Origin of the sequence: Vreelandella azerica (assembly GCF_013112225.1) — a bacterium.
GTDB lineage: Bacteria > Pseudomonadota > Gammaproteobacteria > Pseudomonadales > Halomonadaceae > Vreelandella > Vreelandella azerica.
The window spans coordinates 1-461,373 of sequence record NZ_JABFHI010000001.1 but is presented as its reverse complement, the minus strand read 5'-3'; the positions used below and the strand labels follow the sequence as shown (position 1 = coordinate 461,373).

373 protein-coding genes, 14 tRNA genes and 79 pseudogenes (1 of these 466 only partly in view) are annotated in these 461,373 nt (G+C 55.5%); 169 read left to right on the top strand and 297 right to left on the bottom strand.

From position 1 onward, the window contains the following. Together epmA and efp are read right to left on the bottom strand one after the other, a co-directional pair. On the bottom strand, positions 1-574 hold the 5' portion of the coding sequence (gene epmA / locus HLB35_RS02225; RefSeq protein ID WP_171701330.1) for an EF-P lysine aminoacylase EpmA. 410 nt of this gene lie to the left of the window's left edge; the window shows 574 of its 984 coding nt (coding positions 1-574); the start codon lies at positions 572-574; the stop codon falls past the left edge of the window. Then, positions 567-1,132: pseudogene (gene efp / locus HLB35_RS02220) on the bottom strand (elongation factor P). Before efp ends, epmA begins: the two are co-directional and overlap by 8 nt. A gap of 121 nt (positions 1,133-1,253) precedes the next feature. Here efp and epmB point away from each other — a divergent pair. Then, the gene (gene epmB / locus HLB35_RS02215) at positions 1,254-2,288 is read left to right on the top strand and encodes an EF-P beta-lysylation protein EpmB (RefSeq protein WP_171701329.1); all 1,035 of its coding nucleotides are present in this window, start codon (positions 1,254-1,256) and stop codon (positions 2,286-2,288) included. Between the two features lie 67 nt (positions 2,289-2,355). Here the strand turns inward: epmB and leuA are convergent. Both leuA and HLB35_RS02205 read right to left on the bottom strand, forming a co-directional pair. Continuing rightward, a pseudogene (gene leuA, locus HLB35_RS02210) lies at positions 2,356-4,060 on the bottom strand (2-isopropylmalate synthase). A 400-nt stretch (positions 4,061-4,460) separates the two neighbouring features. Then, positions 4,461-5,326 (bottom strand): annotated as a pseudogene (locus HLB35_RS02205) (ion transporter). 177 nt (positions 5,327-5,503) lie between these two features. On the opposite strand from HLB35_RS02205, the gene HLB35_RS02200 reads away from it, so the two are divergent. Genes HLB35_RS02200 through HLB35_RS02175 form a run of 6 tightly spaced genes read left to right on the top strand, consistent with a single transcriptional unit; the run spans position 5,504 to position 11,337 of the window. After that, positions 5,504-8,335, top strand: a complete 2,832-nt coding sequence (locus tag HLB35_RS02200; RefSeq protein WP_171701328.1) for a monovalent cation/H+ antiporter subunit A — start codon at positions 5,504-5,506, stop codon at positions 8,333-8,335. Then, positions 8,335-8,670, top strand: a complete 336-nt coding sequence (locus tag HLB35_RS02195) for a Na+/H+ antiporter subunit C (protein ID WP_171701327.1) — start codon at positions 8,335-8,337, stop codon at positions 8,668-8,670. Before HLB35_RS02200 ends, HLB35_RS02195 begins: the two co-directional genes overlap by 1 nt. Further along, entirely contained in the window at positions 8,667-10,178 is a 1,512-nt protein-coding gene (locus HLB35_RS02190) for a monovalent cation/H+ antiporter subunit D (RefSeq protein WP_171701326.1), read from the top strand. The genes HLB35_RS02195 and HLB35_RS02190 overlap by 4 nt, the downstream gene beginning before the upstream one ends. Further along, positions 10,175-10,672, top strand: coding sequence for a Na+/H+ antiporter subunit E (locus HLB35_RS02185; RefSeq protein ID WP_171701325.1), 498 nt, complete (start codon positions 10,175-10,177; stop codon positions 10,670-10,672). The genes HLB35_RS02190 and HLB35_RS02185 overlap by 4 nt, the downstream gene beginning before the upstream one ends. Beyond that, positions 10,666-10,935, top strand: a complete 270-nt coding sequence (locus HLB35_RS02180; protein ID WP_171701324.1) for a K+/H+ antiporter subunit F — start codon at positions 10,666-10,668, stop codon at positions 10,933-10,935. Before HLB35_RS02185 ends, HLB35_RS02180 begins: the two co-directional genes overlap by 7 nt. A gap of 15 nt (positions 10,936-10,950) precedes the next feature. Further along, on the top strand, positions 10,951-11,337 hold the full coding sequence (locus tag HLB35_RS02175) for a Na+/H+ antiporter subunit G (RefSeq protein ID WP_171701323.1): 387 nt from the start codon (positions 10,951-10,953) through the stop codon (positions 11,335-11,337). Between the two features lie 82 nt (positions 11,338-11,419). Here HLB35_RS02175 and serB read toward each other — a convergent pair whose 3' ends face one another. The 4 genes and pseudogenes from serB to pgi all read right to left on the bottom strand — a co-directional run bounded on the left by serB (position 11,420) and on the right by pgi (position 18,648). Beyond that, entirely contained in the window at positions 11,420-12,625 is a 1,206-nt protein-coding gene (serB, locus tag HLB35_RS02170; protein WP_171701583.1) for a phosphoserine phosphatase SerB, read from the bottom strand. After that, positions 12,626-14,878, bottom strand: a complete 2,253-nt coding sequence (gene parC, locus HLB35_RS02165; protein ID WP_171701322.1) for a DNA topoisomerase IV subunit A — start codon at positions 14,876-14,878, stop codon at positions 12,626-12,628. It abuts the gene before it with no gap. 6 nt (positions 14,879-14,884) lie between these two features. Continuing rightward, positions 14,885-16,791: pseudogene (gene parE / locus HLB35_RS02160) on the bottom strand (DNA topoisomerase IV subunit B). A gap of 179 nt (positions 16,792-16,970) precedes the next feature. Beyond that, positions 16,971-18,648 (bottom strand): annotated as a pseudogene (pgi, locus tag HLB35_RS02155) (glucose-6-phosphate isomerase). A gap of 119 nt (positions 18,649-18,767) precedes the next feature. Here pgi and cmoA point away from each other — a divergent pair. From cmoA to HLB35_RS02140, 3 genes are all read left to right on the top strand, one after another. Next, positions 18,768-19,511 carry a carboxy-S-adenosyl-L-methionine synthase CmoA gene (gene cmoA / locus HLB35_RS02150; RefSeq protein WP_171701321.1) on the top strand — a complete coding sequence of 248 codons (744 nt, stop codon included), beginning with the start codon at positions 18,768-18,770 and terminating at the stop codon, positions 19,509-19,511. A 1-nt stretch (position 19,512) separates the two neighbouring features. Next, positions 19,513-20,505, top strand: a complete 993-nt coding sequence (gene cmoB / locus HLB35_RS02145; RefSeq protein ID WP_171701320.1) for a tRNA 5-methoxyuridine(34)/uridine 5-oxyacetic acid(34) synthase CmoB — start codon at positions 19,513-19,515, stop codon at positions 20,503-20,505. Positions 20,506-20,592: 87 nt separating this feature from the next. Then, entirely contained in the window at positions 20,593-20,841 is a 249-nt protein-coding gene (locus HLB35_RS02140) for a GlsB/YeaQ/YmgE family stress response membrane protein (RefSeq protein WP_171701319.1), read from the top strand. A 57-nt stretch (positions 20,842-20,898) separates the two neighbouring features. Here HLB35_RS02140 and HLB35_RS02135 read toward each other — a convergent pair. The 5 genes and pseudogenes from HLB35_RS02135 to HLB35_RS02115 form a co-directional block, all read right to left on the bottom strand. Next, a pseudogene (locus HLB35_RS02135) lies at positions 20,899-21,572 on the bottom strand (zinc metallopeptidase). Next, positions 21,569-22,303 carry a metallophosphoesterase gene (locus tag HLB35_RS02130; RefSeq protein ID WP_171701318.1) on the bottom strand — a complete coding sequence of 245 codons (735 nt, stop codon included), beginning with the start codon at positions 22,301-22,303 and terminating at the stop codon, positions 21,569-21,571. Before HLB35_RS02130 ends, HLB35_RS02135 begins: the two are co-directional and overlap by 4 nt. A gap of 12 nt (positions 22,304-22,315) precedes the next feature. After that, the gene (locus tag HLB35_RS02125) at positions 22,316-22,756 is read right to left on the bottom strand and encodes a DUF1249 domain-containing protein (RefSeq protein WP_171701317.1); all 441 of its coding nucleotides are present in this window, start codon (positions 22,754-22,756) and stop codon (positions 22,316-22,318) included. 183 nt (positions 22,757-22,939) lie between these two features. Beyond that, positions 22,940-23,608, bottom strand: a complete 669-nt coding sequence (locus HLB35_RS02120; protein WP_171701316.1) for an NUDIX domain-containing protein — start codon at positions 23,606-23,608, stop codon at positions 22,940-22,942. A 146-nt stretch (positions 23,609-23,754) separates the two neighbouring features. After that, on the bottom strand, positions 23,755-24,267 hold the full coding sequence (locus HLB35_RS02115) for a TRAP transporter TatT component family protein (RefSeq protein ID WP_171701582.1): 513 nt from the start codon (positions 24,265-24,267) through the stop codon (positions 23,755-23,757). Positions 24,268-24,667: 400 nt separating this feature from the next. Here HLB35_RS02115 and greB point away from each other — a divergent pair, with 400 nt between their 5' ends. Then, positions 24,668-25,207 (top strand): transcription elongation factor GreB, encoded by a 540-nt coding sequence (greB, locus tag HLB35_RS02110; RefSeq protein ID WP_171701315.1) that lies wholly within the window; start codon positions 24,668-24,670, stop codon positions 25,205-25,207. Here the strand turns inward: greB and HLB35_RS02105 are convergent. Further along, the gene (locus HLB35_RS02105; RefSeq protein WP_328730812.1) at positions 25,186-26,115 is read right to left on the bottom strand and encodes a methyltransferase; all 930 of its coding nucleotides are present in this window, start codon (positions 26,113-26,115) and stop codon (positions 25,186-25,188) included. The two genes, greB and HLB35_RS02105, sit on opposite strands and share 22 nt — an antisense overlap. A gap of 128 nt (positions 26,116-26,243) precedes the next feature. After that, complete coding sequence (locus HLB35_RS02100; RefSeq protein WP_171701314.1) at positions 26,244-27,092, bottom strand: methyltransferase domain-containing protein; 849 nt, start codon at positions 27,090-27,092, stop codon at positions 26,244-26,246. A 144-nt stretch (positions 27,093-27,236) separates the two neighbouring features. Here HLB35_RS02100 and cheZ point away from each other — a divergent pair, with 144 nt between their 5' ends. Together cheZ and katG are read left to right on the top strand one after the other, a co-directional pair. Then, complete coding sequence (gene cheZ, locus HLB35_RS02095; RefSeq protein WP_171701313.1) at positions 27,237-27,923, top strand: protein phosphatase CheZ; 687 nt, start codon at positions 27,237-27,239, stop codon at positions 27,921-27,923. A gap of 345 nt (positions 27,924-28,268) precedes the next feature. Further along, a complete protein-coding gene (katG, locus tag HLB35_RS02090; protein ID WP_171701312.1) occupies positions 28,269-30,437 on the top strand; it encodes a catalase/peroxidase HPI in 2,169 nt (722 codons plus the stop codon). Positions 30,438-30,504: 67 nt separating this feature from the next. Here the strand turns inward: katG and HLB35_RS02085 are convergent, their stop codons facing one another. The 3 genes from HLB35_RS02085 to HLB35_RS02075 all read right to left on the bottom strand — a co-directional run bounded on the left by HLB35_RS02085 (position 30,505) and on the right by HLB35_RS02075 (position 34,049). After that, positions 30,505-31,758 carry a glycosyltransferase gene (locus HLB35_RS02085; RefSeq protein ID WP_171701311.1) on the bottom strand — a complete coding sequence of 418 codons (1,254 nt, stop codon included), beginning with the start codon at positions 31,756-31,758 and terminating at the stop codon, positions 30,505-30,507. Between the two features lie 78 nt (positions 31,759-31,836). Next, positions 31,837-32,916 (bottom strand): polyphosphate kinase 2, encoded by a 1,080-nt coding sequence (gene ppk2, locus HLB35_RS02080; RefSeq protein ID WP_235936941.1) that lies wholly within the window; start codon positions 32,914-32,916, stop codon positions 31,837-31,839. 104 nt (positions 32,917-33,020) lie between these two features. Further along, positions 33,021-34,049 carry a DUF2157 domain-containing protein gene (locus tag HLB35_RS02075; RefSeq protein ID WP_171701310.1) on the bottom strand — a complete coding sequence of 343 codons (1,029 nt, stop codon included), beginning with the start codon at positions 34,047-34,049 and terminating at the stop codon, positions 33,021-33,023. A gap of 279 nt (positions 34,050-34,328) precedes the next feature. On the opposite strand from HLB35_RS02075, the gene HLB35_RS02070 reads away from it, so the two are divergent. Further along, a complete protein-coding gene (locus tag HLB35_RS02070; RefSeq protein ID WP_171701309.1) occupies positions 34,329-34,604 on the top strand; it encodes a metal-sensing transcriptional repressor in 276 nt (91 codons plus the stop codon). Between the two features lie 85 nt (positions 34,605-34,689). Here HLB35_RS02070 and HLB35_RS16845 read toward each other — a convergent pair whose 3' ends face one another. Together HLB35_RS16845 and HLB35_RS02065 are read right to left on the bottom strand one after the other, a co-directional pair. Continuing rightward, positions 34,690-34,932, bottom strand: coding sequence for a hypothetical protein (locus HLB35_RS16845; protein ID WP_235936940.1), 243 nt, complete (start codon positions 34,930-34,932; stop codon positions 34,690-34,692). Further along, entirely contained in the window at positions 34,932-35,798 is an 867-nt protein-coding gene (locus tag HLB35_RS02065; RefSeq protein WP_235936939.1) for an MFS transporter, read from the bottom strand. Before HLB35_RS02065 ends, HLB35_RS16845 begins: the two co-directional genes overlap by 1 nt. Positions 35,799-36,240: 442 nt before the next feature. On the opposite strand from HLB35_RS02065, the pseudogene HLB35_RS17795 reads away from it, so the two are divergent. The 3 genes and pseudogenes from HLB35_RS17795 to HLB35_RS02055 form a co-directional block, all read left to right on the top strand. After that, a pseudogene (locus HLB35_RS17795) lies at positions 36,241-36,552 on the top strand (Tar ligand binding domain-containing protein); the annotation flags it as partial. Next, positions 36,529-37,827, top strand: a complete 1,299-nt coding sequence (locus HLB35_RS02060; protein ID WP_328730972.1) for a methyl-accepting chemotaxis protein — start codon at positions 36,529-36,531, stop codon at positions 37,825-37,827. The pseudogene HLB35_RS17795 and the gene HLB35_RS02060, both read left to right, overlap by 24 nt. Before the next feature lie 111 nt (positions 37,828-37,938). Further along, positions 37,939-39,672, top strand: coding sequence for a bifunctional diguanylate cyclase/phosphodiesterase (locus HLB35_RS02055; protein WP_171701307.1), 1,734 nt, complete (start codon positions 37,939-37,941; stop codon positions 39,670-39,672). 22 nt (positions 39,673-39,694) lie between these two features. On the opposite strand, the gene HLB35_RS02050 is transcribed toward HLB35_RS02055, so the two are convergent. Continuing rightward, complete coding sequence (locus HLB35_RS02050) at positions 39,695-40,543, bottom strand: sulfurtransferase (protein ID WP_171701306.1); 849 nt, start codon at positions 40,541-40,543, stop codon at positions 39,695-39,697. 160 nt (positions 40,544-40,703) lie between these two features. Between HLB35_RS02050 and HLB35_RS02045 the strand changes: the two are divergent. Together HLB35_RS02045 and HLB35_RS02040 are read left to right on the top strand one after the other, a co-directional pair. Beyond that, positions 40,704-40,886: pseudogene (locus HLB35_RS02045) on the top strand (transposase); the annotation flags it as partial. A gap of 295 nt (positions 40,887-41,181) precedes the next feature. Further along, positions 41,182-41,499, top strand: coding sequence for a monooxygenase (locus HLB35_RS02040; protein WP_171701305.1), 318 nt, complete (start codon positions 41,182-41,184; stop codon positions 41,497-41,499). 12 nt (positions 41,500-41,511) lie between these two features. On the opposite strand, the gene HLB35_RS17790 is transcribed toward HLB35_RS02040, so the two are convergent. Next, positions 41,512-41,643 (bottom strand): hypothetical protein, encoded by a 132-nt coding sequence (locus HLB35_RS17790; protein WP_268895874.1) that lies wholly within the window; start codon positions 41,641-41,643, stop codon positions 41,512-41,514. Between the two features lie 169 nt (positions 41,644-41,812). Here HLB35_RS17790 and HLB35_RS02035 point away from each other — a divergent pair, with 169 nt between their 5' ends. The 6 genes from HLB35_RS02035 (at position 41,813) to HLB35_RS18060 (ending at position 45,570) form a co-directional block, all read left to right on the top strand. Beyond that, a complete protein-coding gene (locus tag HLB35_RS02035) occupies positions 41,813-42,322 on the top strand; it encodes a cytochrome b/b6 domain-containing protein (protein WP_328730803.1) in 510 nt (169 codons plus the stop codon). A 214-nt stretch (positions 42,323-42,536) separates the two neighbouring features. Next, entirely contained in the window at positions 42,537-43,511 is a 975-nt protein-coding gene (locus tag HLB35_RS02030) for a glycosyltransferase family 9 protein (protein WP_171701304.1), read from the top strand. Then, positions 43,493-44,173: a response regulator gene (locus tag HLB35_RS02025; RefSeq protein WP_171701303.1), complete on the top strand. Its 681-nt coding sequence runs from the start codon at positions 43,493-43,495 to the stop codon at positions 44,171-44,173. The genes HLB35_RS02030 and HLB35_RS02025 overlap by 19 nt, the downstream gene beginning before the upstream one ends. Before the next feature lie 211 nt (positions 44,174-44,384). Further along, positions 44,385-44,933, top strand: a complete 549-nt coding sequence (locus HLB35_RS18070) for a sensor histidine kinase family protein (RefSeq protein WP_328730799.1) — start codon at positions 44,385-44,387, stop codon at positions 44,931-44,933. Beyond that, on the top strand, positions 44,924-45,391 hold the full coding sequence (locus tag HLB35_RS18065; protein ID WP_328730797.1) for a sensor histidine kinase family protein: 468 nt from the start codon (positions 44,924-44,926) through the stop codon (positions 45,389-45,391). Before HLB35_RS18070 ends, HLB35_RS18065 begins: the two co-directional genes overlap by 10 nt. After that, a complete protein-coding gene (locus HLB35_RS18060) occupies positions 45,340-45,570 on the top strand; it encodes a sensor histidine kinase (protein ID WP_328730795.1) in 231 nt (76 codons plus the stop codon). Before HLB35_RS18065 ends, HLB35_RS18060 begins: the two co-directional genes overlap by 52 nt. 85 nt (positions 45,571-45,655) lie before the next feature. Here the strand turns inward: HLB35_RS18060 and HLB35_RS02015 are convergent. From HLB35_RS02015 to HLB35_RS01960, 12 genes are all read right to left on the bottom strand, one after another. Beyond that, a tRNA-Ser gene (locus tag HLB35_RS02015) sits at positions 45,656-45,742 on the bottom strand. A 95-nt stretch (positions 45,743-45,837) separates the two neighbouring features. Further along, a complete protein-coding gene (locus HLB35_RS02010; RefSeq protein WP_171701302.1) occupies positions 45,838-46,350 on the bottom strand; it encodes a YiiD C-terminal domain-containing protein in 513 nt (170 codons plus the stop codon). Between the two features lies 1 nt (position 46,351). After that, entirely contained in the window at positions 46,352-46,912 is a 561-nt protein-coding gene (locus HLB35_RS02005; RefSeq protein ID WP_171701301.1) for a nitroreductase family protein, read from the bottom strand. Positions 46,913-46,960: 48 nt separating this feature from the next. After that, positions 46,961-47,794, bottom strand: a complete 834-nt coding sequence (gene queF / locus HLB35_RS02000; RefSeq protein WP_171701300.1) for an NADPH-dependent 7-cyano-7-deazaguanine reductase QueF — start codon at positions 47,792-47,794, stop codon at positions 46,961-46,963. Continuing rightward, complete coding sequence (locus HLB35_RS01995; RefSeq protein WP_171701299.1) at positions 47,791-48,564, bottom strand: ABC transporter permease; 774 nt, start codon at positions 48,562-48,564, stop codon at positions 47,791-47,793. The genes queF and HLB35_RS01995 overlap by 4 nt, the downstream gene beginning before the upstream one ends. Beyond that, positions 48,561-49,562 carry an ABC transporter ATP-binding protein gene (locus HLB35_RS01990; RefSeq protein ID WP_171701298.1) on the bottom strand — a complete coding sequence of 334 codons (1,002 nt, stop codon included), beginning with the start codon at positions 49,560-49,562 and terminating at the stop codon, positions 48,561-48,563. The genes HLB35_RS01995 and HLB35_RS01990 overlap by 4 nt, the downstream gene beginning before the upstream one ends. A 230-nt stretch (positions 49,563-49,792) precedes the next feature. Further along, positions 49,793-49,867, bottom strand: a tRNA-Gly gene (locus HLB35_RS01985). Positions 49,868-49,888: 21 nt separating this feature from the next. After that, a tRNA-Glu gene (locus HLB35_RS01980) sits at positions 49,889-49,964 on the bottom strand. 164 nt (positions 49,965-50,128) lie between these two features. Continuing rightward, positions 50,129-50,203, bottom strand: a tRNA-Gly gene (locus tag HLB35_RS01975). Between the two features lie 19 nt (positions 50,204-50,222). Next, positions 50,223-50,298, bottom strand: a tRNA-Glu gene (locus tag HLB35_RS01970). Positions 50,299-50,462: 164 nt separating this feature from the next. Then, positions 50,463-50,537, bottom strand: a tRNA-Gly gene (locus tag HLB35_RS01965). A 38-nt stretch (positions 50,538-50,575) separates the two neighbouring features. Continuing rightward, positions 50,576-50,651: transfer RNA gene (locus HLB35_RS01960), tRNA-Glu, on the bottom strand. A gap of 182 nt (positions 50,652-50,833) precedes the next feature. Between HLB35_RS01960 and msrB (HLB35_RS01955) the strand changes: the two genes are divergently transcribed. From msrB (HLB35_RS01955) to htpX, 4 genes and pseudogenes are all read left to right on the top strand, one after another. Next, positions 50,834-51,232, top strand: coding sequence for a peptide-methionine (R)-S-oxide reductase MsrB (gene msrB, locus HLB35_RS01955; protein ID WP_171701297.1), 399 nt, complete (start codon positions 50,834-50,836; stop codon positions 51,230-51,232). A 97-nt stretch (positions 51,233-51,329) separates the two neighbouring features. Then, the gene (gene ylqF, locus HLB35_RS01950) at positions 51,330-52,283 is read left to right on the top strand and encodes a ribosome biogenesis GTPase YlqF (protein WP_171701296.1); all 954 of its coding nucleotides are present in this window, start codon (positions 51,330-51,332) and stop codon (positions 52,281-52,283) included. A 129-nt stretch (positions 52,284-52,412) separates the two neighbouring features. Continuing rightward, a complete protein-coding gene (locus HLB35_RS01945) occupies positions 52,413-53,660 on the top strand; it encodes a pyridoxal phosphate-dependent aminotransferase (RefSeq protein ID WP_171701295.1) in 1,248 nt (415 codons plus the stop codon). Between the two features lie 105 nt (positions 53,661-53,765). After that, positions 53,766-54,670, top strand: a pseudogene (htpX, locus tag HLB35_RS01940) (protease HtpX). Positions 54,671-54,729: 59 nt separating this feature from the next. Here the strand turns inward: htpX and pdxB are convergent. Further along, positions 54,730-55,878, bottom strand: coding sequence for a 4-phosphoerythronate dehydrogenase PdxB (pdxB, locus tag HLB35_RS01935; protein ID WP_171701294.1), 1,149 nt, complete (start codon positions 55,876-55,878; stop codon positions 54,730-54,732). Between the two features lie 85 nt (positions 55,879-55,963). Between pdxB and HLB35_RS01930 the strand changes: the two genes are divergently transcribed. Further along, the gene (locus tag HLB35_RS01930) at positions 55,964-56,245 is read left to right on the top strand and encodes a hypothetical protein (protein ID WP_171701293.1); all 282 of its coding nucleotides are present in this window, start codon (positions 55,964-55,966) and stop codon (positions 56,243-56,245) included. 3 nt (positions 56,246-56,248) lie between these two features. Here the strand turns inward: HLB35_RS01930 and HLB35_RS01925 are convergent, their stop codons facing one another. From HLB35_RS01925 to HLB35_RS18705, 4 genes are read right to left on the bottom strand one after another with little or no spacing between them, the layout of a single operon-like run. Next, positions 56,249-56,584 carry a glutaredoxin family protein gene (locus HLB35_RS01925; protein WP_171701292.1) on the bottom strand — a complete coding sequence of 112 codons (336 nt, stop codon included), beginning with the start codon at positions 56,582-56,584 and terminating at the stop codon, positions 56,249-56,251. Further along, entirely contained in the window at positions 56,581-57,822 is a 1,242-nt protein-coding gene (gene rlmKL / locus HLB35_RS18715) for a bifunctional 23S rRNA (guanine(2069)-N(7))-methyltransferase RlmK/23S rRNA (guanine(2445)-N(2))-methyltransferase RlmL (protein ID WP_422822405.1), read from the bottom strand. The genes HLB35_RS01925 and rlmKL overlap by 4 nt, the downstream gene beginning before the upstream one ends. Next, the gene (locus HLB35_RS18710) at positions 57,711-57,974 is read right to left on the bottom strand and encodes a class I SAM-dependent methyltransferase (RefSeq protein ID WP_422822417.1); all 264 of its coding nucleotides are present in this window, start codon (positions 57,972-57,974) and stop codon (positions 57,711-57,713) included. The genes rlmKL and HLB35_RS18710 overlap by 112 nt, the downstream gene beginning before the upstream one ends. Then, positions 57,857-58,816 carry a THUMP domain-containing protein gene (locus tag HLB35_RS18705; protein ID WP_422822404.1) on the bottom strand — a complete coding sequence of 320 codons (960 nt, stop codon included), beginning with the start codon at positions 58,814-58,816 and terminating at the stop codon, positions 57,857-57,859. Before HLB35_RS18705 ends, HLB35_RS18710 begins: the two co-directional genes overlap by 118 nt. A 405-nt stretch (positions 58,817-59,221) precedes the next feature. Between HLB35_RS18705 and rmf the strand changes: the two genes are divergently transcribed. Next, positions 59,222-59,431, top strand: a complete 210-nt coding sequence (rmf, locus tag HLB35_RS01915) for a ribosome modulation factor (protein WP_100819694.1) — start codon at positions 59,222-59,224, stop codon at positions 59,429-59,431. A 46-nt stretch (positions 59,432-59,477) separates the two neighbouring features. Here rmf and HLB35_RS01910 read toward each other — a convergent pair whose 3' ends face one another. From HLB35_RS01910 to HLB35_RS01890, 5 genes and pseudogenes are all read right to left on the bottom strand, one after another. Beyond that, entirely contained in the window at positions 59,478-60,518 is a 1,041-nt protein-coding gene (locus HLB35_RS01910; protein ID WP_171701291.1) for a quinone-dependent dihydroorotate dehydrogenase, read from the bottom strand. A 157-nt stretch (positions 60,519-60,675) separates the two neighbouring features. Further along, a pseudogene (locus HLB35_RS01905) lies at positions 60,676-65,498 on the bottom strand (NAD-glutamate dehydrogenase). 271 nt (positions 65,499-65,769) lie between these two features. Continuing rightward, positions 65,770-66,873 (bottom strand): tRNA (uridine(54)-C5)-methyltransferase TrmA, encoded by a 1,104-nt coding sequence (gene trmA, locus HLB35_RS01900; protein WP_171701290.1) that lies wholly within the window; start codon positions 66,871-66,873, stop codon positions 65,770-65,772. Positions 66,874-66,963: 90 nt separating this feature from the next. Then, a complete protein-coding gene (gene murI, locus HLB35_RS01895) occupies positions 66,964-67,755 on the bottom strand; it encodes a glutamate racemase (protein ID WP_171701289.1) in 792 nt (263 codons plus the stop codon). Positions 67,756-67,878: 123 nt separating this feature from the next. After that, positions 67,879-68,424 carry a hemerythrin domain-containing protein gene (locus HLB35_RS01890; protein ID WP_171701288.1) on the bottom strand — a complete coding sequence of 182 codons (546 nt, stop codon included), beginning with the start codon at positions 68,422-68,424 and terminating at the stop codon, positions 67,879-67,881. 254 nt (positions 68,425-68,678) lie between these two features. On the opposite strand from HLB35_RS01890, the pseudogene HLB35_RS01885 reads away from it, so the two are divergent. After that, a pseudogene (locus HLB35_RS01885) lies at positions 68,679-70,042 on the top strand (replication-associated recombination protein A). Here HLB35_RS01885 and lolA read toward each other — a convergent pair. Both lolA and HLB35_RS19080 read right to left on the bottom strand, forming a co-directional pair. Continuing rightward, complete coding sequence (lolA, locus tag HLB35_RS01880) at positions 70,023-70,634, bottom strand: outer membrane lipoprotein periplasmic chaperone LolA (RefSeq protein ID WP_235936971.1); 612 nt, start codon at positions 70,632-70,634, stop codon at positions 70,023-70,025. The pseudogene HLB35_RS01885 and the gene lolA overlap by 20 nt on opposite strands. Before the next feature lie 211 nt (positions 70,635-70,845). After that, positions 70,846-74,018 (bottom strand): annotated as a pseudogene (locus HLB35_RS19080) (DNA translocase FtsK). A 374-nt stretch (positions 74,019-74,392) separates the two neighbouring features. Between HLB35_RS19080 and aat the strand changes: the two are divergent. The 3 genes and pseudogenes from aat (at position 74,393) to infA (ending at position 76,257) form a co-directional block, all read left to right on the top strand. Continuing rightward, positions 74,393-75,084, top strand: a pseudogene (aat, locus tag HLB35_RS18695) (leucyl/phenylalanyl-tRNA--protein transferase). 46 nt (positions 75,085-75,130) lie between these two features. Further along, positions 75,131-75,865, top strand: a pseudogene (locus tag HLB35_RS01865) (arginyltransferase). Positions 75,866-76,038: 173 nt separating this feature from the next. Then, positions 76,039-76,257 carry a translation initiation factor IF-1 gene (infA, locus tag HLB35_RS01860; RefSeq protein ID WP_066318014.1) on the top strand — a complete coding sequence of 73 codons (219 nt, stop codon included), beginning with the start codon at positions 76,039-76,041 and terminating at the stop codon, positions 76,255-76,257. Between the two features lie 217 nt (positions 76,258-76,474). On the opposite strand, the gene clpA is transcribed toward infA, so the two are convergent. The 3 genes and pseudogenes from clpA to HLB35_RS01845 all read right to left on the bottom strand — a co-directional run bounded on the left by clpA (position 76,475) and on the right by HLB35_RS01845 (position 81,768). Further along, positions 76,475-78,751 (bottom strand): ATP-dependent Clp protease ATP-binding subunit ClpA, encoded by a 2,277-nt coding sequence (clpA, locus tag HLB35_RS01855; RefSeq protein WP_171701286.1) that lies wholly within the window; start codon positions 78,749-78,751, stop codon positions 76,475-76,477. A 139-nt stretch (positions 78,752-78,890) separates the two neighbouring features. After that, on the bottom strand, positions 78,891-79,223 hold the full coding sequence (gene clpS, locus HLB35_RS01850) for an ATP-dependent Clp protease adapter ClpS (RefSeq protein ID WP_171701580.1): 333 nt from the start codon (positions 79,221-79,223) through the stop codon (positions 78,891-78,893). A gap of 308 nt (positions 79,224-79,531) precedes the next feature. Continuing rightward, positions 79,532-81,768: pseudogene (locus tag HLB35_RS01845) on the bottom strand (NADP-dependent isocitrate dehydrogenase). A 253-nt stretch (positions 81,769-82,021) separates the two neighbouring features. On the opposite strand from HLB35_RS01845, the gene HLB35_RS01840 reads away from it, so the two are divergent. The 7 genes and pseudogenes from HLB35_RS01840 to HLB35_RS01810 all read left to right on the top strand — a co-directional run bounded on the left by HLB35_RS01840 (position 82,022) and on the right by HLB35_RS01810 (position 88,129). Further along, positions 82,022-82,618, top strand: coding sequence for a pseudouridine synthase (locus tag HLB35_RS01840; protein ID WP_171701285.1), 597 nt, complete (start codon positions 82,022-82,024; stop codon positions 82,616-82,618). Next, complete coding sequence (locus tag HLB35_RS01835; RefSeq protein ID WP_171701284.1) at positions 82,615-83,067, top strand: NUDIX domain-containing protein; 453 nt, start codon at positions 82,615-82,617, stop codon at positions 83,065-83,067. The genes HLB35_RS01840 and HLB35_RS01835 overlap by 4 nt, the downstream gene beginning before the upstream one ends. Positions 83,068-83,210: 143 nt before the next feature. After that, positions 83,211-84,323, top strand: coding sequence for a tRNA 2-thiouridine(34) synthase MnmA (gene mnmA, locus HLB35_RS01830; RefSeq protein WP_171701283.1), 1,113 nt, complete (start codon positions 83,211-83,213; stop codon positions 84,321-84,323). Then, a pseudogene (hflD, locus tag HLB35_RS01825) lies at positions 84,320-84,960 on the top strand (high frequency lysogenization protein HflD). Before mnmA ends, hflD begins: the two are co-directional and overlap by 4 nt. A gap of 112 nt (positions 84,961-85,072) precedes the next feature. After that, a pseudogene (purB, locus tag HLB35_RS01820) lies at positions 85,073-86,457 on the top strand (adenylosuccinate lyase). Positions 86,458-86,507: 50 nt separating this feature from the next. Then, positions 86,508-87,689: a cupin domain-containing protein gene (locus HLB35_RS01815; protein ID WP_171701282.1), complete on the top strand. Its 1,182-nt coding sequence runs from the start codon at positions 86,508-86,510 to the stop codon at positions 87,687-87,689. Beyond that, a complete protein-coding gene (locus tag HLB35_RS01810) occupies positions 87,686-88,129 on the top strand; it encodes a GNAT family N-acetyltransferase (protein ID WP_171701281.1) in 444 nt (147 codons plus the stop codon). The genes HLB35_RS01815 and HLB35_RS01810 overlap by 4 nt, the downstream gene beginning before the upstream one ends. 34 nt (positions 88,130-88,163) lie before the next feature. Here the strand turns inward: HLB35_RS01810 and HLB35_RS01805 are convergent, their stop codons facing one another. From HLB35_RS01805 to HLB35_RS01785, 5 genes and pseudogenes are all read right to left on the bottom strand, one after another. Continuing rightward, on the bottom strand, positions 88,164-88,376 hold the full coding sequence (locus tag HLB35_RS01805) for a helix-turn-helix domain-containing protein (RefSeq protein ID WP_216601350.1): 213 nt from the start codon (positions 88,374-88,376) through the stop codon (positions 88,164-88,166). A gap of 159 nt (positions 88,377-88,535) precedes the next feature. After that, positions 88,536-88,846 (bottom strand): annotated as a pseudogene (locus HLB35_RS18690) (transposase); the annotation flags it as partial. Positions 88,847-88,981: 135 nt separating this feature from the next. Continuing rightward, positions 88,982-90,232 (bottom strand): group II intron reverse transcriptase/maturase, encoded by a 1,251-nt coding sequence (ltrA, locus tag HLB35_RS01795; protein WP_171701280.1) that lies wholly within the window; start codon positions 90,230-90,232, stop codon positions 88,982-88,984. 581 nt (positions 90,233-90,813) lie between these two features. After that, complete coding sequence (gene brnA, locus HLB35_RS01790; protein WP_171701279.1) at positions 90,814-91,083, bottom strand: type II toxin-antitoxin system BrnA family antitoxin; 270 nt, start codon at positions 91,081-91,083, stop codon at positions 90,814-90,816. Continuing rightward, the gene (locus HLB35_RS01785) at positions 91,073-91,336 is read right to left on the bottom strand and encodes a BrnT family toxin (RefSeq protein WP_171701278.1); all 264 of its coding nucleotides are present in this window, start codon (positions 91,334-91,336) and stop codon (positions 91,073-91,075) included. The genes brnA and HLB35_RS01785 overlap by 11 nt, the downstream gene beginning before the upstream one ends. A 263-nt stretch (positions 91,337-91,599) precedes the next feature. Here HLB35_RS01785 and HLB35_RS18685 point away from each other — a divergent pair, with 263 nt between their 5' ends. The 6 genes and pseudogenes from HLB35_RS18685 (at position 91,600) to HLB35_RS01760 (ending at position 96,170) form a co-directional block, all read left to right on the top strand. Continuing rightward, the gene (locus tag HLB35_RS18685; RefSeq protein WP_422822403.1) at positions 91,600-91,893 is read left to right on the top strand and encodes a phage integrase N-terminal SAM-like domain-containing protein; all 294 of its coding nucleotides are present in this window, start codon (positions 91,600-91,602) and stop codon (positions 91,891-91,893) included. Positions 91,894-92,591: 698 nt separating this feature from the next. Further along, positions 92,592-94,189 (top strand): annotated as a pseudogene (locus HLB35_RS01775) (isocitrate lyase). Between the two features lie 247 nt (positions 94,190-94,436). Continuing rightward, a complete protein-coding gene (locus tag HLB35_RS18045; protein WP_328730768.1) occupies positions 94,437-94,907 on the top strand; it encodes an AzlC family ABC transporter permease in 471 nt (156 codons plus the stop codon). Continuing rightward, positions 94,904-95,170 carry a hypothetical protein gene (locus HLB35_RS18040; RefSeq protein ID WP_328730766.1) on the top strand — a complete coding sequence of 89 codons (267 nt, stop codon included), beginning with the start codon at positions 94,904-94,906 and terminating at the stop codon, positions 95,168-95,170. Before HLB35_RS18045 ends, HLB35_RS18040 begins: the two co-directional genes overlap by 4 nt. Next, positions 95,160-95,468 (top strand): AzlD family protein, encoded by a 309-nt coding sequence (locus HLB35_RS01765; RefSeq protein ID WP_171701277.1) that lies wholly within the window; start codon positions 95,160-95,162, stop codon positions 95,466-95,468. The genes HLB35_RS18040 and HLB35_RS01765 overlap by 11 nt, the downstream gene beginning before the upstream one ends. Positions 95,469-95,702: 234 nt before the next feature. Next, on the top strand, positions 95,703-96,170 hold the full coding sequence (locus tag HLB35_RS01760) for an outer membrane lipoprotein (protein WP_171701276.1): 468 nt from the start codon (positions 95,703-95,705) through the stop codon (positions 96,168-96,170). A gap of 131 nt (positions 96,171-96,301) precedes the next feature. Here HLB35_RS01760 and HLB35_RS01755 read toward each other — a convergent pair whose 3' ends face one another. After that, entirely contained in the window at positions 96,302-96,583 is a 282-nt protein-coding gene (locus HLB35_RS01755; protein WP_171701275.1) for a hypothetical protein, read from the bottom strand. Between the two features lie 182 nt (positions 96,584-96,765). Between HLB35_RS01755 and HLB35_RS01750 the strand changes: the two genes are divergently transcribed. Continuing rightward, positions 96,766-97,248, top strand: a complete 483-nt coding sequence (locus HLB35_RS01750) for an FKBP-type peptidyl-prolyl cis-trans isomerase (protein ID WP_171701274.1) — start codon at positions 96,766-96,768, stop codon at positions 97,246-97,248. 2 nt (positions 97,249-97,250) lie between these two features. Here the strand turns inward: HLB35_RS01750 and HLB35_RS01745 are convergent. The 4 genes and pseudogenes from HLB35_RS01745 to HLB35_RS01730 form a co-directional block, all read right to left on the bottom strand. Continuing rightward, positions 97,251-98,515, bottom strand: a pseudogene (locus HLB35_RS01745) (MFS transporter). Between the two features lie 17 nt (positions 98,516-98,532). After that, complete coding sequence (locus HLB35_RS01740; RefSeq protein WP_328730762.1) at positions 98,533-99,216, bottom strand: C40 family peptidase; 684 nt, start codon at positions 99,214-99,216, stop codon at positions 98,533-98,535. A gap of 115 nt (positions 99,217-99,331) precedes the next feature. Beyond that, complete coding sequence (locus HLB35_RS01735; RefSeq protein WP_235936937.1) at positions 99,332-101,347, bottom strand: DUF1266 domain-containing protein; 2,016 nt, start codon at positions 101,345-101,347, stop codon at positions 99,332-99,334. Positions 101,348-101,558: 211 nt separating this feature from the next. After that, positions 101,559-101,804 carry a GlsB/YeaQ/YmgE family stress response membrane protein gene (locus tag HLB35_RS01730; RefSeq protein WP_171701273.1) on the bottom strand — a complete coding sequence of 82 codons (246 nt, stop codon included), beginning with the start codon at positions 101,802-101,804 and terminating at the stop codon, positions 101,559-101,561. A gap of 112 nt (positions 101,805-101,916) precedes the next feature. Between HLB35_RS01730 and HLB35_RS01725 the strand changes: the two are divergent. The 4 genes and pseudogenes from HLB35_RS01725 to HLB35_RS01710 all read left to right on the top strand — a co-directional run bounded on the left by HLB35_RS01725 (position 101,917) and on the right by HLB35_RS01710 (position 105,578). Continuing rightward, positions 101,917-102,788 (top strand): annotated as a pseudogene (locus HLB35_RS01725) (D-hexose-6-phosphate mutarotase). A gap of 86 nt (positions 102,789-102,874) precedes the next feature. Then, complete coding sequence (locus HLB35_RS01720) at positions 102,875-103,075, top strand: hypothetical protein (protein WP_171701272.1); 201 nt, start codon at positions 102,875-102,877, stop codon at positions 103,073-103,075. A 27-nt stretch (positions 103,076-103,102) separates the two neighbouring features. Further along, positions 103,103-104,506, top strand: a complete 1,404-nt coding sequence (locus tag HLB35_RS01715; RefSeq protein ID WP_171701271.1) for a YcjX family GTP-binding protein — start codon at positions 103,103-103,105, stop codon at positions 104,504-104,506. After that, a pseudogene (locus tag HLB35_RS01710) lies at positions 104,503-105,578 on the top strand (YcjF family protein). Before HLB35_RS01715 ends, HLB35_RS01710 begins: the two are co-directional and overlap by 4 nt. Positions 105,579-105,686: 108 nt before the next feature. Here the strand turns inward: HLB35_RS01710 and HLB35_RS01705 are convergent. After that, a complete protein-coding gene (locus tag HLB35_RS01705) occupies positions 105,687-106,484 on the bottom strand; it encodes an HAD family hydrolase (RefSeq protein ID WP_171701270.1) in 798 nt (265 codons plus the stop codon). Between the two features lie 182 nt (positions 106,485-106,666). Here HLB35_RS01705 and HLB35_RS01700 point away from each other — a divergent pair, with 182 nt between their 5' ends. Further along, positions 106,667-108,607 (top strand): exoribonuclease II, encoded by a 1,941-nt coding sequence (locus HLB35_RS01700; protein WP_171701269.1) that lies wholly within the window; start codon positions 106,667-106,669, stop codon positions 108,605-108,607. A gap of 133 nt (positions 108,608-108,740) precedes the next feature. On the opposite strand, the gene sucD is transcribed toward HLB35_RS01700, so the two are convergent. From sucD to sdhC, 9 genes and pseudogenes are all read right to left on the bottom strand, one after another. Next, complete coding sequence (sucD, locus tag HLB35_RS01695; RefSeq protein WP_171701268.1) at positions 108,741-109,613, bottom strand: succinate--CoA ligase subunit alpha; 873 nt, start codon at positions 109,611-109,613, stop codon at positions 108,741-108,743. Continuing rightward, positions 109,613-110,779 carry an ADP-forming succinate--CoA ligase subunit beta gene (gene sucC, locus HLB35_RS01690; protein WP_171701267.1) on the bottom strand — a complete coding sequence of 389 codons (1,167 nt, stop codon included), beginning with the start codon at positions 110,777-110,779 and terminating at the stop codon, positions 109,613-109,615. Before sucC ends, sucD begins: the two co-directional genes overlap by 1 nt. Before the next feature lie 154 nt (positions 110,780-110,933). Beyond that, positions 110,934-112,373, bottom strand: coding sequence for a dihydrolipoyl dehydrogenase (gene lpdA / locus HLB35_RS01685; protein WP_171701266.1), 1,440 nt, complete (start codon positions 112,371-112,373; stop codon positions 110,934-110,936). Positions 112,374-112,463: 90 nt separating this feature from the next. Further along, positions 112,464-114,011, bottom strand: a complete 1,548-nt coding sequence (gene odhB, locus HLB35_RS01680) for a 2-oxoglutarate dehydrogenase complex dihydrolipoyllysine-residue succinyltransferase (protein ID WP_171701265.1) — start codon at positions 114,009-114,011, stop codon at positions 112,464-112,466. Positions 114,012-114,049: 38 nt separating this feature from the next. Beyond that, a pseudogene (locus HLB35_RS01675) lies at positions 114,050-116,882 on the bottom strand (2-oxoglutarate dehydrogenase E1 component). A 321-nt stretch (positions 116,883-117,203) separates the two neighbouring features. Further along, complete coding sequence (locus tag HLB35_RS01670) at positions 117,204-117,914, bottom strand: succinate dehydrogenase iron-sulfur subunit (protein ID WP_171701264.1); 711 nt, start codon at positions 117,912-117,914, stop codon at positions 117,204-117,206. 27 nt (positions 117,915-117,941) lie between these two features. Beyond that, positions 117,942-119,714 carry a succinate dehydrogenase flavoprotein subunit gene (gene sdhA / locus HLB35_RS01665; RefSeq protein WP_171701263.1) on the bottom strand — a complete coding sequence of 591 codons (1,773 nt, stop codon included), beginning with the start codon at positions 119,712-119,714 and terminating at the stop codon, positions 117,942-117,944. 3 nt (positions 119,715-119,717) lie between these two features. After that, complete coding sequence (gene sdhD, locus HLB35_RS01660; protein WP_171701262.1) at positions 119,718-120,065, bottom strand: succinate dehydrogenase, hydrophobic membrane anchor protein; 348 nt, start codon at positions 120,063-120,065, stop codon at positions 119,718-119,720. Next, complete coding sequence (gene sdhC / locus HLB35_RS01655; protein ID WP_171701261.1) at positions 120,059-120,436, bottom strand: succinate dehydrogenase, cytochrome b556 subunit; 378 nt, start codon at positions 120,434-120,436, stop codon at positions 120,059-120,061. Before sdhC ends, sdhD begins: the two co-directional genes overlap by 7 nt. Positions 120,437-120,986: 550 nt before the next feature. Here sdhC and gltA point away from each other — a divergent pair. Beyond that, on the top strand, positions 120,987-122,273 hold the full coding sequence (gene gltA / locus HLB35_RS01650; protein ID WP_171701260.1) for a citrate synthase: 1,287 nt from the start codon (positions 120,987-120,989) through the stop codon (positions 122,271-122,273). 113 nt (positions 122,274-122,386) lie between these two features. Beyond that, the gene (locus HLB35_RS01645) at positions 122,387-123,268 is read left to right on the top strand and encodes an NAD(P)-dependent oxidoreductase (protein ID WP_171701259.1); all 882 of its coding nucleotides are present in this window, start codon (positions 122,387-122,389) and stop codon (positions 123,266-123,268) included. Positions 123,269-123,687: 419 nt separating this feature from the next. Here the strand turns inward: HLB35_RS01645 and HLB35_RS01640 are convergent. The 3 genes and pseudogenes from HLB35_RS01640 to gltX all read right to left on the bottom strand — a co-directional run bounded on the left by HLB35_RS01640 (position 123,688) and on the right by gltX (position 125,445). Then, positions 123,688-123,762 (bottom strand) — tRNA-Glu (locus HLB35_RS01640). 28 nt (positions 123,763-123,790) lie between these two features. Next, positions 123,791-123,866, bottom strand: a tRNA-Ala gene (locus tag HLB35_RS01635). Positions 123,867-123,964: 98 nt separating this feature from the next. Beyond that, positions 123,965-125,445 (bottom strand): annotated as a pseudogene (gene gltX, locus HLB35_RS01630) (glutamate--tRNA ligase). Positions 125,446-125,788: 343 nt separating this feature from the next. On the opposite strand from gltX, the gene HLB35_RS01625 reads away from it, so the two are divergent. Further along, the gene (locus HLB35_RS01625) at positions 125,789-126,319 is read left to right on the top strand and encodes a helix-turn-helix domain-containing protein (protein WP_171701258.1); all 531 of its coding nucleotides are present in this window, start codon (positions 125,789-125,791) and stop codon (positions 126,317-126,319) included. Here HLB35_RS01625 and HLB35_RS01620 read toward each other — a convergent pair. Together HLB35_RS01620 and HLB35_RS01615 are read right to left on the bottom strand one after the other, a co-directional pair. Then, complete coding sequence (locus HLB35_RS01620) at positions 126,316-126,930, bottom strand: hypothetical protein (protein ID WP_171701257.1); 615 nt, start codon at positions 126,928-126,930, stop codon at positions 126,316-126,318. The two genes, HLB35_RS01625 and HLB35_RS01620, sit on opposite strands and share 4 nt — an antisense overlap. 612 nt (positions 126,931-127,542) lie before the next feature. Then, positions 127,543-128,721: an IS3 family transposase gene (locus HLB35_RS01615; RefSeq protein WP_171701256.1), complete on the bottom strand. Its 1,179-nt coding sequence runs from the start codon at positions 128,719-128,721 to the stop codon at positions 127,543-127,545. A 299-nt stretch (positions 128,722-129,020) separates the two neighbouring features. On the opposite strand from HLB35_RS01615, the gene HLB35_RS01610 reads away from it, so the two are divergent. From HLB35_RS01610 to HLB35_RS01600, 4 genes are all read left to right on the top strand, one after another. Beyond that, positions 129,021-130,316 (top strand): DNA cytosine methyltransferase, encoded by a 1,296-nt coding sequence (locus tag HLB35_RS01610; RefSeq protein ID WP_171701255.1) that lies wholly within the window; start codon positions 129,021-129,023, stop codon positions 130,314-130,316. After that, complete coding sequence (locus tag HLB35_RS16365; RefSeq protein ID WP_216601349.1) at positions 130,306-130,593, top strand: hypothetical protein; 288 nt, start codon at positions 130,306-130,308, stop codon at positions 130,591-130,593. The genes HLB35_RS01610 and HLB35_RS16365 overlap by 11 nt, the downstream gene beginning before the upstream one ends. 128 nt (positions 130,594-130,721) lie before the next feature. Continuing rightward, the gene (locus HLB35_RS16360) at positions 130,722-131,114 is read left to right on the top strand and encodes a hypothetical protein (protein ID WP_216601348.1); all 393 of its coding nucleotides are present in this window, start codon (positions 130,722-130,724) and stop codon (positions 131,112-131,114) included. A gap of 258 nt (positions 131,115-131,372) precedes the next feature. Next, positions 131,373-132,550, top strand: a protein-coding gene (locus HLB35_RS01600) for an IS3 family transposase (protein ID WP_171701254.1) whose coding sequence is annotated in 2 segments (ribosomal slippage) — positions 131,373-131,556 and positions 131,556-132,550 — 1,179 coding nt in all. Because the reading frame shifts where the segments join, the coding sequence is not laid out codon by codon here. Here HLB35_RS01600 and HLB35_RS01595 read toward each other — a convergent pair. After that, entirely contained in the window at positions 132,547-133,413 is an 867-nt protein-coding gene (locus HLB35_RS01595) for a site-specific integrase (RefSeq protein ID WP_171701253.1), read from the bottom strand. The genes HLB35_RS01600 and HLB35_RS01595 overlap by 4 nt on opposite strands. Positions 133,414-133,565: 152 nt before the next feature. Here HLB35_RS01595 and dusA point away from each other — a divergent pair. Beyond that, positions 133,566-134,619, top strand: a pseudogene (dusA, locus tag HLB35_RS01590) (tRNA dihydrouridine(20/20a) synthase DusA). On the opposite strand, the pseudogene HLB35_RS01585 reads toward dusA, so the two are convergent. Next, positions 134,608-135,637: pseudogene (locus HLB35_RS01585) on the bottom strand (succinylglutamate desuccinylase/aspartoacylase family protein). The pseudogenes dusA and HLB35_RS01585 sit on opposite strands and share 12 nt — an antisense overlap. A 148-nt stretch (positions 135,638-135,785) precedes the next feature. Between HLB35_RS01585 and HLB35_RS01580 the strand changes: the two are divergent. After that, positions 135,786-136,406: a TetR family transcriptional regulator gene (locus tag HLB35_RS01580; protein WP_171701252.1), complete on the top strand. Its 621-nt coding sequence runs from the start codon at positions 135,786-135,788 to the stop codon at positions 136,404-136,406. 83 nt (positions 136,407-136,489) lie between these two features. Here HLB35_RS01580 and HLB35_RS01575 read toward each other — a convergent pair. The 3 genes and pseudogenes from HLB35_RS01575 to HLB35_RS01565 all read right to left on the bottom strand — a co-directional run bounded on the left by HLB35_RS01575 (position 136,490) and on the right by HLB35_RS01565 (position 142,406). After that, positions 136,490-139,645: pseudogene (locus tag HLB35_RS01575) on the bottom strand (efflux RND transporter permease subunit). Further along, the gene (locus HLB35_RS01570; protein WP_171701251.1) at positions 139,642-140,874 is read right to left on the bottom strand and encodes an efflux RND transporter periplasmic adaptor subunit; all 1,233 of its coding nucleotides are present in this window, start codon (positions 140,872-140,874) and stop codon (positions 139,642-139,644) included. The pseudogene HLB35_RS01575 and the gene HLB35_RS01570 overlap by 4 nt, the downstream one beginning before the upstream one ends. An 83-nt stretch (positions 140,875-140,957) precedes the next feature. After that, complete coding sequence (locus HLB35_RS01565; protein ID WP_235936936.1) at positions 140,958-142,406, bottom strand: TolC family outer membrane protein; 1,449 nt, start codon at positions 142,404-142,406, stop codon at positions 140,958-140,960. Positions 142,407-142,609: 203 nt separating this feature from the next. Here HLB35_RS01565 and HLB35_RS01560 point away from each other — a divergent pair, with 203 nt between their 5' ends. Together HLB35_RS01560 and HLB35_RS01555 are read left to right on the top strand one after the other, a co-directional pair. Beyond that, complete coding sequence (locus HLB35_RS01560; RefSeq protein WP_171701250.1) at positions 142,610-143,506, top strand: alpha/beta fold hydrolase; 897 nt, start codon at positions 142,610-142,612, stop codon at positions 143,504-143,506. 11 nt (positions 143,507-143,517) lie between these two features. Beyond that, a complete protein-coding gene (locus HLB35_RS01555) occupies positions 143,518-143,829 on the top strand; it encodes a YqfO family protein (protein WP_171701249.1) in 312 nt (103 codons plus the stop codon). A 21-nt stretch (positions 143,830-143,850) separates the two neighbouring features. Here the strand turns inward: HLB35_RS01555 and HLB35_RS01550 are convergent, their stop codons facing one another. Further along, positions 143,851-144,408: an NUDIX hydrolase gene (locus HLB35_RS01550; RefSeq protein ID WP_171701248.1), complete on the bottom strand. Its 558-nt coding sequence runs from the start codon at positions 144,406-144,408 to the stop codon at positions 143,851-143,853. Positions 144,409-144,496: 88 nt separating this feature from the next. Between HLB35_RS01550 and HLB35_RS01545 the strand changes: the two genes are divergently transcribed. The 4 genes from HLB35_RS01545 to HLB35_RS01530 all read left to right on the top strand — a co-directional run bounded on the left by HLB35_RS01545 (position 144,497) and on the right by HLB35_RS01530 (position 148,101). Further along, the gene (locus HLB35_RS01545) at positions 144,497-145,141 is read left to right on the top strand and encodes a CoA pyrophosphatase (protein ID WP_171701247.1); all 645 of its coding nucleotides are present in this window, start codon (positions 144,497-144,499) and stop codon (positions 145,139-145,141) included. Positions 145,142-145,204: 63 nt separating this feature from the next. Further along, the gene (locus HLB35_RS01540; RefSeq protein WP_422822416.1) at positions 145,205-145,873 is read left to right on the top strand and encodes a 2OG-Fe(II) oxygenase; all 669 of its coding nucleotides are present in this window, start codon (positions 145,205-145,207) and stop codon (positions 145,871-145,873) included. 4 nt (positions 145,874-145,877) lie between these two features. Next, positions 145,878-147,404: a PAS domain-containing sensor histidine kinase gene (locus HLB35_RS01535; protein ID WP_171701246.1), complete on the top strand. Its 1,527-nt coding sequence runs from the start codon at positions 145,878-145,880 to the stop codon at positions 147,402-147,404. A 37-nt stretch (positions 147,405-147,441) separates the two neighbouring features. Next, entirely contained in the window at positions 147,442-148,101 is a 660-nt protein-coding gene (locus HLB35_RS01530; RefSeq protein WP_171701245.1) for a response regulator transcription factor, read from the top strand. A gap of 15 nt (positions 148,102-148,116) precedes the next feature. Here the strand turns inward: HLB35_RS01530 and HLB35_RS01525 are convergent, their stop codons facing one another. The 8 genes from HLB35_RS01525 to HLB35_RS16345 all read right to left on the bottom strand — a co-directional run bounded on the left by HLB35_RS01525 (position 148,117) and on the right by HLB35_RS16345 (position 153,230). Beyond that, positions 148,117-149,016, bottom strand: a complete 900-nt coding sequence (locus tag HLB35_RS01525) for a L,D-transpeptidase family protein (RefSeq protein ID WP_422822415.1) — start codon at positions 149,014-149,016, stop codon at positions 148,117-148,119. Positions 149,017-149,235: 219 nt separating this feature from the next. Beyond that, positions 149,236-150,111, bottom strand: a complete 876-nt coding sequence (locus HLB35_RS01520) for an OmpA family protein (protein ID WP_235936935.1) — start codon at positions 150,109-150,111, stop codon at positions 149,236-149,238. A gap of 73 nt (positions 150,112-150,184) precedes the next feature. Beyond that, on the bottom strand, positions 150,185-150,976 hold the full coding sequence (locus tag HLB35_RS01515; protein WP_171701244.1) for a MotA/TolQ/ExbB proton channel family protein: 792 nt from the start codon (positions 150,974-150,976) through the stop codon (positions 150,185-150,187). A gap of 179 nt (positions 150,977-151,155) precedes the next feature. Continuing rightward, positions 151,156-151,533 (bottom strand): MOSC domain-containing protein, encoded by a 378-nt coding sequence (locus HLB35_RS16820; RefSeq protein WP_235936934.1) that lies wholly within the window; start codon positions 151,531-151,533, stop codon positions 151,156-151,158. Then, complete coding sequence (locus HLB35_RS16815; protein WP_235936933.1) at positions 151,479-152,012, bottom strand: MOSC N-terminal beta barrel domain-containing protein; 534 nt, start codon at positions 152,010-152,012, stop codon at positions 151,479-151,481. Before HLB35_RS16815 ends, HLB35_RS16820 begins: the two co-directional genes overlap by 55 nt. Then, positions 152,012-152,695, bottom strand: a complete 684-nt coding sequence (locus HLB35_RS16355) for a cation:proton antiporter (protein ID WP_216601347.1) — start codon at positions 152,693-152,695, stop codon at positions 152,012-152,014. The genes HLB35_RS16815 and HLB35_RS16355 overlap by 1 nt, the downstream gene beginning before the upstream one ends. Further along, the gene (locus tag HLB35_RS17785) at positions 152,692-152,910 is read right to left on the bottom strand and encodes a hypothetical protein (protein WP_328730747.1); all 219 of its coding nucleotides are present in this window, start codon (positions 152,908-152,910) and stop codon (positions 152,692-152,694) included. The genes HLB35_RS16355 and HLB35_RS17785 overlap by 4 nt, the downstream gene beginning before the upstream one ends. Positions 152,911-152,945: 35 nt before the next feature. Continuing rightward, positions 152,946-153,230 carry a hypothetical protein gene (locus HLB35_RS16345; protein ID WP_216601346.1) on the bottom strand — a complete coding sequence of 95 codons (285 nt, stop codon included), beginning with the start codon at positions 153,228-153,230 and terminating at the stop codon, positions 152,946-152,948. A gap of 198 nt (positions 153,231-153,428) precedes the next feature. On the opposite strand from HLB35_RS16345, the gene HLB35_RS01500 reads away from it, so the two are divergent. Both HLB35_RS01500 and yghU read left to right on the top strand, forming a co-directional pair. Beyond that, positions 153,429-153,854: an organic hydroperoxide resistance protein gene (locus HLB35_RS01500; protein WP_171701243.1), complete on the top strand. Its 426-nt coding sequence runs from the start codon at positions 153,429-153,431 to the stop codon at positions 153,852-153,854. Between the two features lie 138 nt (positions 153,855-153,992). Further along, positions 153,993-154,853: a glutathione-dependent disulfide-bond oxidoreductase gene (yghU, locus tag HLB35_RS01495; RefSeq protein WP_171701242.1), complete on the top strand. Its 861-nt coding sequence runs from the start codon at positions 153,993-153,995 to the stop codon at positions 154,851-154,853. 86 nt (positions 154,854-154,939) lie between these two features. On the opposite strand, the gene HLB35_RS01490 is transcribed toward yghU, so the two are convergent. The 5 genes and pseudogenes from HLB35_RS01490 to HLB35_RS01470 form a co-directional block, all read right to left on the bottom strand. Continuing rightward, complete coding sequence (locus tag HLB35_RS01490; protein WP_171701241.1) at positions 154,940-155,479, bottom strand: YaeQ family protein; 540 nt, start codon at positions 155,477-155,479, stop codon at positions 154,940-154,942. A 131-nt stretch (positions 155,480-155,610) separates the two neighbouring features. Then, complete coding sequence (locus HLB35_RS01485; protein WP_171701240.1) at positions 155,611-156,384, bottom strand: enoyl-CoA hydratase-related protein; 774 nt, start codon at positions 156,382-156,384, stop codon at positions 155,611-155,613. A gap of 176 nt (positions 156,385-156,560) precedes the next feature. Beyond that, positions 156,561-157,409: a 3-hydroxybutyryl-CoA dehydrogenase gene (locus HLB35_RS01480; protein ID WP_171701239.1), complete on the bottom strand. Its 849-nt coding sequence runs from the start codon at positions 157,407-157,409 to the stop codon at positions 156,561-156,563. A gap of 39 nt (positions 157,410-157,448) precedes the next feature. Beyond that, a pseudogene (locus HLB35_RS01475) lies at positions 157,449-159,079 on the bottom strand (acyl-CoA synthetase). A gap of 39 nt (positions 159,080-159,118) precedes the next feature. Then, on the bottom strand, positions 159,119-160,900 hold the full coding sequence (locus tag HLB35_RS01470; RefSeq protein WP_171701238.1) for an acyl-CoA dehydrogenase: 1,782 nt from the start codon (positions 160,898-160,900) through the stop codon (positions 159,119-159,121). 207 nt (positions 160,901-161,107) lie between these two features. Here HLB35_RS01470 and HLB35_RS01465 point away from each other — a divergent pair, with 207 nt between their 5' ends. From HLB35_RS01465 to HLB35_RS01430, 8 genes and pseudogenes are all read left to right on the top strand, one after another. Next, positions 161,108-162,142: a phosphotransferase family protein gene (locus tag HLB35_RS01465; protein WP_171701237.1), complete on the top strand. Its 1,035-nt coding sequence runs from the start codon at positions 161,108-161,110 to the stop codon at positions 162,140-162,142. A gap of 20 nt (positions 162,143-162,162) precedes the next feature. Next, positions 162,163-163,395 (top strand): ABC transporter substrate-binding protein, encoded by a 1,233-nt coding sequence (locus HLB35_RS01460; protein ID WP_422822402.1) that lies wholly within the window; start codon positions 162,163-162,165, stop codon positions 163,393-163,395. 35 nt (positions 163,396-163,430) lie between these two features. Beyond that, positions 163,431-165,104 (top strand): ABC transporter permease, encoded by a 1,674-nt coding sequence (locus HLB35_RS01455; protein WP_171701574.1) that lies wholly within the window; start codon positions 163,431-163,433, stop codon positions 165,102-165,104. Positions 165,105-165,127: 23 nt separating this feature from the next. Then, the gene (locus HLB35_RS01450) at positions 165,128-165,766 is read left to right on the top strand and encodes an ATP-binding cassette domain-containing protein (RefSeq protein WP_171701235.1); all 639 of its coding nucleotides are present in this window, start codon (positions 165,128-165,130) and stop codon (positions 165,764-165,766) included. Further along, positions 165,714-166,460 (top strand): TIGR04283 family arsenosugar biosynthesis glycosyltransferase, encoded by a 747-nt coding sequence (locus tag HLB35_RS01445; protein ID WP_268895873.1) that lies wholly within the window; start codon positions 165,714-165,716, stop codon positions 166,458-166,460. The genes HLB35_RS01450 and HLB35_RS01445 overlap by 53 nt, the downstream gene beginning before the upstream one ends. Beyond that, positions 166,450-167,256, top strand: coding sequence for a TIGR04282 family arsenosugar biosynthesis glycosyltransferase (locus HLB35_RS01440; protein ID WP_328730743.1), 807 nt, complete (start codon positions 166,450-166,452; stop codon positions 167,254-167,256). Before HLB35_RS01445 ends, HLB35_RS01440 begins: the two co-directional genes overlap by 11 nt. Continuing rightward, a pseudogene (locus HLB35_RS01435) lies at positions 167,138-169,298 on the top strand (FAD-dependent oxidoreductase). The gene HLB35_RS01440 and the pseudogene HLB35_RS01435 overlap by 119 nt, the downstream one beginning before the upstream one ends. Beyond that, positions 169,295-170,428 carry an FAD-dependent oxidoreductase gene (locus tag HLB35_RS01430; protein WP_171701234.1) on the top strand — a complete coding sequence of 378 codons (1,134 nt, stop codon included), beginning with the start codon at positions 169,295-169,297 and terminating at the stop codon, positions 170,426-170,428. The pseudogene HLB35_RS01435 and the gene HLB35_RS01430 overlap by 4 nt, the downstream one beginning before the upstream one ends. A gap of 32 nt (positions 170,429-170,460) precedes the next feature. Here the strand turns inward: HLB35_RS01430 and HLB35_RS01425 are convergent, their stop codons facing one another. The 3 genes from HLB35_RS01425 to HLB35_RS01415 all read right to left on the bottom strand — a co-directional run bounded on the left by HLB35_RS01425 (position 170,461) and on the right by HLB35_RS01415 (position 171,916). Next, the gene (locus HLB35_RS01425) at positions 170,461-170,874 is read right to left on the bottom strand and encodes an META domain-containing protein (protein ID WP_171701572.1); all 414 of its coding nucleotides are present in this window, start codon (positions 170,872-170,874) and stop codon (positions 170,461-170,463) included. Positions 170,875-170,937: 63 nt separating this feature from the next. Further along, entirely contained in the window at positions 170,938-171,378 is a 441-nt protein-coding gene (gloA, locus tag HLB35_RS01420) for a lactoylglutathione lyase (RefSeq protein WP_171701233.1), read from the bottom strand. Between the two features lie 43 nt (positions 171,379-171,421). Further along, a complete protein-coding gene (locus HLB35_RS01415; protein WP_328730737.1) occupies positions 171,422-171,916 on the bottom strand; it encodes a DUF411 domain-containing protein in 495 nt (164 codons plus the stop codon). A gap of 75 nt (positions 171,917-171,991) precedes the next feature. On the opposite strand from HLB35_RS01415, the gene HLB35_RS01410 reads away from it, so the two are divergent. The 5 genes and pseudogenes from HLB35_RS01410 (at position 171,992) to HLB35_RS01380 (ending at position 176,331) form a co-directional block, all read left to right on the top strand. Next, positions 171,992-173,059 (top strand): metal-dependent hydrolase, encoded by a 1,068-nt coding sequence (locus HLB35_RS01410; RefSeq protein ID WP_171701232.1) that lies wholly within the window; start codon positions 171,992-171,994, stop codon positions 173,057-173,059. 384 nt (positions 173,060-173,443) lie between these two features. After that, positions 173,444-173,854, top strand: coding sequence for a hypothetical protein (locus tag HLB35_RS01405; RefSeq protein WP_171701231.1), 411 nt, complete (start codon positions 173,444-173,446; stop codon positions 173,852-173,854). 11 nt (positions 173,855-173,865) lie between these two features. Then, positions 173,866-174,132, top strand: coding sequence for a capsule biosynthesis GfcC family protein (locus HLB35_RS01400; RefSeq protein ID WP_171701230.1), 267 nt, complete (start codon positions 173,866-173,868; stop codon positions 174,130-174,132). Further along, positions 174,069-175,088: pseudogene (locus HLB35_RS18680) on the top strand (YjbH domain-containing protein). The gene HLB35_RS01400 and the pseudogene HLB35_RS18680 overlap by 64 nt, the downstream one beginning before the upstream one ends. Before the next feature lie 64 nt (positions 175,089-175,152). Next, positions 175,153-176,331 (top strand): annotated as a pseudogene (locus HLB35_RS01380) (IS3 family transposase). Here the strand turns inward: HLB35_RS01380 and HLB35_RS01375 are convergent. Beyond that, positions 176,273-176,653, bottom strand: coding sequence for a hypothetical protein (locus HLB35_RS01375; protein ID WP_171701226.1), 381 nt, complete (start codon positions 176,651-176,653; stop codon positions 176,273-176,275). The pseudogene HLB35_RS01380 and the gene HLB35_RS01375 overlap by 59 nt on opposite strands. 539 nt (positions 176,654-177,192) lie before the next feature. Between HLB35_RS01375 and HLB35_RS01370 the strand changes: the two genes are divergently transcribed. Further along, positions 177,193-177,990, top strand: coding sequence for a response regulator transcription factor (locus HLB35_RS01370; protein WP_171701225.1), 798 nt, complete (start codon positions 177,193-177,195; stop codon positions 177,988-177,990). Between the two features lie 269 nt (positions 177,991-178,259). On the opposite strand, the gene HLB35_RS01365 is transcribed toward HLB35_RS01370, so the two are convergent. From HLB35_RS01365 to HLB35_RS01335, 7 genes and pseudogenes are all read right to left on the bottom strand, one after another. Continuing rightward, positions 178,260-178,336 (bottom strand) — tRNA-Arg (locus HLB35_RS01365). Between the two features lie 80 nt (positions 178,337-178,416). Further along, positions 178,417-179,363, bottom strand: a pseudogene (locus tag HLB35_RS01360) (AEC family transporter). A 71-nt stretch (positions 179,364-179,434) separates the two neighbouring features. Next, positions 179,435-181,450 carry a sensor domain-containing diguanylate cyclase gene (locus HLB35_RS01355; RefSeq protein ID WP_328730729.1) on the bottom strand — a complete coding sequence of 672 codons (2,016 nt, stop codon included), beginning with the start codon at positions 181,448-181,450 and terminating at the stop codon, positions 179,435-179,437. A gap of 166 nt (positions 181,451-181,616) precedes the next feature. Further along, positions 181,617-182,882, bottom strand: coding sequence for a serine hydroxymethyltransferase (gene glyA / locus HLB35_RS01350; RefSeq protein ID WP_171701223.1), 1,266 nt, complete (start codon positions 182,880-182,882; stop codon positions 181,617-181,619). A 114-nt stretch (positions 182,883-182,996) separates the two neighbouring features. Continuing rightward, positions 182,997-184,478, bottom strand: coding sequence for a polyphosphate:AMP phosphotransferase (locus HLB35_RS01345; RefSeq protein ID WP_171701222.1), 1,482 nt, complete (start codon positions 184,476-184,478; stop codon positions 182,997-182,999). 2 nt (positions 184,479-184,480) lie between these two features. Further along, positions 184,481-187,047: pseudogene (locus HLB35_RS01340) on the bottom strand (ABC transporter permease). Beyond that, entirely contained in the window at positions 187,044-187,823 is a 780-nt protein-coding gene (locus HLB35_RS01335; RefSeq protein WP_171701221.1) for an ABC transporter ATP-binding protein, read from the bottom strand. Before HLB35_RS01335 ends, HLB35_RS01340 begins: the two are co-directional and overlap by 4 nt. 111 nt (positions 187,824-187,934) lie before the next feature. Between HLB35_RS01335 and HLB35_RS01330 the strand changes: the two genes are divergently transcribed. After that, a complete protein-coding gene (locus tag HLB35_RS01330) occupies positions 187,935-188,546 on the top strand; it encodes an arylesterase (protein WP_171701220.1) in 612 nt (203 codons plus the stop codon). A 9-nt stretch (positions 188,547-188,555) separates the two neighbouring features. Here HLB35_RS01330 and HLB35_RS01325 read toward each other — a convergent pair whose 3' ends face one another. Continuing rightward, complete coding sequence (locus tag HLB35_RS01325; protein ID WP_171701219.1) at positions 188,556-189,431, bottom strand: DMT family transporter; 876 nt, start codon at positions 189,429-189,431, stop codon at positions 188,556-188,558. A gap of 247 nt (positions 189,432-189,678) precedes the next feature. Between HLB35_RS01325 and HLB35_RS01320 the strand changes: the two are divergent. The 4 genes and pseudogenes from HLB35_RS01320 to ettA all read left to right on the top strand — a co-directional run bounded on the left by HLB35_RS01320 (position 189,679) and on the right by ettA (position 193,957). Further along, positions 189,679-190,992 (top strand): annotated as a pseudogene (locus HLB35_RS01320) (MFS transporter). A 230-nt stretch (positions 190,993-191,222) separates the two neighbouring features. Continuing rightward, on the top strand, positions 191,223-191,663 hold the full coding sequence (locus HLB35_RS01315; protein ID WP_171701218.1) for a PAS domain S-box protein: 441 nt from the start codon (positions 191,223-191,225) through the stop codon (positions 191,661-191,663). Between the two features lie 189 nt (positions 191,664-191,852). Continuing rightward, positions 191,853-192,086 carry a PA3496 family putative envelope integrity protein gene (locus tag HLB35_RS01310; RefSeq protein ID WP_171701217.1) on the top strand — a complete coding sequence of 78 codons (234 nt, stop codon included), beginning with the start codon at positions 191,853-191,855 and terminating at the stop codon, positions 192,084-192,086. A gap of 209 nt (positions 192,087-192,295) precedes the next feature. Continuing rightward, positions 192,296-193,957 (top strand): energy-dependent translational throttle protein EttA, encoded by a 1,662-nt coding sequence (gene ettA, locus HLB35_RS01305; protein WP_171701216.1) that lies wholly within the window; start codon positions 192,296-192,298, stop codon positions 193,955-193,957. A gap of 59 nt (positions 193,958-194,016) precedes the next feature. Here ettA and HLB35_RS01300 read toward each other — a convergent pair whose 3' ends face one another. The 5 genes and pseudogenes from HLB35_RS01300 to phaR all read right to left on the bottom strand — a co-directional run bounded on the left by HLB35_RS01300 (position 194,017) and on the right by phaR (position 197,702). After that, the gene (locus HLB35_RS01300) at positions 194,017-194,358 is read right to left on the bottom strand and encodes a histidine triad nucleotide-binding protein (protein ID WP_171701215.1); all 342 of its coding nucleotides are present in this window, start codon (positions 194,356-194,358) and stop codon (positions 194,017-194,019) included. A gap of 68 nt (positions 194,359-194,426) precedes the next feature. Next, positions 194,427-195,297, bottom strand: a pseudogene (locus HLB35_RS01295) (phosphoribulokinase). Continuing rightward, positions 195,297-195,737, bottom strand: coding sequence for an acyl-CoA thioesterase (locus tag HLB35_RS01290; RefSeq protein WP_171701214.1), 441 nt, complete (start codon positions 195,735-195,737; stop codon positions 195,297-195,299). The pseudogene HLB35_RS01295 and the gene HLB35_RS01290 overlap by 1 nt, the downstream one beginning before the upstream one ends. 72 nt (positions 195,738-195,809) lie before the next feature. Then, the gene (gene purD, locus HLB35_RS01285; protein ID WP_171701213.1) at positions 195,810-197,102 is read right to left on the bottom strand and encodes a phosphoribosylamine--glycine ligase; all 1,293 of its coding nucleotides are present in this window, start codon (positions 197,100-197,102) and stop codon (positions 195,810-195,812) included. Positions 197,103-197,222: 120 nt separating this feature from the next. Beyond that, positions 197,223-197,702, bottom strand: coding sequence for a polyhydroxyalkanoate synthesis repressor PhaR (phaR, locus tag HLB35_RS01280; protein ID WP_171701212.1), 480 nt, complete (start codon positions 197,700-197,702; stop codon positions 197,223-197,225). 130 nt (positions 197,703-197,832) lie between these two features. Here phaR and HLB35_RS01275 point away from each other — a divergent pair. Then, a pseudogene (locus tag HLB35_RS01275) lies at positions 197,833-198,545 on the top strand (16S rRNA (uracil(1498)-N(3))-methyltransferase). A gap of 58 nt (positions 198,546-198,603) precedes the next feature. Here the strand turns inward: HLB35_RS01275 and rloA3 are convergent. The 13 genes and pseudogenes from rloA3 to hemH all read right to left on the bottom strand — a co-directional run bounded on the left by rloA3 (position 198,604) and on the right by hemH (position 210,057). After that, on the bottom strand, positions 198,604-199,254 hold the full coding sequence (rloA3, locus tag HLB35_RS01270) for a retropepsin-like aspartic peptidase RloA3 (RefSeq protein ID WP_171701211.1): 651 nt from the start codon (positions 199,252-199,254) through the stop codon (positions 198,604-198,606). A 34-nt stretch (positions 199,255-199,288) separates the two neighbouring features. Further along, complete coding sequence (locus HLB35_RS01265) at positions 199,289-200,623, bottom strand: lytic murein transglycosylase (protein WP_235936932.1); 1,335 nt, start codon at positions 200,621-200,623, stop codon at positions 199,289-199,291. A 59-nt stretch (positions 200,624-200,682) separates the two neighbouring features. Further along, positions 200,683-201,174, bottom strand: a complete 492-nt coding sequence (locus HLB35_RS01260) for a DUF3429 domain-containing protein (protein ID WP_235936931.1) — start codon at positions 201,172-201,174, stop codon at positions 200,683-200,685. An 11-nt stretch (positions 201,175-201,185) separates the two neighbouring features. Then, positions 201,186-202,595: a DASH family cryptochrome gene (locus tag HLB35_RS01255; protein WP_171701210.1), complete on the bottom strand. Its 1,410-nt coding sequence runs from the start codon at positions 202,593-202,595 to the stop codon at positions 201,186-201,188. Then, positions 202,592-202,770, bottom strand: a pseudogene (locus HLB35_RS17780) (DUF2256 domain-containing protein). The gene HLB35_RS01255 and the pseudogene HLB35_RS17780 overlap by 4 nt, the downstream one beginning before the upstream one ends. 192 nt (positions 202,771-202,962) lie before the next feature. Then, a complete protein-coding gene (gene mnhG / locus HLB35_RS01245) occupies positions 202,963-203,367 on the bottom strand; it encodes a monovalent cation/H(+) antiporter subunit G (protein ID WP_171701209.1) in 405 nt (134 codons plus the stop codon). Beyond that, positions 203,360-203,629 (bottom strand): MrpF/PhaF family protein, encoded by a 270-nt coding sequence (locus HLB35_RS18035; RefSeq protein WP_171701208.1) that lies wholly within the window; start codon positions 203,627-203,629, stop codon positions 203,360-203,362. The genes mnhG and HLB35_RS18035 overlap by 8 nt, the downstream gene beginning before the upstream one ends. A 4-nt stretch (positions 203,630-203,633) precedes the next feature. Continuing rightward, positions 203,634-204,101, bottom strand: a pseudogene (locus HLB35_RS01235) (Na+/H+ antiporter subunit E); the annotation flags it as partial. Continuing rightward, a pseudogene (locus HLB35_RS01230) lies at positions 204,098-205,695 on the bottom strand (Na+/H+ antiporter subunit D). The pseudogenes HLB35_RS01235 and HLB35_RS01230, both read right to left, overlap by 4 nt. Beyond that, positions 205,692-206,039: a Na+/H+ antiporter subunit C gene (locus tag HLB35_RS01225; protein WP_171701207.1), complete on the bottom strand. Its 348-nt coding sequence runs from the start codon at positions 206,037-206,039 to the stop codon at positions 205,692-205,694. Before HLB35_RS01225 ends, HLB35_RS01230 begins: the two are co-directional and overlap by 4 nt. A 36-nt stretch (positions 206,040-206,075) precedes the next feature. Further along, complete coding sequence (locus HLB35_RS01220) at positions 206,076-206,507, bottom strand: Na+/H+ antiporter subunit B (RefSeq protein ID WP_171701206.1); 432 nt, start codon at positions 206,505-206,507, stop codon at positions 206,076-206,078. Beyond that, positions 206,500-208,827 carry a putative monovalent cation/H+ antiporter subunit A gene (locus tag HLB35_RS01215; protein ID WP_171701567.1) on the bottom strand — a complete coding sequence of 776 codons (2,328 nt, stop codon included), beginning with the start codon at positions 208,825-208,827 and terminating at the stop codon, positions 206,500-206,502. Before HLB35_RS01215 ends, HLB35_RS01220 begins: the two co-directional genes overlap by 8 nt. 156 nt (positions 208,828-208,983) lie before the next feature. Further along, entirely contained in the window at positions 208,984-210,057 is a 1,074-nt protein-coding gene (hemH, locus tag HLB35_RS01210; RefSeq protein WP_171701205.1) for a ferrochelatase, read from the bottom strand. Between the two features lie 111 nt (positions 210,058-210,168). Between hemH and HLB35_RS01205 the strand changes: the two are divergent. Further along, positions 210,169-211,740 (top strand): annotated as a pseudogene (locus HLB35_RS01205) (cryptochrome/photolyase family protein). A gap of 47 nt (positions 211,741-211,787) precedes the next feature. Beyond that, complete coding sequence (locus HLB35_RS01200; protein ID WP_171701204.1) at positions 211,788-212,183, top strand: thiol-disulfide oxidoreductase DCC family protein; 396 nt, start codon at positions 211,788-211,790, stop codon at positions 212,181-212,183. Between the two features lie 139 nt (positions 212,184-212,322). Here HLB35_RS01200 and HLB35_RS01195 read toward each other — a convergent pair whose 3' ends face one another. The 9 genes and pseudogenes from HLB35_RS01195 to rnr form a co-directional block, all read right to left on the bottom strand. Next, positions 212,323-212,625 carry a DUF6482 family protein gene (locus tag HLB35_RS01195; RefSeq protein ID WP_171701203.1) on the bottom strand — a complete coding sequence of 101 codons (303 nt, stop codon included), beginning with the start codon at positions 212,623-212,625 and terminating at the stop codon, positions 212,323-212,325. A gap of 208 nt (positions 212,626-212,833) precedes the next feature. Further along, the gene (locus HLB35_RS01190; protein WP_171701202.1) at positions 212,834-213,127 is read right to left on the bottom strand and encodes a hypothetical protein; all 294 of its coding nucleotides are present in this window, start codon (positions 213,125-213,127) and stop codon (positions 212,834-212,836) included. Between the two features lie 77 nt (positions 213,128-213,204). Further along, positions 213,205-214,590, bottom strand: coding sequence for a replicative DNA helicase (dnaB, locus tag HLB35_RS01185; RefSeq protein WP_422822401.1), 1,386 nt, complete (start codon positions 214,588-214,590; stop codon positions 213,205-213,207). Positions 214,591-214,711: 121 nt separating this feature from the next. Next, positions 214,712-215,158, bottom strand: a complete 447-nt coding sequence (rplI, locus tag HLB35_RS01180; RefSeq protein ID WP_171701200.1) for a 50S ribosomal protein L9 — start codon at positions 215,156-215,158, stop codon at positions 214,712-214,714. Between the two features lie 15 nt (positions 215,159-215,173). Further along, a complete protein-coding gene (locus HLB35_RS01175; RefSeq protein WP_171701199.1) occupies positions 215,174-216,025 on the bottom strand; it encodes a YybS family protein in 852 nt (283 codons plus the stop codon). An 11-nt stretch (positions 216,026-216,036) separates the two neighbouring features. After that, on the bottom strand, positions 216,037-216,264 hold the full coding sequence (gene rpsR, locus HLB35_RS01170; RefSeq protein WP_023004506.1) for a 30S ribosomal protein S18: 228 nt from the start codon (positions 216,262-216,264) through the stop codon (positions 216,037-216,039). Between the two features lie 32 nt (positions 216,265-216,296). Then, entirely contained in the window at positions 216,297-216,689 is a 393-nt protein-coding gene (gene rpsF / locus HLB35_RS01165; protein WP_171701198.1) for a 30S ribosomal protein S6, read from the bottom strand. A 260-nt stretch (positions 216,690-216,949) separates the two neighbouring features. Further along, positions 216,950-217,749 (bottom strand): annotated as a pseudogene (rlmB, locus tag HLB35_RS01160) (23S rRNA (guanosine(2251)-2'-O)-methyltransferase RlmB). A gap of 38 nt (positions 217,750-217,787) precedes the next feature. Further along, a complete protein-coding gene (gene rnr / locus HLB35_RS01155; protein ID WP_171701197.1) occupies positions 217,788-220,214 on the bottom strand; it encodes a ribonuclease R in 2,427 nt (808 codons plus the stop codon). 300 nt (positions 220,215-220,514) lie between these two features. Here rnr and HLB35_RS01150 point away from each other — a divergent pair. From HLB35_RS01150 to HLB35_RS01140, 3 genes are all read left to right on the top strand, one after another. Then, positions 220,515-220,601, top strand: a tRNA-Leu gene (locus tag HLB35_RS01150). A gap of 86 nt (positions 220,602-220,687) precedes the next feature. Next, positions 220,688-220,774, top strand: a tRNA-Leu gene (locus HLB35_RS01145). 57 nt (positions 220,775-220,831) lie between these two features. Beyond that, a tRNA-Leu gene (locus tag HLB35_RS01140) sits at positions 220,832-220,918 on the top strand. Between the two features lie 248 nt (positions 220,919-221,166). On the opposite strand, the gene HLB35_RS01135 is transcribed toward HLB35_RS01140, so the two are convergent. Continuing rightward, positions 221,167-222,012: a DNA/RNA non-specific endonuclease gene (locus tag HLB35_RS01135; RefSeq protein WP_171701566.1), complete on the bottom strand. Its 846-nt coding sequence runs from the start codon at positions 222,010-222,012 to the stop codon at positions 221,167-221,169. A 61-nt stretch (positions 222,013-222,073) separates the two neighbouring features. Continuing rightward, a complete protein-coding gene (locus HLB35_RS01130) occupies positions 222,074-222,349 on the bottom strand; it encodes an Lrp/AsnC family transcriptional regulator (RefSeq protein WP_171701196.1) in 276 nt (91 codons plus the stop codon). A gap of 304 nt (positions 222,350-222,653) precedes the next feature. Here HLB35_RS01130 and HLB35_RS01125 point away from each other — a divergent pair, with 304 nt between their 5' ends. After that, positions 222,654-222,968 carry a high-potential iron-sulfur protein gene (locus HLB35_RS01125; RefSeq protein WP_171701195.1) on the top strand — a complete coding sequence of 105 codons (315 nt, stop codon included), beginning with the start codon at positions 222,654-222,656 and terminating at the stop codon, positions 222,966-222,968. Between the two features lie 80 nt (positions 222,969-223,048). On the opposite strand, the pseudogene HLB35_RS01120 reads toward HLB35_RS01125, so the two are convergent. After that, positions 223,049-225,060: pseudogene (locus HLB35_RS01120) on the bottom strand (oxidoreductase). 211 nt (positions 225,061-225,271) lie between these two features. Here HLB35_RS01120 and HLB35_RS01115 point away from each other — a divergent pair. Both HLB35_RS01115 and HLB35_RS01110 read left to right on the top strand, forming a co-directional pair. Further along, positions 225,272-226,189: a DMT family transporter gene (locus HLB35_RS01115; protein ID WP_171701194.1), complete on the top strand. Its 918-nt coding sequence runs from the start codon at positions 225,272-225,274 to the stop codon at positions 226,187-226,189. A 55-nt stretch (positions 226,190-226,244) separates the two neighbouring features. After that, positions 226,245-227,814, top strand: a pseudogene (locus tag HLB35_RS01110) (GNAT family N-acetyltransferase). A 61-nt stretch (positions 227,815-227,875) separates the two neighbouring features. On the opposite strand, the gene HLB35_RS01105 reads toward HLB35_RS01110, so the two are convergent. Further along, positions 227,876-228,175 (bottom strand): MGMT family protein, encoded by a 300-nt coding sequence (locus HLB35_RS01105; protein ID WP_171701193.1) that lies wholly within the window; start codon positions 228,173-228,175, stop codon positions 227,876-227,878. A gap of 219 nt (positions 228,176-228,394) precedes the next feature. On the opposite strand from HLB35_RS01105, the gene HLB35_RS01100 reads away from it, so the two are divergent. From HLB35_RS01100 to HLB35_RS01090, 3 genes are read left to right on the top strand one after another with little or no spacing between them, the layout of a single operon-like run. Then, positions 228,395-229,240: a M90 family metallopeptidase gene (locus tag HLB35_RS01100; RefSeq protein ID WP_235936928.1), complete on the top strand. Its 846-nt coding sequence runs from the start codon at positions 228,395-228,397 to the stop codon at positions 229,238-229,240. After that, positions 229,225-229,758, top strand: coding sequence for a lipocalin family protein (locus HLB35_RS01095; RefSeq protein WP_171701192.1), 534 nt, complete (start codon positions 229,225-229,227; stop codon positions 229,756-229,758). Before HLB35_RS01100 ends, HLB35_RS01095 begins: the two co-directional genes overlap by 16 nt. A 37-nt stretch (positions 229,759-229,795) precedes the next feature. Next, positions 229,796-230,872, top strand: a complete 1,077-nt coding sequence (locus tag HLB35_RS01090) for a tartrate dehydrogenase (RefSeq protein WP_171701191.1) — start codon at positions 229,796-229,798, stop codon at positions 230,870-230,872. Between the two features lie 32 nt (positions 230,873-230,904). On the opposite strand, the gene HLB35_RS01085 is transcribed toward HLB35_RS01090, so the two are convergent. The 3 genes and pseudogenes from HLB35_RS01085 to wrbA form a co-directional block, all read right to left on the bottom strand. Next, positions 230,905-231,546: a cytochrome b/b6 domain-containing protein gene (locus tag HLB35_RS01085; protein WP_171701190.1), complete on the bottom strand. Its 642-nt coding sequence runs from the start codon at positions 231,544-231,546 to the stop codon at positions 230,905-230,907. A 1-nt stretch (position 231,547) separates the two neighbouring features. Next, positions 231,548-233,080 carry a tetrathionate reductase family octaheme c-type cytochrome gene (locus tag HLB35_RS01080; protein WP_171701189.1) on the bottom strand — a complete coding sequence of 511 codons (1,533 nt, stop codon included), beginning with the start codon at positions 233,078-233,080 and terminating at the stop codon, positions 231,548-231,550. 324 nt (positions 233,081-233,404) lie between these two features. Next, a pseudogene (gene wrbA / locus HLB35_RS01075) lies at positions 233,405-234,003 on the bottom strand (NAD(P)H:quinone oxidoreductase). 253 nt (positions 234,004-234,256) lie between these two features. Here wrbA and HLB35_RS01070 point away from each other — a divergent pair. The 5 genes and pseudogenes from HLB35_RS01070 to HLB35_RS01050 all read left to right on the top strand — a co-directional run bounded on the left by HLB35_RS01070 (position 234,257) and on the right by HLB35_RS01050 (position 238,564). Next, positions 234,257-235,244 (top strand): annotated as a pseudogene (locus HLB35_RS01070) (succinylglutamate desuccinylase). A gap of 190 nt (positions 235,245-235,434) precedes the next feature. After that, positions 235,435-236,205: an ABC transporter ATP-binding protein gene (locus HLB35_RS01065; protein WP_171701188.1), complete on the top strand. Its 771-nt coding sequence runs from the start codon at positions 235,435-235,437 to the stop codon at positions 236,203-236,205. A gap of 25 nt (positions 236,206-236,230) precedes the next feature. Beyond that, complete coding sequence (locus HLB35_RS01060) at positions 236,231-236,935, top strand: ABC transporter permease (RefSeq protein WP_171701187.1); 705 nt, start codon at positions 236,231-236,233, stop codon at positions 236,933-236,935. After that, positions 236,935-237,663: an ABC transporter permease gene (locus HLB35_RS01055; protein WP_171701186.1), complete on the top strand. Its 729-nt coding sequence runs from the start codon at positions 236,935-236,937 to the stop codon at positions 237,661-237,663. The genes HLB35_RS01060 and HLB35_RS01055 overlap by 1 nt, the downstream gene beginning before the upstream one ends. Before the next feature lie 106 nt (positions 237,664-237,769). Continuing rightward, positions 237,770-238,564: a transporter substrate-binding domain-containing protein gene (locus HLB35_RS01050; protein ID WP_328730665.1), complete on the top strand. Its 795-nt coding sequence runs from the start codon at positions 237,770-237,772 to the stop codon at positions 238,562-238,564. Between the two features lie 134 nt (positions 238,565-238,698). Here the strand turns inward: HLB35_RS01050 and HLB35_RS01045 are convergent, their stop codons facing one another. Both HLB35_RS01045 and purE read right to left on the bottom strand, forming a co-directional pair. Then, complete coding sequence (locus HLB35_RS01045) at positions 238,699-239,814, bottom strand: 5-(carboxyamino)imidazole ribonucleotide synthase (RefSeq protein WP_171701185.1); 1,116 nt, start codon at positions 239,812-239,814, stop codon at positions 238,699-238,701. A 27-nt stretch (positions 239,815-239,841) separates the two neighbouring features. After that, positions 239,842-240,348: a 5-(carboxyamino)imidazole ribonucleotide mutase gene (gene purE, locus HLB35_RS01040; RefSeq protein WP_171701184.1), complete on the bottom strand. Its 507-nt coding sequence runs from the start codon at positions 240,346-240,348 to the stop codon at positions 239,842-239,844. 261 nt (positions 240,349-240,609) lie between these two features. Between purE and HLB35_RS16805 the strand changes: the two genes are divergently transcribed. From HLB35_RS16805 to nrfD, 3 genes are all read left to right on the top strand, one after another. Then, positions 240,610-240,789, top strand: a complete 180-nt coding sequence (locus HLB35_RS16805; protein ID WP_235936927.1) for a hypothetical protein — start codon at positions 240,610-240,612, stop codon at positions 240,787-240,789. A 230-nt stretch (positions 240,790-241,019) separates the two neighbouring features. Beyond that, positions 241,020-241,796, top strand: a complete 777-nt coding sequence (gene dsrO / locus HLB35_RS01030) for a sulfate reduction electron transfer complex DsrMKJOP subunit DsrO (RefSeq protein ID WP_171701183.1) — start codon at positions 241,020-241,022, stop codon at positions 241,794-241,796. Beyond that, positions 241,780-245,985 carry an NrfD/PsrC family molybdoenzyme membrane anchor subunit gene (gene nrfD, locus HLB35_RS01020; RefSeq protein ID WP_235936926.1) on the top strand — a complete coding sequence of 1,402 codons (4,206 nt, stop codon included), beginning with the start codon at positions 241,780-241,782 and terminating at the stop codon, positions 245,983-245,985. The genes dsrO and nrfD overlap by 17 nt, the downstream gene beginning before the upstream one ends. 187 nt (positions 245,986-246,172) lie before the next feature. On the opposite strand, the pseudogene chrA reads toward nrfD, so the two are convergent. Then, positions 246,173-247,395 (bottom strand): annotated as a pseudogene (chrA, locus tag HLB35_RS01015) (chromate efflux transporter). 176 nt (positions 247,396-247,571) lie between these two features. Between chrA and HLB35_RS01010 the strand changes: the two are divergent. Together HLB35_RS01010 and HLB35_RS01005 are read left to right on the top strand one after the other, a co-directional pair. Further along, positions 247,572-249,581, top strand: coding sequence for a capsular polysaccharide biosynthesis protein (locus HLB35_RS01010; protein ID WP_171701182.1), 2,010 nt, complete (start codon positions 247,572-247,574; stop codon positions 249,579-249,581). 1 nt (position 249,582) lies between these two features. Next, the gene (locus tag HLB35_RS01005; RefSeq protein WP_171701181.1) at positions 249,583-250,824 is read left to right on the top strand and encodes a capsule biosynthesis protein; all 1,242 of its coding nucleotides are present in this window, start codon (positions 249,583-249,585) and stop codon (positions 250,822-250,824) included. Here the strand turns inward: HLB35_RS01005 and HLB35_RS01000 are convergent. From HLB35_RS01000 to HLB35_RS00960, 9 genes and pseudogenes are all read right to left on the bottom strand, one after another. After that, positions 250,813-251,889, bottom strand: a complete 1,077-nt coding sequence (locus tag HLB35_RS01000; RefSeq protein ID WP_171701180.1) for a patatin-like phospholipase family protein — start codon at positions 251,887-251,889, stop codon at positions 250,813-250,815. The two genes, HLB35_RS01005 and HLB35_RS01000, sit on opposite strands and share 12 nt — an antisense overlap. 112 nt (positions 251,890-252,001) lie before the next feature. Further along, positions 252,002-253,077, bottom strand: a pseudogene (locus HLB35_RS00995) (porin). A gap of 287 nt (positions 253,078-253,364) precedes the next feature. Continuing rightward, positions 253,365-254,099 carry a ProQ/FINO family protein gene (locus HLB35_RS00990; protein ID WP_171701179.1) on the bottom strand — a complete coding sequence of 245 codons (735 nt, stop codon included), beginning with the start codon at positions 254,097-254,099 and terminating at the stop codon, positions 253,365-253,367. A 1-nt stretch (position 254,100) separates the two neighbouring features. Further along, positions 254,101-254,682, bottom strand: coding sequence for a dihydrofolate reductase (locus tag HLB35_RS00985; RefSeq protein WP_171701178.1), 582 nt, complete (start codon positions 254,680-254,682; stop codon positions 254,101-254,103). Beyond that, positions 254,679-255,452 (bottom strand): thymidylate synthase, encoded by a 774-nt coding sequence (locus HLB35_RS00980; protein ID WP_216601365.1) that lies wholly within the window; start codon positions 255,450-255,452, stop codon positions 254,679-254,681. The genes HLB35_RS00985 and HLB35_RS00980 overlap by 4 nt, the downstream gene beginning before the upstream one ends. Positions 255,453-255,592: 140 nt before the next feature. After that, on the bottom strand, positions 255,593-256,384 hold the full coding sequence (gene lgt, locus HLB35_RS00975) for a prolipoprotein diacylglyceryl transferase (protein WP_171701176.1): 792 nt from the start codon (positions 256,382-256,384) through the stop codon (positions 255,593-255,595). 18 nt (positions 256,385-256,402) lie between these two features. Beyond that, on the bottom strand, positions 256,403-257,200 hold the full coding sequence (locus tag HLB35_RS00970) for a sulfite exporter TauE/SafE family protein (RefSeq protein WP_171701175.1): 798 nt from the start codon (positions 257,198-257,200) through the stop codon (positions 256,403-256,405). Then, the gene (locus HLB35_RS00965; protein WP_235936925.1) at positions 257,197-257,622 is read right to left on the bottom strand and encodes a response regulator; all 426 of its coding nucleotides are present in this window, start codon (positions 257,620-257,622) and stop codon (positions 257,197-257,199) included. The genes HLB35_RS00970 and HLB35_RS00965 overlap by 4 nt, the downstream gene beginning before the upstream one ends. An 85-nt stretch (positions 257,623-257,707) precedes the next feature. Next, the gene (locus HLB35_RS00960) at positions 257,708-258,373 is read right to left on the bottom strand and encodes a hypothetical protein (RefSeq protein WP_171701173.1); all 666 of its coding nucleotides are present in this window, start codon (positions 258,371-258,373) and stop codon (positions 257,708-257,710) included. Between the two features lie 246 nt (positions 258,374-258,619). Between HLB35_RS00960 and HLB35_RS00955 the strand changes: the two genes are divergently transcribed. Further along, positions 258,620-259,294 carry an NRDE family protein gene (locus HLB35_RS00955; RefSeq protein ID WP_328730644.1) on the top strand — a complete coding sequence of 225 codons (675 nt, stop codon included), beginning with the start codon at positions 258,620-258,622 and terminating at the stop codon, positions 259,292-259,294. Positions 259,295-259,515: 221 nt separating this feature from the next. Here the strand turns inward: HLB35_RS00955 and ptsP are convergent, their stop codons facing one another. Both ptsP and HLB35_RS00945 read right to left on the bottom strand, forming a co-directional pair. After that, positions 259,516-261,783 (bottom strand): phosphoenolpyruvate--protein phosphotransferase, encoded by a 2,268-nt coding sequence (gene ptsP / locus HLB35_RS00950; protein ID WP_171701172.1) that lies wholly within the window; start codon positions 261,781-261,783, stop codon positions 259,516-259,518. 135 nt (positions 261,784-261,918) lie between these two features. Beyond that, positions 261,919-262,398, bottom strand: a pseudogene (locus HLB35_RS00945) (RNA pyrophosphohydrolase); the annotation flags it as partial. 145 nt (positions 262,399-262,543) lie between these two features. Between HLB35_RS00945 and HLB35_RS00940 the strand changes: the two are divergent. Further along, positions 262,544-263,200, top strand: coding sequence for a histidinol-phosphatase (locus HLB35_RS00940; RefSeq protein ID WP_171701170.1), 657 nt, complete (start codon positions 262,544-262,546; stop codon positions 263,198-263,200). Between the two features lie 102 nt (positions 263,201-263,302). On the opposite strand, the gene HLB35_RS00935 is transcribed toward HLB35_RS00940, so the two are convergent. The 11 genes and pseudogenes from HLB35_RS00935 to yrfG form a co-directional block, all read right to left on the bottom strand. Then, the gene (locus HLB35_RS00935) at positions 263,303-264,277 is read right to left on the bottom strand and encodes a malate dehydrogenase (RefSeq protein WP_216601344.1); all 975 of its coding nucleotides are present in this window, start codon (positions 264,275-264,277) and stop codon (positions 263,303-263,305) included. Positions 264,278-264,550: 273 nt separating this feature from the next. Then, a complete protein-coding gene (gene rsd, locus HLB35_RS00930) occupies positions 264,551-265,039 on the bottom strand; it encodes a sigma D regulator (protein ID WP_171701168.1) in 489 nt (162 codons plus the stop codon). A 129-nt stretch (positions 265,040-265,168) separates the two neighbouring features. After that, positions 265,169-265,675: a disulfide bond formation protein B gene (locus tag HLB35_RS00925; RefSeq protein ID WP_171701167.1), complete on the bottom strand. Its 507-nt coding sequence runs from the start codon at positions 265,673-265,675 to the stop codon at positions 265,169-265,171. Next, complete coding sequence (gene gshA / locus HLB35_RS00920) at positions 265,675-267,330, bottom strand: glutamate--cysteine ligase (RefSeq protein ID WP_422822399.1); 1,656 nt, start codon at positions 267,328-267,330, stop codon at positions 265,675-265,677. Before gshA ends, HLB35_RS00925 begins: the two co-directional genes overlap by 1 nt. 255 nt (positions 267,331-267,585) lie before the next feature. Continuing rightward, positions 267,586-268,743 carry an RNA-guided endonuclease TnpB family protein gene (locus tag HLB35_RS00915; RefSeq protein ID WP_171701563.1) on the bottom strand — a complete coding sequence of 386 codons (1,158 nt, stop codon included), beginning with the start codon at positions 268,741-268,743 and terminating at the stop codon, positions 267,586-267,588. Between the two features lie 171 nt (positions 268,744-268,914). Beyond that, complete coding sequence (locus HLB35_RS00910) at positions 268,915-271,263, bottom strand: Tex family protein (protein WP_171701166.1); 2,349 nt, start codon at positions 271,261-271,263, stop codon at positions 268,915-268,917. Between the two features lie 66 nt (positions 271,264-271,329). Then, positions 271,330-271,826, bottom strand: a pseudogene (gene msrB, locus HLB35_RS00905) (peptide-methionine (R)-S-oxide reductase MsrB). A gap of 142 nt (positions 271,827-271,968) precedes the next feature. Beyond that, positions 271,969-273,524 (bottom strand): annotated as a pseudogene (locus HLB35_RS00900) (phosphoenolpyruvate carboxykinase). 311 nt (positions 273,525-273,835) lie between these two features. After that, positions 273,836-274,710: pseudogene (gene hslO, locus HLB35_RS00895) on the bottom strand (Hsp33 family molecular chaperone HslO). A 59-nt stretch (positions 274,711-274,769) separates the two neighbouring features. Beyond that, positions 274,770-275,159, bottom strand: coding sequence for a S4 domain-containing protein (locus HLB35_RS00890; protein ID WP_171701165.1), 390 nt, complete (start codon positions 275,157-275,159; stop codon positions 274,770-274,772). A gap of 10 nt (positions 275,160-275,169) precedes the next feature. Further along, positions 275,170-275,847 (bottom strand): GMP/IMP nucleotidase, encoded by a 678-nt coding sequence (gene yrfG, locus HLB35_RS00885; protein ID WP_171701164.1) that lies wholly within the window; start codon positions 275,845-275,847, stop codon positions 275,170-275,172. Between the two features lie 85 nt (positions 275,848-275,932). Here yrfG and nudE point away from each other — a divergent pair, with 85 nt between their 5' ends. Next, positions 275,933-276,586 (top strand): ADP compounds hydrolase NudE, encoded by a 654-nt coding sequence (nudE, locus tag HLB35_RS00880; protein ID WP_171701163.1) that lies wholly within the window; start codon positions 275,933-275,935, stop codon positions 276,584-276,586. Between the two features lie 200 nt (positions 276,587-276,786). Here nudE and HLB35_RS00875 read toward each other — a convergent pair whose 3' ends face one another. The 12 genes and pseudogenes from HLB35_RS00875 to nrdR all read right to left on the bottom strand — a co-directional run bounded on the left by HLB35_RS00875 (position 276,787) and on the right by nrdR (position 288,476). Then, positions 276,787-278,388, bottom strand: coding sequence for a methyl-accepting chemotaxis protein (locus HLB35_RS00875; protein ID WP_422822414.1), 1,602 nt, complete (start codon positions 278,386-278,388; stop codon positions 276,787-276,789). A 5-nt stretch (positions 278,389-278,393) separates the two neighbouring features. After that, on the bottom strand, positions 278,394-278,903 hold the full coding sequence (locus HLB35_RS16800; RefSeq protein ID WP_235936923.1) for a PAS domain-containing protein: 510 nt from the start codon (positions 278,901-278,903) through the stop codon (positions 278,394-278,396). A gap of 217 nt (positions 278,904-279,120) precedes the next feature. Next, positions 279,121-281,648, bottom strand: a pseudogene (gene lon / locus HLB35_RS00870) (endopeptidase La). A gap of 152 nt (positions 281,649-281,800) precedes the next feature. Then, entirely contained in the window at positions 281,801-282,658 is an 858-nt protein-coding gene (locus HLB35_RS00865) for a DUF945 family protein (protein WP_235936922.1), read from the bottom strand. Further along, positions 282,634-283,047 carry a YdgA family protein gene (locus HLB35_RS16795; RefSeq protein WP_235936921.1) on the bottom strand — a complete coding sequence of 138 codons (414 nt, stop codon included), beginning with the start codon at positions 283,045-283,047 and terminating at the stop codon, positions 282,634-282,636. The genes HLB35_RS00865 and HLB35_RS16795 overlap by 25 nt, the downstream gene beginning before the upstream one ends. Before the next feature lie 40 nt (positions 283,048-283,087). After that, a pseudogene (locus HLB35_RS00860) lies at positions 283,088-283,560 on the bottom strand (phosphatidylglycerophosphatase A family protein). Continuing rightward, positions 283,557-284,521 (bottom strand): annotated as a pseudogene (thiL, locus tag HLB35_RS00855) (thiamine-phosphate kinase). Before thiL ends, HLB35_RS00860 begins: the two co-directional pseudogenes overlap by 4 nt. Positions 284,522-284,553: 32 nt before the next feature. Next, positions 284,554-285,051: a transcription antitermination factor NusB gene (gene nusB / locus HLB35_RS00850; protein ID WP_171701161.1), complete on the bottom strand. Its 498-nt coding sequence runs from the start codon at positions 285,049-285,051 to the stop codon at positions 284,554-284,556. Next, positions 285,048-285,536: a 6,7-dimethyl-8-ribityllumazine synthase gene (ribH, locus tag HLB35_RS00845; protein WP_171701160.1), complete on the bottom strand. Its 489-nt coding sequence runs from the start codon at positions 285,534-285,536 to the stop codon at positions 285,048-285,050. The genes nusB and ribH overlap by 4 nt, the downstream gene beginning before the upstream one ends. Before the next feature lie 70 nt (positions 285,537-285,606). Then, the gene (gene ribBA / locus HLB35_RS00840) at positions 285,607-286,749 is read right to left on the bottom strand and encodes a bifunctional 3,4-dihydroxy-2-butanone-4-phosphate synthase/GTP cyclohydrolase II (RefSeq protein WP_171701159.1); all 1,143 of its coding nucleotides are present in this window, start codon (positions 286,747-286,749) and stop codon (positions 285,607-285,609) included. Between the two features lie 87 nt (positions 286,750-286,836). Beyond that, positions 286,837-287,979 carry a bifunctional diaminohydroxyphosphoribosylaminopyrimidine deaminase/5-amino-6-(5-phosphoribosylamino)uracil reductase RibD gene (gene ribD, locus HLB35_RS00835; RefSeq protein ID WP_171701158.1) on the bottom strand — a complete coding sequence of 381 codons (1,143 nt, stop codon included), beginning with the start codon at positions 287,977-287,979 and terminating at the stop codon, positions 286,837-286,839. After that, positions 287,976-288,476: a transcriptional regulator NrdR gene (gene nrdR, locus HLB35_RS00830; protein WP_171701157.1), complete on the bottom strand. Its 501-nt coding sequence runs from the start codon at positions 288,474-288,476 to the stop codon at positions 287,976-287,978. The genes ribD and nrdR overlap by 4 nt, the downstream gene beginning before the upstream one ends. A 264-nt stretch (positions 288,477-288,740) precedes the next feature. On the opposite strand from nrdR, the gene dsbG reads away from it, so the two are divergent. After that, complete coding sequence (dsbG, locus tag HLB35_RS00825; RefSeq protein ID WP_235936920.1) at positions 288,741-289,541, top strand: thiol:disulfide interchange protein DsbG; 801 nt, start codon at positions 288,741-288,743, stop codon at positions 289,539-289,541. A gap of 124 nt (positions 289,542-289,665) precedes the next feature. Further along, a pseudogene (locus HLB35_RS00820) lies at positions 289,666-290,357 on the top strand (hypothetical protein). Between the two features lie 75 nt (positions 290,358-290,432). On the opposite strand, the gene HLB35_RS00815 reads toward HLB35_RS00820, so the two are convergent. The 5 genes and pseudogenes from HLB35_RS00815 to HLB35_RS00795 all read right to left on the bottom strand — a co-directional run bounded on the left by HLB35_RS00815 (position 290,433) and on the right by HLB35_RS00795 (position 296,387). Continuing rightward, on the bottom strand, positions 290,433-291,932 hold the full coding sequence (locus HLB35_RS00815; RefSeq protein WP_171701156.1) for a CoA-acylating methylmalonate-semialdehyde dehydrogenase: 1,500 nt from the start codon (positions 291,930-291,932) through the stop codon (positions 290,433-290,435). Between the two features lie 356 nt (positions 291,933-292,288). Beyond that, positions 292,289-293,050, bottom strand: a complete 762-nt coding sequence (locus HLB35_RS00810; protein ID WP_171701155.1) for a response regulator transcription factor — start codon at positions 293,048-293,050, stop codon at positions 292,289-292,291. Between the two features lie 530 nt (positions 293,051-293,580). After that, a pseudogene (locus HLB35_RS00805) lies at positions 293,581-294,844 on the bottom strand (TRAP transporter large permease). After that, the gene (locus HLB35_RS00800) at positions 294,841-295,404 is read right to left on the bottom strand and encodes a TRAP transporter small permease (protein WP_171701154.1); all 564 of its coding nucleotides are present in this window, start codon (positions 295,402-295,404) and stop codon (positions 294,841-294,843) included. The pseudogene HLB35_RS00805 and the gene HLB35_RS00800 overlap by 4 nt, the downstream one beginning before the upstream one ends. Further along, positions 295,404-296,387, bottom strand: a complete 984-nt coding sequence (locus HLB35_RS00795) for a TRAP transporter substrate-binding protein (RefSeq protein ID WP_171701153.1) — start codon at positions 296,385-296,387, stop codon at positions 295,404-295,406. Before HLB35_RS00795 ends, HLB35_RS00800 begins: the two co-directional genes overlap by 1 nt. A gap of 242 nt (positions 296,388-296,629) precedes the next feature. Between HLB35_RS00795 and HLB35_RS00790 the strand changes: the two genes are divergently transcribed. Then, positions 296,630-297,523, top strand: a complete 894-nt coding sequence (locus tag HLB35_RS00790) for a universal stress protein (protein ID WP_171701152.1) — start codon at positions 296,630-296,632, stop codon at positions 297,521-297,523. On the opposite strand, the gene HLB35_RS00785 is transcribed toward HLB35_RS00790, so the two are convergent. After that, complete coding sequence (locus HLB35_RS00785) at positions 297,520-298,233, bottom strand: DUF3581 family protein (RefSeq protein ID WP_171701151.1); 714 nt, start codon at positions 298,231-298,233, stop codon at positions 297,520-297,522. The two genes, HLB35_RS00790 and HLB35_RS00785, sit on opposite strands and share 4 nt — an antisense overlap. A 138-nt stretch (positions 298,234-298,371) precedes the next feature. Here HLB35_RS00785 and HLB35_RS00780 point away from each other — a divergent pair, with 138 nt between their 5' ends. Next, positions 298,372-301,404: a hypothetical protein gene (locus HLB35_RS00780; RefSeq protein ID WP_235936919.1), complete on the top strand. Its 3,033-nt coding sequence runs from the start codon at positions 298,372-298,374 to the stop codon at positions 301,402-301,404. On the opposite strand, the pseudogene HLB35_RS00775 reads toward HLB35_RS00780, so the two are convergent. The 10 genes and pseudogenes from HLB35_RS00775 to fabV form a co-directional block, all read right to left on the bottom strand. Further along, positions 301,386-302,107 (bottom strand): annotated as a pseudogene (locus HLB35_RS00775) (trimeric intracellular cation channel family protein). The gene HLB35_RS00780 and the pseudogene HLB35_RS00775 overlap by 19 nt on opposite strands. A gap of 82 nt (positions 302,108-302,189) precedes the next feature. Then, entirely contained in the window at positions 302,190-303,512 is a 1,323-nt protein-coding gene (locus tag HLB35_RS00770) for a DUF2252 domain-containing protein (protein ID WP_171701150.1), read from the bottom strand. Positions 303,513-303,634: 122 nt separating this feature from the next. Continuing rightward, entirely contained in the window at positions 303,635-304,990 is a 1,356-nt protein-coding gene (gene astB / locus HLB35_RS00765; RefSeq protein WP_171701149.1) for an N-succinylarginine dihydrolase, read from the bottom strand. Beyond that, the gene (astD, locus tag HLB35_RS00760; protein WP_171701560.1) at positions 304,987-306,459 is read right to left on the bottom strand and encodes a succinylglutamate-semialdehyde dehydrogenase; all 1,473 of its coding nucleotides are present in this window, start codon (positions 306,457-306,459) and stop codon (positions 304,987-304,989) included. The genes astB and astD overlap by 4 nt, the downstream gene beginning before the upstream one ends. A gap of 23 nt (positions 306,460-306,482) precedes the next feature. After that, positions 306,483-307,511 (bottom strand): arginine N-succinyltransferase, encoded by a 1,029-nt coding sequence (gene astA / locus HLB35_RS00755; RefSeq protein WP_171701148.1) that lies wholly within the window; start codon positions 307,509-307,511, stop codon positions 306,483-306,485. Continuing rightward, a complete protein-coding gene (locus HLB35_RS00750) occupies positions 307,511-308,626 on the bottom strand; it encodes an arginine N-succinyltransferase (protein WP_171701147.1) in 1,116 nt (371 codons plus the stop codon). Before HLB35_RS00750 ends, astA begins: the two co-directional genes overlap by 1 nt. 10 nt (positions 308,627-308,636) lie before the next feature. Next, the gene (locus HLB35_RS00745; protein ID WP_171701146.1) at positions 308,637-309,851 is read right to left on the bottom strand and encodes an aspartate aminotransferase family protein; all 1,215 of its coding nucleotides are present in this window, start codon (positions 309,849-309,851) and stop codon (positions 308,637-308,639) included. Between the two features lie 287 nt (positions 309,852-310,138). Further along, positions 310,139-311,115: pseudogene (locus tag HLB35_RS00740) on the bottom strand (GlxA family transcriptional regulator). A 169-nt stretch (positions 311,116-311,284) separates the two neighbouring features. After that, positions 311,285-311,488 carry a hypothetical protein gene (locus HLB35_RS00735; protein ID WP_171701145.1) on the bottom strand — a complete coding sequence of 68 codons (204 nt, stop codon included), beginning with the start codon at positions 311,486-311,488 and terminating at the stop codon, positions 311,285-311,287. Positions 311,489-311,561: 73 nt separating this feature from the next. Further along, the gene (gene fabV / locus HLB35_RS00730) at positions 311,562-312,758 is read right to left on the bottom strand and encodes an enoyl-ACP reductase FabV (RefSeq protein ID WP_171701144.1); all 1,197 of its coding nucleotides are present in this window, start codon (positions 312,756-312,758) and stop codon (positions 311,562-311,564) included. A 189-nt stretch (positions 312,759-312,947) separates the two neighbouring features. Here fabV and HLB35_RS00725 point away from each other — a divergent pair. Then, a pseudogene (locus tag HLB35_RS00725) lies at positions 312,948-313,336 on the top strand (DUF7079 family protein). 60 nt (positions 313,337-313,396) lie between these two features. Here HLB35_RS00725 and HLB35_RS00720 read toward each other — a convergent pair. The 6 genes and pseudogenes from HLB35_RS00720 to rho all read right to left on the bottom strand — a co-directional run bounded on the left by HLB35_RS00720 (position 313,397) and on the right by rho (position 319,459). Then, entirely contained in the window at positions 313,397-313,915 is a 519-nt protein-coding gene (locus HLB35_RS00720) for a DUF3087 family protein (RefSeq protein ID WP_171701143.1), read from the bottom strand. A gap of 94 nt (positions 313,916-314,009) precedes the next feature. Continuing rightward, on the bottom strand, positions 314,010-315,116 hold the full coding sequence (locus tag HLB35_RS00715; RefSeq protein WP_171701142.1) for a 3-deoxy-7-phosphoheptulonate synthase: 1,107 nt from the start codon (positions 315,114-315,116) through the stop codon (positions 314,010-314,012). A gap of 475 nt (positions 315,117-315,591) precedes the next feature. Next, entirely contained in the window at positions 315,592-315,723 is a 132-nt protein-coding gene (locus HLB35_RS17775) for a hypothetical protein (protein WP_268895872.1), read from the bottom strand. A gap of 126 nt (positions 315,724-315,849) precedes the next feature. Beyond that, positions 315,850-316,584 carry an NAD(P)H-flavin reductase gene (locus HLB35_RS00710; protein WP_171701141.1) on the bottom strand — a complete coding sequence of 245 codons (735 nt, stop codon included), beginning with the start codon at positions 316,582-316,584 and terminating at the stop codon, positions 315,850-315,852. Between the two features lie 39 nt (positions 316,585-316,623). Continuing rightward, entirely contained in the window at positions 316,624-318,123 is a 1,500-nt protein-coding gene (ubiD, locus tag HLB35_RS00705) for a 4-hydroxy-3-polyprenylbenzoate decarboxylase (protein ID WP_171701140.1), read from the bottom strand. A gap of 78 nt (positions 318,124-318,201) precedes the next feature. Further along, a pseudogene (gene rho, locus HLB35_RS00700) lies at positions 318,202-319,459 on the bottom strand (transcription termination factor Rho). 519 nt (positions 319,460-319,978) lie between these two features. On the opposite strand from rho, the pseudogene ppx reads away from it, so the two are divergent. Next, positions 319,979-321,534 (top strand): annotated as a pseudogene (gene ppx / locus HLB35_RS00695) (exopolyphosphatase). Here the strand turns inward: ppx and tilS are convergent. The 19 genes and pseudogenes from tilS to rpsB form a co-directional block, all read right to left on the bottom strand. Then, positions 321,517-322,845 carry a tRNA lysidine(34) synthetase TilS gene (tilS, locus tag HLB35_RS00690; RefSeq protein ID WP_171701139.1) on the bottom strand — a complete coding sequence of 443 codons (1,329 nt, stop codon included), beginning with the start codon at positions 322,843-322,845 and terminating at the stop codon, positions 321,517-321,519. The pseudogene ppx and the gene tilS sit on opposite strands and share 18 nt — an antisense overlap. Continuing rightward, a complete protein-coding gene (gene accA, locus HLB35_RS00685; RefSeq protein WP_171701138.1) occupies positions 322,826-323,782 on the bottom strand; it encodes an acetyl-CoA carboxylase carboxyl transferase subunit alpha in 957 nt (318 codons plus the stop codon). The genes tilS and accA overlap by 20 nt, the downstream gene beginning before the upstream one ends. Positions 323,783-323,877: 95 nt before the next feature. Further along, positions 323,878-327,375 (bottom strand): annotated as a pseudogene (dnaE, locus tag HLB35_RS00680) (DNA polymerase III subunit alpha). 59 nt (positions 327,376-327,434) lie between these two features. Further along, positions 327,435-328,076, bottom strand: a complete 642-nt coding sequence (gene rnhB, locus HLB35_RS00675; RefSeq protein ID WP_171701137.1) for a ribonuclease HII — start codon at positions 328,074-328,076, stop codon at positions 327,435-327,437. Further along, positions 328,069-329,244: a lipid-A-disaccharide synthase gene (gene lpxB / locus HLB35_RS00670; protein WP_171701136.1), complete on the bottom strand. Its 1,176-nt coding sequence runs from the start codon at positions 329,242-329,244 to the stop codon at positions 328,069-328,071. Before lpxB ends, rnhB begins: the two co-directional genes overlap by 8 nt. Before the next feature lie 45 nt (positions 329,245-329,289). Beyond that, on the bottom strand, positions 329,290-330,057 hold the full coding sequence (lpxA, locus tag HLB35_RS00665) for an acyl-ACP--UDP-N-acetylglucosamine O-acyltransferase (protein WP_171701135.1): 768 nt from the start codon (positions 330,055-330,057) through the stop codon (positions 329,290-329,292). Then, entirely contained in the window at positions 330,054-330,497 is a 444-nt protein-coding gene (gene fabZ, locus HLB35_RS00660; protein ID WP_171701134.1) for a 3-hydroxyacyl-ACP dehydratase FabZ, read from the bottom strand. The genes lpxA and fabZ overlap by 4 nt, the downstream gene beginning before the upstream one ends. Before the next feature lie 134 nt (positions 330,498-330,631). Continuing rightward, positions 330,632-331,669 (bottom strand): UDP-3-O-(3-hydroxymyristoyl)glucosamine N-acyltransferase, encoded by a 1,038-nt coding sequence (lpxD, locus tag HLB35_RS00655; RefSeq protein WP_171701133.1) that lies wholly within the window; start codon positions 331,667-331,669, stop codon positions 330,632-330,634. 54 nt (positions 331,670-331,723) lie between these two features. Further along, positions 331,724-332,230, bottom strand: a complete 507-nt coding sequence (locus HLB35_RS00650; protein WP_171701132.1) for an OmpH/Skp family outer membrane protein — start codon at positions 332,228-332,230, stop codon at positions 331,724-331,726. A gap of 165 nt (positions 332,231-332,395) precedes the next feature. Continuing rightward, the gene (gene bamA / locus HLB35_RS18675) at positions 332,396-333,835 is read right to left on the bottom strand and encodes an outer membrane protein assembly factor BamA (protein ID WP_422822398.1); all 1,440 of its coding nucleotides are present in this window, start codon (positions 333,833-333,835) and stop codon (positions 332,396-332,398) included. Beyond that, positions 333,832-334,737 (bottom strand): POTRA domain-containing protein, encoded by a 906-nt coding sequence (locus HLB35_RS18670; RefSeq protein ID WP_422822397.1) that lies wholly within the window; start codon positions 334,735-334,737, stop codon positions 333,832-333,834. The genes bamA and HLB35_RS18670 overlap by 4 nt, the downstream gene beginning before the upstream one ends. A 157-nt stretch (positions 334,738-334,894) precedes the next feature. Then, positions 334,895-336,252 (bottom strand): annotated as a pseudogene (rseP, locus tag HLB35_RS00640) (RIP metalloprotease RseP). Positions 336,253-336,308: 56 nt separating this feature from the next. Further along, a complete protein-coding gene (gene ispC, locus HLB35_RS00635) occupies positions 336,309-337,499 on the bottom strand; it encodes a 1-deoxy-D-xylulose-5-phosphate reductoisomerase (protein WP_171701131.1) in 1,191 nt (396 codons plus the stop codon). After that, positions 337,496-338,302: a phosphatidate cytidylyltransferase gene (locus HLB35_RS00630; RefSeq protein WP_171701130.1), complete on the bottom strand. Its 807-nt coding sequence runs from the start codon at positions 338,300-338,302 to the stop codon at positions 337,496-337,498. The genes ispC and HLB35_RS00630 overlap by 4 nt, the downstream gene beginning before the upstream one ends. Then, positions 338,295-339,080, bottom strand: a complete 786-nt coding sequence (uppS, locus tag HLB35_RS00625; protein WP_171701129.1) for a polyprenyl diphosphate synthase — start codon at positions 339,078-339,080, stop codon at positions 338,295-338,297. The genes HLB35_RS00630 and uppS overlap by 8 nt, the downstream gene beginning before the upstream one ends. 86 nt (positions 339,081-339,166) lie before the next feature. Next, positions 339,167-339,725: pseudogene (frr, locus tag HLB35_RS00620) on the bottom strand (ribosome recycling factor). A 1-nt stretch (position 339,726) separates the two neighbouring features. Next, positions 339,727-340,506 carry a UMP kinase gene (gene pyrH, locus HLB35_RS00615; protein WP_171701128.1) on the bottom strand — a complete coding sequence of 260 codons (780 nt, stop codon included), beginning with the start codon at positions 340,504-340,506 and terminating at the stop codon, positions 339,727-339,729. A 260-nt stretch (positions 340,507-340,766) separates the two neighbouring features. Further along, positions 340,767-341,634: pseudogene (gene tsf, locus HLB35_RS00610) on the bottom strand (translation elongation factor Ts). A 129-nt stretch (positions 341,635-341,763) separates the two neighbouring features. Next, on the bottom strand, positions 341,764-342,522 hold the full coding sequence (gene rpsB, locus HLB35_RS00605; protein ID WP_171701127.1) for a 30S ribosomal protein S2: 759 nt from the start codon (positions 342,520-342,522) through the stop codon (positions 341,764-341,766). A 418-nt stretch (positions 342,523-342,940) separates the two neighbouring features. Between rpsB and map the strand changes: the two genes are divergently transcribed. From map to HLB35_RS00570, 7 genes and pseudogenes are all read left to right on the top strand, one after another. Continuing rightward, positions 342,941-343,723 (top strand): type I methionyl aminopeptidase, encoded by a 783-nt coding sequence (gene map / locus HLB35_RS00600; protein ID WP_171701126.1) that lies wholly within the window; start codon positions 342,941-342,943, stop codon positions 343,721-343,723. 7 nt (positions 343,724-343,730) lie between these two features. Continuing rightward, positions 343,731-346,405: pseudogene (locus HLB35_RS00595) on the top strand ([protein-PII] uridylyltransferase). Positions 346,406-346,496: 91 nt separating this feature from the next. Next, complete coding sequence (gene dapC, locus HLB35_RS00590; protein WP_171701125.1) at positions 346,497-347,693, top strand: succinyldiaminopimelate transaminase; 1,197 nt, start codon at positions 346,497-346,499, stop codon at positions 347,691-347,693. 52 nt (positions 347,694-347,745) lie between these two features. Next, complete coding sequence (locus tag HLB35_RS00585) at positions 347,746-348,084, top strand: Spx/MgsR family RNA polymerase-binding regulatory protein (protein ID WP_171701124.1); 339 nt, start codon at positions 347,746-347,748, stop codon at positions 348,082-348,084. A gap of 62 nt (positions 348,085-348,146) precedes the next feature. Further along, positions 348,147-349,172 (top strand): 2,3,4,5-tetrahydropyridine-2,6-dicarboxylate N-succinyltransferase, encoded by a 1,026-nt coding sequence (gene dapD, locus HLB35_RS00580; protein WP_171701123.1) that lies wholly within the window; start codon positions 348,147-348,149, stop codon positions 349,170-349,172. Then, positions 349,159-350,343, top strand: coding sequence for a succinyl-diaminopimelate desuccinylase (gene dapE / locus HLB35_RS00575; protein ID WP_171701122.1), 1,185 nt, complete (start codon positions 349,159-349,161; stop codon positions 350,341-350,343). The genes dapD and dapE overlap by 14 nt, the downstream gene beginning before the upstream one ends. After that, the gene (locus HLB35_RS00570) at positions 350,340-350,729 is read left to right on the top strand and encodes a hypothetical protein (protein WP_171701121.1); all 390 of its coding nucleotides are present in this window, start codon (positions 350,340-350,342) and stop codon (positions 350,727-350,729) included. Before dapE ends, HLB35_RS00570 begins: the two co-directional genes overlap by 4 nt. A 73-nt stretch (positions 350,730-350,802) precedes the next feature. Here the strand turns inward: HLB35_RS00570 and HLB35_RS18030 are convergent, their stop codons facing one another. Next, on the bottom strand, positions 350,803-351,354 hold the full coding sequence (locus HLB35_RS18030) for a cold-shock protein (protein ID WP_171701120.1): 552 nt from the start codon (positions 351,352-351,354) through the stop codon (positions 350,803-350,805). A 114-nt stretch (positions 351,355-351,468) separates the two neighbouring features. Here HLB35_RS18030 and HLB35_RS00560 point away from each other — a divergent pair, with 114 nt between their 5' ends. Then, on the top strand, positions 351,469-351,717 hold the full coding sequence (locus HLB35_RS00560) for a SlyX family protein (RefSeq protein ID WP_171701119.1): 249 nt from the start codon (positions 351,469-351,471) through the stop codon (positions 351,715-351,717). Positions 351,718-351,746: 29 nt separating this feature from the next. Here the strand turns inward: HLB35_RS00560 and ald are convergent. The 5 genes and pseudogenes from ald to rpmB all read right to left on the bottom strand — a co-directional run bounded on the left by ald (position 351,747) and on the right by rpmB (position 355,661). Continuing rightward, positions 351,747-352,859, bottom strand: a pseudogene (gene ald, locus HLB35_RS17770) (alanine dehydrogenase). A gap of 163 nt (positions 352,860-353,022) precedes the next feature. Next, the gene (locus HLB35_RS00550) at positions 353,023-354,213 is read right to left on the bottom strand and encodes a class I SAM-dependent rRNA methyltransferase (protein WP_171701118.1); all 1,191 of its coding nucleotides are present in this window, start codon (positions 354,211-354,213) and stop codon (positions 353,023-353,025) included. A 19-nt stretch (positions 354,214-354,232) separates the two neighbouring features. Continuing rightward, complete coding sequence (mutM, locus tag HLB35_RS00545; RefSeq protein WP_171701117.1) at positions 354,233-355,075, bottom strand: bifunctional DNA-formamidopyrimidine glycosylase/DNA-(apurinic or apyrimidinic site) lyase; 843 nt, start codon at positions 355,073-355,075, stop codon at positions 354,233-354,235. A gap of 138 nt (positions 355,076-355,213) precedes the next feature. After that, the gene (gene rpmG, locus HLB35_RS00540; RefSeq protein WP_027337782.1) at positions 355,214-355,369 is read right to left on the bottom strand and encodes a 50S ribosomal protein L33; all 156 of its coding nucleotides are present in this window, start codon (positions 355,367-355,369) and stop codon (positions 355,214-355,216) included. 55 nt (positions 355,370-355,424) lie between these two features. Beyond that, complete coding sequence (gene rpmB, locus HLB35_RS00535; RefSeq protein ID WP_171701116.1) at positions 355,425-355,661, bottom strand: 50S ribosomal protein L28; 237 nt, start codon at positions 355,659-355,661, stop codon at positions 355,425-355,427. Positions 355,662-355,685: 24 nt separating this feature from the next. Here rpmB and HLB35_RS00530 point away from each other — a divergent pair, with 24 nt between their 5' ends. Continuing rightward, entirely contained in the window at positions 355,686-355,979 is a 294-nt protein-coding gene (locus HLB35_RS00530) for a hypothetical protein (RefSeq protein WP_171701115.1), read from the top strand. A 29-nt stretch (positions 355,980-356,008) separates the two neighbouring features. Here HLB35_RS00530 and radC read toward each other — a convergent pair whose 3' ends face one another. Further along, a complete protein-coding gene (gene radC, locus HLB35_RS00525; protein ID WP_171701114.1) occupies positions 356,009-356,683 on the bottom strand; it encodes a RadC family protein in 675 nt (224 codons plus the stop codon). Between the two features lie 111 nt (positions 356,684-356,794). Here radC and coaBC point away from each other — a divergent pair, with 111 nt between their 5' ends. From coaBC to slmA, 5 genes are all read left to right on the top strand, one after another. Further along, positions 356,795-358,039, top strand: a complete 1,245-nt coding sequence (gene coaBC / locus HLB35_RS00520) for a bifunctional phosphopantothenoylcysteine decarboxylase/phosphopantothenate--cysteine ligase CoaBC (RefSeq protein ID WP_235936917.1) — start codon at positions 356,795-356,797, stop codon at positions 358,037-358,039. Positions 358,040-358,106: 67 nt separating this feature from the next. Beyond that, positions 358,107-358,580: a dUTP diphosphatase gene (gene dut / locus HLB35_RS00515; RefSeq protein WP_171701112.1), complete on the top strand. Its 474-nt coding sequence runs from the start codon at positions 358,107-358,109 to the stop codon at positions 358,578-358,580. A gap of 86 nt (positions 358,581-358,666) precedes the next feature. Further along, positions 358,667-360,055, top strand: a complete 1,389-nt coding sequence (locus tag HLB35_RS00510) for a phosphomannomutase/phosphoglucomutase (RefSeq protein ID WP_171701111.1) — start codon at positions 358,667-358,669, stop codon at positions 360,053-360,055. A gap of 35 nt (positions 360,056-360,090) precedes the next feature. Beyond that, entirely contained in the window at positions 360,091-360,987 is an 897-nt protein-coding gene (gene argB, locus HLB35_RS00505) for an acetylglutamate kinase (protein WP_171701110.1), read from the top strand. Between the two features lie 16 nt (positions 360,988-361,003). Continuing rightward, positions 361,004-361,612 (top strand): nucleoid occlusion factor SlmA, encoded by a 609-nt coding sequence (gene slmA / locus HLB35_RS00500; protein WP_171701109.1) that lies wholly within the window; start codon positions 361,004-361,006, stop codon positions 361,610-361,612. 80 nt (positions 361,613-361,692) lie between these two features. On the opposite strand, the gene rpoH is transcribed toward slmA, so the two are convergent. From rpoH to ftsY, 4 genes and pseudogenes are all read right to left on the bottom strand, one after another. Then, positions 361,693-362,559, bottom strand: a complete 867-nt coding sequence (gene rpoH, locus HLB35_RS00495) for an RNA polymerase sigma factor RpoH (RefSeq protein WP_171701108.1) — start codon at positions 362,557-362,559, stop codon at positions 361,693-361,695. 154 nt (positions 362,560-362,713) lie between these two features. Next, on the bottom strand, positions 362,714-363,688 hold the full coding sequence (gene ftsX, locus HLB35_RS00490) for a permease-like cell division protein FtsX (RefSeq protein WP_171701107.1): 975 nt from the start codon (positions 363,686-363,688) through the stop codon (positions 362,714-362,716). After that, a complete protein-coding gene (gene ftsE / locus HLB35_RS00485; protein ID WP_171701106.1) occupies positions 363,685-364,353 on the bottom strand; it encodes a cell division ATP-binding protein FtsE in 669 nt (222 codons plus the stop codon). Before ftsE ends, ftsX begins: the two co-directional genes overlap by 4 nt. After that, positions 364,350-365,574: pseudogene (gene ftsY / locus HLB35_RS00480) on the bottom strand (signal recognition particle-docking protein FtsY). The gene ftsE and the pseudogene ftsY overlap by 4 nt, the downstream one beginning before the upstream one ends. A 30-nt stretch (positions 365,575-365,604) precedes the next feature. Between ftsY and rsmD the strand changes: the two are divergent. Next, positions 365,605-366,269, top strand: a pseudogene (gene rsmD / locus HLB35_RS00475) (16S rRNA (guanine(966)-N(2))-methyltransferase RsmD). Positions 366,270-366,369: 100 nt separating this feature from the next. Continuing rightward, entirely contained in the window at positions 366,370-366,567 is a 198-nt protein-coding gene (zapB, locus tag HLB35_RS00470; RefSeq protein ID WP_171701105.1) for a cell division protein ZapB, read from the top strand. A 16-nt stretch (positions 366,568-366,583) separates the two neighbouring features. Here zapB and HLB35_RS00465 read toward each other — a convergent pair whose 3' ends face one another. The 8 genes and pseudogenes from HLB35_RS00465 to HLB35_RS00430 all read right to left on the bottom strand — a co-directional run bounded on the left by HLB35_RS00465 (position 366,584) and on the right by HLB35_RS00430 (position 374,596). After that, the gene (locus HLB35_RS00465) at positions 366,584-367,141 is read right to left on the bottom strand and encodes a GNAT family N-acetyltransferase (RefSeq protein ID WP_235936916.1); all 558 of its coding nucleotides are present in this window, start codon (positions 367,139-367,141) and stop codon (positions 366,584-366,586) included. Further along, a complete protein-coding gene (locus HLB35_RS00460) occupies positions 367,138-367,938 on the bottom strand; it encodes a hypothetical protein (RefSeq protein WP_235936915.1) in 801 nt (266 codons plus the stop codon). Before HLB35_RS00460 ends, HLB35_RS00465 begins: the two co-directional genes overlap by 4 nt. Further along, positions 367,935-368,243: a BolA family protein gene (locus HLB35_RS00455; protein WP_171701104.1), complete on the bottom strand. Its 309-nt coding sequence runs from the start codon at positions 368,241-368,243 to the stop codon at positions 367,935-367,937. Before HLB35_RS00455 ends, HLB35_RS00460 begins: the two co-directional genes overlap by 4 nt. Positions 368,244-368,295: 52 nt before the next feature. Then, entirely contained in the window at positions 368,296-369,699 is a 1,404-nt protein-coding gene (locus HLB35_RS00450) for an MFS transporter (RefSeq protein WP_171701103.1), read from the bottom strand. Between the two features lie 81 nt (positions 369,700-369,780). Continuing rightward, complete coding sequence (locus HLB35_RS00445; RefSeq protein ID WP_171701102.1) at positions 369,781-370,167, bottom strand: hypothetical protein; 387 nt, start codon at positions 370,165-370,167, stop codon at positions 369,781-369,783. A 197-nt stretch (positions 370,168-370,364) separates the two neighbouring features. Beyond that, positions 370,365-371,875, bottom strand: a pseudogene (lysS, locus tag HLB35_RS00440) (lysine--tRNA ligase). 82 nt (positions 371,876-371,957) lie between these two features. Beyond that, positions 371,958-373,056, bottom strand: a protein-coding gene (gene prfB / locus HLB35_RS00435) for a peptide chain release factor 2 (RefSeq protein ID WP_171701101.1) whose coding sequence is annotated in 2 segments (ribosomal slippage) — positions 371,958-372,980 and positions 372,982-373,056 — 1,098 coding nt in all. Because the reading frame shifts where the segments join, the coding sequence is not laid out codon by codon here. Between the two features lie 208 nt (positions 373,057-373,264). After that, positions 373,265-374,596, bottom strand: a complete 1,332-nt coding sequence (locus HLB35_RS00430; RefSeq protein WP_171701100.1) for an OmpP1/FadL family transporter — start codon at positions 374,594-374,596, stop codon at positions 373,265-373,267. A gap of 269 nt (positions 374,597-374,865) precedes the next feature. Here HLB35_RS00430 and HLB35_RS00425 point away from each other — a divergent pair, with 269 nt between their 5' ends. Together HLB35_RS00425 and HLB35_RS00420 are read left to right on the top strand one after the other, a co-directional pair. Further along, complete coding sequence (locus HLB35_RS00425) at positions 374,866-375,285, top strand: MerR family transcriptional regulator (protein ID WP_171701099.1); 420 nt, start codon at positions 374,866-374,868, stop codon at positions 375,283-375,285. Beyond that, a pseudogene (locus tag HLB35_RS00420) lies at positions 375,282-377,872 on the top strand (heavy metal translocating P-type ATPase). The gene HLB35_RS00425 and the pseudogene HLB35_RS00420 overlap by 4 nt, the downstream one beginning before the upstream one ends. A 67-nt stretch (positions 377,873-377,939) precedes the next feature. Here HLB35_RS00420 and HLB35_RS00415 read toward each other — a convergent pair. From HLB35_RS00415 to ffh, 12 genes and pseudogenes are all read right to left on the bottom strand, one after another. Then, positions 377,940-379,424, bottom strand: a complete 1,485-nt coding sequence (locus HLB35_RS00415; RefSeq protein ID WP_171701098.1) for a cytochrome P450 — start codon at positions 379,422-379,424, stop codon at positions 377,940-377,942. Positions 379,425-379,525: 101 nt separating this feature from the next. Further along, positions 379,526-380,143 (bottom strand): YitT family protein, encoded by a 618-nt coding sequence (locus tag HLB35_RS00410; RefSeq protein ID WP_171701097.1) that lies wholly within the window; start codon positions 380,141-380,143, stop codon positions 379,526-379,528. A gap of 94 nt (positions 380,144-380,237) precedes the next feature. Beyond that, positions 380,238-382,031, bottom strand: a pseudogene (locus tag HLB35_RS00405) (single-stranded-DNA-specific exonuclease RecJ). 28 nt (positions 382,032-382,059) lie between these two features. Then, a complete protein-coding gene (gene thrC, locus HLB35_RS00400) occupies positions 382,060-383,448 on the bottom strand; it encodes a threonine synthase (protein WP_171701096.1) in 1,389 nt (462 codons plus the stop codon). 4 nt (positions 383,449-383,452) lie between these two features. Continuing rightward, the gene (locus tag HLB35_RS00395; protein ID WP_171701095.1) at positions 383,453-384,769 is read right to left on the bottom strand and encodes a homoserine dehydrogenase; all 1,317 of its coding nucleotides are present in this window, start codon (positions 384,767-384,769) and stop codon (positions 383,453-383,455) included. 174 nt (positions 384,770-384,943) lie between these two features. Beyond that, positions 384,944-385,681: a DsbC family protein gene (locus tag HLB35_RS00390; RefSeq protein ID WP_171701094.1), complete on the bottom strand. Its 738-nt coding sequence runs from the start codon at positions 385,679-385,681 to the stop codon at positions 384,944-384,946. 7 nt (positions 385,682-385,688) lie between these two features. Next, entirely contained in the window at positions 385,689-386,570 is an 882-nt protein-coding gene (gene xerD / locus HLB35_RS00385) for a site-specific tyrosine recombinase XerD (RefSeq protein WP_171701093.1), read from the bottom strand. A gap of 184 nt (positions 386,571-386,754) precedes the next feature. Further along, positions 386,755-387,111, bottom strand: a complete 357-nt coding sequence (rplS, locus tag HLB35_RS00380) for a 50S ribosomal protein L19 (protein ID WP_171701092.1) — start codon at positions 387,109-387,111, stop codon at positions 386,755-386,757. 138 nt (positions 387,112-387,249) lie between these two features. Next, positions 387,250-388,029, bottom strand: a complete 780-nt coding sequence (gene trmD / locus HLB35_RS00375) for a tRNA (guanosine(37)-N1)-methyltransferase TrmD (protein WP_171701091.1) — start codon at positions 388,027-388,029, stop codon at positions 387,250-387,252. A gap of 52 nt (positions 388,030-388,081) precedes the next feature. After that, the gene (rimM, locus tag HLB35_RS00370; protein WP_171701090.1) at positions 388,082-388,627 is read right to left on the bottom strand and encodes a ribosome maturation factor RimM; all 546 of its coding nucleotides are present in this window, start codon (positions 388,625-388,627) and stop codon (positions 388,082-388,084) included. Positions 388,628-388,675: 48 nt separating this feature from the next. Further along, complete coding sequence (rpsP, locus tag HLB35_RS00365; protein WP_100819297.1) at positions 388,676-388,924, bottom strand: 30S ribosomal protein S16; 249 nt, start codon at positions 388,922-388,924, stop codon at positions 388,676-388,678. 226 nt (positions 388,925-389,150) lie between these two features. Next, positions 389,151-390,559, bottom strand: a pseudogene (ffh, locus tag HLB35_RS00360) (signal recognition particle protein). 228 nt (positions 390,560-390,787) lie between these two features. Here ffh and HLB35_RS00355 point away from each other — a divergent pair. Together HLB35_RS00355 and HLB35_RS00350 are read left to right on the top strand one after the other, a co-directional pair. Beyond that, positions 390,788-391,585 carry a cytochrome C assembly family protein gene (locus HLB35_RS00355; RefSeq protein ID WP_171701089.1) on the top strand — a complete coding sequence of 266 codons (798 nt, stop codon included), beginning with the start codon at positions 390,788-390,790 and terminating at the stop codon, positions 391,583-391,585. A gap of 106 nt (positions 391,586-391,691) precedes the next feature. Next, positions 391,692-392,966, top strand: coding sequence for an HlyC/CorC family transporter (locus tag HLB35_RS00350; protein WP_171701088.1), 1,275 nt, complete (start codon positions 391,692-391,694; stop codon positions 392,964-392,966). Here HLB35_RS00350 and HLB35_RS00345 read toward each other — a convergent pair. Both HLB35_RS00345 and HLB35_RS00340 read right to left on the bottom strand, forming a co-directional pair. Next, positions 392,963-393,646: a 1-acyl-sn-glycerol-3-phosphate acyltransferase gene (locus HLB35_RS00345; protein ID WP_171701087.1), complete on the bottom strand. Its 684-nt coding sequence runs from the start codon at positions 393,644-393,646 to the stop codon at positions 392,963-392,965. The genes HLB35_RS00350 and HLB35_RS00345 overlap by 4 nt on opposite strands. After that, on the bottom strand, positions 393,643-394,257 hold the full coding sequence (locus tag HLB35_RS00340; RefSeq protein ID WP_171701086.1) for a TetR/AcrR family transcriptional regulator: 615 nt from the start codon (positions 394,255-394,257) through the stop codon (positions 393,643-393,645). The genes HLB35_RS00345 and HLB35_RS00340 overlap by 4 nt, the downstream gene beginning before the upstream one ends. A 214-nt stretch (positions 394,258-394,471) precedes the next feature. On the opposite strand from HLB35_RS00340, the pseudogene HLB35_RS00335 reads away from it, so the two are divergent. The 3 genes and pseudogenes from HLB35_RS00335 to HLB35_RS00330 all read left to right on the top strand — a co-directional run bounded on the left by HLB35_RS00335 (position 394,472) and on the right by HLB35_RS00330 (position 397,986). Continuing rightward, positions 394,472-395,155, top strand: a pseudogene (locus HLB35_RS00335) (SOS response-associated peptidase). Then, a pseudogene (locus HLB35_RS18020) lies at positions 395,156-395,646 on the top strand (insulinase family protein); the annotation flags it as partial. It abuts the pseudogene before it with no gap. 45 nt (positions 395,647-395,691) lie between these two features. After that, complete coding sequence (locus HLB35_RS00330; RefSeq protein ID WP_422822413.1) at positions 395,692-397,986, top strand: insulinase family protein; 2,295 nt, start codon at positions 395,692-395,694, stop codon at positions 397,984-397,986. Positions 397,987-398,009: 23 nt separating this feature from the next. Here the strand turns inward: HLB35_RS00330 and sbcB are convergent, their stop codons facing one another. The 4 genes and pseudogenes from sbcB to minC form a co-directional block, all read right to left on the bottom strand. Next, positions 398,010-399,506 (bottom strand): exodeoxyribonuclease I, encoded by a 1,497-nt coding sequence (sbcB, locus tag HLB35_RS00325; protein WP_171701085.1) that lies wholly within the window; start codon positions 399,504-399,506, stop codon positions 398,010-398,012. A 59-nt stretch (positions 399,507-399,565) separates the two neighbouring features. Next, positions 399,566-399,817, bottom strand: a complete 252-nt coding sequence (minE, locus tag HLB35_RS00320) for a cell division topological specificity factor MinE (RefSeq protein WP_171701084.1) — start codon at positions 399,815-399,817, stop codon at positions 399,566-399,568. After that, positions 399,814-400,634: pseudogene (gene minD / locus HLB35_RS00315) on the bottom strand (septum site-determining protein MinD). Before minD ends, minE begins: the two are co-directional and overlap by 4 nt. Before the next feature lie 236 nt (positions 400,635-400,870). Beyond that, positions 400,871-401,658 (bottom strand): annotated as a pseudogene (gene minC, locus HLB35_RS00310) (septum site-determining protein MinC). A gap of 203 nt (positions 401,659-401,861) precedes the next feature. On the opposite strand from minC, the gene HLB35_RS00305 reads away from it, so the two are divergent. The 3 genes from HLB35_RS00305 (at position 401,862) to HLB35_RS16770 (ending at position 404,691) form a co-directional block, all read left to right on the top strand. Continuing rightward, positions 401,862-403,751, top strand: a complete 1,890-nt coding sequence (locus tag HLB35_RS00305; protein WP_235936914.1) for a DUF349 domain-containing protein — start codon at positions 401,862-401,864, stop codon at positions 403,749-403,751. Beyond that, a complete protein-coding gene (locus HLB35_RS16775) occupies positions 403,664-404,371 on the top strand; it encodes a DUF349 domain-containing protein (protein ID WP_235936913.1) in 708 nt (235 codons plus the stop codon). The genes HLB35_RS00305 and HLB35_RS16775 overlap by 88 nt, the downstream gene beginning before the upstream one ends. Before the next feature lie 80 nt (positions 404,372-404,451). Next, positions 404,452-404,691 carry a hypothetical protein gene (locus tag HLB35_RS16770; protein ID WP_235936912.1) on the top strand — a complete coding sequence of 80 codons (240 nt, stop codon included), beginning with the start codon at positions 404,452-404,454 and terminating at the stop codon, positions 404,689-404,691. Positions 404,692-404,860: 169 nt separating this feature from the next. On the opposite strand, the gene phbB is transcribed toward HLB35_RS16770, so the two are convergent. Next, positions 404,861-405,607, bottom strand: coding sequence for an acetoacetyl-CoA reductase (gene phbB, locus HLB35_RS00300; RefSeq protein ID WP_171701083.1), 747 nt, complete (start codon positions 405,605-405,607; stop codon positions 404,861-404,863). Positions 405,608-405,993: 386 nt separating this feature from the next. Here phbB and HLB35_RS00295 point away from each other — a divergent pair. Further along, a tRNA-Met gene (locus HLB35_RS00295) sits at positions 405,994-406,070 on the top strand. A 179-nt stretch (positions 406,071-406,249) separates the two neighbouring features. Here the strand turns inward: HLB35_RS00295 and HLB35_RS00290 are convergent. Beyond that, on the bottom strand, positions 406,250-406,456 hold the full coding sequence (locus tag HLB35_RS00290; RefSeq protein ID WP_171701082.1) for a helix-turn-helix domain-containing protein: 207 nt from the start codon (positions 406,454-406,456) through the stop codon (positions 406,250-406,252). Between the two features lie 149 nt (positions 406,457-406,605). On the opposite strand from HLB35_RS00290, the gene HLB35_RS00285 reads away from it, so the two are divergent. The 4 genes and pseudogenes from HLB35_RS00285 to HLB35_RS00275 all read left to right on the top strand — a co-directional run bounded on the left by HLB35_RS00285 (position 406,606) and on the right by HLB35_RS00275 (position 409,011). Continuing rightward, positions 406,606-406,845, top strand: a complete 240-nt coding sequence (locus HLB35_RS00285) for a hypothetical protein (RefSeq protein ID WP_171701081.1) — start codon at positions 406,606-406,608, stop codon at positions 406,843-406,845. Positions 406,846-406,990: 145 nt separating this feature from the next. Further along, on the top strand, positions 406,991-407,377 hold the full coding sequence (locus HLB35_RS16760; protein ID WP_235936911.1) for an N-terminal phage integrase SAM-like domain-containing protein: 387 nt from the start codon (positions 406,991-406,993) through the stop codon (positions 407,375-407,377). Next, positions 407,278-408,074, top strand: a pseudogene (locus HLB35_RS18665) (site-specific integrase). The gene HLB35_RS16760 and the pseudogene HLB35_RS18665 overlap by 100 nt, the downstream one beginning before the upstream one ends. Next, positions 408,061-409,011: a TraI domain-containing protein gene (locus HLB35_RS00275; RefSeq protein WP_171701080.1), complete on the top strand. Its 951-nt coding sequence runs from the start codon at positions 408,061-408,063 to the stop codon at positions 409,009-409,011. Before HLB35_RS18665 ends, HLB35_RS00275 begins: the two are co-directional and overlap by 14 nt. 75 nt (positions 409,012-409,086) lie before the next feature. Here the strand turns inward: HLB35_RS00275 and HLB35_RS00270 are convergent, their stop codons facing one another. From HLB35_RS00270 to HLB35_RS00260, 4 genes are all read right to left on the bottom strand, one after another. Further along, a complete protein-coding gene (locus tag HLB35_RS00270; protein ID WP_171701079.1) occupies positions 409,087-410,310 on the bottom strand; it encodes a vWA domain-containing protein in 1,224 nt (407 codons plus the stop codon). After that, on the bottom strand, positions 410,303-410,782 hold the full coding sequence (locus HLB35_RS16340) for a hypothetical protein (protein WP_216601341.1): 480 nt from the start codon (positions 410,780-410,782) through the stop codon (positions 410,303-410,305). Before HLB35_RS16340 ends, HLB35_RS00270 begins: the two co-directional genes overlap by 8 nt. Continuing rightward, positions 410,758-411,462 carry an ATP-binding protein gene (locus HLB35_RS16335; protein ID WP_216601340.1) on the bottom strand — a complete coding sequence of 235 codons (705 nt, stop codon included), beginning with the start codon at positions 411,460-411,462 and terminating at the stop codon, positions 410,758-410,760. Before HLB35_RS16335 ends, HLB35_RS16340 begins: the two co-directional genes overlap by 25 nt. An 87-nt stretch (positions 411,463-411,549) precedes the next feature. Further along, positions 411,550-413,496, bottom strand: a complete 1,947-nt coding sequence (locus tag HLB35_RS00260) for a hypothetical protein (RefSeq protein ID WP_171701078.1) — start codon at positions 413,494-413,496, stop codon at positions 411,550-411,552. Between the two features lie 185 nt (positions 413,497-413,681). Between HLB35_RS00260 and HLB35_RS00255 the strand changes: the two genes are divergently transcribed. From HLB35_RS00255 to HLB35_RS00240, 4 genes are read left to right on the top strand one after another with little or no spacing between them, the layout of a single operon-like run. Continuing rightward, positions 413,682-414,620: a WYL domain-containing protein gene (locus tag HLB35_RS00255; protein WP_171701077.1), complete on the top strand. Its 939-nt coding sequence runs from the start codon at positions 413,682-413,684 to the stop codon at positions 414,618-414,620. Between the two features lie 50 nt (positions 414,621-414,670). Further along, positions 414,671-416,221 carry an AAA family ATPase gene (locus tag HLB35_RS00250; protein WP_171701076.1) on the top strand — a complete coding sequence of 517 codons (1,551 nt, stop codon included), beginning with the start codon at positions 414,671-414,673 and terminating at the stop codon, positions 416,219-416,221. Next, positions 416,209-416,592, top strand: coding sequence for an AAA family ATPase (locus HLB35_RS00245; protein ID WP_171701075.1), 384 nt, complete (start codon positions 416,209-416,211; stop codon positions 416,590-416,592). The genes HLB35_RS00250 and HLB35_RS00245 overlap by 13 nt, the downstream gene beginning before the upstream one ends. Next, on the top strand, positions 416,579-416,971 hold the full coding sequence (locus HLB35_RS00240; protein WP_171701074.1) for a hypothetical protein: 393 nt from the start codon (positions 416,579-416,581) through the stop codon (positions 416,969-416,971). The genes HLB35_RS00245 and HLB35_RS00240 overlap by 14 nt, the downstream gene beginning before the upstream one ends. A 275-nt stretch (positions 416,972-417,246) precedes the next feature. Here HLB35_RS00240 and HLB35_RS00235 read toward each other — a convergent pair whose 3' ends face one another. From HLB35_RS00235 to HLB35_RS17760, 28 genes are all read right to left on the bottom strand, one after another. After that, a complete protein-coding gene (locus HLB35_RS00235; RefSeq protein ID WP_171701073.1) occupies positions 417,247-417,549 on the bottom strand; it encodes a hypothetical protein in 303 nt (100 codons plus the stop codon). A gap of 4 nt (positions 417,550-417,553) precedes the next feature. After that, on the bottom strand, positions 417,554-418,450 hold the full coding sequence (locus HLB35_RS00230) for a 3'-5' exonuclease (protein ID WP_328730963.1): 897 nt from the start codon (positions 418,448-418,450) through the stop codon (positions 417,554-417,556). A gap of 38 nt (positions 418,451-418,488) precedes the next feature. Continuing rightward, positions 418,489-418,647 (bottom strand): hypothetical protein, encoded by a 159-nt coding sequence (locus HLB35_RS00225; RefSeq protein WP_171701072.1) that lies wholly within the window; start codon positions 418,645-418,647, stop codon positions 418,489-418,491. Then, positions 418,647-419,681, bottom strand: a complete 1,035-nt coding sequence (locus tag HLB35_RS00220) for a type II toxin-antitoxin system RelE family toxin (RefSeq protein ID WP_171701071.1) — start codon at positions 419,679-419,681, stop codon at positions 418,647-418,649. The genes HLB35_RS00225 and HLB35_RS00220 overlap by 1 nt, the downstream gene beginning before the upstream one ends. Position 419,682: 1 nt before the next feature. Beyond that, positions 419,683-420,915 carry a hypothetical protein gene (locus HLB35_RS00215; RefSeq protein WP_171701070.1) on the bottom strand — a complete coding sequence of 411 codons (1,233 nt, stop codon included), beginning with the start codon at positions 420,913-420,915 and terminating at the stop codon, positions 419,683-419,685. A 4-nt stretch (positions 420,916-420,919) separates the two neighbouring features. Continuing rightward, the gene (locus HLB35_RS00210) at positions 420,920-421,204 is read right to left on the bottom strand and encodes a hypothetical protein (protein WP_422822396.1); all 285 of its coding nucleotides are present in this window, start codon (positions 421,202-421,204) and stop codon (positions 420,920-420,922) included. Then, positions 421,149-421,850, bottom strand: a complete 702-nt coding sequence (locus HLB35_RS00205; RefSeq protein WP_171701068.1) for a hypothetical protein — start codon at positions 421,848-421,850, stop codon at positions 421,149-421,151. The genes HLB35_RS00210 and HLB35_RS00205 overlap by 56 nt, the downstream gene beginning before the upstream one ends. Beyond that, complete coding sequence (locus tag HLB35_RS18010) at positions 421,796-425,599, bottom strand: helicase-related protein (protein WP_171701067.1); 3,804 nt, start codon at positions 425,597-425,599, stop codon at positions 421,796-421,798. Before HLB35_RS18010 ends, HLB35_RS00205 begins: the two co-directional genes overlap by 55 nt. Next, positions 425,596-426,135: a DEAD/DEAH box helicase gene (locus tag HLB35_RS00195; RefSeq protein WP_171701066.1), complete on the bottom strand. Its 540-nt coding sequence runs from the start codon at positions 426,133-426,135 to the stop codon at positions 425,596-425,598. Before HLB35_RS00195 ends, HLB35_RS18010 begins: the two co-directional genes overlap by 4 nt. A gap of 40 nt (positions 426,136-426,175) precedes the next feature. Continuing rightward, a complete protein-coding gene (locus HLB35_RS00190) occupies positions 426,176-426,676 on the bottom strand; it encodes a hypothetical protein (RefSeq protein WP_216601339.1) in 501 nt (166 codons plus the stop codon). A gap of 244 nt (positions 426,677-426,920) precedes the next feature. After that, the gene (locus HLB35_RS00185; RefSeq protein ID WP_171701065.1) at positions 426,921-428,447 is read right to left on the bottom strand and encodes a GTPase; all 1,527 of its coding nucleotides are present in this window, start codon (positions 428,445-428,447) and stop codon (positions 426,921-426,923) included. 16 nt (positions 428,448-428,463) lie between these two features. After that, positions 428,464-429,246 (bottom strand): hypothetical protein, encoded by a 783-nt coding sequence (locus tag HLB35_RS00180; RefSeq protein ID WP_171701033.1) that lies wholly within the window; start codon positions 429,244-429,246, stop codon positions 428,464-428,466. Further along, complete coding sequence (locus tag HLB35_RS00175; RefSeq protein WP_171701064.1) at positions 429,183-429,641, bottom strand: P-loop NTPase family protein; 459 nt, start codon at positions 429,639-429,641, stop codon at positions 429,183-429,185. Before HLB35_RS00175 ends, HLB35_RS00180 begins: the two co-directional genes overlap by 64 nt. Positions 429,642-429,688: 47 nt before the next feature. Further along, positions 429,689-430,150 carry a hypothetical protein gene (locus HLB35_RS00170; RefSeq protein ID WP_171701063.1) on the bottom strand — a complete coding sequence of 154 codons (462 nt, stop codon included), beginning with the start codon at positions 430,148-430,150 and terminating at the stop codon, positions 429,689-429,691. Continuing rightward, entirely contained in the window at positions 430,134-430,592 is a 459-nt protein-coding gene (locus HLB35_RS00165; protein WP_171701062.1) for a hypothetical protein, read from the bottom strand. The genes HLB35_RS00170 and HLB35_RS00165 overlap by 17 nt, the downstream gene beginning before the upstream one ends. A gap of 12 nt (positions 430,593-430,604) precedes the next feature. Further along, a complete protein-coding gene (locus tag HLB35_RS00160; RefSeq protein ID WP_171701061.1) occupies positions 430,605-431,456 on the bottom strand; it encodes a GTPase in 852 nt (283 codons plus the stop codon). A 277-nt stretch (positions 431,457-431,733) separates the two neighbouring features. Further along, positions 431,734-432,132: a tellurite resistance TerB family protein gene (locus tag HLB35_RS00155; RefSeq protein WP_171701060.1), complete on the bottom strand. Its 399-nt coding sequence runs from the start codon at positions 432,130-432,132 to the stop codon at positions 431,734-431,736. 44 nt (positions 432,133-432,176) lie between these two features. After that, positions 432,177-433,337 (bottom strand): hypothetical protein, encoded by a 1,161-nt coding sequence (locus HLB35_RS00150; protein WP_171701059.1) that lies wholly within the window; start codon positions 433,335-433,337, stop codon positions 432,177-432,179. After that, a complete protein-coding gene (locus tag HLB35_RS00145) occupies positions 433,334-437,251 on the bottom strand; it encodes a class I SAM-dependent DNA methyltransferase (protein ID WP_171701058.1) in 3,918 nt (1,305 codons plus the stop codon). Before HLB35_RS00145 ends, HLB35_RS00150 begins: the two co-directional genes overlap by 4 nt. Positions 437,252-437,270: 19 nt before the next feature. Continuing rightward, positions 437,271-438,155 (bottom strand): hypothetical protein, encoded by an 885-nt coding sequence (locus tag HLB35_RS00140; protein WP_171701057.1) that lies wholly within the window; start codon positions 438,153-438,155, stop codon positions 437,271-437,273. After that, positions 438,152-439,906, bottom strand: a complete 1,755-nt coding sequence (locus HLB35_RS00135; RefSeq protein WP_216601338.1) for a DEAD/DEAH box helicase — start codon at positions 439,904-439,906, stop codon at positions 438,152-438,154. Before HLB35_RS00135 ends, HLB35_RS00140 begins: the two co-directional genes overlap by 4 nt. Next, the gene (locus tag HLB35_RS16330) at positions 439,881-440,222 is read right to left on the bottom strand and encodes a hypothetical protein (protein WP_216601337.1); all 342 of its coding nucleotides are present in this window, start codon (positions 440,220-440,222) and stop codon (positions 439,881-439,883) included. Before HLB35_RS16330 ends, HLB35_RS00135 begins: the two co-directional genes overlap by 26 nt. A 356-nt stretch (positions 440,223-440,578) precedes the next feature. Beyond that, a complete protein-coding gene (locus HLB35_RS00130) occupies positions 440,579-441,595 on the bottom strand; it encodes an IS630 family transposase (protein WP_171701056.1) in 1,017 nt (338 codons plus the stop codon). Positions 441,596-442,059: 464 nt separating this feature from the next. Further along, positions 442,060-443,808, bottom strand: coding sequence for a DUF262 domain-containing protein (locus tag HLB35_RS00125; protein WP_171701055.1), 1,749 nt, complete (start codon positions 443,806-443,808; stop codon positions 442,060-442,062). Beyond that, entirely contained in the window at positions 443,808-444,605 is a 798-nt protein-coding gene (locus tag HLB35_RS00120) for a DEAD/DEAH box helicase (protein WP_171701054.1), read from the bottom strand. The genes HLB35_RS00125 and HLB35_RS00120 overlap by 1 nt, the downstream gene beginning before the upstream one ends. Then, positions 444,602-445,459: a nuclease-related domain-containing protein gene (locus tag HLB35_RS00115; RefSeq protein ID WP_171701053.1), complete on the bottom strand. Its 858-nt coding sequence runs from the start codon at positions 445,457-445,459 to the stop codon at positions 444,602-444,604. Before HLB35_RS00115 ends, HLB35_RS00120 begins: the two co-directional genes overlap by 4 nt. 107 nt (positions 445,460-445,566) lie before the next feature. Beyond that, entirely contained in the window at positions 445,567-445,911 is a 345-nt protein-coding gene (locus HLB35_RS17765; protein ID WP_216601336.1) for an ADP-ribosylglycohydrolase family protein, read from the bottom strand. A 5-nt stretch (positions 445,912-445,916) separates the two neighbouring features. Further along, complete coding sequence (locus tag HLB35_RS17760) at positions 445,917-446,522, bottom strand: ADP-ribosylglycohydrolase family protein (RefSeq protein ID WP_216601335.1); 606 nt, start codon at positions 446,520-446,522, stop codon at positions 445,917-445,919. 116 nt (positions 446,523-446,638) lie between these two features. On the opposite strand from HLB35_RS17760, the gene HLB35_RS00105 reads away from it, so the two are divergent. The 4 genes from HLB35_RS00105 (at position 446,639) to HLB35_RS00090 (ending at position 449,519) form a co-directional block, all read left to right on the top strand. Further along, positions 446,639-447,550 carry a metallophosphoesterase gene (locus HLB35_RS00105; RefSeq protein ID WP_171701052.1) on the top strand — a complete coding sequence of 304 codons (912 nt, stop codon included), beginning with the start codon at positions 446,639-446,641 and terminating at the stop codon, positions 447,548-447,550. Positions 447,551-447,587: 37 nt separating this feature from the next. Then, entirely contained in the window at positions 447,588-447,782 is a 195-nt protein-coding gene (locus tag HLB35_RS00100) for a hypothetical protein (protein ID WP_171701051.1), read from the top strand. A 179-nt stretch (positions 447,783-447,961) separates the two neighbouring features. Next, positions 447,962-448,300, top strand: a complete 339-nt coding sequence (locus HLB35_RS00095; RefSeq protein ID WP_171701050.1) for a hypothetical protein — start codon at positions 447,962-447,964, stop codon at positions 448,298-448,300. Between the two features lie 79 nt (positions 448,301-448,379). After that, positions 448,380-449,519 carry a hypothetical protein gene (locus HLB35_RS00090; protein ID WP_216601334.1) on the top strand — a complete coding sequence of 380 codons (1,140 nt, stop codon included), beginning with the start codon at positions 448,380-448,382 and terminating at the stop codon, positions 449,517-449,519. A 5-nt stretch (positions 449,520-449,524) separates the two neighbouring features. Here HLB35_RS00090 and HLB35_RS00085 read toward each other — a convergent pair whose 3' ends face one another. After that, positions 449,525-449,764 carry a hypothetical protein gene (locus HLB35_RS00085; protein ID WP_171701049.1) on the bottom strand — a complete coding sequence of 80 codons (240 nt, stop codon included), beginning with the start codon at positions 449,762-449,764 and terminating at the stop codon, positions 449,525-449,527. Between the two features lie 456 nt (positions 449,765-450,220). Between HLB35_RS00085 and HLB35_RS00080 the strand changes: the two genes are divergently transcribed. The 4 genes and pseudogenes from HLB35_RS00080 to HLB35_RS00065 form a co-directional block, all read left to right on the top strand. Then, the gene (locus HLB35_RS00080; protein WP_171701048.1) at positions 450,221-450,760 is read left to right on the top strand and encodes a coiled-coil domain-containing protein; all 540 of its coding nucleotides are present in this window, start codon (positions 450,221-450,223) and stop codon (positions 450,758-450,760) included. A 73-nt stretch (positions 450,761-450,833) separates the two neighbouring features. Further along, complete coding sequence (locus HLB35_RS00075) at positions 450,834-451,379, top strand: hypothetical protein (protein ID WP_171701047.1); 546 nt, start codon at positions 450,834-450,836, stop codon at positions 451,377-451,379. 92 nt (positions 451,380-451,471) lie between these two features. After that, positions 451,472-451,780 (top strand): hypothetical protein, encoded by a 309-nt coding sequence (locus HLB35_RS00070; RefSeq protein WP_171701046.1) that lies wholly within the window; start codon positions 451,472-451,474, stop codon positions 451,778-451,780. A gap of 58 nt (positions 451,781-451,838) precedes the next feature. After that, positions 451,839-451,940, top strand: a pseudogene (locus tag HLB35_RS00065) (IS5/IS1182 family transposase); the annotation flags it as partial. Between the two features lie 143 nt (positions 451,941-452,083). On the opposite strand, the gene HLB35_RS17755 reads toward HLB35_RS00065, so the two are convergent. The 8 genes from HLB35_RS17755 to HLB35_RS00030 all read right to left on the bottom strand — a co-directional run bounded on the left by HLB35_RS17755 (position 452,084) and on the right by HLB35_RS00030 (position 456,957). Next, entirely contained in the window at positions 452,084-452,212 is a 129-nt protein-coding gene (locus HLB35_RS17755) for a hypothetical protein (RefSeq protein ID WP_268895870.1), read from the bottom strand. 127 nt (positions 452,213-452,339) lie between these two features. After that, positions 452,340-453,059 (bottom strand): hypothetical protein, encoded by a 720-nt coding sequence (locus HLB35_RS00060; protein ID WP_171701045.1) that lies wholly within the window; start codon positions 453,057-453,059, stop codon positions 452,340-452,342. 29 nt (positions 453,060-453,088) lie between these two features. Continuing rightward, positions 453,089-453,553 carry a hypothetical protein gene (locus tag HLB35_RS00055; protein ID WP_171701044.1) on the bottom strand — a complete coding sequence of 155 codons (465 nt, stop codon included), beginning with the start codon at positions 453,551-453,553 and terminating at the stop codon, positions 453,089-453,091. 5 nt (positions 453,554-453,558) lie between these two features. After that, on the bottom strand, positions 453,559-453,939 hold the full coding sequence (locus tag HLB35_RS00050) for a DUF2628 domain-containing protein (RefSeq protein WP_171701043.1): 381 nt from the start codon (positions 453,937-453,939) through the stop codon (positions 453,559-453,561). Positions 453,940-454,541: 602 nt separating this feature from the next. Next, positions 454,542-455,177: a plasmid pRiA4b ORF-3 family protein gene (locus HLB35_RS00045; protein WP_171701042.1), complete on the bottom strand. Its 636-nt coding sequence runs from the start codon at positions 455,175-455,177 to the stop codon at positions 454,542-454,544. A gap of 111 nt (positions 455,178-455,288) precedes the next feature. Then, positions 455,289-455,933, bottom strand: coding sequence for a poly-gamma-glutamate hydrolase family protein (locus HLB35_RS00040; RefSeq protein WP_171701041.1), 645 nt, complete (start codon positions 455,931-455,933; stop codon positions 455,289-455,291). Between the two features lie 2 nt (positions 455,934-455,935). Continuing rightward, on the bottom strand, positions 455,936-456,316 hold the full coding sequence (locus HLB35_RS00035; RefSeq protein WP_171701040.1) for a gamma-glutamylcyclotransferase family protein: 381 nt from the start codon (positions 456,314-456,316) through the stop codon (positions 455,936-455,938). 104 nt (positions 456,317-456,420) lie between these two features. Next, positions 456,421-456,957 carry a hypothetical protein gene (locus HLB35_RS00030; RefSeq protein ID WP_171701039.1) on the bottom strand — a complete coding sequence of 179 codons (537 nt, stop codon included), beginning with the start codon at positions 456,955-456,957 and terminating at the stop codon, positions 456,421-456,423. Positions 456,958-457,365: 408 nt separating this feature from the next. Between HLB35_RS00030 and HLB35_RS18005 the strand changes: the two genes are divergently transcribed. The 5 genes from HLB35_RS18005 to HLB35_RS16315 all read left to right on the top strand — a co-directional run. Beyond that, the gene (locus HLB35_RS18005; RefSeq protein WP_171701038.1) at positions 457,366-458,349 is read left to right on the top strand and encodes a PcfJ domain-containing protein; all 984 of its coding nucleotides are present in this window, start codon (positions 457,366-457,368) and stop codon (positions 458,347-458,349) included. Between the two features lie 89 nt (positions 458,350-458,438). Continuing rightward, positions 458,439-458,591, top strand: coding sequence for an alternative ribosome rescue factor ArfA (arfA, locus tag HLB35_RS17750; RefSeq protein WP_171701037.1), 153 nt, complete (start codon positions 458,439-458,441; stop codon positions 458,589-458,591). A gap of 120 nt (positions 458,592-458,711) precedes the next feature. Further along, the gene (locus tag HLB35_RS00015) at positions 458,712-459,350 is read left to right on the top strand and encodes a DUF2201 family putative metallopeptidase (protein WP_235936908.1); all 639 of its coding nucleotides are present in this window, start codon (positions 458,712-458,714) and stop codon (positions 459,348-459,350) included. A gap of 57 nt (positions 459,351-459,407) precedes the next feature. Beyond that, a complete protein-coding gene (locus HLB35_RS00010; RefSeq protein WP_171701036.1) occupies positions 459,408-460,409 on the top strand; it encodes a helix-turn-helix transcriptional regulator in 1,002 nt (333 codons plus the stop codon). A gap of 725 nt (positions 460,410-461,134) precedes the next feature. Beyond that, on the top strand, positions 461,135-461,373 hold a 239-nt coding region (locus HLB35_RS16315), incomplete at its 3' end, for a hypothetical protein (protein ID WP_216601333.1).

Sequence of the window (461,373 nt, the reverse complement as noted above, 5' to 3'; positions counted from 1 at the left end):
GGCACACCTCACGCGGCTCTGCAGCCATACTGGCGGGCGGCATACGGGCATGTTGTTCAGCCAGTTCACGCAAGGACGCCAGGCGCACGGTAAAAGGGTCAATCGCCAGATAGGTATGAAACAGCTCGCGGTAGCGGTAATACCTGACAGGCAGCACCTGCCCCATCAAACGCCCGACCAACGTCGCCGTTTCCTCTATCAGTTGATCCAGGGTAAAGCCAGGGCGATACCATTCCAGCATGCAGAATTCGATGTTATGGCGACTGCCCACCTCGCCATCGCGAAAGCTTCTGGCCAGCTGGAAAATCGGCCCGCTACCTGCCGCCAGCAAGCGCTTCATATGGAATTCAGGCGAGGTCTGCAGCCACAGACAGCGGCGCCCTTTATCAGTGCGCGCCAACGTAGCAAGCGATGTCAGGTACACATCGGTGCTGCCTCCCTGGCCGAGCACCGGTGTCTCCACTTCCAGCACGTCTCGCTCGGCAAAAAATGCCCGCACTTCGGCCAACAGGACAGCGCGGGCGCGCAGGGTATCCAGGTCGGCCGTTGGCCGCCATGCGGGGCTGTCAGGCACGTGAAACGTAATCACCTGAGCGGGTGTCGATTTTCAGCACTTCGCCCTGATTAATAAACAACGGCACACGTACCACAGCGCCGGATGAAAGCGTCGCCGGTTTGGAGCCGCCCTGGGCGGTGTCACCTTTAAGGCCAGGGTCGGTTTCAACCACTTCGAGCTCGATAAAGTTGGGCGCTGACACCGCAATGGCATTATCATTCCACAGCGTCACCGTGTAGGGAACCTGCTCCTTGAGCCATTTTTCGGTATCGCCAAGGGCTTTTTCTCGACGGCATACTGCTCAAAGGAACCATCGGTTTTCATGAAGTGCCACATTTCGCCATCGTTGTAGAGATATTCCATCTCCAGTTCCATAACATCGGCACCTTCAAGGGATTCACCTGATTTGAAGGTGCGTTCCCAGACCCGTCCCGTCATCAGGTTCCGCAGCTTGACGCGGTTGAACGCCTGGCCCTTGCCGGGTTTAACAAACTCGTTTTCGACGATGGCACATGGGTCGCCATCAAGCATTACCTTCAAACCGCCTTTAAATTCATTGGTAGAATAATTAGCCATACTGTCTCTCAGTTTCAGTTTTTAAGCGTGTCTTGTGTCGCGCAATATCCAAAGCCTGTCACCTCAGGTAAAACGCAACGCCTGAACAGGTGTGGCGCATGATAACCCGAAGGAGGGATTTTTGCAGGACAACCTTATTTTTGGCGCGGATGCATCGTCGTATCGCGCCAGCGAGCCACTGCCTTCCTGGCAACGTCAACTTTCCCAGGCCATTCGTGATCCTGCCGAGCTGTGCAGGCGTCTCCAGCTGCCTGACACCTGGCAAGTCGGTGCCAGCGCAGGCCATGCGCTGTTTGAGACCTGCGTACCGGAGGCCTTTCTACGCCGCATCAAACCTAATCAGCCGGATGACCCCTTGCTGCGCCAGGTGCTGCCGCTGGGAGATGAAACCCTACAAACGCCCGGCTACGTCAATGACCCGCTGGACGAAGTGCAACAGCGCCCGGCCAGAGGGGTCATCCACAAATACGCAGGCCGGGTGCTGCTGATTGCCAGCCCTAACTGTGCGATCAACTGCCGTTACTGCTTTCGGCGCCACTTTCCCTATGCCGATAACTCACCGTCGCGAGCCCAGTGGCAGGAAGCCTTTGACTATCTTCAGGCCGACCCAAGCATCCGCGAAGTGATTCTCTCTGGCGGCGACCCCTTGGCGGCCAACGACCGTCATCTGGCCTGGCTGGTCACGCAGCTGGAACAGATCCCCCACCTCAAGCGGCTGCGCATTCATTCGCGTCTGCCGATTGTGATTCCGGATCGGGTGGATCAAGCCCTGCTGGACTGGTTGGAGGCCTCTCGACTGCAAACCGTCATGGTGTTGCATGCCAATCATGCCAACGAAATCGATCAGGCCGTACGGGCAGCCTGTCAGCGTTTACAGGGTGCTGGCGTCACTCTGCTCAACCAGAGCGTATTGCTGCGCGGCGTCAACGACAGCACAGAGGCGCTGGCAGCACTTTCCGAACAGCTTTTTGACGCCGGTGTACTGCCCTACTATCTGCATGTGCTTGACCCTGTTCAGGGCGCTGCGCATTTTAATGTGCCCGACGCGGAAGCCCGCCAGTTGATCACCACCCTGCGTGACGAGCTGCCCGGCTTTCTGATGCCTCGACTGGTACGCGAAATCCCAGGCGAGGCCAGCAAAACGCCGCTTGTGTAGTGTCCAGCCTCTTTGCAGCATGGAATCCAGGCCATTCACGCCTGGGTTCCATGCCGAAAAGCCCAGCTTACGCCAGAGTGTCAGCGGTCACGTTGGCCGCGGGCGCCTGGGTGGAATAATGCCGGTTGATGGCGCTCAACACTCCTTTCATGGACGCGCTGGTAATGCTTTCATCTGTGCCAACCCCAAATACCGCCTTACCCTCAATGCGCACTTCCACGTAGGCAATGGCTTCCGCATCAGAGCCCTGGCCTCGTGCGTGTTCGTGATAGTCAATAATCTCCACATCATGCCCGGCCCCTGCCAGCGCTTTGATAAACGCCGCTAATGGCCCGTTGCCCTCAGCTGAATAGGTCTTGCGCTCGCCGCCTTCGGATATCACGGCTTCAAGATGCACCGCTGGGCTATCCGGTTCGGAGGACATGCGATGATTGACCAGACAGAACGGTGATTGCTGCTCCAGATATTCATCGGCAAACGCCTGATAGATCATCTGCGAGGTGATTTCCTTAGCGGTGCGGTCAGCGACTTCCTGCACCACCTGGCTGAACTCGATTGACAGCCGACGCGGCAGCTCAATGCCGTGTTCCTGCTCCAGCAGGTAAGAAATCCCGCCTTTGCCGGACTGGCTGTTAACGCGAATCACCGCTTCATAGCTGCGTCCGACGTCCAGTGGGTCGATAGGCAAATAAGGCACATCCCAGGGCGCTTCAGGGTGTTCGCGGCGGTCCGCCATACCTTTCTTGATGGCATCCTGATGCGAGCCGGAGAAGGCGGTGAATACCAGATCGCCCACATAGGGATGGCGCGGATGCACCGGCAGCTGGTTGCAGTATTCAACCTCACGCATAACGGGCGTGATATTCGAGAAATCCAGTTCAGGATGAACACCCTGGGTATACATATTCATCGCTAACGTCACGATATCCACGTTACCGACGCTCACCGTTACCAAACAGGGTGCCCTCTACCCGGTCGGCCCCCGCCATCAGAGTCAGTTCAGCAGCCGCTACACCGGTGCCACGATCATTGTGGGGGTGTACGCTGACAATCAGGGTGTCGCGGTTTTTTACGTTACGGCAAAACCACTCAATCTGGTCGGCATAGTTATTAGGGGTGGCGACCTCTACGGTGGCCGGCAGATTGACGATCATGCGATGGTCAATGCTGGGCGCATAGGTATCCATCACCGCCTCGACGATCTCAACGGCAAAATCCATCTCGGTGGTGGTAAACAGCTCCGGCGAGTACTGGAACGTCCAGTGGGTTTCCGGGGCGTCGTTCATCTGATCGCGAATCTGACGAGTCGCGTCTACCGCAATCTGGATACATTCTTCCTTGTTGACGTTAAACACCACCCGGCGAAACATCGGGTCAGTGGCGTTATAAACGTGAACAATGGCATTTTTGGCGCCTTTGAGGGCTTCAAAGGTGCGCTCAATCAAGTGGGGGCGCGCCTGGGTCAACACCTGGATGGTCACATCCTCAGGGATTTTGTTCTGCTCAATCAGGGCGCGCACAAAATCAAAATCAGTCTGCGAGGCAGAAGGAAAGCCCACTTCTATTTCCTTGAAACCCACCTTGACCAACAGATCGAACAGACGCTGTTTGCGCTCCTGATCCATGGGGTCGATCAAGGACTGGTTACCATCACGCAGGTCAACGCTCGTCCAGATGGGGGCTTTTTCAATACGCTGATTGGGCCACTGGCGGTCGGGAATATCGACGGCAACAAAGGGGCTATATTTTTTAGCGGGATCAGACAACATCATGGCAGTTCTCCTGGTTCGTGGCGGTTTGTAGATAACCTGTTCAAGAATGATACGCAAATTGAGGCGCAAGAGTCATACAAAGGCCCGCAAGGCAGCGTTTAACAATATACAGACAATGAAAAACGCCCCAAGGCTTGTAAAAGCCATGGGGCGTTCAGAATACGCTCAACAATATGAGTCGCTCGGAAGAATCGACGACGTGCGCAGCATTGAAAACTTACACTATTTTCTGGCTGTGAAAAGCGCCAATAACTTATATTAACCACCATAACCACCTCATTATTAAATCTAACGACAATGCTAACCAGCATTGCCCGTCTCTAACCCTTCAGAGACGGGCGCTTAGTAGTCGTAGATCCAATGTGAGGTTTGTTATGGCAATATTCATGTTACTAGAAAATCAATCCTTGGCGGTTTTGTCAACACCCTTTTGCTTGACCGACTGTTCCTGAGCGCTTAACAGTGTTTCCATCCGATCGAGCTGCGCCTGTAACTGGCGGATATCGTCCTGCACGTTGTTAAGCTGTGCTACTTCCCCCTCTCCGTTTTCCAGTTCCTGTTTCGCACCTTCTTTCTGCATGACATCCAGCACGATACCAATCATCATATTCAAAAAGATGAAGGCCGTCAGGAAGATAAAGGTAAGATAGAAAACCCAGCTCCAGGCGTAGACTTCCTGGGTGGCATACATGACATCGGTCCAATCCTCAAAGGTCGCGATGCGGAACAGGGTCAGCATGGCGGTGGAGATATTCCCCCACAGAAAGTCATCCACATTCTCAAACAGGAAACTGCCCAGAGCGGCGTAAATGTAAAATATGATAAACATAAGCAGAGCCACATAGCCCATCCGGGGAATCGACTTCACTAGCGCGATCAGTAGCAACTGCAATTCTGGAATCATCGACACCAGACGCAGCACGCGGAAAATACGCAACAGACGGGCCAGTAGCACCATTTCCGAATCATCCAGCGGAATCAGGCTCGCCGTCACAATCAGAAAATCAAACACATTCCAGCCGCGCCGGAAAAACTGCGCAAGCTTGGCTCTGCTGCCATGCGAATCAGGATTTCAACCAGAAAAAAGACCGTCACGGCGATATCAAGATACGTCAGCCACTGCTCGAAACGTGAGGTTTCCTCGTACGTTTTGGCACCGATCACCAGCGCCGAAATAACGATGATAGCAATCACCACGCCTTCAAAAAATTTATTGGAGCGCAGCGCTTCAAAACGCAACTGCCAGGTACGAAAGGATTCACTCATGCGGTCAACCGACTCTTATCAAAAAGGGTTTCATGTTAATGGGAGCGCTTCAAAATCTCGGTACAGTTGATACTCTGTTAATCTGACTGATGTATCCTAGGTCGATGCATCGCTTGAGCAAGCGGCACATTACAAGATGACATCAATAACTTAAGACATTTTCACTGGATGACCCCCATGATACTGCTGTGGATAGCTTTACTGCCTTTGCTGGGTGTTGTGGTACCCGCATTGCTGGGCCAGCGGGATCGTGTTCTGAGCACACGGATCACGGCCATTGCCCCTGCCCTCGCCCTGCTGCTTACCTTCAGCCAGGTGCCTGCGCTGCTTGACGGCGAAACGCTGCGTTTTTCAGTCGGCTGGATGCCGGAACTGGGTCTGGACCTGGCGCTGCGCCTGGACGGCCTGACACTGCTGTTTAATCTGCTGATTCTCGGCATTGGCCTGTTGATTCTGCTTTACGCGCATTTTTACCTCAGTCCTGAAGAGCCGTTCGACCGCTTTTATGCCTATCTGATGCTGTTTATGGCGTCCATGGTTGGCATTGCCATGTCGGACAACCTCATTCTACTGTGGTTATTCTGGGAATTGACCAGTATTTCGTCTTTCCTGCTGATTGGCTACTGGTCTCACCAGAGCGATGCCCGCAAAGGCGCACGTATGGCGCTGACCGTCACCGGCGCTGGCGGCCTTGCCTTGCTGGCTGGGCTGTTGCTGCTGGGCGATATGGTTGGCAGCTTCGATATGAATGTGGTGCTGGCAAGCCAGGATGTCATCCTTGCCGATCCACGCTATCCCTTGATGCTGGTGCTGGTGCTGCTCGGTGCCTTCACCAAGTCCGCCCAGTTCCCGTTCCAGTTCTGGTTACCCCATGCCATGGCAGCGCCTACGCCGGTTTCCGCTTACCTGCACTCGGCCACCATGGTCAAGGCAGGTATTTTCCTGATGGCGCGCCTGCATCCCGCCATTGCCGGCAGTGAACTGTGGTCGGTGATTGTCTCGCTGACCGGCACCATTACGCTGTTATACGGCGCCTGGTTTGCGCTGTTCAAAACCGACCTTAAAGGTATTCTGGCCTTTTCAACCGTCAGCCACCTGGGTCTGATCACCGTTCTGCTCGGCATTGGCAGCCCTATGGCAGTACTCGCCGCCCTTTTCCATATTCTCAACCATGCCACTTTCAAGGCAGCCCTGTTCATGAGCGCGGGTATTATTGACCATGAAACCGGCACCCGCGAGCTGAAAATGCTGGGCGGGTTGAAAAAAACCATGCCAGTCACCGCTCTGCTGACCACGCTGGCCGCGGCTGCCATGGCGGGGGTTCCCTTATTCAACGGCTTTATCTCCAAGGAAATGTTTTTTACCGAGACCCTCGCCACCCCGGTGCTGGGCGGCCTGAGCTGGCTGCTGCCTGTATTGGCCACCCTGGGTGGGATTCTTTCGGTGGCTTACTCGCTGCGTCTGGTGCATGCCGTCTTCTTTAAGCCAGCCCGGAAAACACCGCCTAAATCGCCCCATGAACCCCCTCACCTGATGCGCTTGCCAGTTGAAATCCTGGTCGGGCTTTGTGTCGTGGTCGGCCTGTTGCCCGGGCTGATGGCGTCTGGGGTTTTATCACTGGCCGCTCAGGCTGTATTGGGCGAGCCTCTGGAATTTCATCTGTCTATCTGGCATGGCTTTAACCTGCCACTGCTGATGAGCCTTGCCGCTCTGGCGTTTGGCATCCTGATGTACTGGCGCCACCCTGACCTGCGCCAGCTGACTCAGCCATTTGCCAGCGTGGATGCCCGCCGGGTATTCGAACGTACTATTATTAATATGAACCAGAAAGCAGACTGGCTGATCAACAAGATTGAGGGCCACTCACTACAGCGCTACATGGGGCTATTACTGTTATCCGCGCTGGTCATGGGTGTGATCGGGCTGGCGCCGATTGCCCCGCTTACCGGAAAGCTGGGTAACCAACCTGTCGACGCCATTGTCCTGCTCGGCGCGGCCATGCTGATATTTGGGGGTATCGCCACCGCAGCGACCCACCGCTATCGCCTGATTTCACTGTTGATGCTCTCCGTTGTTGGCCTGTTCGTCGCGCTGACCTTTGCACGTTTCTCTGCCCCGGATCTGGCCTTGACCCAGCTCTCAGTGGAAGTGGTGACCATGATCCTGCTGATGCTGGCACTGTTCTTCCTACCCCAGCAAACGCCTCGAGAATCCAGCCCGCTGCGCAATGTGCGCGATATCCTGCTGGCCTCGGCGCTGGGGCTGGTGATTGCCAGCCTCAATTATGCAGTGCTGACCACGGATACGTCGTCGATTTCTGATTACTTCCTGGCCAACAGCAAACCCGGCGGCGGGGGCTATAACGTCGTCAATGTGATCCTTGTCGACTTCCGTGGCTTTGATACCCTCGGTGAAATTACTGTACTGGCACTCGCCGGACTTGCGATCTTCAAACTGCTCAACCGCTTGCGCCTGTTCCTGCCTCATAGTGACGGTGAAGGCCGCGTCTGGTCGCCGGACCGCTACCCGGCCATCCTGACGTCGATTTCAATGGCCCTGCTGCCACTGGCACTGCTGGTATCTGCGTTTATTTTCCTGCGCGGCCATAACATGCCAGGCGGGGGCTTTATTGCTGGGCTAGTGACAGCGGTCGCTCTGATCCTGGTGTATATGGCGCGCGGCGTGGAATGGGCTCAGGAGAGGCTGGACTTTCCCTTCCAGCCGGTGGCCATCGCAGGCGTTGCGATTGCTACCCTTACCGGCCTGGGCAGTTGGGTGTTCGGCTATCCGTTCCTGACATCGACCTTTGCCTACTTCACCCTGCCCCTGGTGGGCACGTTCGAACTGGCGTCGGCCATGCTGTTTGATCTGGGTGTTTACCTGGCCGTTGTCGGCGCGACCCTGATGATCCTGGCCAACCTGGGCAAGGTCACCACGGCCCACCGCCCAACGCTTGAACCCTCAGAAACCGAGCCTGAAGCCTCTTCGCCCGACAAGGAGACTCGTTAATGGAACTGCTGTATGCCATTACAACCGGGGTGCTGACTGCCTGCGGCCTCTATCTTACCCTGCGTGGACGCACCTTCCCGGTGGTCGTCGGCCTGACGCTATTATCCTACGCGGTCAACCTGTTCCTGTTTTCCATGGGCGGCTTGACCACTGACGGCGCAGCCCTGGTCAATCAGCAACAGGGCGCGATTGCCGACCCCTTGCCACAGGCTTTGGTGCTGACGGCCATTGTGATCGGTTTTGCCATGACAGCCTTTGTGGTCATCCTGGCCATGCGCGCGCGCAGTGAAGCGGGTAACGACCATGTAGACGGTAAAAAGGAAGACCGCGAATGACTCAACATTTGATTGTTCTACCCGTCGTTCTTCCCTTGATTGCCGGTATTCTGCTGCTCTATCAACGTCAGGGGATCGTCCGCTACAAGCGGATTGTCAGCATTGTCTCTACCGCCTTATTGCTGCTGGTCTCGATTGGCTTGGTCAATCAGGCCGCCAGCGGTGAGATTACCTATTATGCGCTGGGCGACTGGCAGCCTCCCTTCGGGATTGCCCTGGTGCTGGATCGCCTGTCAGCGATGATGGTGCTGCTGACTTCTGTGCTGGCGGTCGGCGCAGTCGTCTATGCCTGCGCCGGCGATGATGAAAAAGGCAGCAATTTCCATGGCCTTTTCCAGTGGCAGCTAATGGGTATCAACGGTGCTTTTCTGACCGGCGATCTGTTCAACCTCTTTGTGTTTTTTGAAGTCCTGCTGCTGGCCTCCTATGCTCTGCTGCTTCACGGCGGCGGCAAGGCGCGTATTCAGGCCAGCGTTCATTATGTGGTGCTTAACCTGGCCGGTTCATCGCTGTTCCTGATTGGCGTTGGCGTTCTATACGGCGCAACCGGCACGCTGAATATGGCAGATATGGCCCAACGCCTGGCGGAACTTCCTCCCGAGCGGGAAGGCCTGGTAACGGCAGGCGCCTTGATCCTGCTGGTGGTATTTGGCCTGAAAGCCGCCATTCTGCCGCTGTATTTCTGGCTGCCGCGTGCCTATGCGAACGCGCCTGCCCCAGTGGCGGCCCTGTTTGCGATCATGACCAAGGTGGGTATTTACGCCATTCTACGAGTCTACAGCCTGATTTTCGGCGATCAGGCCGGTAGCCTGACCGCTCTGGAGCAACCCTGGGTGTGGTGGTTCGCGCTGGCCACCCTGGCGATTGCTGGAGTGAGCGTGCTGGCCGCCAAGGATCTGCGCCTGCTGGTTGCCTATCTGGTACTGGTCTCGGTTGGCACCCTGCTGGCGGGTATCGGCATGCGTACGCCCGAAGCGGTATCTGCACTCTTGTATTACCTGATTCATACCACTTTGGTGACCGGCGGGCTCTTCCTGTTGGCCGATATGATTGGTGCCCAGCGCGGCAAGCCTGGCACCCGTCTGGTCAAGGGCCGCCCGCTGGTTCAGGGCCAATGGCTGGCACTGGCGTTTTTCATCGGTGCTATTGCCGTGGCGGGCCTGCCGCCTCTTTCCGGCGCGCTTGGCAAGGCGCTGATGCTCAACGCAGCAGAAGGCATGCAGCGGCTATGGCTGTGGCCACTGTTGCTATTGGCCGGGCTGAGTTCGCTGATTGCCCTGTCACGCGCGGGCTCGACGCTTTTCTGGCGCAGCCAGCGCGGCACCGCCACTGGCAAGAAACTCCCTCGTGAGCAATGGTTTGGGGTCATATGGCTACTCAGTGCCGCACCGCTGCTGGTGATCTTTGCCGGCCCGGTCAGCCATTACACCGCAGCCGCTGCTGAACAGCTTGCCAATCCTCTGCCGCTGATTGAAGCGCTGATGCCTGACGCAGGAGATAACTCATGATCAAGCCACGCTCCTGGTTACCCACGCCGGTGCTGTCCATCCTGTTGCTGCTGGTCTGGCTGCTGCTGGTGCGTAGCGTTGCTTTTGGCCAGATTGTGCTGGGTAGCGCCCTGGCCGTTGCCATTCCGCTGGCCACTTACCGCTTCTGGGATGCCGAACCGCGTATCGGCAGGCCTCTCAAGCTGCTGCGCTTTGCTCTGCGTGTTCTGAAGGACATCGTTATCGCCAACTTTGAAGTGGCCTATCTGATTTCCAACCCTTGGCGCAAACTACGCCCTCACTTCATCGAGTATCCCCTGATGCTGGAGGAGCGTTTTACCATTACCCTGCTGGCCAGCACGATCAGCCTGACACCCGGTACGGTTTCTGCCAACCTGCGCATGGATGGCAAGTCGCTGCTGATCCATGCGCTGGATGTGGACGACGAGGAAGCCCTGATTGAGCAGATCCGCAAGCGTTACGAACAGCCGCTCAAGGAGATTTACGAATGCTGACCCTTGCCCTTTACATCACCCTGACGCTGGTCAGCACGGCGCTGATCCTTAACCTTTACCGCCTTGCGGTAGGGCCGGATCTACCTGACCGGGTGCTCGCACTGGACACCATGTACATCAATTCAATCGCGCTGATTGTGTTACTGGGTCTATGGCTGAACACCAAGACCTACTTTGAATCTGCCCTCTTGATTGCCATGCTGGGCTTTATCAGTACCGTCGCTGTGTGCAAGTACATTCTGCGCGGCGACATCATCGAATAGACCACAGGAGTTCCCATGGCCTGGATTGTTGAAGCGTTGGCGTCGCTGTTATTGATTGCTGGCGGAGTGTTTCTGTTTATCGGCTCGCTGGGTATGGCGCACCTGAAAGATTTCTATATGCGCCTGCACGGCCCTACCAAGGCCACTACCCTGGGCATTGGTTTCATGCTGGTTGCTTCCATGCTGTATTTCTGGGGCTACGAAGGGTCACCGGATATTCAGGAAATACTGATTACGCTGTTCCTGTTTATTACCGCACCGGTCAGTGCCCACCTGCTGGCCAAAACGGGCCTGCATCTGCAGCTCCGGCGGATTGATGTGACCGAAGGCAAGCCCGTCGAACTTCGTCCTGAAGAAGTCGGTGAACGTCCTGTCCCTCACCCGGACAAGGGTCACGGTTAAGCGGCACGGCCTGCCTTCCACCACAACGCCAACGGGGCGCATCAGCGCCCCCTTGTGTACTGACTTCAAGTGACTCTAGCGACTAGTCAAGCAGGTCGCTATGGCGATAGCCAATCAGATAGAGCACCGCATCCAGCCCCAGGGTAGAAATCGCCTGACGCGCCTGAGCGCGCACCAGCGGCTTAGCACGATAGGCAATCCCCAGTCCGGCTTTACCGAGCATTTTCAAGTCATTGGCACCGTCACCAACCGCAATGGTCTGCTCAAGCATCCAACCTTCACGTAGGGCAATGGCCTCAAGCAGCTCCGCCTTGCGTTCAGCATCCACGATCGGCTCCTGAACCTCCCCAGTCACCTTGCCGTTCTCAATCACCAGTTCGTTGGCATGAATTTCATCAAAGCCAAGCTTCTCCTGTAGATGACGAGCAAAGTAGGTGAAGCCACCGGAGATAATCGCCGTGCGATAGCCCAGCCGTTTGAGGTTGGCCATCAAAGGCTCCACGCCATCCATTAGCGGCAGCTCTTCAGCAATTTCCGCCAGCACCGCTTCATCCAGCCCTTCAAGCTTGCTCATCCGCGCGCGAAAGCTCTGTTTGAAGTCCAGCTCGCCGCGCATTGCCTGCTCGGTCACCGCGGCCACTTCATCGCCTACCCCGTGACGACGGGCAAGTTCATCAATCACTTCAGCCTTGATCAGGGTTGAATCCATATCAAAACACACCAGGCGACGATGACGGCGCCAGATACTGTCTTCCTGAATGGCAATGTCCACGCCGTGTTGGGCGCCGAGTGCCAGGGCTTTTTCATGTAGTGCGGCCAGGTTGACGTCATCGCCTCTTAACCAGCACTCAACGCAGGCACCATTACCAGGCGATTCGCCATCCAGCGGCTCGCGCCCGGAAAGCCGGTGTACCAGCTCAACGTGCAGACCAAACTCCGCCGTCAAGCCACCCACTTCCGCCAGAATGCCGGCAGGCAGACGCGGCGCCAGCAGGGTCAGTATCAAACGCGGCTGGCTGGCTTCCAGGCTCCAGCGGTGGTAATCATCCGCACTCACGGCAATGGCCTGAATATCCAGCCCCAGGCTATCGCCTGCTTCGCTGAGCATGGCTTCCAGCGCGCTGTCATGCTCCAGCGCCACCAGTGCCTCCAGCGAGAGCATCCCAAAGGTCACGCTCTGGTTGATATCCAAAAGACGTGCCCCAGTTTTTGCCAATGCCTTGCCAAGCCCGGCGAGCTGGTCCGGTCGCGCCCTGCCGGTCGCACGAATCAAACAGCGTTTCATGATTTATTCCCCTGCCTCAAGCCGCTCAACTTTCTGGAAACCGCGTGGCAACTTGTTGCCCCGACGGCCACGTTCACCCCGATAATAGGCCAGATCATCTGACTTGAGGGTCAGTTTACGCTTACCAGCATGCAGCACCAAGGCATCCCCCTCGGCCAGCACGGCGATATCGCGCATGAATTCTTCCCGTCGCGCTGCTCGTGGGCCAGGAATATCCAGCATCTTGTTGCCCTTGCCCTTAGCCATTTCCGGCAGCTGATCCAGCGGGAAGACCAGCAGGCGCCCTTCGTTGGACACTGTTGCCACCCACAGGGATTCACCCTCGGGAATCGCCACCGGTGGCATGACGCTACAGCCCTTGGGAAGGGTCAACACACTTTTGCCTGCCTTGTTCTTGCCGGTCAGCTCACCTAGACGGGCAATAAACCCGTAGCCACCGTCACTGGCGAGCAGAAAACGGCTTTCTGGTGCAGCCAGCAGGATACCCGCCATCTGTGCCCCGGCGGCGACGTTGGCCCGCCCCGTGATCGGCTCGCCCTGACCGCGGGCGCTGGGCAGGTTATGGGCACTCAATGTATAGGCACGCCCGGTATCATCCAGCATGACCAGAGGATGGTTGGTCTTGCCCCTGGCCGCCAGCAGGAAGCGGTCGCCCGCTTTATAGGAAAGGCCTTCCGGGTCGATATCATGGCCCTTGGCGGCGCGAATCCAGCCCTTTTCCGAGACCACGACGGTGATCGGATCAGCCCCAAGCAGCTCCACTTCCGACAGCGCTCGAGCTTCGCTACGCTCAACCAGCGGCGAGCGGCGCTCATCGGCGTGCTCTTTACCGGCGGCGCGAATCTCTTTCTCGATCAGGTTGGTCAGCTTGGTATCACTGCCTAACAGGCCTTGCAGCTGTTTGCGCTCTTTCTCCAACGCCTCCTGTTCGCCGCGGATTTTCATTTCTTCCAGTTTGGCCAAGTGGCGCAGGCGCAGCTCCAGAATGGCTTCTGCCTGGCGTTCAGAAAGGCCAAAGGTCGCAATCAGCGCCGCTTTTGGTTCATCCTCTTCGCGAATGATGCGAATCACTTCATCCAGATCAAGATAGGCGGTCAGCAGGCCTTCTAGAATATGCAGGCGATCTTCTACCTTGCCCAGCCGATGCTCCAGCCTGCGGCGCACGGTAGTACGCCGAAAGCGCAGCCATTCGCCAAGCATATCCGCCAGCGGCATGACCCGCGGGCGGCCGTCCAGGCCGATCACGTTCATATTGACCCGCACGCTCTTTTCCAGATCCGTGGTGGCAAACAGGTGGGCCATCAATACATCCACATCCACGCGATTAGAACGCGGCTCAATCACTAGGCGCGTCGGCGCTTCATGGGTGGATTCATCGCGCAGATCCGCCACCATGGGCAGTTTCTTGGCCTGCATCTGGGCAGCTATCTGTTCCAGCACCTTGGCCCCACTGACCTGACAGGGCAGCGCAGTGATCACGATATTGGCGCCCTCACGCTCAAAGCACGCGCGTAGCTTGACCGAACCACGCCCGGCTTCATAAAGCTTACGCAGATCTGCCCGCGGGGTGATGATTTCCGCATCGGTCGGGAAATCCGGCGCTGGCACAAACGCCATCAGGTCAGTGTTGGTGGCCTCAGGGTGGCGCAGCAGATGGCAGGTGGCATCCACAACCTCGCCAACATTGTGCGGCGGAATATCAGTGGCCATGCCAACGGCAATTCCGCTGCCACCGTTGAGCAGCACGTGGGGCAAACGCGCGGGCAATACCACCGGCTCCTGCATGGTGCCGTCAAAATTGGGCGCCCAGTCCACGGTGCCCTGGCCCAGCTCGCTGAGCAGCACTTCAGCAAACTTTGAAAGCTTGGCCTCGGTATAGCGCATGGCCGCAAAGGATTTGGGATCATCGGGGCTACCCCAGTTACCCTGGCCGTCCACCAGCGGGTAGCGATAGCTGAACGGCTGGGCCATCAGCACCATGGCTTCATAGCAGGCGCTGTCACCGTGGGGGTGGAACTTACCCAGGACGTCGCCCACAGTACGCGCCGATTTCTTGTACTTGGCATTGGCATGCAATGCCAGCTCGCGCATGGCGTAAATAATCCGCCGCTGCACAGGTTTCATGCCGTCGCCGATATTCGGCAGGGCACGGTCGAGAATGACGTACATCGAGTAGTCGAGGTACGCTTTTTCGGTGTAATCGCGCAGGGCGATGCGTTCAACATCGCCTTCCGCGACCTGGATATCCATGGTCATCTGGGGTTATACCTCGATATCTGCGAGATTGCCGTAATCTTCCAGCCACTTCTTGCGATCACCGGCGCGTTTCTTGGCCAGCAGCATGTCCATCACTTCCTGGGTGCCATCGCCTTCCGAGCGGGTCAGCTGTACCAGGCGGCGAGTCTCGGTCGCCATGGTGGTTTCGCGCAGCTGCAGCGGGCTCATCTCACCCAGCCCCTTAAAGCGCTGAACATTCGGGGTAGCCTTCCGTGTGCCGCTTTTTTCGCCAGCTGCTTGAGTATCGCGGCTTTTTCACTTTCATCCAGGGCGTAGTGAACCTCCTTGCCCAGGTCGATCCGGTAAAGGGGCGGCATGGCCACAAAGACGTGACCGGCATCCACCAGGCTTGGGAAGTGACGCACAAAGAGCGCGCACAGTAGAGTGGCAATGTGCAGGCCATCGGAATCCGCATCCGCCAGGATACAGATCTTGTGATAACGCAGTTTCTCCAGATTGGCACTGCCCGGGTCGGCACCAATCGCCACGGCGATATCATGAACCTCCTGAGAGCTGTAGATCTCGTGGGTCTCGACTTCCCAGGTGTTGAGAATCTTGCCGCGTAACGGAAGAATGGCCTGGGTTTCGCGGTTACGCGCCTGCTTGGCGCTGCCCCCGGCAGAATCCCCTTCCACCAGGAACAGCTCGCTCTGGGCCGGGTCCTGGCCGGAACAGTCCGCCAGCTTGCCGGGCAAGGCCGGACCTGAGGTGACCTTCTTACGAGCGACTTTCTTGGACTTTTTCTGGCGCTGCTGAGCGGCGCTGATCACCAACTCAGCGAGCATTTCACCCTGTTCTACATGGTGATTAAGCCACAGCGAGAAAGCGTCCTTGACCACGCCGGACACAAAGCCCGCAATGGTGCGCGATGACAGCCGCTCCTTGGTCTGGCCGGCAAACTGGGGGTCGAGCATCTTGACGGAGAGCACAAAAGACGCCCGCTCCCAGAGGTCATCGGCGGTCAGCTTGATCCCCCTTGGCAACAGGCTACGGTACTCACAGAACTCGCGCAGGGCATCCAGCAGCCCGGCACGAAAGCCGTTCACATGGGTACCGCCCTGAGGCGTGGGGATCAGGTTGACGTAGCTTTCCAGCAGCGCTTCACCGCCTTCGGGCAGCCATTGAATGGCCCAGTCAACGCCATGCTCATCATCGCTGAAATGGCCAACAAAGGGCGCATTGGGCACCACTTCATAACCATCAGTGGCCTGAGCCAGGTAGTCGCGCAGGCCATCGGCATAGACCCATTCAGTGCTGGTACCGTCGGGCTCCACCAGTGTTACGGCAAGCCCGGGGCACAGCACCGCCTTGGCGCGCAGCAGATGTTTCAGCCGGGAGAGCGCCAGCTTGGGGCTATCAAAATAACTTTCATCCGGCCAGAAGCGAACCAGGGTGCCGGTGGCCTTTTTCGCCGCCTTGCCCAGGTTATGCAGCTCTTCGACCTTGGCGCCAAACTCAAAGGCCATGGCGTGACGTGCGCCGTCGCGGGTCACTTCCACTTCCAATCGGCGTGACAGGGCATTCACCACAGACACCCCAACCCCATGCAGTCCACCGGAAAAACGGTAGCTGGAAGACGAGAACTTGCCGCCGGAATGCAGCTTGGTAAAGATCAACTCTACCCCTGACACGCCGTGCTCGGGGTGCATATCAATCGGCATACCACGGCCATTATCAGTGACCTCGATACCCCCATCTGCCAGCAGCATGACCTTGATGGCATTGGCATGTCCCGCCAGCGCTTCATCGACGCTGTTATCGATTACTTCCTGAGCCAGATGGTTGGGCCTTGAGGTATCGGTATACATGCCGGGGCGCTTGCGCACTGGTTCAAGCCCCGATAAGACTTCGATGGAACTGGCGCCGTATTGAGAGGCATCAAACTGAGTCATGAAGCGTATATCCTGAAAGGTCAAACCTGCCTTCGCAGCCGCTGACGAGGCGGCTGCGTAACGGCGTGGCAATCAAATGGGCCTAAAAATCAAACAGACAGCATAGCGGAAAAGCAAAATACTGTATATATGGTCATAGGATACAGTATCCGGCGCAGTCTGACGCCCGTGCTTGACACTTATTTATCCGCTGCCCAAAAGGCGTCGATCAGGCCGCGAGTGGAGGCGTCCATGTGGTCAGCGGGTGCCTGCCCGTCGATGATCTGCTGGGTCTCGGTGGCAATCTGCTTGCCCAGCTCCACGCCCCACTGGTCAAAGGGATTGATATCCCAGATCACGGCCTGGACGAATACCTTGTGCTCATAAAGGGCAATCAAGGCGCCCAGAGTGTGCGGGGTCAGCTGGTCAAGCAGCACTGTGGTCGATGGCTGGTTGCCGCGATAGCGTTTATGCGGCGGGCGCGGGCCATCGTCATCAATGGCATCATCGCCCAGCATCAACAGCCGCGACTGAGCAAAACAGTTGGCCAGCGCCAGCCGGTGCTGGGTCTGCAGGTGGCGACGGGTTTCAGGGTCTTCAACATCATCATAGCGTTTGAGGGGGCAATAAAATCGCACTCCACCGGCTGCATTCCCTGATGCAACAGCTGATAGAAAGCATGCTGGGCATTGGGGCCTAGCTGCCCCCACAGCACCGGGCAGGTTGAGTAATCAATCGCCTCGCCCTGGCGAGTCACGGATTTGCCGTTGGATTCCATTTCCAGCTGTTCCAGGTAGGCGGCAAAATATTCCAGACGGCCATCATAAGGCAAAATGGAGTGGGCGCGGATATCCAGGAAATTGACGTTCCAGATACCTGCCAACGCCAGCAGTACGGGCAGGTTTTCAGCCATGGGCGCCGCCTGGAAGTGACGATCCATGGCATGGGCGCCAGCGAGCAGCGCGCGGAAATTTTCCATGCCGATGACCAGCGCAATCGGCAGGCCGATGGTGCCCCATAGCGAATAGCGCCCGCCGACCCATTCCCAGAAACGCAGCTGATGCGCCGGGGCGATGCCCCAGGCGGTCATTTTTTCCGGGCTGGCGGAAACGCCGATAAAGTGCTGGCGAATCACCAGTTCCGCGCTGATCGGGGTAGCGCCATGTCGAGTCAAACGCCCCAGCAACCAATCCTTGGCGGTATTGGCATTGGACAAGGTATCAATGGTGGTGAAGGATTTCGATGACAGCACAAACAGCGTCACTTCAGGGTTCAGGCGGCTGAGGTAATCCGCCAGCTGGGAGCCATCCATGGTGGAAGCAAAATGCACCTCGACCGGATGCACGTCGTCAGGGCGGTAGTCGGCCAATGCGTGGGTGACCATCAAAGGCCCCAGGTCCGACCCCCGACCCCCAGATTGACCACATGGCGAATCGGCTTGCCGGTGGCTCCCCGCCACTGGCCTGCGTGCAAACGGCTGACCAGGGTTTCCATCTGCGCAAGGCTGGCATGCACCGCTGCCACTACGTCTTCGCCATCAACCTCAAGGTTTGCCTCCGGGGGCAGGCGTAATGCCGTATGCAGCGCCGGGCGGTCTTCACTGGTATTCACCCGCTGGCCGCTTAACAGAGCGTCGATAGCGCTTGGCAACTCGGCTTCTTCTGCCAGGGCCAGCAGTTTGTCCAGCGTTTCATCCTGCCAACGCTGTTTGGAAAGATCCAGCATCACCCCAGCGGCCTGATGCGCAAAGTGATCAAAGCGCGTCGATGACTCGGCAAACAGCGTTTTCAGATGAACGCTTTTCAGCGCATCGGCGTGATCCTGTAATGCTTTCCATGCCGGTAATTGATCCGACGTTGCGTTAGCAACTGATGACATTGGCCCTCTCCTATGGCGATGTTGGGTGCAGCGGGGTCTGTTCCGGGTGGCGCTTGCAGCGTAAACTATGCGCCCATTGATTATCCACGCTGTCTATTTGCGATGAAACCGGCCTGCCCATGAGTGATGCATCTTACCGTGACGCCATCTTTTCGACACCCCTGGATCGCGTCGCGCGTTTCTCCTTTGATGAGCAGGTCGTCGCCTGCTTTCCTGATATGATCCGCCGCTCGGTGCCGGGTTACGGTCAGATTCTTGGCATGCTCAGCCTGATTGCCCAGCGTCATCTGCGCCACGGTGCCCACGTCTATGATCTGGGCTGCTCGCTGGGCGCCTCTGGCCTGGCTCTGGCGGGCGCTCTGCCGGAAGATGCCTTTCGCTATACCGGGGTCGACCTTTCACCCGCCATGGTCGAACGCGCCCAGCAAACCTTTGCGGATGAATGCCCCCAGCATAGCCTGCAGGTGATGGAAGCGGATATCCGTCAGCTGGACTATCAGCCCTCCGGCATGGTCATCCTGAATTTCACCCTGCAGTTCTTGCCACCTGAAGACCGCGATGCCCTGCTGGCCAGGCTATATGACGCCCTTGAACCCGGTGGCGTGCTGATTCTGTCCGAAAAAACCATTGATGCCGATGAGCGCGATAACGCCTGGCGCGTCGAGCGCTACCATGATTTCAAGCGCGCTAACGGCTACAGCGAGATGGAAATCAGCCAGAAACGTACCGCACTGGAAAACGTGTTGATTCCCGATACTCTGGATGCCCTGCATGGCCGTTTGGCCCAGGCAGGCTTTCCGCGTTCAATGACCTGGTTTCAGTACCTGAACTTTACCTCACTGATTGCCTTCAAGGAGAGCTAAGGTGCCCCTCGCCGACGATCACCGCGTGCTTTATCAGGCGTTTCTCGACCAGGAATTAACCGAATGGCTCGCCCTGCTGCCCGAACAGCTGGCCAAGGGGCTGGATCGCCAGCGCCATGGGGATCTTCCCATGTGGGAAAAGGCGGTGCGCAAGTTGCCGCCGTTGCCCGCAGAGCGCGAGGTATATCTTGATCAGAACACCGTCCGCGTGGATATGGCTCTGAGCGACAGCCAGCAACGCCAGTGTTTCAATCTGCTGCGCAAGCTTGCGCCTTGGCGCAAAGGGCCCTACTCGCTGGGCGGCATTGATATCGATACCGAATGGCGCTCCGACTGGAAATGGCAGCGGGTGGCGCCTCACCTTGCCCCACTCAGCTACCGCAAGGTGTTGGATGTGGGCGGTGGCAGCGGCTACCATGCCTGGCGTATGGTCGGCGCCGGGGCAGACTTTGTCCTGGTCATCGACCCGTCACCACGTTTTTATTGGCAGTTTCAGGCAGTGCGCCATTTTGTGGGCGATGCTGATCAACAGCGCACCCACTTTCTGCCGGTCGGTATTGAAGACGTGCCCGCCAGGCTGGGCTTTTTCGATACGGTCTTTTCCATGGGCGTGCTCTACCACCGGCCCTCTCCCCTTGAGCACTTGCAGCAGTTGAAAGAGGCCTTGGCCCCAGGGGGCGAACTGGTATTGGAAACCCTGGTGGTGGAAGGCGATGAACAGACTGTCTTCATGCCCGGCGAGCGCTATGCGGCCATGCCCAACGTGTATTTCCTGCCTTCTTCACAAGCGCTTTGCCATTGGCTTTCGCGCTGCGGATTCAGCAATATCCGCGTGGTGGATGAAGCCGTGACTACCCTGGACGAGCAACGCGCCACCGATTGGATGACGTATCAATCCCTGGCAGATTTTCTTGACCCTGACGACCCTTCGCTTACCCGGGAAGGTTATCCCGCGCCAAGGCGTGCAATAATTCTTGCCAATCGAGACACCTGAAACGGGTTACATGACCAGAAAGCCTTATGTCATACTTTTATCGCAAAACTCTAATTTAAAATAGATCAAAATTTAAGGAGACATACGGTGGGATTTCTTGCGTGGATATTATTAGGCTTAATTGCTGGCGTTATCGCTAAAATGATTATGCCTGGCAAAGATCCAGGTGGTTTTTTTATCACCATTTTGCTGGGTATTGCCGGCTCTTTTGTAGGTGGCTGGGTAGGATCACTGATTGGCCTCGGCACTGTGGGCACCTTGAGCTTTGGTAGCCTTATTACCGCTATCGTGGGTGCACTGATTTTGTTGGCAGCTTATCGTTTTGTGAAGAAATAGTAAGCTATTGGCTAGGTCATGAACCAGAAGGCCGCCCAATTGGGCGGTCTTCTGGCGTTAACGGCGCAGAATCACCAGCCAGCGCCCCAAGTTTAGAATACTCGCCAGGGAAGCCGCCACATAGGTAAACGCACAGGCAGTCAGTACATGGCGGGCACCCTGCATATCTTTGGGGGCACATAGTCTTTCAGAATGGGCAAGGCGCGGTTGAAGCTGGCATCAAACTCCACCGGCAGGGTGACCAGATGAACCACCGCCGCCGTACCAAAGCTGATCACCGCCATGATAATCACCAGTGCCAACCCACCTGGCAGGCGGGTCAACACAAACAGGAAGGGGGCTGCCATCATCAGCAAAGCACCCACTTTTTCCGCCTTTTGCGCCAGCAGCACCAGGCGTGAGCGCGCCAGCAGCGGTGCATAGCCCTGGTGATGCTGCAGGGCATGACCAACTTCATGAGCCGCCACGGTCACCGCTGTCAAGGTGCGCCCGTCATGATTATCCGCCGACAGCCTTACCGTGCGGGCTTCCGGGTCGTAATGGTCGCCGTACTCGGTGCGCTCCACCTTCACCCCTTCGACGTTAAAGCGGCGCAGCAGATGCTCAGCCAGCTCCGCCCCGGTTCCCGGGTAATCATCGCGCCCACGGGCATGACGCTTGAGCACCCACTTGGCCCAAAGGTTGGGCAGCACGAAAATGGCCAGTACAAAAGCAATCAGCAGAATGATCATGACGTCACCCGCTCAATACGGGTGTGCCAGCCAGTTCCTTGGATATCCAGCACACGGTAGCCAGGGCGAGCGGCCTCATCCACCGCAAACGCCTCAGCATGGGGCAGAAACTGATCGGCCGTGGCGGGGCTGCCATAAACACTGACGCTGAAGCCGTTTAACGCCTTTTCCTCCGCGTAGGCCTGATGGGCATGGCCAAACAGTACTACTTTGACCTGCGGATAGCGGCCAATCAGCTGCCAGAAAGCGTCTTTGTCTTCCAGGCTGATGGCATCCATCCAGGCAGCGCCCACTTCTACAGGCGGATGGTGCATGGCAATTATTGTCGGTGCCAGCTGTCGATCAAGCTGGGCTGCCAATGCCACCAGCTTATCGCTTCCCAGGGCACCGCCTGGTTCGCCAGGCACCTGGGTATCCAGCAACAGCAGCCGCCATTCATTCAGCATCAGCGCATCTGCCAGCGGATGAACCGCTTCCATCAGGGGGCGCTGGTCATGGTTGCCCGGCAGCCAATGCCAGGGGCAAGCCAGACGATTGAGCTGTTCAACCGCCAATGCGTAGGCCTGTGCCGATTCATCCTGGCTGATATCGCCAGTCACGATGACCAGATCAGGCTTTTCCTGCTTGATGGCGTCCATCACCGCCAGAAACTGACGATAGGGAACCCCCGCCCGTGAACGGGCCAGAGGGTCAGCATGCAGGTGCAGGTCAGTCAGCTGTACAAGACGCATTGGTGACGCTCCTCAAGGCACTTCATGCAGGTATTCGCTGCGCCCATGGGCAAGGCCGTGGGCCAACCATTCGCCCAGAAAACGATTGAGCTGAAGTTTTTCATCCGGCTGGTGCATACGCGGATTGGGGTAGCGATAGCGGCCATGAAAATGCCTTTCGCGCTGAAAGTTGGTCACTTCCGCCATACGCACATCATGGTAAAGGTGAACACGCATCTTGGGGCTTTCCAGCAGATGATCCATCAGGCCCGTCTGGGAAACGTGCACCATGGTGGTATAAGGCGCATTTTCATGGATATACAGATGCAGGGCATTATCGCCCCGTTCTCCCAGCTGAATGGCGCGACGCTGGCCTTCCTCCATATCACCCACCAGCCGAATCAGGCGCAGGTAATTTGCGCTGCATTCACCTTGCAGGGATTTCAGGTCAGTAACGTAAGCGTTTCGAACCATTGCGAGCTCCCATTCTTTTTACAATCGATCTTTAACCACCGATCTTTAACATATGATCTAAAGATCGATTCTTGGGTACAGACGTTTAGCACAAGCTTAAAACATACCTAAAAAAACATACTTGGAACGTACATGAAGACATGCGTTTTAGCCTGTTTGTGGTTCTCCGTTCAAACAGCGGTTTCAACGAAAGCGCGGCGTATTATCCGGCAAGGCACGCAGCGACGCTCGCTGGCTTGCCAGCCAGTGCATGCCAATCAGGCTCATGGCGTTATCGAGCCGCCCCTGCATCATCAGTTCCCAGGCATCATGGAAACTGACCACATGCACCCGGATATCTTCATGTTCCTCGTCCAGGCCGTGGATACCGCCCATGCCCTGGCTATCAATCAGGCCACAGAACAGGGTCACACGCTCGTTGCAGGCCCCAGGGCTTGGGTAATAGGTGTGCAAATGCTTGAGCTCGGTGACCTGGCAGCCCGCCTCTTCCTGTGCTTCACGGCGAGCGACGTTCTCAAGGGTTTCGCCCTCTTCTACCAGGCCAGCGACAAACTCCAGCTTCCATGGTGTCAAAGGGTCATCTACCGCCCCTGCCCTGAATTGCTCGACAAATACCAGCGCATCGCTAACCACATCGTAAAGCAGCACCCCCACTGCATCCTTGCGCATATGGACTTCACGGCGCATGGGCTCGCTCCAGCCGCCCTCAAACAGGCGATGGCGCAGGGTAATGGCTTCGAGGCGGAAAAAACCTTGCTGTAGCACATCTCGGGAAATCAGCTCAACGTCCTCACCCGTAAACGCAGGCGACGCTGAAGAAGATGAATCTGGTGCAGGGGACTCGGCGTCCATGGGTCACTCCTGATAAAAAACGTTACCCCATTATCAAGACTTGTTATCGGTAATGCCAATTTACCTGCAGCAAACAGAGACTATCGCCTTACAAGGCAGACGCTATCACGCAGGCAGTATCATTGCCTGCGTGCTGTGCCTATTGATCAGGATGACAGCTGTTCAAGCAGTAGTTGCGCGTCTTGGCGCAATGCCGCATCTGACGCTTCACGCCCTTGGCGCACATCTCCCTCCAGCGCCCGCTGAGCATACTCACGCGCTGCCTGGGTGTTGCCTTCCTCGGCCAGAAAGGCGGCATAGTAATAATTAACATCTATCCCCGCCGGGCGGATTTCCAGGGCGCGCTGAAACATCTGCTCCGCCTTGTCGCTATCCCCAAAGCCGATGAGGCCACCGGGTACACGGTCGTACAGCGCGCCCAGGGTGACATAGGCTGAGCCTTGATAACCTTCGGGGTCAATGGTGATGGCCCGCTCCAGCACATCCCGGGCGGCCTTGGCATCGCCTAGCGCGCCCAGGCCACCGCGCTCGCGGGCGTAGGCGGCCAGCACAATGCCCTGCCACACCAGCACATCGGCTTCATCGGCATGCTGCCCGGCCAAGGCTTCAGCCTCCCCTGCCAGCGCTTTCAAGGCGCCTTCACGCTGACTGGCGGGCATTTGTGTCACTGTGTTTTCCCAACGGTTCTGCAGTGAAAAAGCGCGTCCTGGTAGGCACTGGCCGATAACGAAGCAACGCAAACAGCGGCACTCAACAGCGCCAGGCTGAACGTCTTGGTGACCATTTTTTGGATACTTGCATGGGCGACTCCCAATGAATACTGGTTGGAATTGTTATTGCGTTATACGGCTAGCCATAGCTGAATCCGCCAACCGGACTACCAATGTAACGAACGTTTGAATGATACGCTAGGCAGAATGATGAGGTGGTGTGGACAGACGTATCCGTGGCAGTCTGTTGAAAAGGGATTTAACAGATTGACTAGCGTATGCTGGTAGACCCCGTCGATATAGACACAGGTATTGACCCCAGACATCTCAACATGGAGCCGCATATCCGATGAAAGGCAGGAATATGACCCGCTGGCGCGACCCGGCAAAAGACCCACGCCAAGAGCCGAAAAGCAACCTTATCACGCCGGCAGGTGCTCAACGGCTGCGCGGCATACTGGATCATCTTGTGCGGGTCAAACGTCCGGCACTATCTGCCAAGGTTGGGGAAGCGGCCGCCCTGGGCGATCGTTCGGAAAACGCTGATTACACCTACAACAAAAAAGAGCTGAACCGGGTGATTGCGCGGATTGGCTATCTGACCAAGCGCCTGGATGAACTGCAGGTAGTTGACCGCTTGCCCGCCAATACCGATAAGGTGTTCTTCGGTGCCTTTGTGGAACTGGAAGGTGAGGATGGCGAAGAAATCGCTATACGCATTGTCGGCCATGATGAAATCGACACCCAGCAGCGCTGGATCAGCGTAGATGCCCCCTTGGCCAAGGCGCTACTGGGTAAAGAGCTTGACGATGAGGTCAGCGTCAAGACACCAGGCGGTGAGACCACCTACCTGATTACCTCCATTCACTACCGCACACCCGCCCGATAGACTTTAAAGCGGCGGTTATCTGCCAGAACCTCAAAGCTGCCGAAGGTGGCCTCCAAATGATCTGCATAGGGTAAGAAGGCGTTAGCCACCAGGATCAACTGCCCTCCCCGCGCCAGATGCGTCGGCGCCTCACGTATCAGCTGACCTGCTGCCCCGTAGTGAATATCCCGCTCCTGATGAAACGGCGGGTTACTGATAATCAGATCAAACTGTTCATCGCCCAGGGCTGAATACACATCACTGGCCAGCACGCGGGCAGTCAGCTGGTTGGCGGCCAGCGTTCGACGACAGGCTTCAAGGGCGAAGGCATTGATATCGACGGCGGTTACCTCTTGGCTGCGCTCAGCCAGCCAGGTGCTGATAATGCCATCACCGCAACCGATATCCAGGCATCTTGGCAGTGTGCCGGGCAATTTGTTTGCTTGTAGCTGGCGTTCCAGCGTATCCAGCAAAAGCGCGGTGCCTTCATCCAGCTTGCCGTGGCCAAAGACCCCAGGGTGGCTATGCAACTGCATATCGCGCAGATTGAAGGTTTGCCAGGCAGCGGCGCTGGCCGTAGGCAAGGCCTGGGTCTGGGTGGCAAACAAGGAACAGCGCCGCGCGTTGTCCAGCTTGTCACACGGCAAACCCAGCGCTTCCAGCACTTTGGGTACGCGCTTGATACCGCCGTTATGTTCACCTACGACCTCCAACGGCGTGCCCGGCGGCAACTGCTCGCACAGCCAGGTTAACCACCAGATACCTAGCTGGTGGGTTTTCGGCCAGAATAATACCCAGCCCGTGGGTGTTGTCATTTTGTCATCCTCCATGGGCGAAACGGCGGTAATGCCCCGCTGCCGGTAGGCATGCAAAATACTGTGATCGGCACTTACCACGCCCTGCAACTGAGCCGCCAGCCAGTCATCCACGGGGGTGCGACGGCAACAACCGGTGCATTGGGGCCAGACGAGGGGTGATAGCGTTGCAGTAACTGGCAGGCAGGTGTCTGTGCCTTCATGGTGTCATCTCTATGGGTATGATTGAGTATCGCCGACGTTCAGGTCGCTTTGACCAGGGTATAAAGCAGGTAGCGCGCCAGACGCCAATGGGGTTCGGTGCGGCAGAACTGCTTTTCCAGTGCCACTAGGCGTTCCTGTTCGGCAGCATCCTGAGGCGGCTGGCGCAGGTAGTCCTGAAAAATCCGGATGCCCGCAACCTGACGGATTTCCAGCCCGTTTTCCTGGCTCCAGGCCTCTATCTGGGCGTGGGTCAACGGAGATATCGGCGTTAGCCGCTGACCCAGGCCGAACCCTTCCAACCGATCCTGCTGGGCTTTTTGCAGATTGCCTTTCACCACGTTGGAAAAGCGCAGCGCATCACGGTTGAAAACCATCAGGCTGAGCTCGCCTCCTGGTGCCAGCAGTTGGCTTAGCTGGCCCAGCGCCTGGCGGGGGTTACCCAACCATTCCAGCACCGCATGGCAAACAATCAGCCGCCAGGGGCCAGACAAGGTATCAGGCAAGTGTTGCAGCGCCAGCGGGTAACAGCGCACACGTTCAGCCAGTTCAGGCTCGGCCTGAAGCGCTTTTTCGGCATGCGCCAGCATATCGCGGGAGGGCTCCGTCAGGGTGACCTGAAAGCCGCGTTGTGCAAACCATAGCGCCTGCTGGCCAAGCCCACCGCCCACATCCAGAACAGTGTTGGATTCTGCAGGAAGTTGCGGCGCATCAGTGTGTAAAGCAGTCAACATATCAGGCAGCAAGGCATCCAGTAGCGCCAGGCGTAGCTCCCCACGCGGGGCATTATAAAGTGAACGGGAAAACTTGTCGGCCAGGCCATCAAAATAACGGTCACCGTCAGAGGACAGTTCAAACGCGTTTGCAGAAGGTTTCACACAGGCATCCATGGGAACGCTAAAACGGGTAGTTTACGCGGTTTGAAAGCATAACTTAACGATCAATATAACCGGCTCAACACCTTATGTAGGCAAGCCCCTGTTTATCGGGCATGATAGGCAAACACCTAAATGTTAAGCAGCAGGTAACAAATTATGGCCCATTCACAAGATGCGCATAACAGCACCATGCCATCGGTGCTTGATGACCAGAGCGGCGAAGAGGTCATTCAACGTATTGGCCAGTTGACCCGCATGCTACGCGAAAGTATGAAAGAGCTCGGGCTGGATCAACAGATAGAGCAAGCCGCCCAGGCCATTCCGGATGCCAACGAGCGCTTGCATTATGTTGCCAGCATGACGGAACAGGCCGCTGAGCGTTCTCTTAACGCCGTTGAGCGCGCCCAACCCACCCAGGACAAGCTGGAAACAGTCAGCCAATCGCTTTCCGCCCGCTGGGAAACCAAACCCGACAGTGATCACATCACAGCAGATGATCAACTGATTGCGGATACGCGCCAGTTTCTCGCCCAGGAAGTGCCTACCCAGGTAGGGTGTGCTCAAAAAGAACTGCTTGAGATCATGATGGCTCAGGATTTTCAGGATCTGACCGGCCAGGTGATCAAGAAAATGATGGAGGTGATCCAGACCATCGAACAGGAACTGGTACAGGTGTTGGTGGACAATGTGCCTGAGGCCAGCGGAAGCATGAAACAGCTTGACCAGCGCGATGAACACGCCCGATTGCGCAATGGCCCACAGATGGACAAAGAAAAGGAACAAGAAGATGTCGTCAACGGCCAGGATCAGGTCGACGATTTGCTTGATGAACTGGGTTTCTGAACCAGGCTTTTGAACGGGCGCTGCTCAGCATCAGTCTGGAATCTGCTAGGATCATTCGTTAAGCGCCATGCCAATTATAGCAAATAACTATTACAAAGGTGTTTATTTGCAAATTGAAACTATAGCGATCATCGTCTATAAATTACATGCAAGTAAATAACCAAGCTAATAAGAGATCAATGGCAGGAAGCATATTCAGTCAGCTTCCTGCACAAAAATGTCATCAGGACTCGCTTAACATCACCGTTACGCTTAATGCGCGATGGCAGATACAACGATATTTCTTTTAACTTAGGGAAAGATAACAGACGTTATCTATGGCAATACACAGAGTGGAGGCTATGAATGAGCGACAACGCAGGTAAATGCCCCGTCATGCACGGTGGCAACACAAACGCCAATGCATCCAAGGAATGGTGGCCAGAAGCGCTGAATCTGGACATCCTTCACCAGCACGATAGCAAGTCTAACCCCATGGGCGAAGACTTTAACTACCGTGAAGAAGTCAAGAAGCTTGACTTTGATGCACTCAAGAAAGACATGCACGCGCTGATGACCGACAGCCAGGATTGGTGGCCCGCCGATTGGGGTCACTATGGCGGCCTGATGATTCGTCTGGCCTGGCATGCTGCCGGTACCTACCGTATTGCTGATGGCCGTGGCGGCGGTGGTGCCGGTAGCCAGCGTTTTGCTCCGCTCAACAGCTGGCCTGACAACACCAACCTGGACAAGGCGCGTCGTCTGCTGTGGCCGATCAAGAAGAAGTACGGTAACAAGATCAGCTGGGCTGACCTCTTCATTCTCGCAGGTACAGCGGCCTACGAATCCATGGGTCTGCCTGCCTACGGTTTCTCCTTCGGCCGTGAGGATATCTGGCATCCTGAGAAAGACATTTATTGGGGCGCTGAGAAAGAATGGTTGGCTCCGTCTGACGAGCGTTATGAAGACGTTGATCAGCCAGAGACCATGGAAAACCCGCTGGCCGCCGTACAGATGGGCTTGATCTACGTTAACCCGGAAGGTGTTAACGGCAACCCAGATCCACTTAAGACAGCTGAACAGGTACGCGTCACCTTCGCTCGTATGGCGATGAATGACGAAGAAACCGTTGCCTTGACCGCTGGTGGTCACACCGTGGGTAAATGTCACGGTAATGGCGATGCAGCCAACCTCGGCCCGGAACCTGAAGCAGCAGACGTACACGAACAGGGACTTGGCTGGAACAACCAGGTTACCCGTGGCGTTGGCCGTGATACCGTCACCAGCGGTATTGAAGGTGCCTGGACCACTAACCCAACCAAGTGGGATAACGGTTACTTCTACCTGCTGCTCAACTACGAGTGGGAACTCAAGAAGAGCCCGGCTGGTGCCTGGCAGTGGGAACCCATTGACATCAAGGAAGAAGACAAGCCTGTTGATGTGGAAGACCCGTCCATCCGCTATAACCCCATCATGACCGATGCGGATATGGCAATGAAGATGGATCCAGAGTACCGCAAGATTTCCGAGCGCTTCTACAACGACCCGGCCTACTTCTCCGATGTGTTTGCCCGCGCCTGGTTCAAGCTGACCCACCGCGACATGGGCCCGAAAGATCGTTACATTGGCCCGGAAGCACCCCAGGAAGACCTGATTTGGCAGGATCCAGTCCCGGCAGGCAACACGGATTACAATGTTGAAGCTGTCAAGCAGATGATTGCTGATAGCGGCCTGAGCATCAATGAGATGGTCAGCACCGCCTGGGATAGCGCTCGCACCTTCCGTGGCTCTGACATGCGCGGTGGCGCCAACGGCGCGCGTATTCGCCTTGCTCCGCAGAGCGAGTGGGAAGGTAACGAGCCGGAACGTCTTGCCAAGGTATTGGGCGTGTACGAAAGGATCTCGGCTGAAAGCGGCGCCAGCATTGCTGACGTGATCGTACTCGGCGGCAGCGTCGGTATCGAGAAAGCTGCCAAGTCGGCGGGTTACGATATTCTTGTGCCCTTCACACCGGGCCGTGGTGATGCGACCGACGAAATGACCGACGCTGATTCTTTTGAACCACTGGAGCCGCTGACTGATGGCTTCCGTAACTGGCAGAAAAAGGAATACGTCGTCAAGCCGGAAGAAATGCTGCTTGACCGCGCTCAGCTGCAGGGCCTGACAGCACCAGAAATGACCGTACTGATGGGCGGCATGCGTGCCCTCGACTGTAACTATGGTGGCAGTCAGGACGGTGTCTTTACCGACCGTCCGGGTCAGTTGACCAATGACTTCTTTGTCAACCTGACCGACATGGGCAACCGTTGGGTACCGGTTAGCAACAACCACTACGAGATTCGCGACCGCAAGACCGATAGCGTCAAGTGGACCGCCTCACGTGTGGATCTGGTCTTCGGTACCAACTCGGTACTGCGCTCCTATGCAGAAGTGTATGCCCAGGACGACAACCAGGAGAAGTTCGTCAAGGACTTCGTTGCCGCCTGGACCAAGGTGATGAACGCAGACCGCTTCGACCTGGAAAAATTCCAGTAAGCGTGATGCACTCGTCGCACAACAGGGCCAGGTTTAACCGGCCCTGATCCAAAAACGCTCGGGCTAATTACCCGAGCGTTTTTTTATACGCGGTCGCTGCGCTCTCCAATATATCCGCGGCCTGTCCAGCTCCCTGACTGTTCCTGACAGCTGCTGACAACTTTTGAGCCGCTTGTCGAAATCCCGGATCTTCTATCAGGCGTCTTAACTGGCGTTCCAGCTTATTCGCATTCAACCCCCGCGCTGGCATTTTCAGGCCAAACCCGTGCTTCACACCTATCTGGGCGTTCAGGCGCTGCTCGTAATGAACAGGCAGGGCCAACATGGGCACGCCCGCCGCCAATGCCTGATACATACTGCCATTGCCACCGTGATAAAGCATGGCTTGAGCATGGGCCAACAGCTTTGATCCAGGGGCGTAGCGGGTAAAACGGAAGTTCTCAGGGGCAGCAGCCATTACGTCAGCACTGGCCTGGCCACCTGTGGTCACCATGAACCGATACGGCAAGCGGGCCAATACCGGGTAAGTGGTACGCAGAAAGTGGTTCAAAAACCCGGTTGAACCCATGGTGATGTAGATATTGGGCATGCCGTCCTCTAGTTCGTCAAACCACTCGGGCAGGGGCGCCTGCAGATCCGGGGAAATCGGCCCGACCATCTGATAATGCTGGAAGCGCTTGGGCAGTTCATAAAGCCCTGGCAAGTCCGGTGAGATCATCGGCATCTGATAGAGGATGTCAAAGGCATCGCGATCCGGCCGACCGTAACGGCGATACAAGCGCGAGCGAATGCCCGACAGCAGGAAGCGATCCAGCCCCCAGGCCGCAAAGTAGGTAGGCGCAGGAGGCGTTAACAGACGTGCCGCATAGCCGTTCATGATGCCTGCGCTGGGCACACCGGCAAGGTGGGCCGCGCTACTGGCACTGACAGTAGCGTCCCCTACTACCAGGTCTGGCTGCACTTGCTGGATTACCGCGTATTGGGATTCAATAATCTTGGTTAATGGCGCCCAATACCGTAAATGCACCATATCCCAGAAAGATGCCCGCCAGCCAAGGCGCTCAAACCGCTCCCAAACATCAGGCAGATTGGGTTCACGCGCATAGAGCAATGGAAACCCCGCTTCCTCGACAAGGTGTAAACGGGAGCTAGGGTGCTGGGGATCATCACCGGCAAAGACTACCTCGTGCCCTCGCTGACGCAGCACCTTGGCAATTTCAATACAGCGCACGGTATGAGCCAACACCCAACCAAGAGGAAAAAACAGGATACGACAAGGGCGAAAACGCTGCTGATCTTCAGCGCTGAACGGGGCGGGCATGGCGGGCATCCTGTCTCATGTCATTAACGGACATTCTGTCACGAAGGGGTGATCTGCTAGACGGCCCCCGCCATTATATCAGGAGTGCGAAAACTCGGCGCGCCCGACGATCAAGGGGTCAGCAGCACCGATGTTATTGATGTCCTTGCCTTCATAGTCAAACGCATTGAGCACGTAACGCATGGCGTTCAGGCGGGCGCGCTTTTTGCAGTCTGACTTGATCACCACCCAAGGACACTCGGAATGGTCAGTGTGGAAGAACATGGCTTCCTTGGCAACGGTATAATCTTCCCACTTTTCCAGCGACGCCAGATCAATCGGGCTGAGTTTCCAGCGCTTGAGCGGATGCAGTTCACGCTCCTTGAAACGGCGCTGCTGCTCTTCACGGCTGACCGAAAACCAGAACTTGATCAGGTGCAGGCCGCTGCCCACCAGGTTACGCTCAAGCTCCGGCGCCTGGCGCAGGAAATCCTGATACTGCTGCTCAGAACAGAAGCCCATAACACGTTCAACGCCCGCCCGGTTGTACCAGGAACGGTCAAACAGCACCAGTTCACCCTGAGTTGGCAGGTGTTTGATATAACGCTGGAAATACCACTGGCCCTGTTCGGTTTCCGTCGGCTTCTCAAGCGCCACAACCCGCGAGCCGCGCGGGTTCAGGTGCTCCATAAAGCGCTTGATAGTGCCACCCTTACCTGCCGCATCACGCCCTTCAAACACAATGACAAGCCGCTGACCGGTACTTCTGATCCACGCCTGCAGCTTCAGCAACTCAACCTGAAGATAATACTTCTGCTTTTCATAAGATTTACGGGACAGGCGGTTCTTGTAGGGGTAAGCCGCCGTTCGCCAGTCTTCAACCAGCGCCTCATCCTTGGAAACAGCACGGCCTTTTTCAAACTGCTTCCAGTTGATCAGGGCTTTCTTTAGTTCCGCCACATCATCCAGCGAGGCACCATCGATAATATCCGCCACGGCTTTCAGGGTTTCTTCATGCGGCTCAGGCAACGGGCCTTTCAGCCCCAGAATATCGGCAATCGCCGCCGCCTGGGCTTCCTGGGCACCATGCGTTTTCTGCATGACGCTGAATTCATCCACTAACGCCGCCTTCTCAGCTGCCTGTTGTGTTGTGTCTTTGGTCTTGTTGGCAAGTGTCATAGCGCTTCCTTGTCGTCGGGTCATTCAACATGAATTCCCCCTGGTTATTATCATACTCTGCTATTGATTGAAGAAGCTTGATATGAGTCAAGTTGCCTAATTGATCATGGCCTGGACGAAAGCCATTCCCGTATGACGGCAGGTAGCAAGGCACGCAACTTATGGGTAATCGCCTGCTCGTGTTTTTGCCATTGGATGCCCACATAGATAATGCCCAAGCCGATGGCTGACAGCGCTATCGGGAACAGCCAGCTATCCTGAAATACATGGAAGGCCAGATACCCCAGGTAGCCGCAGATGCCCAGGGCACCAAACAGCACAAAGACTCTGCGCAGCAACACCGCCCCCACGCCCACCATGGCCAAATTGATACAGAAATACAGAAATTTTGACAGCTCGCTATCCGATTCCTGAATCGATAGCCCCAACCAGAAGGCCACCACGCCAAAGAGATACAACCAATAGGCGTAGTCAGCGTGGTGACGGGATCTAATATCCACCCACAACGCCAAGCCAATCATCAACAATCCAACGTACAGTGAAATCAACCCTCTCGTTAGCAGCGTGATATCTTCGCCTGATACCAGCACTGCCACGTCCATGGTCATATACCAAAGCGTGACGGCAATCGGCATCACCAGAAAGGGATATCTGTATTTCCACAGCATGACGCTGCCAACGGCCAGCGTTGCGAGTTCCATATATAACCAGTGCCATTTTACGACACGGTGATAATCCTGATAGACACTGTCATCCGGCCAGACCCCCATCCAATGCTGCAAGCCATAAATGGCCAATGGCATCATGCAGACAACAAAAGCCGCACAAATCCCGGCGGGAATCACAAGCTTTCTGGCCGCGAGCCTATGTGTGATGATCAAAGCGATGGCGGCATAGACGACCGAAATCAAAAAGATACCGGCACCCCCAAAGGCCTCCCAGCCCAGGGTCATAAAGACGCTCATCGCCCCTATCGCTATCAACCCGCCCAGATAATAAAGCAGATGACTAAAGGTAAAACGCGGCACCTCGTCAGGCTGCGCCTGTAAAAACCAGTAAAGCGCATCTGCCTGCTCGCGGGAGATAATCTGTTCATCCGCCGCCTGGCTCAATTGCTTCCTTGTGATCTTCATGCAAGCCCTTTCTTTAATTATTGATAGCGATGGCCAGTATCAATTGAGCGCCCCGCCAGCCGCCTGAGTATCAGCAAGGCAAACTGGTGCCCACGCCGTGATTGCTCATCCGCGCCGGGGTCAGATCAATTACCGCGAACTGCTGCACCACCTTGTGATGGTTATCCTGATGATCACCGCCATATTGACAACGACAACCTCTCCGTAGCCCTGGCAGTACTTGGCGGCGCGTGTGAAAATGTTTCATTCATTCTTAGGGGACAACAACAGGAGCGGATTATGACCTCACCCCCACACCAGAGCCATCCTGATATTATCAAACGCCTGAAACGCGCCAATGGTCACCTGCAAAGCGTTACCCGGATGATTGAGGATGAACGCCCCTGCCTCGATATTGCCCAGCAGCTACATGCTGTTGAAAAGGCCATTCAACAGGCTAAACGAACCCTGATACAGGATCATATTGACCATTGCCTGGAAACATCGCTGGATGAAATTGACCCACAACAGCTGGTAAAAATAGAGGATTTCAAGGCAATTGTGCGCTATTTGTGAACGGCAGACGTTGCATTGCGCACAGGCCATAGACGCATCGCGGCCAGGGTGGAGGCCAAGGCTATCGTTCCCAGAACGGCAAACGCTACCGCCATACCCTGAGAAGCCCCAAGCCAGCCGGCAAGGGGTAACCTATCAGCCAGCAGGCATGGGAAAGTGAAAACTGCGCAGCAAAAAGGGTCGGTCGCTCGTCAGCCTGGCAAGACTGCTTCAATAGCCGCCCGGTAGGCGTCATAACCATCGACGCCCCCGCTCCCAACACAAACCATAACAATAGCAAGCCATAAAAACCGGGAGACAGCAGCCCGCCGAATAATGAAGCACTCATCAGCATCCCCCGGCCAGCATCACAGCCCTCTGGTTCAAGCGTTTAAGCAAGCGAGGCATTGATAGTGCGATCAGCATCGAACCAAAGCCTGCCGCTGCAAATGCAATTGCCACACTGGCCTCTCCCGCGCCCAGAACATGACGCACATAGACCACTGTATTGACAATCTGCATGGCGCCAGCAGAGGCGACGGCCATATTCAGCGCCAATAAGCCTCTTAACCTGGGGGTACGCAAATAGATACCGGCACCCTGGGTCAATCGCGCCCACACGCCCCCGACTACCTTGGCCGGTGCCTGTGATGAGGGCAGCGAAACACTCACCACCAGCAGCGCCGACAGCATAAAAGCAACGGCGTTAAGCACGAATAACGCATTAAACGACATGACCGCCAATAACATGGCAGCAAACAATGGGCTCAACAGATTTTCCAGGTCATAGGCCAGGCGCGACATGGAAAGCGCTTTAGTATAACGACGCTCATCTTCAAAAATATCGGGGATCGTCGCCTGAAATACGGGGGTAAATCCCGCTGAAAACGTATTAAGAAGAAAAATAAGCACGTAGACCTGCCATACCGCTGTGACAAACGGCAAGCTGAGCACCACCAAGGCGCGCATCAGATCGAGCGCTACCAACAGCGCACGCCGCGGCAGCCGGGTGGCATAGGCGCCTACCACAGGGGCTATGACCACATACGCGATCATCTTGATGGCCAATGCCGTACCCAACACTACGCCCGCACGGCTTCCCGCCAGTTCGCTGGCCAGCAAGGCAAGCCCTACGGTGGTCAAGCCGGTACCGATCAGGGCAATCACCTGGGCCGAGAAAAGATGGCGATAACGCTTATCCCAAAAGAGTTCCATGGCACACCTTACGAGAACAAACACGCCTGCTTTTAGCGTGCTTGTTGCATTATGAGCAAACATTTTATCCCCCAGGGGGATACTCATAGCTTAACAAGGATAGACAGCATCAACAAAGGCAAAACACCTTTCTGGATGAAACCACCGATATCAATCCAACAAAGCAGGCTGGCTAAATCCTGCTATCAGTCGCGATTATCAAATCCTGGTGCTGCAACATCATCGTCATAGTTGCCACATAAAGTCCTATTTTTTATGGGAATACCCAGGGTCTCACGACCTATTTAATTCGGTAATTATTTGAGATGGAGAAAATAATGCGATGGATTGAGCGTTTAAGTATCAAAGCCAGTTGGCTACTGGTATTGATTGCGTTCAGCGGCCTGACCCTACTGACCAGTGGGCTAGGCTTTTTGCCAATCACGTAGGGCGTGATGCCTTTGAGACCGTATACCAGCGTGATTTGACTCAGATACGTGAACTCAACGATGCCTATAACCGTTTGATGCGTGCCCGCATCCAGATGAACCGTGCCGCCGAGCTGATTCGTAAGCCTTCCTTTGACCGCCCCGGCCCCTTGCTGGATCAGGCGCGTCGCCTGATGCAAGAAGCTGACGCCTCATTCACGACATTAAAACAAAACCAAGTGAGTGAAGACCAGGAAGTGCTGATGCAGGCCTTGATTAATGACTTTCAGTCATTACTGAATAACAACCTGAGCCTGCAATTAATGCTGCTTGAAGATAAAGATGTCAGTGGGTTCCTGTCCGGGGAGTCGCGGGTGGACACCAGCAGCCGTCAATTTGTGGCCAGTGTGGATGCCTTCCTCAACAGCGTTCAGGCCAATGGGCATGCGCTGCAAGCCCAGTTCGAGAGCATTTCACGCTGGCTTTTCCAGGGTGTCATCGCGGCCCTGACCATTGCCTTGCTGATGATAGTTATTGTGGTGTGGGGCGTGGTGAAAAATGTCATCAGGCCGCTCAATGAGGTTACCCGGCATTTCAAACGCATCGCCAATGGTGACCTTTCTGCTCCTATCACCGCCAGAAACCGAAATGAAATCGGAGAGCTGTTTCATGAGCTCGGCCAGATGCAGGAAGCGCTGACCGCAACTGTCACCCGTCTTAACCACAGTAGCGAGCGGGTTCATGTCAGCAGTCAGGAAATGACCACTCACAATGACTCATTGTCGGCACGTACTGAAGAACAGATGAACGCCTTGCAGCGGATGGCGAACAGCCTGGACAAGCTCAAGCTGACGGTGGGCCAAAACGTAGATAAGGCAGAACACATTAATCAGATGACCACCGCGACTACCCAGAAAGCTCAGTCAGGCGAACAGGTGGTCAGCGAGTTTGTCGCCACAATGGCCTCTATCAATAAAGACTCGGAAGCTATTCAGAGCATTATCGATCTGATTGACAGCATTGCTTTCCAGACCAATATCTTGGCATTGAATGCTTCTGTGGAAGCGGCCAGAGCAGGCGAGCATGGCAAGGGATTTGCTGTTGTGGCCAATGAGGTGAGGCATCTGGCATCGCGCAGTGCTAACGCCGCCAGCGACATTCGTCAACGGCTTGAAGCTTCACGCAAGAGCGTCTTAAAGGGGAACGCCTTGTCCCAGCAGGCGGGTGAACACACCCGTGGCATTATCACCGCTGTTAAAGAAGTCGATCAGTTAATGGATGATGTCATTCAGGCCTACGCGGCACAGCGCATAGATATCGAGTCACTGGAAGCCAACGTCATCAGCGTTGAGCAAAGTGCTCAGGAAACCCGCCAGACAGTTTATGAAGCTTCCGCTTGCGCTCGTCATCTGGAAGGTGAATCAAACGATATGCATGAGTACGCCCACCAATTCACCCTGAACGCCGACACACCTTCTTCACAGACGTTACTCTCGAAGCCAAGCCCTGACGCATATGAAAGCGCCGAGGTAGCCACTGTGTTGAATATATTCCGCCCCCGCTGGAGGCAAAGCAGGCCAGCGCTGCCAGCCACCACCGAAGCCGCCACCGGCAGGCCATAATCACATTGACAATCAAAAAGATAGCCAAGCTCTGGGATGGAGCCTGTCATTTTACCGTCACACCTATGCCGCATGATTGTCACTTTAGGTTAAGCGGGGGCAGGTACCAGCATGACAGCGCATGAAGCACAATGGTTGGAACGCATTATCAACAAGGAACTACTTGAGATTGTTTTCCAGCCGATTGTCGATGCCAGTGGGCCTTGTATCTTTGGGTATGAAGCCCTGGTGCGTGGTCCTGCTGACTCTCCTCTGCACTCACCCCTGCGGCTTTTTGAGGTGGCCACCGGGACAGGCAAGCTGGTCGAGCTTGATCTGCTGTGTCGACGCCTGGCCATTCAGCGTTATGCCGAGCTTGCCTTACCGGGCATGCTGTTTCTCAACGTCATGCCCTTGACCATTATTGAACGTGATTTTGAAGAGGGCCTGACGCTTGGATTTATCCGCGAAGCCGGTATCCCGGCTGAGCAGGTGGTCATTGAATTGACCGAACATGTGCCTATTCATGACTATGACCTGATGCGTCAGGCAGTCGATCATTATCGTGATATGGGCTTTCAGGTCGCGCTGGATGATCTGGGAGCCGGGCATTCCAGCTTGCGCCACTGGTCAGAGCTACGCCCAGATTTCGTCAAGCTTGATCGGCATTTCATTTCCGGCATTGACCGTGATTCCGCCAAGCGTGAATTTCTTGGTTCCATCCTGGGAGTCGCCCGCAGCCTGAACTGTAAATTGATTGCAGAGGGCGTTGAAACAGCGGCAGAACACCTCTGCCTGTGGGAACTTGATCGTGGCCTGTCGCTTCTTCAAGGGTTTTATTTTGCTCGCCCCAGCGCCACACCCATTGAGCGTTTGACTATGCCATTGCCGGGAACGGCAGATATCAGCCATAACCCTGGGCGCAGCGCGGGCACCCTGTGCAGACAAGTAGAGCCAGTCTCGCCAGAAGCTTCTATCCCACAGCTGGCCGAGCGTTTTCGCAACCATCCGGAGCTGCGTTGTGTCGCTGTGGTCAATGACGGCAAGCCTCTGGGGGTTCTGCGCCGCAACCAGTTTTTAGCCCTGTTTACTAACCCCTACAGCCATTCGCTGTATGCAAAAACCCCGGTGATGCAGGTGGCGGATACGCGGATGTTGAGCGCAGAGACAGACATGTTGCTGGAAACCCTCAGCCAGCGCCTGACGGACAGCCACGACATTGAACAGGAAGACTTCGTGATTGTGGATAGCAAGGGCGATTACCAGGGGATGGGGAATATTGTTGACCTGCTACGCGAAATCACGGCCATTCAGGTGCGCCAGGCGCGTCATGCCAACCCTTTAACCGGCCTGCCCGGCAATATTCTTATCAATGAAACGTTGAGTGATCATCTGGCAGCCAGCACAGGTTTTGCTGCCGCTTACGTCGATCTGGATAATTTCAAAGCTTTCAATGATGCCTATGGCTATGCCCGAGGCGACCACGTCATCATCTCAATCGCACGACTGCTTCAGTCTCAGGTGGAAAGCGTCGGCGGTTTTACCGGCCATATAGGCGGGGATGACTTCATGCTGTTGCTGCCCCTGGCGCATTGGGAAAGCGTTATCCAGCAAATCCTGCAGCATGTTGAAACGATGGCACCGGGTTTTTATGAAGAAAGTGACCGCGCACAAGGCGGCATCCACGTCGAGAATCGCCAAGGCAACGCCACCTTCTTTCCTTTCTTCAGTGTGTCAGTGGCGGTCAAACCGGTTCCGCCGAGCAGCGGCTTTAAAGCATTGGATATCGCCAGTGAGCTATCTGCGCTCAAGCATCAGGCCAAAAAAGTGGCAGGTAACAGTCTGTTTGTTGACCGGCGTACATAAGGGTTGAGCGGCAGCCGCAGCACTAAGCCACTGGCAGCGAAACATCTCTGCCCCACTCTGACCAGGAACCGTCATACAGTGACAGATGATCATACCCAGCCAGCTCAGCGGCCAGCAAAATAATGCAGGCGGTGATACCTGAACCACAGGAAAACACCATCTGCTGCCCATTGCCGGATTGCAAGGTTGGAGCAAGCTGAGTAAAGATTGCCTTGAGTTCGCTGGCAGGCTTGAAACGGTAACCCTCCAGCACCTCAGCAAAGGGGAGATTGCAGGAATGGGGAATATGGCCGCCGCGCACACCTGGGCGTGGTTCTGGCACCTGACCCAGAAAACGCTCACGGGATCGGGCATCAATGACCGTTACCTGATCATCCTCCAGATGATCTAAAACATAGGCTGAACCCTGAACCCGGTTATGATCAAGATTAGCCACAAAGCTGCCGGATGTTGCCGCATTGGCAACTGGCGCAGACACCCCCTCTCGCCCTTCGGCCAGCCACTGCGGCAGGCCGCCATCCAGCACAAAAACGTGTTTGACACCCATCGCCCGAAAAACCCACCAGGCTCGAGGCGCTGAATAAATGCCCTGATTGTCATAGACCACCACCAGACTCTCAGCCGTAATGCCCAGCCTGTGCGCCTCCTCAGTAACCTGTTTTTCAGTAGGAAAGGCGTGCGTCTGGGGAGATTGCGTGTCGCAGAGCCTGCCCTCCAGGTCAATCTGGTAGCTGCCCGGTATCCACACCGGTTGATCATAAACAATCGGCTCTTTACCAATAACCTTCGCCATGCTCGCGTCAATCAGCACCAACCGTGGGTTATCCAGGTTTTCCTGCAGCCATTGGGCAGTCACAAGGGGTGAAGACATGGTGTTCTCCGGTCAGAGTTGTAAATGCATACGGTCGGTTTAGATACGCATCAGCGGCAAGCGACGCTACTTTCTTTAACCACGAGCGTCTTGTCCAGTAAGCGTACTGAAACGCCTTGGGAATGTCTTCACCGCCAGAGCCACAACGTGATTCCGAATAGCCAACATCCGTGCCAAGGTTGAGCATCCGTTTCATGTCATCAAGAACCTCTTCGGCTACCGGAAGGTGCGCTAAAAGGGGCTGGCCAAGAACCAGGCACAACTGTTCAGCTTATTCAGTCTGGCTAATCTGGTGCTGGCTAAGCGGTGTAAAGGTCGAGTTGACGGGGCCAGTCCGTCTTGAATCTGGCCTGGTAGCCGGATAAGCCGGCTGCCAGGGAAAATAGACTACCTGAGGTGGTCAGAAATCGACCGCTGAGCTCGAACTTGCTGCGCTGAGCGTATCAGCTGCTCAGCGACGAATTGTTCAGCGTTTCCTATACTGATAATATATACAAAATCGGCGGACAAGGCATAAGTACGAGTAGCTTTACCGGCTCGAGTGTCAACAACCCTGTCCACAGCATGTCAGAGGGCTCACTTAAATTCACGGTAAAAACGTTCGTTCTTGACCGCTGATCATTTCTACAGGAGACAATATGTCCGTCATATTACAGGTTCACTTTCCCTTTGATGGTCCTTTCGGTGACGAGATGGCCAACGCCATGGCCGCGCTGGCCGAAAGTATCAACCAGGAACCAGGCTTTATCTGGAAAATCTGGACAGAGAATGCAGACCAGAAACTGGCAGGTGGTATCTATCTGTTCGACACTCGCACCAATGCCAAAGCCTATTGCAAAATGCATACTGCACGGTTGGAAGCAATGGGAATAACCGGCATCAGCGCAGCAATTCTGGACACAAACACGGCCCTATCAGCTATCAATAAGGGGCCTTTCGATAGCACTACGGCTTGATAGGATGCCGCCTCACCACGCTCTGGGATAACAGCAACACAACTCAGAAGTGCCTAACCTGAGGCCGGAGGCGTCAATCAGCACCAACCGTGGGTTATCCAGGTTTTCCTGTAGCCATTGGGTAATCACAAGGGGTGAAGACATGGTGTTCTCCGGTCAGAGTTGTAAATGCATACGGACGGTTTAGATACGCATCAGTGGCAAGCGATGCTACTTTCTTTAACCACGAGCGTCTTGTCGAGTAAACGTACTGAAACGCCTTGGGAATGTCTTCACCGCCAGAGCCACAACGTGGTTCTGATTAGTCAGGCTGGTGCACTGGGCGCTGGTCATCGGCGTTGCCGCTAACCTGTGGTTGACCGAGGAAGGCGGCTATATTCATCAGTGGTTCGGTTATGCGCTGGTGGCACTGATCGTCATACGTATCTGCTGGGGATTTATCGGCCCTTGGAGTGCTCGTTGGAAAAGTTTCTGGCCCACGCTGAGCCGCCTGAAACAGGCGTTGCGTGGTTGTAATAACACACCTGAGCAAGCCGGTATTACCCATACACCACTGGGCGCAGTCATGATGCTGGTATTGCTTGGGTTGCTGCTTGGTCTGGGCCTGACTGGCTACATGATGGAGGAAACGGACCGCTTCTGGGGCGTGGGTTGGGTTGAAGAAACTCACGAATTCATGGCCAATGCAATCCTTTTTCTCGTGCCGTTGCATGTGTTTGGTGCAGTGTTAGAAAGCATCAAGCAGCGTGATAATCTTATTACTGGCATGCTGCATGGGTATCGCCGTCGTCACACCTCTAACCATCATGATGCTCAGTCTTAAGATTTTGTTAAGACAATACCGTGATAGTGGTCACTCCTTAATGTTGCACGAGTGGCCCTTTTATGACGTTACTTACCCACTTACGACGTAACAGCGCCATGCGCCGCCTGGGCAAAACGCTGGAAAAAATGCTAAAGCCTGGCTCTATCTCCGGCTCGCCAGCTCCTCTGCCCCCAACCAAGCATCTCCAGCTACCTTAGATGGTGTTAAGCGTGTGTTGTTGGTTCGTCCCAATTTCCGCATTGGGAATGCCCTGATCAGCGCGCGGCTAATTGACGCCTTTGCGCGGGCGCGTCCTGATATTGAGGTCGATTATTTAGCCACCGATACGACTGCATCGCTATTTAAAGGGATGCCGTTAGCGCACTGCCATGCGCTTAGCCGCGACATGCTGGTTCGCCCATGGAAACTGCTTGCGCTGTGGCGAACGCTACGTCATCGCCGCTATGATTTGGCCATTCAAGTCGCCGACACATCGTTGACGGGCTGGTTGTGCTTGAAAGGCGCTGCCGCGCGATTCACCTTGGGAGCTAACGCGCGTTTAGCAGGCAGCTATAATGCTGTCTATACCTTGCCCTCTGGCCAGACGCATGCCTATGACATGGCGGCCACTATTGCGCACTCTCTCGGGCTTGACTGCGAAACACGGCCTTGGATTGTAATCTCAGAGCCCGAACAGGCACAGGCACAAGCACAACTTAAGCAGATATCTCGCGACCCCTTTGATGTTGGCGTCTTTGTGGGAGGTCACTTGAATAAACGCCTACCATTGGCCTTCTGGCAATCGCTATGCGGTGCACTCAATGCCCGCGGCATTCGTTTCATTCTGCTCATCGGCCCAGAAGAAGCTGCCCTTCAGTCAGCGCTTCAGCATCATGTCGGTCACTATGGCCATATCGCCCCCAACATGCCACTACGCACCTTTGCTGCAACCCTGGAACAGCTGCCTCGTTTAATCACGCCGGATACAGGGCCGATGCACATGGCTGTCGCATTAGGTGTACCCGTAACAGCGGTGCTGAACACCGCTGGTTCACAAAAATTTGCCCCACGGGGTTATGCCGATCAGGTATTGTTATCGCCTACCCCGGCAGAGGTCGTTGATACGATCACTCAAACAACGTGCTCTGTGCCCATATCGCCTTGTGCTACAGGAGATAGTGTTGCGCCATGCGAATCTTACTCGTAGAAGATGATGTGAGCTTGGCATCTGGCATTCGCTTGGCGTTGAAGTCAGAGCGATACACGGTGGATCACTTAGGCGATGGCCATCAGGCGTTAGCCACCCTGGAGAACCATGAGCCGCTGGATGCCGTTATCCTGGATCTCGGGCTTCCCGGCGTTGACGGTATTGACGTGTTGCTGGCAGCGCGTCGTCGCCAAAATCACGTCCCCGTGCTTGTACTCACCGCACGCGACGCCGTCGAAGATCGCATCACAGGCTTGGACGCTGGTGCCGATGATTATCTCATCAAGCCGTTTGAGGTGGCCGAACTCAAGGCGCGTCTGCGTGCCTTGCTGCGACGTAGTGCCGGGAAAGGCGTCAGCGTTTTAACATGTCGCGGTATTGAGCTCTTTCCCGACACGCTGCATGTTACTTACCAAGAACAAGCGATAACGCTATCCCGCCGCGAATTTACGCTTTTATACGAGATGATGAGTCACCCAGGACGCGTTTTTACTAGAGAGACGCTCACTCAGTTAGTTTACGGCTGGGAAGATGAGGTTGAGAGCAATGCCATCGAGGTGCATATCCATCACCTGCGCAAAAAGTTTTTCTCTAGCCTCATTCGCACGGTACGGGGCATCGGCTACGTGCTAGACGCTGAGACACTGACTTCAACGCCATGAGTTCCATCCGCCACCGCACGCTCAGTGTAACGTTGCTGACCCTTACCATCAGCATGATGCTGATCGGCATTATCAGCTATGTGTCCGCAACGCACGAGATCGAAGAGCTTTACGATGCGCACCTGGCACAAAACGCCCGCTTGCTTGAGGGGCTATTGACGCCCCCACTATTGACGATGACGATGCACTACTTCAGCGCCTGGAAAAGGCATTGCAGCGCGCCGCCATCAAAAATGACGCTATTCCTGGCCATCAATATGAAAGTAAATTCGCCTTTCAGCTCTGGGAGGGGGAGACGCTCCTACTACGCACATCCAGTGCGCCTAGCCACCCCTTTGCGAAGACACCGGGCTATAGCGATCATCAGGTCGACGGCAATGATTGGCGGGTATACAGCTTGATATCAACGCAACCCGGTCGGCGTATCGTCGTGGCTGAACGGGGTGATGTACGCGGCGAGCTCATTCAAACCTTTGCCTTTCGTTCGTTGATACCTGACCTGATCGGTTTGCCCATTTTAGCGCTGATGCTCTGGTACGCTATCGGGTGGGGGTTAGCTCCCCTGCTACGTCTCACTGAGCAGATTGCCAATCGCAACCCCGATGATTTAAAGCCTCTGGACGTCTCACTACTGCCACGCGAGCTGGACACGATGGTATCGGCGCTGAACCGACTAATGCAGCGTATTCGCGGCCTTCGCCAGCGGGAAAAACGCTTTATTGCTGATGCGGCGCATGAATTACGCACCCCTTGGCCGTGATGGATTTGCACGCACAGAATGCATTGAACCAACAGAACACGCCGGAGGATAGGGAAGCGGCACTGGTGGAAATGCGAGCAGGGGTCCTGCGCAGCACCCGCCTGGTCTCGCAACTACTCACCCTCGCCCGCCTGGAGCCGGGCAATGAAGACAGCATCGTCTTTCAACCGTTACACCTTTTTCGCGAGGCGCAGGAAACGCTCGCTAAGCTCGCGCCGCTGGCGTCTCAATACCGCCAAACGTTACAACTCGATGCAGACCCTGGGGCCTCTTGGTGGATAACGGCTGAGCCCGGTGCCATTGAAACGCTATTGCAGAACCTGGTCAGTAACGCGCTACAACACTCCCCGTTTGCGGCACGATTACCGTCAGCCTTGCCATACACACGGGCCACATTACACTCACCGTGGCTGATGAAGGCCCCGGCATCTCGCCCGACAAGCGTCAGCAGGTCATGACCCGCTTTTATCGAGGTAGTAACAACGGCGGTGCCGGCTTGGGGCTCTCCATCGTTGAACGCATTATCCATCGTCATCACGGCACGCTCGACATGCGAAACAGAGAAGCAGGTGGTTTAAGTGTCGAAGTGACGCTGCCTTATCGGAGCCCTGAGTTTTCGCAGACCAATGCCCTCTGAGCGATGTAGTCGATCTGAAAATCCAACGTTGACCAAGTGGCAGGCACAAAAAAGCCGCTGAAATCAGCGGCTTAATCTAAATTCTTGGCGGAGGGGAGGGATTCGAACCCTCGAAGCCTTTCGACTTACACACTTTCCAGGCGTGCTCCTTCGACCACTCGGACACCCCTCCGCGTTTTTTGCTCGGCTGTTTCAGGCGTTGCCTTTCTCAACAGAACGGCGCATATTCTATGCCCTAAGTCGTGAAATAGCAACTCTTTTTCAGCTTCAGGTGTTGGCTAGCACAACGTAGCGCCCTGTTGCTTCAAAGCAGAGGGTGTCGCCACAAAAAAGCTGCTGCTTGAGGGTGATACTGCCCTTCCCACGGGTTTGCAGTTTGTCGACCAATCGCTGAGCACCTGCAGGCTCCTCGGGCGTACATATCATCCGGTAGTTATCGGTGACCGGGGCGATAAAGCGCTGACTGGCATCGGCGACGACCACATCACGCTGCAAGCCTTGCTGACGCAAAAAGAGTGTCACCCAGCACCAGCCTTGCAGGGTGGCCTGGGCGGTCAGAGCGCCACCAAAGCCGGTGCCTTTATCGTTCAGGCTGGGCGCGAGCGCTAGCTGCCATATCAGGGCGCCCTCCTCTTCGCTCATTGCTTGAATCCCCAGCGCAGCCACCATAGGGATCGCCTCTTCCAGCCAGCGCTGAAAGGCTAGCAGGTCTTCTGGGCCTTCCGGCAATGGCAGGCGTGGGTGAGCAATGCCTGGCTGACGTTCAGGTCTGCTGGCCATATCAGTCCCAGCGCTCAACAAAATCGCTGGTACTGTGTTGGGCAACCGGTTTGTGCCGCCCGCCCAGGGTGCCCAGGTAGATAAAGGCAATTACCTGGTCTTCCTCCCCCAGATTCAGCCCCTTGCGTACCACAGGGTCGAAGGCGTATTTACCGCTGCGCCACATGGCGCCGTAGCCCAGCGCATGAGCAGCAAGGAGAATACCGTGTGCGGCACAGCCTGCAGAAATTACCTGCTCAATTTTGGGAACCTTGGGGTTATCTGGAACAATCTTGGCGACTACCGCAATCACCATGGGCGCACGCTGCGGCTTCTTACGGGCAGCGTTGAGGCTGGCATCATCAGCGTTGGGGTCTTCCTGGAAATCCGCTTCTGCGAACAGTTCTCCCAGTCGGTCCAGACCTTCACCGCTGAACTCAATAAAGCGCCAGGGTCGTAACTCTTTGTGATCCGGCGCGCGCAGCGCAGCTTGATAGATGGTTTCCATCTCTTCAGGCGATGGCGCGGGGGCCATCAATTTACCCATCGAACTGCGCTCATGCAGTAGTGTCAGTGCGTCCATCAGTGGCTCCCTGATCGGAAATAACCGGGCTTGTCGAATTCAATACGCTTATTGGCGTGCCAATCGCAGCGGGCGAGGTGGCGCCATGCCGGGTGTTGCCCGCCAGGGGCTGATATCCAGGCCGCCACGGCGCACATAGCGGGCCAGCACCAGCAGTTCGTCCGGAGCGGCGACACGCATCAGGTCAGTAAAGATATGCTCGACGCAGTGCTCATGAAAATCCTGATGCTGACGATAGCCAATAACGTAGCGCAACAAGCTTTCGCGCTCAATCTTACGGCCTTTATAGCGAATCAGCACGCTACCCCAATCAGGCTGGCCGGTTACCGGGCAGTTGGATTTCAGCAGGTGGGAATACAGGGTTTCTTCCACCTGCTCATCGCCTACTTCAAGATGGGTAGCCGAAGGCGTGTAGGCGGCTACCGCAATATCCAGCTCATCCAGGCACTCCCCTGGTAGTGTTTGAGGCGCAAGCTCTGGGCTGTCAACATCAAGCAGTTCAACCTTGACTGGGGCACCGGCAGCCTTGGAAAGATCCTCCACCAGACGCTTGCTAACCGCTTCAGAGCTTGCAAAATGGGTTTGGTTAAAGCTGTTGAGATAGAGTTTCCAGGATTTTGACTCAATCAGGTGCGGCGATTCCGCTGGCAAGGTAAAGCGCGCCACGGCGACAATCGGCTTGCCACGCGGGTTAAGCCAGCTCATTTCAAAGGCATGCCATTCATCTTCACCGGTAAACGGCAGCGCAGTGTCATCAATGCCCAGAGGAGCACGATTCGCAGCGCGAGCAATGGGGTATAAAAGCCCGGCGTCATACTGCTCCGGGTAGCTTGATTCCCGCCCGAGGGGTGCGTTGGCAAGGGTTTCAGGACGATGACTCATGCGCGAATCCCCTTACCGCGTTCCAGCATTTTCAGTGCCACCACAAACAGCACCAGTATAAAGCCAACAATGGCCGCTAACGCCCAGCCAACCGGTATATCCGACACGCCCAGAAAGCCATAGCGGAAGACGTTGACCATATACAGAATCGGGTTGAGCATGGAAACCGCCTGCCAGAAGTCCGGCAGCATGGAAATCGAGTAGAACACACCGCCCAAGTAGGTCAACGGGGTAAGAATAAAGGTTGGCACGATAGAAATATCATCAAACTTGTTGGCCAGCAACGCATTGATAAAGCCGCCAATTGAGAACAGTGCCGAGGTTAGCACCACCACCAGGAGGGTCAGGAAGGGATGCTCCAGGGTGAGACGGGTAAAAAATAGCGACACCAGCGTCACTATCAGGCCAACCCCCAAACCACGGGCCATGCCGCCAAAAATATAGCCTGACAGAATAACCCAGCTTGGCATCGGCGAGACCATCATTTCTTCTACCGAACGCTGAAACTTGTTCGAGAAGAAACTAGAGGCCACGTTGGAGTAGCTGTTGGTGATCACTGCCATCATGATCAGCCCCGGCACGATGAAATCCATATAGGTAAAGCCATCCATCGCCCCGATCCGCGAACCGATCAGGTTACCAAAGATAATGAAGTACATCGTCATGGTAATGGACGGCGGCAAAAGGGTCTGTGGCCAGATACGGGTAAAGCGCTTGATCTCTTTAAGCACCACCGTCCACAAGGCGACCAGCGTTTGCATTGCATTCATGCGCGCGCCTCCTTGGCCGGTGCAGAGCCCTGGTTGGCTGGAATACCTTGCTCAGCGGCTTTCTGGTCGATGGCGTGATTGCCCGCCTCTACCATGGAGACAAACATTTCTTCCAGGCGGTTGGCGCGGTTACGCATGGACACCACCTTGATGCCCTGCTGGCTGAGCGCCTCAAACACATCGTTCAATTCCTGCCCACGATGGAACACCAGGGCTAACTGGGTAGGCTCTACCAGGCTCAGCTCGAAGCCTTCCACTTCCGGGGCTTTATCAAGTGGCTGTGTAATGTCGAGCAGGAAGGTTTCTGTATTCAGCTCTTTGAGCAAGGCGCGCACGCTGGTATTACGGATAATATCGCCGTGGTTGATGATGGCGATATTACGGCACAGACTTTCGGCCTCTTCCAGATAGTGTGTGGTGAGAATAATCGTGGTGCCTTCATCGCGGTTGATGCGGCGCAGGTATTCCCACATGCTGCGGCGCAGCTCGATATCCACACCGGCGGTCGGCTCATCCAGAATCAGCAGTTTGGGGCGATGCATAAGCGCCCGGGCAATCATCAGGCGGCGCTTCATCCCGCCAGACAGCATACGGGCACTGCCGTTGCGCTTGTCCCATAGGCCCAGATCGGTCAGCAGCTTTTCTGCCCTTGGCAGCGCTTCACGGCGAGTCATGCCATAGTAACCCGCCTGGGCCAGCACAATATCAAGCACTTTCTCAAACTGATTGAAGTTGAATTCCTGCGGTACCACGCCCAGCTGATACTTGGCCTTGGCAAAGTCGCGATCTGTATCGATACCGAAAATGGTGATCTTGCCGCTGGTTTTTTGCACTAGCGAACAGACGGCGCCCAAAGTCGTGGATTTGCCCGCGCCGTTAGGGCCCAGCAGAGCGAAGAAATCGCCTTGCTGCACATCAAGATCAATGCCTTTTAAAGCATGAAAGCCGTTGTCGTAGACTTTGGTAAGCCCACGAATCGACAGTGCCGGTTCGGCCATAAATATGTCCTGTCAGCAATGAAAGTAAATAGAAGAGATATAAGGGCGAATCTGCCGTTTTCAAGCTTTTCGGGAATATACAGATGCGTACAGGAGATAACCATTCAATCAACTTTTCGCTGTCGAACAGATCTGAGAAGGAGGGGTGAAACTTGGAGCGGGAAAGGAGATGCGATCGGACTGGCGTTCCAGCTCACGACCCTCGCCTACCGTTCAATACTGCTAGATCTTGGAGCGGGAAAGGAGATTCGAACTCCCGACCCTCGCCTTGGCAAGGCGATGCTCTACCACTGAGCTATTCCCGCTTGATGTACCGCTAGAACTGATGGCGTCCCATAGGGGGTTCGAACCCCTGTTACCGCCGTGAAAGGGCGGTGTCCTAGGCCACTAGACGAATGGGACGTATTAAATCTTGGAGCGGGAAAGGTGATTTGATCGGGCTGGCGTTCCAGCTCACGACCCTCGCCTACCGTTCCGTACCGCTAGATCTTGGAGCGGAAAGGTGATTCGACCGGGCTGGCGTTCCAGCTCACGACCCTCGCCTACCGTTCCGTACCACTAGATCTTGGAGCGGGAAAGGAGATTCGAACTCCCGACCCTCGCCTTGGCAAGGCGATGCTCTACCACTGAGCTATTCCCGCGTAAAACTGGTCTATCGGATGGCGTCCCATAGGGGGTTCGAACCCCTGTTACCGCCGTGAAAGGGCGGTGTCCTGGACCACTAGACGAATGGGACGTTTTTAAATCTTGGAGCGGAAAGGTGATTCGACCGGGCTGGCGTTCCAGCTCACGATCCTCGCCTACCGTTCCGAACTGCTAGATCTTGGAGCGGAAAGGTGATTCGACCGGGCTGGTGTTCCAGCTCACGATCCTCGCCTACCGTTCCGTACCACTAGATCTTGGAGCGGGAAAGGAGATTCGAACTCCCGACCCTCGCCTTGGCAAGGCGATGCTCTACCACTGAGCTATTCCCGCAAACCTGACAGCACTTCCGATAACCCTGACTTGATAAGTGGCGTCCCATAGGGGGTTCGAACCCCTGTTACCGCCGTGAAAGGGCGGTGTCCTGGACCACTAGACGAATGGGACGCTGCGTTACCTCGTCGAGGTGGCGCGTATAATAATCAGCCCGTGAATAAGTGTCAAGCATCAATCTCAGCTGGTATCACGAAGGCAGATATCGCATGCTGGCAGATAAGCTAATCTGACACCTGGACACAGAAAATGGATTTTGCCACCCTTTTTAATATTGCCTTTTCAAGGAGGCTGCCATGACCAAACTGGAAAAATCCGCTGAACAATGGCGCGAACAACTGACACCCGAGCAATATCGTGTGACCCGCGAAAAAGGCACTGAACCGCCCTTCAGCGGTGATTACAATGTCACTGAGGCCCATGGCATCTATCACTGTGTCTGCTGCAATGCGCCACTGTTTGAAAACGAACACAAGTTCAACGCCGGGTGCGGCTGGCCAAGCTTTGACCGCCCTTTCAGCCAGAACCGTATTGAAGAACACACCGATACCAGCCACGGCATGCACAGAACCGAGGTGGTCTGCGCCAAATGTGATGCCCACCTGGGTCACGTCTTCCCGGATGGCCCGGCTGACACCACAGGGCTGCGCTATTGCATCAACTCAGTGGCCATTGAGTTTCACCCTGGTGAATAACCCTCTACTTGAATAGCACAGCGAATTGTTAGTCCGGCAATGCGAGCGCCTTCTGCTAGAATGGTGGCTCGCTTTTTTGTGCTCTCAGGAGAAACCCATGCTCGGCTGGTTCCCCGGTCATATGAACAAGGCGCGCCGCCAGATCAAGGAAGCGCTACCCGAAATTGACGTTGTTATTGAAGTGCTTGACGCCCGCCTGCCCTATTCCAGCGCCAACCCGATGCTGGCAGAGCTTACGCGCCACAAGCCGGTGCTGAAGATTCTCTCCCGAGCTGACCTGGCCGACCCTGAGCGCACTCAGCAATGGGTGGCTTTTTTCGATAGCCAGCCCGACACTCGCGCACTGGCAATCACCACGACCAATAGCCGGGAGCTCAAAAGCATCCCGGCGCTTTGCCATAGCCTGGCAGGCGAAGTCCGCGCTGACCGCGATGTTCGCGTGATGGTGATGGGCATTCCCAATGTGGGCAAATCGACCCTGATCAACGGCCTGGCCAAACGCAAGATCGCCAAGACAGGCAATGAACCCGCCGTCACCAAGCGCCAGCAGAAAGTACGCATTGATGGCCGGGTGGCGCTGGTTGATACGCCCGGGGTGCTATGGCCCAAGATTGAAGATCAGGCTAGTGCTTACCGGCTGGCGGCCAGCGGTGCCATCCGCGATACTGCCATTGAATATACGGATGTAGGTATTGTGGCCTGCGCTGAACTGGCAAAACGCTACCCCGAGGCACTGAAAAGCCGCTACAAGCTATCTTCCCTGCCTGCCTATGAAGCACTACAGAGCACTCATAACGTTGAAACTGATGGCCCTGAGCGTCCTGACTTTCTGGCCCTGGCCGGCTTTGATGGCCATGCCATTCTCAAACAGATTGCCAGCCGCCGCGGCGGCCTGAGAGCCGGTGGCGAGGTTGACCTTCACCGCGGGGCAGAAGTGCTGCTGCATGAGCTAAGAGATGGCAAACTTGGCCGCATCACCCTGGAAACGCCTGACGACATCCCTGCCCCGGTAGAAGAAACAGACGATAACAGCGCTGATGCTGCGGAATAGCTCAGTCTAAATAACCCAGTCCAGATAACTTAGTGTAAATCACTGTGCATGCAGTGGATTCACTGTTTACCGATTATTAGTTATTCCTTGCATGCGCGCCTGGAATAATCACGCTTATTGGAAGATATCATGACGATAACAAAGAGCTCTGAAACGCCCGTGCTGCGCAAGTCACACAAGCTCGATAGCGTCTGCTACGACATCCGTGGGCCGGTGCTGGATCACGCCAAGCGCCTGGAAGAGGAAGGTCAGCGCATTCTCAAACTTAATATAGGTAATCCTGCCCCCTTTGGTTTCGAGGCGCCTGAAGAAATACTCCAGGATGTGATGCGTAACCTGCCGACGGCCCAGGGCTACTGCGATTCCAAGGGGCTGTATTCTGCCCGCAAGGCGATCATGCAGGAATGCCAGCGCAAGCAGATACCCGGCGTGGGCATTGAAGATATCTACATCGGCAACGGGGTTTCCGAGCTGATTGTGATGGCCATGCAGGCGCTGCTGAATGACGGCGATGAGGTGCTAATTCCTGCGCCAGATTACCCATTATGGACAGCCGCCGCCAACCTTTCCGGCGGTCGCGCCGTGCATTATCTATGCGATGAACAGGCAGAGTGGGCGCCCGCCATGGACGACATTCGCGCCAAGGTGACCAGCCATACCCGGGCTATCGTGCTGATCAACCCCAACAACCCGACCGGGGCCGTCTATCCGCCGGAGGTTGTGCGCGAAGTACTGGCGATTGCCCATGAACATAATCTGGTGGTGTTCTCCGATGAGATCTACGACAAGATTCTGTATGACGGCGTCGAACACACCGCTACAGGCGCACTCGCCGAGGATGATCAGTTGGTCATCACCATGAACGGGCTATCAAAAAGCTACCGTTGTGCCGGTTTCCGTTCAGGCTGGATGACGATTTCCGGTGGCCTTGCCAAGCAGCGTTCCAGCGACTTCATTCAGGGGCTGACCATGCTGGCCTCAATGCGTCTGTGCGCCAATGTACCGGCCCAACACGCCATTCAGACAGCACTGGGCGGCTATCAGTCGATCAATGATCTGATTCTGCCCGGCGGGCGCCTGCTGGCTCAGCGGGATATTACCTATGACAAGCTGAATGCCATTCCTGGGGTAAGTTGCGTCAAGCCAAAGGGGGCTCTCTACGCCTTTCCAAAACTCGACCCTGGTGTATTTAATATCCAGGACGATCAAAAAATGGTGCTTGATCTGCTGTTACAGGAGAAAATCCTGCTGGTTCAGGGAACGGCCTTTAACTGGCCGGATCCGGATCATGTGCGTATCGTCACCTTGCCCTGGGCCGATCAGTTGGGCAATGCGCTGGATCGCTTTGCTGATTTTTTATCTCGCTATCGTCAATAAGCCCTAACCAGCAAAATGCAGGTGGAGATTTGAAACCTCATCGCCTCTCCTCCATCTAAGCGATATCTCAGGACCTGTTTCTTATCTCATCAAGGAGATCCTCATATGCTGCGAATCGTGTTGTTTTTAGCCACCAACCTGGCCGTCGTGCTGGTCGCCAGCCTGACATTGCGCCTGTTCGGTGTAGAAGGCTATCTACGTAGCCAGGGCATCAACTTCACCAGTTTGCTGCTGTTCTGTTTCATCATCGGTATGGCCGGGTCTGTGATATCGCTATTGATATCGAAGTGGATGGCCAAGCGCTCTACCGGCACGGTTATTATCGAAAAGCCCTCTAACGCCACCGAGCAATGGCTGGTCGATACGGTGACCGAACTGGCCCGTGATGCTGGCATTAAAACGCCGGAAGTAGGTATCTTCCCGGCCCAGCAGTCCAATGCCTTTGCCACCGGCTGGAAAAAGGACGACGCCCTGGTGGCGGTTTCAGCCGGGCTACTTAACCGCATGAAACCTGAAGAGGTGCGCGCCGTTCTGGCCCACGAGATTGGCCACGTGGCCAATGGTGACATGGTCACGCTGGCGTTGGTACAAGGCGTGGTTAACACCTTTGTGATGTTCTTTGCCCGCGTGGTGGCCCACCTGATTGATGGCTTCCTGAAAAGCCGTACAGATGGCGAAGGCGGCCTGGGCTTTATGGGCTATTTTGCTGTGGTCATGGTAGCCGAGATTATTTTCGGAATTGCCGCATCGGCCATTGTGGCCTGGTTCTCTCGTTTCCGTGAATACCGTGCCGATGAAGCAGGCGCACGGCTGGCGGGCACGAGTGCTATGGTCAGCGCCCTGGCAAGGCTGAAATCGAAACTGAGCTACCCGACCAGATGCCCGACACCCTGCGCGCCATGGCCATCACCAAGGGCCAGACACGCTCGCTTGTCGAGCGTCTGTTTGCCAGCCACCCGCCGCTGGATGATCGCATTCGCGCCCTGCAGGAAGCCTCCTACCGTCGGTAATTCATGCTTCTGCATGACGTCACAACAGCGCCCACCCATTGAGGTGGGCGTTTTTATGGCTAAGCCTCGGTCAGGACATTAAAACCAGCGGCACGCAAACCAGGGGCCAGCGAAGTTGCGTCATCGCCCAGGCGCACCTTGAGGGTGGCGAACTCGCGCCGTAAGGGGTAATCAGCGCGGCAGCGATCAAAGGCGTTGCCAATCGCTTGGTGTTGCATCTCCCGTGCCAAGCGGTCGTGATCACGGCGCGGGTCGTAAACCGCTCGCATGCACAGCCGCAGGGCGTCTTCAGTGGGTATGGCCTGTTGCAAGGTCAGTTCGCCAAGCGCTGGTGACGGGCAGATATCGGCCAGCGTCAGCGGGCTTTGGCGACCCAGATGCTGAGCCAGAGCATGATGAATCATCAGACTGCCGCGCAGCTTGCCATCCAGGCTGTAGCCCGCCACATGGGGCGTTGCCAGCGTAGCTAACGCATGTAATTGTGGATCAATCTCCGGTTCGTTTTCCCATACGTCGAGCACAGCAGTAAGATCCGCCTGCTGAGTCAGGCGTTCCGCCAGGGCAGCGCTATCCATACAGTCACCGCGCCCGGCGTTCACCACTATGCTGCCTGGTTTGAGCGCATTGATCTCTGAGGCGCTAAGCAGGTGGCGCGTCCTGTGGGGGCCTTCCGTGACCAGCGGGGTATGCAGGCAGAGCACATCACAGCGGCTGATCAGCGTTTGCAGCGCTTCAAAGCCTGCACTGCCTTCCTGGGCCGCTCGTGGCGGGTCACAAGATAATACCTCGACGCCTAACGCCTGCAGACGAGCCTGCAGGCGGCTGCCCACGTTACCCACGCCAACAACGCCCACGCAGCGCTGGGTTAATAACCACCCTTGGCGCTCAGCAAGGGTTAACAGGCTAGCCAGCACATAATCCACCACCGCCTCGGCGTTACACCCAGGAGCACTGGCGAATGCAATCTCACGCGCTTTCAGGTAGGCGGTATCAATATGGTCAGTGCCTATGGTGCAGGTGCCCACAAAGCGCACCGGGCTATCTGCCAGCATAGCTTGATTGACCTGGGTCACCGAGCGCACCACAAGGGCATCGGCATCCTTTAGATGCCGGGCGGTAATCTCGCGGCCCGGCAGGCGTACCACGTCGCCAAACTCAGCAAAGCAGGCCTCACTGGCGGGGATATTGGCATCAACGACAAGTTTCATAGCGTTTTTCATCTTGGGCTTTACAATGGGCGCTCGGCTGCGCAAGGCACCGGCAGACAAGGCGCAATAAACAAGAGGACAAGGTGTGATCGTACGCTGGGAAACCGACCATGACTATGTGCTGGTGCATATTCATCAGGATATGTTTGGCGATTGGATTTTCAGCCGCGCCTGGGGGCAGATTGGCACCCAGTTTGGCGGACTCAAACACCAATTGGCAGAAAGCCGCGAACAGGCCCGGATGTGGTTGGACGACGAGAGCACCATTCAGTCCTCGCGTGGCTTTCGCAAGGTGCTGGATGTGGACGATGACTCCCCGGAAGGCCAGGAAGCCATGCGTCAGCTCTCACTACTGGATGCCCTCTAGCCTCTAGCCAAGATAGCGGCGGCCATTGTGAGTATAAGCAAGCTTGGCAGGTTCTGGCTCAGGCGGCGACATCAGCGCTTGAAGCGCTGCCTGGTCGAGCCAGCCACGCGCTTCAAGCCAGGCGGCTAGCCGCTCGACATCAAAGCCTCTATCCAGCTCCTTGCCCTCGGCATCTGCCAGCACGGGAATGCGCTGGGCATAGCGCGCCATCAAGGTATCGTCGTTGCTGATCTCAACCGCTGTCAGCACCACTGCCTGGTTGGCCAGCTGGCGCACCAGAGCCTCCAGCTGCTCGCACAGATGGCACCCCAAGGTTGTGTAAAGCGTCAGCGCTATCATGCCGCCTCCTTGTGACGCAACAGGAAGACATGATGCAGGTTTTGGCGGCGCTGAAAATCAGGATCAAAGGTCTTGGCGGAAATATCCTCCACCGTGAACTCTTCGCACAAGGTGCTATCCAGCTCGAAACGCCGCTGATTGTTGGAGAATACCAGGGTGCCCTCTGGCATCAGGCGCGCCATGGCCAACCGCACCAGCTGGGGATGATCACGCTGAATATCCAGGGTATCGCGCATTTTCTTCGAGTTGGAAAACGTCGGCGGGTCCATGAAAATAAGATCAAACTGGGTGCTGGCCGTTTCCAGCCACTTGAAGCAGTCATCACGTATGACTCTGTGACGGCTAGGATCAAGCCCATTGAGGGCAAAGTTATCCTGAGCCCAGCTCAGGTAGGTATTGGACATATCGACACTGACGCTGTCACTGGCGCCACCCAGGGCCGCATGAACCGTGGCTGACGCCGTATAACAGAACAGGTTGAGAAAGCGTTTGCCCTGCGCCATCTCACCCAGCAGACGCCGCACCGGACGATGATCCAGAAACAGCCCGGTATCCAGATAGTCACGTAGGTTAACCCATAGGCGTGCAGGCCCTTCCTGCACCTCGAAACGCTCGCCGCTGGCATCACGCTTTTGATATTGCGACTTGCCGGCCTGCCGCTCGCGCTGCTTGACATAAATCCGGCTGGCGTCCACTTCCAAGGTATGAGGCAGGACTTCAAGGGCGTCAAACAGGCGCTTCTGGGCCTGAGCAGGATTCACCGAGCGCGGCGGCATGTATTCCTGAACGTGTACCCGGTCGGCGTAGATATCAATAGCCAGGGCAAATTCCGGCATATCGGCATCGTACAAGCGATAGCAGCTTTCACCGCTTTGTTTGAGCCATTTCTTCAGGCGCTTCTGGTTCTTTTTCAGCCGGTTGGCGAACATCTGGGCGTTATCAGACGATGCTTGCTGTGGCGCATCTTCCGCCGCCTGTGCGAGAGTATCGTTTGAGGTTGACGCGGCATGGTTGTCAGCGCTCTGGGCGGAAGTCTTATACGCAGTGTCAGCGCCAATTTCCATTAACAGCAGCTTGGCATCCAGCGGGCCATTTTTCAGCGCATACTGCTTGTGAGCTCTCAGCCCTAGCCGGTGGCCAAGATCCGGATTACCAGTGAACATAGCCAGCGTCCAGCCGGGGAACAGCGCTTTGGCTTTTTCACCCAGGGTCGCGTAAAGGCCGACCAGCTCTGGCAACTCCCCAGCCGCTCGCCGTAAGGCGGATTGGTGATCAGCAGACCTGATTCCGATGCCAGACCTTCCGGGCGTTCAAGCTGGGCAACCCCTGACCATGAAAGGTGATCAGCGCCGGAATACCTGCGCGCATAGCGTTGGCCTTGGCCGCTGATAAGGCCGCCGGGCTTTGGTCAAAGCCGAACAGTGCACTCTTGCAGCGTTTGCGGCCAATGCTGGCCCGCGCCTGGGCTTCACGCTGTAGCTCTTCCCAGATAGCTTGCTGGTGATGCGCCCAACCGTGAAACCCAAAGCGTCGGCGGTTCAGGTTAGGCGCCTGATCCGCTGCCATCAGCGCCGCCTCAATCAAAAGGGTGCCAGCACCGCATAGCGGGTCAATCAAAGGCTCGCCGGCTTTGGCTCGGGCTTGCCAACCCGCACGCACCAGCAAGGCAGCGGCAAGGTTTTCCTTGAGGGGCGCATGCCCCACATCCAGGCGATACCCTCGCCGATGAAGGCTTTCCCCAGACAGGTCGATACCCAGGGTCAGGTTGCTGCGGTGCAGGTGAGCGTAAAGACGCATATCAGGAGACTTGGTATCTACCTGTGGCCGCTCGGCGCCCGCCAGGGCCATGGCATCCACCACGCCATCCTTGACCGTCTGGGCGCCAAAGCGCGTATGGCGGATATGCTCACTGCGGCCATGGAAGTCGACCGCCAGGGTTTTGCCTGCTGCGATATGCTCGGCCCAAGGCACCACAGTGACAGCGCTGAGCAGCTGGGCAGCGGTATCCACCATGGACGCTCGCTGCAAAATGACAATCACCCGGTTGGCCAAGCGTGACCACAGACACAGGCGATACGCCGTCTCCAGGCTGGCGCTGACATAAATACCTGCCACCGTGGTTTTACCCGGCGTAGCGCCCAGCTGAATCAGCTCTCCTTCCAGCAGTTGCTCGATGCCTTTTGGGCAGGTCACTAGCAGGTCAAGTGCTTCGTTTTGATATTGCTCGGTCATAATTACTCAATCTTGGGCGCTTGATCATGGCGAATCAAGCGGGGTGATCATCGTCTGGCAGCGGCGTTTCCAGGCTGATATTACTATTTATGTCAATTCCATGTAGCTCTTATGACAATTTAATGGTCGACAAACCCTGGCCTTATGGTCTAACAATAAAAGGGTAGCTACAGAATAACGCATGCGTTTGTTGTCGGGGGTCAGGGTCCAATTTTTGACTCGCTTTTTTGATTCACGACAACCATATGGCGTTGGGGTTGACGTTTCAGAAATGCAGGTTTGCTGCGTTCAGCACGTGAGTGCTTTACATCATTAGCATGACCTATCTCACCCTAACAGCCAGCTCCTGAAATGGCGGTTTTTTGCTATTTCTCATCAAAGGCTTTCATTAGAAGAGGTTAGCCAATGAAAAGACAAAAACGTGATCGCTTTCAACGGGCTTATGTACACGGCTATAAAGCAGGTGTCACAGGACGCTCACGGGATGACTGCCCCAGTCAGGATGTCAATTTACGAGAATACTGGATGAGTGGTTGGCGTGAAGGACGCGGCGATCAGTGGAGCGGGATGACGGGGGTTTCCGGCATCCACAAAAACCCCATGGTGATGACCTGAACCGGTAAGACGCTGAGCGTGTCATCATGGAAGCTGAAGCCTGCCCCTACGCGGCAGGCTTTTTGTTATCTGCACTGATGACTGCCAGCGTAGAAGCGCATGCATTGATCAGGCCTGGCCCCTGATAGATAAGCCCGGAGTAAAGCTGTACCAGATCTGCACCCGCTTCCAGCTTCTGCCGAGCCGCCTCACCGCTGTCGATGCCTCCTACCCCAATAATCGGTATAGCAGGCAAATGCTGTCGCAATAGCCTGATAACCCGGTTGGAGGCTTCAAACACCGGTTTACCTGATAGCCCACCGGCCTCTGTGCTTTGCGGGTCATCCTCTACCGCCTGGCGCTCAATGGTCGTATTGGTCGCAATCACGCCATCAAGCCCATTGCGCTCTATGCTTTGTGCCACCAAGGCAATTTCCTCTTCATTCATATCTGGGGCAATTTTGACCAGCAGCGGCACACGCTGCTGGCGGGCATCATCCAGCTCAGTGGCGCGCGCTCTGATCGGCCCCAGCAGCGCATCCAGCTGTTCGCCAAACTGCAGGGTTCTAAGCCCCGGCGTATTGGGTGAGGAAATATTCACTGCGATATAATCCGCCACGTCGTGCACAGCGTCCAGGCAAAGCAGATAATCAGCCAGCGCATCCTCGACCGCCGTGCTCAGATTCTTGCCGATATTGATGCCGATAATGCCGTCAAAACGGCTTTTCCTGACCTGCTCGACCAGATGCTCCACCCCTTTGTTATTGAAACCAAAGCGGTTGATGATGGCATCATGCCCAGCAAGGCGGAACAAACGCGGTTTCGGATTACCCGGTTGTGCCTTGGGGGTGACAGTGCCGACTTCGATAAAGCCAAAACCTAACGCCCCCAGCGCATCAAGGTGGTCGGCATTTTTATCCAGCCCTGCCGCCAACCCCACCCGGTTGGGAAAACGCAAACCCATCAGCTCTATGGGGTCACTAACCCTTGCCCCTGCCAGCCGCTTGGCCGCCCCCAGGCGATGCAAGGTATCCAGCATGCCCATGGCCAGAGTGTGTGAGGCTTCGGGGTCAAGGCGAAAAAGCGCGGGGCGAATAACGTGGTACATGGTGGTTCCTCTGGCCAGGCAGCAATAAGCGGCCAGCATTATAGCGTAAAGCGGGCAAGAGCGGCAGGCTGGTGTGACAGACCGCACCCCCACAACAAGAAACGCCGTGCCCAGCTAGCCGGACACGGCGTTATTTCAGCTACTTATGCGTATAAGATCAGGCTTCGCTATCACTTTCAGCCAAGTCCACCAGTTCACGCACGGCCACGGCAAAGAGAGCAAAACCGCTTTCACTGCCGCTGCGCACTTCCTCTATCAGGCGGCACCAGCGGCGATGAAGATCGGCATGCTGATCCAGCCATTGTGCAACCCGCTCGTCCACGTCGTGGTTGCCGGTTTCAAGCCTCAACACGCTGGTTGTCAGCGCCAGCTGCTGGCGGTCGATATCATCACGGAAAGTTTCCCGCGCCTGGGCCTGCCAGGCATCACGCACATCCAACCGGGTGACCTGCTGAATCATCCAGGGCAGTTCCAGGCGGCTGCCGACTTCATAGAACACCTCGGCAACGCGCTGGGGCTTTTCGTTGACATGGCGTGCCGCCTGGATGATACCCAGCCCCGCATACAGGCTGGGCGCTGCAGCAACGCTTCCTGCTAGGGTTTCAGGCACGCCTGCCTCAAGCAGCTCTTCACGGCGCTGCTGCCAGGCATCCAGCTCCTCACCGCTAAGCAGCTCACCAATACCTTCCTGCAGCTGCGCCAGGCGCGGGCCAAAGTATTCCACAGCATCCTGGGTGGAAAGCCCCAGATGCTGACGCAGGAACCAACGGGTGGCGCGACGCACCATACGCATCAAATCCAGCATCATCCCGTACTGCACCTGGCTGGATACGATGTTGTCCAGCGCTTCGATTTCCGCCCACAGGCTGGGCAGATTAAAGCTGTCACGCGCAATGATGTAGGCGCGAGCAATATCAGCGCGACCAGCCCCGGTGGAATCCATCAGGCGGCGAACGAAGACAACGCCCATATGATCTACCAGATCATTGGCGACCTGAGTCGCGACAATTTCACGCTTCAGGCGATGCTCGTACATTTCGGTGAGATAGTTATCCACCAACGGCTGCGGAAAGAGGCGCTCAAGATGACGATGAATATAGGGGTCATCCGGCACCTCGGAGACGATCAGGTCGCCTTTCAGCGTGCTCTTAGCGTAAGAGATCAACACTGAGAGTTCCGGCAGACTCATCCCCTCGCCGCTGCCTGAACGCTCTTTCAGGACGTCATCCTGCGGCAGGAACTCCAGCTCGCGGTCAATCTGCCCAACAGCCTCAAGCTCACTGATAAAGCGACGATAAGGGCCAATACCCTGCTTGGAGATCAGTGCCGACAGATCCAGGGCCTGGGTCTGACGGTAGTTGTCGAGAATAACCAGATCCGCCACTTCATCGGTCATATCGGCGAGCAGCTTATTACGCTGCTTCTCGGTCATATCACCACGTTTGACCACTTCATCAATCAGAATCTTGATATTGACTTCGTGGTCAGAGCAATTCACGCCACCGGCGTTATCAATGAAATCGGTGTAAACCAGCACGCCCTTATTGGCAGCCTCCATGCGGCCCAGCTGAGTAAAGCCCAGGTTACCGCCCTCACCGATAACGCGGCAGTTCAGCTCACAGCCATTGATACGCAAGGCATCGTTAGCTTTATCGCCCACTTCGGCGTCGGTTTCCTCCGAGCCCTTCACATAAGTGCCGATACCGCCGTTCCAGAACAGGTCTACATGTGCCTTAAGCATGGCACGGATCAGGTCATTGGGAGCCATCTGGGATTCACTGATGCCAAAGACGTCCTGCATCTGCGGCGTGATGCTGATGGATTTTGCACTCCGGCTGAAGATACCACCCCTGCAGAAATCAACGACTTGTCAAAATCTTCCCAGCTGGAGCGGGGCATATTGAACAGGCGCTGACGTTCAGCAAAGGTCGTCGCGGCATCCGGGTTGGGGTCAACAAAGATATGCAGGTGGTTGAAGGCACCCACCAGCTGAATATGCTCAGACAGCAGCATGCCGTTACCGAACACATCACCGCCCATATCACCAACACCGACTACAGTGAAGTTTTCGCGCTGAGTGTTCAGCCCCAGATTACGGAAATGGCGCTCAACAGATTCCCAGGCGCCCCGCGCGGTAATGCCCATTTTCTTGTGGTCATAACCATTGGCGCCGCCGGAGGCAAATGCATCCCCCAGCCAATGCCCGTATTCCAGCGAGATTTCGTTGGCAATATCCGAAAACGTTGCCGTTCCCTTATCGGCAGCCACCACCAGATAGGCATCATCGTCATCATGACGTACCACATTGTCTGGCGGCACAACGCCACTGCCCACGAGGTTGTCAGTGACATCCAGCAAGGCACGAATAAAGGTTTTGTAACAGGCAATACCTTCTTTCTGCACGGCTTCCCTGTCAGCATTCTCGGGCATTCGCTTACAGACAAAGCCACCTTTGGCACCCACCGGCACAATCACGGCGTTTTTCACCTGCTGCGCCTTGACCAGCCCCAGCACCTCGGTGCGGAAGTCTTCCCGGCGATCAGACCAGCGCAGCCCGCCACGGGCAACCTTGCCGCCGCGCAGGTGAACACCTTCCACCCTGGGCGAACAGACGAAAATCTCATAGGCAGGACGCGGCTTGGGCATACCGGTCACCTTGGAAGGCTCCAGCTTGTAGGCAATGTAATCCTTGAAGCGCCCCTGCTCACCCAGCTGGTAGTAGTTGGTACGCAAGGTCGCCTGAATCAGTTCCACAAAGCGTCGCACCAGTTGGTCATCATTGAGGCTGGTGACCTGCTCAAGGTGTTCATTAATACGTGCAAGACAGGCACTGCTGTCGCGATCCTTGCACAGCGGGTCAAAGCGCAGACGGAACAACTCCACCAACTCACGGGTAATATGCGGGTAGTTAGCCAGGGTAGAAGCAATATAGTTTTGCGACATACCAAAGCGAATCTGCTTGAGGTAACGCGCATAGCCGCGCAGCATCGCCACTTCACGCCAGTCCAGGTTGGCACCGATAATCAGCCGGTTGAAGGCATCATTATCGGCTTCACCGCCCCAAATCCGCTTGAACGCTTCGGTGAACGCCACACGCATTTCGCTCAGGCTAAGGTCGGCGCCACTATGTTCCAGTTCAAAATCGTGAATCCAGTAGCGCTCTGATGGCTCGTTGATTTCATAAGGGCGTTCGCCGATCACCCGCAGCCCCAGGTTTTCCATCATCGGCAGCACATCTGAAAGCGGAATCTGTGATTCGCGATGGAACAGCTTGAGGTTAAGGCCACCGCCCTGCTCTTCCAGCGGGCGATAGAGCGACAGCGCCAGGTCATCGCCATTATCCAGTGCCAACAGGTGCTGAATATCAAAGACACCGGTGCGCGCGCTGAAGTCTTCCCGGTAGCTTGCAGAAAAAGCGCTGCTGAAGCGCTCCATCAGATGGTTGGCACTTTCTTCACCAAACCCCTCTACCATGGCGGACTGCAGCTCATCTTTCCAGCTGCGCGCCAGCTGCGAGACCTTGTGTTCGATACGTTTCAGGTCAAACTTGCATGGCTTATCGCCGTTGAAACGCAGAATCAGCTGAATACGCGCCAGCACCGACTCGGACAGATAGGTATTAAAGTCACCAAAATGCGCATCCATTTCTTCGCATAGCAGGTTCTGAATGCGTTGGCGCAAGTCGGTGGAAAATACATCCCGAGGGACAAAAATCAGACAGGAATAGAATTTGCCGCTCACATCCGCGCGCACAAACAGGCGCACCTGGCGGCGTTCACGAATATTGAGAATGCCCAGCGCGGTGCCAGCCAGAGACTCGGTCGAGGTCTGAAACAGATCATCCCGCGGATAGACTTCCAGTACTTGCAGCAACTGTTTGCCGTTGTGGCCTTGAGGGTTGAAGCCGGCAATGTCCATCACCGCCTTGAGTTTACGGCGCAGTACCGGAATATTACGCGGTGATTCATTATAGACGGTGGCCGTAAACAGCCCGAAGAAGCGCCGTTCGCCTACCACATTGCCGTCATCGTCGTAGCGGTCAACCGTTATGTAATCCGGATAGGTGGGACGATGAACCCGGGAATGATGGGCACTTTTGGCAAACGACAATAGCTGGGGCACGAGTACGTAATCGTTGTTCTCGTCAACGCCCTGCTCGGTACGGATGCGTTCGCAGTAGCGCGGATAGTCCAGCCGGAACACGCCTAGAACGCTGTCGTTGTCGCGCACCAGTTCGCCGTCTTGAAGGGTGTATTCGTCATAGCCCAGATAAGTGAAATTATCTTTGACCAACCACTCCAGAAACGCGATGGCTTCTTCGTGATCATCCGGGTCGATCTGCGGCGGGCAGACTTTTTCCAGCTCCTGAATGGCCTCACGGGTACGCGCACACATGCCGTCATAGTCATTGACTGCAGTGCGCACATCACACAGCACGTCATGAAGATTCTGCTCGATAACCGCCAGGGCATCGCGGTCAGTATGGCGATCCACTTCAATAACAATCAGCGATTCGCGGCTGTCAGGCGCGTCGTCATTCTGGGACGAAACCAACCGCTTAAGCTGGTATTGGTCATCGCGTTCCACGGAGAGGACAGCATTCTGAATCGCATGAACCGTCAAGCCACGGCGGTTAAGCTCGATACGCACCGAATCGACCAGAAACGGCATATCCGCATGCAACACCGCCACAAAGGTGTGGGTCGACTGCCAACCATGCTCTTCAAAGTCAGGATTGAAGACGGCTACTTTGGGACTTTCTGGTTCATGATGCTGAAGAAACTGCCAGATGGACAGGGTGGCGCCGTAAAGGTCATCCAGCCGCCGGTCAATGAGATCCTCGACAGGCACGGTGGCATAAAACTGCCGCGCAAAAGCATCAATCGCCGCCGCTCTAGCGGGTTCCAGACGCGATTCCAGCCGTTCCTTTAACTGTTTAAGAAGATCCTGTCGGCTCTCTTCAATCGCAATGTAATGCATTTATCACCTCAACTGCCAAGGCCATTACCGGCCAAAACGAAGATCGTTAGCTGTTAAGCCACCAAGAGATCGAGCCTACGCGACCTCTTCGGCCAACCCCAGCCAACTGACGTCTTACTCATAACGCATACCAATTGTGCATTGTTATTTATACGTTTTACGACTGGATGACCATTAGCGACCTCTAAATAGCCAACTACACCTTGGCCAGCCCTCGCTGAGTAACCTGTTCATTGTGTAATAGATATTCATACTGTATTGACGACACGCGCTAACGACGAGCTAACAGCACACCTGCCTCCATATGTTGCGTGAACGGAAACTGGTCAAACAATGCCAAGCGTTCTATGCGATGCGTCTGAATCAGTATGGCCAGATTTTCCGCCAGTGTCGCAGGGTTACACGAAATATAAACAATCGACGGATAAGCGCTGATCTGATGACAGCTGGCCTCATCCAACCCGGCGCGAGGCGGGTCTACCAAAACGGCTGAAAACTGATAGTCATCCAACGCCATTTCAGAAACGCGCCGCCCGCCTTTTTCCCCTTTGAGCGCCTGGGAAAACTCTTCCGCAGACATCCTGACCACCTGGGCATTGGTGATTTCATTTGCGGCAAAGTTAACCTTGGCACTGGCCACTGAGGTGCGTGAAATTTCGGTCGCCAATACCCGACGAAAGTTTTCCGCCAGCGCCACAGTGAAGTTGCCATTACCGCAGTATAGCTCAACCAGATCGCCTGCCTGGCTTCCGGCAGTCACTGAACGCGCCCAGCTGAGCATTTTCTGGCAGACCTCGGCGTTGGGCTGGGTAAAGCTGTTTTCAACCTGCTGGTAATGCCATTGCTGGCCATCAACCTCAAGTTTTTCCCATACGTAGTCACGGGTCAGCACCTTACGCTGCTTGCGCGAGCGACCAATAATCATGATGCCTAAGGCTTTTTCCAGTGCGCGCGCCTCTTCTTCCCAGGCATCACCCAGCGGGCGATGGTAGATAAGCGTCACCAGTGCTTCACCGGATAGAGTGGTCAGGAACTCGACCTGAAACAGGCGATGACGTAGCTCACGGCTGGCCAGAAACGCATTGCGTAGCAAGGGCATCAAGGCATTTATCTGGGCACTGGCCACCGGATACTGATCCAGCCTGACCACCGCTTTATTGGCTGGGTTTTCAGGGTCCACCTCAAACATGGCGTAAAACAGGTCGTCGCCATCATGCCAGATGCGGAATTCGCAGCGCTGACGATAATAGCCTGGTGGCGACTCCATAACCTCCACCGGCGGAGGCGAGAATTCGGCCAGCAGCGCCTCAAGGGTTTCGCGCTTGGCATTCAACTGTTCGCTATAGCGTTCGGGCTCAACCACTGGGATTGCCAAAGATAAGCTCCTTTTTAGTCTGGTAATGATTGGTAGGTGATGCTGACGAATAGATGAATAAACGCCTAGTTGGTACACCGCATCAGGGCATCAGCTTTTCAGTCGTAAAAGCTCAGGCGCTGAGAAACCATAATCGGCCAATCCTGCCTGTAAGCCCTTTGCTGTTGCCGTGGTAAAACTACGGTTGTCGCGCCGGCCTGTGTTAAATGTCTCACTGACTTGACCCACCCGCCGAGCAATCGCGGCGCCCGAATCTACCCAGTTCAGCTCCACAGGCGACAACGCTTCCAGCCAGGGCAGCATTAATGGAAAATGGGTACACCCAAGCACCACGGTATCCACCGGGGGTGTGTCATCAGTCGCTTGCCATAACGGGGCCATTAGGGCGTTCAAACGCATCTGACTGGGTGGATTACCGCTTAGCCAACGTTCGGCTTCCACCACCAAGCCATCGGCTGCGACACGCGTAATCCGGCAATCTTTGGCAAAGTTATCAATCAACTGCTGGGTATAGGGACGCCTTACCGTTGCCGAGGTGGCCAGGAGTGCAATATGACGACTTTTTGACAGGTTGGCAGCCGGTTTGATGGCAGGCACCGTGCCGACCACAGGAATACTCAGCGCCGAACGCAGCTGCTCCAATGCCAGCGTACTGGCCGTGTTGCAGGCCACCACCAGCACGCTCGGCTGACAGGCCTCCACAGCCGCCAGACACACCGCGACAATACGTGCGGTCAGCTCAGCATCCTGGCGAACGCCGTAGGGCAGCCAGGCATTGTCGCAGGCATAACAGAAGGCCGCTTCAGGGTAGGCGCAGCGCAACGCATAAGCGACCGAGAGGCCGCCCACGCCTGAGTCAAAGATTAAAATGGGGCCGGTCATGACAGCTTGCCCTTATCAGCTACGGACGTATAAAAAAACGGAGCGGCCAAGTGTAGCACGCTCCGTTGTCAGCCTTGAGAGTGTCGATAGGGGCTCTCATGGGGCTGATGTGTTCACTACCATTTAAACAACCGGTACTTCAGCACCTTTTAGTTCGGCATACAGTTCTGGGTATGCCTGCTGCAGACGTTCCAACTCTTTTTCTGCACCCTCCGGTAACGCTTGGCGCAGAGCATCGATATCCTCTTCAGCAAAGTGCTTTTCAACCAGCGGGAAGAGGGCTTCACGCTCCTGACGCAGATAGGCGCGATGAGCTGCCAGATACTGTTTTAGGTCTTCAGCGAAACGATCCATAGGTAACACCATGTCCATCAGGACGGTGTCAATATCCGCAGAAAGCTTCTCAAGCTGCGGCTTGAGCTCCCGATAGTCGCTTAGCATGTTCTCAACTTGCGAGACCTGATCCGGCGCTTTAGCCTGTAAACGCTCGACAAATACGCGTTCCAGTGGCGCCGTAAAATCCTCCATATAAGCCAGAATATAGTCCACTACTTCGCGCATTAGCTGAAAATTGGGACGCTCACCCTTTTCAAGCTTTTTCTGTTTAAGCTGCAGAACGTGGAGCATTCGCGCCATATTGGCATGATCCAAACGCAATTGGTTTAGCATGTTGCCGCCTCCTCTTATCTCAGGCTTGCCGCTGGAGTGTGAACAGTGACACGCGATCATCGCTGGAAAAAGCAAGTCCTGATGTACCAGCGTTATTATTAGATTTCGTTACCATCAGGTAAAACACAAGCAGTCTAGCAGGGCTTTGTAGAAAATAACGAATACAGTAGCCTGATACAGCCCTCGTTAACAATGTTGGCTGTCTAGGGACAATGACAACCGCCGTTTTGTTCACACCCACATAGGGAGCCGAGATGGACCTGTTTGCCCAGACAAGTGACTCAGCCAGTGACGCCCCGTTAGCCTACCGCATGCGCCCTGTCACTCTGAATGATTATATCGGCCAGCAGGCTCTGGTGGGCACAGGCAAACCACTACGCCAAATGGCCGAATCCGGGGTGATTCGCTCCATGATTCTATGGGGCCCGCCTGGGGTTGGTAAAACCACCCTGGCGGAAATACTGGCACGCGCTGCTGATTCGCATCTGGAAGCGCTTAGCGCTGTAATGGCGGGAGTCAAGGACATCCGCAACGTTGTAGAGCGTGCCCGGCAGCGGCCTGGAGAAGCGGTGATTCTTTTTTGGATGAGATTCACCGTCTTAACAAGTCCCAGCAGGATGCCCTGCTACCGCATGTTGAATCCGGCCTTTTGACCCTGATCGGTGCCACCACCGAAAATCCGTCGTTTGAAGTAAATTCAGCCCTACTTTCCCGAGCGCGGGTGTATGTGCTCAAGCCATTGAGTGAGAGCGAGCTCATAGAGGTGCTACATCAGGCACTGGCTGACCCACAACGAGGCCTTGGCCAGAGAAACATTCAGGTGGCGGATAAGGTGCTTGAAATGCTGGCCCGCGCCAGCGCAGGCGATGCACGCCGGGCGCTCGGGCTGCTGGAAACGGCGTGTGATTTCACCCAACCGCAGCAAGGCCAGGAACACCTTGGCCCAGAGGCATTAAAAGACGTGCTGGGGCATCAGGCCAGCGCCTTTGACAAACAGGGTGATGCCTATTACGACCTGTTATCGGCGCTGCATAAATCAGTGCGTTCTTCTCGGCCCAACGCGGCCTTGCTGTATATGGCGCGTTTTATCCAGGGCGGCGGCGACCCTCTGGATGTGGTACGCCGATTAGCTGCCATTGCCTCCGAAGACGTTGGCAATGCTGACCCCCGCACCCTGCCTCTGGTCATGGCCGCCTGGGATGCCTATTTACGATTGGGAGACTACGAGGGCCAGCGAGCGATTGCCCACGCCTTGATTCACCTGTGCGTCGCCCCGAAAAGCAACCGCATTGACCAGGCCTGGAAAGCCGCTCAACGCTATGTGCGCCAAACGCCCGAACTTGAAGTGCCCAGCTATCTGCGCAATGCACCCACCCGTTTAATGGAGCAATTGGGGCACGGTCAGGGTTATCGCTACGCCCACCACGAGCCGGAGGGCTACCCGGCCGGTAGTAGCCATGATTGCTGGCCTGCATCATTGAGCCGCGAAGACTTCTATCAGCCTAGCCCCCACGGTCAGGAAAAGCGCTTTGCCGACATCATGGCGTGGCGCAAGGGCCGAGACGAGGAGGCTGACAAAAGTGAAACTTCAGCAGGCCCTAACGGCCCTCACGAATAACATCTGTACCTTCCGGGATTTCAAAGGTGAAGCGTTCATCGTCAATCTCACTGTTCTGACGGATGGCGCTGAAAATAATCGCCGTGCGTTGACCGGTACTGTCAGTCATCCACAGCTCGGTCAGGGTTTCACCTTCAAACATCAGGTTCAGCTCTTCAAACAAGGTGTCAGGGGTTGAGGGCACCAGGGTAAAAATATCTTCATCGCCATTTTCGTAGTGCACATCGTAACTTGCCGTTAGATCATCAATATTGCCGGAAATTAGCAACGCCGGCGTATGAGTGATGCGTTCATCAACAGCCTGAACCGTCACTTGCTCAAGATCAGGATCATAAAGATAGACCTCTTCACCGTCTGACATGACGGTCTGTGCGTAAGGGGCATCGACCTCCCAGCGTAACAGGCCAGGGCGCGCCAGCCACATCTCACCTTGCGCTTCCTGCAGGTGGTCACCGCTACTATCCAGAATCTTCTGCTCGAAGCTGGCGTGATAGGTTTCCAGCGGCTCCAGCCGCTCGCTCAGGCGTTCAGCGGCATCCTGCGCCCAGCTTTCCGGGCTGACCATCAAGCCCAGGGCGCTAGCTGCCAGCATTAGCCCAAAGGAGCGCTGACGGCTAACTGAAGCAGTATTTTCCGACGTGTGTGCCACAACAGGCGTATCTGTGCGATTCATAGCGATTTCCTTTATCTGCCTGACGGGATGAGCATTCATCCCCAATAAGGTTGTTGTGGTCTCAGACGCACACCACGCCGCAAGGTTTCACCTGCGGCGTGGTTTTCTTGGTGTTTGCACGATTGGAAGATCAGAGGCCCGTGGGGGCATTAGCCAACACTTCACGCTGACCATTGGACCCCATGGAAGACACCACACCGGCACTTTCCATGGCATCCACCAGGCGCGCTGCGCGGTTATAACCAATCTTGAAACGACGCTGAACGGCAGAAATCGAAGCTTTACGGGTTTCTGTTACAAACTGGACAGCCTCATCGTAAAGAGCATCCTGCTCGGCATCGTCACCATCGGCACCTTCTGCCTCAAGCCCCGCCAGCGCATCTGCTGATACGCCACCCGTCAGTATTTCCTCAATGTACTCAGGCTCTCCACGCAGCTTCCAGTCCTCCACCACGCGGTGAACCTCATCATCATCGACAAAAGCGCCGTGGACGCGGCTGGGAGGCCCAGAGCCTGCAGGCAGATACAGCATATCACCATGGCCTAGCAGGCTCTCAGCGCCGCCCTGGTCAAGGATTGTCCGCGAATCAATCCTCGAGGAGACCTGAAACGCCATGCGCGACGGTATATTGGCCTTGATCAGGCCGGTCACTACGTCCACAGAGGGCCGCTGAGTGGCCAGGATAAGATGAATACCGGCGGCACGGGCTTTCTGCGCCAGGCGGGCGATCAACTCTTCCACCTTCTTGCCCACTATCATAAACATGTCGGCAAATTCATCTATCACCACCACAATATAAGGCAGTTTTTCCAGCACCGGGGGCGCCTGATGCATTTCCCAGGGCTGAGGTTCCCACAGTGGATCAGCTACCTGAGCACCCGCCCTTTCAGCTTCATCCAGGCGGGAATTGAAGCCAGCAATGTTACGCACCCCCATTGCCGCCATCAGTTTGTAGCGGCGCTCCATTTCGGCCACACACCAGCGCAGGCTGTTGGCGGCTTCTTTCATATCGGTGACCACCGGCGCCAGAAGGTGTGGGATACCGTCATATACGGATAGCTCAAGCATCTTGGGGTCGACCATAATCAGGCGCAGCTCGTCCGGTGTCGCTTTTAGCAGCATCGAGACCAGCATGGCATTGACCCCCACCGACTTACCTGAGCCCGTTGTACCCGCCACCAGCAGGTGAGGCATCTTGCCCAGGTCCGCCACCACAGGGCCACCGCCGATATCCTGGCCCAGCGCCATGGTCAGCGGTGAGGTCTCCTGCTGGTAGAGATCAGAGTCAACCACTTCGCGCAGGCGGATCATGGCACGATTGGGGTTAGGAATTTCAATACCGACGGTCGGACGACCAGGAATCACTTCCACCACACGGACACTTTTCACCATCAGCGAGCGCGCCAGATCCTTGGCCAGATTAGTGATCTTGGAAACCTTGACCCCAGCGGCCGGCTTGATTTCAAAGCGGGTAATCACCGGCCCTGGCCAGGTATCCACGACCTCAGCCTTGACGCCGTATTCCTTCAGGCGGATTTCCAGAAGTTCCGCCATATCCGCCAACTGCTGTTCACTGTAGTTAGGTTTCTGGGGCTCAGGAGGCGTCAGCAGACGCAGGCTAGGCACGTCCCCATCAGGCTCCGGCATGCCTTCCAGCACTGGCCGCTGATTTTGCAGATGCTCAACCGTCCACAGCGTCATGGTTTCATCGTCCGCCGGGCCATCGGCTGGTGTTGATGCTGATGAGGAAACAGGTGTTTCCGTCGCTGGTGATGGCGCTGCCTGGGCGGGTTCATCCATTTTCTGTGGTTCATCCATTTTCGGTGGTGCATCCGCCTGCGGCTTAGCTGCAAAGGCCGATTCCAACCCAGGCGGCCATTCAGGCTCGTCTTCCAGCACCGGCTCCGGGACAATTTCCGGTACACGCCTTTCAGGCACAGGTCGTTCAGAGGCTTTTTCGACCGCTTCCCTTGGTTCAGGCTCAGAAGCTGGTTCTGGTTCTGGTTCTGATTCTGGTTCTGGTTCTGGTTCTGGTTCTGGAGCTGACATTGCTTCAGGCGTTGCCTCAAGCTCTGGCGTTGGCACTGGCATTGGTTCAGGTTCAGCTTCGGGACTGAGCCTTGGCTCAATACGCCCGTGCGTTTTGGCAGGTACCTCCTCGCGAGGCGCAGAAGCAGCCGGATGAATGGCCGACAGCGGCTGCTCTGGAGCGCTGTCAGCAGCATTATTTTCAATGTCGTTTACATCGCTGTCCATATCGCTGTCGAGAGGGCTTTCAACAGGACGCTCTACGGCGCTGAAGGATGGGTAGTCTTCAGAAGTGGTTGGCGTTGGCGATTTTTCAGCCGAAAGATCCGGCTCTGCATGCCGAGAGGCTGTCAGTCGCGTAGCCGCCCAGGCACCACCGGCAGCACTGGCACCCGCAGCGGCTGTTCCCCAGGAGACATGAGGCTCGCGGTGCGCACTCGGCGCTTTGGCAGGTGCAGGATCATCAGTCGTGGATTGCTGATAGGTGTCAGGCGTTTCAGGCTCCTCGTCGTAGTCACTCAGATGCGGCCTGCGCTTGGCCTGATGCTCGCGACGCTTGTCGTCCAGCCCCCCAGCAATTGGTGCACCCAGCGCCCTAGTCGGCATGCCTGAAACCCTACTTCATCCGTCAGGTCGAGCCACGACACCCTGGTAAGGATCGGAAAACCGCCCAGTACCAGGGCCGCGGCCACCAGCCCCACGCCTGAATGGCTGAGTATCGGCATCAGAGTGGTCACCAGGCCTTCACCGAGAATGCCGCCAGCGCCGTAAGGCAGCATGCTATCCGGGCTGTAGAAATGCAGCGCTCCCAGCAGAGTGGTGCCCAACAGCAACATGACAAAACCAGCAACGCGCACGGCCAATGCCAGCATATCCAGCTCAAAGGTGACCTGACGTGAACGCATTAACCACCAGGCAGCAAAGCCTAATACCCCTGGAAACCACAGCGCACTAGTTCCCAGCAAGGAATACATAACGTCCGCCAGCCAGGCACCCAAGGCGCCCATCCAGTTAGCAACCTCAGTTTCAGGACCGCGATAAGACCAGCCGGGGTCGCCAGCGTGATAGCTGAGCATCGCCAGAAGTAAAAATACGCACAGTGCCAGCAGCACAATGACCACAGCCTCACGCGCCACGCCCTGCAGACGCACACCGACATGCCTGGCTCCCGCCTTTGCTTTGGCCTTCGCCACATTGACGCGCTCAGACGATGCTTTACGAGGTTCGCCTGAGCCCTGCGATTTTTGCCTGTTAACAGTCTTTTTCACGTTCAAGCAATTCTCCCTTCATACCTGACTGACAACCACAGCCTGCAAGATGACTTTTCAGGGCTGTAGCAATAAATGCTATTGAGAATGGATACCGTAACCGGAACACTCTCTTCTGGCAGTTTAACAACAGCGTATATTATATAGTGTGTGAGATTTTCAGATCGCCCATTGGCGCTTACGATATGCCATCATACCGAGCATCTTTCTGCCGTCACAGGGGCGATTACTACTGTTGACAATTGGTATTGAGAATAACAGAGATCAGGATCTGTTGATTTATTTGCTTATTGCAAGGAACCCTTATGCTGCCTTGGCTGGACAGCGCAACACCGTATTTTCCCGATGTGTCCATGGCACTCAACACCCCTGATGGCCTTCTGGCAGCTGGTGGTGCATTAACACCTGACTGGCTGGTCAGCGCCTATCGCCAGGGGATCTTCCCCTGGTTCAGCGCTGGCGACCCTATCCTGTGGTGGAGCCCAGACCCCAGAATGGTGCTCTACCCTGAAAATTTCAGGCAAAGACGCAGCCTCACTAAACGCCTGCGCAACGGCGGTTTCACGGTCACATTGGACCAATGCTTTGAAAGAGTCATGCTGGCCTGCGCCGCACCGCGTCAGGATGGAGGCGGCACTTGGATTACTGATGACATGCTCACTGCCTATACGCGCCTGCACCAGGCTGGAATCGCGCACAGCATTGAGGTGTATCAGGACAACGCTCTGGTCGGCGGGCTTTACGGCCTTGCCATGGGGCCGATATTTTTGGCGAATCGATGTTTTCACGCCAAACGGACGCCTCAAAGGTAGCTCTCGCCTATCTGTCAGCCGCCATGCACCAGGGCGGTGGAACGCTGATTGACTGCCAGATGCATACGGCGCATCTTGCCAATATGGGCGCTGAAACCATTTCCCGCGCAAGCTTCATTAAATATCTTGGGCTATGCTTACCGGAAAGAGACTTCGAACTCTATTCGGTGCGGAAGGAAGCGCCAAAGGTTCCGCCTTCAAGATGGCTTGAGGCCCTCGCGGCGCCGGACAACCAAGCGCTGATACGCAACGTAAGATAATCTGTCGCACTGATCGTTACACTCATTCATCGTCAGGAGGCCAACCGTGAGCAGCAACACGCCACGTCGACCCGTGAGGGATTTGCGCTTCTTTTTAACAGTGCCACATGACTGCAGCTACCTGCCTGGACGCGAGGCCACCACCCTCTTTCTGGACCCTCAGGAGGCCCCGCTGCCTGGCGTTTACGATTCGCTCTCATTGCTCGGCTTTCGGCGTAGCGGGCGGCACCTATACCGCCCACACTGTGAAGGCTGTAATGCCTGCCGTTCTGTTCGTATTCCGGTTGAGCGCTTTGAACCCAACCGCACCCAGCGCAAGCTGCTGCGCCGCAATGCCGACCTTCAGACCAGGGTCGTTAACGCCTGCTTCAACAGCCGCCACTACGCTCTGTATGCGGACTACATCTGCCAACGTCATGCCGACGGCGATATGTATCCTCCCAGCCACGAGCAGTACCGTACTTTTTGACACTCAATGAACCCTATGCCTTCCTGCTGGAGTTCATCCTCAACGAGACTCTGGTAGCCGTGGCTGCTTTTGACCAACTGGAACACGGCATTTCAGCGATATACACCTTTTTTTGCGACAGACGAAGCCTTTGAAAAACGTTCGCTGGGCACGTTTGCCATTTTAAAATTGATTGAAATGGCAAGAACGCAGGGGGTGCCTCACCTTTACCTTGGTTACTGGATTGAAGAATGCCGCAAAATGAACTATAAGCAGCATTTCTCGCCAGTAGAAGTGCTTAGTGGCCGTCATTGGCAGCCCCTGATCATCTGAAGTGCTTTTTTGTGGGCAAAAAAGTAAAGCTTTTTTGCCTTGTTGGTGGGCTTGCGGCACAATATAGTGCTGTTAATGCCCATTAGGGCAAATACCGATTGTCTCTATCGACGTACTGAGTTCAGTACTTGATCGGTATTCACTTAAAGCACTACAAGCGAGGATCTGCCTATATGGCACGCGAAGACCATATTGAAATGGATGGTGTCATCGTTGACACCCTACCTAATACCATGTTCCGTGTTGAGCTGGAAAACGGCCACGTGGTCACTGCTCACATCTCTGGCAAAATGCGTAAGAACTATATTCGTATTCTGACCGGCGACAAGGTCAAGGTTGAATTGACCCCCTATGACCTTTCCAAGGGACGGATCGTCTACCGTTCGCGCTAATAGCTATTTACTCTGTAGCTGACACTACTTTACGTCGCACGAACACCTGGTCGCAGAACTGGGCAATCTTGTGTTGCTTAGCCAAAATGACGTTCATGCTGGATAAAGAGACATAGCCTGATGGTTTTGAATTCTGCGTCTTAAGACGAAAACGCCCCGTCATTGACAGGGCGCTTTTTTGTGCCTGGAAAGGCGTTTATTGATGCGCGTCCGCTATCTAGGGCGCATCAGCCATTTCGGGTTCGGTGGATAAATGCAGCTCACCATTTTCAAGACTGACATGCACGATGCCGCCGTACTCTGCCAGCTCACCAAACAGGATCATTTCGGCCAACGGCTTTTTCAGCTTCTCCTGAATCAGACGAGCCATCGGACGTGCCCCCATATCGGGGTCGTAGCCCTGAACGGCCAGCCAATCCCGCGCTTGCTCATCCACTTCAAGCTGAACGCGTTTTTCATCCAGCTGAGCCTGCAGTTCAACCAGGAACTTATCGACCACGTTACGCACCACATCGGTTGCCAGCTCGCTGAACTGGATAATACCGTCAAGGCGGTTGCGGAATTCCGGTGAGAAGGTGCGGCGAATGACTTCCATGGCATCCGTTGAGTGATCCTGAGTCTGGAAACCAATTGACCGGCGCGAAGCCTGCTCGGCGCCCGCGTTGGAGGTCATGATCACAATAACGTGGCGGAAATCCGCCTCGCGGCCGTTGTTATCCGTCAAGCGTCCGTGATCCATCACCTGCAACAGCAGGTTGAAGACTTCAGGGTGTGCTTTTTCGATTTCATCCATCAGCAGCACACAGTGCGGTTGCTTGGTAATCGCTTCGGTCAGCAGGCCGCCCTGGTCGTAACCAACGTAGCCTGGCGGCGCCCCGATAAGCCGTGAAACGGTATGCCGTTCCATGTACTCGGACATATCAAAGCGTACCAGCTCAATCCCCATGATATGCGCCAGCTGCCGAGCCACCTCGGTCTTACCCACACCCGTTGGTCCGGCAAACAGGAAGCTACCCACCGGCTTGTCGGGAGATTTCAGCCCGGCCCGGGAAAGCTTGATCGCCGCCGTCAGGCTGTCAATGGCTTCGTTCTGCCCAAACACCAGCATTTTCAGGTCACGGTCAAGGTTTTCAAGCAGCTTGCGGTCAGAGCTTGAAACGCTTTTCGGCGGAATGCGGGCGACCGATGCCACAACGGCTTCCACCTGATCCACGTCAATGGTATCGACGCGCATTTCAGTAGGCAGCATACGCTGATGGGCACCGGCCTCATCAATGATATCGATTGCCTTGTCCGGCAGGAAACGGTCATTGATATAGCGGTCTGACAAACGCGCAGCGGCTTCCAGTGCCGCATCGGTGTACTTGAGTTCGTGGTGCTCCTCAAAGCGCGAACGCAAACCTTTAAGAATCTTGATGGTGTCATCCACGGAGGGCGCCAGTACATCAACTTTCTGGAAACGACGCGCCAGAGCACGGTCTTTCTCGAATATGCCGCGGAATTCTTGGAAGGTGGTTGAACCGATGCAGCGCAGTTCACCCGATGACAACAACGGCTTGAGCAGATTGGAGGCGTCCATAACGCCGCCAGACGCGGCGCCAGCACCAATCACCGTATGAATTTCATCGATAAACAGGATCGCATTGGGCAGCTTTTTCAGCTCCGCCAACAGCCCCTTGAGACGCTTCTCAAAGTCGCCGCGGTACTTGGTGCCTGCCAGCAGCGCGCCCATATCCAGCGCATAAACCACCGCATCGGCGATCACCCCGGGAACATCTTCTTCAACGATGCGCTTGGCCAGACCTTCAGCAATGGCGGTTTTGCCCACACCGGCTTCACCGACCAGCAAGGGGTTATTCTTGCGCCGACGGGCCAGAATCTGAACGACCCGCTCAAGCTCATGGTCACGCCCGATCAGCGGGTCAATCTTACCTTTCTTAGCTTCTTCGTTGAGGTTGGTGGCATAGCCTGTCAACGGATGCGATGCCATCTCGCCGCTACCCTCTTCGCCATCTTCCTGCTCTGATGGCGATGGTGACGGAGAACTGCTGTGCCCGGCCACTTTGGAAATGCCATGGGCGATATAGTTGACCGCATCCACACGGGCAACGTTTTGCTGCTTCAGGAAGTAGACCGCCTGACTTTCCTGCTCGGAAAAAATCGCTACCAGCACATTTGCGCCGGTGACCTCACTTTTACCGGACGACTGAACGTGGAAAACAGCACGCTGCAGTACTCGCTGGAAACCAAGAGTAGGCTGCGTTTCGCGCTCACTCTGGCCTTCAGGGATTAACGGCGTGGTTGAGTTGATAAAGTCCTGTAGATCAGACCGCAGTTTATCCAGGTTGGCCCCGCAGGCTTTCAGCACATCGACCGCTGACGCATTGTCCAGAAGCGCAAGCAAAAGGTGTTCAACGGTCATAAACTCATGGCGTTTTGAGCGCGCCACGGTGAAAGCCGTGTTCAGGGTCAGTTCAAGTTCTTTGCTCAGCATGGCAGTCCCCTTTCTCGCTTCGACCCAACCGGCTCGATTTTATCGGGTCAGATTGAATCACTATAATTGACCGTCACTCTCAACATCGGGCACAACGTGCGTGGTTGCAAGCCTCGGATAAAAAAATTGTTCAACGCTATCAATCCACCGCCTCTATATCACTCATCAACGGATGCTCACATTCACGAGCATATTCATTCACCTGATAGCTTTTGGTCTCGGCAATGTCGCGGGTAAAAATACCGCAGGTGGCTTTCCCCTGGGTATGCACAGCCAACATCACCTGAATGGCTCTTTCATGATCAAGGTCGAAAAAGCTCTGCAAGACTTCAACAACGAACTCCATAGGGGTGTAATCGTCATTATGCAGCACCACCTTGTACATCGGCGGTTTTGCCAGCTCGGGCTCGGCAGGCTTTACGGCTAGGTCGCCATCTTCGTCAGGCTGGGATGGGCGTGTCATACCTGCCATCACGCTAGTGCCGGATTTCAGCCTGGCAATTTCATCGCCGACTGGAAAGCCTGTCATAGACGACGATGTGGAGGCGGTTAGTGAAAACATGCTGAGTTTGAATCGCATAAGAAACATTAGTTCAATTATTTACCTTGGGCGCCCGGTGACAAGCCTTGTGCAATAACTATACACCTTAAGGCGCCATTGTACATATAAGGTTAAGTATAGCACTACCATTAAAAACCCCCGCCCACTAAAGTGAGCGAGGGGTATCACAGCGTTTTCAGGCATATTGCCCAATAACTGTGCAATTGGCTAATACAATGTTAGCCGTTTGCAACCATGGCAAGTGCTTCGTTGAGCGTTTTGCTCGGACGCATGACCTGATTGGCCAGCTCACCGTTCGGGTGATAATAGCCTTTAAGATCAACCGCTTGCCCCTGAACACCATTAAGCTCTGCGACAATGGTCTCTTCATTGGCTTTCAGCGTTTCTGCCAGGCGAGCGAACAGGGCTTTCATATCCGCGTCTTCATCCTGGGCCGCCAGGGCTTCTGCCCAGTAAAGCGCCAGATAAAAGTGGCTGCCACGGTTATCAAGCTCACCCACCTTGCGTGAAGGCGATTTATTGCTTTCCAGGAATTGACCCGTCGCTTCATCCAACGCATTGGCCAGCAGCTTGGCACGGTCGTTATCAAAGCGCTTGGCAAGGTGCTCAAGAGAAGCAACCAGCGCCAGGAACTCACCCAAGCTGTCCCAGCGCAAGTGGTTTTCTTCCAGCAGCTGCTGTACATGCTTGGGCGCAGAACCACCGGCACCGGTTTCAAACAGGCCACCACCATTCATTAGGGGTACGATGGACAGCATCTTGGCGCTGGTGCCCAGCTCCAGGATCGGGAACAGATCGGTCAGGTAATCGCGCAGGATGTTACCGGTAACAGAAATGGTGTCCAGACCACGAGTAACGCGCTCCAGGGTATAGCGCATGGCACGTACCTGGGACATGATCTGGATATCCAGCCCTTCAGTGTCATAATCCTTGAGGTAGGTTTTGACCTTCTTGATCAGCTCGTTTTCATGAGGGCGGTAAGGGTCTAGCCAGAATACCGCCGGCATACCGGAATCCCGGCAGCGGTCAACAGCCAGCTTGACCCAATCGCGAATCGGCGCGTCCTTGACCTGGCACATGCGCCAGATATCACCTTCCTCGACGGTCTGGGACAGCAGCACTTCACCGGTATCAAGATCGGTAATGTTGGCGGTACCCGCAGCTGGCGCCTCAAAAGTTTTGTCGTGGGAGCCGTACTCTTCCGCTTTCTGCGCCATCAGGCCGACGTTGGGAACCGTGCCCATGGTGGCTGGATCAAAAGCGCCGTGCCATTTACAGAAGTTGATCATTTCCTGATAAATACGCGCGAAAGTGGACTCCGGCATGACAGCTTTAACATCCTTCATTCGACCGTCCGCACCGTACATCTTGCCGCCAGCACGAATCATCGCCGGCATGGAGGCATCAACAATCACATCGCTGGGCGAGTGAAAGTTGGTAATACCGCGCGCTGAATCCACCATCGCCAGTTCAGGGCGTTCATCATGGCAGGCGTGCAGGTCGCGGATTATCTCGTCGCGCTGACTCTCGGGCAGAGTATTGATCTTGTCGTAGAGGTTGGCGATACCGTTATTGACGTCAACGCCCAACTCTTCAAACAGCTCACCGTGCTTTTCAAAGGCTTCCTTGTAGAAAATCTTGACGCAGTGGCCAAACACGATGGGATGCGAAACCTTCATCATGGTCGCCTTGACGTGCAGGGAGAACATCACACCGGTCTTGCGGGCATCTTCAATTTCGCGCTCGTAGAAATCCAGCAGCGCCTTCTTGCTCATGAACATGCTGTCGATGACTTCGCCTTCCTGAAGGACCACCTTGGGCTTGAGCACCAGGGTCTCGCCACTTTCAGTGATCAGTTCCATCTTGACATTGCGAGCGCGATCCAGAGTCACTGATTTCTCGCCATGATAGAAATACCGCTATGCATGTGCGATACGTGAGTACGCGATGCCTGGCTCCATTCACCCATGGAGTGCGGGTACTTGCGCGCGTACTGTTTGACCGCCTTGGGGGCACGACGATCAGAGTTGCCTTCACGCAGCACTGGGTTGACCGCACTGCCTTTGACCTTGTCGTAACGCGCCCTGACATCCTTTTCTTCGTCGGTGGCTGGCTCCTCCGGATACTCGGGCAGTTTGTAGCCCTGCTCCTGCAGCTCCTTGATCACCGCGCGCAGCTGCGGCATGGAAGCGCTGATATTCGGCAGCTTGATAATGTTGGCTTCTGGCACCTTGGCCAGAGCACCCAGCTCAGCCAGGTGGTCGTCAATGCGCTGCTCTTCGGTCAGATAGTCAGGGAACAAGGAAAGAACACGGGCCGCCAGGGAAATATCCCGGGTTTCCACTTCAATACCCGCAGCGTCGGTGAAGGCATCAATAATCGGGAGAAAGGAATAGGTCGCAAGTGCAGGTGCTTCGTCGGTAAGCGTATAAATGATCTTCGGCGTTGTAGGCATTGTGCGTTAACCTCTTTTGTCTATTGCTGTGGTGATAAAGATCCAGCTCGGCACGACAGAAAAGCATGCCGCGACGCAGACGGGATCGGTTTGTATGGTGTTCCCGGTTATCGATTGATGCGTGTGTCACCATCATAATGGCTGCGCCAATAAGACGCAGCTGCTGAATAAAATTGGCTGGAAGTATAGCAGCGCCGCATTCTAATCACATGAGAGATTGTCGACAAACCAAGGACATCCAACCAAAGAGATTATGAGCACCTTATATTTACTGCATAAGCCCTATCGTATGCTGTCGCAGTTTACCGACAAACAGGGCCGCGCCACATTAGCCAATGTTATAGATGTTCCCGGCGTTTACGCAGCAGGACGGCTGGATTACGACTCGGAAGGCCTGCTGCTGTTAAGCGATGATGGCCGCCTTATTCACCGTATTGCTCACCCACGCCACAAGCAGCCCAAAACCTACTGGGTGCAGGTGGAAGGCCAAATTGACGACACCGCCCTGAGCGCTCTGACCAAGGGCATTGAACTAAAGGATGGCCTTACTCAACCGGCCAGGGCGCGACGCGTTGAGCCACCCGCCATTGCCCCACGCGACCCCATGATTGACCCCAAACGCCACCCGCATACTAGCTGGCTGGAACTGACCATTACCGAGGGCCGCAACCGCCAGGTACGCCGCATGACCGCCCATGTTGGCTTTCCGACTCTGCGCCTGATTCGCGCCGCGATTGGCCCATGGCGGCTTGATGAGCTCAAGCCGGGTGAATGGCGCAAAGAAACCCTTCACGCGCCCGCCAACAAGGTGCGCCACCCGGCCAAGGCCCGCACAAGGAAAAAATCATGAGCATTCACGCCACCGTCGCTTGTGTGATCGAACAGAATGGCCGCTTTCTGATGGTCGAGGAACAACGTGGCGGCCCATCGACGCAGTTCAATCAACCCGCTGGCCATATTGAAGCGGGGGAAGGGCCGATGGCCGCCGTCTTGCGAGAAGTGGCCGAAGAAACCGCCTGGTGCGTGCGCTTGACGGGTTACCTTGGGCTATACGTATTCGATACGCCAGAAGGATTAACCTTTCATAGCCATGGGTTTATTGCCGAACCGACTGAATTCATGCACACCGCGCTGGACCCGGACATTCACGCCACTCACTGGTTGAGCGGCGAAGACATCAGGCGTCTTGGCGAGCAACAGCGCCTGCGTAGCCCGCTGGTACTGGCGCGCATCGCCGCCGCTCGGGCAAAGCGCATCTACCCGTTAGACGTGATCCATGAAGGCCCCGCAAATCAATAGCCATCAGACTCGAAGGCGCTCGTCTGCATCGTGTATAATGAGCGGCTATTTATATGCTGCTGTACACAGGCGTCGCATCAGGACATTGCATAAGGCGTCATGTAGACACAATGGCATAAAACCATTTTCAACCGAGGATGCCCATGACATCCACTCAAGGCAAAGTAATCGTTGGCATGTCCGGCGGCGTCGACTCCTCCGTCTCCGCCCTGTTGTTGCTTGAACAAGGCTACCAGGTCGAAGGCCTGTTCATGAAAAACTGGAATGAAGACGACAACACCGAGTACTGCACGGCTAAAGACGACCTGATTGACGCAGCGGCTGTCTGCCGTAAGCTGGGTATTCCCCTGCATACCGCCAATTTTGCCGCTGAATACTGGGATAATGTGTTTGAACATTTCCTGGAAGAATATCGCGCTGGGCGCACGCCTAATCCGGATATCCTGTGTAACCGCGAGATCAAGTTCAAGGTCTTCCTCGACTACGCCGAAAAACTGGGCGCCGACAGGATAGCCACTGGCCATTATGTTCGCCAAGGTATTAAGAATGGACGCCCACGCCTGCTCAAGGGCCTGGATGGCAACAAGGATCAGAGCTATTTCCTCCACGCAGTGCCTGAAGCCGCCATTGCGCGTACGCTATTTCCAGTGGGCGAACTGGAAAAACCTGCCGTACGCGCCCTGGCCGAACAGCACGACCTGATTACCGCCAAGAAGAAGGATTCCACCGGCATCTGCTTTATTGGCGAGCGGCGTTTCCGTGACTTTCTCCAGCAGTACCTGCCGGCACAGCCTGGGCGCATAGAAACCCCGGACGGCGATGTCATTGGCCAGCATATGGGGCTGATGTATTACACCCTCGGCCAACGTCAGGGCCTGGGCATTGGCGGGCTTGCCAACTACCCGGAAGACCCCTGGTATGTGGCTGCCAAGGACCTAAACCGCAACGTTCTCATCGCGGTACAGGGCAAGCATCATCCTCTGCTCTACTCCAACGCCCTGGCAACCGAAGCCATGGAATGGGTAGCGAGCACAGCGCCCGCAGAACAGGGCCGGTTTACCGCCAAAACCCGCTATCGCCAGGAAGAACAGCCCTGCACCTTACGCAGCCTGCCAGACGGCAGTGCCGAGGTTCACTTTGACGAGCCGCAATGGGCCGTCACTCCCGGGCAATCGCTGGTGATCTACGACGGAGATATCTGCCTGGGTGGCGGTGTCATCCGCACAACTTGGAATGCCCAGGAGGCGGCTGCATGACCTCAACGACCCCGATTCACCGTGCCCCGGATAGCCCGGCAGCTCGCCAGACCCTGGCGCTGGCAGGTGTTTTTCAGGCGGCCAGCCTGGTGGATGAGCTGGCCCGCACCGGCCAAGTTGATCAACGCGCTTGGGACACCCTGATCAACGCCACCGTGGATACCAACCCGGAAAGCTTTGAAGCCATCTACGGTGGCCACCCCAACAACCTGCGTCGTGGCCTGGATACGCTGGAAGCCCTGTCGGGGCGCCAGCAGGCCAACCCTGTGGTGTTGCGTTACGGCTTCACCCTGTTACTGCTGATGAACAAAGTGCGCACCGACAATCAGATGATGGATCAACTGGGCCAGAAGCTGTCGCGTATTCAGGGTCAGGCCGAGCATTTTGGCAACACGCATGAAAACGTGATTGCCAGCCTGGGGAGGCTTATCAGGAAACGCTTTCAACGCTGAAGACGCGCATCGTGGTGCAAGGCGACCCCTCCATGCTGCAAAGCCGCATGATGCCGGAGCGGGTGCGCGCCTGCCTGATGGCGGGTATCCGCTTTGCGCTGCTGTGGCATCAGCAAGGTGGGCGCCGCTGGAAGCTGGTTTTCCAGCGCAAGGCCATGCGTCGCGCCCTGGATGATCTAAGCTAAACCACTGGCGGGTTCATTTTTCAAAACTGTGGTCTATTTTCAAGACTAGCGTTTATTTTCAACACGATAATTCATTTTACGACTTTTTGCTGACGACCTGGAATCACTGCCCATGCAACTCTCTGCCTTGACTGCCCTTTCCCCTGTTGACGGCCGCTATGCCTCAAAAGCCGAATCGCTGCGCGAACATTTCAGTGAGTTTGGCCTGATCCGTGCCCGCGTGATTGTTGAGGTGCGCTGGCTGCAGCGGCTGGCTGAACACACCCAGATTGTTGACGTCCCCCGCTTTCAGCGCAGGCCACCGCCTTTCTGGAAAGCCTGATCCGTGATTTCTCGGTTGACGATGCCCAACGTATCAAGGATATCGAACGCACCACCAATCACGATGTGAAAGCGGTTGAGTACTTTCTCAAGGAAAAGGTAGCCGATCAGCCTGAGCTCCACGCGGTCACTGAATTTATCCACTTTGCCTGCACCAGTGAAGACATCAACAACCTTTCCTATGGCGTGATGCTGGCAGACGGTTTGGCCGCTTTGCTGCCCAACATGCATCAGGTGGCTGATGAAATTGCCCGTCTGGCCGACGAGCATGCGAGCCAGCCGATGCTCTCACGCACCCATGGCCAGACCGCCAGCCCCACTACCCTGGGCAAGGAAATGGCCAACGTCGCCTACCGCCTGAAGCGCCAGCTGAAACAGATCGAAAGCGTGGCCATTCTTGGCAAGATCAACGGCGCGGTGGGCAACTACAATGCTCACCTGACGACCTACCCGGAAATTGACTGGGAAGCCAACGCCCGCACCTTTGTGGAAGGCCTGGGGCTGAGCTTCAACCCCTACACCACCCAGATCGAACCCCACGACTATATCGCCGAACTGTTTGATGCCATCTGCCGTTTCAATACCATCCTGATCGATTTTGACCGCGACGTCTGGGGCTACATTTCACTCGGTTACTTCAAGCAGAAAACCGTGGAAGGTGAAATCGGCTCATCCACCATGCCGCACAAGGTCAACCCGATTGACTTCGAAAACTCCGAAGGCAACCTGGGCCTGGCCAACGCGATTCTTGCCCACCTGGGCCAGAAGCTGCCGATTTCACGCTGGCAGCGCGACCTGACTGATTCCACCGTCTTGCGTAACCTGGGCGTTGGCCTGGCCTATGGGCTGATCGCCTACCATGCCTCACTGAAAGGCATCAGCAAACTCGAAGCCAACCCGGAACGCCTTGATGCCGACCTGGACAACAGCTGGGAAGTCCTCGCCGAGCCGATCCAGACCGTCATGCGTCGTTACAACATTGAAAAGCCCTACGAAAAACTCAAGGAACTGACCCGTGGCAAGCGCATTGATCAAGCCGGTTTTGCTGCCTTCATTGATACGCTGGCGTTACCCGAAGACGTTAAACACAACCTGAAAGAACTCTCGCCTGCCCGTTATATCGGCAACGCGGAAGCACAGGCCAAGGCGCTGCTGGCTCATATTGAAGCCTTGTAATCCAGCATCACTGATTTTATTTTTTGCCACATCATCAACAGGACATAGCCATGAGCCAACGCGATAAGCCGCTTACCCTGCTAGGGGATCTTACCCCGGCTGAATTTATGGCCGAATACTGGCAACAGAAGCCGCTGCTTATTCGCGGCGCCTTTCCCGACTTTCTCAGCCCGCTGGAGGCTGACGAGCTGGCCGGGCTGGCCTGTGAAGAAGGCATAGAAGCACGCCTGGTTGAGGAAAATGGCCCCAACGGCCCCTGGCAGGTTTCCCATGGGCCCTTTGATGACGCCACCTTTGAACGCCTGCCTGAGGAAAAGTGGAGCCTGCTGGTGCAAGCCGTTGACCACTATGTGCCTTCGGTGGCGGCCCTGATGGATGAGTTTGATTTCCTGCCCCGCTGGCGCCTGGATGACATAATGATCAGCTATGCACCTCCCGGCGGCAGCGTTGGCCCGCATATTGACCAGTATGATGTGTTTCTGCTCCAGGCCAGCGGCCAGCGCCGCTGGCAACTGGGCGGCAAGACCGCCGACGATGCGGCCATCATTCCCGGCATCGACTTGCGTATCCTCAAGGATTTCGAGGTTGAAGCCGGCTCTGACTGGGTGCTGGAACCTGGCGACATGCTCTACCTGCCGCCGGGCTGGGCGCACCACGGCGTCAGCCAGACCGATGACTGCATGACCATTTCCGTCGGTTTCCGCGCGCCTTCCGCGGATGAAGCCGTTACTTCTTATGCGGACTACTTGGGCGAGCAGCTGCTGCCCTCCCAACGCTACAGCGATGCCGCCATGGCGCCGGCTGACGACGCCAGCGAGATTGACGATGCCGCGCTGGAGCGCATGCGTCAGCTGATTCTTGAAACCCTGGATAACCCGACTCAACTCAGCCAGTGGTTTGGCCGTGTGATGACCCAGCCCAAATACGTTGACCAACTGGTGCCGCATGATCCGCCCTTGAGCGTGCCTGAGCTTGTTGCTGCGCTACAAGCTGGCTCACCGCTCTATCATGCCCCAGGCTCACGTCTGGCCTGGCGCGCCGATGGTGATACCGTCACCCTGTTTGCCGATGGCGATGGCTACCCCTGCAGCCGCGAGCTGGCTCAGCGCCTGGCCGACCCGGCACCGATTCATGAAGATGTCCTGAGTCTGGCTGGCGCCGATGCCTTGCTGACCCAACTGGTGAATGTCGGCAGCCTCTACTGGCCCCAGGAGGAGGATGACGACGAGTGACCCTGACTATTGAAACCGGGCGCTGGGAAGCGCTCGGGTCATATGCGGCACCCATCCGGCGCCTTGTCTTTGTTATCGAGCAGCAGGTGCCAGAAGAGGAAGAATGGGATGGCATGGACGACCAATGCACCCATTTTATTGCCTGGCAGAACGCGGATGGCGATCAAACCAGCCCCATCGGCACGGCGCGCCTGCTACCGGATGGCCATATCGGCCGGGTAGCTGTGCTGACTGAGCAACGCGGCAAGGGGGTCGGCGTTGCCTTGATGCAAGCCGCCATTGACGCTGCTCGCCAGCAGGGCCACGCCAAGGTAGTGCTCAGCGCCCAGCTGCATGCCTTGGCGTTCTATGAACATCTAGGCTTTGTCGCCTACGGCGACACCTTCATGGATGCCGGTATTCCTCACCGCGAGATGGTGCTTTTCTTATCGACGGCATAATGCTCCACTGCCTTCGATTATTAGCATTTTTCTCTTATGCACTAAGCGCCTTTAATACGGCTTTGAGCTCTTTACAGACCACATTCAGCAACACTAGAGCCGGACCACGGGGCGCTCGGTCACCACGCTCCCAATGGCGCAGTGTACTGACGCTGGTTCCAAAGGCCGAGGCAAATTCATTCTGAGACATGCCCAACTGGGAGCGAATCTTCTTGACCTCTACTGGCCCGAATTCATGAACGATCACTTTTTCTATCCGACCGCTTTTGCCTTTATCTTGAGCCGACCAACGAAGTGCGGCAATTTTGGGGCCGCGAAGCGGTAGAGAAATTGTCTGGCAACAGCAGTTGGTTATGCATTATTCGTAGTGGCTCCAGAGCCTGAGAACTTTCACCACCCCCTCTGGCAGGATAGTTGTCCGGTTGGCGGTATCGCAGGAGAGTGCTTTAAAAATAATATTGGTCTCGCAGCACCACGGCATCTCACGGCTGGAGGTGATGCCTTTAGAGTAGGCAAACAGGATGATCTTCAACAAAATAGCCGGATCATAAGCCAACCACCCGATCGCGTCGTTGCGATACTTAGAACCAACAAGTCGATCTTGTGCTCGATCAGATAATGCACGGCGTGCTCAAAGGTGCCTGGCTGGAGTTGATCTTGTTAGTTGATCACTACAATGGCGTTCTGGTCGTCGTTATAAGCCTTGAAGCACAGCATGGTGATGACTCCGTGTCTGTTTGCTTGATCCTACCAAAAACCAGGTATCAATGGCGTTGGTGAGTAGACCAAGGGAATTGCACCCTCGGCCTCTCTCAGAACGGTGCGTGAGCCTCTCGACTCACACCGCTCCCATCAAGCAAAGTCACCCACCATACCTCGCTGCCAATGTACAAACAGGGAAGGTCGGGTCTTGGCCAGTGTTCTCAAAAGCTGACTTGCCCGCATTTTCCGGCCTTTTAAGCGCTTGAACTTCTTCATCGCCCAGGCCACCAACGTCCGGTTGAAATGTCGCAGCACCGGGTACATGGCGGAAGGATAGAACCTCCCATAGTACGCCAGCCACCCCCGAAGAATCGGGTTATGTAGTCGCGATATATCAGCCAGACTCAGGTTGGAACGATTGCGATAGTTCAATCTCCGGGTTGTTTGCCGCATGGACTTCATAGCCGCTTGGCTGACCGCTGGCGTAAAATTCACAAACATGCTGTTTCGTTTGCGGTTCTTCACCAGTCGTGGCCTGAAGGTATACCCAAGAAAATCAAACTGCGTGTTTGGGTACTGCCTTCTGCGTTTCCCGTCCTTGCAGTAAGCAATCTTGGTCTTCACCGGATGCATTTCCAGGCCGCATTCCCGTAGCCGCTGTTCCAACTCAGCCCTGACAGCCAGGGCCTCATGTTCGGTTCGACAATGCACCAGTCCATCATCCGCATACCGGCACCAAGGTGCCCCCGGAAATGTTCTCCCCATCCAGAGATCAAAGGCATAATGCATGAATAGGTTAGCCAACAGCGGACTGACCACGCCCCCTTGGGGAGTTCCCCGAGAACGGATCTCCTGGGTTCCATCCACCAACTGCATGGGGGCCGTTAGCCACCGGTCTATGTATAGGCTCGCCCATTCACAGTGCACATGCTTTCGAAGCGCCTTGCGCAGCAACTCATGGTCTATGTTGTCAAACAGGCCTTTGATGTCGAACTCAAGAACCCAATCGTATCGCCAACATCGCTCACGCGTGATACCTACAGCATCCAGCGCCGATTTTCCGGGCCGGTAGCCGTAGGAGTCTGGAAAGAAACAGGCTTCGATAACAGGTTCAATCTCCCGTTTGACTACCATTTGAGCCACGCGATCAGCTACGGTGGGAATACCCAAGATGCGCTCCCCACCGCTCTTTTTAGGGATGGCCACAGCTTTCACAGCCGGTGGGAAGTATGTCCCTGACGACATCCGATTCCAGATCTTGTACAGATTACTCCTCAGATCTGCCTCGAACTCCGCAAGTGACTGCCGATCCACACCCGCAGCGCCCGCATTGGCCTTCACTGCCTTATAGGCGTTGTACACTGACCACTTATCAATGGTGTATGACTTTGTTGCACTCATCCGTCTCCTCCTGTGTCCAGTTGGACGCCAAGTACAACCACTTGATCCGAGTCCTTCGCTCCAGCCGCATTACCGGCCTTCATCACTACTACAACTCGGTCCGTCCCAGTGCTCCGCATCGGTACTCTCGCCTTGTGGTTTTAGCCACTTGTGCTTCTCCCTTAACATCGGAACGACTGGTTCCCGCAGTTCCGCACAAAAGCCTGAATCAGATTCACGCCCCCTATACGCCGGCTGCCGCTTGTCCAGTAATCAGGTGTCCGACAAGCTTGTCCCAGAAGGTAGAAACGCCTCTGGTTTTGACAGCGGGTCTCTGAATAACGACGCGTCAACGGGGGTTCACTTGCGTTCGTCTCTCTAATCCACACCTACCCGAGATGTTCTCTCGCGGTTTTGACCCCAACGCTCACTACCTTGGCTCTTTACCAACGCAGCTTGGGGTGGTTTGAAGCCCGCTCCTGAAAGCCGACTTCGAAGGGCCCACCTTCATCTTTCATGCAGCTTCTACACCGAAGAAAATGCCAAGAATCAACAGCTCTTCCGTGTGCCTGCGGCACACTTTCTACAGCCTCAACGCTCCGCTAATGTGCGCCGTCTGCGGCGTCACCATTGAGCGTCTTGTTAGCAGATTCTGCCTGAAGACGCTCCACCAGCCACACCTTGATGATCGATTGGCGGGTAACGCCTATGCGCGCAGCCTCACGGTCCAACGACTCGACAACCCAAGCGGGAAAATCGACGTTGATTCTCTTTTGATCCTGATTAACGCGGCGAGCCGAGGACAGGTCAAGGTCATCAACAATGTCGTCCTGACCTTCCTCAAACTTTTTATCGAAGTCTTTAGCTTTCATAGAGCTCAACCTCCTTCTTGCGAGAACGTCTGACTGAAATCAGACGAATACGAGCATCCCTGTATGTGACGACAGCCGACCAATGCTTTTCACCAAGCTTGCCTATCAGCAAAAACCGCTGCTCATCCTCTGATTTTGCGCGGATCTCCAGCAGGTATGGATCTTTCCACAGCCCTTGGGCAGCAACGAAATCTATACCGTGCTTGTCCAAGTTGGCCTGGCTTTTGGCTTCGTCGAATTCAAACTCATCCATGAGTACAAATTATTCCTTTTTTACTCATCTCGCAAGATGTGGGAGGAGTAGTGAAACTGCTAACAGTGATTGGACTGCACATCCTGATATTGGGTGAACAATCTTGCGCGTTCAATAATATTATCCGACGCGCTCCATTTCTTCCAACCCATTGATTTTTCTAACACCTAAATATAGCTAGGCCACCTATCCAGAATTCGCGCGCTTGCGCGTTTTGCCGGAGTCAATAACACTGTATAAATATACAAAAAGAGAGCCATCGTATGGATACGCAGACCAAGCCGCCAAAGTTGATGGACCGTGTCAAAGCTACCATGTGGGTGAAGCGCTGTAGCCCGCATACCGAAAAAACTTACTGTTATTGGTTACGCTACTTCATTCGCTTCCATCGTTTGCGCCACCCAGAACCAGGCACTGAATGCTATCGTCTTCCTTTATCATCAGGTTCTTGCGCAGCCCTCTGGGATAAGGGAAATCGTGGAATTCGGGCACGCTACCGCAAGAGGATGCTGGTCTTCAGCCTCTTCCCTGGCGGTTACAGCCGGCCTGCGCCGTGATCGTGTTTTCTCTACCAGCTCAACCTCGCAGGGCTGCCCCTCTTTGAAGCTTAGACCCACAAGTATGCTATAAACAGGTTAAAGGTTATCTAACGTATCTGCATCGAAACACACAGTGCTATTTAGGGCCTGTTGATGTTTCATCGCGAACCGCGTTGCTGCGCCAAAGAGCGTCAGGCAAGGCGCGACACGACGGCAATGGTGGTGCCCTTACCGAGTGGCGCAACGCCGCATGGCGTTCTTTGGCGTGCAACCCGAAGGGACAGGGCCCTTTTGGCACAGCCCTGCGTTGTTTGTCGCTGATTGGGAGCCACCCAACCACGCTCCTCACGCCTTGTTCTGCACCAAAAGAGCCTCTGTCGCGGCCGTGATGAAACGTCAACAGGCCCTAGTATTCTTGCCTCCCTCTGGAAATATCACTACATAGCAGCACCTTTAATGACAGCCGTGTAGTCAAGCTACAACCCTGTCTGCCCCCAAGGAGCAATTGTTGCAGTGCATTGATTGGGCGATAGTGTCTACAACGCCGCATCACTGAAAGGCATTAGATCAAACGACGCAAATTAAGACCTTTGAATAAGCGACGTTTGACTAAAAGACACAGGCCACCAAATCACTGATGCTAGACGCAATCTCGCAGGTGCAGCATTAGCCATTACGTATCTGCGAACGATAATCATGACACTGAGGGATAGCAAATGACCGGTCTACTCGACGAAATCAAAGCACTTAAGCAGCTGCGTGATGAGCAAGGCAGCAAGTGGGACAACATCACGGCAGAACACGCCGCCCGCATGCGCGTTCAGAACCGTTTTCATACCGGCCTGGATATCGCTCGTTACACTGCCAAGATCATGCGTGAAGATATGGCGGCTTACGATGCTGACACCTCAAAGTACACCCAGTCACTTGGCTGCTGGCATGGCTTTATCGGTCAGCAAAAGCTGATCTCGATCAAGAAGCACTTCGGCACCACCAAGCGCAGCTACCTCTACCTCTCTGGCTGGATGGTTGCCGCTCTGCGTTCTGAGTTCGGCCCGCTGCCTGATCAGTCCATGCACGAGAAAACCTCCGTCGCTGACCTGATCGAAGAGCTTTACACCTTCCTCAAACAGGCGGATGCCTGGGAACTTAACCACCTGTTCCGTGCGCTGGATGAAGCCCAGCAAGCCGGTGACGAGGTCAAGCAGCGTGAACTGATCAAGCAGATCGATAGCCACGAAACCCATGTTGTGCCGATCATTGCCGATATTGATGCCGGTTTCGGTAACGCTGAAGCCACCTACCTGCTGGCCAAGAAGTTCATTGAAGCCGGTGCCTGCTGTATCCAGCTGAAAACCAGGTATCTGATGAGAAGCAGTGCGGCCACCAGGACGGCAAGGTCACAGTTCCTCACGAGGACTTCATCGCCAAGATCAATGCCGTACGTTACGCCTTCCTTGAGCTGGGCGTTGAAGATGGCGTTATCGTCGCGCGTACTGACTCTCTCGGCGCTGGCCTGACCCAGAAGATTGCTGTGACCAATGAGCCAGGTGACCTGGGCGACCAGTACAACAGCTACCTCGACGGTGACTTCATTGATTCTCCTGAAGAGATCAACAACGGCGACGTGGTCATCAAGTCAGAAGGCAAGCTGAAAAAGGTCAAGCGTCTGGCATCCGGCCTTTACCAGTTCAAGCCGGGCACCGGCGAAGATCGTGTGGTGCTCGACTGCATCACCAGCCTGCAAAACGGTGCCGACCTTTTGTGGATCGAGACCGAGAAGCCTCACGTTGGCCAGATCGCCGGCATGGTTAACCGCATTCGTGAAGTTTGCCCGGATGCCAAGCTGGTCTACAACAACTCTCCGTCGTTCAACTGGACGCTCAACTTCCGCCAGCAGGTGTTTGATGCCTGGCAGGAAGAAGGCAAGGATGTGTCTGCCTACGAGCGCGACAAGCTGATGAGCGAAGAGTACGACAACACTGAGCTTGGCCAGCTGGCCGACGAGTGGACGCGTAACTTCCAGCGTGATGGCGCTCGCGAAGCGGGTATCTTCCACCACCTGATTACCCTGCCGACCTACCACACGGCGGCGCTGTCTACCGACAACCTGGCCAAGGGCTACTTTGGCGACGAAGGCATGCTGGCCTACGTGGCAGGCGTTCAGCGTCAGGAGATCCGTCAGGGCATCGCCACGGTTCGTCACCAGGATATGGCCGGCTCCAATATCGGCGATGATCACAAGGAATTCTTCCACGGTGATGCAGCACTGAAAGCAGGCGGTAAAGATAACACCATGAACCAGTTCGGCTAATCGCTGATTCGGCGCTCATCGCGCCAACGGTATTCATGAACGTCGAGGAGGCTCCCAGGAGCCTCCTTTTTTGTTTAGCTTTTATTTATAGGTCTTGTTGTCGAAAAATCAGGCTAATCATATACAATTGCACTATATTACTGGTTATATGTGGCGCTTAGTGCTTTTTAGCATAAAAATACAGTGACATGCACTAACACCAGCCGCAAAAACTCTCTTTCTAACCTTCTTCGAAAGCAGCTGCCCCATGCACAAACAGCAAGACACCTCAGGCGATGACGTCATACTGCATCAGTTCGACAGAGCACTGGTCTGGGACGGCTTCAAACAGCTGGTTCCTCTGTCCCTCTTTGTGATCGCCTTTGGTGCTGCCTTTGGGCTGGCTGCGGCTCAGGCAGGCGTCGATGGCAATATGGCGATTGCCATGAGCACTCTGGTGTTTGCAGGCACCTCACAGTTTGCAGCACTGGATCTGTGGGCCGCTGAAATTCCGCTGTTTACGCTGGTGATCACCGTGTTTGCCATTAATGCCCGCCACCTACTGATGGGAGCAACCCTTTACCCATGGCTGCATCATCTCCCCAGAGGGAAACGCTATGGCGTCATGCTGGTGGCATCGGATGCCAACTGGGCCATGTCAATGCAGGCCTTCAGCCGAGAGAAGCCTGGCTTTGGCATTCTGTTGGGGGTGGCCTTGCCCTGTGGCTTTTCTGGGTGATCGGCACCTGGCTGGGGATCTATTTTGGCAATGTTGTCAGCGACCCCAAACGCTTTGGGCTGGATATGGTGATGGGCTGCTTTCTGCTGACCATGGTGGTCAATGGTGAAAAGAATCTGCGTATGCTGTTTATCTGGTCAGTTGCCGCCATTTCGTCACTCCTGGCGTATCGCTTTCTGCCTGAAAACAGCCACATTATAGTAGGCGCCATCGCGGGCGGCCTTGCAGGGCTAGCATGGGGGTATCAAGGTCATGCTCGTTGAAACCACTGGCATCGGCACGTTGCTGATCATTTTGATAATGGCCGTCGTTACTTTGGTAACCCGCTGGGGCGGTGTCTATATAATGTCGTTCATCCCGATTGGCTATCGGGTCAAACAGTTTATCCATGCCATGTCTGGGTCTGTTCTTGTGGCCATACTCGCCCCTATGGCCGTCAATGGCGATAACGGCGCACGCCTTGCCCTGCTGACTACGGCTGTGACGGTACTGGTGCTTAAAAAGCCCCTTCCCGCCATTGCTGCCGGTATCCTGGTCGCTGCCCTGTTCAGACAGCTTTGAGCGAATGGCAACACAAAACCCTGGAATGGTTGTGCTAACGCTATTAACGATTACACTGGAGATAATACTCTGAATCCAGAGCGGGAGATCATTTTCCGAGAAAATTTTCGAACACCGTTCTATAATCACGGTCTGAAGTAGCACCTATCCTCAGGATTGTGGTCATAGGCATATGTCAGGCGGTCTCGTTGACATTAATAAACGATTAAACGGAATTAGCCATCGGAGGCTTTAATGAAACGTATTCTTCCTATTGCAGCACTCAGCCTGTTGACCTTGGCGGGCTGTGCCAACACCTCTCAATACTCAGGTGACGTCTATCGCGGCCAGGACGCCAAAACGGCCCAAAGCGTAAGATACGGTACTGTCGTGGCGATTCGCCAGGTGCAGATCCAGGCAGACAGCCGCACGGGCAACCTGCTTGGCGGTGGCGGTGGCGCTGTCATTGGCGGGCTTTTGGGTAACCAGGTTGGCGGCGGCAGCGGCCAGCGTATTGCTACAGCAGTAGGTGCCATCGGTGGTGCCCTTGCGGGTACCGCCGCTGAAGATGCTGCCAACCGGATTAACGCCTGGGAAATGGAAATTCGCACTGACTCAGGTGAAGACTTGGTGGTTGTGCAGCGCGCTGATCGTCAGTTTGAACCTGGCCAGCGTGTGCGTCTGATTGGCAGTGGTCGCAATATTAGTGTCGCGCCCTACTAGGCTTCAGACCGACGGCTTCAACAACCACTGCTATGTGGCTGAAAAGCAAAAACCGGTATGGCAAGCCATACCGGTTTTTTCATACTGTTTTTTAATACTGCTCAATACTGCCAACACATGCTTATGACGTCTTAATGAGCCGCTTTTCCGGCAGCCCAGCCAGCCAGTTTGGCAACCACCAGCGCAATAATACCGATCAGGATACTTACCAGCAGGACATCAACCGGACGCACCAACGTCGTCGCCCCTAACACCGCCAGCGAGCCTACCCAAACAAGGCGGTTTTCACCGTGGGTCTTGAGCACCTCAGGCAACATTTTATCCAGGCTGTCACTGAAACCGTTTTCCCAACGCTTATTGGTGAAATAACCAATCAACACGAATGCAATCACCCAAATCAGAAAAACCGTCATTACAAGCTCCATAAGGTAGTAGGGGGAAAGAGTTAAAACTGATCCCGCTAGAGTAGCCTTGCGCATAGCATCACGCAATACCGCCAACGTTTAAAAGGCAAGCGAAAATCACCTCTACCCCCTGACAAACCCCCTTTACCGCGTTACCATATAAGGACATGCACTCACCGAAAGGTTATTAAATGCAAATTGCGCAAAACTCGGTTGTCGCTTTCCACTATACCCTGACCAACGACGCAGGTGAGGTGCTTGACAGTTCCGAAGGCCGCGAACCGCTGACTTATCTGCACGGCGCAGGTAACATCATCCCTGGCCTGGAAAAAGAACTCGAAGGTCGTGGCGCAGGTGAAAAACTGGTCGTCAAGGTAGCCCCTGAAGAAGGCTATGGTGAAGTTCAGGAACAGCTGATGCAGGAAGTGCCGCGTGATGCCTTCCAGGGCGTAGAAAGCGTAGAACCCGGCATGCAGTTCCAGGCCCAGACTCAAGGCGGCCCGCTGATGGTTACCGTCAAGCAGGTTGAAGGCGATACTGTCGTTGTTGATGGCAATCACCCGCTGGCAGGTCAGCATCTTAACTTTGATGTCGAAATTGCCACCGTTCGTGAAGCCAGTGAAGAAGAAGTCGAGCACGGCCATGTACATGGAGAAGGCGGCGTAGAACACTGATTCTACTGTTGTCGAAATACCGCTTGGCATGCATTGCCAAGCGAACAGAAAGCGGCCTTAAGAGGCCGCTTTTTTGTTGGCGCCTTACCCTGAGAGCGCTCCATTTGCCACATGCGCATCGCGATCAGCAGCGTGATCGTCAACAGCAGCCAAGAGCCTATGGCAACGCCCGGCCAGCCTGCCCAGCGCCAAAAGGGCTCCAGCCAGAACCCACCCAGGCTGGCACCTACATAATAAAACACCAGATACAGCGCAGACGCACTGCCCCGTGCGCCTTTGGCATAGCGCCCCACCCAGCCCGATGCCAGCGAATGAGCAAGAAAAAAGCCAAAGGCATTGATCGTCAAGCCCACAATGATCAGCGCCAATGATTCAAACAAGGTCACAGCGGTGCCGGTCATCAGAATCACAACGCCAAGGACGATGCAGCGTGCAGGGGAAAAACGGCTGGCCAACCGCCCAGATAGCGCCGACCCCAGAGTGCCCCCAAGTAAGTCAGAAAAATCAGCCCCAGGCTGGTGGCTGCCAGTTGATAAGGCGCTTCAGAGAGACGGAAGGTTACATAGCTGTACTGATTGATAAAAATCAGAAAGTTAATACCGCCCAAGGCATAGGCAGCAATCAGCACAGGGGAACGCAGGTGATCCAAGAGCCCTTGCAGTGCTTTGGGCAGATGGAAAGGCTGAGGGCGAAAAGCACGACTGCGAGGCAGCAGACGCCAGAACAGCATACCGCCCACAAGCGTCATCAGCCCCACCGTCATAAATGCCGCACTGGCACCGCCCCACTGGGCCACACTGCCCCCAATGACACGCCCGCTGATGCCCCCTAGCGAATTGGCGCCAATATATAGTCCGACGGCGCTGAGTAGCGCCGGCCGGTCAAACTCATCACCCATCCAGGCAATCGCGACGGCGGGCAAGCCGCCAAGAAAAAAGCCCTGCACAAAGCGCAGCGCCAGAAGGGTTTCAATATTAGGGGCAAAGGCCAGCAGCAAAGAACACAGGCCTGCGATAAACAGGGTGTAGCGCATGATACGCTCTCGGCCAATGGCATCCGATAACGGGCCAAATACCAGAAGCGATAGCGCCAGTGACAAGGTGGCGATCGACATCACCAGGCTGACACCCAGGGTTGAGATGCCGTAGGCTTCACGTAATTCTGGAAGTAGCGGCTGGGGAACGTATAGATTGATAAAGACAACAAACGAGCCAAGGCAAAGTGCAGCGGTTGCCCGCCACCAAGCGGCTGTTCTGGCTTCAATCATACCCTCCCCTTAAAGCTTTAACGCTGTAGTGAATCAGCCAACCCAGCCAGATGGGTAGGTTCCAAGGTGCGTCGAGACTGCCAGTAATAACGCTGCCAATAGCTGTTATCCAGGCGCGAGATCATCACCCCTTTCGATGAAGAAGCATGCATGAAGCGTCCGCTGCCAATGTATATACCGGCATGCCGACCAACCCCAGGTGGGTTGAAAAACACCAGGTCTCCGGGCTGTAGTTCACTACGGTCAACCTGACGCCCTTGCTTGACCTGTTGGCGAGTCGTACGCGGCAATTGCACATTGAACGTATCACGATACACATTCTGGATGAGAGCCGAACAGTCGATGCCCCGCTCATTGGTTCCACCCAAGCGGTAAGGCGTACCTACCCAACGCTGATGCTGGGCCAACAAGGCCTGACGCACTGCGGCAGATGTAGAGGAAGAGCCATAATCCAGTAACGTGGTTGAATGATCCGCAGGCGACATCATCAGATCATGGCCGCCCGGCATATCCGGTAGTGACATGGCAAAGTAGTTGTCCGGTGCAGCAGTATTGGCCTGCTTGGTGGAACTGGCGCAGCCAGTAATAACGAGTATAGTGCTCGCCAGACACACACTCTGTAAGACCTTGTTGCCCGCAACTGGCAAGATCCCATTTAAGGAACGGCTTTCCCCATTGGTAAAATTCATAAACGCAACCATGCCACTTTTTCCTCTCATCCAGCCGTGTTTTAACACTGGCTGTAAATCCCTGATTTTGTATAAACAGGACTATAAGCGAAAACACCCCGTATTGGCGAATGAAACAGACCTTTAATTAGCCCTTGTTAATGAAGCGTGCGTTGATCACCCGGTAAGGTATCAATATGCAGTGGCGCAAAATGGCGCGGTTTATTGCCCGGAAAATCCAGGCTTGCCCAGGGGCCGGCCAAGAGGGGGCAGCACATAGCCAAGCAGTCAGAGCCTGGCGTAGACCGGCCAGGAAACTGTCGCGCTCAGGAGTGTCACCCATAAAAAATGAAAAACCGGCGTACAGCCCCTCGGCATATGTCTGCCAGCTGCTGTAATGCTTGCTTGCCAGTGCATAAGCCTGATCCAGCAGGCGATTAAACTGAGCCAGCGTCAGCCAGCCCAGTTGCCGTCCGGCAATCGCCAGGTCAACCACCTGGGCAATGTCCCAGGCGGTCATATCCAGCTGGTTGCAGCCATCTTCGTCGTCGCGCACGCGTTGCAGGCGCAGCAGGTGCTGATGTTCTTCCGGGCCACACTGCCCTGATTCCAGAATGGCAATCTCGGCATCCAGACGCTGAGGGTTCAGCGTATAGGGCGCATAGTTGATCTGATAATCCTGACGATCACCGGACTCCAGCATGAAGCGGATAAATTCCTTGAACTCATCAGCGTTCTCTAACTGATAATGACTATCGACCCAGGCCAGAATCTCGTGCTGTTCACGCTCACTTTCCGGATAGGGCTCTCCCCAGGCAGCGCTATTCAGCGGCCCGGCAAGTGCCATGGCGGTAAAGTGGCTCAAGGCTGGCCGCACACCGGGTTCACGCCAGGCACCGGGCTGCCAGTCGAGCCAGTTGAACAGGCTACCAGGGTCATCAAGATGCCAGGCAATTTCATGCACCAGCGACTGGCTGTCAGCTTCCGGCAGGCACTGCTCCCAAGCCAGCCAAGCCTTGAGCAAGGTATGTGCATCAGGATAAAAACGGCACAGGCTGCTTTTCAGCGCATCAACATAATCCAGCAGTTCGGCCTGATCAAACAGCTGGCTATCCAGCGCCATATGCAGATAAAAGGCGAACTTTTCGGCCATATGAATCGTCGCCGAATGGCGACTGATCGCTTTCAGCGCACCACGCTGCTCCTGCCATTGAGGGTCAGGTTCACCAAATATACTGTTAAGCGGTGGCCAGATACCATGAGCGGCATCCGCCGCCAGCTGGTTAAGATGGTGCGCCTGAGCGGGCAACCAGTAACGCGCCAGCGCTGCTGCCCCTTCATCCGCATGCAGCCCCAAGGTGTCCTGCAGAAAATGTGCCACTTCCATGCGCCTGGCCTCCGGCAGCACCAGAGCAACCCCACCCTGGCGCAGCATCAGTTCAGGCTCACGCACGCCGGCCAGGGCCAGCAACCAATGGTAAGGGCTCTCGCGCCAACGCCGTATTGCCTTGCGAGAGGCATCGCGTACCTCGCTGTCCAAAAGGCTCTGCAGTGGCTCGGCCCAAGGGCTGTGGGCAGACGTCAACAACTGCTGTTCATTAGCCGAACAGCCAACGCTGCGGCGATCTTCGCCTTCGAACAGGCTCAAGCCACGCGCAAAAGCGTCAACCAACTCCGTCCAATCCTTATAGCGCTGGCTCAAGAGATCTACTGCATGGGCCGCAAAATGGTCGGCATCCTGCTGGGTAAGATAGCCACAACACGCACCCGCCCAGGCCAGCTCAGCCATGCGCAGCCAATCCCAGGCGGCCCAGTCAAGCGGCTCTTGCTGGGCAATAAACGTAGATAGAAGGCGGGCGTGCGGCGCTTCCTGATGTTCATCCAGCCAGGCGTTATGCTCGGCGTCATCCAGGGTTTTCAGCAAGCGCGCTTCAACGTCCCAGCGCTGACGCTCACCCTGGGCACTCAGCCACAGTAGCGCCGTCATCAGGGTGTCACGGTCGTTGACCTCCCAGGCCGAATGCAGCCACTGTGCTGCGTCCGGCCAAGCGTTGCGGCCACCCGGATACTCGGTAACCGGCCTGAGTAGCGCACAGACGCGCCAGCAGCGAGCCTGTGCAGCCTGTGGCCCGTGTTGAAATGCTTGATTACTCTTCCGGGACATCAGCAATCACGCCTAGGGGTTATCGCATCGACCAAGATTCACCTCGTCTTGCTTCAGGAGTGGCCTGGCACCATTTTTTTGACAGTGCCAGCTCATAAGGGGCACATAGTGTAACCCAGGTGGCAGCGGCCAGCCCACGCCAAGGGCAAAAACACCTCCGCCCGGCATGGCCGGGCGGAATTAACGCGTTGCGCTGGAAGGATACGCCTGCTCAGCCCGATTCCTTGACCTTGCTGATTATCCAGAGTAACACCACAGCACCGACAATCGCGGTGACCAGGGAACCAATAAAACCACCCGCTTTCAGCCCCAGCAAACCAAACAGAAAACCACCCAATACGCCCCCGACAATGCCCACCCCGATATTGCCCAGGATACCGAAGCCGCCGCCGCGCATAATATTACCGGCAATCCAGCCTGCCAGCCCGCCAATTATCAACCATGCAATCAAGCCCATATCAGACTCCTAGCCTTATCATTTGTGTGGAATTTTACCTGTATCACCCGCATGTTCTACCATAGCATATCCCTCGACACTGTCGCCCGAGCACACAGGAGCAAGATAACTGATGATTCCCGATTCGCTTCGCCATTTGATAAAGGCTACCCAAGGCCAGCAGACGGTTATCTGGCAGGAGCGTGAACTGGTGCTCTTCAACCAGCCCTGGGGTGAGCTTGCCATTGCCCTGCAGGGTGCCCAGGTGGTGCACTTTCAACCGGCCGATGATGCCGCGCCCTGGCTATGGATGACGCCTACCCCCAAGCACTGCCCGGTGCACTGCGCGGCGGCATCCCCTTGTGCTGGCCGTGGTTTGGCGACGAGCGCTATGCCGATGAAAGCGATGACCGCAGCGGCCCCTTCCACGGCCTGGCCCGCCATGCGTTGTGGCATCTGGAGGCAGTTGACGAGCACGAAGAAGGTATTGAAGCTCATCTTTCGCCACAAGATCGCCTGCATAGCCAGCTAAACGTCCGCGTCGTCATTCAGGCCAACGCCCAGCGCCTGCACGTCGAACTGATCAGTGAGAACTGCGGCACCGCTCCGGTAAAGATCAGTGCCGCCCTGCACAGCTATCTGGCGGTTGATCAGATTCAGCAATGCCGTCTTGAAGGGTTGGCCGGTGCGCGCTATCTCGATAAGCGCCGCGGCTTCGCCGAAGACGAGCAGCAAGGCACCCTGGCGATTCGCGGCCCTATCGACCGCATCTACCATAGCAACGCGGCGGTCATTCTGGATGACGGCAACCGCCAACTGCGGATTGCCAAACACGACAGCGATTCGACCGTGGTATGGCACCCTGGCAGCGAATTACCCGGTGATACTCCGGCAGAGGCCGCCGAGCACTTTTTATGCGTGGAAGCCGCCAATACCCGGCTCGACCCGGTCTGGCTGGTACCGGACGCCCAGCACATCCTGGGTACCACTATCAGTCGTGCCTAGCGCCGCCGTTCACCTGCTGTTCACTCAAGCAGGCTTAACATCACCTTGATCTTTGATCACTTTTGGCCAACAAGGAACGCTTATCCATGAACCCTCAGTACTGGCTTGAAGCCGCGACGCTGGTTTTCAATCTGCTCGGCATGGTGGTTTGCCTGGTCGGGCTGACCCTGGCGCAGAAGATGACCCGCCGCTGGCCCGGCTATGTGATTGCCGTGATTGGTTTTCAGATAGCGACCCTGCCGATGTTTTACCAGTTGGTGCAGATGCTGCGCCAAAGTGGCGCATAGCGGCGTCTTCCAGAGGAGCCACGCCAGATGCAATCACCGTTCAACACTGAACGCCTGAGCCGGGAACTCACCAACCTGATGGAACGCACCCGTGACCGGCAGCTCAGGCTGGCCGTCACCGGGCTTTCCCAGGCAGGGAAAACCGCTTTTCTGACCTCTTTGGTCAATCAGCTGCGCCATGCCGGGCTTGAAGCGCAACTCGACCTCTTGCCAGCAGCACGTGAGGGTCGTCTGCTCGGCGCTCAACGCTTGACCCAGCCGGATCTGGGCGTCCCGCGCTTTCCTTACGATGCGGCCCTGAGTGCGCTCAACGCCAAACCGCCGCGCTGGCCGGAGCCGACGCGCGGCATCAGCGAGCTGCGTCTGCAGTTGCGCTATCGCCCTGCCCAGCGCGGCTGGTTAACGCCGGAATTCAGCCATCTGACCCTGGATCTATTTGACTACCCGGGTGAATGGCTGCTCGACCTGCCCATGCTGGCCCATGATTTCGACAGCTGGTGCCAGGCGCAGACCCAGCACAACGGCGTGCATCGCCAGGCGCTGTTCAGCGCTTGGCAAACCGGCGTCGAACAGCTTGACCCCGCCGCTGAGGCGGATGAAGCACAGCTCGCTGACTTGGCAGCGGCCTACGCTGATGGCCTGAAACAGGCCAAACAGGCCGGCTTTTCTGACCTTCAACCAGGGCGCTTCCTGTTACCCGGGGAACTTGACGGAGCGCCGGTACTGCAGTTCTTTCCCTTGCCGGATATTGAACTATCGACCGAACAGCGCCAGGCACTGCCTGAAAACAGCGTTTATGCCACCCTGGCCAAGCGGTTCCGCTATTATCAGCAACATATCGTCAAACCCTTTTACCGCGACCATTTCCGCCGCTTTGACCGCCAGATCGTGCTGGTCGACGTGCTCGGCGCGCTGAATGCCGGCCCTGAGCGGTTTGAAGACCTGTCACGGGCGCTGCAACAGCTGATGCATAGCTTTGACTACGGCCAGCGCAGCCTGCTGACCCGGCTGTTTTCGCCGCGCATTGACCGGCTCGCCATTGCCGCCACCAAAGCAGACCATGTCACACCGGATCAGCACGGTAATCTGGTACGCCTGCTGGAAGGGCTGCTGGCCGAGCCGCTCAAAGACCTGCGCTTTGCCGATATTCCGGTCAAGGCGCTGTCGCTTGCGGCGATTCGTGCCACCCAGGCCCGCGAGGTCAATCAACAGGGCCAGCGCCTGGCCGCCCTTTACGGCACCACGCTGGAGGGCGAAGAAGTGCTTATTTACCCCGGCGATGTACCGGCTCGCCTGCCGGATGAGCACTTCTGGCAGCAACAGGGTTTTGACTTTCCGCATTTTCGTCCCATGGGCTCATCCCATGAAGCACTGGCCCACATCCGCATGGATGCCGCCATTGACTGGTTACTGGGAGACAAGCTCGCATGACCGACCGCCCGACTGACAACAGCACCGAAGCCAAGCCTCGCCCGCGACGTCACTTTTCACTCGATGACACCCTAGCCGGCAGCGCGAAGCCCCAAGACAATGAAACCGAAGATGCCCTGCGCGGCACCCGACGCTTTGATACCCAGACCGCCCACCAGCCGCTGGAACCCGCACCGGCAGACCACAAGGCCTTGCCCGAAGGAACCCTGTATCCGCCGCGCAAACGCCGCTGGGGCTTGATATTTTCACTGGCTGGCGTGGTCGGTTTAGGGTCTGCAGAGCTAGTGACGGGCATCCCCGCCGCTTTTGAGCAAACCCGCTGGCTGGATGCCGCTTGGCAGCTCTTCGGGCTGGGTTTGATGGGTATCGGCGCCGCTGCGCTTCTGCGTGAAGTAGCGCGCCTCAAGCGCCTGAAGCACCACGACAAGCTACGTGAAGCACTGGCGGAACTTCCCCTGCGCTCCCCCAAGCAGGCCATACAGCAAGCCGACGCCCTGCGCCGTCAGCTGAAGCTCAGTGACGACGACCCGCACTGGCAAGCCTTTCAACATGCCAGCCAGCCGCATCACAGCAGCGCAGACATCATGACCCTGCTCGATTACCATCTGCTGGCCCCCGTGACCGGGAAGCCCAGCGGCTGATTTCGCGTATGTCCGGGGAAACCGCCATCATGGTGGCTGTCAGCCCGTTAACCTTGGTGGATATGGCGCTGGTCGCCTGGCGCAGCTTGGCGATGATCAACCGCCTCTGCCGCCTTTACGGCCTGGAGCTGAGTTTTATCAGCCGCCTGAGGCTATTTCGCAGCGTGCTTTATCAGATGGCCTTTGCCGGTGCCAGCGAACTTGCCACCGATGCCGGTATGGATATGCTGTCTCTGGATGTGGCCGGGCGCATTTCCGCGCGCGCCAGCCAGGGCTTGGCCACCGGCTTGCTGAGCGCTCGGCTGGGGCTGAGAGCCCAGCGGCTGTGCCGCCCGCTGGTCTTTACCCCTGAGCAGCAACCGCGCATGGCAGACCTCCGCCAGGATCTATGGCGCCAGATCCGCCGCCTCGATACCCAGCGCAGTACCTAGGCGGACAAAGGGTGAAAACACTCGGGAAAGCTGGTCTTTCGGGATGCCTGGCCCTGCATCATGAATGCGCAACATCACAATATTGTATCAAGCGTTTGCGCTTACGGCTTACAGGGCAAAGCGTTTTGTTAGCCACTGGGCAACACCCGCATCGTTGTGATGACCGATACGTCGCGCGCCCGCAACCCGCTCAAACAGCGCCGGGTGGGCATTGGCCATTACCTGGGCTTCACCGGCCAGGTTGAGCATCTCGATATCATTAAGGTTGTCGCCAAACGCCAGGCAATCTGGCGCTGTCAGGCCCAGCTTTTCCAGCAGGGCCGTTAACGCCACCCCTTTATTGACGCCACCGGCCATGATTTCCAGAGCATCGGTGGTGGAGTAGGTAATGTGTAGCCCCTGCCCATGGGCTTGATGAGCCTGGGTTTCCAGTTCCGCCAGTGCTGCCGGGTCGCCCAGATACAGCACCTTGCCTACCCCATTGGCATCCATCTGTTCCGGCGGCACTACCTGATAGGTAAAGCCGGTGGTGGCGTGAATCGATAACAGGTGCGGTGCGGGTGCATCCACATGCCAGCCACTTTCACGGTACAGGCTCAGCCGCACCTCAGGTGGGCGAGGCAGCTGGATCAACGTTTGCGCATGGTCAGGCTCAAGATAGCTGGCATTCAGCAATTGGCCTTCAGGGTTATGGGTATAGGCGCCATTGGTGCTGATAAGGTGAACGGGGATATCCAGTTGATCGCGAAACACCCGCATATCGTGGTAGTGGCGCCCGGATGCCAAGGCAATATGGTGCCCTTGTTCAGCCAGCAAACGGAACACCTTGACAGTGCTTGCGTGCAAGCGATGGTCGCTGCCTAACAACGTCCCGTCCAGGTCAGAAACAATCAGCCGCGCGGTCATCACACCCTCCTCGTTTGAAAGCCAATAGGCTAGCCTGCGCCTTCGGTAGTTTAACCGATTCACTGAGGCGACGCTAAAGCATTGATGTTAAGCAAACGCGCGCCTTCTGTCAGCGTGGTGATTGGCGTAGCGGGTGGGAATCCGTATAGTGGCACCCCTACTCTTGCCAACTGATTGACCTCATGCTGCAAAATAATTCGGTACTTGCCCAACTCAAGCAACAGATTCGTGACACCACCCCGCGCGCGGAAGGCGTTATCAAGGCCACTGAAAAAGGCTTTGGCTTTCTGGAAACCGACGCGGGTGAATCCTATTTCGTCCCGCCGCCCGCCATGAAGCAGGTCCTGCATGGCGACCGCGTTGAAGCCGTTATCCATGAAAATGGTGACAAGAAATCTGTCGAACCGGAAAAACTGCTTGAAGCCGGACTCGACCGTTTTATTGCCCGCGTGCAAAAGCGTGAGGGGCGATTGGCGGTGGTTCCTGATCACCCGTCCATCCGCAATGTGCTCAAGGCGCGGATCAAGAACAGCCTGGATGAAGCCAGCATCGCAGACGGCGACTGGGTGGTTGCTCGCCTGGTGCGCCACCCGCTGAAAGAGAACGACCGAGGCTTTTTTGCCCAGGTTGACGAACTGGTGGCCAAGTCAGATGACCCGGCCGTGCCATGGCGAGTCACCCTGGCCCGCCATGCGCTGGAACAGGAATGCCCGGATGCTGGCACCGACTGGCCGTTGCTGGATGAGGGCTTGACCCGCGAGGACCTGACCGCCTGGCCGTTTTTCACCATTGACGGTGAAAAGACCCGGGATATGGATGACGCCCTGCATGTCGAAACCCTGGAAAGCGGCGGCTGGCGCCTGAGCGTGGCCATTGCCGACCCAACCGCTTACGTCGAAGAAGGCCATGCCGCTGATCTCGAAGCGCGCACGCGCGCCTTTACTGTCTACCTGCCGGGTCAGAACGTCACCATGCTGCCTGAGCAGCTGGCGGATGATCTCTGCTCGCTATGGGAAGGTCAGGAGCGCTCTGCCCTGGCCTGCACCCTGGACATTAACGCCGATGGCAGCCTGGGCGAATACCGCTTCTTTGCCGCCAACGTCATGTCGCACGCCAAGCTGGCCTATGACCGTGTCTCAGACTGGATTGAAGGTCAGGGCGACTGGGCACCAGCCGACAACATTGCCGAACAGCTCAAGGCGCTGCAGGCGCTGACTGAAGCGCGCACCGCCTGGCGTAACGAGCATGCCTTGGTATTCAAGGATCGTCCGGATTATGTCTTCGACCTGGACGATGCAGGTAATGTGCTGGGAATTCGTACCGAAGAGCGCCGCATCGCCAACCGCATGATCGAGGAATCGATGATCGTGGCCAACGCCTGCTGCGCTGATTATCTGGCCAAGCATATCGGCCATGGCATCTTTAACGTCCACCGTGCCTTTGAACCAGACAAGGCCGAGGCGGCTCAAGAGTTTCTGGCCGGGCAGGATATTGAAGTCGCTCGCGAAGCGCTGCTTGAACTGGCCCACTACAAGGACCTCAAGCGGGCACTAGAAAGCCGTGACGATGCCTGGCTGGACGCGCGCCTGCGTCGCTTTCAGGGCTTTACCAGCATGTCAGCCCAGCCTGGCCCACACTTTGGCCTGGGCCTGAATGCCTATGCCACTTGGACGTCACCGATTCGCAAATACGGTGATATGGTCAACCACCGCCTGATCAAACGCATTCTCAAGGGGGAACAGGCCCCGGCGGAAGCTAGCCAGCAGCTTACCGAGCAGCTCACCGAGCGCCGTCGCCTGAATCGTATGGCTGAGCGTGACGTCAAGGATTGGCTGTATGTACGCTACCTGACGCCTGCCGCCGAGAACCAAGACGCCTTTGATGCCGAAGTAATGGCTATCAACCGCGGTGGCATGCGGGTACGCCTGCTGGAAAATGGCGCCACTGCTTTTGTTCCAGCGCCCTTGATGCACAGCGATCGCAACAAGGTAGTGATTGATGACAAGGAAGGTCGCATTCAGATTGAAGGCGAAGAACGCTACAAACTGGGCGATAGCCTGCGCGTGGCGCTGACCGAAGCCCGTGAGGAAACCCGTTCACTGGTCGCCCGGCCAGTTGTCTAGCATCAACGCCTAGAGACAACGGTAGGCACTCCGCAAACGGCGCTTTTTTAAGCGCCGTTTTTTATTGCGCAATAAAAAAGAGCACCCGAAGGTGCTCTTTTTGTGCTTTTACAAGCCACTGCACTGCAGCGTCTTACCAACCGGTGACTTCTTTCAGCGCGTCGCCGATTTCAGCCAGAGAACGCACGGTTTTGACACCAGCATCTTCCAGGGCAGCAAACTTCTCATCAGCGGTACCTTTACCGCCAGAGATGATAGCGCCTGCGTGACCCATACGCTTACCGGGAGGGGCTGTTACACCGGCAATGTAGGAAACCACTGGTTTGGAAACGTTGGCCTTGATGTAGGCCGCGGCTTCTTCTTCGGCGGTGCCGCCGATTTCGCCGATCATTACAATTGCTTCAGTCTTCGGATCATTCTCGAACATTTCGAGAATATCAATGAAGTTGGAGCCCGGGATCGGGTCACCACCGATACCGACGCAGGTAGACTGGCCGAAACCGTGGTCAGTCGTCTGCTTGACGGCTTCGTAGGTCAAAGTGCCTGAACGCGACACGATACCCACCTTGCCTGGCTGGTGAATGTGACCCGGCATGATGCCGATCTTGCATTCACCCGGGGTGATAACACCCGGGCAGTTCGGGCCAATCAGGCGTACGCCCAGCTCGTCACACTTCACTTTGGCTTCCAGCATATCCAGCGTGGCAATGCCTTCAGTGATACAGACGATCAGCTTGATACCCGCATTGGCCGCTTCAAGGATGGAATCCTTGCAGAAAGGTGCCGGTACATAGATAACGCTAGCTTCCGCGCCGGTTTTCTCGACCGCTTCTTTCACGGTGTTGAAAACGGGCAGGCCGAGGTGCTCCTGGCCGCCTTTGCCCGGCGTAACACCGCCGACCATCTGCGTACCGTAGGCAATCGCCTGTTCGGAGTGGAACGTGCCCTGGCCACCGGTGAAACCCTGGCAGATGACCTTGGTGTTCTTATCGATCAGGATGCTCATTACTTGCCCTCCGCCGCTTTAACGACCTGCTGAGCCGCGTCGGTCAGACTGGTAGCCGCGATGATGTTGAGACCACTGGAGGCGAGTTTTTCCGCACCCAGTTCGGCGTTGTTACCTTCCAGACGTACGACCACCGGTACGTTAACACCGACTTGCTCAACGGCACCGATAATGCCTTCAGCAATCATGTCGCAACGTACGATACCGCCGAAGATGTTAACCAGCACGGCATTGACGTTGTCGTCAGACAGGATAATCTTGAACGCTTCTGCAACGCGTTCCTTGGTAGCGCCACCGCCCACATCGAGGAAGTTGGCTGGTTTGCCACCGTTAAGGTTGACAATATCCATGGTGCCCATGGCCAAGCCAGCGCCATTGACCATGCAACCGATGTTACCGTCGAGTGCTACGTAGTTCAGCTCCCACTTGGCGGCATCCGCTTCACGCTCGTCTTCCTGAGACGGGTCACGCATAGCCTGCAGGTCCGGATGACGGTAAAGCGCATTGCTATCAAGGCCAAGTTTGGCGTCGAGGCAGTGCAGGTTGCCTTCATCGGTGATGACCAGCGGGTTGATTTCCAGAAGCGCCAGATCCTTGTCATGGAACAGCTTGGAAAGCCCCAGGAAAATCTTGGTGAACTGCTTGACCTGGTCACCGTTCAGACCCAGCGCAAAGGCCAGCTCACGCGCCTGGTACGGCTGGGCGCCGACCAGCGGATCAATCTCGGCCTTGAGAATCTTCTCCGGCGTTTCTTCAGCGACGGTCTCGATTTCAACACCGCCTTCGGTCGATGCCATAAAGACAACGCGGCGGGTAGTACGGTCAACTACCGCACCCAGATAAAGCTCATCGGCGATATCCGTGCAAGTCTCAACCAGAATCTTGGCAACCGGCTGACCGTTTTCGTCTGTCTGGTAGGTCACCAGGTTCTTACCAAGCCAATGCTCGGCGAAGGTCTTGGCTTCAGCGGGATCCTTGATCAGCTTAACGCCGCCAGCCTTACCACGGCCGCCTGCGTGAACCTGGGCCTTAACAACCCACATATCGCCGCCGATCTTTTTACACGCTTCTTCGGCTTCTTCTGGCGTATCCACGGCAAAGCCCTTGGATACAGGTAAACCATAATCGGCAAACAGCTGCTTGCCTTGATACTCGTGAAGATTCATCGATTCATGCCATTGGTTGCATGTGACTCGAACGATGGCAAACGTCAGTGATTACCATCCCCGTGCTTGCGGTTCCTGCCGTCTTTATAACAAGTCGGCATGGCCGAAAGCGTTGCGCCACCTTGCGGTGGCGCTTTTTTATAGATTACCCAGCTTATTTACGCTTCTTGCGGTTAGCCATATGGATGGCATGGCCATCGACAGCAAGTGCTGCTTCATGAACGGCTTCCGACATGGTCGGGTGGGCATAACAGGTCAGGGCCAGATCTTCAGCGCTGGAACCAAATTCCATAGCGATCACACCTTGAGCAATCATTTCACCGGCGTGCTGGCCGACGATATGCATGCCCAGAATGCGGTCTGTTTCAGCATCGGCAATGATCTTGGCGGTGCCTTCCGTTGCATTATTGGCCATGGCACGACCACTGGCAGCAAATGGGAAAGCGCCGACTTTAACATCAATCCCCTTGGCCTTGGCTTCCTGTTCGGTAATACCTACCCATGCGACTTCCGGGAAGGTATAGACCACGTTAGGAATAGTGTCGTAGTTCATCTCAGCTTTGTGGCCAGCGATGATATCCGCCACCATGATGCCTTCTTCGGATGCCTTGTGTGCCAGCATAGGGCCACGCACACAGTCACCGACCGCATAAACACCGGGAAGGTTGGTACGGCACTGGTCATCAACGAAGATAAAGCCGCGCTCATCCAGTTCAATGCTGACACCGTCAGCAATGACGCCCTTGGTATAGGGGCGACGACCCACGCAGACAATCAACTTGTCGAAGGTTGTTTCCTGCTCGCCGTTGGCATCGGTGTATTTCACCACCACTTCATCGCCCTTGACTTCAGAACCTGTTACCCGGGCATTAAGCTTGATATCCAGGCCCTGTTTCTTGAGGATCTTCTGGGTTTCCTTGGCGATGGAGGCATCTACCATCGGCAGGAAATCATCCATGGCTTCAAGCACGGTGACTTCAGAACCCAAACGGTTCCAGACACTACCTAACTCCAGGCCGATAATGCCTGCGCCAATGACGCCAAGACGCTTGGGCGTTTCCTGAAACTCCAGCGCGCCTGTTGAATCGACGACCATGCCTTCAACCAGCGGCGTAGGCGGAATCTCAATCGGTACAGAACCCGCAGCGATAATAATGTTATCCGCATCATAAGTCGTGGTCTTGCCGTCATGGCCGGTCACTTCAACCTGCTTGCCGGAAGCCACTTTGCCTGTGCCTTCGATGGAGGTGACACCGTTAGCTTTGAACAAGCCGGAAATACCGCCAGTCAGGTTCTTAACGATCTTGTCCTTGCGGGCCATCATCTTCTTGACGTCCATGGAGACGTCGCCCGCCTGGATGCCCAGATCGTCGAAATCGTGCTTGGCTTCAACGAACTTGTGTGAGGCTTCCAGCAGGGCCTTGGAAGGAATACAGCCAACGTTCAGGCAGGTGCCACCGTGGACAACATTACCTTCCTTGCCAACCCACTTTTCGACACAGGCCGTCTTGAGCCCGAGCTGTGCTGCACGAATGGCGGCCACATAACCACCGGGGCCGGCACCGATTACGATCACATCAAACTTATCAGCCATGTTGGCTCCTTTAGCTTGGTTGCCTCCGCCCTTATGGGGCTGGAGGCGGAGTGCAATTGAACGTGAATGCGTGTTCGTTTGTGGCGAGACTTACACGTCCAGCAACAAGCGTGCAGGGTCTTCCAGCAGCTCTTTGATGGTCACCAGAAACTGGACTGCATCCTTACCGTCGATCATGCGGTGATCGTAGGAAACGGCCAGATACATCATCGGGCGAATTTCCACTTTGCCGTTCACCGCCATCGGGCGATCCTGGATCTTGTGCATACCCAGAATCGCGGTCTGCGGCGGATTGATGATCGGCGTCGACATCAGTGAACCAAAGGTACCGCCGTTAGTGATGGTAAACGTACCCCCGATCATATCGTCCATGCCCAACTTGCCATCGCGGCCACGCTTACCGAAATCAGCAATGTTACGCTCAACATCGGCAATTTTCATGCTGTCGGTATCGCGCAGAACCGGCACAACCAAACCACGGTCGGTGGACACCGCCACGCCGATATCCTGGTAACCGTGGTAGACAATGTCGGTGCCGTCAATAGAGGCATTGACGTCCGGGAAACGCTTGAGCGCTTCAGACGCAGCTTTCACGAAGAAGCCCATAAAGCCCAGCTTGATATCATGGGTCTTCTGGAAGGTTTCCTTGTATTGGGCACGCAGGGCCATGATTTCGGTCATGTCCACTTCGTTATACGTCGTCAGCATGGCCGCGGTTTGCTGTGCCTGAACCAGACGCTTGGCGATGGTCTGGCGCAAACGACTCATGGGAACGCGCTTCTCGGGACGCTCGCCTTCTTCCACCGCAGGCGCTGCGGCCTTGGACGGCGCTGGCTTGGCCGCTTTCTTGGCGGAGCCATCCTTGACGGCTTTTTGAACGTCTTCCTTCAGGATACGACCACCTTTGCCAGTGCCTGTAATCTTACTGACATCCAGGTCGTGCTCGGCAACCATCTTACGCGCTGCAGGAGCGAGAATCTTGTCGCCGACTGTTTCATCAGCGCTTTCGTCATTGCTGCCAGTGCTTGCCGGTGCAGCCGCTTGCTCGCCATCGTCACCACCAGCACCTTCCACGAAAACAGCCAGTACAGCTTCTGATTCTACCTGGCTGCCTTCTTCAGCTTTGATTTCGCTCAGAGCGCCATCGGCCGGTGCTACCACTTCCAGCACAACCTTGTCGGTTTCGATTTCAGCCAAAACCTCATCACGCTTAACTGCTTCACCTACTTTCTTAGTCCAGCTGGCAACCGTACCTTCCTGAATGGACTCAGGGAATGTAGGGGCTTTGACGTCATGAGCCTTTCCACCTGAGGCTTCAGACTTGGCAGGCGCGCTTGATGCATCCTGCTTTTTCTCAGAACCTTTCTCAGCACTTGCAGCGCCAGATGCCTGCTTGGCACTCCCCTCACCCAGCGTGCCCAGCACCTGTTCGGAGGCAACGGTATCACCCTCTTCAACCATTACATCACTCAAGGTGCCGGCTTCCGGTGCCACCACTTCCAGAACGACTTTGTCGGTTTCAATTTCAACAATCAGTTCGTCACGTTCGACGCTATCGCCCGGCTTCTTATGCCATGCTGCCACCGTACCTTCGGCAACAGACTCTGGAAAGGTTGGCGCTTTGATCTCAGTAGCCATTTCGTTTCCCTTTTAATTGCTTTGAACCCAGTGGGCGCTTATTCGTTGAAAGCGTCTTCCACCAGCTGGCGTTGCTGTTCAGTGTGAACGGACATATAGCCTGCCGCAGGTGCAGCAGATGCGGGACGTCCAGCAAACTTCAACTTGCCCCCAGACCTTCCTTAAGCATCTCAGCAACGGCACGCATATGGTGCTGGCTGGAATACCAAGCCCCCTGGTTGAGTGGCTCTTCTTGGCACCAGACAATATCTTCAATCCCCGCATACACCTGAAGCGCTTCCAGCAGCTCTTCTTTCGGGAACGGATACAGCTGCTCAAGACGCACAATAGCCGTATCCTGGCGTTCATTTTCACTGCGCCAGGCAGCCAGATCGTAATAGACCTTGCCAGAACACAGGATAACGCGCTTGACCTTCTCAGTGTCCAGACCCGCCTGATCCGGTAACACCATCTGGAACTTGCCATTCGCCAGATCTTCAAGACTGGAGGTGGCTTCCTTATGGCGTAGCAGCGATTTTGGCGACATGACCACCAGTGGCTTACGCAGCGGGCGGATCACCTGACGGCGCAAAAGATGGAAGATCTGTGCCGGCGTGGTGGGCACACACACCTGCATGTTGTGCTCGGCACACATTTGCAGGAAGCGCTCAAGACGTGCCGAAGAGTGCTCCGGCCCCTGCCCTTCGTAGCCATGAGGCAGCAGCATGGTCAAGCCACACAGACGCCCCCACTTGGTCTCACCCGATGAGATGAACTGATCAACCACCACCTGAGCACCGTTGAAGAAATCACCAAACTGCGCTTCCCAAATCACCAGATCATTGGGCGCTGTGGTGGCATAGCCATATTCAAAGGCTAGTACGGCTTCTTCAGACAGGTAAGAGTCATGAATGGTAAACGCTGGCTGACCTTCTGCCATTTTCTGCAACGGCACGTAGGTGCTGCCATCTTTCTGGTTGTGAATCACCGCATGACGGTGCGAGAAAGTACCCCGCCCCACGTCCTGACCGGTGATACGCACCGGATGCCCCTGATCCAGCAGGGTGGCGTAGGCCAGCGTTTCAGCAAAGCCCCAGTTAAGAGCCAGACCACCGGCCTGCATCTTGCGGCGATCCTGATAGATCTTGGCCACCTGACGCTGGACATCGATACCATCCGGGATATCGCACATCTTGGCGGCAAGCCGCTGCAGACGCTTCATATCGAAAGACGTATCTGCGTTGCCACTCCACTCATGGCCAATATAGGGCGCCCAGTCAACAAACAGCGATGTATTAGGCTCCTGCACCAGGGCATTGGCAACGTGATTACCTGCCATCAGGTCTTCACGATACTTTTCCATCATCGCCTTGGTGTCGTCCTCGGTGACCACACCCTCCTTGATCAGACGTTCGACATAGACGCTGCGCGAGGACGGATGGTCCTTGATCTTGGAATACATCATCGGCTGGGTGCCGGAAGGTTCATCCGCTTCGTTATGCCCGCGGCGACGGTAGCAGACCAGATCGATCACCACGTCTTTCTTAAACTGGTGACGGTAATCCAGCGCCACCTGGGTAGCATGCAGGACAGCATCCGGATCATCGCCGTTAACGTGGAAAATCGGCGATTGCACCATCTTGGCAATATCGGTGCAGTATTCTGTCGAACGCGCATCCAGCGGATGAGAGGTGGTGAAGCCCACCTGGTTATTGATGACGATGTGGACAGTGCCGCCCGTCTTGTAGGCCCGGGTCTGGGACATCTGGAATGTCTCCATCACCACCCCTTGACCAGCAAAAGCGGCGTCGCCATGCACGCTGATCGGCAGGACTTTCTCACCGGTCGAGTCGTTGCGGCGATCCTGACGGGCGCGCACTGAGCCTTCTACGACAGGCGAAACAATTTCAAGGTGCGACGGATTGAATGATAGCGCCAAGTGAACTTCGCCGCCCGGCGACATCACATTGGAACTGAACCCCTGGTGATATTTGACATCACCCGAGCCACGCTCGATAACCTTCTTGCCGTCGAACTCATCAATCAGGTCGGCAGGGTTCTTACCCAGAATATTGACCAGCAGGTTAAGGCGACCACGGTGGGCCATACCGATAACGACTTCTTTCGTGCCGTATCCCCCTGCTCGCTGAATCAGCTCATCCACCATGGGGATGAAAGATTCACCGCCTTCAAGACCAAAACGTTTGGTACCCGGGTATTTCGACGCCAGATAACTTTCCAGTCCTTCAGCGGCTGTCAGACGCTCCAATACATGCTTGCGCGTTTCATCACTGAAAGCGGGGGCACTGCGCACCGACTCAAAGCGACGCTGCAACCAGCGTTTTTCTTCGGTATCGACAATGTGCATGATCTCGCAGCCAATTGAGCGACAGTAGGTTCGCTCAAGAGCGTCCACGATGTCGCGCAGCGGGCTTTGTCGATACCCAGAAAAAAGGAACCTGTCTGAAACTCGACGTCCAGATCAGCCTTGGAAAGCTGATGGAAGGAAAGATCAAGATCGGGGACGGGGGTGGGATTTCGCAGTCCTAGCGGGTCAATATTGGCCTTCTGATGGCCCCGGAAACGATAGGCGTTGATCAACTGCAGGACTTTAACCTGCTTTTTGTTCTCACCATTGTCGGTCGCCGCAGCGACACGGCCTGGACGCGATTCGCGGCCTAGCTGGTAGAACTGATCACGTATCGGGCTTAAGGGTACATCGTGGGAGGCACTGCCCTCGGGGCGAGGAAGCGAATCAAAGTAATCGCGCCACTCGTCAGGGACAGCATTGGGATCGTCGAGGTACTGCTCATAAAGCGCTTCCACGTAGTGAACATTGCCGCCACTTACGTGCGAAGAACGCCACATCAACTCCATTATGCCTTGTTGCATCTCTCGGTCACCCTGCACTGATGGGGTGGTATCGGTGCCGCCACACCATGCGACGACAACGCTATAGCCCTGCCGGCGGGGCGGAACATTTGCCGGCGGCACCGGCGTATGGCCGGAAACCCTGTTACTGTTACTCGTATTTCAATTTCTGATCAGTCCATGCTCAAAAGCCGGTACCTTTAGCACCGGCTTTTAAACCTGGCTGGCCAGTGGTGCGACTCACCGCCGCACCAGCTGACTTGCCCTATGATAACAACTGAAGCGCCACTATTTAAGTGGCTTTGATGCGCAACTTAAGTGGCATAGGCTTTTTTATGACACTCAGGTGGCATCCGCCAACAGCATGTCGCGGATCTTGCCGATCGCACGGGTAGGGTTGAGGCCTTTCGGACAGACCGCAACACAGTTCATGATACCGCGGCAGCGGAACACGGAGAACGGATCTTCCAATTCGCTCAGACGCTGCTCCGTGGCGTTATCGCGCGAGTCCGCCAGGAAGCGATAGGACTGCAGCAGACCGGCGGGGCCAACGAACTTATCCGGGTTCCACCAGAAAGACGGGCAAGACGTAGAACAGCAGGCGCACAGGATACACTCGTACAAGCCATCCAGTTTGTCACGGTCTTCCGGTGACTGCAGACGCTCGATCGCAGGCGCTGGCTCATCGTTCTGCAAATACGGCTGGATACGCTCGTATTGCTTGTAGAACAGACCCATGTCCACGACCATATCACGGATGACCGGCAGGCCCGGCAGCGGACGCAGCGTCAGCTTGTTGCCCTTGATGACATCCGACAGCGGCGTAATACAGGCCAAGCCATTCTTGCCGTTCATGTTCATGCCATCGGAGCCGCAGACACCTTCACGGCAGCTACGACGGAAAGCCAGGCCATTGTCCTGCTCTTTCATCATATGCAGGACGTCCAGCACCATGAGATCCCGCCCCTTGGTGTCGACCTGAAATTCCTGCATGTAAGGTGCGGAGTCCGTTTCCGGGTTATAGCGGTATATGGATACCTGTAGATTGGACATATTGACTCCCTCTCGTCAGTGCGGAGATTAGTAGGTACGAACCTTGGGTTCGAACGTATCAACGGTCTTTGGCTTGAAGTTGACGTCACGCTTCTTCAGTTCTTTAGTGGCCGGGTAATACATTGAGTGCTTCAGCCAGTTGACGTCGTCACGATCAGGGAAATCGTAACGCGAGTGGGCGCCACGGCTTTCCTTACGCTCCAGTGCAGCAATCGCGGTTGCTTCTGCTACTTCCATCAGATTATCAAGCTCAAGCGCTTCGACACGAGCGGTGTTGAAAGCATTCGACTTGTCCGGCAGGTAGGCGTTATCAATGCGGCTACGCAGGTCAGCTAGCTTCTGAACCCCTTCCTGCATGTTTTTCTCTTCACGGAAAACACCGAAAGAGTTCTGCATGATTTCCTGAAGTTCAGCCTTCAGTGCAGGTACGGTCTCGCCACCTTCAGACTCATTCCAGCGGCTCATGCGCTTCATCGCGAACTCGATATCAGACTCGCTGGCATCCAGATACTCAATGCCTTCGTTCAGCGCGCTTTCAATGAACATGCCCGCTGCACGGCCAAATACCACCAGATCCAGCAGTGAGTTACCGCCCAGACGGTTAGCACCGTGAACCGATACACAGGCTGCTTCGCCACAGGCGTAAAGACCGTTGACGATCTGGTCATTGCCGCTTTCGTCCTGCATGATCGCCTGACCATGCACATTGGTCGGAATACCGCCCATCATGTAGTGGCAGGTCGGCACGACCGGAATCGGATCCTTGGCAGGATCAACGTGAGCAAACGTCTTGGAAAGCTCAACGATACCCGGCAAGCGCTTACCCAGTACATCTTCACCCAGGTGATCAAGCTTCAGGAAGACGTGATCGCCTTTCTCGCCACAGCCACGGCCTTCAATGATCTCCATGACCATGGAACGGGCAACCACGTCACGACCGGCAAGATCCTTGGCGTTTGGAGCATAACGCTCCATGAAGCGCTCACCATCCTTGTTGATCAGGTAACCACCTTCACCACGGCAACCCTCGGTGACCAGTGTGCCCGCACCATAGATACCGGTCGGGTGGAACTGCCACATTTCCATATCCTGCATCGGGAAACCGGCGCGCAGCGCCATACCGATACCGTCGCCGGTGTTGATCAGCGCATTAGTAGTAGATGCATAGATACGGCCCGCACCACCGGTTGCCAACACGGTCGCCTTGGACTTGACCTGCACCACTTCACCGGTTTCGATGCACATGGCAATACAACCCACCACATCGCCATCACTGTTCTTTACCAGATCTACCGCATACCACTCGTTCAAAAACGTCGTGTTGTTCTTGAGGTTGTTCTGGTAAAGCGTGTGCAACAAGGCATGGCCCGTGCGGTCAGCAGCTGCGCAGGTACGTGCGGCCTGGCCACCCTCGCCAAAGTTTTTCGATTGGCCGCCAAACGGGCGCTGATAGATACGGCCGTTATCAAAGCGTGAAAACGGCAGCCCCATATGCTCAAGCTCGAATACGGCTTTCGGGCCTTCGGAGCACATGTACTCGGCAGCGTCCTGGTCAGCGATGTAGTCGCCGCCCTTGACGGTGTCGTACATGTGCCAGCGCCAATCATCATCCGGGTCTGAGGATGCGATTGCACAGGTAATCCCGCCCTGAGCAGAAACCGTATGAGAACGGGTCGGGAAAACTTTCGACAATACCGCTGTCTTTTTGCCCGATTTCGCCAATTCCAGAGCGGCACGCAGACCAGAGCCACCACCACCAATAATAATAGCGTCGTATGTCAAGCTACGAAGGTTAGACATGTATCAGGCTCCCCACAGAATTTGAATGCTCCACACCAGAAAGGCGAAGATGGCCAGAATGATGAACAGCTGGACACCAATACGTACATTGGTCGGTTTGATGTAGTCGGTTGTGACTGTCCAAAGACCAACCCAGGCGTGCGCCGACAAGGAAATGAACGCCAACAATGAGAAAATACGCATCCAGGTCTGAGCGAATAGACCGCTCCAGGCGTAGTAATCAAGCCCTGGATTGAACAACAGATAAGCAACGAGGAAAACGGCATAAAGCGCCATCACCACGGCTGAAACACGCTGCATCAGCCAATCAGAAAGACCACTGCGGCTAAAACTTGTGATGTTGGTTACCATACCCAGACTCCTGCCAAAATGATCAATACAGCGCTGACCACAATTGTGATCTGTGCTTTCTTCTCGCCGCCTTCAAGGGTTACACCGATATCAGCGTCCATTACCAGGTGTTTAATGCCGGCAACAAAATGGAAGGCAAATGCAGACAATAATCCCCAGGCAATCAGCTTGGCCAGGAAGTTATTGGCTAGCGCACTGCTGACCGCATCGAAACCAGCAGGAGACGAAAGCGATGCACTCAACGCCCAAAAGGCAAAGATCAGACCAACGAACAGGATGACACCGGTAATGCGGTGTGTGATCGACGTCAATGCCGGAAGTGGGAAATGTATCGTAGTTAGGTCTAAATTTACGGGTCGTTTGCTATTCACGGCTTTTTACACACTCTCTTGGCCCGCTTTGCGACAGGTCGGGCATGGCCCGAGCGGGCAGTGGTTGCTGGAAGGGGCTCGGCCGTTGCCAAGTCGGGCACGAACACCTACCTGCATGGGTGTCGCGCGACTCAGATTATAAGAACCTAATGCCCCGCTGACAAACTGAACAAAAGCGTTACTCGACCATGGTGCAACAAAAATCACATCCAAGCGGTCGATTTTGCACTGCAGCATGTCTATAGTAGTCAGGTAAACCACAACTTGGAACACTGACTGGCATTTCTCCCGAATGCATTGCCTGTCACCCACACAAAGATATCGCTCTGACATCCCGAAGAATCGACTGACTTGAGTGAAAGAGCAATGAACGTCAGGTGTCATAATCATATACAAATATTGTTCAAGGTAACAACCCTGTACTATTGTAGCTAGCATTTAGGCTAATTGACAATCTGTCGCACACTTCTATAGTGGGCAAGCCTTTTCGCCGGCGCGGTATCTAAACAATGACATCACGTCCCCAAACCGAATTCGAAAGGAGGCCTGCATGGCTGACAGGAAAGCAACACTGACGGTAGATGGCCTGGATAAGGCAATTGAACTACCCATTTATTCTGGCTCGCTTGGACCGGACGTTATTGATGTACGTGCTCTGGGTAGTGAAGGCCTATTCACTTATGATCCTGGCTTTATGGCTACGTCCTCCTGCCAATCAGCCATCACCTATATTGATGGCGGCAAAGGTATTCTTCTGCACCGCGGTTACCCGATTGACCAACTAGCCAGCAAATCCAACTTTGTTGAAGTCTGCTATACCCTGCTGTTCGGCGAGCTTCCCAACGAAGAGCAGTATGCTGATTTTGAGTCGCGTATCCGTAATCACACCATGGTACACGACCAGATCAACAACTTCTTCAAGGGCTTTCGCCGCGACGCCCACCCCATGTCGATTCTGTGTGGTGTGGTAGGCGGTCTGGCGGCTTTCTACCACGACCATATGGACATCACTAAAGAAGAAGATCGAGTGATCAGCGCTATCCGCCTGATTGCTAAGATGCCCACTATTGCTGCCATGTCGCACAAATATAACGTTGGGCAGCCGTTCAACTACCCGCGCAATGACCTGAGCTACGCTGAAAACTTCCTTTACATGATGTTCAGCAACCCGTGCGAGGATTATAAAATCAATCCGGTCTGCGCCAAGGCCATGGATCGCATCTTCACCCTACACGCTGATCATGAGCAGAACGCCTCCACCTCTACGGTGCGTTTGGCAGGCTCTACCGGTGCCAACCCGTTCGCCTGTATCAGCGCAGGTATTGCCGCTCTTTGGGGGCCAGCACACGGTGGCGCCAACGAAGCCGTTCTGAACATGCTCGATGAGATTGGCGATGAGTCTGAAGAGAACATCCAGCGTTTTGTTGACAAGGCCAAAGACAAGGATGACCCCTTCAAGCTGATGGGCTTTGGGCACCGCGTCTATCGCAACTTTGATCCACGCGCCAAGGTAATGAAAGAAACCTGCGACGAAGTACTGGCTGAACTCGGGCTAGCTGATGACCCCCAGCTCAAGATCGCCAAGCGCCTGGAGCAGATCGCCCTGGAAGACGAATACTTCATCGAGCGCAAGCTCTATCCGAATGTCGACTTCTACTCAGGCATCATCCTGAAAGCAATGGGCATTCCCACCAATATGTTTACCGTAATCTTTGCGGTATCACGCACAATTGGCTGGATCTCCCATTGGCACGAAATGCACAGCGACAGCTACAAGATTGGTCGTCCTCGCCAGCTTTACACTGGCCACGACCAGCGTGATTATCCCAAGAAATGATCCGCGCGACTGTCGAACCTTGCCTGTATTGTCTGGCATGATTCACAAGGCCACCTTAGGGTGGCCTTTTGTTTGCACATACACTTTGCATAAACATTTAAGGAGACGCTTTAATGCGCACAATTTCTACCGTTGCTTTTATCGGCCTGGGTGTGATGGGTTACCCCATGGCAGGGCATCTGGCTCGCCAGGGGCTGACCACACGGGTCTACAACCGCACGGCTCAAAAAGCTGAGCACTGGGTCGCCGAACATGGCGGCAGTGCCCACGCGACGCCTGCAGAAGCCGCTGAGGGCGCTGACCTGGTACTGGTATGCGTTGGTAATGACAACGATGTCCGCGAGGTTATCTGCGGCGAACACGGCGTATTACAGAGCATGCAAGACGGCACCTATCTGGTCGACCACACCACTGCCTCTGCGGACCTTGCACTGGAACTGGATGCCACCTGCCAGGAACAGGGCATTGCCTTTTTCGACGCGCCTGTTTCGGGCGGGCAACAAGGCGCAGAAAATGGCGGCTTGACCATTATGTGTGGCGGAAATCCCGTTCACTTTGAACAGGTCAGACCGATTCTCGACCACTATGCTCGTGCGGTCACCCTGATGGGCGAAGCCAGCAGCGGCCAGCTCACCAAGATGGTTAACCAAATCTGCATCGCTGGCCTGGTACAAGGGCTGGCAGAAGGCCTGCATTTTGCTGAACAGGCAGGGCTAGACCAACGCCAGGTTGTTGAAGTTATTTCTAAAGGAGCCGCTGGTTCCTGGCAGATGGAAAACCGCCACGCCACCATGATTGACGATCACTACGAACACGGTTTCGCGGTCAACTGGATGCGCAAGGATCTGGACATCTGCCTGACACAGGCACGTCGTCTTGATGCTACTCTGCCCGTCACCGCACTGGTCGATCAATTCTACGCCGATGTACAGGCAATGGGTGGTGGAAGATGGGACACTTCATCGCTACTAAAACGCCTGCGCAAGCCCGAATAACGCTTGACTTTTTCACCTTCGGGGCCGAAACAGGGTTTTTCCACACCTTCTGTGGATAACCCTGTTCACAACCACTAGAAAACGTCTCAGAATCGCCATTATATGCGGGCTTGCCTTAAATTGGTCAATTTTTGACCTAATATAAGCTATTGATTTTAAATGCATTACACCCAAGCGCCTGTTTTCAGGGCAGTGTTATGGTAGTTGTGCACAACCTGGCATCGAAGAACAGCAAAAGTGGACAAGTCAAGCCTAAATTGCACGCAAACTGGCAATAAAGCGAGAAATAAAAAGACAAGAACGGCAGAAAACAACAATGGAATAACCATTATTGATAGGGTATCAAAAGGCGTGTTCAGACTCACTGATGGAGTAGATGATACTGCAGCTGGATTGCGTGGAAACAGGTGCAAAAAGAGTGGCGTCCCATAGGGGTTCGAACCCCTGTTACCGCCGTGAAAGGGCGGTGTCCTGGACCACTAGACGAATGGGACGTAGACACGTTGCTTCGAGTGCAATAAATGGTGGAGCCTAGCGGGATCGAACCGCTGACCTCAACACTGCCAGTGTTGCGCTCTCCCAGCTGAGCTAAGGCCCCACATGCCCTGAAGACGAGACGTATAATACTTATTCGCCTCGTCTTCGTCAACCTATTTAAGGCACTTAATTGGCAATCAGGCCAGTGTGGTGGATTGCTCAGCCAATATCACGAAATTCCTTCTCGAAGCGCTTGACCTGCTTTTTCGAAACACCCCTAATACCTCAATGGCATGACGCAAGCGGGCGCGGGTCATGTCTGAGCCCAGAATGACCATGCCATGCAAAACAGAGGTGCTCGTGGTACTGCCTGTGATGGCAATAAATACCGGTGCAAGAAAGGCCTTCATCTTGAGCTCAAAATGCTCTGCCAGAACCTGCACTTCACCTTGCAGCGATTCCTTGTTCCAGGCAGAGACAACTTCCAGGCGCCAGGTCAGAAACTGCAATAGCTTCACCAGGGTTTCCTGTTCAAGCTTGATTGAGGCAAAAGATCCTTCATCAATTGCCGGTAAGCCGGCAAAAAAATGCTCTGCCAACGGCATGACCTGAGATAGGGTTTCCACGCGCGACCGGACCTGAGGAATAATCTGGCGTGCATAGTCCTCATTAAAAGCCCATTCACGCAGCGCCTGCAGAAAGGCCGTATCGTCAAGATCTTCGCGGATATACACACCGTTTAACCAGGTCAGCTTTTCCAGATCAAACACCGGGCCACCCAGCGAGACGCGCTGAATATCAAAAGATGCCAGCATTTCTTCCAGGCTGAATTTTTCACGCTCATCCGGCATGGACCATCCCATCCGCCCAAGATAGTTGATCACTGCCTGAGGCAGAAACCCCATGCGCCGGTAATAATTGATAGAAGTCGGGTTTTTGCGCTTGGAAAGCTTCGATTTGTCAGGGTTACGCAACAAGGGCATGTGACAAAGCTCGGGCATCTCCCAACCAAAGTACTCATAGAGCAACTGATGCTTGGGAGCCGAGTTGATCCATTCCTCGCCCCGTAATACATGGGTAATGCCCATCAGATGATCATCTACCACATTAGCCAGATGATAAGTGGGCATACCATCAGATTTAAGCAGGATCTGCGCATCGACCTGACTCCATTCCACTTCAATGCGCCCGCGCAACATATCCTCTACCACACAGACACCTTCGCCCGGCACATGCATACGCACAACATAGGACCAACCCTCCTGCTCGCGACGCGCAACCTCTTCTGCGTCAAGGGCAAGATCAGAAGGCTTTAGTGCCAGGTGCATGCCAGCGGCCTTACGGGCTTCACGCAGTTGATCCAACTCTTCAGAGGTGCGATAGCACTTGAACGCATGGCCAGCATCAATCAACTGCTGGGCGTGCTGGGCATAGATATCGCCCCGCTCACTTTGGCGATAAGGGCCATACGGACCACCCACATCCGGGCCTTCATCCCACTCAAGACCTAACCAACGCAGCGAATCAAGAATCATCTGCTCCGACTCAGCCGTCGAGCGCGTCCGGTCAGTATCTTCTATTCTTAATATAAACTGACCGTCATACTGGCGGGCAAAACAGAGATTGAATAATGCAATATAGGCTGTGCCCACATGGGGGTCACCCGTTGGCGAAGGAGCAATACGAGTACGTACAGTCATGGAGGCTTCCTTGAAAACAGCAGAATGAATCAATTTACGTGGACACATTATACGCATTCATACAGATACCGGCAGTAGCGGCACCCAACGTGCGCAATGGCTGGAACATTACGACTCGAACAGAATCAAAAAGTTGATTTATCGTTTTACAAGCCAGTGCATATGCAATCATGATTTAACTTTGCATAAGCAGACGCTAAAATGGTAGCGAAGAACGATAGCCATGTTTGGCACACGACCCTCTGACAGCTTTAGTCGAGCAGCCTGTAGGTATAATGACGTCTCGGCCGTCAGGTTTCATCAACATCTGCCTGAAAGTTCAGGTGCTCAATAGGAAAAACTCATGCAATCGCTAGGCGCTCGTATCAAGGAGCTCAGGCTGAGAGCCGAGCTCAACAAAGCTGAATTAGCACGTAGAATTGGCGTATCAGACGTCACAATCTCTTATTGGGAATCGGGTGCTATCAAGCAGATCGGACACGAGCGGCTGGTCGCCCTGGCGGATGCACTTACCTGCTCACTTTCCACCCTGCTTGAAGGTGACAATCGTTCGGCGCTGCCCGTACTTAGCCATACAGGGCCTTTTCCCTGGAAGCAGATGAACGCCAGCCCGATTGATGTTAGCGACAGTGTCCTTCCTATCAGGCTACCTTGGCACGCTCCTGCGTTTATTGCCACGCCCGGGCCTGACACACATTTTGACCCTTTAAAAGCAGGTGATCTGGCGTTGTTGGGGCCAACTGAGGTATTTCAACAGGCTGGCCATTATCTTGTATCTAATGGCTCTCAACTGGAAATAAAACATCTCGACGCCTTACCCAGTAGCGAGTTGCCTCTGCATGCCATCCTACTTTGCCACTGGCGAGCCGTTTAGGGCTCAGGCACTGCGAGAACTTCTACTTCGTCACGTGTTCGCCGCGGCTCTGCTCCGATCATAAAACGGCGCGAATAGTTGATGATCTGCCCAAGGCCGTGGCGAGATTGCTCAACCAGCTCGCCGGTCAGGTTTTCGCCTTCAAGGCCGATCCGCTGGCGAACACTTTCAGGCTGAATGCTGGACTCCATCAGCTCCACGCTGACGCGATAACCGCCATCAGGCAAGCCACTGCCTGGGCCTAAAGGCCCCACACGAAAGCGCCCTTCTTCCGCTACTTGGGTTCTTTCCCGCCAGCGCACGCTGCTTAGCTCACGCTCGACCATAACGTTGATATTAGAACCCACCGGCAGGTTTGTCTGGCCAGTGACAATGATCCGGCGATCACTACGCAACTCCATAAACGCCTCAACCGTGGCCTCAAGCGGCTGGTTGGACGTCGACATCTGACGTTCAGATGAGGACGACTGCTCAGACGACTCAGCAGATGGTGGCGTTGTTGTATAATCCCTACCCAGAGTCGATTTATCCTCGTCGCTTGTTCCACCACAACCTGCCACCAACGTAAACACAACACCTACCACCAGCCACTGAATTTTGATGACCGCCATTCAAGCCTCCTCAGGATTTGGCAATGCCATAGCAACACCAAACAGATAATGCCACGACACTACGCCGATAATACCCCAGCGTACAGGCACATTACGTACAAGTATTGGAAAATAATTTGGCAAGTTTTGTTCCGCCTGGCAAGAACCCCTTCTCACCTCTGTGTAGCACCCTGCCCCGACCCACTTGCGGACACATATAAGACCAGGCGGCACAACAAAAGTTGATGAGAAAGGTTATAAAACCAAGGTCGAAATTACGCTCGGGATCATCGATGCCCTGCGGGATACCTACAAAATTACGACGCAGAAGCGCAAGGCAGCCACCATCCACTGCCGAAGGCTACAAACCCGAGATTGACGCCACCCCTGGATCATCGGCGAGGTCACCCACCAGCTCACCGACAGCGGGTACACCTGTGAGGTCAGGATGCAAACGCGGTAGGAAAGACTGTAACAGCAAGCTGAAGCCCGGATCAGCCCTATTCAGCACCGCAAAAAGTAGAAACGCTATTACACATCCTGTGTCCGATATCGCTTGCGATGTTCACGTAAAGTGTCACACTATATTGATATACGACACACTGATCTTACCCAGCAAAAGTGGACACTGGTTTAAGCGATCATTCGGGCTTCAAATGCCTCTGGGCTAATCATCCCAATAGCACTGTGCCGCCGTTGCTTGTTGTAGTCCAGTTCGATGTATTCAAACACCTGGCTCCTCATCACGTCTCGTGTTTTAAACTGCTCTCCGTAAATTGCTTCCACCTTGAGACTGTGGAAGAAGCTCTCTGCACAAGCATTATCATAACAGTTGCCTTTAGCGCTCATGCTGCACTTGAGCTCATGCCGCGTCAGCAGTGATTGGTAAAGCATGGAACAGTATTGACTGCCTCGATCAGAGTGGACGATCACGCCTTTGGGCATTTTGCGTTTCCATAGCGCTATCTGCAGGGCATCACAAACGAGGTCGGCCGTCATACGTTCGCTCATTGCCCAACCAACCACTTTACGAGAGTAAAGATCAATGAGCACGGCCAGGTAAAGCCAGCCTTCGCCCGTCGCTAAATATGTGATGTCACCCACCCACTTTTGATTGGGAGCTGATGCCATGAAGTTCTGCTCTAGTAGATTTGGCGCCACTGGCAGCGAATGCCGAGAGTTCGTGGTGGCCTTAAACTTACGGGCTGCTTTAGCGCGCAAGCCTTGGCGCTGTAAGCTGGCAGCCACCGTCTTACGATTAATTGGCATTCCATCATCTCGCAGGTCTAGCGTTAATCTCGGGGCGCCTGAGCGTCCCTTACGTTGGTGATAAGCCTTGGCCACGCGCTGATCGATAATGGCTTGCTGGCTGCGTTTTGGAGACGAGGCCCTCTCGCGCTGCCGCCAAGCGTAGTAGCCGCTTCGAGCGACCCCAATAACATGGCACATACGTTGAACGCTGAAAGCCTGACGATGACGATGGATAAAGGCGTACTTCACTTCAGGCTCTTCGCGAAGTTCGGGACCGCCATCGGGACGCGGCCTTTTTGTGATGGCCAGCTCCTCATTGGCTTCGGCTAACTGTCGCTTCAGGCGAGCGTTTTCCTCTGCCAGTGACCGCTCTCGCTCCGAGGTATCTTGTTGTTGCTGAACCTTAGAACGCCACTGATAAAGCTGACTCGAATGTATGCCCAGTTCACGAGCCGCTGCGGCGACGCCTATGCGATCAGCAAGCGCTAACGCTTCTTGCCGATAGGCATCTGAATAACGGGTATAAGATTTTTTCTTCATTGATGTCGTCGATCTTGCCATGGTTCACCTCATCGTAGCGTATAACATTTTTGAGGTGTCTACTGTTACTGGGCAAGATCACCGACCTCTACCCCGAAACCCCGGTCATCACCGAAGGCTACAAACCCGAGATCGACGCCACCCCTGGATCATCGACGAAGTCACCCACCAGTTCACCGACAGCGGCTACACCTGCGAAGTCAGGATGCAGACGCGGTGACCAACATAAATAAACACTTGTAGCAAAGAAATTGTCTTTCACAAGCGTTATAGTATTTGACCATTACTACAGCTTCATCTACCGGATCAATGGCATTTAGATGGCAGATAAAATATCCATTCCTGAGAGGCCCATAGGGGTTGATCTATTCGCAGGCGCAGGCGGCATGTCTCTAGGTTTTGAGCAGGCCGGTTTCAACATCGCTGCCGCCGTTGAAATCGATCCTATTCATTCTGCTACTCACGAGTACAATTTTCCTTATTCCAAAGCGATCTGCGCGAGCGTCACCGACTTAACAGGTTATGACATTAGGCAACGTTCTGGAATCGGCACCAGAGATATCGATGTCGTTTTTGGCGGGGCACCATGCCAAGGATTTTCGATGATCGGTAAACGTGTGTTGGACGATCCACGCAATGAGCTGGCGTCCCATTATGTTCGTCTGGTTGAAGAGTTGCAGCCTAAGTACTGTGTATTTGAAAACGTAAAAGGCTTGACGCTGGGCAAACACCGTAAGTTTCTTGATGAGATGATTGCAGCGCTTGGTGTGGCAGGTTACGACGTGGTTATGCCCTACCAAGTACTCAACGCAGCTAACTATGGTGTGCCTCAATCTCGCCAGCGTCTCTTTCTGATGGGTGCCAGGACAGGGCTAACTAAACCAACCTATCCCGAACCTATAAAAGTTGGTGCGACCGTGTGGGATGCCATCGGTGACCTACCTGATGCCAACTCTTTCGAGGAGTTACGCACCTCTGATACTGTAAAAGTTAAATGGGAAACTACCTCGACGTATGCTAGACGACTACGTGGTCTAGACCGCGACCCAAGTGACTTCAGCTACCCTCGCAACTATGATCAAGACTTATTGTCATCCAGCCTCAGAACGGAGCATACAGAGCTTTCCCAGAGCAGGTTCACCGCGACAGTGCCGGGCAAAACTGAACCTGTAAGCCGCTTTCGCAAGCTAGATTTTAATGGGCTTTGTAATACTCTCCGCGCTGGAACAGATAGTGCCCGTGGTGCTTTCACTTCCCCCAGGCCGATCCACCCACGCTTTCCTAGGGTAATCACAGCCAGGGAAGCCGCAAGATTGCATTCCTACCCAGATTGGTTTCGTTTCCACTCCACGAAGTGGCACGGTTTCCGTCAGATTGGCAACAGTGTTCCCCCTCTGCTGGGTCGGGCAATAGCAGGCCAGATCATGCAAGCGCTTGGCGAGAAGCCGAAGAAGCCACGCAAGAAACTCGACCTCAATGATACTGAGTTTCTCTACATGGATATGGGCAATGCAGCAAAGTATTTCGGAGTCCCGCGCGACACCATTGCTCAGAGAACGCGTAAGAACTCTAGCAAACTTGAGAAAATGACAAGAGAAGAAGCTAATGTCGGATAAGAAAAAGCCACGCAAACCCAATGTTTATTCAGTCATTATTCAGCGCATTTTCGATGATCATTACGTTCCCGGCGATATGGAATTTGAATTTGAACGTGACGAGGTTCAGCCAATCGCAGAAGAGCTCGACATAAAGCTTCCAAAAATATCGGCGACGTCATTTATTCATTTAGATACAGAAATGAACTACCAGAAGGCATCAAGTCTACCGCTGAACCTGATCTGGAGTGGATTATCGAAGGTGCTGGACGGGCAAGATATCGTTTTAAACAAGTAACACTTAGCCGCATCCTACCGCGTCAAGACCTTGTTACAATCAAAATTCCAGATGCTACTCCTGAGATTATAGGGGCTAATGCTCTGGGTGATGAGCAAGCGCTACTAGCCAAAGTTCGTTACAACAGGTTGATCGATATCTTCTTGGGCATATCAGCTTACTCCTTACAAAACCATCTAAGGACGACAGTTAAAGGACGTGGCCAAATTGAAATCGATGAAATCTATGTAGGGGTTAACAGCAACGGGCAGCAATACGTAATCCCCGTACAAGCGAAAGGTGGCAATGATAAACACGGCATCACTCAAACCGAGCAGGATATCCGCTGTTGTGAGCAGAAGTTTCCAGACCTGATATGTAGAGCTGTTTCTGCCCAGTTTATGGACGATGATCGAATAGCCATGTTTGAGCTGACAGTTGATAATGATGAAATCAAAGTAGTTCGAGAGAAGCACTATAAATTGGTGCCTACATCAGATATCTCTCCTAAAGAGCTGGAAGTCTACTCAAGAATGGATTAGTGATCTGTTTATGTAATTCAAAATTCAACTGAAACTAATGTGCCCCATTAACCATTACTCCATCAACAACCCATAGCCCAAACGCAAAACCCCCAGCCATCCATGGCCGGGGGGTTTTCTTGCGTTGCCACTTCCTTCTGGCGAGTCGGATTCCGTCCCGCGTGCTTCAATGCGACGCTTCTAATATAGCACACGAACTGATCTTGCCCAGTAACAGTAGACACCTCAAAAATGTTATACGCTACGATGAGGTGAACCATGGCAAGATCGACGACATCAATGAAGAAAAAATCTTATACCCGTTATTCAGATGCCTATCGGCAAGAAGCGTTAGCGCTTGCTGATCGCATAGGCGTCGCCGCAGCGGCTCGTGAACTGGGCATACATTCGAGTCAGCTTTATCAGTGGCGTTCTAAGGTTCAGCAACAACAAGATACCTCGGGCGAGAGCGGTCACTGGCAGAGGAAAACGCTCGCCTGAAGCGACAGTTAGCCGAAGCCAATGAGGAGCTGGCCATCACAAAAAGGCCGCGTCCCGATGGCGGTCCCGAACTTCGCGAAGAGCCTGAAGTGAAGTACGCCTTTATCCATCGTCATCGTCAGGCTTTCAGCGTTCAACGTATGTGCCATGTTATTGGGGTCGCTCGAAGCGGCTACTACGCTTGGCGGCAGCGCGAGGGGGCCACGTCTCCAAAACGCAGCCAGCAAGCCATTATCGATCAGCGCGTGGCCAAGGCTTATCACCAACGTAAGGGACGCTCAGGCGCCCCGAGATTAACGCTAGACCTGCGAGATGATGGAATGCCAATTAATCGTAAGACGATGGCTGCCAGCTTACAGCGCCAAGGCTTGCGCGCTAAAGCAGCCCGTAAGTTTAAGGCCACCACGAACTCTCGGCATTCGCTGCCAGTGGCGCCAAATCTACTAGAGCAAAACTTCATGGCATCAGCTCCCAATCAAAAGTGGGTGGGTGACATCACATATTTAGCGACGGGCGAAGGCTGGCTTTACCTGGCCGTGCTCATTGATCTTTACTCTCGTAAAGTGGTTGGTTGGGCAATGAGCGAACGTATGACGGCCGACCTCGTTTGTGATGCCCTGCAGATGGCGCTATGGAAACGCAAAATGCCCAAAGGCGTGATCGTCCACTCTGATCGAGGCAGTCAATACTGTTCCATGCTTTACCAATCACTGCTGACGCGGCATGAGCTCAAGTGCAGCATGAGCGCTAAAGGCAACTGTTATGATAATGCTTGTGCAGAGAGCTTCTTCCACAGTCTCAAGGTGGAAGCAATTTACGGAGAGCAGTTTAAAACACGAGACGTGATGAGGAGCCAGGTGTTTGAATACATCGAACTGGACTACAACAAGCAACGGCGGCACAGTGCTATTGGGATGATTAGCCCAGAGGCATTTGAAGCCCGAATGATCGCTTAAACCAGTGTCCACTTTTGCTGGGTAAGATCAGCTGTTGCTGCTCGCCAGCGAGTACCTGTAGATTTACCGCTATAGGGAAATATCCGAGGTTCATCCTGCTTGCGTGGCTGCCTTTGAATGATGACCATCGCTTCATGGGTAAGCTTAAAGCGTTTGTGATTGCCCATCTTCTGGCGTGGGTGCTTGGCATCGCGTACCCAGCACGTCATGGCTACTTCGTCCAGATCATCCCAAGTAAGGCGCGTTATCTCCTCTTGCCGACGGGCTGAGGCAATCGCAAAGTCCATAATGTCTTCCATAGGGATGATCGCACTCGGCCGGATCTTCTGAGAGCGCTGGAAGTAAGCGCGTACTTGCTTGATCTCTTCTAGTGTTGGCCGACGGTCCCGCGAACCAGGGCGACTAATCAGGCCTTTGCTACGTAGAAGCAGCTTAGCCGATTCAAATTCATTGAGATCCACCGGCATACGCCAAGCTGCTACCGCTGTTTTCAGAATTATCCCCAGCCAAGTGATATCTTGAGCTGTTGTTGAAGGCTTAACACCACTACGGCGGCGTACCTGCGCATGATCGATAATTTGCTCGCTGCTAAGCTCAGTGATTTTGACACGTACGATAGGGAAGCGCTGCAACTGCTCAATGGTGGCCCGCTTGCTACGTCCTGCACCATCTGCAAATTCATGTAGGTAACGCTCAATAGCATCGTGTAAAGTAACGCCCTTCCATTTTGCAGCTAAAATACCCCCAGGCGCGGATAACTCAAGCTCGCGACGCTTTGCCCACTCTGCTGCCATCGCTTTTTTAGGGAATGTTTTTGACTCTGAGTAGTCAGCCTGACCAGTACGCGCGATGCGAATTTGCACCAGATATGAGAAACTGTTGTCCTTTTTACGGCGCTTGCGAATCGTTGCCTTACTTGCCTCTCTGATGTACCCAATCCAAAGCGGCTCAAGTACCCGATATATACCAACGAATCATGTAAAACGCCACCTAATCACTGTAAATATGAACAGTTATGATTGATAATGCAACCCAGCAAACCCGCATGAAGTCTGGCACCGCCCGCCCTGAGCTGGATAGAACGTTTTCTGTGGCCCCTATGATGGATTGGACCACACGAGATTACCGAGCATTCGCACGTACTCTGACCCGTCAGGCACTGCTATATACCGAGATGGTGACGACGGGGGCCATTTTGCATGGCTCACCGCGTGAGCGTTTTCTGGGCTACAGCGAGGTTGAGCACCCGATTGCTCTGCAGTTGGGGGTAGCGATGCCGGTGAGCTGGCGGAATGCGCGGCGATTGCCGAAGCCTGGGGCTATGACGAGGTTAACCTGAATGTGGGTTGCCCCAGCGATCGGGTGCAGAACAACCTAATTGGCGCCTGCCTGATGGGCCACCCTGAAAAGGTCGCGGCGGCGGTCAAGGCTATGCAGGCGGCAGTGTCCATTCCGATCACGGTGAAATGTCGTATCGGCATTGATGATCAGGACGAGGATGCTGACCTCGAGAACTTTATTCACCAGGTGGCAGATGCGGGTTGCGATACCTTCATCGTGCATGCCCGCAAGGCCTGGCTGCAGGGGCTTTCACCCAAGCAGAACCGTGATGTGCCGCCGCTGAACTACCCACGCGTCCAGCGTTTGAAGCAACGCCACCCTGAGCTGCATATTGGCATCAATGGCGGCATCAAGACGCTTGATGCCTGTCAGGCCCAGCTTGCCCATGTTGATAGCGTCATGGTCGGCAGAGGGCCTATCAGAACCCCTGGCTGCTAGCCAAGGTCGATAGCGCTTTTTATGGCCAACCAGACCCGGCCAGCAGCCGTCTGGCTGCGGCTGAGGCGTTTCGTCCTTATATCCAGGCGCGCCTGGATGAAGGCGCCAAGCTGAATCACATTACCCGCCACCTGCTGGGGCTGTTTCAGGGCTGCCCCGGCGGGCGTCGCTTCCGTCGCCACCTGTCTGAACATGCCCACCAGGAGGGCGCCGGTTTACGCATCTTTGATGACGCCCTGAGCCTGGTACGTGAGCCAGAAGAAGTGGCTGAGCCTGCATCAGTAGAGTGAATCCGGCGGTGGCTCCAGCGAAGAGTTGAACGACTCTATCGCGGTTTCAGCCTCTTCGATGGCATCAAAACGGGCAATATGAAACAGCGCCTCACCCTCGTTGGCCAACGGCAAGCGGCTCATGCCGATCACAATGCCGTCTGCCACGGCGCGCACTTCGTCTTCGTCGTTACCAAAGGGGTCGGCTACTTTGCCCAGTACTTCTCCTTTCGCCACCCGGGCGCCCAGGCGCACCTTGGGGCGCAGGATGCCGTCAATCGGTGCCCGCGCCCAGCTTGAACCATTGGCAAGCTCAGCAGGCGAAGGACGCCGACGGCGCTGCTCGCCTGTCAGCATGCCCAGGCGGCGCATGACTCTCAACACTCCTCTTACCCCGGGGGCAATGGCCCATTCATCAAAGCGCAGCGCCTCACCCGCTTCATAGGTCAACACGGGAATTCCCCGATTCTGGGCGTAATGGCGCAGGCTGCCCTCGCGCAGTTCCGCATTCAGAATCACCGGCGCCCCAAAGGCATCGGCCATTTGCTGGGTTTCACTGCCGGTACTTAACTGGGCACGAATCTGCGGCAGGTTGGTGCGGTGAATGGCACCGGTGTGCAAATCAATGATGTGGAGCGCAATCGACAATCTCTTCCCTGAGCAAGGCGGCAATTCGCCCACCTAGAGAGCCAGACTCGCTGCCTGGAAAACAGCGGTTAAGATCACGACGGTCAGGCAGGTAACGGGTTTGCTGTAAAAAGCCGAAGACGTTGACCACGGGAACCGCAATCAGGGTGCCCCGCAGGCTGTTGATGGCCTTGGAACGCAGCAAACGACGCACAATTTCCACGCCATTGATTTCATCGCCATGAATGCCCCCGCACACCAGCAATACTGGGCCGTCCTTGCGGCCATGAACCACTTCAACCGGCATATGCAGTTGAGTGTGGGTATACAGCCGGGCAAGGGGAAGGTCGATTTCCAACCGCTGCCCAGGCTGCACCGACTTACCGGCTAATGTAAAAGCTGCTCTTGCCATATCAGATCTGCCTTGACGATGAAAACAGTGTTTTATTTATACTACACCTGAAGAGCTGCCTGGCGAAGAAAATGAACGTTCCCCCAGCGGGTAAAACCCTGATGAGTCAGTTAAAATAGTGACCGATCTCATCATGGATATTGGCTTTATGGTACGCAAAACAAAAGAGGAGGCTGCCGCAACACGTGAGATGTTGCTGGATGCTGCCGAAGACATGTTCATTGAGCACGGAGTGGCCCGTACGTCTCTGGAGCAGATCGCTCGCCACGCAGGCATGACTCGAGGAGCTGTCTACTGGCACTTCAAGAACAAGGCCGACCTGTTCAACGCCATGCTAGAACGTGTACGCCTGCCCTTTCAGGGGCTGGTAGAAGAACTTGATGATCCTGAACTGGCCAAAAAGCCTTTGGAAGCCATTCGTCTGGCGTGTCTTAACGGCTTTAAGCGTCTGGAGCAGCCGCGCTATCGGCGCGTACATACCATCCTCATTCATCACTGCGAAACCTTTGGCGATATTGATCCTATCAGTATGCAGAACGAAATGGCTGAAGAGGCCTGTGGCGCTCTGGTCGACTATTTCCGCTGCGCCGCCAACTACCAGCAGTTGCGCGAGGGCCTTGCCCCGGAGATCGCCGCCGATATCATGAACGCCATGCTTAGCGGCCTCTTCCATCATTGGCTGCGTAACCATGAATCCTTCTCGATTTATCAGCAAGGCTCACGCCTGATGGAAACCCAGCTTAAGCTCATGCAGCCTGCCGAAACATAAAACCCCCATCAGATAGCAAAACACCGGCTCAAAGGCCGGTGTTTGCGTTCTTCAGGTCTCTTAGGGAGAGACCGGCATATCACTTACGCCTGAGATGCTTTTCCACTTCCCTGGCGCTTGTCGTTGAACCACTGCGCAACGCTTGCAATCATGGCGTAGAAACTGGGAATGAACATACTGCCCAGAATCGCCACTGTCCCCATGCCCACCGCCACCGTGGTACCGATATGGTGACTGCTGACATCACTGGCGCCGGTAGCAAGCGCCAGCGGCAAGGTGCCGAAGATGAACGCCAGAGACGTCATGACAATCGGGCGGAAACGCAGTTCTGCTGCACTCACCGCTGCTTCGCGAATGGTCTTACCCAGCTCTTTACGCTGCAGCTCGGCAAATTCAACAATCAGGATGGCATTTTTGGCTGCCAGCCCAACGACCACCAATATACCGATTTCCACGTAAACACTGATATCCAGACCCCGCAACACAATACCGCCCACACTACCCAGGAAGGCAAAAGGAGTGGCCGTTAATACTGCCAAGGGCAGCGACCAGCTTTCGTACTGGGCGGCAAGGATCAGGAACACCATAATCAGGCCAAAGATGATTGCCATAGCGGCAGTGTTGCCCAGCTCACTTTCCTGATAGGCGGTACCTGTCCAACCCATGCCCCACTCGTTGCCTAGAGTCTCGCGAACCACTTCTTCCATGGCCTCAATAGCCTGGGTAGAGCTATACCCTTCCGCTGGGCCGCCCTGAAACTGAGCACCCAGATAAACACCAAAGCGCGACACCACCGAGGGCTTGGCCTGGCGCTCCAGGGTGACAAACTCCGACAGCGGAATCCGCTCACCACTACCTCCACGCACATAGACATGGCTCAGGTCATCTGGCGTTTTACGGTATTCATCTTCGTTTTGCAGATACACCTGGAAGTTGCGGTTCTGATAGCTGAAAAAGTTGACAAAACCATTGCCAAAGGTATTCGACAGGGTGGCGTTAAGATCCCGCAATGAAACGCCGTAACTCAGCGCCTTCTGCTGATCAATTTCAGCCCGGTAGCCCGGCACATTAACGTTGAAGGTCGTAAACACACGGTTAAGCGCTGGATGCTGGTTAGCGGCCTGCATAACTTTCATGGAGGCGTTAAATAGCTCCTGGGAATTTGCGCCACCGAAGGACTGCAGATATCCCGTAAAACCTCCTGTGGTAGAAAGCCCCATGATGGGTGGCACATTGAAGGCCATCGCCGAGCCGCCAGGAATCTGGGCACCTAGCTGCATGATCCTGCCTACGAGCCCCTCCGCGGTTAACGAACGCTCCTCCCATGGGTCAAGATTGATAAACATGATACCGCGAGCGGTGTTCACCGCACTGGAAAGGATGTCATAGCCCGCCACCGCAGAGGAATAACGCACGCCGTCAATGGCTTCGATCTGGCTACTCAGCTCATCCATATAGGATTGCGTACGCTCAAGGGATGCTGAATCCGGCAGCTGCACTGCCGCCAGCACAACCCCTGATCAGTTTCTGGCACCAATGACGTTGGCGTGGTCTGGTAAAGCCACCAGGAGCCGCCTACCACCAGCCCGGTCAACAACAGCGCCAGCCCCCAAAAGCGCACCAACACCTTAACAATGGCCATATAGCCTGCAGTAAGCGCTGCGAACAGGCGGTCAAACAAGCGCAGCGGCAAGCCCAGCGAATGCATGACCTTTGATTCACTCTTGGGCTTGTGCTTGATGAAAATTGCCGAAAGTGCTGGCGTAAATGTCAGCGCCATTAGCGCAGAGAACGCAACCGAAATAGCCACTGTCAGGGCGAACTGTTGGTAGATCTGCCCGGTAAAACCGCCCAAAAACGCCACCGGCACAAAAACCGCCGCCATGATCAGGGAGGTCGCGATGACAGGCCCCCGACCTCTTTCATGGCGCGGATTGTCGCCTGCATAACGGTGATATCTTCATCTTCGCTCAGTACCCGCTCAACGTTTTCCACCACGAGAATCGCATCGTCCACCACGATACCGATGGATAGCACAAGAGCAAACAGCGTCAACAAGTTGATCGAGAAACCGAATAGGTAGAAACCAGCAAAGGTCGCCAATACCGCCACCGGCACCACCGACATGGCAATTACAGTAAAACGCCAGTTCTGCAGGAAGATAAACAGGATAACGCCAACAATCAGGAAGGCTTCAATAAAGACCTTAACAACCGTATTGACAGAGGCGTCGATAAACAGGGTGGTATCGTAGGGCACTACATAATCAAGCCCCGGCGGAAAGCGCTCTTTTAGTTCCACCATGGTATTACGTACTGCCTCAGCGGTTTCCAGCGCATTAGCACCCGGCTGCTGGTTGATGATGATCGGCGTCATACCCGCGCCATTCAACTTGGCATTGACCCCGTAGAAGGAAGCCCCCAGCTCAATGCGCGCCACATCATCAAGGCGTAATGCTGAACCGTCTGGGTTGGTACGCAAGAAAATATTGCGGAAGTCATCCACATTATTAAGACGCCCACCGGCAGTAATCGTATAGGTAAAGGCGCGCGGCTCGCTTTGCGGCGTTGCCGCCAGACTACCAGCCGGGACTTCTGTGTTCTGGGCGCGAATGGCACTGGCCACTTCTGTCGGTGTCAGATCGTATTGCGCCAGCTTATTGGGGTCCATCCAGATGCGCATGGCAAACTCACCGCCACCCAGCACTTCGGCTTCCCCACACCAGACACCTGACGCAGCTCATCCAGAATGTTCAAGGTCGCGTAGTTCTGCATGAAAATGCGGCTGTAGTCGTTATCTGGCGATATCAGCGCTACCAGCATCAGAATCGAGCTGGAGCGTAACTCTACCTTAACCCCTTGAGACTGCACGGCCTCGGGAAGCCGGGAAAGTGCCCCCTGAACCCGATTATTGACGTTGATCGTATTAATATCACCAGAAGTACCGATATCAAACGCAACGTTCAGTGACATTGAACCGTTATCGGCGCTGGTTGACGTCATATAGAGCATGTCCTCAACGCCGTTGATCGCTTCTGCCAGCGGAGCCGCCACGGTTTGCGCCACCGTTTCAGCATCCGCCCCAGGGAACTGGGCGCTCACTGAGACGGTAGGCGGTACAACGTTGGGATATTGCTCAACAGGGAGTACCCGCATGCTGACCACACCGACCAGCGTCAGGATGATCGCCAGCACGGTGGCAAAGATAGGCCGGGCAATAAAGAAGTTGGAGAAACTCATGAGGCGTCATCTCCGCTCGCGTCTGCCGCGCCTTGCTGAGTTTCGCCCTGGCCTTCCTGCTGTTCTTCACTGGAGTCCATCAGGTTGGCAGCATTACCGTCAAAAGGCTGCGGGGCTATCTTGCGACCCGGTTCTATCCCAGCAGGGTCACCTACAATAACCCGCTCGCCTAACGCCAGGCCACCGTCAACTACCTGCCATGGGCCTGCCAGTTCGCCCAGCTCGATGGTGCGCGCACGGGCCGTATCATTCTCATCAAGAACAAATACTTGTGGCCCCATCAGCCCCTGGGTAATGGCAATTTCCGGCACGGCGATAACGCCATAACGCTTCAGCCCAGCAATACGTACCCGCACAAATTGCCCAGGCAATACTTGGCCATTCGGGTTGTCGACATTGGCATTGGCCTGAACCGTGCTGGTGCCCTGGCTCACCCGAGAGCCAAGGTAATCCATATGACCTTCCAGAGGCTCTGTACTACCGGGCACATCCAGCAATACCATGATATCGGCCAGCTGAGTGCCATCATTCAACTGCCGACGCAATTCAAACGCATCTCGCTGAGGCAGCTGGAAACGCACTTCCAGCGGGTCAAGCGGGGTGATGGTGGTCAACGCCGTGCCCGGCGTGACCAGATTACCTACGTTAACCTCGCTCAGGCTGATCATCCCAGCGACGGGCGCCTTTACCTCAGAATAAGCCAGGTCAATCCGCGCACGCGCCAGAGCGGCATCCGCCTGAGCCACGCTGGCTCTTGCCACCTGCATTTCAGCCAACGCCTGATCATACTGCTGACGGCTGACCGAATTCTGGCTCAGCAGCCGTTCAAAGCGCTCAGCATCGCGCTGGGCTCGGGAAAGCTCGGCACGGGCACTCTGCAGATCTGCTTCACGCTGATTGACCGTTGCCTGATAGACATCCGGCTCAATAGAATAAAGACGTTGGCCTTCTTCCACCATCTGGCCAGGCTCGAAATGGCGTTGCTGCAGAACCCCAGTGATCCTTGCTACCAGGGCAACTTCATTGTCACTGCGCAGCAATGACGAGTAGGAACGCTCAAGATCAATGTCCTGACGCTGCACCTCAGTGACTTCCACTTCATGCGGCGGCCGCTCTTGCTGGCCTCCGCCTGACTGCGCCAACACCGGTTGGGGTTGAAAGCCATTCAGCGTGATGCCTGCCCCGATCACCAGGGCTGCCAACATGCCTTGCTTCGATAATAACTTCATGGACAGTATTTCCGTTTATCCGCTGGATAGGTACATGCAGGCCATAATCATACACGCATGAATGTAAATGCCGTAGACATGAATCAGCCGTTGCGCCGAGGACGCTCTCCAATATTGGTGACACTATCAAGGTTATCTTCAGGCAAGGTAAACTCGACCCGCTCTTCTCCCAACCATTCGTTGACGTCTTCAAGCGCCGCCACGTCGAGGGTGCCGGCCTGCTGTCGCAGAATCAGCAGGTTGATTACATAGTCGTAACGGGCACTGGCATAATCAGCAATCGCGTTGTAAAGACTTTGCTCAGCATTCAGCACGTCAACGATATTACGTGTGCCCACTTCATAGCCTGCACGGGTGGCATCCAGGGCACTCTGATTGGATATGATCGCCTGCTGACGCGCCTCAATCGTTGAGACATTATTGCTCAGCTGGGTGTAACGCGAACGTATCTGCTGAACGGTTTCGCGGCGCTGGTCTTCAAAATCATACTGGCTGGATTCGAGCAGGAAGGTATTTTCCTGAATGGTCGCTTCTGTGGTGCCGCCGGTGTAAAGCGGCATACTGACCCGCAGCCCGACTTCACTGGCTGAGTTGTAGCCTGATGCTCCACTGCGGTCATTATCGGAATAGTTGTAGTTGGCAAACGCATTCAGAGTGGGGGATTCCTGCGCCTTGGCGATTTCCAGGCTACTACGCCTGAGGGCAACGCCGGCTTCGCTGGCCAGCACCAGCGGATTATTTTCCATTGCCAGTTCAACCCAATAATTGCGATCTTCCGGAGTCGGCAGGGCCACCGGCATTTCCTCACTCAGCACATCAATGCTTTCGTAACGCTGGCCGGTCAAGCGCTCCAGCGCCTCAAAGCGAACCTGGAGGTCACTATCGGCGGCAATCCGTACAGCGCGAGACTGGTCAAACGCCGCCTTGGCTTCTTCCACCTCAGTAATCGCAATCAAGCCTACTTCAAACTGCTCCCTGGCCTGCTCCAGCTGGCGGCCGATAGCGCGCTCCTGGGCACGTCGGGCATCGAGCAGCTCGTAGGCGCGCAGAATTTCAAAATACGCCGACGCCACATCAATCAGCAGCTGCTGTTCGGTGGCAGCCAGCTGAAAAAGCTGCTGATCAATCTGACGTTCAGCCTGTTCAACCTGACGACGCTTCAGGGCATCAAACAGCGCTTGGGTCGCTTCAAGGGATAGCCCGACACTGTTGACGTTGTCATCGCCACCCACGCCCGCTGTTGGCAAGCTGGTCTGGCTCTCATACTGACGGCTGTGCGAAAGGCTTCCGCTGACGCTCACCTGAGGCTTCAATGCGCCCTCGGCAGCATCGCGGGCTGCTTCAGTACTGCGTGTTACCAGGCGCGCCGATGACAATGCCGCATTGTTATTAATGGCATCCTGAGTAATGGTCAAAAGGTCAGCTGACCATGCGGGCGCTCCCCAGGCAGCAGCTACCAATGTGGGTAACAACGCACGTTTCAGCCAACGACAGCGTGGCATTGGCTGGGTGTGGGCAGAAGATCTTGGCATGTTAACGTCCTCGGTATAATCCGTCATAAGAAGTGGCGGTTGCGCAGCTGGGCTTGCCAGTGCAGGCGAGCCGGTATTGGTGAATAATATACATACATTGTCGCATGTTCATAACCACGGATCTTGGCGCCGAGTGGTTTTCCACGAATTTTGACATATCCTTACCAGAGCCTGATGTTGACCACCTGATGCGAGAAAGCGCTATGGATGCTATAAAATGCCTGAAAGTCGGCCAGCTTGATATCGTCGTGCGCATCTGGAATCCGGATGCGCCTCACAGCGTTATTGCCTGGCACGGACTGGCACGCCACGGCGGTGATTTTGAGCAACTGGCCCGTCAATTGGGGCCACAGTGGAGAGTGCTCGCACCGGACACCCCTGGCAGAGGGCTTTCTGGCTGGTCGTTTTATCCTGCAAAAGAGTATCTTTACAGTCATTACATGACAGTTGCCACCCAAGTGATGGATGCCTTTGAGCTGGAAAATGTCCCCTGGATCGGCACCTCCATGGGCGGACTTCTGGGCATGCTACTGGCCGCCGATGACGACACGGCGTCACGCGTTCGCTGCCTGGTGCTCAATGATGTCGGCCCTGCCCTTGAGCCCGAGGCGCTGACCCAGATGGCCACCTACTTCAGTACCCTAAAGCGTTTTACCACCTTTGCTGAGCTGCGTGAGGCACTCCAGAAAAATTATCAAGGGTTTGGCATCACTCGGGAACAGGAGTGGTTAAGCATGGCACACTCAAGCGCCCGCCGCCTGCCCGACGGTGCCTGGAGTTTTCACTACGACCCACGTATCGGCGAGCAGTTTATTCACGACACCCCGCGGGATACCTGGGCCGATTGGGCAAAGATCCGCTGCCCGCTGATGCTGATAAGAGGCGAGCATTCACCCTTGCTCAGCCAGGACACAGTGGCTGAAATGCGTAAGCGACAACCACAGATGGACTTTCTTGAAGCCCCAGGCTGTGGCCACGCCCCCATGCTCAACGTGCCTGCTCAGGTCGAGCCTATCCGGCAGTTTCTGGAAAAATCCGTGCCGGACGCCAGGCAACCCTGGTGGCAGGCGCTGCTGAAACGCTTGAACCCCTCTGATTAAGAGAGCTGACCATGTATAAACTGGCCTTTTTCGTTCCCATTGAAGACGCTGAAAGCGTCAAGGAAGCAGTATTCTCTACCGGCGCTGGCCGCATTGGCGACTATGAAGCCTGCTGCTTTGCAACCGCGGGCACCGGGCAGTTTCGTCCACTGACGGGTGCCCAGCCGCATATCGGCAATGTCAACCAGCTCACTCAAGTGGAAGAACTCAAGATTGAGCTGGTATGTCATGATGAGCTGATCGAATCGGCCATTGCTGCCCTGAAGCTGGCCCACCCGTATGAAACACCTGCTTACGATGTCTGGCGGCTGGCCGACCTTTAAACTCCATTATCGACTATGCCATCAGGCGCTACCGAAGTAGCGTTCGCGGTCTTCCGGGGTAATCACGCCGGTATGCAAGGGGTATAGACCTTTATGGCGGTCAGCGTAGAAGTGGCGCAGGGTGTGCTCGATGGTCGGGAAAGCCAGCGAATCCCAGGGGATTTCATCTTCTTCAAACAGCGCCACTTCCTCACTCTCCGGCCCTGCCGCAAAGCCACCTACCAGGTCAGCCTTAAAAATCATATACACCTGATTGATATGAGGAAGGTCAATCAGCGTATACAGATTGGCTAATGCCACTTCGGCACAGGCCTCTTCCCAGGTTTCGCGGGCGGCGGCCTGGGAAGTACTTTCGGCGTTTTCCATATACCCGGCGGGCAGTGTCCAATAGCCTTTGCGTGGCGCAATGGCGCGTTTGCACAACAGCACCTGAGAGCCGCTGACCGGCAAGGTGCCTGCTACAATACGAGGATTTTGGTAATGAATGGTGCCGCAGGCATCACACAGGTAGCGCGGGCGATCATCACTTTCCGGAATGGCAAAACGGACTTTCTCACCACATTGACTACAAAAGTTCATCAGCACTCTCGCTTGAAGGCAACGCATAGCGCCACTTGACGCCAACGCTCGCTGCTGGGTAAAAGAAAACACAGACTCAGGAAACCTCATGTTAGAGAAACTCAGCCAACGGCTGCAACAGCACCGCCCTCAACGCTTGAAGGAAATGAACCTCCCCAGGGCGGCGGTACTGATGCCCATCGTCGATCGTCCGCAGCCAACCCTGCTGCTGACACGGCGTGCCAGCCATATGGCCACCCACAGCGGCCAGGTGGCGTTTCCCGGTGGCAAGCAGGAGCCGCAGGACCCGGATCTTTATGCCACCGCCCTGCGCGAGGCCGAGGAAGAAATTGCCCTTCCGTCTGATCAGGTCAAGGCGCTGGGGCAGCTTTCTGATGTGATTTCCCTGCACGGTATTCAGGTCACTCCTTGGGTGGGGTTGATTCCTCCTGACTTGCCCCTCAAGGCAGACCCCAGCGAGCTCGACGCCATTTTCGAAGTCCCTATTCAACATTTTCTCGACGACCGGCGCACCCACACCGACGTCATCATCGTTGATGGCGTTGCCCACTACGTGCCAAGCTACCACGTCGATGGTTTTGTGATATGGGGGCTTTCAGCGATGATGCTGGTGGAACTGCTGGCAAAGGGTTTCGGCATGCCTATCAGCCTGTATGAGAAACCTGGCGGCTTGCTGCGCCGCCACCCTGTGCGCGGGGTCTCCGAGCGCTCAAAACCCATGGCTGACAAATAAACCCTACGGCGCTGAATTTTCATGCTATAACGCACTTTTCTGACGGATAACTGACCATTGACCATGATGTCTCCCCCTTTATCGGCCGCTTCCCTGCTTGGCCAGGCCACCATCAATCGCATTGTGGATGCTCTTGTCGAGCAGGGCTGGTTTGCAGACAGCAAGGTGTTGGACCCCGCTCTGTGCCAGCAACTGTATGCTGAAATTTGCCGTCTGGCCGAGCATGATGGCCTAAGTCAAGCGGGTATCGGGCGTGGCACAGAGCATCACCTGCGCAAGGATATTCGCGGTGACGCCATTCACTGGCTGAACCGGGAAAGCCAGGCCCAACGCACCTATCTAGCCGGTATGGCCGAGCTACAGCAGTCGCTTAATCAGGCGCTGTTCCTGGGGCTGTTCGAATATGAGGCGCATTTTGCCCACTATCCGCCAGGCGCGTTTTATCAGCGCCACCTGGACAGCTTTCGCGGGCGCGCCAACCGGGTCGTTTCCACCGTTGGTTATCTGAACCCTGAGTGGCCCGCAGACGGAGGCGGTGAGATGGTGATCTACCATCCTGACGCCTCTGATCAGGAAATGGCTCGCGTGGTGCCAGAAGCCGGCACCTTTACCTGCTTTCTGTCAGAGACCGTACCCCACGAGGTGTTGCCCACCCGCCTACCCAGAACCAGTATCGCCGGCTGGTTCCGGCGTAACGCATCTCTGGGCAGAGTGCTCGACCCTGCGAGTTGACGCGATGCAGCAGACCACCGAACAACAGCTCAGAGCACGCATTGCTGAGCTTGAAATACACAATCAACAGTTGCACGAAGATAAGCAGCATTACCAGTGGCTGGCAGAAAGCACCACCGACCTGATCTCCCGGCATGCCCGGGACGGTACCTTCCTGTATGCGTCCAATGCCGCTCGGGATCTATTGGGCTATGAGCCAGATGAGCTCATTGGCGTTTCCGCCTATCAACTGTTTCACCCTGCGGATTTGAGCGACCTGCTGAACAAGTCACCACGGGTGTACTACCATGCCGGATTTTATCAGCAGACTTATCGCTTTCGTGCCAAAAGCGGCCATTATGTCTGGTTTGAAACCACCAGCCGCACCCGCCGCGACCCTGCCACTGGCGAGTTGATCGATATACTCTGTGTTTCCCGGGATGTGGGGCGGCGTATCCAAGTAGAAGCCCATCGCGAGCGCCTGGCTCAGGTGGTGGAATCCACCTCTGACTACGTGCTCTTTGTGGCTGAAGATGGTTCCATTTTCAGCGCCAACGAAGCCGCACGGCGACGCTTTAACCTGCCTCGCTCCACCCAAGCTGTTCCGCTGAGCCAGGTTTACAGCGATGCCTCGCTCAGTCTGCTCAACAAAGTGGTGTTTCCCGCTGTGGCCCGCTACGGCTCCTGGAGCGGCGAGCTGGAGATGCGCGGCCATGATGGGCTGATCCCGGTCATCAGCGTCGTTCAGGCCCATCGTGGCAGAGGGGCTGAACCCGGTCATCATTCGTTGCTGAATCACGATATCCGTCTTCGCAAGCACGCTGAAGCCCAGGCGCGCCGCCATCAGGAACAGATTGCCCATGCCAACCGGCTGGCAACCCTGGGCGAGCTGACCTCTAATATTGCCCACGAGCTCAATCAGCCACTCGGCGCCATCGCCAATTACGCCAACGGCGCCCTGCTCACCCTACAGGCTAACCCTGAGCTGCCTGCTCAAAAACTGGCGCATCCACTTACCCAGATTGATCATCAAGTTCAGCGCCTCGCTGAACGTTTGCGCCATATCCGGCGCTTTATTCGCACCGGTGGCACCCAATCTCGCCGAGTGGAGCTTTTTGGCGTGATTGAAGCCGCCTGGCAGCTTTGTCAATGGCGCTACCAGCAAGCCAACCTGGATATCAGACAGTCACATTCTGCTACTAATATATACGTTATGGCCGACCCGGTGGCGCTCGAGCAGGTATTCGTCAATCTTTTATTAAACGCACTGGAAGCCAGCCGCCAACAGCCCAACGCACGCCATGTCCACCTCAGTGTTGAAGAAAATACTCGAAACACTCTGATCGTACATGTGGATGACCAGGGCCCCGGCGTGCCTGATGAGCAACAGGCCGAGGTGTTTAACGCCTTTCACTCTACTCGTGCCGAAGGCTTGGGGTTAGGGCTGGCCATCAGCCGCTCCCTGATGGAAGCCATGGGCGGCGCACTCAGCGTAAGCCATAGCCCGCTATTTAGCGGCGCGCGCTTTAGCGCTAGACTACGCTGCGCTTGAGTCCATATAGAAAAATACGTGACGGGAAAAGACCTTGATGGATACCTCATGTCAGGAAAATACAGGCAAGCGTAATAGCACTACTCATGACATTGCCATTGTTGATGACGATCAAGCGCTGCGCGAATCGCTCGTCTGGCTATTGGATTCAGTAGGACTGGAAGCCGCTGCCTTTGTTGATGGCGACAGCTTTCTGGCCAGCCCGCACAACTGGAAGGTGGTGCTGCTCGATGTGCGCATGCCCGGCCTCAGCGGCCTGCAGGTACAACAGCAACTGGCTGACAGGGAAGCGAGTGCTGCAGTGATCATGATGACAGGCCACGGGGATGTTCCCATGGCCACGCAAGCACTCAAGAATGGCGCCTTTGATTTTATCGAAAAACCTTTCAATCATCAGCAGTTGATCGATAGCCTTCAGGAAGCCTTGGCCCAGACGAACCAGCGCCATCAAAGCAATCTGCAGCACCATGAACTGAATCAGCGATTTGCCGCATTGCGCCCCAAGGAGCAGCAGATCATCACCCTTGTCGCTCAAGGGATGACCAGCCGTGAGATTGCCGAAAAAATGGCCATCAGCGCCAAAACAGTGGAAGTCTATCGACAGCGAGCCATGAAAGCCCTTGGCGCTAACAATCTGGCTGAGCTTGTCAGGCAAGCCGTTGCCTTGGGGCTGGTCTCTGCTCTACCCGAAGCTTGAGCCATCCAACAAGGCTCAGATTAAAGGCACAATATCTCCGTTGGAACGTTCCAGCGTTTGACTGAAACGCTCAAAATCAACGACTTGCTCGTTAGCCTGCTGCTGATTGAGTGCACTCAACATCCCCAGCAGGGTATTCATACCGTTTTCCTGCTCGCCCAGCGCTGCAAAGGCTTGTAGATGAGGCACCCCCTGATTATCAAAACCCAGCTTAATCGGCGCATCAATGATGTTGACTGGTGTACCCTCTGGCACACGCCCGAAAATTGATTCGATATCTTCCGGGAACATGCGGATACAGCCACGGCTGGCACGCATGCCAATGCCATCCGGCTGGTTGGTGCCGTGAATCAGGTAACCTGGAATATCGAGCAGAATGGCGTATTCGCCCAGCGGGTTATCCGGGCCGGGTGGCACCACACTCGGCGGCGGCTCACCCTGGGCAGCGGCTTCTTCACGCATGGATTCCGGTGGATACCAGGCCGGGTCTTTCAGGCGCATGGTCGTTTCCGTCATTCCCAGTGGGGTATTGTAGCCATCGCGGCCAACCCCGATGGGGTAGGTTTCCACTCTTGCCGTTTCGCCTTCAGCCGGCTCAGGGTAGTAATAAAGGCGCAGCTCGGCCAGATTGATCACAATCCCTTTACGCTCAGCGTCGGGCAGAATATGGCGCCCCGGTATCACCACTTCAGTGTCCTCGCCAGGCACCCAGATACTTACCTCAGGGTTGGCACGGATAATTTCTTCATAACCCACGTTATGGTCACGGGCGATATCAATCAACGTATCTTCATATTCAGCGTTCACGCGGTAAGTCTCACCCACCATATTGCCGACTTCTGGCAGCGGATAGTGACCTTTGGGCCATTCAGACTCTTCCGCCTGAGCAGCCAGCGCAAAACACCAGGAGGCCAGCGTCGCCGCCCCCGCCTTGCCAACTCTGCTGGAACAGACACAGCACCCGCTCTTTTTCAGCACACGGATCAGCACATTAACTAGCGGTAGCACAGACTGCAAAAAGTATTTACCAATGGGGGCATAGCCGTTCCTTCAATAAATCATCTGAGAGCATCTTAACAAAGCATCGACAAAAACATTTAACGTTAGTTGCTTGTGTCAGATAAAAATGCAGGGTCATTGGGGAAACAGCGGACTACGTGGCTCGATAACCTCTTCGCCGTTTCGTATCGCGGCATCATCCAATATTTCAAATGTTTCTTCCTGATTATTGCTAACACCCGTTTGTGGTTCCTCCGCCTGACGCAAGGCATCTAGTTCGCGCTGCCCACGCTGTTCAATCGCTTCACTCAGATCGATATTGATTTCCACCCGGCGATTCTGCGCACGCCCTTCTGGCGTATCGTTTGATGCGCGCGGCTCAGTATCCGCAAAGCCCTGCACCAGAATGCGTTCTGGGCTCAGCTCATCATCGGTCAACAGCACATTGGCCACTGACGCTGCGCGCATTGCCGATAGATCCCAGTTGCTTTCAAACCGAGCCGTGCGAATAGGTACATTATCGGTATGACCTTCAATCGCCACCGTACCCGGCAGACCAGCGAAGATAGCGGCCATATCTGCTAGCAGTGTGGCAAAAGACATGGTCACGTTGGAGGAGCCCGACATAAAGCTGCCGCGCTCCTCAATCCGGATCACCACGCGAAAGCCATCCACTTCTACCTGAGTCACTTCGCTATTGCCCGTTTCATCAAGTAGAGCACGAATTTCTTCGGCCAGCTCACGGGTTTGCTGACGGCGCTGCTGTTCGAGTATCTGTCGCATCGACTCCAGCTGGGATTGCTCTTCCATGGTGCGCTGGCGAATCTCATCAAGGAGGGTGCGGTCAGGCACGGCAGGCGAAAACTTATCCAGTGCGGCACTGGTGCCTTTCGGAATCTGCATGGCTTCAATATCCCGCTGAACGCCAAACGCCTTTGAAAGCTCACCGGCAATACGCCGAAACTTATCGGCGTCAATTTCAGCAAACGACAGCAGCAGCACGAAAAACATAGCAGCAGGCTCATCAGGTCAGCGTAAGTGACCATCCACTGCGGGATATTGGATGTCTTTTTTTACTCATGGATCACGCTGAATCGCCCGCTTCATTACCAGTGCCGCCACCCTCATCGCGCTGACGGTGCTCAGGCGGCAGATAGATCGTCAACATCTGCTCCAGCACCCGCGGATTCTTATCGCCTTTAATCGCCAGCACCGCATCTATCCACAGCTGCTGCATCTTGGCTTCCTGGTTCATCCGCAGCCAGAGTTTGTCAGCAATCGGGCTGGCGATCATGCTGGCAATCATGGCGCCATAAAGCGTTGTCAGTAGCGCTACGGCCATGGCCGGGCCGATCATCGCGGGGTCATCCATATTGGCCAGCATCTGCACCAACCCCACCAGAGTACCGATCATCCCCATCGACGGCGCCACTTCTGCAAAGGCAGAAAACACCTGCCCGCCAGCTTCATTGCGTTCCAGGGTCAGAAGCCGCTCCTTGCCAAGCATGTCCTGGATCATTTCTGCACTGAAACCATCCGCCAGCATCTGTAACCCCTGAGCCAGAAACGGTGAGCTAACCTCTTGGCTTTCAAGAACCAGAAGCCCCTGCTTGCGCGACAGCTTGGAAAGCTCTACCAGCTCATCAATGCTTTCCTGGGTGCTGGGCAGCTTGAACTTGAACGCACGTGCAGCTGCTTTAAGGGCAAATTTGAACTGGGTCAGGGTAAACTTGGCCATAACGACAAAGGTTGTGCCACCTACCACTAACAACAGCCCCGTCGGGTTCATGAACACTTCAGGAGAAGTGCCTAGGATGACGGCCATACTGACGAGAACAGCTGCCCCGAGTAGCCCGATTAACGTCGCAAGATCCACAGTAGCTCCTGGGAAATGTAAAAAACTGAAACATTATGCAGAAAGCTGACCATAGAGCCAAGCACAGCATGCGTCAATGCTCTCATGGCGATAGATAAAGGTTCTTGGAGCCTGACGCTGATACCTTATGTCAGGCACCGTGATTGCCACCGGCATGTTAAGCCTTGAGCGTCTGGGTATCAGGCGTCGGGTAATACCGCGCTCGGGTCCCCCACACGAATAAGCCCTCCCTCGCGACTTGCCAGTAACGCGTTCTGGCCAAAGTGGGCGCCCTTGAGTGCGGGCTGGGTATTCAACGCCACCAGGGTTTTCAACGGTTCGGCTGGAACGGATACCTGCGCGGTCTGCTGGTCAATGGTAGTCACCTTGCAGCGCTGGCAAGGCTCGCAGAAAACAAGCTCAGCCCCTTCGCCACCAGCGGCTGGCAGCGTCTGGATGCCGCCCCAACGATCCTCGCTCCAGGCTTCATCATGCTCAATCACGATATTAGGCCGAAAGCGGCTCATGGGCACCGCATCGAGGCCTTTTTCACTAAGCGCCTGGTTAAGCGCATGCAAAGAAGCCGTTGTGGTGACCAGGTAGGGGTAACCGTCGGCAAAAAGGTGTGCGCCTGCTGATGACCAAAAGCGTCTTCAGCCACAGCTCGGGTGAACCCATCAGCAAAGCGCATCAAGCGCAGCCCTTGTGCCGCTGACCCGAGGGCCGATTCAAGCCATTCAGTTATTTGAGGGCTTTCTGGCTGAGCCTGGCAATCATCCTGCCAGACGCGCACGCTCTGCGCCGCAGACGACGGCGTTTCCAGCGGCACCTCAATACTACCCGCCTGGGGGTGTGACAGTACCAAAGCGCTGTCGGTGATAGCGACTTTCAACGCTGCCAGGGCGGGCAATTGGCGCTGGGTGACAAAACATTGCTGGCGGTCAACCAGCATCCAGCGACGATCCCATTCAAACCCGTGGCGATACAGCCGTGCCTGATCAAGGCGAATACCTTGCATGGATTTGACCGGGTAACAGTAAAGCGCATTCACTTGCATTATGGCGTCTCCGATTTTACTACAAGGCGTTTTACCCAGAAGGGGCCAAACAGTTCAAAAAGAATGGTGGACGTCACCACAGTGGTGACGATCAAGGCACCATGCTCAGGAAAGCGCTCGGCGGCCAGCAACGCCATCCCCATGGCAACGCCTGCCTGGGGTAAAAGCCCCAGGCCAATACGTGGTTCAAGCCCCGTCACATTACGGCTCAACACGCGAACACCCAGATAACCACCCACAAATCTTCCCGATATGCGCAAGACAACATACGCCGCTATCGGCACAAGCGCGGCATGCAGATTGGCCAGATCCAGGCTGGCCCCGGCCAGCACAAAAAAGAACACCAGAAACGGCCATTCAATCTGCTCAATCTCGGCAAAGGAACGGGTATGGTGCGCTGAAACGTTCACCACCACAAAGCCGGCCACCATGGCCGCCAGCAAGGCAGAAACGTTGAGATAAGCAGATAGACCGGCAATCAATAACATCAGCGCCAGCGCTTCCGCCTGAGTGGGCCGCCCGGGTTTCAGTCGACCGGTCAGCCAGGCCGCGGGCAAGCCCAGTGCAATCCCCAACAAAACGCAACCGCCCAACTCCCAGAACGAATGCATCAGCGAACCTGTGCCACTATCCGCCAGGCTCACCCAGCTCATTGCCGCCATGGTCAGCCCGAAGATAATCACCCCCAGGCGTCATCAATGGCCACGATCCCTAACATCACCCGTGAATTAAGGTTGGTCTGGCCGCTTTCATCAATAGCTTCACTGACCGCAGCCGGGTCGGTCGCGACCGAAATGGCTGCCAGCGACGCGGCAACCGCCAGCGGGAAACCCAAGGCCCAAAGCCCAGCAAACACAACGGCCAGCGAGCCCAGCACCACAGCGGCCGAGAGCAGCACAATAATTCGCCCGGTTGATTTCAGGCGGGATAATGTCAGCTCGCCCCCAGCAAGAACGCCACCATCACCAGCGCCAGGTTGATCAGCGGCTCACGCAGACCTTCCAGAGGGGCTTTGGCTGAGCCAATCACCAACTGCTGAACGACCGCGTAGCCGACCCCTACCAACACTAACAAGGAAATACGCGGCAAGGCGGTGCGCCGTGACACCGTATCAACCACAATACTTAAAGACAGCAGCACTCCGAGCAGGATCAGCGCCAGGGTGCTGTCGTTAACGGCGTGAAGCTGAGCCTCGATATGGCTCAGTAATGTCATCATGATAAACCTTCTCTTGGGAGTTGATAATTCGCTTGGCGACACCACGTTTACATGATGGCATAACGCAGATGATCACGCAGGAAGGTGTTATTCATCCTCGCTTGCTATACCGCTTTCTGTGCCAAACATGGACACCGGTTAACAATCTGCTACGCTGCATCTGGTCGCAAATGACCATCAATAATAAGGAGTCCCCTCATGACAATTGAAAAAATCGCCTATCGTGCCCATGCCACCGCCACTGGTGGCCGTGAAGGCCATGCTGCCTCTTCCGACGGCGCGCTGGATGTCAAACTCAGCACGCCCACCGAGCTGGGTGGCCCAGGCGGTAATGGCACCAACCCTGAGCAGCTGTTTGCCGCAGGCTATTCCGCCTGCTTTCTGGGCGCCATGAAGCACGTCGCCAGCCAGGAAAAGATCCAGCTGCCGGAAGATGTCAAGATTGACGGCCATGTCGGCATTGGCCCGATCCCGACAGGCTTCGGGATTGAAGTCGAACTCAAGATCAGCCTGCCGGGCATGGACAAGGCACAGGCGCAAAGCCTGGTGGATAAAGCACATATTGTCTGCCCTTACTCCAATGCTACCCAGGGCAATATCGACGTCACCCTGACGCTGGTATAAGCCTGCGTTCGTACGTTGGGCATTGGTATTTTTGACAACTTGGTCCTTGAACAACATCACCGCGCGGCATTGCCCTGCGGTGATGTTGTTTATCGCCTGCAAACAGGTCTGAGACACACTGACGGCAAGGAGAAACTGATGAGCAACGCAACCTATACGCCCCCGCGGGTGTGGCAGTGGGAGCCGGGTAATGGCGGCGAGTTTGCCAATATCAACCGCCCTGTGGCCGGTGCGACGCATGAAAAAGCATTGCCGGTGGGTCGCCACCCCTTGCAGCTTTATTCCCTGGCGACCCCCAATGGTGTCAAGGTCACCATCCTGCTTGAGGAGCTGCTCGAAAAAGGCATCAGCGCCGAGTACGATGCCCACCTGATTCGCATCACTGAAGGCGAGCAGTTCAGCAGTGGTTTTGTCGAGGTTAACCCCAACTCGAAAATCCCGGCGCTGATGGATCACAGCACTCAGCCACCCCAGCGGGTATTCGAATCCGGCGCCATCCTGATTTACCTGGCCGAAAAATTTAACGCCTTCCTGCCTGAAGACCCGGCCAAGCGCACCGAATGCCTTTCCTGGCTATTCTGGCAGATGGGCAGCGCGCCCATGCTGGGCGGCGGTTTCGGGCACTTCTATGCCTATGCGCCAGAGCCGCTGGAGTATCCGATTGACCGCTTCACCATGGAGGTCAAGCGCCAGCTGGATGTCCTCGACCGCCACCTGGCAAACAACTGCTACATGGCCGGTGATAAATACACCATTGCCGATATGGCGATCTACCCCTGGTACGGCGCCCTGGTCAAGAACCGCGTCTATAATGCCGCCGAGTTCCTTGAAGCCCACACCTATACCCATGTGCAGCGCTGGGCCGACGAGATCGACGCCCGCCCCGCCGTGCAACGTGGCCGCATGGTCAATCGCACCTGGGGTGACCCCAGCGAGCAGCTGCACGAACGCCACAACGCCAGCGACTTTGAACTCAGGACCCAGGACAAGCTCGGCTGATACTGAACGACACGCCACGCAATACAAAGGGCCCGCCTGCTGGCGGGCCCTTACAGGTCAGGTTGAAGCGTTAACGATGGCTCAGGTTAACGATCACGCAGCAGCCACTGCGGGGTAATCTCATGCTGGCCATTGGCGTCGGTAATAAATAAAGACCCTTCACTGATCATTACCGCCCAGTCAATAGTACGCGACAAGCCCGAGGCTATGGCGCTCAGGCTTTCCTGCGGCAAGCTGGCCACATGCACATTCTTGAGCGACGACACCGCCGGTAACACCTTACTCTCCCAGATATCCACCCGCCCATACGCCAACAGCGACACCCGCTCTGCCCGGCGTGAGCACCAGGTCAGGCGCTCGGCGTCCGGCAGTCCGACTTCTATCCAGTGCAGCACGCGGCCATCCAGGCTTTTATCCCACAGGGCAGGCTCATCCACATCCGAAAGCCCGCGGCCAAAAGCCAGTGATTCGCTGTACCACAGAAGGTAAGCGATCAAGCGGCTGCACATCCGGTCTTCTGTTTCAGACGGATGGCGGGCCACGGTAAAACGCAGGGTGTCAAAGACGTTACGATCAAGGTCCGTCAGGTTCACATCAACTTTATACGGGGTCGCGCTCAACGCCATGGGAGACATCCATCTGAAATTTGCGCCAGTGTAGCGGATTTATCGCAACACTGGGGTTAAGGCTCATGCGAAAAAAAAAGGGTAGCCACTCGGCTACCCTTTTGGGGTCAGGAAACGTCACGGCTGACCCATCAGAAATCAGGCTTACGCTTTTCAACAAAGGCGCTCATGCCTTCTGTCTGCTCTTCTCCTGCGAAGCAGAAAGCAAACAGGCTGGTTTCCAGCGCCAGGGCGCTGTCGAGATCCTGATCCATGCCGTCGTGTACCGCCTGCTTGGCACCACGCACCGACTGCGGGCCGTTGCCCATCAGCTGCTTGGTCAGCTCTGCCACGTAGTCTTCAAGCTCCGCCTGGGGCATCACGCGGTTAACCAGGCCAATACGCAGGGCTTCATGGGCATCGATCTTGCGCCCTGTGGTCACCAGGTCCAGCGCCATGGCAGGCCCGACGCGGCGCGGCAGGCGCTGGGTGCCGCCGAAACCGGGGATAACACCCAGTAACACTTCCGGCTGACCGAAGATGGCGTTGTCGCTGGCAACTGCCCAGTCACAGGCCAGCGCCAGCTCGCAGCCGCCGCCCAGGCAGAAGCCGTTGACCAGTGCCACCACCGGGACCGGCAGGGTTTCCAGGCGCTTGATGGTGCGCAACGCCTGACCAGCGAAAGCACGCGCCTGCTCGGGGGTTTTGTCGCGCATTTCGGCAATATCTGCCCCGGCGACAAACGACTTTTCACCCGCGCCAGTGATCAAGACGGCACGTAGGCTGGGGTGCTGTTCCAGCTCGACCAGCTCTTTTTCCAGCGCGCTCAATACATCGCTGTTCAGGGCATTCAGCGCCTTGGGGCGATTGATCGTCAGACGAACCACACCGGCGTTATCAACCTTCTCGATGACGGCATCACTCATGGGAGCTCCTTATGTTTTTAAGTACATCTGTTTTTAAGTACATTTTTTTTATGCACGTTTGTTGTTGTGACTGTGTGTTGAACCAGAGGAATTATGGCCCAGAGAAATAAAACTGCCAGCTCAACCCTAGCGAACGCTTGGTTGGCTGGCAATCCCTTCTTTCCACTGAGCAGTGATTAATTATAGATGTGGAAGCCACGGCCTGACTTGCGGCCCAGGTAGCCCGCATCCACCATTCGCTTGAGCAGTGGACAGGGGCGGTATTTGGGGTCGCCAAAGCCGTTCTGCAGTACTTCCATGATCGCCAGGCACACATCCAGACCAATCAGGTCAGCCAGCGCCAGCGGCCCCATGGGGTGGGCTGCCCCCAGCTTCATCGCCTCATCCACAGCTTCCGGCGTGGCGGCACCTTCCTGGACCAGAAACGCGGCTTCGTTGATCATCGGCACCAGCAGGCGATTGACCGCAAAGCCTGGAGAATCCCCGACTGGAACGGCGGTTTTACCTAACGCCTTGGCCAGGTTCTGGATCTGCTCAACGGTGGCATCGCTGGTTTGCTCGGCACGAATCACCTCAACTAGCTTGAGCACCGGCACCGGATTGAAGAAGTGCATACCAACCACCCGCTCAGGGCGCTCGCAGACGGCTGCCAATCGGGTCAGTGACAGCGACGAAGTATTGGAGGCCAGAATCGCCTGACTGCTAAGGTTACTCAGATCGCGAAACAGCTTTTCCTTGAGGGCTGGCTGCTCCGGCGCGGCTTCAATGATAATCGCGCAATCGGCCAGGGCTTCCAGTGCTGTAGTGGTGGAAAGCCGAGCCATAGCAGCGTCTTTGTCGTCCGCCGACATTTTTTCCTTGCTAACCAGCTTGCCAAGCCCTTTCTCAATATTGGCCTGAGCACGGGTCAGCTGCTCATCAGCCACATCATAAAGGCGGGTAGCAAAGCCGCTGGCAGCCACCACCTGGGCAATCCCCTGACCCATGGTGCCGGCGCCTACGACACCAATCATCTGTTCGCTCATAATGTGCTCCTGTATACGTTCGGGTAAGATCTGGCTCGGTTACTGATTGCGGGCTTCGTCACGTAATACAAATTTCTGGATCTTGCCAGTGGAGGTCTTCGGCAGGTCGCTGAAAATGATCGTTTTGGGCAGCTTGTAACTCGCCAGCCGCTCGCGGCAGTGGGCAATGATGTCCTCTTCGGTCACTTCGCCATAACCAATCTTCAGCTTGACGAAAGCACAGGGCGTTTCACCCCATTTCTCATCTGGCTTGGCGACGACCGCCGCTTCTTCCACCGCCGGGTGGGAATAGATGGCATCTTCCACCTCAATGGTGGAAATGTTCTCACCGCCAGAGATGATGATGTCTTTGGAGCGATCCTTGATTTCGATATAACCATCGGCGTGCCAGACGGCCAGATCGCCGGTATGGTACCAGCCACCCTCCAACGCCTGCTCGGTGGCTGCCTTGTTCTTGAGGTAGCCTTTCATGACGTTGTTGCCGCGCATCATGATCTCGCCCATTGTCTTGCCATCCTTGGGCACCGGCTCCAGGGTGTTGGGGTCGGCCACGCACAGTGCTTCCAGCATGTGGTAGCGCACCCCCTGACGGGCTTTCAGGCGTGCGCGCTCTTCCAGCGGCAGCTCGTTCCAGGCATCATGCCAGGCGCAAACGGTGACCGGCCCGTACACTTCGGTCAGGCCGTACACATGGGTGACTTCAATGCCCAGTGCTTCCACCCCGGAGATCACCGAAGCGGGCGGCGCGGCCCCTGCGGTGGTGACCTTGATAGTATGTTCGAACTGGCACTGATCCTCTTTGGGCAGGTTGATCAGGCCGTTGAGAATAATCGGCGCGCCGCTGAAGTGAGTCACTTTTTCCTGCTGAATCAGCTGCATGATGCGTTTTGGGTCCACCTTGCGCAAGCAGACGCTAACCCCAGCGTTGGCAGCAATCGTCCACGGGAAGCACCAGCCGTTGCAGTGAAACATGGGCAGCGTCCACAGATAGACCGGATGATGGGGCATGGCCCATTCCAGAATATTGCTTACCGCGTTCAGATAAGCACCGCGATGGTGATAGACCACGCCTTTGGGCTTGCCAGTGGTGCCGGAGGTATAGTTCAGAGAAATCGCCTGCCATTCGTCTTCGGGCAGCTGATAGGGGTAATCAGCATCGCCTTCTGCCAATAGCGCTTCGTACTCCACCTCGCCGATACCCGGCACAGCGCCGAGAAATTCTTCATCGGCCACGTCAATCAGCAGCGGCTTGGTGTCCAGGGTTTCCACTGCGGCCTTGACCACATCGGCAAACTCCGGGTCCACCAGCACCGCCTTAGCCTCCCCATGGGCCAGCATATAGCCAATAGCCTCGGCATCCAGGCGGATGTTCAGGGTGTTCAGCACGCAGCCCGCCAGCGGCACGCCAAAATGCGCTTCAAACATGGCCGGTACGTTGGGCAGCATGGCCGCTACCGTATCCCCGGCTTGAGGCCACGCCCGGCCAGGGCGGAGGCCAGCTGGCGGCAGCGCGCCCAGGTCTCGGCCCAGCTGCGGCGGATCTCGCCATGCACAACGGCGGGGTAATCCGGATATACGCTGGCAGAGCGCTCGATAAAGGTCAGTGGCGAAAGCGCAACATGGTTAGCCTGTACTTTAGGCAAATCCTGTTCAAAAATTGACATGCTGATAATCTCTTCTGATTGTTGGATGACGTTTCTAAACAATGCCTATACTTGGGCGTCAAAAGCATGCAGGCATTGCATACCGGACTCAATCACGGCGCGCTGGGCGCGACCCACCGGTAGCCATTGGCTGATCACATACTCGGCACAGGCCAGCTTATGGGGGTAGAAAGGATCATCGCTGCCCTGATCCATCGCGGCCTGGGCCTTGAGCGCTGCTTCGCCCATCTGCCAAGCACACAGCAGGTGGCCCGCCAGATTCAGAAACGGCGTGGCATACGCCTGCACGGCATCAACACCCTCAGCCTGGCCCTGCTCCAGCACCCGTTTCATGGCGGCGCGTAAATCACCGTTGCCAGCCGCAAGGGCGTCTCCCAGGCTGGACAGCGACGGCTGCGCCTTGAGCTGCTCGGCCGTGGCATCCACATCATCCATCAACGCAGTCAACGCCGCGCCGTTATCACGCTGCAGTTTACGCCCAGCCAGATCCAGCGCCTGAATGCCGTTGGTGCCTTCATAAATAGGCGCTATGCGCGCATCCCGCAACAGTTGAGCGGCCCCGGTTTCTTCCACATAGCCCATGCCGCCATGTACCTGAATCCCCATGGAGGCAATATCCACGGCCTGATCGGTCGAGAAACTCTTGATCACCGGAATCAGTACATCTACCCGCGCCTGGGCCCTCTCGCGTTCGGCATCAGAGGCACCGTGGCGGGCACTATCCAGCTCGGCGGCGCAGGTCAGCGCCAGAGCGCGTAGGGCATCGGTGCGGGCGCGCATGGAAAGCAGCATGCGGCGCACGTCAAGATGATCACTGATTGAACAGTCCGACTTACCAGAGCGCGGGCTACGCCCCTGGGTGCGGTCAAGGGCGTAGGCAACCGCATGCTGGCAGGCGCGCTCAGCGAGCCCGATGCCCTGTACACCCACCTTGTGGCGCGCTTCGTTCATCATGGTGAACATATGATTCAGGCCACGGCCTTCTTCACCCACCAGATAACCAATCGCCCCGTCTTTTTCACCGAAGCTCAAGGTGCAGGTAGGTGAGCCGTGAATGCCCAGCTTGTGCTCGATGGAAGCACAGGTCACATCGTTACGCTCGCCCAGTGAGCCATCGGCATTAACTAAAAGCTTCGGCACCAGAAATAACGAGATGCCCTTGTTGCCTTCCGGGGCATCCGGCTTGCGGGCCAGCACCAGATGAATAATGTTCTCGGCAGCGTCGTGTTCGCCCCAGGTGATATAGATTTTCTGTCCGCTGATGCGGTAGTGGTTACCCTCAGGTACTGCCTTGGTGCGCACCTTGGAAAGATCCGAGCCGGCCTGGGGTTCGGTCAGGTTCATAGTCCCCGTCCAGGTGCCTTCCACCAGCTTGGGCAGGTAGAGCGCTTTCTGCTCATCGCTGCCGTGGTGGGCGATAGCTTCAATGGCGCCAGCGGTCAGCATGGGGCACAGGCCCAGCGCCATATTGGCGCCGTGGAGCATTTCCTGAACGGCACTGGCCACCACCTCGGGCAGATTCTGGCCGCCCAGGGCTTCAGAAACGCCAATCCCGTTCCAGCCACCCTCAGCATAAGCCTGATAGGCCTCGGCAAAGCCCGGCGCAGTGGTAATACTGCCATCTTCATGGCGCTGGGTGCCCTGCTTGTCGCCCACGTCGTTGAGCGGCGCCCAGACGTCGTTGGCCAGCTTGGCGGCTTCTTCAAGAACGGCGTCAATCAGATCCGGGGAGGCTTCTTCAAACCCCGGCAGGGCCAGCGAGCGGTGAGAGAGTAGTTCTTCAAGCACAAAGCGCATATCGCGCACGGGAGCGGCGTAGTAATTCATGCGGGGCCTCGATGAAAATGGCGGAATTAGTAAATATTCTACGCGAGATAGTAGATTCCCTAGTGCTGGCAGACCATTCACCTAACGTCTTAGAGGCGCTTGAGGTCAATTTTCTTTTGCAAAACGTGTAAGGTTGGTACAAGAACGCTCACTGAGCGTTAAAGACACTTGTAAGATTACGCTTTCAGCCATCAACAAGAGCACTCCATGTCAACATCTTTTGAGGCACAGCAGCAGGCCCTGGCCGCACAGCTGAAACTGGCAGGCATTGACTACCAGTATTTGTCGGCCATGGCGGACACCGGCCTGGCCCATGACCATATCTGGATTCACCGCACCGGCGATGACTGGGTCGCTCGGCTTCCCAAACAGAGCCAGATGGACCTGGGCCCCGCCGATAACCTGGCCTATGAAGCCGCCTGCTATGAGCGCGCCAGCGCCGGTGGTCATGTTCCCCGGCTGCACGGCATTCTACCGGTTAGCGAGACGCTGCCCCGTGGCGGCTTAGTGGTTGACGCCATTGAAGGCCGCTTGGCGCAACTGCCGGAAGATCTACCGCGCATCGCGGAAACCCTGGCCAGCCTTCACCAGCTGCCTTTACCGAAACACACAGCGCCGCTGCTGGCACCCGACGACCCCTGGCAAGCGATGCGCGAGGAAGTCAGCCGCCAGGCCGAATGGCTGAACAAGGCCGACCTGAACCCGGATACCATCGCGCGGGTGCGTGACGAACTCGATGCCCTGCCGGTTACCCTGCCGGATTCAAAACGCTGCCTGATCAGTTTTGATACCCACCCAGGTAATTTCCTGATCACTCAGGATGGTCAGGCCGTGCTGGTCGATCTGGAAAAATGCCGTTACGGACTGCCGGGGATTGATCTGGCTCACACCTCGCTTTACACCTCAACCACCTGGGACGTGAACAGCCAGGCGGTGCTCACCCACGATCAGGTGATTGACTTTTATCGCCGCTGGCAGGCGCGCATGGGCCAATCACCCAGCGCACAAACCCTGATCGCTTGTCGCCGGGCCACCTGGTTATGGTCACTGACCTGGTGTGCCAAATGGCGCGCCCAGCATTTACACAGCAAAGATGCTGAGCACCGCGGCCAGGACTGGTCGGCAGAGCTGACCGATGCCAGCGTGATTGCCCATGTGCGTGATCGGGTCGAACACTATCTGTCGCCAGCGGCCATCGAACACGTTCACAACGAACTCCTTCACCTGCAAACAACGCTCTAGCACCTGATTTGACGAGGTTCATGATGAAACGTAAGACTCTACTTTCGGCGGTTATCGCTACCGCCATGCTGGCCGCTGCACTGCCCGGCGCACTCCCTGCTGTGGCCGCACCTGACCCGGATAATTGGCAGAAGGTGCTGGAAGAGGCCGATGGCCAGACCGTCTACTGGAACGCCTGGGGCGGCGATGCGCGCACCAACCGCTATATCGCCTGGGTCGCCGAGCAGATGCAGGCAGACTTCGGGGTCGAGGTAGAGCACGTCAAACTGGACGACACCAGCAGCGCGGTGGCACGGGTACTGGGGGAAAAACAGGCTGGCAATGACGACGAGGGCAGTATCGATCTGATCTGGATCAACGGTGAAAACTTCGCCGCCATGCGCGAACAGGATCTGCTGTTCGGGCCCTTCGCCGATGCGCTGCCCCACTTTGCCCTGACCGACCCGGACAACAACCCGGAAGTAGTTACCGACTTCACCCTGCCCACTGACGGCTACGAATCCCCCTGGGGCAAGGCGCAGATTACCTTTTATTATGACAGCGCCCAGGTAGACGCACCGCCCCAGAGCATTGACGCCCTGCTAGCATGGGCCAAGCAAAACCCTGGCCAATTCAGCTACCCGCGGATTCCCGACTTTACCGGCAGCACCTTCCTGAAACAGGCGCTGATCGAACTCAGTGACCAGGACGCTGCGCTTTACCAGCCGGTGGAAGATAGCGACTTTGCAGAAATCACCGCGCCGCTATGGGCCTACCTGGATGAGCTGCATCCCCACCTGTGGCGCAGCGGTCGCAGCTTTCCCGATTCCGGCCCCAACCTGCGCACCCTGATGAGTGATGGCGAGCTCAGCCTGGCGTTTTCCTTCTACCCCACCGATGCGGCCGTGGCCGTCATGGAGTATGAGCTGCCCCCTAGCGTGCGCAGCTATGTGTTGGAAGATGGCACTCTGGGCAACGTTCACTTTGTGGCCATTCCCTATAACTCACCCCACAAGGCAGGCGCCATGGCGCTGGCCAACTTCCTGCTGTCGCCAGAAGCACAGGCACAAAAGCAGTCGCTGGACATGTGGGGTGACCGCAGCGTGCTGGCCATCGGCCAGCTGGACGACAGCGATCAGGCCATGTTCGAGCAGGGCGAACAGCACCCCTCAGCACTACCCGTTGATGCACTTTCCAACACCCTGGCCGAGCCTCACCCCAGCTGGATGACAGCGCTGCAGGACACCTGGCTTGAGCGCTATGGTGTCAACTAATAGGGGTGTCAACTGATGATGGTGGTAACTGATTGATGTTGCGCTATGTGCCGGTCCTGATGATTGCCCTGCTGGTGATCCCGGTCACTGCAGGGCTGGGTATGGTACTGCTGCCTGCCTTTGGCTATCTACCGGTGCTGGGTGGCGAGCAGTTGAGCCTTGCGCCCTGGCAGGCCCTGTTCAGCCAGCCGGGGCTATGGCGCTCGGTGGCTGTCAGCTTTTCCAGCGGCCTCGCCAGCACGGCGCTGGCTCTGCTGGTCGTGGTGCTGTTTCTAGCCGCCAGCCAAGGCACCTTGTTGGATCGCAGCCTACGTCGCCTGGTCTCACCCCTGCTGGCGATTCCCCATGCTGCCGTGGCCTTTGGTTTTGCCTTTCTGATCGCCCCTTCAGGGCTGATGGCCCGGTTGATTTCTCCCTGGCCGTCCGGCTGGCAAAGCCCGCCGGATGCGCTGATTGTCAATGACCCCTGGGGGCTGGCATTAACCTTTGGCCTGGTGCTCAAGGAAGCGCCCTTTCTGCTGCTGATGAGCCTGGCGGCACTGCCACAGCTGCAGGCTGACAAGCGCCTGCAACTGGCGCGTTCACTGGGTTATGCCCCGACCATTGCCTGGCTGAAAGTGATCCTTCCCGCTCTCTACCCGCTGATTCGCCTGCCGGTGTATGCCGTGATTGCCTATGCCACCTCGGTAGTAGATATGGCGCTGATACTCGGCCCACGGCTGCCCTCGACCCTGAGTGTCTCGATTCTGGGCTGGTTCAACGACCCGGATATCACCCGGCGCTTTATGGCATCAGCGGCCGCAGTACTCCAGCTTGGCGTCACCCTGGCCGCCCTTATCAGCTGGTGGCTGCTGGAACAGTTGGTTCGGCGGTTTAGCCGACACTGGCTAACCAACGGCAGCCGCCGCCGCGGCGCGGCAACGCTAACAGTGGCAGGCCGTGGTGGCTTGGCCTTGACCAGCCTGACCGCCCTTGCGGCTCTGCTCGGCCTGGCGCTGTTTTCAGTGGCCGGTTTCTGGCGCTTTCCGGAGTTTTTACCGCAATCCCTGGTGCTTGATCACTGGCAGCGCAGCGCCGCCATGCTGGCAGCGCCCCTGGTCACCACTGGGGTGATTGCACTGGTCGCCACCGGCCTGGCGACCCTGCTGGTGGTGGCCGCGCTGGAAAACGAACAGCGTCAGCACCTTCATCCCCGCCGGGCACTATGGCTGTTATATTTACCCCTGCTGGTACCGCAGATCGCCTTTCTGTTCGGCCTGGTAGTAGCTGCTGAACAGATCGGCGTGCGTCCGCAGCTTCTGTTGGTAGTCGCAGGACATGCACTCTTTGTACTGCCCTATGTGTATCTCTCCCTGGGCGAGTCTTATCGGCGCCTGGACCCACGCTGGTTACAGGTCGCCCAATCACTTGGCATCTCCCGCAACCGGGCATTCTGGAAGGTTCGCCTGCCGCTGCTGCTGGCGCCACTGCTGACGGCAGTGGCCGTCGGCCTGGCGGTAAGCATCGGCCAGTATCTGCCGACTCAACTTCTTGGCGCAGGAAGGGTCACAACGGTAACCACCGAAGCCGTCGCCCTGGCCTCTGGCGGCAACCGACGTCTGATCGGCGTCTGGGCGCTGGTACAGGCAGGCCTGCCGCTGATCGGCTTTATCATCGCCCTGGCGCTGCCCCGCTGGCTAGGTGTCACCCAGCGGGAATCCAATCGTTAACCGCATATTGATCAAGGAAGCCTGTGAACGACGCTGCGACTGAATCACTGACTCTGGAAAAGGTCTGCATCCGCCTGGCGGGGCAAGCATTACTGCAGGTCAACACCCGGATTGCACCCGGCGAGGTGCTGACGGTGATGGGGCCTTCCGGCTCGGGCAAGTCCACCCTGCTAGCCTTTGTAGCAGGCTTTCTGGATAGCGCCTTTGACGCCCAGGGCCAGGTGCGCCTGGGTGAGCAGAATCTGCTGGCCCTGCCCGCCGAGCAGCGCGGCATTGGCCTGCTGTTTCAGGACCCGCTGCTGTTTCCGCATTTAAGCGTGGCGGGGAATTTGCGCTTTGGCCTGCCCCGGCATGCCCCAGACAAACACCGGCAGATCGCCCAAGCGCTGGAGCAGGTCGGGCTGGCAGGCTTTGAAAACCGCGACCCGGCGACCCTTTCCGGTGGCCAGCAGGCCCGAGTAGCGCTGATGCGTCTGTTGCTATCACAACCCCGCGCCGTGCTGCTGGATGAGCCGTTTTCCAAACTGGACACCGCGCTGCGCCAGGAAATGCGCGCCCTGGTATTTGGCCAGCTGCGCGAAGCGGGCTTGCCGACCCTGCTGGTGACCCATGACGAAGCCGATGCCGCCGCTGCCGGAGGGCCGATCATTGCCCTTGGCTAACCAGTGCGCTGAGGCGCCGACACTCAGCATTATCATCCCCATGCTCAATGAAGCGGCGGGCATTCAGGCCGCTCTGACGCCGCTGCAAGTGCTACGCGAAGCTGGCACAGAGATCATTGTGGTCGATGGTGGCAGCAGTGATAACAGTGTGGCACTGGCCGCCCCGCTGGCTGATGCGCTGTTGGTCAGCGACCCCGGCCGGGCTCGGCAGATGAACCTGGGGGCCGAACACGCCCGCGCAGCGGCGCTGGTGTTTTTACATGCCGATACCCGGCTTCCCCCAGAGGCTGTTGAACTGATCACCCAGGCGTTGAACACCCACTGCTGGGGGCGCTTTGATATTCGTCTGGAAGGCCACAGCCGCTGGTTACCCCTGGTTAGTCGGATGATGAACCTGCGCTCACGGCTGACAGGCATTGCCACCGGCGATCAATGTCTGTTTATCCGCCACACAACATTCAAGGCCGTGGGCGGCTTTCCTGACCAGCCGCTGATGGAAGATATCGAACTCAGCAAACGGCTGAAACGCCAACAGCGCCCCGCCTGCCTGCGCGCCAAAGTGATAAGCTCAGGCAGGCGTTGGGACAAGGGCGGCGCCTGGTCCACCATTTATCTGATGTGGCGGCTTCGTTACCGCTACTGGCGCGGAGTGAGCGCCCACCAACTGATCAAGGAATACCATCATGCCCGCTGAAAGTACCCCAACCTTACACCTGCTGGCCAAGGCACCGGTTGCTGGGCAGGCCAAGACCCGCTTGATCCCCTTACTGGGTGCCGAAGGGGCCGCCGAGGCCCATAGCCAGCTGCTGCAGCAGTGCCTGGCCAACGCCTGCCAGGCACTGCCCGCTGAGTTCATCACCCTATGGACGGCACTTGACCATGAACACCCACTGTTTATTCAGCTAAAGCAGCAGTTTGGCATTCAGCTAAGACCCCAGCCGCAAGGCGATCTGGGCGCACGTATCCAGGCCTGCCTGCAAGCTGACCCCGGCCCGGCCATGGTGATGGGCAGCGACTGCCCGAGCATTACTCCAGCCATGGTCCAACAATGCGCCGCGCAGCTGGCCCACGCTGAGGTGGTCATACTGCCCGCTGAAGACGGCGGCTACGGCCTGATTGGCACCCACCACCCGATACCTGAACTGCTGACGGACATTCCCTGGGGCACACCGAATGTCTTGTCGGTTACCCGCCAACGCCTTGACCAACTGGGAATTGAAGCCGTCTACCCCGCCATCATCTGGGATGTCGACCACCCCGAAGACTGGCAACGCTGGCAAAAATACGCCGAAAAAGTAAGGAAACCCTCCACTTGCCCACTGAGTAAGACCTTAACCGAACGCTCTGGAGTTTTTTGTGAACCGACAACGCGTGTTACTTATTCTGATATTGGTAGCGGTAGTTGCTGCTTTTTATCTCAGCGGTGCCCACCAGTATTTCAACCTGGCCACCTTGCAAGCCTACCGTACAGACTTTATCGCCCTGTTTGAGCAATCTCCCTGGCAGGTCGCGGGGGCTTTCTTTGCCATGTACGTGGTGATGACCGCGCTGTCCTTACCTGGCGCCACCCTGCTGACCCTGCTGGGCGGCGCCCTGTTTGGCCTGGGTTGGGGGCTTCTGATCATTTCCTTTGCCAGCACCATCGGCGCCACCCTGGCCTTTGTCATTTCCCGTTTTCTGTTTCGCAAACCGCTGGAAAAGCGCTTCCCGCGCCAGTTGGAACGCATCAACCGCGGTGTTGACCGCGACGGCGCCTTTTATCTGTTCACCCTACGCCTGGTGCCGCTGTTTCCGTTTTTCATGATCAACCTGCTGATGGGCCTGACCCGAATCAAGACCGTCACCTACTACTGGGTCAGCCAGCTCGCCATGCTGCCGGGCACAGCGGTGTATGTGAACGCCGGTGGCCAATTGGGTGAATTGGAAAGCCTGGGTGGGATTGTCTCACCGGGGCTTCTGGCCTCCTTCGCACTGCTGGCGCTATTCCCCTGGGTAGCCCGACGGATTGTGCTGCTGGTGCAGACCCGCAAGACCTATCAGGCGTACCCCAAACCGGCCTCTTTTGACTATGACATCGTGGTGATCGGCGGCGGCTCCGCTGGCCTGGTCACTAGCTATATCGCCAGCGCTGTCAAGGCCCGGGTAGCGCTGGTTGAAAAGCACAAGATGGGCGGTGACTGCCTGAATACCGGCTGCGTGCCTTCCAAGGCGCTGATTCGGGCCGCCCATGCCGCCCATGAAGTCCGCACTGCCTCACGCTTTGGGGTCAACGCTGGCGAGCCAGAGATCGATTTCGCCAAGGTGATGGGCCATGTGCAGCAGGCCATTCGCGATATCGAACCCCACGACAGCGTCGAGCGCTATTCCGGGCTGGGCGTCGAGATGTATGAAGACACCGCCACCCTGCTCTCACCCTGGGAAATCCAGATAGGCGAAAAAACAGTGACCGCCCGTCATGTGGTGATTGCCACCGGCGCCCGCCCGCGCATTCCTGCCCTGCCGGGGATTGAAGGCGCGCCAGTGGTCACCTCAGAATCGCTGTGGTCACTCAAAGAGCAGCCTCGTCGTCTGGTAGTACTTGGCGGCGGTGCGATTGGCTGCGAGCTGAGCCAGAGCTTTGCCCGCCTGGGCAGCCAGGTCACTCTGGTGGAAGGCGCCGCCCAACTGCTGGGGCGTGAGGATGACGAGGTTGGCGAGCACATGGCCACCACCCTTGGCCAGGAAGGCGTCAAGGTGCTGACGTCAAGCCACGCCATCGAAATCCTCAACGAGGACGATGGCCATCAACTGGTAGTGGAACACAACGACGAACGTCTCAGCCTGCCCTTTGATGCCCTGATGGTCAGCGTGGGCCGCCAGGCCAATGTGGAAGGCCTGGGACTTGAAGCGCTAGGCATCACCACCACAGAGGTGGGCACCCTGGAACTCAATGAGCGTTTGCAGACACGCCTGCCCAATATGGGCCTGCGGTGATGTGGCTGGGCCCTACCAGCTGACCCACGCCGCCGCCCACCAGGCCTGGCATGCTGCCGTGAACGCCCTGTTTGGCGAACTGAAGAGCTTTGCTGTGGACTACCGCTTTATGCCAGCGGTGGTCTACACCCAGCCGGAAATTGCCCGAGTCGGGCTGAACGAAAAAGACGCCCAAGCTCAGGGCATCGCCTTTGAGGTGACCCGCTACGCCATGGCCGAAAGCGACCGCGCGATTGCCGAAGGGGCCACCCAGGGCTTTATCAAGGTGCTGACCGTGCCCGGCCGCGACAAGATCCTCGGCGCTACCATTGTCGCTGAACGCGCCGGTGAGTGGCTGGGCGAGTTTACGATTGCCATGAAGCACGGCCTGGGTATGAACAAGCTGCTGGGCACGATTCACCCCTACCCGACCCTCGGGGAAGCGGCCAAGGCCAGCGCCGGGGTATGGAAAAACGCCCACAAGCCTGAACGTGTTCTCGCATTACTAGAACGCTACTTCCGCTGGCGGCGAGGTCATCAGAATACCCAGAAGGAGCGAGAACAAGGAGATCAAGCATGACCCAGCTATTACTGATCGGCGCAGGCCATGCCCATGCCTTTGTGCTGGAAGCCTTTGCAGAGACACCTGACCCTGAGGTGACCATCACCGTGGTCAGCGATAGCTCCCTGGCCGCCTACTCCGGCAGCGTGCCCGCCTGGCTGGCGGGTGACTGCTCACTTCGCGACACCCAGATTGATGTCGCAGCACTGTGCCAACAAGCAGGCGCCACCCTGATCGAATCCCCGGTGGTCACGCTGGATCACCAGGCACGCCAGGTCAGCCTGGCCAACGGCCAGATACTCACCTTTGACGTTGCCTCGATAAACGTCGGCTCGACGCTGGAACTCCCCGCAACCCACGGCGATGGCCTACCCTACCTGCTGGCCATGCGCCCGCTAAGCTCGTTGCATCAACGCTGGCAGGCGCTGCAGGATCGAATCCAGACGCTACCTGGCGGCTCAACCCAGCAGATCATCAGCGTTGGCGGCGGCGCGGCCAGCTGCGAAACCTTGATGAGCGTGCTGGCCCAATTGCGCCACTACCGCTCGGATATTAACTGGCAGGGGCACCTGCTCAGCGCCGCGCCCACGCTGCTTGGCGAGGCCGGCTGGCTGCCCCGCCAGCTGACCCGCCGCGCCTTGCAGCGAGCCGGTATCCAGATTCACACTGAACGGCGCGGCACAGCACTGGTGAAAGGGGGCGTTGAGGATGATCAAGGCCAGACCCTGCCAGCAGATATCGTGCTGTGGGCCACCGGCGCGGTCGGTCATCCCTGGCTGGCTGACACCAGTCTGCCGCTGGATAACAAGCGCTTTATTCCCTCTGAACGCACCCTGGCGGTAGCCGGGGCGCCTGGACTCTTTGCCGCCGGCGACTGTGCAGAGCTAACCCCGCCCCTGCCCAAAGCCGGGGTGTATGCCGTGCGCCAGGGGCCTGTGCTAGCTAACAACCTGCGCGCCGCCTGCCATGGCCAGGCTTTGGCTGACTGGCAGCCGCCCAAGCGGGTGCTGGCGCTGATTGGCACGGGCCACAGCCACGCTATTGCCAGCTACGGGCCCATCGGCTTTGCCGGGCACTGGGTGTGGGAATGGAAAAAGCGGATTGATGCGCGCTTTATCGCCCGCTTCAATCCGCCTTTTAAGGGTTAACGCTAAGTGTAGTGTATCCATACAGCGGCTGATCAATCAGCCTGACGCCAGCCGCCTAACACCCGGCTGTCGGGTGCAAAGAATACCAGGCGATCATGGTCAATCAGATAACGATAGGCATTGGTCAGCATGTCAGTGACTCGCTGGGCGTCGCCCATATTCGGGCAGGCCATGCGGGTGGATGCCATCTGTTTGAACTCAATGCGCTGATTCTCACCCAACTCGACCTGGCCAAAGAAACGGTTGCAGCCATCATAGCCGTTGACGCTGCCGTCACTACCGATTTCAAAATAAGGCCTCTCATCAAACTCCAGGCGCTCATCCGTGCCTAAAAGCAGAAAGTTCCAGCGCTGATTAACCACAGCTGAGAGCTGGCTGCTGGCCTCAGCGTTATCAGCATCAACCGGCGCCTCTGGGGTTGAGCCGCAGGCGGCTAACAACAACATGGCAGCACCTGCCAATGCAATACGCCCGTCCTTGAAGACGTTCTTAAAGGCACTCTTTTTCACTTACCAACTCCCTGTATTTTCCATTGAAGCCCATGGCTCCTGGGGCTGCTGCGCATCACCTTTCTGCAACAACTCGACCGAAATGCCATCGGGGGATTTAACAAAGGCCATATGGCCATCTCGGGGTGGCCGATTAATGGTCACCCCATTGTCCTGCAACTTCTGGCAAAGCGCATAAATATCGTCAACCCGGTAAGCCAGATGACCGAAATTGCGCCCGCCGCTATATTCCTCCGGATCCCAATTATAGGTCAGTTCCAGCTCAGGCGCCTGCAACTCTTTCGAACGTTCTTCATCGTCCGGCGCGGCGAGAAAAATCAGCGTAAATCGGCCTTTTTCACTTTCCTTGCGACGTACTTCCTTTAGGCCCAACAGGTCGCAATAGAAGTGCAGGGAAGCGTCAATATCACTGATGCGCACCATGGTATGTAGAAACTGCATACGGACTCCTTTGGACGATCTAAAGACTCATCTTTACGCGGGTTTACTGAAGATACTCGCGGAAAATTTCCGGGGGCTGACTGTCGCGTGTCCAACTCAACACCGCATAGTCATCCTCTCGCCCGGTTTCCATGCCCGGTGAGCCGTGAGGCATCCCCGGCACGGTCAGCCCAGCCACCTCGGGGCGTTCTTTCAGCAGCGCCTTGATATCATCAGCGGGCACGTGGCCTTCGATCACATAGCCATCCACAATCGCCGTATGGCAGGAGGCGATCTGAGGAGTAACACCCTGCTCGATCTTGACGCCGCGAACATCATTATGGCGCTGATGATCCACCTCGAACCCATTAGCCTCAAGGTGCTCTACCCAGGCACCACAGCAACCGCAGTTGGGGTCACTATGCACTTCGACGGTAGAAGCGGCCATGGTCGACGTCGTCAAGCCCGCTAGCGCCAGCGGCATCAGGTAGCGCAGGCCAGCGGCCAACATGCCAGGCTTCTGGGTAGCAGGCCACTTATCTGTACAGTTATTTGACATATAGGCACCCTTATTGAACATTGTGTATATTAATTATCTTCACATACTAGCGGTGTTTACGCTCAGGAGAAAGCAGTGGACTCAATGACGCAAGCAGCCCTGGGGGCTGCCATCGGTGGTGCTGTGCTGGGCAGGCGGCTGGGACGCAAGGCCATTCTACTCGGGGCTATCGTCGGTACCCTGCCAGACCTTGATGTGGTGATTGACTACGGCGATGCCGTTGCCAACGTCACCCAACACCGTGGTTTCAGCCATTCACTGTTTGTGCTGGCCGGGTTAGGCACCCTGCTGGCCCTACTGAGCGCGCGATTTGCCCCTGCCCGAGATATCCCGCTGCGCCATTGGCTGCTGTTCTTTCTGTTGATTTTGCTTACACATCCAGTGCTGGACGCTTTGACCACCTACGGTACCCAATTGTTCTGGCCAATGACCTCGCCTCCTGTCGCCTGGCCCACCGTGTTTATCATCGACCCCTTGTATACCTTGCCGTTACTGATAGCGCTTGTCTGGGCCTTGTTCGACCGTAAAGTGGTCTACCGCTGTGGCTGGGCCCTGGGTCTTTCCAGCCTTTACCTGGTGTTTGCCCTCGGCGCCAAGGTAAGCGTGGAACAGCGTTTGGCGCCCGTACTGGCGGCGCAGGGGCTGGAATCGGCCCCGCGTCTGGTACAGCCCGCGCCCTTTACCACGCTGCTGTGGCGCGTGAGTGTGATGGAAGGCGATCGCCACTATGAAAGTCTTGTCAGCCTGTTTGATCAGAACCCGCCGCAGCTTGAAGCAATGACGCGACAAACCCAGCTGGCAGAAGACTTTCAACAGGATGCTCGCATTCAGCGTTTGAAATGGTTTACCGGTGATTTCCTGCGCTATGACAGCCATGAATCAGGTGATCAGGAAACCCTGCAGGTAACCGATGTACGCCTGGGCTTTCCCGGCTTTTACCCGTTCACCTATCAGCTGGCGACGCGTTCTGATGCAAACAGCCAATGGCAGGCTGTTGACGTTTCCTTCCAGGTCAGCAGTGAACGCGGCCTCTCTGGCGAAACGTTCAAGCGCCTGGGATTAAGGGCATTAGGCAACGAGCAGGCCCTTTGCGCTAGCGCTTTTGTGGAACCACGCTGGAAGCTAGCTTCACCTGCTTGCTGAGAAAAAGATTCAGCAAACCATAAAAAACAGCGCACCAGAATGCATAGACCATGGTGCCGCTGTTGTGGGCCAGACAACGTTTACTAATCAGTTATTTTTAGATACCAAATCAGCACACAACGATCTAAGCCTTAAGTCTTAGCATTATATATGTAATATATAGTTACACTTGCGGCACGGCGCTGCTTTGAAAATTTGCCTGGAGGCTGACTTTTTGACGCCAAGTTTCGCCCCACAACCGCTTAACCTGAGAACAGAATCGCATGGCGGCTTGTACATTTCCTTCAAGCAAGTCCTGCTTAAATTCCTGATTTATCTGTTTTTTTCGGTTATCAGCTTGCTCGTTGGCTGTGTTTCAGGCTATCACGGCCCCATAATTCCCAAATGATCACGTCGGTCAGCATTGTGGATGAAACGCCAGCGCCTAAACGTCTGGCCAACCAGAATACGTTTGGTTACATCCAGTCTACCTGGCCTTCCCAAGCCATCCCTTTTGCTCTGCTCCCTTACGACCAGCGAGATACCCGTGAAGCAGGGATTCGTCTGATGCATGAGCTGGCCACCTTACAGCGAGTAGCCCTTGTTAGCGGCAATGATGCCTCACGCAGTGCCATGGCACAGTGGCGCAGTGTTATCATGGCCCAGCTGAATGCCCCCTGCGTAGCCGCCACTTACCGGCCAGCGAACGCCTGCCACTCAGTGAACTGGCGCATTGGGGCTACTGCCTGCCGCCACCCTGGGTTGAAGTCTGGAGCATCCATGGCGCGAGCCGCCAGCCCTGGCGACCATCGCTGACCCTGGAAAGCGTGTCAGAAAGTCGCTCTGCTGAGTCAGCACATGCCTGGCACATCTCACCGCAAGGTCAAGCTGAGCGCCACGGCATTGCCGAATGGAATAATGAACCGGTATTGCTCGCCCCTGGCAGCCGTGTAGTCGTCGAATGGCCAGCGCAGTACCCTAGCATGGGCGTTAACGTTGAACGCCGCTGGGTCAATGAGCGTCTCCCCCAATGGCTCGCAGCGCAACTACCCGGCGAAGATTGCCAGATATGTCCCCAGGAGCAGTCCCAGTGACGCCACGCCACGCCTTAGCCTTAGTCGTCATACTGTTACCCGCAATGGTAAACGCCGATGAGACGGCCTACAGCTCCCTGGGCGGCGGCGGCATCTGGACAATGCCCAGTGCACGAACAGCCCCGGCAGGCAGCCTGACGCTTGGTGGTCACTACACATCCCCGGATGTGCATATACCGCTGTTCTATCAGCCCACTGAACATCTGGAGCTTGGCTTTCGTTATAGCCAACGTCAGCCCCGAGATGGCCAACAGCGACACAACTACGACCCTCAGTTGGATATCAAATGGCGCTGGCAGGAGGATGCCTGCTATTGCCCTGGGGGCGCGTGATATCGGCCACAACACGCCTTTCAATGCCGAATACCTGGTGGCCAGCAAGCGATGGAACGCCTGGGATGTCAGTCTCGGCGTCGGCTGGGGAGCATTGGGCAGCGCGGGCGATGCTGAAGCTCCTTTCAACGACTTGAGTGAGCGCTGGGATACCCGCAGCGCGCCCGAAAATTTGCAACCCTACGAAGAAAGCGACTGGTTCAAGGGCTCTGCCAGCCTGTTTGGCGGCGTTAGCTACCAGACCCCTGGCAACCCCTGAGCCTGGCTATGGAATATAGCGGCGGTGATACAACACAATGGCCCGCCGGCGATACACGCGAACAAAGCAGCCGCTGGCAAGGAGGTATGCGCCTTGCGTTAAGCAAACCATTATCCGTTAGCCTTGGCTGGGAGCGCGGCGACACGCTCAGCGCAGGCGTCCAATATCGTTTTGACCTCAGCCAGCCTTCCGCGAGCACATCTACGGTACCGCCTTTGCCTAGTGGCTCACTTGGCTGGGACGACACTGCCCGCGCTCTGGCACATCATGGCCAGATCCAGGTGCACGAGGTCTATCGCAGTGGAGACAGCCTGCAGCTGAATGCGACCTACACCGGCCAGGAAAAGGGTACCTCTTCCGCCTGAAGTGGTTATAGTTTCCCGGACACACAGACGCAGATAAAATTATCTGCCCATCAAGGTGTGTGTCATGAGTCAGAAGAAAAGTAATTCTTATACAGCTGAATTTAGAGAATCTGCCGTCAAACTAGCGGTGGAGTCCGGTCAACCGGTCGCCCAGTCCGCACGCGAGCTGGGTGTTAACGTCAACACGCTGCATACCTGGATAAGTAAGCTCCATGATAAGCAGACGAGTGAAGCAAGTGGTGTGGTTGATGACAAACACCTGTATGAAGAATTGAAGCAACTTCGGCGTGAAAATGCTCGGCTGAAGGAAGAGCGAGCTCTGTTAAAAAAGGCGGCCGCCTTCTTCGCCAAAGAATCCAGCTGAGATATGCGTTCATCGATGAACATCGGGGCAGGTTCAGCACCGCCCTTATGTGCCGAGTGTATGAGGTATCTCGCAGTGGCTATTACGAGTGGCGAACCAGACCGCCTAGTCAGCGAGCCCAGGATGATCAGGCGTTGAAGGCCAGTATTCGTGAACATGATGAAAAGAGCCGTTCCACCTATGGCACACGGCGTATTCAAAAAAACTAGCCGAAGACGGTAAGATCGTAAGCCGCCGTCGAATCGGCCGATTGATGGATGAAGAAGGACTTGAATGCAAGATGCGGCGCAAGTTCAAAGCGACGTCTAACTCGAAGCATAACAAGCCGGTCGCCCCGAACCTGTTGGACCGTAATTTTACGGCATCAGAGCTTAATCAGGCTTATGTTGGCGACATCACTTATGTCGCGACACGGGAGGGCTGGCTGTACCTTGCTGTCTTCATTGACCTTTGCTCACGTTCAGTTGTCGGGTGGTCCATGGATAGCCGGATGCCGGCAGCATTAGTGAACGACGCGCTGACCATGGCGATCTTTAAACGTCGGCCAGAAGCCGGTCTGCTAGTTCATAGTGACCGTGGCAGCCAATATGCTTCGGATAGCTTCCAGGGCTTGCTCAAGCAGCATGAGTTCAAGTGCAGTATGAGTTCAAGTGCAGTATGAGCCGCAAGGGTAGCTGCTGGGACAACGCCCCGTCAGAAAGCTTCTTTCATACCCTGAAGACCGAGCTGGTGTATCACGAGGACTTCAAAACGCGAGAGGAAGCGAGGCAGGCGATTTTCGAGCATATCGAGGTGTTTTATAACCAAGAGCGATTGTACTCTAGCAACGACTATATGAGTCTAGCGGACTATGAATCGAGGCTACGAGCAGCCGCTTAAAAAAGCGTCCGGAAAACTGTTGCCAGATCAGAGCCAGCATGGGCAACACCAGAGTGCTGGCCAGCGCGCCACTGGCCAGTTTGCGCTGATGCTTCTCCATCCATTGACGTACAAAACGGATCCGCTCAGTGGGGTCAAGCGGAACGCTGATACGCGTCACACCGCTATCAGGCTGATTGGCCAAAGCAGCCAGGTTACGGCTGTGCTGCGTATCACCAACCCGCACATGTCTGAGCGGATAACCTGCCAGAACTCCCTGCCGTGTGGTCGATATAAGCTGACTCAGCTTGGCACGTAATTCGTCAGATGAAGCGTTTTGCATGGTTGGATCCCCTGAATTTATATTAGTAATATCGTATGAAGGGTGCTAATGATTCGCTAGATTTACCCGGGCCACTTTGCTCAAGATCCATGAACAGCAGCAAATCTCTTAACAATCAGAAAGATGAACAACCCCTAAAATAAACATACTGTAACATATATCAATATAAATACTGACAACGTAAACCGCAACCTCCCATTGCCTACCCCTGCAAAAATTTCTTCCCCTCCCTACCAAACCAAAGCCTGTTAAATAAATTTAAATTAACTTAACAGCTTAGATACCCTCCTAATGCATGATTTATTTGAAAAAAGGCTGCAATCGAGACCCATTCATCTGAGCATGCGCAGGCATAGTGAGACGCTAACTTCCAACGCAACCAACCTTTTTAAGGGAATTTTTTCGCAAAAGCGATTCATCAGCCTGACATACGAATAGCCATAAAAATTTAAATTTGAAAAATATATAAACATAATGTAAAAAACATTAAGTTAACAAAAGTATTCAATTTGTATCATTTTAGATGGGTACATCTGCCAATGGAAAGCCACTCCTCCAACCAAATTGAAGAACAGCCAATGCGCATTGCAATTGTAGAAGACGACAAAGTATTCCTTCACCGCATCAGTAAGGCTCTGGTTGATGGTTTTGAAGAAAGAAAGGTCAAGACCAACGTCACCTTGCTGCAATCCAGCAACACCTTTATGCAAGTTGCCAGTCGTGAACACTTTGACCTGGTATTACTGAATTGGAGCCTATCTGGCAGCATCGGGCTTGATCTGATTAAGTGGATGGAAACGTACCTGATGTCTCCGCCTGCTGTTTTAATCGTTACTCAGCGCGAAAAAGAAAGCGATGTGGTTGAAGCGTTTAATACGGGTGCCGATGGTTTTGTCACCAAGCCTTTTCGGCCGCGTGAATTGGCTGCGCGGGCTTTTGCCATCTGTCGCCGCCATTTATTGCGTACTCCCAGAATTGCCAAGGAGAGTGAACTGGTTATCAGGCACTTGAAGCTGAATTCAAGCCGTGAAATCGCTTATGTCAATGGCGAAGAAGTGCCTTTGACACACCAGGAATTTCGCCTGGCACACTTGCTACTCAGTCAAATTAACTGTTCACTTTCACGCACCTATCTGCATGAGTACATATGGGGGTACTGTCATAACCCGAAGACGCGCACACTCGACGTACACATTCACAGGATTCGCAAGAAGCTCAAGTTAACCGCCGAGTACGGATGGAACCTGGTTTCTGTCTATGGCCATGGTTACAGCCTGCAGACCTTGGATAAAGCACAGGAAAACCAGAGTTCAGACATAGAAGCCAAAGCGGTATAATTGACCTATATGGTGTGAATGCGAGGCTTACCCTTTGCACCTAGGCAAAGGGTACCTTAATAAAGGGTGTAGCTGGGTGGCTGCCAATTAAGGCCGCCGAGCTAGCATGATATCTGGCAACAGTTTTCCGAACGCTTTTCTAAGCGGCTGCTCGTCGCCTCGAATCATAGTCCATCCACTGGACTCATAACCAGGGGAACCACTAGGGAAATCCGAGGAAAAATCGGATATTTTTGGAAAGAGAGCTGGGGATAACATTTTGATTTTAATGGCGTCCCTGGCAGGATTCGAACCTGCGACCTGCCGCTTAGGAGGCGGCTGCTCTATCCTGCTGAGCTACAGGGACATAACGGAAGGGCCAGTAGTATAACGACTGATGGCGCCAGCGCCAACTGCTGGGTGAGAAACACCTCTATCATCAGCGGGTTAAATCCACCCTATTAGGCGTAATACAAAGACCCCTAAGGTAATGGTCAGGCTGGCCATCAAGGTGGTGATGGCGACGATATTGGCCGCCAGGGCCGTGTTGCCTCCCAGCGCCTTGACCATCACAAAACTGGCGGCTGCCGTCGGGCTGGCGAAGAACAGGAATAAGAGCCCCAACTCGCGTCCTGAAAAGCCGATCAGCCAAGCCGCTAGCGTGGAGACGATGGGTAGCACCAGCATTTTCAGCAGGCTGGCACCTAACGCTGCCTGGCTGCCCTGGCGCAATGAGGTGACTGACAGGGTCGCTCCAATGCAGATCAACGCCAGCGGCAGCGTCAGGGAGGCAAAATATTCACCCGATGCCAGCACCCAATCAGGCAAAGGGACTGCAAAGGCGGCAAAAGGAATGGCCAGCACAACGGAAAGGATCAGCGGGTTTTTAGCGATGCTGATTAGCAGCGGGCGCCAGCTCAGGCGTTTATCAGGATGAAACGCCGTCAGCACGACCACCGACAGGATATTGTAGGTTAGGATCACCACGCCCAGCAGCACCCCACCAGCAGACAGCCCATAATTGCCATACATGGCGGCGGCCAGCGCCAGGCCGACAATGCCACAGTTGCCACGAAAGGCTCCCTGTATGTATACCCCACGGTCTGCGTAGGGCACCCGCCGCCACGCCCATAGCCAGCTGAGCAGCAACTGCCCAACCGTGGCAAGCGCGAAAAACACCAGCAGCGACACATTCAGCGCCACACTCAAATCAGCCTGTATCAGGCTCATAAAGATCAGCGTGGGCAAGGTCGCCTTGAACACTAGCGCAGAGGCTGTATTGATAAAGGCGCCATCCACCCAGCCAAGGCGTTTGAGCACAACCCCAGAAACACCATAACGAACACAGGCAGAGTGACATCCAGCGTCTGTGCAAACAGTTCCAACAGGCTCACAGGCCCCATCCTCCCGGTTCAATCACGCTGGTTTTTCAATGACTAGGGTTTTCTCAATCACACGAGGTTACTTAATCAAATAAGGCTTCCATATCCGGCTTACCGGGCATTCTGACAATCAAGGCGTTACGGCCTTCTCCCTTGGCCTCGTAGCTCGCTGCATCCGCACGGGCCATGGCTTGCTGAATGGTATGGTCATCTTCGTCAAAGGCCGTGACGCCAATACTTAAGGTCACCGTATATTCCTTACCCTGATGAGTGACGGAAATTTCACTGACGGCTTTGCGTAGCGAATCAGCAATTGTGCTGGCTTGATTTAACGTACAGCTGGGCAGCAGCACACCGAACTCATCACCACCCTGGCGCGCCACGTGGTCACTTCGACGTACTTCCCAGGCCACCACTTGGGCAATGCGGCGCAGCATCTCATCGCCCAGGGCATGACCGCCTTCATCATTAATCGGTTTAAAGTGGTCCAGATCGAACAGCAGCAGCGCAGACGGCGTGCTGGTTTTCTGATATTCCGCAAAGGCTTCTTCAAGACGACGCTCAAAGCCCCGCCGGTTCAAAAGCCCCGTCAGTGGGTCGTGCTCGGCTTCCCAGCGCTGCAGGGCCTCCTGCTCGCGGCGTGCGGTAATATCCTTGACGACCCCCACCATTCCCAGTGATTGCTCATCCCTAGACACCATGACAACCCGCGCATGCACATCCAGCCACAAGGTTTCGTCATCGGCACGCACAAAGCGCAATTGGCGAATAAAGTCTCGGTGAGTTTTCAGGCTGTGCCGCCACATATCAATCGCACCCTGACGGTCATCTGCATGGACTTGCTGTAACCAGGCAGACATTGGCATGGTGGCAGAAATTCCCAGCATATCGAGCAGAGCCGGATTCATGTAGGTGATATCGCCATCAAAATTGGCAACAAACATACCTTGAGGCGTGGCATTCAGCACAGAGTCCAGAAACGCTTCCCGCTCCTGAAGGCTGGTTAACAGCAGCTGGCGCTCATCTTCGACGCGGTTAAACGTCAACGACACATCTCTAAGCTCACACATGCTGGTCATAAGAGTCACTTTACTGCGCCGCCCCAAACCGACTTCACCTATCTGGCATTCCAGTTGGCGCAAGGGACGCAGCATACGCCCGAGAATCCACCACAACAGAGGCATCATCAGGATGGCAAGCAACAGCCAGGCCCACCATAGCGTCTGAATATAGCCTGCCAGAGGGGTCTGCGCTTCCTCCATGGTAAGAAAACGCCCGACCACCCAGCCCGCTGACCATACCTGACCGTAAGACTGCAAACCATGCTCGCCATCAATCAACGAACCAACTGCCTGCCCTTGCCAGCCATCCAGGGCCTGATTCAGCCAGGGGTTATCGGCTGGAGGCGGCACGTCATCCATGATTTTCTGTCGACGGGGGTGGTAAAGTAATTTGCCAGATGCCGTCATAACCGCCACATAGTTGCCGGGGCTGGGCTGCATGCGTGCCAGGCGTGAAAACAGGCCGCTGGTTTTCAGGCTGACGATTCCTCCCACGTAGCCAACGAAATGCTTATCTTCATCAAGCCTTGGAATACCTACGATCACCATGGGATACTGGCTGACTGGGCCGACAAAAGGCTCGCTGACATAGGCTTTGCGGCTGCCTTTGAGCATACGGAAGAACTCTGTTCCGGCGCTTTCAAGCCCTATGCGGTTATCAAGTATCGGCCAATCAGCGATGACCACCCCATTGGCATCGGCGACCAGTAGGCCTTCAAACCATTCCAGTAGTACATCGTTTTCTGCCAGCACCTGCTCCGCCTGCGCTCCACTATCCTCTACGCTCAGGGTACTGGCAACTCTCTCAAGTGCATTGATGCGCGCATCCATCTGCTGGGAAATTTCATCCGCCAGCATGCTGGATTCATAGCTCAGATGAGCCATATTGCTTTGTTGCAGCATGGTTTGTCCAAGGTACCAGGCCATTGCCAGTACCAGGGCCACAATCGCCAGCCAGGTAAGCGCTAACCCGAAAACCAGCCGTCCGCGTAAAGTGAGCAACCAGGCAAATGCCTTCCAGTTTCTGGGTGACGCCACGCATTATCCTTTTAACGTCATGCAATTGATCACAAAAATGTTAAATACAATTTAACACTATATAGAGTATTGGCAATCAACATCTTTTAACACCCCCTTAATACATCAAGGGCGCCAAAAGGCGCCCTTGAAATACCCAGCAATAAGGTTAATCAACAGATTGCGATCACTGATAAACCGGGAAACGCGAACATACCTGCTCGACCTTGCTCTTGACCGCTTGCTCGATTTCACTGGTATCTTCACCGCGCGCCAGCACATCAAGAATATCGCAGATCCAGCCCGCCAGGTGACGGCACTGGTCTTCACCAAAGCCCCGGGTGGTCACCGCAGGCGTGCCGATACGCAGGCCAGAAGTCACAAATGGGCTTTGCGGATCGTTAGGGACGGCGTTTTTATTGACGGTAATATGCGCACGGCCAAGCGCCGCGTCTGCGTCCTTACCGGTGACACCCTGCTTGATCAGGGACAATAAGAAGAGGTGATCTTCGGTACCGCCAGAGACGATATCGAACCCACGCTCCATAAACACCTCGGCCATCACCTGGGCGTTTTTGATGACCTGCTGCTGGTAGGCCTTGAACTCAGGCTCCATGGCTTCCTTGAAGCAGATCGCCTTGGCCGCGATAACATGCATCAAGGGGCCGCCCTGGCCACCGGGGAAGACCGCTGACTGCAGCTTCTTCTCGATGTCGGCATCGCCTTCAGCGGACAGAATCACGCCGCTACGCGGGCCGCGCAGGGTCTTGTGTGTTGTCGAGGTAACCACATGGGCATGCGGCAGTGGACTGGGGTAAACGCCTGCGGCGACCAGACCAGAGACGTGAGCCATATCAACCAGCAGGTAAGCACCCACTTCATCGGCAATTTCACGGAACTTTGCCCAGTCGACAATTTGTGAGTACGCCGAGAAACCAGCAATAATCATCTTCGGCTGGTGCTCACGCGCTAGGGAAGCCACCTGATCATAATCGATCAGCCCCTGCTCATTGAGGCCATACTGAATGGCATTGTAATGCTTGCCAGAGAAATTGGGCTTGGCACCGTGGGTCAGGTGACCACCGGCGTCCAGGCTCATACCCAGAATGGTATCACCGGGCTTGACCAACGCCTGGAACACGGCGCTGTTCGCCTGGGAACCGGAGTGCGGCTGTACGTTAACGTAAGTGGCGCCGAACAGTTCCTTGGCGTAATCAATCGCCAGGTTTTCCGCAATATCAACAAACTCACAGCCACCGTAGTAACGCTTGCCCGGGTAACCTTCTGCGTATTTATTGGTCAGCTGGCTACCCTGGGCTTCCAATATACGGGGGCTAGCGTAGTTTTCGGACGCGATCAGTTCGATGTGGGCTTCCTGGCGCTCCACTTCTTTCTGCATGGCATCAAACAGCACATCATCGAATCCGGCAATTTTCATGTCGCGGCTGAACATCGGCGGTAAACCTCATAGCGAAAGGTCAGACTGGAAAAACAGTTGGGGCCACTATCATAACGCAGGCGAGCAAGGGTTTCATTGCTTGTTGGTCAAGTCGATCATGAATCCTGCTCATGGGCTTTCCAAGCGGGTTTCCAACAGGTCATTAAGCTGGGTCAATACGCTCAAGCGTGCCCGGCGCTTATCGTCAGTGTTGATCAGCTGCCAAGGGGCGCCCTGGGTGTGGGTATGGGCCAGCATATCCTCAAGCGCCTGCTGATAATCGTCCCAACGTTGGCGGTTCCGCCAGTCTTCATCGGTGAGCTTGTGCTGCTTGTGCGGCGTATTGGCGCGGGCCTTGAAACGCTTCAGCTGCTCGTCCTTGCTGATGGCCAGGAAAAACTTGCCCACCACGGCACCATGGGCCAGCAGTTGATCTTCAAAATGGCAGATTTCCGTGAAGCCGCGCTGCCAGGCACTTTTCCTGGCAAAGCCTTCCACACGCTCAACCAGCACGCGCCCATACCAGGTGCGGTCAAAAATCGCCACGCGGCCATCCTGGGGCAAACGCCGCCAGAAGCGCCACAACCAAGGCTGCAAGCGCTCTTCATCGCTTGGCGCCGATACGCTGTAAACCCGATAGTAGCGAGCATCCAGGGCAGTCGTTACCCGATGAATACTGCCGCCTTTACCGGCGGCATCATGGCCTTCAAATGCCAGTACCACAGGAATACTGCGCTGCAGGCAGCGTCTGTGGTTGTTGGCTAACCGAGCCTGCAGCTCATCAAGGGCTTGGCGATAGCGCTTTTTAGGGATTTTTGAATTCTTGGCGCTCCCCTCAGAAGCGAGTTCGTCATCAATGGCTAAACGCTGTGGCGCCAAGCGGGCCTTATCGCCTTCGAGCGGTCCGTTTGCCCCCTGCAATAGTTTGCCTGCTGAAGCAGCAGGCAATAGCGCGGGTTGAGACAGGGCATCCTGCAACAGGGCCGTGATTTCCTTCAGCTGCTGTGACGGTGTCTCGCTGGCGATACAGTGCCAGGGCGCATGCGCGGTGTGGGTAGCTTCACGCATCTGCTCAGCACACTGCTGGATGGCCGCATACTGGGCGTGACGCTGCCAGTGCCTTTCGCTGACCTGCCAGGAATGCGTCGGGTCAGATTGTAAATGATGCAAGCGCTCTGCCTGTTGCGCCTCATCGATATCCAGCCAGACTTTCACCACTACTACGTTGTCATGCGTCAAAGTGGCTTCAAAGCGATTGATCTCATCCAGCCGATCGGCAAAGGCCCCCGCCTGAATGCGCTGCTCTACGCGGGCAAACAGAACATCGCCGTACCAGCCATGCACGAAAACCCCTACTCGGCCACGGGCAGGTACCCTGCGCCAGTAGCGCCACCAGTAAGGCCGCAGGCGGTCTTCCTCGCTGGGGGCCAGGGCATGAACCTCGGTCTGGCGGTTTTCCAACCAGTGGTTGAGCTGGTTGACCAGCACACTTTTATGGGTAGCGGCATGCCCCGCCACCACCAGCATCACCGCCTTGTCTTCACGCTGGGCCATATCCAGCTGGGCTTTCAGCAACGCATAGCGCCGCGCTTTTTCATCCACACCCGTCATGGTTACGCCTCTCCCAATAGCCCAAGGCTTGCCGCAGGCGCCTGGCGACGCAGCCCACGCGACAGCCAGTGGCCAATCACACCGATCAGCAGAGCGCCACCCAGGGGCAGCACCAGCCACAGCATGCCATGCAGGCGCGGCGGCAGATCCAGCCAGTAGATATAAAGCACCGCGGTCGCAAGCTCGGCCAGGGCCGCGCCCATCAAACCGCTGGCAACCCCTAGCAATGCATACTCGGCCCCCTGAATGCGTGAAATCATCCGGTTGCCAGCGCCAAACACCCGTAGCAGGCCACTTTCATGGGCGCGCACCGGGCGGCTGGCCGTCAGTGCGGCATATAGAACGCTCACCCCGGCCAGCAATACCAGCACCAGAATCAGCTCAATCGCGCGAGTGACTTGAGTCAGCACATCGCGCACCTGGCCAAGAATGGCGTCAACGTTCAACAAGGTGACGCCCGGAAAGCGCTCCACCAACTCACGGGTCAGGTTCTGCTCATCTTCGGGCAGATAAAAGGCGGTAATAAAGCTATGGCCAAAGGTTTCCAGCACGCCTGGGGGAAAATCACATAGAAGTTCGGCTTGAAGCTGTCCCAGTTGAGGCTACGCAAACTGGTCAATTGGGTCTTGATATCACGCCCACCAACGCTGAATGTCAGGGTATCCCCTAACCCTAACCCTAAGCGATTGGCCAGACCGTCTTCCATGGAAACAGGCACCGGCGGCAGCTGCTCAACGGCATCCAGCTCGGCCATCCAGCCGGTGGATGGCACCTCTTCGCTGGGATCGACGTCGAACCATTCCCCGGCCACCACTTCGTTACTTTCAGGAACCTCCGCCTGCCAGGTCAGGTTCAGCTCGCGGCGCAGAGCATTATCGCCGCGCGCCTCAGGGTCGACCGCTTGCTGGGGTGGCATATCGTTAATGTGGGTAATCCGCCCGCGCACCATGGGGTAGAGGGTGCTTTGCGCCGCCACATGCGGGGCAATGGCCTCTTCAAAAGGGTCACGCTCGGGGGCTGAATATTGATGGCAAAATAGTTGGGGGTATTTTCAGGCAGCTGAGCTTGCCAGGTGGTCAGCAGGTCACCGCGCACCAGCACCATCATGGCCATGGCAAAGAAGGTCACCGAAAATGCCAGCAGTTGGCCAAGCCCGGCCTGACGCCGCCTAGCCAGTTGGCGTCCCCCAGGCGTAACGCTTGCTGCCATTCACCATGCCCCTTCAGGGTTTGCACCAGACGGAGCACAGCATTCAGCAACAAGGCGCTCAGCGCCCACAACAGCGCCAGCATCACCCCACCACCGGCCAGCAACGCCAAAGAAAGCACCGCACTGCCGGAATAAAGCCATAGCAGGCCCCCAAACACCAAGGCCGCAAACACCACCACCAGCCAGGCCGACGGGGGCAGCGGGTCAAGTTCCCGGCGCAGCACTTTGAGCGCGCTGACCCGCTGGATGCGCAACAGCGTCGGGCCGGCAAACCCCACCAGCACAGCAATGGCGGTAAAGACACCCAGCAACAGTGGCATAAGGCCGGGTGGCGGCAGCGTCATGGGCAGGAAATTGGCCAGCAGCGCCAGCAGTATGGCTTGCCCCACCAGGCCCAGCAGGGCGCCTAGCAGCGAGGCCACCAGAGCCAGGCCGATCAGCTGCAACCCGAAAATGATACCCAGCTGCTGCTGGCTGGCGCCAAAGCAGCGTAGCAAGGCGGCGGTATCCAAGTGGCGCTCGACATAGCGGCGGGTCGACATCGCCACGGCAACGCCTGCCAACAGCACCGCTGCCAGCCCGGCGATGCCCAAATAGCTTTCCGCCCGTTCAAGGGCATTGCCCAGCTGGGGTCGGTCGGCGCGAATATCACGCACTTCCACGCCTTCACGGCGTAATTCATTCAATAATGGCTGAACAGCGTCAAGCGCTTCGGGTGGCCCTGCAGCAAGAATCTCGAACTCCACCCGCGAGCCTTCCTGGATCAGGCCGGTTGCCTCCAGGTCGTCAACATTCACCATCAAGCGTGGATTGAAATTGCCGAAGCCTGCCGATTGATCGGCCTCCCGTTCGATAAAACCTGTGACAGTCAGGGTGGTATCGCCCACCTTGACCTCATCCCCCAGCGCCAGATCAATCAGATTGGCCAGGCGAGGGTCTGCCCAGGCTTCCCCGGCAGGCGGGCCGGAGGCCAGAGATTCCACGCCGTCTCCTCGCTCAACCTGGGAGACCCCATAATGCGGGTAGACATCATCCACTGCCTTGAGGCTGGCCGGCTGGAAGCGTTCACCCTTGCGAATCATCGATACCAGATCAATCTGATCGCTCAGGATAAACCCGGCACCTTCCAGCGCTTCACGGACATCAGGCGCAAAGGGGTCGCGCTGCTCAATGACCAGATCACCGCCCAGCAGCTGGCTGGCCTGACGCTCCAGGCCACGCTCGATACGGTCGATAAAAAGGCAATCATCGTCGATGCAGCGACGGCCAGCACCAAGGCAGCAAACAGGGCACGCACGTCCGCTGCGCGTAAATCACGTTTCAGACTGCGCACTGCAAGGCGAACGTTGTTGGCATTCATGCACTTTCCTCACTGGACGCTTCAGCTTCGGGCTGAAATTCGCTGAGATAGCCGTTTTCAAGGCGCAGGCAGCGGCTGCAGCGGCGCGCCAGGGCATGGTCATGGGTCACCAGAATCAGGGTCGTACCGGCTTCCTGATTCAGTGAAAACAACAGATCAATTACCTGGGCACCAGTTTCCGGGTCCAGGTTGCCTGTGGGTTCATCGGCAAAGACCAGTTCCGGGTCGGTGACAAAGGCGCGGGCAATTGCCACCCGCTGCTGTTCACCGCCGGAAAGCTGCTTGGGAAGATGGCTGGTGCGCTCGCCAAGCCCAACCCGCTCCAACCAGTACTGGGCTGTCTTTAGCTCCCCGGAACGCGGCGAAAGTTCAAGCGGCAACAGCACGTTTTCAACCGCGCTAAGGGTCGGCAACAGCTGAAAATTCTGAAAAACGAACCCGACCCTTCCAGCGCGCAGACCTGCCCGGCCATCTTCATCAAGGCGGTCGAGGGCGTGACCAAACATGACCAGCTCGCCATCACTGGGGATATCCAGACCTGCCAACAATCCTAACAGAGTGGATTTGCCCGCCCCACTTTTGCCCAGTATGGCAACACTTTCACCTGCCACGACGTTTAGCGATAGGTTGTGTAGTATGGATAAGGTACGTTCACCACTGGTGACAGTCTTGCATAACGATGTTGCCTGGAGCACCGTGTTTTCTGCACCTTGCTGGCCAGAAGCGGTCAACGTTTCAGGCGTAACCCTGGATGATGAATCAGAGGAATCGGACATGAAGCGGAGTACCTTTTCAGTAAGTGCTTTTTGATAACGACTTTTTCAATAAATGCGGGTTGGAAAAACCCTAGATCCACAAGTGTGACATGGCCGCTTGTGGTACTGCTAATGATGTTTGTCCTCTTGATATCGGCCACGGCCCAGGCAGATGAGCGCCTGCGCCTGATGGTGATGGGTGATAGCCTCAGCGCTGCCTACAATATGGAGCAGGAACAAGGTTGGGTCGCCCTGTTGGCTGAACGCCTGGGCGATGATGTCGATGTGATCAACGCCAGCGTCAGCGGCGAAACCACCAGTGGCGGGGCTCAACGCTTTCCTGACCTGCTGCGACAGCACGAGCCTAACATGGTTCTTCTTGAGCTTGGCGGCAACGATGGTTTACGCGGCCTTTCGCCACAGCAGATGCATGACAACCTGGCCCAGATGATCGAACGGAGCCAGGCCGCTGATGCCGAGGTGATCCTCCTGGGCATTGATATACCGCCGAACTACGGTTCTGCCTACCGCGAGGCGTTCAAAGACGTTTTCACCCGTCTGGCCGACAATTACGATGTTGCTTTCCTTCCCTTCCTGCTTGAGGGAGTTGCCCTAAATGATGAGCTGATGCAGGAAGATGACATTCATCCTACTGCAGAAGCACAGCCCATTATTCTGGAAAACGTCTGGCCATTGCTGGCTCCCAGCGTAGAGCAGCAGCTCGCCCAGCAGGCCAGCGACTGAGGCTGCGTATCAGGCAGCGGTTTTCTGGCGTTGCTGCAGCCCCAGGCCGCCCAGTATCAGTACAAGCCCGACCAGAGTAGACGACAGAATCGGTTCACCGACTACCCAGAACAGCAACAGCAGTGAAATAGGCGGCGAAAGAAAGATCAGATTGGAGACCTTGGCGGTGCGCGAGACCTTATGCACCGCCAGCTGCCAAAGAATAAAAGCAATCCCCATTTCAAACAGCCCTACATAAACGCCCGCCCCCAAGGCGGGCCAGCCATGCCAGTTAAACCCCGGCCCGAACACCAAGAGTGCTGTCAGCACCGGCAGGCCGACGCTGAAATTCTGCCATTGGCCCACCAGCGGCTCGCGGGCATCCCGCGCGTTGAGTAGCCAGTAAAGTGCCCACAGCAGGGTTGAGGCCAGGGCCAGCAGCACCCCAAGGGAATCGGCAAACTGTACGTTCAACACCTGCCCGCGGGTGGCAATCACCCAGACGCCCGCATAGGCCACCAGCCCGGCGACGATATCCATGCGCGTCAGCCGCTGGCCCAGAATTGGCACGGCCAGCAGGGCCATCGCCAGTGCCCAGGTGTAGTTGAGCGCCATGGCTTCTTGCCCAGGCAAGCGGTCGTAGGCGGCAAACAGCACCAGATAGTAGGCCACCGGGTTCATCAAGCCCGCCCAGGCCGCCGTGCGCCAGCCACTCGTTAGCGCATGCCGTCCCTGGCCACGCCATACCACCAGAGCGCCCATCAATAACCAGGACACCAGTGCCGCCACCCACATCAGCTCAAGCGGGGTCATCCATTCAAGCGCCATCTTGAAGGCCGTCGCTACCGTCGACCACAGCATGACCGCGCCCAGGCCATAGAGGATTGCCTGTCTATCCTGATTCATGCTTCACCCTCGCAAAAAACCTTCAGGATGCTCGCAGTCAGCGGACTGACACAAGCGCCAGATAAGCTGTTTTTAGCGGGTAAGCGACTCATCAATCGAGACATCACGCCGCTCCTAAGTGGGCAAAAAGCTTGCTAGGCTGGGAATTAGGCTTCATTATTTTTTTATTCCATATACATATAGTTGGCAGGCAAGATTTTAAGCTCTGGGCTTGTGATGGCCCTAACATAACAGCCGTGGAGGCGTAATGGCAGGATCTGACATTTCTCAGACGCAGATCTATGAATGGTTGACCGGCGATGAAAACACTCGGATGTGCGATGACATTCCTGACAGCGCCTGCAAGGATCAACCCCAAAACTTTATGCGCCACCTGTGGGCATCGCTGGGCAACAAGCTGGCTGATGAGCTCTCCAGTGCCCGGCTGGTGCTGCCCTGGCTAATGGGAATAATTGGTGCCCCGGTCTGGATGGTCGGTCTGCTGGTGCCCATTCGCGAGTCGGGCGCCCTTTTTGCCGCAGGTGTTTGTCGCCGGTTTTATCCGCCTCAAACCCCAGCGCAAATGGGTCTGGGTGGCCGGTGGGCTGTTGCAGGCGCTGAGCGCCCTGGCGCTGGCCCTGCTGGCTCTTATGGGCAGTGGCACGCTCGGGGGTACGCTGGTACTGGTCGCGCTGGTGGCCTTATCTCTGGCCCGTGGGCTTTCATCCATTGCCACCAAGGATGTAATGGGTAAGACCATTGCCAAAAATCGTCGTGGCACTCTGATGGGTTGGAGCGGCAGCGTTGCCGGTGCGGCCACCCTGCTGGCCGGTGGCGTACTGATGCTGTTTGAAGACCGCCCAGGCCAGTTGGCATTGGCGATATTGCTTGGCATAGCGGCACTTGGCTGGGCACTTAACGCTTTTTGTGCGGCGCGTATTCAGGAAACACCGGGGGCTATCGACGGCGGCGAAAACGCCTGGGACAGCCTGAAGCTGGGTCTTTCGCTGCTTAAGGAAGACCGCACCTTTCTACACTTCAACCTGGCCCGCGCCCTACTGCTTTCAAGTGCGCTAGCCCTGCCTTATATCGCGCTACTCGGCCAGCAGCAGAGCGGCGCTCAGCTGGGGGCCTGGGTCTGCTGGTGGTGGTATCCGGTTTGGCAGGCATGCTGGCCGACCCTGTTTGGGGCAAGCGGGCAGACGCCTCCAGTCGCCGGGTCATGCGTGATGCGGCCATTGGCACCCTGATCTGCTGCCTGCTGGGCGCCCTACTGGCCTGGTTACCAGCCGACTGGACCACGCAAATCTGGCCTTATGCGCTGATCTATGGGTTATTGGTCATTGTTCATCACGGGGTGCGTCTGGGGCGTAAAACCTATTTGGTGGATATGGCCAGCCAGGATAACCGCGCCCTTTATGTGGCGCTTTCCAACACCCTGACCGGCGTCTTAATGTTGATCGTCGGCGGCGTGCTGGGTGGGCTTGCGCAATGGCTGGGCAGCGCAGCCCTACTGGTTGTGCTTGGTGTGGCGGCCCTTGGCGCCGTTCTTAGTGCCCGGCAATTGCCAGAGGTGGAATAGTGGCTTCACAGGCTGTCAACAAGTCAAGACTTCACGCATGGATTGCATTACCCAGTATAGCTCGACAATATAGGTAGCAGGGTAAGCAAGCCAGACAAGGCGACATTTGCTATTCTGGTTCTGATACACTGTTAAACAAACCGACAAGCACCCAAAGAAGTGCCGATTGGCCATGGCTCACTCATAAAATGGTCGGCGGAAAGGACTGGAGCTGCAACAGGAAACTCTTAATGAAACGATCTCCCTTGATCAGCCCGGAATTACTCGAGCGGATTGTTGACGCTTCCGAAGACGGCATAGTAGTTGCCGAACAGGAAGGCGATGAAAATATTCTGATCTACGTCAACAAAGGCTTTGAGCGACTGACGGGCTACAGCGCAGACGAAATCCTCTATCGCGATTGCCGTTTTCTACAGAATGACGACCGTGACCAGGAGGCGCTTCAGGCAATTCGCGAAGCACTGAAAGAAGGGCGGCCCTCCCGGGAAGTGCTGCGTAATTACCGTAAAGATGGCAGCACCTTCTGGAATGAGCTGTCCATCACGCCTGTTTACGATGAAGACGACAAGCTAATGTATTACATCGGCGTTCAGAAAGACGTCACGGAACGGGTCGAAGCCCAGATGGCACTGGATGCCCTGCGTAAACAGCAGGAAGACACGCCACAGTGACGACGGACAGGGTGCATTTAGCCACCATTGTCAGGAAAAATGCTTCAGGGGCTTGATCTCCAACCTCGACGGCGTTATATAGCGATAAGCGCAGCCACATTATGGGTGGCTGTCGCTATATGACACAGCCCTTCACCATGGTGAAGTCTCAAGCTGCCGGTTTACCGGCTTGGGTTGGAGAGCCTCGATATGCGCCGTGACCCCATTGATCGTAATACCTACCACTATCCGTCTGATCATTCCTCGGACTTTCTCGACAGCGATGACCTGGATTCCCAGGAAGCAGTCAACGACGAGCATTACGGACGCAGCCGTTCGAGCAAAAGCGATACGCTGAAAGCCCGGCGTCGCGTTGAGGCCCTGCTTGAAGAGCGTCGCCTGCGTAAGGCCCTTGACGACGACTGGTACAGCGACGACGACTGAGCATTGCCTCCTCCCCTACTGCTGCCTGGCGTAACGCGCGGTTCTGAGATACGGTTCTGGCCTTTAGTCACGCTCGGCACTATCATCATGTGAGAACTGCTTGGTATCACGGCTTTACTGTTATAGCCTTTTTGATTATCAAGCAGCCGATGACTTTTATTCAGTAACGTTTAATCAGTAACTTTCATTTCCCAACCTATCGGATTTCCATGGCGCAATACGTATTTACCATGAACCGGGTCGGCAAAATTGTGCCGCCCAAGAAACAGATTCTTAAAGATATCTCACTGTCCTTCTTCCCTGGCGCCAAAATTGGTGTGCTGGGCCTGAACGGCGCGGGTAAATCAACCCTGCTGCGTATCATGGCCGGTGTTGATCAGGAGTTTGAAGGCGAAGCCCGTCCGATGTCAGACATCAATGTCGGCTACCTGCCTCAGGAACCGGAGCTGGATGATGACAAGAACGTCCGCGATACCGTCGAGGAAGCCTTGGGCGCCCTGAAAGAAGCCCAGGAACAGCTTGATGCCGTTTATGCCGCCTATGCCGAGCCGGACGCAGATTTCGATGCCCTGGCCAGCGAACAGGCACGCCTTGAAAACATGATCGAGGCCGCAGATGCGCATAATATTGAGCGCAAGTTGGACGTTGCCTCCGAGGCGCTACGTCTACCGCCCTGGGAAGCCAGGGTCGGCAACCTATCGGGCGGTGAACGGCGCCGGGTGGCTCTGTGCCGTCTGCTGCTCTCAAACCCGGACATGCTGCTGATTGACGAGCCAACCAACCACCTTGACGCTGAGTCCGTCGCCTGGCTGGAACGCTTCCTGCACGATTATAGCGGCACGGTTGTCGCCATTACCCACGACCGTTACTTCCTGGATAATGTGGCCGGCTGGATTCTTGAACTTGACCGCGGCCAGGGCATTCCGTTTGAAGGCAACTACTCTCAGTGGCTCGAACAGAAAGACCAGCGCCTTAATCAGGAAGCCAAGCAGGAAGCCTCGCGCCAGAAAGCCATCAAGCAGGAGCTTGAGTGGGTGCGCTCCAACACCAAAGGGCGCCAGGCCAAAAGCAAGGCGCGCCTCAACCGCTTCGAGGAAATGCAGTCTGGAGATTTCCAGAAGCGTAACGAGACCAACGAGATCTATATTCCGCCTGGCCCACGCCTGGGCGACAAGGTCATCGAGTTCCACAATGTCACCAAGCGTTTTGATGACAAACTGCTCTACGAAGACCTGTCATTTACCATTCCGCCCGGCGCCATTGTCGGTATCGTTGGCGGCAACGGTGCAGGTAAATCGACGCTGTTCAAGCTGGTTACCGGCCAGGAACAGCCCGATGCCGGCGAAGTGGTGATCGGTGAAACCGTCGACATCGCTTACGTTGAACAGCTTCGCGATGCCCTGGATGACAAGCAGACCGTTTGGGAAGCTGTATCAGGGGGCCAGGATATTCTCAATATCAATGGCTATGAAGTGTCGTCGCGCGCTTACGTCGGGCGTTTCAACTTCAAGGGCAATGATCAGCAAAAGCGCCTGGATGAACTTTCCGGCGGTGAACGTGGCCGTTTGCAGCTGGCACAGACTCTGAAACAGGGCGCCAACGTGCTGCTGTTGGATGAACCTTCCAACGACCTGGATATTGAAACCCTGCGCGCCCTGGAAGAAGCCCTGCTGGCCTTCCCTGGCTGTGCCATGGTGATCTCGCACGACCGTTGGTTCCTTGACCGCATCGCCACCCATATTCTGGCGTTCGAAGGGGATTCTCAGGTGGTGTTCTTTGACGGTAACTACACCGAATACGAAGAAGATCACAAAAAGCGCGTCGGCAATGACACCCCGAAACGCATGAAGTATAAGCGTATCGACGCCTGACCACAGTGAGTAGGCCAACGCAAAAGGGCGCTGCAAGCGCCCTTTTTATTGCCTGATTATCAACCTGCTGGCCAGGTAAATTCACGCCCACCCATCAGGTGCATGTGGATGTGATAGACCGTTTGGCCACCCATTTCATTGCAGTTCATCACTACCCGATAGCCGTCTTCGGCAAAGCCTCTTTCTTTAGCCAGCTTGGCGGCGGTGTACTGCAGGCGGCCAATAATGGCCAGATCGGCCTCTTCAATATCATTGAGGGTCGCAATATGTTTTTTGGGGATGATCAGGATATGCGTGGGTGCCTGGGGGTTGATGTCATTAAAAGCCAACACCTCATCGTCTTCATAAACGATATCCGCCGGTATTTCACGCTTGATGATCTTGCAGAACAGACAATCCATGAAAAGCTCCTTGATCAGGGTCTAGCAAATTATTGGCCAGCTGTGACAGCGAGCATTATGACCTCAGCTTAGCGAAAACGCCGCTGGGCGAGCAAATGACGTACCAGCGGAGCAAGAATCAGCTCCATCGCCAGCGACATTCGCGACCCCGGCACCACCAGGGTATGCGGGCGGGACATAAAGGCGTCCTGGATCATCGCCAGCAGCCAGGGAAAATCCACCTTAGAAGGATCACGGAAGCGGATAACCACAAAAGACTCCGAATCAGTGGGAATATCCTGCACCTCAAAGGGGTTGGAGGTATCCACCGTCGGTACCCGCTGAAAATTGATATGAGTACGCGAGAACTGCGGTTGGATGTAACGCACGTAATCGTCCATGCGCCCCAGAATGGTGTCAATCACGGCTTCCTGAGAGTAACCGCGCATCTTGGTATCGCGGTCAATCTTCTGGATCCACTCCAGGTTCATGGTCGGCGCCACACCAATCATCAGATCCACATGGCGGGCAATATCGTAGTCTTCTGTGACCAGGCCACCGTGTAACCCCTCATAGAACAGCAAATCCGTGCCACAGGGTAATGCCTGCCATTCAGTAAAGGTGCCTACCCGGTAGCCCGCTTCGATCTTCTGTTTATCTTCTGCGTGGATATAGTGACGGAACTGCCCCGTGCCGTGTTCACCGTATTCGCTGAACAGTCCCTCAAGACGATCAAGCAAGTTGGCCTCTACCGCAAAGTGCGAGAGTTCATCCTTGCGCTCCGGCTCTTCGCGAAACATGCGATGCAGCTCTTTACGGGTATAGCGGTGGAAAGCATCGCCATCCACCATGGCCGCATGCACATCCTCACGCTGGAACATGCGCTCAAATGCGTCGCACTGTAGTAGTACCCGCACCGGAGGACCCAGTGACAGATATGATCGGATACTCGCGGGACATCAGCAGAATCTCGCTTTTGCCAAGGCCTGAACAACCTCAGCCGGTACCGCCACCGGGCGGCCCTCGGCAGGGTCGATCACCAATAGGTTAAGGCGTGCCGTTGCGACCAGTCGCGCGCCTTCATCCGCCAGCACACGGTGATAGACGCTCAACGCCTTACCCAGCGGATCAGGGATTGCGGTCTCAACCACCAGGACATCAGGACAGCGCGCTTCGCTTTGATACTGCACGGCCAGATCCGCCACCACGCTTGGGTAACCCGCCAGATCCCACTCGGGAAACCCCAGAGCCATTAGCGCCTGCAAACGGGCCTCATGCAGCAGGGACACCAAGGCATCATGACCAAGATGACGGCCATAGTTCATATCCGTCACCCGCACACTGATCGAATGATGATGGATCACCGCATCAGTGGGAAAGTCGAGCTTTACACGCTCCATTTTTCAGGCTCCATTTGATACGTCCAGTCTGACAGGATCAGCGGCGACGTCTGGCAGGTTAAAATCATGTCATCAATGAGACTGCTCCCGGGTAATGGCCCGGTAAGCAATGTCCGAACGGTATTCGGCACCCTCCCAACGAATCTCGGCAACCCCCTGGTAGGCGAGCTGCTGCGCCTGGGAAACGCTCTCGCCCAGCGCGGTAACACACAGGACACGCCCACCGGCCGTGGTGACATCACCCTCCGCTGACAGCGCCGTGCCCGCATGAAACACCTTGCAGCCACGCTGTTCGGCAGCATCCACTCCTTCAATCACATCGCCCTTGCGATAGCTGCCGGGGTAGCCACCCGCGGCCATGACAACCCCCACGGCGGCACGCGGATCCCATTCACAACTACATCCGGCAAGCTTGCCTTCAGCACCGGCCAGGCAAAGCTCGGCAAAATCAGACGTCAGGCGCAGCATGATCGGCTGGGTTTCCGGGTCTCCAAAACGGCAGTTGAACTCGATCACTTTCGGGTTGCCGGCTGAATCAATCATCAGGCCCGCGTACAGGAAACCACTATATGGCATGCCTTCAGCAGCCATGCCCTGCACGGTGGGCAAAATGACTTCTTGCATGATGCGCGTATCAACGTCCGGCGTTACCACAGGGGCCGGTGAATAGGCGCCCATGCCACCGGTGTTGGGGCCTTCATCGCCATCGTAAGCACGCTTGTGATCCTGGCTGGTGGCCATGGGCACTACGTTCTCACCATCAACCATGACGATAAAGCTGGCTTCTTCGCCTTCAAGGAATTCCTCGATCACCACCCGAGCACCGGCATCACCAAAGGTGTTGGCTTCGAGCATATCGCGAATAGCCGCCTCGGCGTCGGCGTCGTTCATGGCGACGATCACGCCTTTGCCGGCAGCCAGACCGTCCGCCTTGATAACAATCGGCGCGCCCATTTCATGCAGATAGGCCAGCGCAGGCTCCACCTCGGTAAAGGTCTGATAGGCGGCACTGGGAATTTGATGGCGGGCCAGAAAGTCCTTGGTGAAAGACTTGGAACCTTCCAGCTGGGCAGCGGCCTGGGTCGGGCCAAAAATGGCCAGCCCTGCTGCCTGAAAAAGATCCACCACGCCCTCGACCAGCGGTGCCTCAGGGCCCACTACCGTCAGGCCTACCTGCTCTGCCTTGGCAAGCGCCAGCAGGCCCTCCAGGTCGCTGACAGCAAGGTCAATATTTTCAAGCTTGGGCTCACCCGCCGTGCCCGCGTTACCCGGTGCTACCAGGACTTTTTCTACCTTTTCCGATTGCGCCAACTTCCAGGCCAGCGCATGTTCACGGCCACCGCCGCCTATCATCAAAACCTTCATGTGAGCCCTTTTCGGCAGGAATCATCGTAATATGGAGAAATGCCTATTATGCCACAGCCTGTTTGTGTCTGTAGATGTCGGCTGTCTTTCCCCCAGTCCGCCTATTAGCCAGTACACCAATCAGCTATCTGCTTCATCATTTTTTTTCTTTCGCGTATCCATCCCCGGCGCGTTGTCATCCTTATTGATGGTGTTCTGCCAGAAACGCATATTTTCTTCGGCCAGCTCGCGCATAAACTCCATAGGTGAATGGCGAATCGCTTTCTGCCATTGATCCTGCATGCGTTTTTGCTGTTCCAGCATCAGCTGGGTGCCCTGCTCCAGGTAACGCGCCAGCGGCAAGGGAGATGACATATCATAGACGCGTATCAACTGGGCCAGCAGATCGTTGGAAAAAACCTCCGACTCACCGTCGGCCTGCTCCTGCTCGATAATAATCGAGAGCAGAATGGTCCGCGTGATATCCTCGCCGCTTTTCGCATCTTCAACGCGAAAAGCGGCTTCTTCCAGAATCAACTTGCGCAAGTCTTCCAGCGTGACATAGCGACTTTGCTCGGTATCATACAAACGACGATTGGCATACTTACGAATCACACGCACGGCGACTCTCCTTGAAACGAAAAAAGCGGTTATTTTCTTTGTCGCTATTGTGCCTGCCCTGCGCCACCATGCAAGCACAGAGATGATTATCCGTCTTTTCAACCTATAATGAATCAGCACAGCGAGCCACATGAACGTCATCTTACTCGACCCCGAAGATGCCATCACGCCTGATGAGTTTATCATTCGCGACACTCGGCGCCTGCGCCACCTGCGGGATGTCCATCGAGCCCAACCGCAGGATCGCTTTTCCGTTGGCTTGCTGGGCGGCCAGCTCGGCAAAGCAACTTTGCAATCACTCGATACAGACCATGCAAGGCTGAGAATAGATACCCTTGACACACCGCCGCCGCCTGCTCTGCCCGTGCATCTGGTGCTGGCGCTTCCCAGGCCGCGCATGCTGGCGCGTTCGCTGGAACACGTCACCGCGCTAGGCGTCAAGGACATCACCTTGCTGCACACTCGCCGGGTGGAAAAAGCTATTGGCAATCGCCAGAGCTGGATAGCGATAAGATCCATCAACACCTGTTATTAGGGCTTGAACAGGCCAAGGACAGCACCTTGCCAAGGGTTACCTTACGTAAAGGTTTTCGCCCCTTTGTTGAAGACGAACTACCTGGCTTGCTGCACAATCGACGCGGGCTGCTGGCGCATCCTGGCATGCCAAACGCCTGCCCGCGCGGCATTGAAGGTGACACCCTTTTATTGATCGGGCCTGAAGGGGGATTTATTGAATGGGAAGTGGAGAAGTTGCTGGCCGCTGGTTGCGAAGGCATTCATTTAGGGCCACGCATCCTGCGCGTTGAAACCGCCGTCACGGCCTTGCTGGCAAGGCTTTTCTGATTCATATTCAGCAAAGCAACCCTCTTAAAGCAACTATCTTCAGTCGTTTAGATAACCACTAGTCATCTGGCTCATGGGGAACGAAGGGGGTGTCCGCATTGCAGGTCGGGGTCTTATGCATAAAGGTTTCGCGCACATTGAGAAGCCCCAGGTGGCTGATGGTCCGACGCCCTAGCAGCATGGGATAATTCATCTCTTCCCGGTCGCGCAGGCTGAACTGCTCTTCATAGGTGGTATCGCCGATACACACTTTGAGCAGTACCACTGGGCGCTCATCGCGTCCGCCTGCACCACGCACCCTGAGATCACGGTAAAGCGGCCGCTCAAGCTCATCACTGAATACCTCGCCACTGTCTTGGTCTTCCAGCTTAAGGCGAAAGCGCACCCACTCCTCGCCACTACGGGTAAAAGTTTCAATCTCACGGGCATCCAGCGAGGAGGTCAGAGCGCCGCTATCAAGCTTGGCTTTCACCTGGATTCCCCAGGGCATCATCACGGCATTTTCTACCCAACCAAACACCTTTTGATCGGCATCCTGGCGCTTTACATCAGCGTTATCCTGCTGCTTTGTATCGGCCTGGGCAGCCGTCAGCCCGAGACTTGCCGCAAGCAGCCCACAAGCCAACAGCCCACAAGCGTACCCCGCTAGGCTTCCTGCTGGTTTCGCTTGGCCATTCAAACGCTTGGCGATATATTGCGCAATTACCATAAGTCTCCTTGGGATAAAGCTAAAAATCAGCTAATTAACGCTGCTTGATGCGCTCAAGAACCGCCTGGTTAGCAAAGCCGTCCGGCACCATACCCTGATCACGCTGGAAAGCACGCAGGCCATTGCGCGTATTCGGCCCCAGAATGCCATCGGCGCCGCCTACGCTGTAACCTAGAGCATTCAGCCCTTGCTGCAGTTCACGCACCTCAGCACGGGTCAGTGGCACCTGATCTCGTGGCCAGGCCTGCTGAATACCTTCACGCCCAGCAATCGCATCACTCAGGGTGGCCACTGCCAGCGCATAGCTGGTGGCGTTGTTATAGCGCAGAATGGAACGGAAGTTTGGCCCCACCATGAAAGCGGGCCCTTTAGCACCAGCGGGGACGATCAACGCTGCGCTGTCAAACGCTGGCAGACTACTGCCGTTAGCAGAACGCACGCCCTGAGCCGCCCACTCTGCACTGCTGCGACGCTCAGTCTGGGCGTAGTCATAATCTGCAGGCAAGGTGACCTCAATGCCCCAGGGCTGGCCCGGCTGCCAGTTGGCACGGGCAAGGTAGTTGGCCGTAGAGGCCATTACATCGGGAATGCTCCCCCAGATATCACGACGACCATCGCCATCGCCGTCTTTGGCGTAAGCTTCAAAACTCGATGGAATAAACTGGGTATGCCCCATGGCACCCGCCCAGGAGCCAATCATATCCTGTGCGTCAATATCACCGCTGTCGATAATCCGCAGGGCAGCCAGCAGTTCACCACGGGCGAAATCACTGCGCCGACCATCGTAGGCCAGGGTTGCAAAGGCGTTCAAGGCCGAAAAGTCGCCAAAGTTGCCGCCATAATTACTTTCGATCCCCCAGATGGCCACGAGCACTTCTGCAGGCACCCCATAACGCTCTTCCATACGTGCCGCCGTCTGACGATGCTGCGCCAGTTTTTCGCGCCCATTGCGCACGCGGGTGCTGGAGACCGCACTATCCAGATACTCCCAGATGGGCCGCACAAATTCGGGCTGGTAGCGGTCAAGCTCGATAACCCTTTCCAGGTAGCGAACATTATCAAGTGCCGACAGCGCCCGCTGACTTATCCCCTGAGCAGCCGCATCGCGCTTGAAAGCTGCTAACCAGGCATCGAAGCTGGCATGACCCTGCAGATCTGGCTGAGTCGGCTGTGATGACGTTGACGACTGGGTATTCTGCGCCAATAGCGTTGGCGACGACTCAGCCGATACTCGCGTCTCAGCAGCCTCTGCCTGATTGGACGTTGGCTGCGCCGATGCGCAGGCCGAGAGCAAGGTAAATGGAACCACCAGAGAAACGCCCAGCAGCAAGGGTCGATAGGGCCTTAAGGTCATAGTGAAAGGGGCCATCAGGTTAGTCCTTTAAACAATTAATAAAAAATTCCGTCGTACGCAAGCGCCTGTTCGCGTCAAAAACCCCAGGCACTCTCGCCCAGGCGCAAGACCATACCGGCATGGGCCAGCACCACCACGACCGTGAGTACTGAACGCAGCAGCAGGTACCACTTGGGCCAACCAAAGCGCCCTTCCCGGCTGAGATCGTATATCCAGATCAGCACAAAACCAACCATCAATACCCAGATACCCATCACCGGGCTAAGCATCAAGGACGGCCAGGCAATCAGGCTAGGCAACATCGCCAGGGCCAGGCGGCGAATATCACCGGGCATGCGTGCCTTGTCAGTGCGCTGCAACACAGCGCCCCAGTGAGCGCCCCCCAGGAAAGACAGAATCACCGCCGCGTAATACACAAAAGCATAAACCGCTGTGACCTGCCAGGCCGTCGGGCCCAGAAAAGCCACCACAAGGCAGGCAATGAAAGGGATAAGCCCGGACAGCCCGAGCCCCCAGGCGGTGCGATGGCGCGTCATCAACGCCGCTGGAAATCCGCTTGAACTCATTCAGCGACCTCTCATGGAGTGACTTGATCAATCAGCCAGGGTTGCCAGGCTTGCGGCTCCACCCTGGGCGGTGAAAAATGCGAGGGATCTGCACGCCAGGGCTGATGCCGGGCCTTTCCTTCAGGCAACTCTGCCAGAGCGGGTAGCCAGTGAGCAACATACTCGCCGTTGGGATCATACTGGCTTGCCTGCTTGAGCACATTGAAGTAACGATCCTGACGCGGATCTTTTCCGACACCGGCAACATAACGCCAGTTCCCCCAGTTCGAGGCCACATCATAATCCATCAGGCAATGTTCAAACCAGGTTGCGCCAAGACGCCAATCCACTTTTAGATCCTTGACCAGAAAGCTGGCCACATTCTGCCTGGCTCGGTTAGACAACCAGCCAGTACTGGCAAGCTCAATCATGGCCGCATCGATAAAGGGTACACCGGTTTTGCCTTCCTGCCAGGCAACAAAGGCGGCGTCCGCATTCGGCAGGCCTAACCGGCCGAACAGCCTGTGCTGTTCAAGCTGTGCTGCCAGCTGAAAGTATTCACGCCACATTAGCTCAAAGATAATCCAATAGCTGGACTCGGTGCTGCCATTGCGGGCTTCCCAGGCGCGGACTTCCTGCACGATCTGGCGGGGTGACAGGCAGCCATGTGCCAACCAGGGAGAAAGATGGGTCGAAAAATAATCACCGAGCAGGCCATTACGCGTCTGCTTATAGGTAGCTGGGCCGTTATGCTCCCAGACAAAAGCGCGCAAACGTTCATGCCCGGCAGCTTCTCCACCTGACCAGGCCATGTCCTTACGTTTATCAGGATTCCAGCCTGCTGACAGTTCACAGACCTGCTTGAGCGGCGGAAAGCCCCTGGGCGCTGTATCTGGCCAGAGAGGCAAAGTGATAGGAGCATGGGTAGCCGTGGGTACTTCACAGTGCTTTTCAACCTTGCGCCTGAACGCTGAAAAGCTGCCAGGCAGTGCGTCGAGTTTGAAGGGAAGTTGAGTCTGATCAAACAGCCGGTTATTTTCGACCACCTCAAGTTCAGTGCCGTTTTCCAGCAGCGGTACAAGCGCCGAAATCTGACGATTTTCATCACTGCCTGACTGATGGGAAACCCGAATGGAACGAGCAGCAAAATGATTGGCCAGGTGCGCCACTTCCTCAGCAGGCGAGCCAATTCGCACCAGTAAATCGCTGCCACGTTGCAACAATTCACCGCGCAGCTCCATCAGGCTTTCCCACAGAAAACGCAGCCGCGGTGGGCCAATCCGTGGGACTTGCTGATCTGGAATAGCCTGCTCAAGCCAACCTTCATCCAGCACATAAACACACAGCAGTTGTTCAGGGGGTGATGTGAAGCTTAGCAAAGGGTTGTCAGCAATACGTAAATCATTGTGCAACCAGACAATATCAACAATAGAACGGGTCATGGGCTTGTCTCCTCATTACGCTGCGCATGTTTGGCTGTGGTCTTTTTTGCCGTTCTGCGGCAGCGCTCGCTGCAGTAGCGCACGTTATCCCAGTCGCGAGCCCATTTTTTCGCCATGCAAAAGGGCGTTGACAGAAAACGCAGATTTTTTGGGGTAAGTCAGCTTTTCGTGGCATTATAATTAGTCAACTGATTAAAAATTCTACAAAATAACAATTTGGTATAATTATTGTACATGTCAAACATCTAGAGCACCACCACGAGTATATTTTCTGTTCAAACACCCATCATGTTACAGATATTAAAAAAGCCATTCGCATGAATGGCTTAATAGAAAGCAACCGGGCTGACAATGCCACTCCAGCGACTCAGTCAGGGTCAGTATCGCGAGGTTGGCGTTTGGCGTTTTCCTGGGTTTCCATACCGCTTTTCAACTCATGGGTCAGTGGATCATAGTTGGGGCGCAGTTCGTCCTTGACGGTACCGCTCCATAACTTGGAGCCTACAAAATACCCGGCCCGCCCTATGACATGCGCCGCTACCGGTGCGGTCATCAGGATAAACACAACGATTGCCAGGGCTCTCGCCACAATGCTGGTTTCGGCAAAATGCATGGCGGCTGCCAGCATGATCAACATGACGCCCAGCGCTGCCGCCTTGGTAGTGGCATGCATACGGGTGAGCAGATCCGGCAGGCGCAAGATGCCGATCGCTGCCAGTAACATGAACAGAGATCCAGCAATAATGAGCGTCCCCTTGATAAAATCAATCATCTCTTGGGCCTCCACGCTCCAGAAAACGGGCAAAACCAATTGCCGCCAGAAACCCCATCAGGGCAATGACAATCGCCGCATCAAGAAAGCTGGGCACGCCTGACTTGATGGCATGCAACCCCACCATTCCTACGATAGTGGTTGTAAACAGCTCCAGCGCCACCACTCTGTCGGGCAGGCTTGGCCCGCGCACCACGCGAACAAAGGCGAGCACTAGCGCCAGGCTCATGATCACCTGACCAATAAGATACACATGATTCATCAGCGAAAAGCTCCAGTGCGCGGTGTTCCATCTCTTTCAGATTGCGACGCAAACCCTCTTCATCATCCAGAAACATCGCATGGATATACAGCACTTTACGGTCATCGGAAACATCCAGACTCAGGGTGCCGGGCGTTAATGAAATCAGGTTAGCCACCATGGTGATTTCCATCTCGGTTTTAGCATTCAGCGGCATGGCAATCACGCCGGGGCGCATATGCCAGGGCGGAGTCAATACGTCAAAGGCAACGCGCAGATTAGCCTGAACCAGCTCTTTAAGAAAAAAGCCCACAAAACCTATGATCCGCGGAATGCGCGCTGGATAACCCTTGAGGGATGCCAACTGGGGCTCGATCAGCACCAGGGTGATATAACCAAATACCAACCCCACCAGCAGATTCAGTCCGCTGAAATCACCGGATAACATCACCCAGGCAAGTCCCAGCAGCAGGTTCCAGATCGCCCCTGTCATGGAGTACCCCCTTCACTTTGCGCGCCATCCTGTGGCGCCGTTACCTGGTCGATCCATTCAACTTCATTCCCGGGCGTCACCCCCAGCACCGCTTCAATGTAATGCTCTGGTGCCAGCAATTGGTCACCAACCAGATTCATCGTTTGCATGATGGGTTCAGCAAACACCCCTATCATCAAGGTCGCCGCGGCCAGCATCATCACCGGGAAATACATCATGCCCAGGCTGGGCTTGATCAGCCGACCGTCATCCCCGCCGGGCGTTGTATCCTCAGGGACGTTATTGTCTTCCGGTAGGGTTTTCCAGAAGACCTCGTTCCACAGCTTGACCATGGAATACAGCGTCATGAACCCAACCGCCAGCGCAATACCCGTGACGACATAGGCCTCTGCCTCGATCCCGGCACGCACAATCACGAATTTGGCGAAGAACCCGGATAGCGGCGGAATACCGGCCAGCGAAAACGCTGAAAGAAAGAAGGCCACTGCCAACCAGGGGCGCTCACGGTAGAGGCCCCCATCTTTTTAAGCTGGTAGGTGCCCAGCAGACGATGAGTAATCCCGCTGATCAAAAACAGGTTGGTTTTCACCACCATGTTATGTAACACCGCAAAAACGCCCCCAGCGATAGCCAACGGCGTGTTGAGGGCTAACCCCAGCAACATATAGCCAATCTGGCTAACGATATGAAACGACAGAATTCGCCTGAACTCGAACTGTGCCGCAGCGCCCAGCACACCTGTGACCATGGTGATCGCCGCTGCCCAGAGCATGATGTCCTGCAGGTAGTCCATGCTCTGATCAAATACCAGAGTGAACACCCGAAACAGTGAATACACCCCGACCTTTGTCAGCAAAGCAGCAAACAGTGCAGAGACTGCGACCGGTGGTGTGTGATAGGACGCGGGCAGCCAGAAGAACAATGGGAAAGCCGCCGCCTTGATGCCAAAGGCCACCATATACATCACCGCCAGCACTTCGACCATGCCGCTGTGCTCGGCAGCATCCAGGCGCAGGGCAATATCTGCCATGTTGAGCGTACCGACGGTGCCATAGGTCAGGCCCACTGCAGTCAGAAAGATGATCGAAGCCAGCAGGTTGAGGGTCACATATTTGATCGCGCCTTCCATCTGTGCCCGCTCACCGCCCAATATCATCAGCGCGAAGGAAGCCACCAGCATGACCTCAAACCAGACGTAAAGGTTAAAGATATCACCGGTCAGAAAGGCGCCTGCTACACCGGCCAGCAGCAGATGCATCAAGGGGTAATAGCCAAATTTTTCATGCCCGCGTCCGGTTGTTGCCAGTGAGTAGATCCCCATCAGCAAGCCGATAATGGCCGTCATCAATACCATGACGGCGCTCAACACATCGGCCACCAGCACGATGCCAAAAGGTGCCGGCCAGCCGCCCATTTCCAGGGTGATATAACCCTCTTCCATTACGCCGACAAACAGCCAGAGGCTAACTACCAGCAGGGCCAGATTACCGCCAATGCCAATAAAGCGCTGCACTGGACGCGAGCGCCAGAACAGTAGCGAAATAGCCCCGGATAGCAGAGGTAATAGAACGGGCAGTGCGACTTCAGGCCTCACGTGTCAGTTTCCTTCATCTTGTCCAGGTCATCTGCCTTGACCACTTCATAAGCACGCCGGATCAGTACGACGGCAAATGCCAGTACGCTGAAAGCGATAACGATGGCGGTCAATACAACGGCTTGAGGGAGCGGGTCAGCCACATTGCCCACAGGGGCGCTCATTCCTTCAGGTATTAACGGTGGCGCACCTCGGGTCATGCCTGCTGTGGTAAAAATCAGCAGGTTGGCCGCGTTGGAAAGCAGCATCAGCCCAATCACCAGCTTGACGATTGAACGCCTGAGCATCATGAAGATAGCCGTGGCATAGAGTATTCCAATCGCAACTGCCATTAGCGGTTCCATACAGAGCCTCCTTTTGGCATCTGGATACAGCGACGGTTACGGCTCATCCTTATCCACCTCCATCAACGACATGACCATACCTGTAACAGCGCCCAGCACAGCAAGGTAAACGCCAATGTCAAAAATCAGCGGCGTGGATGCCTTGAAATCAACCACGGGTATCGTCCACCACTGCGCGGTCATGAAGGGTTCACCAACGAACCAGGCCGGCACGACCGATATCATGCCCAATAAAAGCCCTACGCCAATCAGATCCCGGGGGTCTATCATGCGCAATATGCCTCGCGTTGCACTCACGCCGAAGGCAAACATATAAAGCGTGAAAGCCCCGGCGGCCACCAGGCCAGCAATAAAGCCACCGCCCGGCTCATCATGACCACGCAACAGCAGAAAGACTGAAAATATCAGCTGCAACGGCATCAGAAACCGCGCGGCAGTATTGAGAATCACCGTGCCGGATTTAACCATCGTAAGGCTCCTTGCGCTCAGTTCGGGGGCCTTGGCTGCTTTTATGGTCAAATTTCAGCATAGCGATCACTCCGATGGCCGCCAGCGCCAGCACAAACATTTCACCCAGCGTATCCAGGGCACGATAGTCGACCAGGATGACGTTGACGATATTGCGCCCATAAGCGAGAGGAGCACTGTTTTCGATCATATACCCTGAAATGGGTGCAAATTGATCAATGCTCCAGGCGGTCAGGATCAGCAGACAGATAAGTACACCCATGGCACCGGCAATCAGGCCATCGCGGACGCGCTCCAGGGTCGTCGAAAAGCTGGTAAAACGCGGCAGTCTAAACAGCACCAGCACCAGCAGCATCACGGTCAGGGTTTCTACCAACAGCTGGGTGATGCCCAGATCCGGCGCGCTGAAAAAGATAAACGTCAGCGCAATCGAAAGCCCCATAACACCCACCGAGACCACAGCGCCCAGACGTGAACGGGTCAAGGTGGCAAACAGCGCCCCCATTGCCAGGGTACCCACCACCATCACCTCGTAAAAGCGCACATCCAGTGAAAAGCTGATAAGCGGTGAATGGCGCACCAGAATCGAATTGATCAGCAGGCCAATCAGAGTCAGCAACATGACCAGAATGTAGTTACGCATATAGCCGTTCTGCAACACCTTGGTCTGCCAGACGGAAAACCGGGCAATGTTATCTATCAGCGCTTCATAACCCGCTTCCGGCCCATAGCGCATCAAGGGGGCCAGCAGCGCCAGCTTGGGCCTAAGGCGATCCCAGCGCTTGAAGGCCAAAAAACCCAGCGCCAGGCTGATGATCGACATCAACAATGGCAGATTAAAGCCGTGCCACAAGGAGAGATAGGCGTCTGAAGGCTGACCCGTCAGTGAGGTAACCGTTGCCGCCGTCAAATCCGAGGCAACGCCTGGAAAAACACCCAGCAACAGAGATAGTGACGCCAGTATTCCAGGGCCAAGCAGCATACTCAGCGGTGCTTCATGCGGCACCCGAGGGGTGATCAAGCGCGGCCCGTAAAAAGGACGCAACGCAATGATGGCCGCCACGGCGATGGTAAGAATCGCAGAAGCAAACGCCAGCAGCACCAACAGTAGCTGGAAGGCGTTGGCCCCCAGGGCCGCCTCAAACATCAGCTCCTTACCGATAAAGCCCAGCAGAGGAGGCACACCTGCCAGGGAAAGAGCGGCAAAAAACGCTATTACACTGGTCACCGGCATTAATGAGCGCAAACCGCCCATGGCGGTAACGTCCTTGGTGCCGGTGGAGTGATCCAGGGCACCTGCCACCATGAACAGAGACCCTTTGTAGAGCGAGTGAGCCATCAGAAAGGCAACAAAGGCCACCATGGCGGCAGGCGTACCAATCCCCAACAGCATGGTAAGCGCGCCCAGCGCCATCACAGTTGAATACGCCAGCAGCTTTTTTACATTGGTGAAACGGATGGCCAGAAAAGCGCCGGTGAACATGGTCAGGCCACCAACAACGGAAAGCACGGTCACCCACAGGGCAGTGCCGCCAAGCTCAGGATGGAGGCGGGCCAACAGATAGATGCCTGCCTTTACCATGGTGGCTGAATGCAGGTAAGCCGATACGGGCGTAGGGGCCGCCATGGCATTAGGCAACCAGAAGTGAAACGGAAACTGAGCTGACTTGGTAAAGGCACCGATCAGAAGACAGATCAAAAGCGGCGTATACAGAGCGTGTTCACGCAGGTCAGTGTCATCAGCACGTATCTCTGAAAGCGACCAGTGACCACTGGCAACGCCCAACAGTACCAGGCCGGCCATTAACGCCAGGCCACCGGCCACGGTTACAAACAAGCCCTGGCGAGCCGACTTGCGCGCTTCCAGGTCATCATGGTTGAAGCCGATCAGCAAATAGGACGTAATGCTGGTCAGCTCCCAGAAAATGAACAGCGTCAGTAAATCGTCTGCCAGCACTAGCCCGAACATCGACACCATGAAAGCCATCAGGGCGATATGAAAACGCGGCAGATCCGTATGATTCCTGAGATAGCCTCCCGCATAGATCAGCACGAAAACGCCAATCACGCTGATCAGCAAGCCAAACAGCAACGCTAGGCCATCGAGCATGAAAGTCAGGCTGATGCCCAGGGACGGCACCCATTGCCACTCGAAAAGCAGATTGCCTTGGGCCAGCACTTCTGGCATCTGCTCAAGCAACCAGACGGCCAATAACGCCGGATAGAGGGCAAGCACCAGGCTGGTGCGCTCACCAAACCAACGATGCAGCAAAGGCACCGTGGCTGCCAGGATAAACCCTGCTATAACGGTTAGCTGTATCAAGCGGCTCTCCTTATGAACAACAACCCCAACTTATGAATATCCAGCTTTTGAATAACAGTGACGACTTTATTCTATACACAAAACCCTATACATAAAAAAGCGGCGAACCATGGCTCGCCGCTTTTTCAACTGGTTGATCAACGCGATCTGGAGTTACAACCAACCTGCCAATTCGTTGTTGACTACCTGCAGCAGCGCTTCAATGTGATCATCACGATCATTGAGACAAGGAATGTATGTAAACGTTTCCCCACCGGCTTCGATAAAGCTCTCATAGATCTCTTCCTGAATCTCTTCCAGGGTTTCAACGCAATCCGATGAGAATGCCGGTGACAGAATGGCAATATGTTTATGACCCTGCTTGGCCAGCTCCGCTACGTGGTCAACGGTCTGCGGTCCTACCCACTTTTCAGGCCCGAACTGAGATTGAAAGGCGGTATCCACTTCCTCCTTGCTGAAGCCGAGTTTTTCACGCATCAGACGTGTGGTTTTCTGGCACTGGCAGTGGTAGGGGTCGCCTTCCATCAGGTAGCGCTTGGGCACACCGTGGTAGCTGGCCACCAGCTTGGTTGGGCGGGTTTCCAGCCCTTCGTAGGCTTCCTTGATCGAGTTGGTCAGCGCTTCAAGGTAAGCAGGGTGCTCAAAGTACGCAGGTACGGTACGAATATACGGCTGCCATTTCATTTCCATCAGTACGCGAAACGCCTGATCGTTAGCCGTAGCGGTGGTCGGCCCGCCATATTGTGGGTAAAGAGGGAAGAAAACAATTTTTTCACAGCCTCTTTCCTTGAGACGGTTCAGCACGCTCCGCGTTGACGGATTGCCATAGCGCATGCAGAAATCCACTTCCACATCGTCTCCGTACAATGCCTTCAGACGTTCGCGCATTTTATCGGTCTGTGCACGGGTTGTGGTCAGCAGCGGGCTTTCGTTCTTTTCAGTGTTCCAGATACTGCGGTACGCCTCGCCTGAACTGAATGGCCGTTTTGACAGAATGATTCCCTGCAATAGGGGCTGCCACAGCCAGCTTGAATAATCGACCACCCTCTTGTCTGACAGAAACTCGCTCAGGTAGCGGCGCATGGACCAGTAGTCAGTGGCATCGGGAGTGCCCAGATTCGCCAGCACAACGCCTACCTTGGCATGTGACACCACCGGCGGGTGGTCGCTGTCCGCATGGGCCAGACGGCCTTCACCGGGATGATCCATCTCTACCTGTTCTGTCATTTCAATCTCCTGCAACTCAAAAAATTTTCTGACCCGAATGGTAACACTGTTAGCCAAAAGGCGGCATGAAGTTATACTATCAACATCATTTGTATAATAGTAGGTAAACTCATGTCCAAGCCGTTGATACTGGTACTCGGTGACCAGCTGTCACTTGCGCTGCCCACGCTACGCCAGGCGCCTGATAACGCCATTGTTGCGCTCTGCGAAGTCGCCGATGAAGCTTCCTATGTGCCTCATCATATCCATAAGATCGGGCTTTTTTAGCCGCTATGCGACATTTTGCCCAGCAGCTGCGCGAAGCTGGCTGGCAGGTACATCACAGCGCATTGGATGACCCCGATAATACCCATTCCTTGATCAACGAAGCCGAGCGGCTGGCACTCGCCTACCACTGCGACCATGTTCTGGTGGTTCGCCCAGGCGAATGGCGCTTATGGGAAGCCATGCAAGCCCGCGCTAACGGCGCTATCCCCTGGCAACTGGTGGAAGATGACCGCTTTTTCACCACCCCGGATGATTTTGGCCAATGGGCACAGGGTCGCAAGCAGTTGCGTCTTGAATACTTCTATCGAGAGCAGCGCAAGCGCTCGGGCCTGCTGATGGATGCCGATAAAAAGCCAGCGGGCGGGCAATGGAACTTTGATCATGATAACCGTGAGCCTTTGCCAGATACCTTTGCCCTACCCCAACAGCGCCAGCATGAGATTGATGACATCACCCAGGAAGCCCTGAACCTAGCAGCTCGCCACTTCCCAGAGCATATCGGATGCATCGATCACTTTAACTGGCCCGTCACCCGCCAGCAGGCGCTGACAGAACTGGACGACTTTATTGCCTATCGCCTCAGTGATTTTGGCCGTTACCAGGATGCAATCAGCGACTCTGAACCCTACCTGTTCCACTCGCGGATTTCCGTCGCCCTGAATATCGGCCTGCTGTCCCCTCGGGAAGTGTGCCACGCCGTTGAACAGGCCTACCTTGAAGGCCAGGCGCCAATCAACGCCGCTGAGGGCTTTATTCGCCAGGTGCTGGGCTGGCGTGAATATGTGCGCGGCCTGTACTGGACGCAGATGCCGGAATATAAAACCCGCAATGGCCTCGGTTTCCAGCGCGAGCTACCGGCGTTTTTCTGGGATGGCAAGACCGATATGCGCTGTCTTAAACGCAATCGAGATGACCATAGATAACAGCTATGCTCACCATATCCAGCGCCTGATGGTGACAGGCAACTTTGCCCTGCTGTGCGGCGTCAAGCCAGAAGCGTTATGCGACTGGTATCTGGCGGTTTATGCCGACGCGTGTGAATGGGTCGAACTACCCAATACCCTGGGCATGGTGCTGCATGCCGACGGCGGCTTGATGGGCTCCAAGCCCTACTGTGCATCAGGCAAGTATATCGACAAGATGTCTGATCACTGCCGGCACTGTCGCTATTCGCCCAAGCAGGTGACTGGCCCCAAGGCCTGCCCATTGAATAGCCTTTACTGGCACTTCCTGGAAACTCACCGACCTGCGTTAAACCACAATCCGCGTATGAAGCTGATCTATGGCTCCCTTGACCGCATGAAAGACGAAAAGCGCACTGCCATGCGCGAACAGGCAGAACAGTTTCTTAGCGAGCTGTCGTCAGCACCCGGCTATGGCCAGCCGACGCATACCGCCGGTTACTATTCTGACTGACAGGTGACATACAGCACACTTCTTAATTACTTAACCACGAGGCCACGATGAGCCAACGAGATACTCTGAACGCTAAAGCGCCCGTCACCCTCTTTTACGACGGCCACTGCCCTTTCTGCCGCGTTGAGGTTGACTGGCTCGCAAAACATCGCCATCACCAGCGCATTCAGCTGGTGGATATCCAGCAGGCCGATTTTCTGCAAGGTGAATATGGCGCTTCTTTTGACACCATGATGGGAAAACTGCATGTGCTGGATAATGCGGGACACTGGTACATCGGTATGGATGCCAGCCGTGCCCTTTATGCCGTTCTGGGGTATCAGCGCCTGGTCAGGTTTTCGTGTCTGCCGATCATAAGCGGCATGATGGATGTTGGGTATCGGCTGTTTGCCCGCTACCGGGTCAGGTTGGGCAACTGGTGGGAAAAACGCAAAAAGAAATGAAGGCAACTAACGTGACTATTAGTTGATTTGATACTGGTTGGTTTGATAATGGTTAATAGCATTAACGGCTACCATTGGCTGAATGAAATGAACAAGCATTCACTGCTTTGTATTCAGCCAATAAAATAAAACGATGTGATTAAAACACCAGCGGCATACGCGATGTTAGGGGCGCGCTGTAATGCGCATCACGACCAATGACTTCATCCTGAGGCACATGCTGCACCAGATACGCTCGATGGATGCCCGCGCGCTTAAGCTCAAGATAAACATCATCCAGCGAACGAAATAGCATCGGCTTGGCTCGGCGGGTCAGCATGTGGCGCTCACCTTCTACATCTTCTAGTTCAACTTGGTAGAAGCGGCTACCTGAATGGGTAATTACCCTGATTTCAAAGTTATCGTGGCCCGCTACGAACTGCTTCAGTTCCTTGAGTTCCATAAATACCTCTTTCGTATATTATCTTTTTTGATTTTATCGTTCATCTTTCACCCACAGGAAACAGGCTCATGGGCATGGTTTAAAACTGCATGACAGCCTAACAACGCCGCGTGAAGATCCTGTTGCCTGAATGTGTCAGATATATGACATTTATAAGCCGAAAGCGTTCATGGTCAAACAGTTACCCAGCGGGTGGCCCTACCCGGATTTATTGATATTCAGACGGATCAATGGCTTTACCTAATGAATTACGGTCAATCCAGTTACCCGCCTTGGTTTCCTTATAGCGAAAAACCACTTGATCACCAACGCTTACCGGCACTTCACTATCTTCGGTCTGGTAGCTGTATTTTTCGCCATCGACCACTAAAAAATAGCGAAAGAGATCCGGCATACCCAGCCATTCCTTGAAAGGCCCTTCCCGTTCAAGCGACTGCAACTCGCCACGCGCCTGCAGTTTGGGGGTTCGCTGTCTGTTACCACGCCGGAAACCACCTGCCATTACGATTTCTCCTGTTTTACCAACCAATACATTAAAAAGTAAAGTAATATTATACGAGCTGCTTTTCAGAGCTCAAGCTAGTTACCAAAGGCTTCGCCATAGCTATCCGGCGCCAGATCCTCAAAGCGCGTATATTTGCCGATGAATGCCATGTGCACCGTCCCGATCGGCCCATTACGCTGCTTGCCGATAATCAGCTCAGCCAGACCCTGGTTATCCGGGTTATCCGGGTTATACACCTCATCACGATAAACAAAGGCGATCACGTCGGCGTCCTGCTCGATAGCGCCCGATTCACGCAGATCTGACATCACTGGGCGCTTGTTAGGACGCTGCTCCAGCGAGCGGTTAAGCTGCGAGAGCGCAATCACAGGGCAGTTGAATTCCTTTGCAAGCCCTTTCAGCGAGCGGGAAATTTCCGAAATTTCACCGGTACGGTTTTCCGAGAACCCTGGTATCTGCATCAGCTGCAGATAGTCGATCATGATCATCGCCATATTGCCGTGCTCACGCACGACGCGACGAATACGCGAGCGCATCTCATTAGGAGAAAGCGCGGCGGTATCATCGATAAACAGTTGTTTGTCCTTAAGCAGGTTGACTGCCGAGGTCAGTCGCGGCCAGTCCTCATCCTCAAGTTGACCGGTACGCACCCGCGTCTGGTCAATTCGACCCAGTGACGACAGCATCCTGAGCATCAGGGAATCTGCGGGCATCTCCATGGAAAACACCATCACCGGCTTGTCGCTGGCGATCACCGCATGCTCCACCAGATTCATGGCGAACGTGGTTTTCCCCATTGAGGGCCTTCCGGCAATGATCACCAGATCAGAGGGCTGTAAACCGGAGGTCATGTCATCAAGATCACGGAAGCCCGAGGAGAGCCCAGTCATCTGGCCTTTCATATTGAACAGTTCGTCAATACGATCGACTGCCTTGGTCAGCAGTTCGCTCATCCCGATCGGGCCGCCGGTCTTGGGTCGTTCTTCTGCGATCTGGAAAACCAGCCGTTCGGCCTCGTTGAGCAGCTCATCTGCGGGCCGCCCCTGGGGAGCAAACGCCCCTTCAGCAATCTGGTTGGCCGCACGAATCAGCTTACGCAAGGTAGCCCGCTCACGGACGATATCGGCATAAGCGCGAATATTGCTGGCTGACGGCGTGTTGCGTGCAAGCTCGGCAAGAAACCCGAGCCCGCCCACGGTGTCCAGCTGGTCTCGACCATCCAGCGCCTCGGATAATGTCACCACATCCAGTGGTTGCCCAGCCTCTGCCAGATGCGTCATGACGTTGAACACCAGACGATGCTCATAGCGATAGAAATCATCGGCCACCAGACGATCCGACACGTTATCCCAGGCCTGGTTGTCGAGCATCAGCCCACCCAGAACAGACTGCTCGGCCTCCAATGAATGGGGCGGCAGCTTGAGAGCAGCCGTTTCCTGATCGGCGGGATCCTGCATCATGCACTCCTTGACTCACACATCCACGGACGTTTTCCAGCCACCATCATTTTTACTATAACAGCAAAGGGCGCGGGGATTGCCCGCGCCCTTCATGTACCGCATGGTGGTTAACCGAGCAAGTTTACTCAGCCATTACCACAACACGAACGGTAGCATCTACTTCTGCATGCAGGTGCAGGTGGATGTCGTATTCGCCTGTCTGGCGAATCGGACCCTGCGGCATGCGTACTTCACTCTTTGCCACTTCGATCCCGGCAGAAGAAATGGCGTCTGCCAGATCACGCGGGCCGATTGAGCCAAACAGCTTGCCTTCATCGCCTGCCTTGGAAACCAGCGACAGTTCGATGTCGTTAAGCTGCTCCGCGCGAGCTTCAGCTTCAGCCTTACGCTCAGCGGCCTGGGCTTCCAGCTCTACACGCTGAGCTTCAAAAGCAGCGATGTTTTCTTTGGTGGCTGGCACGGCATGACCGTAAGGCACCAGGAAATTACGACCGTAACCAGGCTTAACAGTGACCTTGTCACCGAGGCCGCCCAGCTTACCAATTTTGTCGAGCAGAATGACTTCCATCTCGTAAACCTCTTGTCAATTGCTGCGGGCAAGACGGGCGCGAACGTTCGCGAATGTATCCATCAACCCTAGAAGCAGCACAATGAGAATCGTAGGCCAGGTAGTGATCAGCAATATATAGAAAGCGACCAGCCACAGCCTGTTCATCCCCTTTAATCCAATAACACCGTGTATCAACGCAATGCCAGCTATTAGCAGTGGAATCCAGCACAGCATCGCCAGTGCATAGATACCCAACAGCATGCCTGCAACGCCAATCGCAAAGAGCGTTAAGAGCTCTTTCGGGGTTAGCCTGAAGGCATGGAACTCATCCCGAAACCCGCCAGGATTATACAGCCCAGCCTGCCAGCTGCGCGCCAGGGTCAGACAGGCAATGGATGCCAGCAATACCACCAACCCTGTTACGTTGCCTACCACCAGTGAAGCCAGTGTCTGGGTATCGTAACCCTGGTTGGTCAGCTCAGTGAGCATACCATCCACTTCTTCAGAGCCCTGACGCAGTTGCTCAAGCATCAGCTCGGTGCCCTGCGGCGGGATGAAAATGCCTAACTGCACCATGGCAGATGCCACGACAGTGCCAGCAATCAGGGCAAACCCCCAACGCATACGCTCTCGCAGCACGACAGCCATCAGCGTAACAAGCAACAGGCTTGCCAGCGGTATGACGTCACCCTGAGCCCACCACCATCCCGAGGGCACTGCCGCTGCGATGATGACAGGAAGCGCAGGCGCGAAGCCTTTCCTGAGCGTTACCAGGCCAGCAATAGCGACGCCCAGCCAGAATAGCCACGGCACCAGTGTCGCCAGTGCAGCGCCACCAGCGGCGTATGGCGTGCCTTTCATTAACCATCGGGCGAGTGCCAGCATTACGTCTCTACTTACTGGTGACTATCGGTATAGGGCAGCAGTGCCAGGTAACGCGCGCGCTTGACGGCGGTTGCCAGCTGACGCTGATAGCGTGCTTTGGTGCCGGTGATACGGCTCGGAACGATCTTGCCGGTTTCGGTGATGTAAGCCTTCAGCGTGTCAAGATCTTTGTAGTCGATCTGCTTGACGCCTTCAGCAGTGAAGCGGCAAAACTTGCGGCGACGGAAAAAACGTGCCATGGATAAAGCTCCTTATGCGTGCGGTGGATAGATCAGGCTGATTCAGATTCGGATTCAGACTCGTTTTCAGTACGCGGTCTTTCTTCGCGACGTTGACGCTTCTCTTCAACCGGCTTCATCATCGGAGAGGCTTCAGTGATGGCCTCTTTACAACGCACGACCATGCTACGGATGATGGCATCGTTGAAACGGAAGATATTCTCGATTTCCTCGAGTGTCTCAGCGTTACATTCAACGTTCATCAGGACGTAGTGGGCTTTATGGATCTTGTTGATCGGATAGGCCAGATGACGACGACCCCAATCTTCAAGACGATGCACAGTACCCGCATTTTCAGCAACGATACTGGTGTAGCGCTCGACCATGGCCGGCACTTGCTCGCTCTGATCCGGATGGACCATGAACACGATTTCATAATGGCGCATAAAATCTCCTTACGGTTTGGCAGCTTCCTCAGCGCCCTGGCAAGGCCATGGAGCGTCAGGGAAGCAAGGAGTTGACTGAAAAGTTGCCCCAAACTTTGCCGCGAACGACGCTGGAGCATCAAACAGAACTGGAGACAGTGCTTATCACTGATCCTGTCGTATGGATGTTTCTATTAGGACGAACAGTGTCGGTCAAAAACAGCCATACGCAACACCCGCCTAATGGATAAACGGGCGCATGCATTCTAGTCGGCAGAGGATTAACTTGCAAGCTGGCGCTGACGCACCGCCTCGAAAAGGCAGATTCCCGTGGCCACTGAGACATTCAAGCTGGATACCTGCCCTGCCATCGGCAGCTTAACCAGATGATCACAGGCTTCTCGGGTCAGACGACGCATACCTTTACCTTCAGCCCCCATCACCAGCGCCATTGGCCCAGTAAAATCAACCTCATAAAGGCTGGTTGCCGCCTCACCTGCCGTCCCGGCAATCCAGACACCCTCCTGCTTGAGCTTCTCCAAGGTGCGTGTCAGGTTAGTGACCTGATAGACAGGCACGACTTCTGCCGCCCCACAGGCAACCTTGCGTACCGTCGCGTTTAACGGTGCGGCCTTGTCCTTGGCCACAATCACGCCGTGCGCGCCGGCCGCATCAGCACTACGTAGGCAGGCGCCAAAGTTATGCACATCGGTGACGCCGTCCAACACCAGGAGCAAAGGTGGCGTGGGCGCCGACCAGGCGCGCAGCTTCAGCCACAGGGATTCCTCCCCTTCCGCCACCAACGGCTTACAGAATGCCACTACCCCTTGATGAGCCGCCCCTTGAGTCATCTGATCGAGCATCTCGCGTGGCTGTTTAACCAGGCGCGCGCCCAGCTGTTCTGCCTTGACAGCCAGTTCTTCCAGGCGCTTTTCCACTCCTGCCTGCAACCATAGCTCGCGGGGGCTTCACCGCACTGCAGCAGGCTTTGCAAGGCATGGATGCCATACACAACCTCAAGCCCCTGAGGTGCTTTAGGCGTTTGAGGAGCCTTGGCTCCACGACGAGATGCCGACTTCATGTTGTTCCTTACGCGAGGTTCCTTACCTTGACCAGCCATTATTTGTCAGCAGGCTTGCGCGAACGGCGTGAGCGCTGCGGGCCACGGCGATTCGACTTGGATTTGCTGTCACCCGCTTTCTTATCGTCCGACTTCCTGGCAGCCTCTTTGGGCGCGGCTGCCTTGGTGTCTTCCGACGGTTTGGCCTCTGCCGGGCGCTTGCGCGGCTGACGGCGTGGACGCGGTTTTTCATCGGCCAGGCTGAAGTCGATCTTGCGATCATCCATATCAACCCGCGCCACCTGAATGGTGACGCCGTCACCCAGGCGATAGGTGGTGCCAGTGCGCTCACCTTTAAGACGGTGCTTCTCTGCTTCGTAGTGGTAGTAATCCGATGGCAGTGACGTCACATGCACCAGACCTTCCACATAGAACTCATCCAGGCGCACAAAGAGACCGAACTGGGTCACCGAGGCAATGGTACCGTCAAAGGTCTCACCCAGCTTGTCGGACATGAACTCGCATTTCAGCCAGCTTTCCACGTCTCGTGTCGCATCATCAGCGCGGCGCTCGGCCATCGAGCAGTGCTCGCCCAGCTCAACCATCTGCTCAAAGGTATACGGGCACCACTTGCTGGGTGGCTCAACAGGCGCGCCTTCTACCCGCATTACTGTATTGGTCTGGCGAGGGCCGCGTACCACCGAGCGAATGGCGCGGTGCACCAGCAGATCCGGGTAGCGGCGAATCGGCGAGGTAAAGTGCGCATAAGCCTGATAGGCCAAGCCAAAGTGGCCTTCGTTCTGGGGCGAATACACGGCCTGATTCATTGAGCGCAGCATCACCGTCTGGATGATATCCGCATCCGGGCGATCTTTGATCGTCTCGCGCAGGGCCTGATAATCCTGCGGCGTCGGGTCATCACCACCGGGCAGCGTCAACCCCAGCTCGTTGAGGAACAGACGCAACTTGTCGAGGCGTTCAGGCGTCGGCTTTTCGTGAATACGGTACAGGGCCGGAAGGTCATGCTTGTCCAGAAAACGGGCAGTAGCAACGTTAGCAGCCAGCATGCACTCTTCAATCATTTTGTGCGCGTCATTACGTTTACGCGGCACAATTTTTTCAATCTTACGCTCATCGTTAAAGATGATCGCCGTTTCGGTCGTGTCAAACTCAAGGGCGCCACGCTCAATGCGTGCGTCGTGCAAAATGCCATACAGCTCATGCAGGTCCTTGAGCGGCTTGACCAGCTTGGCATGTTCCCTGCGCAGCGTTTCGCCTTCGTCACTGTCCGGGTCCAGAATCGCCGCCACCTTGTTATAGGTCAGCCGCGCATGGGAGTTCATCACGGCTTCATAGAAGCGATAACGGCTGATCGCGCCGGTCTTGGAGATATTCATCTCACAGACCATGACCAGGCGATCAACATGGGGGTTCAGTGAGCACAACCCATTGGACAACAGCTCTGGCAACATGGGCACCACCTGCCCAGGGAAGTACACCGACGTACCCCGCGTGCGCGCCTCATCATCCAGTGGCTCGCCAGGGCGCACATAGTGGGACACATCAGCAATGGCAACCACCAGCTTCCAGCTGCCCGACTTAGTTTTCCAGGCGCAGACCGCGTCATCAAAGTCCTTGGCGGACTCATCATCGATGGTCACCAGCGGCGTATTGCGAAGATCAACCCGGTTCTGCTTATCCGCTTCAACGACTTCTGCGGAAATGGTCGAGATCTGATCCATTACCTCAGGCGGAAACTCCGCCGGAATATCGTAGCTGCGGATAGCAATATCAATTTCCATACCTGGATCCATACGCTCACCCAGCACCTCAATCACCTCACCCACCGGCTGGACTCGAGTGGCTGGCTGCTGGGTAATCCTGGCAGAAATCACCTGACCATCCTGGGCACCGCCAGAAGCACTATGGGGAATGATGACTTCCTGGGTGATACGCGGATTTTCTGGCACCAGCACGCCAAATTCAGGCGTATTGCTACGATAGACACCCACCATTGTCTGGGTGTTACGCGCAATCACATCAGCAATGGTAGCTTCATCGCGTCCGCGCCGATCGCGACCACTAACGCGTACCAGCACATGGTCGCCGTGAAAAACGCGGCGCATCTGACGTGGCGGCAGTACCAGATCGGGCTTTTTGCCATCATCGCGTAGCACAAACCCGAAACCGTCACGGTGGCCCAGCACCTTGCCCTTGATCAGATCGAGTTTATTGATCAGCGCATAGGCGCCTCGGCGATCACGCAGCACCTGGCCATCACGTTCCATGGCGGCCAAGCGACGGCGCACCGCTTCCTGATGGTCTTCATCTTCCAATCCCAGCAGGCGGCTCATGTTTTCATGGGTAATTGGCTTACCGTAATTTTCCAACGCAGCCAGCAGGTATTCCCGACTGGGTGCCGGATTATCATATTTTTGTGCTTCACGGCTCGCGTGCGGGTCGTCACTCAGCGTCCACTTATTCATAAAGTCGGCATCCTTGATTCTTTATCTTCGGCTTCTTTATCTTCAGCTAATGGGGCGCGGTGAGATTTCGCAAGCGTCAGGTGTCGCATACAAACGGGGTCAGCGGCAATACAGCTGAAATTTATACAATTATGTTTGATCATGTAGGCAGTATAGCGCTGCTGGCAGCATCACCCAACCACGTAAGTAGAAGAATTGTTGCCAAACAACACCCCATGCTCCATGAAAGCACAAAGAACAGTAAATTGGGCTGAAAAGCACTTGCATTTCATGGCCATCTCGGTATCATACGCGCCAATTGCCCAGATGGCGGAATTGGTAGACGCGCTAGCTTCAGGTGCTAGTGACCGTATGGTCGTGGAGGTTCAAGTCCTCTTCTGGGCACCACATCTTTTTTCAGCTAACTAAAAGCTGACAAAACAAAGATGTAGCAGTGAAGGTTATTGAGTAGTAAAAAAATATAGCAAGTGTTCGCCCAGGTGGCGGAATTGGTAGACGCGCTAGCTTCAGGTGCTAGTGACCGTATGGTCGTGGAGGTTCAAGTCCTCTCCTGGGCACCAATCGAACACTGTTTAGCTATGTTTCAGAGTACTAGATAGATCCAGTCAAGATGTAAGGCCCAGGTGGCGGAATTGGTAGACGCGCTAGCTTCAGGTGCTAGTGACCGTATGGTCGTGGAGGTTCAAGTCCTCTCCTGGGCACCAAAAGTATCAACCCCATGTTGTTGTCAAGCATCCCCACTATTTCTGTTGCCCCTTCTCTAATTGAAACTACCCTTATCTACACCCGACTTAAATCTACGCTCGATTTAAATGTGCTGGGCGGTAATGTCTCCTGCCTGATATAAAAACGACCACTCTTTTTCGGCTTTTCAGAAACCGCAAAGAATGGCCGCACAGCGGATTATTGACGCCTAACTGCCAGGAAGACATAAGATATTTCTGGCTAGCTTTTACTGAAACCGCCCTGGCTTGCGGGCGACTTCTTCCAGCGCCCAGCCGTTAGTACTTATCTGACCTTCCAGAGCTTGCTCGACGGCTGGGGTCAGATCGGGGAAGAAATTCAGCCCTGTTTTTGCCTCTACCTCATCAATGGATACCAGGTAGTCATCCAGAGGTTCATTGCCTTGCACCTTCTGCGGCATGATAAAAGCTAACGCGCGCGGGTTTTCCGAGTGTGGCGCTACGATGATCTTGTAGAACGCAACCGGCACTTCGACAAAGCCAACGCGATCCATAGCATTGCTGAAACCTTCCGCGTAGATCGGCCCGGTGATTACCTGTAACTGCTCGAAACGCGGCGCGAAATGGTCCATTACCGCTTCTTCCAGGCGCTGCCATAGCTGGCGGTTCAACTCTGGCGTTTGCGGTGACATGTTACTCATCAGAAAGGTGTCTACCTGAGCCTGGCGGCCATGCACCGCAGCGATAGCATAGTTGGGCGCCAGGTGGCCGCGGTCGTAACCACTGCCCGAGTAGCTATCAGTGCCGATTGGCCAGAGCGTTCGCCAATCGGCCGAGAAGCCTGGGCGACTGCCAATGGCAGCATCGTCAACGGCGGCGAGTTGATAGCTGACCCATAAGGCCCCGGCACGCAAATCTGACCACCCTAACAGGTAGCCGTCGTTACGCATCACGCGGTGAAAGGATGTCAGGCTTAGTTCGTCCCAGGTAGGCACCCCTTCCCAGGTATAGGCATCGCGGTAGCTTTGCTCTTGAAATAGCCATAGGCCTGAACCAATCACAACAAATAGGGCCGTCACCGCGAGGCGACGGCCCTGACGACGTAAACGAGACATTGCGCGACCCAAGGTACTAACTCCTTTTAGTAATGCGGGAAAATACAGCTAGGGGCAGGTGTTACCAGCCCACTGAGAACATGGTTTCCAGGTCATGGCGCGAATGCACCTGCATGGCGTTAAGCGTTTCGGTATCACTGATACCTTCCACTTTATTTAGGCGCTCAGTGACAAGCTCAGCAAGGCTTTCAAAATCCCGCGTGCGGGCGATAGCGACAAGATCATAGCGGCCGCAGGTGGAATACACCTCGCTGATCCCTTCCACATCAGCAAGACGTTCGGCCACAGCCTTTACCTGGCCTTTTTCGGTATTGATCAAAATAACAGCGTTTTGCATGGCGAGCCTCACGAAATAGTAATATTCAACAACAAGGGAACGTATTAAAACTTCTTGTGCCAAAGTATAACAGCACAATGAGTGACTGCGCAGATGGGTTGAGTAAGCCTTATTAGGCAGGACTTAACAAACCCTTAACGTGGCGAATTGTCGCTGGATGATAAGCTTATTCGCACTCTGCAGGCACTTACGCTAAAATACCTCTTAACTCCGGTTAAGCAGGTTCTGTCGGAGCCCTGAAGAGGTGGACAACCACCCACAAGACCGTGAATACAACGTCAGACCGTGACGATAAGGAGAGATCATGGCTAATCAAAGCCGTCGTGACTTCATGCGCAACAGTATGCTTGGCCTTGCGGCACTGCCGCTAGGTGCTGGCATTCTTTCCAAGACTGCTTTCGCCCAGGATCTGCCACGCCTGGATCCTTCCTCCAGCAACGCCCAGGCGTTGAACTACGTAGAAGTCGCTAGCGAAGCAAGCGATCATCCTGCTTATGCTGAAGGCGAACAGTGCAATAACTGCATGTTCTGGATTGCTGATAAAGAAGGCTGCCAGTTGTTCCCGCAGAACAGCGTCGAACCAGCCGGTTGGTGCCAATCCTGGACAGCTGCTGCTTAAGCACTGCTACTGCACCAAGATACCAAAGCCCGCTTTTATAGCGGGCTTTTTTAATCTGGCCTATGAAGCATACCTAGCACTCAGAGCGCAGCGGCCACTTGAGTGCCTTGCTCAATAGCGCGCTTGGCATCAAGTTCGGCCGCCTCCTCGGCACCACCAATAATCTGTACTCTGATACCTGCCTTTTCCAAAGGCCCGAGTAAGTCACGCACAGATTCCTGACCCGCACACACCACTATGCTATCTACCGCAAGCACCTGCACTGTGTCCTGATGGCGGATATGCAAGCCTTGATCGTCGATCTGCAGGTACTCACACCCTGCCAGCATAGTAACGCCATGCTGTTTAAGCGATGCTCGATGCACCCAGCCGGTGGTCTTGCCGAGATTTTTGCCAGGCTTGGAGGTTTTACGCTGCAACATCACCACCTCTCGGGCGCTGGCCGGATGCTGCGGGGCTTTCAGCCCACCTGCCTGATTAATCTCAAGATCAACGCCCCATTCATCGCACCAGGCATTGATATCCAAGGCAGTAGGCACCTGATTGACCAGCAGCTCAGCCACGTCAAAGCCAATACCACCTGAACCGATCACCGCCACTTTGTGGCCCACGCGCTGCGGCTCGCGGATCGCTTCGGCATAGGAGAGCACACTGGGATGGTCTGCACCGGGTATCGCCAGCTGACGCGGCTGTACGCCAGTGGCCAGCACGACCTCATCGAATGTTACCAGCTCCTCTACGCTGGCTTTACTATTGAGACGGATGTCCACCGCGTACTTTTCCAGCATCACTCGGTAATAGCGCAGAGTCTCGTTGAACTCCTCTTTACCAGGAATCTTGCGTGCATAATTGAACTGCCCGCCTAACTCGGCCTGGCGTTCAAACAGCACCACCTGATGCCCGCGCTGAGCAGCCGTCACGGCTGCCGCAAGTCCCGCCGGGCCACCCCCACAACCGCGACCTGCCTGATCTTGGCTGCAGGTGTCACCACCAACTCCGTCTCATGGCAAGCACGCGGATTGACCAAACAGGACGTCAGCTTGCCAGCGAAGGTGTGATCCAGGCAGGCCTGATTACAGGCGATGCAGGTATTGATTTCATCCGCGCGCCCCTCCTCGGCCTTATTAATCCATTCAGGGTCCGCCAGAAACGGACGTGCCATGGAGACCATATCCGCATGACCTTGTGCCAGCACTTGTTCAGCCACCTCCGGCATATTGATCCGGTTGGTGGTAATCAATGGCAGCGTGACCTCACTGCGCAGCTTTTGGGTTACTTGAGTGAAGGCCGCACGTGGCACGCTGGTGACGATGGTTGGCACCCTGGCCTCATGCCAGCCAATGCCAGTATTCAGCGCATCAGCTCCTACTGATTCAATCGCCTTGGCAAGGGCGACCACCTCTTCATGAGTGCTGCCCTCTTCTACCAGATCAATCATCGACAAACGAAAAATCAGCGCAAAGTTTTTGCCGACTGCTTTACGCACACGACTTACAATTTCAATAGCAAAGCGAATGCGGTTTTCGAAACTCCCGCCCCACTGATCATCACGCTGATTGGTGCGCTGGCAGATAAACTGGTTAATCAGGTAGCCTTCAGAGCCCATGATTTCAACGCCGTCATAGCCCGCCTGCTGGGCCAGACGGGCACAGCGCACATAGTCGGCAATCTGCTGCTCGACTTCGTCGCTGTCAAGCGCTCGCGGGGTGAACCTATTGATCGGCGCCTGGATAGCAGAGGGCGCCACCAGTTCAGGCGAATAGGCATAGCGCCCGGCGTGGAGAATCTGCATGCACAGATGCCCACCCTCGCGGTGAACCGCATCTACTACTTGACGATGCTCAGCAAGCTGAGAGTCATCTATCAGCGCATTGGCCCCATGAAAAACAGCGCCTTCAGGGTTAGGCGCAATGCCACCGGTAACGATCAGGCCAACGCCTGCCCGGGCGCGCTCCGCGTAAAAATGTGCCAGCCTGGCAAAGCCATTGGGTGATTCCTCAAGGTTGGTATGCATTGACCCCATTAATACGCGGTTGGGCAATGTTAAGGGGCCAAGCTGTAGCGGCTGGAAAATATGCGGGTAGGCAGTCATTGGGCTTCCTCACTCAAGCAGATGTTATTGTTTGCGGCTATTCAAACAAGCGTATGACATTGTGCGGATCAGGTACACCCCTGAGTTCGATAATCTGGACGACAACGATGGCTAGATGCGTTAATCACAACCTTGCCCCTTGTCGTTTGTTTCAATGCGCGTCACATTAACAGGCTAACTATTCTCAGGAACCTTTTTCAGGAACCTTTACATGCGACTGATTTATTTTTTGCCGCCGCTGGCCACGGTGCTGATCTGGTCAGGCAACATGACCATCAACCAGCTAACGGTGGGCAGCATTGCGCCGAGCAGTATTGCCTTTCTACGCTGGTTATTGGCCTTGCTGGTGATGACACCCTTTGTGCTGCCTGCCGCCTGGCGTCATCGCGATGAGATTCTCAAGCAATGGCCAAGACTTGCGCTACTGGGCATGCTGGGAATGGGCTTATGGCAAGGCCTGGCTTATGTGGCAGCAGAGACAACCTCGGCCACCAATATGGGTATTCTCGCGGCCATGGTGCCGCTTTTAACCGTGCTGCTTAGCGCGCTGATCCTGCGCGAGCCGCCCACCCTTGGCGGCATTATCGGCGGCGTGCTGGCCTTTTTCGGCGTCACCGTGCTGCTTGGGCAAGGTAACCCGTTATCATTGCTGCAGCTAAAGGTATCACCAGGGGATGCCTTGATGGTGGTCGCGGCCACCTGTTATGCCATGTATGGGGTCATGCTGCGGCGCTGGCAGATGAAGCTGCCGCCCTGGGTCATGCTGTATGGCCAGATATGCTTTGCGGTGCTGATTCTGCTGCCCCCTTATCTGCTCGGGCCAAAGACGCCCGTTGATGGGCATAATGTCTGGCTGATTCTGTATGCGGGCATTCCGGCATCGATCATTACAACGTACCTATGGATGCGCGCGGTACGTCAGATCGGGGCCAACCAGGCAAGCATTTTCATCAACCTGATGCCCTTGTTCAGTGCCATTATTGCCATGATCTTTCTGGGTGAACACTTGGCCGTCTTCCACATTATTGGTGGTCTTTTGATTCTCGGGGGTGTCATCATGGCACAGACATTGACCCTGCCGTTCAAGCAGACACTGGCCCAGTGGAAGCCAGACCGACCTCAACAGTAGCGGCGCAGAAGTGCTAGAGTAACGCTATATTTTTGAATTGGGAAAACCAGACACCATGTCCCTAGAAGATCTGCACCTGAACACGCGTAACCTGACCTCTGAGGATTATTCTCAGCTCAAATCACTGATGGATGCGGTCTATCATGATATTGGAGGCGCCTGGCCACAGCACACGATTGACAAGCTGATCCATGAATTCCCGGACGGTCAGATCGCTATTGAAGATGACGGTGTGCTCGTCGGGGTCGCTCTGACCGTGCAGGTGGATTACGACGAATTTTCCAACCCTCACAAGTACGACGACCTGATCGGCCACCGTGAAGTCATCCTTAATGACAGTAACGGCGATGCCATGTACGGCCTGGATATCCTGATTCATCCGGATTATCGCGGTTACCGTCTAGGGCGCCGCCTGTATGAGGCGCGCAAGGAACTGTGCCGCTCACTCAACATGCGGGCCATTCTGGCCGGCGGGCGGATTCCCGAATATCACCAGCATGCTGATGAAATGGGGCCCACAGAGTATATCGACAAAGGTATCCCGCAAGGAGCTCTACGACCCAATTCTGTCCTTCCAGCTGGCCAATGACTTTCAGGTCAAGCGCCTGCTGCGTAAATACCTGCCGGAAGATGAGCAGTCCAAGGGTTATGCCACTCTGCTTGAGTGGAACAATATCCTGTTCGAGCCTGCCGCCAATATTCTCGATACACGCCCCACCCAGGTGCGGGTTGGCGCCGTACAGTGGCAGATGCGCGAATTCTCTTCGGTGGAAGCAGCCCTTCAGCAGATTGAATACTTTGTGGATGCCCTGTCGGACTATCAGAGTGACTTTGCCGTCTTCCCAGAACTGTTCAACGCGCCACTGATGGGTCTGCAGGACCGTGCTGCCCAGCAGGATCAGATGGCGGCCATCCGCTTTCTGGCCAGCTTTACCGAACAGTTCAAGACTGAGCTGTCGCGTATGGCAGTGTCCTACAATATCAATATTGTCGGCGGCTCGATGATCGAGGTCGGTGAAGATGACCGGCTTTACAATATCGCTTATCTCTTCCATCGCGACGGCAGCGTCGAGCGCCAGGCCAAACTGCATATCACGCCTCAGGAACGCCGCGACTGGGTGATTGAAGGCGGTGACAACCTGCAGATATTTGAAACCGATGCCGGACGCGTCGGCATACTGATCTGCTATGACGTCGAGTTTCCTGAGCTTGGGCGCCTGCTGGCGGATCAGGAAATGGATATCCTGTTTGTGCCTTTCTGGACCGACACCAAAAACGGTTATCTGCGGGTGCGCCACTGCTCCCAAGCTCGCGCGATTGAAAACGAGTGCTATGTGGTACTGTGCGGCAGCGTCGGCAACCTGCCGTCAATCGAAAACCTGGATATCCAGTATGCCCAATCAGCGGTATTCTCGCCGTCTGATTTTGCCTTCCCTCATGACGCCGTATTGGCAGAAACCACGCCCAACACCGAGATGATCTTTTTCTCGGACCTGGACCTGACCCGCCTGACAGTGTTGCGCGCTGAAGGCTCGGTGACCAACCTCAAGGATCGCCGCAAGGATCTGTTTGATCTGCGCTGGCGAGACTGGTCGTGGAAGTCTGGCGCCAACCTGGAAGACTGAAGCTATAACGCCGCCCAATAGGGCGGCGTTATTCTTTAATGCATCCAAAAAATTGGCTACTTCAGTCAGGCCAGACAAGATCAAAAGCGACACGTCCTTTGCGGTCGAAAACCACTCCTTCATCGCGCAATTTCTGGTGTTGACGTTCAGCACCGCCGTGGTCTGCCAGCTTACGCGATGCCGCAATCACTCTATGCCAAGGCAATTGATGGCCTGCGGGTAGATTGCGCAACGCTGAACCTACCATGCGCGGGGTCGCGCCTTCGGTCATCGCCGCAATACGCCCATAGGTAGTTACCCGCCCAACAGGAATCTGCTCGACAATGGTGTAGATCTGTTCAAGCAGTTCGATGCGTGGCATAGCGCTTGCCTCTTTCTCTGTTCATTCAGTGGCTCTGCCGATACTTTCTATTGATAGCGCCTCCCATCTTCCTGATCAAGGCAATAACGTCTGCTTCTCTCATAAAAAGACGCAGGTAAGTTAACGTAAAGGATTGCAAATCGCTTTCGCCCTTAGTATAAGAAGGCTATTCGTGAATATTCCAACTCTCTTTTTCTGCGTTCAAACAGGTCTGCGCCCATGCCCATTCGCTGGCTAAGCCCGTCCACGTCATCGCGCCGTTTTCCCACGGCGGATTGGCAGACAGCCTGCCAACGTGTTGCGTTACTGAATACACTTGGCAATGAAGAAGCCGAGCAGCTTGGCCAACGCGCCTGGCAGTTTCTGGCTCAAAAACGCATTACCTTTCACCCTGAATTACAGGACGTTGCCTTTGACCGACCGGCTTACCTGGTATTGGCCGGTCAGGCCTGTTTGCTGACGCTTGGATGGAGCAGTTTCGAACATTCCGATGCCTTTTCCAACGTGCACGAAATTATCCTGCTGCCTGATGGGTTTACCCGCCAGGTGGAAGAAATGGATGCGTTTGGTGTCGTCCACGAATACACGGATAGCCGAGCGGGCGAAACCTCTTATCAGGGGCCTGTGGTGCTGTCATTTACCGACCTGATGCAAAGTGGCGATTTCAACGGCTACAATGTTCTAATCCATGAACTGGCCCACAAGCTCGATATGGGCAATGCCATTGATATTGATGGTTTTCCACCGCTGCCCACCAGCATTACCCCGGCAGAGTGGCACGGTATATTCAGCGGCGTATGGAATGACCTTCAGGATAGACTTCGGCATGGTCAGCCAACCCCGATTGACGATTATGCGGCCAGCCACCCTGGAGAGTGCTTTGCCGTGTGCTGCGAAGCTTTTTTTGCGCCCCCGCGATTCTTGCGGATGCCTACCCGGATCTGTATGGGCTACTGTGTCGTTACTTCAATCAACAGCCACTCTCACGCTTTCAGTGCTAAACACGTTAATCCCCCCTTTTTTATCCACCACTTTTCAGGAGAGTCACCATGCGCACTGGCATGATCCCATTGGTCATGAGCCTGGGTCTGCTTACCGGCTGTACCGGCATCCCCTCCGGCACCCAGCCCGTCACTGATTTCGAGCTCGACCGCTATCTAGGTGAGTGGTACGAAATTGCCCGCCTGGATCACTCCTTTGAGCGCGGACTTGAGTGCGTCACTGCCAGCTATAGCCTGCGTGATGATGGCGGCGTACGTGTAGTCAATCGCGGCTATAACCTTGAAGAGCAAGCCTGGGATGAGGCGGAAGGCCGCGCCTATTTTATTGATGAAGAAGATGTTGGGCGTCTGAAAGTCAGCTTTTTTGGCCCTTTCTATGGCGGCTATAATATTCTGGAACTTGATGATGATTATCAGTGGGCGCTGGTGTCCGGGCCTAACCGCGACTACTTATGGATACTCTCGCGCTCACCGCAAATGGATGGGGTGACTGAGAACCGCCTGCGCGAACGCGCTGCCGAAATGGATTTTCCTACCGATGAACTGATTGACGTTGCCCAGGGCGATAGCTGCCCAAATTAGGGCCCTTTGACTTTACGATAAACAATAAGGAATTTTCATGCCCCAGCGTATTGCGGTAATTGCCGGTGACGGTATTGGCACTGAAGTCATGCCGGAAGGTCTACGCGTACTCGATGCCACCGCACGCAAGTTTGCCCTTGAGCTTGACTTCCAGACCTTTGAGTTTGGCAGCTGTGACTATTACCTGAGTCACGGTAAGATGCTGCCGGATGACTGGTTCGAACAGCTCAAGGGGTTTGATGCCCTGTTCTATGGCGCCGTTGGCTGGCCAGACACGGTACCTGACCATATCTCGCTGTGGGGATCCTTACTGCAGTTTCGCCGCCGCTTTGACCAATATATCAACCTGCGCCCCTGCAAGCTCATGCCCGGGATCAAAAGCCCGCTGGCCGGGCGGGCGCCGGGCGATATCGATTTCTATGTGGTGCGCGAAAATACCGAGGGCGAGTATTCCAGCGTCGGCGGCAAAATGTTTGAAGGCACCGAGCGGGAAGTGATCATTCAGGAAACCATAATGACCCGCACCGGCGTCGACCGTGTTCTCAAATATGCCTTTGAACTCGCTCAATCGCGCCCACGTAAAAAGCTGACGTCAGCCACCAAATCCAACGGTATTTCCATCACCATGCCCTACTGGGATGAGCGGGTAGAAACCATGGCAGCCAACTACCCTGAGGTCAATGTGGACAAATTCCATATTGATATCCTCACCGCTAACTTTGTGCTGCACCCAGACTGGTTCGATGTGGTGGTCGGCAGCAACCTGTTTGGTGACATTCTCTCGGATCTTGGCCCCGCCTGTACCGGCACTATTGGCATTGCGCCATCGGCCAACATTAACCCGCAGGGTCACTTCCCCAGCCTGTTTGAACCGGTACACGGCAGTGCGCCAGATATTGCCGGTAAGGGGATTGCCAACCCGATCGGCCAAATCTGGTCTGGTGCCATGATGCTGGAGCACCTTGGTCACCAGGCCGCCGCCGATGCGATTGTCAGCGCTATTGAGGCCGTGCTCGAAGAAGGCAATCCGGCGGTTCTAACTCCGGATATTGGCGGCCAGGGCAATACTCAGACCTTGGGCAGAGCCATCACAGAACAGGTTTTTCACTGCTGAGGGTAAAAGTGACTCAATACCAGCGTCCGCTGTCAGGGCTGGTGATCCTCCCTAAGTGGCTGATCGGGAATGTGGCTATCATGCCCATCATCCCATCCCGTAATCATCGCCTTGATATGGGCCATAGGTGTATGTCCGACGGTTGCCAGGTAGACATGGATAATCAGGAAGCTCAGCATCATGAAAGCTCCCAATGCATGCAGACCGGCTACCTGTTCCAGGCTTAACCAGGCGGGCATAAGCGCCCTGACACTTCCCCAGAACAGATAGAGCATCCCGGATACCCAGACCAGTGGATTGATCGCCAGTTTAACGCCAAGGTATGCCAGGCGCTGAAGCGGATTATGCTTGCGCTCCAACGTGACGCGATAGGGGTGTGCTTCGCCAGTAAAAATACCGTAGGCGTAATAACGAATCATCGCCATGATACGATCCAGGGTGGGGATATAATGCTTCCACTGACCGGTAGTCAGATGCCAGAAAATGGCGAACACCCATAGTGTCACCAATAACCAGGCCGCTATTTCATGCATTCTGACGGCAGCATGAAAATCAAGTAATGAATGCGACCCACGAATCGCAAAGCCAGTGAACAGCAGGCAAATAATCAATCCTGCCTGAGACCAGTGCCAGAAACGCTCGAAACGGGTAAAGAGATAAAGGCGCTGGCTCATATTAATGTCCTTTCTGACGGTTGCGATTGAAAAAGCGCATGGCACCGTGGCCAAAAACGCCTACTAGCATCAAACCTGCCACCCCAAACCCAAAACGATCGAGCAGAACATGGCGATCACGACCAGGCATCCAGACCCCCTCAATACTTTCCAGACGACCTTGGTCACGATGGCAGGACGCACAATCCAGCGCATCTTCACTGGGGGCTACCATGTGAGTGATCGGCCACAACATGGCAGTATCGACAAAATCATACTCACCACTGAACGGCTGCTCAGCATACTCTGTACCTGCCTGAAGCGCTTTATCCCAGTCAAAGTTGTACCAGAAAGACGTATCATTACCGGGGATGGCAATCTGCGGTTGCAGAAGGGTATTGTGTACAGTGTCGTATGGCTGACGCCCCAGCGAACGCTTGACAGGCCAGATACGCGCATCGTCGGCACCCGGCTCTCCATGGTAGGTGTTCACCATCACCCGCTCATTCGGGTTGATCGTATCGTCAGCGGTAACGAAAGACGTATCGCCATTCCACCAAACGTATTCCGGCACGACATTCTCTTCGAGAACAAAGTCCCCTTTTTTGCTCATATAAATGATATGACCGTTGTCATCTGTGATTTCGAAAGGCTCGCCGTTTTCATCCAGTTGGCCGGCCGTCGACCAGTCCCACTCCATCTTGGTGGGCACCCCGCCGCGAGCAAAAGCCGGAATATGGCAGGTTTGACAGGCCAGCGTACGGGTATGGTCGTTCAGCCGCTGGGCATCCGCGCCTGTTTCATGCGGTGACTGACCATGACAAGACTGACAGGTGGCGGCATTGCGATTCTCATCATGGTGACCACGCAACATGGCTTCCTGATTATCAACTGCGGTTCCCTGAATCCGGCTGCCAGCGATGTTGTGATCATCAGACTGGTGACAGGTACTACACTTGAAATTCAGCCCATCACTTGCCATGTGCACATCCAGCCCACGATGCGGGTCGACCAGAGAGGAATCCAGATCTCCATGTTTGACACCATCTCCGCCGCCGCCATAAAAATGGCAGCTGCCACAGGAGGCCCGCGTCGTTTCACCTACGGCCTGAGCCACAGTAGTCAGATTGGTACCCTCTACAGGATAACCCGCCCACCCTTTTACATAGTCACCGCTGTTATGACAGGCCAGACAGTCAACGTTGGCCTCATTGGTGAAATCAAACTGCTGGTCTTCCCAGCCATAGCCAACATGACAGGACTGGCAGAAGCCTTCATTGGAGCGGTCTGCAATACAAAAAGTATTGAGCATGGTCTTTTTACCCAGCTGTTCGCCGTCATGCGGGTTTTCGTACTCCCATGTCCAGTGACGTGTCGCCATCACCTGCTGAGCAGCCTCTGTATGACAGCTCAGGCATGCTTGCGTTACTTCCTGAGCAGACGTGAATGAACCCTGCAAAGCATCAAACTGAGTATGATCCGCGGTGGCCGCCAAAGCGTTTGATAACCATATCCACAAAAGCAACCCGACACTGCACCGTTGAGCGACTGTCATACTCTTTTCTCCAGGCCTATTAGTTATCGTCTATATCACCAGATACACGCTAGGACATGATGATTTGAAAAATAATAAACCTTGAGGAATAATGATGTTGTTAAAATATATAAAATGGTGCTTATTGAATATCACGGTTTGGTGATGGCCCAAACACAGATCTTACATCTTTCCCCTTGCTGACAGGGCTGTTGCCATGCTCATGAAGCAGACTCAACGGCTCTGATGAGACTATTAGCCACACCCGTAAATAACCCTACTGACAGGGTCAGCAGGGTTATAGAAAAACAGTCAGTGTTAAAACGGAGGCTTGTCAGCTCAGGATCAGCGGCCCTGCTTAACCGCTGTTTTGGCGACCAGATTGCCTTGGAAACGGGCAATTTTCAGCTCGCTTTCATCCGGCTGGCGCGAACCATCAGCGCCTGCCAGCGTCGCGGCACCATAAGGGGTGTTTCCGCTGACTTTGGAAATATCAAACTGGTCTTCCACGCCATAGCCAATCGGCACAATGATCATGCCGTGGTGGGCCAGAGTGGTCCAGGTGGATGTAATGGTCTGTTCGTCACCACCGCCAGTACCCGTTGAGGTGAACACACTGGCCACCTTGCCGCGCAGGGCGCCGTTGGCCCATAACCCACCGGTCTGATCAAGAAAGGTGCGCATCTGCCCTGCCATATTGCCAAACCGGGTAGGCGTGCCAAAGATAATCGCATCGTAATCGGCCAATTCCTCAGGCGACGCTTCGGGGTTGTATAGTCCTGCTTGCCACCTGCGTTGTTGAACGCCTCTTGCGGCATGGTTTCCGGCACGCGTTTGACGGTCACCTCGACCCCCGCCACTTCTTTCGCACCGTCAGCAATTGCCTGTGCCATGGTATCGATATGGCCATACATGGAATAGTAAAGCACCAGTACCTTTGTCATTGCCTTGCTCCTTTTAATCTGATCTGGGCTGATTTATCGCCATATAATCAGCGTGTTAATTGACGGTACAAGCATAGCGACTCACTGCGCGGATAAAAGCGAAAGATTTCGACGCGCTCAGTCGAATTGATTGGTTGTTTCACCTGCGCACCGGCTTTTTCACTCCAACGACGTCTTGGCTTGCGTCGGCCTGACATTCAGGTAAAGGTGGCAACAGACAAGATCGTTGAAAAACAATATCAAGGAACACCCTATGCTCACCGAATGGCTTGACTGGACGCTGGAAGGTAAACCTGCATCGCGCCGCAGTGGCCCGCTGGCATCGGGTAACTACACACTGCATGGGCCTGGGATACTTGAACTGACGCCTGAAACCCTGGGCGACAATCCCCACGCCTGCGTTTTTTCAGCGGCCATTCATGGCAATGAAACCGCACCGGTTGAGCTGCTTGGTGAACTGCTTGCGCAGATTGAAGCAGGCCTGCTGGCACTGGGTTCCCCGTACTGGTGATTCTGGGCAACCTGCCCGCCCTGCGTCAGGGCAAACGCTTTATCAACACCAACCTCAACCGCCTGTTCCAACGCGGCCTAGGTCTGGAGGGCAATGAGCCGGCGCGCGCCCGTGAACTGATGAGCCAGGTGGATCAGTTCTATCAACGCCATGCCGAGCTGCCCGCCATTCACTACGATCTGCATACTGCGATTCGGGAAAGCCTCTATCCACGTTTTGTCGTCGAGCCGTTTGCCGAAGCAGACACAGCAGACGAACAGTGGCCATGGCTGGCGGGTGCTGACATCCAGGCAGTACTTCATCAGCATCAGCATAGCTGGACATTTTCCCACTACAGCAAGCACTACCACAGCGCCCAGGCCTTTACCTTTGAGCTGGGCCGAGTGGCACCTTTTGGTTCCAATGACCTGGACGCGCTGCGTCCCATGCTGGCGCTACTGGCGGCACTGGCCTGCGCTCAGGCGCCAGCAGCGCAACCGCCGGACAGGATGGTATTTTTAGGGTGGAGCAGGAAATCACGCGCCACAGTGATGAATTCACTCTATGCTTTGATGACGATATACCCAACTTTACCGCCTTCCCATCAGGCACACTGCTGGCTCAGGATGCTCACGCTGGAGCGTTCACAGTCGGCGAAATGCCACTTCACGTGGTATTTCCAAACGCCAATGTGGAAATCGGCGCCCGCGCGGCATTGCTGGTTGCCCCTGTGGAGGCTAGTCACGTCTAAGGTTTCCCACTATTTGCTATCAGCAATCAACATAATAACGATAAAAACCGTATGACAACCGCCAGCCACACGAAGTGAATAGCGTTTGAAACGCTTTCACTAAAGTCGGATATAATAATGCCAGTTGACCACTCTGTGTCGTCATACTGTCATGTTGCTGCGGCAACCCCCTGTAATGGAGTCAAAAACAATGGCCGCAACGCCCATTCCTCTTGAAGTACGTAATATCACCAAGCGCTTTGGCGATACCGAAGTGCTGAAAGGTCTTTCGCTACAGGCTCACAAGGGCGATGTGATTACCTTGATTGGTGCTTCGGGCTCCGGCAAGAGCACCTTCCTGCGCTGTATGAACCTGCTTGAACAGCCGAATGAAGGCGACCTTATTGTTCACGGCGAAGAGATTCGCTTCAAGACCACCAAGCACGGGCGCGAACCAGCTGACTGGCGCCAGGTCGTCAATATGCGCGCCAAGCTGTCGATGGTCTTCCAGAGCTTCAACCTCTGGGCCCACATGACTCTGCTGGAAAACATCATCGAAGCCCCTATCCATGTGCTGAAAAAGCCCAAGGCTGAAGCCGTTGAACACGCCCATGCGTTACTTGAGCGGGTGGGTCTCTCTCATCGAGCCAATGCCTACCCGGCGCAGATGTCTGGCGGGCAGCAGCAACGGGGTGCCATCGCTCGTGCCCTGGCAATGGACCCGGAAGTTATGCTGTTTGACGAACCCACCTCAGCGCTTGACCCGGAGCTGGTGGGAGATGTGCTCAAGGTCATGCGTGACCTTGCCGATGAAGGCCGCACCATGGTGGTGGTCACTCATGAAATGAGCTTTGCTCGGGATGTTTCCAGCCAGGTGATCTATCTTCACGAAGGCCGAGTGGAAGAAGCAGGCCGCCCGACAGAGGTGCTTGAAAACCCTCAATCGCCGCGCCTGAAGCAATTTCTCGCCCCCAATTATTGATCCTGCGCACGGAGCAAGGCTTATCATGATTGATCTCCACGGCTACGGCCCACGCCTGCTTGAAGGCGCCGGGGTCACCTTATCACTGGCGTTACTGTCGCTGTTGGTCGCCATTCTTCTTGGCCTGCTGACCGCAACAGCCAAGATGTCGCGCAGCTGGGTCGCACACCGAACCGCGACCCTGTACACCACAATTATTCGCGGCGTACCGGACCTGGTGCTGATGATGCTGCTGTTCTTCGGTGGCCAGATCGGTGTCAACATCTTCACTGACTGGCTCTACTACCAGTTTGATATCGATATCTTTATCAATATCAATGAGTTTGTGGCCGGAGTTGTCACGATCGGGTTGATTTTTGGTGCTTATATGGGTGAGACCTTCCGCGGTGCTTTCATGGCCGTTGAACACGGCCAGATCGAAGCGGGTAAAGCCTACGGGATGAGCAATGCTCTGGTGTTCCGCCGCATCCGCTTTCCGCAGATGATGCGCCACGCCCTGCCCGGGCTTTCCAACAACTGGATGGTCCTGCTCAAGACAACCGCCCTGGTCTCAGTAATCGGCCTTTCCGATATGGTACGTATCGCCGCTGAAGCCTCAAAAGCGACCCGCGAGCCCTTCACCTTCATGATCACAGTGGCACTGATTTACCTCTTGATTGCCAGCGCCTCAGAGTGGTTCTTTGCTCGCCTGCAGAAACGCTATGATATTGGCTACGGGGAGGCTGACTGATGGATGCTCTAATGACTCAGCTTGAAGCATTGCTGGCCGATAACAGTATCTTCACCCTGCAAACGCTTTCTTATTACACCGAAGGATTGACGGTCACCGTTCAACTGGTATTTCTATCCCTGCTAATTGGCCTGGTGCTGGCGGTGCCACTGGCGATTGGCCGCAGCTCCAAGCGCGGCTGGATCAAATGGCCGATTTTCGCCTATACCTATGTGTTTCGCGGCACACCGCTGCTGATTCAGCTCTACCTGATTTACTACGGCGTCGTCTTTGTTGATGGCATTCAGGAAACCTGGCTGTGGGTGATTCTGGAAGATCCTTTCATGCCAGCACTGATTGCCTTCACCCTGAATACGGCGGCGTACACCACAGAAATTTTCCGTGGCGCCATCAAGTCAACGCCCAAAGGGGAAATCGAAGCAGCACGTGCCTACGGTATGTCCACTAACCTGATGCTCAGGCGCGTAGTCTTGCCCAGCGCCTTCCGCCGCGCCTTGCCCGCTTACGGCAATGAAGTGATTTTCATGCTCCACGCCAGCGCGATTGCCAGCGTGGTGACCATCATGGATCTGACCGGCGCCGCCCGCTTTGTCTATGCGCGCTTTTATGCGCCTTTCGAAGCCTTTCTGTTTGTCGCGGCCATCTATCTGTGCCTGACCTTTGCGATTCTGTACTTTTTCCGTTATCTGGAGAAAAAGCTGCTGGCGCATTTACAGCCCATGTCGTGAGCTAACGTGTCTCAGATCAAGGTGAAACAAACGTTAGTTCAAACGTTGACCAGACTTTTGGCATTCATGCCTGAGTGAGTTAATTTAAACGCGAACACTTTTACGGGTGTGCACGTTCAAACTGGAGATTGACAATGAAAAAATACTGACGACTTCACTGCTTGGCCTGGCCATTGCCGCTACCAGCGCACAGGCACGGGATTACGACGAGATCCGCATTGGCGTGGACGTTCCCTACGAGCCAATGGAATACCGTACGCCGGACGGTGAACTGACCGGCTTTGATATCGACCTGGGCAACGCCCTGTGTGCCGAGATCGGCATTGATTGCGAGTGGGTGGTACAAGGTTGGGACGGCATCATCCCAGGCCTTTTGTCACGTAAATACGACGCCATCATGTCATCCATGACCATCAATGAGCAGCGCCGTGAGCAGGTCCTGTTTTCTGAGCCCTACTTCCAGCCGCCCTCTGCCTGGTTTGCACCGGAAGGCAGTGAGCTGACCGACACAACAGAAGCATCGCTGGATGGCCTCACCATCGGCGTTCAGCGCGGCACCCTGCAGGATAACTACGTCACCGATATGTTCGGCGACGTCGCGGATGTCAACCGCTACTCCACCGCCGACGATATGGTGCTGGATATGGAAGCACAGCGCCTGGATATCGTCTTCCTGGATTATCCGGTCGGTCAGTCAACCTTGCTGCAAAGCGATAATCGCGCCTACAAGGTGGTGGGTGAAATGGTCACTGAGCCGAAGGAATACTTTGGTGATGGCTTCGGGATTGCCTTCCGCCAGCGCGATGAAGCGCTCGCCGAGCAGTTCAACGAAGCGCTGGCCACACTGCAGGAAGACGGCACTTACGATGAAATCTACAACCGCTACTTTGACGCGAAATAAGCTGGCTTAACTGACAGTCGGTCTGATGATACAAACGCCTCTCCACTAATGGCTGGAGAGGCGTTTTTGCTTACTGCAACACCCACTTTGGTGCGTTAATATCCGCCGCCGAAAGAAGGGCTTATGTATCAGGCTTATGTATCAAAGGTCATATGGGGCGCGGGCGCGTCCGGCAACAGCTTGGCGCAGTCACGTGTTTTGGCCATCAGTTCGGCATGGCTGCCGGCCAGCAGGTTGATATGCCCCAGCTTGCGCCCAGCCCGCTCGCCTTTGCCGTAGCGGTGCAGGTGGGCGTTGGGCAGCTTCAGGACTTCGACACTTGAAGGTTCACGCCCAATCACATTCACCATACAGGTAGGTGCCAAAGCGCGGGTTTCCCCCAGCGGCAGACCCTGAATGGCGCGCAGGTGATTTTCGAACTGACTGGTGATGGCGCCATCCATGGTCCAGTGGCCAGAGTTATGCACCCGAGGCGCCATTTCATTGGCCAGCAGCGTCCCCTCCCGGCTCTGGAACAACTCAAGGGCCAGCACGCCGACATAATCCAGCTCATCAAGCAGGGCCTGGATATAGCGGTCAGCCGTTTGTTGCACACCGACGTCAAGATCTGGCAGCGGTGCGGCCGAATAGCGCAGAATGCCATCAAGGTGCTGGTTTTCCGCCATCGGGTAGCATTTCACACTGCCATCGCGCCCGCGTACCGCTATGATCGAGACCTCGCGGACAAAATCCACAAAGGCTTCCACGATCAGCTGTGAATGACCAATTGTCGCCCAGGCGCTGGCCGCCTCGCTGGGCTTTCTGAGCACCGCCTGGCCTTTGCCGTCATAACCCTCGGTGACCGACTTTGCGACCACAGGGCAACCCAACTCACCCGCTGCAGCTTCAAGCTCGGCAGCACTTGCCACCACCCGATACGCTGGCGTTGGAATGCCCAGACGGTCAAACAGCGTCTTTTCCTCTACTCGGTTCTGGCATACTTCAATGGCCCGGCTGCTAGGGTAGACCGGCTTGTGCTGTTCAATTTCGCGCACCAAGGCCACCGGCAGGTGCTCGAATTCATAGGTCACCACATCAACCTTGTCGAGAAATGCAGCCAGATGCTGGTTATCGGGGTCAATCACCACCTCACCAATGTCGGCACTCGGCTTGCCGGTGGTATCCAGGAAAGTAAAGCGGTTGCCCAGCGGATAGCCTGCCAGCGCCAGCATCTGGCCAAGCTGCCCGGCACCCAGAATGCCAATATTCATGACGTTGCTCCTTTTAATCGTGGGTGACTAATCATGGGGACGCGGGTCGGGGTTATCCAGCACCGCCTGAGTCTGTTCAGCGCGAAACTTTTCGACAGCAGCACGCACGTCAGCATCTTGCAACCCAACAATCTGCGCGGCCAGAAGCCCTGCATTGGTGGCGCCTGCCTTGCCAATAGCCAGGGTGCCCACGGCAATGCCACCCGGCATCTGAGCGATGGACAGCAGGGAATCAAGGCCTTTCAGCGCCTTGGACTCCACCGGCACACCCAACACCGGCAGCGGCGTCTGGGAGGCCACCATCCCCGGCAGGTGCGCAGCGCCACCGGCACCGGCCACAATCACCTGCAGGCCGCGTTCAGCGGCGCCTTTAGCATAGTCGAACAGCAGATCCGGGGTACGATGCGCCGATACCACGCGGGTTTCATAGTCAACGCCGAGTTTTTCCAACATCTGTACGGCGTACTCCATAACCGGCCAGTCAGACTTTGATCCCATAATCACCCCAACGCGGGGCGCGCTGTTCGCTGCCATGTTTCATTCCTCGGGTCGCTTGAAAATTAAAGCGCATAGTCTACCAGAGCACGCCACAAACAGCGCATAAACGAGAAGGTTGAAATTTAGCGTGAAGAAGTATTGAAAAGCATTTCGTCACGCGTCATTGTGTGCAGGTCACTTCTGACTGATGGAGCATCATGAGTACGGTACGCCTTTCTGCGCATGCGGATATTTCCGACCCTCCGCGAAGCTGCCCTGACGAACTAGACGTCAGGGAACTTGAAAAACGCACGTTTGATGCGTATTATCACTCGTCATATTGCCGTTTCCGAGCTAGCCAGCCGGGATATCGCACGGCAAGCTGGTCTTCCAGTGCAGAAGATCAGCGATCTGCTGGCCGGGCGCCTTGAGCATCTTAATATTGATGAGCTGCATCAACTGCGCAGCACCTTGGAGGCGCAGACATCTTTTCATTAATGATCCAATTTCTCAGCTAAACCGATTTTCATCCCAACCAGCCCCAGCGGCTGGTTTTTTATTTTCTGGTGCTCTCACCTCTCACCATTCACCTCTCACCATTCACCCCTCACCATTCACTATTAACTGAACATTAATAAAACCGACCTCCTTCCTTGATACGTGTCAAGCGGCTTATGGGCGTTCAGCGTAACCTGATTGTTAATCAGTTTTTATATTCAGGAGGCATCATGGATCCCATACGCCGCTCATTGCTTGGCCAGCTGGCACGTCTCAGCGCCGGTGCGGCACTGGTTCCGCTATCAGGCGTGGCCCACGCCGGTATCAATAGCCAACCACCCCGCCGTGAAGGCGATCCCGACAAACGCTATGGCATGCTGATTGACCTGCGCCAGTGCATTGGCTGCCAAGCCTGTACAGTTTCCTGCCATATTGAAAACGATGCGCCACTTGGCAAGTTTCGTACCACGGTCGCCCAGTATGAAATCGAGCATCAGGACAGCGGCGAGCTGGCCACCTTCATGCTGCCACGCCTGTGTAATCACTGCGAGAACCCACCCTGCGTGCCGGTCTGCCCGGTAGAGGCCACTTACCAGCAGCGCGATGGCATTGTCGTCGTTGATAGCGACCGCTGCGTAGGCTGCGCCTATTGCGTCAACGCCTGCCCCTACGATGCCCGCTTTATCAACGATAAAACCCAGACAGCCGATAAGTGCACCTTCTGTGCCCATCGCCTGGAAGCTGGCCTGTTACCTGCCTGTGTGGAAAGTTGCGTGGGCGGTGCGCGCATCATTGGCGACATGCGCAACCCGGACAGCCAGATCAGCCGCATGCTGGAAGAACACAGAAGCGAGCTGATGGTGCTCCAGCCGGAAAAGAACACCTTTCCTCAGGTGTTTTATCTGGGCATGGATGAACGCTTCGTGACACGCCCGAACGCCGAGCCGGTTGCCCTCGAAGTTCTCGACCCCCAAGGCCAGGAGATGGGTTATGAATTCCACCATTGAGCTACTCGCTCCACGTTATGATATCGCCTGGTACCCCTGGGCGGTGCAGTATTTCTTCATGATCGCGCTTTCCTACGCCAGCCTGTGGCTCGCAGCCCCAGCCCTGATGCTGGGCAAAACCCGCTGGTTAGCTACCGCACGGCTGGCGCTGCTGGCCTGCATCACCACCACGCTGGTGGCACCGGTTGCCCTGCTCGCGGATCTTCATCAGCCGTTACGCTTCTGGCATTTCTACGCCTATGCCAACAGCACTTCGTGGATGTCGATTGGCAGCCTGATCCTGCCCCTTTATGTGGTCAGCGTGCTGGCACTGAGCTGGCTGGCCTGGCGCCCGGCGCTACAGGCAAACCGCGATGCCGCTGGCCTGTCAGGGCTGCTTGCCCGGCTGGCATCTTTTGGCAGCAGCCCTACCCCAAAATGGTGGGTGGCTGTTGTGGGCCTGGCTGCCCTGGTGCTGTCCACCGGCATCATGCTGTACACCGGTGCTGAGATTGCCATCGTCAAGGCGCGGCCGTTATGGAACACCCTGTGGCTGCCTCCCATGCTGATCGCCACCGGTTTTATCAGCGCAGCAGGCCTGATCTTGGTGCTCAACCGTCTCAGCGGTATCAAGAATGAAGACACTAACCGCTTCATGCTCAAGACCCTGCTGGCAAGCGGCGGTGTCGCTGCTTTCATCGCCATCGGCTGGTTGCTCAACGGCTTGCTGGCTGATTCAGGCTCGGTGGCTGCCGCCCTGGAATCTGTGCGCTATAGCAGTTCCTGGCGCAATACCGCTCTATGGGGCGCGATCTCGGGCGTGGCGCTGTTTGCAGCCGTTGTCTGGGCGCTGACCCGGCCAGCGGGTGAGCAGGCGAGCCTTATGGCCTGGGCATGGCTTATCGGCCTGTTCGCCCTGCACATGGGCTGGATGTTCCGCTGGGTAGTGCTTATGGATGTGCAGACCGTCGCCCGCCATAGCGCTGGCTTCCATCACTACGGTATTCCCGCCGGTTCATCGGGCCTTCTGGGCATTGTCGGCACCTTCGGGCTATGGCTGGCTGCCGTGCTGATTATTGATCTTTTCGTTCCCTGGCGTCAGGCGCAGCAAGGGGGCCTGTCACCCCATCCGGCTTCCCTTCCAACGCACAGTCTTCCGCCAACTCTGCTATTCAAGGAGCCCCTCGTCATGGCTAATTCTAACGTCAACACCTCACGTCGGCGCTTTCTGAAGGGCGCGGCCGCCGCCGGGGGCGCAGCCACCTTTGGGGTGGGTTACGCCGACCCGCTGCTGAAAATGGCCAAGGGCGTCAGTGGCAGCGCTGGGGAAAAGCCTCAGCATCCCATTCATGGCAACTCACTGGCGCCTGAATATCAGGTTGATCTTGATAGCGGCGAGCTGACCCTCAACCCCGATCAGCGTACCGCCTTTACGATCTGCTACGGCTGCACCACCAAGTGCGGCGTGCGGGTACGTATTGATAACACCACCGAGAAGGTTCTCCGCGTCTCCGGCAACCCTTATCACCCGCTTTCCGCGGATGAGCATCTGCCCATGCGTACACCCGTGATTGACGCCTTGCGCAGCGTCAGCGCCTATGGCGATCAGGGCCAGCAGAACCGCTCCACCGCCTGCGCTCGTGGCAACGCCATGATGAGCCAGCTGGATAACCCTTACCGGGTTGACCACTGCCTCAAGCGGGTGGGCGGACGTGGCGAACGCCGCTGGCAAAAGATCTCTTTTGAGCAGCTGATCGAAGAAATCTGTGAGGGTGGCGACCTGTTTGGGGAAGGCCAGATCGAGGGCCTCAGGGCCATTCATGATCATGATACCCTGATCGACCCGAATAACCCGGAATACGGCCCCAAAGCCAACCAGCTGATGGTCATGGAAGCCACCGATTACGGACGCTCCGCCCTGCTCAAGCGGTTTGCCTTCAATGCCTTCGGCACTCGCAACTATGGCCACCACGGTTCCTACTGCGGGCTGGCGTTCCGTATGGGATCCGGGGCGGTGATGAATGATCTTGGCAAGAATGCTCACGTCAAGCCAGATATCCAACATGCCGAGTTCATCATGTATATCGGCACCGCGCCCAGCCAGGCCGGTAATCCCTTCAAGCGTCAGGGCCGTTTGATTGCTCAGGCCCGCGCTCAAGGAACTCTGGATTACGTGGTGATTGATCCTGGCCTGAATGCGTCAGTGTCCCACGCGGCTGATCACAATCGCTGGGTGCCCATCAAGCCCGGCAGCGACAGTGCCTTTGGCATGGCAGTGATCCAGTGGCTACTGCATAACGATGGCTACAACCGGGCATTTCTCGAGTTGCCCGGCAAGGCGGCCGCCGATGCGGCGGGTGAAGCCACCCATTCCAATGCCACCCATCTGGTGATTGATACCCCGGAACACCCGCGCTTCGGGCATTTTCTGCGCGCCAGTGATCTCGGGCGTGCCGGTACGGGCAGTGAGTCCGATGTGCCTATGGTGGTCGCGGATGACAGCCTGGTCACCTGTGAAAGCGCCATGACCGCTGAGCTGTTTGTGGATCAGGCAGCCACCCTGGCCGATGGCAGCGACGTTCGGGTCAAGAGCAGCCTGACCCTGCTGCGCGACGCTGCTGATGAATATGATCTAGCCACCTATGCCAGCCACTGCGGCATTGACGCAGACACCATTACCGAACTGGCCCAGCGCTTTGCCCGGCATGGCCGCCGTGCGGCGGTCAACTGCCACGGCGGCATGATGTCCGGCAATGGCTTCTATGCAGCTTTCAGCGTACAGATGCTTAATCTCCTGGCGGGCAACTACAATATGAAAGGCGGCAGCGCCGTCGGCGGTGGCACCTTTAATGGCACCGGCCAGGGCCCGCGCTATGACCTGGCCAACTTCCCCGGCAAGCGTGGCCCCAAGGGGGTTTTTCTGTCGCGCTCGCGCTTTCCCTATGAAAAGTCATCGGAATATCAGCGCAAGGTGGCCGCCGGTGAGAACCCTTATCCGGCCAAGGCTCCCTGGCGCTCCTTTGCACCCCCGACCCTCACCGAGCACCTGCCTTCGGCGCTGGATGGCTACCCCTACCCGATCAAGGCGCTGATCGGCTGCATGGCCAACCCCATCTATGGTCAGGCCGGCCTTGAAACCCTGATTGCCGACAAGCTTAAGGACCCCAAACGTCTGGGGCTTTTTGTAGCGGTCGATGGGTTTATCAACGAGACCAACCGCTACGCAGACTACATCGTTCCTGATTCTGTGATGTATGAAGTCTGGGGCTTCTCGGGTGCCTGGAAAGGCGCCCTCGGCAAGATGACCACCGCCTGTTGGCCAGTGGTTGAACCGCGCCAGCAAAAATCGGCCGAGGGCGAGCCGGTATCCCTGGACAGCTTTTTCATTGCCGTGGCCAAGCGCCTGGGGCTGGCCGGTTTCGGCGATAATGCCATTCCCGATGCCGATGGCAATCTGCATCCGCTCAACCGGGCAGAAGACTATTACCTGCGCGCTGCGGCCAACATTGCCTTTCAAAACGAGCCACTACCGGAAGCTGACGAATCCGATATCGCTCACAGCGGCATTGCGCCCCTGTTGGGCAAGGTCGAACGCACCCTGAAGCCGGAAGAGCGCGGCCCGGTGGCCTACCTCTATGCGCGGGGCGGACGTTTTGAAGATTTCAGCGACCACTTCAAGGGCGAGCGGTTAACCAGCGTCTGGCGCAGGACGCTGTGTATCTATAACGAAACCGTGGGCACCAGCATTGATACCACCAGCGGCCAGCATAACAGCGGAGTTCCCCGCCACAGCCTGCCGCTGATGGCCGACAAGACACCCATGCGTGAGGTGTTTAACGAGCAGGAATGGCCGCTGCTGGCGTTCTCATTCAAATCCAACCTGATGAATTCCTACGCGATTGGCAACGAACGGCTGCGCATGATCAAGCCCTACAATCCGGTCCAGATGCATCGCCAGGACGCCGAACGCTTTGGCATCCAGCATGGCGATACCATCCGGATTGAAAGCCCGGGTGGTAGCGTGGTCGGCCTGGCGCTGGTCAGCGAGAGCGTCATACCCGGTTCATTGGGAATCGAGCACGGATATGGCCACCGCGACCTGGGCGCCACCCCCATGAGATTGATGGCCAGTCTCAGCCGGATATGCCGTGGATGCGAGCAGGAATCAATATCAATGACCTGGGGTTCAAGGACCCGACCCGTAATGTAGATGGCACCTGGCTGGAACCGATCAGCGGCGCCAGCGTGCGTCAGGGGTTACCGGTCAAAGTCAGCCGCGCCTGAATGATGGTCTCTTTTGAACGCCTTCACCCTGTGGGGGCGTTTTCTTTCATACGCTTTGAACCCTCCGACGATTCATTCAAAGAATCGAATCGCAGAATGCGGCAGCATTTTGTTCAAAACGCTGTGACCGCACCACCGAGCGCCATGACGATTACTACTGCCCAAGCTGGCAGTTTCCAGACGCTTAGGAGCAGAAAGCCGCTCAGGGCCAGCGCAAACTCATAAGGCCCAATAATCGCATTGGTCCACACAGGCTGATAGAGCGCTGCTGCCAGAATCCCCACCACGGCCGCATTGGCACCACGCATCAGCGCCTGAGCCCCCTGCCATTGGCGAAAGGTATTCCAGAAAGGCAGTACGCCCACCAGCAACAGCAAACCAGGTACAAAGATGGCCAGCAATGCCAACAGTGCGCCCACCAGGGGATTAACTCCTGGCAATAAAGCACCCAGGTAGGCGGCAAAGGTGAACAGCGGCCCTGGCACCGCCTGGGCGGCGCCATAGCCGGTCAGAAACTCATCCGCACTCACCCAGCCTGACTGCACCACTTCCGCTTCCAGCAGCGGTAACACCACATGGCCACCGCCGAATACCAGGGCTCCCGAACGGTAGAAACCGTCCACTACTTCTAGCCAGGCTGTGCTGCTGGCCGCCAGTGGCAGAAGACACAACAAGGCAGCGAAAAGCCCGAGCGCGATCAGCCCGACACGGCGTGAAATATCAAACGTCAGAGATTCACTCAGCGATTCAATCGCCTCACGGCATAACAGCCACCCCGCCAGGCTGCCGACCAGAATCGCACTTATCTGGCCCAGTGGACCATGAATGAGCAGCACCGCAAACACGCCTGCCAGGGCGATTCCCGTTCGGGTTTTATCCGGGCACAGGTTCCTTGCCATTCCCCATACTGCATGGGCTACAATAGCAACCGCCGTTATTTTCAAGCCACTCACCAGCCCTTGGGCCAAAGGGCCATCCAGTCGAGAAGCTCCCAGGGCAAATACCAGCAGCAGAAACGCGGAAGGCAAGGTAAACGCCAGCCAGGCCAGTGCCGCCCCCAGGGGCCGGCGCGCATCAAACCCAGCGCAAAACCCACCTGGCTGCTGGCAGGCCCGGGCAGAAACTGGCACAGCGCGACCAGGTCGGCGTAGGCTTTTTCGTTGAGCCATTGCCGACGCTGCACAAACTCATGGCGAAAATAACCAAGGTGCGCCACTGGGCCACCAAAGGAGCTCAACCCCAATAACAAGAACGCTTTGAACACTTCACCTTTGCTACCTTTCTGAAGTGAAACGCTTTCCGCCGTTTTTTCGCTACTTACCCTGTGCTCACTCATACATCTCTACCATTGGCTTGGTAAACTTATGCAAAGCGTCTCACTATAACGAGAAATTCTGACGCTAACATGACATTATGGTGCTATTACATAAGTGGCCGGGCTAGCATTGCCCTGTTGCTACTTTTCACGTAAGTTCGCACCAGAATTTTTGTACCGCAGACCTTCAGGCTTTCATGGAAAAAGTTACGGCAGGCTATACTTCTCAGGGCATCAGAAACATAGTGGCACTGGATGCTTTTCTGCCTGAAATTTCCCGCTTCAAGCGCCTTGCGCCGTTCACTTCCAAGCCTGATGCGGTGGTTGGTTGGGGGCTGAAACCGACCAGTCAGCACGCTCGCCAATACGCCAAACGCCATCAGCTGCCCTACCTGGCCCTTGAAGATGGTTTTTTGCGCTCTCTGGGCCTCGGCTCACAGGGTTATCAGCCGGTCAGTATGGTAGTGGACCAACTCGGTATCTATTACGACGCCTCGGGGCCATCGGATCTTGAAGAGCTGCTTAATCACGCTGATTTCTCGGAACAGGAGCTGGAACGGGCAGAGCACTGCATCCAGCAACTGACGGTTCATCGACTGTCCAAATATAACCACGCCCCGGATCAACCGCTTGAACTGCCGGATAAGCCCCATGTGCTGGTGGTCGACCAAACGGCAGGGGATGCCTCCATTGCCTACGGCCAAGCCAACGCAGAAAGCTTCAACGCCATGCTGGAGGCCGCCCTGTCTCAGCACCCTGACGCGGATATCCTGATCAAGGTGCACCCGGATGTGATTGCCGGCAAGAAAAGCGGTCACTTCAGTAGCGCTTTTGATCACCCTCGCTGCCGAGTGATCGGCGAGGATATTAACCCATGGGCGCTGTTCGACTGTGTTGAGCACGTCTACGTGGTCACCAGCCAGCTGGGCTTTGAAGCCCTGCTGGCCGGTAAACAGGTACACTGCTTTGGCCAGCCCTTCTATGCCGGCTGGGGGTTGACCCATGACGCCCTGAAGTGCCCGCGCCGCCAACGCCAGCGCCACCTGAAAGAGGTTTTTGCTGGCGCTTATTTGCGCTATACCCGCTACGCCAACCCTTATACCCGTGAAGCCTCCACCCTTGAGGCCTGTATTGACCTGATTGCCGATCAGCGCCGCCAGCAGGAACGTTATCGCGGCGAGTGGCTGGCCTGTGGGTTTTCTGGATGGAAAAAGCGCTTTATCGGCGATTTTCTCGGCGACCAGGCCCGCATTACCTATCAGTCTGAGCTGCCCGATACTGCGTCATCATCAAACGCTTCAACGTCAGCCCGAGTGCTGACTTGGGCCAGCCGCCTGAAAACGGCCAAGACCGGCAGCACTGCAGAAATATGGAAGATGGAGGATGGCTTTGTCCGCTCGGTAGGGCTGGGCGTTGATCTGACTCAGCCGCTATCGCTGGTGATTGACCAAAGCGGCATCTACTACGATGCCCGCCAGCCCAGTGACCTGGAGCAGATTCTCAGTCAACATGATTTTGATCAGCACCTGTGCCAGCGTGCTTCGCGCATTCGTCAGCGGCTAGTGGCGCTGAAGCTATCGAAATACAATATCAAAGGCGAGCAGAGCATTGATTTCCCTGCCAACAGGCGCATTGTACTGGTGCCCGGGCAAGTTGAAAGTGACGCCTCGATTGCCTGCGGCTCCCCGCAGATTCAGACCAATGCGGCTCTGCTGGCAGCGGTTCGCCAGGCAGAACCTGATGCCTTGATTGCCTACAAGGCCCACCCGGATGTTGTTGGCGGGGCTCGGCTTGGCCAGCTCTCGGCGGACGCTCACAGCCATTATGATATTGATGTCAGCCAGTGTGATATCAGCACCCTGCTTGAACGCGTGGATGCCGTGCATACCATGAGTTCACTGACCGGCTTTGAGGCACTGCTGCGCGGCAAGCAAGTGTATACCCATGGGCTGCCCTTCTATGCCGGATGGGGGCTGACTGAGGACGCGCTTGCCTGCCCACGTCGCCAGCGCCAACTGTCACTAGATGCTCTGCTGGCGGGTACTCTGATCATCTACCCCGGCTATGCCGACCCGACCACCCATCAGCTATGCCATATCGAAAGTGTGATCACCCTGTTGGAACAGGCGCGCCTGCGGCCCAGGCACCTGACATGGAAGCAGCAGCTTTACCGCCACTACCGCAACTTACTGATAGGAAGACACTAGATTGAAATCACAAAAACGTGCCTTTCTTTTTCTGCAAGGTGTCTGCTCACCGTTTTATCCGCGCCTGGCGCGACGCCTGACCGATGATGGCCACAGGGTCGTCAAGGTTAACTTCAATGCGGGTGACCTGCTGTACTGGCAGCACACTCATAGCAAGAGCCACCTGTTTCGCGGCCAGCTGGATGAACTCGGCGACTATATTCAGGATCTGTGGCAACGCTACGAGATTACCGACCAGGTGCTCTTTGGTGACCGTCGCCCTGTCCATCGCCCGGCGGTGGATAATGCACCGGCGGCTGGCGTGCGTACCCATGTGTTTGAAGAGGGTTACTTCCGGCCTTTCTGGGTTACTCTGGAACGAGAAGGCGTTAACGGGCATTCACTGCTACCCAAGGACCCAGAATGGTTTTTTGCCACCGGCAAGGCACTGCCTGCACCGCAAAAACCGGTCTACTTCAAATCATCGTTCAAGATTCGTGCCTTGCATGATATCCGCTACCACGCAGCGGGCCTTGCAAACCCCTTGATAGCGCCCCATTACCGTAATCATTCACCGATTACAGCGCCCGTTGAATACCTCGGCTATGCCAAGCGATTCAGTCAGCTAAAGGTCTGGAAGCGGCGCGATGCCAAACGTATCAAGACGTTATTGGCATCGGGCAAACGCTTTTTCATGCTGCCACTGCAGCTCAATACCGATGCCCAGATTCGTGACCATTCGCCTTACACCAACATGCAGGAAGTCATTAGCGATGTCATGACCTCGTTTGCCCGGCATGCAGATTCAGACACCTTGCTATGCATCAAGAATCATCCGCTGGATATGGGGCTGGTCAATTATACAAGCGCCATCCGCGCACTCGCCCGACATCTTGGCCTGGAAGAGCGCATTGTCTATCTGGAATCAGGGGATCTAAACCCCTTGGTCAAACAGGCGGCTGGCACGGTGACCGTCAACAGTACCGTCGGGATTCTGGCTCTTGAAAAAGGTTGCCCGACCCATGCCCTCAGCGACCCCATCTATCAATTGCCGGGTTTGACCCACCAGGGCACACTGGCAAATTTCTGGCATACACCCACACCGCCCAACCCCCAGCTATTCAACTATTTCTATCGCACCGTCATGCATGCCACCCAGGTCAATGGCGGCTTCTACTGCCAGCCGGGCATTGACCTTGCGGTCAATAACGCCACACGAATCCTGGAAGCCTGCCCATCACCACTGGAAGCCCTATTGCCCTGAATCGTCCCCAGGGGCGCAGCCTCTTTCTAACGGACGGAAGGTGTCGCTGAAGACAGCATCAAGATCAAAGGTTGAACGCTGCCCAAGGGCATCAAAATTTTCATCCAGCCACTGATCGGCCCAGCGTCGCCCCTGGTGAAACAGGCTGGAAACAAAGTTCCACTGTGCATTGAGCTTGCTTGAAGCGCTGAGTTGCTCCACTTCGTGCTCGGCATGAATAAGGTGAATGCGCATCGAGCGATAGCGTTCTGCGTCCAACCGTTCAGTATCAATCAACTGCTGCAGCAGTTGGATGCTACGCAACTCTTTGATCAGGCTGGTATTGAAGGTAATCTCGTTTATTCGATTGATAATATCCCGGGCACTCTGAGGTGACTGTTGACGTTCAAAAGGGTTAACCTGGACTACGACCAGATCCTGGCAATCGCGGTGATCAACCAGTGGAAACAGCGCCGGATTACCGCTATAGCCCCCATCCCAGTAGGCTTCACCGTCAATTTCGACGGCCGGGAACATAAAGGGCAGGCAGGCAGACGCCATCACCGTCTCCGCACTGATCTCCGGCTGACTGAACACCTTGGCGCGCCCGGTTCTCACGTTGGTGGCCGTGACGAACACAGTGGCACTGCGACAGGCATTGACCCGTTCAAAATCCACCAGTTCGGCCACCAGATCACGCAGCGGATTAATGCCCAAAGGATTCAGCTTGGCCGGTGCCACCAGCTGGGTCAGGCTCTCGAATAACAGATAGCTCGGCGAGTGATCCAGGCTGCTGTTGCCCATCAGCCAATCCCAGGGCGCTGGCTGAATAGGTGAAAAGCGCGCCGCATCGCTCACGCCTCGCCAGAACTTATGGAGTGATTCCCGTGCACCTTCCCGGCCACCTTCATGCAAGCCATCCGCCAAGACCACCGCATTCATTGCCCCTGCGCTGGTACCACTGATAGCCGAAATTTTCAGCCGCGTGTCTTCCAGTAGCCTGTCGAGCACGCCCCAGGTAATCGCGCCATGAGAACCACCGCCCTGCAGGGCAAGATCAATTGTCTTGGTTTGCTGTGTCGTCATACTCACTCCGTCTATTGACTTGGATGTGGGACGAAAAAAACCGGCCCCCTAGAGGGCCGGTTTTATCACACTCGATGTGTGATGGGATACTAACTTACTTCAAGCCCAAGGCTTAGAAGAAGTAGCGAGCACCAGTGACGTAGTAGACGTCGTCGCTGTCTGATGTGACGGCGTCGCGACCTTCGCTAACATCAATAGTAACGGGCTGCTGATCTTTCTGCTGGAGTTCCAGGAAGACGTTAAAGTTGCTGGAAACTGCATAGTAGCTGCCCAACGCCCAAGAGGTACGGCTGTCTGCATCGCCATCTGGGTCAACGTCATAGATATCAGGTTGAATGCCCATGGACCCGTTGCATAGGACATGCCAAGGCCGATCTTATCAAAACCGTTTGTATCGTCTGAAGCAACATAAGTGTCGCTGTTCTCACGACCTTCGTAGCCCAGACGAACGGATAGGGCATCGTTGACCGCGTAAGAACCAACCAAGCCACCCAGTAGCTCGCCGTTACCGCCACCGCGTACAACGTCTTCAACAAAACCCAGACCAACGGTGATCGGGCCTTGTTGGTATCGAACACCACCCTGCGGAGCAATTACGTTACCATCATCACGAGCTAGTGGTTCTGCATCACCGCGCACGCTGTAGTGCTTAGCTTGCAAGAAGACAGTGAAGCCTTCGAGGTCAGGTGTATAGTAACCAATGGAGTCGCCACGCGACTGCTTCGGGTGGCCAGCGAATTCCAAACCACGGTCGATGTAGACATCGAACGGCAGGGAAACAAACTGGTTATAGAAGCTGTCGAAGTTACCGGCTTGGAAAGTACCGAATTGCTCGCTCTTCAGACCGATAAAGCTCTGACGAATCTCGTTAAAGCCTTGATCTGTATTGCGCTCGTCGCCACTGAAACGCCATTCCAGGCGACCAAAAGCAGTCAGGTCGTTGGTGACCTGCTGGCTCATGCGGAAGCCCAGACGCGAATAGACATCGACGAATTCTGCGCCGTTATCAATTTTATTATCGTTATCATCAAACTTGGAACCACCACCAGCGATACCCATAGCGATACGGCCATAGACGTCAAGCTTGGTGCCGTCTTGGTCATATACGGTGGCAGCCTGAACGCTTGAAGTAGCGCCCATGGCAGCGATGGCGCTGACAACGGCAGTTGCTAAAAGTGTCTTTTTCATGAGTAGTTTCCTTAACTAGCTTACTGTTTCGATCGTTTAATCAGGCTATTTTGCCTGTATGGGTTAGCGGGTCTGATTTTTTGACAGATTACCTGCCTCAGCTCCTCGCCATCCTTGTTATATTCCAATGCTCGCAGGTAGAACCTTATACCGGGATTTGCAGGAACGCAATAGAAAAAAACACTGTTCTTTAATTAATCGTGATTTTTTCTGGAACCTCATCTGACCTGACCTGTCTCAGCGTGCTTTAAATTTTGCCTGCAGGCTGGCCAGCTTTTCTTCCATGCTTAACGGCTGGCCCCGAGAGTCTGCTGGCTGTGGCGTATCCGCAAGCGCTGCTGGATACTTATTTTTGCAGCGGCGTTATGCGCCTTGGCCTTTCTGTGGGCCACCTTGTCTGCTCCAGGCCGTTTAGCTGAATGCTGCTTGTCTTGGTGCTGCTGCTCTGAATTTCGCTTGTCGGGTATATTTTTACCCGGCTGTTTTTGAAGGCGACCAGCTTCTGAAGGTTGAGCCTGCTGTTTTGCTTTACGCTTTTGAGCTGCGAACTCAGCGGCCTGGGCATCCACCACACCGGCACTGTTACCCTCAAGATCGATACGCTCGACGCCTTCCCGCATGGCCTTGATGTAACGTGGCAAGTTGACATAGTTGGCTAATGCACGGCGGATCAATTTATTCGACCAGGGCTCTTTGTCAGCCAAGTCCTGATGAATGCCGACCTTAAGCGGTTGGGCTCGGCCCTTGGAAAACGCCTGTGGGTAGCGCTCATACCATTGATTAAGTAATTGATGAGGGCTAGGAGGTGTCGGTATGGAATCTGGTGATTGAGGGCTGGCATCTGCCTGATCTGTTGAATTTTCATCAACTGAAGGCGCCTCAACAGGCGGCTGTACTGGCGTACTTTTAGCCAACTGGCTAGTCAACTGGCGGTTTTGCGCTTCCAGTGCCGCAATGACTTGCTGCGCCTGTTTAAGACGGGTTTCCAGATCATCCAGTAACTGCATCACGCTGGCCGACATCTCAATCTCCTTGGCCTGTCACACCTGACAACGCGGGTGCAAGACGCTCATAGATAACAAAATCGTAGTCTGGCTGCCCAGGTTGAGGGGAACCTGCTACCCGCTGTTTTTCCTGCCATTGGCTGTCTACAAGCTCAGGAAAACGAGTGTCTCCTTCGACATCGACCTTGACTTCAGTAATGTATAGACGCTGAGCAACATCAAGCGCTTGCGTATAGATCTCGCCGCCACCCATGACCATCACCTCTTCAGCCGCTTCAATCGTCGCCTGCTGATCAGCCAGTTCCAGAGCATCCTGCAAACAATGGCAGACTCTCACGCCGGGATGCGACCAGTTTTTATCTCGGGTCACTACAATGTTCAGCCGATTGGGCAGCGGCTTACCAATGGAGGCAAAGGTTTTGCGCCCCATCACCAGCGGCTTGGCCTGAGTCATACGCTTGAAGAACTTAAGATCCTCCGGCAGGTACCAGGGCAGCTGGCCATCGACACCAATCACTCGATTCTGTGCCATGGCAACAATCATGGCCACAGGCACCAGCGGCTCGAAGCTTGCAGAAGATGACGGCTTAACAGTGTTCATACGGCTACCTGTGCCTTGATATGGGGATGAGCCTCATAGGCATCGATGGCAATATCATCAAATGCAAAAGCGAACAGGTCGTCAACCTGCGGGTTGAGCCTCAACTGCGGCGGCTCATAGGGCTTGCGCGCCAGCTGCTCACGGGCCTGTTCAAAGTGGTTCGAGTAGAGATGGGCATCCCCCAGAGTGTGAATAAACTCACCTACTTTCAGACCTGTGACCTGCGCTACCATGCTAAGCAGCAGTGCATAACTTGCAATATTGAAGGGCACACCCAGAAAAATGTCGGCACTGCGCTGATAAAGCTGGCAAGACAGGCGACCGTCGGCAACATAGAACTGAAACAGACAGTGACAGGGAGGCAACTGCATGACATCCACTTGTGCCGGGTTCCAGGCTGATACAATCAGGCGCCGCGACATAGGGTTAGCTTTGATCTGCTCGACCAGCTGGCTGATCTGGTCAACGCTACCACCCTCTGGACGCGGCCAGCTGCGCCACTGATAACCGTAGACAGGCCCGAGGTTACCGTCAGCATCGGCCCATTCATCCCAGATACGCACGCCGTGTTCCTGCAAATAGGCAATATTGGTTTCACCGCGCAGAAACCATAAAAGCTCATGAATAATGGAGCGTAAATGGAGTTTCTTGGTGGTCAACAGCGGAAAGCCACGTGAAAGATCAAAGCGCATCTGATGCCCGAACACAGAACGGGTACCGACGCCGGTTCGATCATCCCGGTCAACGCCCTGTTCCAATACATGACGCATCAGATCCAGATACGGCTGCTCAAGCGCTTGTTGCGAAGTAGGCGTTACATCAGTCACAGAAAATCCAGATTAAAAAGCATTTGGTTAAACATTCTATACCAGCGAAAACGCCCGCTGCCACTCCAACTACTCACCACTTACTATTCACCAACCACATCGACAGCTTGCCGCTGCGACCAGGCAATCAATATCAGACCTAGCGCTATCATCGGCAGCGTTAGCAGCATCCCCATGGTGAACCAGCCAAAGGCAAGATAGCCGATATGAGCATCCGGCATACGCACAAATTCGACCATGAAGCGGAAGATGCCATAACCGGTCAGAAAGGCCCCAGACACCAGGCCACGCTTTTGTGGCTTGGCGGAAATCCACCACAGCAGCACAAACAGCACAACGCCTTCCAACAGCGCCTCATAAAGCGCTGAAGGGTGCCTCGGTTCCGGGCCCATTCCGGGAAATGGCATGCCCCAGGGCAGGCTGGTCACTCGACCGGGCAATTCATGGTTGATGAAATTGCCAATCCGCCCGGCTCCCAGCCCGATAGGCACCAGCGGTGCAATGAAATCCATCAAGGTCAAAAATGCCAGATGTTGCTTACGGGCGTAAAGCCAGGCCGCCAACAGCACCCCCAGAAGCCCGCCATGAAAGCTCATACCGCCATCCCAGACGCGGAATACCCAGAATGGATCAGCGCTCCACTGTTCCAGGCCATAAAACAGCGCATAACCCAACCTTCCGCCTACCACTACGCCAATGGCTGCGTAAAACAGCAGGTCGCCGATGTCATCACGGCTAAGGCCCATTCGCGCTGCGCGAATGCTGCCCAGCCACCAGGCGGCCACAAACCCCACTACATACATCAGCCCGTACCAGTGAACCTGAAGGGGGCCGAGCGCAATCGCGACGGGGTCAATTTCTGGATAAGCAATCATAAGTCTTCTCTAAGGCTATCAACCAAGAATGAAACGTAACCCCACCAGGGTCAGCAGGGTCGCAAAGGCGTAACGTAGAATATGCGCGGGTAGAACATGCGCCAGCCTGACCCCAAGCCGAGCAAAAGGAACGCTTGTCAAGACAATCCCCAGAAAAGCGGGCCACATGACAAAGCCGGTTGCCGCCGCAGGCAGCAAAGGATGCCCCCAACCCACGACAATAAAAGTCAGTGCGCCAAACAGTGCAATAGGCAGCCCACAGGCAGCAGAGGTGCCCACCGCCTGAGTCATTTTTGCGCCACAGCGTGACAGCCAAGGTACTGTCAAGGTACCGCCGCCAATCCCGAATAGGGCTGAAATAGCGCCAATCACTGCCCCTGCCGCCATCATCATCAGTTTGCCCGGAGCCTGGCTGCCCGGCTTAGGCGAAAGCCCCATCACCATTTTCAGCGCCACCAGCAGAACAAAGACACCAAACAAGGTGCCAAGCAAAGTGCCGGAAAGGTTATCAGCCACAAAAACGCCGGCAATAGCGCCCAGCATCAGACCAGGTAGCAAGGCCATAAACCAGGGTTTATCGACACTGCCCTTACGAAAATGACCATAAGCAGACGAAGCCCCCGTAATCACTATGGTGGCCAGAGAAGTCCCAATTGCCAGGTGCATAAGTACCTCAGGGGCAACACCTTGCCACTCAAAGGCCAATGCCAGCACCGGCACGATGATCAGACCACCGCCAACACCAAACAACCCAGCCATGGTGCCTGCAACTACACCCAGCAGCAGATAGACCGCAAACGTCACTATCACCGTCATGGTGTTAAAGCCTCGTTAGGTTCATCAGGAAAATGTTCATCAGGAAACCAGGCAACCACACGGCTGATAAGGCTTTCAGGCTGATAAGGTTTGGCAAGCAGATCATTCATACCTGCCTGCAGGCAACGCTCACGGCCAGCCCCGTCAGCGTTGGCCGTGAGCGCCACCAGAATACTGCTGTCCAGTTGCTGCGCCTGTTCGTACTTGCGCCAACGTCGACTGGCTTCCAGGCCATCCATTTCCGGCATAAAAATATCCATGAATACCAGATCAAAATGCTGTTGTTGCTGGCAGGCCAGGGCTTTCTCACCACTGTCTACTGCGGTCACCTCAAGGCCAAGTTTATCCAGCACCTGCTTGGCCAACATCAGGTTGACCGGGCCGTCGTCCACCACCAGAACACTGGCCCGCCGAGCGGGCATTGTTAGCCTGCTGTTCGCCTCAACCGGAGTGTCATCAACAAGATTACCCAGCAATGCGCGAATATCGGCTAAACGCTCTTTAAGCTCACTTACCCCCCTCCACGCTACCGCCTTCAGTGTGTGCAGCCCAGTGGTCGACATATTTGAACAGCAGGCTGGTCTCACGACGCAGGAGATTAAGGTAACCGGACTTTAGCCGTGATTCTTCCCTTGCCCGGTCGCGCCCTAGCTGCAGGTGGTTCAGCTGTTGCCGCGTATGGGCCAGGTCATCCAGTAAGGTTTCACGGGAATCCTCGCCACTGTGGGTAACGCTAGGCAACACTTTGTAGCCTGAATGACGCATCACCGCGAGTTGGCGATTGACACTTTCAAGGCGCTCCAGGAGGTGTGCTCTCATCCAGGTATCATCATTCATCACAGCAGCAAGCCCTGCACGGTCACAATGTGAGCCAAGCACCCCAACATGCTGCTCCAGTTCACCGAGAGTTTGTTCAAACGCCTGCTCGCTACGCCTAGCCTTAGTGCGCAACAAAACAATAAAGGCACCAAGGTTCAAGCTACTGCCGAGCAGTAGTATCGCCATGATGCCCAAAAGGGGCAACCACAAGGTTTCTGGAGGTTTGCCGCCGATTATCATGGCGGCTACCAGAATGCACAACAGCACCAGTGCCAGTTGCACCAACAGACAAGGCCACAGAATGGGCCAGATGATGTGACGCCAAAAGTACTCCTTGCGATACGAATAGGTCATCAGGCCGTCCTGTTGGCTGGGTGCCTGTTTACAGTTATATGCTCAATACAGCATGATTGCCCAGTGGTCATCTCGGGAAAGCCAGTTTACGCGGCACAGTCAGTGGTGTCATGAGGCCATACTGCATGGCAATACATGCACGGCTTACTGACAGTATGGTTGATCATATCTTAACCTATTGAAATAGATAATCTATTTAGATAGTTACCTTACTCGCTAACGCACACAGACTTCAGGAAGCCAAGCATGTGCCTTCTTGCCTTCGATTGGCAGCCCCAAACGCTGACCCCGCTACGTCTTATCGGCAACCGCGATGAATTTCACGAACGCCCTACCCAGCCACTGCATTGCTGGAACGACGCCCCTATTATCGGTGGCAGAGACCTTCAGGCCGGAGGCTCCTGGCTGGCGATCAACCGCCATAGCGGCCGAGTGGCAACACTCACCAATGTTCGCGACCCTTACTTGGTGACTCCTGAGGGAACACCCAGCCGAGGCGAGCTGATCCGTCAGGCATTGACTTGCTCCAACCTTGAAGGCTGGCTGGAACAGCTGCGTCATAATGCTCACTGGTATGCGGGCTTTAACCTGCTGGTAGCAACGCCTGACACCCTCTGGCATATGCATCGCGGACGCAAAAAAATCACCCTTGGCCGTGTCAGTAAAGGCATCCACGTACTTTCAAATGCGGATCTGGATACCCCTTGGCCTAAGGCACTTAACCTGCAAGCGGCCATGCAAGCCGATAGACAAATACCGCAGGCTCATTGGCCACAAGGTGCGCTAAAGGCTATTCAGCACAGCCAGGAGGCGCCGTTAGAGGCTATACCCAATACTGGTATTGAACCCGCCCTGGAAAAAAGCTGTCAGCGGCCTTTATTGTTGGCGAAGACTATGGAACCCGGGCAACTACCTGGCTGACATGTCATCAGGGTGGATCTATCAGCATCACCGAACAGAGTTTTGGCCCTATGGCAGCGCCCATGGGTAAAGTCACACTCGCGTTGGAAACTGCCTAAGCCTGAGCTTTCCTAAAGTGAGTTTTCCTGAGATAAGCTTTCCTGAAATGGATCAAGGAACACTCGCGCCCTCAGGCGCATGACTTAGGCACAGTACTTAAACACAGTACTTAAAGACAGTACTTAAGCACAGGACTTGGGCGGCATTAAGTGGCCAAGCTCCCAGGCATCCATACGTGCATCCAGATGGGCATGTACCTGTGCTGGCGTATCCAGCTGCATGATCTCATCAAGGAGTTGTTTCGCATCCACCAGGGTGACTCTGCGTATGGCGGCGCGCACCTTGGGCAGGTTGGGTGCATTCATGGATAGACTGTTAAAGCCCATAGCCATCAATAAAAGCGCCCCCGCTGGGTCTCCCGCCAGCTCACCGCACAGTGAAATTGGCTTATCCAGCCGTTTAGCATCCTGGGCCAGCTCCACCAGTGCCCCCAAAAGCGCCGGATGCAGTGCATCATAAAGGTCAGCGACCCGTGGATTGTTTCTGTCGACCGCCAACAGGTACTGGGTCAAGTCATTGCTGCCCACTGAAAAGAAATCAACCCGCTTTGCCAGAGCATCCATTTGATAAATCGTCGCCGGCACTTCAATCATGACGCCGACTTTAGGCCGCTCAACCGCGATACCCTCCTCACCCAGTTCCTCGATCGCCCGCTCCATCAGGCGCAAGGCTTCATCAACTTCTTCGACATTGGTAATCATCGGGAACAGCACATACAAATTATCCAGCCCCTGGGATGCTTTGAGCATGGCGCGCAGCTGAACCATCAGAACTTCCGGGTGATCAAGCGTGACCCGCATACCCCGCCAACCCAAAAAGGGGTTGGCTTCTTCAATCGGGAAGTAAGGTAAGTCCTTGTCTCCACCAATATCCAGGGTACGCATGACCACAGGCAAGGGCGAAAAACTTTCCAGCTGATCCCGATACAGTCGCGTCTGCTCTTTTTCGCCGGGGAAGCGCTCGGTAATCATGAAAGGCACTTCGGTACGGTACAGCCCCACACCACTGATACGGCTTTTCAGCAAAGCCACCACATCCACGGTCAGGCCGGTGTTCACCATCAGCGGCACCTTGTAGCCATCTGGGGTCTGGCTGGGTAAGTCCTGCTCGTGCTCCAACAGAGCTGTCAGGGCCTCCTCTTCTTCAATCAGGGTGGTGTAGTGAGCGGTCAGCTCGGGGCTGGGACGGACAAAGAGGCGCCCGCGATGGCCATCCAGCACCACTGGGGCCCCGGAAAGGCGCGGCAGCGGCAGATCAACCATTCCCAATACCGTTGGGATGCCCATGGCTCGGGCGATAATCGCCACATGGGAGGTGCTTGAACCACGCACGGATACCAGCCCTTTCAAGCGCTCGCGCGGCACTTCACCCAACATGGCCACACTGATTTCATCGCCTACCAGAATGGCGTTTTCCGGATAGGTATCTGGTGTGGAAGGCGTATCTTCCTGCAGGTGCGCCAGCACCCGACGGCCCAGATCACGAATATCCGCCGCACGTTCGCGCAGATAGTCGTCATCAACGCGCTCCAGATATTGCACATGACGGCGCACCACATCGGCCAGCGCCCCTGGCGCCCACTGACCTTCGCGGATGCGTTTTTCCACCTCCTCGGTCAGCGCTGCTTCTCCCAGCATCTGCTGATAAACGTCAAACAGCGCCAGTTCTTGGGCTGAAATACGATTGACCAGTCGTTCTGCTGCAGCGCGAATTTCACTCCGGGTCTTACTGACCGCTTCCTTGAGACGCGCCACCTCAAAATCCATGTCACTTGGCACTAGATCCGGCACGCTATTAAGATCCGCCGGTGGAGAGATGACAACTGCCTCACCCATACCAATACCCGGTGATGCGGCCACTCCCTTGAACGTTGCCTGACTGCCGGCCAGCGAAGGGCGCGTAAAGTTACCGGTGGCCAGGGCATGGGCCAAGACGCCCGCTAACTGAGCCGCCATGGTAACCAGAAAGGCTTCATCCTCATCGTCATAACGGCGTTTTTCTGCCTGTTGCACCACCAGTACACCGAGCATCTGGCGCTGATGAATGATAGGCACACCCAGAAAGCTTGAGTAACGCTCTTCTCCGGTGGATTCAAAGTAGCGGAAATGAGGATGCAATTGCGCATCCTCCAGATTAAGTGGCTCACTGCGCTTGGCCACCAAACCCACCAGACCTTCGCCCAAGGGCAGCACTACCCGGCCAACTGCCTGGGTGCGCAGGCCAATGGTCTCCATCAGGATTAATGACTCAAGCTCCTGATCATAAAGATAAAACGAGCACACGTCAGTGTGCATGGCCTTACGGATCCGGCGCACCATGGTCGCCAGGGCCGCATCCAGATTACGCGCGCTATTCACTTCCTGGATGACGCGACGCAGCACCTCGAGCATGGACGTTTTACTTTTCACTATTATTGGCCTCGCTGAGGAAAATTAGGGTTCACCGGACCTTGAAGAAGCATCGCTTGCAGAAACATCGCTTGAATAACCGCCACCTGACGACTCTATCCGCGATGAGTTGCCCTCCAGGGCAATACGCTGAAGGCGTGGTGAAAGTTCACGTAGCGCTCGGCGATAGACTTCCCGCTTGAACGGCACCACCTGCCCAAGCGGATACCAGTAGCTGACCCAGCGCCAGCCATCGAATTCAGGCTTGGGGGTTGCCGTCATGCAAATCTGGCTTTCCTGACAGCGAATCTGCAGTAAAAACCACTTCTGTTTCTGGCCGATGCACACCGGCCGAGCATGGGTTCGAATCATGCGACGTGGTAGGCGATAGCGCAGCCACCCTCGGGTGCAGGCGACAATATCAACGTCATTGGCGGTCAGGCCAATCTCCTCATGCAACTCACGAAAGAGTGCTTGATGTGGCGTTTCACTTGCCTTGATGCCTCCCTGAGGGAATTGCCACGCATTCTGCCCTACACGACGCGCCCAAAGCAGTTGCCCCTCGGCGTTGGCAATAATGATGCCAACGTTGGGGCGAAAGCCGTCTGCGTCGATCACGGACGTCACCTTAATAAATTTTTAGTTACCCCCATTTTTCCACAAGCAAGACAAGCGTATCAATACAATATAACGCTAAGTGGTTAAACCAGGGTGACTCTGCGATAATTCATCGCCTCATAACATAACATTAAAGGGGAGCGCCGTGAGTCTGGCTATTTTCGATCTGGACAACACCTTGCTATCCACCGACAGCGATCATGCCTGGGGCGAATTCCTGCTTGAGCAAGGCGCGGTGGATGCGGTGGCTTACCACGCCGCCAATGAACGCTTTATGGCGGACTATAATGCGGGCACCCTGGATATCCATGCCTTTCTGGAAGTGGCCTTAACACCACTAGCCGAGCACAGCCCCGAACAGCTTGCCGCCTGGCACCAACAGTTCATGGCCAGCAAGATTGAACCGCACATCCTGCCCAAGGCCGAAGAGCTTATTGCCCGCCACCGCACGCGTGGTGATACGCTACTGATCATTACCGCCACCAATCTGTTCATTACCGGCCCGATTGCCGAACGGCTAGGTATTGATCATCTGATCGCCGTGGAGCCAGAGATCATTGATGGCCGCTACACAGGCAGGGTGAGCGGCATTCCGAGTTTTCGTGAAGGCAAGGTCACCCGGCTTGAGCAATGGCTTGAGAACCAAGATATGACCCTCGATGGCGCCTGGTTTTATAGCGACTCACATAACGATCTGCCGCTCCTTGAGCAGGTGGATCATCCAGTCGCGGTTGATCCCGACGACACCCTGCGCCAGATCGCCGAACAGCGCCAGTGGAAAATCATGAGCCTGCGGGATTGAGTGATGGTGAGTGAGTGGTGAGCCACAATAAAAAACCCCGCAAGCATGCTCGCGGGGTTTTGTGTATATCGAGCGCTTTTTCAGGCGCTCCATAAAACATGCTTAGCCAAGCAGATGTTCGACCGCTGCACGCTCTTCGCGCAGCTCTTTTTCAGTCGCGGCCATCTTCTCTTTGCTGAAGGCGTCCAGCTCAAAGCCCTGAACGATTTCGTACTTACCGCCGTGGCAACGCACCGGGTAAGAGTAGATGATTCCTTCTTCGATACCGTAGCTGCCGTCTGACGGGATCGCCATGCTGACAATGCCGTCACAGCCCAGCGCCCAATCGCGCATATGGTCGATGGCGGAAGACGCTGCAGAGGCCGCAGAAGAAGCACCACGTGCCTTGATGATAGCCGCGCCGCGCTGCTGTACGGTCGGGATAAAATCGTTCTCGTACCAATCGCGCTCAACCAGATCAAATGCCGCCTTGCCGTTAACTGTGCACTGAGCCAGATCCGGGTACTGGGTAGCACTGTGGTTGCCCCAGATAATCATGCCTTCAACATCCGTCACGTGCTTGCCGGTTTTCTGGGCCAGCTGGGTCAGCGCACGGTTATGATCCAGACGCGTCATGGCAGTAAACTGGCCAGCATCCAGATCCGGCGCATTGCAGGACGCAATCAGGGCGTTGGTGTTGGCCGGGTTGCCGACCACCAGAACACGCACATCACGGCTGGCGTGGTCGTTCAACGCCTTGCCCTGCACCGAGAAGATCGCGGCGTTGGCTTCCAGCAGATCCTTACGCTCCATACCCGGGCCACGCGGACGAGCACCTACCAGCAGGGCGAAGTCAGCGTCTTTAAAGGCAACGTTCGGGTCATCCGTGGCAACGATATCCTGCACCAGCGGGAAGGCACAGTCGTTAACTTCCATGACGACGCCATTCAGGGCATCCAGCGCCTGGGGAATTTCCAGCAGCTGTAGAATCACCGGTTGATCTTTGCCCAGCATGTCGCCAGCGGCAATGCGGAAAATAAGTGAATAGCTGATCTGACCGGCGCCGCCGGTAATCGCAATACGAACGGGATCTTTCATCATGACTCCTTGGTTAATTGGCCTTGATACGACCAAGAGCAGAATGCCGTTAATAGCGCTTATGGCCACCAACGACACAATTCAGGACGAGCTGATGGTATGCGCAGTGCAATAAAAACTCAATCAGACCTGCGGCTAGTTAGGGCAGCGCCAGGCAGTTTTCCTGTTGCTTCTGAGCCGCTATTTCGTCCAAAGACATGTAAAAGCACTGGCCGGCGCCTTTCAGCGCACTGCCAGTGCTTAACATGGAAAGTGAACAGCCAATGCTCGGTATCAGGCCGGTGCCTTGGCCTGTTCCGGACTGTGGGCGGCATGAAGTTTTGCAATCAGCTGATCTTCCAGCGCGAAGCGTTCGGTAAGCCCTTTTGACAAGCGATCAATCCAGGCTGGCAGACGAGTAAGGTTCTGCTGACAGCGAATCGGCGTGGCATAGTCATTATCGATCTCAAGGGTCATTTCCGTTGACATTTCCAGGCGTTCAAGCAGCTTGGCTGCCAGCGCCAGTGCGGCTTCATCATCAAAAGCTTTGGCCTCATCAGCCAGTTGAGGATACACCTCAAAATGACCGGCGCTGATGTAATCCATCAGCAGTTCACTAAAGCTATCGACGTGGGTTTTGTTCACACCTTCAAGCTCAGCGTCGCAGGCTTGCTGCAACGTCATGAAACTGACCAACAGCTCTTTACGCTGCTGTAGCCAGCGGTCAATCAAAGCGTGGACACCACCCCAGCGCTCCTGGGCATTTTTGCAATCTTCGAGCATGGGGGCCATCTCCCTGTTATCAGGCCGGATAGATGGATTACACCTGATAGAACAGGGTTAACCCATCAGAAAGCGACTCGGTTACACACAGTTAATATTGGCCAAGCGTCTCCTGTCCGGCGGTAACTGTCAACCACGCGAAGGTGCAAAAGATAGCCACAGCAACCTGAGTGGCGCCAGCGCCAATATCAAGAACCCCACCAACGTCCAGGCGGGCAGCGAAAGGCCCAGCAGCATGAAATCAATCTCCGCACACTCCCCCGACCCTGACAGCACGCGGTTGACCACGTCCTGAAGTGGCAGCATATCCATCATGTAGCTGAGATCTGGACCACAGCTGGGCACTTTATCGGCGGGTAAAGACTGCAGCCAGATATGGCGACCCGCAACAAAGGCACCACCGGCTACGGTCACCAGGCTCAAGACGCCATAAAACGCCTTGCCCCAGCGGCCCGACGGGTTATGCACCGCCGCCACCAGTAACACAGCGGCTGTGGCTATTACTCCCACCCGCTGAAACACACACAGCGGGCAGGGTGCCAAACCGGCAAGATATTGCAGCGCCAATGCCACGGCCATCATCAGGCCACAGAAGGCAATCCCTGCCAGCGCCACGCTGCGCGTTGATAACAGCATTACGGGAATCCTCCAGCCGTGGATAAGGCTGCCAGACGGGATTCCCGCGCCTGGGTAAAATAGCTGTCCAGAAACTCGTTGAAGCTGACCTGATTCGCTTCCTCGATATCGTGCTGCTGCTGATGGGAGGTTTCCACCAACTGATCCAGCAGAGCCTGGCGGGAACGCAGCATCGGCTGCTGTTGCAAGGTATCTCCTTGCTGCTTTGCCAGCATCAGCATCAACTCACTTAGTGACACCTTCTGATCATGCAGCTTCGCCAGCAGCTGGGCAGACGGGGTCAGATCCGGATGCTGTAAGGCCGGCGCACAGGCGGATACCGCATCAGCATGTGGTGACCCTTCTTCCATGGCATCCAACAGGCTGGCAACCGTCATCATCTCCGCGCATATCTGCTCACCCCACTCGGCCACACTGACGGCTTCTCCCTGGCGAGTCAGGGTCAACGCCGGGTCACGCCCGCGCTCCACCACCAGGCGACGATTATCGTCCAGACGATCACATTCTTCATCGCTAATCCATGGGCTTTCGCTCAGCAGGCACCACAGCAAAAAGGTATCCACAAAACGGATCTGAGGCTCGGTAATGCCCAAAGGATCAAAGGGGTTCAGATCCAGACAGCGCACCTCGATATACTCAACGCCCCGCGCCTCAAGCGCCTGACTGGGCGTTTCGTTATGTTTGGTAACCCGTTTAGGGCGGATATCGCTGTAGTATTCGTTTTCGATCTGCAGGATATTGGCATTCAATTGCTGCCAGTAACCGTCAACATTAACACCCAGCTTTTCGTAGTCGGGCCAGCTTGAAGAAATCGCGTGGCGCAGGGTATTCACGTAGTTGCCCAGCGAGTTGAAGCAGATCTTGAGCTGCTCCTGCACCTTGTTCTGGTAACCAAGATCCGACATACGCAAGGTGGTCGCGTAAGGCGCATAGTAGGTTTCATCATCCAGCGTATGCAGCTTTTGCGGTAATTTTCCGCTCGGTAAAAAGCTTTTATCAATGGCCGGAGAAGCACCAAACAGGTAAAGCAGCAGCCAGCTGTGACGACGGAAGTTGCGAATCAAGGCAAAGTAACGCGTCGAGCGATAATCGTTAAACGCCGTATGCTCTTCACCTTCAAGGGTCTGCAACGCCTGCCACATGCTATCCGGCAGGGATACATTGTAGTGTACGCCCGCAATAGCCTGCATGATGCGGCCGTAGCGCACATCCAGCCCTCTGCGATAGACCGACTTCATGGTGCCGATGTTGGATGTGCCGTAATCAGCAATCGGAATGCTGTCATTGCCTTCCAGACGGGCGGGCATGCTGCCCGGCCAGATCCACTCATTATCCAGCGCATGATAGGTGAATGTCTGCAGGTCACTCAGAAAAGCCAGCGCTTCGCGGGGCTGCGATGTCACCGGTGTAATGAACTCCAGCAAGGCTTCTGAATAATCTGTCGTGATATGCGGATGGGTCAGCTTAGAGCCAAGTGCATAGGGATGCGGCGTCTGAGCAACGCGGCCCGTCGCGTCTACCCGCAAGCCTTCTTTTTCAATGCCACGCCGCAGGCGACCCAGGCGGCCAGCTTTTGCCACCGGCATGAGACGTTCAACCTTGCTATTCAAAGTTGATGACGCAGAAAAGGATGTATCTGTGAGTGGTTCAGACAAAGTGAACACTCCTTGTGTCTGGTCCGCCAGCAACTGACGGATAAACTCGTTTTATATGTCGACCAAGCGACGCAGAAGCGCAGGGTATAGCGCCATTAGTCAAACATTGACCTCCTCTCCTCCCTCAGCTTTTTAAGAAGCTGCCGCCTACGGCGGAAAGGAAGGAGATTCCCTGGTTGTTGCCTTCCAGGTTCCTGCTTCGCAGCCCGTTGCCCTTGGTGATGACACCGCAGGTCTTACACAAGCTCCACAGGCTTAACCTCCCGTAAGCCCTACGGTAGTCTTTTCATGCTGACGGAGCTTGTCAGCCCCTGCCAGAATCGCTTTGCCCGATTGCAAAATGTTGCGAGCGGCGTTTACATCGCGGTCAATGCCTTGGGTGCCGCAGCTCGGGCAGTCCCAGGTGCGGATAGTGAGCGGCATCTTGTCAGTGATATGACCACAGTGAAAACAACGCTTCGAACTGGGGTACCACTTGTCTATCTGCACGAATTGACGACCATGCCGCTCGGCCTTGTAAGCCAGCTGCTGGAGCAGTTTATGCCAGCCCACGTCGCTAATCGCTTTGGCCAATTTGCGGTTTTTTAGCAGGTTCTTGATCTGCAAACTCTCGGCAGCAATGACTTGGTTCTCGTGAATAAGCTGCGTGGAGAGTTTATGGGTGGCGTCGCGGCGCTGATCAGCCAGCTTGGCATGTACCCTAGCTACCCGATGCCGCGCCTTGGCACGGTTATTCGAGCCTTTCTGTTTACGGGACAGGCTTCGTTGCGCCCGCGCCAGCTTGCGCTCAGTGCGACGCAAAAAACGTGGGTTGGAGATTTTATCGCCGTGACTAGTAATGACGCGGTGGGTGAGTCCCAGGTCGATACCGACCATCTTAGGTGTCACAGGGAGCGGCGTCACCGCTTCTTCTACCAAAAAACTGACGTGGTAACGGCCAGCGGTGTCACAGCTCACCGTGATGCTGCTCGGTGTGCCGGAAAAATACCGACTCCAGCGGATAGCCAGCGGGTCTTTGTGCTTGGCGAGCCACAGCTTGCCATCGCGCCAGCGAAAGCCGTTCGCCATATACGTCGCGGACTGTTTGCGCTGCTTTTTCTTGAAGGTGGGATATCGCGCCTGGCCTTTAAAGAAGTTGCTGAACGCGCGATCCAGATGCCGGAGCGACTGCTGCAGGCAGACGTTGGATACATCGGCCAGAAACGCCGTGTCTGGTTGTTTCTTGAGAACAGTGAGCGCTTTGGCAGTGGCATTATAGTTCATGCGTTCCTGACGCTCGAACCAAGCATCGGTGCGCTGGCGCAGGAAATGGTTGTAGACATACCGCACACAGCCAAACGTCTGGGCAAGCTGCTCGGCTTGCTCATGCGTTGGGTAAAACCGATATTTGTAGGCTCGGTGTACGATAGTCATAACCAAAAATCTAGCGTAGTATAAATAACATGTCAACATAGAGGCGCTGCGCGCCTCGCGCTTTCTTTCCTCGCACTAAACGTACGAGGTTTGACGTGTATTTTGATCAAGGCAAGCGGACAATAGTATTACGCTATCGACATTCATTTTGACCGCATTACCTCGAACGGATTACTTATCCTGCCGCGCTTTTAAAAGCGCGGCCCCCAGGGCACCGACCGCCGCTGGCTCTGGAGTTGCCTGGGCGGCCTTGCGCTGACCACGCTCATTAGCAGTGCGGCTATGCGTTTGTGTGGGGCGCTGGTTCTCCTCGCTTGAAGCCTGTTCAGGCTGGTCGTCCAGGCGCATGGAGAGCCCTACCCGCTTGCGCGGTATATCCACACTCATTACTTTGACATGAACAATATCGCCCGCCTTGACCACACTGCGCGGGTCGTCGATAAAACGCTCGGAAAGCGCCGAAATATGCACCAGACCATCCTGATGAACACCAATATCCACGAAGGCGCCGAAATGTGTCACGTTGGTGACCGTGCCTTCCAGTACCATGCCTAGCTCTAGATCTTTCAGGGTTTCAACCCCCTCGCGAAACTCGGCTGCCTTGAACTCAGGGCGCGGGTCACGGCCAGGTTTATCCAGCTCGGCGATGATATCGGTCACGGTGAATACCCCAAAGCGCTCATCGGCAAAATCGGCGGGCTTGAGCGTTTTCAACGTGGCGCTGTCACCTATCAGGCCTTTCACATCGCGGCCCTGATGCTTGGCGATCTGCTCTACCAGGCGATAGGTTTCAGGGTGAACAGCACTGGCATCCAAGGGGTTCTCGGCATTACTGATACGCAAGAAACCTGCGCACTGCTCGAATGTCTTGGGCCCCAGACGGCTGACCTCCAACAGCTCTTTACGGCTATTGAAAGCCCCTTTGGCATTGCGCTGGGCTACGATATTTTCTGCCAGCGTAGCTGAAAGGCCGGCAACCCGCGAGAGCAAGGCGCTGGAGGCCGTATTCAGGTCAACTCCTACGGCATTGACACAGTCTTCAATCACGGCTTCAAGGGATCTTGAAAGCTTTAGCTGAGAAACATCATGCTGGTACTGGCCCACGCCAATCGATCTGGGTTCGATCTTGACCAACTCGGCCAGCGGATCCTGCAGGCGGCGAGCGATGGACACGGCGCCCCGCACGGTGACATCCAGATCCGGCAGCTCGCGGGAGGCGTATTCTGACGCGGAGTACACAGATGCGCCGGCTTCAGACACCATGACCTTGCTCAGGCGCTGTTCAGGGGCCATCCGCTTGACCAGCTCAGCGGCCAGTTTATCGGTCTCGCGGCTGGCGGTACCGTTGCCTACGGCGATCAGTGAGACGCTGTGCTTGTTGACCAGGCGGGCAAGTTCAGCCAACGCCTGATCCCACTGCTTCTGAGGGGCGTGAGGATAAATCGTTGCCTGATCGACGAACTGTCCGGTGGCATCCACCACCGCCACCTTACAGCCGGTTCTCAGGCCGGGGTCAATCGCCAGGGTGACTTTCTGCCCGGCGGGCGCGGCGAGCAACAGATCCTTGAGATTGGCGGCAAAGACCTCAATGGCGGTCAACTCGGCCTGTTCACGCAAGCGGCCAAGCAGCTCGGTTTCAAGCGCGGTATAAAGCTTGACCCGCCAGGTCCAGCGCACCACTTCACTCAACCATTTGTCAGCCGGGCGCCCTTCATCACGTACGCCCACCTGGCGGGCAATCGCTACCTGTGCGGGATGAACTGGCGCTTCCTCTTCACCCGGCAGGCGAATCGCCAAGCCAAGCACCCCTTCATTGCGGCCACGGAACATGGCTAATGCCCGGTGCGATGGCACCTTGGCGAGCTTTTCATCATGCTCGAAATAGTCGGAGAACTTGGCGCCTTCCTGTTGTTTGCCATCAAGCACTCGGGCGCTCAGTTCGCCTTCCTGCCACAGCCGTTCACGCAGCTGGCCAATCAGCTCGGGGTCTTCAGCAAAGCGCTCCATCAAAATCTGCTTGGCACCATCCAGCGCGGCTTTGGTATCTTCAATGGCGGCAATGTCACCGTCTGCTGGGCGCAGATAGGCTTGTGCTTCGTGTTCAGGGGTTAATGAAGGATTGGCTAGCAGCGCATCCGCTAACGGCTCCAGCCCGGCTTCACGGGCAATCTGCGCCTTGGTGCGGCGCCTTTTCTTAAAGGGCAGGTACAAGTCTTCCAAACGCTGCTTGGTATCCGCGGCGTCTAGCTGGCGGGCCAGTTCGGGCGTCAGCTTGCCTTGTTCCTCAATGGCGGCCACCACGCCAGCACGGCGCTCTTCCAGTTCGCGCAGGTAACGCAGGCGCTCATCCAGCTGGCGTAGCTGGATATCATCCAGCGCGCCGGTCACTTCCTTGCGATAACGCGCGATAAACGGAACGGTCGAACCTTCATCAAGAAGGGCTACTGTGGCCGACACCTGCTGGGGGCGAACACCAAGTTCATCCGCCAGGCGGGTGAGAATACGCTGATTGACATCCATATATCGCAACAATCTCATGCAGCTTTGATAAAGCCGTCAAGGTATCACAATCAGCGCCTTAACGCCTCAGGCCGGGACAAAACGCAAGGCAGCCCCGTTATTGCACCAGCGCAGACCGGTGGGTTCAGGGCCATCATCAAACACATGCCCTTGATGGCCACCGCAGCGGGCACAATGATATTCCACCCGGGGCCAGATCAACGAGAAATCGAGCTGGCTAAGCATATGCCCTTCCACATGCTCGAAATAACTCGGCCAGCCTGTACCCGAGTCATATTTCATGGCACTGGTAAACAGCACCAGATCGCATCCGGCACAGCGGTATTCACCCTCGCGCCATTCTCCATCCAGGGGCTTGAAAAAGGCTCCTCGGTACCGTGTTCGCGCAGCACGTAAAAGGCTTTGTCGGAAAGTCGTTCGCGCCACTGAGCTTCAGTAAGTTCGAGGGGTTCAAGCCCTGGGGCAGCCTCCAGCTTGACGCGCGGAAAGCCAAACGAAACCCCTGGCAGCATCCCGGCCAGGCCTGTCAGCCCGGCAAGACCCAAAAAGTGACGACGTTTCATCAAGACAAGACTCCAGATGTTAATAAACAAAAATGGGGCAGTGCCTTAGCACTCCCCCATTGAGACCACATCGTTTATCTAATGTTCTACAGGCTAACTATTTTGTACATGCTAGTTTTGTACACGTTAGCCGATCGATCCTTCAGGTCAGCTGCGGACCTGCCTGAACAATAGCGTCATTCACGCCTTCAAACTTCTTAAAGTTATCAACAAACTTGGTGGCCAATTCCTTCATATGACGGTTATAGGCTTCCTTATCCTGCCAGGTGTCACGCGGATCAAGCAGGCTGGAATCAACGCCGGGAACCGCCACAGGCACCTGCAGGTTGAGGCCATCAATCTGCTTGGTTTCCACATCACGCAGAACACCGGACTGAATAGCGGTAATAATGGCGCGCGTAGTGGGGATCGAGAAGCGCGAACCGCCTTCGCCGTAGGCACCGCCGGTCCAACCGGTGTTGACCAGATAAACCTGAGCATCCTTCTTTTCAACGCGCTTGATCAGCAGATCAGCATACTCGCGCGCCGGACGTGGGAAGAAGGGAGCACCAAAGCAAGTTGAGAAGGTCGCTGCCAGCCCTTCGGAAGAGCCCATTTCAGTAGAGCCCACCTTGGCAGTGTAACCCGACAGGAAGTGATAAGCAGCGGCTTCCTTGGAGAGCACGGAAACTGGCGGCAACACGCCTGACATATCGCAGGTCAGGAAGACAATGGCATTCGGCTCACCAGCACGATTTTCCGGTACACGCTTTTCAATGTGCTCCAGCGGATAGGCCGCCCGTGAATTCTGGGTCAGGCTGTCGTCGGCGTAATCCGGCTCGCGGCGGTCATCCAGCACCACGTTTTCCAGCACGGTGCCAAACTTGATAGCGTTCCAGATAACCGGCTCATTTTTCTCGGACAGGTCGATGCACTTGGCATAGCAACCGCCTTCCATGTTGAACACAGTGTCATCGCCCCAGCCGTGCTCGTCATCACCGATCAGATAGCGCGCCGGGTCTGCTGACAATGTGGTCTTACCGGTACCGGAGAGCCCGAAGAACAGGCAGGTTTCACCGTCCTCACCGACGTTGGCCGAGCAGTGCATGGGCAGCACATCCGCATCCGGCAGCAGGTAGTTCTGAACCGAGAACATGGCCTTTTTCATTTCACCGGCATAGTGCATACCGGCAATCAGGACTTTTTCTCAGCAAAGTTGATGATCACGCAGCCATCGGAGTTGGTGCCATCGCGGCTTGGCTCACAAACAAAATGCGCTGCATTGAAAATCTGCCAGGCGTCTTTGGCGCTCGGGTTATACACCTCGGGGCGCACGAACATGGTGCGGCCAAACAGGTTGTGCCAGGCCGTTTCGGCGGTGACCCGTACGGGCAGATAGTGCTCCTGATCACTGCCCACGTGCAGTTCGGAAACGAAGGTATCATGGCTTTGCAGGTATTCATCGACCCGCGCCCAGAGTGCAGAGAACTTGTCGGCGTCAAACGGACGGTTAACGCTGCCCCAGTCGATGCTGTCGCGGGTCGATGGTTCATCGACGATAAAACGATCCTTGGGTGAGCGGCCGGTGCGTTCGCCGGTACTCACCACCAGAGCACCGTTCGCCGACAGACGGCCCTCACCACGAGCCACAGCGCGCTCGATCAATTCGGCGGTGTTTAGGTTTACGTGGGCTTGAGGAGCAGCTTGAGTCGTGGTCATGTCGATTCCTGGGCCTTAGGCCATTTATCCGTTTATCCGGCGTCTCCGACGCCTGCAAAAACATTCCCGACCGGTTTGACCAGGTCGGGTAAGCTAAAATCACGTGCATTATGACAAAAAGAAAGCCCCCGGAAAATGGGGGCTTAAGGCAAATATTTTGTAGTTAAACTACAACACAACCACAATATTTTGTGTTGCAGCGCAATATCACGTTTAAACAACTGTTCGTTAGAATCGTCAAGTCAATAGATAATCCAGTAGCTTATCAACAGACATTCAGTCATCAATAGCCTTCATCGATGACTACATTTCTAATGAATGGTCGGCGCCGGTGCCGACGGGTCTTCTAAAAGAGTTTCGACTTCCGCGGCGGTGTAGTGATATTCCGTGTGGCAGAAATGGCATTGCGTGTCTATGGCACCCTGCTCAGCCAGGATATCGCGCAGTTCATTGGCACCCAGCGTGAGCAAGGCGTTAGCCATCCGTTCGCGGGAGCAGGTGCAACCAAAGCGCAGCGCCTTGGGTTCAAATACACGAACAGTCTCCTCGTGATAGAGCCGATAGAGCACCTCGCGTTGCTCAAGACCGAGCATTTCTTCGCGCTTGATGGTGGCAGCCAGATGAACACTGCGCTCCCAGGCATCGACGTCCTGGTTTTGCGCTTCACTGGGTAGACGCTGCAGCAGCAAGCCCCCGCCCGCTGGCCATCTGCCGCCAGCCAAAGTCGTGTAGGCAGCTGCTCAGACTGGCTGAAATAGGCTTCCAGGCACCCGGCCAGATCTTCATGATCCAGCGCCACTATGCCCTGATAGCGGTTGCCATCCTTAGGGTCCAGAGTGATAACAATCTGGCCGTCACCCACCAGCTCACGGAAAGGTGTGTCACCATCAGGCAAGGCGGCGTTTTCGGCTACCCGGGCAATCGCCCGTAGCTCACCCCCAGGATTGGATTCAGCCATCAGCAGTGACAGACTACCCTGACCGCGCACTTCGATGCTCAGGGTACCATCCAGCTTGACGGTATCCGTCAGCAACGCAACGGCAGCCAGTAATTCACCCAGCAGCGCATTGACGGCATCCGGGTAGGCGTGGCGGTCGAGCACTTCATGGTACGCCTGCTCAAGAGTGACAATCTCACCGCGCACATTGGTTTGGTCAAACAGGAAACGTTGGATTTGGTCAGACATAGAGGCAACCGGTAAATAAGAGTGGAAGACCAGCTATCAGCAGGGTGATGATGAGGATGTCATTCGCCCTGCTGACGCTGGAAACGCTGAATATCACGCCGTTGCTTTTTATCCGGGCGCTTAAGCGGATGCTGCATCACTTCATTGGTCAAGCGGCGGGCTTCGGCTTCTTTACTACGCCGCTGAATACTGTCTTCGGTTTCGGCGTACAGCTTGCGGGCCTCCGGCGCTCCACGGCGCTGGTCAGATAGCGAGATAACTTCCACCTCGTAGATATCCCAGCCCTGAGGTACGCGAATCAGCGCCCCCAGCTCGACGTTCTTGCTGGTCTTTACCCGCGCGCCATCGTATTGAACCTTGCCACCTTCTATGGCTTTCTTGGCCAGGGCGCGAGTCTTGAAGAAACGCGCCGCCCACAGCCATTTATCGAGTCGAACGCCATCACTCACGGCAAACCTCCTAGACAGTTGGTGAAGACTGCATCAAGTCAGCAAAACGATCCAGGGCGACGAATTCCTTGAGCACTTTTTCTGGACGCTGACTGTCAGGCTCGCGGATACCCAGCAGGTAGCAAATACCGAATTCACGGGCGCTTTCCAGTACCTTGGGGTTATCGTCAATAAACAGGGTGCGGGCTGGGTCGAAGGGTTCGATTTCCTGCAGGGCGAACCAGAAAGCCTGCTCTTCCTTGGCGGCGCCTACATCCTGGGAAGAAACGATCGCATCCAGATAGCTTTCCAACCCTGTTAGCGGCAGTTTGAGCGCCAGGCTTGCACGGTCTGCATTGGTGGCCAATATCACCCGGGGATGCTGGGTTTTAAGCCACTGAAGAAAATCCAGTGCATCACCGCGCAAGCCAATCAGATGCTGAACCTCACGCTTGAGAGCGATGATATCTACCCCCAGCTCCTGGCTCCAGTAATCCAGGCTGTACCAGCTCAAGGTACCCTGCATATCGGTAATACGTGCAATCAGCTGCTCTTTCGTCAATCTCGCTTGCGAGGCTTCATCAAGCTGGTGCAGTTCAACATAGCGGCGCGGCAAATGCTCAAGCCAGAAGTGGCTATCAAAATGCAGGTCAAGCAGGGTGCCGTCCATGTCCAGAAGCACGGTATCTATTGTCTGCCAGTCGATCATCTCAACTCCTGCCTGGATCAAAACGTGAATTCAAAACAATGTTATTGTACCGCAAATATCCCAGAACCAGCCACGGAGGCCCCAGATGTCATCCTTTGATTCCTCTTCATCGTCAGAACAGTCACCGTCAGAACAGTCGCCAGCCGATGCCCAAAACGGCTCTCAATACCTGCAGAAGCCTCAGGTTCTTGCCTGCCAGAAGGTGACTCGTAGCCGGCTTTTCGAGGTGGAATCGCTTGATCTGCGCTTTTCTAACGGTGAAGAGCGCACGTTTGAGCGGCTGACCGGCAGTGGCCGAGGGGCTGTCATGATAGTGGCCATGCCGGACCCACAGCATGTGCTGATGATTCGTGAATATGCTGCTGGGTTCGAGGAGTATATTCTCTCGCTGCCCAAGGGCCTGGTCGACCCGGGAGAAGATATTGTCACTGCTGCCAACCGCGAGCTGATGGAAGAATGCGGCTTTGGTGCCCATTGTATCGAGCCATTATCTGAACTTTCACTTGCCCCCAACTATATGGGCCACCGGATGCAGGTGCTGCTGGCCACTGACCTTTACCCCAAACGCCTGCCCGGCGACGAGCCGGAACCCTTGATAGTGGAAACCCATGCCCTGGAAGAGCTGCCTGCCCTGCTATTGCGCGAGGATTTTCACGAAGCGCGTGCCATTGCTGCCTTATATATTGCACGAGACAAATTACGTGCCAACGATCAGCACCAAGACACACCCCTGTTGTGAAAGACGCCGCAGCGATGCTTTCCAGGTCAGGCATCTGAAAACCTTAGCCTGAATACTATACCCACGATATTCAACGGCGCTGGCAGTAACCATTAATGCCAGCGCCCGGTAATCACGTGCTATTATGCCAGATGCAGGAGCGCCCTCTAGAAAGTTTCCCAGTCTGCATGGTCGTTGGCTGACAGCTGAGGAGTACTCGATTATGGACGCGCCTTGTCTGTTTGCGCGGTTAGCGCCAGAGGCGCCTTACCCTGCGTCAGCTGCTCCTGACGCTTTAAAGCAGCTTCGACGCTTTCTTCTTCACTGCCTTCAACGCGGAACGCCGCTACCACGTTGGCCAGCTCATGGGCCTGTTGGGTCAGCTGACTGGCCGATTCGGCAATCGACTGGACACGGCTGGCATTTTGCTGGGTGACGTGATCCATTTCGGCAACGGCAGTGTTGATCTGGGCAATGCCGCTGCTTTGCTCTTCAGAGGCCTGAGTGATCTCTTCCATCAGGTCGCTCACCTTCATCACCTGGGCAACGACTTTTTCAATCGATGATTCCGCTTCCTGTACCGCTTCGCTGCCGCCCTTGATCTCGCTATTCGAGGCATCAATCAATTGGCGAATTTCACTGGCTGCGTCAGCGCTGCGGCCGGCCAGCTGGCGCACTTCACCGGCCACGACCGCAAAGCCGCGCCCTGCTTCACCGGCCCGCGCTGCTTCTACCGAGGCATTCAGGGCCAGGATATTGGTCTGAAAGGCAATGCCGTCAATCACACCGATAATTTCATTCATTTTTGCAGAACGGTCGGCGATACGTTCCATGCGCTGAACCAGCTTCTGCATCTGTTCGCCGGTATCCCGCGTGGCATTGGCATTTTCAACGGCCAGCTTGCTGGCCTGGCGGGCGTTATCGGTGTTCTGCTGCACGGTCGCGGTGATTTCATCCATGCTCGAAGCGGTTTCCTGCAATGAGGATGCCTGCTGCTCGGTGCGCGATGCCAGATCTTCGTTTTCCTTGGCGATCCGCTGCGCGGCGGGTGTGACCACACGGACACGCTGCTCTATCTCACTGACGATACCTGATAACGATACCCGCATGGTGCGGATGGAACTGAGCAGATCGCCCAGTTCATCCTGACGTACCTGGGTAATTCGCGCGGCAAGGTTACCCGCAGCAATCTGAAAGGCAACCCGTCGTGCGTCATTCAGTGAGCGTACCAGCGACTTGAGAATCAACACACTCAGCAACACCATAAGACCAATCCCGACGACCAGCACGCCTGCCTGTGCGATCAGCATCTGCTGCTGCCCTCTTTCAGCCGCCGCCATCAGGTTGCCTGCCAGTTCACGCTCGTTGGCCACCAGAGTATCCGCCGAGGCCTGAATATCGCTGAGTAAAGGCACAACGCCGTCATTGAAATGCTCAAAGGCCGCAAAGCCTTCGCGGTTTTCAAGTGCCGTATAGGTATTATCAATACGGGTGCGCAGCTGGTCTAACTGCTGCTGAAACTGCTCAACGCCGGGTAAAGAAACTTGCTCTGAGTTACTATAGCTCTGCCAGTAAGAGACGATACGATCCTTGTTGGCCTCCCAATGAGCCATCAAGGCAGAAATATCGGCACTGCGCGGATTACGTACCGCAGGTTCGAGGTTATTCACCGCCTGATTCACCAGACGTTCAATTGACTGCAGACTGGCAACATCCTCAAGCCCTGACTGATTCAGCCGAGCCAGCCGCTCGCCCGACACCACCAAGCCGTAAACTCCTAGACCACCGGCAATGGCCAGTAAAATAACCGACGTCAACACCATGCCCATCAGCTTGGCCTGCATACTGGTGAAGCTGAAACGCCCCAGCCATCCCGCCAGGCCAGTGCGCTGGATAACCCCTTTTTCACCTTGATACCGCGCACCTTGCCCTTATGCAGCATGGCGGCATACACACGCTCGGCACGCCGGATATCTTTCTCACTGGCCCGCCGACGCACCGAGGTATATCCAACCACTCGGTCAGCATCACGCAGGGGAGCCACCGTCGCCTGAACCCAATAAAAGCTGCCGTTTTTGCAGCGGTTTTTGAGGATGCCTTGCCAGGTATGCCCTGCCTTCAGGGTTTTCCACATATCTTCAAACAAGCCAGAAGGCATGTCCGGGTGGCGCATCAGGCTATGGGGCGCGCCAATCAGTTCTGCATGTGAATAACCGCTGACAGCGATCAAAGCAGGGTTAGCGAAAGTTATCACGCCATTGAGATCAGAACGTGAAATGAGCACGTCATCTTCTTCAAGACGGTATTCCTGATTTGTCACAGTCGGGTTATTTCGCATAGTTGTCTCGTGTTATCACTGTCAGTTCGGCCAAGGCATCAACAACGTCGTCGACCAAATTATTAAAAACAGTGAACAACCCTAAGCAGATTAACGTTAAGAGACAACTACTTTCGTTTAATGCTGTTAACGTTCCAGCACCACGCTATCAGAACGACAAACGCCACCCGGTCAAGGTGGCGTTCAGTCGTATCATTGCCGTGTTACCTGTACGGCATCAGGCAAAGACGATATCGGCAACATCCTGATAGCGCTCAGCAAAGTGCACAGTGACGCCATCGGTAATGTAATCCGGCAGCTCGGCATAATCGCGCCGGTTGGCTTCGGGCAAAATCACCTCGAAGATATCGCTACGCCGGGCGGCAATCACTTTTTCACGAATACCCCCGACCGGTAACACCTGCCCAGTGAGCGTCAATTCGCCGGTCATCGCCAAGGGGCGATTAATCGATTGATGCCTGGCCAGAGACAGCAAGGCGGTGGTCATCGTCACCCCGGCAGACGGGCCATCCTTGGGGGTAGCGCCTTCAGGCACATGAAGATGCACAAAGGCCGAATCGAAGAAATCCGCGTCAGCGCCGTGGTCTTGCAGGTGGCCCAGCGTATAGCTGTACGCGATATTGGCCGACTCCTGCATGACATCACCCAGCTTCCCGGTCAGCTTGAAGCCTCGATCCAGAGTATGCACCTTGGTCGCTTCAATCGGCAGGGTCGCGCCGCCCATCGAGGTCCAGGCCAGGCCGGTCACCACGCCTTCGCCTTTGAGCACTTTTTCCTTGCGGAAAATTGGCGCACCAAGAAACTCTTCCAGATTATTGATCGACACCTTAACGCTTTGCTGATCGTTTTCCAGCAGCTTGACCGCTGCCTTACGCACAATCCGGTGCAGTTGTTTTTCCAGCTGGCGCACACCGGCTTCCCGGGCATAACCTTCAATCACCTGCCTGAGCGCCGCATCGGTGAGATTGATACGTTTTTTGGTCAGGTTGTCACGCTTGAGCAGTTTGGGCCACAGGTGGTGTTTGGCAATCGCGACTTTTTCTTCAGCGATATAGCCTGACAGGCGAATTTGCTCCATACGGTCAAGCAAAGGCCCGGGAATCGAGTCCAGAGTATTGGCGGTACACACAAACAATACCTTGGAGAGATCCATACGGACATCCAGATAGTGATCCAGGAAGTCCACATTCTGTTCAGGGTCGAGCACTTCCAGCAGGGCCGACGCCGGGTCACCCTGATAGGACTGGCCCAGCTTGTCGATCTCATCGAGCATGATTACCGGATTTTCAACCTCAACTTCCTTAAAGGCCTGCACCAGCTTACCCGGCATGGCCCCAATATAGGTCCGCCGATGCCCCTTGATTTCAGCCTCATCGCGCATGCCGCCCACTGAAAAGCGGTAAAACTTGCGCCCTAAAGCTTCCGCGATTGAGCGGCCAACCGAGGTTTTACCTACCCCTGGTGGGCCAACCAGCAATACCATGGAACCGCCGACATCGCCCTTGAAGGTACCCTCGGCAAGAAACTCGATAATACGTTCCTTGACGTCCTTGAGGCCGTCATGGTCACGGTCAAGCACCGTACGTGCATGGGCCAGATCCAGTTTATCATCACTGGTCACGCCCCAGGGCAGGCAAGTCAGCCAGTCCAGGTAGTTACGCGTGGTGCCGTATTCCGGCGAGCCGGTTTCCAGCACGCTCAACTTATTCAACTCTTCATCAATGCGCTCTTGAACACGCTCAGGCACCGTCAGATTTTCCAGACGCGCACGGAAGGTATCCACATCGTTTTCACGGTCATCCTTGGAAATACCCAGCTCGCGCTGAATCACTTTGAGCTGCTCTCGCAGGAAAAACTCTCGCTGGCGCTCCTGCATCTGGGCGTTGACCTGCTCACTGATCTCGCTTTGCAGTTGGGCAACGTCGATTTCCTTGCGCAGTAGCGGCAATACCTTCTGCATCCGTTCGCTGACTGGCAAGGTGGCCAGTACATCCTGCAACTCCGGCCCCTTGGCAGAGGTAATCGCAGCGGCAAAGTCCGTCAACGGCCCTGGCTGGTTGGGGCTGAAGCGGTTCAGGTAATGCTTCAGCTCCTCGCCATAGAGGGGTTGATCGGTAACAACTCCTTGATACCGTTGATAATCGCCATGGCGTAAGCGCGGGTTTCTTCGTTTTCCGCATCAACGGGTTCTTTGGGGTAGCTGACCTCGACCAGATACGGTGGTTTCCTGGATAGCCAGCGCTGGATTTTGAAACGCTGCAAACCCTGGGCAATGAACTGTACCTGCTCATCTTCTCTTTTCAGCTTATGAACCTTGACGGCAGTTCCTACCTCAGGAAAGTCGTCCTCACTGAGCGACTCCAGACCTGCTTCACCAACAAAGGCCACACCAATCGTATGATGAGGAGTATTGCCGACCCGGCGCATGGTTTCTTCCCAGCGCTCGCGGTTGATGACCAGCGGCTGAACCTGGGCGGGGAAAAACGGCCGATTATGAATAGGCAGCAGATAGATACGTTCAGGCAAGGCGTCGCTTGCCGAGATCAGTGAATTGACTTTTTCACCGTCTGAGCGGTAATCCTGTGAAGACGACGCTTCATAGGCTGATGTTTCTTCTTCTGCCAGCCATTCAGGGGCATCGCTTGCCTGACCTTCATTATCTTGGCCAGTATTGTCGTCGCGATCACTGGCGTGATGCTCATTTTCGTCAGTATCGTGAGTATGATTGAAGTCCTGGTCGCTCATGCGCCCTCCATTCAATAAGTTGACGGCATAATTACCGTCTGATGTTGCTTAAAAAATGCGGGCAGCAATAGCAAACTTCAAGGAGAGTTAACAAAATAGCTGGCGACGGACGACACAGCCCGAGCGTTGGTCGTTTCAGAACGCTCGTCAACCTAGAACTCAGGCAGTGGACGGCCGTTGACGCGCCAGCTTCCAGCGATAAGATCAAACGTCAATGAACGCGTACCTATCGGCAGGCCTAGCCACAGGGCGGCGACCGATGGGGCATCATTCCAAGTGATGTCACCATCCAGGCGGGAGCGCCAACGTGCCTGCATGGCCTCGTTATCCGCATGAACAATGCTTAGCTCTTCAAGGTCGCGGGCATCAAAAAACAGCGCACCTTCCGCGCTGGCATTGATCTCGAGCAGCGGGCTTTCAAGGTTGATGGTAGTGATATCCAGCCGAGGAGAATCCTGAAGCGCGTTCAGCAGCAGTGGCTCCAGGCGCGTTAGCAAACCATCGGCTACAGGCATAGAAGTATCGCCCCAGGCGGCTTCCTGGCGCAGCTTGGCAAATATCTGACGCACTGAATCGGCATTGATGCGTGACAGCTCGGCGGCAATTCTGCCTTTTAGAATGGGGGTATCCGGCGCTTCCTCAGTCAGCAGGGTATCACCAATGACAAGCTCGCCTGTGACGCTTAACTCGCGTTCATCCAGGTGCATTTCACTATGCACCTCAATGGGTTCAACTTTAAGGTCAAGGTCCGGGTGAGCCAGGTTCAAGGTGCTGATATGCAGATGGTCGCGCTGATTGAAGTGGTAGGCATCTTCAATGTAGGTGTAGCGGCTATTAAGTTCGACAGGGCCAATCTGCAAGCTGGCATCGCGGTCGCTAAAGGTGAGCTGATCCAGGCTGGCGTTCAGACGCCAATCGCCATAGACGCCTTCAATGCGCATTCTGGCGCCGCGCACATTCAACTGACGACCATTTTGTTCAACAATCAGCGGCGCCAGTGCAAGGCGCAATTCGGTACGCCCCCCAGGGTGTGGTAGCGTCCCTGCCAACGTGGGTAAGAACGCACGGATACATCCCCCACTGCCCGCTGCAATTGGGTATCCAGCTTGGGCAGCAAGGCGCCTTCAACGTCGGTGCTCAATAACCCATGGCGAGCCTGATAAGAGACTTCAAGGCGCCAGGGCCGCCCCAGTAGCGGCGAAATCAAAATTCGCCCGTGGGAATTAAGCCAGCCTGGGTGGCTTTCCACCCGCTGCATCCGCCATTCTCCGCGGGCATTCAGGCCGTTCAGCGCCTGGCGCAGGCTATGTTCAAACAGGATGCTGGAAAGCAACTGGGCTGCCATCCATAAAGCAGCCAGGGATGCAATTATCGGGACAACAAGTCGTTCCTTGCGCATGATGCCACTCCTGGGAACACCGCCAAGACGGCAAAACGAATCAATGCAGCCAGAACCATAGATGCATGGTACTCCAGGCATACAAACCGGCCATCACATCATCAATCATGATGCCAAAGCCGCCCGCCACACGACGGTCAGCCCAGCGGATCGGCCAGGGTTTGAACACATCAAAAACGCGAAATACCACAAACCCCCATAGCGCAGACTCCCAGGAAAACGGTACCGCTGCCATGGTGATCCAATAGCCGACAAACTCATCCCAGACAATCCCAGAATGATCATGAACCCCCAGGTCCCGAGAAGTCTTGTCACATAGCCATACACCGACAATAAAGGTGACGACGATAATTCCCATATACCAGCCAAAAGGCAGATCTGCCATCAGCCAGTAAAAGGGAATAGCGGCCAAGGTACCAAAGGTACCCGGCGCAAAAGGCACGGCACCACTGCCCAAACCAAAGGCAAAAAATGCGTGGGGCGCCGCCAAACGCTCGCGGGCGCTTTATTCATGGCGTTTCTCCCACAAAGTGTTGCCAGCCATCCTGGCTTTCAGACATTACACCGCTGACCCCTGGCGTGTCGATACATTGGCCAATCGCCGTCAAGGGCACGCCCAGGCTGGCTAAGGCCGAGCATGCTTCAAGCCAATGGTTTTGCGGGATGCTGACCAGCAACTCATAATCATCACCACCGCTTATTGCCGCCTGCCGTGCGCCTGAAAGCCCCAGTGCTTCCGGCAGGCCTTCGGCCAAGGGGATAGCATCCGCATCAAGCTCGGCACCCACGCCTGACGCTCGGCGCAAATGTCCAAGATCCGCCAGCAGACCGTCAGAGATATCCAGGGCAGCGGAAGCCAGCCCCGTCAGCGCCTGACCTGCCGCCAGACGTGGCGTGGGCAGCAGGTAACGCTTCAATAGAGGATGTTCAAGGTCACGTTCGCCCTGCTGCCAGAGCGCAAGCCCTCCTGCCCCGCCCCCCAGGGCGCCGGTCACGGCAATGATATCCCCGGGCGAGCACCGTGACGCGTCAGCGCCTGCCCACTGGCCACTTCGCCCATCACGGTCACACTGATCGCCAGTTGACCGGCGGTGATATCGCCACCCACCAGCCAGGTGTCATGCTGTCTACACAGTGCCAGAAAGCCGTCTGAGTAGGCTTGCATCCAGGCTCTACCACTAGTGGTATTACTCCAGGTGCGCTGATCAAGCGCCAGTGCCATCAGACACCAGCGTGACTGCGCGCCCATCGCCGCCAGATCAGAAAGCGCCACAGCCAGCGCCCGGTGGCCCACTGTATGGGCCGGCGCATCGGCGGGGAAATGCACATCCACCACAGAGGTATCCACGCTGACCACCAACTGCTGGCCAGGCGTGGGGGTTAACAGGGTGGCATCGTCACCCACGCCAAGGACAACGCCTTCGCCCCCAGCGGTCGTAAAGAATTCTTGGATCAGATCAAATTCGGCTAACACCTTGCCCCCTTGATCATCCCGGCAGGTGCCGATCAGCGCCGACGCGCGCTGACCTCAGCGCTGCGCAGACGGCTTGCCAGTTTATCCAGAATACCATTGACGTACTTGTGACCGTCAGTGGCGCCAAAGGATTTGGCCAACTCGACCCCTTCATTGATCACCACGCGATACGGCACCTCGTGGCGCTTGGCCAGCTCATAGGCACCCAGGCGCAGAATCGCCAGTTCGACCGCATCCAGGTCGACCAGGCGGCGATCCAGCAGCGGCGCAATATCACGATCCAGCTCTTCCTTGAAGCGTGCTGTGTTATGCAGTAGATCATGGAACAATGCCTGATCGGCGATCTGCATCACCTTGGCCCAGTTCTCGTGATCTTCCAGGTCATCATCCGGCTTCTGACTGCGAAACTCGGCTTCAATCGAGGTCATCGACTTACCGGTCATGTGCCATTGATAAAGCCCCTGCACTGCCAGCTCACGCGCCGCATGGCGGCCTTCCTGAGCGGCAGTCGGTTGACGGGGTTGGCTCATTGCGCCGCCTCCGGAGAGAGCGCGCGCAGCAGAGATACCATTTCCATTGCTGCCATGGCCGCTTCGGTACCTTTATTGCCTGCCTTGGTGCCTGCGCGCTCGATAGCCTGTTCAATGGATTCAACGGTCAACACACCGTTGGCCACCGGCGTATCAAACTCAAGCTGCAGAGAGTTCATTGCTGTATTGCAGCCACCGGCCACGTATTCAAAATGCGGGGTTCCGCCACGAATGACGGCACCTAGCGCAATCACTGCATCCGGCTTGACTGTCTTGAGCACTTTCTTGACCGCTAGCGGCAATTCCCAGGCGCCCGGCACATGGACAATCTGGATATGCTCGCTGTCAACGCCGTGGCGCACCAAGCTGTCCACGGCACCTTCTACCAGGCTATCGACCACGTGATGGTTGAAGCGACCAACCACGATCACATAACGGCCATCAACATCAAAAAAGTTGCCTTCAACTTGAGAAAGGGGTTCCATCACTCGTTACCTACCTAAAATAAATCCTGCTAAAAATGGGTCTGACTTAACGTCAGCCTTGCTACTACGTCTATTCGCTGGTGTCACCAGGATTAAGGCGTTCGACCACTTCAAGATCAAAGCCTGAAAGCGCCGAAAACTTCCACGGCGAGCTAAGCAAACGCATCTTGCCAACGCCTAGGTGGCGCAGAATCTGCGACCCTGTGCCAATGGTCAGGTAGTTGCCGGCTCCGTCAGAATCACTGGTGCGTGGCTGACGCACCCGATCAAGCAGGATATCCAGCTGGTCTTTCAGATCCTGATGCGGGCGGGCATCATCAATCAATACAAATACGCCGGGTGACGAACCGGCGATCTCAGCCAGCGACCGCTGGGCATCCCAACGCCCCTTGCCATCCTTCATCAAGCCCATAATATCGCGCAGGGTATCTGCCAGGTGCACGCGCACCGTGGTGGGCTGATCCGGAGTTGGCTGGCCGTTTACCAGCGCAAGATGGTGGGCACCCTGAATGCGGTCACGAAAAACATGTAAGGTCATATCACCGTAAACCGTCGACTGGGGCAGCGCTTCCAGGTGATCAACCGTCTGCTCGTTGACGATACGGTAATGAATCAGATCGGCAATCGTGCCCATCTTGATACCATGGGTCTGTGCGAAAACCTCAAGTTCAGGGCGCCGTGCCATGCTGCCATCGTCATTCATGATCTCACAGATCACGCCGCTGGGGTCACAGCCGGCCAGTGCTGACAGGTCACAGGCAGCCTCGGTATGCCCCGCGCGCCGTAAAACACCCCCAGGCTCTGCCATCAGCGGAAAGATATGCCCCGGCTGGACAATGTCCGTCGGCTTGGCATTCGCGGCGACGGCTGCCTGCACGGTGCGGGCACGATCTGCGGCAGAAATACCCGTCGTCACTCCTTGCGTTGCTTCAATCGAAAGAGTGAACTTGGTACCAAAACCCGAGCCGTTATCCCTGACCATCAATGGCAGGTTCAACTGCTCGCAGCGCTCACGGGTCATCGGCAGGCAAATCAACCCGCGTGCATGACGTGCCATGAAATTGATATGTTCGGCCTGAACCATCTCAGCCGCCATGATGATATCGCCTTCGTTTTCGCGATCCTCATCATCCATGAGAATCACCATCTTGCCCTGGCGAATATCGTCGATTAGTTCTGCGATAGGGGCCAAGCCCCCAGAGGAGTGCGCCATGAAATCTCCCAGTCTGAGTCGCATTAGTGCGATGTGCGCGTCAGGGTACCTTGCCACGGCCCACTGCGCTAGGCCCTAGTGGTCAGGTCACTGTTCTTGAATGACAGGCGAAGCAATAATCCGCCAATCGCGCCCTACCGCACGAATATCATGAATAGTCAGTTGCCGCTGATCCGCCATACGCGCAATACCCGATAAATTGAACAGGCCGCGGGCATCTCCTCCTAACAGGGTTGGCGCCATATAAAGGTGCATTTCATCGACCAGACCAGCATCCAGCAAGGCACCGGACAGGGTGGCACCGGTTTCCACCAGCAGTTCGTTGATCTGTTCGTGTTCAGCCAGCCAGGCCAGCATGCCAGCCAGTTCAACGCGGCCATCTTCACCGGCGGGCAACACCTGCACCTCGGCACCCGCCTGCTCAAGCTTGGCGCGCTTTTCAGCACTGCCCGCCTGTGTCGTCATGATTAGGGTGCGGCCTGGTGCCATCAGGCAGGCGGCAGCCAGTGGCAAGCGTAAGTGAGTATCAAGAATGACCCGCAGCGGCTGGCGCCGCACAATATCATCGGCGTCTGTCAGCCCTAACTCTGCGCTACGCACCGTTAGGCGTGAATCATCCATGATCACCGATTCCACCCCACTCAGAATGGCGCCTGAACGTGCCCGCAGCTGTTGCACCTGGCGGCGCGCCTCGGGGCCGGTAATCCATTGCGACTCCCCTGATCCCATGGCCGTGCGCCCATCCAGGCTCATCGCCATTTTCAGGCGTACAAAGGGGCGCTGGCGTTCCATACGCGACACAAACCCTGGGTTAAGGCGGCGAGCATCGTCTTCCAGCAGCCCGACATCCACCGTCACACCGGCATCCCGTAACAGCTGGATACCCCGCCCGCTCACCTGCGGGTTAGGGTCTATCATGGCCACCACTACTCGCTGGACACCTGCTTTGTGCAAAGCCACCGCACAAGGGCCAGTGCGACCTGTATGCGAGCAGGGTTCCAGCGTCACATAGGCGGCTGCCCCTGTAGCGCGCTTACCGGCGTCGTTAAGGGCATGGACTTCAGCGTGAGGCTCGCCTGCGCGCTGATGATAGCCCTCTCCGACAATCTCACCATCACAGGCAATCACACAGCCAACCCGAGGGTTAGGGGCCGTTGTGTACAGGCCACGCTCTGCCAGATGCAGTGCCCGAGCCATAAAGGTATAATCTTGCTGAGTAAAAGCGGTCACGGGGTACCTCGCGGCGCCTTTCCAGAGGTATTTTCCTCCTCTTGCGGCTCCTGAGAGAGGCGGTCTATTTCAGCGCGGAATTCATCCAAGTCCTGAAACTTGCGATACACCGAGGCAAAGCGGATATAGGCAACCTGATCAAGGGTCTTTAGCGCCTGCATCACAAACTCACCAATATCCAGTGCATTGATTTCCCGATCGCCTCGCGCACGCAACACTTGACGAATGCGTTCGATCGCCGCTTCGGTTGCCTCAGCGCTGACCGGGCGTTTTTCCAACGCCCTTAACATGCCAGCGCGCAGCTTACGCTCATCGAACATCTCCCGGGAGCCGTCAGATTTCACCACACGAGGCATGATCAGCTCAGCGGTTTCATAGGTTGTAAAGCGTTCATGACAGGCCGCGCACTGGCGGCGGCGGCGAACCTGGTCGCCATCAGCGACCAGGCGGGAGTCTGTGACTCGGGTATCGTGAGCACCACAAAAGGGGCAATGCATGGCATCAACCTGTTATCGAAAGTTGCGAACGGATGTCGCTGACATCCAGGCATACGCGACTGGCAAACCAAATGTGACCGTATTGTAGCGATTTAGCCGCTTTAATGCAGTCTTTAGCATTAACGACGCAACAAACGCCTTAACAGATAATCGGCACATAACCTCACATTGGCACAATAGAAGCATTAACGAACCCTAACCAAAATACTGATCAGCCAGTGCCAACATCCTGTATCTTGATTCACCCACTTGCAGATTCCATTGATGAGCAACCATCCCATGCTGACATCGCTTTCATCGCTTTTCCGAACATCACCGCTGCTGATATCTTTCAGCTTGCTGGCAGGTCATGTGGCTGCCAGTGAAACGTCACTCCCCGCCCCCGTTAAAGCTCTGGCTGAAAAAGGCATCGAGATACACAGCCAGTTCAGCGCTCCCGGCGGATTGACAGGCTTTGGTGCCAGCGCCCAGGGACGCGAAATGGCTGTCTACCTGACCCCTGACGGTGAACACGCCATCGTTGGCACTTTGATGGACAGCGCAGGCAATGACCTGACCGCCCCTCAACTGGATGAACATGTACGCGCCCCACTGGAAGCTCAGACCTGGCAACTACTGGAAGATAGCCACTGGATTCAGGATGGCGATCCACAGGCACCTCGAGTGGTGTACACCTTTACCGACCCCAACTGCCCTTACTGCCAACAGCTCTGGGAAGCCGCCCGCCCCTGGGTTGAGGCAGGCGAGGTACAGTTGCGTCATATCATGGTCGGCATACTTAAGGCCCAGAGCCCCGCTCAGGCGGCTGCGTTATTGGGTGATGACAACCCTGCTGAAGCCCTTAAGGCACACAAGCTAGGTGAGGAAGTTGCCCCCAGCGCCCAGCCCCGCGATATCGAACAGCAGGTATTGGACAATAATCATCTGTTTGAGGAACTGGGCCTTTACGCAACGCCGACCAGCGCCTTTCAACGCCGTACGCGAGATGGCGTCATACGCATCGAACGAATTGAAGGCATGCCAAGCCAGCAACGCCTTGAAGAGATGATGGGCGGAGCGAGATGAGTGGCGAGGCAAACTTTCTTTTTATCTATTTGCTCGTCATACTTGAAGCCAGACGAACTAACACTTATTAATATTACTGCGTGTGCCCTGCATCACTGCTTGTTCGACTATTCAGAGACGCCTAATGCGCTACAACGAAGCGAAGGAACATACCTCGGGCCGCCTGCATGACCTTTTGCCGACCCTTACAGGGCATTCGATAACGAAAGGCATGAGCGTCAGTTACATATTCGTGTAATGCTTTATCAGCTGGCTGTCCTCCCCATGCAACGGGGTCTGTTAACCTTACGGGTGATTCATGGTTGGCAGAACGGTGGCTGCGAACCAGGCGATCTGCAATATGTTGAGTATCCTCTCAATGAGCTTGCTAACCTGCAGCGCGTCAGCGCCATTTTCCATGCCTCTACCCGACAAGCGTCTTCCTTTCCGGTAACCGATGATACCCTGCTGGCGGCGCCTCTGGCCCAGGCAATTGCTGACGCTCAAGCGAAGGGTATCTCGCTGGATCACGACACACGCAATCATCCGGCCCGTTGGCCCGAGTTCGGAGGCGGTCTGGCACTTTATACGTTGTTTAAGATGTATCACCGTCTGACCTACAGCGAAGACGATGCCTATCGCAGCAGCCAATGCCATACCTCAGCGGGAGTGCGTGAAATTCATGAATTCCACCTGGAAGAGGGCGAATTTGCCTTCTTGACGCCGCTAGAGCGCGACTTTATTAGTGAAAACTCCACTCTGGTGTTGCATGAAAGTCAGCTGGAGCCTTTCGAGAAATTGCTGGCCGAAAGCCTACCGCTTTTCGGCCCATTCTGAGCTGATCATAACGACAATAACGCCCCACCTGAGCGGGGCGTTATGCGTTTATCTAATAGCCAATCTTCCCCAGCCTTAACTGAGTGAAATCGTGCTATTGATGCCACTGGAAACGTTTTCCGGTTCAAACCAGCGGGCAGTGACCGTCTTGGTTTGCGTCCAGAAAGCAATGGCCTGCTTACCATTGGGGCCTAGATCCCCCAGCTTGGAACCGCGCGAGCCGGTGAAGCTGAAGTAAGCAACCGGCACCGGGATCGGCACGTTGATGCCAATCTGGCCAACATCAATATCGGTCTCGAAGCGGCGGGCAACCCAGCCGGAATTGGTAAAGATAGACGTGCCGTTACCATTCGGGTTGGCATTGATGAACTCAATGGCATCATCCAGGGTTTCAACCGACACCACACACAGCACCGGGCCAAAGATCTCTTCGCGATAGATGGTCATCTCAGCGGTGACATCGGCAAACAGCGTCGGGCCTACAAAGTTGCCGTCCGGGTAACCTTCCACCGTGCAGCCTCGGCCATCGACCAGCAGCTTGGCACCTTCCTTTTCGCCGGCGGCAATCAGACGCTCGACGCGATCCTTGGCCTGAGGCGAGACCAGCGGCCCGAGATCGGCATCACGTTGGGTGCCCGGCCCTACCTTCATGCCTTTGGCACCGGCAACGATATCACCGAGCCATTCGCGTGCTTCGCCTACCAGCACAACCACGGAGTTGGCCATACAGCGCTGGCCCGCCGCCCCAAAGGCCGAGCCCAAGAGGTTATTGATCGCCTGACTGCGATTGGCATCTGGCATGACCACACAGTGGTTCTTGGCGCCCATCATGGATTGCATGCGCTTACCCGCAGCGGCGGCGCGGTTATACAGCAGCGAACCGACATGGCTTGAACCGATAAACGATAGCGCCTTGATATCCTGATGATCCGCAATCTGATTAGCGACATCCGGCCCGCCGTGAACCACGTTCAGAACACCGGCGGGGATACCGGCTTCATGGGCCAGCTCTACCAGGCGCATAGTTGACGTCGGGTCCTGCTCGGAAGGCTTGAGCACGAAGGTATTGCCCGTGGCAATCGCCAGCGGGAACATAAAGCATGGCAGCATGATCGGGAAGTTGAACGCCGTAATGCCTGCACCCACGCCCAGCGGCTGGTGCATGGTGTAGACATCCACTTCGCTCGCCGCATTCTCAGCCAGCTCGCCCAACTGCAAAGAGGTGATCGAGCAAGCATGCTCAACCACTTCAAGGCCACGGCCAACTTCGCCTTCGGCATCCGGCAGGGTCTTGCCGTGCTCTTCGGTAATGAGCGCCGCCAGCTCAGCGGTGTTGTCGCGAATTAGCGCCTGCAGCTTGAGCATGATGCGCATGCGCTTGCCCAGCGGCACCTTACGCCATGTCTTAAACGCTTCCTTGGCGCTGGTCACGGCACGTTCCACCTCTTCTGCGGTGCAGAAAGGCACACGGGCGACGACTTCCTGAGTGGCCGGATTGACGACATCGCGCCAGTCCTGACTTTGTGATTGTACCGGCTGGCCGTCAATATACATGGGGATTTCGCGAATCGGCATTACATCTCTCCAGTTGGCTGGCGCACTCCTTGAGGGGCGACGCTCTTGTATTTATCGGGCGCGTTTGATGGCGCGCCATTGGAAACAGGATGATTGCTACAGAGTCAATTGTATAGCAGGAAGTTAACGTAAGCGTCAACATTCAGATAAAAACAGTTAACCCGACAAAAGGCCAATACCCGCCGCCAGCCGCCATCAAAAAGGCCTACCCGGTTAGGGGAAGGCCTTGAAATTGAAAAGCAAACCGTTGAACGGCGAAGGCGAGCATCGCATGACCGTCAAAGTCGATGTAATTCCCGAAGGTTGAGAAAAACACTCGATTACTCTCTATATGGACTGGTGATGTCAAAGACGTTTTATTTAAGTAGCTGAAAATCAGACGGCTTATTGGGAGTTTCTTCAAGGGGGCCAACTCGTTCCAGCCGATATCCATGACCATAGACGGATTCCAGGTTCCAGCCATACTCACCGGTCAGGCTGAGTTTCTTGCGTACTCGGTGTATATGAACATCCAGAGTGCGCGTTTTAGCCTTATGGGTCATTCCCCAAACATATTCATAGAGATAGGAACGCGAAAGTATACTGCCTGCGCGGCTGAGCATCAGGTAGGCCAGCTTAAGCTCTTGTCGCGTCAAGGCGACAGGCCCACCGTTAACATAGGCAACCTCATTTTTCTCATCCAACAGGATGCTGCCAAAATCCAGCTCAGTTTGCTCAGCTTCGCGCAAAGAGGCAAATAGCTGACGTCGATAGGCTGCATAAACACGGGCAGATAAAACGCTAGGGCTGAAGGGCTTGCTGATAAAGTCATCGGCACCTTCATTCAGTGCTTGAATAATGTCCTTTTCATGTTGGCGTTGAGTGACCATAACAACAGTAGGAAGTTTTTTCAGATATCGTTTCATCCAGTCAAGTATTTGGATACCGGTTCTGTCTGGCAGGTGCCAATCCAGTATGACCACATCAAAGGTATCTCGACTGGCAATGCTTATAAAATGTGTGCCCGATTCAAAGGTCGTGATATCAACTGTAAAACCACGTTTATTGAACCCTTTAACAAGAGCACTGCTAACCAGCTTGGCGGCGATTGGATCATCTTCAACAATAGCTATACGCATAAGGTTCCTTCCCATTCATTGACACTGCCAAGATAAAATTAACTTAATCTAATACATACGGAGTTTAATAAAACAATATTTATGTAAAACATAAGCGTCAGGACAACGCACATCAGCCTGCGAGCACAGGCGGCATTAATTTTTCAAATAAATCAAAGATATAAGGTTGCCGCTTGTAATAAAAAAACAACTTCCATCTTGGCAAATATTGTATTTATTATATATAAATTAGCATATTATATTTAATAGGATTTGAAATTAGCACTCCCTAAAGTTATTTCCTCTTGTTCCGCTATTTAAGAGAATTAAAAAAATTTATCATATTATCTTTTTTAATAATTAAATTGTATAGCAATAGAATGCTTTTACAAGATAGGTACAAAAATTTTACACCTATTAACTTTTCGGTTATCAAAATAACAACTTCCAGCACTACCGTAGACAACACACGACTATCGCAGTCGTGTGATGGTCCGCATTTAAAAAAGAACATTTGACAGAAGCTAGATACCTGTTGACGTCAACAGGCTCTAGCGTCCAATTAGCCCCTCAGTGAGCCAGGGCTGCCAGGCCAACAAGACCAGAGTGACCAAGGTTGCGAGCAGAAACGGCAGCAGCGAACGGAAGATGCGCATGGGAGGCACCCCCGTCATGGAGGAGGCAACGTAAAGGCCCGCGCCTACGGGGGTGTCAACAGGCCCATCACTAGCGTCAGGCATACTACCACGCCAAACTGGTAAGCGCTGATATCAAACTGGCTCTGGGCAATTGGCAGGAGGATAGGTACTACCAGGATCAGGGCGGCAATCCCATCGATGACCATCCCCACCAATAAAAGCACCCCAATCATCAGCAGCAGAAACATAAAAGGGTCGGTGGTCAGGGCCGCGATCCAGCTGGCAGCCATCTGCGGCAGCTGCTCATAGATCACTACCCAGCCGAATACCCCGGCGGCAGCAATCAACATGATCACCAGGCCCGCATTAATAGCCGTGCGACGCAGCACCTCGGGCAGCAGCGCCAGTTTCAGATCACGGTAGACAAAGCGGCCGATCAGCAGCGCAGCCAAAGAAGCCAAGGCAGCGGATTCCGTCGGTGTGGCAATCCCCAGCAGAATGCCGCCGATGATAATCACCGGAATCAATAGCGCGGGCAGCCCCCATAAAAAGTCATGCAGCGCCTGACGCCGACTCGGCCACTCGCCCTTTGGATATTGCTGCATCAGCCCCACAACGGCAATCACGATAAAAAAGTAAACCCCAACACTAGTCCCGGCAGCACCCCGGCCAGAAACATTTCCGCAATCGGCACCTGGGCCATCACACCAAACAGCACGAACAGCATCGAGGGCGGAATAATTGGCGACAGCAACCCACCGGCAGCGGTAATCGCGGCACTGTAGGGCTTGGGATAACCTTCCTGCTCCATGGCGGGCACCATGGCTCGGGACATGATGGCAATCTGTGACGCGGCAGATCCAATGATGGAGGCCATCATCATATTGGCGATCAGGTTGATATAGGCCAAACCACCGCGAAACCCACCGACAAAAATCCGCGCCAGGGCAATCAGGCGGCGGGTCAATCCGCCTTCATTCATCAACTCACCGGCCAGCATGAACAGCGGAATCGCCAGCAGGCCATAGCTTTCAATCGCGCTGAACAGCTGCTGTGGGTAAGACTCGAATAGGACTGCATTACCGGACGCCTGGATATACCACATGGCGGTCAGCGCCAGCACCAGAGCAATCGGCACCGCCGTAAACAGCAGCAGGAAAAAAACCAAAATGGTCATGACGACGTCTCCGTAGCGCGGCGCTTTGGTGAGTCGCGCCAGCCGGTCAGGGTCTCAATCAGATTGGTGATGCCATGCAAGCTAAGCGAGAACGCAAACCAGGGCAGAATCAGCCAGAACCAGACCTTTTTCACGCCCAGTGTGGTGGTGTTTTCCGCATAAATGAAGTTGAAGGTCTCCCCCTGGAAGGCGCCAACATCAAACCCCGCCTGCCATAACGCTAGCGGCTGAAACCAGCGCCAGCACAGCCATACCATGGCTAAGCCGAAAAACGCTACGCTCAGGTCAACCCAGAGGCCTATGATGCGCCGCCCGGCTAGCGGCAGAAGATCGCTTAGCAGAGTGACCGCAACCCCCTGGCGACGCTTGAGGATGGCGCTGGCAATCAGCAGGGTCATCCAGATCATGGCGTAGATCGCCAGCTCACTGACAAAATACAGTGGGCTGCCCATAGCGCGCATGGCAACATTCGTCAGAATCAGACACGTCACCGCCGCGGCAAGCAGCGCGGCGGTGATCTCTTCACAATAGGCAATAGCGGCGGATAAGCGTTGCAGCATCAGTCCTCTCGCAGGCGATCTGCTTCAGCGCGCAGGGTTTCCAGCATCGGCGCCTTGGGTGCCCAGATGCTCTCCCATTCGGCAATCGCCTCGGAGAAGAATTCGGCATCCGCTTCGACGATATTGATATCCAGCTCACGGATTTCCTGTTCCTGCTCGGCGTCCATCGCCTCAAAACCTGATAGCACGTTTTCAAGATGCTCGGCCATGGTGGCGTCAATCAGCTCACGGTCTTCAGCAGAAAGCTCGCGCCATACGCGGCCGGATACCACGCCGACCATGGGGAACATCATATGGTTGGAGATCAGCAGATTTTCGGCCTGTTCATAGAATTTCAGAATCAGGATGGAATCAAAGTCCATGTCGATCGCATCGACCTGGCCATTGGCGAGGGCATCGTAGACCTCCAGCAGCGGCATGGGCTCCGGGGCCGCGCCTGTGGCGGTATAGAAATCGCGGATCGGCTCAAAGGGAGTAATCCGCAGGCGCAGGCCATCCATATCGTCAACGGACGTAATCGGATCACGGCTTAGCACCTGGCGCATTCCCACCATGCCATAGCCTACGCCCACCAGGCCGACCTGTTGCGGCATCAACTCAAGCAGTTCAGCGGCGGCATCTGAACGCAGCAAGCGCGCCGCATGGTTAACGTCATCGACCAGATAAGGTGCGTAAAGCGCGCCGAAATCCGGGATGCGGTTGGAAATCTCCGCAATGGTCAGAAACGCCATATCCAGGGCGCCGGTCTGCAACTGCTGTACCATCTGGGCTTCATTACCCAACTGCTGAGCAGGAAAAACGCTGACACTGTGCTCACCGTCAGAGCGCTCGTGAAGCGACTCAGCAAAGGCAACCGCCTCTGTTGACCACATATGTTGCGCTGGCGTAATCAGGCCAAGGCGAAAATCCCGGGCATGAGCTGACATTGACGCAGCCGCAATGGCCGTGGCGGTGATAGCAAGCGTTAGCGTTTTTAGTCGCATTGTGAATGACCTCTTGAAGAATCCAGCGGTTAAGTAGGCTGTAATAGCGCACTAGTTTGATTGTTATCGCGAAATTACTTTGAATAACAACAGAGAATACCCCAGCCGGGCTTGCAATGGCACCCGTTACGACCAAGGAGCAAGGTAGCGGGAAGATCACTGTATATTGCGCCTGCCTTACCACACCGCCTATGCTGACAACCTGATTGATGAGAGAAGGCCACCATGCAGGAGAAACAGTCATGAGCAAGCCTATCGCCGTCGTCATCGTGCCGGTTGACCGCTCGCCCGCCTCGCGGGCCGGTGTGATTCATGGCGCTTTGTTGGCACATCTGCTGGATGCCAGGCTGGAGTTATTGCATGTGGTGCCTCTGCACCCGGCGGAGCTCAGCGATCTGCCTGCCAACCGCAAGCCCAAAGGCGACCGCGCGCTGGAACAGTTTGACAGCAAGTCTACCGCCGCCTTGGCCCAGGCTCGCCAGGTATTGACTGAGCTACCCTTTGCCAGTGGCTTGACCGTTGACGATGTTGTTCTGCATGAAGACAGCTATGTTCCCCACCCTGACCGTGCGATCGTGGAGCATGCCCGTTCCCGCCCCAGCGCCATGTTGGTGATGGGTGCCAGACGGTTGGGCGAACTGGGTAAGCTGGTTCGCGCAAGCGTCACTAATGCGGTTGTCCATAGCACCCATGAGCCGATCACAGTGCTGCATGAAAACAGTCAGGCGCTGGAACATATCGGGCGGATTCTGCTGCCTACCGACGGCTCCCGGCATAGCCTTAACGCGGCACGTTTTGCTGGCCAACTGGCACGCAGTGCCGAACTGGCGGTTGATATGCTGTTTTGCCAACCAGCCGGTGGAGAAAAGACGCAAGCGCTTGCCGATCAGGAGACCGAGCGGGTCTTTGCCCTCACCCGTGAAGCGCTTGGCCATGTTCCTTGTGGCTTGGCACAGCGCACAATCAGCTCGAACCAATACGCCAAGGCGATTGTGGAACAGGCCAAGGCATCCCCGGAGCCACCGATTATCATCATGGGCCGTCGCGGCCTGGGGCCATGGCAGGCAACGCTAATGGGCAGCATCAGCCAACAGGTTATCTCCAAGGCAGCCTGCCCGGTTACTCTGGTGGTTTAGGCACCACCAGATTCATAGGCGGCCTTGAGGCGATAGAACTCTGCGACGATAGCGTTCATCTGTTCATGGTCGTAGTCGCACAGTCCGCTCACCACCAGTTTTTTTGAGCCAACCCCCACGGCTTGCCCACCGGACTGAATCGAGAATTCCAGGCGGGCATCCGCACGCTTGCCCTGCACCGTCAGCGATGAATCGGTCAGTTCAAGCCCCGGCGCCTGAGCATCCAGGCGTTCCAGCTTGAACCCCATGCTGTCGTAGATCACCAGCGGACGCTTGGGGTTGAACATGACGCCGTGGGTTTCCATCAGCGGTTTCAGGTAATGCGGAAAGTTCTTGCCCGAAAACGCCACATAGCAGCGCGTAAAGGCATCAATAGCGGCGGCATCATGGGTTACATCGCCACTGCGCGTGGCGGTCAGATAGCACTTGCCCTGCTCATCGCACACCTGCACAACACCGTCGTCCGTTTCACGAAAACACAGCGGCGTATCAGCGCCGACCATGTTGGTGAAGCGGAATTCCATCTGCTGCCATAGACCAAAGCGCTCAAGCACCAGGGCAAACAGCAAATCTCCCGGCACGCAGAAACGTCGCGCATCCGGGTTATGAATCGGGTTGTAATCACCGGCAACGCCTTTGGCGAAGCGGCTGGCCTGCATAGCGGAGATCACCACAAGATCGCCGCTCTGCGTGTAAAAATCCTTGAACATGGCGGTTGCTGCCTGCCTAGCGTTAACGTTAAAAGTTGATAAATAGTAAAACAGACTCATTGCTGCCGCGCATCATGCCACAAAAGCGTGGCAAACTGGAGTCAACAACAAACGCAACCTTCATAGTGAGATCTGCGCTTGACAACCGATACACCTGAACATCCCCAGACGCTTGGCGCTGATAACCCCAGGCGCCGCTGGCCCCGCTGGCTGGCATTAGCAACGTTTACGGCCCTTGGCCTGGTGGCGCTGTGGCTTGGTGGCACCTATTGGCTGCTTAACAGCCAATGGCTACCGGAGCGGCTTTCTCAGTTGGAAGGCATTGATATCCAATGGGAACAGGGCCGCAGCCGCCATCCGGGCCGCTGGGAAGTCGAAGGCCTGATCATCACCCGGGAAGATGAGGCGCTGAACCTTCAGATCCAGGCGGAACGTGCCAGCCTCACGCTGTCGCTGCTTGCCCTGCTGCGCGGTGAGCTGCAGATCATCGCGCTGGACGCCGACGGCATACGGCGGCTCAGAATAGGTGACCAGGCGATTCAGGGTGATGGCCGGTTCAGCCTGCGTGATACCACCCTGAACCGCGACACCCTGGCCATCCCCCAGGCCCGATTACAGCTGGAAAACGGCCAGATTATACGCAACAAGGACAACGCCGTACTGGCACGGGATATCGTGATTGACGCCAACACCCAACTGGATGCCATCACCCTGACCACCACCCAAGGTGAACTCAACCCTGAAGTGATTGCGGCGCTCTCCGCCAATATTCAGCTAAGCGCCCACGCCGATGCTTGGGATGTCTTCATGCCCTACCTGGCGCCGCTGCCCTGGCTGGCGGTTGATGGTCGCGGTGAGCTCAACGCCACACTGGATATTGTCAACGGCTACTTACAGGCCGACAGCCAGCTGACCCTTGCCGCGCCAGCCTTAGGCGTACGTATTGATGAAGCAGCCCTACGCCGCCAAGACGACACCCGCTGGATTCGCCCAGATGCACAGCCGCCCAGCCATCAGGCCCGTGGCGACGGCATCATCACTCTGAAAGTGCCTGATACCAATACGTTAACCCTTGAAGCCGCGCTTAAGGGCGTCAGCATTAATGAAGCACCCAGGGATACAGACTCTTCTGATTTTCCTCTTTCAGCCCCTTATGTCGATAGCGCCACGCTCACCTTTGCGACCGCTGTGGACAACACCCGCCTTGACCAGGTTAGCGTGCCTGAGCAGGCGCAGCTGGCCTTCAACGGCCAGGTCACCCGGCTGGACATGCTGGAACGGCCGTTAAACAATGCACTTGAAGAGCTGTTGGACGACGACGGCCTGACCCTGTCCGGCAACGGCCTGATCAGCGCTAGCGGGCTATTCTCCGTGGATCAACTGCAATCAGCGCAACTTGAAGTCACCGCCAATGCCTTACAAGCGACCGCGCTGGATGTCACCACCGGCGGCCAAGGGCGCCTGACCGCTCAACTGGCTGATGCCGACACCCTGAACGCGCGCCTGATACTCAGTGACGCCAACCTGACCCATCAGGCACGCCCCCTGCTGCAAGGCGCTGAGCTAACGTTTGATCTCGATAGCCCCATCGACCCGGAACGCGCCCGCCAGGATGCCCGCGCCACGCTAAGCTTTGCCGAGGCTCGCCTGCCAGATATTGCCGCCCTGCAAGCCTATCTCGCTCCTTATCTGCCCTCGCCTGCCCCTCTTACGCTGGTCAGTGGCCAGGCGCAAAGCCAGGGCAGCTTCAACCTGACGCCTCAGCGTTTGGACGGCTCTGCCTCCCTCAGCGGTTCCGCCTGGGTGACAGATTGGCAAAGCGCTACCCAGAATCACAGAATGACCAGTCAGATGCAGCTGGATCTTCAGGTTAACGATGCCCAGCTGGATGGCAGTCGCCTGGATATTGGCGGCACCCGTTTGCGTTGGCTGCTGGCAAACGCTGCCCAGCAGCCATCGCTGGAAAGCCTGCTGGTACTGCGCGAAGGCAGGTTTTACCAGACAGAGGACGCACCCAGCGGTCGCTTTGCGCTGGAGGGTAGCGTGCAGCAGCTGGGCTTTCTGAATACCTTCTTGCCTGATGCTCATGGGCTTTCTCTCAGCGGCGGTGGCCAGCTGGTGGCAGAAGGTGAGTTTGCCGATGACCGCCTGATAGCCCCCAGCCGCTTGCGGGTGGATGCTTCCCCACTGGAAGTGCAGTTTCTGGACTACCAGGCCAACGGGCGGGGTGAACTCACCGCCCAGCTTTCCGGCCCTGAAGATGCTCAGCTGACGCTGAGCATTCCCAGCTTCAGGCTCAAGGGCCAGGGTGATTCACGCGCTTCTCTGGAAGGCCGCCACCTGGCCCTGACCACCACCACACAGGCGGTTTCCCGTCTAATGGAAAGCCAGGATCCACGCCATGTCACCACGCGTATCAGCCTGCCGATTATCAGCGTGCCGGACTTAAGCCGTTACAATAGTTACCTGCCTGACGGCGCCGGTATTGCCCTGCACGGCGGTGAAGCCAGCCTGAACAGTGAGATGGTGCTGAAAGGCCTGGATGGCATGGGTGACATCAGCCTGCGCGCCTTTGGCGCTGAGCTGACCCTGCTTGACCAGCGCCTGAAAGGTGATCTGACACTAAACTTCAAGCTGACCGAGGGTGATCTTGAACAGATGCGCTTTAGCGCCGATGACTCTTTCCTGCGCCTGGAAAACGTTCGCCGTCTCAGTGGCGATGGGCATCAGGATGCTGGCTGGTGGGCAGAACTCGGCTTGGAAGATGCCACCCTGGTCTGGCAAACCCCGCTCACCCTTGAAGCCGATGTTGATCTATCGTTACGCGATAGTGGCCTGCTGGCACGGCTGTTTCTGGCCCGCGCCAGAGACAACGACTGGCTAGGCCGCCTGCTCAGCGTGCGCGATATTCAAGGCCGAACCCATCTATCGCTGGCCAGGCAGCAGCTGGCCTTGAGCGGGCTTACCCTGAGTGGCGGCCCATTGACCTTGCTCGCCGAGCTGACGCTGGCGGACAGCACTGCCAACGGGGCGCTTTACGCCCAGCTGGGACAGTTGGGCCTGGGAATTGAGTTAATCGACCGCGAGCCAACGCTCAAGGTGTTACAGCCACAGCGCTGGTTTGAACAGTGGCGTCAAACCCATCAGGCCGCTCAGTCCTTGTCACGCTGACGACGAATCATCCGCACCCGTTCACGGGCTTTTTGAGGCGTAGCCAAGGGTTCATTGGCGGCCTTTTTGGGGGTATCTTTCGGCGGCAGCGTCACCCAGGCAAACACCGGTAGGGATAGATGCCAGTAAATGGCGGAAAGGCGTAGCCCCAGGGTCGTAAACAAGGCCGCCGGAATGGTCATCACCGGGGTGACCCCATGGTGTGAAGGACCACGTAAACCGAGCCGCCGGCAATGGCTGCGGTAGCATAGATTTCTTCGCGCAGCACCATGGGCACCCGCTGGGCCAATACATCGCGAATCATCCCGCCGGCCACGCCGGTCATCATGCCCATCAGCACCGCCACCACCCCAGGGCTACCCAGCAGCAGCGCCTTGTGGGCACCAATCACGCTGAACAGGGCCAGGCCAAAGGCATCCGCCACGGGCAGAAAACCTCGCGACAGGCGGTGAATATAGTGAAAGCCCAGCATAGCCAGGCCCACGGTGGCGAAGATCACCCATAGATAGGTCGGGTCGCTCACCCAGAAGACCGGCCTGACACCCAGCACCAGGTCGCGCAGAGTGCCGCCGCCAATGCCGGTCACGGCGGCCAGCACCAGCATTCCGAAAGGGTCCATGCGATGGCGACAAGCCAGCACCACGCCAGATAGTGCAAACACCACTACTCCGGCCATATCCAGCCAATAAACGACTTGCGACACGCCTGCTCTCCTCAAATAAATAGCGGCCGCAAGCCTAGCACAGCCGGGCCCGCAGCGTTCAGCACTGCGCCGAATTCAGCGCTCAGGGCGTGTCGGTGGCCAGAAAGTGTTCGATAAAAACCTGATAATCCTGGGTGGCACAGTCCGCATAGGTGAATGCCAGGGTGGTCACCACGTTCACAAAGCTGTCTTCACGGGATGACAAGCGCTGACAGACGGCCTTGGCAAAGCCACTCGGGTCGCCCTGGTTCAAGGCGCTGGCCCCGCGTAGATGTTCCCGGGCGAGGATCTCGCCCCACTGGCGGGCTAACTGACGGTAGGATTTGGCCCCGGAGAGTTTGTGAGTAGGCACATCTTTCTTAAAGGGCGAACGCTCGCGTACAGAAAACACCTTGCCGTTCATTTCCAGCCAGCCCAGATAACGGTCCGGATGCTCGGCAATCGCATGAAACGCCGCTGCGTGGCGAATACCTTCATTAATAAAGGCACGCTGCCAGGCACGTTTTTCTGCGGGGTTCATGAAGGAGACGGCTTCCGGCGCGGTCTGCTCCTTGACGTCAAGAATCACATCATCATGCTCGTGATCCTTACCGCCTTCAATCAACACATAAAAGCGCTCAAGGCCCAGAGAACCGGTGCCCGCATCCAGGCGGCGAGCGGTGTCCTTGACCTTGAAATGGTCAGCATCGGCTTCTTTCACCGGGTGCTTCAGGGTCTGCTGATAGCTTTGCTCAATCAGTCGAGTTAACTGGCTGGCCTTATCGGCAGGCAGATTGGCCAGCTTGCCAGGACGCTTGGTAAACCGGCGGCCTTGGTGCTCATCCACTTCTGTCCACTTGGCCAGCATCTTGGCACGGCTCTGTTTATCCGCCACTTTACGCAAGAAGGGCTTTAACGGCCCTTTGGCCGTTTCCAGAGTCACCGCTTCTACCGGTGTACCGTCGCTGTGCTCGATCAGGGTGTCATAATAGCCATTGAGCAGCTTTTTCAATGCCTTGCCAATCGCCTTGGGAGACAGCTCAAGATTTTCACGGGCATCCAGCACTACGCTAATGGCCAGGCGCCACAGGTCGTATTGGTAGTCGGCTACCAGGGCATCATCAAAATCATCCATACCATAACGCACCTGATCATCATGATGACCATAGGCGCCGAAGTTATAGGCATGGGCATCGCCCTGCAGCCAGGTCTGGGTCTCCGGCCAGCCGCCAAACAGGGCAAAGCGCCAGTCATGCCAGACATCATCCCAGTAGAGATGGTTGGTGCCACGGAAAAAGGCATAGGGCGAAAGGGCCATCTTGGCAAACTTGGCCTGCCTGTCTGCCGTGGACAAACCGGCATTAGCGGCAGTGACTGCATCGATAACCTGCTGCGGGCGATTATGCCCGGTAAGCGCCTGGCTCATGGTAGTCCCTTCTGGTTGACTGGTTGATTGAATCGTCTATTCACACATCTTCATTATCGGTGCGGTAGCGCCAAACGACAATCTTGGGGGCTGGAATAGACCGGCCAGCTGGATAATTGATCCTATGCCAACTGGAACGGATACACCGGGCCGATTTCCAGCAAGCGGGTCAGTTCATCCAGAGCGGTTAATGACTCCGTCGCCAGCTGCGGGTCAGCCAGATCATCCACTGCCAGGCGGTCACGGTAGTGACGATTAACCCAAGCGGTCAGATCCGCGTAGAGGTCATCGTTGAGCAGTACACGCCCTGAAAGAGCCGCCTGTTCGGTAGCTGACAGCGCCACACGCAGGCGCAGGCAAGCAGGGCCGCCGCCGTTGCGCATACTTTGCTTGACATCCTTGACGATCACTTCGCCAATCGGGTTGTTACCCGCCAGAATGAAATCCTGAAGAGTGCGCCACACCGCTTCGCGCTCCTGGCATTCGCCGGGTACTACCAGCGTCATGCTGCCATCCAGGTTGGACAGCAGCTGGGAGTTGAACAGATAAGAAGCCACCGCATCTTCCATGCTCACCGCCGCTAGCGGCACCCGTACCGGAATCAGCGGGGTAGACATCTTGGCGCGCAGTTCCTCCAGGGTGCACTCTTCATCTATAAACGCCATTTCGTGATACAGCAACACAGGCCCATTGCCTACAGCAATCACATCATTGTGAAAGACACCGGCATCAATGGCATCAGGATGCTGCTGGGCAAACACCGTCTGGGCCTCGCTTAAGCCATGCTGGCGAGCCACCGCCTGGCTGGCTTCCAGAGTCTGACGGGCCGGATAGCGCTGGGGCTCACGCTCGCCGCCAAACGCTTGGCGGCCATACACAAACAAATGCACACCGGGCTCGCCGTAATCGCCGCACAGACGGGTGTGGTTGGCCGCCCCTTCATCAGAGAATGCCGGGGTGCCGGGCAGTGCCGGGTGATGGGCAAAATGCTCCTCAGCGCGGAAAATCGCCTGCAGAACACGCCCGGTGGTGGGCGGCTCCAGGTAGCGATGAAAGCTCGACTGCAGATTGGCCGGAGTAAAATGCACCCGGCGATCCGGCGCGTCCACGCTGGGCGTAACCGTAACGGCGTTGGCGGTCCACATGCTCGACGCCGAACATACAGCGCGCAGCAGCTGAGGCGCCTCGCTGGCGGCGCGCTGGAGAATCTCGCCATCCGTGCCGCTGAACCCCAGCGCCCGCAAGGCGCCAAGGTCTGGGCGCTGCTGGGGCGGTAGCACCCCTTGAGCATAGCCTGCGTCCATCAGCGATTTCATCTTGGCCAGGCCCTGCAGCGCGCCCTCCTTAGGGTTGGAGACCAAGCCACCATGGCTCATGGACGCCACGTTGCCATGGGCCAGCCCGGAATAGTTGTGAGTCAGTCCCACCAGACCATCGAAATTGACTTCGCGCACCCCACTCATAGGTGACTCACTCATAAATGCACTCCTGGAGGCAGCTTGTCGGGCATTTCCAGGCTGTCGGCCTCCATCGAGGCCACCGGATAGGCGCAGTAATCAGCGGCATAAAAAGCGCTTGGCCGATGGTTGCCGCTATCGCCCACGCCACCAAAGGGCGCATCCCCCGAGGCGCCGGTGGTCTGGCGGTTCCAGTTGACGATCCCCGCGCGGATACGCAGCAGGAAGTCATCCCAGTCCGCTCGTTCGCCACCAATCAGACCCGCAGACAGGCCATAGCGGGTATCGTTGGCCAGGCGCAGTGCTTCATCCCAGTCACGGTAACGATAGACTTTGAGCAAGGGGCCGAAGTGTTCTTCATCCGGTACGTCCAGGCCAGTTACATCAATCAGCGCCGGGCTGACCAGGCTGGTATTGGCTTCCAGGCGCAGCATCCGGTTGATGATGGTGCCGCCCAGGTTTTCGAGCGCCTCCTGGGCCTTGAGCAGCCCATCCGCCGCTGCCACGCTGACCAGGCCTGAGTAGAAGGGTTCAGGATCGTTACTGAACTGCCCGGCCAGATGCAGCTGGCCAATCGCTTCAGCCAGGGCATCAATCAGGTGATCCCCCACCTCGCCTTCCGGCACGATCAAGCGCCGGGCGCAGGTGCAGCGCTGGCCGCCGGAGAGAAACGCCGATTGCAGTATGGCCAGCACGGCGGCCCGCTGATCCGGCACATCCTTGACCACCAGGGGATTGTTACCTCCTAGCTCCAGCGCCAGAATCTTGTCGAGCTGGCCGGCAAACTGCTTGTGCAGCATGCCGCCTACCTTGGCACTACCGGTAAATAATAGGCCATCAATACCTGGGGCCGCTGCCAGCGCCTGCCCCACGGCCACACCGCCTTGCACCAGATTGATCACGCCTTCCGGCAGCCCAGCTTCCAGCCAGCACTGCAGAGTCAGATCAGCGGTGAGCGGGGTCTGGTCGCTGGGTTTGAACACCACGCAGTTACCCGCCAAAAGCGCTGGCACCATATGCCCATTGGGTAAATGACCCGGGAAGTTGTAAGGCCCGAACACCGCCATCACCCCATGGGGTCGGTGGCGCAACACTGCCTTGGTGCTGCCCACGTCCTTTTCACGCTCACCGGTGCGCTCATGGTAGGCCTTGAGTGACAGAGCCACCTTGCCAATCATGGCGCCGACTTCTGTACGGGCTTCCCACAGCGGTTTACCGGTTTCGCTGGCGATGGCAATAGCCAGGGCTTCACGATGCTTTCCCAGCACCTCGGCAAAACGTTCCACCAGTGCCTGGCGCTCGGCAAAGGGCTGGCGTGCCCAACTCGGAAACGCTCGGCGTGCTGCACCAACGGCGGCGTCTACCTGAGCCTCTGAAGCACTGGCCCCTTGCCATAAGCGAGTGGCGGATACCGGGTCATGCTTGCTCAGCTCGGCAACCTCGCCGCTGACCCAGGCGCCATTGATCAGCTGTTGTTGTTGGGGATTCATGGGCTTGGCGTGCATACAGTCTCCTAGGTTTCGAGTAAGCGCAGGCTATCGCCGCTGACAACGCCGAGACGCTGCGCTTCTTCTTCGCTGAGGGTGATGACATCATCTTGCGGCGCGCGGCCAATCCAGCAGGCCGAAAAGTGTTGCATATCGGTCGTTGCAGCCAGCCAGCGGCTAACGCTTTCCTCGCGGGCTGTGGCCGACACCTTGACGTCATAAAGGTGTGAATGGCGCACCGCGCGTACATCGTCGATATAGGCTTCCACCGTCGGGCCGCCGTCAAAGATATCGATAAAGCCCTCCCAGCGCAGGCCTTCTTTCTTGAGCATTTCCAGCGCCGGGCGAGTATGGCGGTGCACCTGACCGATACAGGCGCGCGCTTCTTCTGACATGAAGGTAGTGTAGATCGGGAACTTGGGCATCAGCTCGCCGATAAAGCTCTTCTGGCCCAGGCCTGTCAGGCGGTCGGCCTCGTCAAAGTCCATCGGGAAAAAATGCTTGCCCAGGCTCTCCCAGAAGGGGCTGCGGTTATTGTCATCAAACACACCGCGCATTTCAGCCAGCACCTTGCCGGGAAACTGATCGCGGAACTGGGCAATAAACAGCCAGCGCGCCTTGGAGAGTAATGCGCCGTTACGCAGGTGCTTGTGGGCTTCGCCGCGAAACTCCGGGCGCAGGAACAGCGAACAGACTTCCGCATCCCCGGTGTGATCAGAGCTTAAGAACAGCGTGTCAATAGTGCGGTGCAGATCCAGCTGCACCGAGGAATGCGCCAGGGTGCCCAGTCGATAATGGTAAAACGGCACCTCGTGGCCAATCTCACCTTCAATGGCACAGCAACCGGCCAGCTCGCCGCTGGTTTCATCTTCCAGCACGAAAAAATACAGACGATTATTCTTGGGGGTGCGCTGTTCAAAGGCGCTGGCGGCCAATTCAATCTTGCTGGCCAGAAACTCACGGTTATCCGGTAAGGAGGTAAAGCCAACGCCTGCCTGTTGCGCAAGCACCTGAAGCCCATCAAGATCGCCGCGGGCAATGGGTCGAATGCGCATCACATTTCTCCTTCATCGTGGGCATCTACTGCTGCCGACAGCGCCAGCGGTGCCGCCAACACGGCGCGCCCTTCTTCCACGCCAAGGTGCTCGGCGTCTTCAGGTGAGAGAATCAGCTGATCCGTCGGGGAAAGCGCATAGCGCGCCACCAGGCAACGAAACTCTCCCAGCTTCTGGTTAGCAATCATGGCGGGTTCTGCATCCGGCAGGGTGTGTGCCGGGCGAATGCGTACCGGATGCCAGGCGGCGCGGCGAATACTCTCCAGCCGGTCACGCTCGGCTTTGACAATCGGCCCGGCGTCGAAAATATCCACGTGCCGGGAGCGCACAAAGCCTTCTGCCAGCATTTCTGCCAGAGCGTCTTCGTGGGCCGGGTGCTCACGCCCTATCGCTGCCCTTGCCTGAGGCGTGAGCAGCGGCAGATACAGAGGGAACTGCGGCATTACCTCGGCAATAAAGCTTTTCGAGCGCACCCCGGCAATGTGGTTCATTTCCTGATAGCCACGGGCGAAGAAGTGCCGCCCGACGCTTTCCCAGAAAGGCGACTGACTGTTTGCATCCAGATAACCGGGGAACGCCACCGCCAGAATGCGTGAAAAACGCTCAGGGTACTGGGCGATAAACATCAGGCGCGCGCGGCGTAACAGGCTTTCTGCTGTAGTACCCTTGTAGCGCGGATCCAAAGACATGGCGCATAGCAGGGTGGCATCCGAGGCTTCATGGGACAGTGACAGCGTCTGTACTTCACGGCGCACATTCAACTGCTGGGAGGCGTGGATCAGAGTTTCCTGCCGGTAGGTATAATACGCCTCCGCCGCTCCTGCCTGGGCGCGAATGGTCGCCGTGCCCAGCACTTCTCCCGTGGCGCCTACCGCTGCGTTTCCTGGCTTTTGTTCAGTCGCCTTGTTTTCAGTGACCTGCTTTTCAATGACAAAGGTGTAGTGTTCGTCGCCGGGGAACTCAACGTCGCGACTGAAGGCAGCCTCTGAGCGGGCAATCCGCTCTTCCAGGCGCTCTCGGCTGGCAGGCAGGTTCGTCAGCCGTGGCTTTGCCTGTTCGGCAAGCGCCAGCAAGGCATCCAGATCGTCGGAACATACCGGTCGGATGATCAACATCCCGTTCTCCTCAGCCCTGGGCTACCAGACGCTCGATAGCGCGTTCAAGGCGTGCCATGCCTTCTTTAATGTCCGCTTCCGGGATCACCAGAGACGGCGCCATACGCAGGACGTTAGGGCCTGCAATCAGCGCCATCACGCCTTCTTCAATCGCCAGAGGCAGGATATCTTTGGCACGACCTTCATATTCAGGCGACATTTCTGCGCCCATCAGCATGCCCATGCCGCGAATTTCCTTGAACACGCCATATTTATGATTGATCGCTTGCAGGTGCTCACGAAACAGTTCATGACGCTTTTTCACGCCGTCAAGCACCTCAGGCGTATCGATAAACTCAACCGCCGCCAGGGCCACCGCAGAGGCCAGGGCATTGCCGCCATAGGTAGACCCATGGGTGCCGATGGCCAGCGACTTGGCGATGGCCTCAGTGGTCAGCATGGCGCCCACCGGGAAACCACCACCGAGGGATTTGGCGCTGGTGAGAATATCCGGGGTAATGCCGAAATTCTTGTAGGCATAAAGTTCGCCGCTGCGGCCAACCCCGGTCTGTACTTCATCGAAGATCAGCAGGGCATCGTTTTCATCGCACAGATCCCGCAGGCCCTGAAGGAATTCCTGGGTTGCCGGGACGATACCGCCCTCGCCCTGCATGGGTTCCACCATGATGGCGCAGGTATCATCGCCTACCAGCTGGCGAACGCTTTCCAGATCGTTGAAGGTGGCATGCAGAATACCGCCCGGCACCGGGCCGAAACCTTGGGAATATTTCGGCTGGCCACCGACGCTGACAGTAAAGAAGGTGCGGCCATGGAATGACTGGGTAAACGAGATGATCTTGTCTTTCTGCTCACCGAAATGATCCACCGCATAGCGACGCGCCAGCTTCAAGGCCGCTTCGTTGGCTTCACCCCCTGAAGAGCACAGATAGACCTTGTCAGCAAAGGTGCGCTTGACCAGGGCTTCCGCCAGTTTGAGGGCGGGCTCATTGGTGAAGACGTTGGAAAGATGCCAGAGCTTTTCGCTCTGCTCCTTGATCGCATTCACCAACACCGGATGGCAATGGCCCAATGAGTTGACCGCAATACCACCGGCAAAATCAATAAACTCGCGCCCTTGCTGATCCCACAGGCGGCTGCCTTCACCGCGCACCGGAATCACCTGCTGGGGCGCGTAGTTGGGCGCCATGTAGTGATCAAAATCCTGACGTGTCGGGGTCGTAATCATGAATCCTACCTCCGGAAAAGCGGTGAGCCGTGGACGACATATCCATACGGGCATGGTGTTTAAGAACAGTGTGCTTAAGAACAATTTTTTTAAGAATAATTTTTTAAGAAAAATGTTTTTAAGAACAATGTGTTTGATAACAATCTTTCAATAACGGTGCTTGTATTAACCGTAAATTGAATAACATTAAGTTGAATGACATTTAGTATACGGGTGGCCACTGGCGTTGCGCTTACAGGGATGGGACAACGAATTATCAAAAGCGGCGCCCTTATGGGCCCTTGGCCTCAAACCAGACGCTCTTCACGGGGCGTCAGGCCAAAGTGGTTGCGATAGGCTGTGGAAAAATGCGCGCCAGAGGAAAAGCCGGTATTCAGGGCGATATCACCTACCGGGCTGTCGCTCTCACGCAGCTGTTTGCGCGCCTCGGTTAGGCGTAAATCCAGATAGTAGCGGCTGGGAACCGCCTGCAGGTACTTCTTGAACAGGCGTTCCAGCTGACGCCGGGAAATCCCCAGATGCTCGGCCAGCTCCAGCGTGGAAAGCGGCTCTTCGATATTGGCTTCCATCAGAGTCACCGCATCAATCAGGCTTTGTGGCGCATGGCCTAAGCGGTTTTTCAGCGGCACGTGCTGGCGCTCATCCGCCAGGCGAATGCGGTCACATACAAAGTGTTCTGAGACCTGCTCGGCCAGGCGCGCGCCGTGATGCTCACCGATCAGCGTTAGCATCATATCCATGGCGGCCGTGCCGCCCCCACAAGTGATACGATCGCGGTCAATCTCAAACAGCTGCTGGGAAAGCGCCACCTGAGGGTAAGCCTGGGAAAAAGCATCAAAGCGCTGCCAGGGCAAGGTGGCCCGGTAGTTTTCCAACAAGCCACAGCGCGCCAGCACTTCAGTACCGCCTGCCAGCCCCCCAGGCACACCTTACGGCCCTGCTGCTCGCGCAGCCACTCGTTGAGCCGGGGCGGCAAAGTGTAAGGCAAGGGCGCGGGGGCACATACCAACACCATATCCAGCGGCCCCAGCGGCTCGCCCAACGCATGCTGGGCATTCAGAGACAGCTCGGCACCACTGCGCACAGGCGCCTCACTCAGGCTGATGGTAATGGTCTGATAGAGCAGCTGGCCACTGAGCTGGTTGGCCATTTGCAACGGCTCCAGGGCGCAGGCATGTGCCAGCAGTGAAAAGCCGGGCAGCAGCACAAAAGCCACACGCCGTCGGGTGGCAGGCGCAAGGGGCTGAATAGGGTCAAAAGGCATGTGCGTTCACATCGTTTATCCACGCCGGTGGTAAAAAGTCCTTGTTATACCTTTATTTACTGCCACGTCAGTCAAAACTACGCAAGCAGGAACACGCGTTAACGCAAAAAAGCGGCCTGAAATATAAAAGCCGGGCGAGCGCCCGGCAATAATCAGCCTTTAGCCTCTATCAATTAGCGCCAGACAAGAACCAGACGGCGAGTAAGGCAACAGCGCCGACGATCACTGCTATCAGCGCCCAAGGCAGTTTACCTGCTGGCTTTTGCGCCTCAGGCTGGCGCTGTGGTTCAGACACTTCAAAGGTTTCAGGCTTACGCCGTTCAAGAATATCCTCTTCTGGTTCTTTTGAGGGCTGGTTTTCTCGGGTATCCATAAGGCACTCCCATGATAACCGGTGAACGAAAGCAACATATCCGGGCCGCTAGCGGGCGTCCCGAAATATGGCTCTATAAGCTAATGACATCAAACTCCGCCACAGGGTTCACATCTGCCTCATAATCCACATCATCGCGCTCAAAGCCAAACAGCTTGAGGAACTCGTGCTTGTAGCCAGCGTAATCGGTGATCTCGAAAAGATTCTCGGTGGTCACCTGCGGCCACAGATCCTTACAGGCCTGCTGAACATCATCGCGCAGCTCCCAGTCATCCAGGCGCACGCGGCCCACCGCGTCCGTGCTGTTATCATCGCCGTAGAGTTTGTCTCCAAACAGGCGATTCAGCTGATCAATAGTGCCCTCATGCAGGCCCTTTTCCTTCATGATGCGGTAGACCATGGCGATATATAGCGGCATCACCGGAATGGCCGCACTGGCCTGGGTGACCACTGACTTGAGCACTGCCACATTGGCGCTTCCACCGCTCTGCTTGAGCTTGTCATCAATGGCAGTTGCCGCGCGGTCGAGATCTTCCTTGGCCTTACCCAGAGCACCGTGCCAGTAGATCGGCCAGGTAATCTCTGTACCGATGTAGCTGAACGCCACGCTGCGCGCGCCTTCGGCCAGCACGCCTGCCTTGTCCAGCGCGTCCATCCACAGTTCCCAGTCCTCGCCGCCCATCACCATGATGGTGTCGTCGATTTCCTGCTGGGTGGCGGGTTCCACTTCTGCCTCGATGATGGCGTCCTTGTTGGTATCAATGGCAGTGGCACGATAGGTCTCGCCAATCGGCTTCAGGCTGGAGCGTTTGACCTCGCCGCTGTCCGGCAGTTTGCGCACCGGCGATGCCAGTGAGTAAACCACCAGGTCGACCTCCCCCATGTCTTGCTTGATCAGCTCGATGGCTTTTTCCCGAGCTTCGTGGGAAAACGCATCGCCATTGATCGACTTACTGTAAAGCCCTTCCTGCTTGGCAAACTTGTCAAAGGCGGCAGAGTTATACCAACCCGCGGTACCGGTGCGCTTTTCAGTGCCTGGCTTTTCGAAGAAGACACCCAGGGTGTCGGCGCCGTAGCCAAAGGCAGCGGTGATGCGCGCCGCCAGGCCGTAGCCGCTGGAAGCACCAATCACCAATACCTTTTTAGGGCCACTGGCTTTATTCAGCCCGCGGGCGCGGGTGGCGTCAATCTGTTCGCGTATATTCTGTTCGCAGCCAACAGGGTGGGTGGTGGTGCAGATAAAACCGCGTACCTTGGGTTTGATAATCACATTGAGCCTCGTTGTGTTGGATCACTGTCATGCGCTGTTGCGCTATTGTGACGCCAATTCTAACTGGCTGCAGGCGTTATGTCCGCCCCCATGTTGTGGCCTGCGTCGCCGCAAGGCAGTGGCGCTTGAGAATGGCCGAGGTTCAAGGCAGGATAGCAGGCTGAATCAAGGTGGCGGGGGCAAGGTGATATGAACGCACAGCAGTTGGTCGATGAACGCGGTGACTTGTGGTTGGCGTTGGCGCCTTTATGGCTCGACCGAGAGCCGGGGAGCGGGATTATGCGCGCATGGTCGAGGTCATCGAGCGTTACGAACTCAGCCTGCAGGAGCTTGAGTGGGTATTCCGCCTGGAGCTGGCTCCGGTGATGTCCCGTTACCAGCTGTCGGTGGCCAGCGAGTGGCGTAAATTTGATGACTACCAGCTGATGAAGCGTCTGGTCAGCCATAACCTGCGCCTGACCGGCTGGCGGCGCAAGCGCTGGGCACTGTTTTCAGGCCTGACCACCATGATGACCCGTCACCGCATCAATGAACTGATGAACCGTCTGATTGTACATCGCGGTCAGCTACCTTCCTGATCGGCACGGCTACGGATTAGTTTCCAAGAGCTTGGTTTCCAAGAGCTTGGCTTCCAGCGCTTAACTTCGCTTGAAAGCACTCAGGTCCTGCGGGTCGAAATGGGTGACTTCTTCCGACATGCCCAGCTTTTCGCGTTTGAGTTTGACTTCAAGCTTTTCTGCCAGGCGTTCGGCGTCATCGTCCGGAGTACGGTCGTTAAGCTCGGCCAGTTGCTGCATGCCCTGATGGTAGAAGGTCAGGATATCCAGGGCAACGCGATTGTCAGCTTTTACTTCACGGCGCAGTGTGGACAGATAACCACTGATCTGACCCAGATGATGCTTGAGCTGCCAGACGTAGCGCACCTCGTTCATCCAGGGTCGGTCTTTCAAGGCGGCAAACAGGGCACTGGTGGCCAAAAGGCCTAAAAAGACACCCAGCGCATTAAGCCAGAAGCTGCTCCCAAAAGTGGTGGTCAGCAGCATGGCAAACAGCATACCGAAGATGATCAGCTGACCGGCCATGGCCACACTGATCATACGCGCCTTGCGGCGGTAAACCTCGGGTTCGTACTCTTCCAGTTGAAATACTACCGCCATGGGCGACCTCTTATCCTTCGTTAAACAACGCCTTCAGTGACCATTTTACCGGCCCTTGCCTGGTGGGCAAAGGCCGGGATCTTGCAACTTCTGTTCAGTTGGCGCCTGCCAGCCGTTCTGCGGCAGTCTTCAACAGGTGTTCGGTGGTTTCCCAGCCAATGCAGGCATCGGTAACCGATACACCGTAGCGCAAAGCACCCGGCTTGAGCGGCTGCTTGCCTTCATGCAGATGGCTTTCCAGCATCAGCGCGACGATATCGGTGTTACCGGCGCTGCGCTGTGCCAGAGCATCGAGCATGACTTCGCTCTGGCGGCGATGATCCTTGCGGGCATTGGCGTGGCTGCAGTCAATCATCAAGCGCGGATTCTGACCCGCTTCGCGCAGCGCTTTGCAGGCGGCGTTGACGTGACGCGCCTGGTAGTTGGGTTCACCGTGACCGCCGCGCAGTACCAGTTGGGTATGCGGGTTGCCGGGGCTTTGCTGCATCACCGGCTGACCGTGGGCATCCAGCGCGAAACGCTGGTGAGGGTGAGCGGCGGCATTCATGGCGTCAATGGCGACCTGGATATCACCATTGGTGGCATTCTTGAAGCCCACAGCAGCCGCCAGGTCGCTGGCCAACTCGCGGTGCAGCTGGGATTCCGTGGTGCGGGCACCAATTGCGACCCAGCTGAGCAAGTCATCCAGGTAAGGCGCCAGCATGGGCTGCAGCAGTTCAGTGGCGACTGGCAGGCCACACTGGGCAACACGGTGCATCAGTTCACGGGATAAGCCAAGCCCTGTGGGCATATCACCACTGCCATCCAGGGCTGGGTCGTAGGCCAGGCCTTTCCAGCCGACGGTGGTGCGCGGTTTTTCCACGTAGACGCGCATCACCGGCAGAATCTGCGTGCTGACCTCCTCACTCAACCGGGCCAGGCGCTCGGCGTATTCCAGGGTCGCTTCCGGGTCATGCACTGAACAGGGGCCCATCACCACCAGCAGGCGCGAATCCTCGCCGTTGAGAATCTGGTTGATGGCCTGGCGCTGTTGGTGGACCTGCTGTTCAAGCGCTGCATCGACGGCAAGCGATTGACGCAATGCTGCAGGGGTTGGTAAAGGAAGGCAGGATTGAGCAGCGTCTGGCGGCAGGCGCGTAGCAGGAGCAGTGGAAGACAGTGAGGCGTGACGCTTCGGCAAGCTGGAAACAGGGGCATTCATGGTTAACTCTCCAAAGGTAAAGGACATCGTTGTACCGTATCGCCACCTGTTTGAACGCGACCGGAGGTGGCAGCTATGACCCGTCGCGCGACGCTAAATCGCCAGCCATATCCATAGCCGATATAGGGGTGGCGATAGCATTGAAATAGGCGCGAACGTTCATGGTGCTGCTCCTCAGAAAAATTCAGTTTTCAACATCTTGCACTAGGGCCTGTATATCTTACACATTTTTCACAACGTCAAACAAAAGCCCCGGCTGGGTTACCAGCCGGGGCTTTACTGGCAGGCAACCCGTAGGGCGTGCCTGTCGGCGCGACGTTAGCCGTCGGCCTGAGGCACCGCTTGGCTAAACCAATAATAATGATGAACACGGCTGGCTGCCGGTAACAACAGACATTCAAAAGTGACGTTTGTCATGTCCATTCTCTCATCAATGCATCAAAGGGTTAGCGACACGGATGCCCTGACAGGCAGATTAACCAGCAAACAACTGGTACCAGCCAATAGTAGCAGGCAACGCACTCATGCTAACCAGCACTACCAGGCCTGCAATAATCGCCAGCACACCGGAGTTATCTTTAAAGTTTTCGTCTTCATGATGGGCCATGAGTAAAGCTCTCTTAAACGGATGATGGATTCAGAGGAATATAATGCACCCATATTAACCGATCATTACCCCTACGACGAGGGTAATACGCGCGTACTAGACGTTTTGACGGTGCGGGCACATTGATCAACGCGGCGCATAGGCGAACACATCGGAAAACAGCCGCGACTGGTCAAGCCCCTGGGGCGCCAGCGCATCAATACTGGCATACACCATACCGGGCGAGCCGGACAGGTAAACATCGTAATTCTGAGGTGACAGATTGGCGCTGGCCAGCACCTGATCTATACGCCCCTGGTGATGATGAATACGCTCGCTGGACGTCATCTCTTCCTGCAGCGGCATCTCGGTCACCGCATGAAAGTGGATGTTTTCATGCTCCAGCGCCCACTGGCGGGCCAATGGCTCAAGATAGAGATCGCGATGTTCGCGGGCAGCCCACCACAGCGAGACTTCACGCTCTGGCTGATGTTCCAGCACCGCCTCGATAATCGCTTTCATCTGTGAAAACCCGGTGCCTGCGGCGACCAGTAAAAGCGGCCGCTGGCTATCAAGGTCAAGCACGCAATCACCGCCAGGCAGGCGGACCGTCAGCTGATTGGCGACCTGCAGCAGCTCGCGCAGGCGGGCAGAATTATCACGTTCCGGCCAGTGCTGGATATGCAGCTCAAGCCTGCCATCGCCGCGCTCTGCGCTGGCGATCGAGAACGGCACCCAGGTCTGCTCATCCAGGCCAAGCTCAAGATATTGGCCAGGGGCATGACGCATGGCTTCTGCCCGGCCTTGCAGGGTGACGCCAAACACGTCCGGGTTGAGGTCTTCTACTTCGGTGACCTGGCAGGTCAAGGTTTTTGCGCTCATCAAAGCCTCTTGTTGTTACGGTCAGGGAGTGCGGTCAATTTATTCGCTTCCTTTGCGGGCGTCAGGCAGTGGAATGCCAATCCCGAAACTTTCCCAGCGCTCATCCACCCGGGTTTTGACCTCTTCATCCATGGTGATGGGCTGGCCCCACTCACGGTCGGTTTCACCCGGCCATTTGTTGGTGGCATCCCAGCCCATCTTGGACCCCAGGCCCGCCACTGGCGAAGCAAAATCCAGATAATCGATAGGCGTATTTTCCACTGTCACCGTATCCCTTGCGGGGTCCATACGGGTGGTCATCGCCCAGATCACATCCTCCCATTTGCGAGCATCGACGTCATCATCAAGGACAATGACAAACTTGGTATACATGAACTGGCGCAGAAAGCTCCACACGCCCATCATCACCCGCTTGGCATGGCCGGGATACTGCTTCTTCATGGTCACTACTGCCATGCGGTAGGAACAGCCTTCCGGCGGCAGGTAGAAATCGACGATTTCCGGAAACTGCTTGCGCAGGATCGGCACGAAGACTTCGTTCAGGGCCACGCCGAGAATTGCCGGTTCATCCGGCGGGCGGCCAGTGTAGGTAGAATGGTAGATGGCGTCCCGGCGCATAGTCATGCGGGTGACGGTAAACACCGGGAAGTGGCTGACTTCATTGTAATAACCGGTGTGATCGCCAAAGGGCCCTTCTGGCGCCATGTCATCCGGGTAGATAAAGCCTTCCAGAATGATCTCCGCCGAGGCGGGTACTTCAAGCTCAGCGTGGCCGCACTTGACCAGCTCAGTGCGCGAACCGCGCAGCAGGCCAGCAAAGGCGTATTCAGACAGCGTATCCGGCACCGGCGTCACGGCGCCCAGTATGGTTGCCGGGTCGGCGCCCAGCGCCACCGCCACGGGGAAAGGCTCACCTGGATGGGCTTTCTGGAATTCTTGGAAATCCAGCGCGCCGCCGCGATGGGAAAGCCAGCGCATGATCAGGCGATTACGGCCAATTTTCTGCTGCCGATAGATGCCCAGGTTCTGGCGTTTCTTGTGCGGCCCCTTGGTCACCACCAGCGCCCAGGTTACCAGCGGGGCAGCATCGCCCGGCCAGCAGTGCTGGATAGGCAGCTGATCAAGGTTGACATCGTCACCTTCATAGACCACTTCCTGCACCGGGGCTCGCCTGACCAGCTTGGGCCCCATGCTCAACACCTGTTTGAAGATGGGCAGCTTTGACCAGGCATCCTTGAAGCCCTTGGGCGGGTCAGGTTCTTTCAGAAATGCCAGCAGCTTACCCACTTCCTGCAGGGCTTCCACTGAATCTTCCCCCATGCCCAATGCTACCCGTTTGGGCGTGCCAAACAGGTTGCCCAAAAGCGGCATGGCGTGGCCCTTGACGTTTTCAAACAATAGCGCCGGGCCGCCGGCACGCAGGGTCCGGTCACAGATTTCGGTCACTTCCAGATAAGGGTCAACTTCCACGCTGATACGCTTGAGTTCTCCCTTCTCTTCCAGCGCAGCGATGAATTCACGTAAATCGTGGTATTTCACAGCAGACTCCCGCAGCTAATGCCCCGCTAAAAGGGACGGCAAACAGCGCTTCTCCAGCCAGAGCGCTGGAAAAGCAGGCTAGCGACGCTTCATGGCTTCAAAGAATTCCAGGTTGGTCTTGGTATCCTTGAGGCGGTCAATCAGAAACTCGGTGGCAGCCACATCTTCCATGGGATTAAGCAACTTGCGCAGAATCCACATCCGTTGCATTTCATCTTCAGTGGCAATCAGGTCTTCACGGCGAGTACCGCTGCGGCGAATATTGATCGCTGGGAAGACGCGCTTTTCTGCCAGTTTGCGATCCAGATGGGCTTCCATGTTGCCGGTACCCTTGAACTCTTCAAAGATCACTTCGTCCATCTTGGAGCCAGTATCTACAAGGGCCGTAGCAATAATCGTCAGGCTGCCGCCCTCTTCGATATTACGGGCGGCACCGAAGAAACGTTTGGGCTTTTCCAGCGCATGAGCATCGACACCGCCGGTCAACACCTTGCCGGAGCTGGGTACGACCGTGTTGTAGGCACGCGCCAGGCGGGTGATGGAATCCAGCAGGATGACCACGTCCTTCTTGTGCTCAACCAGACGCTTGGCTTTTCGATCACCATTTCGGCGACCTGCACGTGACGTGCCGGGGTTCGTCAAAGGTAGAGGCCACAACTTCACCGCGCACGGTACGTGACATCTCGGTGACTTCCTCCGGGCGCTCGTCAATCAGCAGCACGATCAGGTGACACTCAGGGTTATTGCGCGTAATGGAGGTGGCAATATTCTGCAACATCAGCGTCTTACCCGCCTTGGGCGGCGACACCAGAAGCCCCCGCTGGCCTTTGCCAATCGGCGCGGCAAGGTCAATAATCCGGGCGGTCAGATCTTCCGTCGAGCCGTTGCCGATTTCCATGTGCATACGCTCATCGGGAAACAGCGGCGTCAGGTTCTCGAACAGGATCTTGTGCTTGGCGTTCTCAGGGCGGTCAAAGTTGATCTGACTGACCTTGAGCAAAGCAAAATAACGTTCGCCTTCCTTGGGCGGACGTATCTTGCCGGCAATGGAATCGCCCTTGCGCAGATTGAAACGGCGGATTTGTGAAGGCGAGACGTAAATGTCATCTGGCCCGGCGAGATAGGAACTGTCCGCACTACGCAGAAAGCCGAAGCCATCCTGGAGAATTTCCAGCACACCGTCGCCATAGATATCCTCGCCACTTTTAGCGTGCTTCTTGAGGATGGCGAAAATGATGTCCTGCTTGCGCGAACGAGCGAGGTTGTCGATGCCCATTTCACGGGCAAGCTCGAGTAACTCGGGGACGGATTTTTGCTTGAGTTCAGTGAGATTCATCGGTGTGTTTAAACGTTGCTCATGAAAGCTGGGCGCCAGGCGCCGGGAATAAGAAAGGAGGCATGATAACAGCGCTTACAGAAACGCTGTAAGGTGCGTTCAGACCCCGGTAGGCATACGCTCGAAGCTACTGTGCTGAACTTTGAAACCCTGTTCAGCCGGTGAGCGCTATCGCTTGTAATCTGATCTGTAAATGTTTCCAGTGCTTGTTCGGTGCCTGTCTATTTTATTGCCTGTGCGTTGATCACGATGCACAACAGGTAACGAATAGAACCGAAGTAAGAGCAAGACCAGCGGGCGATCTGACGACTTGGACATTGAGATGGCTTTATACATGAGTCGCTAAAGCCTGAGGCAGTGGATACGACAGTCGAGCAACTCGCATCACGCCAATGACCTGATGGTAGTCAAGCGCCGCCATAAACGCAAGCCCCCTCTTACCCTGTTGACATCGAGTAGACAATTGACAACTGGCAGAGAGCACCGCAACCTTGGCACAGCCAACCTTAAGGATAACACATGCCCAAGGACACACCGCTCTCCATGACTTCGCCATCGACCGTCACAGACACTGTTGCGTCAGCCGCGAATGGTAGTGACCCGCGCCGCCTTGCCGCTATCGATATGGGTTCAAACAGTTTCCACCTGCTGGTGGCCAACTACCAGAATGAGCGCCTGCAGGTAGTGGCCCGCCTGGGCGAGAAAGTTCAGCTGGCTGCCGGTCTGGATGAAGACGGCAACCTGAGCGAAGAGGCCATGCAGCGTGCCCTTGATTGCCTTGGCCGCTTTGCCCCCTTTCTGAATGACATTGAAGGGCATCATCTGCGGATTGTCGGCACCAATGCACTGCGTGATGCCTACAATAGCCAGACCTTCATCGACCGTGCCGAAGCCCAGTTGGGCCATGCCATCGAGATTATCGCCGGGCGTGAAGAAGCCCGCCTGATTTATCTGGGAGCCGCCCACGCCCTGGCTGAAAGCGGGCGTCGTCTGATTGTCGATATCGGCGGCGGCTCGACGGAATTTATCATCGGTGAAGACTTTGAACCCAAGGCGCTTGAAAGCTTGCGAATGGGGTGTGTGACCTTTTACGGCGATTTTTCTCGGATGGTGAGCTGACCGAAAAGCGCATGCGTAAAGCCGAGCTGGCGGCGCTTTCCGAACTGGCCAATATCCAGCGCCCTTACCTGAAGCTGGGCTGGGAAGACCCAGTCGGCTCCAGCGGCACCATCAAAGCCGCGGCCAGTGTGCTGCATAGCTATGGTGATACCCTTCAGGAAGGCCTGATAACCCGCGCAGGGCTCAAGAAGCTGCGCGAGCGGATCATTAAATGTAAGCACCTGGACAAGGTGGCCCTGGAAGGCCTGAAGACCGACCGCGCCAGGGTTTTCCCGGCGGGCATTGCCATCCTCAGTGCCGTTTTTGAAGCCTTTGACATTGAGCAGATGCGCTTTGCTGACGGCGCCCTGCGTGAAGGGGTGCTGTATGACATGGCCGGGCGCAACAGCGCCGAAGATTCTCGCCTAAAGACACTGGCTTTTCTCAAGCGCTGTTATGATGTTGATACCCGCCAGGCTGACAACGTAGCAGAAACCGCCGAGCGGTTGTTTTTTCAACTCAAGGAAGACTGGCAGCTTAACGACAATCATCGTCGCTACCTGTGCTGGGCCAGTGAGGTCCACGAGGTTGGCCTGGCGATTTCCCACAGCCAGTTTCACCGCCACGGGGCTTACCTGCTTGAGCATTCAGATCTTTCCGGGTTTTCGCGCCCCGAACAGCGTCTGCTGGCCTTTCTGGTACGCGCCCACCGGCGCAAGTTCCCGATCAAGGAATGGCAGGCGCTACCGGCTTCCCAGCAGGCCAACGCCGCCAAGCTGGCCCGCCTACTGCGGCTTGCGGTGCTGTTTAATCATTCCCGCCCGGAAACGCCGCCCGAGCTGCCACGGTTGGCCTGCAAGAACGATACGCTATATATCTCTCTGGATGCCAGCGATGAACCTACGCTGCTCAGTACAGACCTGGAGCAGGAACAGGCATTCATGAAGGCCGCTGGCTTCTCACTCCAGCTCAGCTGAGACGCCAGGATCGTGCCAGACAAGCTGCCACCCATTAGCCGCCCAGCTTAAGCCGCTGGGCGGATGCAGGGCGGCGATACACTGCCCGGCCTGGGTATGAACCACCACCACTCGCTCGCGCTCCCAGGGCGGCAAACGGGCTTCCTGCAGCAGGCGTTTCAGGTCACGGCGGCCGCGCCCCACCAGCGGGAGAACTTCACCGCCCTGGCGCCAGCAGGCTTTAAGCTCGCCCTCAGGCCATTGCGTCCCGGCCTCCGGCAGCACGCTGAACGCCCGCCCGCCAAGCGGGGTAACAAGCGGCGTTTTTCCGCTCCAGGCCTGCGCCCAGCTTTCAGGCTCAGAGGTAGCATCAAGCAGATACAGCTGCCCCTGCCAGACACGCCCTTCGCCGCCCGGCCAGACGACCTTGACCTGAGCATCCGGTGCGGCACCTAGTTGAGCAAGCAGGCTTTCCAGGCGCTTGGCTGGCGGTGTGGGCAGGCCAAGTCGCTGACACCGGGTGCGCACCAGCAAACGCTGGCGGGGCTGCGAGCGCGCCAGAAGAGCCGCCACCTTCAGCCCACCCGTTTCGCCGCGCAGGCTTGCCAACTCATCAAGGGCGTATTCATTCAGCAGAGTATCGGCTTCTGCAGCGTGCTGAGCCACCCTGGCCAGCCGCTGCCCTGCCCCTTTCCAGCGGGTTTCCAGCGCAGGCAGAATGCGGTGACGCAGAAAGTTGCGATCCGCTTCGCACTGATCATTGGTAGGGTCGTCCACCCAGCTAAGTGATTTCTGCTCGGCTGCCTCATTCAGCTGATCCTGGCTGATGTCCAGCCAGGGGCGTACCAGCGTTAACCCCTGCCAATGGCGAACGGCAGGCATCCCAGCAAGCCCGCGGATGCCGCTGCCGCGCAGGGCCGCCAGCAGCAGGGTTTCGGCCTGATCATCCTGATGCTGGGCCAGCCAGAGCAAGTCGCCCGTAGCAAGGTGGCTGGCAAAAGCCGCGTAACGTGCCTGGCGGGCCGCCCCTTCGAGACCCTGCCCGCTGCGAGTATCTACCGCAACATGGGCAATCGTGAGTGGCACCTGCAGGGACTGGCATAGTTGACGGCAGTGATGCTCAAAGGCGGTGGCCGCTTCCTGTAGGCGGTGGTTGACGTGGATCGCTGCCAGGCGGTGACCGCTGCGCTGGCAAGCGTCGGCTGCCAGAGTGAGCAGCAGGCTGGAATCCAGCCCGCCAGAAAGCGCTACCCAAATACAACGCCCCGGCGGGGTCTCCGCCAGGGCGTTGTCAAGCCGGGCTATCAGGGCGTCAAGCGGCGGGAGCGCCATAGCTCATCAAGCGCTCGTAGCGGCGTTCCAACAGGGCCTCGGTATCCAGTGCCTGAAGGCGTTCCAGGCTCTGAGTCAGCGCTTCCTTGATGCGTTCAGAAGTGTTGATCGGATGGCGGTGCGCACCGCCCAGCGGCTCCTTGATCAGAGCATCGACAAACCCCAGTTCCTTGAGTCGTTCAGCGGTAATGCCCATGGCCTGGGCGGCTTCGGAAGCCTTGTCAGCGCTCTTCCAAAGAATCGACGCACAGCCTTCCGGCGAGATGACCGAGTAGGTCGAATACTGCAGCATGTGCAATTCATCGCACACACCAATCGCCAAGGCGCCGCCTGAACCACCTTCACCTACCACGGTAGAGATAATCGGCGTTTTCAGCCGCGACATCACCGCCAGATTATAAGCAATCGCCTCTGACTGACCGCGTTCCTCGGCATCAATCCCCGGATAGGCACCCGGCGTATCAATAAAGGTCAGAATCGGCATATTGAAGCGCTCAGCCATTTCCATCAGGCGACAGGCCTTGCGGTAACCCTCAGGGCGCGGCATGCCGAAATTACGGCGTACCTTTTCTTTGACATCACGGCCCTTTTGATGGCCAATCACCATGACGGGCTGGTCGTTCAAGCGGGCAATACCCCCGACGATGGCCGCATCATCGGCAAAGTGGCGGTCGCCATGCAGTTCGTCAAAATCGGTGAAGATGCTTTCCAGGTAATCCAGCGTGTAGGGGCGCTGAGGATGGCGGGAAATCTGCGACACCTGCCAGGGAGTGAGATCCTTGAAGATGGACTCCGTCAGTTTGCGGCTTTTTTCTTCCAGGCGCTCAATCTCTTCACTGAGATTGACGTCGTTATCAGAGCTGACCAGCCGCAGCTCTTCAATTTTTGCCTGCAGTTCGGCAATCGGTTGTTCGAAATCAAGATAGTTCGGGTTCATGAGCTAGCCTTAAAAATGGGCCTTTCGGGTCACATGATCATCATCAATCAATTATTGGGACGCATTATCGCACCTTGATTCAGGGACGCAAACCGTTAGCGGTAGCGTAACTGAACGCCGGATTGACCTTCTACATCGCGCAGCGCCAGCAGCAGGTCATCACTGGGGGCAACGTGCCAGTTGTTATCCAGCTGCAGCCAGGCGCTGGCTTCGGGGTGGCGATAATGCAGGCGCACAGGCAGCCCAGCCGGATCGCAGTAAGGCGTCAGGCTGTTGCGCAGGCTTTCCACTAGGCGGCCGTTAATCCGCTCGGCATTAAGCGCCACATCAATCGATTCGCCGTAGCGCACCCGGGCTGTGACCATGGGCGTGACATCCTTGACGCGCAGCTTGAGACCGCCGGAAAAGTCATTGTTGGAGACATCGCCTTCCACGATCAGCACCTGATCGGACTCTATCTGACTACGCACCTGATCAAAAAGCTCCCCAAACAGGGAGGCTTCAATCCGCCCAGTACGATCATCCAGGGTCACAAACGCCATGGTATCGCCGCGCTTGGATTTCATCGTGCGCACCCCAACCACCAGGCCAGCCACTCGCTGAGGCTCGCGGGAAGCAGCAAGGTCGACAATCCGCGTCGATACAAAGCGTTTCAGCTCGCGCTCGTATTCATCAATCGGGTGGCCGGTCAGATATAGCCCCAGGGTATCTTTCTCGCCGGCCAGGCGCTCACGATCGGTCCACTCACGTACCTGACGGTACTCGGCGTAGACATCGTTATCCTCTGCCGCCTCAAAGGCATCACCAAACATATCCAGCATGCCCAGATTCTGGTTGGTGTGATTCTGGGCGGCAGCTTTCAGGGCGTCTTCCACGGCAGCCGTGAGCACGGCGCGATTGGGGCCCAGATTATCCAGGGCGCCGGAACGAATCAGCGCTTCCAGGGTACGCTTATTCATGCGCTTGGGGTCGATACGCCGACAGAAATCAAAAATATCCTTGAAAGGACCTTCGCTTTCCCGAGCGGCCACGATGGCGCCGATGGGGCCTTCGCCGACGCCGCGAATCGCCCCCAAGCCATAGACCACGCGCCCCTGCTCATCGACGGTAAATTTGTAGCCGCCAACGTTAACATCCGGGGGCGTCACGGTCAGCTTAAGGTGGCGGCACTCTTCAATCAGCGGCACCACCTTATCCAGGTTGTCCATTTCAGTGGACATTACCGCCGCCATGAAAGGCCCTGGATAGTGCGCCTTTAGCCAGGCGGTCTGATAGGACACCAGCGCATAGGCCGCCGAGTGGGATTTGTTGAAGCCGTAACCGGCAAACTTTTCCACCAGGTCGAAGATATTACCCGCCAGGTCTTTATCAATCCCGTTGGCGGCACAGCCCTCCATAAAGCCAGCGCGCTGCTTGGCCATTTCCTCCGGCTTTTCTTGCCCATGGCACGCCGCAGCATATCCGCCTGACCCAGGGAGTAGCCTGCCATGACCTGGGCAATCTGCATGACCTGTTCCTGATACAGGATAATGCCGTAGGTCGGGCTGAGCACCGGCTTGAGCAGTTCGTGCTGGTAATCCGGGTGCGGATAGGAGACTTCCGCACGGCCGTGCTTACGGTTGATAAAGTCATCCACCATGCCAGACTGCAGCGGCCCGGGGCGAAACAGCGCCACTAGGGCGATCATGTCATCCAGGGAATCTGGCAGCAGACGCTTGATCAGCTCCTTCATGCCGCGGGATTCCAGCTGGAAGACCGCTGTGGTCTCGGCGCGCTTGAGCATTTCAAAGGTCGCGCCGTCATCCAGGGGAATGGCATCAATATCCAGCGGCGCCTGATCATTCACGGCGCGCACCTTATCAACCATTTCCAGCGCCCAGTCGATAATCGTCAGGGTGCGCAGTCCGAAAAGTCAAACTTGACCAGCCCTGCTCTTCGATATCGTTCTTATCGAACTGCACCATCAGGCCGGAGCCGTCTTCATCGCACAGCAGCGGGGCAAAGTCGGTCAGCTTGGTAGGGGCAATCACCACACCCCCGGCGTGCTTGCCGGTTCCCCGGGTAGTGCCTTCAAGTTTGAGCGCCATTTCCCAGATTTCAGCCGCGTCTTCGTCGGCGTCGATGAACTCCTTCAGGGCGCTTTCCTGCTCGATGGCTTTCGAGAGCGTCATGCCCACTTCAAAGGGAATCAACTTGGAGAGCTTATCGCCCAGCGAGTAGGGCCTGCCCTGAGCGCGGGCCACATCGCGCACCACCGCCTTGGCGGCCATGGTGCCAAAGGTGACGATCTGAGAGACCGCATCGCGGCCATAGCGGTCAGCCACATAGTCGATGACCTTGTCGCGCTTTTCCATACAGAAATCGACATCGAAATCGGGCATGGAAACACGCTCGGGGTTCAGGAAGCGCTCAAACAGCAGATCGTAGCCAATCGGGTCAAGATCAGTAATCTTCTGGGCATAAGCCACCAGCGAGCCTGCACCGGACCCCCGCCCTGGCCCGACCGGCACCTTGTTATCCTTGGCCCACTGGATAAAGTCCATCACGATCAGGAAGTAGCCAGGAAAACCCATCTGGATAATGATATCCAGCTCGAAATCAAGACGTTCCCGGTAGCGCTGATCAATGGCCTGATATTCTTCGCTGTCACGTGGGTATTGCGCCTCTGGAAACAGAAAGTCCAGGCGTTCAGTCAGGCCATCGTGGGAAATCTTGCGGAAAAATTCGTCCTGGGTCATGCCGTCCGGAATTTCATATTCAGGCAGGAATATCTCACCCAGGCGCACATCGACACTGCAGCGTTTGGCGATCATGACGCTGTTTTCCAGTGCCTCGGGAATATCCGCAAACAGCGCTGCCATTTCTTCAGGGCTTTTCAGATACTGCTCTTCCGAGTAGCGGCGCTCACGGCGCGGGTCGTCCAGCGCCTTGCCTTCACCAATCGCCACCCGGGTTTCATGGGCCCAGAAATCCTCGCGCTCAAGAAAGCGCACATCATTGGTCGCCACCACTGGGGTGCCGGTATCAATGGCCAGACGCACGCTTTCATGCACACAGGTTTCTTCCAGCGCCCGGCCGGTGCGCACCAGCTCCAAGTAGAAGCGCTCGGGAAATGCGGTCTGCCACTCGCCCAGCAGCGACTTGGCATCCTCATAGTGCTCGCTCAGCAGGTGGCGGCCAACTTCACCGTCACGCCCGCCCGAAAGCGCAATCAGGCCATCGCTTTGCGCCATAACCCAGCGTTTATCAAGAATCGCTCGCCCTTGGCGCTGGCCGTGGGTCCAGCCTTTGGAAATCAGCTCGGTCAGGTTGCGGTAGCCAGTGGCGTTCATCGCCAACAGCGTCAGCCGGTAAGGATGGGCGTCATCGTGGGGGTTATGCAGCCACAGGTCACTGCCGATGATGGGTTTCAGGCCGGCGCCCTGGGCGGCGGTATAGAACTTGACCAGACCAAACAGGTTCGCCTCATCCGTCAGCGCCAAGGCAGGCATTTCCCGGGCAGCGGTGGTCGACACCAGCGATTTGAGCTTGACCAGCCCATCGACCAGGGAGTATTCGCTATGGAGTCGCAAATGAACAAAGGGAACCGTCATGACACTCTCGTATGGAAAACAATAATGACTGAAAAACACATAGGCCAGCGGCTGGCCCGCTAGCGTAACGCCAACTGCCGCTGTACAGGCGCAAAGCTACGCCGGTGTTCGGCCAGCGGGCCATAGGCTTCAAGCGCAGCCAGATGCTGCCGGGTCGGGTAGCCCTTGTGGCGGTCAAAGCCGTACTCGGGGTAGCGCTCATGCAGCGCCTGCATCTGCGCATCCCTGGCGACCTTGGCAATAATCGACGCTGCCGCTATGGCATGATGGCGGGCATCCCCTTTAACTACCGCCTGGCCCGGCAAAGCATGACCTGGCAGTCGGTTGCCATCCACCAGCAGGTATTCAGCGGCGGGCCTGAGGCCGTCAATCGCGCGGCGCATGGCCAGATGCGTGGCGTGATAGATATTCAGCTGATCGACCTCGGCGGCGCTGGCTTGTGCCACGCAATAGGCCAGCGCCTGGGTGCGAATCTGGCCGTCTAGTGAATCGCGTTTGCGCGCGGTCAGCTTTTTGGAATCACCCAGCCCATGAATGGGCCGCTGTGGATCGAGAATGACGGCAGCGGCTACGACGCTACCTACCAAAGGGCCACGCCCCACTTCATCCACGCCAGCCAGAAAACGCCCTTGGTAGCCAATCTCGATAGGCGGCCATTCGGGTGGCGCTTTGTGCGGCGCCTGTTGCGTTGGCTTAGCCATCGGCACTGACCTCGCAGAGCGGTTGGCCGGCGATCAAAGCTTCAATGGCATCGGCAGCGCGGCGGCTGGCGTTACGTTGCAGGTCGGCATGCATGGCGGCAAAGCGGGTTTCCAGGGCGCGTCGCGCTGTGTTATCGCCCAGCAGCTGCACAAGCTCGCTGGCAATGGCGTCTGGGGTCGCCGCCTCCTGAATCAGCTCGGGCACGATGCTCTCCTGGGCGATCAGGTTCGGTAGCGAAATCCAGCGGGTCTTAACCAAACGCTTGGCCAGCCAGTGGGTAGCAGGTGCCATCTTATAAGCCACCAACATGGGCCGATGACACAGCATGGCTTCAAGTGCGGCAGTGCCAGAGGTCAATAGTACGGCATCGCTGGCCACCATGGCCTCACGGGCCTGTTCCTGGATCACGACGATGCGCCCTTGTAAGGCTGGGAAATCAGCCAGCAGCGCGGTGATTTCCTGTGAGCGCTGGGGCGTGGCCGCAGGAATCACGACCTGCAAGGCCGGGTAAGAGTGACAGACCTTCTCCAGTGCCATCAGAAAGGTAGCGCCCATAAAGCGTATTTCGTTGGCCCGCGAGCCGGGCAGCAGCGCCAGCACCGGCTGATCGACCGTTAGCCCCAACGCCTCCCGGGCTCCTTGACGATCATTTTCCAGCGGCATTTCATCCGCCAACGGATGACCGACAAAACTGACCGGCACCTGATGCTGACGGTAGAAATCGGCTTCGAAGGGTAGCAGGGTCAGCATGCCATCGACCGCCAGGGCAATCTTTCTGACGCGCCCCTGGCGCCAGGCCCATACTGAAGGGCTGACGTAGTGCGCCGTGGTCACGCCGCTATCGCGCAGCTTGCGCTCCAGCCCCAGGTTAAAGTCAGGCGCATCAATGCCGACCATGATATCCGGCTGCCAGGCCAGGGCATCAATCAGCAGAGTTTTGCGCACTTTGAGCAGTTCAGGAAGGTGTTTGAGGACTTCAACCAATCCCATCACGGAAAGGGTTTCAAGCGGGAAGCGGCTATTCATGCCTAGACGCAGCATGCGCGGGCCGCCGATGCCGCGAAATTCCACCTCAGGATGGCGCAACTGTAACTCGCGTATCAGGCCTGCCCCGAGAATATCGCCGGAAAGCTCACCGGCCACCAGATAAACGCGCTTGATGGTCATCGTGCCTGCTCCTTGCCTATGACGTCTTATCGGCGTCGCTAGGCGTTAACGCACGATACCACGCGATGAGCGCTCGATAGAGGCAGCAAAACGCTCGATTTCAGGCAGCGTGTAACGTTCGCGCATGGTAGTCAGTGCTTGTTCAACGGTCAGCCCCTGACGGTAAACAAGCTTGTATGCATCGGTTAATGCATTGAGGGCTTCCCGGCTGAACCCTCGGCGCTTCAGGCCAACCAGATTCAGGCCGCGCGCCTCGGCGGGGTTACCGTTAATCATCATAAAGGCGGGCGTGTCCTTGGTGATGATGGAGCCACCACCTGCCATGGCATGTTCACCGAAATGGCAGAACTGGTGAACTGCTGACAGGCCACCCAGAATGGCGTGGTCACCGAGTGTCACATGGCCTGCCAGGGTTACCTGATTGGCCAGGATACAATCGTTGCCCACCACACAATCGTGCCCGACATGCACATAGGCCATGAACAGGTTGCGTGAGCCTATGGTGGTTTCTGCGCGATCCTGCACGGTACCTCGGTGCAGGGTAACGCCTTCACGGATGACATTGTCATCCCCCATCACCAGGCGCGTTGGCTCACCGGCATATTTCTTGTCCTGGCAGTCTTCACCCACCGACGCAAACTGGAAGATACGCGTTCTTTCGCCCAGCACCGTCGGGCCTTTGATGACCACATGAGGGCCAATGATTGAACCCGCGCCAATGGTGACATTGGGGCCAATAACACTGAAAGGCCCGACGTCCACGTCATCTGCCAGTTGGGCCGCTGGGTCAACCAGAGCAGTAGGATGAATCAAGCCACCTTCCTCTCAGCGCAAATGATCTCAGCTTCGCAGGCAAGCGCCCCATCTACCGTTGCGCGGCAGGCAAATTTCCAGATCCCCCGCTTGCCACGAATCACCTTGGCTTCGAGCACCAATTGATCCCCCGGCATGACCGGGCTTTTGAAGCGTACGTTATCACTGCCCACCAGATAATAGACATAGCCATCAGCGGGTAGCTTATTGACCGTTTTAAACCCCAGAATACCGCACACCTGTGCCAGCGCTTCAAGTACCAGCACGCCTGGCATGATGGGGTGATGCGGAAAATGGCCGTTGAAAAACGGCTCATTGATGCTGACATTCTTATACGCAACGATGGATTCACCAACGCTTAACTGCGTTACCCTATCCACCAGTAAAAAAGGATAGCGGTGGGGTAAATATTCGCGAATCTCGTTGATATCCATGACCATCGTAGCGACCTCTAATAACAAAAACCCTGGGCTTTACCCAGATACGTCCAACGCTCGCGCTGGCAAAGGGCGGGCATTATAACCCGCTAAAAGAACGTCTCAACCTTTCAGCGCATAATATGGTGTACGCCAACTCAGCCCTGATGGCGTTTTTCCAGCCTTGCCAGACGCTTAGCTATCTCATCAAGCTGTTTGAAACGCACTGCGTTCTTGCGCCATTGATGGTTGGCCATGGCGCCGGTGCCGGATGAATAGACCCCTGGCTTATGAATCGAGTTGGTCACCAGACTCATACCCGTCACCTGCACTCCATCACATAGGGTGAGATGACCAGACAGTCCAACACCGCCGCCCAGCATGCAATGCTTGCCTACTCGGGTAGATCCAGCAATACCCACACAGCCAGCAAGTGCAGTGTGGTCGCCAATATGCACATTGTGAGCAATCTGTACCTGGCTGTCGATTTTGACATCGTTACCGATGACAGTATCGCCTAGCGCACCACGGTCAATGCTTGAGCAACTGCCCACTTCTACATCATCGCCCAGAATCACACCGCCCAACTGGGCGATCTTGTGCCAGCCTGTGCCATCATGGGCAAAACCAAAACCATCAGCACCGATAACGCAGCCACTGTGCAAAATGACCCGTTTGCCGATTACCACACCGTGATAAAGAGTGACATTGGCATGCAGGTGCGAGCCTTCACCCAACTGCGTATCCGCACCCACAACGCTTCCCGGACCAATCACAACATTGTCTGCAAGTACCGCACCCGAGGCCACCACCGCATTGGCTTCGATGCGCACCCCTTGACCCAGCTTGGCATCTTCAGCCACGACGGCACTTGGGTGCACGCCAGCTTCAAGGCGATTAACGGCCAAAGGGTCAAACAGCTGCGATAGTTGGGCATAGCCGACATAGGGGTTGGCAATTTCCAGGCAGGCAACCGGGCAATCCTGTGCATAATCAGGATGCAACAATACTGCTGCCGCTCGGGTTGACGCCAAGTCTTTCACATAGGCGCGATTGGCTAGAAAAGCAACTTGATCAGGTCCAGCATCTTTGAGTGTCGCCAGGCCACTAACAGCGACGTTACCATCTCCCTTGACGGGAATATTGAGGTGGCGTGCGATATCTGCCAGCGTCATTGAAACCTGTGGGTGCGTCATAAAAACCCGTCATGCCAGTGATGCGACCAGGCCGCACCGAGGACGATTCGCTGTTTAGAGCGTGTTGAATATTTCAGTCACTTCATTGGTCAGATTGGGCAGATCCATGGAGGAATGCAACACCCCTTGCGGCTCAACCAGAATATCAATGCTGTGGCGTTGAATGACCTGATCAACTGCCTGCTCCAACTTGTCTTCAGATTGTTCCAGAAATGCCTGCTCTGAGCGCTGTTGGGCCTGTAAAACCTCTTGGCGCAGCTGCTGGAAGCGTGAACCTTTCTGCTGCAGCTCAGCAACCAGCGACTCACGCTGCGACTGCGCCATGGAATCACCCTGGCTCTGTAAACGTTCCTGCAGAGACTGTAATTCATTGGCCAGACTTTGTGCTTCGTTCTGCTTGGCACCAATTTCGTTTTCCAGCTGACTCAGTGATGACTGGGCTGATTGGGTATTCATCAATGCGGCACGCCAGTCCAGTACAGCCACTTCAGCGGCAGAAACCGTCTGAATGGGTAGGATCATGGCGGTCGAAACCCCCAGAGCGGCAATCAGTTTACGCATGATTAACTCCTTGTAGATATAAGTGCGTTGGGTAAGTCATCGCTAATCGCATAATTGCTGACATCGATGACTCGCTTCCATTAAGCGACAGGGTCGCGTCTAACTCGTTCCATGCTCGCTTGTTCCATGCTTGATACATGCTCACCATCAATGGCTCAGATCAATCTAGAATGACTGTCCCAACGAGAACTGGAAGAACTGGGTGTCATCACTTTCCTGGCTGTCCACGGCTTCAGCAAAACTGAAGGTCAGCGGGCCGACTGGCGTCAACCATGAGAAGCCAATCCCGACGCTCGAACGCAGATCGTTCAGATCAACGCCGGATGAGCAGCGCGACGTACCGGATTCAATCGCGTAGCAGTCAGTCAGGAAGGTATTACCTACATCATAGAAGAACGATGTCTGAAATGAGTTCTGGTCTTCGATAAACGGCAACGGGAAGATTATTTCAGCCGAGCCTTCTACCAGAACGTTACCCCCGAGGGTACCAGTACGCGTGCTGCCAGGAGGTGGCGTGGTTCGCTGACCCAGGGTATTGGCAGTAAAACCGCGCACCGAGCCCAGACCGCCCGCATAAAAGTTTTCATAGAAGGGATAAGGATCGTTACCGCCCAAGGTATCCGCATAGCCCAGGTTGCCACTGAACTTAAGCGACCACTGATCATCGTTATCTATCGGGAACAGCTTCTGAGCTCTTGCTCGGGCCTTATAATAGCTGGTGTCACTCCCCGGCGCGGCTGTCTCGATAGAAAGACGCTGGTAATTACCCGCCGTTGGCATGATGCCACGATTCAGGTTATTACGTGTCCAGCTGCCGGTCAGCTTCAGGCTCTGGGCACTATCGCCAACGTCAGTCACGTACTGGCGGATCTCCTGAGCCGTATCGTTATAAGTTTTGACAGTAATATCTTCAACGCTGGCCCCGAAGTTAACCCGCGATAATTCACTGACGGGATAGCCAAAGTTGATACCCGCACCGTAGGCATCCGTTGAGTAGGTGGAAATATCGGAATCTTCGTAATCCGTCTCCCGGTAGAAGACATTATAGCCCCGTGAAATACCGTCCTTTGTCCAGTAAGGGTCGGTGAAACCGAAATTGACACTAGTAAAGGTATCGCTGCGCTGCGCGCCAATATTGACGCGGTTACCGCTTCCCAGGAAGTTGTTCTGGGATAAAGCAGCGCCGTAAATCACCCCGGCACTCTGCGAAAAACCGACGCTGGCAGAAACAGACCCCGACGGTTGCTCCTTGACTTCATAGGTGACGTCCAGCTGATCAGGCTCACCAGCCACCCGACGGGTGTCGGCTCCTACTTCACTGAAAAAGCCCAAACGCTCCAACCGCACTCTCGATTGGGCGATAGCGTCGGTTGAAGCGGGTGCGCCCTCCATCTGGATCATTTCACGGCGCAACACTTCGTCTTCTGTGGTGGTATTACCCACAAACTCAATGCGACGTATATAGGTACGCTGCCCTGGGTTGACGCCAATCACCAGATCAACTGAGGTGCCGTCAGTGGCCAGTTGCGGCCGACCCTCTACCTCGGCAAAGGCAAAGCCTTCTGCGCCCAGGCGCTGGCGAATCGCCTCGGTTGACGCATTCAAATCGCGGCGCGAAAAATTTCACCCTGCTCAATCTGCAACAGTGAACGAGCTTCCGATTCACCAATTTGCAGATCGCCATCAAAACTGATCTCCCCTATCCGATATTGCTCACCCTCATCCACATTGAGAGTCACAAATATCTTGTTTTTTTCTGGGCCAATGGACACCTGGGTAGAGGTCACCTCAAAGCCAGCGTAGCCGCGATCCAGATAGTAAGAACGCAAGCGTTCAATATCACCTGCCAGTGCTTCACGGGAGTATTTGTCGTTTGAAAACAGGCCAAAGAAGAAACCCGGCTGATCTTCAAGCTCAAACTGGTTCAGCAGGGTTTCATCATCGAAGGCCTCGTTACCGACGATATTAATCTGATGAATCCTGGCAACTTCACCTTCACGAATGTTGATATCGACTTGGACGCGACCCTCATCAATCTGGTCGACACTTGTTTCAATGTTTGAGTTGTAGCGCCCTTGAGACTGGTAGACGCCTTCCAGTTCGCGCTGTATCTCTTCCAGCGTTGAAAGCTGCAGCACCTGACCTTCTGAAAGCCCCGCTTCGCTCAGGCCACGGCGCAGGTCAGCATCAGCAATCTGTTCGTTTCCTTCGATATTCAGGCGAGCAATGGTTGGCCGCTCTACTACCTGAATCACCAGCACATCCCCTTCACGGGCCAAAGAGACATCGTCGAACAAGCCAGTTTCGAACAGCCGCCGCGCAGCATCAGAGAGCGTACGTTCATCTACCGTATCACTGGCACTGACCGGAAAGGCGTTGAAGACCGAAGCGGCAGATACGCGCTGCAGCCCTTCTACACGAATGTCGGAAACGTCAAAAGATTGTGCTTTGGCACCGCTGGCCGCGGCCAGCAGTAAGGCCGCCATCCCTAGTGTTTTGATTTTCATGCAGTCAGTCCGCTCGCTTTGGTCTGCCGTTATTCTTCCAGACAGGCACCATATACATTTGTGTAGGGGGATGACAAGTTGACTTACCCTCTACACACGTTATTAATTGCTCACGCCACTCTGAGTTAACGCTATACGACCCATGCTATCCACCTCACTACCAGAGGCGCATCAGATCAAAATAAAGCGCCATAATCATCAGGGTGCCCACCATGGTGATACCGATTCGCAGCCCAATCGCCTGAGCCTGCTCAGAAACAGGCCGCCCACGAACCACCTCCACCAAATAGTAAAGCAAATGCCCACCATCCAGCACAGGAATAGGCAGCAGGTTGAGTACCGCCAGACTAATCGACAAGTAGGCAATAAAGCCAACAAAGGCTTCCAACCCTGCTCGCGCTGAATCGCCGGAAATCTGTGCGATAGTGATCGGCCCAGACAGATTAGAGGGAGAAATCAGCCCCACCAGCATCTTGCGAATAGCGTCAACAGTAAGGAGCGACATCTCGCCCGTTTTGGCAACCGCCTGCCCCATAGCGTCCAGCGGGCCATAGCGGATTTCACGGCGCAGCTCTTGCGGCCAGGTGACAGGCTCGGCCCCCGCTCCGATATAGCCAATCTCAGTACCGTCAGCCTGAGGGTTGGTGCCCGGCGTCAGGGTCAGCGATTGCTGATCGCCGCCACGCTCGATCTTCAATGACAACTCTTCCCCAGCGCTCACCCTGACGATATTGACAAAATCCATCCAGTTACTGATCGGAGTGCCGTTGACGTCCACAATCCTATCACCTACCTGAAGCCCGGCCCGGGCGGCGGCTTCGCCCTCCAGAATCTGGCCAAGCACCGCAGGCATATCTGGCCGCCAGGGTTCAAAACCCAGAGTACCAAATGGCTGCGGCGGATTCTGGCGAGCCAGAAAGTTATCCACCTCAAGACCGTAAGTGCGTACCTGTTCAGACCCTTCGGGGCGGGCACCAATTTCCAACCGGCCATCGTAGCCGATCAAGGCAACCAGCTTGAGATTGATCTCATCCCAGGCGCGTACCGACTCACCCTGAATGGCAACAATTTCATCACCGCGCTCAAGCCCGGCCTCAGCGGCAGGTGAAGCTGGTGTAACATCGCCGACCAAGGGAGCTACCGTGGTGGTTCCCGCCACAAAAATGGCCCAGTAAGCCACTATAGCCAGCAGGAAATTGGCCAATGGACCCGCGGCCACAATGGCAATACGCTGCCAGACATTTTTGCGATTGAACGCTTGATCAAGCTGCTCATACGGCACCGGCCCCTCACGCTCGTCAAGCATCTTGACATAGCCCCCAGCGGGATAGCGGCAACGGCAAATTCTGTTCCATGGCGGTCAGTGCGTGACCAGAAAGGCTTGCCAAATCCTACCGAAAAACGCAACACCTTGACACCGCAGCGCCGGGCCACCCAAAAATGGCCGAATTCATGAAAGGTCACCAGCAGACCCAGGACGACAATCACCGCCAATATATTCTGAATCAGGCCCACACGTTTCTCCTCTGACCACCGTTACCGAGATGTTTCCGAAGCCGTTAACAAAACCACTAACGAAGCCGTTGAATAATGCACTGTTGTGCAAGCTTTCGTGCGCGCCGATCTGCATCAAGCACCGTCTCCAGGCTATCAACGGTAGAGGTGAGCGATTGATCAAGCACTGATGCCACAATATCGCCAATGCTGATAAACCCCAAGCCTTGCTCCAAAAAAGCTTCTACAGCCACTTCATTGGCCGCGTTGAGGATAGCCGGCGCTGTTCCGCCTGCCTGCATGGCCTCACGCGCCAACCCCAGACAAGGGAAATGCTGCTCATCGGGCGGCTCAAAATCCAGCTGCGCTACCTGAAAAAGATCCAGTGTCTTGACGCCTGCGTCTATCCGCTCAGGCCAAGCAAGTCCATAGGCAATCGGCGTGCGCATATCCGGATTACCCAGTTGAGCCAGCACGGAACCATCATGATAAGCCACCATGGAGTGAATCACGCTCTGGGGGTGCACAACCACACAAATCTGTTGCGGCGTGGCATCAAACAACCAGCAGGCCTCTATCAGCTCCAACCCCTTGTTCATTAAGGTAGCACTATCAACGGAGATCTTGCGGCCCATCGACCAGTTGGGATGAGCACATGCCTGATCAGGGGTCACATTTGCCAGGGCTTGCTGACTCCACCCACGGAAAGGACCACCGGAAGCCGTTAACAGCAGCTGTGAAATGCCGTGTTGTTCAAGACCACCACGATGCTGGAGAGGTAGACACTGGAACATAGCATTATGTTCAGAATCGATAGGTAAAAGTGTTGCCCCAGAACTTTCAACGGCCTGCATAAAAAGAGCGCCGCTCATCACCAACGCCTCTTTATTGGCCAGCAGCACCCGTTTGCCACTTTGCGCGGCTGCCAGAGCCGGTAATAAACCCGCTGCACCGACAATCGCCGCCATCACAATATCTACGCCGGGGGCCGATGCGACGACGCTATGAGCCTCGGCCCCCGTCTCAACCAATGTCTTCACCCCAGCACTTGCCAGCTCGTTACGCAACCACTGACCATCGTCTGGTGAGTTCAATACTGCTATCTGCGGACGATGAACCAGACACTGAGCCAATATAGCTTCACGCGAGCAGTTAGCTGTCAAGGCGTAGACACGGTAGCGCTCAGGGTGAAGCGCAATGACCTCAAGCGTGCTGGTGCCGATAGAGCCAGTAGAGCCTAGCACGGTGACCCATTGTTGAGTGCTCATAAAACGACTACCAATGGATAAAGAAGAGCAAAGAGAGGAACGGCAGCAGTCAGACTATCAATCCGGTCAAGCACTCCGCCGTGGCCTGGCAACAACTGGCTGGAATCCTTGATCTGTCGGTGACGTTTCAACATGCTTTCAAGCAAATCTCCCAACACAGACGCCAGCGTTACAATTAAAGTTATCAGCACAAGTAGGCTGCTGCCTACAATCCCTAACTGCTGCCAGGCACCAAACACCAGCGCCAGCAGCAGGGTCGCCAGCATGCCACCTGCCACGCCTTCCCAGGACTTTCCTGGGCTGACGCTGGGTGCAAGCTTGCATCGCCCCCAGGCACGACCGGCAAAGTAAGCGCCGATATCCGCGAACCATACCAGCAACAGCACAAACAACAGCCAGACGCTGCCTACTGTTTCCAGCACATTAAACCCTACCCAACAGGGCAGCAGCACCCACAAACCCATTGCCAAACGCCGTGATGGTGCCTGCCAATGGGCCTTTTTTTCTGGGTAATGAGTCACCCAATACAGGTTGACCAGCCAGCCCAGTGCTCCTAGCCATAAAAGCCAGCCAGCTCCCTCACCGCCAGCCAGCCAGAGCAGCAGCATCAGGGCGGTCATGGCCACCACGCAAGCAGCGCGCCAGGCTGGCGTAGTAACACCCGCCAGATTGCTCCATTCCCAGCTTGCCAGCAGCACAATCAAGGCTGTAAACAGCGCGTAGGCGTTACCTTCAAGGCCAAACAGACCCGCTAACACCAAGGGCGCCAGCCAGGCGGCCGTAATGATTCTTTGCTTAAGCACCCTGAACCTCTATCTGTTGCCCTGTCATACCGAAACGCCGCTGCCGCCGCGCAAAGTCTGTAAGCGCCTGATCAAAGGCATTGGCATCAAAATCGGGCCACAGTAGCGGTGAAAAATATAGCTCTGCATAAGCCAACTGCCACAGCATGAAGTTGGAAAGACGTTGTTCACCACTGGTTCGGATACATAAATCAATCGGCGGTACCTGATGTACTCCCATGGCTTCATTCATGCGGTTTTCATCAATTTCGTCAGGCGCCAATCTGCCCTCGGCTACCTGCTGGGCCAGCTTACGTGCTGCACAGGCAATTTCCCATTGGCCACCGTAATTGGCTGCCACGACCAGGTGCATACCGCTGTTGTCAGCCGTCATTTCCTCGGCCCGACGGATTTGCTTTTGGATGGCATAAGAAAACCCTTGCCGATCACCCAGGACAGTCAGCCGGATAGCATGCGAATGAAGCTTTTTGACTTCGCGTTTTAGCGCCATCAGGAAAAGCTCCATCAGGGCGTTGACTTCAGGCACGGGCCGCTTCCAGTTTTCACTAGAAAAGGCAAACAGACTCAAGGTATTAATGCCCTGCTCAGCAGCACGCCGCACGACACTGCGAACAGCCTCAGCACCAGCGTGATGACCACGCACACCCGCTAAACCACGTGCCTTCGCCCAGCGGTTGTTGCCATCCATAATGATGGCAACATGAGAAGGACGCGGCAAAGACACCTCTTCATCGCCATGGGCAGTTGGCTGTTTATGTGGAAGCAGCGGTGATGTCATGAGGTTTTTCACCAATAGTCATTCATCCAAGCGGCCCTGAAAGCCGCACGGGCAGCCAGGCTGCCCGTGACGTTAATAGCTATGCGTTACACCTGCATCAGGTCGTGCTCTTTTGCAGCCAGCGCCTTGTCGATTTCCGCAACGAACTTATCCGTCAGCTTCTGGATCTCGTCTTCGCCCTGACGCTGATCATCTTCGGTGATCTCTTTATCTTTCAACAAGGATTTGAAATCACCGTTGGCATCACGGCGCACATTACGCACAGCAACCCGAGCATTTTCTGCTTCATGGCGGGCCTGCTTGATGTAACCCTTGCGAGTCTCTTCGGTCAGCATCGGCATCGGCACACGAATCACTGCCCCTGCACTGGCAGGATTAAGCCCCAGATCAGACGTCATGATGGCTTTTTCAATCTTGGGCACGATGCCCTGTTCCCAGGGAGAGATCGTCAGCGTTCGTGCATCTTCCACATTGATCGAGGCGACCTGACTCAGCGGCACTTCACTACCGTAATATTCGACGGTGACAGAATCCAGAATACTCGGATGCGCGCGCCCGGTGCGAATCTTGTTGAAATTGGTATGCAGCGCTTCCACGCTTTTTTTTCATGCGCCCTTCTGCATCTTTCTTGATTTCGTTAATCACCCTATTCACCTCTGTCTATCAAAGTGCCTTCCTTACCCCCAACCACCAGGTTAAGCAGGGCACCAGGCTTGTTCATATCAAATACCCGCACTGGCATATCATGGTCACGTACCAGGCAGATAGCGGTCAAATCCATAACGCCGAGCTTCTGTTCCAGCGCATCATCATAGGAAAGGCGGTCGTATTTCACCGCATCGGCATGCTTGACGGGGTCTTTATCATAGACGCCATCAACCTTGGTGGCCTTGATCACTACATCAACGTCGACCTCGATACCCCTCAGGCAGGCCGCCGAATCAGTGGTAAAAAACGGGTTGCCGGTGCCGGCAGAAAACAGCACAACATCACCGGATGTCAGGTAGCGGATGGCGGTGCGTCGGTCGTAATGCTCTACAACGCCGCTCATCGGAATAGCCGACATCACCCGGGAGCGGATATTGGAGCGTTCCAGAGCGTCCCGCATGGCCAGCGCATTCATGACGGTCGCCAGCATCCCCATATGATCGCCTGTCACTCTATCCATGCCCGCTTCATTCAACGCGGCACCACGAAACAGATTGCCGCCGCCGATGACCAGACCCACCTGAACACCAATACCCACCAGTTGACCGATTTCAAGTGCCATGCGGTCAAGCACCTTGGGGTCTATCCCAAAATCGTGCTCACCCATCAAGGCTTCCCCGGAAAGCTTAAGCAAAATACGCTTGTATTTCGACTTTGAACCCTCAGGTTTCTTATTGGGAATAACAGCAGTCAAAGGCTCATTTGCATCGTGGGACATGGAATTTCTCCTTGGCAGGATATATTAGGCAGATTGAACGGCTGAATCTGGCGGCAGCACTGACCCGTGCACCCCATGCACATGAAACATAAAAAAATACGTAATGTAACATACGCTAACATTATACCTATATCAGCTGATACCCGCATGAAACATACGCATAAATAGATTATATACATGGCGGCACAGCAAAACGCCAAGGCCGGATACGCAAAGGCGTGCGCAACTGCGCACGCCATCACTGTCTGAAACTTGCGACCTTAACTACGGCCTGCCTGTTCCATTACTTCTTTGGCAAAGTCAACTTCTTCTTTCTCGATGCCTTCGCCAACTTCAAAGCGCGTAAAACTCATCACTTCACCACCGGCCGCTTTTGCATACTCAGCGACAGACTGGTTAGGATCCTTGACGAAAGGCTGTTCGGTCAGGCTGTTTTCAGCCAGGTACTTCTTGAGGCGGCCCTGAACCATCTTTTCAGCAATGTTTTCCGGCTTACCGGCCATATCCGGCTGAGCGAGAATGATCGCCTTCTCGGTATCCAGGTGTTCCTGCGGCATATCTTCAGGACGGGCAACGGCTGGGTTGATGGCTGCCACGTGCATGGAAATATCCTTAGCAGCGTCAGCATTACCGCCTTTCATGACGGTCAACACGCCAATGCGACCACCGTGGACGTATTCACCCACCAGGTTGCCTTCGCCAGCGTTAATAACGGCAGCGCGGCGTACACTAATGTTCTCGCCGATTTTCTGTACCAGCTGCTCACGCACGACTTCCAACTCACCGTCCATCACGGCGGCAACGTCTTCACTCTTGGCAGCAAAGAAGGCGTCTGCAATCTTGGCAGCAAAATCCTTGAAGTTGTCGTCACGGGCAACAAAATCGGTTTCAGAATTGATTTCGACCATAACGCCATAGCTGCCATCTTCTGCAACACGCGTAACAACAGCGCCTTCTGCAGCAGTACGGCCAGCTTTTTCGCGGCTTTAAGGCCGGAATTCTTACGCAGGTTTTCGATTGCCACGTCGATATCGCCGCCCGCTTCGGTCAGTGCTTTTTGCACTCCATCATGCCAAGGCCGGTACGTTCGCGCAGTTCCTTCACCTGAGAGGCACTGATAGCTGCCATGATAATTCACCTCTGATCTAATGGGATCTAGACAATTAAAGATAAGGTCCGCCTGAGCGGGAAAAAGGGGGCCCAGGCCCCCTCCTGATGCGATGCGGTGCAGCGCACCTCATCTTGTGGCGGCCAGGATCACTCGGCAGCCGCGCTGTTTTCTGCGTCAGCAGATGTCTGTTCAGCGTCCGTCACTTCAACGAATTCGTCAGGACGGCCTTCTTTGGCACTGGCGCAGGCATCGGCGATGGCCTTGACGTAAATCTGGATCGCACGGATGGAATCGTCGTTACCCGGAATGACGTAGTCGACGCCATCAGGGTTGGAGTTGGTATCCACCACGCCGATAACCGGAATACCCAGCTTGTTCGCTTCGTTGATCGCGATACGCTCATGATCAACGTCGATAACGAACATGGCATCAGGCAGACCGCCCATGTTCTTGATACCACCAATGGAACGCTCAAGCTTTTCCTGCTCGCGGGTCGCCATCAGGACTTCTTTCTTGGTCAGCTTCTCGAAGGTGCCATCTTCGTGCATGGTTTCAAGATCGCGCAGACGTTTAATGGACTGGCGAATAGTCTTGAAGTTGGTAAGCATGCCGCCCAACCAGCGATGGTTGACGAACGGCTGACCTACACGGTTGGCTTCTTCCTTGATGATCTTGCTGGCGCTACGCTTGGTACCGACAAACATGATCTTGTTGTTGGAAGCAGCCATCTTTTCAACCACGTCGATCGCTTCATTCAGCGCCGGCAGCGTGTGCTCAAGGTTGATGATGTGAATCTTGTTGCGCGCACCGAAGATGTATTTACCCATCTTCGGGTTCCAATACTTGGTCTGGTGACCGAAGTGAGCGCCTGCCTTGAGCAGGTCACGCATATTGACGTGTGCCATGATAAAACTCCTGAAAACTCGGGTTAGGCCTCCATACACCCCATGGATCCGACCAGAGACGCTACCGGATAAGCTCAGCTCTTGGCTAAACGCATCGCTCTGCAATAACACCAGCCATAAAAGGTTGTCGGCACGGTGTTGCAGGTAAGCAGCACGCAAAGGCACCCGGGACCATGTGACGGTGCATGTGTGTTTTAAGGCTTGCGGTTTGGATAGCGTGCACCATTGCACGCCACCTGTAATGCACTTCGGCAATCACCTGCAGCGATCAATCGACCAAGAATGCGGTTGGCGATTGCAGTGAAGCGCGCAGCTTTATACCATAGATCCAGATCAAGATGAAGCCGTAACGCATTACGTGGCTCACCCTACAGCCCGTTTTATTGTGTGAAATAACACCCTACACCATCGAGACCTCATGAACGTTCCGATTAAAACGCCTGCTGAAATCGACAAGATGCGCGAAGCTGGCCGCCAGGCGGCTAGTGTTTTCGAAATGATCACACCGTATGTCAAAACAGGCGTCTCGACGGGTGAGATTGACCGTCGCTGCCATGAATTTATTGTTAATGAACTAGGTTCCACACCCGCACCGCTTAATTACCACGGCTTTCCCAAGGCGACCTGCACATCCATCAATCACGTGGTATGCCATGGCATCCCCGACGATGGCAAGAAGCTTAAAAACGGCGACATCATGAACCTGGATATTACCGTCAAGACAGCGGACGGCTATCACGGCGACTCCAGTGTCATGTTCGTAGTGGGCGAAAGCATTCAGGGCGAACGCCTCAGCCGCGTGACCCAGGAATGTCTGTATAAAAGCATGGCTGCCATCAAGCCCGGCGTGCATCTTTCCGATCTCGCTCGGGTCATCCAGAAGCATGCAGAAGGCCACGGCTATTCCGTGGTTCGCGATTTCTGCGGGCACGGTATTGGCGCAAGCTTTCATGAAGAGCCCCAATTTCTTCACTATGACGGCTACGCCCCCGACGCCGATATCGCCCTTGCTCCCGGCATGTGCTTTACCATCGAGCCGATGATTAACGTAGGCGGCTATAAAACCAAGGTGCTGCGTGATGGCTGGACGGCGATTACCAAGGACCGTAGCCTGTCGGCACAATGGGAGCACACCTTGCTGGTGACCGAGAGCGGCGTGGAAGTATTAACCGCTCGCAATGATGAAGACCTGAGCTTTTGAGCGCCTGATGCTACTTCACCATTACCGCTTTGAACCCGACCGGTCGCTTCTCGACCTGGATGCCTTTCGCGCTGAGATGGTGGGGTCGCGCTCACCCATAGCGCCCTTCAAGGCTGCCCTGCGGGAACTTCAGGAACGCCTGGATGAGCGCTTCCGGGCGGGTGCTGATATCCGCGACTTGGTACGTGGGCGCGCCTGGTACATGGATCAACTGCTGGCCATCGCCTGGGAGCAGCATGCCTGGCCGGATGACGGCGTTGCCCTGGTGGCCGTCGGCGGTTATGGACGCGGGGAGCTACACCCGCATTCCGATATCGATTTACTTCTGCTGCTTGAAAACGATGACGATGCGCCCTATCGCGAGCCGCTGACTGCTTTTATTACCTTTCTGTGGGATGTCGGCCTGGATATTGGCCATAGTGTTCGTTCACTCAACGACTGCGAGCGGGAGTCGAAAGACGATGTGACCGTGATCACCAACCTGCTTGAATCACGCCTGATTGCTGGCCCCAAGCGGCTGCGCCAGGCCGTGCGCCAGCGCTTGAGCGCTGATAGGCTGTGGCCGGCCGACCGCTTTTTGAAGCCAAATGGCAGGAGCAAATTGCCCGTCACTACCGTTACAACAACTCTGAGTATCATCTCGAGCCCAATCTCAAGAGTTCGCCGGGCGGGCTGCGCGATATCCAGATGATTGGGTGGGTGGCCAAGCGTCATTTCGGCACCGAAAAATACGCGGATATCGTCGCTAACGGCTTTATGAACGACGCTGAACTGCGCATTCTCAGCCAGGGCCAGGCCTTCCTGTGGCAGGTGCGCTATGCCCTGCACATGCTGACGGGCCGTGCTGAAGACCGCCTGCTGTTTGATCACCAGCGCACCATTGCCGAACTTTTCGGTTTTCGTGATAACCCCGAGCGCCTGGCCGTCGAGCAGTTCATGAAGCGCTACTACCGCCATGTTACTGCGCTTGCCGGGCTCAACGACATGCTGTTGCAGCATTTTGATGAAGTCATCCTGCGCGGCCAGCAATCTCTGGAAACGGTGGTACTCAACGAGCGCTTCGAAACCAAGGGCGGCTATATTCAGGCGCGATCACGCACCCTGTTTCGCGACAAGCCATCCGCCATGCTGGAGCTGTTTCTGATGATGGCCCAGCACCCGGAAATTGAAGGGGTACGCGCTGACACCATCCGCCTGATCCGCGACCACCGCCATCAGATCGATGACCACTACCGGGAAGATCCGCTGCATCAACGCCTATTCCTCGCTCTGCTGCGCTCTCCCGGCAATGTGCCACGTCAGTTACGCCGCATGAACCGCTACGGCATCCTGGGTAAATACCTGCCGGAATTTGGCCGTGCGGTCGGCCTGATGCAGCATGATCTGTTTCATATCTACACCGTGGATGCCCACACCCTGCGGCTGCTCAAGTTCCTGCATGGCTTTCGCAAAGCGGAATGCAAGAAAGAGTTCCCCGTGGCCGCCGCGCTTATGCCACAACTACCCAAGCTTGACCTTTTGTGGATTGCCGGGCTGTTTCACGATGTGGGCAAGGGTCGCGGCGGTGACCATTCACTGATTGGCGCCTATGATGTTGAGCAGTTCTGCCTGCGCCATCGCATTTCAAGCCCCGATACCAGCCTGGTTCGTTGGCTGGTGGAGCATCATCTGCTGATGTCGATGACCGCCCAGAAACGTGACATCACCGACCCGGACGTGATCCGTGACTTTGCTCTGACGGTGCGCAACGAAACCCGCCTGGATTATCTGTATGTGCTGACCGTCGCTGATATCAACGCCACCAACCCTACGTTATGGAACGGCTGGCGCGCCTCCCTGTTACGCCAGCTTCACGCTGAAACTAAGCGGGCCTTACGACGGGGGCTCAAGAACCCACCTGACCGCGATGACTGGGTACGCGAAACCCGTACGGAGGCACGCTCACTGCTGAATACCATGGGCATTGCCTCGGAACAGATCGACCCCCTGTGGGATTCCCTCGGCGAAGACTACTTTCTCCAGTACGCGCCCAGTGAAATTGCCTGGCAGACCCAGGGCATCCTTGCCCATCAGCCGGAACAGCTCCCCCTGGTACTGATCAGCGCCCCGGCCAAAGGCATGACAGAAGGCGGCACCAAGGTGTTTATTCACACCCGCTCGGTGGACGACCTGTTTGCGGCCACCGCCGCCGCCATGGAACAGCTTGGGCTGTCCATTCATGATGCACGTATTGCGACCTCCAATAATGATTGGACGCTGAATACCTTTATTGTGCTGGACCATCAGGGTCAGGCTATCTCGGATCCGGAACGCATCGAGGAGATGCGCCGCCATCTGGTCGAGGAGCTTGACGACCCGGATGACTACCCCAATATTATATCGCGCCATACGCCGCGCCAGCTCAAGCACTTCAAGGTCACCACTGAGGTGCTGATCGAACAGGACCCGGCCAACGAACGCACCTTGCTGGAACTCAGCGCCCCTGATCGCCCTGGCCTGCTGGCCCGCGTCGGGCGTATTTTCATGGAGCAGGATATCGCCCTGTCCGCGGCCAAGATCGCCACCCTTGGCGAGCGGGTCGAGGATGTCTTCTTCATCACCACCAAGGCCGGTGAACCACTGACCGACCCTGAACGCCAGCAGCAGTTACGTGAACGCCTGATCGACGTGCTCAGCGTCTGAGCGTGCTGGCGTTTGAGCTCGCTTGACGCCTTGCCTATAATCAGTAGGCATTTCCAACATCATAACGCTGCAATCTGGCCACTGGACGCTCATGAACCCTGATCTCGACGCATTGCACCCTTATCCGTTTGAAAAGCTGGCCGCCCTCAAGGCAAGGCTCTCGCCGCCGTCGGATCTGGCACACATTCCACTGACCATTGGCGAGCCGCAGCATGCTCCCTATGCCGCAGCGCTTGAGGCGCTGCATGCCCATCAGGCAGAGTTCGCCCGCTACCCGGCCACCGCCGGCCTGCCAGCCCTGCGTGAGACCATTGCCAGCTGGGCCAGCCAGCGTTTCGGGCTTGAAGGGCTCGACCCGGAATCCCAGGTGTTGCCGGTCAACGGCACCCGGGAAGCCATCTTTGCGTTTGTGCAGACAGCCCTTGACCGCAGCCGCGCCGCCCAGGTGGCCGTCCCTAACCCTTTTTACCAGATCTATGAGGGTGCCACCCTGCTGGCCGGTGGCCAACCGCTGTATCTCGATTGCACTGCGGACAACGGCTTTCGCCCGGATTTCAGTGCGGTTCCTGCGGACACCTGGCGAGACGTCCAGTTAGTGTTTATCTGCTCACCGGGCAACCCGACCGGCGCTGTGACGCCACTGGATGAGTTCAAGCAACTGATTGCCCTTGCTGATGAGCACGACTTTATTATCGCATCGGATGAATGCTACTCAGAACTCTATCTGGATGAAGCCACACCGCCGCCCGGATTGTTACAGGCTTGCGCTGCACTGGGCCGCCATGACTACCAGCGCTGCGTGGTCTTTCATTCGCTTTCCAAGCGCTCCAACCTGCCGGGGCTGCGCTCCGGCTTTGTCGCGGGTGATGCGGATCTGTTGACCCCGTTCAAGCGCTACCGCACCTACCACGGCTGCGCCATGTCACTGCCGCTGCAACACGCCTCGATAGCCGCTTGGCAGGATGAAGCCCATGTACTGGCTAACCGTGAGGCGTATCGCGAGAAATTCGCCGCTGTCACCGCTGAACTCGCGCCTGTCATGGATTTCCCGACACCTGAGGCAAGTTTTTATCTCTGGCCAGCCGTGCCGGGTGGTGATGATATTGCCTTCACCCAGCGCCTGTATGAAGAGATGAACGTTAGCGTCCTGCCCGGCAGCCTGATGGGGCGCCTCGGCCTAAATGGCGTTAACCCTGGCAGTGGCCGGTTGCGCCTGGCGCTGGTGGCGGAAGTCGCCCCCACTCGGGAAGCCGCTAAACGCATTCGCCGCCTGGTGGAACGCGGCTGAGCAGGCAGCCTCGCTGCCCGGATCACTTCCGACTCAATTTGGAGAAGACGCCATGCTGACGCTTTATATCATCAAGAACTGTGATACCTGCCGTAAGGCGCAAAAGGCACTGGACGCCAAAGGCATGCCGTACAAGACCCACGACCTGCGTGACGATGGCCTCTCGGCGGCGCTGCTTGAACATATCCTCCATCGCGTGCCGCTGGTCGAGGCCATTAACAAGCGCAGCAAGACCTGGCGGGAACTGCCTGATGAAGAAAAGGATTACGACGCCAACTCAGCGCGGCAGTTGATCCTCAAGCATCCCACTTTGCTGAAACGCCCTCTGCTGGAAGTCGATGACGACACCATTCTTGTTGGCTACAAGGATGGCGATTACGACAAGCTCTAAACTGACCGGCTCACTTGCTCCACCCTGATCATTTAACTGACACAACCAAGGAAACCACCCTTATGCTGAGCTTTGCGCTTGGAATCGGCACCCAGAACACTCAAGGCGACTGGCTGGAAATTTACTATCCGGCCCCTTTGCTGAACCCGGATGACAGTCTGGTCAAGGCAGCCCAAAAAGCACTTGATGCGCCACAAGGCACATCTGCTATCAGTTTTCTGCCTGAACACTGCGCGTCGCTGACAAAAGCCCTCGAAGCAGCGGGCCATCCAGCCCAGGCAGAGCTTGCCGACTCGCTGAGCGCCAGTCACCGCCCGCTGGTTGCCATGTTTATTGATACCGACCAGCCACCGCAGACAGCGCCTGAGGTGTACCTCAAGCTTCATCTGCTCTCGCACCGTCTGGTCAAGCCTCACGGCCTGGATCTTACCGGCATGTTTGGTCTGCTGCGCAATATTGCCTGGACAAACGAAGGCCCGATCGATATTGAAGAGCTGCCTGCCCGCCGCCTGAGAGCACGCCTTGCTGGCCGCACTCTGTCGGTTGACTGCGTTGACAAATTCCCCAAGATGACCGATTACGTGGTACCGACCGGTATCCGCATTGGCGACACCTCACGGGTGCGCCTGGGCGCCTACCTGGGCGAAGGCACCACAGTGATGCACGAAGGTTTCGTCAACTTCAATGCAGGTGCCGAAGGCCCCGGCATGATTGAAGGGCGCATTTCTGCCGGTGTAATGGTTGGCAAAGGCTCGGACCTGGGCGGTGGCTGCTCCACCATGGGCACCCTTTCCGGTGGCGGCAACATCATCATCAAGGTCGGTGAAGGCTGCCTGATCGGCGCCAACGCCGGCATTGGCATTCCGCTGGGCGACCGCTGCACGGTGGAAGCCGGCCTTTATATTACCGCTGGTGCCAAGGTCACCCTGCTGGATGACCAGAACCAGGAAGTGAATATCGTCGCGGCCCGTGAACTGGCCGGCCAGGATGACCTGCTGCTGCGTCGTAACTCTCAAAACGGCCGGATCGAGTGCCTGACCAACAAGAGCGCTGTGGCATTGAACGAGGCGTTACATGCCCATAACTGAACCGGATGCCCTGTCACCGACGTTGCAGCTGGCGTTTGATCTGCTGCGCCGCCCTTCGGTGACGCCCGATGACGAAGGCTGTCAGGACGTCCTGATCGAGCGCCTGGAGGCGCTCGGTTTTCATATCGAAAGGCTGCCCTTTGGCGATGTCGATAACTTCTGGGCGATGCGCGGCCACCACGGCCCCGTACTGGCGTTTGCCGGGCATACGGATGTCGTACCCAGCGGGCCGTCAACCCATTGGGAGTTTCCGCCTTTTGAGCCGTGCATTGATGACCACGGCATGCTGTGCGGCCGTGGGGCTTCCGATATGAAAGGCAGCCTGGCCGCCATGATCACCGCCGTTGAACATTTTGTTGAGCAGTACCCGGATCATGACGGCCGCATTGCCTTTCTGATCACCTCGGATGAGGAAGGCCCAGCCATTGATGGCACTCGCGCCGTGGTCGAACATCTGCGCGAAACCCACGAACGGCTGGATTACTGCATCGTCGGCGAGCCGTCCTCCACCCGTGAACTGGGCGATATGATCAAGAATGGTCGCCGTGGCTCCCTAGGTGGCGTGCTGCATATCAAGGGCGTGCAAGGCCATGTGGCTTATCCTCACCTGGCCCGCAATCCGATTCATCAGGCTCTGCCCGCCCTGGGTACGCTGGCGAATGAACACTGGGATCACGGTAACGAATTTTTCCCGGCCACCAGCTTTCAGGTCTCCAATATCCGTGCAGGCTCTGGCGCCACCAATGTCATTCCCGGTGACGTCGAGGTGATATTCAACTTCCGTTTTTCTACTGAAGTCACCCATGAGCAACTCCAGGCGCGGACCACCGCTATTCTGGATGCTCATGGGCTTGAGTACAGCCTGGACTGGACGCTTAACGGCGAGCCCTTTCTGACCGCCGAAGGTGCTCTGGTGGATGCTGCCATCCAGGGTGTCGAGGCGGTGACCGGTCGGCGCCCGACACTCTCCACGTCAGGCGGCACCTCTGATGGGCGTTTTATTGCCACCCTCGGTGCCCAGGTAGTGGAACTCGGACCGCTCAATGATACGATCCATAAGGTCAACGAACGTATTCGCGCAGCGGATCTGGATGACCTCAGCCGCATCTATTCAGCAACGCTGGAAGCGCTGTTCGTCAAGGCTGAAAGCCACTCAAAAGGGATTGCATGATGGAGCCGTACCCGGATATCGAAATCTACCTGGCCCAGGCATCGCATGATGCACTGAATGCCTGGCTGGGAGATAGACTCAAGGCCCCACCGCTCTCACCGGCAGGCAAGCAGCGCTGGCGCACTCAAGGCCAATATAACGGGCATAGTGTGCCTATCCTGCTGGTGGAAAAAGCCGCCGACGGCTATGCCAGCCTATGGTTCGATAGCCCGCATATGCCTTGGCACACAGATCAGGAAGCGGCACAGGAAGCCGCCGAAGTATTGCAGTCCGAGGTACGCTGCTCGCTGGGCGGTTGGCATCCGGGTGCTGACCCTGACCGTTTCTGGCAGGTGCTCCCCGGTGGCAAGGAAGGCGCCATTCACTGGCCAGATTCCGGCCGCTAATCATTGCATGACTCCCCCATAAACGCCAACGGCCCCGCAAAGCGAGGCCGTTGAACCGGGTGTTGCCGTTCAGTCAATCAATAATACTGACGTCATCGGCTTGTAAGCCACGATCATTTTCAATCACGTAATAGCGTACAGTCTGCCCTTCCGCGAGCATACGCGGCCCGCGCCCACGAATAGCGCGAAAATGTACAAACACATCCTCGCCATTATCGCGGGTGATAAAGCCATAACCCTTATTGGTGTTGAACCACTTTACCTCACCTTCTTCACGACCATCATTGGGGTCAATGATATCTTCTTGATCGTCGTCATATTGCAGTTCCTCTTCGTCTGGCTCTGACTGCCGCTGAGCAGGTTTGGCCACCTGCGCCACCTCTGGCGTTACCAGCATCGGCGGTGCCAGTGCGGCAGCTCCCAGGGCGCCCAACAGAATGACTATAAAGCTGCCAACGGCAAACGCCAGGTAAATGCTAGCGATACCGCTTACCGCCAGTTCAGACATCCACGACGCTGCAAGCTCCGCATTGAACAGATGCACCATGGCGGCCAGCAGCAAAGGCGCTGGGGCCGCAAGCAAGACACTAATAAAAAAGCAGCGAAAAACAACTTTCGGATTCATAAATATAAAAGGCTCTCTTGTTGTATAGGTAACAGACAAAGGACAATATCTCGTCCAACTACTTACCGCTGCATGCTTGCAGCGGTCATACTTTTACAAGAGTGCGATGTTACCATGACCGAAACATTATCGCCCGCTGAGCTTTACCAACGAATTGAAACGCTTGAGACCCGCCTGGCCTTCCAGGAAGACTGGCTGGACACACTTGATCACACAGTGGCCCAACAGGCCAAGCGCCTGGATAAACTTGAACGCATCAGCGACCTGATGCGCCAACGTCTGCATGAACAACAAAAAGGCCAGCAAACCGATAACGAAACCGCGCTATCCCGCCCTGAAGACGAGATACCGCCGCATTATTGACACTTATTAGCACTTGGCTGCTGGATGTATCAGTTCACCACACTGGCAGGGTCAACACTCTCAAGGCCAAAGGCTTTGGCAACCGCCTGATAGGTGACCTTGCCAGCGTGGACATTCAGCCCCGGCAGGAAATGCGGGTCATCACGCAGCGCCTGCTGCCAGCCTTTATCCGCCAGCGCCAGCACAAAAGGCAGGGTGGCATTGGTCAACCCCTGAGTGGAGGTACGTGCCACAGCGCCCGGCATATTCGCCACACAGTAATGCACAACGCCATCCACGATGTAGGTCGGCTCGGCATGGGTGGTGGGCTTGCTGGTCTCGAAACAGCCGCCCTGGTCAATAGCCACATCGACCAATACGCTGCCTGGCTTCATGATGCCCAGCATTTCACGGCTAATCAGCTTGGGCGCTGCCGCCCGGGAATCAGCACCGCACCAATGATCATATCGGATTCGCGCGCCGCGTAGTCCAACGCATCAGCGGTTGAGTAGACGGTTTGATCCGCCCCTGATAGCGGTCATCCAACACTTCCAGACGCGGCAGTGACTTATCCAGAATGGTCACATCCGCCCCCAGGCCCAGCGCCATACGCGCCGCGTTTTCACCCACAACACCGCCACCAATCACGGTGACTTTTGCTGGTGCCACCCCGGCACGCCGGGCAGCAGAACCCCCGCACCGCCCTGGGCTTTCTCGAGGCTATGGGCACCCGCCTGAACTGCCATACGTCCGGCGACCGTGCTCATTGGCGCCAGCAGCGGCAGACCGCCGCGCGTATCCGTGATGGTTTCGTAAGCGATACAGGTGGCACCGCTTTCCATCAGCCCCTGGGTCAGCGATTCTTCTGCGGCCAGATGCAGGTAAGTAAACAGGGTGTGCTCAGGCTTAAGGCGAGCCACTTCTTCCGGCTGCGGCTCTTTTACCTTCAGGATCAATTCTGCGTTCTGCCACAGTGTTTCAACATCCGCTTCAATGTGCGCACCTGCGGCTTCGTAGTCGGCATCACTAAAACCGGCGCCTTCACCAGCACCCGCCTGAACCACCACCTGATGGCCGCGACCGGATAGCTCGCGAGCACCGGTTGGCGTCAATGCAACACGATACTCGTGGTTCTTGATTTCCTTGGGAACGGCAACCTGCATGATGTTTCTCCTGTGTCGGGTTAGCGTCAATATGGTTATTACAGCACAGGCAGACGCCTTTCTTATACTCAAAACAGGAAAACAAAAAAACGCCTTCACAGGCGCTTTACAGAAGAAAAAACAGCAAATTTTCAAAAAGGGCAGGTGATTTTTTTATAGAGAATCAATCGCGGAAAACCCGCACTCCCAACGCCTTGAGATAGGCAGTTTCGGCAATCGCCGGATGCACAGGATGATCAGGCCCCTGATGACCCTGGAAAATAATCTGGCCATGGCGATCCTGATGACGCACCGAGCCACGCACCACGTCAACCAGGCGCTCTGGCGCCAGATGCATGGAGCAGGAAGCTGACAGCAGCAGACCATCCCGGCCCAGCAAACGCATGGCTTCACGATTAAGACGCGCATAGGCGCGTTCGCCGTTGGGAATATCCTTGCGCTTCTTGATAAAGGCGGGCGGGTCGAGCACGACTACATCAAACTGTTCGCCATCTGCCTTGAGCGCTGCCAGGGCATCAAAGGCGTCGGCTTCGGCAATCGCCACCTGCTCGTGAACGCCGTTGAGCTCCGCATTGCGCGCGACCTGCTCCAGTGCCGGGCCGGATGAATCCACACACAGCACCTCACTGGCACCGCTAGCAGCTGCCTGCACGCCCCAACCGCCCACATAGCTGAACACGTCCAGGACACGCTTACCGGCCACATGGCGGTTGAGCCATTCGCGGTTAGCGCGGTGGTCAAAGAACCAGCCGGTTTTCTGGCCATTAAGCACCGGCACCACGAAATGCACGCCATTTTCTTCAATCAGGATTTCGTCAGGCAGCTCGCCTTTGACAACTTCAACCTGAGCCTCAAGGCCTTCCTGGCGGCGCCCACCGGTGTCATTGCGGAACACAATGGCGCTGGGTTTGAGCACTTTTTCCAAGGCATCGACAATCTCTTCACTCATTGCCTGCATACCGGCTGTATTCAGCTGTACAACCAGAATATCGCCAAAGCGGTCAACCACCAGCCCAGGCAACAGGTCGCCTTCGCCATGTACCAAGCGGTAAAAAGGCTTGCTGAAGAGCTGCTCGCGCAGCGCCAGCGCCTGATTGAAACGGTGAATAAACAGTGAACGATCCAGACGCATGGAAGGGTCACGGGACATGATGCGTGCACAAATCAATGAATGCGGGTTCACATAGGCCACACCCAGCGCACGCCCGTTGGCTTCTTCAATGATGGCGGTTTCACCGCCAGTAAAGTTTTTGAGCGGCGTTTCCTTGGTGTCCACTTCGTTGGAGTAGATCCACAAGTGACCGGCTTTCAGGCGGCGTTCAGCGTTTTTGTTCAATCTCAGGCGTTGGGTCACACAATTCTCCAAATAGCGGCTAACGCTGACACAGCGGACAATAAACGCTGGCGCGCTGCCCGAGTGTGATGCGTTTTAACTCTTCGCCACAGCGCCGGCAAGGCTCTCCATGACGACCATAAACATTCAGGCGCTGGGCAAAATAACCCGGCTCCCCCTGACCACTGACAAAATCACGCAAGGTGGTGCCCCCTTGGGTAATCGCTGCTGCCAGCACCTCCTGGGCAGCAGTCGCCAGGCGTTGATAGCGCGCCAACGAAACACGGCCTGCCTCTCGGCGCGGATCGATACCCGCCATGAACAGCGCTTCGGTGGCGTAGATGTTACCCACTCCAACCACTATCTGATTGTCCATCAGAAACGGTTTAACGGCGACACGTTTGCCCCGCGAAAGACGATATAACCGCTGGCCGGTAAAGTCAGGTGACAGTGGTTCGGGCCCCAGGCGTGCCAGGCGTTTATCGCTGTACTCATCCCCTGCCAGCCAATCCACAAAACCGAAGCGGCGCGGGTCGTGATAACGCAGTATATGACCATTGCTGAACACCAGATCAACATGGTCATGTTTTTTGGGCAGATCACCGACTTGGGCGATGCGCAGGCTGCCGGACATCCCTAGATGCCATAGTAGCGTACGCGCTTGCCCGCCGGGTTCCGATTGACCGTTTTCAAGCGGTAGCAGCAGGTATTTGGCACGGCGGCGCAGATTGCCGATATATCTCCCCACCAGACCATCTGCCAGAGCCTCCGGCACGGGAACCCGCAACCGGCCATTACGTACAATCACTTCACTTATCTGCTGATTTTCCACGTAAGGCGCTATACCGCGTCGCGTGGTTTCAACTTCCGGGAGTTCAGGCATGATAGTCGCCACCAACTATTACACTGCAATGACGCACATTGAAAACACGAGCAATCGGCCATGCAAAAACCCGGCGATTAGCCGGGTTCTTAACAGGCAAACTCGCCTGCGGTGAAAGCCGATCAGTGTGCCAGAGGCTTACTTGATCTTGGCTTCCTTATACATCACATGCTTGCGTACGACCGGATCGTATTTCTTGAATTCAAACTTGTCCGGTGTATTACGCTTGTTCTTGTCAGTGGTGTAGAAGTGACCAGTACCGGCACTTGACACCAACTTGATCTTATCGCGCATGGTCTTACTCTCCCAATAGGATGCCTGGCTTGGCTTGAATAGCCCTTAGCCAGTATTAGATAGCTTCGCCGCGCTTGCGGATGTCTTCCAGAACTGTCTCGATACCGCGCTTATCAATGATACGCATACCCTTGGAGGAAACGCGCAGCTTGACGAAGCGGTTTTGAGATTCCACCCAGAAACGATGGGTGTGCAGGTTCGGTAAGAAACGACGACGCGTCTTACGCTGGGAGTGAGATACATTGTTACCGGATACCGGGCGCTTGCCGGTAACCTGACATACTTTGGACATGATAGCCTCCAACCGCTTGGCGAGTTGTTCAAAACTGTCGGGCAAACCGGAGCAGAGAAGCAGTCGGCGGATGCATATTGCCGGATATTTCCCAAGCCCGTTATTCAACCCAAGTTCAAAGGTGGCATTTTATACCAGAAGACTTTGCAGGCAGCAAGCAAAACTGCCAGAAAAGACCTAAAAGATGCCTTGTCGGCGTCTTCCGGACTCTGGCTGGTTTCCCGCGCTGCCCCGAAAAATAACTGGAAATACGAGGTTCAAAGATGGGCAGCCAAAATAACAAGGGGCATTGACCGCATTATCGGTGCCAATCTTTAAAGGCCGCATATGATCCCACAACTTGGCGTCTATATCCAGCCACGCTCAGCAAAGGAGACCACTTCACCGTCCCCGACAACAAAATGGTCAAGCACGCGAATATCAAACAGACCAAGGGCATCTTTAAGGCGATCCGTTATCCGGCGATCCGCATCACTGGGCTCGGCCACGCCAGACGGATGGTTGTGGGCTAGAATCAGCGCGCCAGCCCCCAGCTCCAGCGCCCGCTTGGCAACATCCCGAGGGTAAACCGAGGCGCTATCGAGAGTGCCACGAAACAGGGATTCATAACGAATGATGCGGTGCTGAGTATCCAGAAACAGCACGGCAAATTCTTCATGGCCCAGATGACGCAACTGGGAGGTCAGGTAATGGCGCACCAGAGCAGGTGAAGTCAGTGCATTGCCCCGTGCAAGCTGGCTGGCCAGATGGCGGCGGGAAAGTTCCAGCGTGGCCTGCAGCTGGGCATATTTGGCGCTGCCCAGGCCTCGGGCAGCACAGAAGGCGACCTGGTCCGCCTCCATCAGAGGGCGCAGTCCACCAAAGCTGGTCAGCAGATCCCGCGCCAGATCCACGGCTGAACGCCCTTTCACTCCAACCCGCAGAAAAATTGCCAGCAGCTCGGCATCCGATAGAGTCTGGGGCCCGAAGGCCAGTAATTTTTCACGCGGTCTTTCGCCTTCCGGCCAATGATTGATGCCCATCTGCGTCCCTGCCTAATGGCGTTGTTGATCCTTGTCTCTGAAGCTTAGACATGCCAAAGCAACCCTGCCAGTGGTAAGGTAAGGCCTTTTATAGGCATGGATACAGTCAGCATGGCCATATTGACGGGTAAACGCGTGTTGCTTGGCGTCAGCGGCGGGATTGCAGCCTACAAAAGTGCCCTCATCGTTCGCCTGCTCAAGCAGGCAGGCTGCGATGTGCGCGTGGTGATGACTCAGGGCGCCCAGGCATTTATTACGCCGATGACGCTACAGGCACTTTCTGGCGAAGAAGTGCGCACTTCCCTGCTTGACCCTCAGGCTGAAGCCGGCATGGGTCATATTGAACTGGCCCGCTGGGCAGATCTTATTGTTATTGCCCCGGCAACCGCTGACCTCATGGCGCGCCTGGCCCAGGGCATGGCCGATGATCTCCTCACTACCCTGTGCCTGGCCAGTGACGCACCGCGCCTGATGGCACCCGCCATGAACCAGGCCATGTGGCGCCACCTAGCCACCCAGCGCAACCTGCGCACCTTGAGTGAAGACGGCTGGCAGATGATCGGCCCTGCGGCTGGCGAGCAGGCCTGTGGCGACACCGGGCTTGGCCGCATGAGCGAACCTGAAATCATCGGCGACGCTGTGAGGGCGCACTTTACCCCGCCGCAACCACCAGTTGGCAACGCTCGGCATGTCGTGATTACCGCTGGCCCCACCCGCGAACCGCTCGACCCGGTGCGCTATATTTCCAACCACAGCTCGGGGAAGATGGGCTTTGCCCTGGCCGCCGCCGCCGTTCGCCAAGGCTTGAACGTCACGCTGATCAGCGGGCCGGTTAACCAGCCAACCCCTGAGAAGGTTGAGCGAATTGATATCGAGACTGCCAGCGAAATGGATGCCGCCGCTCAGCGTCTGGCGCCTCAGGCGGACCTGTTCATCGGCTGTGCGGCCGTTGCTGATTACCGCATGGAAGCCCCCTCCGCCCACAAGATCAAGAAAACCGACGATAGCGAGACACTGACCCTGACGCTGGTTAAAAACCCCGATATTATTGCCCGTGTCGCTGCTCTCCCTGCCCCCAAGCGTCCCCTTGTGATCGGCTTTGCAGCCGAAACCCGCGAGGTCGAGCATTACGCCCGCGATAAACTGACCCGCAAAGGGCTGGACATGATTGTTGCCAATGATGTGTCTGCATTGGGGCTAGGCTTTGGCAGTGATGATAACGCAGCCTGGTTGCTATGGCGCAGCCAGGAGGGTACAGAAAGCGAACACCAGCCAGCACAGTCCAAGCAACAGCTGGCGGATGCCATTATCCAGCGGGCACTGCGACTTGCCGATAGTCGCCTGAAAAACCGCTGAGCCTATTTGCGCACCAGAACACTTGCATAAACTGCAGTAACGTACTGAATACCTGGATGAGATTTGAATGACACTGCCGACTGACCTTACCACGCCGCTGCTGCAATGCCGGATTCTTGACGAGCGCATCCGCGACTACCTGCCCTCCTATGCCACTGAGGGCTCGGCGGGCATGGACTTACACGCCCTGCTGGATGCTCCACTGACCCTGGCACCCGGCGACTGCCAACTGGTACGCACCGGGCTCGCCATCCATATCAGCTCTCCGCAGCTTGCCGGCATGATCCTGCCCCGCTCTGGGCTTGGGCATAAGCATGGCATCGTGCTGGGTAACCTCGTCGGGCTGATCGATTCAGACTATCAGGGAGAGCTGATGGTCTCGGTGTGGAACCGTGGCCAGCAGGCCTTTACGCTTGAGCCCTTCGAACGGCTGGCACAGTATGTGATCGTGCCCGTCGTACAGGCGCAACTGCAGATTGTGGAACAATTCGACGACTCAGCTCGTGGCACGGGCGGCTTTGGCAGCACCGGTAGCCGTTGAGTGTCTGAGTAGCGCCTGGCCGCCACTGATGACTACCCCTGATTAAAAACGCTTTCAACTTGTGACCTTCACTGACAGGACTGATGATGACCACCACCTCACTTCCCGCTTCTATTTTTCGCGCTTATGACATTCGCGGCATTGTTGACGACACCCTGACCGAAGCCGGTGTCGAGCAGATCGGCCAGGCGATTGGCAGCGAAGCTGCTGCACGCGGTGAGTCCACGGTGGTGGTTGCCCGTGATGGCCGCCTTTCTGGCGAGCGCCTGCAGGGTGCGCTGATCCGAGGCCTGACCGCTGCAGGCCAGAACGTGGTCAACATCGGCATGGTGCCCACCCCTGTGCTGTATTTTGCCACCCATATTCTTGAGAGCACCGCTTCCGGCGTCATGGTGACTGGCAGCCATAACCCGCCTGATTACAACGGCTTCAAGATTGTTCTGGGTGGCGAAACGCTTTCTGGTGAAGCGATTAGCGCCCTGTATCAGCGCATCGTCGACAATCAGCTGGCAAGCGGCCAGGGTGAAGTGCGCGAAGAAGATGTCCGCGAACGCTATCTTGAACGAGTTATCGGTGACATCAAGGTCAAGCGCCCTCTCAAGGCAGTGGTGGACTGCGGCAATGGCGTCGCTGGCGAAATGGGGCCGCAACTAATCGAGCGCCTGGGCGTTGAAACCCTGCCCCTGTTTGCCGAGATCGACGGCACTTTCCCCAACCATCACCCTGATCCGGGCAAGCCTGAAAACCTCAAGGACCTGATTGCCAAGGTCAAGGAAACCAACGCCGATATCGGCCTGGCCTTTGATGGTGATGGCGACCGCCTGGGCGTTATTACCCCCAGCGGCAAACTGATTTACCCGGATCATCTACTGATGGCCTTTGCCACTGACATGCTGTCCCGCAATGCCGGTGCCAAGGTGATTTTTGACGTCAAGTGCACGGGTAACCTGACGCCAGTGATTGAGCAGGCCGGCGGCGAACCGGAAATGTGGCGTACCGGCCACTCTTTGATCAAGGCGCGGATGAAAGAGACCGGCGCCCAGCTGGCAGGCGAAATGAGCGGGCATATCTTCTTCAAGGAGCGCTGGTACGGCTTCGACGATGGCATGTATGCCGCTGCGCGTCTGCTGGAGATCCTCGCGGGTCAACCGGACGACGCCGACAGCTATTTTGCCAGCTTCCCGCTGGATATGGGCACACCAGAAATCAATATCACGGTTACCGATGACAACAAGTTTGCTCTGGTCGACAAACTGGCCCGCGAAGGGGATTTCGGCGACGGCATCAAAACCACCCTGGACGGCATTCGCGTTGACTATCCGGACGGCTGGGGGCTTTGCCGCGCATCCAACACCACGCCGATGCTGGTGCTGCGCTTTGAGGGCAAGAATGCCGAAGCACTGGCGCGCATTCAGGCCAGTTTCGCGGCGGCTCTGCGCCAGGTAGACCCCAGCCTTGCATTGCCGACCGAGTAACGCTTTTGCCCATTGGATTACGCGAGGAAAACGCCATGCAATCAAGCCGCGACCCCCAAGTCGTTGTGGAAGTCCTTTCCGAGGCACTTCCCTACATCCAGCAGTTCTCAGGCAAGACAGTGGTGGTCAAGTACGGCGGTAACGCTATGACGGAAACCGCCCTGATCGATTCCTTTGCCCGCAACATTGTGCTGATGAAGGAAGTCGGCATTAACCCGGTCGTCGTTCACGGCGGCGGGCCCCAGATTGGTGATTTATTGGCCAAGCTGAACATTGAATCCCGCTTCGTCAATGGCATGCGGGTAACCGATGCGCGCACCATGGACGTGGTGGAAATGGTACTGGGTGGGCTGGTCAACAAGAGCATTGTCAACCTGATCAACCAGAGTGGCGGCAAGGCCATTGGCCTGACCGGCAAGGACGGCGCCCAAATTCGCGCCCGTCAGCTGAAGGTCGAGCATCAGAGCCCCGAAATGACCGCTCCGGAAATTATCGATATCGGCCACGTCGGCGAGGTGGAGTCGATTTCCACCGATCTGATCGAGATGCTCGCTGCCCGGGATTTTATTCCGGTAATCGCCCCTATCGGCGTCGATCAGGCAGGCAATAGCTACAATATCAATGCCGACCTGGTAGCTGGCAAGATTGCCGAAGCGCTTAACGCTGAAAAGCTGATGCTGCTGACCAATGTCGCCGGCTTGATGAACAGCGAAGGCGAGGTGCTGACTGGGCTAAGTACCGCTCAGGTGGATGGCCTGATTGCCGATGGCACCATTCACGGCGGCATGCTGCCCAAGATTCGCTGTGCCCTGGAAGCAGTCAAGGGCGGCGTCAACAGCGCCCACATTATCGATGGCCGCGTTCCCCACGCCGTTTTACTGGAAATTTTCACCAACGCCGGGGTGGGTACACTGATTACTGACGCAAGCTAACGCAAGGAGGCAGCCCATGGGGCGTGACTCAACACTGGATCGTCGCCAGCAGATTCTGCAGGCATTGGCATTAATGCTGGAAGAAGATAGCGGGAAACGCATTACTACCGCCGCACTGGCACGCCAGGTGGGCGTGTCGGAAGCAGCGCTTTACCGCCACTTCCCCAGCAAGGCGCGTATGTACGAAGGCCTGATCGAGTTTATCGAGGAAAGCCTGTTTACCCGAATCACCCGGATTCTGGATGACGTACCTGATGCCATGGGCCGCTGCGCCAGGATTCTTACCTTGGTGCTCGCCTTTGCCGAAAAAAACCCCGGCCTTGCCCGCGTCATGCACGGTGATGTCCTGACCGGTGAAACCGCCCGGCTGCGCCAGCGAGTGCACCAACTGTTTGAGCGCCTGGAACTGCAGCTTAAACAGGTGCTGCGCGAAGCTGAAGTCAATCAGGGCCAGCGAACGACCATCACCACGACAGCGGCTGCCAACCTGCTAGTGGCTCAGGCTGAAGGCCATATCGCCCAATATGTACGCAGCGATTTCAAGCGCTTGCCTACCGAACATTGGGAAGATCAGTGGGCGCTGGTAGCTGGATCACTACTAAGAGAGACGCCAACTCCCGCTTGAACGTTACCAAAACAAAAACCCCGAAGCCTCAAAGACCTCGGGGTTTTGTTGTATCTGGATACCGCATTCGTTAGACGCTATCAGGCCGCCAACGAGTCACCCATTTTTTCACGCAGCTTTTTCATGGCGTTCTTCTCAAGCTGGCGAATACGCTCGGCGCTGACGCCATAGACATCCGCCAAGTCATGCAGCGTTGCCTTGTCCTCCGACAGCCAGCGACGCTGGAGGATATCGCGAGAACGTTCATCCAGCCCTTCCAGCGCGCCCATCAACAGATGCGTGGAATTCTGCTCGTAATCAGTGTATTCAAGCTGGGTAGCCGGGTCAGAGTCAGCATCGTCAAGGTACTGCGCTGGCGACTGATAAACGCTGTCTTCATCATCACTGGGCGAGGCATCAAACCCTGCGTCAAATGAAGAAAGACGCCCTTCCATATCGCGAACTACTTCCGGCTTGACATCCAGGTCTGCGGCAATCGCATCGACTTCGTCATTATTCAACCAGGCCAGGCGCTTCTTGGCACTGCGCAGATTGAAGAACAGTTTACGCTGAGCTTTGGTGGTGGCAATTTTAACGATACGCCAGTTACGCAGTACAAATTCGTGAATTTCCGCCTTGATCCAATGAACGGCAAACGACACCAAGCGTACACCTTGGTGAGGATCAAAACGCTTGACCGCCTTCATCAGGCCGACATTGCCTTCCTGGATCAAGTCTGCCTGGGGCAGCCCATAGCCAGAATAACTGCGGGCAATATGTACCACAAAACGCAGGTGCGAAAGCACCAGACGACGAGCAGCCTCAAGATCGCCTTCATTATGCAGGCGGAACGCTAGGTCGCGCTCTTCTTCAGCGCTCAGCACCGCAATGCTGTTAACCGCCTTGATGTAGCCGCCCAGATCATGACCTGGTGATAGCTGTCCCACCGGTAGAAGACTGTTGCTCATGTGCAGATGGTCTCCCTAGAAATAACCATTATGGCTTATAAACTTATGACACTTTCTAGCAGTAAATAGTTCAACTCGCAAAGCCTGAAATCTGCAAATTCTGACATTCTGACCCTACCGCTGTTGAACAGAAGCTGTTGATCAGAAGATAGCGCTATTCTGGCTTGATGCTGGAAAGGTGGCGGGATACTGCCAGCCAAGCACCCAACCAGCCAAATAGTGTACTGCAAAACAGCAAAATTGTAGAGCCGCCGAGCCCTAAAGAAGGCATCGTGAAATCCGCTCCGTAGCTTTGCGCCAGCGAGGTGACCGGTAGCGCCAACCACTGGCCGCCCAGCCCCAGCAGCAACAGCGCCAACACACCGCCACCCAATCCGTACCAGGCACCGCTATACAAGAAAGGGCGACGCACAAAGGCATGGGTAGCACCAATCAGCATGACGACTTCAATTTCCCGCCGTCGGCTTTCTACGGCCAGGCGGATGGTATTACCCACAATCAGCAGCACACCCAAGCCAAACAGAACCCCTAGCCCCAGCGCAATTCGGTTACCCAGCTCGGTAATCTGGCGAAGCCGCTCCACCCAGGCCAGATCGAGACGTACTTCGTCCACACCGGCCATACCGGCAAAATAGTCTGCCGTGGCTTGCATCGTCTGTGGCGACACATCGTCCGGGTGCACCACTATGCTAAATGGCAAGGGGTTTTCATCAAGACCAACCAGGGTGTCATCCAGGCCCAGAGACTGCTGCAGCTCCTGCAGGCCTTCATCGGCATCAATCAGGCGCGTCTCGATGACTTCCGGCTGCGCCATCACTGCCTGATGAATACGCTCTGCCTCAGCGCTATCCACCGTCGAGTCCAGGTAGACCGTCAAGGTAGCACTTTGGGTCAATTCAGCATCCAGGCCACGCACGCTATCAAGGGTTAGCCACAGGCCTGCGGGCAACATCAGCGCTATGGCAATCGCCAGCATCGTCAAAAGGCTACCCAGGGGATGGCGCAGTAGACGGCGCAGGCTGTCAATGGCCATGGCGCGATGATGCAGCTTCCAGGATTCAAGGCGGCTGGAAAAACGCGATTGCTGGGTGCGCGCACCGCGACGTTGAGGAGGTGGAGTGGATGTCATTGAATCCCCTCGTCGGCGACCAGTCGACCTTCATGCAGGCGCAGCATACGGTGGCGCAAACGGGCAATCAGCGCCAGGTCATGGCTGGCGACCATGACGGTGGTACCAATCCGGTTGAAGTCCTCGAACAGCGCCATGATGTCAGCAGATAATTGAGGATCAAGGTTCCCGGTCGGCTCATCAGCCAGCAGCAGTGCGGGCTTGTTGACTACCGCACGGGCAATGCCCACGCGCTGCTGTTCACCACCGGATAGCTCAATCGGCAGGGCTTTTTCACGGTGCAGCAGGCCGACTTTATCCAGGGCAGCCCGGGTGCGCCGTGCTGCATCACGCGGCTCCATCCCCTGAATTTCCAGAGGCAGGGCGACGTTGTGAAAAATGGAACGGTCAAACAGCAGCTGGTGATCCTGGAAGACCACGCCAATCTGGCGCCGATAAAAAGGGATCATGCTCGAATGCAGTTTCGCCAGGTCGTGCCCGGCAACTACCACGCGTCCACGGCTGGGTTTTTCGAGGCGCATGATAAGGCGTAGAAGCGAACTCTTGCCAGCACCGGAGTGGCCGGTGAGAAACACCATTTCCCCACGGTCAACGCGAAAATTCAGGTGCGCCAACGCTTCAAAGCGCCCTCCATAGCGCTTGGCTACATGCTCGAAGTCGATCATGTGCGTTCATTTTCACTCTGGCGATCAAACAGGGCGCCGATAAAATCATTCGCCGCAAAGGGGCGCAGGTCATCCAGTCCTTCGCCTACGCCGATAAACCGAATCGGTGTTTCAAGCTGCTTGGCCAGGGCAAAAATAATTCCGCCCTTGGCCGTACCATCCAGCTTGGTCAGGGTAATCCCGGTCACCGGCACGGCTTCATTAAACGTGCTGGCCTGTGCGATGGCATTCTGGCCAGTACCTGCGTCAAGCACCAGCATGACTTCATGGGGTGCATTTGAATCAATCTTTGTCATCACTCGATGGACCTTTTTCAACTCTTCCATAAGATGGCCCTTATTATGCAGACGTCCCGCCGTGTCTGCGATAAGCACATCAACGCCACGTGCCTTGGCGGCAGCGACTGCATCATAAATCACTGAAGCACTGTCTGCACCTGTATGCTGAGCAATTACCGGCACACTGTTGCGCTCCCCCAGACTTTCAACTGCTCCACCGCCGCCGCACGAAAGGTATCCCCGGCGGCCAGCATGACGCTTTTGCCTTCACGCTGAAAACGCTGGGTCAGCTTGCCAATGGTGGTGGTCTTGCCAACACCATTGACCCCTACCACCAGAATGACAAAGGGGCCATCGCCTTCCTTTTCAAAGGTCAGAGGCTTGGCGACCGGCTCCAGCATGGCGCCAAGCTCTTCCTGCAAGCCGCGATACAAGGCTTCCGGGTTGTTAAGCTCTTTGCGTGACACACGCGCTTCCAGGCGTTCAATGATCTCAGTGGTGGCCTCGATACCGACATCTGCCATTAACAGCTGGGTTTCCAGATCCTCAAGCAGCTCATCATCAATCTGCTTCTTGCCCAGAAACAGATCGGCGATGCCATCAGTCAGGTTGGCACGAGTTTTCCCCAAGCCTGCCCTAATGCGCGAAAACCAGCCTTTTTCTCAGCGGCCCTGGGCTTTTCCTGTAGCGCCGCAGGAGGCAGCGATACAGGCTCTGGCTCACTCACCGGCTCAGCGTCTGGCAACTTCCCCTCAGGCATAACCGGGCTTTCAGCGGCTTCCTGTGCCTGGGCCAGCGGCTCTTCTGGTTGGGATGAGGGGAGGCTGTCAGTGTCCTCGTGATACTCCTGAACATCCTCTTCGTCAGAGCGGTTATCAAGCTCCTGCTCAGAGGTCTGACCCACCGCTTCCTGCTGTTTCTTACGTTTTAAAAAACCGAACATGGCTATCATCCGCGAAAAAAGTGAACATTACTGCCATCCTACCACCCTGCACCAAGACTTTGGATACACAGCCCGCTACAATCTGATCATGAAAAGAAAACGCTCAACCCCCTCTGCACGCGCCAATGCCAAGCTATCATCGGTGGTGGCAAGCTGCGCATTATTGGCGGTGACTACCGCCGCCGTCAGCTACCCGTACTCAATAGCCCGGGGCTACGCCCGACCCCTGATCGCATACGTGAAACCCTGTTTAACTGGCTTGGCCAGTCTCTGTATGCCCAGCGCGGACTGGATTTGTTTGCTGGCACCGGGTCCCTTGGTATAGAGGCACTTTCCCGTGGTGCCAGTGACCTTGTGTTTGTTGAACGGGCGCGTAGGGTCGCCGATCAGATCAGCGCCAACCTGGCAACTCTGGGTGCTGAACACGGGCAAGTGCTCAACGTCGACGTGGATACATACCTGGCCCAGCCGGGAAGCCCTTTTGATCTGGCCTTTCTGGATCCCCCTTTCATCAAGGGTTGGCCGAGCCCTGCTGCGCGATGCTGGAAGCCAACGGTTGGCTTGCCGCCAACGCCATGATTTACCTGGAATGTGAAGTTTTATTAACCCCTGAAACACCTGCCAACTGGTCGCTTTACCGAGAAACCCGCGCTGGCGATACCGTGGCCAGACTTTATCAGCGCGCACCCCGTTGAGCATGGAGATAATTTACGCCATCTTAACGCTTGTCGCGCCAGGCGCGTAACGATACGCTTGACCAATCAATCAACTCACAAGAGTCCCAAGGAGAAGTCAATGAGCCAGGAACTGTTCAACCAGCTCGATCAAAAAGTCGCTGCCACCGTAGAAGCACTGGAGCTGATGAAGCTGGAAAACGAGGAGCTGCGCGAAGAAAACCAGCGCCTCAAGCAGGAGCGTGAGGAGTGGGAACAACGCCTGACCGGCCTGCTTAGCAAGTTTGACGATATGACAGAAAGCGCTGCCACACCCTAACGCAACTGCCACTGGGTCAGCTGCGTAACCCTCGCGACATCAGTAGCGCATCGTCTCGTCCGGCAGTGCCCTCCACTGCCGGATAATATTCTTTACGGCGTCCATCAAGGGTAAAACCGAAAGCCTGATACAGCCTGATGGCCGGGTCATTGGTTTCTCTGACCTCCAGTAACAGCCGTTCACTGCCAGCCTGAGTGGCAACGTCAATCAGCGCTTGCATCAGCAAACCGGCAATCCCATGACGCCGCCAGCCTGGCAGAACGCCAATGGCTTCAATTTCGGCGTCAAAAGGTCCGATGGCCACAATGGCATAGCCAATAAGCACCCTTGCCTCTTGTTTACCTGCATCCTGCCAGGCGCCCAGCACTCTGATAGCTGGCGCTTTCAGCGCCGATGTCAGAGCGGCAGGGCGCATACCACTGGCAGCGGCAGCTTCCAGTTCAAGCAGTGCTTCAAGATGATTATTGGATAAGGGCTTGATTTCCAGCATTTTGTCAGGCGCCAAGCGCTTGGCGCAGGTCAAGCAGCCTGGGCAGCAACCGGCGCTTGGCATCGGCGCTTTGAGCCAGTTCATCCAACGTAGCCCCCTGCCAGACAGGCAAGCCAAGCGTCTGACTCTGCCCATTCTCCAGGTTGAGCAGCGCCGCAAGGGGGATGCCTGTAGTTCCCCCACCACAAAACACGCTCCAACTGCCAACCATTACGCCGTGCTGTACCACTGATAAAAGCATTAAGCCCATCGCGAGCTTCTTCCAGCGGATCATCCGGCTGGGGGCCATTGGCCATCGGCGGCCAGCTGAAGGTCATCACATTGAGTGAAGAGGATGGCATCCCGGCAATAACGCCCAACAGGTTATTCAGCAATGCCTGTTCGGTGCGTTCAATCTCGCCTGGCATCAGGTTCAACCAGCGTCCTTCAATGCAGCAGGATGACAGGGTGAATACCAACGGCTCAGGTTTCGTGCTCGGCGCACTTGCCAGCGTGCTGTTTTGCGCTTCAGCATCAGGCGCTGATTTTCTAGGCGTTGCCTCTGCTGGCGGATGCTCTTGCGGGGTATTGGCCTCTTCCTCAGCTGTGCCACCTAACAGTGACCGCAGGGCCTGGGGCGACGAGGAAGAATCTGAGGACGCCTGAACCGGCGCCTCATCTACGTCATAAGGCGTCTGGTGTGCCTGGCGCTGGGCTGCTGCGGCCTGCTGGGCATCATCCAGCAGCGCATGCAGTCGCTGGCTGGGCGTGACACGCTGGGGTACTACGTCCTCCCATTCACAGGCGGGCGTTTCAAGCGCATGGGGTAACTGATAGCGGGATGCCCAGGTGGTAATACCCATGGCATCCAGGTACTGCCGTCGAATGACTTCGGCGTTCACTGACCGCCGCCCTGGCAATTGGGTGAATCGGGACGCTCCCCTCCACGGGCCAGCCATTCTTCAGGCGTATACAGGTGCAGTGCCAGCGCATGCACCGGACCGGAAAGCTCATCGGCCAGCAAGGCATACATCTGCTGGTGGCGCTTGACCGGCATCAGCCCTTCAAAGCGGCTGCTCACCAGGGTGACCTTGAAATGGGTCTCTGAATTGGCAGGTACATTGTGCCGATGGCTTTCGTTTTCTACCTGTACCACCACCGGTTCAAGTGTCGCGAGTTTGTGCTCGATCTGCGTTTGTAGCGACATGACCTTCTCCTGTGCTTAAAAGCTGTCTTGGCGTTTTGACAATTATACGCCGTCAGCGCCCTTCAGACGATAAACGCCGTTGACGTAGCGCCTGACCGGCCAACGGAACCCGCGCCAGGCTTGCCAACAGCGCCATCAGCGTCGTCAAGGCACCCAGCCATAACGTCCACTGCACGGCAAGCCCCAACCCCAGAGCCGCGCCAACCAAGGCCACACCCAGCGACTGTCCAACCGTCCGAGTGGTACTCATCACCCCGGAGACGTTGGCACTGCGTTCAGGCGGCAAGCTAGCCATCATTTCCCGGTTATTGGGTGGCTGGAACATACCAAAGCCGATGCCGCACAGCGCCGTGCGCCACAGGCTACCAAGGACGCCCGTACTTTCATCCACCAACCCCAGCGAGATCAGCCCGCCGATCAGTAATACCAGACCGGTACTGGAAATCAGGCTGGGGTTGATGCGATCCGCCAGACGCCCGGCAAGAGGGCCAACCAGCATGATCGCCAGCGGCCAGGGAGTAAACAGCCAGGCCGTTTCCAGCGGTGTAAAACCCATTTGCTCCTGATAGAAAAACGATAAGGCGACAAAGCTCAAGCCCTGACCAATAAAGGCAAGCCCGGACGCCGATACCGCCAGGGTAAAGCGCTTTTCGGCAAACACACTCAGTGGCAACAAGGGATAGGCCGCGCGGCGCTGGCGCTGAATAAAGGCCGTACACGCTACGACGGCCATGCCCAACCAGCCACCGCTTTGCCACAAAGGCGCTGTATGGGCAATCGCATCCATGGCCAGGAAAAAGCTGGCCAGCATCATCATCGACAGCAAGGCGCCCAGGGTATCAAAACTGCCCTTACGCGGAACATCCCTCGGCAAGGCGCGCCGCGCCAGCAGCAGCGACACTAGCCCCAGCGGCACATTCAGGGCAAACAGCCAGGGCCAATCGGCAAACGACAGAATCACGCCGCTTAAGGTAGGCCCTGCTGCATAACCGCCGGCCACCACCAGGGCAGACAGCCCCAGAGCACTGCCCAGCAGCCGCGAGGGGAAGATCGCTCGATATAATGAAGGGCCAATTGACAGCGTCGCCGCCGCACCAAGCCCCTGCAGGGCACGAAACACCAACAGGGTTTCCAGCTGCCTTGAAAGCGCGGCCCCCAGGGCAGCCAACACGAAAACACTCAACCCGAACAGATAAAGGCGGCGACGGGTCACCAACTCGCTGATACCTGCAAAAACCAGCAGAAAAGCGGCACAGATAACCTGAAAGAGGTTGGTGATCCACACGGCGCGCGCGCCGGACACTCCCAGATCCGCGGCGATGGTGGGCAACGCCAGGTTGATCATGGTGGTATCCACCACCGCCATCAGGGTACCGGTAATTAATGCCAGAACGGCAAGGAAACGCTTAGCGCCCGGAAGACCGTCGTCGCCAGGGCGAGTTTCGAAAAGCCGCATATCAAAGAGTCCTGAAAAACCGGCCTGGGCCGGTCTTGTTATCGCGCAGGTAATCGCGAACTCAAATAGATGGGGAATAAATCAGCTATCGTCGTTATCCAGCAGCAGGGCATCGTCCACTTCGGAGATTTCCAGGGCGGTATCGTCGTCCAGGTCAATGGCCAGGTAGCTATGCTCGACTCTCAGGAAGTGCTGAAACAGCGACCAGTCCAGCGACTGTGGCCATTGCGCTTCATCTTCTTCCCAGGCGCGCAGTTCGGTTTCAAGAATCACCTGGTGGCGCTCCTGAACAAAAGTCTCCAGTGCTTCAGGGGTGTCCATCTCGGGAATCAGGTAAATGGTACTTTCGCGTTCGACGTCGTCCAGGGTCAGGTCGTCGCCTCCCAGAGTGGGTTCGAGCGCATTGATCCAGTCCACAAAGGCTTGGGTCGGCCTGACACTCAGGGCAGAGCGGTTTAGCAGTTTCATAGGATTCTCCTCGCCGTCGAAACGCCACTATTATGGGCGCTTATGTAGCAGTTTGCCATCAATGCAAACGCTTTGTCTTTTTAATGCCCAAAATGAGGCCGATACCGGTCAATAACGGCATCGGCCTCATCTCTTAACCATCGCGACTTTTATTCAGGGACGACCAACAGATAACGGTCACCTGTTATGGAAAGCACTTACTCGCCAACTTCAGGACGCATGGCCGGGAAGAGCAGCACATCACGGATGGAAGGGCTATCGGTAAACAGCATTACCAGACGGTCAATGCCGATGCCCTCGCCTGCGGTGGGTGGTAACCCATACTCCAGGGCACGCACGTAATCTGCATCGTAATACATGGCTTCCAGGTCACCGGCATCTTTTTCCGCTACCTGCTCACGGAAGCGTTCGGCCTGATCTTCAGCGTCGTTAAGCTCTGAGAAACCATTGGCAATTTCACGCCCACCGACAAAGAACTCAAATCGGTCGGTCACGAAAGGATTGGCGTCATTACGCCGTGCCAGCGGGCTGACTTCTGCTGGGTATTCGATGATAAAGGTGGGCTGATCCAGCTTGTGCTCGGCCACCTCTTCGAAAATCTCGGTCTGCAGTTTGCCTAACCCCCAACTCTCTTTCACCTTGATACCCAGCTTGGCTGCAAGCGCTTGTGCGGCTTCCAATGTATCCAGATCTGCATCGGTGATGGCATCGCCATGATCCAGAATCGCCTGACGCAAGGTCAGCCGGGCAAAGGGCTTGCCAAAGTCATACTGCTCGCCCTGGTACTCAATCAGCGTGGTGCCCAGCACTTCTTCCGCCGTGGCGCGCAACATGGCTTCGGTCATATCCAGCAGGTCGCGGTAATCGGCGTAAGCCCAGTAGAACTCGACCATGGTAAATTCCGGGTTATGGCGGGTGGAAAGCCCTTCATTGCGGAAATTACGATTGATCTCGAACACCTTTTCAAAACCGCCCACCACCAGACGCTTAAGATAAAGCTCCGGTGCAATACGCAGATACATATCGATATCCAGCGCATTGTGGTGAGTAATAAACGGACGCGCCGTAGCACCGCCGGGAATCGGCTGCAGCATGGGTGTTTCCACTTCCATGAAGCCGCGCGCCTCAAAGAAGCGCCGCATGGCGCTGATCACCGCTGCACGGGTCTCGAATACCTTGCGCGACTGCGGGTTCATGATCAGATCCACATAGCGCTGGCGATAGCGCGCTTCCTGATCGGTCAGGCCATGGAACTTGTCCGGCAGCGGACGCAGACTCTTGGTTAACAGCTGCGCCTCTTTCATCATCACATACAGATCGCCCTTGCCGGATTTATGCACTGGGCCGTGGGCAGCCACGATATCGCCGATATCCCAGCTTTTGATATCTTCCAGCACCTCGGCGGGCAAACCTTTTTATCCACGTATAGCTGGATCTGCCCGGCCACATCCTGAATCACCACAAAAGGCCCCCGCTGGCGCATCACCCGACCAGCCACAGAGGCATGCTGATCCAGCGCTTCAAGCGTCGCCTTGTCTTTATCGCCGTAGGCCTGCGTGAGCTCAAGCGTCAGGCTGTCGCGACGGAAATCGTTAGGGAAAGCGCTCTTGCCCTGTTCGGCGGCACGTTCACGACGCACCGCCAGTTTGGCACGGCGTTCGGCAATCAGATGGTTTTCGTTTTCGTGTGATCCGTCGTGGTTTGCCATATGGCACCCTGTATGTAAAAGCTGGTCAATAAAAAAGCCGGTCAATCATTCCAAGCCGTCGTCATCAGTGTCGATAGCGCTATCAAAGCCCCTGCTTCAGGCTGGCAATAATAAACTGATCAATATCGCCATCCAGCACCTTGTCACAGCTGCTTGACTGAACGCCGGTGCGCAGGTCCTTGATGCGCTGATCATCCAGCACGTAGGAGCGAATCTGGCTGCCCCAACCAATATCCGCCTTGGATTCTTCTGCTTCCTGCTTGGCCGCATTGCGTTTGTCCATTTCCATTTCCCACAGCTTGGCTTTGAGCTGCTTCATGGCAAAGTCGCGGTTGGCGTGCTGGCTACGCTGACTCTGGCAGGCGACAACAATACCGCTGGGCTCGTGGGTAATGCGCACCGCTGAATCCGTGGTGTTGACGTGCTGGCCGCCCGCACCGCTGGAACGGTAGGTATCGACGCGTAGATCCGACGGGTTGATATCAACCTCAAAACTGTCATCAATTTCAGGCGACAGGAATACCGAGGCGAAAGACGTATGACGGCGCCCACCGGAATCAAACGGACTCTTGCGCACCAGACGGTGCACACCGGTTTCGGTGCGCAGCCAACCAAAGGCGTAGTCACCCTGAATATGAATGGTCGCTGATTTGATGCCCGCGACATCCCCGCCGGAAAGCTCGATCAGCTCGGCCTTGAAACCATGGTGCTCAGCCCAGCGCAGATACATGCGCAGCAGCATGTTAGCCCAGTCCTGCGCCTCGGTACCCCCTGACCCGGACTGGATATCCAGATAGGCGTTATTGGCATCCATTTCGCCGGAAAACATTCGCCGAAACTCAAGTTTCTCCAGCACTTGCTGCAAGCCGTCAAGCTCTGAGCTGACTTCCTCAACGGTGCCTTCGTCCTCTTCCATCTCGGCAAGTTCCAGCAGGTCGCGGCTGTCAGCCAACCCTTGCTCCAGCTGATCAATAGTCGCGACGATGGCTTCGAGAGAGGATCGCTCCTTGCCAAGTTTCTGAGCGTAGTCCGGGTCGCTCCAGACGTTGGGGTCTTCCAGTTCGCGGGTGACTTCCTCTAGCCGATCTTTCTTCTCGGCATAGTCAAAGATACCCCCTAAGAACCTCTGTCCGCTCAGACAGGTCCTTGATTTGATTATGGATCGGGTTGGTTTCCAGCATGATGGCTCTGGCCTTGATAAAAAAGTGACAGAAAAAACAACAGACGCCGCGGCAGCATAAGGTAGCGTTCATACCTTCTGCCGCAGCGGCCTCACATGATAATGGCCAATATTGTAACCAAACACCACCAACATCGCATCCATAGCGGCCAACTGAACAGCAAAAACCCGGCCTAAGCCGGGTTTAACAGGTCAGAAAAACGTTTTCACTAGAAGCGATAGGTCATCTGTGCGCCAATGCCATGGGCTTCATTCTTGTAATCGGCTGAGTAGGTGGCACCACCTACGCCTTGTAATGAATCACTACGCTGCTGATCAATCGAGGTACCACGCTCGCTGAGATAGGAATAGGCAAGGTCAACGGTCAGGTTATCGGTCGGCGTCCAGCCAGCACCCAGCGAGAAGATGCGCCGGTCATCAGAGGGAATCCGTACACTGCGGAATTCATCGTTGGTCGGGGTGAAATCAAGCGCCACACCCGCACGTAGTGCCAGCGTCTGAGTCAACTGGTATTCGCCACCGGTGGCAAAGGCCCAGGCATTGGAATAATTCTGGGTTTCCTGGGTGATGGTATTCCCCTGACTGCCGAGCACCCTGATTTCCTGGAACCGGCTCCAACGAGTCCAGGAAGCACCAAACATCAGCTTCAGCCGTTCACTCATCTGCTGGGTCAGCGAGAAGTTGACGGTTTCCGGAGTAGAAAGGTCCAGATTGGCGTCATCGCTGCGTACCACATCACCCGCTGGGTCCTTAGCAATAAAGTCACCGGTCAGGTCGTAATCCACCTTGGAACGGTAGGTCAGGCCAAAGGTGGTTTCTGGCACAGGCTGGTAAATCACCCCCAGGTTGTAGCCCCAGCCGTCGTCATCACCGGTTACCCGTGAGTCAATATCCGCCGCTGAGTTAAATGCTAGCTCAGTCGGTAACTGACGGCGCAGCTCGCCTTCCACCTGATTGTAAGTAACACCCGCTCCAACTGACCATTGATCATTGAAGCGATAAGACACCGTGGGCTGGGCGCTGACGACGCGTACTTCAGTGTAATCGCCAAAATAGCGTCCCTGGAAGTCCTTCTCATAATCTGTATTTGAGCCAAAAGGCGCATAAACCCCAAAGCCAAAGGCCAGCCTTTCGTTGACAGGGTGCGCATAAAAAGCAAAGGGCACCAATGTACCCGGCACCATATCGCCTTCATTGGTGCCAGGAATACTGCCGATTGGCACTTGAGTGCCTACCGGAGCGCCACTTCGAACAACTCCAGCATCTAACATACGGTTAGCCTGGACATTACTTAGCTCGGTATCAACGCTAAGAAAAGTTCCCCCAGCCGTTACTTGAGCACGCTCAAGAAACGACATGCCTGCGGGGTTGCCAAATACGATGGTGGCATCGTTAATATTCGAGCTGCGTCCGGCATGGCTATACCCCTGGCCGCTGACACTCTGTTCGTTGATCTGATACCCGCCGGCGTGGGCCTGAGATGCCATTGTTATGGCGGCAACTGCCGTGGCCAATGTCAGTTTATTGAATTTGTTATTCATACGTACCCCAAGTTGTGATTATCCTGCGGCGCTTCCCATCGCCTTTGTTGATTGTACATGTGTGTTTTCTCGCACTCGGCGCTCAGGATCAAGGGCAAACGAGCGTTTTATTCCATTTTCACTTTATACATTAGTCGAACGATCGTTTTAAATTGCCGTTTTAACAAAATGTCACACAACCCAATCTATGGCTTGACCTTTGGGTAACACATAGGTTCTAAACTGTTTGCCAGGACAGGTTAAGAACACCCGAATGAAAGGAGACAGAGTTGAAAGTCAGCGAAATCGCCCGTCAGGCGGAGGTCACCAGTGAAACCGTACGACATTATGTGCGCGAGGGATTATTGAACCCTGAACGTCACCCTGACAATGGCTATCAATTGTTTACCCAAAGCGACCTGGAACGGCTGCGTTTTGTACAGCGAGCGCGCAAACTTGGCTTCAGTATTGCTGAAGTACGCGACATTCTCTCGCATGCGGATCATGGCGACTCGCCCTGCCCGCTGGTGCGCGACCTGCTGGCTCACCGTCTGCCACAGGTACGCGCCCAGATTGATGAGCTTCAGGCACTCGCCGCACGCATGGAGGCCGCGCTGGAAAGCTGGCAGGACATGCCGGATGCTGCACCGGATGGCCACTCTCTCTGCCGCCTGATCGAAAGCTTTCCCAATGACCAGGAGACCCAATGAGCAACGACAACTCATCTCAACAACAGCTGACTCGAACGGTGCCCGGCATGAACTGCCAGGGCTGTGTCAAGCGTATGCGCGAAGCCATTCAGGCGCTGGACGGCGACGCTGATGTAATCGGTACTCCGGCAGAAAAACATCTGGATGTTACCACTACACTCGACGGCGCTGAACTTGATCAAGCCTTAAAAGATGCTGGCTACCCACCCGGTGAACTGGCAGTGGAAGATGACAAACCAGACAGCGCTGTAGATACTGAACCCAGCGCTCAAACTACCGACAGCCAGGCCAGTCAAGCAGCCGAACATCAAGGCTCGGGAAACCAGCAGATTCGTCTGGCCATCAGCGGCATGTCCTGCGCCAGCTGTGTCAAAAGCGTGCAGAAGGCGCTGGAAAACACCCCGGGCGTTGAAACTGCCAGCGTTAATTTCGGCACCCACACCGCTCAGGTATTTGGTCAGGCAGACTCGCAGGCACTGATGGAGGCAGTGGATTCCGCCGGTTATAGCGCCGAGCCGATCGTTGATATGCGCGAGGCAGAAAAACCCGCGCCGAACAGGAAGCCAAGCAGTATAAACAGCGCCTCAAAGGCAGTGCTTATGCCCTGGCGCTGGCCCTGCCCCTGATGCTCAGCATGTTTGTCTACCACCCTCACCCTGTGGGAGGCGGGCGACTTTTCTGGCTGGTGATCGGTCTTCTTACCCTCGCGGTCATGGCCTTTCCCGGTCGTCACTTTTTTGTTAACGCCTGGAAAAATTTCAAGCATCACCAGGCCAATATGGACACTTTGGTCGCCATGGGTACCGGCACCGCCTGGCTGTATTCCATGGTGGTGGTTGCCTTTGCGCCCTGGCTGCCAGAAGTCGCCCACGGCATCTATTTTGAAGCTTCGGCCATGGTGATTGGCCTGATTCTGCTCGGCAACGCCATGGAGCTGAAAGCCCGTGGCCGCACCAGCGATGCGTTGAAGCGCCTTCTGGATCTGCAAAGCCGCACCGCCCGGGTGATCCGCGACGGTGAGGAGCAGGAAATCGAGATTGACGCCGTACGTAGCGGTGACCATATCCGTGTGCGTCCTGGCGAGCGCCTGCCGGTGGATGGGGAAGTGCTTGAAGGCGCCAGCCATATTGATGAATCCATGTTGACCGGCGAGCCGGTACCAGTGAAAAAATCAGCCGGCGATGAGGTCAGTGCAGGCACTGTCAACGGCAAGGGCGGGCTTGTTTATCAGGCTACCCGGGTGGGTGCTGACACTCGGCTTGGACAGATCACCGAGCAGGTCGCCAACGCTCAGAACTCGCGCCCGCCGATTGGCGAACTGGCCGACAGGGTATCGAGTATCTTTGTGCCTTCGGTAATGATTATCGCCGTGCTGACCGCGTTGGTATGGTTTAACTTTGGCGCTGAGCCACGGGTGATTCATATGCTGGTCACCGCCACCACGGTACTGATTATCGCCTGCCCCTGTGCGCTGGGCCTGGCCACACCTATCTCAACCATGATAGGGGTCGGCAAAGCCGCTGAGCACGGCGTGCTGGTGCGCAACGGCGATGCCCTGCAAACCGCCAGCAAGCTGACCACTCTGGTGGTCGACAAGACCGGTACGCTGACCGAAGGCAAACCCAGCGTCACCGAGGCGCATACCCTTCAGGGCGATGAAGAGACCGCGCTTGGCTATGTGATGGCACTGGAGCGTGGCTCGGAGCACCCGCTGGCAGCAGCACTCACTGCCCATGGCGAAGACGTCAACGCAAAAGCAGCGGAGATCCATAACTTTGATAGCGTCACCGGTGGTGGCGTCAAGGCCGAAACATCCGACGGCAAGGCTTTACTGCTGGGCAATGCGCGCCTGCTGGAGAACGCGGGCATCGACCTGGCGGACGGAAAGGACACTGCTCGCGAATTGGAAGACAAGGCACGCACGCTGGTTTATCTGGCGGTTGACGGCCAGCTAACGGCGCTGTTTGGTATCAGCGACCCGCTGCGCGACGATACCAAGGCGGCCATCAAACGGCTGCAAAGCGATGGCCTCAAGGTCGTGATGCTGACCGGTGACAACCAGCACACGGCCGCCGCCATTGCCCGCGAGGTGGGTATTGATGACTACCGCGCCGGGCTTTTGCCCGAAGACAAACATTCAGAGATCGAGCGCCTGCAGAAAGAAGGGGAAATAGTGGGCATGGTCGGCGACGGCATTAATGACGCCCCTGCCCTGGCACGTGCCAACGTTGGTTTTGCCATCGGCCAAGGCACCGATGTAGCGATTGAAAGTGCCGGCATGACCCTGATGCGCGGTTCGCTGCACGGGGTGGCAGATGCCATCGAGATCAGTCAGGCCACTCTGCGCAACATCAAGCAGAACCTGGTCGGCGCCTTTGGCTACAACGTACTGTGTATTCCGATTGCCGCCGGGGTATTCTACCCGCTGACCGGCATGCTGCTTTCACCGATGATTGCTGGGGCGGCCATGTCGCTGTCTTCCATCACAGTGGTCAGCAACGCCAACCGTTTGCGGCTATGGAAATCCCAACGCCAGCACACTGCCCGTCATTTAGACACCGCAACCACACAGGAGCAGAGCGCATGAGTATTATGGTTAATCTCGCTGGCCTCGCCCTGATCGCCGCTATCGTCTGGTGGTTCTGGTTGAGCGGCTAAAACCTTTTATAAGGCTTACGTGACTGAAGCGTCATGGGTAACCCTCCTTTGGGGCGCAAAGTCAGTCGACACTCGATTTCCACTTTATGACTCGGCACCAACTGTGGGGTGAAACGCTGTGCTAATGTCGCCAGGCACAAAACGCCCTCGTAAAGCCCAAACCGCTTACCCAGGCAAACCCTGTGGCCCACGCTAAAAGGGAAGTAAGTGAACTTATCCGGGCGCGGCACCTTGGGCAAAAAGCGCTCTGGCACAAAATGGTCAGGCGCTTCCCATAGTTTACGGTGTCGATGCATCAGCCAGGGGCAAACAATCAGGACAGTGCCCGGGCGAACCTCACGGTTACGCACCTGATCCTCACCGCGCGCTTGACGGGTTAGCAAGGGTACCGGAGGATAAAGGCGCATAGCTTCTTCAAACACCGCCATGGTGTAGTGAAGCTTCTCGACATCTTCATAACGCGGCGTTCGCCCCTTCAGGACTTCATCAAGCTCGGCCTGTAAACACACCATGGCCTGCTGATCGTAATCCAGCAGGTACCAGCACCAGGCCAAAGCGTTGGCTGTCGTTTCATGCCCCGCCATGAACATGACAATAGCTTCATTGCGCACCGCTTCCCGCCCCATCGGGCACCCTTCGCTTCCCTCTAATGCCGTCATAAAGCTATCGATCATGCTGTGTTGATTCGAATCGGAGGTATTGATACGGCGGTCAATAATCCGGTCAATTACTTCATGTACCTGCTCTGCCGAATAGCGGATACGGTTACGTCTTAAAGGGTTGCCTAGCAGCCTGAGAAAAGGCAGCCCAAGAGTATCTGCCATATCCAGATGTTCTGAATGGCGCTGATACTCAGTAAACCCAGCAACCACCTGTTCGGCCTCGTCGTCGGTTGTGTCATCGCCGAAAATCGTTCGGCCAATGATGCGAGCCGTCAAGTGAGCCATCTCGGTCAGCATATCCAGTGGTTCATCCTGCGGCTGCTCGGCCCAGCGCTCGGCAGTTTCGTTTGCTGAAGCAGTCATCACCGAGCAAAAGTTCGGCAGCAACGCATTACTGAGCGAGGGGGCGCACTGACGTCGGCGCTGGCTCCACAAATCACCGTCACTGACAAATAACCCGTCTTTCAGTAATGGGATCAATGCTCGCCGCATTTGCGGGCTTTTACGATCATAGTTGTCATGTTGCTCAAGGAAGACACGACGCACCGTATCAGGACTATTGCAAACAACGTATTTCTGATTAGCCAGATTCATGTGAGTGGTATAGACGGAATAATCCTTCTCACGCCATATTGATAACAGATTGTGTTGAGCACGGTACATACGTTTCAGAATACCCGCACTGGCAGGCGCAGGCGCTACCGTAACAGGAGGTTCAATATGGTGCGCACGCGACAATGCCTCAGCCAGCTGCTGCTTATCACTACTGCCTACTCGCTCTTTCGAAGGTGTAACATATGAAGCATTATCGTGATTCATTGTTTCCAGCCAAAAACAGTTGAGGCGACTCAATCCACTCTCTTTTCAAATCTGCATCACCGATACCGACCATCAGAATGTAAATTCTGCATGGTGTCAATTTAGCTCACTCCGATATAACGCCCAGGCTTATGGTTGAGGGCAATGATCAGATTCAACGTGACGGCGCCAATCACCGAGTAACCCACTCTGTCCAGCGGTAGTTGAGTCAAGGCTGCCAGCAGGATCAGGCCATCAATCCCCAACTGTACGTAGCCTGCCCGCCAACCGTGGCGCTGCTGCAGATAAAGCGCCAGAATATTGATGCCGCCGAGGCTGGTACGATGGCGAAACAGCATCAGCATGCCCACGCCAATCAGGGCACCGCCCATGATAGCGGCGTAGAGCGATGGCACTGACTCAAACGTCACCCAGCGCTGAGTCAACTCCGAAAACACCGAAACCAGCCCGATAGCCACAAAGGTACGCAGGGTAAAACTCCAGCCCATACGTTTGATCGCCAGATAGTAGAACGGCAGATTAATGGCGAAAAACCATACCCCGAAGCCCCAACCGGTCAGATAGTTAAGCAGCAGCGCCATCCCGGCCGTGCTGCCCGTTAGCAGTACCGCCTGGGTATAGAGCGTCACGCCAAGGGCCACAAACAGCGTACCCAACAGCATGGCCATGACATCTTCATAGGGTTGATGCGGATCTTGGGGTAAATTGTCGTCACGCATGATGCGTCCTCTGCAACGAACAAACGGCGGGATCTATCCGCCGTTTGTAGAAAAATCATCGGCCTGTCAGGGTAATGACAGTCAGCCAACATGATCAGACCAGGCTGGCGTGCTCCACCATCAACTGGAGTGACTCGCGGCCGCGCCAGCGGTTACGGTTGAGCTTGTAAGCGCAGTGCAGCGTATCGCCCACATCAAAAGGGGGTAACTCGCCTGGCGTCAGGGCACGAAACCAGATCGCCTTGCAGGTCACCGGCCCGTTGGAGAGTTCCATCATCAGGTGCGAACCATCCGCACCTACCGGGCGCAGCGCTTCTACGATAAAACGGCCTTCGAATAGCGGCGGGTCAAACTCGCGGCCATAAGGGCCCAGAACGTCAATGTCATTCAAGGTAGCCAAGGTCAATTGCTGGCTAGCCAGTTCACCATCCGTCCACAACCTTGGATAGAGCAGCGTATCACCAAGCTGTTCATTCACTGCCTGCAGGAAAGCCGCTTTAAAAGCTGCCAGCTGCTCCATGGGCACGCCAACACCTGCCGCCCCACTATGCCCCCAAAGCGTGGCAAGGCCCTGGCGCCAGCTCATAGGCACGCTGCAGGGCATCGCGCAGATGCAGGCCATCTATCGAGCGGCCAGAGCCGGTGAGCATGCCCGGCTGGGCGGCCCGTGTCAGTACCAGTGCCGGGCGCCCGTAGGCCTGCACCAGGCGCGAGGCCACAATGCCCTGCACCCCAGGGTGGCCGTCTTCCAGGAGCACAATCAGCGCTGAGGCGTCTGCCGCCAGTTCCACAGCGGCAAGGGCGCGTGCCTCTTGGGCCATATCTGCCTCAATGGCTTTGCGCGACTGGTTATCATCATCCAACACATCCAGCTGACGATTGGCAATCGCATCGCTTTCAGCGAGCATGAAATGCAGCGCCGCGTAAGGATCATCCAGGCGCGAGCGAGCATTGATGCGTGGCCCCATCTGAAAGGCCAAGGTCTCAGCATTAAACGGCACGCTATCCTGGCCCAAGCGTTGCGCCATGGCCCGCCAACAGGCCGCATCCATACGATTGATCAGGGTCAACCCCTGGCTGACCACGGCACGGTTGGCCGGGCTGCCCCCAGGGAAACGCAGTCAGCCACCGTTCCCAGGGCCACATAGGAAAGCCATGGCGACAGCTTGGGCGTGGCTGCTGGCAAGGCGCCCCATTCAATTAGTACGCTACGCGCCAGCGACATCACAAGCCATGCCACCATACAGCCGGCAATGGTTTTATCCGGATAGGCGCAGTCGCTGCGTGTCGGGTTGACGCAGGCATAGGCAGAGCCTGGCGGCCCTTCAACCGCCAGGGCATGGTGGTCGCTGACCACCACATCAATACCGGCTTCTTTGAGGCGCGCAATACGCGGCTCGTCGGAGCTGCCGCAATCAGCGGTAATCACCAGAGTCGGGCGTGGCGAAAGGCCTAAGGTGCGTTCCACCAAGGGCAGACTGATGCCGTAGCCGTCGTGGATACGATGGCCAATCAGGCTATGCAGCCTGGCTTCCGGCACACCGAACAGCTCGACCAGAGTGCGCCGGATCACGACGTGTGAAGTGATCCCATCCACGTCGTAGTCGGTCAGAATCCCGATTGACTCACCTTCGGTCACCGCCTGGGCAATGCGTTCCGCCGCACGACGTCCATCGGCCAGTTTTTCAGGATGGGCCAGATAACGCAGGCTCGGCGACACCAGGGGCGCCAGCTCGCCCTGATAGCCGGGCAAGCGTGACGCCAGCAGGCGCGCCTGAAGTTCATTCAGGCCTTCGGCCTGTGCTCGAGCATAGACTGTTTCATCAAGCGGACGCGGTTCAAGGCGGGGCTGCGTCACACTTAACGGTAGATCCTGACGTGCATTCATGCTCAATGTTCAACCTGCTGAATCAAGCTCACCGGCGGTTATCAACCACAAATTGCTGCACCGCTTCCAGAGTGGCAGGCAAGACGCTGTAACGTTCTTCACGTTCCAGCAAATCATCCATATGGGTGGGCAGCGGTACCCCCTGAAAGCCCGCCTTGACCACTGCTTCGGCAAACTTGGCCGGGTGAGCGGTGGCCAGGGTGACCATGGGCGTTGACTGATCCGCGCGGGCACGCTCGGCCGCACGGTAGCCGGTTGCGGTATGGGGATCGAGGATCTCACCGGTGCGGTGATGGGCTTCGCGAATTACTTCAAGAATGGTGGCGTCATCCACGCTGAAGCTGGAGAACTTTTCACGCAGCGTCGCCAGCGGTGCCTCTGCTAAGGCCGTGGGCTCTATCTGGAAACGCTCCAGCAAGGCGGCAACGGCATGGCCATCACGCTCGTAGGCGTCAAACAGCAGGCGCTCAAAGTTGGACGACACAACAATATCCATGGAAGGCGCCAGGGTCGCCGCCAGCTCACGCTTGGAGAAATCATTGGCGGTCAGGGTGCGATGCAGGATGTCGTTGGCATTGGTAGCAATAATGAACTGCTTGACCGGCAGGCCCATCTTGTACGCCATGTAACCTGCAAAGACGTTACCAAAGTTGGCCGAAGGCACACTGAAGCTGACCTCGCGATGCGGTGCGCCCAGCGCCACGCCAGCGGCAACGTAGTAGACGATCTGGGCCATGATGCGCGCCCAGTTGATCGAATTCACCGCCACCAGCCGAGAGCCGTTAAGGAAATCCTGGTTGGCAAAGCTTTGCTTGACCATGGCCTGGGCATCATCAAAGTTGCCTTCAATGGCCACATTGAAGACGTTGTTCGCCAGCACCGTTGTCATCTGGCGACGCTGCACCTCAGAGACGCGGTTATGTGGGTGAAGGATAAAGATATCCAGATTATCGCAGTGACGACAGCCTTCAATCGCCGCCGAACCGGTATCCCCGGAAGTGGCACCCATGATGACGGCGCGCTCATTGCGCTTTTTCAGGAAATGGTCCAAAAGCCGCCCCAACAGCTGCAGGGCAACATCCTTGAAAGCCAGAGTCGGGCCGTGGAACTGCTCAAGCAGAAAGTGATTGGCATCCAGCTGCTTGAGAGGCAGGACGGCATCATGGTTGAAGGTAGCGTAAGCATCGGTGACCAGACCACGGAAAGTGTCGTCGTCGATCTCACCGTTCACAAACGGCTTCATGACCCGGAAGGCAATCTCTGCATAGGAAAGGCCCGCCATATCGGCGAGCGCTTCAGCGGAAAAATGCGGCAGGGTTTCCGGCACATAGAGGCCGCCGTCATTTGCCAGGCCCGTAAGTACCACTTCTTCAAACGACAGAGCAGGCGCTTGCCCGCGAGTACTGACGTAGCGCATGGCCTTACTCTCCTTCGTCCAGGGTTTCAACACGGATACGGGTGATCGTACCGGGAATATCCGCCATGGATTCAATTTCACGGATGGCTTCGTTCATCTGCTTTTCCTTGGTGCGATGGGTCATCAGGATGATCGGCACCAGGTCGCCATCTGGCGATTCTTTCTGGATCAACGCTTCAATCGAGATGCCCTGCTCAGCAAGGATAGTCGCCACTCGCGCCAGCACACCCGGGCGGTCAACAGCCAGCAGACGCAGATAATAGGCCGTGGTGATGTCTTCCATCGGCATGATCGGCACAGCATTGACATCCTGGCCGACACCGCTGAAGGCCAGGTAAGGCACACGGTAGTGGTGGTCTGTGGCGATATCACGGGCAACGTCGAGAATATCCGCAACTACCGCTGAGGCTGTTGGCTCTGCGCCGGCGCCGGCGCCGTAGTAAAGGGTCGGTCCAACCGCATCACCCATGACTTCAATGGCATTTTTGACGCCGTGAACGTTGGCCAGCAGGCGATCTTTGGGTATCAGGGCGGGGTGAACACGCAGCTCAAGACCGTTTTCCGTGCGCTTGGATATGCCCAGGTGCTTGATGATGTAGCCCAGGTTATCTGCCTGCTCAACGTCTTCAGCGGTAATCCGTGAAATGCCTTCGGTGTAGGCTTTCTCGAATTGCAGCGGTACCCCATAGGCAATCGAGGCCAGGATGGTCAGCTTGTGGGCAGCATCAATGCCTTCCACATCAAAGGTCGGATCGGCTTCGGCATACCCCAGCGCCTGGGCCTCGGCCAGCACGTCCTCAAAGGCACGGCCTTCGTCACGCATATGGGTCAGGATATAATTGCCTGTGCCATTGATGATACCGGCAACCCACTCGATGCGGTTGGCGCCCAGCCCTTCACGTAGCGACTTGATCACCGGAATACCACCGGCCACGGCGGCTTCAAAAGCGACAATAACGCCTTTTTCATGGGCGGCTTGGAAGATTTCATTGCCATGCACAGCAATCAGCGCCTTGTTGGCTGTGACCACATGCTTGCCGTTTTCAATTGCGGTCAGCACCAGCTGGCGGGCAACGTCATAGCCGCCAATGGCCTCAACCACAACATCGACATCAGGGTTGCGGGCAACTTCGAAAACATCCGTGGTGGCCTTGATGCCGGTGATATCACAGTCCGGGTGAATACTGCGATGCCCGACCTGCTCAATGACAATGGGGCGCCCTGCACGACGGGCAATATCATCCGCGTTGCGTGTCAGCACATTGAAGGTGCCGCCACCCACCGTACCCAAGCCACAGATACCTACTCTCACCGGTTTCAAAATAATTCCCCTTATATGTTTCATCGTGCACCTGGCGGTGCCTGTCACAGCGTATCGATATCATAAAGGTACAGAAGGCGGGATACATGCCGCCCTTCCTTCTGGCACCTGATTGTTTTACAGGCGTATTTTTCGAACCTGTATTTTGCAGCACACTGGTGCGAATACCAGCGATTACTCTGCGTCCAGGCCGAGCATGGCTAGCAACCGCTCTGGGGGCATAAAGCCTGGCACCAGCTCACCGTCTGGCAGGATGATGGCTGGCGTACCCTGAACGCCCAGCGCAATACCTGTCTGGTACTGGGATGCTACTGGATTATCGCAGCTGGCGCTGCCTGAAAGTGCCTTACCCTGCTTGGCATCGGTCAAGGCCTGTTGAGGATTGTCAGCGCACCAGGCCTGTTGCATGACGCGGGCGGCTTCACCATTCATACCGCTACGTGGGAAGGCGAGGTAATGCACCGCCACTCCGGCCTCGTTTAACTCAGGCACGGTTTCATGCAGGCGTGTGCAGTACGGGCAGCTCGTATCAGTGAACACGACAATAGTGGCTTTTGGCTCGCCCACACCGCGAAAAATAATCCGCTCTTCTTCCGGAATCGCGGCAATGACCTCTGCACGCTCCTGATTGCCCTCCTGCTCGGTCAGATTGACCAGGCCATCTTGCTGATTGGCGTACAGATCACCGACCAGAAAATAGCTGCCATCGGCATTGGCATAAAATGTTTCGCCGTTGGTCAGCCGAACCTGATAGATACCTTCCAGCGGCGTTGGGTTGACATTTTCCACGGGCATGGGCTGACCATTAACACTCAGACTTTCGGTTAGTGCTTCCGGCACAGATTGCGCAATGGCCGTCGTGGACAACAGCGCACCCCCGAGAACCAGGGGTAATAGTGAGAGACGACGCATATTCCTTTTAACCTCTTGGATGGTGGTGAGCGTGCAGATTTTCCAGGCGCGCCTGAGCCACATGTGTATAAATTTGTGTTGTGGACAAATCGCTATGACCCAACAACAGCTGTACGACCCTTAAATTGGCCCCATGATTCAATAAATGCGTTGCAAAGGCATGCCTCAGGGTATGCGGAGAAAGCGGCTTGCTGATACCGGCGGTCAGCGCATGAGCCTTGATACGATGCCAGAATGTCTGGCGCGTCATAGCACGATTGGCTCTGCCTGGAAACAGCGCGGGCCGCATCGGGTCTGACATCAGCTCGTTGCGCGCAGTGCGGAAGTAGCGTTCAAGCCAGGCGCTCGCCTCTTCGCCTAACGGTATCAAACGATCCTTGTCGCCTTTACCGCGCACCCTGACCACCCCCTGGTTCAGATTCAGCGCATCCAGTGTCAAGCCTACTAGCTCGGAGACACGCAAGCCACAGGCATACAGCAACTCGAGCATGGCGCGATCACGCACCCCTAAAGGCGTGGACGTATCCGGCGCTTCAAGCAGGCGAACCACCTCGGTTTCATCCAGGGTACCTGGCAGCCCGGGTGTCACCCGTGGCAACTTTATAGTGGCTAATGGGTCGCTGTCGACATAGGCATTCAAACGCGCCCAGCGGTAGAAGCTGCGTAAGCTGGAGAGTAGTCGGGCGTTACTGCGCAACTGATAGCCCTGGGCACGGCGCTGCTCAAACCAGTTGACCAACTGTTCTGATGAAGACGTCGTCAGGGTATCCCCCTGCTCGGCCAGATAACCCTGCCAGGCTGACAGGTCGCGGCGATAGGCAGCCAGGGTATGTTCGCTGGCACCACGTTCCAACCACAGGGCATCCAGGAAAGCATCAATCAAGTCCATATGGCGCTCTTCATCTCGCATCCTCCACCCAGCATCTTCCTTGTTGCATGGCAGCCTGATCAGGCCTGGCAAGGATATTTTGCCGTCCGTCCAGACAAAAACAAACCCCGCCCCGCAAAGCGGTGACGGGGTTATCTTGCCAGCTATCCATTGTCCGGCGGTGCACATCACCGCCGACCAATCATCAGGACAGCTTTTCCTTGATACGTGCAGACTTACCACTACGCTCACGGAGGTAGTAGAGTTTGGCCTGACGCACATCACCACGACGCTTGACGGCAATTGAATCTACCAGCGGGCTGTAGGTCTGGAAAGTACGCTCTACGCCAACACCATTGGAAATTTTACGTACGGTGAAAGCGGAGTTCAGGCCACGGTTACGCTTACCGATTACCACACCTTCAAAAGCCTGCAGACGCTCGCGGTTACCTTCTTTGACCTTAACCTGGACAACAATGGTATCGCCAGGAGCAAAGGAAGGAATTTCCTTGCTCATCTGCTCGCTCTCAAGCGCCTGGATCACTTTGTTCTTGCTACTCATAATCTACTCCTGAAATATCAGTTGGCTTGACCGCTCTACAATGGATGGCGGAAGCCGTGATCCCGGCGCTCAAGGCGAGCCGCCCGGGAGTCGTCATGGGTGACACAGATCCGAAAGACGTTTCAACCGCAAAGGTTGTCAGCTGTCTTCGCTCTGCACCGCCGCCTTTCTGGCGTATTCTTCGATGAACTCATCCAACAGTGTCTGCTGGGCCTTACCTAGCTCGCGGCCCTCAAGCAGGTCTGGCCGCCGCTGCCAAGTACGCCCCAAAGATTGCTTCATGCGCCATCGCTTAATGGCAGCATGATTGCCACTCAACAGCACATCCGGCACCTTGCGCCCATCAATTTCTTCAGGGCGTGTGTAGTGTGGACAATCCAGCAGGCCGTCATTAAACGAGTCCTCGACGGCGGAATCCTGATGCCCCAGCACACCGGGAATCAGTCTGGCCGCCGCGTCAATCAGCACCATGGCAGGCAGCTCACCACCGCTCAGCACATAATCACCAATTGACCATTCTTCATCGATATCATGTTCAACGATACGTTCATCGATGCCTTCATAGCGCCCCGCTACCACAATTAAAGGGCTGCGTTGCGTCAGATGCTGCACACCGGCCTGATCCAGCTTGCGACCCTGGGGCGAAAGATAGATCACCGTCGGCTGCTTGCCTGTTGCCTGCAAGGCACATTGGCGTGCATCTGCAATGGCACCGCGTAAAGTATCCACCTTCATCAGCATGCCTGGACCACCGCCGTAAGGGCGATCATCGACGCTGCGATGACGGTCTGTGGCGTAATCGCGAGGGTTCCAGAATTCCAGTGCAATCTGGCGTTTCTCGACTGCTCGCCCGGTGACACCGTGCTGGGTTAATGCAGCGAACATCTCGGGGAACAGGGAAACAACACCGATCCACATTGCAGGACCCTCGGCGTGATTGAAAACAGGCTGTTCACTCAAAATCCATATCTCAAAATTCTGGGTCCCAATCTACTTCCATGCGCTGTGCCTGAAGATCCACCTTGATGATGACATCACCGGGCAGATAGGGCAGTAAGCGCTCACGCTTGTCGATGGCATCCTGACCACCGCGCACCACCATGACATCGTTGGCACCCGTTTCGAACAGATAACTTACCTGTCCCAAACACTCTCCAGCCAGCGTATAGACATTCAGGCCTTCAAGCTCGTGCCAGTAGTATTCCTCGTCAGCAAGCTCGGGCAGCTCGCTTTTAGGCATGACAATATCCGCCTGAGCCAATGCTTCAGCCGCATCACGGTCATCAATGCCTTTAAGCTGAACAACCAGCCCCTTACCTTGCCGACGCCCCTGAATTACCTTGAGCTGCTTCAGCGTTTCGCCTTGGCGAACCCACCATTCAGAGTAATCAAATATGCTGTCGATCGGGCTCGTATAGGCATAGACCTTCAACCATCCTTTCACCCCATGAGGGCTAGTCAGCTTGCCGAGCACCACATAGGTGTCGTCTGATTGCTGTGTTGCGTTATGCGTCATTGACGACCCCAGTTCAACAGCTAATGACGCTAGGCGTCATTCAAAGGCTTACGCCTGCTTACGTGCTTCCTTGACCAACTCAGCAACACGGCCAGACAGCTGTGCGCCATGGCTCTGCCAGTGAGCAACACGCTCCAGATCAACACGCAGACGTTCTTCCTGGCCGCGGGCGACCGGGTTGAAGAAGCCGATACGCTCGATAAAACGACCATCACGGGCGTTGCGTGAATCCGTCACGGTGAGGTGATAAAAGGGACGCTTCTTGGCGCCACCACGTGCCAAACGAATGGTAACCATACGATAACTATCCTTCGGTTGAGGTTACAAGAGAGCCAAACCGCTATGGTTTAGTGCCTCTATATCAACGATATAAACGATCAACGATATAAATCGATCAACGATATAAGATCGTGTTTAAGCCCACATGGTGCAGAAAGCGGCATATAATGGGCACACCCCTACACATGAAGAGGCAGCATTCTACGCAAATGCGGGCTATTTGGAAAGCCCAAGGCGCTGAAAACTAGCGCCGGGGCAAGCCGCCAGGGCCACCCATTCCGCCCATGCCTCCTGGGCCGCCCGGCCCCTGGCCCCCCATCATGCCGGACATTCCGCGCATCATTTTCTGCATGCCGCCTTTTTGACCGGCTTTTTCATCATCTTTTGCATCTGTTTATGCTGTTTCAGCAAACGGTTCAGATCGGGCACCTGAAGCCCGGCACCGGCAGCAATCCGACGTTTGCGCGAACCATTGATAATTTCTGGCTTCTGGCGCTCCTTGGGCGTCATCGAGTTGATCAGCGCCTCAAGTTTACCCAGCTCCTTTTCAGGCCCTGGCCCTTGTGCCATTTCGGCCATTTGCCCCATGCCGGGCAGCTTGCCCATCAGGCCACTCATGCCGCCCATTTTCTTGAGCTGCTGGAGCTGGTCGCGGAAGTCTTCCAGATCAAAGCCGTCACCCTTCTTGACCTTCTTGGCCAACTGCTCGGCTTTGGACTTATCAACCGTGCGCTCGGCTTCTTCGATCAGCGACAGCATATCGCCCATGCCCAGAATGCGTGAGGCCACGCGATCCGGGTGGAAAGGTTCCAAAGCGTCGACTTTTTCACCGACCCCCATGAACTTGATCGGCTTACCGGTAACGTGGCGCACTGAGAGGGCTGCACCCCCGCGGGCATCACCATCAGCCTTGGTCAGGATCACACCGGTCAGTGGCAGAGCTTCATTGAACGCCTTAGCGGTATTGACCGCATCCTGGCCGGTCATGGCGTCAACAACGAACAGAGTTTCCTGGGGAGCAATCGCCGTATGCAGCGCCTGGATTTCCGCCATCATGGCTTCATCAATGGCAAGGCGGCCGGCGGTATCCACCAAGAGTACATCGTGGAACTGGATCCTGGCGTGCTTGATGGCCGCCATGGCGATATCGACCGGCTTCTGGTCAGAGCGGGAGGGGAAAAACTCCACCTCAACCTCTTTTGCCAGCGTTTCCAGCTGGTCGATAGCCGCCGGGCGGTAAACGTCAGCGGAAACCACCAGCACCTTTTTCTTCTCGCGCTCGCGCAGATAGCGTGCCAGCTTAGCCACAGAGGTGGTTTTACCCGCGCCCTGCAAACCTGCCATCAGCACGACCGCAGGCGACCCTTTAAGCGCCAGACCTTCGTTGGCCTCGCCCATGGTCGCTTCAAGTTCCTGTTGGACAATCTTGACGAACTGCTGGCCCGGCGAAAGGCTCTTGGAGACTTCCTGCCCGACGGCCCGTTCGCGTACGCGCTCGATGAAATCCTTGACGACAGGAAGCGCTACATCAGCTTCCAGCAGCGCTCGGCGCACTTCCCGAAGGGTTGACTGGATATTGTCGTCAGTCAGGCGCGCCTGACCCTTGATCGACTTCAGCGTCTGGGAAAGACGCTCGCTAAGATTCTGAAACATGGGGCCTCTCTGCCTCTGTCTTGGTCGCCCGGCGCAAGTACCGCGGACATTGAATACGCTGATTATACGCGCTGAAGCCACGACTCTCCATGGTCGAAGTAGCCGAGACGTTGTGTTTAATGCGTGACGACTGTGCGCAGCGCAAAGGATTGGTTATAGTAGGGCCATCAGTCCTGACCCCGAATCTGACAGGTTTCACTTACTCGCTTAACGCGCACGGATAGCATCATGCAGGCGCTCCCATTCGCCACCCTTGCTCTTGTTCTTTATATGGCGGCGGCCCTCTGGCAGGGACTGTCGCTTTTACGCCGCGTATCCGCCCGTCCGATACTGGTACGCATGCTGGCCACGCTGGGGCTTTTGCTACACATCCCACTAGTGATCAAACTGCTGGGGCAATCGCCTGGTTTTCTGCCCGGCTTCACCACCAGCATCACCCTCTTCATGGCGGTGGCCGTCAATGTCGTTCTGGTCGCCAGCCTGTTCAAGCCAGTGCTGAATGCGGGTATTGCGCTGTTCCCTATCGCCGGCGTTGCCCTGATTGCAGCCGCTGGATTACCCAGCGAGAGCAGCGCAAGAGGGCTTACACCAGGCATCCTTCTCCACGCCGTCAGCTCCGCATTGGCCTTTGCAACCATTGCGATTGCGGCAGCACAGGCAGTGCTGGTGGGCCTGCAGAATCAGGCGCTACGCCATCACCATATTCGTGGCATTGTTCAGTCCCTGCCGCCGCTTACCACCATGGAGCGCGTCCTGTTCGAACTTGTATGGGCCGGCGTATTGCTGTTGACCCTCTCGATCGTTAGCGGCTTTCTTTTTCTCGATAATCTCTTTGCCCAGCATCTGGCGCATAAAACTGTCCTGTCGATTACAGCCTGGCTGATATTGGCGACACTGCTGGTAGGCCGTTACCGCTTTGGATGGCGCGGTATGCGAGCTGTCAAGTGGACGCTGGCAGGAGGCGTTTTTCTGATTCTTGCTTACTTTGGCAGCAAATTTGTGCTGGAGATCCTGCTTGGCGCCTGACACGAGCCTGATACCACAACGCTTTCTGGCGCAACACGGATCTGTTTGACAATCTGTACACAATCTTCTGACAATCGGACTACCCAGCAATAAAGGAACCTTCAACTTGAGCGACGACTTCCCCTTGGGGTTATTGTTCGGATTACTCGCCCTACTGATTCTGCTTTCTGCTTTCTTTTCGAGTTCTGAAACCGGCATGATGTCGATCAACCGCTATCGCCTGAGCCATCAGGCCAATAGCGGCGACGCCCAAGCCAAGCGTGTGCTTCGTTTGCTGGCACGCCCAGACCGTCTGATTGGCGTGATCCTGATCGGCAACAACTTCATCAACAATCTGGCAGCGTCTATCGCCACCATCATCGCCATTCATTTTTTCGGCGAAGTGACCGGCCCCGCTGTCGCCACTCTGATACTGACCATCACCATCCTGATTTTTGCCGAAGTCACGCCCAAGACCTATGCAGCTATAAAGCCTGAACGCATTGCCTACCCGGCCTCCAGGATTCTGGAGCCGCTGCTCAAACTTCTCTACCCGCTGGTGCTGCTGGTCAGCCTGATATCCAACGGCCTGTTACGCCTGCTGGGGGTCAAAAGCGTAGAAAACGGCGGTGATAGCCTGACCCGGGATGAGCTACGCACTGTTGTCCACGAGGCGGGCACCATGATCCCTTACCGCCACCAGACGATGCTGCTGTCAATCCTCGATCTTGAAAACGTCACGGTGAACGACATCATGGTGCCGCGCCATGAAGTGCTGGGCATTGATCTTGATGACTCACTGGCGGATATTCTTGCCCAGATACGCACCAGCCAGCACACGCGGCTGCCGATTTTCAAGGGCGACATCAACAACATCATCGGCATGCTGCACTTACGTAATGCCGCGCGCTTCCTTTCCCGCCCGGAAGTCACCAAGGCGGCGATTGTGCAAGAAGCCCGCGAACCTTACTTCATCCCCGAATCCACGCCGCTGCATACCCAACTGCTCAACTTTCAGAAGCAGAAGCGCCGGATTGGCATCGTCGTGGATGAATATGGTGATGTGGAAGGCCTGGTCACGCTGGAGGATATTCTTGAAGAGATTGTCGGTGAGTTCACCACGGATGTTTCCGAAGATCAGGAAATCCACCAGCAGGATGATGGCAGCCATGTGATCGAAGGTACCGCCAACATCCGTGAGATCAATAAAATGCTGGGCTGGAAGCTGCCAACTGATGGGCCTAAAACCCTCAACGGCCTGATTCTGGAGCATCTTGAGTCTTTCCCGGAAGGCCCTGCCTCACTGCAAATAGGCTCAATTCGCATGGAAATCCTGGAAATTCGCGACAACCTGATCACATCAGCACGCTGCTGGCCAGCTGTGCGTCTGCCACGCCGCTAGAGGTCTGGATGGCCGCCCTTGTTGTGGGCGGCTGCCTTGAGACTGCGCACCTGAGCCTCCAGATAGCGCCTCAAGGCGACCTCATGGCCTGATGCCCTTGAAATCATCAGTGGATCAAGCGCCTTGCCAAAATTCAGCGTTACCTGGGCGCGCCAGCGGCGTGGCCATTTCTTCAGGGCAGGGCCACCCGCATTGGATGTCCATGACCCCCATAAACCTGCCAGCCCGACCGGAATAACCGGCACGTTATCACGCGCCAGTATGGTTTCAATACCGCGCCGAAAGTTACCCACCTCACCATCCCGGGTCAGCCGGCCTTCTGGAAACACCATGACAATTTCGCCATTGGCCAGGGCCGCACTGACGTCGTCAAGGGCACGCCTTAGCGCTCCCGGATCGCGGCGTTCAGAAGCAATTGGGATCACACCAACCCATTTGAACCACCACTGCAATACGGGTGAGTTGAAAATAGTTTGATCCATCACAAAACGTATCGGACGCGGGCAGGCGCCGCCGAGCACCAGTGCATCCATATAGCTGACGTGATTGCAGACCATCAGCGCCGCCCCATGACGGGGAATATGCTCGCGCCCCTGAATGCGCAAACGATAGATAAGCCGCACAAAGGCATAAATCACCTTGCGTAAAAGGTGACGTGTCTGCACTCGTGCAAGCGTCACACATCGTCCTCAATATGGCGCAGTCCAGCAAGCACAGTACTTAACAACTGTTCCAACAGCTCATCGACCTTTAACTGCTGCCCCTGCCAATAACCCAGACGCTCGTTTAAACCCAGCTGAACCAGACCGTGTACGCTCCCCCAAAGGGTGCGCCCCAACCGTCGTGCTTCCAGGTCACCCAGAGCGGGCTGGTATTCTTTCAGACTGGTTTCCACCTGAGTGAACAGCGCTTCGATCAAATCACTCTGGCGCTGATCAAGCTCGCCCTCCTGAGCCAACGGATAATCAAACAGTAGCTGCCAGCGGTAGCAGTCCTGTTTGGCAAACTGCCAGTAAGTATGTGCCAGCGCCTGCAGCCAGGGCTCTGGCGCATTGGTGTTCAGGCTGGTAATCGTATGCTGTAGACGCGCTAAGGTTTCAACGTTGACATATTGAAGCAGGTTATTGAAGCTGCCATACAGTTTGAGCAAAGTGCTTGGCGCACAGCCTACTTCGCGGGCAATCGCACGCAAAGACAAGCCGTGAACCGGTTTTTCATCCAGCCAGGCATCACAGGCATGCATTACCTGCGCATGGAGGGCATCGGGCGCATGCTGTCGTGGGCGTGCCATGGCATTCTCTTCAGGTTTACTGCGCAAGGAAGGCCTGATTTCATGCTGTTTTACATGATCAGGTTCGTATAGGATACCTTATATCAAACACTGTTTTCGATACTATTGTATCGCTTATTTATAACTTTGCCTGCCGCGCATCAAGTTCACTACATCAAGCCCCACCTGCGAGATGTAAACTTCCCATCGAAGGGCCCATTGAACGGAGAGTGATGTGACAGGACGCCTTTATGTACGTGATATACCACTGGCTGACTGGCTAGCCCCGATCAGCTGTGCAGAACCACTCATTACCTCGCCCAACCTGGCACCCCGCCAGGGCGTATCGACTATTCGCTGGGAGCATGGCAAGCGCCAACTGGGCACCCTATTTTGGGGGTTAACGCCCCCTTGGCTTGAGATTCTCGATCACGCCCCCACAATGCGCGCGCAGAGACGCTGGACAGTCGGCCAATGTTTCGCGAGGCATTGCAAGCACGCCGCTGCGCTGTGCCCGTCAGCGGCTTCTACGCCTGGAGGGTTCAGCCGCGTGGCAAACAGCCGTACCTGATCACCCATACCCAACGCTCACCGTTATTGCTGGCAGGGTTATGGTGTCGCTATCACACCAGTCTGACCACTTTTAACGATTCCATGGCACTGATTACCGTGCCCGCCAATGCCTGCCTGGCAGCAGTGACTGACCGCCTGCCAGTGGTGATTGCGCCAAACCAGCTGGATACCTGGCTACATCCGACAAGCACATTGCACGCTATTAAACAGCAACTAACCCCCACCTTTGGAACTGTTGGGCGCTTTTCCGGTATCAAGACATGTCAACAATCCCGCCTATCAGTCACCTGCTTGCGCCCACCCCGTTGGGCCAATGCTGAAATGGGCATCGACTCAGGAGCCGTAAATGTTACGTTTTCTATATTTTTCATCTGGCCACCCTTTGGCCACCTCGGCCCTACTATCGCTGGGAATGCTCTACCTACCGCTGGCCAACGCCAGCTCAACCGATGGCGTCAGCCAAGTGGAGAGTCCTATCGTCAGCCCCCATGATGAACGCGACTATCGCGTCCTGACCCTCGACAATGGTCTGCAAACCCTGCTGGTCAGCGACCCCCAGGCAGACAAGGCCGCGGCCTCAATGAATATTCGCGTGGGCAGCGCCCAGGATCCTGAAGACCTTCAGGGTCTGGCACACTTTCTTGAACACATGCTGTTTCTGGGCACCGAGCCGTTTCCTGAGTCAGACGCCTACCAGGGCTATATTTCGCGTAACGCCGGTTCTTTTAATGCGTTTACCGCCCCCAGGACACCAATTACTTCTTTGATATCGAGCCTTCCGCCCTGCCCGGCGCGCTGGATAGATTCAGCGCTTTCTTCCTGACGCCGCTGTTTAATGCTGACAAGCTGGATAGCGAGCGCAATATCGTTCACTCAGAATACATGGCGCGCATTCGCGACGAAGCCCGCCGCGAAAACGATGCCCTCAATCAGGTGCTCAATCAGGACCACCCCATGACACGTTTCGCCGTGGGCAGCCGTGAGACCCTGACTGACCGTCCCAACGGTGAGCCTTCCCTGCGTGACCGGGTGATCGAGTTCTATCGTCAGCATTACGATGCCAATATCATGACGCTGGCGATTGTGGCCCCGCAATCGCTGGATACCCTGGAGAACTGGGTTGCCGAGCGTTTTGTGGATATTCCTAACCGCGGGCTAAACGCACCGGAAATTGACGTTCCATTTGTACAGGACAACAGCCTGCCCATTTACCTGCAGCGTCAGTCACTACAGGATCGCCGTCAGGTGCGGTTTCATTTTCCAATCTCGGACCCTATCAGTGATTATCAGACACAGCCGACTCAGCTGATTGCTCACCTTCTGGGCGATGAAGGGGAAGGCAGCGCCCTGGCACTGCTGCGTGATGAAGGGTTGGCTGACGGCCTGTCAGCAGGTACTGGTCGGCGCGATGGCCAACACGCTTTCTTTTCGGTATCGGTCAGTCTGACGCCAAAAGGCGCTGAACGCCTGGACGATATTCAGGCGACCCTATTTGCCGCCATCAATAACATTCGCGACAACGGCCTGGACGCATGGCGCTACCAGGAACAGGCCAAACTGCGTGAGCAGGCTTTCCGCTTCCAGCAGCCCGGCGCGCCCAGCCAGGAGGCCACTCGCCTGTCCATGAATCTGTCGCGTTACCCGGCTGAAGATGTTCAGTACGCTGCTTACCGCATGGACGGCTTCGACTCTGAACGTCATCGTACTTATCTGGACGCCCTGACACCGGATAATCTGATTCGAGTTTATTCAGGCCCTGACGTGGAAAGCGAACAGGTATCCCCCTGGTTTAATACCCAATGGCGCCGCCTTGATGACGCAACTCCCGGCAACCCATTGGCCGGCCTGGCCTTGCCTGCCCCCAGCCCCTTTATTGCCGATGACCTAACCCTTTTAGAAGGCAGCGACGAACAGCCACAGGCCCTGATAGAGGCTCGCGGTTTTCGTGCCTGGCACATGCAGGAAGAGCGTTTCAACACGCCCAAGGTGGAATGGCGCATCAGCCTGCAACACCCTAGCGCCAGCTATTCAGCAGAAGAAGCCGTGCTGACAAGACTGCTGGCCAATTGGCTAAATGATAGCCTGAACGAATCCCTTTATCCGGCCTGGTTGGCGGGGCATTCAGTCAACAGTTATGCCCACTCCAGAGGCATCACCCTGGCTCTGTCCGGCTGGCGGGACGGCCAGACGCCCCTGATTGAGCAGACACTGTCACAACTTGCCGAAGCGCCCATTTCAGCCAACGCTTTCGAGCGGGTGAAGTATCAACTGCAGCGCGAATGGCGCAACGCACCGGCATCATCACTCACCCGTCAGGCCCAGCGCGCACTCGGTGAAGCTCTGCTGACCCCTCAATGGTCGAGCCATGAACTGCTCGCTGCCAGTCAGCGGTTGCAGATCCATCACCTGGAAGACTTCCGCCAGCGCTTTCTTGAAAAACTGTACGTAGATACCATGGCAGTAGGCAACCTGACCGCTGAGCAGGCCGAGCAGCAAGCTGAGCTGATACGCGGCAAGCTGCGCCCACGCCTCACTCAGGACGCCATTAGCGAACTGACACCCCTTCAAGTCAAGACAGGTGCCAGCGTTCTGCGCCCGGACAGTACCCGCGACGAATCACTGGTACTGCGTTACCTGCAAGGCAACGACACCTCGCTGCGCCAACAGGCAGCCGTGAGCGTCTTGGCCCAATGGCTGGAAACGCCGTTTTATCAGCGCTTGCGTACAGAAGAGCAGCTTGGCTATATCGTCAATGCTGGTTACTCACCGCTGCTTGAAGCCCCAGGGCTTGCCATGATTGTTCAATCCCCGGAAACCCCAAGCGCCACGATTGCCGAGCGCATGGATGCTTTCCTGCAAGGGACCGATGAACGCCTGGAGGAGCTGGATGACGAAGCACTCGCACCCTATCGCCAAGCCGTGTTTGAACGGCTTACACAACGGGATACCCGACTTGGGGCGCTCGCTAACCGTCACTGGCAAGCCACCGCACTGGATGAGGTGGTGTTCAACCGCCGCGAGCAGCGCGCTCAACTGGCGCTGGATATAAGCGCAGACGAGCTACGCAAGGTGTGGTCAACGCTGCGCAAGCGCCAGCTGGATATACGCTTTGACCCCGAGGATATGAAAAGTGATATCAGCGAGTTTCGTGAAATGCTGACACCTTTCCCACGCTAACCCTTGAGGGTCATCTTGCCCGCTCAGGCATCAAATGCCTGGGCGGGCAGGATGGATTCCACATACATCACCACTTCTTCAAGAATCTGGCGCTGATGGTCATCCAATGACTGGTGATTGTAGCGTTCGATTTCGCGGGCAAAGTCTTTCAGGGTGAACCCTGCCAGCGCCGGATCATTCAAGCGTGACCAGCGAAACGCCTCCCATTGGGCCAGCTCCTCGCCTTCCAGGGTATGCGGATAGCTGCGGGCCCGATAGCGAAACAGCATTTCTTCCAGACGCGGATCCTGAAAGGCAAACCGCTGGCCCACCAGATCCCAGGGAGACAGACTGCGCACACGCTCCATCGCCTGACGATCTGCGGCAGAAAAGAAAGCGCCGCTATACAGCATCAGATCCGGATCATGGGGCTCATCGGCAAACGTCTGCCGAAATACTTCAGCCACCTTACTGGCCACCTGCGTCTTTTGTGCATTAAGCGTTTTCCAATGCTGGCGGCAGGCATCAACATCCAGCCCCAGCCGCTTGACCAGGGTGCCATATTCACCCTGATGCGGCCCTTCCACATCCTTCAGCGCCCCCGCCGGGAACACCACCGGACAACGGTTGATATGAATAACCTTGAGCGGAATGCGCGTCTCGCCTTCAGCCAGATCCTGCTGGCTGACAAACACTCGCTCGCGCACCTGCTCAGCTGACAGGTTCAACAATTCGCCTGGGTCAATGCTCAGGTCATAGACAATCACCCCGTTGGGGTTGGTGGGATGCTCAGCCAACGGCATTACCAGAGCACTACAGGCGCGGCTGGCCGGGTAACGGCGGGAGATATGCACCAGCGGCTTGGCATGGGGGATATCCAGAAGCTTGCTCACCGCTCGCTTGCCACGCAAGCCCAACAGGTAACCAAACAGCTTGGCATTGCATTCGCGCAGCTTTCTTGCCAAGGCGATTGTCGCCCGCACATCGGCCAGAGCATCATGAGCACCGGCATGTTCTATGCCATTAGCCGCCGTCAGGTCTTCAAGCTTAAAACTCGGCGCACCATCTTCCCGCAATGGCCACTCAATGCCTTCCGGGCGCAATGCATAAAAGGCTCGAACTACATCAATCAAATCCCAACGGGAGTTACCGTTCTGCCATTCTCGGGCATAAGGGTCGAGCAGGTTGCGGTAAAAAAGATGACGCGAGATTTCATCATCAAAGCGCAGGCTGTTATACCCCACCACACAGGTGCCTGGCACACTCATGCAGCTTAATACTTCACTGGCAAACTCGGCTTCCGGCAAACCACGTCGCTGGGCTTTTTGCGGCGTAATACCGGTAATCAGACAAGCGGTCGGGTGGGGCAGGTAATCATCCGCCGGTTTACAGTAAAGCTCTATCGGCTCGCCAATTTCATTTAGCGCCCCATCCGTGCGGATGGCGGCAAACTGAGCCGGTCGATCACGCCGGGTATCTGCGCCGAAGGTTTCATAGTCATGCCAGAGAAAACTGCTGGGAACCGTCTGGTTAGGCGCCATGAAAAACCATACTCCGCGTCGATCGTGAATCGTTATTGTGAATTATCTATCTGAATTGTTTATGACTTGGGCAGCGTAACGTTGAGCTCAAGCACTGAACAGTTATCTTCACTGTCCAGGCTAATCTGGACGGCATCATCGTCAATCTGGACATAGCGGCGAATCACTTCAACCAGCTCTTTTTCCAGCATAGGCATATAATCCGGCTGGCCACGCTGGCTGCGCTGATGTGCAACGATGATTTGCAAACGCTCTTTGGCCACTGACGCGGATTTCTTACGTTCGCGTTTCAGAAATTCCAAAAGTTTCATCGACGACTCCCTCCTCCGAACATGCGTGTCAGCAAGCCTTTTTACTGGCCTGGTGGAAACGTAAAGGTACGTCTTCACCGAGCAGACGCGACACAGTATCGAGATAGGCCATTCCTGCATCGCTGGCACTCTCATGAATGACCGGCACTCCCTGATTAGAGGCTCGGAGGACCGCTTCAGACTCGGGAATCAACCCCAAAAGTTCAATCGCCAGGATTTCGCGGATATCTTCAAGAGTCAGCATATCACCACTGGTCACACGATCCGGATTATAACGGGTAATCAGCAGATGCTCGCGAACCGGGTCACTGGCCTGTTCGGCGCGCTGGGTTTTTGATGCCAGCAAACCAAGTATGCGGTCAGAGTCACGTACTGAAGATACTTCCGGATTAGTCACCACAACGGCTTCATCAGCAAAATACATTGCCAATTGGGCACCACGTTCGATCCCCGCTGGGGAATCACAGATAATAAAATCAAACTCCTCCCTGAGCTTTTCCAGTACCTCCTTGACGCCTTCCTGGGTTAACGCCTCTTTATCCCGGGTTTGCGAGGCCGGGAGAATAAACAGGTTTTCAACTCGCTTATCGCGGATCAGTGCCTGATTAAGGCCCGCTTCGCCCTGAATGACATTCACCAGGTCATAGACGACGCGACGCTCGCAGCCCATAATCAAATCCAGATTACGCAGCCCAACATCAAAATCGATGACCACGGTTTTCTTGCCGCGCATCGCAAGGCCTGTCGAAATGGCAGCGGCACTAGTCGTTTTGCCTACACCGCCCTTACCTGAAGTAACTACAATGACTTTGGCCAAGATACCCATCCTTTTTAATATCGTGTGCCGTTGGCGCACTGACGCTATTCCATCATTTGCGTCCATAAACGGCTCGGTAATACTAAGATTGCCTTCCTCTCTGTCACGCGCAAAAAATTGTGGCTTACAGCACCAGAGACCTGAATATTACAGCCTATATTACGTTATAGCCCTCCAGCTGAATACGGTATAACGTGAATCAATACCCAATATAAATCCATATGAAATGCTGTCCATCATACAAGCGGTTTGATTTCAAGCTGCTCGTTGGTGTAATGAACTTGGGCTGGCCCACCCAACAAACGTGAATCAACATCTTCAAGACGCTTGTAATTACCCGCTACTGAGAGCAATTCCGCTTTAAGTTCGCGGCAATAGATACCAGCGGACAAATTACCGTGGATACCCGCCAGCGCACGCCCTCGCAGCGGACCATAGATATGAATACTACCGCCTGCCAACACTTCAGCCCCTGCATTGACGGCCCCAATCACGATCAAGTCACCATCGGCGGCACTGACCTGCTGGCCTGAACGCACCGTGCCGCGATAAAGCCGCGTAGCATCCTGTCCTGCAACAGGATCTTGCGCTACACCCTGTGACTGTTTGGTAGTGGGGTCTTCCGCCTCAGAGTCGTCAGCTGCTTGAGATTCCACTGCTGCGTCCACTTCAACGCTTGCCAGACGCCGAGCGCGTTCACCCTCAACCGGTGCAAACCAGCCAAGCCCCAGCGCCCAAGCTGACTGACGCACAGGGTCTGTACCGCCACGCACAGCCACCGGAAGCAATTTATGTTCGCGGCAAACGGCACAGATACGCTCTAATGCCAGATTGGGGGCACCCAGCTTTTCCACACTAAGCACAACAGGTGTATGCTGAAAAAAGCCGGTGACTGAGCCAGCTTGCCCTGAAGTTGCTGGCGAATTAGCTCGGGATCGGCGCTGCTCAACTCCATAACTGTCATGGGCAGCATACCGCCTTTAAAAGTAAAGGCCACGTCGGCCGTATCCGCTTTAAGGCTCATGGCCGAAACTCCGTAACTTGACCAGATTCGCACCTAGATCAGGTAAAATAGATAGAATGTAATAGATAGTAGAAAACACCCTGACGGTGGCACATCTTCACAAACCCCGTCTACATAATAGATAAAGCTAAGCGACAGTGCAGGCGACTGCAACCGCAAAACGCTTGCGCTAAACTTTTTTAACGCTAGGCACTCGACTCAGGATGATCCATGCACGGACTGTTACGACGCTTTTTGCTCCCCGGTGGCAACACCCCGACCCAGAGATACGCCGCCAGGCGCTTGCTCGCCTGGACCCGACACAGCCCGACCATCAACAGACGCTCAAGGCACTTGCACAAGACACTGACCCAGGTATTCGTCTGGCCGCTTTATGTGCCTTGAATGACCTTGCCGGCCTGCTGGCAGGCTATGCCCAACACAGCGACGAAAGCGCCTGGTTTGAAGCAACCGCCCAACGCCTGAGTGGAGAACGCGGCCAGATTGAACTGAGCGAGCGCCACCACCATCTCGAGCAGGTCGCTGACACTCGGCTCCTGCACGCTGTCGCTCATGCCGGTGACAACCTCGACCTGCGCCTTGCCGCACTCGAGAAGCTACAGGATGAGGATGATATCATCCAACAGGCTTGCCACAATGGCGTTGTTGCCGTCCGTCATCGCGCAGCAGAGCGTGTTGCCAGCGAGCAGGGTTTAAGACGGCTGCTCAAGGAATCCCAGCGCGACCGCCAGGTCATGCGCCTGGCTCGTGATCGGCTTAATGCGCTAAAAGAAGACACTGAATGGGAAAAGAACCAACATCAAAAGCGCGAAGATATTCTCCACGCTCTGGAACAGCAGGCCAAACGCCCTTGGGAGCCACTTTACAGCGGTCGACTACGTCACCTCGAACGTGAATGGCAGCAGGTAGAAAAGGCGCCTGATGCTACTCAGGAAAAGCGCTATCATGATGCCCTGCTCGCCTGCCAGAAGATCCTCCACGACCACGATGCCAAAGAACGCGAGCGGCTTCATCAAGAGCAGCAACAAGCAGAAGCAGAAGAAACCCGCGAACAGTTATTGGAAGGCCTCGAAGAAAGTCTCGAAGGATTGCAACAAAGTGAAGCTCTGAACGAGCAGGATATTGATAGCCTGCGCGCCCAGTATCGCCTGTTTACCCAGCGCTGGCAGACCCTGGCAGACAGCTACCCAAGCAGCGACGGCCTTCGCCTGCGGCATGCCGATGCTATCAAGCATTATGAACAGGTCATCAATGCCTGGGAACGCTGGGAGGCATACGCCCCCTTACTGGAACAGGCGCTGGCAGATAACCAGACGCCCAGCCTGCGCCAGCACCTCAATGCCTGCCGCTGGCCCGAGACGCTACCTTCTCCGGCCTTGATGCAGGAAGCCAAGGCAGCGCTGGCAACTCAGGCAGAAAACCGCACGCCCAAGCATGATCAGGACGCACTGAACGCAGGCTCACTGGAAACGCTGAATAAAGAACTCGATAACCTGGAAAGTCTGCTTGAACGCGGCTCCTTCAAAAGTGCCAGCCGTTTGCACCAGCGGATCAAACCCAGTATCGACGCCCTTGAGCATGCCTCAGCCAAACCGCTTGCATCACGCTTCAAGCATCTTGGTGCGCGCCTGGCGGAACTGCGTGACTGGCGTGGCTTTGTCGCTGGCCCCAAACGCTTACAGTTGTGCGAAAGCATCGAAGCGCTCGCCGATGACCAGCACATGGCGGAAACCGCGCTGGATCAACATCACCGCCAGCTGGTTAAGGAGTGGAAATCACTCGGTGACGCTGCCGCCAACCGCGAACTATCCACCCGCTTTCGTAGCGCCTCAGACCGCATTCACGAGCGGCTCAAACCCTGGCGGGAACAGCTTGCAAAAGAACGTCAGATCAATCTGGCAGCGCGTATCGCCATGTGTGAGCAGCTTGAGGCCTTGCTTGAACAGCCTGCTGATGATGCCGACCCTGACGTATTGCGTGAAATTCGCGATAAAGCACGGCAACAATGGCGGCACTACTCCCCGTTCCCCGTGAAGATGCCGAGCAGATCGGCCGCCGCTTCGGTAAGGTGCGCCACCGGCTGCAGGCGCTGATTGATGACCGCGCACAAGCAATCGCTGACCAGAAGCAGGCGCTGGTAGAGCAGGCTCAAGCGCTCACCCAGCAGGAAGACACGCCGATTGCCGAACGCACCCGCCAAGCCAAAACATTGCAGCAACAGTGGCGTAACCTGGGGAGGGCGCCAAAAGGCCAGGAACAGCTACTGTGGAAAACCTTCCGCCAAGCCTGCGACCAGCTTTTTGCCCAAAGAGACGCCCAAAAAAGCGAGCAGGTTTCCCGCCAACAGCAGCGCCTGGACGACATGCAGGCCCTGGTTGAGCGTATGGATGCCTGGCAGCCCAACCATGCAGACGACCTCACTAAGCTGGAAGCTTTTCTGGCCGAGGCGGCAGCGCTGGAACCGCTCCCCCGCAATAGACGCAGCGATGGCATGCAAAAGCGCCTGAGTGGTATTGTCCGCGCTCGCCGTGAACGCCTGGAACGCCTCAAATTAGCCGCTCGGGTGCAGCAGTGGCAGGCCATTCTGCCGCTCGTTAGCGCACACCTGGACGCTGACCAGGCAGTGCTTGAACACTCAGCGGCTGGCACCGACGTCAATGCCAATGACGTACTGGATACCCCCTGCCTGATGAATTTAAACCTGCGCATCTAAAGCGTAATGAGAAGAGGCGTCAGGCCACAGCAAGCGCTCCCGAAACACAACAGCTGAAAGACGAGCTTGCGCGGTTACGTGTGCATCTTTCACTACTTGCTCTTGGCCGCGTCAAGCAAAGCGATGAGCCGCTAAGATTGGCCATTCAGGTAGAGCGCCTGAATGATGGCCTTCAACAGGAACGCAGCCAGGAAGAAGAACTCATTTCCGTTCTCTCCTCCTTGCTCGCACTAGGCCCCATGCCGCGCTCGCTGTGGCAGGCTGATATCAACGAGCTTGATGATCTGCTAAGCCGCCTGTCGCCGCTCCCACCGCACTGAGAGCACACCGGCATCGGCCCACGCCGTAGATAGCCACGCAAACAATACCATTAAAAACAATGCCATTAAAAACACAGCAGAACGGGAGGCAAAAGCCTCCCGTTCTGTTTGGTTACCGGGTTCGTTCAACGCACCCTGATAACCGACGTTGCCATGGTTATTCTATCAATTAACCCATGAACTGACCGCCGTTGATATCGATGTTGGCACCGGTGATAAAGCCTGACTCCTTATCGGCCAGGAAAGTTACCAGACGACCAATTTCTTCTGGCGTGCCGTAGCGTTTCACCGGAATGGTCTCACGAATAGCTTCGCGCACCTTCTCGGGAATTTTCATTATCATATCGGTTGCGATATAGCCGGGCGAAATGGTGTTGACGGTAATGCCCTTGGTGGCCGTCTCCTGTGCCAGCGACATGGTCAAACCGTGCATGCCTGCTTTTGCTGCGGCATAGTTCGCCTGGCCAAACTGCCCTTTACGGCCATTAACCGACGAAATATTAATAATACGACCGTAGCCTTCACCCAACATGCTTTCAATCACACCACGACACGTGTTGAAAACGCTGTTGAGGTTGGTATCGATTACCTCGCTCCATTGCTCATGAGACATCTTTTTCATGGTGCCATCACGGGTAATACCCGCACAGTTGACCAGCACACTGATAGGGCCGTGTTCTGCTTCAATAGCGCGAGCGCCTTCAATGCACGCATCAAAATCAGCAAGATCAACGCCGGAAAGCGCGATATTCTGATAACCGTTTGCCTGCTGATCTTCCAACCACGTTTTGGCTTTCTCGGGATTATGATACCCGGCAACTACCTGGTAACCAGCATCAGCCAGCGAACGACAGATTGCTGAACCGATACCACCGGTTCCACCAGTTACCCAGGCGACGGGGGCTTGATTGGCCATTGACTACCTCCCTGAAATTACAAATGGCTTGATTTACGTTGCAGCATATATAGCAAGCCATTGTGGGTAAGCGCATATGCGCCAGAATCTGCGGCATGCTCGATTGCAGTTGTTGGTCTAAGGCATGCCGACAGCTATAACCTAACAGGAGCCACGGTGATACCGTCAACTTTATCATGAGGACACCGCACCCGCTTTATTCAACCGTTTAACAATCCAGGCAAAAAATCTGACGTGGCAATACCAGGCTCGAAAACGGACAAATATATTAAGCAGTTTTAACATCGACCATGTTGCAGCACTATGACGAATACGCCTATAAGGCAAAAGTTGGTAATCGCTACTTGACGTGGGCGTATAAATACGTAGAATACGCAACACGTTGATGCGGGGTGGAGCAGTCTGGTAGCTCGTCGGGCTCATAACCCGAAGGTCATCGGTTCAAATCCGGTCCCCGCTACCAATATTTTATAAGGCAGATCAGTCACTTACTGATCTGCCTTTTTTGTGTTTGTTATCAGGCTAACTTCCTGTGACACATCTGTGACATATATGTGCCACTTTTGAAATTCTCGCCTATCAAAAATATTTTGCCTGTGACCGTCAGGCGACTCTAAAAAACGTTTAATTGCCACTTCCCTATCAACGGTCCTCATGAAACTCAAGCAAGTCTCCGACTTCACAGTTGAATAATTTGCATAACTTATCCAGCGCATCCAACTCAATACGCTGAGCAGTTTCTTTATACAGAAGCGTTACTGTATTTCGATTCAGCCCCGTCTCACGGGCAACATCAACAATTTTCATCTTGCGCTCTCCCATCAAGCGCGCCAAGTGACAACGAACCATCAAAACCTCCTGGAAAACTTTTTGTCATCCAGAATGGCAAAAAAGCTTGCAAATGATATTTTGCTGCCTAAAATGCTATTTAGGATGACATTCTGATACTCGGAATGCCTTTTAGCCACGCAGAATACCATTCCTTCTGGAGGTTTTCGATGGAATCATCATATACCTACCTTACGACCGAAGAGCTTGCTCAGCGGATCAAGTACGACTGCCGAACCATTCGCCAACAACTCAAAGATAGCGTTTTGCTTGAGGGTACCCACTACATCAAGCCCTTTGGCCGCCGCAAGATCCTCTTTCTCTGGGAAGCCGTTGAGAAAGAAATGCTGAAGTCAGCACAAAGCAATATTGCCATTCCAATGGCCAATGGAGGTGTCAGCCATGGGTAAGGTTCGTCAACGGAAAGAAACAGGCAAATTATATCTGGATTTTTTTCTACAAAGGCCTGCGATTACGTGAACAGACAGCTCTGAAAGATACACCGGCTAACCGCAAAAAGTGGAAGGTCTGCTTGCCAGGATTGAAGCAAAAATCTTGCTTGATGACCTGGATTACGCTGAATTTTTTCCAAATAGCAAAAACCTGCGCAAGCTGGGGCTGGACGAAGAATCTCAAAAAACGGCAGCACAGCAGCTCTCAGACACACCTGCGCAACCGTTAGTCGACACACCCCTCTTCAGCGAATTCGCCTTACAGTGGCTTGAAGAAAGCAAGATTCAATGGCGGGCATCCCATGTGCGCAATGTCACCTCAATTCTGGATAGCTCTCTGCTGCCTGCGTTTGGAAAAAGCCTATCGGTGAGATCAAAAAGGCAGACATTATGGCCTTTCGCGCCAAGCTGGCAAAACGAAGGGGACGGGGCCCAAATGGCACGTTGTCGCCCAAAACCATCAACAGTCACCTGGCTATCCTGCGCATGATACTGGATGAAGCCGCCGAGCGTTTTGAGTATGAAACGACTTACAAGAACATCAAACCGCTAAAACTGCAGAAAACCCATATCGAGCCTTTTTCGCTACGCGAGGTACACCGCATTATTGACAATGTGCGCCCTGACTATCGGAACTATTACACAGTACGCTTTTTTACTGGCATGCGTACCGGCGAAATTGACGGTCTAAAATGGAAGCACGTTGACTTCGCCAAGCGTGAGATTCTGATCCGCGAAACACTGATCAACGGTCAGACGGAGTACACCAAAACCGATGGCTCTCAACGTGAGATCCCCATGTTCGGCCAGGTGTTCGACGCGCTAAAGACCCAATACAAAGCGACGGGCCACCAAAGCGGTTACGTCTTCTGTAATCAAAAGGGCAACCGCTGGATCACAATAACGTGACCAAGCGAGTGTGGTATCCCCTGCTTAGAGCATTAGGCCTTAACAAACGCCGGCCCTATCAGACACGCCATACAGCAGCGACGCTTTTTCTGGCATCAGGGGAGAATCCGGAATGGGTGGCCAGAATTCTTGGGCATAACTCAACAGAGATGCTTTTTAAAGTGTATTCACGCTACGTACCGAATGCCACGCGCATGGACGGCTCTGCATTTGAGCGTCTGCTGGGCAACCCTGACCCTGTTCAATCTACCGAGGAGTCTGACCATGTCCAAGCATGATCACCTGCCTGCTCATCTGACCCGTTCATTTTCAGGCACCTATCGGCTAACGGGAAGAATGGCTATATTCGATGACGCCAACACTCCTTTCCAGAAAGTGCGGCTGAGTGATTGCCAGGGTGATCATATCGCCTGGCTGAACCTGACCCTGACAGCCCCGCCGGAAGGTATCACTCATCTGGATCACGTGACCGCTACCGGCGTCAAATCAGTCACTGGTCACTTCATGATCCAGGAATTTCGTGCAGCAGCGTCTGATGAAATCCAGGCATTAACACCGCTCCAGTCACTGCCACGGATCTATTGTCCTGTTCCAGAAGCGTTCGATCAGTTAATCGCAACAACACAATCGCTGAACTCCGTACATCTGAAAGAATGTCTAAAACGCGTACTGGAGCAACAGGATCGCCTGGAGTCTTTCTTGAACGCTCCTGCTAGTCTCAACAATCATCATGCCTATGCAGGTGGCTTGTTACAGCATTCGTTGGAAGTTGCGAATAACACCGTCGCGATGTTGCGCCTGAACGATCCAGCTCAGCCGCGTATCCTTCAAGAGACATGTTTTGTCGCAGGGTTACTTCATGACATCGGTAAAACCTTCACCTATGACTCAAAGGGAAAACCGAACGCTGCCTGGAAACTCTGCCATCATGATGACCTGACACTGGAAGCCTGCGCCGAAGGCTTTGCCTATCTTGATAAACAGGCACGGGAACTCTCGTTGACATTACGCCACATGCTGACAGCAGCATCTCCTGGCGCACGTTATGGTAAGCCTGCGGCCATGGCACTAGCCCGCTACCTTCGTGATGCCGATGGTCAAAGCGCCATGGCTGATAACGAACGGCGCGTTTTCAAGCAAGATACTGGTTGGGGGTTCAGGCGCAGCCGTCATCAAGCATTTTGGCGTCCGGACCTGAATGTTTTGCCTCTGTAGCATCGACTGAAAATCTTGAAATGCCGCCAGCAATACCGCTTGGCGGCTTTTTTTATGCTGCAAGTCATATAGATCTTAAGAAGACAAACGCAATGCATTTCCCCATTCAACAGGTGCACGACCGTCCTCAGTCAGGCACCAGATCACGGGATAAGGTGCTGCCTGTGTCGGGGCCGATATGTAGCCATCGGTCAGCACCACCATCAGCTCGGGCGGCGAATCCGTCAGCGCCTCAAATACCGGCCGAATATCACTGCCGCCACCGCCCTGGCAGCGCCAGTTTTGAAGCGCCTGCAACTGGCCTTCATCCAGAAGGCGCCGCTGAGTGATACGGGTATCAAACTCGATGACCTCCAGACTGACCCGATCACAGCTGCCCAGGATTCCGCCCAACTCACTCATGAAATGGGGGAGGTCTCCCTGGCAACTACCGCTGGTATCAATCACCACCACTAGGGAAAGCGACTGGCTGCGCTGGCTGGGCAAATACAATCCGCGATGCACATGCCGTCGTGACGGCGGCAGCCATTGGCGGTTACCACTCAGGGTGGTATGGATGAACTGCGCCAACACCTGCTGCCACGGAATCACCGGCTGACGCAGCCGCGTGACCAGGCGGCCAATATACCCGGGTAAATCACCCTGCTGACGCTCGACCTGCTGCGCCGTGGCCACCAGCCGCTGTTGCCAGGCGCGGGCGTTTTCAGCACTGACAGGGCGAGGCGCAAAGTCTGGATCGTTAACAGACATTGGCGATTCATGAAAAACACCCTGCAAATCGTGAACATCCAACGTTTGACCGCGCAAACGTGCTTGTTGGCTGAGCTGAGCATAGATCTGCTCTGCTGACTGCCCTTTGAAACGGCGCTTGAACAAGGCATCCCGAGGGCAATGCCCCAACGCCTCTTTCAGTAGGGCGTTGACTTCATAATCGCAGGCATGATTCCAGCGCTCGACATCACGCTGTAACTGGCGGCGATGGTGTCCTAACGCACAGTGCCAGACTTCGTGGGCAAGGATAAATCGGCGGTCAGCCTCAGTGCGATTCGCCATAAAAGCCGCATTGAAGAAAATGCTTTCTCCGTCTGTGCCAGCGGTGGGTAAGCGGTCATCGATCACCGCGACTAGCTGCAACTGCATGAGCAGCTTGGCCGTAAAAGGCTGGCTGGTAAGCAACCAGGCACGGTCTGCCTCGCAGACCTGCTGCATGCGCTTTTTCAGTCGGACCTCCTGCGCATCAGGGCGACGAGGACCGCCCAACTGTAAACTACTGGAGCGTTGACGAAGGACATCAGGCATCAAACAGCTCCTTCTCGGCCGTCACTGCGCCAAAGGGCTGATCCTCAAGATGCTGCTGGAATACCTCCCCATGCTGCTCACTCCAGGCATCAAAGGCTGGATGACTGAACAGCGCCAGCGTGCGCGCCTGGGTAGACACTTCATCACTTCCCTGCAGGGCATCAAGCAATGTCAGGGTGGCAAAATCCGAGGTGAGCGCCGCGCTGATAGCAAAAAAACGCTCCAGACGCGCCAGCGCCTGTTCGCTACCCAGGGCATCATCCTCAAGCCCTTTCCATAGTGCGTTTGCCAGACCGGCACAGAAGGCATAGCGCTGATCAGCCCGCTCAGGAATCTGAATCGGCGCCTTGCCCGCCAGCATGGCAGGAATATCCGGAAGTTTCAGCACCCAATCACGGAAGGCCAGGAACTCAGTGGCCACTCCTTTCCCGACCAGGCCGTGGATCATCAGCGCCTGAACGTCTTCGGGCAAGGTACCCGCCTGATCAAGTGAGCGAGCCACTCGTTCCCAACTGCGGGGACTGGGCCAGCCTTGCTCCACTCCCCTTCCATAGAGAAGAAACACTCGGGGCGAAAACGCAGAAAGGCAATCACATCCGGGTGAAGACCCTGGCCACGAGCCCAGCGCGTCCAGCTCTCCAGGTCAGGCTCAAGGTTGAGGTGGCAGAAACGATTGGCCAGGGCGCTGGAAAAGGTCTGAGCCACAGCACGGTCGGTACTGCGATTCCCTGCTGCCACTACTAGCCAACCCGGCGGCAGGCGATAGAGATCTCCCAGGCGGCGATCCAGAATCAGTTCATAGGCTGCCACCTGCAGACTGCGATCTGCGGCAGTCAATTCATCAAAGAGCACGATGCCACGGCTCTCCGGATCACGTGGCCACTCCCCGGCCAGCAGCCAGTCAACCACACCGCGCTCGGTATCCGGCACCGGCAGACCACGCAGATCTACCGGCTCGCGCTGGGCCAGGCGGATATCAATGAAACCGATACCCTCCTGTTCCGTCACCTGACGCACCACGGTGCTCTTGCCCACACCCGGCGCTCCCCACAACATCAAAGGTGGCAGGTGCGCGGCTAACGACGGGTCCTGTGCAAGTTGTTGTACCTGATGGGTCAACAGCGTCATGGTTTGATCGGGTGTCGCGTACATAGAGCGTCTCCTGGCGTCACGATGAATACTCACAGTCTACTTGGCTAATGCGACATTCCATGTCGCTATGGCTTAATACCTCAGCCTTTATGGGGAGGTACGTCGACGACGCGGCGGCATCCGGCGGATGGTATGTAACGGGGCACTGACAATGTCCCCCATGTTTTCCTGACTGTCTGAAGGCTCCACAATATCGTTGAGCACCGCCATGTCCGTGTTGGCAGGCATCAGTGCCTGGCGAGTTAATGCTTGACGCAGATGCGCCATTTTCTCTTGGGAAAACAGCTGATGGGACAGCTTCCAGCGCCACCATTCATCCGGTTGACGACTCAATGTCATGAGTAGAGCGCGTGCCTCGCCGGGATAGGCCGCGCGTAGGGCGCCTAACTGCAGAGGTACCTTCTTCCAGGGCATCAGTTCTACCATGGCATGCATGACGGCCTGGCGTTGCGCCTCCGTCTGCGCTGCATGAAGCAGCCGCGGCAGGTAACGCGTAGCACCTGCCTGCTTGCTGGGCACGTGCATACATGGCCAGGGGTGTTGACGGTAGAGTGCCGTCAGCACATCCAGCATAAGCGTCACCAACGCCTCCGGGGCGTTCTCACGGGTAGCTGCACGCAAAAAATAGCCCAACTGATTCGGTGACTGGCCATCTTTCAGCAGGGTCTTGCGAAAGGCTTGCGCGTGCTCACTTTGCGGTAGACACAATGCCCAGAGATGCAGGTCCGCCATCAGCCCTTCCTCCAGGCGGTCCACCGGCAGATCCCATCCCCAGTGTTTGTCGGCACGTAGATAATCCGCATCGCGCAGCGTGGGATGTTTGCGCTTGCGCCCCTGTTGACGCTGCCAGGCACTCAGGGTACGACGACACTGCCACAGCTCAGCCAAGGCCATGCCTTGCCCCGCCAGGTGATGCAAGGTGGTCAGGCTATGAAACGCCGCCGCCGGCGTATAGCGCTGAGAGAGCACATTCAGCACCCCTTCCAACAGCGATAACTCACCGGCCTCAAGGCGTCGCAGGCTTTGCTTCAAAGTCGCCTCATCGATAAAGAAGCGCGCCTGATTCAACAGCGGAGTGGGCACCTCCCCATGACAGTCCACCGGCAAGCCATCCGGCAGGGCCACCTGATCGAGCCGGCCGCAGTGATACAGGGCCAGATGTTTGGCCCAACCCAACTGCAGATATGTCAACGTCGGCGCATGCAGATGAACGTCGCCCCAGCCGTCAGCTATCGTCAGCGAAGACATCTTGCCGCGCAACGTTAACTGCTTGCTCATATGATGGCGAACATCGTAAGGTGGTGGTTGTGAGGCCTGTTGGCGTACCTGCTGGGTAGGCCCCTGTACATTAGTCAGTGCGTCCGCCCCTTCAACCTCACAGCGCCCCGTTCTCAACTGAGTCAAGGATTCCAGCGCAACGGCTCGGTGAACATGCACGCGCGGCGGGCCATCAATGACCAGCGACGTGACCTGTGATGCATCGGCCAGCCACCACTGCCCCTCACCCGATAGATGCAGCCGTTCCGGCAATGTGTTGCTCGACAGCACAATGGTGAGCGGCCCACTGTGGCGGATTGGGCTGTGAGACGTCAGACGGGGGCATTCCGCAAACTCATGCTGCAAGGCCAGGTCATGCATTCGAGCTTCCTTGCCCAACACCCGTAATGAAGCCCAGGGAGCACCCTCAGCACACAGACGCAGGCTACCGGTCTGCCAGTCCGCATCGAACTCAATGACCCGCCCATGGACTGACAGCGAGCGCGGCAGCGCCAGTGTAAAGCGGTGAATGATCGCGCCGCTACGTAGCACCGGCAGACGTATTTCACGCAAGTTAGGCAACCGATCCAGCTGCAGGTGAAGCACGTCCTGCTCACCACAGTTGGATAGATCCAATACTTCCAGGCGAGGGTCGTCGTGCAGATCCAGAGCGCGCAGATTGGGTTCTACCAGCACCAGACAACGCCCCTCCTGATCGTTCCCGGTAGCGCCCTGCAACGCCGTACCGCCCAGGTTATCCAGTGTCAGTGTGCCCATATCACCTCCCGTCGCTGATCAATAACCATCAGCTTACCCGTCCGATGCGACGTTTCCTGTCGCGTTATCTAACAGTCCACGCGATCTAGACGGAACACGACGGTCTAAAGGACCGCCCTTCTATTGTCTTTCTGTTAATCTTTCGCGTGTCTTTTAACCTTTTGCCTTTGCCGACGGAGATGTTGATGAGCCAACAACTAAAGCGCCACTGGGCCATTTTGCGTTACCTGTCCTCTCAGCGTCGGCCGCTGACCACCGGTGATATCTATCGGCACCTGAACGACGAATTTCCGGCCAGTCAGCGCACCTATGAGCGGGATCTTGTGCTGCTGGAAGACACCTTTCCCCAAGCCATCAAGCGTGAGGAAAGCCAAGGTATTAACCGGCGCACCATTTACTGGTCGCTGCATTCCCGCCGGGGCCTGATTCCGGATGTTTTATTGGATGATGCAGACATTGCCATGGCGCTTGTTGTCCTGGAGGAACAGGCCAATAGCCGTCTACCGCGCAGTGTGATGCAGCGCCTGAACAGTTGGTGGGAACAAGCTCATGGCACGCTGGACAATGTACCTGACCGACGGCTCGCTCATTATCGTCAGCTGATTCGTTACTTGCCGGACTCTCTCCGCCCGGAACCTCCGACAGCCCCAGAAAGCATTCAGCTAACGGTTGAACAAGCACTGCTGGACGGTCAGCGACTGACTTTGACCCGCGACACTCTGGACGGTGAGGTCACACATGAAGACCTTATCCCGCTGCGTTTGTTATTGCTGGAAGAAGTCATGTATTTGTTAGCAGAAGCCCCTGATGCATCGCCACCGGATGAGCGCTTTCTGCAGATACCGCTGCACCGAGTGACACAGGCTGCCTGTACGGGGTTGAACACTCGCACGCCTACCTCCCCGGATGAGGCTCAACAGCGCGTGCTGGGTACCGGCGGACAGCAGCCGATCGAGATGGTGGTCTCAAGAGAGGTGGCCGAGATGCTGTTTGAACGTCCCATGGGGCGCAATCAAACCTTGACGCCGTTAGGTCATCACCGTTACCGCCTGAAGACAACGCTCGACGATAGCCATCAGCTTCAGCATCTACTCGCCCAGAATGGCCACTTTTTCGCCGGTTAAGGTGTGGGCCCTACTCCCGAAAAAGGAGGACACTAGCTGATAGGAACTTCATGTTACGACACAGAATGTCGTACCCTGCGATTATCATGGTGCTGTGCTCATCACGGGAGAAAGCCATGCAGTGGGGACAGTTACTCGACATTAATGCATCCACACACGACGATGAACGACAGGACCCTGAAGAACGCCTGTTGGCGCAGGTAACGACCGTCAAGATGGTGATGTTTCTGGGCAAGGATGCCAACCTTGACAGCGATGAGTGGCGCCGCCTGTTCAGCTGGCTAGGCCAGAAAATCCCGAAAAGCGCCGACGATAGCCACCTTTACCGCGACCATGCCCCCGCCTTGAAACGCTGGTGGCGCCGGCAGATACGTGCACTGGACCTTAGTGCCAAAGTGCAGGGCACGCTCACTCTGCTCTGTGACGAAGTCGCCGACCTGCTTCAGCTCAACGCGCTGGAAACGAAGCTGTTGATGTTGACCTGGCTGCGTTTACGGCACCCGATGATCAACCCGATCCTGCTGTCTGTCGAGGATCAACAAACCAAAAAACTACTGGCGCTGCTCACCGGCCATGGTAGCGATGAAATCCACCTCAGCTTGCAAAACAATGGCCGACTGAAAAGCCTGGGTCTACTTTCTACCAAGTGCAACGGCCATCGGTCGCTTGATTTGGATGACGTGCTGTCGGCTGGCCCCATGCTGCGCAACCTGGCGCCTCTGGTGAATCATGACGTTTGCTTACCCTCTTCTGACGCGCTGCGCACGTTTATCACCGACAACCTGATGAGCCTGTGCCCGGTTCAGGAAGCCGGGCGTTTCTCATTGGCCAGCTTTGGCGCTGTTCCCCTGCGCCAGCTCGCGGTGGATTACCTGCAAAAGGCCATCAACACCCAGCAGGCCGGTGCCAATATCCTGATTTATGGCCGCCCAGGCATTGGCAAGACAGAGCTGGTCAAGACCCTGGCTACTCAGCTGAAGGTGCCACTTTACGGCGTGCCCGTCGTAGACCAAGACGATGACGTGCTCACGCCCAGCAAACGCCTGCACCGTTACCAGGTGGTGCAGAAGCTGATTGATCAGCGCCCCGGCATGGTGATGTTTGATGAGATCGAGGATGTCATCAACAACGAAGACGCCCTGCCCAAAGGCTGGATGAACCAGCTGCTTGAGAACAATCCCAAGCCTGGCCTTTGGGTCAGCAACAGCGTCAACTGGCTGGACCCGGCCTATCTGCGCCGGTTTGACCTGATCATTGAAGTCAAAGCGCAACGCGGTGAGCAGGCCCGTGAGCGCTTCCAGCACTTGCTGCAGACCTTACCCGTAACCGCTCAGGGGCGCGAGCACCTTTCCCGCCAGGACTGGATGACGCCTGCCGCCGCCGAGCAGCTATGTCGTCTTGGGCAGTTGCTGAACCCACGCACCCCACAGCGCAACGAACAGCACCTGAGCACCCTGATGAGCCATCGCCTGAAAGCTCTTGGCCGCCGCAGTATGAACGGCCTCAAGCTCAACACCCCACCGATGGCCCGCAAATGCCGGAATACCGCCTGGAATGGCTCAACACCCGCCCTGGGCTGGACGGCATTGTGCAGCGACTAACCCGTCGTCAGCGCGGCCGCCTCTGTCTGCATGGGTTACCCGGCAGCGGCAAGACAGCCCTGGCTCGTCATCTGGCCGAACGCCTGGGTCGTAAACTCATCACCGCCCACGCCAGCAGCCTGTTGGACAAGTACGTGGGCGGCACCGAAGCCAAGCTGGCAGCCCTGTTCGAGCAGGCCCGCGAACAGAATGCGGTGCTGCTGCTGGATGAAGTGGATACCTTACTGATGCAACGCGATAACGGTATGCAAAGCTGGGAAATCTCCCACACCAATGAGCTGCTGGTTCAGATTGAAAACTTTCGCGGGCATTCTGCTCGCCACCACCAACCGCGTGGACAGCCTGGATCGCGCCGTAATGCGCCGCTTTGATCTCAAGGTGGAATTTTTGCCACTTGCCCCAGAACCACTGCGCGATTTGTTGAAAGCCGTCTTGCCCGAACGTGATCATGCCCGCCTGGCCACCATCCCCACCAACCATCTGGCCAGCCGCCGTGTGACGCCGGGCAATGTACGTACGGCGCTGGATCAGCTCGACCTGCGCGGCCTGCCTCTGCGCCTGAATACCCTGATGGATGCCCTGACATTGGAAGAACGCGAACAGCACGGCCAGCGCCAGCCCATGCCATTCATAGCAGATGAAGATTCAAAGCGGACAAATAGGCAAGCCCAATTCCAGCAAAATGGCGCTGACATTCTGATGCTTGAACTCAATGGAGCCTTCAGAGCGTTGATTAAGTTTAGGCTGTAACCCTCGGCGGTGTTCTGCCTTGCTGTAGGCCACGCCGGCCAGCTGCTTTTCCAGCATGGCCATATAGTCAATTACCAGGCACTCACATTCCAGCCAATCCCAGCCGCTACGCTCGGGGCGCAGTATCTGGCGGCGTATTTGTTCATCCAGGTTTTGTAACAAAGCAGCCTTCAGCAGCTCACGGGCAAACTGATTGCCCAATAGTTCAAACAGCGCTTCATCAAGGTAGGCATAAGCTACATGGGCGGTTAGAACACCCGGTGATGTTGCTGTGGTTAGCCGGTTGTAGCTTTCTCTTTGGCCTGGCAACAGCTGGTGATGCCAGAACCCCTCACTGCGCAGATGAAAAAAGGGTGGTGAGGGTTGAGCTTGCTGTTGGTTGAAGCCAGGGAAGCAAAGTGTGCCTGATAGTGCTGCTTCAGGGTGTTATCGAACTTCAGACGGTTTTCGCTTAATTCCCCCTGCGCGATGAGATCAATCACCGCCAACAACATGGCCACTTTATGCGGGCTTCGATTTCCCTTGGCAGCATGCAAACGCAGCGCTGCAAAGCGGTGTTCGTAATCCAGTAATGTCATGTCGTCACAGACTGCCAGACGAGGCGACAAACCACGGGCTTAACGCACCGTAGCCATACACAAACGCTAGCTTGCGAGCGCGGGTCAGGCTGACATACGCAAGCGCCCGTTCTTCGTTCTCTTTCTGGCGCCGGGTCACCGCATCGGCTGCCGCGTTCACTACAAACGCCAGCGGCAACAGGCCGCGATTAGCCGACGCAATAAAGACAGCATCAAACTCCAGCCCTTTAACTCTATGCATGGTGGCAAGATTCAGAGCACTGTCAGGGGCGTGAGCGCTACGCCCGTCGAGCAGATGGCAGACCTGCCGTTGACTCTCCAGCGCTGTTTTCAGTGCGGCCACTTCCTTACGGGTACGCGCAATCACACAACAGGCTTCCGGTGCCAGCTTATTGACCTCCATTGCTTCCAGAATAGCCGCTGCCTGATCCTCCATAGCATCAAAACAACGAATATCCGGTGCGGGGCCATGCATTAGGGAGTGATAGAAATCCTGGTTATCTTCGCCGCCGTCAAGGTCATCAACGCTGACCCCTTCCAGAATATTCACCGCCAATTTACGGGTTTCATCCGTGGTGCGGTAATTGACTTTCAAGCGCGCGCTGCGCCCGCGGATATTGATCCCACACTGACCCAACACCACTTTGTTCTTGCCGTAAATGCGCTGGTGGCCATCGCCAACAATAAACAGATCGTCAGGGCCTTCCGGCACCAGGGCACGCAGCAGCATAAACGCCTGTGACCCCATATCCTGGGCTTCATCAACAATGATATGCCCAACGGGCGGCCATAGGCCGGGGTTGGTTTCTATCAGCTGGCGCGCATCACGATAGGCATCATCCGCCTCTTTGAGGTAATTGCTCGCCAGTAAATGACGGTAACGCTCGAATACCGGCCATATTTCGACGCGCTGCTGTCGGTTCAGTCGTGTCCCACGCCCTAGCCGTGAGGCTTTTTGTATTCCTCAACGCTGCCAACAGATTGCGGCTGAATCACTCGGGCCCACTCTTCCTGAAAAAACGCCAGGGTCAGGTCGGCACTGGCCGGCTTTTCCGCATAAGCATCTTCCCACAGGCGTTTTTCTTCTGATGCATCCATCAGCAGCCCGTAGTCATAGCCGATTTTTTGAGGAAATTCACCACCCAGGCATCCAGGTTGATTACCTCGATACGCTCAAGGGCTTCCTGACGACAGATCTTGTTAAGGTTCTGCTGGATATCAGTGGCCAGGTTGCGGGTAAAGGTGGTGAATAGAACCTTGCTGTCATCGGTGGCGGCATTTTCTGCCAACCACTTGGCGCGGTGCATGGCCACTACGGTTTTGCCGGTACCTGCCCCGCCCAGCACGCGCACTGGGCCATTCTTTTTACCATTGGCCAGGCGGCGCTGCGCCGGGTGCAGAAAGACCCGCCATTTCTCGATGGACTGATTCAGCACTTCCTGCAACGCAGTTTCATTGTCGGCCACCGCAAAATGCGCCTGAGATTCCGGGCGCGCCAGGGCCGTTGCAAAATCGTTGGTATCAACGCTTGGCGGTGCGGCAGTGACCGTTTCGTTATAAGCCTCTTCAAAGCTGGCGCCCGCCATCAACATGAAAAGCCCTTCATAGGCATCTGGCGGCAGCTGCTCGTTGACCCGTGCGGTTTCCAGATCCGCTTCAATCGCCATGCCACGCACCAGTGCCAAGGCGTCGTCAGGCACGCCAAGCTGTAGCAGTTGGCGGTCACGAATCGCATCAAACAGGCCCGGCTGTTGCTGATGGGAGTTCGTATCAGCGGCCTCCGCTGCCAGCGTGGTTTCCTCAACCGTGAAGACCTGCAGGCTACCCGTGTTCGGGTTGATCTCGACCTTACGCTTGGCCGCCCAGGTGTACGCCTGCTCGTGGTGATCCACATACAGCATCAGGTAGAGGTCTTCTTTTTCTGCCGCTGCCAGAATGATACGGACATCCTGATTCGCGCGTATCGAACGCAGCTTGCTGTCCTTGAAAGCCGTCAGCTTTTCATAGTGAAGCCCTGGATGCTGCGGGTCCTGCTGAAACTGCATCACCGCTTTATTGGCCTGGCTTTGCTCCTTGGGTTCCAACGCCAACAAGCTTTCAAAATATTTATCTGAAAAGGCAACACTGACCATATCAAGCTCCTGCATCCATGTGATTCATTGCCGCTGCCAACGTATCCACCTGGGTGAATACCTGCCAGCCATTTGCCTCAAGATAGGCCCTGGCGGCCAGCTGATCTGGTTCGTTATCGAGTAAAAAAGCGATCTTCTGCGCCTCAAACATCAGCTCCACCTCACCGATGATCTCTTCATCATCGTTCATGACCGGCTCACCCACCATGGCGGTTTCCGGCCACTCAAGGGTGTGTGTTTTCAATACGTCTGCCAGATCCTTATCTACATAATCAAACCAGGCCGGGCTATTTTGCGTGCCACCATCAGAAGCCGTACCGGACACCTGGCCTGCCGTAGGCCAGAGCAAGCCAGCGGCACTACCGTTAGCGTTCATCTGGGGTGTCCAGGCATAAAATACTGGCAGAAACTGCAGAAAATTGACTGCACACCAAAATCGCTGCCATGCATAGAGAGCTGTATCGGTGGCGTCGTTGGCATCATAGCGAAGATTAATCGAAGCTTGTGTCAGGTCGGCAGACGTCAATAATTGACGCGAAGCCAGCAGGTTCAGGGTCATGGATGCTCTGCTCTGGTTATCCGTCAGGGTGACCGCCCCCGCCAGCGCCACGCTTTCAGGCTGAAGATCCGTAAAGGATGCCGGTAAACCGTCCAGGCTTGCCAGTGCCTGCTGCCGGACAGCGGGGTCGCTCAGCGCATGGCCTGGCAAACACTGGAAAGCAAACAGCAGCCCCTGCTTCGCCAGGGCATGCGCGTCCTGTTCCATCAGAAAGTGCATCAGTAATTCAAAGGGCGTTTTAACCAGGTGTTCCGCAACATTGCTCACCTCAGCCACTGCGGCAAGCGCTGTAATAGCCTTATTATTCTGCTCTGACGAAGTCATGCCTGCAGGCAATGGCACCTCCAGCGCCTTATCGCCCATTACCTGGTTGATGTCATACCAGTTTAGCGTCCAGACCACAAAGCCGGCATGCATCAGCGCCTGACGCTTAAGCAGATCGTCTTCCAGGGTATCCGCATGAAAGGCATAGCCATCCAGAAAAATGGCGACAGGCCGCCTACCTTTCTGAACAGGCCACAGCACAAAATCCGGTCGGCTGGCAAACTGCACGCCATCGGTAGCACCGAGGTCGACCTGGGGTACCATTTCATAGCTCAGCTCCCCTATTGTCAGCCGATATCCGTGTTTGCCGCGAACAACATCCTGGGAAACCCGCACCTTCTGACTGCCCACGCAGTCAGCGCCAGAAAAACCGCCCTAGCGCCTCAGGAAAACGGGCTTCCAGTTCACTGTCGACCCATGGGTTACCCCTTAAGGTACTCAGCGAGTCATCGTTTTGCACCCACGAGTGGTCGCCTTCAACAATGTCTTTAAGCATTTCCATCGCCAGCGCTTTACTTGTGCTTTCCATACCATAAGCATTGCGGTATTCCAGCAGGCAGCGATAGCAGCCATCCATGCTATTGTCATAACAGTCGCACTGCGCCATGACCTGATAAGCCTGAAGAAACACTTCCTGCATGTTTTCCGCTCGGCTCAGAAGCTCGTGAAGATAGCCTGTTCCCCCGGCACCGAATCGTAAAGCACCACAAAATGGCGGCGCTCGTCGGTTTCCCCGATGGGTTCGCTTTGGTAGGCCACCCGCAAGTGATCCACCTTACCGCCGAAACGCCGTTTAAGGCCCAGCTGAAGCGCGCCGCCACAAACGAATTCACCTGTTCTTCTGTGCCCCCTGTGGCCAGGCGAGGCAGCAGAATGCGCAACGCCTCGGAAGAAAACCGACGATACAGATAAAGACAGTTTTCAATCCCGGCATCCTCACGCCCACTGGGCAGCTTTTTTGGACCCCGCCCAAAACTGCAACTTTTAAGATGTTTGGCCTCCGCCTTGCCGGCGGCTGCCTGGCGGGACTGCACCGAACCACACTCCCGGCAGAGCGGAAAACCGGCGCGCTGGATATGCTCACCCGCCACATCAAAAAACATCTCCTCGCCTTCGCGGGGGCCGAAGTTCACCTCGAGGAAATTTGCTGAACGGATAAACTCAAAGCCAAAAGGCCGGTGCTTGTCGTCCAGCACCCAGGTAATACGGATATCCGATGGTTTGAAATCGATCAGCATCTGTTTATTGAAGAACACCGGCTCACGGTTATCCGCGCCGTCATCCAACATAGCGTCTTTGGCATTGGTGAAGGCATACACTGCGTCATCTTCAGCATCTTGGTGCGCGCGCTTTCATCACTCCACTGAGGGGTGTGACAACGCGGACAGGTCTTATCGGCAAAGCCTGCCTGGGGGTCATCGGCTGGGGCCGAATAATGACAGCGCGGGCAAAAACGCCAGTCCTGGATATTGCGCCCTTTGGCTGTTTCAACCCGCGTTACGGTGACTTTGCGATTACCGGCATAAAACACCGATTCCGGTGCCAGTTCGGTCAACGCCGCCTGCGCTGGCCGTTGATACTCATACTCGCGCTTCACGAATTCGCGCTCGGGGCTATCAGCACCGCCCATTTTCTTCTCGGAGCGGAAAATCACCGAGTGCAAGGTCGCGCCTTCTTCAGGAAAGGCGTAGTTGGGTAGCATGCCTTCATCGGTAAAGAAGTTGAGCGTTTCACGCTTGTTCAGCCGGATACGCAGGCTACGATAGCCCGCCACTTCGCGCTCTAACTCCAGAATTTCATCCTGGGTGTGCTCATCCTGAGGCTGCTTGCGCAACTTCTTGAGCTGTTTATCCAGCCCCGAGATGGTACTGACCATATTGGCCCGCTCATTCGCCACCACTTTAAGGCGGTTAACCACATATAATTGCAGATGGTCATCGAGGTATTGGGGGCCGCCAAACAGGTATTGCCGCAACAACTCCTGATCCTCTTCTGAAAGCTCAGTGGCCACATAGCTGACAAACCCATCCCAGACGGCTTGCATATTATGTTTGAGAAAATTCAATAGCGTATAAGGGAAGCGGTCTTCCTGCGTTTTCTCAACGGCATCCAGCACCGGCTGCATATTCGGCGGCACCTGATTGGCGCCTTTTGCCTGATATGTCCAGCAATCCAGGGTGTACGCCAGTAACTGGCGGCGCAACACATGGCGGGCTTTCAGGAATACCGCGGGTGGCTCCACCGGTGTATCCAGCATGCGGCCAGGGTCGGCGTAAAACACCAGGTCATGGGGTCGGCCATTGGCGACCGTTAATACAAACGAATTACCATCCTTACGGCCTCCCCGCCCGACACGCTGCAGATAATTGGCCTGGGCCGGCGGTACCGAGCACAGCAGCACGCTGGACAGGTCGCCGATATCGATCCCCATCTCCAGGGTCGGCGTCGCTGACAACAGGTTATATTCCCAGGGCTTTTGCCCACTGATAAAACTGTTTTCCACGCGTACCCGGTCGCTGGTCGCCAGAAGCCCGGTATGCTCGTGGGCAATCACTCGATGAATTTCGCCATGGCGAAACAGGTTGCGGTACAAGGCATCGCGAAACGGCGTTGTATGTTCATACACCAGGGATGGATCGGCCGCTGACTTTAACGGCAGCCCAAGCCAAAAAGACGCCTGCTCTGCTGGTAGATGCATGGGTCGATAGCCCGGGCACTCCACCGCCTGAAGTGCTGTCGTCACTGTCAGCTGCTCAGGGTTCAACATCCACAAACGAGCGCCTTTCTCGCTCACCTCCCGGGTCAAAAGCCCCTGCCCGCACAGCGCTTCCATTGCTTCTGTCAGCACGTCTTCCAGTTGGCGCCTATCTATCAGCGCATACTCAGGGTTTACGCACATCAACCAACGTTCAAACCAGCTCTTGCGGTTGCTGGTATTGAGCAATGGCTGAAAGCCTTCGCCCTTGGCCGTTGAAGGGTACATAGGTTTGGGCGTGGATTGGCCTATCGGCGGCACATACGCCAGCTTATTTAGCAGGAACCGCTTACCCTGGTGGTAGCGGTAAGCTTTCAGGCTCTCCAGACCAATCGCGCCCATATTGGCCAGATGCTGCATCAGGCCGACCATCACGCCCGTCGCCGCTTCAGCATCAATGCGGTAACCCAGGCTGTTATCCACCGTGTCAGCCCAACTCAGCGCCGCTTTTTGCAAGGGTTCCAATGGCCACTGCAGGGCCGCAATGCCCAGCCGGTTCAATGAACGGCCTATCTGTGAGCGCCAGGCTACGTCTTCCAGCAGCTGCCAGCGCATCCGCTGACGAATCAGGCTGAGCAAGAGCGCCGGATCAGCCACCTCGCCCGACTGTTCAAACAGCTCAAAATCAGACCGGAAACGCAGATCCGGCGGCATAAACTCGCGCAGATAGCGGGCCAAGGAGAACTTGCCCTGCTGACCGTCATGATCAAGCCAGAAACGCTCAAACTGCTCGGGAATTTCCGCCACTGGCACCGGCGTTTCCTGGCTTTCCAGCCACTGGGTCAGCGCCATGCGCACATTGTTCTGCCAGGTACGGGCAGCAAAAAAGCCGGCGCGATGGGTGGCATCCTGCACCGAGTCACTAAACGCCAGCAGCTTACGGTCATCGTTATCCCGACTGCTAAACATCTGATGGATGGCCACTGCGCTCAAGCTAGCGGCCCGGGCACCAAACACCACCAGGGCAGCACTCGCCGAACAATAGGGGCAATCATTTTCATGCACGACCTTGTTGACTGTCCCCCGCGTCACTTCTTTAAGCTGATGGGGTTTGCTGACGCGCACCAAGGCGTCATTGCCAGCCTGGCAACCTTTACAGGCGCCGCTGTAGTCAATAGCGGCGGTTTGGCCACATTCCCGACAGACCTTGAAGTTCTCCAGCATGGCGCCAGCCGGTGATACTTTTTCACCCTGCTGCCAGGGCAGTAGCAAGGCCGTTTCGCGGCTGTGGCTGAAAAACGCTGAATAGATGGACTGAAGTTCGGTCTCCAAACGGTCGTCTGAAGCCGAGCACCCTTCCATACGCGATAGCCAGGCCGTGCCATGGCACTCGCGGCACTGCACCAAAGGTAAGCGTACCTGCTGTTGATCTTTCGGGGCCTGATCATCACCAAACGACAACAAGGGTGGCAAGCGGCTGGCTTGCGCCTCACTGCTAATGTCGGTGTCGTCTGGAGCGCCTTTACCGGGTTCACGCAGCGTGCCGACTATGCGGCGCAACTCACGAGACCATAGCTGAAGACGCAACTGAACAAAGGGCTGATTAACCTCATCGCGGGCGTGGGCGATAAGCGCCAGCAAGGCACCCAGCACCCACTCTGGCTGGCGAGCAAAGCGGGGAGGCACCTGGCTGGCCAGTTTGGTGAGCAGCTCGTTAAAGGTTGGCGTGACGGGCATCAGCTTGAGCTGACGCAAAAGATTGGCCAACTGGCCGTGCTGTTTAAGCACTTGCCCCAAGGCAGCCCTGCCTTCGTCTGACATCAGGTCCTGCTCGGGCGCTTGACTGAAATACAGGGCGTACGCCTGTAACAGGTATTCTTTCAGCCCCTGCTGCAAGGCATCTTTCAACGTATCCGGGCCAATGTTCGGGTTCAGGTTTAGAAAGGAAAGGTTATCCAGAAAATCTGTATCCGCCTGACGCTGCTCGGTAATCACCGCACTACGCTGAAACGGGCTGGAAAAAATATCCGCGGCATAGCGCACCAGGCCTTGAACGCTGTCATCGCCGCCCAGAGTGGCCGAGGTGCCCACACAGATCAGCTGATCTGATGCCATATCAAAGCGGGCGCGCAGGCGACGAATCAGCAGCGATAGATCAGTCCCTTGAGCGCCATCAAAGGTATGCAGTTCATCTACCACCAGATACCGCAGTGTCTCTGGCCCATTATGCGCCCAAAGCGACTGATCCTTGGGTCGCATCAGCAGGTAATCGAGCATCTTGTAATTGGTTAGCAGCACATCGGGCGGATCACTGCGCAGCACCTCCTTACTGGTGATCACCTGGTTCTCCCCATGGCCTGGGTGCCCTGGCCATCACCGCCTACAAACAAACCAACGCGTAACCCCTTAAGCACCGGCTGTTGATGAATCTCCTTGGCAAAACGCTTGGCCTGATCGGTGGCCAGGGCATTCATCGGGTAAATGACGATGGCCTTGATGCCCTTGCTTGCCGTGCGCTGGCAATGATCCAGCACCGGGTACATAAAGCACTCCGTCTTACCCGAGCCGGTACCGGTAGCCACCAGGGTGTTCAGCGCCTGGCGGTCAGAACCCAGGCGCTGCCAGGCCTGTTCCTGATGCGCATAAGGAGGGTGTTCCGTCTCAAAGCTAGAAAAGAAATCCCGCCTCGACTGGCCTTTGATAAACGGCAGGCCCACCGACACATAAGGTCCCTTCACAAAGGCTTCACCGCCCTGCTGCTCTTCCACCAGGCGCTGAAACTCGCCCTTGAACGGCGGAGTTTCGGTTTCAAAACCGGTGACAATAAACTCGCGCAGGGCGGTAGAGACTTCGCTTGCAAGCAGGCCGGGTATCATGAGGATTCCATTCAGGTATTAATACGAGTTATTGACAATATCACTTAAATCGATTTTCCAGTGACGGCATTTCAAGGTCGCTGTCATCAGAAAAAACAAAAGTGCCTTCCTCACCTTCAGGATCTTCAACAAAATCAGTTGAATAGCCCCGGATCCAGAATTTGTAATTATCGGCTGATAACCTGTAGCCCTTTGTTCTCTCACTTCCCGATAAGCGGTCAGGGTAGGCCCAGCCACGCTTTTCAAGCTCCGTTACGGCAACAATCAGGTGCGCCAAGGTGTATTGCTCAGGGGCGATCTCTTCATGAAAATACGGGAAGAATACCTGATCATTTGCCTCGCCATCAGAGCTGTCAGAAGCCCGCCAACCTTTGCATTCTATGACTTCATTGAGATTTTTATAGGGGTGGGAGTGGAAGGTGCCGACCAGTTCGATATTGGGCCAATAACTCTGGAAGAACTTCTTTTTAGCCTTTAATGACTCAAAATTGGGTGCAACCCATTCATTATGACGAGTAGCTGAGGTTTCAACTGTGCACATAGTAGCAATAACTTTGGGTGGCGTATTGCCTTTCTTCGGAATAGAGTAGCCCCAGAGCAGACCGAAAGTTTCCAGATTCTTGTAGGCTTTTCCTCTTTCACTGCTCTTGTGATCAAATCTATAGGCTTCCTGGGCGCTGGTAAAAGCTGGGGCACTACGTGATCTTCGATAAAAATCATTTTTTTCATTTGAGAATTCTTCACCCAGTTTAATATTTAGTGATTTTTTGACATGAGAGCATTATCTAAATGGTTAATGAATCAATCGTGGCTGCAATACTGTTCACACGCTCATCATCTTTAATGTGCTGGTCACAGTAATTGGTTATATCTTGGATTTGAGAATCAATCTGAATTAAGGAATTCTCTTTCGCACCAGAAATTACCTTCCTAGTTTCATCAAGAATCGCAGAACTGATTTCACCCGCTATTCCTTCTATAGCTTGATGAACGCCAAGAATTTGCCGACGCTGCTCAGCATTATGCTCATCTTGCTCAGCAGAGGCTGAATAAATTTCATAAGCTGAAACGACAACCGTTACAAACCAGCTAGCCTTATTTGCCCAGCCGCCTAACGTTTTTTCCCACCGACCTTTAATGCCTGGAAATTTTAATTTTCTGAGCATCAAGAGACCATTCTTGATAGTTTCGGAATCTATTGCTCTAGCACCTTCCATTACAGCCTTTTCAATAGTATCACTAACGTGGGAACTATCTCCCTTATTATCTGATTCAAAAGAAATATCCAGCGAAGCATTCAAGTCGTCAATAACTTCATCACAGCGCTGCTGCAAGAAATCTGCGGTAGTCTTGACTACGCCGTCTGACAACTTCATTATCTCGCTTTCAATTTCTAATTTTGAAGACGATTTATTTATTGCTGAAGCAATTTCAGGCTTTAAACGTACCATTTCTGCCCGTACGTGATTAGTCACTTGAGAATCTAAAAGGTCATATTGACGGATTATATCATCACGTTGATATTGAAGTTTTTTCAGTTCAGCTGATTTATCAGTATTATTTTCATTTGATATTGCATTTAATAACGGACTCACCAGACACTGTTGGATATATTTCTTTAGCCGGTCTAAGTAATCGACCTCATTATCAAAGTCACGCAACCATGACATAAAGACGCGTTCAAAATATACAATACCAGAATACTCAGCTAGATGCTCAGAGCCTTTTAGACGAGCTTTCATAGCAGTCTTTACATTTACTGGAATCACTGGAATCTCGCTAACTCTCTGAAGTTCGATTCTATAATCATTTGCATATTTAGCCATGATGTCAGTTAATCGCTCTAGCGCTTCTGGGAGCTGTTCAGGGATCAACTCATGGTTAAATACAATAAAAATATTTTTACCCCTTGATAACATTTTAAACATTCTTTCGTAAACATCTTTTACGTCTTGATCACCTTGACGCACAACAAACAAAATGAGTTCTGATCTATCAATTTCCGATTCAGTAACTTCCTCGTGCTCAATTGGCGCATTAACTCCAGGTGTGTCAAGTAAATAACAACCATTCCAGCTATAAACATCTGCAACTGAAGTTTTTGGAATATCCCCAACCGCTGCTACTTCTTGCACAAGGAGTGCATTAATCAAGCTACTTTTACCTGCGTTATAACTACCAAAAAGCATAGCCTGAAGAATCGATTCACTTTTCTTTGCATAATACTCTTCTTTAAGGATTGCTACTTTTAGCTCCCAAGTAACGCTCAGAAAGCTCGAATAATTCTTCCAGATTTTTATCAATCTTAGCAATAGCGTTCATTTTCATCTAAATATATTCCTTAGCGTCATTTAGACTCTGTTCAAAAATCTGAATTTCAGAGCGAATTTTCCTTGAGCTCCTCTTCATTTCGTTAAGAGCCTCATCCCAAGGTTCAAACGTTCGCTTTACAAAAGATGGAAGCTTCTGATCCAGCTTCTTTAAAGTCTCTTCAATAGCTTGGGTCGCATCGACTCCAACCTTCTCTTTCACAATTTCAGTTTCAACCAAGTATTGCCCACCTGCACCACCAAGAAGGCCACCCAGCGCACCTCCAACAACTGTACCCACAGGGCCAAAAACACTGCCAGCTGCGGCTCCCGCTACAGCGCCTCCGGCTGATGCCGCAGCTTGTTTTGCTCGACCTGACACCTTCGAATACTCGATTTCAATGTCTTCAAAACTCCCAATATCATTCTCTTCAACCTGAACGAGTATCGTATCCACATTCTCCAAAAAGCTCTCAACCGAGTGACGAAGCTCTATGGTCAGTCGGTCTGTGATTAAGGTATTGATACGTGTGGCCAATAGAGCTCTATCCCCTCTATCTTTCAATTCCTCTGCCCAATCTATAACCTTTTCCGACAGTTCCTGCTGCAGCTTTAACAATGCTTCTTTCCGACGCCTAATCGCGTTTTTGCTCTCACTAGCAATCAAATGATCAAGGTCATCTACTGCTGGTAAGAGATTGCTTTCTATGGATTGAAGAACGGAGCGGTCCAAATAATTTACAACCTGCTGTCTAGCCTTGCGCGGCTTATAGTCTGCTGCTTCTGCAACCAAGTCAGCCATTCGATCTTCCAATTCAGCAAGACCGCTTTCCTGCAAACTACGATTAGAATCAGCTGAATTTTTATGTGCGTGCACCGATATAGAGAAGGGGTTTTAACCTCCTTTTGTTTGCCAAGCTTATCGATAGCTCTGCAATATACATCCTGTTCCTGTTCTTTACGGTTTTCTGACGTTTTATTTACAAGGATGCTATACAGAGTTCCCTCTTCGTCAAAGTCCTCCTCTCTAGCATCACTACGGGTAATAACCGGCAGAAGTGGTTTCCCGCTTTCAAGCTCAATTTTAAGATCATCAAGTTCCTGTACTTGTCCAGGAGAGGTAGAGGGCGTTAACCATAAAACCGCATCAGCACTATCTGTAAAAAGGCGAGTTAGCTGGCCGTTTTCATCCGTCACTGAGTGCAGCCCGGGAGAATCCAATAAAACTAGCCTATTCCCCAATTCTACCCCTGAATTCTCGCTGTGGTCTCAGTAACACCCTCTTGAAAGGGTTCATCTGATTTCTCTACTTGACCACCTTCGAGATAAAAGAACTGCACATCGCTAGAGTGGAACAAAGAAGCGACATAGTTGCAAAGCGAGCTTTTGCCAGCATTAACTTTCCCGAACACAAGCAAAATAGCTTTATCGGCAAAACAATCTGATAATTCACGAGTGGTTTGGCTAGCATCCCAGTCTTTGACGGAATTTTCGATAACCGTTCTCATTTGGCTTTCCACAGCCTTACAGGATTCCATTAAAGGATTACTTTGCCGCACATTATCCTGTACCGGCGAAATCCGCATCACTCTACGTGCGAACTCATCACGGATATTCATTAATTCTTCTTCGCCGGCAGAGACTTTTTCAAACGACTGGGCAAAATTTTCGACCGCATTGACTAAATAACTATTTAAATTTTTCATTCAGTATCTCCAGCAGTGACACTCCCTGTTCCAAATCTTCCAGCTCATCTTCCAAAGACTCTATTATTTCATTTTTGTATTGGAAATTATCTGTCAACTCCACTAACTGTGAGACAGGCTTAACTTCTTCCGACAAACCTAAGTTATCCAAGTGAGAAACTTTTAAAAGTGGCTCAAGTTTCTTGTGCATTACGTCTTGATCCACATTTCTGTATTTTTGGACTAAGTTTTTAGCGATTCGGCAAGTATAATTCTTAAGATCTTTCTCTTTGACTGCAGTTTCCTTACGCATCCGCTCCTTTTTCAGCTTACGTTCTTGATCACGTTCCTGATCACTTGTTAAACTAGTCGAGCTTTCGGAAGAATTTTTGTCAGATACGGCAGCAGCTATTACGGTGGCGGCAGCCACAACAGCGCCACCAACTAACCAAGGGATAGGCATACTCTGTCTCCTTTAAACCAAATCCAGTTTTTTAGCTCGCTCCAAAATTTTTTTGCGAGCACCTTCTACATCAGACCAAAACTCTTGAACATGCTTCTCTAAATCATCCGTCTTACTTGCTAGTTCCTGTTTCCGATCCTTAACTAATTCTGAAAGCTCAACACGTGCTTTTTGGACCAATCTTTTTCCTTCCGTTTTTCTTAATCTAGAAATTTCAAGTTTAAGTGAATTCAAATAGCTCTGAAACTCAAGCATGCCACTTGCTTTAATAAAACCATCTTTATTTTCACGGTTGCCGCGGATATAGCGCATAGCCGAAACTTCAACAATTTTTAGATCAGGCAGCTGGGCATTAATCGTGTTGACAACCTTAATTAAATCGTCAGACGTGACCTGATCAATCTGAGTTAACACTAAAACCAACTTACTACGATAGTTACTGTCCTGCCGCATTAACTGTCTATATAACTTCATTTCACTGCGGTCTAACTCACCTGCTTTAACATTGTGCACCAGACACAAAATATCAGCTCTTTCCAATGCTGCTGTCATAGCTCGACGGTCATCTTCGCCCTTCACGTCTGCATCTAACCCAGGAGTGTCTATCCAGGTAACATCATCATGATCGAATTGGCTAACTGAAATCGTCTCGCGTTTATCCGCAACTTTGAATACCTCCTGCCCGATCATGGCGTTAAGGAGCGTACTTTTACCATGATTGTACTTTCCGAAAACAGCAACTTTCGGCTTTTCTCCACTATCCAGCAATACGGATAACCGGCGGATGTTTGCTGCAGAACTCGGAAGCATCGCCTCCAACTCACCTAACCTTTCTGTCACACTCTGGTCTTGATTTAGCGTCATAAGATAACCCTCCAGTTGGGCGAAAAACTCGCTTCCTCTTGCAATTGGTTACATGCTTGAGCGTTAGCACGATAATATTGTTCGAGAGACATTTGATCGCTTGCAAATATCACATATCCCTCATCAATTCGACAAGCTATCGGGCGTTGTCTGTAAATTATGCAACTACCATCTTGCTTGTAATACTTACATACTCCATCTCCACGGTCATATTTTTTCAGCTCAACTACCTTATCGATTTTTTGACAGCAAAGGCCACACCGCGTACATGGATAAGTCATAAATGAATCAGAGCCTCCCCCTGGACGAATAACGAAAGAATGCTCTTGGCCCATTCTTTATAAACAATTGCCAGATTCGGGTTAAGACCAAATTGTTTTACAATCTCATTAACGATCGTTTCTTCTGCATGGTGTAAATGACCATCTGAAAATACAAGCACCATCAGTTCAAGGAGCGCTATTTTCTTATGGCCATCTTCTTGAAAAATGCAAAGCTCAGATGTCAAATCAAACTCATTGGGATCATATTCCACATCATCTATTTGCATTTCCATGCAGTATTTATCAATTATCACTCCCTCTTCCTTGCTAAATTCGTTGTCTATGTGAGCGACATGATGAGCAACTTTCAAAAAAGCTTTTTTTTCCGCCAAAGTCAAACGATTCAAAAACATCTTAGTTTCCTCTTCAATTTACTGCGCTTTATCTCACAGCCTTATTAACTAAATATTTCCCACGCCACCCGATAATCCTCTTCCCTGTCCGGGCGGAAGAACGGCGCTTGGTATTCCACGGTGCGCTCCATAGGTCCACCAGGCAGAGTATCGTCTAAGTAAGTTTTGCTTACCGTGCCTTGGGTCAAGTTCTGGATATCTTCCCAGCCGAGGGCGGCGTTTTGGGTGGTGATCTGGGGGCTTTCGGCGCTGTAGCGTGTGCCTTCTTTCAGTTCGGCGGGTTTGGCTTTGCGCGGTAGGCCGACGCCGACGAGGCCTTTGCTGGGGGTGAAGACGATGCGGCCGGTTTGGTCGTAATACGTTTCGGCTTCGTACTGGCGCATGACCGGGAACTGGACGCGGTAGATCGTCAGCAGTTCTTCCAGGGTGAGGCCGAGGGCCTGGGCGACCAGCACATCTATTTCCACCAGCGCCTGGCGGCGGGCGTAGTCGCTGCGCAGAGCGTTGTGGCGCTGCCAGTGTGGGGTCAGGTTGGCGAAGAAATCCTGGGGCAGCGCGGCGATGGGCGCGCGGGTGGCCCACTGCTGCTGGCGGAAACTATCTTGCCAGTTAGATTGCCAGAGGACCGCGTAGTGGTGGGTAATACTTACTAATGCAAGAGCGCGAACATGAAGCGCTTCTCGAACTCGGTTATCACTTAACACTGGCAATTGGTTAATCAATGACGTGTTGGCGTGACCCATACCTGTACTTTTCACGCGGTAGTCCAGAACAACTGATAACGTCATGCTGTAATAGTCCAGCATGGTTTGATCTGACCTGAAAGCAGTACAAAGACAGGTATTTATATGTGCAGCCCCTTGCGGAATAATTGCTGTCATCAGAGTCCGTTCAGATGAAGGCCCTATCATCTCCCGATTAACCAACCGATAATACTCCGTCACCCGCTTTGGCCGATGCTCGCCTTCTTCCACCCAGGGCACGGTGGGGGTGCGGTCGCAGTAGGTGGCGGGGTCGCAGGCGGGCACGTAGTTGGTGCGCGGCAGGTAGTCGTCCGGCAGGGTGTTCAGGTCGAGGATGTCGTAGTGGCTGTTCTGCGTGCACTTTGACCGCGGGGTCTTATAGAAAGGGCTGCCGACAAAGAAATGCGGGCCGGAGAGTATCCATTCTTCGGCGTTTACTGGAAAACGGGTTTCCCGTTTCATAGTGCCATCTTGTTGGGAATTGACCTCGTTCCAGTGCTGCTGGAATAGTACTGCCCCTGCAGATCGGCCAGCCGCCGGGGCTGGGCGGCGAATTTATCAAGTACCGCCATTAACTGCTTGGCATGCAGGGCGGGCAAACGGGCTTCCAGGGCATCGGTACCGGCTTCATCGTATAACTGGGCAAAAAGCGCCAACTCATGCTGGCCAATTTCGATAATGCGATCACGGTGGCCTTGGGTATTCCAAAGAACCTTACTGCCACCCGCTTCTTCACTAGACTCATGCTTAATTCCAGGAACGTTTCCATAACCTGAGTGAGTAAATGATTCATCAATGGTTTTTGGCAAAAACACATTAGACATGGATGAATAACTAGGCACATCTAATGTCGGACCATAAACATTAATACCAAATCTTGTTTGATCATGTACTTCAGCAAATAGAAAGAAAGCATTTGCAAATTGAAAATGAGCACGAAGACGCTGATACACCTCCCTTCGAAACGCTCCACCCTTGGGGTCGTCGTAAATCCCTTCCGGGTGCAGAAAGCCACTGACGCCCTGCGCGTTACCATTGGCCCAGGCGCGGGGCAGAAAGCATTTATACAGATTGGCTTTTTGCCCGGCGAGCTGCGGGTAGTTCTGGGTGGCGTTTAAAAACGCCTGGGCGCCTTCAGCCTCGGCCAGCTCAGCAAACCAGGCGCTCTGCAGCGCGGGGCTGCGCTCAAAGGCGGCTTCGCGTTCGCGGGTGAGCTGGGTGGCGCTAAGCCGGTGCAGCACAAAGCGCGGGTTGTGGTCGCCGAGGATGCCGCCTTCCTGCCATTCCACCTTGCGCCAGGGCGGGTTGCCCAGGGTGATATCAAAGCCGCCGCGGTGGGCGAAGGTATCGGCAAAGGCCAGCTCCCAGTGGAAGAAGCGGTACTGCTCCGCCAGGGTATTGGCCACTTTCAGGGCGTTGAAGACCGGGTTTCTGAACAGCTTTTCCAGGTTGAGCTCGCCGCGGGGGCTGCTGACCGCCTGGGCGGCTTGTGTTTCGGGCCGGGTTTCTGGGCGGCTTTCCGCTTGAGAGACGGTATTCAGCGTTGGCTGGGGGTCATCGGCGGCAAAGAGGTCGTCCACCGGCTTGGCGAAGGGGCTTTGGTTTTCAGCGCTTTGGGTATCAGCGCTTTCAGCGTTGAGCGCAGCGGCTTCAGCGGGTTCGGGCGCTTCGCCCTCGCCCAGCAGGCTTTCCTGGGTGGGGCCAAAGGTGAAGGTGCCGGCGCTATTGAGCAAGGTATTGAGGTCAAACAGCCACTGTTCGCGGTTGGGCAGTTCATCGACTCTATCCAGCGGCCAGAACCACAGGGCACACCAGTAATCCATGGCCAGCTTGAGCCGCCGATACGGCGAGGCCATGCGGGCGTGGGTGTTGAAAATGCCGCGGGCGTGAATGTCATCTTTCTCACGGGTGCTGGTGTGGTGGGCTTCGGCCCCCGGCTGGCCCCAGAGGGTGTAGGCATCCTGGGTGAGCTTACGGTCGTGGGTGAGCATTCGGGTGTGCTCACGCCATAGGCGGTCTACGGCCGCGCTGAGCAGCTGCAGGGTCTTGATCTCGCTGTTATCCAGCGGGGCGCAAAAAGCTTTTTTCCAGGCGTTGATCTTCTTGAACGCCTCGGGGCGCAGCTTTTTCGCAGTTTTATCGCTGTAGCCCACCATGCCGGGGTCGGGCAGCAGAAAGTGGTAAATCTCGCCTTCTTTTCGCGCGCCCTCTCCCTCCGGCGTTAACAGGGTTTCGGGCGGCAGGCGGCGCGGGGCGGTGTTGTACCAGAGGCCGTCTCTGTGCTGTTTTTTCAGGGCACTGGCCGGGTAGACCTCCCGGCGGGCGCCGATCAGGCTGTTGCCGGTAAACAGCTGGTAGCCAAACCAGGGCACGCTGTGGCCGCCGGTCAGGGCGTTGAGCCACAGCGAGACTTCCGCCAGCTCCACCGCGACCGGGTTAAGATCCACCCCGTAGACGTTGTGGTCGGCAATATGCATCTTGACCCGCTGGAGCTCCCGCGGGTAATCCTCATGGGGAATGCGCTCGTTAAGCTCGCGCTGCTTGCGGGTCAGGTAGGCTTCCGCCAGCTGGTTAACGGCCTCGTTAAGGAAGGCCGCGCTGCCCATGGCTGGCTCACAGACGCTCAGCCCGAGAATCGCATCGGCACTCAGGTCATCGGTCAGGCGCTCTTTGAGGGTGTATTTCACCAGGCTTTTGGTCAGCACTTCCGGGGTGTAGTAACTGGCGGATTTTTCCCGGTCGCGCCCGGCCATGCGGTAGATAAAGCTGCCCTTGGGGTGGCGGCGCAGGCTGAGCTTGCCGTCGATGTGATCAAACACGCGCTCCTGCTCGTCGAATTCCTCCAGCTGTTGGCGGGTGACAAAGTAGCCGGTATCGAGGGCATCGGGGTTGATGTTGTGCCCCTTTGGTGCGACTTCAAAGAGATCCTCGCTGGCAAAAAAGCCCCGGTAGCTCAGCAGCGCCTCATACACGGCGCCCAACTGGTTGATGCCAAGCTGGGTGTAGCTGACCCGGCCACGGCGCTTCTTGCCTTTTGCTGGCCGGGTAAGCGACATGCTCTGGATGACCTGCTGGAGGGTCTCGTTACTGAAGGTGACGCGGTTAAGCAGCGGCGTGCGGGCCGGGTCGAACAGGTGGCTTTCCAGCCCTTGCAGGCTGAAGGCATTGGCGCTGCTTTCATGCAGGGTATCGCCCTGGCGCTCGGCGGCGTAGCCGTTGTAAATCAGCTGGAACATGCGCTGCAGGCTTGCATGGAAGTAGCTGCCGCGGCGGCTCTCTTCGCTGGTCAGGCGCACATTTTCCAGATCACGCAGGGATTCCAGGCTGTAGCCCAGCCGCCAGGTTTCATCATCAGACGGCAGGTAGCCCAATTCCGGGCGCGCCTCGATGTAGAACAGAAACAGAATGCGGTACATGGTGCGCAGGCATTCCCGGGAGAGCTGGTCCGGGTCGAGGGCATTTTGGCCTGAGTAGATGCCCGCCTTGCGCTCCTGGGCCTGGGCAATCAGTTGTTGAGTGGCCTCATTCCCCAGCAGTTCAATGGCGTTGCGCAGGGCGTACTTGAGGTCATCGGAGACGGCAAAGGCGTGCTTGTGGCTGTTTTCGTCCAGGGTATCCAGACGGCACTGGTCGGGCTGGCCATCGGCATCCTGTGGGGCCAGGCTTTCGCGGTGAAGCAGCACGGCGCTGGCCTTGAGGGTCTTGTCATCGCGGCGGCCAAGAATCTCTTCCCAGTCGAAGCGCAGCATGCGGTTCTGGGACCATTTGTAGCGGTCGATCAGAATGCCCTGGCGGTCGCTGAGCAGCAGCACCCAGCGCGGTGGGTGCTCATGGTGCGGCGGGGTCTGGCGGAAGACGCCTTCATTAAGCAAACGGTACCAGTGGCTACCGGCCAGCTTGGGGTGGTGCGGGCCATCGCCAACGAACTGGTTGGCGTGCAGGGTCAGGGAAAGCGGGTCTTCGCCGTCGTTGTCTGGGTCCAGCGCGCCCAGCACCCAGAGCTGGCTGCCCAGAGCGCTGAGCACCGGCAGTTCGGCCTCCGGCGCCAGCAGGCGGTTTTCCGGTTGCCAGGGAATGCCCAGCACGCCCATCAGCTGGCGGAAGAAGTCGCGCTGCAGGCGAATGCGCTCGGCGGCCTGGCGCTCGTTTTTGAGGCGATGACGCAGGGCAAAGTAGGCCTGGTGAAGGTTGCGCAGGCCGCGATGCGGCGTGGGCTGGGTGTCGCCCTGCTCCTTGGCCTGCTCTTCCTGGCTTTCCCAGTGCTTGATGGTCTCGGCGAAATCGCCTTGAAACACATCCGCCAGGTAGTGGGCGCTGAAGAATTCGTTCTCGTTGGTCAAGCCCACGAAGGTGGCGGCAGTATCCTGAATGGCCATGTCGTCTTGCTCCTTTGCACTACGCAGGTGTGCCCTGGGCTGGCGTTTCGTCGTTTTCCCGAGTAAGCACGGCAATGATCTGGATAAAGGGCACCGGCTCGATGGTCAGGGTGTCCTGCACCCAGGTTTCATAGTCGCGGAACACCCGTTCGATGCGTTGCAGGCGTTCTTCCTTGCGTGCGGCCTTGAAGTGCTCGGCCTGGCCGGAGCTTTCCAGCTGCAGGGTCAGCTGGCTTATCTGGCGGCCCTTGAGGGCTTCCAGCGCGGCCAGCTGTTCGGCAAGCTCGGCCTGTTTGGTTTGGGTGTAAGCCTGCTGATGGGCCTGCATCTCGGCGTGGGTAGCATCGATAACCGGTTGGCGCAGGGCTTCCAGCGGCGCCATGTCAACCGGCTGGGCGCGGTTGGGCAGGCGGTTATCCAGGGGTAGCGTGGGCAGCCAGCTTTCTGCGGGCACTACCTCCACCACCCTGCCCTGGCGGGTTTTGACCGCAAACCAGCGCCAGATCACCGGGTGAGCCTTGCGATTAGGGATCAGGCCGCTGACCAGAAAAACGCTTTCCCCCACGGGCATGGCAGCGGCGACCTCAGGGGTATCAGGCAGGGCCAGCACCGGGGCGCTGTGGCGGGCCACCTGGGCCAACAGTTTGTCTTCCAGCCACTGGATGGCCGGGTGCTGGGGCCAGAGGTAATGCAGCTTGGGCCAGGCGTTTTCATCCTGGCGGCTGCGGCGGATCTCTTCTTCAAAGCGGGCTTTATCGGCGGTGAGCACCAGGGTGCCGTGCTCCGGGCGGATTTCCGGCGGCAGAAAGCGAAAGCGGTAATCCAGATCGTCCGGCAGGGTCAGGCTGAGGGTTTGGCGCTCCGGGTTGACGCTGACATCCACCTGGCGGCGCTCGCGGTTCAAGGCCTCCAGTGCCTGGCGGGCAAAGGTAAAGTCGCTTTCGAACAGGCTGTAGCGCTCGGCGGTGCCGGGTGGGCCCTCCTCGGCGCTGGCCGGTTCGGGGGCGGTTCTACGGCTTCCGGGTTGAGAAACAGCGCCAGCAGGTCGTCGCCTTCGTTGCTGTCATCCGGCTGATACTGCTGGTCAAAGCTGGCAGCGGGCGTCGCCTCCGCCATGGCCGCAGCGGTCAAGGCTACTTCGGCCTCTGGGTCGTGCACCTTCATAAAGGTGGCCGGGTCGCCGATGTTCTTGTAGGCCTGCTCGTCCTTTTCCTTGAGGATTTCCAGAATGCGTTGGTCTCCGCGCACCTTGGGGTTGTCGCTCTGATTGATCAGGTAGGTGATGATGGGGATCTCGGTCTGGCCGTAACGGTCAACCCGACCATTGCGCTGCTGGAAGACCATCAGCGACCAGGGCAGATCAAAATGCACCAGGCGATGCGACAGGTAATGCAGGTTGATGCCTTCCGAGGCCACATCGGAACACAGCAGCACCCGCAGCGGGGTGTCGGCCTTGCCGAAAGCTTCCACAATGCCCTGCTGCTCGATATCGCTCATGCCGCCGTGAAGGATGGCAATGGCCTGCTCTTTGAGTTTCAAGTCGTCCATCAGCTGGGTTTGCAGCCAGCGCAGGGTTTCAATGCGCTCACTGAAGATCACCAGGCGGTCTTCGCTGTTGGTCTTTTCTTTCCAGCCGAACTCCTTGCTTTTGAGCAGCGCCAGCAGTTCGCGGTACTTGTTGAAATTCTGCGGGGTGATATTGCCGAGCGCCAGCTGCAGTGAGTGAAGCGACTGGATTTCGTGCTGCTCGTCCTCGGTCAGCTCGCCTTGCTTGCGCTCGCGGCTTTGCAGCTTTTTGAGGCGCTGATCTACCGATACCTGGGCCGCCGCCGGGGAGCTGAACAGGGATTTCTGCAGGCCAATCCGCACCAGCTGGCCGTTTTTGGTCTCGCTGTGCTCTCCGGCGTAGGTAAAGGGTACGTCCAGCAGGGTCTGGTAGGCAGCCTCCTCCTGGGGTGAGGCGTCCAGATACAGATCCTTGACCACGCGCTCCTTGAATTCCTGCTGCACCTGATCGCGGATGTCTTTCTTGAAGCGGCGGATCACCAGGCCCTTGTCGCGGAAATCTTCCCGGGCGTAGTCGTCCGGGTCAGAGATGGCCGTGGGGTCAAGCATGTTCATCAGGCTGGCAAAACTGCGCGCCTTGCCATCGTGGGGCGTGGCGGAGAGCATGATGAGCGTATCCGAGCGCCCTGCCAACAGCTGCGCCAGCTGAGCACGCTGGGAGCTGGAACCGCGTTCGGCCACGTTGTGGGCTTCATCAATCACGATGATATCCCAGTAGGCCTGCTCCAGATGGCGGCGGTATTCGTTATCCTGCTTGAGGGTGTCGATGGAGATAATCGACTTGTCGTAGTAGTAAAAGGGGTTCTGGTTGCCGGGGATGTTGTTGCGTACCCGCTGCAGCCCCGCAGAATCCAGGCGGGTGAGCGGAATGGTGAAGCGGTTCCACATTTCTTTCTGGAACTGGGTCATCATGCTTTTAAGCGTCAGCACCAGGATGCGCTTGCCACGCCCACGGCGCATCAGCTCGGTCATCAGGATGCCGGCTTCCAGGGTCTTGCCCAGCCCTACCGCATCGGCAATCAGGATGCGCTGGCGGTTCTGCTTGAGGGCCTGCAGCGCCGGGTCAAGCTGATACGGCACCGGGTCCATGGCGGCCTTGTGGCCGAGATGGATGCGCTGATCCGCCGAGGTGATCTGGCGCAGCTGGGTCTCGATGAACAGGCGGCTTTTTCAAAGCCGGGGTCAGGTCCTGCTCGAAGCGGGTGTGCGCCGGGTCGAGTAGCTGGATGGCATCCTCGGCTTCTTCAAGCCGGGTGAGAAAGCGCGCGCTTTTACCACTGACCAGCTCGGAAAGGCCATCCACGGTGAGCACATAACCGCCATCATCACTGGCATCGGCGCGGCGCACAATCCATTCGCAATCACGAATGACCACGCGGGCACCGGGGGCGTAACGCGTTTGCATGCTTCTCTCCTTCCTGACGAGACAAGACGACATTCGTGGGTCGGGAAGGCAGGTTAACCCCAGGCTCCGACATCCGGCGTCGCACAGATTCCAATTCTTGAGCTTAAAGATAATTAATAAAAATGAGGTTACCACTCAGATGACAAGGCTGCCAAGGGTTTGTGGTCACGCTAAGTTGATGGAAATAATCAGCAATTCATAAAAGTTTGCAGCCATATAAACGCAATAATTAAATTAGCTATAGAGACTATTCATTACTGAAGAAATTTATCTAGGAGTAAACTAATATATTTCACGATATATAAATGAACTTGTTAGGCAAGTTCAGTGGCAATCAGCGAAATCATGCTAAGTGCCTATTCAAAATTAATCGCGTGCAAAACTCCATAGCCGCCGAGTAGGCGATGAACCTCATTGCAGAGGCGGTCAAACGAAAGATAGGCGCTTAACGGCAACCATGCGTACTTCATCTGCTTCCATAAAATCTCAATGAGATTCAGCTCTGGCGAGTAAGCTGATAGGTAGATCAAATACACACGATGCGACATCCATTCCACTATTTTTCTCCTGAAGGCCATGGAGCGATGCATACTGGCATTATCGAGCACCACAACGGCGAACGTGTCAGGGTCTTTCTGAGCCACAAACGTGTCGAAGGCTTCGATGACCGTCTCGGCCGTCACTGATTCCGTCGTGGTATGGTAGACAAGCTTTCCTGCATGGCTGAGGAACCCTAATACGTTTAGTCTTCGGCTACGAGGGTAGGCGGTCACTTCGCAGGGTTGACCGACAGGGCTCCACGCGTATGGCACTGACGACGATTGTGAAAAGCCTGACTCATCAAAATAGTAAAGCTCGTGCTCGCCTTCGTCTTCCTGCTGCTGAAGCGCCTTAAGGAGGCCCTGAGTATTGCGGAAATCCCTTTCGTTACGCCGTGCCTTCAGTGAATGACGAATGCGCTTGAAGCTGAGATCATTTTTTTTCAACGCCCGGCGAAGGGTCACCGTGCTAACTGTCTTGCCAGTCTCTTCCTGAAACCGAGCCTGTAAGGATCGAATCTGATGAGGCTGCTCAACAACCATTTCTTTCAATCGCTGGTTGTCGTGCTCGTCCAGAATAGGTGTCCGACCACTGCGGGGCTTATCGGCGAGCCCGTCAAGCCCCAACGTTTCCCATTGTTTGAGCCATCGAGAGACGGCATCGCGGCGAACCTGCAGAATGTCACTGATCTGGTTGATGGTATGGCCCTGATCACTCAGCAGGATGGCGTGCGCACGTCGACGTAAAGCCCGCTTCTCGCTTTGGTGATAGGCCTTGGTTAGTGCCTGCTGTTCAGACTTTGTGAGAGGATCAACAAAGCGACGCCTTGCCATAGGTTTATCCGTGTCAGTGATTTTAAAATCGATGTTACACGGAAATTTGTGATCAGGCACTTAATTGCCGCCTAAAATTCAACTACCCTTAGTTCTAATGACTTTTAAATTGTTGTATAATAACTTATAAACTCTTAAACTCTCGATTACCACGCTCTGTGCTTGTACTTCATGATCAAGTGATATGAGAGGCCAGAAATGAAGCAAGCTCGAAAAACTTACTTACTAATCAGGCTCTCAATCATCCATCAAATACCTGTGCAAAATCAAATGGCATAGGTAGCCTGTAATCTATTGATTTTAAGGTACTCATACATACGAAAATTCTGCATAAGCACTCACCTAATAGATATATTACAGAATTACTCTCTGCTGCCTTAAAATATGACTAGATATACATTCAGCACGTAGTTGCCAAAACTTACCCATATCATCGTCCTGCAAACAAGAAAAAGCTTCCATTTCTATAAAAGAGGCTTGCAAAATATTCGCGTGTGCATCCCAGGTAATATTTTTTTGTGTATTGCAGTTGAGGGAGACATGGCTCGCCACTCCCTATTAGTATGAGCTTTCATTGGTATTAAATTCGCAAAATTATTTTCACCATAACTTTCTCGTGCCGAACTTACATCAACATTACCGAGGTTGTCCCTTACCCATCCTTTTGGAAAAATATGATGTATTTGCACTCTATAAGCAGCATCATTCGTATCATAGCCTAAGTTCTCACTATCAACTATATCACGTGTTACAGAAATCATTAATGATAACTTTAACAACTGCTTATGGGCACCACCTATTTCCCCATCAAGGACAGTTCTTTTTATTTCGTCAAAACCAACAAGCGGGGCAATAGAGTCAAGCATTTCATTAGCTTCAGCACAATATCTTGACCCATCATAATGTTCCGTATCGTGAATAATTTTTATAAGCTTTCTCAAGTCACTACTAAACTTCGTTAAATAACCTTGATCATAGCGAGAATTTAAAGTGTTCCTCCAAAAAAATGCTTTAAATAAACTATTAGCTCTAAATATATATTGAGCACGACTTCCTTCATTGATATTGTAGCGAATATACCATCTTATAGAAAGATAAAGTACAACCTGCACCGGATATGGTATTTCATTTATTGATACACGCTTCCCAATTACATTACTAAAGAGATCGCGACAAATCTCTTCCAAGAAGTCACCATTATCTCTTACAAAAATTTCGTTATAAAATTCGAGAGGCGTTATTAATAAATCTTTTCCCTTTAAGGTCTTAGCAAATCCCGTTCCTTGAGTATGAGCATTAACATAGTCTGGCGGCATCGAAAGAAAGCAACCTGTTGCAATCTGGCACATAAACTCTTGACGTTTCTCACTAACCAGGTAACCAACACTTTGCAGCTCAGCTAAATAGTTAAAGGACTCTCTCAGGTTATAGGCGCCATTTGACTTCATAAATAAATTATTATGAATAAGATCAAAAGTTGAAACCTTTGTGCCTGTGGTATTTAATATATCGAATATCTCACATACTGCACCAAGGTCTAAGTTACTACTCAGGAGAGCAACCGGTATATCAAATTGAGCATACCTTTGCTGAAGCAAAGTAATTGATCGTATACGTCTTTGGCAAACCTTGTTATCAGGAACTACACCATCGGGGTAGTTTTCTGGATTGTAAATACCACCGTTATAATCACCAGCTAGATCTAATTGTGATATATTTATCAATCCTCTTCTTATGCAGTTAGAAAGCGAATCCAGCTGCTCTTGTTCATATTCATACTTTTTTTTATAAACTACATACTCTTCATCATCAGCATCACTTTGAATTTTATCTAAATCAAAAAACCAATACCCTGAAAATTTCATATTATTATTTGAATTTCTCAATCCTCCAAAGAGTATAGCTAATGCAGTCAATCGTTGCCTACCATCTAACACCATATTTACTACAGCAGGTGCTTGCTCATAGCTTCCATATTTAGTTGGGTTTGCTGCGGTTCCAATTTCTAGTTTGCCACCAGAGACATGATGTGCTATTTCAGGTTGCTCCCAAGCGGTAATTAGTCCCATTGGATAGTTCTTAACAAACGAAATAGCAAGTTGCTTAATCTGTGCTGGAGACCATACAAAACCACGTTGAAAATCAGGTATTTGAAAATTACCGTTAAAACATTTAGTTAAAATGTTTGATATGTTTATTTGCTCTACTCTCATTAGTTTCTCCTTAGTATATTTAGAATAGCTTTTGCCCGAGATGCCCCCACATACTCCACTTTCGAATTCGCGGCCCAGGCGGTGGCTCCAATATCCACCAGAATAACCACCGACGCTTCAAGGCCTTTCACTGCGGCTACGTTGAACATGCGAGCTTTGTATTGGGGGCTATGCTCTGCCAATGCTTGCAATACATAACTCTTAGCGACCTTAAAGGGCGTCAATAGCAATATATCTTCTGCTGTGAAGCCGTCTTCTTCCAGTTGGGTAATTGCCTTCTGTAATAGTGCCCATTGTTCCTCAGGCTTTTTCCAGGTGTGGATAGTGACAGCGTTCAGGCTGCTGGGCAGGTGTTCACCCGGTTCAGCGGCAGCACTGTGGCGTTCTTTCAACCAGCAGGCAATCTCAAAAGCGTTGCGGTAGTTTCGGTGTAGCGTGAAGGGGTACGGCACCATGCCATCGAAGATATCTACCGGTAGCTGATAGTCGCGTGCATAAAGATTTTGCTCAGGGTCAGCAAACAAGGTAACACATGCGTCTTCTGCCAACATTTCATGAATCGGTAGCCACCAGTCTGAGATATAGTCCTGTGCTTCATCTACCACCAGAGCATCCCACTGCTCAGGAGTCTGTTGCAGAGCTTCGATCAGCAAGTCTGGCGCGGTGTCATTGTAAAAGGCGCCTACATCGTCGGGCGTATCCGGTATGGGCCATCCCAGCCCGGCAGCTTCGGCGCGGCGCTGGCAAAGCTCATGGAAAGTAGCAATTTCAATAGTACCCAAAGATAAGGACGTCATGGCTTTTCGATGCGCTTCAGCAAGCGCGATGTTAAAGCACAGCAGCAGCACCTTTTACCTTCTCGGGCCTGTTGCTCTGCACGCATACGCGCCAGCACGCTTTTGCCGGTACCTGCTCCGCCATAAATTGCCATACGCGGGATATGCTCTAGCAGGCGCAGCACCCACTGCTGCTCTTCACTCAGGCGAAACAAGGCAGCGTCTACATCACGGGCCTGTTCGGCAACGCTGCTCGCTAGTGCACACGCCGGTCGCAAAAGGTGATGCTGAATCAGGGTCGCTTGCTGTTTGCTCAGGGGCAATGCGTTCACAGCGGCCCTACCCGCCCAGGCAGTATTCTTGAATCGTGCGGTCAGTTGAGCCTGACTCAAGCCTTCCAGGTCTCCCTTGAGCAATAGATGGTCGCGGTTCAAGGTCAGTTCAGGAAAGGTGCCCTGCCATTCACGGGTGTCCGGAAAAACCAGCACGGGCGCAATGGGCAGTTTGATACCCGGCAATACCTGGTTAAGGGCCTGCAACAGGCTGCCCGTCTGCTTTTTCAGCTGTTCAAGGGGTGTGGTGGATAATTTGTGTGTGCCACGATGGCCTTCTGTCCACCACTGGCCTTCACCATCGAGCCAGACGCCGCCACCTTTGACTTCCCAAAGCTGGATCCCAAACTGCGGATGAAAAAGCAGAAAATCGATTTCACCCACCCAGGTGCCTTTCTCATTGCGCGTCTGCGTTGCTAGGCTGTGCATGACTTCAAGCCCAGGAAAATCAAGCGCACGTAGCTGACGATAAACTCTGACTTCAGCTCGGGATGGCAAAGCCTCCAGTTCTGAATCGCTCAGGCGGGGATAAATATCGGCCACACTACCTCCCTGTTAGTTACCGAGTTTCATAATTTCAATTAGTTTAAGCCTAACCGAGCCGGGGCCTCTTGGGTACCCTGCCAACTAATAAATCCTTAGGTTACACCTTACTGATCACTGTGTTTTGCCAGCGCCAGCAAGCCATCAGCCATATCGGTCATCATATTGCGCCAGGCCAATGAGGTTAACCAGCGCTCGGGAATGGCCTCCATACCCCAGGCAGCACCGGCCAACTGGCCTGTTACAGCAGCGACGGTATCAGTATCATCACCCAGGTTGGCAGCAAGAATCAGGGCGTCTTCAAAAGAACCTGCTTGCCAGCAACACCACAAAGCCGCTTCCAGGGTATCAATGACATAACCACTGGATGATATTTCATGACGCTCGCAGTGTCGGAACAGACCTGCCTGTATCGCCAGAATGCTATCGCTCTCAGGTGACAAGGTCGGCAAATCTGTCAGTACCTGAACAATGGTCTCCCCTGAAGGAGGCGCCATAATACCTGACCGAATAAAGCAGCCGCATCTAGGCAATCTGGGCTGGCATGGGTCGTGCGGCTACTGGCCACCGCAAATTCAGCGGCCTGTTCAAGGCTGCTGGCCACCATCACAGCGGGGGCTAGGCGCATAATGCCGCCATTACCACTTTGATTAGCATCTGTACTGGCGCCATCCACTTTACGAGTGCGTTCAAACTGGCGCAGCGCCTGCTGTGTCGTCATACCGATATCAATGCACTTTCCCTGGCATGCCATGTAGCTTTCTCGCCACCATCTCAGATAACGGGATAACTGATCATGAGGATCCAACCCCTGACAATGAAGCAAGCTGTCTGCCAAGCACAGCGCCATGGCGGTATCATCTGTCCATTCGCCTGGCGCTACATTGAAAGCTCCGGCGCCGCACATTTCTGTATGTAGCGGATAACGGTCGCGGGCACAAAATTCCAGTGTGGTACCCAAGGCATCGCCGGTAGCCAACCCTAATAAGGCACCACGATAGCGCGCCTGCATCGTGACTGCTTGCGCGTCATGGTGGCTATGTGTGTTGAAACGATGCGACATATCAAGCTCCTTCAGCGTTCAGCAGTAGTGCTTGCATCATTTTAGGTGACCTATACGACGAATAATGTCGCACCGCCCTGCCATCATGGTGTTATCACCTCAGGCAGGAGACATTTATGGCGAACCAACCATGCTTCGATATTATCGGCGACGTACACGGACGTTATCAGACACTCATCAACTTGCTGGAAACACTCGGTTATCAACAGATTGACGATATCTGGCAAAAACCCGGGCACAAAGCGGTGTTTGTAGGCGACCTGATTGACAAGGGCGAGAATCCTGCCGGGGTGCTACGCCTGGTGCACGCCATGGTAGAGGCCGGCCATGCTCAAATGGTGGTGGGTAACCATGAGTTAAACTGGGTTCGCGATGCTCATGCGTTCCAACAGACGCCGAGTCAGTTTGTGCAGGCAACCCGCCAGCACCATGATCGCCGCCGCCTGGTTGAGGCTTTTGCCGCTGAGGAACAGGGTCTTGAGAACCTGTTGGCACACTTTCAATGGCTACGTGAACAACCCCTGTACCTCGAATTGGAGGATTGCCGCGTGGTGCATGCCTGGTGGCATGAGGCGTCGATTCATCACTTGAAGGCCATGGGCCTGCGTTGCCTGGATGATGCCACCATGGCCGCTTATGAAGACACTTATTCAAGCACCTACTTTGCCCTCGACCGTGTCGTCGCTGGTTGTGAACATACCATGCGCGCTCAGGCTTCACGCTCAGCGTTTCGCACCAACCGCCGCCGGGTGCGCTGGTGGCCTAAGGATGTTGCCCTTATCCACTCAGCCGAAATGGTGCCTTCACTGGCTCGGGAAGTTGGCTACTCGCGCAGCTCGGCGCCGGTTTTCTTTGGTCACTATGCCATGATAGGTACGCCGGTGCGCTTGGGGCCAAACGTAGCGTGCCTGGATTATGCCGCCGCCTACCATGGGGTATTGATGGCTTACACCCATACACCGGGTACGCCTTTGCAGTCGTCAAACTTTACGTGGGTTGACGTTCAAGAAACAGCGGCAACGGCCTGAGCTCGCTTTGATCGCATCCACTCCTGGGGAAATTGTTATGAACGAGAAACGTTTGGCGGGTTACTACTGGGTCAGTGTGAACAAGGAATGGGAGCCTGGTTTCTGGTCAGGCGAACACTGGCTACTGATAGGCGAAGAAGACCGCTATCAGGATGACGATATCGACCTGATTGGACCTGCGCTGGTGATGCCTAACCAGGGCGACTTTTTCGAGCCGATAAGCCCTCTCTGATTGAGGGAAAGTCGCCACTCGATGAAGAGACACGTCTGACATTAACCCAGCAGCAGCTGGAACATCATCATTCAATTAGCCCTACTGATGACAGCTGGGGGCTATATTGTACGGGCGATGCCTCACCCGCGGCGGGCGGTGGCGTCGGAGCGTTTTACTGGTTTGCATCGCGGGATGAAATGCTCAGATTCATCGTCCAAGTACTGCCCTTCAATCCCCCAGGCCCTGATCACGATAATCCCCTCGCCAAGCAGCATCAGGTCAGCGTGATTGCCGATGCCATCCGCACGGGTGCCATCAGCGAGGCACAGGGGTTGCTCCAACTTAACAAGGCCTTGGAGCACTATTCCCGTATCGAGTGGTGGGGCACCTTGGAAGCACTAACCGCCGGCCAGGATGATTTTGCCAGGCAAGTCATTAGTGCTTTTGAAACGGAGCAAGGACATCCGCTTTCAGTGCCTGTCAGTGAGCCACAGCGCAGCGCCTGGCTTGCCTTTCTGGGTGATTACGGGCTTTGAGAGTCTCTTATACAAGAATTGATTCAACGAATACCGACTGCCACAACGCACCGACGGTATGCTTCAGGAGCGCATCTCGATGATGGCCTTCTTTTTCAAATTGCCCTTCAAGCTAGCGGTACTTCTCATTGCTGGAGTAGCCGCTGCCACACTATGGAACCAGGCCACGCTGTCGGTGTTGGCATTAACACGAATAGACCCCCTACCGGAAACCCGTTCACTGATAGCGGAAGAACGTTATGCAGAAGCCGCTGATTATCTGGGCTTCTTCATGACCTATGATTATGTGGGAAATTCGCCTGAGGCGCAGATACTTTATCAGCAGATTGAAGAATCGCGCAGCCAATGGCGTTACCAGCTTGGCAAACTGAGTGAAGGCCTGCTGCGAGGAAGCAGTGACGAAACGATTGGCCAGATTGCCAGTGTCGCTACGGATTTCATGGTGATTGGCGATATCCGTGATCTAGCCAATCAAGGCGTCAATCTTGCACAGGGTGAAGACGTCGATGAAGTGATGGTGGCTCTTGCATCGCTGGGCGTGTTGGCAACCGGGGCTCAGGTAGCCAGTGGCGTGGGCACCGCCGCGTCCGGCGGCGCAGCGGCACCTGCGGTAGCAGGCACCACGGTAACCAAAAGCAGCCTGATTACTTTGAAGACGGCCAGGCGTTTGGGGCAACTGCCTGGCTGGCTGGGCAGGTCAATGGTAACGGCGGCGCGTCAGGCGCGCGAAACTCGACGATTGGGCCAGTTGAAAACACTTTTCAGGGACATCAATGTGCTGGCCAGCACCCGAGGTGGCATGCGAATGCTAGCAAAAACCCAAGATGCAGTGGAATTACGCCGAGCGGCACGCTTCGCAGAAACTTTTGGCCATCAGAGCGCCTCTCTGTATCGTGTAGGCGGCCAAGTGGCGATGGATGTCGCTCAGGGAGCCGGCAGACTGGGAAAGGGCACCATCCTGCTGGCCGCCACCTTTGGCCAAAAAGGGCTGGTCGCCTTAGATAAGGTCGGCGCATTGCGCTTTACCAAGCTGATCAGCCGGGGTGGCAAGATGGTATATAAGGGTGACGTGCTGACCTTGATCGCCAAAATGTTGCTAGCCCTGCCTAAATGGTGGCTATACAGCGTTATCGCCCTTGCCATTTGGCTGTGGATGCCACGCCGCCTGATGTCTGTTCTTTGGAAACCCTTCAGGCAACGTCATATCTCCACCTCTTGATAGGCTTAGCGCTTAAGGCACTGCTTATATTGCTCCACGATGGCGATCAGAGTCTCCATATCATGAATGCCCTGATCTTTGAGGGAGCGTGTCATATCGATTGGCCATGCCCCTTGATCCGATGCTGGTAGGGGCTTACGTTTTACCTTGTTTCGCTTAAAGCCGCGCTGGATAGGCTCAAGCATGACAGCCACTTCATCGGTATCGACATCATCAGGATTGAACTCACCTTCCAGCATTTTCAACAATACTGATCTTCCATGCTTGGTCACTCAGGAGAAAATGCGCAATAATGTCTTGTTATGTTATTCCTATAGACGATGTGATGCCTTTTGTGGTGACTATATAAAGATTATCATATAAAATTGTAATTATTGAAACCAGACATGAATATAGATTACCGTTACCGATATAACATGGACATTAAAAGAGATCATTAATAATGCCAACTCGTCAACCTCCAATGACCTATGAGTGCCATGTATGCCATTGGTCGAAAACTGTGGCAATAAGGCGTGCTGCATGCTGAGCACTTTGATTATTGTCTTGCCTTTGGGTATGAAACGCCAGAACGTCACTCAGGTACTTCCACGCTACACGGATTGCTATCTGTTGCGTTAATCATAACTCATCAAAGACAATAACTGTGACAATATCTTCGTAGATAGAAAATCCGTTATTTTTTATAAAGGTTATTACTGATGAAATTTTCAATAAAAAATATTTTTGTTTTTTTATTTTTTGGAATAACTATGGGCTTATCAGGGTGCAGTAATGAAACTCAGGAGTTGAAAAACAGGATAGATGAACTGGCAGAAAAGAACACCAGCTTGATGATTGAAAACACTACTCTGAAGAATGAACTTGAGTCAATATCAAATCGGGAGCAAGATAACAAGGAAAACCTGATGTCAATTTACGCTGATGAATTCAGACAGAGTATCTCTGAAGAAATTCGTACGGAAGCACACTACCAACGAAATGTAGTGGTTGCATCTTCTTTATTTTTTCTAATTGCGCTTTTTTCTTTAGTATATTTTTTTGCAGTACGCCATATTAGAAACGAGGTTATTCATGAAAAAATTAAAATAAAAAACGATAACAATGAACGTGAAATAGCATATCAAGCAGCAATGTCGGATTTTAAAAAAGTGAATGCTGAAATAGAAGCCAGGAGCTTTGTAGGTAGAAAGCTTCAGGATATCAAGAATGAAGTAGAAAGAGAAATAGGCAAGAACTAAATATCAAAACAAAGATGGTAAGGTCATGAAAAAATCATCGAGTGAAAATAACGAATATAACAAGGATGACACTATGAATATTGCTCTTATTGAGAAAGCCATTGATGGAGCAGTAGAGGTAGCAAAATTTATTTCTGGACAAATAAGTGAAAATAAAAAACAGAAAACGGAGGCAGAAAGAGAGAAAGACCGTATCATCAGCGATACTTTTAATAGAAATTTACAGCAACTAGAAAAAGCCAGAGAAGAAAACAGAAACCTGAATAAAGAAGTTAAGGAAAATCTAGAGAAACACAAAAGAGAAGAATCTGAACTTATTGCAAGAATTATGGAGGATCAGAAGAACAAATTTAGGGACTATGTTTCTATGATGAAATCCTCCCAAGAGTATCAAAATAAAATATTTGGTTTGCATATGTCATGGATGAATAACGTTCTGAATTCAAGTCAGTCTTCCATGTCAAAAATGGGTGAGGTATTAAGCTCGGCGCATGATAATGCTGATTTTTCGACTCAGGATAAATTAGACCATATTGGTGAAGTCAGGGAGAAAATAAAAAAATTAAAGATAAAATTGAAGAGGAGATTATTATTCTTAATCATGATATCAAAAACCTAACAAATTCTATCGAGAAAAACTCTGCAATAAAAGATTACATAAATGATAAAAGGGGACCTGATAGCAAGAAAGATAAACTAAAGATAACACTGATGGACATTAGAGCACTTGAAGAGATCAATGAAAAAGAAATTGAATTAATTAACAAGAAAAAAGATAAGGATATTGCTGAAAAACAGATATCTGTTATTGATAGCCAGATTTTATATATGAGAGAAAAAAATATAGAAGCACTCAATAAGATGAGGGAAGGTATGTTTGCTGCTATCAAGATTCATGAGCATGCCATAGAAAGTAAAAATATGTTTGAAATGAATGATCAGAATCATATCAATGAGCCTGCATATGAAGAAAGAGATATTACAATTTTAAGCCATCAAAATTTGATTGATAATAAATAATTATTTTTATTAAGCTTAAACTCGGTGACTTTCAACCCAGCAGTCCAGGTAACTGCATTTAAAGACGTATCGCGCCATAGCGACGCGATACGATAAGCTAAAGCGAAATTACGAGAGCATGGTGGCTTTAGAGTGTGGTTTTTTATGGCTCCCAATGTGAAACGTCAACAGACCCTAGTGGATTATGCGTAATACACGCAACATGTCCGATGTTGGCGTCTGCGCAATATGAGTCTCCCCGCTGGCGCGAAAGGCTAACATGGGGATCACCACGCTCGATCATCGCCAACCGTTGTTGACGGCTTACTGATCGAGCTTGCGCGACAAAAAATCTCGTTCCACCGACAGTCGGCCAATCTCACGATAAAGCTCGTCCGTGCTGGGCTCATCAGATAGTTTGCCCGTTTTCTTCTTGCCCTCGAAGAGAGCCATGGCGTATCCATCTTGTGTTGGTTGTGATCTGGGGTGATCAGCCAATAGGATACGCCACCCGCTCTATCTCCCTCCATACACAAGATCTGAGCTTAATTCGTGCTTTAATCACCCCGGCGACCCTACTTCAATCTTCTACTTTCTTCATTTTTGCGTACTCATCCTGTGCCCATTTTCTTGGGTCCACGCCCCAAATATATTTAAACCCTTTTAGAAACAAAGCCAAAAATATCAGTGGCATGATGAGAGTTTTAAATAAAAACGCAGCCATCAGATTAAGTAACGAAGGAATCACATCTTCCACTGTTGTAACTATCCGCTCCCATCTTGCCATATCACGGAACTCAGACATTTTATTTCTCATACTCGTCAACCAACCTTCATTGACGTTATTACCCTCAATCATATCAGTTGTATTTTTAATATCCTCGTCCAAAGCATTAAGTTGAGCTGTTAGCTCATTATGCTCAGCCTGTGCCTGCTCAACCAGACTAGCAGCTTCCTCTAGCTCTGCACTTGCCTGAACATACTCATCCTCACGAGAAAACACATTTAGCTTTTCGATAGTACCCATCTGTTCTTCAAGCTCCTCTACCCTATCTATAAACGTGCTGAGTTCAGCCTGTAGCTCTTCCAACACTTTTTCACGTGAGTTTATCTGTTCTATGATTTGCGTCCGCTCGCTCTGAAGCTGCTCGCGCATTGCGATAAGACCTTTTATTTCATCCTCATTTAAGTCATTTTCTGTACTTTGACTTTTTTCAAGCTGATTAGCGGCCCCTTCGACTTCTTGCATACTCGGCGTGATATTTCTATCTACAAATGCTTGGTCAACCACTCCATTCATAACAACAACCATTACAATGAGGAATCGTATCATGGCAAAAAAGCAAAAATACGAAATAATAGAAATGAGTAAAATCCATTACGAATATAAAGCGAAACAATGAACACTAAACCTAAAACCGTCAAACTCACCTTAAAGAATAAGGTAGATATTGCTTCGATCACTATTTTCTGAACAACTAGTGACGATATAGCAAACTTCATTGCGGAACTATATTGCTCAACCAAGTCGTTAATTGGGTCTAGTATTTGAAATGGTTGTATATCAAACCCAACACCAAAAGATGCGCTAACACTAATTGAAGAAGCGAGCGAGACAGCGGCATTAATAACCCGAGCTGTCGCATATGCTGCAAGTGCCTGAACGGTCGAAGCATTAACATATTCCTTACTTAAATAGTCGATTACTCCTGACCATGACACAAACAAAACCAATACGACTGCACCAGTAGTAACCAACTTTCTTTTTTGATCGATGTCTTTCAGCTCTATCATATCCCTTACTCCTTGCCATTTTGATTGACTTCACTATCCGAAGGGCCTTTTAAAAACACTGCCATCGCGCCTTCTGGGTTGGCAGCAGAAACCGTGGCGCAGTATTCATACCCCCGTGAAATTAGATTTTTCTCGCACCAGCCATTGCCATTGATCCCGCAGGCGATATAAATACCGAAATTAACGAGCGCGGCGAGCAAACCAATTTCGCTACCTGCCGGGAAAATGGCCAGGATGATCACCGCAATCAACAATACCGTTCCCAGCCCCCACATTTTTTTAATGAACGCCCAAATTGGGCCGAAAAAGAATCCCGGCCAGGACCAGCCCCGCTTCACCGCTTTGCGGTTTCCAGCTGGATTCTCATAGATTTTAAAAGTTTTCATCTCAGCGCTCCTTGCCAGAGTGTTGCGATCAGTGGCTTGAAAAATCGTAGTAACTCAATAGAGCACGGCCATACTCGGCAACGACACAGAATAGAGAAGTATAACGGCAGGACCCGACATCCGGTGTCGCATTACATCCATTTGTTGCGCAGGAAAAAAGCGCAATAAGCTTAGGCTATCATTCTGCCGAGCTTGGGAACAGCAGGTAGACCAGCATTCCCACTCGGTTCAAGCTCAAGCTTGGCGACTATTTGCTTTCCTAAGGTGAAGTTATAATTAATTTCATTTGAGAACCGGTTTTAACGCGATGTCCACTTCATGAAATCGTGTAGCGCTGGAACCTGCAGTCCCATATCGACGGAAAACTGATACGCATTCTCTGAATCATGTTGGTAGCGTAAGCCCGCAACCAAAATTTTCGCTCATCAGCGCTTAGAACATATCCTTTATCGTGCTCGCTGCCTTTTAACCTATCAGGCATTACCTGCCCTGTGAAAGCGAGTCAGGCAACGTGGCGTCCCCACTCTCTGAAGGGTTTAGCGCTTAAGGCACTGCTTATATTGCTCCACGATGGTGATCAGAGTATCCATATCATGAATGCCCTAGTCTTTGAGGGAGCGTGTCATATCGATTGGCCATGCCCCTTGATCCGATGCTGGTAGGGGCTTACGTTTTACCTTGTTTCGCTTAAAGCCGCGCTGGATAGGCTCAAGCATGGCAGCCACTTCATCGGTATCGACATCATCAGGATTGAACTCGCCACCCAGCATTTCCAACAACATCTTTCCGTGCTCGTTTGGCTGCCCGGCGGCGGCCTCCAACAGTGCTTCATAGCCGAGAGTACCGCCAATATCCTCCGGCGGGCAGGCCCTTTCTGCCTCTACTAACCGAGGGCAAGGAGATGTTTCCGCCAGATCTGTGGCTTCAATAGTGATGCGGTGCAGCCAGTCATCACCAAAATCGTAACGGTAGTAGAAGGTGTTTTCCTCGGCACGCGCCGCAATAGCTTTCAACTGGGCATTACGGGCCAGAGCAATCGGACGATCGCTCCACTCATCGGGCAGGCCGTAATAGCGGCCGTTGCATTCGAACTCGAAAAGATGCACCTCTTCCCACCCCATGACGGCCTGAATGACTTCATGCAGGCGCAATAAATTGATCTTTTCAGGTACCACCACACGCCGCCAGACCAGGGGATCAGTATATAAAAGCTCTATTTTCAAACGTATATCCGCCATGCGCCCTCCTCTCGGTTGAGTACCATATTACTAAAGTGGCCAGTGGCAACACAAAAAACGGTGGGAGATGGGTGTCGTCGCTGCAAGCGATGCCCGTAATCCGAAAGACTGCTAGCCGTCAAAAATTTCACTTTCGCCCAGCACTCTGCGCATACGATCAATGAAGACGCGCCGTTTTTGCCAGGCAAACGGACAGAGGCGTAGCCGTGGGGTCAGCTCCAGTTGAAGACCGCGTTGATGCCCCCGGTTACAGATATTGTGGTTCCCACGGCCGTGAAAAATAGGATGCGGCTGACTCTTCACACCAGCGCGTTTCAAGTCAGATTCAACCTGCTGTCGAAGTTCAATGTTGTCACCTCCGGTGTAGACAATGGCGCCACGGCCCATGCAACCATGAATTGTGATCACTAAAGCCGAGCGGCTTGCGAGCGCCAGGGCGGCAGGCTCGTCAAACGCCGTGCTGGTGATGTGTAAATCCCAGTTGTGGCGCTTCTTGTTTCCGCTAAAAATATAATAGTTAAACGTATCGCCTGCGATTCGCTTAGTAAGTGACGATGTACCCGGCTCTATTTTTCCGCCATGAATGGCCATAATGGTGATTGGTGAGCCACGGTCTGCAATTTCAATCGAAAATGCTCCGTGGGGTTGCTCGCTTTTTAACTCGGCAAAGCTGCTGTAGTGGTCGCCACGTTGGCGAATCCAGCCCTTTCTGCGTAGCCACACGGTTGCGCGTCCAAGCATAGACTGTAAACGCATGTTTACCATTCCCCGTTCTCGATAAGTGCCTCGTGCTTAACCTCGGAGTTATAGAGATAACACCATGCTTCGCCGTGCCGGGTGGTGAGAATAACGCGGTTGTATAAACCTTCTTTAGGTGCGTGCGCGTTGTAGCCTTCAAGCTGATCGAGCAACGCTAATTGTTCTGTGTTGATGGTGTAGACCTCAACTACTGAGCCAGCTGATGCCTCCGCTTTGGCCCCAGGGTAATGACCAAGATCATAAAGCGTGATGGCTGTAAGGCAGTCGTTGCCAAGTAAGGGGGCACCATTGAGCCAGTAATGATTGTGTTGGCCTTGTTTAAGCGTGCCGTATACGGCAACGCGTGGGCAGCGCTGTATATCGCGTTGTAGGTGTCCCATTTCTTTATCCTTTTGTGCACCAGTAGGGTGTCTACTTCATCCAACAGCAGTACGGTGGCTGCATTGCCATTCTAGGGCTTAGCCAGCTGAGCCAATAACCGCTATTACGCGTTGGAAAAAAGACGTTGTCGCACATATTCAGGCACATCTATCTTGGAACAGCCTTCCAGAAACGCTGCTTCCAGTGCATACGCCATACGTTCCAGCGGCATCTCATGGTACTCATGCGCGCTCCATTCATGTAAGTAGCGAGAAACAAAGCCCACCGCTCCAAGATGCTGCCACTGAGCGACATGGATCAGTTCATGAAAGTGCACATTCAGTGCGTCAGCAACCGAAGGCAATAGATAATAGGTATTATCCAACGTCAGGCCAGCCACGTGATTAAAGAAGGCTGACTCAATGCCAACGGACTGGAGAAGCGACTCATCAGGCAAGGGGATCTCAGGCACGATGACGTAATGACATTGAGAAAGAAAGCGTTCCGAGAAATACCCCGCTAATGGCGCCTTCCACTTCCGACAACTACGGCGATGAGGGGCAAACGCCTGATTCGTCTTTTCAACCCATTGAGTAATGGCGGCTGACAATGCTGCTGCCTTGGGTATCGTCGGATGAGTCGTGACTGGTTCTACTGGCATTCTCATGGACTCCTTGGCGCGAGGACGATGTTCAGTCACTGGAATAAAAACGACATTGCCCACTTTATCACCAGGTACCGACATATAATGTCGCAACATCGGTCAAAATCTGGCGTATTGACCAGCATGATGATTTTTCTTGTTTGCGGAGCCTGCCATGTTAGCGAATGTTCTTGATAGTGTGACGCGCCATTTTTATCAAATGATACGTGGAGCTGAGCACCCGCAGGCATGCTCTGATGACGGGCGAATCGCGTTCGATTTCCAGGCAGCCGTTGGCTACCCCTGACCCTCTACCTTTCACCGTGGCAATCGCCCACACCCTTTGCCTGGGAAAGCTATTCTTACGGTGAACGGATTGCACAGGGCGAATTTCTTGCGCCCGCTGGCATTCGCTGGGATATGTTGGTGGCCAGCAAGGAAGCGACCCTGTTGGCAGGCATACCAGAGACGGTGCGCCACGTTATTCACGCAGCGCCTTTTCTGGGGTTGGAACTGGCCCAGGTATGTGGCCAGTCCGCCAGCGCCTATGAGCTGGCCGAATCATCCCCCTTGCTGTTGATCTTTCTGGTGGATACCGGTGTGCAAGAGGGTTGGTCGGCTGATCACTTCAATGATTTGCTGGCACAGAAGCAGACCGTGCAATGCGCTGCCGTCGGGCTACCCAACGCATCAGCAGTCGCCCGGCTATTACGCCGCTGCCGTCTGGCCCCCATGGGGCAGCGCGAATTGCAGGAGATCCTACGCACCCTTCAGCGTGCAGAAGACGTTCGGTTGTTGAGCCACCACCCACACCCCAGCGTGGCGCATTTGAGCTTTCTGGCGCGCTATGAAAGAGACCGTTGGCCAGGCTTACCCAGTCTGATTGATGAGGCCCTGTTTGACCCTGATTCAAGGCTCATTCCGGGCAGATCAACCTGGCTGCACCGTATGCTGACGGATACCTTACAGATGCTGCCTGACGGGAACCTGCGAGCACTTCGGTCAGTCACTACTTCTCGCCAATTGCAAACACTGCATGATCGCCTGGTTGAGCGCTTCAATGCACGGCTCAGAGACGGCAAAGACCAGCGCAGTGCCGACCAGCTTCAGAGACGGCACGGTGATTACCCTGCCCCACCCTTAGCGGGTAATGAGCTTATCGTACCGATTACGTCCTGGCAGGGCCTGCTGGATGAAGGCCAGCAGATGTCGCACTGTGTGGGGAGCTACGACCGTCTGGTGGCGCTCGGCCAGGTAGCCATCTACCATATGGGCAGCCCGCATCATGTGACGGTGGCCATCACCCGGCAAGGGCATCGCTGGGTTATCAGCCAGGCGCGTGGGCCACGCAACGCCATTCCTTCTACACAGGCACAGGCCCTGATTCTGGCGTGGCTTGAAAACCAGTGAAAACCTCCCACGGCCATATATCGACAGCCCTGCTATTAGAAACCCCGTCTACGGAAAATCCGTCTGTAGAAACCCTTGAGGTAAGTGATATGAGTAAAAAGAAAAAGCACGCATTGCATAATGCCCAACACGCAGCGCTAAGAACGCCCCTGTTTCACCAGCGCGTTGTTAAGGCCAAAAAAGGTAAAGGCAGTTACTCCCGTAAGGGCAAGTCTTCAAGAGGGCAACCCAAAGCTGCATAAGGTGTTGCTTTGGATTGTCCTCCTGTTGTCGCGCTTTTTCTCACCTGATGACTTTTTCCGACATGGTTTGTCGTACCCGCCCTGTAGGCTTGCCTGACGATCTATCAGGGAGGCGAGATAATGACAGATTCAATGGGCGTTTATTGTTCTTCTTCATTCGCGTCATTGTCACTGCTGGCACAACAGGAGTTGAGCAAGTGGCAGCAAGATCGTGAACGCTGGGAAACCACCTTGCCCGTCATGAGCTGGATGAGCCAGTTTCTGACACTCACACCCACCGCGGAAGATCAGGCGCATTTCGCCAGCACCGATGGGCGCCACCTGTATTTTTCACCGACGTTGAGCGCGACACTCACGGATGAAGAGCGTGTCTTTTTGCAGGCACATCTGATCTGGCATTGTGTCGCTGGCCACCTGGCCGCCCCACTGGTGGCGTCTCCCAAACGCTGGCACCTGGCCTGCGATCACGAAATCAACAGTCTCTTGCTGGAACTGGGGTTATCGCTGCCTTCCAAGGCGTTGATTTTCCCTATCTGCATTGGATTAAAGGCTATCCAGGTCTATGAGTGGTTATCTGCACATCCCAGACTGGATGACGAAGGCTCCATGGATATTCATCCTGCGGCGCTCTGGACGCATGATCTTGCCTGCCTGCCTGACCTAAGCCTGATTGCCCTATGGCGACGTCGGGCTCATGTGGCCGTACGAGAATCGCCTGCCCTGCCTGCCAGGGTCGCCGATTTCTGCGCAACGCGCTAGACTCAGGATACTTCGCCATGTTGCTTTCATTAACACTTTGCCAGGACAGGACGTCCCATGTCTGATCTCCGCGATACCCTCTTTCGTTACCTTGCGTTGTTGCAGCTGATCCCGCGGGCCCCCGGGCGTATTTCAACGCCAGTGCTCAAGGCCAAACTTGAACAACGCGGGTTCCAGATTGATACCCGCTCCTTGCAGCGTGACCTGCGTGATCGTTTATCTCTGCATTTCCCACTGACCTGTGATGACGACCAGAAACCCTACCAATGGTATTTCGACCGTGATTTTCATTGTCACCTGCCCGCGCTGGATACGCCCAGCGCCTTGACGCTGGTGCTCGCTGAAGAATACCTCAAGGGATTATTACCGCCGGTGGTGGTGGGTCAGCTGTCGCCTCAGTTCACTGACGCTCGGCGCCTGCTGGATAGCCTGAGCGCCAATGGTCTGAGCCAGTGGGCGCGCAAGGTCAGGGCCATCCCCAATGGCAAGGCCTTGATACCGGCTGAGTTTGACGAAGCCACCTGGCAAACCGTCGCCCAGGCCTTGCTTGAACAAAAGGCCATTGAGGTGGATTACCTTTCCCGTGCCAGGGAGACCTGTAAGCAGTTCATCTTGCACCCTCAAGGCCTGGTGAGCCGCCATAGCGTGACGTACCTGCTGGCTACCGTGAATGACTATCGCGATCTTCGTCAGTTTGCTCTGCACCGCATTCAGGCCGCTCGTCCGAGCGACGTTGACTGGCGTGCCTTGCCGGACTTTGACCTGGATGCCTATATCGCCGGGGGTGCCTTTGGCTACCTGCAGGGCAAAGCCCCTGTCACTCTGGTGGCCAACGTTGCCCCTCAAGTGGCCTGGTTGTTGAGCGAAACACCTCTGGCCGACGAGCAGACGTTGTCCCCCTTACCGGATAGTCACTGGCAGTGCCTGGAAGCCACGGTGCCGGATGACCAGCAAACCCTATGGTGGTTGATGGGGATGGGCGCCAATGTCGACATCATCGAGCCGCCCCACTGGCGAGCCGAAATTTATGCCACACCGTACTGCTGTTGGATGAAGTAGACACCCTACTGGTGCACAAAGGATAAGAAATGGGACTACAACGCGATATACAGCGCTGCCCACGCGTTGCCGTATACGGCTGCCTTAAACAAGTACTTACAATCATTACTGGCTCAATGGTGCTTATAGCAACGACTGCCTTACAGCCATCACGCTTTATGATCTTGGTCATTACCCTGGGGCCAAAGCGGAGGCATCAATGACTCCGGTTGAGGTCTACACCATCAACACAGAACAAGGCTCCGTCAGCTTGAAGGCTACAACGCGCACGCACCTAAAAATACAGCCGCGTTATTCTCACCACCCGGCACGGCGAAGCATGGTGTTATCTCATAACTCCGAGGTTAAGCACGAGGCTTATCGAGAACGGGGAATGGTAAACATGCGTTTTGCAGTCTAATGCTTGGACGCGCAACCGTGTGGCTACGCAGAAAGGGCTGGATTCGCCAACGTGGCGACCACTACAGCAGCTTTGCCGAGTTAAAAAGCAGCAACCCACGGAGCATTTTCGATTGAAGATTGCAGACCATTGGCTCACCAATCACCATTATGGCCATTCATGGCGGAAAAATAGGGTACATCGTCCTTAAGCGAATCGCAGGCGATACGTTTAGCTATTATATTTTAGCGGAAACGAAGCGTGGCGACCGCTTTACATCACCAGCACGGCGTTTGACGAGCCGCCCTGGCGCTCGCAAGCCGCTCGGCTTTAGTGATCACAATTCATGGTTGCATGGGCCGGTAGCGCCATTGGCACCGGAGGTGACAACATTGAACTTCGACAGCAGGTTGAATCTGACCCGAAACGCGCTGGTGTGAAGATTCAACCGCATCCTATTTTTCACGGCCGTGGGAACCACAATATCTGTAACCGGGGGCATCAACGCGATCTTCAACCCAGGCTGACCCCACGGCTACGCCTCTGTCCGTTGCCTGGCAAAAACGGCGCGTCTTCATTGATCGT

What these genes read in the sequence shown, in the direction of transcription:
- HLB35_RS02200 (WP_171701328.1), top strand. Translation starts at nt 5,504, where the DNA reads ATGATACTGCTGTGGATAGCTTTACTGCCTTTGCTGGGTGTTGTGGTA.
- HLB35_RS02195 (WP_171701327.1), top strand. Translation starts at nt 8,335, where the DNA reads ATGGAACTGCTGTATGCCATTACAACCGGGGTGCTGACTGCCTGCGGC.
- HLB35_RS02190 (WP_171701326.1), top strand. Translation starts at nt 8,667, where the DNA reads ATGACTCAACATTTGATTGTTCTACCCGTCGTTCTTCCCTTGATTGCC.
- HLB35_RS02185 (WP_171701325.1), top strand. Translation starts at nt 10,175, where the DNA reads ATGATCAAGCCACGCTCCTGGTTACCCACGCCGGTGCTGTCCATCCTG.
- HLB35_RS02180 (WP_171701324.1), top strand. Translation starts at nt 10,666, where the DNA reads ATGCTGACCCTTGCCCTTTACATCACCCTGACGCTGGTCAGCACGGCG.
- HLB35_RS02175 (WP_171701323.1), top strand. Translation starts at nt 10,951, where the DNA reads ATGGCCTGGATTGTTGAAGCGTTGGCGTCGCTGTTATTGATTGCTGGC.
- parC (WP_171701322.1), bottom strand. Translation starts at nt 14,878, where the DNA reads ATGACCATGGATATCCAGGTCGCGGAAGGCGATGTTGAACGCATCGCC.
- cmoA (WP_171701321.1), top strand. Translation starts at nt 18,768, where the DNA reads ATGAGTGATGCATCTTACCGTGACGCCATCTTTTCGACACCCCTGGAT.
- HLB35_RS02130 (WP_171701318.1), bottom strand. Translation starts at nt 22,303, where the DNA reads ATGCGTCTTGTACAGCTGACTGACCTGCACCTGCATGCTGACCCTCTG.
- HLB35_RS02125 (WP_171701317.1), bottom strand. Translation starts at nt 22,756, where the DNA reads ATGGTTCGAAACGCTTACGTTACTGACCTGAAATCCCTGCAAGGTGAA.
- HLB35_RS02120 (WP_171701316.1), bottom strand. Translation starts at nt 23,608, where the DNA reads ATGGACGCCGAGTCCCCTGCACCAGATTCATCTTCTTCAGCGTCGCCT.
- HLB35_RS02115 (WP_171701582.1), bottom strand. Translation starts at nt 24,267, where the DNA reads ATGCCCGCCAGTCAGCGTGAAGGCGCCTTGAAAGCGCTGGCAGGGGAG.
- greB (WP_171701315.1), top strand. Translation starts at nt 24,668, where the DNA reads ATGAAAGGCAGGAATATGACCCGCTGGCGCGACCCGGCAAAAGACCCA.
- HLB35_RS02100 (WP_171701314.1), bottom strand. Translation starts at nt 27,092, where the DNA reads ATGGATGCCTGTGTGAAACCTTCTGCAAACGCGTTTGAACTGTCCTCT.
- cheZ (WP_171701313.1), top strand. Translation starts at nt 27,237, where the DNA reads ATGGCCCATTCACAAGATGCGCATAACAGCACCATGCCATCGGTGCTT.
- katG (WP_171701312.1), top strand. Translation starts at nt 28,269, where the DNA reads ATGAGCGACAACGCAGGTAAATGCCCCGTCATGCACGGTGGCAACACA.
- HLB35_RS02085 (WP_171701311.1), bottom strand. Translation starts at nt 31,758, where the DNA reads ATGCCCGCCCCGTTCAGCGCTGAAGATCAGCAGCGTTTTCGCCCTTGT.
- ppk2 (WP_235936941.1), bottom strand. Translation starts at nt 32,916, where the DNA reads ATGACACTTGCCAACAAGACCAAAGACACAACACAACAGGCAGCTGAG.
- HLB35_RS02075 (WP_171701310.1), bottom strand. Translation starts at nt 34,049, where the DNA reads ATGAAGATCACAAGGAAGCAATTGAGCCAGGCGGCGGATGAACAGATT.
- HLB35_RS02070 (WP_171701309.1), top strand. Translation starts at nt 34,329, where the DNA reads ATGACCTCACCCCCACACCAGAGCCATCCTGATATTATCAAACGCCTG.
- HLB35_RS16845 (WP_235936940.1), bottom strand. Translation starts at nt 34,932, where the DNA reads ATGAGTGCTTCATTATTCGGCGGGCTGCTGTCTCCCGGTTTTTATGGC.
- HLB35_RS02065 (WP_235936939.1), bottom strand. Translation starts at nt 35,798, where the DNA reads ATGGAACTCTTTTGGGATAAGCGTTATCGCCATCTTTTCTCGGCCCAG.
- HLB35_RS02060 (WP_328730972.1), top strand. Translation starts at nt 36,529, where the DNA reads ATGCTGCTTGAAGATAAAGATGTCAGTGGGTTCCTGTCCGGGGAGTCG.
- HLB35_RS02055 (WP_171701307.1), top strand. Translation starts at nt 37,939, where the DNA reads ATGACAGCGCATGAAGCACAATGGTTGGAACGCATTATCAACAAGGAA.
- HLB35_RS02050 (WP_171701306.1), bottom strand. Translation starts at nt 40,543, where the DNA reads ATGTCTTCACCCCTTGTGACTGCCCAATGGCTGCAGGAAAACCTGGAT.
- HLB35_RS02040 (WP_171701305.1), top strand. Translation starts at nt 41,182, where the DNA reads ATGTCCGTCATATTACAGGTTCACTTTCCCTTTGATGGTCCTTTCGGT.
- HLB35_RS17790 (WP_268895874.1), bottom strand. Translation starts at nt 41,643, where the DNA reads ATGTCTTCACCCCTTGTGATTACCCAATGGCTACAGGAAAACCTGGAT.
- HLB35_RS02025 (WP_171701303.1), top strand. Translation starts at nt 43,493, where the DNA reads ATGCGAATCTTACTCGTAGAAGATGATGTGAGCTTGGCATCTGGCATT.
- HLB35_RS02010 (WP_171701302.1), bottom strand. Translation starts at nt 46,350, where the DNA reads ATGGCCAGCAGACCTGAACGTCAGCCAGGCATTGCTCACCCACGCCTG.
- HLB35_RS02005 (WP_171701301.1), bottom strand. Translation starts at nt 46,912, where the DNA reads ATGGACGCACTGACACTACTGCATGAGCGCAGTTCGATGGGTAAATTG.
- queF (WP_171701300.1), bottom strand. Translation starts at nt 47,794, where the DNA reads ATGAGTCATCGTCCTGAAACCCTTGCCAACGCACCCCTCGGGCGGGAA.
- HLB35_RS01995 (WP_171701299.1), bottom strand. Translation starts at nt 48,564, where the DNA reads ATGAATGCAATGCAAACGCTGGTCGCCTTGTGGACGGTGGTGCTTAAA.
- HLB35_RS01990 (WP_171701298.1), bottom strand. Translation starts at nt 49,562, where the DNA reads ATGGCCGAACCGGCACTGTCGATTCGTGGGCTTACCAAAGTCTACGAC.
- msrB (WP_171701297.1), top strand. Translation starts at nt 50,834, where the DNA reads ATGACCAAACTGGAAAAATCCGCTGAACAATGGCGCGAACAACTGACA.
- ylqF (WP_171701296.1), top strand. Translation starts at nt 51,330, where the DNA reads ATGCTCGGCTGGTTCCCCGGTCATATGAACAAGGCGCGCCGCCAGATC.
- HLB35_RS01945 (WP_171701295.1), top strand. Translation starts at nt 52,413, where the DNA reads ATGACGATAACAAAGAGCTCTGAAACGCCCGTGCTGCGCAAGTCACAC.
- pdxB (WP_171701294.1), bottom strand. Translation starts at nt 55,878, where the DNA reads ATGAAACTTGTCGTTGATGCCAATATCCCCGCCAGTGAGGCCTGCTTT.
- HLB35_RS01925 (WP_171701292.1), bottom strand. Translation starts at nt 56,584, where the DNA reads ATGATAGCGCTGACGCTTTACACAACCTTGGGGTGCCATCTGTGCGAG.
- HLB35_RS18705 (WP_422822404.1), bottom strand. Translation starts at nt 58,816, where the DNA reads ATGACCGAGCAATATCAAAACGAAGCACTTGACCTGCTAGTGACCTGC.
- rmf (WP_100819694.1), top strand. Translation starts at nt 59,222, where the DNA reads ATGAAAAGACAAAAACGTGATCGCTTTCAACGGGCTTATGTACACGGC.
- HLB35_RS01910 (WP_171701291.1), bottom strand. Translation starts at nt 60,518, where the DNA reads ATGTACCACGTTATTCGCCCCGCGCTTTTTCGCCTTGACCCCGAAGCC.
- murI (WP_171701289.1), bottom strand. Translation starts at nt 67,755, where the DNA reads ATGACCGGCCCCATTTTAATCTTTGACTCAGGCGTGGGCGGCCTCTCG.
- HLB35_RS01890 (WP_171701288.1), bottom strand. Translation starts at nt 68,424, where the DNA reads ATGCTAAACCAATTGCGTTTGGATCATGCCAATATGGCGCGAATGCTC.
- lolA (WP_235936971.1), bottom strand. Translation starts at nt 70,634, where the DNA reads ATGCTGGCAGCTAGCGCCCTGGGCTTGATGGTCAGCCCGGAAAGCTGG.
- infA (WP_066318014.1), top strand. Translation starts at nt 76,039, where the DNA reads ATGGCACGCGAAGACCATATTGAAATGGATGGTGTCATCGTTGACACC.
- clpA (WP_171701286.1), bottom strand. Translation starts at nt 78,751, where the DNA reads ATGCTGAGCAAAGAACTTGAACTGACCCTGAACACGGCTTTCACCGTG.
- clpS (WP_171701580.1), bottom strand. Translation starts at nt 79,223, where the DNA reads ATGGCAGGTATGACACGCCCATCCCAGCCTGACGAAGATGGCGACCTA.
- HLB35_RS01840 (WP_171701285.1), top strand. Translation starts at nt 82,022, where the DNA reads ATGAGCACCTTATATTTACTGCATAAGCCCTATCGTATGCTGTCGCAG.
- HLB35_RS01835 (WP_171701284.1), top strand. Translation starts at nt 82,615, where the DNA reads ATGAGCATTCACGCCACCGTCGCTTGTGTGATCGAACAGAATGGCCGC.
- mnmA (WP_171701283.1), top strand. Translation starts at nt 83,211, where the DNA reads ATGACATCCACTCAAGGCAAAGTAATCGTTGGCATGTCCGGCGGCGTC.
- HLB35_RS01815 (WP_171701282.1), top strand. Translation starts at nt 86,508, where the DNA reads ATGAGCCAACGCGATAAGCCGCTTACCCTGCTAGGGGATCTTACCCCG.
- ltrA (WP_171701280.1), bottom strand. Translation starts at nt 90,232, where the DNA reads ATGAGTGCAACAAAGTCATACACCATTGATAAGTGGTCAGTGTACAAC.
- brnA (WP_171701279.1), bottom strand. Translation starts at nt 91,083, where the DNA reads ATGAAAGCTAAAGACTTCGATAAAAAGTTTGAGGAAGGTCAGGACGAC.
- HLB35_RS01785 (WP_171701278.1), bottom strand. Translation starts at nt 91,336, where the DNA reads ATGGATGAGTTTGAATTCGACGAAGCCAAAAGCCAGGCCAACTTGGAC.
- HLB35_RS18685 (WP_422822403.1), top strand. Translation starts at nt 91,600, where the DNA reads ATGGATACGCAGACCAAGCCGCCAAAGTTGATGGACCGTGTCAAAGCT.
- HLB35_RS18045 (WP_328730768.1), top strand. Translation starts at nt 94,437, where the DNA reads ATGCACAAACAGCAAGACACCTCAGGCGATGACGTCATACTGCATCAG.
- HLB35_RS01765 (WP_171701277.1), top strand. Translation starts at nt 95,160, where the DNA reads ATGCTCGTTGAAACCACTGGCATCGGCACGTTGCTGATCATTTTGATA.
- HLB35_RS01760 (WP_171701276.1), top strand. Translation starts at nt 95,703, where the DNA reads ATGAAACGTATTCTTCCTATTGCAGCACTCAGCCTGTTGACCTTGGCG.
- HLB35_RS01755 (WP_171701275.1), bottom strand. Translation starts at nt 96,583, where the DNA reads ATGACGGTTTTTCTGATTTGGGTGATTGCATTCGTGTTGATTGGTTAT.
- HLB35_RS01750 (WP_171701274.1), top strand. Translation starts at nt 96,766, where the DNA reads ATGCAAATTGCGCAAAACTCGGTTGTCGCTTTCCACTATACCCTGACC.
- HLB35_RS01740 (WP_328730762.1), bottom strand. Translation starts at nt 99,216, where the DNA reads ATGGTTGCGTTTATGAATTTTACCAATGGGGAAAGCCGTTCCTTAAAT.
- HLB35_RS01735 (WP_235936937.1), bottom strand. Translation starts at nt 101,347, where the DNA reads ATGTCCCGGAAGAGTAATCAAGCATTTCAACACGGGCCACAGGCTGCA.
- HLB35_RS01730 (WP_171701273.1), bottom strand. Translation starts at nt 101,804, where the DNA reads ATGGGCTTGATTGCATGGTTGATAATTGGCGGGCTGGCAGGCTGGATT.
- HLB35_RS01720 (WP_171701272.1), top strand. Translation starts at nt 102,875, where the DNA reads ATGAACCCTCAGTACTGGCTTGAAGCCGCGACGCTGGTTTTCAATCTG.
- HLB35_RS01715 (WP_171701271.1), top strand. Translation starts at nt 103,103, where the DNA reads ATGCAATCACCGTTCAACACTGAACGCCTGAGCCGGGAACTCACCAAC.
- HLB35_RS01705 (WP_171701270.1), bottom strand. Translation starts at nt 106,484, where the DNA reads ATGACCGCGCGGCTGATTGTTTCTGACCTGGACGGGACGTTGTTAGGC.
- HLB35_RS01700 (WP_171701269.1), top strand. Translation starts at nt 106,667, where the DNA reads ATGCTGCAAAATAATTCGGTACTTGCCCAACTCAAGCAACAGATTCGT.
- sucD (WP_171701268.1), bottom strand. Translation starts at nt 109,613, where the DNA reads ATGAGCATCCTGATCGATAAGAACACCAAGGTCATCTGCCAGGGTTTC.
- sucC (WP_171701267.1), bottom strand. Translation starts at nt 110,779, where the DNA reads ATGAATCTTCACGAGTATCAAGGCAAGCAGCTGTTTGCCGATTATGGT.
- lpdA (WP_171701266.1), bottom strand. Translation starts at nt 112,373, where the DNA reads ATGGCTGATAAGTTTGATGTGATCGTAATCGGTGCCGGCCCCGGTGGT.
- odhB (WP_171701265.1), bottom strand. Translation starts at nt 114,011, where the DNA reads ATGGCTACTGAGATCAAAGCGCCAACCTTTCCAGAGTCTGTTGCCGAA.
- HLB35_RS01670 (WP_171701264.1), bottom strand. Translation starts at nt 117,914, where the DNA reads ATGTCCAATCTACAGGTATCCATATACCGCTATAACCCGGAAACGGAC.
- sdhA (WP_171701263.1), bottom strand. Translation starts at nt 119,714, where the DNA reads ATGTCTAACCTTCGTAGCTTGACATACGACGCTATTATTATTGGTGGT.
- sdhD (WP_171701262.1), bottom strand. Translation starts at nt 120,065, where the DNA reads ATGGTAACCAACATCACAAGTTTTAGCCGCAGTGGTCTTTCTGATTGG.
- gltA (WP_171701260.1), top strand. Translation starts at nt 120,987, where the DNA reads ATGGCTGACAGGAAAGCAACACTGACGGTAGATGGCCTGGATAAGGCA.
- HLB35_RS01645 (WP_171701259.1), top strand. Translation starts at nt 122,387, where the DNA reads ATGCGCACAATTTCTACCGTTGCTTTTATCGGCCTGGGTGTGATGGGT.
- HLB35_RS01625 (WP_171701258.1), top strand. Translation starts at nt 125,789, where the DNA reads ATGCAATCGCTAGGCGCTCGTATCAAGGAGCTCAGGCTGAGAGCCGAG.
- HLB35_RS01620 (WP_171701257.1), bottom strand. Translation starts at nt 126,930, where the DNA reads ATGGCGGTCATCAAAATTCAGTGGCTGGTGGTAGGTGTTGTGTTTACG.
- HLB35_RS01615 (WP_171701256.1), bottom strand. Translation starts at nt 128,721, where the DNA reads ATGGCAAGATCGACGACATCAATGAAGAAAAAATCTTATACCCGTTAT.
- HLB35_RS01610 (WP_171701255.1), top strand. Translation starts at nt 129,021, where the DNA reads ATGGCAGATAAAATATCCATTCCTGAGAGGCCCATAGGGGTTGATCTA.
- HLB35_RS16365 (WP_216601349.1), top strand. Translation starts at nt 130,306, where the DNA reads ATGTCGGATAAGAAAAAGCCACGCAAACCCAATGTTTATTCAGTCATT.
- HLB35_RS01580 (WP_171701252.1), top strand. Translation starts at nt 135,786, where the DNA reads ATGGTACGCAAAACAAAAGAGGAGGCTGCCGCAACACGTGAGATGTTG.
- HLB35_RS01570 (WP_171701251.1), bottom strand. Translation starts at nt 140,874, where the DNA reads ATGAAGTTATTATCGAAGCAAGGCATGTTGGCAGCCCTGGTGATCGGG.
- HLB35_RS01565 (WP_235936936.1), bottom strand. Translation starts at nt 142,406, where the DNA reads ATGCCAAGATCTTCTGCCCACACCCAGCCAATGCCACGCTGTCGTTGG.
- HLB35_RS01560 (WP_171701250.1), top strand. Translation starts at nt 142,610, where the DNA reads ATGGATGCTATAAAATGCCTGAAAGTCGGCCAGCTTGATATCGTCGTG.
- HLB35_RS01555 (WP_171701249.1), top strand. Translation starts at nt 143,518, where the DNA reads ATGTATAAACTGGCCTTTTTCGTTCCCATTGAAGACGCTGAAAGCGTC.
- HLB35_RS01550 (WP_171701248.1), bottom strand. Translation starts at nt 144,408, where the DNA reads ATGAACTTTTGTAGTCAATGTGGTGAGAAAGTCCGTTTTGCCATTCCG.
- HLB35_RS01545 (WP_171701247.1), top strand. Translation starts at nt 144,497, where the DNA reads ATGTTAGAGAAACTCAGCCAACGGCTGCAACAGCACCGCCCTCAACGC.
- HLB35_RS01540 (WP_422822416.1), top strand. Translation starts at nt 145,205, where the DNA reads ATGATGTCTCCCCCTTTATCGGCCGCTTCCCTGCTTGGCCAGGCCACC.
- HLB35_RS01535 (WP_171701246.1), top strand. Translation starts at nt 145,878, where the DNA reads ATGCAGCAGACCACCGAACAACAGCTCAGAGCACGCATTGCTGAGCTT.
- HLB35_RS01530 (WP_171701245.1), top strand. Translation starts at nt 147,442, where the DNA reads ATGGATACCTCATGTCAGGAAAATACAGGCAAGCGTAATAGCACTACT.
- HLB35_RS01520 (WP_235936935.1), bottom strand. Translation starts at nt 150,111, where the DNA reads ATGTTTTTCGTGCTGCTGCTGTCGTTTGCTGAAATTGACGCCGATAAG.
- HLB35_RS16815 (WP_235936933.1), bottom strand. Translation starts at nt 152,012, where the DNA reads ATGCAAGTGAATGCGCTTTACTGTTACCCGGTCAAATCCATGCAAGGT.
- HLB35_RS16345 (WP_216601346.1), bottom strand. Translation starts at nt 153,230, where the DNA reads ATGATGACATTACTGAGCCATATCGAGGCTCAGCTTCACGCCGTTAAC.
- HLB35_RS01500 (WP_171701243.1), top strand. Translation starts at nt 153,429, where the DNA reads ATGACAATTGAAAAAATCGCCTATCGTGCCCATGCCACCGCCACTGGT.
- yghU (WP_171701242.1), top strand. Translation starts at nt 153,993, where the DNA reads ATGAGCAACGCAACCTATACGCCCCCGCGGGTGTGGCAGTGGGAGCCG.
- HLB35_RS01490 (WP_171701241.1), bottom strand. Translation starts at nt 155,479, where the DNA reads ATGGCGTTGAGCGCGACCCCGTATAAAGTTGATGTGAACCTGACGGAC.
- HLB35_RS01485 (WP_171701240.1), bottom strand. Translation starts at nt 156,384, where the DNA reads ATGAGTGATGCCGTCATCGAGAAGGTTGATAACGCCGGTGTGGTTCGT.
- HLB35_RS01480 (WP_171701239.1), bottom strand. Translation starts at nt 157,409, where the DNA reads ATGAGCGAACAGATGATTGGTGTCGTAGGCGCCGGCACCATGGGTCAG.
- HLB35_RS01470 (WP_171701238.1), bottom strand. Translation starts at nt 160,900, where the DNA reads ATGAATTACTACGCCGCTCCCGTGCGCGATATGCGCTTTGTGCTTGAA.
- HLB35_RS01465 (WP_171701237.1), top strand. Translation starts at nt 161,108, where the DNA reads ATGTCAACATCTTTTGAGGCACAGCAGCAGGCCCTGGCCGCACAGCTG.
- HLB35_RS01460 (WP_422822402.1), top strand. Translation starts at nt 162,163, where the DNA reads ATGATGAAACGTAAGACTCTACTTTCGGCGGTTATCGCTACCGCCATG.
- HLB35_RS01455 (WP_171701574.1), top strand. Translation starts at nt 163,431, where the DNA reads ATGTTGCGCTATGTGCCGGTCCTGATGATTGCCCTGCTGGTGATCCCG.
- HLB35_RS01445 (WP_268895873.1), top strand. Translation starts at nt 165,714, where the DNA reads ATGACGAAGCCGATGCCGCCGCTGCCGGAGGGCCGATCATTGCCCTTG.
- HLB35_RS01440 (WP_328730743.1), top strand. Translation starts at nt 166,450, where the DNA reads ATGCCCGCTGAAAGTACCCCAACCTTACACCTGCTGGCCAAGGCACCG.
- HLB35_RS01430 (WP_171701234.1), top strand. Translation starts at nt 169,295, where the DNA reads ATGACCCAGCTATTACTGATCGGCGCAGGCCATGCCCATGCCTTTGTG.
- HLB35_RS01425 (WP_171701572.1), bottom strand. Translation starts at nt 170,874, where the DNA reads ATGTTGTTGTTAGCCGCCTGCGGCTCAACCCCAGAGGCGCCGGTTGAT.
- gloA (WP_171701233.1), bottom strand. Translation starts at nt 171,378, where the DNA reads ATGCAGTTTCTACATACCATGGTGCGCATCAGTGATATTGACGCTTCC.
- HLB35_RS01415 (WP_328730737.1), bottom strand. Translation starts at nt 171,916, where the DNA reads ATGTCAAATAACTGTACAGATAAGTGGCCTGCTACCCAGAAGCCTGGC.
- HLB35_RS01405 (WP_171701231.1), top strand. Translation starts at nt 173,444, where the DNA reads ATGATCACGTCGGTCAGCATTGTGGATGAAACGCCAGCGCCTAAACGT.
- HLB35_RS01375 (WP_171701226.1), bottom strand. Translation starts at nt 176,653, where the DNA reads ATGCAAAACGCTTCATCTGACGAATTACGTGCCAAGCTGAGTCAGCTT.
- HLB35_RS01370 (WP_171701225.1), top strand. Translation starts at nt 177,193, where the DNA reads ATGGAAAGCCACTCCTCCAACCAAATTGAAGAACAGCCAATGCGCATT.
- glyA (WP_171701223.1), bottom strand. Translation starts at nt 182,882, where the DNA reads ATGTTCAGCCGCGACATGAAAATTGCCGGATTCGATGATGTGCTGTTT.
- HLB35_RS01345 (WP_171701222.1), bottom strand. Translation starts at nt 184,478, where the DNA reads ATGACGGGTGTGGATGAAAAAGCGCGGCGCTATGCGTTGCTGAAAGCC.
- HLB35_RS01335 (WP_171701221.1), bottom strand. Translation starts at nt 187,823, where the DNA reads ATGTCCGATTCCTCTGATTCATCATCCAGGGTTACGCCTGAAACGTTG.
- HLB35_RS01330 (WP_171701220.1), top strand. Translation starts at nt 187,935, where the DNA reads ATGATGTTTGTCCTCTTGATATCGGCCACGGCCCAGGCAGATGAGCGC.
- HLB35_RS01325 (WP_171701219.1), bottom strand. Translation starts at nt 189,431, where the DNA reads ATGAATCAGGATAGACAGGCAATCCTCTATGGCCTGGGCGCGGTCATG.
- HLB35_RS01315 (WP_171701218.1), top strand. Translation starts at nt 191,223, where the DNA reads ATGAAACGATCTCCCTTGATCAGCCCGGAATTACTCGAGCGGATTGTT.
- HLB35_RS01310 (WP_171701217.1), top strand. Translation starts at nt 191,853, where the DNA reads ATGCGCCGTGACCCCATTGATCGTAATACCTACCACTATCCGTCTGAT.
- ettA (WP_171701216.1), top strand. Translation starts at nt 192,296, where the DNA reads ATGGCGCAATACGTATTTACCATGAACCGGGTCGGCAAAATTGTGCCG.
- HLB35_RS01300 (WP_171701215.1), bottom strand. Translation starts at nt 194,358, where the DNA reads ATGGATTGTCTGTTCTGCAAGATCATCAAGCGTGAAATACCGGCGGAT.
- HLB35_RS01290 (WP_171701214.1), bottom strand. Translation starts at nt 195,737, where the DNA reads ATGGAGCGTGTAAAGCTCGACTTTCCCACTGATGCGGTGATCCATCAT.
- purD (WP_171701213.1), bottom strand. Translation starts at nt 197,102, where the DNA reads ATGAAGGTTTTGATGATAGGCGGCGGTGGCCGTGAACATGCGCTGGCC.
- rloA3 (WP_171701211.1), bottom strand. Translation starts at nt 199,254, where the DNA reads ATGGTAATTGCGCAATATATCGCCAAGCGTTTGAATGGCCAAGCGAAA.
- HLB35_RS01265 (WP_235936932.1), bottom strand. Translation starts at nt 200,623, where the DNA reads ATGGCCCCTTTCACTATGACCTTAAGGCCCTATCGACCCTTGCTGCTG.
- HLB35_RS01260 (WP_235936931.1), bottom strand. Translation starts at nt 201,174, where the DNA reads ATGAGTTCAAGCGGATTTCCAGCGGCGTTGATGACGCGCCATCGCACC.
- HLB35_RS01255 (WP_171701210.1), bottom strand. Translation starts at nt 202,595, where the DNA reads ATGACCCGTTCTATTGTTGATATTGTCTGGTTGCACAATGATTTACGT.
- mnhG (WP_171701209.1), bottom strand. Translation starts at nt 203,367, where the DNA reads ATGATTGATTTTATCAAGGGGACGCTCATTATTGCTGGATCTCTGTTC.
- HLB35_RS18035 (WP_171701208.1), bottom strand. Translation starts at nt 203,629, where the DNA reads ATGAATCATGTGTATCTTATTGGTCAGGTGATCATGAGCCTGGCGCTA.
- HLB35_RS01225 (WP_171701207.1), bottom strand. Translation starts at nt 206,039, where the DNA reads ATGGAACCGCTAATGGCAGTTGCGATTGGAATACTCTATGCCACGGCT.
- HLB35_RS01220 (WP_171701206.1), bottom strand. Translation starts at nt 206,507, where the DNA reads ATGGTTAAATCCGGCACGGTGATTCTCAATACTGCCGCGCGGTTTCTG.
- hemH (WP_171701205.1), bottom strand. Translation starts at nt 210,057, where the DNA reads ATGACAGAACAGGTAGAGATGGATCATCCCGGTGAAGGCCGTCTGGCC.
- HLB35_RS01200 (WP_171701204.1), top strand. Translation starts at nt 211,788, where the DNA reads ATGAGCCAACGAGATACTCTGAACGCTAAAGCGCCCGTCACCCTCTTT.
- HLB35_RS01195 (WP_171701203.1), bottom strand. Translation starts at nt 212,625, where the DNA reads ATGGAACTCAAGGAACTGAAGCAGTTCGTAGCGGGCCACGATAACTTT.
- HLB35_RS01190 (WP_171701202.1), bottom strand. Translation starts at nt 213,127, where the DNA reads ATGGCAGGTGGTTTCCGGCGTGGTAACAGACAGCGAACCCCCAAACTG.
- dnaB (WP_422822401.1), bottom strand. Translation starts at nt 214,590, where the DNA reads ATGATGCAGGATCCCGCCGATCAGGAAACGGCTGCTCTCAAGCTGCCG.
- rplI (WP_171701200.1), bottom strand. Translation starts at nt 215,158, where the DNA reads ATGGAAGTCATTCTGCTCGACAAAATTGGTAAGCTGGGCGGCCTCGGT.
- HLB35_RS01175 (WP_171701199.1), bottom strand. Translation starts at nt 216,025, where the DNA reads ATGCTGGCACTCGCCCGATGGTTAATGAAAGGCACGCCATACGCCGCT.
- rpsR (WP_023004506.1), bottom strand. Translation starts at nt 216,264, where the DNA reads ATGGCACGTTTTTTCCGTCGCCGCAAGTTTTGCCGCTTCACTGCTGAA.
- rpsF (WP_171701198.1), bottom strand. Translation starts at nt 216,689, where the DNA reads ATGCGCCATTATGAAATCGTGTTCATGGTCCATCCGGATCAGAGCGAG.
- rnr (WP_171701197.1), bottom strand. Translation starts at nt 220,214, where the DNA reads ATGAATAAGTGGACGCTGAGTGACGACCCGCACGCGAGCCGTGAAGCA.
- HLB35_RS01135 (WP_171701566.1), bottom strand. Translation starts at nt 222,012, where the DNA reads ATGTCTCGTTTACGTCGTCAGGGCCGTCGCCTCGCGGTGACGGCCCTA.
- HLB35_RS01130 (WP_171701196.1), bottom strand. Translation starts at nt 222,349, where the DNA reads ATGCAAAACGCTGTTATTTTGATCAATACCGAAAAAGGCCAGGTAAAG.
- HLB35_RS01125 (WP_171701195.1), top strand. Translation starts at nt 222,654, where the DNA reads ATGGCTAATCAAAGCCGTCGTGACTTCATGCGCAACAGTATGCTTGGC.
- HLB35_RS01115 (WP_171701194.1), top strand. Translation starts at nt 225,272, where the DNA reads ATGCGACTGATTTATTTTTTGCCGCCGCTGGCCACGGTGCTGATCTGG.
- HLB35_RS01105 (WP_171701193.1), bottom strand. Translation starts at nt 228,175, where the DNA reads ATGCCACGCATCGAACTGCTTGAACAGATCTACACCATTGTCGAGCAG.
- HLB35_RS01100 (WP_235936928.1), top strand. Translation starts at nt 228,395, where the DNA reads ATGCCCATTCGCTGGCTAAGCCCGTCCACGTCATCGCGCCGTTTTCCC.
- HLB35_RS01095 (WP_171701192.1), top strand. Translation starts at nt 229,225, where the DNA reads ATGCGCACTGGCATGATCCCATTGGTCATGAGCCTGGGTCTGCTTACC.
- HLB35_RS01090 (WP_171701191.1), top strand. Translation starts at nt 229,796, where the DNA reads ATGCCCCAGCGTATTGCGGTAATTGCCGGTGACGGTATTGGCACTGAA.
- HLB35_RS01085 (WP_171701190.1), bottom strand. Translation starts at nt 231,546, where the DNA reads ATGAGCCAGCGCCTTTATCTCTTTACCCGTTTCGAGCGTTTCTGGCAC.
- HLB35_RS01080 (WP_171701189.1), bottom strand. Translation starts at nt 233,080, where the DNA reads ATGACAGTCGCTCAACGGTGCAGTGTCGGGTTGCTTTTGTGGATATGG.
- HLB35_RS01065 (WP_171701188.1), top strand. Translation starts at nt 235,435, where the DNA reads ATGGCCGCAACGCCCATTCCTCTTGAAGTACGTAATATCACCAAGCGC.
- HLB35_RS01060 (WP_171701187.1), top strand. Translation starts at nt 236,231, where the DNA reads ATGATTGATCTCCACGGCTACGGCCCACGCCTGCTTGAAGGCGCCGGG.
- HLB35_RS01055 (WP_171701186.1), top strand. Translation starts at nt 236,935, where the DNA reads ATGGATGCTCTAATGACTCAGCTTGAAGCATTGCTGGCCGATAACAGT.
- HLB35_RS01045 (WP_171701185.1), bottom strand. Translation starts at nt 239,814, where the DNA reads ATGAATATTGGCATTCTGGGTGCCGGGCAGCTTGGCCAGATGCTGGCG.
- purE (WP_171701184.1), bottom strand. Translation starts at nt 240,348, where the DNA reads ATGGCAGCGAACAGCGCGCCCCGCGTTGGGGTGATTATGGGATCAAAG.
- HLB35_RS16805 (WP_235936927.1), top strand. Translation starts at nt 240,610, where the DNA reads ATGCGTATTATCACTCGTCATATTGCCGTTTCCGAGCTAGCCAGCCGG.
- dsrO (WP_171701183.1), top strand. Translation starts at nt 241,020, where the DNA reads ATGGATCCCATACGCCGCTCATTGCTTGGCCAGCTGGCACGTCTCAGC.
- nrfD (WP_235936926.1), top strand. Translation starts at nt 241,780, where the DNA reads ATGAATTCCACCATTGAGCTACTCGCTCCACGTTATGATATCGCCTGG.
- HLB35_RS01010 (WP_171701182.1), top strand. Translation starts at nt 247,572, where the DNA reads ATGGAAAAAGTTACGGCAGGCTATACTTCTCAGGGCATCAGAAACATA.
- HLB35_RS01000 (WP_171701180.1), bottom strand. Translation starts at nt 251,889, where the DNA reads ATGACGACACAGCAAACCAAGACAATTGATCTTGCCCTGCAGGGCGGT.
- HLB35_RS00990 (WP_171701179.1), bottom strand. Translation starts at nt 254,099, where the DNA reads ATGTCGGCCAGCGTGATGCAGTTACTGGATGATCTGGAAACCCGTCTT.
- HLB35_RS00985 (WP_171701178.1), bottom strand. Translation starts at nt 254,682, where the DNA reads ATGAACACTGTTAAGCCGTCATCTTCTGCAAGCTTCGAGCCGCTGGTG.
- HLB35_RS00980 (WP_216601365.1), bottom strand. Translation starts at nt 255,452, where the DNA reads ATGCGTCATGTATTGGAACAGGGCGTTGACCGGGATGATCGAACCGGC.
- lgt (WP_171701176.1), bottom strand. Translation starts at nt 256,384, where the DNA reads ATGATTGCTTATCCAGAAATTGACCCCGTCGCGATTGCGCTCGGCCCC.
- HLB35_RS00970 (WP_171701175.1), bottom strand. Translation starts at nt 257,200, where the DNA reads ATGACGGTGATAGTGACGTTTGCGGTCTATCTGCTGCTGGGTGTAGTT.
- HLB35_RS00965 (WP_235936925.1), bottom strand. Translation starts at nt 257,622, where the DNA reads ATGCCCGCTCGGCGGGCCAGTGTTCTGGTGGTGGACGACGGCCCGGTC.
- HLB35_RS00960 (WP_171701173.1), bottom strand. Translation starts at nt 258,373, where the DNA reads ATGACCTATTCGTATCGCAAGGAGTACTTTTGGCGTCACATCATCTGG.
- HLB35_RS00955 (WP_328730644.1), top strand. Translation starts at nt 258,620, where the DNA reads ATGTGCCTTCTTGCCTTCGATTGGCAGCCCCAAACGCTGACCCCGCTA.
- ptsP (WP_171701172.1), bottom strand. Translation starts at nt 261,783, where the DNA reads ATGCTCGAGGTGCTGCGTCGCGTCATCCAGGAAGTGAATAGCGCGCGT.
- HLB35_RS00935 (WP_216601344.1), bottom strand. Translation starts at nt 264,277, where the DNA reads ATGAAAGATCCCGTTCGTATTGCGATTACCGGCGGCGCCGGTCAGATC.
- rsd (WP_171701168.1), bottom strand. Translation starts at nt 265,039, where the DNA reads ATGCTCGAAGATTGCAAAAATGCCCAGGAGCGCTGGGGTGGTGTCCAC.
- HLB35_RS00925 (WP_171701167.1), bottom strand. Translation starts at nt 265,675, where the DNA reads ATGCTGTTATCAACGCGCAGCGTGGCGCTGGCAGGGATTGCCTTCTGT.
- HLB35_RS00915 (WP_171701563.1), bottom strand. Translation starts at nt 268,743, where the DNA reads ATGACTATCGTACACCGAGCCTACAAATATCGGTTTTACCCAACGCAT.
- HLB35_RS00910 (WP_171701166.1), bottom strand. Translation starts at nt 271,263, where the DNA reads ATGGATGTCAATCAGCGTATTCTCACCCGCCTGGCGGATGAACTTGGT.
- yrfG (WP_171701164.1), bottom strand. Translation starts at nt 275,847, where the DNA reads ATGATCGACTGGCAGACAATAGATACCGTGCTTCTGGACATGGACGGC.
- nudE (WP_171701163.1), top strand. Translation starts at nt 275,933, where the DNA reads ATGTCATCCTTTGATTCCTCTTCATCGTCAGAACAGTCACCGTCAGAA.
- HLB35_RS00875 (WP_422822414.1), bottom strand. Translation starts at nt 278,388, where the DNA reads ATGGTGTTGACGTCGGTTATTTTACTGGCCATTGCCGGTGGTCTAGGA.
- HLB35_RS16800 (WP_235936923.1), bottom strand. Translation starts at nt 278,903, where the DNA reads ATGCGAAATAACCCGACTGTGACAAATCAGGAATACCGTCTTGAAGAA.
- HLB35_RS16795 (WP_235936921.1), bottom strand. Translation starts at nt 283,047, where the DNA reads ATGCGCAAGGAACGACTTGTTGTCCCGATAATTGCATCCCTGGCTGCT.
- nusB (WP_171701161.1), bottom strand. Translation starts at nt 285,051, where the DNA reads ATGAGCCAACCCCGTCAACCGACTGCCGCTCAGGAAGGCCGCCATGCG.
- ribH (WP_171701160.1), bottom strand. Translation starts at nt 285,536, where the DNA reads ATGGAACCCCTTTCTCAAGTTGAAGGCAACTTTTTTGATGTTGATGGC.
- ribBA (WP_171701159.1), bottom strand. Translation starts at nt 286,749, where the DNA reads ATGGCGCACTCCTCTGGGGGCTTGGCCCCTATCGCAGAACTAATCGAC.
- nrdR (WP_171701157.1), bottom strand. Translation starts at nt 288,476, where the DNA reads ATGCATTGCCCCTTTTGTGGTGCTCACGATACCCGAGTCACAGACTCC.
- dsbG (WP_235936920.1), top strand. Translation starts at nt 288,741, where the DNA reads ATGAGCAACCATCCCATGCTGACATCGCTTTCATCGCTTTTCCGAACA.
- HLB35_RS00815 (WP_171701156.1), bottom strand. Translation starts at nt 291,932, where the DNA reads ATGCCGATTCGCGAAATCCCCATGTATATTGACGGCCAGCCGGTACAA.
- HLB35_RS00810 (WP_171701155.1), bottom strand. Translation starts at nt 293,050, where the DNA reads ATGCGTATAGCTATTGTTGAAGATGATCCAATCGCCGCCAAGCTGGTT.
- HLB35_RS00800 (WP_171701154.1), bottom strand. Translation starts at nt 295,404, where the DNA reads ATGCTGCAACGCTTATCCGCCGCTATTGCCTATTGTGAAGAGATCACC.
- HLB35_RS00795 (WP_171701153.1), bottom strand. Translation starts at nt 296,387, where the DNA reads ATGCGACTAAAAACGCTAACGCTTGCTATCACCGCCACGGCCATTGCG.
- HLB35_RS00790 (WP_171701152.1), top strand. Translation starts at nt 296,630, where the DNA reads ATGAGCAAGCCTATCGCCGTCGTCATCGTGCCGGTTGACCGCTCGCCC.
- HLB35_RS00785 (WP_171701151.1), bottom strand. Translation starts at nt 298,233, where the DNA reads ATGTTCAAGGATTTTTACACGCAGAGCGGCGATCTTGTGGTGATCTCC.
- HLB35_RS00770 (WP_171701150.1), bottom strand. Translation starts at nt 303,512, where the DNA reads ATGAGCCAGGCGCTTACCGGGCATAATCGCCCGCAGCAGGTTATCGAT.
- astB (WP_171701149.1), bottom strand. Translation starts at nt 304,990, where the DNA reads ATGAGTGAGTCACCTATGAGTGGGGTGCGCGAAGTCAATTTCGATGGT.
- astD (WP_171701560.1), bottom strand. Translation starts at nt 306,459, where the DNA reads ATGAATCCCCAACAACAACAGCTGATCAATGGCGCCTGGGTCAGCGGC.
- astA (WP_171701148.1), bottom strand. Translation starts at nt 307,511, where the DNA reads ATGCGCATTCGACCCATTGCCCGCGGCGATCTTGATGGGCTTCAGGTG.
- HLB35_RS00750 (WP_171701147.1), bottom strand. Translation starts at nt 308,626, where the DNA reads ATGTTGATCATCCGACCGGTATGTTCCGACGATCTGGATGCCTTGCTG.
- HLB35_RS00745 (WP_171701146.1), bottom strand. Translation starts at nt 309,851, where the DNA reads ATGATTACGACCCCGACACGTCAGGATTTTGATCACTACATGGCGCCC.
- HLB35_RS00735 (WP_171701145.1), bottom strand. Translation starts at nt 311,488, where the DNA reads ATGGATACCCGAGAAAACCAGCCCTCAAAAGAACCAGAAGAGGATATT.
- HLB35_RS00720 (WP_171701143.1), bottom strand. Translation starts at nt 313,915, where the DNA reads ATGGCGGTAGTATTTCAACTGGAAGAGTACGAACCCGAGGTTTACCGC.
- HLB35_RS00715 (WP_171701142.1), bottom strand. Translation starts at nt 315,116, where the DNA reads ATGAATGCCCCTGTTTCCAGCTTGCCGAAGCGTCACGCCTCACTGTCT.
- HLB35_RS17775 (WP_268895872.1), bottom strand. Translation starts at nt 315,723, where the DNA reads ATGGCCCATCATGAAGACGAAAACTTTAAAGATAACTCCGGTGTGCTG.
- HLB35_RS00710 (WP_171701141.1), bottom strand. Translation starts at nt 316,584, where the DNA reads ATGAGCGCAAAAACCTTGACCTGCCAGGTCACCGAAGTAGAAGACCTC.
- tilS (WP_171701139.1), bottom strand. Translation starts at nt 322,845, where the DNA reads ATGGCGCTCCCGCCGCTTGACGCCCTGATAGCCCGGCTTGACAACGCC.
- accA (WP_171701138.1), bottom strand. Translation starts at nt 323,782, where the DNA reads ATGAACCCGAACTATCTTGATTTCGAACAACCGATTGCCGAACTGCAG.
- rnhB (WP_171701137.1), bottom strand. Translation starts at nt 328,076, where the DNA reads ATGGCTAAGCCAACGCAACAGGCGCCGCACAAAGCGCCACCCGAATGG.
- lpxB (WP_171701136.1), bottom strand. Translation starts at nt 329,244, where the DNA reads ATGACCATCAAGCGCGTTTATCTGGTGGCCGGTGAGCTTTCCGGCGAT.
- fabZ (WP_171701134.1), bottom strand. Translation starts at nt 330,497, where the DNA reads ATGGTCATGGATATCAACGAGATTCGCGAATATTTACCCCACCGCTAT.
- lpxD (WP_171701133.1), bottom strand. Translation starts at nt 331,669, where the DNA reads ATGACGCACCCACAGGTTTCAATGACGCTGGCAGATATCGCACGCCAC.
- HLB35_RS00650 (WP_171701132.1), bottom strand. Translation starts at nt 332,230, where the DNA reads ATGCGTAAACTGATTGCCGCTCTGGGGGTTTCGACCGCCATGATCCTA.
- HLB35_RS18670 (WP_422822397.1), bottom strand. Translation starts at nt 334,737, where the DNA reads ATGAAAATCAAAACACTAGGGATGGCGGCCTTACTGCTGGCCGCGGCC.
- ispC (WP_171701131.1), bottom strand. Translation starts at nt 337,499, where the DNA reads ATGAGCACTCAACAATGGGTCACCGTGCTAGGCTCTACTGGCTCTATC.
- uppS (WP_171701129.1), bottom strand. Translation starts at nt 339,080, where the DNA reads ATGACATCACCGCTGCTTCCACATAAACAGCCAACTGCCCATGGCGAT.
- pyrH (WP_171701128.1), bottom strand. Translation starts at nt 340,506, where the DNA reads ATGTCCCACGATGCAAATGAGCCTTTGACTGCTGTTATTCCCAATAAG.
- rpsB (WP_171701127.1), bottom strand. Translation starts at nt 342,522, where the DNA reads ATGGCACACGTCAATATGCGTGACCTGCTCAAGGCAGGCGCTCACTTC.
- map (WP_171701126.1), top strand. Translation starts at nt 342,941, where the DNA reads ATGAACGTTCCGATTAAAACGCCTGCTGAAATCGACAAGATGCGCGAA.
- dapC (WP_171701125.1), top strand. Translation starts at nt 346,497, where the DNA reads ATGAACCCTGATCTCGACGCATTGCACCCTTATCCGTTTGAAAAGCTG.
- HLB35_RS00585 (WP_171701124.1), top strand. Translation starts at nt 347,746, where the DNA reads ATGCTGACGCTTTATATCATCAAGAACTGTGATACCTGCCGTAAGGCG.
- dapD (WP_171701123.1), top strand. Translation starts at nt 348,147, where the DNA reads ATGCTGAGCTTTGCGCTTGGAATCGGCACCCAGAACACTCAAGGCGAC.
- dapE (WP_171701122.1), top strand. Translation starts at nt 349,159, where the DNA reads ATGCCCATAACTGAACCGGATGCCCTGTCACCGACGTTGCAGCTGGCG.
- HLB35_RS00570 (WP_171701121.1), top strand. Translation starts at nt 350,340, where the DNA reads ATGATGGAGCCGTACCCGGATATCGAAATCTACCTGGCCCAGGCATCG.
- HLB35_RS18030 (WP_171701120.1), bottom strand. Translation starts at nt 351,354, where the DNA reads ATGAATCCGAAAGTTGTTTTTCGCTGCTTTTTTATTAGTGTCTTGCTT.
- HLB35_RS00560 (WP_171701119.1), top strand. Translation starts at nt 351,469, where the DNA reads ATGACCGAAACATTATCGCCCGCTGAGCTTTACCAACGAATTGAAACG.
- mutM (WP_171701117.1), bottom strand. Translation starts at nt 355,075, where the DNA reads ATGCCTGAACTCCCGGAAGTTGAAACCACGCGACGCGGTATAGCGCCT.
- rpmG (WP_027337782.1), bottom strand. Translation starts at nt 355,369, where the DNA reads ATGCGCGATAAGATCAAGTTGGTGTCAAGTGCCGGTACTGGTCACTTC.
- rpmB (WP_171701116.1), bottom strand. Translation starts at nt 355,661, where the DNA reads ATGTCCAAAGTATGTCAGGTTACCGGCAAGCGCCCGGTATCCGGTAAC.
- radC (WP_171701114.1), bottom strand. Translation starts at nt 356,683, where the DNA reads ATGGGCATCAATCATTGGCCGGAAGGCGAAAGACCGCGTGAAAAATTA.
- coaBC (WP_235936917.1), top strand. Translation starts at nt 356,795, where the DNA reads ATGGCCATATTGACGGGTAAACGCGTGTTGCTTGGCGTCAGCGGCGGG.
- dut (WP_171701112.1), top strand. Translation starts at nt 358,107, where the DNA reads ATGACACTGCCGACTGACCTTACCACGCCGCTGCTGCAATGCCGGATT.
- HLB35_RS00510 (WP_171701111.1), top strand. Translation starts at nt 358,667, where the DNA reads ATGACCACCACCTCACTTCCCGCTTCTATTTTTCGCGCTTATGACATT.
- argB (WP_171701110.1), top strand. Translation starts at nt 360,091, where the DNA reads ATGCAATCAAGCCGCGACCCCCAAGTCGTTGTGGAAGTCCTTTCCGAG.
- slmA (WP_171701109.1), top strand. Translation starts at nt 361,004, where the DNA reads ATGGGGCGTGACTCAACACTGGATCGTCGCCAGCAGATTCTGCAGGCA.
- rpoH (WP_171701108.1), bottom strand. Translation starts at nt 362,559, where the DNA reads ATGAGCAACAGTCTTCTACCGGTGGGACAGCTATCACCAGGTCATGAT.
- ftsX (WP_171701107.1), bottom strand. Translation starts at nt 363,688, where the DNA reads ATGACATCCACTCCACCTCCTCAACGTCGCGGTGCGCGCACCCAGCAA.
- ftsE (WP_171701106.1), bottom strand. Translation starts at nt 364,353, where the DNA reads ATGATCGACTTCGAGCATGTAGCCAAGCGCTATGGAGGGCGCTTTGAA.
- zapB (WP_171701105.1), top strand. Translation starts at nt 366,370, where the DNA reads ATGAGCCAGGAACTGTTCAACCAGCTCGATCAAAAAGTCGCTGCCACC.
- HLB35_RS00465 (WP_235936916.1), bottom strand. Translation starts at nt 367,141, where the DNA reads ATGAACTGGCTCAAAGCGCCGATGCCAAGCGCCGGTTGCTGCCCAGGC.
- HLB35_RS00455 (WP_171701104.1), bottom strand. Translation starts at nt 368,243, where the DNA reads ATGTCGCTACAAACGCAGATCGAGCACAAACTCGCGACACTTGAACCG.
- HLB35_RS00450 (WP_171701103.1), bottom strand. Translation starts at nt 369,699, where the DNA reads ATGCGGCTTTTCGAAACTCGCCCTGGCGACGACGGTCTTCCGGGCGCT.
- HLB35_RS00445 (WP_171701102.1), bottom strand. Translation starts at nt 370,167, where the DNA reads ATGAAACTGCTAAACCGCTCTGCCCTGAGTGTCAGGCCGACCCAAGCC.
- HLB35_RS00430 (WP_171701100.1), bottom strand. Translation starts at nt 374,596, where the DNA reads ATGAATAACAAATTCAATAAACTGACATTGGCCACGGCAGTTGCCGCC.
- HLB35_RS00415 (WP_171701098.1), bottom strand. Translation starts at nt 379,424, where the DNA reads ATGAATCACGATAATGCTTCATATGTTACACCTTCGAAAGAGCGAGTA.
- HLB35_RS00410 (WP_171701097.1), bottom strand. Translation starts at nt 380,143, where the DNA reads ATGCGTGACGACAATTTACCCCAAGATCCGCATCAACCCTATGAAGAT.
- thrC (WP_171701096.1), bottom strand. Translation starts at nt 383,448, where the DNA reads ATGCGCTACGTCAGTACTCGCGGGCAAGCGCCTGCTCTGTCGTTTGAA.
- HLB35_RS00390 (WP_171701094.1), bottom strand. Translation starts at nt 385,681, where the DNA reads ATGCGTCGTCTCTCACTATTACCCCTGGTTCTCGGGGGTGCGCTGTTG.
- xerD (WP_171701093.1), bottom strand. Translation starts at nt 386,570, where the DNA reads ATGGACTTGATTGATGCTTTCCTGGATGCCCTGTGGTTGGAACGTGGT.
- rplS (WP_171701092.1), bottom strand. Translation starts at nt 387,111, where the DNA reads ATGAGTAGCAAGAACAAAGTGATCCAGGCGCTTGAGAGCGAGCAGATG.
- trmD (WP_171701091.1), bottom strand. Translation starts at nt 388,029, where the DNA reads ATGTGGATCGGTGTTGTTTCCCTGTTCCCCGAGATGTTCGCTGCATTA.
- rimM (WP_171701090.1), bottom strand. Translation starts at nt 388,627, where the DNA reads ATGACGCATAACGCAACACAGCAATCAGACGACACCTATGTGGTGCTC.
- rpsP (WP_100819297.1), bottom strand. Translation starts at nt 388,924, where the DNA reads ATGGTTACCATTCGTTTGGCACGTGGTGGCGCCAAGAAGCGTCCCTTT.
- HLB35_RS00355 (WP_171701089.1), top strand. Translation starts at nt 390,788, where the DNA reads ATGCAGGCGCTCCCATTCGCCACCCTTGCTCTTGTTCTTTATATGGCG.
- HLB35_RS00340 (WP_171701086.1), bottom strand. Translation starts at nt 394,257, where the DNA reads ATGGCACGCCCACGACAGCATGCGCCCGATGCCCTCCATGCGCAGGTA.
- HLB35_RS00330 (WP_422822413.1), top strand. Translation starts at nt 395,692, where the DNA reads ATGGCGCGCATTCGCGACGAAGCCCGCCGCGAAAACGATGCCCTCAAT.
- sbcB (WP_171701085.1), bottom strand. Translation starts at nt 399,506, where the DNA reads ATGGCGCCTAACCAGACGGTTCCCAGCAGTTTTCTCTGGCATGACTAT.
- minE (WP_171701084.1), bottom strand. Translation starts at nt 399,817, where the DNA reads ATGAAACTTTTGGAATTTCTGAAACGCGAACGTAAGAAATCCGCGTCA.
- HLB35_RS00305 (WP_235936914.1), top strand. Translation starts at nt 401,862, where the DNA reads ATGATCCATGCACGGACTGTTACGACGCTTTTTGCTCCCCGGTGGCAA.
- HLB35_RS16775 (WP_235936913.1), top strand. Translation starts at nt 403,664, where the DNA reads ATGGCGGCACTACTCCCCGTTCCCCGTGAAGATGCCGAGCAGATCGGC.
- phbB (WP_171701083.1), bottom strand. Translation starts at nt 405,607, where the DNA reads ATGGCCAATCAAGCCCCCGTCGCCTGGGTAACTGGTGGAACCGGTGGT.
- HLB35_RS00290 (WP_171701082.1), bottom strand. Translation starts at nt 406,456, where the DNA reads ATGGTTCGTTGTCACTTGGCGCGCTTGATGGGAGAGCGCAAGATGAAA.
- HLB35_RS00285 (WP_171701081.1), top strand. Translation starts at nt 406,606, where the DNA reads ATGGAATCATCATATACCTACCTTACGACCGAAGAGCTTGCTCAGCGG.
- HLB35_RS00275 (WP_171701080.1), top strand. Translation starts at nt 408,061, where the DNA reads ATGTCCAAGCATGATCACCTGCCTGCTCATCTGACCCGTTCATTTTCA.
- HLB35_RS00270 (WP_171701079.1), bottom strand. Translation starts at nt 410,310, where the DNA reads ATGCCTGATGTCCTTCGTCAACGCTCCAGTAGTTTACAGTTGGGCGGT.
- HLB35_RS16335 (WP_216601340.1), bottom strand. Translation starts at nt 411,462, where the DNA reads ATGTACGCGACACCCGATCAAACCATGACGCTGTTGACCCATCAGGTA.
- HLB35_RS00260 (WP_171701078.1), bottom strand. Translation starts at nt 413,496, where the DNA reads ATGGGCACACTGACACTGGATAACCTGGGCGGTACGGCGTTGCAGGGC.
- HLB35_RS00255 (WP_171701077.1), top strand. Translation starts at nt 413,682, where the DNA reads ATGAGCCAACAACTAAAGCGCCACTGGGCCATTTTGCGTTACCTGTCC.
- HLB35_RS00250 (WP_171701076.1), top strand. Translation starts at nt 414,671, where the DNA reads ATGTTACGACACAGAATGTCGTACCCTGCGATTATCATGGTGCTGTGC.
- HLB35_RS00240 (WP_171701074.1), top strand. Translation starts at nt 416,579, where the DNA reads ATGCGCCGCTTTGATCTCAAGGTGGAATTTTTGCCACTTGCCCCAGAA.
- HLB35_RS00235 (WP_171701073.1), bottom strand. Translation starts at nt 417,549, where the DNA reads ATGACATTACTGGATTACGAACACCGCTTTGCAGCGCTGCGTTTGCAT.
- HLB35_RS00225 (WP_171701072.1), bottom strand. Translation starts at nt 418,647, where the DNA reads ATGGATGCATCAGAAGAAAAACGCCTGTGGGAAGATGCTTATGCGGAA.
- HLB35_RS00220 (WP_171701071.1), bottom strand. Translation starts at nt 419,681, where the DNA reads ATGGTCAGTGTTGCCTTTTCAGATAAATATTTTGAAAGCTTGTTGGCG.
- HLB35_RS00210 (WP_422822396.1), bottom strand. Translation starts at nt 421,204, where the DNA reads ATGCAGGAAGTGTTTCTTCAGGCTTATCAGGTCATGGCGCAGTGCGAC.
- HLB35_RS00195 (WP_171701066.1), bottom strand. Translation starts at nt 426,135, where the DNA reads ATGATACCCGGCCTGCTTGCAAGCGAAGTCTCTACCGCCCTGCGCGAG.
- HLB35_RS00190 (WP_216601339.1), bottom strand. Translation starts at nt 426,676, where the DNA reads ATGTGCACAGTTGAAACCTCAGCTACTCGTCATAATGAATGGGTTGCA.
- HLB35_RS00180 (WP_171701033.1), bottom strand. Translation starts at nt 429,246, where the DNA reads ATGGCTGACTTGGTTGCAGAAGCAGCAGACTATAAGCCGCGCAAGGCT.
- HLB35_RS00170 (WP_171701063.1), bottom strand. Translation starts at nt 430,150, where the DNA reads ATGAAAAATTTAAATAGTTATTTAGTCAATGCGGTCGAAAATTTTGCC.
- HLB35_RS00165 (WP_171701062.1), bottom strand. Translation starts at nt 430,592, where the DNA reads ATGCCTATCCCTTGGTTAGTTGGTGGCGCTGTTGTGGCTGCCGCCACC.
- HLB35_RS00160 (WP_171701061.1), bottom strand. Translation starts at nt 431,456, where the DNA reads ATGACGCTAAATCAAGACCAGAGTGTGACAGAAAGGTTAGGTGAGTTG.
- HLB35_RS00155 (WP_171701060.1), bottom strand. Translation starts at nt 432,132, where the DNA reads ATGTTTTTGAATCGTTTGACTTTGGCGGAAAAAAAAGCTTTTTTGAAA.
- HLB35_RS00150 (WP_171701059.1), bottom strand. Translation starts at nt 433,337, where the DNA reads ATGAAACGGGAAACCCGTTTTCCAGTAAACGCCGAAGAATGGATACTC.
- HLB35_RS00145 (WP_171701058.1), bottom strand. Translation starts at nt 437,251, where the DNA reads ATGGCCATTCAGGATACTGCCGCCACCTTCGTGGGCTTGACCAACGAG.
- HLB35_RS00135 (WP_216601338.1), bottom strand. Translation starts at nt 439,906, where the DNA reads ATGGACCCGGTGCCGTATCAGCTTGACCCGGCGCTGCAGGCCCTCAAG.
- HLB35_RS16330 (WP_216601337.1), bottom strand. Translation starts at nt 440,222, where the DNA reads ATGCAAACGCGTTACGCCCCCGGTGCCCGCGTGGTCATTCGTGATTGC.
- HLB35_RS00130 (WP_171701056.1), bottom strand. Translation starts at nt 441,595, where the DNA reads ATGGCAAGGCGTCGCTTTGTTGATCCTCTCACAAAGTCTGAACAGCAG.
- HLB35_RS00125 (WP_171701055.1), bottom strand. Translation starts at nt 443,808, where the DNA reads ATGAGAGTAGAGCAAATAAACATATCAAACATTTTAACTAAATGTTTT.
- HLB35_RS00120 (WP_171701054.1), bottom strand. Translation starts at nt 444,605, where the DNA reads ATGACGTCCTTATCTTTGGGTACTATTGAAATTGCTACTTTCCATGAG.
- HLB35_RS17760 (WP_216601335.1), bottom strand. Translation starts at nt 446,522, where the DNA reads ATGTCGCATCGTTTCAACACACATAGCCACCATGACGCGCAAGCAGTC.
- HLB35_RS00105 (WP_171701052.1), top strand. Translation starts at nt 446,639, where the DNA reads ATGGCGAACCAACCATGCTTCGATATTATCGGCGACGTACACGGACGT.
- HLB35_RS00100 (WP_171701051.1), top strand. Translation starts at nt 447,588, where the DNA reads ATGAACGAGAAACGTTTGGCGGGTTACTACTGGGTCAGTGTGAACAAG.
- HLB35_RS00095 (WP_171701050.1), top strand. Translation starts at nt 447,962, where the DNA reads ATGCTCAGATTCATCGTCCAAGTACTGCCCTTCAATCCCCCAGGCCCT.
- HLB35_RS00090 (WP_216601334.1), top strand. Translation starts at nt 448,380, where the DNA reads ATGATGGCCTTCTTTTTCAAATTGCCCTTCAAGCTAGCGGTACTTCTC.
- HLB35_RS00080 (WP_171701048.1), top strand. Translation starts at nt 450,221, where the DNA reads ATGAAATTTTCAATAAAAAATATTTTTGTTTTTTTATTTTTTGGAATA.
- HLB35_RS00075 (WP_171701047.1), top strand. Translation starts at nt 450,834, where the DNA reads ATGAATATTGCTCTTATTGAGAAAGCCATTGATGGAGCAGTAGAGGTA.
- HLB35_RS00070 (WP_171701046.1), top strand. Translation starts at nt 451,472, where the DNA reads ATGGACATTAGAGCACTTGAAGAGATCAATGAAAAAGAAATTGAATTA.
- HLB35_RS17755 (WP_268895870.1), bottom strand. Translation starts at nt 452,212, where the DNA reads ATGGCTCTCTTCGAGGGCAAGAAGAAAACGGGCAAACTATCTGATGAG.
- HLB35_RS00060 (WP_171701045.1), bottom strand. Translation starts at nt 453,059, where the DNA reads ATGAATGGAGTGGTTGACCAAGCATTTGTAGATAGAAATATCACGCCG.
- HLB35_RS00055 (WP_171701044.1), bottom strand. Translation starts at nt 453,553, where the DNA reads ATGATAGAGCTGAAAGACATCGATCAAAAAAGAAAGTTGGTTACTACT.
- HLB35_RS00050 (WP_171701043.1), bottom strand. Translation starts at nt 453,939, where the DNA reads ATGAAAACTTTTAAAATCTATGAGAATCCAGCTGGAAACCGCAAAGCG.
- HLB35_RS00045 (WP_171701042.1), bottom strand. Translation starts at nt 455,177, where the DNA reads ATGGCGGATATACGTTTGAAAATAGAGCTTTTATATACTGATCCCCTG.
- HLB35_RS00040 (WP_171701041.1), bottom strand. Translation starts at nt 455,933, where the DNA reads ATGCGTTTACAGTCTATGCTTGGACGCGCAACCGTGTGGCTACGCAGA.
- HLB35_RS00035 (WP_171701040.1), bottom strand. Translation starts at nt 456,316, where the DNA reads ATGGGACACCTACAACGCGATATACAGCGCTGCCCACGCGTTGCCGTA.
- HLB35_RS00030 (WP_171701039.1), bottom strand. Translation starts at nt 456,957, where the DNA reads ATGCCAGTAGAACCAGTCACGACTCATCCGACGATACCCAAGGCAGCA.
- arfA (WP_171701037.1), top strand. Translation starts at nt 458,439, where the DNA reads ATGAGTAAAAAGAAAAAGCACGCATTGCATAATGCCCAACACGCAGCG.
- HLB35_RS00015 (WP_235936908.1), top strand. Translation starts at nt 458,712, where the DNA reads ATGACAGATTCAATGGGCGTTTATTGTTCTTCTTCATTCGCGTCATTG.
- HLB35_RS00010 (WP_171701036.1), top strand. Translation starts at nt 459,408, where the DNA reads ATGTCTGATCTCCGCGATACCCTCTTTCGTTACCTTGCGTTGTTGCAG.